Genomic DNA, 461,373 nt, shown 5'->3' with positions numbered 1-461,373 from the left:
TGCCAGTTCTTCGCCACCGGCGCGCCGGTGTCATCGGCCCAGGCCACCACGGTGGCGTAAGCGTGGCTGGCAATCCAGTGGCTGGAGACCACACTCTTATCGACATCCTTGGCATCGATCACCGAGTAATCCAGCGGCTCGGCCAGGCCTTCCTGCTGGGCCTGGGCGCATTCGGTGCTGCCCAGTTCCACCACATCCCACTTCGGTTTGCCCGACATAACCTGGGCACGCACGGCGGCCAGGCCGTCCATGTTGTCTTCCTTGATGGTCACGCCCAGGGCTTTGGCTGCCGGCTCCAGATAGGCTTTGCGCTCGGCGTCTTGCAAGGCGCCGCCCCAGCCGGAGAACGTCAGGCTGTCGGCCACGGCCGAGAAACTTGCGCCCACGGCCAAGGCCGCAACGATGGCCGTGTGCATCATGGTTTTGTGTATGCGTTTCATGCCAGCGCCCTTTTAGTTTTGGATAAACAGGTCGAAACGACGCTGCACTTCAGCCTGGTTGGCTTGCCACCAGACCGGATCGAAGAACACCACCTTGTCGAGGTTGGCCGGCGCGGTTGGCAAGGTCGCTGCCATGTCCGCCGGAATGATGCCGGTGTCGTACGCCTTGGTATTGATTGGCGGATTGGGGATCAACGTCACCAGCGTCGCCTGGCTGTGGGGCTTCATGATTTCGGCCACCAGCTTCATCGCCAGTTCTTTGTTCGGCGCGCCTTTGGGCACCACGACGCAGTCGTAATCCACCAGCGCGTGCTGGTAGGTGAAGTCGACGTCGTCGCCGGATTTTTTCAGGTCTTCAACCCGCGAGGCCCAGATCGACAGCGCATCCACTTCACGGCTGCGCAGCAGCTGCGCCGAATCGGTGCCGCTGCGCCACCAGTTGACCACCTGCGGTTTGATGCGCTCGAGCACTTTGAAAGCGCGATCAACATCCAGCGGATACAGCGCTTTGGGCGACACGCCATCGGCGATCAGCGCCAGTTCCAGCGTGGTGTACGGCTGGCGGTACATCGAGCGCGACGCTTTTACTTCGGGGTCGAAAAACGCTTTCCAGGTTTTCGGTGTATTCGGCCCGGCGTCATTGGCCCAGGCCAGCACCGTGGAATAGGCGTTACTGGCGATCCAATTCTTACCGTAGAAATTCTCGGCAACGCCGTCGGTGCTGATTACCGAATAATCCAGCGGCTCGGTCAGCCCTTGTTCCTGCGCCATGACACAGTCGTTGGAGGCCAGCTCGACAACGTCCCACTTCGGCTTGCCGGACATCACCTGCGCGCGCACAGCGGCCAGGCCGTCCATGTTGTCTTCTTTGATGGTGATGCCCAGCGCCTTCTCTGCCGGCTTCAAATAAGCCGTGCGCTCAGCGTCTTGCAGCGCGCCGCCCCAGCCTGCAAATGTGACGGTTCCAGCAGCCTGCACCTGGGCCATGGAACACAGGGAAATGGCCGCAGCCAAGCCCGCCATACGTGTATTGATTGATCGCATTTTCAACTCCTGAGCTTGTTGTAATTAGACAGTTGAATCGAACGCCCCGGGCGACAGTGCCCACATCACTCTTGTTGTAGTCGCGGGGTGGCAAGCACCCTTCGCGTGCTGCTGCGCTTATTGCGCGTCTTTGAATCGGTACCACGCGTACGCCAGCCGCTGCCCGACGCGCAGGAACGGCTGAAAGGGAAAACGCTTTGGAATCTGGTGCAGAAAATCGACCTGGGTCGGGTGCTGTTCGCCGCTGACCATTTGCGCCAGACGTTTGCCGGCCTGCACCGAGAACGACACGCCGCTGCCCGCGTAGCCACCGGCGGAAAACACAGTGTCGGTGCCTGGCACACGGCAAACAAAAGGCAGCGAGTTTTTGCTGACGGCCACCCAGCCGCCCCAGTTGTAATCCACCTCAATGCCGGCCAGCACCGGGAACTTGCGGCACAGCGCATCGTGCAGATTCTGCCGGTGCTGGGGGTTCTCGGCGTCTTTGCCGGTGATGGCGCTGCGTCCGCCGAACAGAATGCGGTCGTCCGGCAGGCGGCGGTAGTAAGAGAGCAGATTTCGCGTGTCGAACATGCATTCGCTGCCCGGCAGGCTGTGGCTTTTCTCGGCGGCGGTCAGCGGCCGGGTCACGATGATTTGCGAGTGCACCGGCAAAACGCGCCCGGCAGTTGCTGGGTTCAGGGTCGGCGAGGTGTAGCCATTGGTAGCCACCACCACCTTGCGCGCCGTCACTAGGCCGCCGGGTGTCTGCAAACGGTGCACGCCGTTGGCGCTGGTCCAGCCCACCACGGGCGAGCCCACATGCACCGTGGCGCCAGCTTGGCGCGCCATGCGGTGCAGCCCCCACGCCAGCTTCAGCGGCTGCATGGAAAAGCCGTCGGGCATATACAGCGCACCAAACGACTCGGCGCCGGTGTGCACGCGTTGAACGTCGGCCGCACTGACCAGTTTGGCGCCGTATTTCAGCACGTCGTTGTACAACCCCACTTCGCGCTTCAGCGCCTCGACATGCTGGGCATGGCTGGCCACCTTGAACACGCCATCGGGCTGCGCGTCGCAGCTGATCTGGCCGTCGCGAATCAGGCCGCGCACGGTGTTCAATCCCTCAGACATCTCATCGAAATAGGCTTTTGCCGTGGTCGCGCCGTAACGTTGAATCAGCTCCGACAGTGCCACTCGCCCACCCGAGATACGGGCGAAACTGCCGTTGCGGCCGCTGCAACCCCAGGCCACCTGATTGGCTTCGAGCACCAGTGCACGAACGCCATGCTGGCGTGCTAGGTGCAAGGCGCAGCTGAGGCCGGTATAGCCGGCGCCAATAATCGCCACGTCAACGTCTACAGCACCGCTCAGCGGGCCGTCGTCCTGCGGCGCGGCACCGGCCGTGTCCACCCAATAAGAGGGTGTATGCGGCGCGCCAACGCCAGGATGAGCATGGACAAGTGGATCGTACAATTTATGCTCCGTATCGCTGTGCGATTTATGAATATCACTTAAACGATATACTTGAGCAGATATTGACGTATGTCAATCGAGAATTGTGTTTCAGTGGCACGTGCGATCAAGCCGTGGCATAGCGGAAAAGCAGCCGACCCCAGATACACGGCAGGCGCAGGCGGCGCGTCACCTGCCGTCGCGTCCCGCGCGCTACAAAACTTGCCGCCCCGCTCCGCGCCATCTATACCCACTACAGCCGATCAGTCGAAGGAATCGATGATGCTGGGTATGGTATTCACCGAGTTCCTGGAAATGGTCGAGCAGCGCTATTCGCCCGCGCTGGCGGACCAGATGCTGAACGAAACTTCCCTGCCCAACGACGGTGCCTATACGGCTGTCGGCTATTACTCCCATGAAGAAATGCAGGCGCTGGTCGCCACACTGGCCAGGCTGACCGGCAGCAGTGTGTCGATGCTGGTCAAGGTCTACGGCGAATTCCTGTTCGAGCGCTTCGTTGAAACCTATCCGCAGATGCTCGCGCACTGCCATGACGCGTTCAGCCTGCTCGCCAGCGTGGATGGCCATGTGCATCAAGAGGTGCACAAGCTCTACCCGCATGCGCAATTACCGTCGTTCGAAACCGCCGAGCACACGCCGCAGCATCTGGTGCTTATCTACCGGTCCAGCCGCGGGCTGGCTGACTTGGCCGAAGGTCTGATTCGTGGCTGCATTTACCACTACGGCGAAGCCATCCGCGTGCGCCGCCAGGACTTGCCCAGCGCGGCCGGCAGCAGCGCCACTCGCTTCGACATGACTCGCCAGTGAACGAAGAACTCTGGCAGCGTCGCCTGGATCGCGAGCGTCAGGCGCGCAAGACCGCCGAGCAGTTGCTCACTGAAAAATCCCGCGAGTTGTACCTCAGCACGGTCGAGCTCAAGCGCGCGCTCAGTGCGTCGGAAGCTCAGCGCCGCCTGCAGTTGGCGCTGTGGGGAAGCGGCGAGCTGATCTGGGAATGGCAGGCGCAGGACAATCAGATGCGCCTGCATTATTTCTCCAACAATCCCGACGAAACCCTGAGTGAAACGCTGCCCTGGGCCGACTGGGTGCAGCGCCTGCACCCCGACGACCAAGGCCCCGCGCTGCTGGCTTGGAACGAGCACCTGTGCGGCACCTGCGATTACTACGATCTGGAATTCAGAGTGCGCAATACGCCGGCCGAAGCGTGGCTTTGGTTACGCACGCAGGGACGTGCCATCGAGCGCGGCAGCGATGGCCTGGCACAACGCATCACCGGCACCTGCAAAGACATCACCCGCCAGCGCGAAGCCGAAGAGCATCTGCGCCTGCTGGCCGCGGCGTTTGCCAATAACCGCGACGCCAATGCGGTGCTGACGGCAGACCGGCGCGTGCTGCAAGCCAACGCCGCGTTTCTTGAATTGATCGGCATCACTGCCGCGCAACTGCCCGACCTGCAGTTCGACACACTGCTGTTTGATGCCGACGACAACAGCCCATGGCCGGCGCTGAGTTGCGCCGATCACTGGCAAGGCGAACTCACGTGCCTGCGCCACAGTGGCCTGCGCACGCCCGTGGAGCTGACCAGCACACTCGTGCACAGCCGCGACCAGCACGCAGGGCATCTGGTGTTGTCGTTGCGCGACATCAGCGAGCGGCGCCGGGCAGCCGATCACTTGCAGCACCTGGCTCGCCTCGATGTGCTGACCCAGCTGCCCAACCGTTTGCAGTTTCAAGAGCATTTGCAGCGCGCCTTGCAGCATCCCCACAGCGACCGGCGCCTGGCGTTGCTGTTTGTCGATCTGGACGACTTCAAACAGGTGAACGATGCCTTCGGCCATGACATCGGCGACAGCCTGTTGCAACAGGTCGCCAAGCGTCTTCAGCAGGCCCTGCGCCAAGGTGACCTGGTGGCCCGTTGGGGCGGCGACGAGTTTGTGGTGCTGCTGGAACTGCGTAGCCACACGGAAGTGCTGGTGGTGGCCGATAAGTTGATTCGCGTGCTCAACGAGCCCATGGACCTGGCCGGCCATGTGCTTACCGCCACCCCGAGCATCGGCATCGCCCTGGCGCCGGAGCATGGCAACGAAGCCGGTGATCTGCTGCGCCACGCTGACGCCGCCATGTATGTGGCCAAGCGCCAGGGGCGTAACCAGTACGCCTTGTATCGCCCGGAGCTGAACGAGCAATTGGTGCACCGGATCAAACTGGCCAATCTGCTGCGTCGGGCGCAAGCGCAAAACGAACTGAGCCTGGCCTTGCAGCCGAAAATCCGCCTGAGCGATCAACGCATCGTTGGCGCCGAAGCCTTGCTGCGCTGGGACACCGCCGACTACGGGCGCGTGGCACCGGATACCTTTATTCCGCTGGCCGAAGAACTTGGGCTGATCGTGCCCATTGGCCACTGGATCGTGCGCCAGGCCAGCGAATTGCTCACCGACTGGAAGTCGCGCGGCTGGGCGTTGTCGCTGGCCATCAACCTGTCGGCGCGCCAATTGCGCGACGAACAATTACTGCCGGTATTGCTCGACAGCATGGCGCATTGTGCGGCCCCGCCAGACGCGCTGGAGTTGGAAGTCACTGAATCCATTCTGCTGGAAGATTCCGCGTTCGCCCGGCAACGCCTGCAAGCCTTGCGCGACGCCGGCTTTCGCATCGCCCTGGATGATTTCGGCACCGGCTATTCCTCCCTCAGTTACCTGAAAGAACTGCCGCTGGACCGGGTAAAAATAGACCGCAGCTTTATCTCCGACCTGGAGCAGTCACCGCGTGGCCGCGCGCTGTTGTCGTCCATTGCCGGGCTGTGCCGCGCCTTGTCACTGCAAACCACGGCCGAAGGTGTAGAAACGGCGGCGCAGCTGCAACTGGTGCAGGCCGAAGGAATCGACGAGGTTCAGGGTTATTTCTACTACCCACCGCTTAGCATCGAGGCCTTCAACCGGCTGCTGGACACCCTCAATGGCGCACCGGTACAGCCGGGGCTGCCGCGCTAACGCCTATTTCGGATTCCGGTAATACCCCACCGCCACCGCGTAATTGCCCGCCTTGCGCAGCAACGCGTGTTTGTCTTCCACCTTGCCGGTCACCGGGTTTTTCCAGCGGTAGTCGTAGCCGCCCTCCTCCTGCTTGGCCATTAGCGCCAGTATCGGTGCGCCGACGGGTTTGCCCTGTGGGTCGTGGATGGTGGCGAAGTCCACGCCCAGCAGGCGCAGGTTGTAGCCGTGGGCAACGTAGCGGCGGGTGGTGAGGTCGATGACGAAGACGTAGAGGTCGTCTTCGCGAAAGTCGGCGGAGAGTTCGTTGATGGCTTTGAAGCTCGCCGCCGGGTTCTGCTCGATGGCCTGGGCGCTTTTGCTTAGCAGTTGCGCGGCTTGTTCGGGTGTGGCCCGTGGCAGGTAGTGGCCGACGGCAATAATGCGTTCGCCCACGCGGCGGAAGAACACGCGTTTGCGCTCTACCCGGCCGTCTGCCCAGTTCTTCCACGGGTATTCGGCGTTTTGCACGCCCTCTTCTTCTTTGGTGTTCAGTGCCTCGGCAAACGCTGTGCGCAGTTCGGGCGGTAGCACCTTGTTGACGTTACGGCCGATCAGCACTGCCGACGGCCCGCCGCTGGCGAGCATGGTGCCGTGGGTGTCGACGACGAACACGTAGCGCTCACCGTCAATGAATTCGCCCTGGCGGCTAAAGGCGGCAAGCGCGGCGTCGCCCTGGGTGCGGTAGTAGTCCACGGCGCTGTCGAGCAGCTTGCGCGTCGCGGCGGACGGCTCCACGGCGGTTTCGGCACGGCAGGTTTGAGTAATCGAGAGCAAGGCCAGTACGGCGCAACCAATCGTTCGAATAATGCCCAAGGTTCAGCTCCTGGCGGCCGGTGCAGCCGCCTGTTCGGTATCAGGAAAGGCTATGGACGCGGCGGAAAAACCACGCCCACCTGCTTGGCGTATTCCATCCACGCGGCTTTGAGTCGCTGCACAGTTTCCGGCTGGGCGGCAGCCAGGTCGGTGGTCTCGCCACGGTCTTTGCTCAGGTCGAACAATTGCCATTGCGGCGGCTGCGGTGCTTCGCCAAAGCCGGTTTGCGGGCGCATGCCCAACAGCTTCAGGTTGCCTTCGCGGTAATAGGCGTTGCCGAACAGCTCGCCGGCTAGCGCCGGGTTTTCATGGGCACTGCCCTGCCCGGTTAACAGCGGCAGCATCGATTTGCCGGTGATCGGCTGTTTGTTGGCGTGGTTGGGGACGGGCAGTCCGGCAACGGCGAGAAACGTCGGTGCCAGGTCGTCGACCCGCGCGATGCCGCGCTCTATGCCTTGGCGATGAAGGCTTTTGGGCAGATTGATGATGGCCGGCACGCTGATGCCGCCTTCTGCGGTGGTGCCTTTGAACAGGTGAAACGGCGCGGCGCTGACTTCTGCCCAGCGCAGGCCATAGTCGATTTGTGAACCGCGCTGGCCGAGGTTGGCGTAGGCATTGTTGGTGTGCGCGCCGGCCGGGTAGAACTGGGTGTGGTTTTCGCCAGCGGCACCGTTGTCAGACATAAACACGATCAGCGTGTTGTCGTACTGCCCGCTCTCGCGCAGGTAGCTCACCAGCCGGCCAATGTTGTGGTCGAGGTTGTCGACCATGGCCGCGTAAATCTCCATTTTCCGCGCTTCGGTACGCTTTTGTTCAGGCGTGAGCTGGTCCCAGCCGGATAGCTTCGGGTTAACCGGAAGCGGCCTGGCCGCGACGGCCTCTGGTGACAAAATGCCGAGTGCCTTCATGCGCTCGATCCGGCTGGCGCGGACGCTGTCGTAGCCTTGATCGAAACGGCCTTTGTATTTGTCCAGATACTCCTTTGGCGCCTGCAAGGGCCAGTGCGGCGCCGTGTAAGCGGCGTAGGCGAAAAACGGTTTACCGTCTGCCTTGTTCGCTTTCAGGTAGCTGAGCAATTTGTCGGTGTAGAAATCGGTGGAATAGAAATTCTCCGGCAACTCGACTGGCTGGCCGTTCTCGCGGTAGTGCACCTGCTCGATTTTCGCCGGCTGCTCGCTGGCGGGCTTGAAGTGCGGTGCGCCCCCTTCCAGCAGGCTGAACGACTGCTGGAACCCGCGCTTGTCCGGGCCCTGATCGGCCTCCAGGCCCAGGTGCCATTTGCCCACCATGGCGGTGCGGTAACCCCCGGCTGCAAGCAGTTCGGCAATCGAGTAGGCGCGCCCGTTCAGGTAGCCCTCGTAGCCCGGTTTGCCGCGCTGAAACGGCTGCAACGCTTCGGCCATTGTGCCCAGCCCTACCAGGTGATTGTCGGTGCCGGACATCAGCATCGAACGGGTGATCGAGCAGGTCGGCGCGGCGTACATGCTGGTCATCTGCACACCGTTTTTCGCCAATTGATCCAGGCTTGGCGTATTGATTTCGCCGCCATAGCTGCCCAGGTCCGAGTAGCCCAGGTCATCGGCGACAATCAGCAAAATGTTGGGTGGCGTGGCGGCAAACGCCGAGCTGCACAGCAGCAGCGCGGCACTGAACAATCCGGCAGAAACGGCAGGCGAAAACGGCATACAGCTCTCTCTTGTTTTAGTCGTTGAAAATGGCCACAGCGCGAACGAACCCGGCCGACGCGTGTTTGATTTTGTAAGGGAAGCACGACACCACAAAGCCGTGGGCTGGCAGGCTTTCCAGGTTGGCGAGTTTTTCCATCTGGCCGTAACCGATGTCGCGCCCGGCCTTGTGCCCTTCCCAAATAATCGAGGCGTCGCCGCTCTCGGCAAAGCGCTCGCGGGTGTATTTGAACGGTGCGTCCCAGCTCCAGGCATCGGTGCCCACCACGCGCACTCCGCGTTCGAGCAGATACATCGTCGCTTCCCGGCCCATGCCAACGCCGGCTTCCAGGTAACCCGGCTGGCCAAACAAGGCACCGGCGCGGGTGTTTACCAACACGATGTCCAGCGGCTGCAAGGCATGGCCGATGCGCACCAGCTCGGCTTCCACTTCGTTGGCCGTTACCACATGACCATCGGGCAGATGGCGAAAATCCAGCTTCACGCCGGGTTGCAGGCACCAGTCCAGCGGCAGTTCATCGATGCCAAACGCCGGCTTGCCACCGTCGGTGGTCGAGGCGTAATGCCACGGCGCGTCCATGTGGGTGCCGCTGTGGGTGGTGATCTGCAAGCGCTCGGCCGCCCATGATTCATTGCCCGGCATTTGCTCAAGCTCAAGGCCCGGAAACATGGCGGCCATTTCCGGCCAGCCTTGCTGGTGGTCCATGTAGTCGATTTTCGGCAGCAGAGGTGGCGGGTCGGTGTAGGGGTTGTTGTCGAGGGTGACGGACAGGTCGACCAGACGTCGGCTGGGTTTAAACATGGGCAGGCGCTCCACGAAGTACGGGTGGATTAAGGGAATTGCGGATCAGCGCGGCCACGCTGCCGTCATGGCTGAAACCGGCCGCGCGGGCCAGCGGTGTTTTCAGCGGCGGCAGTTGGCCAAACAGGCTTTCGAGTGCCGGCACGGGCGCGTAGGTAATCAGGGCGCGGCGCGCTTCGCCGTAGACAGCAGCCAGGGCATCGACCACCTGGGCGATGGACAACTGCAGCACCGGCAGCTGCCATACCCGCTGGTCAACGACTTGCTGTGGCGGCAGTTCGGCGGCGTGAATCAGGTTGGTGACGCAATGGCGTGCAGACATCCACCAGCAAGTGGCCTGCGGCGATACCGGGCAGCAATAGGTGTCGCCCTCGGCGAACGCGCGCATCAGGTCGCTCATGAATGCCGAGCGCAAGCCGTTGGGTTCACGCTGCCTTGCGACGATGCCGGGCAGGCGCACGGCGCGGCCATCCACTTCGCCGCGCCGGGCCAGGTCGAGCACCATGGCTTCCAGCATGGCTTTGTGGGTGGCGTACGACAGCTCGGGTTTGAGCGGCGCCTGTTCATTCATGCGCGCCGGCAGATTGCCGCCGTACACCGCCACGCTGCTGGCGTACACCAGCACCGGCGGCCGCGCTCGGTTACGCAGTTGGTTGAGCAGTTCCAGGCTGGCGAGCAGGTTTACTTGGTAACCCAGCTCGTACTGCTCCTCGGCCAGCCCACCGGCAATGCTCACCAGGTGAAAGACCACGTCCACGCCGTCGGCCAGCACGCGGCGCAACAACGCGGGATCGGTAACGCTGCCGTCGTGGCGACGCACGCGCGGGTCGTCGGGTAAACCGTCGAGGTTTTTATCCAGCGCCAACAACGTGGTGATCGGCTTGCCGCACACCGTGCCGCGCGCCAGCAGGCAGCGCAGCAGTTCACGGCCGACGAAGCCATTGGCGCCGGTAATGAGTACACGCATCGGCGACTCCTTAGCCCTGGGCCTGAACGACGCGCTGATCGATACCGCCAAACAGCGACTGGCCGTCTGCGCCCAGCACCTCCATGTGCACCCGGTCGCCGAAGCGCATAAAGCCGGTTTGCGGCGCGCCGTGGGCAATCATTTCAATCGCCCGGCGTTCGGCAATGCAGGCTGAGCCAACGCTGCGATCGCTGTTGGAGACCGTGCCCGAACCGATCACCGTGCCGGCACGCAAGCGCCGGGTTAGCGCCGCATGGGCGATCAGCTGGCCGAAGTGGAAATTCATTTCGCTGCCATGGGGATGGCCGAACCACTCGCCGTTCCACTGCACCTGCAACGGCAAATTCACGCGCCCTGCCCGCCAGGCTTCGCCCAGTTCATCGGGCGTGATCGCCAACGGCGCAAAACTGGAAGACGGCTTGGCCTGAAGAAAGCCGAAGCCGGTGGTCATTTCCCGTGGGGCCAGGGCGCGCAGGCTGACGTCGTTGATTTGCACGATCAGTTTGATGTGCGCCAGAGCGTCTTCGGCGCTGCAGCCCATGGGCACGTCGTCGACCAGCACACCGAACTCGCCTTCGAAATCGATGCCCTGGCTTTCGCTGGGCAGCGGGACGTCGTCGCGGCCGCCGATAAAATCATCACCTGCGCCCTGGTACATCAGCGGCGTAAGGTCCGCGCCTTCAATGGGCGCCAGGTTGAAGGCTTTTTGCATCAGCGCGCCGTGGCTCATGAAGGCCGAGCCGTCGCACCATTGGTAGGCGCGCGGCAACGGCGCCATGGCGTGTTCGGCGTCGAAGGCAAAGGCGCCCACGGCTCGCCCGGCGTTCAGTTCATCGGCCAGCAGGCGCAAGCGCGGCTCGGCGCTGGCCCAGTTTTCCAGGGCCTGCTGCAAGGTTTTAGCGACGGAGTCGGCTTGCAGCGCCCAGGCGTTGTCGCGGGACACCACTACCAGTTGCCCATCCCGTGCACCGTTTTTCAGGGTGGCCAGTTTCATTGCGCGTTCTCCTTCAATGGCGGCGCAAAGCGCCCGTCCAGCAGCACGAACACCATGCGTGCCATGTGTTCGGTGCGGTTGCTCCAGGCGTGGTTGGTGCCGCGTTGCACCACCACATCACCTCGGGCCAAGCGCACTTCTTCGTCGTCCAGAACCAGCCACACCTCGCCTTCGGTGACGATGCCGTAGTCCAGGGTTTCGGTGCGGTGCATCAGCTTGTGTTTGGAGTCGGCCGTGCCGGTGCCGGCATGGGCCTGGCCGATTTCGGCGAACGCAGCGGCGGCGTCTTCTGAGCTGATCGGGTTCTGCACGCTGTCTGGCGGAATATCCACCACGCGAATCACGCTGCCCGACGCTTCGGGGCTCAGTTGCAAGGGCTTGGCGGTCGGGTCGTCGGCGTTATCCAGCACGGCCGGGCTGCCGGTGCTGTTCCAGATTTCGTAAAACACTGTGCCGGGCACGGCAGCCAACGGGAACACGTTCGGCGTGGCGCCGCTGCTGGCGACCACCGCGCGGCCCTGGGCGTTGTGGCCGGTGACCACACGTTTGAAGCTGGGAAGTGCTGACATGAAGAGTCCTCGTGCGCTTACAACGGGGTGCCGATCACGGCGGCCCGGTTGGCGTTTTTCGGCAAGCCCAAACAGGCCAGTGCGATCAACAATTGCAAGGCGGCGACGATGCCCAGCGCCGTGGGCAGCAGCGTGTTTTCACCGTGGGTGATCGCCAGCACCACCAGCGGGCTGACAAATTCGCCGGCAAAGATGGCTGCGGTAAAGCCACCCGCAGCGCGGCCGCGTTGGGGGAAATCGACCTGGCTCATGATCCAGGTGATCAGCGTGGGCAGCATCAGACCGATGCCCAGTCCGTTGACCAGCACGGCGATCACCACCAGTGCGTGGTTGCCGGCCACGGCCATCATCAGCCCGCCGACGCCGGCCAGAAAAAACGCCAGCAGCATCTGCTTGTGCGGTGCCAGGCCGCTGAGCATGCGGAAACCAATCGCGCCGGCCAGCACACCGAGCTGGTTGGCGCCCATGGTCATGCCGATCTGCTGCGGCGCATCCACGTGCAGCAAGCTCAGCAGGTAACCGGCCTGCACCGGCACCACAAACAGGCTGACGCCGGCCAGCACCGTAAGCACATACAGCGGCGCCAGGCGGCGCAGCGGAAACGGGCTGGTGTGTACGACCGGGCCGGCGTGTTCGGCGTCGCCCTTGGGTTCCCACAGCAAGGTGGCCATCAGCGGCAGAAACAGCAGGCCCACCGCATACAAGGCAAACGGCGTGCGCCAGCCGTTCTCGCCCAGCAGGCCGCCAACGGCCATGAACACCGCAGCGGAAAGCGAGGTCGCAACCATCTGCATGGCGAACAAACGCTCGCGGCGGGCGCCGTTGTAGTAGTCGCCCATTAGCGTGGTGCAGCCGGTCATGATCGCCGCTTCCGCCAGGCCGATACCGGCGCGGCTGGCAACAATGGCGTGCAACGAATCCAGCCATAACGGCAACAAACCGCACACGCTGTACAGCAACATGGCTACCAGCAGCAGCGGCTTGCGTCCGACTTTGTCGGCCAGCAAACCGGCGAATGGCGCCACCAGGGCAATGACCAGGGCCGGCAAGGTCAAGGCGATGGGCACCAGAACGGTGGCGCCGGGTGTGCTGGCGAAATGTTCCTGCATACGCGGCAGTACGGGTGCCAACAGCACCGCACCGAGTACGGGCAGGCAGCTGCCCAACAGCAGCAACAGCGATTGCGGCAAGCCGGCTTGACGGTTAGTGGACATAGCGGGCTCCTGCGATTGTCGGGGTGCGCAGGAATCGCAGCTGAAGCCGCTCCCACACTGACCGCTGATCACCTGTGGGAGAGGCTTTAGCCTCGATGTTTTCAAGCTCAGGACGCATGGCAATTCACTCTTCTTGTTGTTCTGAGGGCTGTTGAGTCAATGAATGGCGGCGCGCGCAGAACGGTTCGCCACCGGTTTCGGCGGCTCTTGCGCGGAACTTGCCACTGCGGCATCGGCACGGCTGGCGGGTTGTTTTTGCGGCAACAGGAAGTACGCCAAGGCCGGCAGCAGAATCAGCGCGCCAACCATGTTCCAGACAAACATGAAGGCCAGCAGCACGCCCATGTCGGCCTGGAATTTAATGGGCGAAATCATCCAGGTGCCGACGCCGATCGCCAGGGTCACGCCGGTGAGCATCACCACTTTGCCGGTGGACACCAGCGCCCGGTAATACGCCTCGGACAGGCTCGCGCCCTGGCGCAAATGGCCGAGCAGAATGCTCATCACATACAGCGCGTAGTCCACGCCAATGCCCACGCCCAGGGCGATTACCGGCAAGGTGGCAACCTTCACGCCAATGTTCAGCCCCACCATCAGCGCCTCGCACAGCACCGAGGTGAGCATCAGCGGAATGACCGCGCACACCGTGGCGCGCCAGGAGCGGAAGGTGATCAGGCACAACACGATGACCGCGCCATACACCCAAAACAGCATTTCGCGGTTGGCTTGGCGGACCACGATATTGGTCGCTGCCTCGATACCGGCGTTGCCGGCTGCCAGCAAAAATTGCGCGTCGGCGGTGTTATTGGCGGCGGCGAAGTGTTCGACGTGTTCCACCAGCCGCGTGAGGGTTTCGGCCTTGTGGTCGGTGAGGTAGGCATACAGCGTGAGCAAACTGCAGTCTTCGTTGTACAACCCGCGTGGGGCGCTGGCGGTGATCATGTTGAGCATCGCCTGGTTGTTTTGCAGCTCGTACCATTTCGGGCTGCCTTCGCTCAGACCCACCAGCATGCGGCGGTTGAGCAGCGCCAGGGAGTTGGTGGAATCCACGCCCGGCAAGGCGCGCAATTGCCAGTCCAGGGCATCGACCTTGGCCAGAATGTCGTAACGCGCGCAGGCGCCCGGCGGGGTTTTCACCATCACCGCAAACAGGTCGCTGCTGGCGCCGTAATGGCGGGTCAGGTAGGCGTCGTCCTGGTTGTAACGGGAGTCGGCGCGCAGCTCCGGCGCGCCGGCATCGAGGTCGCCAATCTGCAAGTGCAGGCTGACCATGAAACCCAGCGCCGCAAGCGCCAGGCTGATGGCGATGCACAGGCTGGCCCAGCGCTTTTGCGTGAACAAATCGAGAAACCGCCAGAAGCCATGACGGCGCTGGCCGGCGTTTTCGGCTTGTTCGCTTTTCAGGCTGAGCTGCGCCGCCCGTGGGCTGACGCCGACATAGGAAAGCAGCACCGGCAGCAAGATCAGGTTGGTGAAAATCAGCACCGCCACGCCAATGCTGGCGATTACGGCGAGGTCCTGAATCACCTGGATGTCGATGATCATCAGCACGGCAAAACCCACCGCGTCGCAGAGCAGCGCGGTGAGCCCGGCGAGGAACAGGCGGCGGAAGGTGAAACGCGCCGCCACCACGCGGTGCATGCCGCGGCCGATGTCTTGCATGATGCCGTTCATTTTCTGCGCGCCATGGCTCATGCCAATGGCAAACACCAGAAACGGCACCAGTACCGAATACGGATCCAGCTGATAGCCGAGCAATGGCAGCAGGCCCATTTGCCAGACCACCGCCACCAGCGAACAGGCCACTACCAACAGCGTGCTGCGCACACAGCGGGTGTACCAGAACAGCACCACCGTGGTGATGAAAATGGCCACGGCAAAGAACAGCAGAATCTGCTTGAGGCCGGCGATCAGATCGCCGACTTTTTTGGCGAAACCGGTAATGCGAATTTCGATACTGTCGCTCTGGAACTGTGTGCGCAGCGCCTCCAGTTGTTCGGAGAGCACGGCATAGTTCAGCGGCTTGCCATCGGCGCCGTTCGCCAGCAATGGCACGTAAATAATGCTCGAGGTTTGCTCGAAGCCGACCAACTGGCCGATCTCGTTCGACAGCTGCACGTTGCGCCGCAGCGCGTTCAGGCTGTCGGCGCTGCCATCGTAGTCATCGGGAATTACCGGGCCGCCGTCCAGGCCGTCTTCGGTCACCGCCACCCAGCGTGTGGCCGGCGTCCACAGCGATTTCATAAAGGCGCGGTCCACGCCCGGTAGCAGGTAGATCTTGTCGCTCAGCGCCTGCAGGGTTTTCAGGTACTCGGCGTTGTAGATATCGCCCTGCTTATTCACCACGGCAATGCGCAGCGAGTTACCCAGGCCGGTCAGTTCTTTCTGGTGGTCGAGGTAGTTGGCGATGTACGGATGGTGGGTGGGAATCATCTTTTCAAAGCTGGCGTTCAGCTCGACGCGGGTGGATTGCCAACCCAGAAACACCGTGGTCAGCAGACACACCAGCAACACCCACAGGCGATGGTTGAACAGCGCGCGTTCCAGCACCGAGCCCGAACGCGGATTGAAATCCGCCAGTTCGCCAGACACGCCTGGCAAGGAAGCGTTAGGAGACTTCATAACCTCACTCCGATACAGCGAGGGCCGGTTGCGGTACGCGCAACAAGCCAGTGAAACCAGCCACCACCACGCTGCCATCGGCCGCCTGGATGACGCTGGAAACGGGTTTGCCCAAGGGCTTGGTAAACGGCACCAAGGCCGCACCATTGCCAACGGTGCGAAACAGCCCGCCGGCCTGATTGGCCAGCAGTACCTGGCCGTCGGCCAGGGCGGTGGCGTCGCTAAAGGACACCGGCATGGGCACGGGCAATGCCTGGAAGCTGTCGCCCGAGTCGGTGCTGATAAAGGCGTTACCCTTCAGCCCGCCCACCAGCAGCGCCCCGTCGGCGCGGGTTTGCAGGGTGAAGAACGTGCCTGCATAAGGGCTTTGCAACTGCTGAAACGAAGCGCCGTCGTCGTTTGAGCGGGCCAGAAAACCCTGCTCGCCGGCGAGAAACCAGTGATTGCCCTGGCGGCCGATGGCGTACAGGTGCATACCGGTGGGGTTGTCGATGTGGCCCCCGCGTGAACGCCAGGTGGCGCCACCGTCGAGGGTTTCCAGTACCAGGCCGTACGCGCCGACAATCAGGCCGCGTTTGGCATCCACAAAGTGCAGGGCCAGAAACGGTTTGTCCGGGCCATCTGCAACCAGCCGCTCGGCGCTTTGCACGCGCGCTTCGGCATCGCCGGCATCCGCGGCCTGGGCCAGCTCGGCGTTGGCCGCGTCCAGCTCCAGTTGCGCTGCGCGCACGCCGTCCAGTTGCTTCGTCCAGTGTTCGCCACCGTCTGCCGTGGCGAGCACCACGCCGGCATGGCCAACGGCCCAACCGTGTTGGCCATCGACAAACTGCACCGCACTGAGGCTGACCGACACCGGCACCGAGGCCTGGCGCCACTGTTGACCGTTGTCGTCGGACAGCAGCACCAGACCGCGCTCGCCCACCGCCACCAGCCGGTCGCCGGCGCGCGCCAGGTCAATGACCACGGCTTTCTGTTCTGCCGCCACGTGCATGGCTGGCGTGGCCAAGGCGCTACCGACTGCTACGCCATCGGCGTGGCTGAACGCAGCGGCTAGCGGCAACAGCGCCGCCATGCACACGCGCCCCACCTGACAGATTCTGTTCATGCCCTGCCCCTTTAATTCGAAAAAAGCCGGTGGACCGCAGGCGATCCACCGCAAAACCACGCGTTGTTACCGCACGCCCGCGCCAGCCATGGCCGCTGGCGAGAACTCGGATGCTTTGTAGCGATCGACGATGCCGTATTGCTCGGACAGGCCGGTGTAGAGGTTCTGGACAAACCAGGCGCCGGAGGTCAGGTCGTAGAAGCCGGACGACAATTGCGCCTGGGCAGGCAGGTCAGGCAGCACGGCCGGTAGCGACCACAGGGTTTTCGCCAGTTGGCCATTGGCATCCCAGCGGTCGCCCAGCATGGCTTGCCAGGTGTCTTCGTCGAGGTAGTAACGGCCCTTCGGCAACTGGTGGCGTTTGCCCGGAGCCAGTTCGGCTTCGACGACCCATACGCGGTGCTTTTCCCAGCGCACGTAGTCGGGGTTCAGGTGATGGGCCAGGAACAGGTCTTCAGGCTTGGCGGCGGCCTGCACCTTGTTGGTGTTGTAGGGGATATACATCTCCTGCTTGCCCACCAGCTTCCAGTTGAAACGGTCCATGCGGCCCTGGAACACGCTGAGTTCGTCAAACGACATCACCCCGGCGGTGGCCGGCGTCGGCGTGTCGCAGCAGGCATTGGGCAGCTTGCGCACGCGGCGCTGACCGCTCAGGTAAACGTGGGCCTGGGATTTGTCGCCGTTGATATTGGTACGGCCCATGATCTGCTCGCCGGCACGAATGGGCGGGCCGACGTTGAGCAAGCGGAACAGCCAGTAGTCACCGGCGAAGGTTTCCGGCGAACCGTCCTGGTAGTAGTACGGCATTTCCTGAATGGCCGTGCCGTCGGTAGTCAGCACCTGGTTGCCGTCAGCGGTCATCAGGTAGTGACGAAAGTGCATGGCAATGGAGGTGCCGCGCCAGTTGAGGATGTGGTTCCACATGGCTTCGGCACCGTTTTGCGGAACCGGAAACGGAATGCCGCCAAACGCGCCTTCCGGCACCGGCCCGGCGCTGCTTTCCACCAGCTTGGCGCGGGTGGCGTTCTTCAGGGTGTTGTCGTACACCCACTGCGGCGCGGCAGCCGAGCGACGGGTCGGGTACACGTCGATGCGGTAGGTTTCAGGGAAACGCTTGAACATCTCCTTGGTGCCATCGGTGAGCTGACCGGCGTACTGCGCCAGGTTTTTCGAGGTGATGCTGAACAGCGGTTTGTCTGCTGCAAAGGGATCGGAACGCTTGCCGCCGGGCTTATAAGCCGGGTCCACTTTGGTGTAGCCGCCATCCCAAGCCGGAATGCTGCCGTCAGCGTTGCCGGCGCGTTCAGCCCCGAACGGCGTCAGGGTGGCGCCGAGCTTGGCAGCGTCTTCGGCGGAGGCGGCGAGCAGCGGCTGGCTGCTCAGGGCCAGGGTGCCGAGCACGGCAAAACACAGGGCTTTGAGCGTGAAGGCTGGTGTCTTTTTCAGCGATGTCATGGGCAGGTCCTGTTAGAACGTGGTCTTGACGGAGAAGGCCAGGTAATCCCGGTCTTTCAACGATTGCTTGAAGTTGAACTGGCTCTGGGCGTCGAGGTTGGTGTCGTCGGCGCCGTAGAAATGGGTGTAGGTGAGCCCGGCGGTCACGCGGTCCAGGTAGGTGGCGGTGATGCCAATGTTCATGTCGCCGCCACGGTTGGGGCCAAACGAGCTGACCACCGCCGACTTGCCCAGCGGGAAATAGCTCAAGCCGACGGGAATCGAGATATCCACGCCGGAGAACAACTGGCGGTAAGTCGGCGTGTACACCACCTTGAAACCCAGGCCGTCGTCGGTGGCATCCGGGTCGAGCGCGGCGCGGTTTTTAGTGACGCTGAGCAGGCGATTCCAGGCGATCTCACCGACAAAGCTCGACTCACGCGCAACGAAGTTCGGGCCGAACGAGGCCAGCACGTTGAGGTTGATATGGGCGGTGCGGCCAACGGCGTACTGGGCGTCGTCATCGTTGTCGGCTTCCACGCCCGGCAGAATCGTGACGCCGTTGGACACCAGCGGCATGTTCCAGCGCAGCGAGGCTTCGCCGGCAAAGCTGTACTCGTCCACGGTGGTCGAGAAGCTGGCGCCCAGCGCACGAATGTCTTCCGGGTACACCCAGTAGAACTCGCCAATCTTGCCGCTGGCGAAGTCCGGCGCACCGGTGCCGGGCTTGAGATAGAGCTTGGGCGTTTTGTCGTGGTACTGAATCGCGTACAGGCCGTAGTCGACGGTTTCGGCGCTGTATTTCAGCTGCAAGCCGCCCTGCCCCGAGTCTTTCGCGTCTTTGTCCTTGCCGTGATAAAACGCCGCCGGGCTGTCCGGGTTGCCGCCGAGAAATGCCGGGAATGGCGCGCCGACCACGAGGCGTTCGTTGCCTTCACCGAGGATGTCGCTGGTGGAGAAGTAACTGCCTGAAGCTGGCAGCCGGGTTTCTTCCCATTGCAGTTGGTAAAAGGCGCCTACCGACAGCTCATCGGTGAGCTGATAAGTGCCGGACAACTGATTGACCGGCCGGGTGATTTCTTTGAATTGGGTGTTAGGCACCGACTGCGCTTTCACCACATCGACCGGCGCCATGCCGCCGGCAATGCCATTGGCGCCGAAGAACAGGCTTTCGCCCCAGATCAGGCCGTGGCGCCCCGCCCGCAGCGACAGCGAGCGGTCGGCCAAGTCGCCGTTCCAGTACACAAAGGCATCCAGCAATTCGCCATCGCCGCCGTGCAGGTGGCGGGTGTCGTCGGTGAACTCGTCGTACGCCACCGAGCGCTGGTTGCTGCGTGCCGGGTTGTCGTTGTCGTTGCTGCCCTGGTACTCCGTGTCGTACCACGCCGCGCCGCTCAGGCGAGCGCCGACGTTTTGATACGACATATCCAGTTCGGAAAGGATGTCCAAGCGGTTGGAGATCAAGCCTTTTTCAAAATTGCGATCGCCATCGTCCTGGTTGCGGGCAACCGTGCTCTCACTGAGCTTGTGGCTCGGGTCTTGAGTTCGCCAGGCGGCACTGTACTTGGCGGTGTTGTCCCAGCGCAGACTGAAATCGCTGCTGCCGGTATCCACTTGAAAGGCATGGGCCGCACCGCTGCACAGCACCAGGGCGGCAGCGAGACTTCGGGTAAGCAAACTCGGTGTAAAGGGTGCAGACATGCAGACCGAGCGGCGCGCGAGCACCGCAGTCGAGGACCTAACCATCGCGTTAACCTCTTGTTTTTGTTTTGGTGTGGTAACTGCTGCTGTTGGTACATGCCGCGAACGCCCGACGGGCATTCGCGGGGTGAAATCAGATGGGCTCGGCCGTCAGCGCGAGCATTTGCTTGACCAGGCCGATGCGGTCGAACTCGCGGTCGTGCTGCATTTCTTTGTCGCCGGCCAGCACCGACTTCTCGCTGATGTATTTGCAGCGTTCGAAGCGGCGCTTCATGAAGCGCTGCAACTGCTCCTCCACGCTGCCGCCGGCGGTGAGTTCCTCACCAAGCACCACCGCATCTTCAATCGCCATGCCGGCGCCCTGCCCCAGGTGCGGCGTGGTGGCGTGGGCGGCGTCGCCAATAATCAGCACGCGGCCGCGGTACCAAGGCTCGTCGACAAACACCACTTCCATAGGCTTGTAAACCACCTGGCTGCTGTCGGTGATTTGCTCGCGCAGCTCACCCACCAACCCGGTAAAACCTTGCATGCGCTCGCGCATTTTTTCGGCAAGGGTGGCGGTGTCCATCCACGGGTTGTTCGGTTCGTGGGACGTCAGAAACAGGTACATCAGATCGCCCGCCAGCGGCACCAACCCGGCATTGCCGTCGGCGCTCTGGAAGTTGGCCAGGTGATCGATTTGCTCAGCGCGGGGGAAGTTGTAACGCCACACCGACTGGCCAGTGAAACGCGGCGTGTAGGTGTCGCCAAACAGCAGGCTGCGCACTTTCGAATAGAGGCCATCGGCGCCGACCATCAGGTCGTAGTCGCCGCTGCTGCCGTCGGTGAACAGCACGTTGACGCTGTCGGCGTGTTCGGTAAGGGTTTCAACGCTAAGACCCAAGCGCACGCTAGCGCCCAGTTCCATCGCGGTTTCGCTCAGTACCTTGTGCAACGCCAAGCGTGAAATACCGACGTTGGCCGGGTACTCCGGCCCAGCGAGCCGCTGGCCTGGAATGCGTGCCAGCAGTTGCCCGGCTGGGCCATAAATGGCGACGTCTTCGAAGGCGTAGGCGGCGTCGAGGTAGCCGTCGAGTACGCCCAGCTTGGCCATCTCACGCACTACGTTGCTTTGCTGAATGATGCCGACGCCGTACACGGTCCATTCGGCTTTCAGCTCGATCAGGTCAACCGCAATGCCCTTACGCCGTAGTGCGATGGCGGCGCACAACCCACCAATACCACCGCCCACCACCAAGACTTTTTTAACCGCGTTGACTGCATTCATGGCATGTCTCACTTCTTATTTTTGTTCGCCGAACGGCGCACGCGCCGCTTCGTTGTGGGCCACTTTCCCGGCAAAGCAGGAAGATGACTAATCGCTTATAGGGATGGGATGTATCGCGTGGGGAGATACGTCCCAAACAAACTCAACGGCTCTGCACCGCTCTCCCAAAACAAACTCAACGGCTCTGCACCCCTCTCCCAAAACAAACTCAACGGCTCTGCACCCCTCTCCCGCTCGCGGGAGAGGGGCCGGGGGTGAGGGCCACTGCGCGCACGATCGGCGCCCAATCCAACACCGCTCCCCTCACCCTAACCCTCTCCCCAAAGGGGCGAGGGGACTGGATTTGTGTGTCGCCTTCTAGCAGCGGAGAGGGGACTAGAAATGTGGCGCTTCGAGAACCAACCACCCTTCTTCTTCCCGCCACGCCACCGCCTGCAACCGCTCCCCCAAACACGGCCCGTACACACACTCCCCCGTCGCCGGAAGAAACTGCGCGCCGTGGGCGTAGCACATGATCAGTTGGCCATCGGCCGACATGAATCGGTCCTTGCGGTATTCCAGGCGTACGTCCAAGTGCGGGCAGCTGTTGCGGTACATACGAATTTCACCGTTGTGGCGCAGCACAAAGAGGCTGTCTTTGCCGCGCTGCTCGGGGTCGAAACCCCGGGCCTGGCCTTCGGCAATGTCCTCGCTGCGGCACAGGGCAATTTCACCTGCGGCCACCGCTTAGCCCTGCTTGGGTGGCGGACCACCCGGCGCCCATTTCTCTTTCGAGGTGAACAGGAACAGCTGCGAGTTATCGGCGGTCAGCGGCGCAACGCGGGCTTCCCAGGCGTCGTCGTGCTTGTCCATGTCGGCGTCGTATTCAATGTGGCAACCCAGCGGGCTGTTGAAGTACCAAAACCAGTTGGAGCCAAACAGGTGACGGCCCGGGCCCCAGAAACTGGTCCAGCCTTTCTGCTCAAAACGTCGGCCGGCCAACAGCACTTCGGTGCCGCTGCCCATGTGGAAGGTGAAGTGCTCGCAGCCTTTCATGTGCGGCGGGGTCTGGATCATGAACAGGCAGTGGTGATCGTCCGAGCCTGCCGGGCGCATAAACGGGCCGGCGCCGACAAAAGTGTCGGTGGTTTTAAAGCCCAGGCGGTTGGCATAGAACGCCTCGCCTTTGGCCGCGTCTGGCACGAAATAGACCACGTGCGACAAAGTGCGCGGCACGGCGGCCATGTCGAGGGTGATGCCCGGTTGGTTCAGCGGGCGCTGCGGCTCATGGCCGGGAGCGTTGCTGAGATCTGCCGGTGCGGTGAAGGCTTTGCGCACGGTGAGCTGGAAGCCGATGGCGAAACCGAGGTCGTCGACACTGTGCAGCACGCCCTGCTCGTCGCGGGTTACCAGGCGGTCGCGACCCAGTTCGTCTTCGATGGCATCGAGGTCGGCGGCGCTGGCGACGCCATAAATGGTTTCGCGAATGGACGGAGCCGGGCCGATGGCGGCTGGCAGGGTTGGGTCGTCGGCGCGGCGAATGACGACGGCGGTGCCGTCCAACGCCTCAAAGCGCCCGCCGTTGGCGTCAACGCCCACAGGGTGCAGGCCGTAGTCACGCAGGCAATCGGTACAGGCTTGGATGTCATCGACACCAAAGATCAGGGCGTCAAGGCCAATGATGTTCATGGCTACCACTCCATTGAAATTATGATCCGGCGCGAGGAGAACGACGCCGGTGGTGGTGTCGGTCACGGCCGACTGCGGCGAACTGTGCCGTCGGTGTGGGCAGCTGACTAATCGCGAGTTGGGATGTGACCTATCGGCAAACGCGATACCAGCGCGCACACCCATAGCGCCTGGCGGATAGCCGAAAACGGAGCAGGAGAATTCCGAGGCAGGGTTGACGAAGCGATGGTTTGACTCGAATGTATCGCCAAAATAAATACAAGAACGAGATTGACCGCCATGCGTTTCAACCACCTGGACCTCAACCTCCTGGTGGCGCTGGATGTGTTGCTTGAAGAGCAGAACATCACCCGCGCCGCTGAACGTCTGCACATGACTCAGTCCGCCACCAGCGGCGTGTTGGGTCGCCTGCGCACCTACTTCGAAGACGACTTGCTGGTGCAAGTCGGCCGCCGAATGCAGCCCACGCCCTACGCGCTGGAGCTGACCAAACCGGTGCGCGAAGTGCTGCTGACCATTCAATCGTCGATCACCGCCAAGCCGGTGTTCGACCCCAGTACCAGCAAGCGCCACTTCCGCCTGGTGACGTCCGACTACCTGATCAGCGTGCTGTTTGCCCAGGTGATCGAACGCATCCACCAAGAGGCGCCGCACATCACGTTCGAAATGATCGGCCCCAGCGACAACTCCGGCGAACTGCTGATACGCGGCGAAGTCGACCTGATGATCGTGCCCGACCGCTACACCCTCGAAGGTCACCCTTCGCAACTGCTGTTCGAGGAAGAACACGTGTGCGTGGTGTGGAACGGCAACACCCAAGTGGGCGAGCACCTGACCCTGGAAAAGTACATGGAGATGGGCCATGTCTCGGTGGGTTTCGGCCGCTCGCGACACATGAGCATCGAGGAATGGTTTATCACCCAATACGGCTTTAACCGGCGCCTGGAAGTGATCACCAACGACTTCAACACCCTGCCCCAGTTGGTGGTTGGCACGCAGCGCATCGCCACCATGCACCAGCGTTTGGCGCGCTTATACGCCGCGCATTTGCCGCTACGGATTTTGCCGCCGCCGGTCAAAATTCCGCTGATGCGTGAAGTGATGTTGTGGCACCGCAGCGTGGACGGCGACCCGATGCACCGGTGGTTGAGGGAACGCATCAGTGCGTTTATTCAGAGCGTGGATCAGGCTAAGGCGGCGTAATGAATACCTTTGCCGAGCTAACGTGTACGGCTTGAAATACTGGATCCCCGCGTGCGCGGGGATGACGGAGGTTTTGATGACGGGCGCGGTAAAAAGCTCGGCGCGTGCGGTGGTGACGGAGGTTTTGTTCAAGACACCCGTCATCCTCGCGCACGCGGCGGTCCGACGATTCGGGATCCAGAATCTTGGATGTGACGCAGGTTTTGATAACAGGCGCGGTATAGACAGATCACGCGCAAATCAAAATCTCGCGGCTAAAGCCGCTCCCACAGAACCACAGTAACTTTGTGGGATCGGCTGTGCCGCCATTCCACTTTAGCCACGATGCCTTCGACCCAAATCCAACCCCACCCAGGTATCGCCCCACCCGATACCTCACATCCCCACTCACGATTGGCCAACTACCTCGCCGCTCCTTACCGTGCCCACTAGCACGGGCCTGCCTGGCCCACTTCCGCCTGGCACGAATAAGGACAACAACAACCATGTTCCGCTACTTCCCTACCAACTACGTCTGGAACCTCTCCGTCGACCTGGCCATCGAAATGGGCGCCCGCCTCGGCGAGATCGAGGAAATGTGCGCGCCGTTGCAAGAGGCCGCCAAGCAACCCGACGCCGCTGGCACCAAGGCCTTCCGCGAAACCTGGCAGAAGATGGCCGACAAACTCTGCGGCCTTGCCGAAGAAGACGAACAGCACGGCCGCTTGCTGTCGGCCGGCGAAAAATACAACCGCGCCGCCACCTACTACCTCACCTGCGAACGCCTGCAAGCGCACGGCGCCGAAGGCCGCACAGCGCTGTATCAAACCTTTCTGCACACCTTCGCCCGAGGCATCGAGCTGTCGCAGGAGAACTGCGAGCGGGTCGAAATTCCATACGAAGGCGCTCACATTTCCGGCTTGCTGGTGCGTGCCGAAGGCGTGAGCGGCCCGCAGCCGATTCTGGTGCAGGTCAATGGCCTGGATTCCACAAAGGAAATGAAATACCGCGTCGGCCTGCCCGCCTGGCTGGCTAAACGCGGCGTCGCCTCGTTGATCATCGACCAGCCGGGCACTGGCGAAGCGCTGCGGTTGCACAATCTCACAGCGCGTTACGACAGTGAACACTGGGCCAGCCGCGTGGTGGATTGGCTGGAAAGCCGCAGCGAGTTCGATGCCAAGCGCATCGGGTTGGAAGGCGTCTCACTCGGCGGCTATTACTGCCCACGCGCGGTGGCGTTTGAACCTCGCTTCGCCTGTGGCGTGGTGTGGGGGGCCAACCACGATTGGCGTGATGTGCAGAAACGTCGCCTGGAAAAAGAAGGCAGCTTTCCGGTACCGCACTACTGGGCGCACGTGCGCTGGGTATGGGGCGCGAAGGATCAGGACGACTTCATGGCCATCGCCGAAAACGTGCACCTGGACGGCGTGCTCGACCGCATCAAGGTGCCGTTCCTGGTGACCCACGGCGAAAAGGATTCGCAGATTCCGCTGAAATGGGCGCACCGCACCTACGAGCAATTGGTGAACAGCCCGAAACGCGAGCTGAAAATCTTCACCGAGCGTGAAGGCGGTGTGCAGCATTCGAGTTTTGATAACAGCATTAACGCCGGCCATTACATTGCCGATTGGGTGGCGGAAACCTTGGGTGGACGTACCGCCTAATTTGTGCCGCTGAATACAAAAAACGCCGGTGTGTCCGGCGTTTTTTATGGGCAAACAGGCGGGGTATCAAGAATCCTGGCGCAACCGTTCGATGATTTTGCGCGCACGGTTGGCGCCCACGTCGACGTGAATGTCGATCATCGACGGCGTACCGAAGCGGCATATGTTTTGGTACTGGGCTTCGATCACTACCTTGTCTTCTTCAAACGTCAGCGCCGTCTGTTCGACCACCTTGGCTTTCACCGCTTCCTGGTCGGTTTGCGGGTTGGTGGCGATGGTCCAGAAATAGTGGCTGGTGGTCTCCGTTTCCGGCGTTACGCCGTGAAAACCACGCATGTGGAAGCCGCCGCGCTCAGGGTTGTGCAGCGATTCGGTACCGGCATCGACGGCGCCGGTCCAGATGCGCAGGTGGCTGACGTGAAATTCAATCTCCTGCCAGCGGTCGACCTTGTCTTTGAACGGATACGCGGCCACATAGGTGGGCGGTGGCACCGAGCCCGGCATATAGCGGGTGACCCGCACGCTGTGTTCGTCGCTCTCGACATTCATATGCGCGTTCATGTGAATGCTGGCGTTGCCGCCAATGGTGCGCAGGTGCACGTAGCCGAGGTGGCTGAGGTCCATAAGGTTGTCGTGGATAAGTTGGTACGGCGCGTCGTAGTGGTACACGTCGCCATCGAACAGGTAGAGGCCGCTGCTGTGCACCTCATACGCCGGTGGCTCGCAGGTGGGTTCGGGGTGCGCGGCGCTGCCAAACCAGATCCACACAATCTGGTCGCGCTCACGTACGTGGTACGCCGGCACCTTGGCTTTGCTGGGAATCTTTTCCTGCCCCGGCACTTCCACGCATTTGCCCGCCGCGTTGAACAGCAAGCCGTGGTAGCCACAGCGAATGCCCTGTTCGTCGAGCGTGCCGTGGGAGAGCGGCAAGGCCCGGTGGCAGCAGCGGTCTTCCAGCGCCGCCACCTGGCCGTCGGCGGTCCGAAACAGCACCACGGGCTTGTTCAATAACGTGCGGCCCACGGGTTTGTCCGTCAGTTGCCAGGCCAAGGCGGCCACGTACCACTGGTTCAGTGGGAAGGTGGAAATGGCGGGGGCGGCGGCATCGTAGCCAAGCGCTGTGGATTCAGGCACGGTCATAGAAAGCTCCGGTATTCAGGCGATGGGGTTACAAATCCAGCACCAGTCGCGGCGATTTGGCGCGCGAGCAGCACGGGGTGAATTGGTCGTTTTTGGCGTGTTCGGCTTCGCTCATAAACTGGTCGCGATGGTCGGGCGTGCCGCTGAGCACACGCGTGACGCAGGCGCCGCAGATGCCTTGTTCGCAGGAGGTTTCAATCTCGACCCCGGCCTCGTCCAGCACCTCGAACACACTGCGCTGCGATGGAATCTGAAACACTCGACCGGAGCGTACGAGCTCGACTTCGAACGGCTGATCGCCGTGGTGATCCGTCGGCGCTGCGCTAAAGAATTCGCGGTGCACGTGTGCGTCCGGCCAGCCTGCGGCGTGGGCGGCGCTGAGTACGGCATCGATAAAACCAAGCGGACCGCAGACGTACACATGGCGGTCGGCCGAGGGCGCATTCAAGACGGCGGCGAGATCCAATCGGTCGCCCTCGCTGTCGTCGTGCAGCGTTACGTGTTGAGCCAACGGCGCGTCGGCCAGCGTCGCCAGGAACGCCCCACGCGCGGGTGAGCGAAAGCAGTAGTGCAACGCGAAGTCGGCGCCCTTCGCGCTCAGTTCATGGGCCATGGCGATGATCGGTGTAATGCCAATGCCACCGGCGATCAGCAGGTGCGAACGGGCGTCAGCGGCCAGGGCAAATAAATTGCGTGGTTCGCTGATGCGCAGCGTGTGCCCCTCTTCTACCTGCTCATGCATGGCCTGCGATCCGCCGCGCGACTGCGCATCGCGCAGCACGCCAATCACATAGCGGTCGCGCTCGCCTGGCGGGTTGCACAACGAGTACTGGCGCACGACACCGGCCGGCGTGTGCACATCAATATGCGCACCGGCGCTAAAACCTGGCAGCGGCTCGCCGTTGGCGGCGCACAGTTCAAAACTACAAATGTCGTCGGCCTCGATGACCTTGCGACGGACTAAAACGCTGAGCATAAAAACACCCTCCACATTGAAGTGGCTGCAAAAAATACGGGGAAGGTTTAAGCGAAGGTTGAGCTTACGGCGCGCGCGCGCAGGCGCTTGATGGCGAGACGAGAATCGGGCGGTTCATGCTGAGCGGCCTGTTATTTATTTTTGTGGGTTCGGCTGTCGCATATGATGCGAGCAGCACGCGCACGACGCGGCTGCGGAGTAGATTCCAATCATTTAGTTGCGGTGTCAACTAATTTGCCAGTGCCGTTTATCTGACCCAAGGGCCATCCCAACATGACCGACTCGTCCCCCCTGGACCTCAACCGCTACGTTCCCGCTTTGCTTACGTTTTTGGCGAACAAACTGGCCACGGGCGCCTCGATCAGCTACCGCAAACATTTCGGGATTGGTGTGGTGGAGTGGCGTTTGATTGCGCTGCTTGCAGTGGAAGACAACATCACCGCCAACCAGATGTGCCAGGCCATCGGCTTGGACAAAAGTGCGGTAAGCCGCTCGCTGCAAGCACTGGAAGCAGCCGGCACCATTAGCGGCCAGACCGACAGCAGCGATGCCCGCCGCTACACCGTCAGCCTTACCGAACAGGGCCGCGTCTTGCATGATCGCGTGCTGAAAGTGGCGCTGGAACGTGAGCGCCGCTTGCTGAGTGATTTCACCCCGGAAGAAGTCGACACCCTGGTGAATCTGCTCGGCCGTATGCAAAGCAAGGTTGCCTACGTGAACGAGTACGACCCGCCCTCCCCTTAATCGCGCTACAGGCCAAACGGATAGGTGTCGGTTTCGTGGCTGGCCTCACCGGCAGGCGCGTCGAGCGGCGTGACTGGCGTGGTGGTTTCGAACCATAGGTAGGCGTCGTACTGCTCGCCCAGTACGCTTTCAAAATAGTGACTCTGACGCTCGCTTTGCGGCCGGTAAATCACACCGATGGCGCGTTGTAGCAAGGTTTCGCTGAGGGCGTCGCGCAGGCCCTGTTTGTCGGCACCGCGCCAGTCGGTAAGCGATTGCGGCACGCCGGCTTGCACAAACTGCTGCTCCCAACTGTCGGGCCGCGAAGGCTGCACGCGCTTGAAGCGCATGGGCGAACCCCAGTCGTCGGCGGCGGCCACTTCGCCACGGTCGGTGCCCATGCCGATCAACACCGCTTCCTCGCCCCAGGCCACACGACTGAGCTGCCCGAGATTGAATTCCCCCTGCCAGCCCATGGCCGTGGCGGCGGCATCGCCGATGTGTGAGTTATGCGCCCACACCACCGCTTTGGCCTTCGGGCCTCGGTGTTTGAGCAACTGCTTGAGCGTGTCGAACATGTGGTTGTCGCGCAGGTTCCACGACAGCGCGGAGCCTCGGTACATCAAGCGGTAATACTGCTCGGCGGCACGCACCACGCGGGCGTTCTGCGCGGCGTTGAACATCGCCTCGCTGCCTTCGAGGCTTTCCAGGCGCGCCCAGAGTAATTCGTGCAACTGGTCGAGCACGGCTTGCTCGCACGAGTCGCGACCGCCCCACTCTACCCGTTCGCCATAGGCCGCGGGGTTGTCTTGCCAGGGCGTCAGGCATTCGTAGCGCTTGCGCGCTTCGGCCGCGCGCGCGGGGTCGTTGGCGTCGAGGTAGCTGAGCACTGACTCGATAGACGAGCGCAAGCTGTACAAATCCAGCCCACGAAATTCGACGCGCTGCGCGGCGGCCAGCGGTTGGTTATGGCGATGCAGCCAGCGCACAAACTCCAACACCTCGCGGTTGCGCCACATCCACGTTGGGAAGCGTCCGAACAGCGGTTCGCTGTGTGCGGTTTGCGGAAGATGACGCACATGGGCATCGATGCGCGCGGCGTCGGGCCAGTCGCCTTCGATGGCCACAATGTTGAAACCGTGGTGCTCGATCAGGTGCCGGGTGATTGCCGCACGCGCCCGATAAAACTCGGCGGTGCCGTGGCTGGCTTCGCCGATCAGCACCACCTTGGCGTCTGCGTAACGGCTGAACAGCGCGCCGAACGCGGGGTCATCCACGGCCGGCAATGACTCGGCGTTGGCGCGCAGCAGCGCGGGCAAATCCCTCAGGTCGCGTTCGCGCTTTCTCACCCCCATCGCGCAGCGCCTTAGCCTTTACTGTGTTCGGCCGAGCTGGGCCCACCGCCCATGCCGCGCGGCCCGGCGATGGCCCAGTAAATCAGGCCCAGCACGGGGAAGATGGCGATGGCCAGGGCCCACAGCGATTTCGTCGAAACGCTCTTGCTGCTACGGAACACGCTGATGATGGCCCAGATATCCAGGACCACCAGAATGGCGCACAAGCCTATCCAGATGTAGGCGTTTAACTCGGGCATGACGGTTTCCTCCGGCATTGACTGTCTTAATTTCGGCCACGGCAAGCGCCGTCAGGTTCAGGCATTTTTTCCATGGCGCGCATTGGCTTACGACAGCAGTTGCTTGGCGCTTTGTTTGATCACGCTCCAGGCTTTAGGGTCGTTGCTCAGCAAGGAGCCGCCCAGTGCCTTGGCTTGTTCGAAACTGATGTGCGGCGGCAGCGGCGGCACGCTGGGGTCGGTGACCACTTCCAACAGCACCGGCCGCTTGGCCGCCAGGGCACGCTTCCAGGCGTCGGCGAGCTGCTCGGGCGAGTCCACCCGAATGCCTTCAAAGCCCAACAGCTCCGAATAGCGTGCATACGGAAAGTCGATCACGTGCTGCGCCGGAGTGAACTCCGGGTCGCCGGCTTTGGTGCGCTGCTCCCACGTCACCTGATTGAGGTCGTGGTTGTTGAGCACCAGCACGATAAAGGTCGGCGTCTGCCAGCGTTGCCAATACTGCTGCACCGTAAGCAGCTCGCTGTTGCCGTTCATTTGCATGGCGCCATCACCCACCATGGCGATGACAGGCCGCTGCGGGTGCGCCAGTTTCGCGGCGATGGCATAGGGCACGCCACTGCCCATGGAGGCCAACTTGCCCGACAACGAGGCGAGCATGCTGGGCTGCAGGTTGACGTCGCGCGCGTACCAGTTGGTGTGCGATCCGCTGTCGCCGCACAAGATGGCATCCGCCGGCAATTGCGCGCTCAGCTCGGTAAACACGCGCTGCGGATTGACCGGCTCGGCGCTTTTCATTGCGCGGCTGTGCAGTTCGTCGCGGCTACGCTGCACCTGCTTTTCAATGCCCTGGCGCCAGGCTTTGCTGCGTTTAGGTTTAAGCAAGGGAAGCAGGCGCTGCAGCGTTTCCTTGGCATCGCCGAGCAACGGTTGGTCGATGGGATAACGCATGCTGATGTTGCGGGCGAACAGGTCGATTTGCACCGCCTTGGCCTGGCCGGGTTTCGGTAAGAATTCGGCATAGGGAAACGTGGTGCCGATCATCAGCAGCGTGTCGCAACGGCGCATCAACTCATCGCTGGCGCGGGTGCCGAGCAAACCGATGGAGCCGGTGACATAAGGTAAGTCGTCGCTGAGCACCGCCTTGCCCAGCAGCGCCTTGGCTACGCCGGCGCCCAACGCGTTGGCCACCGCTTCCACTTCCAGGTGCGCACCGATGGCGCCCGCGCCCACCAGAATCGCCACGCGCCGGCCGGCGTTAAGCAGTTCAGCGGCGGCGGTTAAATCGTCGTCACGGGCGTAAGGGCGCGGTGGAATAAAGCCGAAGCCCGATTGCACCACGCCGTGTTTCTGCGGCGGTGTGGCCACGGCTTTCATCTGCTGAACGTCGTTGGGCACGATCACGGTGGTCACCTGCCGCTCGGCCACGGCGATGCGCAACGCGCGGTCCAGCACATGGCGAAGCTGCACGGGGCTGCCGACGGTTTCCACGTAGGCGCTGACGTCTTTGAACAAGGTGTGCAGATCGACTTCCTGCTGGTAGTCGCTGCCCAGGGCGGTTTGTGCCTGCTGGCCGACAATGGCGAGCACCGGTTGGTGGTCGAGTTTAGCGTCGTACAGGCCGTTCAAAAGGTGAATCGCGCCCGGCCCTGAGGTGGCCATGCACACGCCGATCTCGCCGGTAAATTTCGCATGGGCGCAGGCCATGAAGGCCGCCATTTCCTCGTGACGCACGCGGATGTAATCGAACTGTTCAGCGTGGCGCCCCATCGCGCCCATGATGCCGTTGATGCCATCGCCGGGGTAACCAAAGATGCGTTTCACACCCCACTGGCTGAGGCGTTCGAGAAGGAAATCAGCGACGGTATCGCTCATGGGCAGGGCTCCGTTGTTTACCAGGACTGGTAAGGACGACTGCCTGCTAAGGCGGGAGGTTCCGCCGATTCGATGGGTGCCCGTTGCGCCCTTAATGGCGTGGTGATTGCGTAACGATGGTTCCGGCATAGCCATAATACCGGTCCTTGGCATCACCGTAATATCGCTTATATATCAATAATTTATCGTTTAAAAAAATCCTGAACCAAGCGTGATTTGCACCGGCCCTATTTTCTGTGGCGGGCAATTTCGCCGGTCACCAAATTGTTTAGGAGACAGATCATGACTACTAGCAATAAGAACCCAGGCAACTTCGCTAACGACCGTCAAAAAGCTTCCGAAGCCGGCAAAAAAGGCGGCCAAGCCAGCGGCGGTAACTTCGCCAACGATCGTCAGAAAGCCTCTGAAGCCGGCCGCAAAGGTGGTCAGAACAGCCACGGCGGCGGCCGCGGGTAAGTGAAAACGAGCCCATGCAAACGAGGGTCTGCGCTGTCAGACCCTCACCCCTACTTAGCCTGAGGAGCAGCCCTTCCCTCGTCGGAACAGTGCAACTTTCCCGCCCCATTCTGGCTCAACGGCTAAGACGACCTGCAGCTAACGAGGCGAGCCGATGACCGAACATATCGTTCACTTTCACTGCCAAATCGATCAAGGCACCACCGAGCATTTTCGTGATTGCTGCCTGGAAGCCATGGAACAAGGTGCCACCTCCTTGCTGCTGAACTTGTCCACTACGGGTGGCAGTACCAACTTCGGTTTCAGCCTGTATACCTTTTTAAAATCGCTGCCGATTCCGGTCATGGCCATAAACGCCGGCAACATCGAGTCGATGGGCATCATCATGTACCTGGCCGCCCAGCACCGCATTACAGCGCCCCACTCACGCTTTCTGATTCACCCGATGAATTGGTATTTCAACCAGAGTTCGGTCGATCACCAGCGTCTGCGCGAATACCTTTCCAGCCTCGATAACGACCTGGCGCGGTACGTAAAGATTTTCGAAGTGGAAACCGCTACGGCCGCCACCAAGCTGGATATTTTCAAAAGTTTGTCGGCGGAAGAAAAAGTCATCGCGGCCCATGAATCGCTGGCCTATGGCTTGGCGCACGAGATGAAGCAAACCGTGTTTGGCGACGACGTTAAACACTGGAAAGTGCGCGGTGGCCAAGGATGAGTGACGCGCGCCTGCACTCCGTCGGCCAGGCTGAATTGTGTCGCGCTTGTTCGAGTCAGCCCCTTACACCCCAACGTTAAAACTGGAGGCTGACTTTATGCATACCCGTTCATTGAAACTCGCCACGGTCGTCATCACCGGTGCCTCCAGCGGCATCGGCCGCGCCGCCGCCCAGGCGTTCGCCCGTGAAGGCGCGCGCTTAGTGCTGGCCGCGCGCGACGCTGAGGCGCTGGAGCACGTGGTAGAAGAATGCAAAGCCTTGGGCGCGCAGGCCATCGCAGTGCCCACGGACGTCACCCAGAATGCCGACATGGAAAACCTCGCCAGCAGCGCGGCGGTGTTTGGCGAAGGCCGCATTGATGTATGGATTAACAATGCCGGCGTCGGCGCGGTCGGCAGCTTTGACGACACGCCCCTGGCCGCCCACGAACAAATCGTGCAGACCGACTTGCTTGGCTACCTGCGCGGTGCCTATGTGGTGTTGCCGTACTTCAAGAAGCAGCATGCGGGCGTGTTGATCAACACCTTGTCTGTCGGCAGTTGGGTCGCGCAGCCATACGCCGCCGCGTATTCGGCGAGCAAATACGGCTTGCGCGGCTTGACCGAAGCCTTGCGCGGCGAGCTCACCCAATGGGCGGACATTCACATTTGCGACGTCTACCCCGCCGTCATCGACACTCCCGGTTTCCGCGATGGCGGCAACTATTCCGGCAGCGCGTTAAAGCCGCCACCGCCCGTTTACGACCCGCGCGTGGTGGCCGAAGCGATGGTGAAACTGGCGCTTAATCCCAAGCCCAGCAAAACCGTTGGCGCCACCGCTGTCGCATTGCGTTTGGGGCATTTCCTGATGCCGGGATTTGCCCAGCTGTCCGGCTTGCTGACTGGCCTGGCATTAAAGCGCGGCCGACGCAGCGCTACTTCCTCCGGCAACCTGTTCGGCACACCCAGCGGCGAGCGCCGTATCGACGGCGGCTGGCGCGCGGCCGGCTATGGCAATGAAAAACTGATGTACTCGGCGGCGGCCGTGATTATTGGGTCCGGGCTGTTCTGGTGCCTGGCTAAACGTAGCAATCGATAACAACCCACACGAGGAAATGACCATGAGTGCAGGTAACGACAACACGCCTATTGCGGACGAAATTAACGACCCGGGGAACGAAGATCCGGGCTCGGTTTGGCCGGTTCAGCAGGAGCAAACGCCCAAGCCGCAGATTGATGAGGCTGAGGAGGTTTATGAGCAGGATGATGCGGAGTAGAGGGTTGCTGGGTTTGATACAGCGTGCGGTCGGCTTCTGATTTTTATTCGCTGACGGATTCTGCATCCCGAATCGTCGGACCGCCGCCTTCGCGGGGATGACGGTGGTTTTATCACGGGCTTGTAATTCATACCTCAAGAACCAAAACCACTACACCGTCATTCCCGCGAAAGCGGCGGTTCGACGACTCGAAATCCAGAATCTCATGGCAAGCGCAAATGAGGGGCCAACGCAGCCTTGATGACCGGAAACGTCGGCCTTCGCTGCGCTCAACCCAACCTACGATTGCCCTCACGCTTTGCACGTGCTGAACGATACTGGATCCCCGCTTTCGCGAGAATGACGGTGGTGGGGTTGGGGATTTGATGGTTATTACATGACCCGATAAAGACACCCGTCATTCCCGCGAAAGCGGGAATCCAGAGTTTCACGGCAAGCGCAAATGACGGGCCAACGCATCCTCGATGACCGGAAACGTCGGGCTTTCGCTGCGCTCAACCCAACCTACGATTGCCCTCACGCTCTGCACGTGCTGAACGACCCTGGATCCCCGCCTTCGCGGGGATGACGGTGGTTTTTTTCACGGGCTTGTAATTCATACCTTAAGAGCCAAAACCTCTACACCGTCATTCCCGCGAAAGCGGCGGTTCGACGACTCGAAATCCAGAATGGCAAGCGCAAATGAGGGGCCAACGCAGCCGTGATAACGGGAAACGTCGGGCTTCGCTGCGCTCAACCCAGCCTACGACTCCCCTTAAGGTGTTTATCTGCTGAACGACCCTAGATCCCGAATCGTCGGACCGCCGCCTTCGCGAGGATGACGGGGTGGGGTTGGGGATTTGATGGTCATTACCTGACCCAGTAAAAATAACCCGCCATCCATGCCCCTCCCCTCACGGCGAAATCGGATCACTCGCCGGAAACGTCTCTTCCAGCGCGTTATCCAAATCCCCTTCATTCACGTCGCGGTTGTCTTCCTTGCTGCTGCTTTCACAGTGGCAATCCGCCGACGGGCATTTCTCGCCGTGTTGGTGATGGGTTGCGCACGCTTCGCTGCAGTACAGCTCGCCGTCGTGGTTGTACACGGTGCCTTCGCTGACTTCGCATACGCAGCCTGGACAGCCGCATTGGTTGGGTTTCATAGCCACCTCCACATCAGTTATCGAACAGTCCAACGCCACGGTTTTACGCGTCGGGTGTGTCTTTTAACTGACCGTGGGGCGCCGCTGTTCAACCCATGTCGGCGACCAATGGTTTCACCCTTTCAGCGCGCCCAGTTCCAGGGCCGTGCGTTGCAAGGTTTCCAGTGACACTGGCTTGCTTACATGGGCGTTGAAGCCGGCTTGGTAGGCTTGTTCCACATCGGTGACAGCGCCGAATCCTGTCAGGGCAATGGCCGGTGTTTTCTCCCAACCGCTGAGTTGACGGACTCGCCGCATCAGCTCGTGACCGTCCATGCCAGGCATGCTGATGTCCGAGAGAATCAGGTCGTACTGATTGCCCTCCAGCAGCGCCAGCGCGCCATTGCCATCGCCCGCGGTGTCGACCAGCGCGCCTTCGAGTTCGAGCAGCGCTTGCATCACTTCGCGGATGTCGTCCGAATCGTCCACCAGCAACACCCGCACGCCGGTGAATTGGCCCTCGGCCGGCTGTTCGGAGAAGTCCAGGTCGGTAAGGCTCTGGTACAGCGGCAGCCACACGGTGAAGGTTGAGCCCTGCCCCAGCCCCGGTGATTGCGCTTCGATACGCCCGCCCTGGGCTTCGATCAGTTCGCGCACCAACGCCAGGCCGATGCCCAGGCCGGGCTTACGCGGCGCTCGGTGGGCTTCAGGGGCCTGACCGAACAGGTCGAAAATTTTCGGCAATGATTCAGCCGCTATGCCTTGGCCATCGTCGTGCACCGTCACTTTCAGGAAGTCATCTTCCTGGCTAAGACCCACACGAATAGCGCCGCCGTCCGGGGTGAATTTCACGGCGTTGTTGAGCAGGTTCCACAGAATCTGTTCCACGCGCACCGGGTCGGCTTCGGCCACCAAGGGATCGCAGCCAGGCGACGGCAGATCGACTTCGATGCTGATGTCTTTTTCCCAGGTTTCGGCGCTCAACACGCTGGTGATTTCTTCCAGAATGTTCTGCACGATCACCGGGCCCACGTTGAGCTTGAGCTTGCCGGTGTTGATGCGCGACAGGTCGAGCAAGTCGTCGATGATGCGTGCCTGGCTGGACACGGCATTGAGGATGGTTTCCACCGCACGGGCCGCCACCGCCTGGGATTTCACCACGGACAAACGCGCCACCAGCTCGGCGTTGAGTTGAATCAGGTTCAGCGGGTGTTTGAGCTCGTGGGACATCATGGCGAAGAACTCGTCGCGCATGCGGATGTTGCGCTGGTTCTGTTCCAGCCGGTTTTCCTGCTCGGCTTCCACGCGTTTTTTGCCGGTGATGTCGCGGCCGATCATGGCGTACCCGTTGGGGCCGCCGTTGGGCAAGGCGGTGACTACGCTGTTGCAGAAAAAACGGCTGCCGTCGCGGCGCGCGTGCCAGCAGTCGTCTTCCACTCGGCCGGTTTGGGCGGCGCCTTGCAGCTGCCGATTGATCATCTGCGTGCGTTGTTCTTCGTCGCCGTAAATCAGTTCGGCGTGCTTGCCCATCACGGTCTCTTCGCTGTAGCCATAGGCTTGCTCGGCGCCTTTGTTCCAGCCGGTGATGCAGCCCTGATGGTCGAGCGTGACGATGATGTAGTCCTGCGTACTCTCGGCCACCAGCCGCAGGCGCTCCTCGCTTTGCCGCGCTTTATCCTCGGCTTCGCGCCGTTGGGTGATGTCGATAAAGGTCAGCACCGCGCCGTCGATCAGGTTGTCGGTGGTGCGGTACGGCAGGATGCGCGCGATGTACCAGCGGCCATTAACGCCGGCCACTTCGCGCTCCATGGAGCGCAGCGATTCAAAGGTTTTGCTGGCATCAATGGCCATGTCCGGGTAGTCGAGACGGTGGGTGATATCCAGCAGCGAACGGCCATGGTCGCTGGCAATGATGTTGAAAATTTCGGTGGCGCGCGGGGTGAAGGATTTGATCCGCATCTGGTGGTCAACGAACACCGTGGCGATGTCCGTCGAGGCGATCAGGTTTTGCAGGTCGTCGTTGATCTTGCCGGTTTCTTCTACCTTGGTTTTCAGCTCCAGGTTAACGGTGATCAGCTCTTCGTTGATCGACTGCAACTCTTCCTTGCTGGTTTCCAGCTCTTCGGTGGTCGAGCGCAATTCTTCGTTAATGGCCTGCAACTCTTCGTTGGAGGCTTTGAGCTCTTCGGTCGAGGTTTCCGATTGTTCGATGGTGCCTTGCAACTGCTCTTTGGTGCGTTGCAGTTCGCTTTCCAGCTGGGCCAGCACGTTGTCTTTGGCGTCGGCATGGGCGGGCTTGGGGTCTTCGCTCATGGTTTCTTCGACTTCGTCGAAAATTACCAGGGCAAAGTCGGTGTCCAGGTCGCGGAACGGGCGCACCACCATGTTGATAAACGTGCTGACGCCGTCGCGCTCATGCCTGACCCGTCGCGCTTCCACGCTCTTGCGCGACTGAAAGGCTTGAAACAACGCGGTGCGCAGTTCCAGGCGCAACGAGGGATGAATCAACGACAACAGGCTGTGGGACGGTTCGCCGCCGGCGTGGCGCAGGTAGCGGCCGACCTGCTCGGACATGTGCACGATCTGCGAATCGTGATTGACGATGACACTCGGCGGCGCGTACTGCTCCAAAACCCGCCGATGCACTTCGGCAAACGAGACCCGCGCGCTCTGCGCGATTTTCTTGCTCGGCTCCACCACGACGCCGGGGTACACATTAACGGCCAATTGGGCGCTGGAACGGCTAACCGACGTCACCGCCTTGGTGCGGAAAATACGGTTCTTCTTGTCCACCGCCACGAAGAGATCGCCGCATGCGTCCGCCGACTCGGAGCTGCCCAGCATCAGGTAGCCACCGGGCATCAAGGCAAAGTGAAACATGCGCAAAATTTCAGCTTGTACTTCGCGGTCGAGGTAGATCAGAAGGTTGCGGCAGGAAATCAGGTGCACTTTGGAAAACGGCGGATCGCGCAGCAAGTTGTGCATGGCGAACAGCACCCGCTCACGAATTTCCTTTTTCACCCGGTAGCGCGACTGCTCTTTGCTGAAGTACTGCCGCAGGCGCTGCGGCGGGATGTCCGGAATGATCGCCTCGGGGTACAGCCCCCCTCGGCCGATGGCGATCGAGCGCTCGTCGATGTCAGTGGCGAACACCTGGAATTTGCGACTGCTTTCGCTTTGTTGCGCGTGGTCGGCCAGCAGCATGGCCATGGAATAGGCTTCTTCGCCGGAGGAGCAGCCGGCCGACCAGACCCGCACCTGGGTTTCTTCGTCGGTCGGCATTTCGAACAGGCGCGGAACCACATCGCGCTCAAGCGCTTCGAAGGCGTCGCGGTCACGGAAGAAGTTGGTCACGCCAATCAGCATGTCGCCCAACAACTGGCTGGTTTCAGCGGGTGTGCTTTGCAGGTAAGCGCGGTAGGCCGGCAGGTCGCGCAGCTGGTTGACCTGCATGCGCCGCTCGATGCGGCGAATCACGGTGGCGCGTTTGTAGTGTTTGAAATCGTGGCCCGTACGGGTGCGCAAAATGCCGAGAATTTCTCGAAACGCCGTTTCGGCGGCGCCGGCCTCTTCCTCGTCCATCTCCTGGCGCACCGATGCCTGCAACTGCACGTCCGAGGTCAGCTGAATGCTGCGCATGGTCTCCCACAATTCGAGGATTTTTTGCGGCAAGTCGGCGACCGGCAGCACGAAATCCACCTGGCCGGTGGCGATGGCGGCGCGCGGCATGCTGTCGTACTCGGCGTCGTCGGGGCTTTGACACAAGGTCACGCCGCCCTGCTCCTTTACGCGGCACATGCCCGCTGCGCCATCGCTGCCGCTGCCGCTGAGAATCAGCGAAATGGCGCGCTCGCTATGGGCGTCGGCGAGGGTGCGCAGGAACACGTCGATGGCGATATGGCGCGGCTGGTCGTTGGCCAGCGGTGTAACGCTCAGGTAACCATCGTTCATGGTCAATTGCTGGGCGGGGGAAATCAGGTAGATGCAGTTCTGCTCAATGGGCACCGGCTGGGTGATCTGGCGAACCTTCATCTTGGTGACTTTCTGCAGAATGCGGTCGGCGGTGCTCTCGTGTTTAGGCGAGAGGTGCATCACCACCACGAACGCTAGCCCGGTGTTATTGGGCAGGTTCTCGAACAGCTTCAACAGCGCTTGCAGCCCGCCCGCCGAAGCGCCGATGCCCACCACGGGAAAGCGCAGGTGACTGGGTTGAATAGTCGACGCCTCTTTGGCGCTCTTGCTAGAGCCGGTAGCCTTGCTCATACGTTCTCCGTGGGCCACCCGCTGGAGTGCAGTTCACTCATCGCGCAGCTAAAAAAAATACAAAACCTCGCTGACCAACCGACGGTTGCCGAACTGCGAACGCGTAACCGACATTTTGCCAAGCGCACAGAATATAAACGTGAAATGGACGGAAAAGGCTTAGCCAGCCGCCTTAAAAAAGTGGCCGGTATTGAAGCAGAATCCAGGGGGCGATTCAAAAGCCGTTGAAGGCGGCGCTGGCATTCAACCCGCTGAGCGGCGGGGGTCAGCACTTCGCGGGTACGTGCGCTCTTCTTCCAGGGTGCCATCTTCGCGATGAATCTTCACCGAGGCGGCCGTGGCCTTGTTGTCCAGCAGCTCGGCGGTCTTGTGCAAGATGCTGGCTTTGGTTTCGGCGGTGGTGATGGTGGTTTCGGTTTTTTCTTGCTTGAGCGCCCAGCCATTCAGAATGGGGACGATGTGATAGTTGTTCATCGCTGTATTCCTGTTGTGCCCCAGCGCTATCCGGCTGGGTGAAAGGGTTTGCCGTTTGCCCGGCTCGCGGGGCAAGGCCAAACGGCGCCTAAAGCGAATGTGAGGGTGGCTCTGTCGGGCCTGATTCGTAACTCGCTGTCGGCGGAACCTGCTGCTGCATTTGACCGATTGTTTTATTCGGAGCGCGGCATTTTCATATCAGTTCAGCATTTTTTTTGCTCGACCGAAGCGCGTAACCAAGCGAAACGCCTGGAATTTTCTCTCGGTGTCCCCTTCTGTTGCTGAAACAAAATTCCCGCTCCGGTTGCCCTAGCTTGTAACGGCCTGCACACACAACAACGGCCGAGCACGCGCAGGAGAAAACGCCTATGGAACTCGCCCAACAAGTCGTCGACTTTCTTCAATCCCACAACCGCACGCTGGCCACCGCCGAGTCGTGCACAGGCGGCCGCGTCGCCGCCTTGCTCACCGAAGCACCCGGCTGCGGCAGCTGTTTGAATTGTGGTTACGTGGTGTATTCGCCCGAGGCCAAGAAACGCCTGCTCGGTGTGCGCCAGATGACCATCGACACCTTTGGCCTGACCAGCGAGGAAATTACCGTGGAAATGGCTCGCGGCGCCCTGCAGGTGAGCAGCGCCGACACGGCGGTGGCCACCACCGGAGTCTCCGGGGAGCAAGCCATGGACGGCGTGTTGCCCGGCACCGTGTGGTTCGCCTGGGCGTACAAAGTCGGCAATGACGTTCATGTGGCGACCCACAAAGAGCGTTTCTTCGGTGACCGCCAAGAGGTCCAGCTCAACAGCGCGCGGTTTGCCCTGGAAGGCGTGATGCGCCATCTGCCGAAATAAACGTGGGCAGCCCTGGGCCGGCGCGCTCAGGGCTGTTTGTAGTGCGCTGGGGTTTCGCCTTTTTCGTGGGTTCGGGTGATTTTGCTCACCTCGATGTCGGTGATGTTCATCGGCGACTCGCCCTGATGCTTGGCCTCCAACTCCGTGCGTGCCTGGGCCACCGACAGGGTGTCAGCGCTTGAATGCAGCTCTTCGTGCATGGGTTGGTTATTCAGCACGTAGCTGACCAGAAAAAGATGCTTACTCATGACTGCCTCCCGTGCAGTGTCGGGGCGTTCTCAGCCCATGTTCCGATTCGCAACGGTATCGTTGCTTTGCGCCTCAGGAATCAGCGCGTCGCGCAATTCCAATACCAACCGGGATAACGCCCGGCTGCTGTTCAATTCCGCCAGCGGCACGCCCGTGATGGACACCGTGCGGTGTGGCGGATCGGCAGCGGTCAGGTGCAGATCCAGCGATGTGCCGTCGCGGCTGGTGCAACGGCAGCGATGCGGCAACAAGCCCTGCGCGATAATTTGGCTGACTTCTAAAACGGATAACGGTTGACCGGCCATGTGGACGCTCCCGTCTGCGATGCGACCGATAAAAAAAGGGCCTGGAAACCAGACCCCTTTTCCGCGTGGCAGCAGCTAATTAGCTGCGTCCACCGCCGTGGCTGTTCTGGCCACCTTTCTTGCCCGCTTCGGACGCCTTCTCACGGTCATTGGCAAAATTGCCGCCACTGTTATGGCCGCCTTTTTTGCCCGCTTCAGACGCCTTCTCTCGGTCGTTAGCGAAGTTGCCCGGATTGTTGTTACCTGAGTTGTTGGTAGTCATTTCTTCCTCCAAACATACGGTCAGTTGTTAGAGGCTGTATTGCCTCCACAGAGTATCTGTCCCGCTCACTGCGAAGATGGTTCAGAGGTTTTTTACTTTTTTAACCCATTGATAAATAAGCGATATTACGCCGATGGCGGGCAGATATCAGAGGCGAGGAAAAGTGATTGCAGAGGGACAGTTGATTGCCAGCGGCGGTATTTTTTTGCACCGCCACGGGCAAGGTTGAGGTGCATAAATGCAGCTTGGCGTTTACTCGAATACGGGGCGAAAGAAACTTCGTTCGTAACTGAGGATGCACTGAGTGTCCTGGGCGTATTGAAACGCCGCCAAACACTGCGGGTCGTTCATCGAGGCTTCGCGGTATTGCTCATACGTGGCCAGGCTTGGAAAGGTGAACAGTGCCAAGGCGATGTTGTTGGCGCCCTCGGACGGCAAGAAGTAGCCGTGGTGCTGGCCGCCGAAACGCTCGACTAGGGGAATCCACAATTTACCGTAGTGTTCGAATTCCTTGAGCTTGTTCGGATCGAGCACGTAGCGCAGGTAGCAGGTAACCATGTCGGTGGACTCCTTGATTATTTAACGGGGAAATCCTTGCCCCACAGGCGCACTGCTTTTGGACCTTCTACCGGGCCTTGGAAAATAAACGCCTGGCGCACGCCAATTTTGGCCGGAACGGTCACTTCTTCCGGGTTAGCCGAATCGGGGGCCAGGTTGCTGGCGTAGTCCTCACCGTCGATGGCGAGCAGCGCACCGTTATCCCACAGGTTTATCAGGCGTACGGGCTTGTCGGTGAGGTTCTTGAAACCGAACAACGCTTCGAGATTGCCGTCCACGGCGCTGACCTTCAGCAGCTTGACCTCCACCTTGCCGTCGAGCTGGTCGCTTTGCGAGATGATAAAAGCGCCATCCGCGCCTTGCGCTGATTCGCGCCCTTCGGTCACGCCTTCAGAGGCGCCGCCGAGCAAATTCTTGCCGGCAGAGATGGCAGACGACACCGCCGCTTTGGCCGATTCCTTGAGCGTGCTGCTGTCTTGCGCGGGCTCTTCGGCGCAGGCGATACCGGCGCTCAATAGCGCGGCCAGTGCCAGGCTGATTCCTGATGATTTGCCCATGGGTGTTGCTCCTTGTCTGATGCGGCTCGGGGCGGCTGTTTTAGCACAGCCGCCCGCGGAAAGCAGCCGACCCACCCTGGGCTTAGGCAATCACCTTGGCGGCGCGCAACGAGGCGATCTGGTCGGCGTCGTAGCCCAACTGCGTCAGCACCTCGGCCGTGTGAGCGCCCATCGCCGCACCGACATGACGCGGCGCCGGCAAGCCGCCGGAGAATTTGATCGGGCAGGCAATTTGCCGCTGCGCCGGCTTGCCCTCGCGGGCCACCTCCACCACCAGCTCGCGCGCTTGCAATTGCGGGTGATCTACCGCCTCGGCCAAGCTCAGCATCGGCTCGACGCAGGCGTCCAGGGCGGCGAAGCGCTCGCACCACTCGGCAAAATCGCGCTGTTCGAACTCATGCTGAATCTGCGTCTTCAACGCACGCTGCTGCACGGGCTTGGGTGACAGCCCATGTGCCGCCAATTCCGGCCGGCCGATGGCGGCGCACAGCTGCTGCATGAATTGCGGTTCCAGGCTGCCGACCGAAAACCAGCGGCCGTCGCGGGTGCGGTAGTAGTCGTAGAAGCTGCCGCCATTGAGCGCCTGGCTTTCCATGGTCGGCGCCTCGCCGCAGGCCAGATAACCGGCGCCGGCCATGGCGTGCAGGCTGAAGATGCAGTCGGTCATGCTGATGTCGACGTGCTGCCCTTCTCCGCTGTGCTGGCGCTGAATCACCGCTGCCAGCAAGCCCATAACCCCGTGCAACGAGCCGCCAGCAATATCCGCGGCCTGAATGCCGAGTGGCAGCGGGCCGCTTTGCAGGCGACCGGTTTGGTCGGCAATGCCAGAAAGCGCGAGGTAGTTGATGTCGTGACCGGCGCGGTCTTTGTACGGGCCGGTCTGGCCGTAGCCGGTGATCGACACGTAAATCAGCTTGGGATTGATCGCCTTCAGCGCCTCGTAGCCCACGCCCAGTTTGTCCATCACGCCGGGGCGAAATTGCTCGAGCACGATGTCGTACTCAAGCACCAGTTGCTTTACCACCTCCACCGCTGCCGCCTGTTTCAGGTCCAGCGCGATGCCGCGTTTGTTGCGGTTGAGGTAAGCGTGGCTGGCCGACACGCCGCCGTCGTGGGGCGGCAATACGCGCACCAGGTCCATGCGCGTCGGCGATTCCACACGCAGCACATCGGCGCCCATGTCGGCGAGCAACAACGAGGCAAATGGGCCTGGCAGCAAGGTGGAGAAATCCAGCACTTTCAATGACGACAGTGGGCCTTTCATCTGGGCTCCTGATTCTTGTTGTTGTGGGTCGGCGTGTTGTGGGGCTGCGGTGCGCTTACAACTTCATGCCACGGCTGATGATCTCTTTCATGATTTCCGAGGTGCCGGCGAATATCCGTTGAATGCGAGCGTTCGCGTACATCTTGCAGATCGGGTATTCCCACATGTAGCCCCAACCGCCGTGCAGCTGCACACCTTCGTCGACCACTTTGCCGAGCAATTCGGTGGTGAACAGTTTGGCTTCGGCGGCGACTTCCGGGGTAAGTTTTTTCTGGTTGTGGTCCATCACGCAGCGGTCGACGAACACCTGGGCCACGTCCACTTGGGTGCGCATTTCGGCAAGTTTGAAGCGGGTGTTTTGAAAGTGCGAAATCGGTCGGTCGAAGGCTTTGCGTTCTTTCACGTAGTCGATGGTCACTTGCAGCGCCGCTTCGGCACCGCCGACGGCGCCACAGGCGTTGGTCAGGCGTTCCTGGGCGAGCATGTTCATCAGATAGAAGAAGCCGCCTTTGGCGTCGCCCAGCAGGTTTTCTTTCGGCACTTTGACGTTGTTGAAGAACAGCTCGGCGGTGTCCTGGCTTTTCATGCCGAGTTTCTTCAGATTGCGGCCGCGCTCGAAACCTTCCATGCCGCGCTCGACCAGGAACAGGCCCATGGCGTGTTTGTTGGCCGGATCGGTTTTGGCCGCGACGATCACCACGTCCGCGAGCAGGCCGTTGGAGATAAACACTTTCGAGCCGTTGAGCTCAAAGTGGTCGCCCTTGTCCACGGCCGTGGTGCGCATACCGGCCAGGTCGGAGCCGGCGCTGGGTTCGGTCATGGCCACGGCGAGAATGCTTTCGCCGCGAATGATCGCCGGCAGGAAACGCGCTTTTTGTTCGGCGTTGCCGTAATCGGCGATGTACGGGCCACAGAGCGCCGAGTGCAGCGGCAGCATAAAACCGGCCTCGTTAATGTTGGCCAATTCCTCGCACATGATTTGCTCGTAGCGGAAATCTTTCAGACCGCTGCCGCCGTATTCCTCATCGGCCCAGGGCAGCAGAAAACCCATCTCACCCGCCTTTAGCCACACCTCGCGGCTGACCACGCCGGCCTCTTCCCAGGCGTCCTGGTGGGGCACCACTTCTTTTTGCAAGAACGCGCGGAAAGCCTCGCGGAACATATTGTGTTCGGTTTCGAAATGGATGCGTTGCATGACGGTTCCCTGTGCAATTGGTCGTCACGCAGGGTAGGCGCCGCGTGGCGACGGCCTCAATGACGCAAGTGCTCAGGGGCGGTTGACGGAATCGGTCAGCGTCCCAAAACCGTCAACGCCGGGTTATCAACCCTTGCCGCGCCACGCGCACTAACTCGCGCACACAGCTTTCAAGGTTCGCTGCACTCGGCGCCTGCACCACGGCCAGGTCAAAGCTGTCGCGGGCAAAGCGTTGCAACGACTCATCGTCGCCCACGAACTGAATCAGAAACGTGCGAGGCGCGCCCCAGCGTTTCGGCCAGCCTTCGAGGTAGCGCAGCAAGGTGGGCTGGTGGCTGCCGCCGAGCAAGATTTTCGGGTTGCGCAAGGCAAGGCCGCTGGTGATGGGCGCCAGACGTATCAGGGGACGAAGCGTAAGCGAGGCAGCAACGGGCGACGGCGCAGGGGCCAGGGAATCGGGGGAAGTCAGGACGGTGTGGGCGTTCATGTACGGGTCTCTCGCCTCAGAAGCTCCGCAGGCAGCGGTGAGAGGCAACACCGAACCAGCGCTTTAGCGGTATTTCGAAGCCGGCGTTGAGACCTGGTCTTCGGGGAGCGCCCCGCAAGTAGCTGTTTAAATCGGCGCTGGCGGCAATCCTAGGGAAGCGGCAGGCGGGCTGTCAACCCTGGAGTGGCGGGCGCTGCCAACCCATCCTTTGGTTAGGTGAGGCGCTTTAGTGCCCCGTCCGTTTGGCGCATTCGGACCGCTGGCGGGGGAACGCGTGGCGTTAAAAGTGGCCAAACACCGCGCCCGCCGTTTCAGGCAGTAACAGGGGAAACAGCGCAAATTGTCGGACAAAACGCGCAAATAAGCGGCAAAACGCTGAAATAGAGCGACTTCACCCGTTTCGCCTGTAGTGGCATGAATCCTGTACTACCGCTCCGGCTGCTGTACGCGCCTTGGATGGGCGTGGGGGCCTGCCCTGGATGGCGACACTTGCCTATTTCATCCCTTGCGAGAGCGCATATGAACAACAATAAAACTCTGCTCGCCCTCTGCCTTGCTTCTGGTTTGCTGATTTCGAACCAGGCCGACGCAGCGTCATCCGGTTACACCCAGACCAAGTACCCGGTGGTGCTGGCCCACGGCATGCTCGGTTTCGACAGCATTCTTGGCGTGGATTATTGGTACGGCATTCCTTCGGCGCTACGCAGCGACGGCGCCAAGGTGTACATCACTGAAGTGAGCCAGCTCGACACCTCGGAAAAACGCGGTGAACAACTGCTCGACCAGGTGGAAGAAATTGTCGCCATCAGCGGCAAGCCGAAAGTGAACCTGATCGGCCACAGCCACGGCGGCCCGACCATCCGCTACGTTGCTGCCGTTCGCCCGGATCTGGTGGCCTCGGCAACCAGCGTTGGCGCCCCGCACAAAGGTTCGGCCACGGCCGATTTCTTGCGTCAGATTCCGCCAGGCTCTGCTGGTGAAGCCGTGGTTGCCGGCATCGTCAACGGCCTCGGCGCACTGATCAACTTCCTCTCGGCCAGTTCCAGCACCACGCCGCAAAACGCGTTGGGCAGCCTGGAATCGTTGAACTCGGCCGGTGCGGCGCGTTTCAACGCCAAGTACCCGCAAGGCATTCCCACCAGCGCCTGTGGCGAAGGCGCCTACAGCGTCAACGGCGTGCGCTACTACTCGTGGGGCGGTACCAGCCCGCTGACCAACGTGCTCGACCCCAGCGACCTGTTGCTCGGCGCGTCGTCGGTAACCTTTGGCACCACCGCCAACGACGGCTTGGTCGGCCGTTGCAGCTCGCACCTGGGCCAGGTGATTCGCGACAACTACCGCATGAACCACCTCGACGAGGTTAACCAGACCTTCGGCCTCACCAGCCTGTTCGAGACCGACCCCGTGACCGTGTACCGCCAGCAAGCCAACCGCTTGAAAAACGTCGGCCTGTAACGGTGTAAACAGCCGGGCCCGCTGAGGGTCCGGCTTATGGCCTTGCGTGGAGCGAACAACGTGAAAAAACTGCTGCTGTTATTGCCCATCTCCTTCGCCATTTGTGTGGCGGTCATGCTGTACCTGCACCCGCTGGACACCCCGGCCGAAAGCCCGGTGGCGGCCGCCGCCAAAGCGCCCAGCACCACGCCCAAAATCCCTGGCAACGCGCCAGCTGAACAGCTGACCACCCAAGTCGCCACCCTGCCCGCCACGCTCGCTCCGCTGCCGCCCTCCTTCAAAGGCACGCAGGTGGATGGCAGCTTCCAGGTGGATGGCGTCGGCAACCTGCTGATTACTGCGGACATTCGCCGCATCTTCGATTACTTCCTCAGCGCCTATGGCGAGGAGTCGCTGCAAGACAGCGTCAAACGCCTGCGCGCCTTTATCGCCAGCCAACTGCCGCAACCCGCGCAGGAACAGGCGCAAGCGCTGCTCAGCCAATACATCGACTACAAACGCGAGCTGGTACTGCTCGAACGCGACCTGCCGCAAATGGCCAACCTCGACGCCTTGCGCAACCGTGAAAGCGCGGTGCAAGCCTTGCGCGCCCGGTTGTTCACCGCCGAAGCCCACCAAGCCTTTTTCGGCAACGAAGAGGCCTACAACCAGTTCACGTTGCAACGTTTGGCCATCCAACACGACGACAAACTGGACGCCGCCGCCAAAGGCGCGGCCATGGACCAACTGCGCGCCGGCCTGCCCGAAGCGCTGCAAGAAAGCGTGCTGCCGCAACTGCAAAGCGAACTGCACACGCAAACCGAACAACTGCGCGCGCAAGGCGCCAGTGCCGAGCAGGTGCGCGCGTTGCGTCAGCAGCTCGTTGGCGCCGAAGCCACCACGCGGCTGGAAGCGCTGGATCAGCAGCGGGCGGGATGGAAGCAACGCATCGCCGCGTTTGCCGCCAGCAAGGCGCAGATTGAAGGGCAGAATGGCTTGAGTGATGGCGACAAACAGACGGCGATTCAGCGGCTGGCTGATGAGCAATTTAATGAGAACGAGCGGTTGAGGTTGGATGCGGCGTTGGAGATGGCGGCTGGGAAGTCTTGATTGGTTAGGGTTGTTTTCCGTTACTTTCTTTGCAGAGGCTCTTGCTGTTCCCTTCGCGAGCCTGGATCCCGAATCGTCGGACCGCCGCGTGCGCGAGGATGACGGATGTTTGATAGCGATTAGTGCGTTATTGCGAGAGCAGCGTTAACTCAGGACGCTGAAAAACCACCGTCATCCTCGCGCACGCGGGGATCCAGAGTCTTCCGTCGAGCACGGTTTTCGCCGTTCTTGGTTCCGTACTAGCGGTGAGGTGTTCCGCCTGCCGCGTTAAATCCGAAACTCTGGATCCCCGCCTTCGCGAGGATGACGGATGTTTCGTAGCGATTAGTGCGTTAACGGAGAGTACAAAAACCCCACCGTCATCCCCGCGCAGGCGGGGATCCAGAATCTCGCGTCGAGCACGGTTTTTCGCCGTTCTTGGTTCCGTATTTGGCGGTGAGGTGTTCCGCCTGCCGCGTTAAATCCGAAATTCTGGATTCCCGCCTGCGCGGGAATGACGGGGGTTGGTTGAGGATTAGCTAGCTCTCCACTGCTCAGCGTCAATGAAGATGGGAAAACACCACCGTCATCCCCGCGAAGGCGGGGATCCAGAACCTTGCGTCGAGCACGGTTTTCGCCGTTCTTGGCTCGGTATCTGGCGATGAGGTTGTTCCGCCTGCTGTGTTAAGTCCGAAATTCTGGATCCCCGCTTTCGCGAGGATGACGGATGTTTGATAGCGACTAGTGCGTTATTACGAGAGCAGCGTTAACGGAGAGTACAAAAATGCCACCGTCATCCTCGCGCACGCGGGGATCCAGAATTTCCCGTCGAACACCACTTTTCGCCTCGAAACCGCCCTAACAATCTCAAACCATAGACACCATCCCAAACCAGAGACTCACCCTCCTCCCCCTAAGCCCCGCAGCAAACCCACCCTGTCCCGTCTCCCTTCCGAGACACCCTTCCCCGCGAACCCCCACCAAAAAATCATCTTTCCCTTACATATCAACCCCTTAAAAACCCTGGCACACATCTCGCTATAGCACCCCCGCGGCAATGACCGCGCCGAAAAACAACAACAAAAACGTCGCACGCTATGTGAGCAGTTTCCCCAGGACGCTTCGGCATCGTCCTTGTTCACGCAGGTGCACCCAGGAGATTTGCCATGAGCTATCCGCTCAGCCCCGCCTTCGTGCTCGCCACCCTCGGCACTGGTTTAGGTCTTGCAGGTCAGGCACACGCCGACTTCGTCAACGACAGCAAAGCCACCCTCGAACTGCGCAATTTCTATTTCAATCGTGATTTCCGCCAAGACAACGCTGCCCAGTCCAAGCAAGACGAGTGGGCGCAGGGGTTTCTGCTGCGCTATGAGTCGGGCTACACCGACGGCACCATTGGCGTTGGCGTCGATGCCATCGGCCTGTTGGGCCTCAAGCTCGATTCCAGCCCTGATCGCGCCGGTTCCGGTTTGCTGCCCAGAGGGCGCAGCGCGCCCCGTGAGGCGGCGGACGATTACAGCGAACTGGGCCTGACCGCGAAATTGAAAGTGTCCAAAAGCGTGCTGAAGGTCGGCACCTTGCTGCCCAAACTACCGACCACCTTGGCCAACGACTCGCGCCTGCTGCCGCAGACGTTCCAGGGCGCGCACCTCAACTCCACTGAATTCGCCGGTTTGACCGTCGATGCTGGGCGTTTCACTCAGGTCAGCCTGCGCGACTCCGCCAACAGCGAGGACATGACCGTCACCTCCGGCAGCGCGCGCGGCATTGTTGCCAGTACCACCAGTGATGAGTTCGACTTCGCCGGCCTCAGCTACAAGTGGAACGACCAACTCACTACCGGCTACAACTACGGCAAGCTCGACAACCTCTACGACCAGCACTTGGTCAACCTCACCCACGTACTGGCCATCAGCGCCAACCAGTCGTTTAAAACCGACCTGCGCTACGGCCGTTCGGACGATGACGGGCGCAGCAACGTCGACAACCGCGCCCTCGGCGCCCTGTTCACTTACAGCCTGGGCGGCCATGCGTTTGGCCTGGGTTATCAGAAAATGAGCGGCGACACCGGCTTCGCCTACATCGGCGGCACCGATGCGTTTTTGGTCAACTTCGTGCAAATCGGCGATTTCGCCAACGCCGACGAACGCTCCTGGCAGGCCCGCTACGATTACAACTTTGCCGCGCTCGGCGTGCCCGGCCTGACCTTTATGACCCGCTACCTGAGCGGCGACAACATCACCCTGGCCAGCGGTAACGAAGGCAAGGAATGGGAGCGCAACACCGATATCGGCTACGTGATCCAGGACGGCCCGCTGAAAAACCTCGGGGTGAAATGGCGTAACGCGACCCTGCGCTCGACTAACTTTGGCAACGATCTGGACGAAAACCGGCTGATCCTCAGCTACAGCTTGGCGCTGTGGTGATGGCTAATGACCGTAATAAGCGTGGCTGAAAATGCGGCGAATCAATCGCCGCTTCGCTACTCCATACAGCACGGCTTCAATCAATAACAACAATGACCCACGGGCGGCGACCCCGCCCGATTTCAGGAGATCGCTACATGAGTGTGATCATCGCCCTCGCCGCTTTAGCCTTGCTGATGCTCGCGGCTTATCGCGGCTACAGCGTCATTCTGTTTGCGCCCATCGCGGCCTTGGGCGCGGTGTTGCTCACCGACCCGTCTGCGGTGGCGCCCGCCTTTACCGGCGTGTTCATGGAAAAAATGGTCGGCTTCGTCAAACTGTACTTCCCGGTATTTCTGCTCGGCGCGGTGTTCGGCAAGCTGATCGAGCTGTCGGGCTTCTCGCGTTCCATTGTCGCCGCGGCCATTCGCTTGCTGGGTACGCGCCAGGCCATGTTGGTGATCGTTCTGGTGTGCGCCTTGCTCACTTACGGCGGTGTGTCGCTGTTTGTGGTGGTGTTTGCGGTGTATCCGTTTGCGGCGGAAATGTTCCGCCAAAGCGACATACCTAAACGCCTGATTCCGGCCACCATCGCCCTTGGCGCGTTCAGTTTCACCATGGACGCCCTGCCCGGCACGCCGCAAATCCAGAACATCATCCCCACCACGTTCTTCGGCACCACCTCGTGGGCGGCGCCGTGGCTGGGCCTGACCGGCACGGTGTTCGTGTTTATCGTCGGCATGCTGTACCTGCGCCGCCAGTTGCGCAAAGCCAAGGCCAACGGCGAAGGCTACGGTACGGAGCTGCGCAATGAGCCGGAAACCGCCGAAGACATCGCCTTGCCCAACCCTTGGCTGGCGCTCTCGCCGCTGATTCTGGTGGGCGTCGCCAACTTGCTGTTCACCCGCTGGATTCCCGAGCTCTACGGAAAGACCCATACCCTGCAATTGGCCGGCATGGCGCAGCCGGTGACCAGCGAAGTGGCCAAGCTCACCGGCATCTGGGCCGTTCAGGCTGCGTTGCTGTTGGGCATTTTGCTGGTGCTGATCTGTGGTTTCCGCGCCATTCGCAGCAAGCTCGCCGAGGGCACCAAAACGGCGGTGGGCGGCGCGTTGCTAGCGTCGATGAACACCGCGTCGGAATACGGCTTTGGCGCCGTTATCGCCTCGCTGCCGGGCTTTCTGGTACTGGCCGATGCGCTGAAAACCATCCCCAATCCGCTGGTGAACGAGGCCGTCACGGTGACCTTGCTGGCGGGTATTACCGGGTCGGCGTCGGGCGGCATGAGCATCGCCTTGGCGGCGATGTCGCAGAGCTTCATCGAAGCGGCCAATGCCGCGAACATTCCGTTGGAAGTGCTGCACCGCGTCGCCGCCATGGCCAGTGGCGGCATGGACACCCTGCCGCACAACGGCGCCGTAATCACCTTGCTGGCCGTAACCGGCCTGACGCACCGCGAGGCGTACAAAGACATTTTCGGCATCACCATTATCAAAACCCTCGCTGTGTTCGTGGTCATCGGCACCTTCTACGCCACGGGCATCGTTTAACCGTTTGAACCCACCTGGCGGGCCCCGCTCGCCAGACAAGGAGAGATGTATGAGTCTGCACGGCAAAACTGCGTTGGTTACCGGTTCCACCAGCGGCATCGGGCTGGGTATCGCCCTGGTGCTGGCCAAGGCCGGGGCCAACCTGGTGCTCAATGGTTTTGGCGACGCCAAGGCCGCCATTGATGAAGTGGCGGCCTTTGGTGGCAAGGTTGGGCATCACCCGGCTGATGTCTCGAAGGTGGCCGACATCGAAGACCTTGTTGCCTACGCCGAGCGCGAATTCGGCGGCATCGACATTCTGGTCAACAACGCCGGTATTCAGCACGTGGCGCCGGTTGAGGAATTCCCGGTCGAACGCTGGGACGCGATCATTGCCATCAACCTCACCTCGGCGTTTCACACCACTCGCCTGACCTTGCCGGGTATGCGCGCGCGCAATTGGGGGCGGATCATCAACATCGCCTCGGCCCACGGCCTGGCTGCTTCTGCGGGTAAAAGCGCCTACGTCGCCGCCAAACACGGCCTGGTCGGCCTGACCAAAAGCGTGGCGCTGGAAACGGCCACCACGGGCGTGACCTGCAACGCCATCTGCCCCGGCTGGGTGTTGACGCCCCTGGTGCAAAAGCAGATCGATGACCGCGCGCTGGCCACGGGCGATGCGCAACAGGCGCGCCACGATTTGCTCGCCGAAAAGCAGCCGTCGCTGGATTTCGTCACGCCAGAGCAATTGGGTGAGTTGGCCCTATTTCTGTGCAGCGACGCGGCGGTGCAAGTACGCGGTGCCGCATGGAATATGGATGGCGGTTGGCTGGCCCGCTAAGCGCAAACCGATGGAACCGCAGCGGCGTGGCGGCGTCCACGGTTCTGGTGGAAGACGCTTTGGCATCACGCGTTGGCAACTTCCATCGGCATAATGATTCACCGCTCAGCCAAGGACATCGCCATGACCCAGCCGCTATGGACGCCCTCGCCCGACCGCATCGCCGCGACACGAATGGATGCGTTCCGCCGCTTTATCAATCAGCGCCACGGGCTCTCGCTGACCGACTACCCGCAGCTGCACGCCTGGAGCGTGGAAGACCGGGAAGGCTTTTGGCAGGCCATCGTCGATTTCTTCGAGGTGCAGTTCAACACGGCGCCCACGGCGGTGCTGGAAGAAGGCCCGCACATGCCGGACGCGCGCTGGTTTCCCGGCGCGACCCTGAACTTTGCCGAGCACCTGCTGCGCCGCCGCGACGCGCACCCGGCGCTGGTGGCCGTGAGCGAAAATGGCACGCGCGAGGAACTGAGTTACCGCGAGCTGGCGGCCCAAGTGGCGGGCCTGCAACAAGCGCTGGCCAAGGCTGGCGTGGGCCAGGGTGATCGGGTGGCGGCGATGATGCCCAACACCTGGCAAACGGTGGTCGGCATGTTGGCTACCACCAGCCTGGGCGCGACGTGGTCGTGCTGCTCGCCAGACTTCGGCACACAGGGCGTAATCGATCGCTTCGGCCAAATTGAGCCCAAAGTGCTGATCGCCGCCGGCGGTTACCAGTACGCCGGCAAAGACAACGACCAGACCGCCAAGCTCAACGAAATTCTCGCCCAGATGCCCACCTTGCAGCAGTTGATCGTGGTGCCATACACGCAAACGCACGCGCGCCGTGAGGACTACGAGAGCAGCGCCAAGGTGGCGCTCTGGAACGAGTTCTTCACGCCGGGCGGCGAACCGCAGTTTACCCCCGTGGCGTTCGATCACCCGCTGTACATTCTCTATTCGAGCGGCACCACCGGCGTGCCCAAATGCATCGTCCATGGCACCGGCGGCGTGCTGCTGCAGCACCTCAAAGAACACGGCTTGCACACCGACCTCAGCCGCGACGACACGCTGTTCTACTACACCACCTGCGGCTGGATGATGTGGAACTGGCTGGTGTCCGGCTTGGCAATTGGCGCGACGGTGGTGCTGTACGACGGCTCGCCTTTCCAGCCGGGGCCGGAGCGCTTGATGGACCTGATCGACGCCGAGCGCATCAGCGTGTTCGGCACCAGTGCCAAGTACCTGGCGGCGCTGGAAAAGGCCGGCGTCGAGCCCAACAAAAGTCACCAACTAAGCGCGCTGAAGGGACTGCTTTCGACGGGCTCGCCGCTGTCCCATGAAAGCTTCGACTATGTGTATCGGGCCATTAAACCGGACGTGTGCTTGTCTTCGATTTCGGGTGGCACCGACATCGTCTCCTGCTTTGTACTGGGCAACCCTGTGTTGCCGGTGTACCGCGGCGAGCTGCAATGCAAAGGCCTCGGTATGGCCGTCGAGGTGTGGAGCGACGACGGCCAGTCGGTGATTGGCGAGAAAGGCGAGCTGGTGTGCAGCCGGCACTTCCCGAGCATGCCCGTGGGTTTCTGGAACGACCCGGACGGCGAGAAATTCAAAGCCGCCTACTTCGACACTTTCCCCGGCGTGTGGGCCCATGGCGACTACGCCGAAGAAACGCCCCACGGCAGCCTGATCATTCACGGCCGCTCCGACGCCGTACTTAATCCCGGCGGCGTGCGCATCGGTACGGCGGAAATCTACCGTCAGGTGGAAAAGATCGAAGAGGTTCTGGAATCCATCGCCATCGGCCAGCAATGGCAAGGCGACGTGCGCGTGGTGCTGTTCGTGCGGTTACGCGAGGGCGTAACGCTGGACGAGGATTTAAAACAGCGCATCTGCCAGGTGATTCGCGACAACACCACCAACCGCCACGTGCCGGCGAAGGTCATTGCCGTGGCGGATATTCCGCGCACCATCAGCGGCAAAATCGTCGAGCTGGCCGTGCGCAATGTGGTGCATGGCCAGCCGGTGAAAAACACCGATGCGCTGGCCAATCCCGAAGCGTTAGCGCTGTTTGAAGGGTTGGACGAATTGCAGAACTGATCACAGGTCGGGTTGGCCTACGTAGGTTGGGTTGAGCCAAAGGCGAAGCCCAACAATCCCAACCCCTCCAACAACCCGATCACCCCACCCGCCGCTCGCCCCGCCAGAAAATCCCCAACGCCAGCAACGGCAACACGCTACCCACGATGACAATCCACAGCCAGCCGCCATGGTCAAACAAGGCGCTGGCCAGGGACGAGCCCAGCGCGCCGCCGATGAAGATGGCCGTCATATACAGGGCATTCAAGCGGCCACGACTGGCAGCGTCCAAGGCGTAAACCGCGCGTTGGCCGAGCACCATGTTCATCTGCACGCAAAAATCCAGCACCACGCCGGTCACCGCCAGGGCGATCACCGTATTGTTGGGCGGCACAAAAGCCGGGAGAAAACACAGCATCGCCAACAGCAAGGCCAGCCGCGTGGTCACCCGCGTGTGGCCGGCATCGGCCAGGCGCCCGGCAATCGGCGCGGCGATGGCACCAATGGCCCCCACCAGCGCAAACAAGGCGATCTGGGTTTGCGACAGGCCATGGTTACGCGCCAGTTCCAGCGGCACGGCGGTCCAGAACAGGCTGAACGCGCCGAACATGCAGCCTTGCATCAAGGCGCGCTGGCGCAGCACCGGTTCGCGCTTGAACAGCGCGCCCAACGACAGCAGCAATTGACCGTAAGTGGCGCGATGTTCGGGCTGACGGGCCGGCATGGTGGTCGCCAGAATCACCACAATTACCGTCATGACCGCAGCAGCGACGAGAAACACCGCGCGCCAGCCAAAGTGGTCGGCGATCAAGCTGGAGATTGGCCGAGCCAGCAAAATGCCCAGCAGCAAACCACCCATGATGCCGCCCACCACACGGCCGCGAGATTCCTCTGCCGCCAAGTGCGCCGCCAACGGAATAAGGATTTGCACCGACACCGAGCTCAGGCCAATCAGCAGCGACACCAGCAAAAACGCATGGGGCTGGGTGGTAAATGCCGCCGCCAACAGACTGCCCACAGAAACCAACGCGGTGACGATCATCAGCCGGCGGTTTTCCAGCAAATCGCCCAGCGGCACCAGAAACAACATGCCCAGTGCGTAGCCGACCTGAGTCAGCGACACGATCAGGCTGGCGGCGGTCGTGGAAATACCAATGTCCGGCGCGATCAGTTCGATGATCGGCTGGGAGTAGTAGATGTTCGCCACGATCACGCCGCAGCAAAAGGCAAACAGCAGCACCATGCCACGGGTCATGGTCAGGTTGGTGGGGCTCATGGAAGGCTCAATTAGAACAGCGGAAAAGGTGCGTTAGCGTACGGGAAATTGCCCAAGCGGAAAATCTGCTTAGGAAGCTATTTATCGATGGGTTTGACAGCCCCGCTCGACTCACTGAAGCTGCATGCCACTGTGATACGCGCGCGTTAAAACAACGGAAGTTTGCATGCCGAAGTACCCGAACAAACGCCCTCCCCCTACCCTGCCTTCAGGCCCCGATGCCCCTGCCCGTCCGCTCGCGCTGATCATTTTTGCCGTCATTTTGCTGGTGACACTGCCCATCTGGCTGTATCGCCAACACGCCACCGCCCCCGTCGCGCCGGACACGGTATCGCCCGCCGCGCTGAGCAGCGAAAAGGCACTACCGCCCGCCTCCTTTGTCGATGAAGGGCAATGCCAAAGCTGCCACGGCGAACAAAGCAACGCCTGGAGCGGTTCCCATCATCAGATGGCCATGCTGCCGGCCAGCGCCGAACATGTTCGCGGCAATTTCAATAACGCCACCTTTAGCGGCGAAGCGGAAACCAGTCACTTCACCCAGCGCGACGGCGCATTCTGGATCAACACGCCAGGCCCCGATGGCAAGCCCGCCGACTTCAAAGTGGCCTACACCTTTGGCGTCGAGCCGTTGCAGCAATACCTGCTGGAAATGCCCGGCGGCCGCCTTCAGGCCTCCGGCGTGGCGTGGGATACGCAGAAGCACCGGTGGTTCGAGTTGTACCCCGGCGAGAAGATGAATTTTCGCGATGATCTGCACTGGAGCAAAGCGGCGCAGAACGCCAACTTCATGTGCGTGGACTGCCACACCACCGGCTTCAAACGCAACTTCAACGCCCATACGGACACCTTCGCCAGCACTTGGAACAACCTCGGCGTCGGCTGCCAGAGCTGCCACGGGCCGGCGTCGCGCCACCTGGAATGGAGCGCGGGGAAGAACCTCAACAAGCAGCAACCCGATAAAGGCTTTGGTGTAGCACTGGGTAGCCGCGACGCCTTTGCCCAGGTGGAAACCTGCGGCCGCTGTCATTCCCGTCGGGCGCCCTTGGGCGATGGCGACACCGCCAGCACACGACTCATGGATGACTACGTGCCGGCCAACCTGACGGCCGAGCTGTATCAGGTCGACGGCAAGATCAAAGACGAAGTGTTCGAGTACGGCTCTTTTGCCCAGAGCAAAATGTTCAGCAAAGGCGTGACCTGCACCGATTGCCACAACCCCCACAGCAACCAGCTCAAAGCGCCCGGCAACGGTGTGTGTCTGCAATGCCACAACACCGCCGGCAAGGCCTCGCGGGCCGGCATCGACGCGGCGGATTTGAAAGCGAAGAACTACGAAGCGCCGGAGCACACCAAACACAAAACCGGGCAGCCAGGCTCCAACTGCGTGGATTGCCATATGCCCGGCAAGCTCTACATGGTCAACGACTACCGCCACGACCACAGCCTGAGCATTCCCGACCCGGCGCAATCGGCCAGGCTCGGCAGCACCGATGCCTGTGCCGCCTGCCACACCGCCGCGAGCAGCAAGATCGCCGAGCAATTCAAGGTTTGGTATGGCAGCACGCCGGTCAAAGACGGCGGCTATGGCGACGCCATCTTCGCCGCGCGGCATGGCTCGCCGGGAGCGGCGCGCATGCTGATGCAGCAACTGGCACGTACCGACCTCCCTGCCATTCGCCGCGCCACCGTGCTGGCACAATTGCCCACGTATCCAAGTCAGCGCGCCCTGGACCAGGCAGTTATCGCCCTCAACCACGCGGACCCGCAAGTGCGCGCGGCGGCGGTTGAAACGGTGGCGCGAATGGGCTCGGTCGAACAGCAAGTGCGCCTGCTCGGCCCGCGGTTGACCGACCCGGTGCGCGCCGTGCGCTTTGCTGCCGCGTCGCAACTGGCCAACGTGCCGGCCGCACAACGTGCCGTTACCGATAGCGCCTGGCAGCCAGTCATCAAGGACTATGAAGCGGCTCAGCAGACGCTGCGCGACCGTGCCGAAGCTAATTTCAACCTGGCGCTGCTTTATCAGAACACGGGCCGTGGCGGGCAATCCGAAGCGGCCTTGCGCGAGGCCCTGCGACGTAACCCGGACTTCCTGCCCGCCGTGGTCAGTCTGGCGCAATTGCTCGATGCTCAAGGGCAGCATGCCGCCGCGTTGCAACTGCTGAACGAAGCCATAACCCGGCACCCCGAGGCCGGGTTGCTGCAACACAGCCTTGGCCTGGCACTGATTCGCGCAGGCGACCATGAGAACGCCATGGCGGCCTTGGCCAAAGCCGCCGAGCTGAACCCACAAGACCCGCAATTCAGCTACGTGTACGCCATCGCCCTGCACGACACCGGCAAACCGGAGCAGGCGCGTAACCAGCTCGAAGCCTTGCTAAAACGCCAGCCCGAGAACCGCAACGCCCGCCTGGCGTTGATCAGTTATTGGCACGAAGCCGGGCAGCCGCAGAAAGTACAAGTGCTGCAAGCGGAGCTTGAACAGCAGAATCCGGATGATCCGGAACTGCAGACGGCGCCCAATCGGTGAACGTGGGGAGTTCGTAAGGTCTCGGGTTGGGTCGTGGGTTTGCCTGCGGATTAACGCGGGTGTTTGCGCCGGTCCATCAACTGAAAGCGTGGCAGCGCCAAGCCCCAATAAATAGCGGCTACGCGCGTCACCAACACCACCAGCATCGCCACGCCCGTGGCCGCCCAATGTCCGGCGCCCAGGTTCAGCAGCGCGATAAACACCAGCGAACCGGCGATGCACGCGGTGGCGTACACCTCTTTTTGGAAGATCAGCGGAATCTGGTTGCACAGCACGTCGCGCAGCACGCCACCGGCCACGCCGGTCATCACGCCCATGATTACCGCCGAACTGGTCGGCACGCCGTGGCGCATGGCCACTTCGGTGCCAATCACGGTGAACACGGCCAAGCCGAAGGCATCGGCAATCAACAGGGCTTTTTCCGGCAGCGGCTTGATAAAACGCGCCCACAACACCGTGCCGAGGGCGCCCAGCGAGGCGACGAGCAAGTACAGCTCGTTGCCGATCCAGCTCACCGGGTGGTTGTCCAGAATCAGGTCGCGCAGCGTGCCGCCGCCTAACGACGTCACCAGCGCAATCACCAGCACGCCGAACAGGTCCATGGCATTGCGCCCGGCCATCAACGCGCCGGTGACGGCGAACACGGCGACCCCGAACAGGTCACTGAGGTAGAACAGCGTTTCGATACTCACGCCGGCGTACGCATGGTCACGAACTCTTCCGCGGCGGTCGGGTGCACGCCCATGGTGTCGTCGAAGTGGCGCTTGGTGACACCGGCTTTCAGCGCCACGGCCAAGCCCTGGATGATTTCGCCGGCGTCCGGGCCAACCATGTGGCAGCCCAATACTTTGTCGCTGTCGGCATCGACCACCAGCTTCATGAACGTGCGTTCCTGGTTGGAGGTCAGCACCAGTTTCATCGGGCGGAAGTCGCTTTGGAAAATCACCACTTTGTGGCCGGCATCGCGCGCCTGTTCCTCAGTCATGCCCACTGTTCCGATATTGGGCAGGCTGAACACCGCCGTGGCGATCTGCTGATAATCCACAGGGCGGTACTGCTCCGGCTTGAACAGCCGACGCGCCACGGCCATGCCTTCGGCCAACGCGACCGGTGTGAGCTGCACGCGGCCGATCACATCACCGAGGGCGAGAATCGACGGCTCGGCGGTTTCGTATTCGTCGTTAACGCTGATGAACCCGCGCTCATCGAGCTGCACGTTGGTGTTTTCCAGACCGAGGTTGTCGAGCATCGGTCTCCGGCCAGTGGCGTAAAACACGCAGTCGGTTTCCAGCACGCGACCATCTTTGAGCGTGGCGTGCAGGCTGCCGTCGGCTTGCTTGTCGATGCGATCGATGTCGGCGTTGAACTGCAAATTCACGCCGTGCTTGGTCATTTCCTCTTTCAGGTGCTTGCGCACCGCGCCGTCGAAGCCGCGCAGGAACAGGTCACCGCGATACAGCAACGAGGTGTCGGCGCCGAGGCCGTGGAAGATCGAGGCGAACTCGACCGCGATATACCCGCCGCCTACCACCAGCACGCGCTTTGGCAGCTCTTTGAGGAAAAACGCCTGGTTGGAGTTGATCGCATGTTCGTGGCCGGGAATCGGCGGAACCACCGGCCAGCCGCCGGTGGCGACCAGAATATGTTTGGCGCTGAAGGTTTTGCCGTCGACCTCGACGTGGTGCGGGTCGGTAATTTTCGCGTGGGCTTCCAGCACCGTAACGCCGCTGTTCACCAGCAGGTTGCGGTAGATGCCATTGAGGCGTTGGATTTCAGCGTTCTTGTTGCGGATCAGCGTGGGCCAATCGAAGGTCGGCGTGCCATTGAGCGTCCAGCCGTAACCATCAGCTTGTTCGAACTCATCGGAAAAATGCGCGCCGTAAACCAGCAGTTTCTTCGGCACGCAGCCGACGTTGACACAGGTGCCGCCCAGGTAACGGCTTTCGGCGACGGCTACCCGCGCGCCAAACCCTGCAGCGAACCGCGCCGCACGCACGCCACCGGAACCGGCGCCAATCACGAAGAGGTCGAAATCGTAAGTCATGCAAATCTCCTTAGCTGGCGGGCAGCATAGCGCAAAGCGCCCGCCGAGCGCCTGTAGGAGCGGCTTTAGCCGCGATGGTTTTGGGGTTCACAAGCATCGCGGCTAAAGCCGCTCCTACAAAAAACCGGGCTGGATTTTCGAGTACAAAAAAAAGCCACCTCACGGTGGCCTTTTTTACAACACAGCTTCGGCTTAGTAAGCCTTGCCGGTCTTGTAGAAGTTTTCGAAGCAGAAGTTGGTGGCGTCGATGTAACCCTCGGCGCCGCCGCAGTCGAAACGCTGGCCTTTGAATTTGTAAGCCAGAACGCAACCGTCCTGGGCTTGCTTCATCAGCGCGTCGGTAATCTGGATTTCGCCGCCTTTGCCTGGCTCGGTTTCTTCGATCAACTTGAAGATGTCCGGGGTCAGGATGTAGCGGCCGATGATGGCAAGGTTCGACGGAGCGTCTTCTGGTTTCGGTTTCTCGACCATGCTGTTAACACGGTAGATGTCGTCACGAATCATCTCGCCGGAAATAACGCCGTACTTGGACACTTCGTCCTGCGGCACTTCCTGAATCGCTACGATCGAGCAGCGGAACTGGTTGTACAGCTTGACCATCTGGGTCAGTACGCCGTCGCCATCGACGTTTACGCACAGGTCGTCTGCCAGTACCACGGCGAACGGTTCGTCACCGATCAGCGGGCGGCCAGACAGAATCGCGTGGCCCAGGCCTTTCATTTCAACCTGACGGGTGTAAGAGAAGCTGCAGTTGTCGATCAGGCGGCGGATGCCGACCAGGTATTTTTCTTTGTCGGTGCCTTTGATCTGGTGTTCCAGCTCGTAGCTGATGTCGAAGTGGTCTTCCAGGGCGCGCTTGCCACGGCCAGTAACGATGGAGATCTCCGAAAGCCCGGCTTCCAGCGCTTCTTCAACGCCGTACTGAATCAGCGGCTTGTTCACCACCGGCAGCATTTCCTTGGGCATGGCCTTTGTTGCTGGTAGGAAACGGGTACCGTAACCAGCAGCCGGGAACAAGCATTTCTTGATCATGTGAGTCCTTGAAAGAAGGGTCATACCGTTAGTGCCGCGCAGTCTAATCAGGCGGCACTCGCCTTACAATGGCCCGCCACAGGGCGGCCAATGCCACGATAGAGAAACCCTAGCGCAGATAGTTCCAACGAATCGTAAATATTGCGTCCATCGAACACGGCCGGCATGCGCATCAAACCGCGAATACGACGGAAATCGGGCTGGCGGAACTGCTTCCATTCCGTCACCAACACCAGCGCGTCCGCGCCTTCCACCGCCGAATAAGGGGACTCGCTGAGCTGCAACTGGCCATTGGCGAGCGCCTGCGGGTAACGCGCCGCCACCGCTTTGCAGGCCACCGGGTCGCAGGCTTGAACACGCGCCCCGGCGGCCAGCAAGGCATCGAGCAGCACCAGGCTCGGCGCCTCGCGTAAATCGTCAGTGCCCGGTTTGAATGCCAAGCCCCACAGCGCCACCACTCGGCCTTGCAAATAGCCGTTGAAGTGGTCGTACAACGCCTCGAACAACAAGGTTTTCTGCACCGCGTTGCGCGCCTCCACCGCGCGTAAAATTGCCGGTTCGAAACCGTTCTGCTCGGCCGTGTGGATCAGCGCTTTAACATCTTTAGGGAAACACGAACCGCCGTAGCCGCAGCCGGCGTAGATAAAGTGCGTGCCAATGCGCTTGTCACTGCCGATGCCACGGCGGACCTGTTCAATGTCCACGTCCAGCAGGCCGCACAGGCCCGCCATCTCGTTGATAAAGGAAATCTTGGTCGCCAGAAAGGCATTGGCGGCGTACTTGCTGAACTCCGCCGCGCGCACCGGCATGCTCAGCACGCGTTCGCTGTTGCGCACGAAGGGCGCGTACAGACGACGCAGCAACGCTTCGCTGGCAGCATCGCTGCAACCCAGCAGCACGCGGTCCGGGCGCATGAAATCGTCGATGGCCGAGCCTTCTTTCAAAAACTCCGGATTGCTCGCCACGCTGACGTGAAAGCCCAGCTGGCGATGCTGCAACCGCTGGTTAATGAGGTGCTGCACCCGCTCCGCCGTGCCGACCGGCACTGTCGATTTGTTCACCACCAGGCAGGCTTGTCGCAGCGTGGTTCCCAGCTGTTCGGCCACGGCCAGCACATGGCTGAGGTCTGCCGAACCGTCCTCGCCGCTGGGCGTGCCCACGGCAATAAACACCACCGCCGCCCGCGCTACGCCTTCAGCCAGGCGCCGAGTGAAACTCAGCTGGCCGCTGGCCAAATGCGCGGATAACAGCGCTGACAAACCGGGCTCATGAATCGGCACTTCGCCGGCTTGCAGCTGCGCCAGGCGCGTGGGATCGGTTTCCACACACACCACGTGATTGCCCATTTCCGCAAAACACGCCGCCGTCACCAACCCCACATACCCCGCGCCGATCACACATAGCTGCATCGCTGCTTCTCCGAATGAGTTACAGCGATTGCAACCAAAAGCAGTGGCAAGCGTGTGACGGTCACGCGACAAGCCGGTGACAGCGAAACCTCAGCGCCGCTCGCGCTGTACCGAGCCGTTACCGGGCTGGCGCTGGAACTCCCCTACTCCCGGATATTCGATGCTTTGCTGCACATTGCCGCGAATCTGCGTCGAACCAGAGCCTTGATAAGTGCTGTTGGAGTTGTAGCGATTATCCGGCACCTGATAACCGCCGTAACCGCTGGAGCCCTCTTGCCGGCTGGACTCGCTGATACTGCCGCTGGCGCCAGGGCTGACATAGGTGCGGGTGATGGTGCGCTGCTGACCGACGATTTCGGCAGCGAGCGTGACCTGCGCGCTCAAGCCAGCCACCAGCAACACACTGAGCACTAAACGGTGCATGTGGAAACCTCCACGCATGGGTTGGACGTCCATCCTACGGAAAAACATCGGTCAGGAGGGTTCGATGTTTGCGCCCACTACCTGATCCAGCATGTCGCTCAACCGGTCCATGGTGAACGGTTTGCGCAACACAGTGGCGCTACTGCCCACAGCCGCCTGCAACTGTGCGGTGTCGGAAAAGCCGCTGATGAAAATGATCGGCAAGTGTGGGTATTTCTCCAACAGCAGTTTCGCCACTTCCGCGCCGTTAAGGTGCGGCATGGCGAAGTCCAGCAGCACTAGATCCGGCATCTGCACGTCGATCAGCTTCAGGCCCGCCAAGCCGCTGCTGGCTTCGCGTACCTGATGGCCGAGGGCTTCGAGCATGTCGACCACAACGCGACGCACGTCGTCGTCATCGTCGATCAGCATCACCTGCTTGCCGCCCTGTTTCAGCGGCTCGTTGGCGGCAGCGGCCGGCACTTCGATCAACGCGCTGTCGCGGGTGTACGGCAAGGTGAGGAACACCTGAGTGCCACAACCCGGCGCCGACACCAGGCGCACCCAGCCGTTGGATTGCTCGACGATGCTCTGCACTTGCGCCAATCCCAGCCCAGTGCCGGCGCCGATGCCTTTGGTGGAAAAGAACGCGTTGAACGCTTTCAGGCGCACGTCTTCGCTCATGCCGACGCCAGTATCCGCCACGCAAATTTGCATCACGCCATACGGCGCGCCCTCAACCGGGTCGGGATGATGCTGGGTGGTGATATTCAGCGAGCCGCCCGTGGGCATGGCATCGCGGGCGTTGAGCGCGAGGTTGAGGATGGCCAGCTCCAACTGCGTGGGGTCGCTGAGGACGTAGTGCTCGCTCGGCTCCAGGTTCAGGCGGATGCGCACCGTGGTGCCGATGGTGCGCACCAGCAGGTCGGTCATGTCGCGAATCACCGAGTTGATGCGCAGCGGTTGCAGTTCGAGTTTTTGCGAGCGCGAGAACGCCAGCAACTGCGCGGTGAGCTTGGCGCCTCGGTCGGCGGCTTTGAGTCCCGCCTCGGTCCAGCGCACGACTTTTTCCGAGGTCGGCCGGCGCGCGATCAGGTCCAGGCTGCCTTTGATGCCTTGCAACAGGTTATTGAAGTCATGCGCCAGGCCGCCAGTCAGTTGCCCCACCGCTTCCATTTTTTGCGCTTGGCTCAGGCGTGCTTCCAGCAGACGACGCTCGGTGAGGTCGGTGACCACGCCGCAAATAATCGGCTCCTCGCTGCTGTCCAGCGCCAAGGCGCGGAATGACAGGTAAGCGGGCGTCACTTGATCGTCGGCGGCCAGCAAATTGAATTCGCTGCGCACCGCTTCTTCGGCACTGTTGGCAATAAAGCGGCGGAAGCGCTCGCGCTCGGCGGGCGCGACGAAATCAGCGAAATCGTGGGCCACTACTTTTTCCAGCGGCCGGCGCACCATCTCGCCGAGGCGCTCATTGCCGTACAGCACAAAGCCGTCGCGCGATAACGTCACCGCGCCTTCCTGCATTTGCTCGACCAGGGTGCGATACGGCCGGTCGGCACTTTCCAGGGTGTACACACTCACCGCTTCGCCGGTGTCGATAAACAGCGCGTCCACCGCGCCGGTGCGAATGGCTTCGAGGGTGTCCTCGGCTTCGCGCAGTTTGTCGCTCAGCTGCTTGATGTATTGCTCGTCGGTCAGCCCTATGGCGCGTTCGATCATCGGCAATCCCTCACTCAATACCGAGCGCACTACGCAAGGTAGCGGTGTCGGACAGGTCGCCGATAAGCAAGCGCACCGGCAGCGGTTTGAGCTTCATCAACGTGGGCACCGCGATAATTTGCGCTTCGCGCGCCGCGCTCGGGTTCTGGTAGATATCGACGACCTCCAATGAATAAGCGCCAGGCAAGTGGGTGTCGCACAGCGCTCTCAGATTGGTGATGGCTCGCGTGGAACGGGCGGTGCTGCCAGACACATACAAACGCAGCTCCAAGCACTCCCCCGCTTGCGTCGAGCCTTCGGGCAGTTGCGCAGTCGCCGAGGCAACCGGCGGTTGTTCAGGTGGCGGTGTAAAACTCAATTGACTGGCTCTGGGCGGATATCCAGGCCGACAAGCACTTTGTCGGTGTTGGACAGGTCACCAATAATTTTCACCAGCGGCGTAGGCAGATGCCGCACCAAAGTCGGCAGCGCCAGAATTTGATCGCCTGCTGCCAGTTGTGGGGTGACGCGCAAGTCGATCACTTCAATGGAATACACGCCCGACAGGTACTCCTCGCAAATGCGCTGCAAGTTGCGCAAGGCGGTCACCGACTTCGGCGTTTGCCCGGCGATGTACAGGCGCAGGGCGTAATGCCCCGGTTGCCCGACAGCGTTGGGGTCGATGGCCGGCGTGGTGGCGGTGCCCGATACGGTGTGCGAGTCGGGATCGTGCAAATCAGGGGTGGTCATTCGAGAACTCCTCGTGCTCGGGCCAACTGCCGACGAATCTCATCATCGCTTTGCAATTGGCTGATTTCATCGTCGTCTAGCAGCGAGTCCTCTTCCTCTCGAGCTTCCAGGGCGGCGCGCATCTCGGCAATTTTGCGTTCCAACTCATCGCGGCTTTTCTGCTTCCCGCGCAGGCGCTGCTCGTTCAGTTTCTGACGCAACTCCACGGCGCGGCGTTCACGGGCTTCGTGACTCATGCGCGCGGAACCGGTCAACACCCCTTTGGGGCTGATATACGGCGTCACCAACGTGATGCCGCGGTGGTTGATGTGGTATTCGCGCACTTGGTTCGAGTGACCCATACCACGGGCCTTGAGCACATACAGCAAGCGGTTGTACTCGCCGTCGGCCTCTACGCTGGACAGCGAAACCCAGGCGTCCATTAGCGAGGAAATGGCGCGATCCAAGCCCGCCCGGGTGGTTTTCGCATCGCTCAAGCTGGTGAACACCGTGGTGATGTTGCGCTGCTTGAGCAGATCGACCAGGCGCAACAGCGTCGCGTGCACTTCCGACTGCGGCCCGTGGAACGCGGAAATCGGATCGACTACTACGTTGTGCGGTTTGAACTCGACGATTTCCCGGTACATGCGCGCCAAATGGACTTCCAGGCCGAACAGGCTCGGACGTGTGGACTCCACGCGCAGCAGCCCGCTATCGATGTAGCTCTTCAGTTCCAGGTTCACCGAGCCCAGGTTACGCAGCAGTTGGCTTTCCCCTTCCTCAAAGGAGAACAGCAGGCAGCGCTCGCCGCGCAGGCAACTGGCGTGAATAAAACTCGCAGCAAAGGTGGTTTTACCCGTGCCGGCCAAGCCAGTCACCAGCACGCTGGAGCCACGGTAATAACCACCGCGCTCAAGCATCTGGTCCAGGCCTTCGATGCCAGTCGGCACGATGTCTTCCGGCGCGTCGTGATCCAGCCCGGCGGCGGTGATGGGCATCACCGTCAGACCCTGCGCGTCGATAAAGAATGGGTATTCGTTGGTGCCGTGGGACGAACCGCGGTATTTGACGACCCGCAGACGGCGCGTAGTGATCTGATCGGCCACGCGGTTATCGAGCAGAATTACGCAATCGGACACGTATTCCTCGATGCCATAACGGGTCAGCAGGCCATCACCGCGTTCGCCGGTCACCACCGCCGTCACGCCGCGCTCTTTGAGCCAATAAAATAACCGGCGCAGCTCGGCGCGCAGCACCGCGGTGTCTTTGAAACTGCTAAACAGCGCCTCGATGGTGTCGAGCACCACGCGTTTGGCGCCGATGCTGTCGATGGCATAGCCCAGGCGCACAAACAGGCCTTCGAGGTCGTACTCGCCGGTTTCCTCGATCTCGCTGCTGTCGACGTACACGTGATCAATGACGATCAGCTTTTGGTCCACCAACCCTTGCAGGTCGTAGTCCAGCGAGCCGACGTTTTCCATCAGGTCTTGCGTGCGTTCTTCAAAACTCATGAACACACCGGGCTCGCCGAACTGCAGCGCGCCGTTCACCAGAAAGCTCATGGCGAACAGCGTCTTGCCGCAGCCGGCAAAACCGCACACCAGGCTCGGCCGGCCCTGCGGCAGACCGCCCAGGGTAATTTCATCGAAACCGGCAATGCCGGTGGCGGATTTTTTCAGTGCGGCAATGTGCGAAGAGGCATGGGGCTTCTCGGCCAATTGAGGTCACCTTTTAAAGTCATGAGTGAGTGCTGGATGCCCGTCACGGCATCAAGCGGCTTAATAACTCAGACTACGGTGTGGCGAAAAAGATCGATATTTCATAGCAGTTTGATGGCAAACAGCGGAGCGTCAGCGGCCGGTTAAACGCCGTAAAAGCACTGCTGCTTGAGCGTTTCTGTCCATTCAGGCGAGTGTTTTTCGCCACTGTTGAATCTGCTCGAGCGTGGCCGTCGCCCCGCCACAAACGACCATCAATGGCCGCTGAAAATCAGCCAAAGCGTCGTGCCCTCCCACGTTGTACAACGTGGCCAAGGCAGCACCGCAAGCCGGTTCGACCAACACACGATGATCATGCAGAAACTGCTCGCAGGCGCTCAATGCTTGCGCGTCGGTCACCGTGGCGCAGCGGATGTCGTGGCGTCCGGTAATGGCGAACGCGTTTTCACACACCGCTTTGGCGCCCAGCGAGGTGGCGATGCTGGTGATGGCCGGCAATTCCACGCGCCGGCCAGCGGCGACCGACTGCGCCAGGGAATCCGCGCCGAGGGTTTCCACCGCCACCACCGGCACATGACTGCACCCGTTGCGCTGCAAACCCGCCACCACGCCAGAGAGCAAACCACCGCCGCCCACCGCGACGACCACGGCGTCAAAGTCGACGCCGGCTGCCACTACTTCGTCGATCAAACTGCCATGGCCTGCCCACATTTCAGCGTTGTCGAACGGGTGAATAAACGCGCTGTGCTCATCCAGCAGCGACTGCGCCAGGGCGTTGGCCTCCATCCACGAGGCGCCATGCACGATGACCTCCGCGCCCTCCTGCTCGATCAACGCCTTGGCGCGCGCGGTAGTGGTTTCGGGTACCACCACGGTGACGGGAATATTCAGCTGACGCCCGGCATAGGCCGCCGCGATGCCGGCGTTGCCGCCCGATGAGGACACAAAGCGACGCTTGCCCTGTTTTGCGTAGGTTTCACACACCGCACCAATGCCGCGAATTTTGAACGAGCCCACCGGCTGCACGGCCTCCAGCTTGAGCCACACGGTTTTATCGGTGAGCACGCTCAGTGGGCGCGATTGCAACAAAGGCGTTTGGATGTGCAGCGGCATAGCGGACCTCAAGCGGCGTCAAATCAGAGCGCGTCATGCTACTCGACTCGTCGGCCCTCAGTCTTCAGCCCGCAATTGGCACAAACGCCCTACACACAGAACGTGCGCACTAGTGGCGCCATGCCATATTATTGCCACCATCTCACACGGGCAGGTAAGGACAGCGAAGTGAAACGAATCAAGGAATGGCTCAGTCACGCCGTGCGCTTTACTGCTCGACCGCTTCCCGCGTACCGAGACGAAATAGAACGTCAGCACTTTGACCAGGACTGCATCAATACCCTGGGCTACAAGGGCGACGAACTGGTGATGCTCACCGAGCATGACCTGTTCAAAATCTGGCGAGCCGGCGCGCAACGCGCCCAGCTAGAAGCGCAGCAGGCACTCGCCGAGTCGCCAATGCCTGCCCCAATCCGCTGCGCCAGTTAACCCAGGCTTCCCCATCGCGGTGCCGAAGGCGCGATTTCGCCGATCTTTTCCAGGCGGGCGCCCACGATATTGCGGCTAATGTTCAGCAGCCGGCGATGCTGCCCCCTTCCCCCGTCATCCTCGCGAACGCGGGGATCCAGGCTGTGGCGACGAGCACCGTAACGTCCGAAACTCTGGATTCCGAATCGTCGGACCGCCGCCTGCGCGGGAATGACGGGGGTTTGGCGGAGATGTGTGTACATGACGTGAGATTTGCGAGACTGAGGGCCTAAGGGACGGCAAGAAACTCATTTTCAACTCACACCTCCGTCATCCTCGCGAACGCGGCGGTCCGACGATTCGGGATCCAGGCTGTGGCGGCGAGCACAGTAACGTCCGAAACTCTGGATTCCGAATCGTCGGACCGCCGCCTGCGCGGGAATGACGGATGTCTGGTCTAGCGATTCATACACCTGCCCAGACTTCTCGCCCCCCCCAAAACTGACAACCCGGTCATTTACCCGTCACCCTCCTGACCGCCTCGACCCGGTATAACGGCACGCTACCTTCCCCTTAATTCCAGCTTTGGCGTCATCCGCATGCGCACTCGCAGCAAAATCGTGATCTCCCTCGTGCTGGTGGCGGCTGCCGCCCTCGCCTTAAAAAGCGTTTTACCGAAAGCAAATACAACCAAAACTGCCGGCCCTGTAGGCATACCCGTGCACGTGGTGGCGGTTAAGCAGCAAGATGTACCGCGATATATCAGTGCCATCGGCACGGTGTTGTCGCTGCACAGCGTCGTGGTGCGCACGCAGATCGATGGCGTGCTCACGCAGCTGCTGGTGAAGGAAGGCCAATGGGTGAAGGCTGGTGAGTTGATGGCGCAAATTGATGACCGGGCCATTCGCGCCAGCCTCGATCAGGCCAAGGCGCAACTGGGCCAGGCACAGGCGCAGTTGCATGTCGCCGAGGTGGATTTGAAGCGCTACAAGCTGCTCAGCGTTGACGACGGTGTGTCCAAGCAAACCCTCGATCAGCAGCAGGCGCTGACCGACCAGTTGAAGGCCACGGTGCAAGGCAATCAGGCGGCGATTGCAGCGGCGCAAGTGCAGTTGTCGTTTACCCAGATTCGCTCGCCGGTCGCTGGCCGGGTGGGGATTCGCACGGTCGATCCGGGCAATTTCCTGCGCGTCAGCGATGCCCAGGGCTTGTTTAGCGTCACGCAAATCGACCCCATCGCCGTGGAGTTTTCCTTGCCGCAAAACCTGTTGCCCACCTTGCAGCAGCTGCTCAACGCGCCGACACCAGCGCTCGTCAACGCCTACCTCAGCGACCACGAACAAACCGGCACCCTGCTCGCTCAGGGCCAGTTGCGTTTGATCGACAACCAAGTCAGCGCCAGCACCGGCACGCTGCGGGCCAAGGCCGAGTTTGCCAATGCCAAGCAAACCCTGTGGCCGGGCCAATTGGTCACGGTGAAGGTGCAAATCGCGGTCGACCAAGGCGCGCTGGTGGTGCCGCCGCAGGTGGTGCAGCGCGGGCTGGAGAATTATTTCGTGTACCGCGTTAACGGCGACACGGTGGAAAGCGTGCCGGTGAAGGTGCTGTATCAAGACAGCGAGCTGAACATTATCCAAGGCGTGCAGCCGGCGGCGATTCAGGCCGGCACCGTGCTCATCCGCGATGGCCAGTCGCGCTTGAAGCCGGGGGCGAAAATCGAGGTGTTGAGCGATGAACCGGCCGCCACCACCGCGCAGGTGCAGCCGTGACCGGGCGTGGTGCGGTATCGGCCTGGTGCGTCGATCACCCGGTCGCCACCTTGCTACTCACCTTCGCCCTGGTGCTGCTGGGCTTGGTGGCCTTTCCGCAGCTGCCGTTGGCGCCCTTGCCGGAGGCTGAATTTCCGACCATTCAGGTGAACGCGCAGCTGCCCGGCGCCAGCCCGGACACCATGGCCTCGTCGGTGGCCACGCCGCTTGAAGTGCAGTTCAGTGCCATTCCCGGCATGACCCAGATGACGTCCACCAGCGCCCTGGGCTCGACCAACCTGATTCTGCAATTCACCCTCGACAAGAGCATCGACAGCGCCGCCCAGGAAGTGCAAGCGGCCATCAACACCGCCGCCGGCAAGCTGCCGCAAGACATGCCCAGCCTGCCGACCTGGCGCAAGGTCAACCCGGCGGACAGCCCGGTGCTGATCCTCGCCGTCAGCTCCACGCAAATGCCCGGCACCGAACTCAGTGACCAGGCCGAAACCATTCTGGCCCGCCAGCTGAGCCAGATTGATGGCGTTGGCCTGATCAACATCAGCGGCCAGCAACGTCCGGCTATCCGTGTGCAAGCCTCGCCGGACAAACTCGCTGCCCTCGGCCTGACCCTTGCCGACCTGCGCACGGCGCTGCAACAAACCAGCCTCAACCTGGCCAAAGGCGCGCTGTACGGTGAGTCGAGCATTTCCACGCTGGCCACCAACGACCAGTTGTTTCACCCCGAAGACTACGGCCAGTTGATCGTTTCCTACAAAGATGGCGCGCCGGTTAGGGTCAACGATGTGGCGCGGGTGATCGACGGCGCGGAAAACGCCTATGTGCAGGCGTGGTCGAACGACCAGCCGGGGCTCAACCTGGTGATCTTCCGCCAGCCGGGCGCGAATATCGTCGACACCGTCGACCGTATTCAGGCCGAGCTGCCGCGCTTGCAGGCCATGCTTTCGGCGTCGGTGCAGGTTTCCGTGCTCAACGACCGCACGCAAACCATTCGCGCCTCGTTGCACGAGGTGGAAATCACCCTGCTGATTGCCGTGTTGCTGGTGGTCGCGGTGATGGCGTTGTTCCTGCGCCAGTGGTCGGCCACCTTGATTGTCACCAGCGTGTTGGCGGTGTCGCTGATTGCCACCTTCGCGCTGATGTATGTGATGGGCTTTAGCCTCAATAACCTGACGCTGGTGGCCATCGTCGTGGCCGTCGGCTTTGTGGTGGACGATGCCATCGTTGTGGTGGAGAACATTCACCGGCACCTGGAGGCCGGCGAAGGCATGCGCGAAGCGGCGATCAAGGGCGCGGGGGAAATTGGCTTTACCGTGGTGTCCATCAGCTTTTCGCTGATTGCCGCGTTTATTCCGCTGCTGTTTATGGGCGGCGTGGTCGGGCGGTTGTTCAAGGAATTTGCCCTGACCGCAACCTCGACCATTCTGATTTCCGTGGTCGTGTCGCTAACCCTGGCGCCGGCCTTGGCCGCCTTGTTTATGCGCGCCCAGGCGCACCACAGCGGCGAGCGCAAAGGCTTCGGCGACTGGCTGCTGAGCCGCTATGACAACGGCCTGCGCCGCGCCCTGAACCACCAACGGTTGATGCTCGGCCTCTTCACCGCCAGCCTGGTGTTGGCGGTGGTGGGTTATGTGTTTATTCCCAAGGGATTCTTCCCGGTGCAAGACACCGGTTTTGTGCTCGGCACCACCGAGGCGGCGGCGGATATCTCTTATCCCGACATGGTCGCCAAGCACCGCGAGCTGGCAAAAATCGTCGCCGCCGACCCGGCTGTCAGCGTGTTTTCCCATATGGTCGGCGTCTCCGGAAACAACCAGACCATCGCCAACGGCCGCTTCTGGATCACCCTCAAACCACGCGGCGAACGCGACGTATCGGCCAGCGAGTTTATCGACCGCATCCGCCCCAAACTCATGACGCTTCCGGGCATCGTGCTGTACCTGCGCGCCGGGCAAGACATCAACCTCAGCGCCGGCCCCAGCCGCAGCCAGTATCAATACACGCTGAAAAGCAACGACGGCCCAAGCCTCAACCTGTGGACCCAGCGCCTCACCGACAAGCTGCGCAGCAACCCGGCATTTCGCGACCTGTCCAACGACCTGCAACTGGGCGGCAGCATCACCCACATCAGCATCGACCGCAGCGCGGCGGCGCGCTTCGGGCTAACCACCAGCGATGTCGACCAAGCGCTGTACGACGCCTTCGGGCAGCGGCAAATCAGTGAATTCCAGACCGAAACCAACCAGTACAAGGTGATTCTGGAACTCAACGAGCAGCAGCGTGGCAAAGCCGAGAGCCTCAACTTCTTCTACCTGCGCTCGCCGCTAACCGATGAGATGGTGCCGCTCTCGGCCCTGGCCAAGGTCGACGTGCCCACCAGCGGGCCGTTGTCGATTGCCCACGACGGCATGTTCCCGGCCGCCAACCTGTCGTTCAACCTGGCGCCCGGCGTGGCCCTGGGCGACGCAGTGCGCGAACTGAACCAGGCCAAGCTCGACATCGGTATGCCGGCGGAAATAAGCGGCAATTTCCAGGGTGCGGCACAGGCGTTCCAGAGTTCGCTGGCCAGTCAGCCGTGGCTGATTCTGGCGGCGCTGGTGGCGGTGTACATCATTCTGGGCGTGCTCTATGAAAGCTTCGTGCACCCGCTGACGATCATCTCCACCCTGCCCTCGGCCGGCCTTGGCGCCTTGGTGATGCTGTGGCTGTGCGGGCAGGATTTTTCCATCATGGCGCTGATCGGCCTGGTGCTGCTGATCGGCATCGTCAAGAAAAACGGCATTCTGATGATCGACTTCGCCCTGGAAGCCCAGCGCGAGCGCGGGTTGTCGCCACAGGATGCGATTTACCAAGCCTGCCTCACGCGCTTTCGGCCGATCATCATGACCACCCTCGCCGCCCTGCTCGGCGCCCTGCCGCTGATGCTCGGTTTTGGCACCGGCGCCGAGTTGCGCCAACCGCTGGGCATTGCCGTGGTCGGCGGTTTGCTGGTCAGCCAGGCGCTGACGCTGTTCACCACGCCGGTCATATACTTGGCGCTTGAGCGGTGGTTCCACCGACGCCAGGCGGCGCCGCTCGTTGCCACCGAACACTGAGCCCGACCATGCGCATTCTGATCATCGAAGACGAAGAAAAAACCGCCGACTACCTGCACCGTGGCCTCACCGAGCAGGGTTACACCGTGGACGTGGCCCGCGACGGTATCGACGGCCTGCACCTGGCGCTGGAAAACGACTACGCCGTGATCGTGCTCGACGTCATGCTGCCCGGCCTCGACGGCTTCGGCGTGCTGCGTGCGCTGCGTGCGCGCAAACAAACGCCGGTGATCATGCTCACCGCCCGCGAACGCGTGGAAGACCGCATTCGCGGCCTGCGTGAAGGCGCCGACGATTACCTGGGCAAACCGTTCTCCTTTCTCGAACTGGTCGCCCGCCTGCAAGCCCTCACCCGGCGCAGCGGCGCCAGCCATGAGCCGGTGCAAATCAGCATCGCTGATCTGGCCGTCGACCTCATCAGCCGCAAAGCCACGCGCGCCGGCCAGCGGCTGGACCTCACCGCCAAAGAGTTCTCGTTGCTCAGCGCACTGGCCCGCCACCAAGGCGAAATTCTGTCGAAAACCGCGCTAGCCGAAATGGTCTGGGACGTGAATTTCGACAGCGACGCCAACGTGGTGGAAGTGGCGATCAAACGCCTGCGCGCCAAACTCGACGGCCCGTTCGCCGGCAAATTACTGCACACCATTCGTGGCATGGGCTATGTGCTGGAGAGCCGCCATGGCGAGTGAGGCCACGCCGCTGAGTAAATCCATCGCCTTGCGCATGAGCGCGTTGTTCACGCTGGTGGCGTTGTTGGTGTTCCTGTTGATTGGCGGCGCGCTGTACCAGCAGGTCGACAAGGGCATGAGCATGCTCCCCGACGCTGAACTGGACGCGCGCTACAGCGTGCTCGAATCCGCCGTTGACCGTTTCGGCACGCCGGAACACTGGCTGAAAATCACCAACAAACTCACCCTGCTCAGCGAAGAAGACAAACGCATCCGCTTTTGGGTCGTGAGTGGCAACCCGGCCTATGAATTCGGCGCGCCGACCCCGGCCATTCGAGCATTTGCCGCTGGCCCGCTGGGCATTCGCGAGCTGGTCACCGACGACCGCGCTTACCCGCAGAAAGTGCTGGTCAGCCAATTCGAAGCCAAAGACGGCCGCCCGCCCCTGCGTTTTTTGATCGCCATCGACACCGAAACCTTCTGGCAAACCCAGCATCACTTACTGATTGCCCTGCTGAGCCTGGCGGTGGCCGGCGTGCTGCTCGCGTCCGCGCTGGGTTATTGGGTAGCGCGGGTCGGCCTGCGGCCCTTGATCAAACTCTCGGCGGAAGCGGAAAAACTGACGCCGCCGAGGCTATCGGGCCGCTTGCAACTGTCATCCCTGCCGCCCGAACTTCAGCAATTTGCCAGTGCCTTCAACACCACCTTGGGCCGTGTGGAACAGGCCTACACCCGCCTCGAATCCTTCAACGCCGACGTCGCCCATGAACTGCGCTCGCCGCTGACCAACCTGATCGGCCAGACCCAAGTCGCCCTCACCCGTGGCCGCTCGGCGGAGCATTATTTTGAAGTGCTGCAATCCAACCTCGAAGAACTCGAACGCCTGCGCTCAATCATCAACGACATGCTGTTCCTGGCCCGCGCTGACCAGGGCGACAAAGCCACGCAGCTGACCACCACCTCGTTGGCCGCTGAAGTGGCGACGGCGGTGGATTACCTGGACTTCATTCTCGAAGACGCCGGCGTCGAGGTGCAGGTGCATGGCGACGCCGAGGTGCTAATCGAACGCGCCCATTTCCTGCGCGCGCTGATCAACCTGCTCAACAACGCCGTGCAGCACACCGCTGCTGGGCAGACGATCAATGTGTTTATTGATCGGCAGGGGCAACGGGTGAGCATCGGTGTGGCCAATCCGGGCGAGGTGATTGTGGGCGAGCATTTGCCGAGGCTGTTTGAGCGGTTTTATCGGGTGGATGCGGCGCGTTCGAACAGTGGGGCGAATCATGGGTTGGGGTTGGCGATTGTTAAGGCGATTGCGTTGATGCATGGGGGGGAGGTGTTTGTGGACAGTCGGGATGGGGTGAATACGTTTGGGATGTATCTGCCGGCGTGAGGCTGGCGTTGTGCCGATTCGGTCCAGAATTTCCGGTCCTACACGCCCGTCGTAAAAGCCTCCGTCATCCCCGCGCAGGCGGTGGTCCGACAATTCGGGATCCAGAGTGTTCAGCCGTACACCGGTGTGAAGTGCGCAGGTATTCATTACCGCGTGTGCCGAACGCGGCGAAGCCCAACGCAATAGTCGCCCCAACCTCCGTCATCCTCGCGCACGCGGGGATCCAGTATTTCCCGCCGTACACCGGTATGAAGTGCGGAGGTATTCATTACCGCATGTACTGAACGTTTTGTTTCGCGCCTTACGCGCGAGTCACTTTTGTCATTGCCACAAAAGTAACCAAAAAGTCTAGCTCCGGTACGACTCACCCACATAGGTAACAAATCAGTTCAACCACATGGGTAACAGTTTTTAACCTAATGGGGTCTCCCTCAGGAGGGTGCCCTCATGCCGTGGCGAGAACTGAAACCTATGGACGAGAAAGTGTTGTTCATTGCTGATTACCTCAGGCAGGTCAGCAGCTTCACTGCGTTGTGCGAGCACTTCGGCATCAGTCGAAAGACCGGCTACAAGTGGGTGGAACGCTACAACTTAGCCGGCATGGAGGGGTTGGCTGAGCAAAGTCGGCGGCGTCGCGAACAGGTGTGCACGCCATTTGTTATCCGCGAGTACATCCTTGATCTAAGGCGCCGATCTGCGGTTGAACTGGGGCCGAAGAAGATCCAGGCACTCGTGGAGCAGCGATATCCTGGGCAAAGTCCTTCCCGGACCACGATCTACAGCATCCTCAAACAGGCGGGATTGGTCACGCCCCGCCGGCTTCGTAAGCGGGTACCTAGCTATCCAAAGCCGCTTAAATCGACCAACGAACCTAATGAACTCTGGAGCGCCGACTACAAAGGTCAGTTCCTGACTCAGGACGGGAAGTGGTGTTATCCGTTGACGGTGATGGATCACGCCAGTCGTTTTCTGCTGGCTTGCGAAGGCATGTCCGGCACACGGCTAAAGGAGACCAAGTCGGCTTTCGAAGATTTGTTTCGCTGCTACGGATTACCTTCGCGCCTGCGAACAGACAACGGCACCCCCTTCGCTAGCGCTGGCAAAACAGGTCTAAGCCAACTCTCCATTTGGTGGCTACGGCTGGGCATCATTCCTGAACGAATAGCACCTGGCCGCCCCGAACAGAATGGGCGCCACGAACGTATGCATCGGACGCTGAAACGGGCCGTCACTCACCCCTGTTCTGCGCATATGGCGGAGCAGCAAAGGCAGTTCGACCTGTTTCGTCATAATTACAATGAGCAGCGGCCGCACGAAGCGCTAAACCAGAGCACGCCCAAAACCCATTACCAGAATTCGCCACGGCCATACCCGGAACGCTTGCCGGAGCCGACATATCCTGGCTATGTCGAACCGCACCGGGCCGACTGCAGCGGGATCATCAATCGCCACGGTATGCGCATTTATGTGGGGTATCTTTTAAGGCACGAACTAATTGGGCTGGAGCAAATTGGCGATGATCTTTGGGCCGTTCATTTCGGCCCGGTTGTGATAGGTAGGCTGGACGAAAGGGAGCAGAAGGATGGGTATCTATCCTTGAAAGTGTCACCCATGTGATTGAACACTTTTGTTACCCATGTGGTTGTCTCGTACACTCCTACCTTGGCCCTCCGCTGCGCTGCGGGTTCCCTCGCTCCGTCGTTACTCCGGGGGCACGGCGAGACGGGCCATCCATGGCCCGACACGCCTTTCGCGGCTCCCGGCCGCTCAACCCCCTACGCAACGACTCCACTCGGCCTGCGATAAACCTAGCGAGGTAGATCACACGCAAGATCAAAAGCGGTGAAGCAAGATCAAAATCTCGCGGCTAAAGCCGCTCCCACAGATTGCGCAGATTTTGTAGGATCGGCTGGGCGGCATTCCGCTTTAGCCGCAATGCTCTTGATTCGCCTAGACCGCCCCGGACCCAATCGATACAGTCCGCCCCCATGCTTATCCCCTACCTCAGCCTATTCGCCAGCGCCTTCATCGCCGCCACCCTGCTCCCTCTGCAATCGGAAGCCGTGCTAGCCGGCCTGCTACTCACAGACCGCTACTCAACCGCAGCGCTACTACTCGTAGCCACCCTCGGCAACGTACTGGGCTCGCTGGTGAATTGGGCACTTGGCCGTGGAATCGAACGCTATCGCCAACAACGCTGGTTCCCCGCCAACGAACAGCAGCTGCAACGCGCCCAGGGGTGGTACCAGCGTTACGGCTGCTGGACGCTGCTGCTCAGCTGGCTGCCCATCGTCGGTGACCCGCTGACCCTGATTGCGGGCGTGATGCGCGAACCGCTGTGGCGATTCGTGCTGCTGGTCACTATCGCCAAAGCCGGCCGTTACCTCGCCCTGGCGGCCGTGGTGCTCTACGCCTAACGCTAATCATCCAGCGGCGCAGGTGCCGGTGCCGGTGCCGGTGCCGCAGCGTCCGCCGGCTTGCTCGCTTCTCTCTCACGCATCGGCATCTCATCCACCGCGCTAAATAGTTGCTTCGGATCGATGGCGCCGGAGTGTTCCAGCTTCTTCTCGCCATCTTTGCCAACCAGAATCACTTTCGCATCGGCGCTGGCGCCCAGCTTCAGCGCGCGAATCAGGGCCATGGTGCTTTGCGGGTCGAGGTCTTTGCCGTTGCGTTGGCCGATGGTGTTCACCACGGTGTAGAGCACCATGTTGCGTTCTTTAAACGCGGCTTCGTTAGCCGGCTCTTTCAGCGCGGCCAGCAGCTTGACCAGTGCGGGATCGGCGCTGCTGTTGGCGATCACGATCAGCGGCCGCGCCTGGCCACGGTCGGCGGCGAGCGGGCTGTCGGTATCGTCGGCAAACGCCAGGCCGCTGAGCGCGACCATCAACGCCAGACTGAATGAGCGCAAAAACATACACACCTCCGTTGAAAAAACCGTCCCGTCAAAGATTGCCGTAACGGGGCAAAGGTTCACTGGACGGTGGAGATGGGCGGGAATTTTTTCGGTTAATGGATGGGCGATTGTGCACGCAGCCCCCTCACCCTAACCCTCTCCCCGAGGGGCGAGGGGACTAAAAGCAGACCGCGTTTTGGCTCCCCTCTCCCGCTAGCGGGAGAGGGGCTGGGGGTGAGGGTCGGCCTTTACTCGCTGCCCTCACCCGCCCGCCGTCGAAACAACGGCCGTGGCTCAATGGCCGAACGCCCATACACCACGCTCATGCCCGCCAACCCTTTCAACGCATCCTCTACAGACTTGTCCGCACGCACGGCAAAGCTGTCGAAGCCGCACTGGCGCATGTGGCTAAGCTGATCGCGCAACACATCGCCCACGGCGCGCAATTCACCGCGCCAACCCAAGCGTTGGCGCAATAAGTACGCCTGGCTGTAACCGCGACCATCGCGAAAGCTGGGAAAGTCGATGGCGATCAACGCCACGTCAGCGAATGGCAGGTCGAGCGTTTCCACGTCATCGTCCGGCCCCAGCAGCAAGCCGTTGCCAGGCTGCCAGGCAGCCAGCGGCACAATTGGGGTGGCGTCGGCCCGGTCGATCACGGCCTGGCCATTGATCAAGCGAATCAGGTTGCTCATGCCACCACCTCCGCCCGGTAGACGCGTTCTTTAAACGGTTCCAAGCCGATGCGCTGCACGGTATCGACGAAGCGTTCCTGCACTTCCCGGTAGTCGGTGAAGGTATTCACGATGCGTTCGATCACCTGCGGCACCTGCTCGGCGGCGAACGAGGGGCCGATGACTTTGCCCAGCGCGGCCTGCTGCCCCTGCGCGCCGCCCAGGGTGATCTGGTACCACTCGCTGCCGTTTTTATCGACGCCCAGAATGCCGATGTTGCCGATATGGTGATGGCCGCAGGCGTTCATGCAGCCGGAGATGTTCAGGCTCAGATCGCCGATGTCGTGCAGGTAGTCGAGGTTGTCGAAGTGCGCCTGAATCGCTTGCGCCACGGGGATGGATTTGGCGTTGGCCAGCGAGCAGTAGTCGCCGCCCGGGCAGGCGATCACGTCGGTGAGCAGGCCGATATTTGCTGTGCCCAGCCCGTGCTCGCACGCGGCTTGCCACAGGGTGTAGAGGTCGCGTTTGCGCACGTCGGGCAGCACGATGTTTTGTTCGTGGGCGATGCGAATTTCGCCAAAGCCCAATGCCTCGGCCCAATTCGCCACGGCGTCCATCTGTTCGGCCGTGACGTCTCCGGGTGGCAGCGCGGCGCCAGGTTTGGTCGAGAGCACCACCGAGGCATAACCCGGCACTTTATGGGCGTGCACGTTGCGTTCGGTCCATTGCCCGAAGGCGTTGCTGTTGGTCAGCTGCGTGCCGAAGTCCAGGTCGACGGTTGGCAACTGCTCATAGGCGGGCGGCACAAACGCGGCGGCTACGCGCTGGTATTCGGCTTCGGTCAGTTCGGCCGGGCCGTCTTTGATGTGTTGCCACTCGCGCTCCACCTCGGCGGCAAAAGCTTCGATGCCCAGGGCTTTCACCAGGATTTTGATCCGCGCTTTGTATTTGTTGTCGCGCCGGCCGTGGCGGTTGTACACGCGCAAAATCGCTTCCACATACGACAGCACGTGCTGCCAGGCCAGGCCGTCGCGAATCGTCTGCGACAGAATCGGCGTGCGCCCCAAACCGCCGCCCACCATCACGCGCAGCAGCAGCTCACCGGCGTCGTCGCGGTACAGGTACAGGCCGATGTCATGCATTTGCACGGCGGCGCGGTCTTCGTGTGCCGCGCACAAGGCAATTTTGAATTTGCGCGGCAGGAACAGGAATTCCGGGTTCACCGTGGACCACTGCCGCAAAATTTCTGCCAGCGGGCGCGGGTCGAGCAATTCGTCTGCCGCCACGCCAGCAAACGCCTCGGTGGTGATGTTGCGCACGCAGTTGCCGGAGGTCTGAATCGCGTGCATCTGTACCTCGGCCAGGCGCGCAAGAATGTCTGGCACTTGCTCCAGTTCAATCCAGTTGAATTGAAGATTTTGCCGGGTGGTGAAGTGGCCATAGCCACGGTCGTAGTCGCGGGCGATGGCCGCCAGGCAGCGCAACTGCACGGCACTCAGCGTGCCGTAGGGAATAGCCACCCGCAGCATGTAGGCGTGCTTTTGCAGGTACAGACCGTTCTGCAACCGCAGTGGCAGAAACTCGTCTTCGCTCAGTTCACCGCTGAGCCGGCGCTGCACCTGGTCGCGAAACTGCTCGACGCGCTCGAACACCAGCGCCTGGTCGTAATCGTCGTATTGATACATGCATCTGCCCCCGAATAATGCCAGGGACTATGCCGTGCCTGCCGCCTTACAAAACAGCGGCAGATAACGCGATTAAATGCGGATCAGATGCCGACACTTCAGCCGGCAAAGTGCCGATTGGCCACGCGCTGCAAGCCCAGGTTCTCGCGCAACGTAGCGCCTTCGTACTGCTCGCGAAACAGCCCCTGGCGCTGCAATTGCGGCACCACCTGATCGACAAAATCATCCACGCCGCCCGGCAAATGGGTGAACAGGATATTGAAGCCGTCCGCCGCCCCTTCGTGGTACCACGCGGCCAATTCATCGACGATATGCGCCGCTGTGCCGACCACCAGGCGATGGCCGCCCGCCCCTAACGTGCGCAGCAACTGGCCGACCGTGGGCCGTTCGCGGCGGATCAGGTCGAGCACCAATTGCTGACGGCTTTTGTGCCGCTCGGTAGTGGGCGGCTGTTCCGGTATCGGTACAGGTGCGTCCAGCGGCAACGCGGCCAGATCAAAGCCCAGGTCGAGCAGAAAGCTCAGTTGTTTGAGCGCGCTGCGGGGGTCGACCAATTCCAGTAACTGCTGATGTTTTTCCTCGGCCTCGCTGGCGGTGCGGCCGACGATGGGCGACACGCCGGGGAAGATTTTCAGCGCATCCGGCGTTCGTCCAAAACCGGCCGCGCGCGCGTGCAAGTCCTGATAAAACGCCTGCGCCTCGCCCAGGGTTTGCTGCGCTGTAAACACCAACTCGGCGCTGCGGGCCGCCAGTTCCCGGCCCGCGTCCGACGAGCCGGCCTGGGCAATCACGGGCCAGCCCTGCACCGGACGCGGCGCGTTCAGCGGGCCTTGCACCTGGAAGTGCCGTCCACGGTGGTTGAGCCTGTGCATTCGCGTCACATCGAGCCAGGTGCCGCTGGCTTTATCCAGCACAAAGGCATCGTCGGCCCAGCTGTCCCACAGGCCGGTGACCACGTCGAGAAATTCCTCGGCGCGCTCGTAGCGTTCGGCGTGGGCCAGGGGTTGGTCGCCGTTGAAGTTCTCGGCGCCGACCAGCGCTGTGACCAGGTTCCAGCCGGCGCGGCCGTTGGACAGTTGGTCCAGCGAGGCGAAGCTGCGCGCCAGGTTGTACGGCTGGTTGTAGCTTGTGTTGGCGGTGGCGATCAGGCCGATATGGCGGGTCACCATGGCCAGCGCGGGCAGCAGAATCAGCGGGTCCCAACGCAAGCTATACGGCCCGCGCGCCAGCACCTCGGGGGCCAGCTCGCCGACGCTGACGTTGTCGTTAAGAAACAGCGCATCGAAGCGCCCGCGCTCCAGGGTTTGCGCGTAGTGCTGGTAGCGCTGAATGTTCAGCGAGGCATCGGCGTCGGCCTGCGGGTGGCGCCAGGCGCCGGTGTGGGCGCCGCTGCCAGACAAGAACGCGCCCAGGCGCAAACGTCCGTCTGCATTAGCCATGGGCGTGCTCCGGCGTTTCCACGGCTTGCGCCGACTGGCGACGCAGCAACAGCATCACGCCGGTAAACGCCACAGCCAGCACCACGGCCAGGAACACCATCACCGCCTGGTAACCGTGCAAAAACGCCTGTTGAACCCAGCCATTGAGCACCTCCGGCGCCTGGCTCAGGTGCTCTTTCAGCAAAGCCACGCCCTGCTCCGGCTGGGCCACGGCGGCGTTGACCCAATCGGCCTGACTGCTGCTGACAGCGCTCAGCTCGCGCGCGGCGAAAAAGCGGTACACGCCCACACCTATCGCCAGGCCAAGCCCGCCGCCAATGTTGTGCAAGGTCATCAGCGAGCCCATGGCCACCGAGCTGATGTTCGCCGGCACCGAGGTCATGCCCAGCACCGTCGAGGGTCCCAATACGCAGGCCCAGCCCACGCCCATGAGCGCGAAGGCGCCGAGCAGGTAAACCAGCGAGGTGTGGGTGTCGAAGCCCGTTTGCAGCAAGGCGGATACGACAAACAGCGCCAGGCCTGCCTGGATGAGTAACGCCGGCCCTTTGCGGTCGACCAAACGCCCCACCACCGGCGACAGCACCGCCACGCCCAGCGTCGTCGGCAGCAATAAAAGCCCGCTGGTTTGCACGCTGTCGCCCCGGATCAGCGCCAGGTACAACGGCATCACAAAGAACGCCAGGCAGTAGAAAACCGCGAGGGCAAAGCTGGCCACAACGGCCGCCACAAAACGGCGATTGGCAAACAGTGTCAGGTCGACAATGGGCGCCCTCACCCGCCGCTCCACTTGCATAAACGCCACCAGTGCCAGCACCGCCACGACCAGCAAGGCCAGGCTTACCGGCGACGTCCAACCCCAGGCGCCGCCCTGCACAATCAGCAGCACCAGGCTTGGCAGGCCGATCAACAGCAACAGCGCGCCCCAGCCGTCCAGGCCTTGGCCCTCGCCCCGCGACTCGTCCACCGCCCAGGCGCAAATCGCTAGGCTGAGCAGCACAAACGGCACGTTAAGCAGGAAAATCCATTGCCAGCCCAACGCACTGGCAATCACCCCGCCCAGCACCGGGCCGCTGGCCAAGCCCACGCCGTTAACGCTGAACAGCACGCCAAAAGCGCGTCCTTGTTCACTGGCCGGGAAGGCATTCGCCACAATCGCGCCAGAGGCCGTGTACAGCACCGCGCATGCCAAGCCCTGGGCGACGCGGGCGGCGATCAGCAGGTCGATGCCCGTGGCGACGCCGGCCGCGAACGACGCCGCGCCGAACACGGTCAGGCCGATAAACAGCACGCGCTTGCGCCCGTACAAATCGGCCAGCCGACCGACCAGCACCATAAAACTCGACAACGCCAGAATGAAGCCGTTGATCACCCACTGCAGCGCCTCGAACGAGGTGCCAAGGTCGGCCTGTAATGCCGGCAAGGCGGTGTTGACGATGGTGAAATCAACGCAGCCCAGAAAGCTGGCGATGCTCACGCCAAACAAGGCCCACCATTTGCGTTGCGGTTGCGCAAAAACGCCCATGGATTACTCCTCAAAAAGTCAATAACGCGGGCGGCACGACCACCCGCCAAAAAACGCCCAGGCCTATACGGCAATCGCCGCGTGCGACCACGCCGGGTGCACCACGCCGGGCAGGCTGAAGGGAATGGGAATGCCGCGCTTTTTGAACTTCAGCGGCAGCCAATACACGCGCTCCGGGTGCACCGGTTCGATCAACAGTTCGCGGGCCGTGGCCATGGCGTGGGTCATCTGCTGCGGGTAAATGATGAAGTCGTAACCCTGCTCAGCCCACAGCGGCAAAATGATCGGAATTTCTTCCAGAATGTATTCGCGGCACTGCGCGGCGGCCTGTTGGGTATCCGCTGCCGGGTCACGCAACAACAATCGCTCGATAAACACGCCAATGGTGGTGTCGATGGCCGCGCGCAAGCGGCTGTCGGGCTGGGCGTACACCTCGTTCACCTGCAAGCGCAGGTCGGCGTAGCGATCTGAGGCCAACTCTTCGTTCCAGCGGCTGATGGTCACTTTCGCCTCCAAGCCGTCGAGGTATTTACGATTGCGCTTAAGCCACGCCTCGCCATCACGAATCGACGCCGACAACGCCAGGCCCGGCGACTTGCCGTGTTTGTTGTGGCGTTGCAGGGTGTCGGCCACCACCACTTTCACTTCGCTGAAGCCGGACTTGTTAATCAGGTGCACGGTGGAGCTGAGCTTTTGTTCCTCGTGGTATTCCTGCCCCACGCTCACCGCTAGCACGCAGCGTTTGCCGGTGAAATCCAATTCTTCACCGCCCTTGTTGAAATACGCTTTGAGATTGATCGCTTCCACATCGCTCATGGTCGTTAGCTCCAGTAGGCCAAAGGTTGGTCGTCGCCGAAATAGCCGATAAACACGCCAAGGGTGACGCGCGTGCTGGTGGCCGACGGGCGCACCGCATGGATCAGGCGGGGGTTAAGCAGAATCAGGTCGCCGGGTTCTGGCTTGATCACGAAGTCCGGCGGCGGCAGCAAATCGCGCTCGATGCCATAGGCGCGGGTGCCGCGCAGGCGTTCGTATTGTTCCTCGTCGGGCTCGATGCCCCAGATTTCCAGCTCGCCGCCGTCCTCCGGAATTTCCAGGTAGATGTTGGTGGACAGCTGAGTGAGCAAACGCGGCTCGTGGTCGCTGGGCGCGTTGCGTTCGAGGTTGTCGGTGTGCGGCGTCAGGTCGACGCCGCTGCCCTGAAACCGGGCGATGCCGACAAAGCATTTCTCGCCGTTTACATCCAGCAGCCGCGCGCCCTTGGGCCACACCTCATCGAGCAGCAAACGCAGGTCATCGATGGGCGACGCCAGCGGGCGAAAGGTGTCGCGAATCTTGCGGATATTGGTCAGCGCCTGGGCGTGATACTCCTGGCGACTGTGCTCATCGCCGATTTCGATATAGGCCTTGCCCAGGCGATTGAATTCTTTCTGCTCCGTGAAGGTGCCGCGCAGCTCATGACGAGCCAGGCGCTCGCGGGCCAATTGCACCGTGTCCGCCGGGCAAAAACCCTTGAGGCGCACACCGTAAGAACGCTTGTGCAGCACGTCGGCGATATGCGACGGCTGTAGTTGATCGGCAGTAAGGGTGGTGAACATACAAACTCCTGAACGTCCCTGAGTGGAATGGATGGTCGACCAACAGCGGGTTGCGTCACGGGCAACTCAGGTCTTGCAACGGACTCGCTTTGCTCCCTGTAGGAGCGGCTTTAGCCGCGATTGGCCGGGCCTGGAAACGGTGGGCTCGGCCAAGAGCATCGCGGCTAAAGCCGCTCCTACAGGTTTTGCGTTGGGTCATGAGGCTCCGGCTAACTCACTTGCTTTCTGTGGGAGCGGCTTCAGCCGCGATTGGCCGGGCCTGAAAACGGCGGGCTCAGCCAAGAGCATCGCGGCTAAAGCCGCTCCCACAGGTTTTGCGTTGGGTCATGAGGCTCCGGCTAACTCGCTGTGCTTTCTGTGGGAGCGGCTTTAGCCGCGATTGGCCGGGCCTGGAAACGGTGGGCTCGGCCAAGAGCATCGCGGCTGAAGCCGCTCCTACAGGGGTTGTGGTGGGTCATGGGGGCGGTTCCTGGTTGAATCGGGGGGCGAATAAGCCGCTGGCTTCGAATGGCTGGCTGATGATCCCTTCGGCGCGGTACAGGTCGGCGGTGCGTTGCACGTCGGCGATGACCTCTGCGTCGATGGGCACGCGGTGCGGTTGCGAGTAGCGGTTGGAGCGGCTGTGAATCTCGACCGGCAAACCGCTGTGGCGCGCCTGGATGGCGGAGAAGGCTGGCTCGTTGGCGTTGGCCCACACGTACGCCCGGGCCAGGCGCTGGAGGAAATCGGCCAACAGCCCAGGCTTGTCGCGAATCGCCGTGTCGTTGGCCACCAGCAACATGTTGCCGGCAAACAAGCCTTCGCCACTGACGAGCACCCGCGTGCCGCCCTCGACCTGGCTCATGCTGGTGTAGGGGTCCCACGTGGCCCAGGCGTCGGCCTCGCCGTTGGCCAACAGGCCTCGGGATTCGGCCGGTTGCAGGAAAATGAACTGCGCATCCTTGCCCGTCAGCCCTGCCCCACGCAGCGCCGCCAGCGCCAGGTAATGGCCGATGGAGCCGCGTGTGGTGGTGATTTTCTTGCCCTTCAAACTCGCCGCATCACGCAGCGGCGAGTCCTGATTCACCACAATGGCCACCGCCGTTTGCGTGACCTGCACGCGCACCACGCCAACGGTTTTCAGCGGGGCGCCAGCGCCTGCGGCAAACACAAACGGCGCATCGCCCAGCGTGCCGATGTCCACCGCGCCAGCGGCCAGCGCTTCGGCGGTAGGCGCCGCCGCACCGAACGAGGCGAACTCGATGCGGTACGGCAGGTCTTTCAACTCGCCGGCCGCTTCCAGCAGAATTTTCAGCGAGGCCTTTTGGCTTGAAACCCGCAGCAGCTCCTCGCCCTGAACAACCGGGGCAAGGGTCAGCAACGCGGCCAATAGCACGGTGAAGGTTTTCATCAGAACGCCAGGCTCAAGCGGCCGTAGTAGTAACCGCCGCCCAGGCCATAGGGCGAGAACATGCCGTACTCGTAGGTGCCGGCCCAGGGCACGATGCCGATGCTGTCCGGGTATTCGTCGAACAGGTTGTTGGCGCCTACGGCGACGGTCACGTTCTGCGTGAGGTCGTACGCCACGTCGATGTCGGTAATCCATTTCGGACTGTAGGTGCGGTCGTTGGCCGGGTTGTTATTGCCCTCGGTGTATTCGCCGTAGCGGCTCACGGCCAGGTTCACGTTCCAGCTATCGAGCCGGTAGTTGGTGGAGAAAATCCACTTGTCCTTGGGCGTGGCCTTGGTCAGGTCGGTTTGCTGCTGGCGGTCGAACAACACGTAGCCGCTGCCCAGGCTGGACAACTCGCCCGGCGTTTCGGCCAGGTCACGAATAGTGGTTTTGTTGTGGTTGTACGCCACGCTCCACTTCGCCTGGCCGTACTCCTCGAAGTTCTGGCTGTAGTCGAGCACCAGGTCGATGCCCTTGGTGCGCGTGTCGGCGGCATTGGCGAAATATTGCCCCGCCAGGTTCGGCGCCAGACCGGCGTTGACCAGAATCTGCGACACCGCAGGGCCCGACAAAATGCCGGTTTGCAGAATGCGATCGTCGATGTCGATCAGGTAGAAGTCGGCCGTAAAGCGCAGGCGCTGGATGGGCTCAGCGGTGAACCCGAGGCTGTAATTGCGCGACTTCTCCGGCTTGAGGGTTTCGGCGCCCAAGGCGATGGCTTCCGCCGAACCGGGCCGCATCTGCTTGGTTCGCGCTGTGGTGGTGGCGCCGCCGCCGAGGAACTGGGTCACCGAGCTGGTGGACGAGAACACGTTCTGCGCCAACGACGGCGCGCGGAAGCCATTGCTCACCGCTGCCCGCACGGCGTAACCCGGCAGGAATTCATAGCGCGTGGTGAACTTGCCGCTGGTGGTTTCGCCGATGTCCTGGTTGTACTGCTCCTGACGTAAAGCGAAGGCGGCGTACCAGTTGGACGTCACGTTCAAACCGAAATCGACGTACGCCGCGCCGCTGTGGCGAATCTGGTCGCCGGCATCTTCCGGGTTGGTGCCGTTCACCGAGAACAGGCCCGGATCTGGACGTCGGCCGGCGTACTGCCCGGTCGGAATCACGTAGTTGCCGTAGTTATAGGAATTGGCCTCGCCCTCCCCCAGCTCGTATTTTTCCCAGCGGTACTCAATGCCGAACGAGGTTTCCAGCGGGCTGCTCCAGCCGATATCCAGCGCGCGGGTGAAGTCGAGGTTGTTGGTCCATTGATCAAAGATTTCGTCGGCCAGGTGAAAGCGCTGCTGACTAAAATCCGGGCCGTTGGAAATGTTCAGGTTGTTGTCGGTGTAGAGCTTGGCTTTGTCGCGGCCATAGGTGGTCGACAGGTCCCAATCCCAGTCGGCTAACAGGCCTTTGGCGCCGACGGCGAATTGGTAGTCGGTTTCCTTTACCTCGCGGGTGGCCTGGCCGCCCTTGGGATACGGCGCGCCGGCTACGCCATTGAGCGCCGTGATATCGGTTGGCGCGCGATGGCCGAGCACTTTCTTGCCGTCGCGATAGCTGAAGGTCGAGAACGAATACAGCGTCACGTCGTTTTGCAGCGGCAACTCAAGGTTGTACGCCGTGCTGACCGTGCGGTCGCGGCCCAGTCCGTATTCCTCGCCCCAGCCGTGGGTTTGGCTGGTGCGCGGGTCGGGTTGGCCATTGGCGAGCGTGCCGTAGTTGCCGACCACGGAACCCGAGCGGTCGTAGGGTTCCTGCGACTTGGCGTCAAACGACAGGTTAAAGAAGCCACCCTCGCCGAGGGGCAAACCAAGATTGGCCGCTTCGTGCCCAGTGGTGCCGTCACCGCTGTAGTACTGGCCCAGCGAGCTGTCGGAGGTGACGCCCGAGTTGTCTTTCTTGAGGATGATATTGATCACCCCGGCAATGGCATCCGACCCGTACTGCGCCGCCGCGCCGTCACGCAAAACCTCGATGCGCTCGATGGCAGCGGTGGGAATCAGGTCCAGATCCACTGGCACCGCCGCCGTGCCCACCCGCGCATTGTTGTTGATCATCGCCGTGTTATGCCGGCGCTTGCCGTTCACCAGAATCAGCACCTGATCGCCACCCAGCCCGCGCATGCTGATGCCACGCACCAGAAACGCCGTGCCGCCGCCGTTAATGGTTGGCGCGTTGAACGAAGGCAGCAGCCGCGTGAGGATGTCCTTGAGGCCGTTCTGGCCGGTTTTCTCTAACTGCTCCGCCGTGATCACATCAATCGGCGCCGGGCTGTCGGTCACGGTGCGCGGCTGGCTGCCGCGTACGCCGGTGACCACCACGGTATCGAGCGTCGGGTCATCGGCCAGGGCGGTAATCGGCACGCCAGCCGCCAGCAAGGCAGCACTGATAGACGACAATGCAAAGGTTTTACTGAACGCACTACGCATTGAAAAACTTCCTGTTTAAAGCGCCTGGGGCATTTAGTGTTTGGCGGCAGCTGTTGCGGTGGTGTCTGGCGCGGTGGCGGCGATGGCCTCGACCTCGATCAACGCACCGGGCAGCACCAAGCCTGCGACTTGCACCGTGGTGCGCGCGGCTTTGAGCGGTTGTTTGTCGGTGCCGAAGAACTGCCGGAAGCCGGCCTGCAAACCCTCGAAATCCAGGCGTCCGCCCTTGGCCGGGTCGGCAACCAGGTACACGTTCAGCTTCACCACATCGCCAAGCGTCAGGCCGCGTTGCGCGAGCACCGCTTCGATTTTGCGAAACACCGCCACGGTCTGTTGCTCGGTGCTGCCTGCGGCGTGCAGGTCGTCTTTGCCGGCCTTGGGGTCAACCGGATCCGGCAGAATTCCGGACACGTACGTGAGCTGGCTGCTCGGCGGCAGCGTGACCGCCTGCAGAATCGGCGAGTTCGGATACGTCGACGGCACGCGCTCGATACCGGCGGCCTGTGCGCCGCTGGAAACGGCACCGGCCGCGCATAGAATCCCCAACCCCAGCAGGGCTTTTGGTGTGAAAGGCATGGCACTACTCCAAGGTTTTTATCGCCAGCCTCGGAGGTCCGCTACCTGGCACATCATGGTTATCGGTCGTTTAAAAAGGCGCGGCGGATTCAGGCCGTTTGCCGGTAAGGCGTGTGTTGCACACGCTCAAAAAGGTTGCGCACCACCCGGCGTGCGGCGCCGGCGGCGGCCTCCTGCCAAATGCCCACGCCACTGTGGGCGAGGCCATCGCTGGTCAGGTGAATGCGGCCCTGGGCCTGGTTGAGCAGGCTGTACGCCGGCTCGGCCACCTCATGGTTAATCCACGGCCCTAAGTTGTACGGAATGCGGCTCCAGGCCACGGCGAGCGGATTGCGCAACTCGGCCGAATGGCCCGAATGCAGCAACTCCACCGCCTGTTTTGACGCGGCTATTTGCTCGGCAATGCTCTTCTCACCAAACACCCGCGCGGTTTCGCCGTTGTTGTACGCGGCGATCAGAATGCCCTGCTCCTGATTGAACCCGCCGCTTGGATACCAGAGGCCGGAAGCCTCCTGATTCACAAACGAGAGGCCGCCGTAAATCTGGTAATCGCGCTCCCAGAACCGCCGCGACTGCCACGCCACCTTGTTGGCATAGCCAAACTGCACAGCACCAATCGCCTGCTGCACCGGCGCGGTGAAATTGGTGTCCAGCTTGGCCAACAACGGCAGCGGCAAGGCCACCACGGCGTAGTCCGCAGTCAGCGTGTGCTCGCGCCCGGTGTTGCGCGCCACATAAGACACCTGCACGCCGTTGTCCTGGTTATGAATCGCGCGCACTTCACTGCCCAGGCGCAAGGCGCCGGCCAGGTGTTTCTCGAAGGCTTTGGGAATGCGGTCCATGCCGCCGACCGGCTGAAACATGGTCGGCGAGAATTCCGGGTACTCATCAATCATTAACGCATTGGCCAGCGCCGGATTGAGCAGCGTGCGCAGCGGCAACGGCTCATTCTTCTGCGCCACCTGCTCGCCGGCACCGGGCCAGACTTTGTAGCCCGAACGGGCCGAACCGATGTACTCAAGCTTCTCCGACAAATCGCCAAACGTGCGCAAAAACTGCAACAGCGCGCGTTGGTCCTCGGCATTCAACTCATCATTCAGCGCCTGGCGATTGACCGCCTTGGCCAGCAGCTCCGCCACATGGCCACGGCTGTCATTCACCGCCTGACGAATCTGCATCGGCGGCTCGGCCAGGTTCGGCCGCACCAGCGCGTTGCGGCTGGTATTGACCAGCACCTCCAACTCCACGCCCAACTCGCGGCAGTAGCCGAGCATCAACTGATGGTGGCTGGGCAAACGGGCCGGGCCGGCATTGAAATAAAACCCATCGGCGAAATTGGCGACCTGCACCGTGCCGTCGGTGTACTCAACGCGGTCGCCCTTGCGCAGCGTCCAATTGCGACCGCCAACGCGGTCACGGGCCTCGAGCACCGTGACGTTAAAGCCGGCCTTGCGCAGCTCGTAGGCACTGACCAAACCGCCGATGCCGGCGCCGATCACCACCACGCTGGCGCCCTTGCCAACCTGGGCCGAGGGCAAGCTCGCATAATTTTCCGGGCCGCTGGTTGGCTGAGCGAATGCCGGGCTCAACAACCCCAGCGCCCCCATCGCGCCATACGCCGCCCGGTAACCGCCGATGGCGGCAACCCGTGCAATTAGCGCTCTTCTGGTCAGTGGCATCCCTGTTTCCCCATCGTCTTGACAGGCCGATCCGGCCTGGCAACCTATATCGCGCATTGTTATAGACCGATGCGCTTAGGCTGCTAAATTCGTCTATGGGGGCCATGCTACTGACGGTTACAAAATGTGAGAAATACATTTTAGGCATATGCAAATATTAAAGTGTTTAATCTTATGCGGCGTGCAAGCTGCAAGAAATGCATAACCTGCGGCCGGCGTATTTCGCGGAAAGCATCGCGGCTAAAGCCGCTCCTACAGAGTGTGCGATCTGTAGGAGCGGCTTTAGCCGCGATGGGTTTGATAGCGCCACGAAAACAGCACCCGACGGAAAGCTCTGGATTCCGAATCGTCGGACCGCCGCGTTCGCGGGAATGACGGGGGACTTTTCAAACAACACCGTCATTCCCGCTTAGACGTCGATCTGACGTTCCCAATGCCCTCAATTGCCTCGCCCAAACCAAACCGCACGACAAGCCAATCCCCCATCCGCCGATAAACCCCATCAACCTCCCCCGTCACCGCCCCCATCCGCAAAAAATCATGGGTCAGTCCCTCACACTCAAGCACCTCACCCGCCACTCCCTCATCCCTCAATCGCTGCGCATACGCCCTGCCCTCATCCACTAACGGATCAAACCCGGCAATGGCCATACAGGCCGGCGCACTCCCCGTCAGGCGGCGCGCCAGCAGCGGTGAAAATCGAGGGTCGAACCGGTCTTCCGCGGTGCGTTGGTAGTGCTGGTAAAACCACTCGAGCGTCTGGCTTTCCAGCAAGTAGCCTTCGGCAAACAGGGTCATCGATTCGCTGATGCACGAGGCATCGGTCACGGGGTAGCAGAGCAATTGCCCGACAGGTTTAAGCGCCACCGCCGCCGGCTCATGCTCGGCTTGCGTGGCCAGCACCGTGGCCAAGGTGGCGCCTACGCTGTCGCCGCCGAACACCACCCGCTGTTTATCCAACCCATGGACAGCGGCTTGTTCGGCCAGCCAGGCGATTGCGTCGGCGGCGTCGTGCAAGGCGGTGGGGAATTTGTGTTCGGGGGCCAGGCGGTAGTCGACGGCCAGCACAGCGCAGCCCGCGCGCTGGGCGAATTCGCGGCAGATGCCGTCGTGGGAGTTCAGGTCGCCCAATACAAAACCGCCGCCGTGCAGGAACACCAAAACGGGTAGCGGCGAATCACTGTGCGCCGGCCGGTAAAGCCTCAGCCCAACCTCATAGCCGTCACGGGCGATGCAGCTCAGCGCTTCGGCCTGCACGCCAGCAGGCGCCGGCCAGCGCAGTTGTTCGGTGGTGGCGGCGAATACGGCGCGGGCTTCGGTGACTGGCAGTTGGTGTAGCGGCCGCGTGGTGGCGCGGTCGGCGAGGTCGAGAAAGGCGTCGATGTCGGCGTTCAAGGGCATGGCGTTACGCCTCCGGTTGCAGCAGGTGAATAAGGTGGGATTTGCAGGCGTCCATCAGCCGTTCGATGCGCTGGGCGCGGTAGCGGCGGTTGCTGTAGTTGCAGCGCAGGTGCAGTTGCCCTTCGCTGATCTGCGCCACCACTTCCAGTTCATTCGCCAACGGCGCATGCGGGCCGTGTTCGTCGCCAACCGGTTCGCTGGCGGCGGTAAACGCAGTGCTCGCGGGGCCGAAGTTGGCGTTGGCCTGGCCGAGGTAGCTGAAGCTGACGTGCGGTGTATTGGCGAACTCATGGCGTAAGAAACCGAAGCCCACGCCGTTATCGGGCACGCGGCTCAGCGCTTGCTGCACGGCTGCGAGATTCGCGCGCAGGCGCAGGGGAAATTGGCTGGTGAACCAGCCGAGGGTACGGCTAACGTCCGGCGCACGGTCGTCGTTCACGCGGCCATGGGTTTCCAGTTCGATGGCCACGCTGTCACGGCCGGTCCATTCGCACAGGGCGCTGGCAAGCGCGGTGAGCAGCAGTTCGTTTACCGCTGCTTTATGAGCTTGCAGGCCTTCGCTGTTGAGCGTTCGGCTAACCGTGGCTTGATGCTGCACGCTGTTGCTGCCGCGCGGGTTGTCGCAGGGCCAGTGGTCGCCCTCGCCCGCTAACTGTTCGCGCCAGAAGTCGCGCTGTTCTTCAGCTAGACGCGGCACCTGCGCCTGCCAATGTTCGATCCAGGCGCGGTAGCTGGCGGTTCTCTCCGGCGAATTGCCGGCGTACGCCTGGAGCAGGTCTTCGCTCAGCACACGCCAGGAGATCAGGTCCATGGCCAGGTGATGCACCACCAACAACAGCCGCTCGCTGCCGTCCGCCAAGGTGGCGTGAACGGCGCGTAACAGCGGGCCCGTTTGCAGGTTGAGGCTGCGCTGGGCACGGTTGAATAGCGCCAGCAAGGCCGCCTCGTCCGCCACGGTTTCTTCCCACAGCAGCGTGTCGTTATTGACCGGCCCGTATGCCTGACGCCACTGCCCGCGCTCTTCGCTAAAGCGCAGGCGCAGGCTGTCGTGATGGGCCACCACCGTCGCCAGTGCGCTGCGCAGCGCCTCGCGGTTCAGCGGCTGTGTGGCGCGCAGCAGAAGGCTTTGGTTGAAGTGCTGCGGCTGACTGGTATGCCGGGCAAAGAACGCGGCTTGCACGGGCAGCAAGGCGAACTGACGGTCGTCCACGGGCACGAAAACAGGCGCTTCACTCACTGCCGGCTGCGGCTGCCCCAGCAACCCGACAATGGTCGGTTGACGCATCAGGTCGCGCAGTTTCAGTTGCAGTTGCAGGGCTGGGTGATTACGCACGCGGGAGATCACTTGCAGGCTAAGAATCGAGTCGCCGCCCAGTTCAAAGAAGCTGTCGGTGATGCCCACCTGCTCCACCTGCAACACCTGGGCCCAGATCTCGGCCAGCAGGCGTTCCTGTTCAGTGCGCGGCGCCACATAAGCGCTGCTGGTGAAGCTCGGTTCCGGCAGCGCGTTGCGGTCGAGTTTGCCGTTGGGAGTGACGGGGAATGTGGCCAGCACCAGCACTTGCGCGGGCACCATATAGTCGGGCAGTTGCTCACGCAGTGCCGCTCGCAGCGCTTCGCCGTTTGCATTTTCGCTGCTGACTACATAGCCAATCAGCTGTTTGCCCGAAGCGGCATCGCGGGCGATCACCAGGGCGTCTTCCACGCCCGGCTGGCGGCGCAAGCTGGCTTCCACTTCGCCCAGTTCAATTCGGAAGCCGCGCACTTTCACTTGATGGTCGATGCGCCCCACGTAGTCGAGTACGCCGTCGGCACGCAGGCGCACCAGGTCGCCGGTGCGGTACAGGCGCGCGCCCGGTTCGCCGAACGGGTCGGGCACGAAGCGTTCGGCGGTGATGTCGGGCCGCCCGTGGTAACCGCGCGCCACGCCGTACCCGCCGATGTACAGCTCGCCGGCAAACCCGGTCGGCAACGGGTTGAGGTCGGCATCCAGCACATGCAACGAACGCTGCCCCACCGCTTTGCCGATGGGCGCATACGCCGCCTCGCAGCGCCCGCTCAGCGGCACGCGCCAGAGCATGGGCGTGACCACGGTTTCGGTCGGACCGTAGCCGTTGGTGAAGTACGCGGGCTGCAGCGCTGCTTTCACTTGCTCGAAGCTCTGCTCCGGTACCGCGTCGCCGCCAAAGCAGTAGGTGTGCACCGCCGGTGCCGGCACGCCGCTGGCTTCGATGTATTCGGCCAGTTGCTTGAGATAAGCCGGCGGGAAACAGGCGATGCTGATGCGCTGTTGATGCAACACGGCGCAGGTCTGTTCGGGGGTCCACAGGTTGCCATCGCGAATCACCAGCGCTCCGCCGCTGGCCAAGGTGCTTAGCCAGCGTTCGTGAGCACCGTCGAAGGCAAACGACATAAACAGCAGTTCGCGGGTGCTGGCATTCATTTCGTACAGCTGGGCAATCGCCTGGCAGTGCATGCTCAGCGGCCCATGGGTGACGGCCACGCCTTTGGGGCGGCCGGTGGAGCCGGAGGTGTAGATGAGGTAGGCAAGGTTATCGGCCAGCAGCGGCGAGGCCAGCGCGCGGCTGTCGCCGTCGGTGGACAACAGGTCCAGCGCGACCACGCCCACGTCCGGCGGAATCGGCAAGGTGCCCTGCACCTCGCTGCGGGTAATCAGCAGCGCCATGGCCGAGTCGTCGATCATGTAAGCCAGGCGTTCGGCCGGGTAGTCGAGGTCCAGCGGCACATAGGCGGCGCCGGTTTTCATCACCGCCAGCAGCGCCACGATCATCTCTACCGAGCGCGGCAACGCCACGCCCACCACCACTTCCCGCGCCGCGCCTTGGGCTTGAAGCACACGCGCCAGTCGGTTCGCGGCGCTATCCAGTTCGGCATAACTCAGCTGCGCATCGCCGCACGCAACCGCCAGGGCGTGCGGTTGTTGCCCGGCCTGCTCGGCGATCAGGTCCGGCAGTAGCTGCGCACGATGGCTCGGCGCAGGGGCAGCGCTCCAGTGTTGCAGCTCGGTCAGCGTCGCGGCGGGCAGCCGTTGCAGATTACCCAGGCGCTCCTGCGGCGCGTCCAGCATGGCCTCCAGCGTCGCTTCCATGAGCGCACGAATCTGCGCCACGCCCTGCTCGCTGAAGCTGGCGCGCAGGTACATGTACTCGATCATCAGGCTGTCGCCCAAGTGAACGGCCAGGTCCATGGCAAAGTTGGTCACGCCCAGATCCTTCGATGCACCAAAGCTCAGCCCAGCCGGCTCAGCCTCGCGCAGGCGTTGGTCGATGGGGTAGTTCTCGAACACGATAATGCTGTCAAACAACGCCTGCCCGCCCAGCCCGGACCAGCGCTGCACGTCGGCCAGGGGCGCGTGGGAATAGGCGCGGATATCGAGGTTGTAGGCCTGTAGCTGTTGCAACCACGTGTCCAGCGGCTGCTCGGCGTGCAGGCTCTGAATCACCGGCAAGGTATTGATAAACAACCCGAGCATGCTGGCGGCGCCGGGCAGGCTTTCCGGCCGGCCCGCCGCGGTGGCGCCAAAGCTCACGGTGCGTTGGCCGGTGTAGCGTTGCAGCACAAGCAACCAGGCGCCCTGAATAAAAGTGTTCGGCGTAATGCGCAGCCGCCGGCAATGCTGTTGCAGGCGCGCAGTCCACACTTCGTTCCAGTTGGAATACAACGCGGCGTGGCCGTTTTCCTCGCTGACGTGACGTGGGTACACGGCCTGGCTCAGGGACGTCGGCTCAACGTTCGCCAACTGCTCGCGCCAGAACCGTTCCAGCGCGCTTTTGTCCTGGCTGTGCAGCCAGGCAATAAAATCGCCGTAGCGCCCGGGCGTGTCGTGCAGCGGACGGCCGGCGTAATGCTGCAGCACCTCGGCGAACAAATTGGAGCTGCTCCAGCCGTCCATCAGCATGTGGTGGCTGGTCCAGATCATGTGGAATTGCTGCTCGCCCATCTGCACCAGCAGCATGCGTTGCAGCGGCGCCTGGTCCAACTCGAAACCGCGCTGCGCTTGCTGCTGCGCAAGGTCCGCGAGCGCCTCGTCACTCGCCGGACGGTCGCGCCAGTCGTGGATTTCCAGCGGCATGTGGGCGTATTTGTGCACTACTTGCAGCGGCTCGCTGAGGTCGGCTTGCCAGTGGAAACTGGTGCGCAACACGCCGTGGCGCGCCGTAACAAACGCCCACGCCGCTTCAAAGCGCGCCACGTCCAGGCCCGTCACCGGCAGGCTCACCTGGTTGATATACAGCGCCTCGCCGCTGTCTTCGAGGGTGTGAAAGAGCATGCCTTTTTGCATCGGCGACAGCGGGTACACGTCTTCGATATCGCGTTCAGCTACCGGCAGCGAAGCGCGTTGCATCGGGTCGATTTGAATGCGCTGCACGGCCGGTTGCGCCGCTGAACCTGTGCCGGCAATGCCCGCCAAGTTGGCGATGGTTTGCTGTTCGAACAGATCACGCGGGCCGAGGGCGATGCCCGCTTGGCGAGCGCGGCTGACGATTTGGATGGAAATAATCGAGTCGCCGCCCAGCTCGAAGAAGTTGTCTTCGATGCCGACCTGCTCGACTCGCAGCACGTCTTGCCAGATGGCCGCCAATTGCGATTCCACCGCACTGCGCGGCGCCACATAGGCGTGTGCCGCCACGTGTTGCTCCGGCACTGGCAGCGCCTTGCGGTCGAGCTTGCCATTGGGCGACAGCGGCAGCGCGTCCAGCAGCATCCATTGAGTGGGCACCATGTAGTCGGGCAGGTGCTTGAGCAGCGTGGTTTTCAAGTCGGCAACCTCGGCGCCCTGCTCGGCCACCACATAGGCGACCAAGTAGTTGCCGTGGCTGCCGCTGTGCGCCACCACCACGGCGTCGCGAACGTTGGGTTGTTCGTGCAGCCGCGCTTCGATTTCGCCCAGCTCAATGCGCAGACCACGGATTTTCACTTGATGGTCGATACGCCCGGCGTATTCGATCACGCCGTCTTCGCGTTGGCGGGCCAGGTCGCCGGTGCGGTACAGCCGCTGCCCGACGTGGAACGGATCGACCACAAAGCGTTCGGCAGTCAGCGCCGGACGACGGTGATAACCGCGCGCCAGGCCGATGCCGCCCAGGTACAGCTCGCCGGTTACGCCGGGGCTGACCGGGTTTAATTCGCCGTCCAGCACATAGGTGTGCAGGTTGGCGATGGGTTGGCCGATGGGCACGGCGTCGCGGCCTTCTTCGACGCACGTCCAGTGGGTCACGTCGATAGCGGCTTCGGTGGGGCCGTACAAGTTGTAGAGGCCGGCATTGGGCAGCATGGCCATGGTTTGCCGTTGCAACTCGACCGGCAAAGCTTCGCCGCTACAGATAATCCGTGTGAGGTTCTGGCACTGAACGGCCAACTCGTCACTGATAAAGGCCTGCAACATCGACGGCACAAAGTGCAGCGTGGTGATGCGCTCGCGGGTGATCAGCGCCACCAACTTGGCCGGGTCACGGTGATCGCCAACGCCGGCAACCACGAGACGCGAACCCACCATCAGGGGCCAGAAAAACTCCCACACCGACACGTCGAAACTGAACGGTGTTTTCTGCAACACGCTGTCGCTGGCACCCAGCGCGTAGGCCTCTTGCATCCACGCCAAGCGGTTGTACAGCGCGACATGACGGTTGCCAGCGCCTTTGGGTTTGCCCGTAGAGCCGGAGGTGTAAATCACATAGGCGAGGTTTTCCGGGTGCAGCTCAACCTGAAGGTTTTCGCCTGATTGATCCGCCCAGGCGTCCGGCGTATCCAGCGTTAAACACGTCAACCCAACAGGAATGGGCAACGCGTCGAGCAAGTGCGATTGCGTCAGCAGCAAGCCGATGCCGCTGTCTTCAAACATGTACGCCAAACGGTCCTGCGGGTACTCCGGATCCAGCGGCACATAAGCCCCGCCTGCCTTGAGGATGGCCAGCAACCCCACCACCATTTCCACACTGCGCTCGGCGGCAATGCCCACCAGCACATCCGCGCCAACGCCTAAGGTGTGCAGGTGCTGCGCCAGGCGATTGGCCTGGCTGTTCAGTTCGCCATAGCTCAATGTCTTGCCGCCAAAGACCAAGGCCGGCGCGTAGGGCTGCCGCGCGGCTTGCGCTTCAAATAGCTGATGCACAAACGGCACGTCCGGGTAGTGTTTCGCCGTGTCGTTCCAGTTGTTCACCACACGGGCGTGGTCGGCTTTCACCAGCAACCGCAAATCGCCGAGGGCGCGTTCGGGCTGGTGCATAAACTGCGCGAGCAGGTGCACCAGTTGGCCGGCGATGCGCTGGATGCTATGGGCGCTGAAGTGCTCGGTGAGGAAGTGGAAACACAGCTCAAGCTCGGCGCCCACCTGAGCGATCAGCGTCAGCGCATATCCGCTCTGTTCGCTGTACGCCAGGTTGGCGAACTGCAGGCCTTCCGGCGCGGCGGCCAAGGCGTCGGACACCGGGTAGTTTTCGAACACCAGCAAGGTGTCGAACAAGGCTTCGCCGTTATGCCCGGCCAGGCGTTGCAGCTCGGCCAGCGGCATGTGTTCGTGCTCACGCAGGGCCAGGTTTTGCGCCTGCACCGCACGGGTCCACTGCACGGCGTTGAGCGCCGGCGGCGGGCTGGTCACTACCGGCAAGGTGTTGATAAACAGCCCTAGCTGTTCCTCGATGCCGGCCAATTCCACCGGCCGGCCAGACACGGTGGCCCCAAACGCAACACAACCCTGCCCGCTGTAGCGTTGCAACAGAACCGCCCACGCCGCTTGCAGCAGGCTATTGAGCGTCACTTGCTGCTGACGGGCGAAGGCTTGCAGCGCATGCGTGAACGCCGCGCCGAGGTTTACCAGGTGCGCGTCTTGCCCTGGCTTGGCGTCCGGGTGGTGACCGCAGGCCAGCGCCAGGCGCGTCGGTTCTTCCAGCGGCGCCAGTTGCTCTTGCCAAAAGGCCAGGCTGGCGGCGCGGTCTTGGCGCTGTAGCCAGCCGAGGTAGTCGGCGTAATCGCTCGACGGCGCCGCCACCGCTTGCCCGGCGTAGGCTTGCAGCACTTCGCCGAGCAGGCGTGAATTGCTCCAGCCGTCCAGCAAAATATGGTGGCTGGTGTAGATAAGGTGATAGCGCTGAGCGCCCGTGGGAACCAGGGCCAAGCGCAGCAATGGCGGGCGCGCCAGGTCGAAGCCGCGTTGCAGTTCGGTGGCGGCGACGGCGTCGGCATCGCTGCCGTGCGGGCACACCGAAACCTCCAGCACAGCTTGACGGTGGATGATCTGCCGGGGCGTTTCCAGGCCGTTGTCCCACACGAAGCCGGCGCGCAACAGTTCATGGCGGTCCACGGCCTGCTGCCAGGCGGCGGTAAAACGCGGCACATCGAGGCCGTGAATATCCACGCGCATCTGGTTGATATAGGTCGGCCCATTGGGCTCGTACAGGCTGTGGAACAGCATGCCCTGTTGCATGGGCGACAGCGGGTAGACGGTCGCGATCTGCCGTGCCGGCACCGGCAAGGCGTCGAGTTGCGCCTGGGTCAGTTCGGCCATCGGCACATCGCCTGGCGTAAGGCCGGCGTTGTCGTCGACCAGGCAATGCTCGATCACCGCCACCAGCGCCTGCTGATAGGCGTCGGCCAGTTGCTGAATGCGCGCCTCGCTGAACATCTCGCTGCTGAAGGTCCAGTTCAGGCTCAGCTCGCCGCCATACACCTGCCCGTCCACGCTCAGCCAATTGCCCAGCGGCGCCGCCTCGTCCTGCCCGGCGCCACGGCCTTCGTCGGCCGGCGTCCATAGGCTGTCGGCGGCGAAGTCGGCGTCGAACTGGCCGAGGTAGTTGAAGGTGATGCGTGGCTGCGGCAAGGCGGCAAGCACCTGCTGAATCTCGGCGCTGGCGCAGTAGCGCAGCAGACCGAAACCCAGGCCTTTGTCGGGAATGTTCTGTAGCTTTTGTTTGCTGTGCTTGATCGACGCCGCCAGGTCCGCCGACGGTTGCAGGCACACCGGGAACAGGGTGGTAAACCAACCCACGGTGCGCGACAGATCGATGTCGGCGAACAGCTCTTCGCGGCCATGGCCTTCCAGTTGAATCAGCGCCGAGGGTTGCCCGCTCCATTCGCATACCGCTTGCGCCAGCGCCGTCAGCAGCAGGTCGTTGACCTGGGTGCGATAGGCAGCCGGTGCGTGTTGCAACAACTGCCGGGTGTGCTCGGCGCTCAGCCGTGTGGCCACGCTGCGGGCGTGACGTTGCTGCAGCGAACCGGCAGGATTGTCAGCCGGCAGGTCATGCGGCGCGTGCGCCAGTGCCTGCTGCCAGTAGGCGAGCTGGCCGCCCATGGCCGCGCTGACAGCGTGCTGCTGCAAGCGCCGGCCCCAGGTTTGGTAAGCGCTGGTTTTCGCCGGCAGACGACCCTGGCGGTAAGCGCTTTGCAGGTCTTCCAGCAGAATGCGCCACGATACGCCGTCCACCACCAAGTGATGAATCACCAGCAGCAGCCGTTGCGTGCCATCGGCCAGGTGCAGCAGCGCCGAGCGCAGCAGCGGGCCATCGCTGAGGTTGAGGCTGCGTTGTACTTCGTTGCAGTACGCCGGCAACTGTGCGACGTCGTCGAGGTGCGTTTGCCAGAGCAACCCATCGTTGCCATCAAGCGCCGCGTGTTCCTGCACCCAGCCCTCGTCCACTTGGCGATAACGCAGGCGCAAGGCGTCGTGATGGTTCACCACCGTGCTCAGCGCCAGTTCCAGCAAGGCGGCATCCAAGGCTTCGACCGGCGCCAGCAGCAGCGACTGGTTCCAGTGCTGACGCTGGGGAATGGCCGTGGCAAAAAACGCCTGCTGAATCGGCAGCAGCGGCGCCTCGCCGGTCACCGGTCCCTGCTCCACCTGCAACGCTTCACTGCGCTGCGCCACGCCAGCCAGGCGGCGCACGGTCTGGTGCTGGAACAAATCGCGCGGGGCGAAGCGGATGCCGGCCTGGCGGGCGCGGCTGACGATCTGAATGGAAATAATCGAGTCGCCACCCAGCTCGAAAAAGTTGTCATCGACGCCCACTTGTTCAACGCGCAGCACCTCTTGCCAGAGGGCGGCCAGTTGCTGTTCCAGGGCATTGCGCGGCGCTTGGTAGGTCGTTTGTGTGGGCGCCGCTTCGTGCTTGGGCAGCGCTTTGCGGTCGAGCTTGCCGTTCGGCGACAGCGGCATCCGTTCCAGCAGCTGCCACAGCGTGGGCACCATGTAGTCGGGCAATGTGCTGAGCAGACTGGCCTTGAGCGCGTGCAAGTAGCCGCCTTGTATCTCGGCCTCGGCACGGGCCAGGGTGTCCGGCTCCGGCACCACGTAGGCGAGCAATTGCTTGCCGTCTACCGCGACCACCACGGCTTCGCGCACGGCCGGCAGCTCGTGCAGCCGCGCTTCGATTTCGCCCAGCTCAATGCGCAGGCCACGGATTTTCACTTGATGGTCAATGCGCCCCGCGTATTGGATAACGCCGTCTTCGCGTTGGCGCGCCAGGTCGCCGGTGCGGTACAGGCGTTGGCCGGCACGAAATGGATCGACCACGAAACGTTCGGCGGTCAGTGCCGGACGACGGTGATAACCACGCGCCAGACCCACGCCGCCCAGATACAGCTCGCCGGTTACGCCGGTGCTGACGGGGTTCAGTTCGGCATCCAGTACATAGGTGTGCAGGTTGGCGATGGGTCGGCCAATGGGCACCGCATCCTGGCCTTCTTCGAGGCAGGTCCAGTGGGTTACGTCGATGGCGGCCTCGGTTGGCCCATACAGGTTGTAAAGGCCGGCGTTGGGCAGCAGCGCGAGGGTTTGCCGTTGCAGTTCCACGGGCAAGGCTTCGCCGCTACAGATAATCCGTTTCAGGTTCTGGGATTGCACCGCCAGTTCGTCGGCGACAAAGGCCTGCAGCATCGAGGGCACAAAGTGCAGCGTGGTGATGCCCTCGCGGGTAATAAGCTCCACCAGTTTTGCCGGGTCGCGGTGATCGCCCACACCGGCAACCACCAGCCGCGAGCCAACCATCAGCGGCCAGAAAAACTCCCACACCGAGACGTCGAAACTGAACGGTGTTTTTTGCAAAACGCTGTCGCTGGCGTTCAGCCCATAGGCTTCCTGCATCCAGGCCAGACGGTTGTACAACGCCACATGGCGGTTGCCGGCGCCTTTGGGTTTGCCGGTAGAGCCGGAGGTGTAAATCACGTACGCGAGGTTTTCCGGATGCAGGGTTACATCCAGGTTTTCGCGTGCCTGGCTTGCCCATGCGCCGGGCTCATCCAGCGTCAGACAGCTCAGCCCGGCGGGAACCGGCAACGCTTCCAGCAGGTGCGATTGCGTCAGCAACAAGGCGATGCCGCTGTCTTCGAACATGTAGGCCAGACGGTCCTGCGGATACTCCGGATCCAGCGGCACATAAGCCCCGCCCGCTTTAAGAATGGCCAGCAAGCCGACCACCATTTCCACGCTGCGCTCGGCGGCGATACCCACCAGTACATCGGCACCCACGCCAAGGGTTTGCAGATGCCGGGCCAGACGATTCGCCGCCTCGTTCAGTTGCCCATAGCTCAACGCTGTGGCGCCAAACACCAGCGCGGGCGCGTGCGGCTGGCGCATCACTTGCGCTTCGAACAGCCGGTGCACAAACGGTGCATCCGGATAGCGCCGCTGCGTCTGGTTCCAGCCGATCAGCGCCTGCTCACGCTCCTGCTCGCTGAGCATCGGCAGTTCGCCCAAGCGCGCATCCGGCGCGGCGACGATGGCGTGCAGCAGGTTCTGCCAGTGCTGCGCCATCCGTTGAATACGCGGCGCGGCAAACAGGTCGGTGGCGTAGATAAAATCGGCGCTAATGCCGCCAGGGTGCTCGGTGCAATCCAGACTCAGGTCAAATTGCGCGGTCGGCATCGCCCATTGCACCTGGCTTATTTGCAAGCCCGGCAGGTGCATGCCCTCGCCCGCTGCGGCGCTTACCTGGTGGTTGAACAGCACTTGGAACAGCGGGCTGTGGCTGAGGCTGCGTTCGGGTTGCAGGGCGTCGACCAGTTGTTCGAAGGGCAGGTCCTGATGGGCTTGGGCGTCTACGGCCGTTTGCCGCACGCGCTTGAGCAGGTCGCGGAAGGAGGCCTGGTTGCCGACGGTTGCGCTCAACACCTGGGTGTTAACGAAAAAGCCCAGCAGCCGCTCGGTTTCGCCCCGGTTGCGGTTGGCCGAGGGCACGCCAACGCGAATCTGCGTTCGCCCGCTGTAGCGCTGCAACAGCAACTGGAACGACGCCAGCAGCGCCATAAACGGCGTGCAGCCTTCGCGCTGCGCCAGTTGCTTGATGGCTGCGGCCAGGGCAAACGGCAGGTCCACGCTCAGGCGCGCGCCCTGCCCGGAGCGCTGCGCCGGGCGCGGCCAGTCGCCGGGCAATTCCAGCAGGGTTTCGCCACCGGCCAATTGTTCGCGCCAGTACGCCAGTTGCCGCGCGCCCTCGCCGGCTTCCATCCACTGGCGCTGCCAGGCGGCGTAGTCGGCGTATTGAATCGGCAGCGGTGGCAGCGCGTCTTCAATGCCCAGGCGACGGTTCTGGTACAGGCCGATCAGCTCTTGCACCATCAATTCCATGGACCAGGCATCGGACACGATGTGGTGCTGCACGATCAGCAACACCGCGTCGTCGTCGGCGATTTGTAACAGCTGCACGCGCAGCAGCGGCCCGTGCTCCAGATCAAACGGCCGCTGCGCCTCGCGGCTGATTGCTTCGGTGATGGCCGGCAGTGCCGCGCCGGGCATGGGGACGCGTTCAATCGCCACCGCCGCCGCTGGTTGGATGCGTTGCTGCGGCTGGCCGTCGCGCAGCTCGAACGTCGTGCGCAAGGTGTGGTGACGTGCCACCAGTGCATCGAAGGCATGTTGCAGGGCGGCGAGGTCCAGCGCGCCTTGCAGGCGAATGGCGGTGGGCATGTGGTACGCGCTGGTGTCCGGCTGCAGTTACCAGAGAAACCACTGGCGTTGCTGGGCGTAACTCAACGGCAAGGCATCGCGCTCGCAGGCCGGCACGATGGGCAAGCGGCCGACGTTAACGCCCTTCTCCGTCAGTTTCTGAAACAGTTCACGGCGCTTGGCAAAGCCCAGCCCTTTGATGCGGTCGACCAGTGCTTGCGTGTGTGCCGAGGGCTGCTTGAGCATTACGCCTCCTCCAGTTCGTCGAGGGTGGCGAAGATGGCGTCGTAGTCGTCTTCGACGCTGCCGTGCTCCCTGCTCTTTTCAATGGACGCGGCCAGTTCGGCCACGCTGCTGGCGCGGTAGAAATCCTGCATGGGCAGGTCGACGCCGAGGGTGTTTTTCAGCCGGGAAATCACCCGAACCAGCAACAGCGAATGGCCGCCGAGTTCGAAGAAGTTGTCGTGCCGGCCAACGCGCTCAACATCGAGTAATTCTTGCCAGACCGCCGCCAGCTGCATTTCCAGCTCGCCCTCGGGGGCGACGAAATCGCCATACACGGCCTGGCTTTCAATTGCCGCCAGCACCTTGCGGTCCAGCTTGCCGTTGGCGTTCAGCGGCATGGCCTCGAGCACCACCCATTGCTGCGGCACCATGTAGTCCGGCAGCTGGCGCTTGAGCGCCGCCTTCAGGCGATCACGCAACGCGCGTTGAAGCGCCTCGTCGGCGCAGGGCTCGTTGGTGGTGACGTGCGCCACTAGATGCCGGCCGCTGGCTTGATCCTGGGCGAGCACGACGCACTCGCGCACCGCGGGCTGCTCGCTCAGGCGCGCTTCGATTTCGCCGAGTTCAATGCGCAAGCCGCGAATTTTCACCTGGTGGTCGCGGCGGCCGACGTACTCCAATACGCCATCGACGCGGCGCCGCGCCAGGTCGCCGGTGCGGTACAAACGCTGGCCCGGCGTGCTGGCGTAAGGGTCCGGCACAAAGGCCAGGGCGGTACGAACCGGGTCGCCGACATACCCGCGCCCCACCCCCGTGCCGCTCACGCACAACTCGCCCACGGCACGCACGCCCACCAGCTGCAACTGGGCATCGAGCACGTGCAGTGTGTTGTTGTCGGTGGGCACACCAATGGGCAGGTAACTGCTCGCCGTGTGCGCCTCGGTAATAGGCGTGAGCGAGACATCGTCCGAGCACTCGGCCGGGCCGTAGGCGTTAATCAGCGGAATGTTTGGGTAGCGCTGCAACCAGCGCCGCGCCAGTTCCGGCGGCATCGCCTCGCCGGTGGTCAGCAGCCAGCGCAGGTTGGGCAATGCAATCGCCTCGCCGTCCAACATGCCTTGAATCAGCGACGGCACGCTTTCCAGCACGCTGATGCCGGTGGCATTCACGTGCGCCAGCAGCGCCTGCGGATCGTGGGCGATGGCATCCGGCACAATTTCCACCCGCGCGCCGCACAGCGCGGCGGTCAAGAACTGCCACACGGAAATATCGAAACTCTGCGAGGCGGTTTGCGCGATCACATCGTCGTGGCTCAGGCGTAAATACGGCAGCTTGCTCAGCTGGTTATTGAGCATGCCGGCCTGCTCGACCATCACGCCCTTGGGTTGACCCGTGGAGCCGGAGGTGTAGATGACGTAAGCCAGGTGACGCGGGCCAATGAGTACGTCTGGCGCGCTGGCGTCGCCGGTCTGTTGCAGCTGTTCCCAGATCAACAATTGCGGGCGCTGGCTGGCGTCGACAGCGGCGAGCAGCGCCTGCAACGCCGGCACGCATTCGGCGGTGCACACCAGCACGGGCGCGCGGCTCAGGCTGAGGATGTGGCGCAAGCGTTCGGCCGGCAGGTGCGGGTCCAGCGGCAGGTAGCCGGCCGCCGCTTTCAGGGTGCCGACGATCATGCCCAACAGCGGCAGCCCGCGCTCGGCCAGCAACGCCACCGGTTGGTCCGGCTGCACGCCCGCGCGCAGCAGCGACTGGGCCATGCGATTGGCGGCAGTATCCAGTTCGCGGTACTGCCATTGCTCACCGTCGCAGCGGGCAGCCACTCGGTTCGCATGTTGGTGCGCTTGCTGCTCGAACAGCGTCGCGTAGCCGTGCTGCAACGGGTAGTCGCGGGCGGTCTGGTTGAAATCGTCGAGCAACTGCTGGCGTTGTTCAGGGGCCAACAACGGCAACGCGTCGAAACGCTGTTGCGGCTGCTCCGCCAGTTGCAGCAGCAGGAAGGTGAAATCGGCCAACAGTTGCTCGACGGTGCTGCGCTCGAACCAGCGTTGGTCGTAGGACAAATGCAGGCCGAGTGCCGGACCGGGGTAGATCACCACGGTCATCGGGTAGTTGGTGTGGGTGCGGCCGGAGTCCGAGCTGACATTAAGGCTTTGCGCCTGCTCCATTACGCCGTCTTCAACGGGCGCGTTTTCAAATACAAACAGGCTGTCGAACAGCGGCTGGCCCTTGCCGATTTCGCTGCACGCTTGAATGTCCACCAAGGGCAAATGTTCGTGCTCGCGCAGGCGCAGGTTGAGGGCGAACAGCGCTTGCAGCCATTCGCCAACGCTTGTCGCACTGCCGGCCTCGGGCAAGTGCACACGCAGGGCGATGCTGTTGATAAAGAGGCCAACAGTGCGCTGCATGTCCGGCATATCGACCGGGCGACCGGCAACCGTCACACCAAACAGCACGTCGCGCTCGCCGCTGTAGCGGTGCAGCACCAAGGCCCACGCCGCCTGCACCAAGGTGTTGACGGTCAGTTGCAGACGCTGCGCGGTGGCTTGCAACTGCTGGGTCTGTTCGCGGCTCAGCTGGGTTTGCACGTCGCCAATCAACGAATGCCCGGCCTCACGCAGCGGCTGACGGTCGAATGGCAGGCCCGTGGGTTGCTCGAAGCCGGCAAGTTGTTCGCGCCAGAAGCGTTCCGAGGCCGGGCGATCTTGCTGCTGCAGCCAGGCGATAAAGTCGCCGTAGCGCGAAGCCGGCGGCAAGGCGGCGCTGCGGTTTTGCGCCAGCGCCGCGTACTCGGCGAAGAACTCGTCCATCAGCAGCGAACGGCACCAGGCGTCGATCAGAATGTGGTGATTGCTCAGCACAAAACCGAAACGCTGGTCGCTCAACTGGATCAGGCGCAGGCGAAAAGGCACGGCGTTTTGCAGGTCGAAGCCGGCACCACGTTCGTCCGCCAGCATGGCGAACAGCTTGCCTTCGTGCTCGTGGGCCGGCACCTGGCGCCAGTCGTGAATCTGCACATCCGGCGTGGCCACGCGCTGCACCACTTGCACCATGCGCTCGCCCACGTTCCAGGAAAACCGTGTGCGCAGCGCGTCGTGACGCTGGGCCACGGCTTGCCAGGCGCGGCGGAAACGCTCGGGGTCGATGGCGCTGTCGACGGTGTAGCAGTACTGCATCATGTAAATGCCGGAGCCGGGCTCCAGCAAGGTGTGCATCAGCAAGCCTTCCTGCATCGGCGACAGCGGGTAAATGGCCTCGACCTGGCGCAGGTCGAACGGCAGTTGCTGCAACTGCTGCTGCGTGAACCCGGCCAGGGGGAAATCGCTGGGCGTGGCGCCGCCTGCTCTATCGCTCAGGCAATGGCTGATTACCGCGCGCAGTTCTTGGCCATACCGCTCGGCGAGCGCGGCGATGTCGGCTTCGGCGAACATCGCGCGGCTGAAGGTGAAGCCCAGTTCCAGCTCACCGTTCAGCACCTGGCCGTTGATGCTCAGCCAGTTGCCGAGGCGGTTGTTCGGGCTCTGCAACGCACCGATGGCTTCGGCAGCCGGCGCAAACAGGCCGTCGGCGGCCAGGCTCTGGTCGAACTGACCGAGGTAATTGAACGTCACGCGCGGCTGCGGCAATGCCGCGAGTGCGGCTTGCTGGGCGGGCGTGCCGAGGTAGCGCAGCGCGCCAAAGCCGATGCCGTTGTCTGGCACGGCGCGCAGCTGTTCTTTGATGGTCTGAATCGACTCGGCCAGCTCGGCGGCCGGGCTCAGCGCCAGGGGAAACAAGCTGGTAAACCAGCCGACACTGCGCGACAGGTCGATGTCCTCGAACAGCGCTTCGCGGCCGTGGCCTTCGAGCTGAATCAAGGCGCTGGGCTGGCCGGTCCAGTGGCACAAGGTGCGCGCCAGTGCCGTCAGCAGCAAATCGTTTACCTGGGTGCGGTAGGCGGCGGGCGCTTGTTGCAGCAGTTGCCGCGTGTGCTCGGCACTCAGGCGGCAATACAGGCCGTGGCTGTGTTCCAGGTTCAGGCTGGCGCCGGCACGGGCGGCCGGCAACTCGGCGCTGATGCGCTGCAACGCGTGCTGCCAGTGAGTGACCGAAGCCGCGCCTTGTTGCTGGGTCCATTGCGCCAGGCGCTCGGCCCAGCGCTGTTGGCTCGGCGCCGGGTCAAGCGTTTGCCCGGCGCACAGTGCGTGTAAATCTTCCAACAGCACGCGCCAAGACACGCCGTCCACGGCCAGATGATGGATCACCAACAACAGGCGCTGAGTGCCGTCGGCCAGGGTGAACAACACCGCGCGCAGCAGCGGACCCTGACTCAGGTTGAGGCTGCGTTGTGCCTGCTCGGCAATGGCGGTGAGTTCGCTGGCAGTGGCGACATCGCGCTGCCACAACACGTCGCTGTCGACCACCGATCGTGTGCGCGCCAGCCAGCGATCCTCGTGCTGATAGAAGCTGAAACGCAGCGCCTCGTGCTGTTGCAGCAAGGCGTTCAAGGCGCGCCCGAGTGTGTCGGCGCCCAGTGGCTGACGCAGGGTCAGCAGCACCGCCTGGTTGTAATGCTGTGGTTGTTCCAGGGCCATTTCGAAAAAGCGCTGCTGCACGGGCAGCAGGCGAATGTCAGCGCTGCTGGCGGCGGCTGCGACCGCTTTAGCCACCACCGGTTTAGCGACCTGCGCCAGTTGCGCCACGGTCTGCTTTTCAAACAGTTGGCGCGGCGTGAGCTTGAGGCCCTGGCGCTTGGCGCGGGCGATGATTTGCAGACTCAGAATCGAGTCGCCGCCCAGTTCGAAGAAGTTGTCGTGCACGCCCACCTGCGCGACTTTGAGCACGTCCTGCCAGATCGCCGCCAAGGTGCTTTCCACCTCATTACGCGGTGCCGCATAGGTGAGTTGCTGCACCTGCGGGCTGGGCAAGGCGCGGCGATCGAGCTTGCCGTTGGCAGTGAGCGGCAGGCGGTCCAGGGTGAGGATGTGGGCGGGAATCAGGTAGTCCGGCAACAGGGTTTGCAGCTGGTCCTTGATGGCCGCTGCCGACACATCGCCCACGCAATAGGCGACCAGTTGCAGCTGCTCTTGCACCGGCTGAGCCAGCACGGCAGCGTCGCTGATGCCGGGCAGTTGGCGCAGCGCTTTCGCCACTTCACCGGGCTCGACGCGGTAGCCGCGAATTTTCACCTGATCGTCGCTGCGGCCGAGGAAATGCAGCACGCCATCGGCGCTGCGGCGCACCCGGTCGCCACTGCGGTAAGCGCGTGAACCGGGCGCGCCAAAGGGGTCCGGCACAAAGCGTTCGGCGGTTAGCGCCGGCTGGCCCAGGTAGCCGTCGGCAACGTTGGCGCCGCCGATATACAGCTCGCCGGCCACCCGTTCTGGCAGCGGGTTCAGAAAAGCATCCAGCACCTGCACCTGAACGCCAGGCAACACGGCGCCGAGCGGTACGTTGCCTTCCAGCGGTTCTCCGGTTTGCTCATGGGTGAGCACGCCGACGGTGGTTTCGCTCGGGCCGTAGTGGTTGATAAAGCGGCACGCCGGCTTGAGCTGGCGCACCCGCTGATACAGCGCCTGCGAGCACGCCTCGCCGCCCACCAGCAACGCGTGGCTGGGCAATACATCGCTGGGGTTCGCCGCTTGCAGCAAACCGTTGAGGTGGCTGGGAACAATCTTCAGCACGGCGATGTGCTCAGCGGCCATATAGGCGGCAAAGCGATCCGGATCAAACCCCAGCTCCGGCTCCAGGACATGCAACGGCCGCCCGGAACACAGCGCGCCAAACACCAAGGTGTGGCCGAGGTCGGCAGCGATGGTGGAAACCAGCGCCATGCTCGCGCCGGCCGGCAAGGCCAGGCGTTCAAGCACGCCGTCGACATAGCTGGCGAGCGCGCCATGGGCAACCAACACGCCCTTGGGCTGGCCGGTTGAACCGGAGGTATGAATCACATACGCCGGACTGTTTGGCTGCAGCACCACCGGATATGGCGTGGCGTTCGCGGGCCATTGCGCCGGGGCATAAGTCAGTACGGCGCCGCCCAGTTGCTCGCGGCGCTCATCGTCAGCGGCGAGCACCACCAGCGCGGCGTTTGCGCGTTGCAGCATGGCCACTACACGCTCGGACGGCGCTTTCACATCCAGCGGCATATACACGGCGCCGGCTTTCAGCGTCGCCAGCAACGTCACCAGCCAGGGCATCGAACGCTCCAACAGCACCGCCACCGGCATGCCAGCGCGCACGCCACGGTGTTGCAGGTGGGCGGCCAATGCGTTGGCCTGAGCCTCCAGCTCGGCGTGGCTCAGGCGAAGGTCGCCGCACACCGCCGCCAACGCCTGCGGCTGCTCGGCCACCTGCTTATTCCAGCGCTCCAGCACGGACGGCAGCGCAGCGCGGCTAACCGGTGCGGTCGGCACCGGCGTGTTGATCAGACTGCACAGCGGCGCGTCCGGCTGGGCCAGTACCTGTTCGAACAACGCGCGCAGGCTGGCAATAAACCCGTCGATGCTGGCGGGCTGGTACAGGTCGCTGGCATAGGTCATTTCACCCAACACGGTGGCGCCGGTGTCGGTGATATCCAGCGCCAGATCAAAGTGCGTGCCGACTTTGTGCAGCGGGTATTCGCTAATGCTCAGCCCCGGCAGCTGCAAGGCTTCGCGGGTTTGCAGGCCGACGTTCTGATTGAATTTGGCCTGAAACAACGGGTTGTGCCCGAGGCTACGCTGCGGCTGCAACGCCTCGACCAGTTGCTCGAACGGCAATTGCTCATAGGCCTGGGCGGTCAGACTGGTTTCGCGAATCTGTGCGAGCAAACTGGTGAAGCTTTGGCGCCAGTCGATCCGGCAGCGCAGCACCTGCGTGTTGATAAAAAAGCCGATCAGGCCTTCCACTTCTTCCCGGCCGCGGTTGGCATTCGGCACGCCGATACGGATGTCGTGCTGGCCGCTGTGGCGCGCGAGGAATAAGCCGTAGCCGGCCAGGGCCAGCATAAACAGCGTGCTGCCCTGGCTGCGCGCCAGCGCCTGCATGCGTTGCGACAGCGATGGGCCAAAGTCGAAACGCACGGTGGCCCCGGCATAGCTTTGTACTGGCGGCCGGGGGAAATCAGGGGCTACGTCCAGCAGCGGATGCTCATCACCCAACTGCGCTCGCCAATACGCCAACTGCCGCTCGCCCTCGCCCGCCTCCAGCCAGCGCCGCTGCCACAGCGCGTAATCGGCGTATTGCACCGGCAATGCCGCGAGGCTGCTGGCGCCGTGCTGATACAGCTGCACAAACTCGCGCACCATCACGTCCATCGACCAACCGTCGGAGACGATGTGGTGCATGCACACCAGCAGCACGTGTTCGTCGCTGGCGAGGGTGATCAGGCTGGCGCGCAGCAGCGGGCCATTGAGCAAGTCGAACGACTGCGCGACGCCGGCTTCTACCAGCGCTTGAACCTGCGCTTCGCGCTGCTCGGCGGGCACTTGGCTCAGGTCGCTGCGCTGCACGACGAGGGGCTGCGCCGGCAGCACTTTTTGCTCGGCCTGCTCGCCCTCGAGATGAAACACCGTGCGCAAGGTTTCGTGGCGTTGCAGCAAACCATCAAACGCCGCTTGCAGCCGTTGTTCGTCCAGCGAACCTTGCAAGCGCAAGGCGGCGGCCATGTTGTAGGCCGCGCTGTGGGGTTCCATTTGCCAGAGAAACAGCAGGCGCTGCTGCGCGTACGACAGCGGCAAGTGCGGCTGCTGATGTCGGCTGGCGACGATGGGCAGCAGGCTGAAATCCTTGCCGTCTTGCTGCAATTTGGCGAGGAACTGGCGACGTTGTTCGAGCGACAACCCGATGAACTTTTCGGCGATGCGGGCGGTGGTGTTCGGGGTCATGCTCAAACCTCTTCCAGGGAATTCATAAACGCTTCCATCTCGTCCCAGTCCTGGGTGTTGTGCGGTTGCTGCGCGGCTAACTCGTCGGCCAAGTCAGCCAACAGCGGCCGTTCGAACAGGCTGCGCAGCGGCAGGCTGACGCCCAGTTCGCGCTTGATGCGCGCAACCACTTGCGCGGCCAATAGTGAATGGCCGCCGAGGTCGAAAAAGCTGTCGTCCAGACCGATACGCGGCACCTGCAACACCTCGCTCCAGATCGCCGCGAGGCTGATTTGCAGCTCGCTTTGCGGCGCGCGGTAGTGCCGCTGTAATTGGCTGGGGTCGGGTTCTGGCAAGGCGTTGCGGTCGAGCTTGCCGCTGGCGGTGAGCGGCATTTTGTCCAGCAACAGCCAGTGGCTCGGCACCATGTAATCCGGCAGCGCGGCTTGCAGGCGGGTGCGCAGTTGCTGGCGGAAGGCTTGCTGCGCGGCGGCATCGTTGAGGTCGATGTGTTCCGCTACCACATAGGCCACCAGCGTGGCGCCACTGCCCAGGTCGGGCGCGACCACCAGCGCCTCGCGCACGCCTTGGCACTGCTGCAGGCGCGCTTCGACTTCCCCCAACTCAATGCGGAAACCGCGAATTTTCACTTGGTGATCGACGCGGCCGATGTACTCCAGCGCGCCATCGGCACGGCAGCGCACGCGGTCGCCGCTGCGGTACAAGCGCTGGCCGGGCGTGAACGGGTCGGCGACAAAACGCTGCGCCGTCAGGGCTGGCTGGCCGTGATAACCCTGGGCCAAACCGGGGCCGCCGATATACAGCTCGCCGATGGCGCCCTGCGGACACAGGTTGAGGTCGGCGTCGAGCACATGCAGGCGCGTGCCAGGCAACGGTCGACCAATCGGAATGCCGCGCCAGCTCACCTGCTCGGCAGCCAGCCAGGTGCAGTCGTGGATGCTCGACACCACCGTGGCTTCGGTCGGCCCATAGGTATTGAGCAGCCGCACCGCACCCAGCCCGGCTTGCTGCGACAAGCGCAAACCGTCCACCGCCATGGCTTCGCCGCCGACGTGAATCTGGCGCAGATTGCCGAATGAACGGGCTGGGCCTTGGGCGAAATCCTTGACCAGCATGTGCCAATACGCGGCGGGCAAATCCGCCACGGTGACGCCGTGTTGCTGCACGGCGTGCAACCAGGTTTCGCTGTCCCACGGGCGTGAATCACGCAGCACCACGGCGGCGCCACGCAGTAACGCGGGGTAAAACTGCTCAACGAAGCCATCGAAACTGACCGTGGCAAATTGCAACACACGGTCCGTGGCCTGGAGTTCGCTGTAATCCGCCGCCAGTTGACTAAACCCGGCGAGCGCACCGTGGCTGACGGCCACGCCCTTGGGTTGGCCGGTGGAGCCGGAGGTGTAAATGACGTACGCGAGTTGCTGAGGATGAATCGGCAGATTGAGGTTTTCATCGTTGCCGCGTTGCTGCACAGCCACGCGGGTGACGCCGGGCAGTTCAAGCGCCTGCGGCTCATCGCTGAGTAGCCACTGCGCGCCGCTGGCCGCACAGACTTGCGCCAAGCGCTCGGTGTGGGTGCTGGAATCCAGCGGCACATAGGCGGCGCCGGTCTTCAGTACCGCCAGCAGCGCAACCGGCAAGCTCAGGTGACGCCCCGGCATAACGGCCACTAAGCCGCCGGCACCGACGCCCAACGCGCGCAAGTGCCGAGCCAAGCGGTTGGCGCTCTGATTCAGTTCGCGGTAGCTCAAGGTGGCTTGGCTGTACGCCAATTGCACCGCCAACGCGTGCGGCGTGCGTTCGGCTTGCTGTTCGAACAGCTGATGCACCGGTGTGTCGGCCGCCGGCATTTGCAGGTAGGCATTGTTGGCGTGCTGGCGTTGCACATCGGCGTCAGTCAGCAGCGGCATAGTGCCGATGGCGGCCTCGGGCGTTTGCGTCACGGCGCGCAGCAACTGGCACCAGTGCGCCGCCAGTTGCTCAATGGTCTGGGCCTCGAACAGGTCAGTGGCGTAGGTAAACGCCGCCAGCAGGTGCTCGCCCTCCTCGCGGGTTTCCAGCATCAGGTCACTGGCGGCTGCATGCTGACGGGCATTCGCCGCGCCCTGCTGCGCCTGCAACAGCGCCACCTGAAGGCCGCCAGTCAACTGCATGGCAGTGACATCGCTGACCAACGGCTGATGATTGAACATCACCTGAAACAGCGGGTTGTGGCTCTGGCTGCGCGACGGCTGCAGCGCCTCCAGCACGGCATCGAACGGCAGCTCCTGATGGGCTTGTGCAGCGGTGCTCGCCTGCTTCACCTGCGCCAGCAATTCGCTGAAGCGCAACGCGCCGCTGAGCTGGCTGCGCAGCACCTGGGTGTTGACGAAAAAGCCGATCAACCCTTCGCTTTCCCGGCGCGTGCGGTTGGCAATCAGGCCGCCGACGCGGATGTCTGTTTGCCCGCTGTAGCGATGCAGCAGCACGTTGAAACTGGCCAGCAGCACCACAAACAAACTCACGCCACTGCGCACGGCCAGCGCCCTGAGCGCTTGTTGCAGATCGGCATCCACACGCAGCTCCAAGCGCGCACCGGCATGGCTGGGTATGGCTGGGCGCGGGTGATCGGTGGGCAATTCCAGCAACGGATGTTCCTCGCCCAGGTGTTCGCGCCAGTAGTCCAACTGCCGCTCGCGCTCCCCGGCCGCCAACCAGCTGCGCTGCCACAACGCGTAGTCGCGGTACTGCACCGCAAGCGCGGGCAACTGCAAAGGCTGCCCGGTGGCGAAGGCGTCGTAACCGGCCATGAACTCCTGAATCAGAATGTTCATCGACCAACCGTCGGCGATGATGTGGTGCATGGTCAGCAGCAACACATGCTCCTCATCCGTCAGGCGCAACAGCTGCACCCGCAGCAACGGGCCGGTGCTCAGATCAAACGGCTGCGCCGCCTGCTGCGCGGCCCAGTGCTGGGTTTGTTGCTGTTTGGCGGCGGCATCCAGCGCGCTTAGATCGGTGAACTGCACGGTTAGCTCGGCGTGTTCCGCCACCTGCTGAAACGCCACGTCGCCGTGCTGAACGAAGGTGCTGCGCAGGCTCTCATGGCGCTGCACCAACGCCTGAAAACTGCGCTGCAAGGCGTCCCTGTTCAACGCGCCCAGCAACCGCACCGCACTGGGCAAGTTGTAGGCCGCGCTGTGCGGCTCTAGCTGCCAAAGGAACCACATGCGTTGTTGCGCATACGACAGAAAATCCCGCTCGGCGTGGCCTGGCATCGAGACGATGGGATAGCTGCTGAATTCGATTCGCTCATCGCGCAGCGCCGCCAAAAACAAACGGCGCTTTTCGGCGGGCAACTCAAGGAAACGGCGGGCCAGGGAAGATTCAATCGTGCTCATCAGTCGTCCAATCGAAAAGGCGAGCGGGGATTCCGCAATACCCAATGGACGAAAAATGGTGAGGGGGATTTAGGGGGAAGTTGGGGATCGCCGTTTCCAGGGAATCGCGGCTAAAGCCGCTCCTACAGGGACCACCCAAACCTGTGGGAGCGGCTTCAGCCGCGATGCTTTTGATCTACCGCTTGTGATCTGGCTTGTGATCTACCCGCCCCATTCATCGCAGGCCGAATGGAATCGACGCGTAGGGGGTTGAGCGGCCGGGAGCCGCGAAAGGCGTGTCGGGCCATGGATGGCCCTTATCGCGGGGACGCCTAGTCCGGCCCCCGGAGCGGCGATGGAATGAGGGAAGTCGGAGCGCAGCGTAGACCCAAGGTAGGGGCGAGCTTTTTTGCTTACTTTTTCAGCGACTGGAAAAAGTGAGTCGCGCGTAAGGCGCGAAACTAAACGTTCAGCACACGCGGTAATGAATACCGACGCACTTCACATCGGTGTACGGCTTGAGATTCTGGATCCCCGCCTGCGCGGGGATGACGGAGGTTTAGTTGAAATGCACGTAAGGCGCGAAAGCAAACGTTCAGCGCGCGCGGTAATGAATACCTGCGCACTTCACATCGGTGTACGGCTTGAGATTCTGGATCCCCGCGTGCGCGAGGATGACGGAGGTTTGGGTTGAAATTCGCGTAAGGCGCGAAAGCAAACGTTCAGCGCACTCGGTAATGAATACCGACGCACTTCACATCGGTGTACGGCGGGAAATACTGGCTCCCGAATCGTCGGACCGCCGCCTGCGCGAGGATGACGGAGGTTTTGGTTGATATGCGCGTAAGGCGCTAAAGCAAACGTTCAGCGCACGCGGTAATGAATACCTGCGCGCTTCACATCGGTGTACGGCTTGAGATTCTGGATCCCCGCGTGCGCGAGGATGACGGAGGTTTGGGTTGAAATTCGCGTAAGGCGCTAAAGCAAACGTTCAGCGCACGCGGTAATGAATTCCTGCGCACTTCACATCGGTGTACGGCTGGAAATTCTGGATCCCCGCGTGCGCGAGGATGACGGAGGTTTGGGTTGATATTCGCGTAAGGCGCTAAAGCAAACGTTCAGCGCACGCGGTAATGAATTCCTGCGCACTTCACATCGGTGTACGGCTGGAAATTCTGGATCCCCGCGTGCGCGAGGATGACGGAGGTTTGGGTTGATATTCGCGTAAGGCGCGAAGGCCATGTTCAGCCTGACGGTGTTGACCGCCGCCTGCGCGAGGATGATCGAAACTCAGATCAGAATCGCGGCCCATAAAAAAACCCGGCCGAAGCCGGGTTTTTTTCATCAAGCCAGACTAATTACTTAGCCTGAGCCTCAACTTCCGCCTCAACGCGACGGTTTACAGCGCGACCTGCATCGGTAGCGTTATCCGCAACCGGCTTGGACTCGCCATAACCCACAGCATTCACGCGATCACCGCCTACGCCATACTGGTTAACCAGCACGTCACGAACGGCGTTGGCACGACGCTCAGACAGTTTTTGGTTGTAGGCATCAGTACCCACTGAGTCCGTGTGACCTTCGACAGTGGTCGAGGTGTCTGGGTATTGCTGCATGAAGTCAGCCAGGTTTTTGATGTCGCCGTAGCTTTCTTCTTTGACTTTCGATTTGTCGAAGTCGAATTTCACGTCCAGCTCAACACGCACCACTTCAGCCACTGCTGGGCAGCCGTCAGCGTCGACGGTCACGTTGGCAGCGGTGTCTGGGCACTTGTCGACGTTGTCGCACACGCCGTCGTTGTCGCTGTCGGTGCAGGTAGCAGGCGCTGCAGCAGCCGGAACCGGCTCAGCCGCTTTCTTGCCACCGCCGAAGTTCACACCGATACCGACGCTTGGCGCCCACTCGGTGTTGCCTTGGTCGATGTTGTACTGCGCTTCAACGCCGGCACGGGCGTAGAAGTTTTCAGTGAAATACAGCTTCGCCCCGCCGCCCAGGTTGGCGAAGGTGGAACGGTCGCGGCTGTTGCTTGCGTTCTGGTCGATGCTCTGGTCAGAGAAGCCAGCCGACAGGTACGGACGCACCATGTCGCCAGGGGCATTGAAGTGGTACAGGGCGTCCAGCGCAGCGTTAGCGCCTTTCACGTTGGTACCGCTGTCTGTACGGGCGTTATGAACTTCGTCGTAGCCCAGTCGCAGCTCTACGTCGTCGGTGAGGAAGTAGCCAATCGAGCCGCCGAACAGGTTGCCGTCATTATCAAAATCACGGGTGCTGTCGAAGTACTGTTTCTTGGCGAAGCCTTCAATCTCAACCGCACCTTGGCCTTGAGCCAACGCTTGGAAAGAGCTGGCGGCGATCAGCGAACCGATTACAACGCCTAAGGTGTTTTTCAATTTCATCCGTAAAGTCCCCATTCAGATTGTGCGCAGTTAAACCAATACAAATTCTCGACTAGGACAACGTAGTAGAAGAACACCACTGCCGCGAACCCTAGCCAAACAAATTTTTACAACTGGCCCTACGCCAGCCGTGGCCTCTAGCTTGCTCAACTGAGATATCGGCGAAATTCTTTCGGTTCAACAAATAAATTCAGGTTGGCCAAATTCGACCGTTTGGGCAGATTTCCGGCCGGCCGCGCAATCCAATCGCCGCACCTAAGCTAATAACCAAATAGTATTTATTTGTTATTTCTTAGAACCTTTATTCTCTGCGTCACCGGACCACCGGACCTCTCTTCCTTATTAGTCATTGTCCAGTGGTCCGCCCGCTCTTCTCAGCGCTGCGGAGCCCGTTGAGGAGTATAAAAATGAAAGCGCTCACCCCGCTCCGCCTGCTGGCGGTACTGTTGATCGCCGGCCTGAGCGTTTCTGCTCAGGCGCAAGACATCATCATCGGCTACCAAACCGGCATCGACCCCAGCAAAGTGCCGCAAGCCAATGGCGGTTATGAAAAAGCCATCGGCGAAAAACTCGATTGGCGTCGTTTTAACAGTGGCGCCGAAGTGGTCACCGCCATTGCCTCTGGCGATGTGCAGATCGGCAACCTCGGCTCCAGCCCGCTGGCCGCTGCAGCGACGCGGGGTCTGCCAATCGTGACCTTTGTGGTCGCCGCACAAATCAACTCGGCCGAAGCCTTGGTGGTGCGCAACGCCAGCGGTATTCAAAAGCCGGCGGACCTGGTGGGCAAAACCATCGCCACGCCGTTTGTCTCCACGTCGCACTACAGCCTGCTGGGCGCGCTGAAGCACTGGAACATCGACCCCACCAAGGTCAAGGTGGTCAACCTCAACCCGGCGCAAATCACCGCCGCGTGGAAGCGCGGCGACATCGACGGCGCGTTCGTTTGGTCGCCAGCGCTGGGCGAAATCAAGAAAGACGGCAAGGTGCTCACCGACGCCGCCGAAGTCGGCACCTGGGGCGCGCCCACCTTCGAGGTTTGGGTAGCGCGCAAGGATTTCGCCGAGAAACATCCTGAAGTGTTGGCCAAGTTCGCCAAGGTCAGCATCGACGCCTACACCGCCTACAACGCCAACAAGGCGGCGTGGACGGCCGATTCCGAGCAGGTGAAGGAAATCGCCCGCCTGACTGGCGCCAATGCTGCCGACGTGCCCGAGCTGCTGGCCGGTTCGACCTTCCCGGAAAGCGCCGAGCAGAAAACCCTGCTCAACGGCCAAACCGCCAAAGACATCGCCGCCACCGCCGTTTTCCTCAAAGAACAAGGCAAGGCCGATGGCGTGCTGGCCGATTACTCGCCGTATGTGAGCAGCCAGTTCGTGCAGTGAGTTCAGCGACTACCACGAACCTGTAGGAGAGGCTTCAGCCTCGATTCCTGAAAACGACAATCCAGGCACGCCTCCCCCACAGCGGCCCCATCACACAGAGAGACACCTCACATGGCCTTACTCCAACTGGAGCGCATCAGCGCACGGTATCCGGGCAATTCTGCCCCGGTGCTGGCCGACATTTCCCTGACCCTGGGCCCACAGCAATTGCTGGTGGCGCTCGGGCCGTCTGGCAGCGGCAAAACCTCGCTGCTTAATTTGATTGCCGGTTTCGTCGCGCCGAGCGGTGGCCGCATCACGCTTGATGCCGTGCCGGTGCATGGCCCGAGCGCCGAGCGCGGTGTGGTGTTTCAAGACGACGCCCTGCTGCCCTGGCAAAACGTGTTGGACAACGTCGCCTTCGGCCTGCAACTGGCGGGCGTGGCGCGACCGGCGCGGGAAGCCAAAGCGCGTGAAATGCTCGCACTGGTCGACCTTGCCGGGTTTGAGCAGCGCCAGGTTTGGCAGTTGTCGGGCGGACAGAAACAGCGCGTCGGCCTGGCTCGCGCCCTGGCCGCCGACCCACGGGTGTTGCTGATGGACGAGCCGTTCGGCGCGCTCGACGCCTTTACCCGCGAACAGATGCAAGAGCTGCTGCTGCAAGTGTGGCAACGCAGCGCCAAGCCGGTATTCCTGATTACCCACGACATCGAAGAAGCCGTGTTCCTGGCCACCGATCTGGTGCTGCTGGCGCCCAATCCGGGTCAGATCGTCGAGCGGCTGCAGCTGGATTTCGGCCAGCGCTATGCCGCCGGCGAACCGGCACGGGCGATCAAGTCGGACCCGCGTTTTATCGAAACCCGCGAGCACGTGCTGGCGCAGGTGTTTTCACAACGTTTGGCCGTTCAAGCGGAGGCCCGCGCATGAGCAGCTACGAAGCCAGCCTGAGCACCAGCAAAACCAGCCCCGCGCTGGATGTGTTGCCCCAGTCGAAACCGCAGCGCCCGGCGCTCACCACCCGCCTCATCAGCGTGCTGACCCTGGTCGCACTGCTGGCACTCTGGTGGGCTGTCACCGCCTTCGGCCTGATCGAACCGCTGTTCCTGCCGCCGCCTTCGGCCGTGCTGCAAAAGGGATGGCTGCTGGCGACCACCGGTTACATGGAATCGACGCTGTGGCAGCACTTGGGCGCAAGCCTCGGGCGTATTGGTTTGGGTCTGCTGATTGCGGTACTCACCGCCATTCCCGTGGGCATCGCCATCGGCCGCCACCGCATTGCCCAGGGCATTCTCGATCCGCTGATCGAGTTTTACCGCCCTATTCCACCGCTGGCTTATCTGCCGCTGATCGTTATCTGGTGCGGCATTGGCGAACTGTCGAAAGTGCTGCTGATTTACCTGGCGATTTTCGCCCCCATCGCCATTGCCACCGCCACCGGCGTGCGCACCGTCGACCCGGCCAAACTGCGCGCCGCGCAGTCGCTCGGCGCCACGCACGGGCAACTGATTCGCCACGTAATTTTGCCCAGCGCCCTGCCCGACATCCTTACCGGCGTGCGCATTGGCCTGGGTGTCGGTTGGTCGACGCTGGTGGCTGCCGAGCTGATCGCTGCCACCAGTGGCCTGGGTTTTATGGTGCAGTCGGCCGCGCAGTTTCTGGTTACCGACGTGGTGATCCTCGGCATTTTGGTAATCGCCATCATCGCCTTCGCCCTGGAAATGAGCCTGCGCGCCCTGCAACGCCGCCTCGTGCCCTGGCACGGCCAAAGCCACTGACGCGTCGGCTATGACCGACGCGCACCCGCCCTTGTGCGCACACCCTTTTTGCACCACCACTGCCATGTAAGAGAACGACCATGAGCCTGCACATCACCCCCTTGTGTTCCGCCCTGGGCGCCCAGGTTGAAGGCGTTACCCTCAGCGAGCCGCTGAGCGACGCCAACCGCCGCGCCATCGAGCAGGCGCTGCTCGACCATCAAGTGCTGTTCTTCCGTAACCAGCCCATCACACCGCAGCAGCAAGCCCGGTTTGCCGCGCAGTTTGGCGACCTGCACATTCACCCGATTTACCCCAATGTGCCGGAACAGCCTGAAGTGCTGATTCTCGACACCGCCGTGACCGACGTGCGCGACAACGCCATCTGGCACACCGACGTCACCTTCTTGCCGGAGCCTGCGATGGGCGCCGTGCTAAGCGCCAAGCTGCTGCCGGCCAAAGGCGGCGACACCTTGTGGGCCAGCGGCATTGCCGCGTATGACGCGCTGTCGGCGCCGCTGAAAAGTCTGCTTGATGGCCTGACCGCCACCCACGATTTCACCCGTTCGTTTCCGCTGGAGCGCTACGGCAGCACGCCGAAAGACTACGCACGCTGGGACGAAACCCGGCGCAAGCATCCACCGCAATCGCACCCCGTTGTGCGCACCCATCCGGCGAGCGGGCGCAAGGCGCTGTTTGTGAGTGAGGGCTTTACCAGCAAGATCAACGAACTCGAACCTGCCGAAAGCCAGGCCCTGCTCAACTTCCTGTTCGCCCACGCCACCAAGCCGGAATTTTTCGTGCGCTGGCGCTGGCAGGAAAACGACATCGCCTTTTGGGATAACCGCGTGACCCAGCACTACGCGGTCGATGATTACCGACCGCAACGGCGGGTGATGCAGCGCGCGACGATATTGGGCGACCGGCCGTTTTAGAGAGCGTCCAGGCTTGCCGCTTGCCGTTGATGCTCGTCCCAAGGCGCTGGGGTGGGAGAAAATGCCGTCCTGCCCAAACGCAAAAAAGCCCGCACTCGGCGGGCTTTTTCGTTGTGGCGATTAATCAGCCAGCAATTTTGCGATCCAGCGAGAACTTGCCGGCGCCTTCCACCAGCAGCGTGGCGCTGATAACGGCCAGAATCAGCGCGTATTCAAAGCCGTTGGTGGCCATAAAGAAGCCGTTGCCGATGTGCACCGCGAAAATGGCGACCAGCATGGCGATCACCAGCGACAGGGCCGCTGGGCGCACCAACAAACCGATTACCAGGGCCAAGCCACCAAAGAATTCGGCGCTGCCGGCCATCAGGGCCATCAGGTAGCCCGGGGTGATGCCGATGCTTTCCATCCACTGCCCGGTGCCGTCCAGGCCGTAGCCGCCGAAAAGGCCGAAGAGTTTTTGCGAACCGTGGGAAGCGAACGTCAGACCGGTGACGACGCGAAGAAGAGTGATGCCCAAACCTGCACGAGTGGCGAGTACGGTGTTGATCAGCTTGTTCATGGTGCGTTCCTTGTTGAGGCTAAGTAGGTGTTGGTGGCCGCATTCTAAACAATAAATTCGATACGAATAGCGGGATTTTTGCGTTAAACCTATCTATTTTGTAGATGTGTAAATTCTTGCAGCGAGAGTTTCAGGGTTCGCCAGCAAGCTGGCTCCTACGGGGGAACCGTGGGAACCCGTTATTTCTTGGTACTCGCCACTTTCGCTTTGGGGATTAGCTGCTCGCGCTCGCGGTCATACGCCAGGTAGTACTTGTTCACCGCGTTGACGTAGCTGACCACGCCCATGCCCACCTGCTCCATGGCGATCCGTTCCACTTGGAAGAACCACTGGTTGGGGTTCAGGCCACGTCGTTTGGCTTCAGCGCGAAAGCCCTGCACGCGCTGCGGGCCTAGGTTGTAGGCGGCGAGCACGAAGGCCATGCGCTCGCGCTCGTTGATTTGCGCGCTGCTGAAGAAGTTGCGGCGAATGCGCGCCAGGTACTTGGCGCTGGCCTGCACGTTGCCCTCCAGACCTTTTACATCGCTGATGCCAACGCTGCGCGCGGCCGCCGGGGTGATTTGCATCAAGCCGGTAGCACCGCCGCTGCCGCGAGCCGCTGGGTTGAGTGTTGATTCCTTGAACGCCAACGCGGCGAGGGCCAGCCAGTCGATGTCCTGCTCGTTGCCGTAGCGCTGCAGCACCGGGCGCACTTTCTCCAGGCGCTGCCGGTCGCTGCGCGCCAGCGGGTCATGGACTTTATAGATGCGGCGGTAAATGCGCTGGAAGGCGACGTCCTGGTCAGTGGGCGTGCTGTAACCGCTGAGAAACCGGTCGATGGCGGCCCGCAGCATGGGCGCGTCGGGCCGCACGAACCAATTGATATCGCCCTGCTCGCTGAGCACCAGTTGCCGATCGATGCGCAACTTGGGCATGACTTTAAGCCAGCGCTCGGCGATCGGCAGTTCGACGGCGGTGTACGGGAAAATTCCGGCCTCGACCATTTCCAGCACATCTTCGACGGCCAGGCTGGGGTCGACCCATTCAACGCTGATGGGCGCCAATTTGCGCAACGCCAATTGCTGGTTGACGGTTTCCAACGCCTCCGCCGCCGCGCTACCCGCCGGCAATGCCAAGCTGCGGCCCGCCAGTTGGTCAAGGCGCTGATAGCGTTTGCTGCCTTGGCGAGCAACGAGCACCAGCGGCACTTGGGCGCGAATCGCCACGCTCGGGCTGACGTCCTGGCCGCTGCGGGCGTTAAGCAATTCGCCGGGCACTACCAAATCGCCCTCGCCACGCTGCAAGGCGCCGAGCAGTTGGTCTTTGGCTTTGGGGATGATTTTCAGCGTCAGCGGACGGCCGTCGCGGGCATTGCGGTTGAGGTACTGCTCGAAGGCACGCAGACGGTGGTATTCAAGGCCGATGGCTTGGCCTTTTACTTCGCCGGAGCTATTACGGCTCTGGTTGACCAGCACGCGTAATACGCCGCTGCTGCGAATTTTGCTGAGGTCGCGCACCTGGCTCGGATGCTGCCAGCCTTCCTGCGGCCCGGCCAAACGCGCAGCCGCCGGCAGGGGCAGCAGCACCAGGCACAGTAGAAGCAGCAACGCTCGGGTCATTCAGTCTCCAGATGCCACGCCGGTCAGCGGACGTGGTCACCATCAATATCGGCCGCCTAACAGTGACGGCACCGGGGCGGGTTCCCCGGCAAGGGGCGCGGAGGGTCGCACAGCGCTCGGCAGGACGCCAGCCTAAGCGTGTATCAACTTTAACAAGCGCTCATAAGCAGCTGTATTTTATAGCTTTATAGATGTTCGTGGGGAGATGGTAAGCTGCACCGCTCCGCAGTGAGGTAGCACGATGCAACTCATCGACATTGGCGTCAATCTGACCCACGACAGCTTTGCCCAGAACTATGAAGCAGTGCTCGCCCGCGCCTATGAGGCCGGTGTATGCCAATTGCTGCTCACCGGCACCAGTCTGGAAGGCAGCGAAAAAGCCCTGGACCTGTGCCGCCGCGCCGACGAAACCGGCGCGCGGTTGTTCAGCACAGCGGGCGTCCACCCTCATGACGCCAGCAGTTGGACCGGCGCGACGGCCGCCCAACTGCGCTCGCTATTAAAGGAAGACCGCGTCCGCGCCGTTGGCGAATGCGGGTTGGATTTTAACCGCGACTTCTCGCCTCGTCCGTTGCAGGAAAAAGCGCTGGAAGAGCAGCTGGCGCTGGCCGTGGAATTGAAGATGCCGGTGTTCCTACATGAGCGCGACGCCAACCAGCGGCTGCTGGAGATACTGCGCGATTACCGCGACCAGTTGCCCGCAGCTGTGGTGCATTGCTTCACCGGCGAAAAGCGCGCGCTGTTCAGTTACCTAGATTTGGACCTGCACATCGGCATCACCGGCTGGATTTGCGACGAACGCCGCGGCACCCATCTGCATCCACTGGTGAAGGAAATTCCGGTCGGCCGCCTGATGCTGGAAAGCGACGCGCCTTACCTGTTGCCGCGCACATTGCGCCCCAAACCGAAGAACGGCCGCAACGAGCCGGCGTATTTGCCTGAGGTTTTGAAAGAAGTGGCAACGCATCGGCAGGAAACGCCGGCGTATCTGGCAGCGCATACCACTGACTGCGCGCGGGCGTTTTTTCGATTGCCCGTGGTTGAGGCGCGCGAGGAGTAGCCATCTAAACCGCGCCACGTGGGAAATCATCGCGGCTGAAGCCGCTCCCACAGGTTGGGCGCTCGGCGGGGGCGGCTTCGCGTTTTACCGTTCCCGCATCCTCAATTCCCCGCTACTGATCATCCAGTGCGTAAACGCCGCCAGCGACACCTGATAACTGCACACCACCAGCGCACTCGCCCCCGGCCGGTAATTTTCGAAGTAGCAGTTGAGCACCAGGGCGCGCCCATCCTCGGAAACGCTCAAGCCCTCCTCGCGGTAGTGCAATTCGCCGTCATGGCGTTCTATGTCTTGGCGCACCACGAGCACCGGTTGCGGGGCACTAGCCATGGCTTACTCCAGTTCGCAGCCGCGATAGCGCTCGGCCGCGTTCACAGCGCCTAATTTTCCTTCCGCTACCAACCGCGCCCGGGCAGCGGCGGTGTAGTCGCGCAAGGCGCTGTAGTAGTCGGGCCCGGTTTCCAGTTGATCGGTGAGCGGCAGCGCTTCGGCGCGGCCATCTACGGTGGAGCCAACTGTGTAGATGGTGCCGATGGTGGCCACGGTGTCGCTGTTATCGCCGAACGGGGAAAACAGGAAGTTGGCCACCCGCCCGACGCTGTCGCGACTGTTGGCCGAACCCAGCAGTGGCCATTCCAGCACCGGACCGTCACCAATGCCCCACACGCCAAAAGTCTGGCCGAAATCAGCCTTGTGATGCACCAACCCCATGCGCCCGGCTGTGTCGAACAGACCCGCCACGCCCAACAGCGTGTTTATGGTGAACCGCCCCACGGTGTTCATGGCCCGCTGGCCGTTGCCTTGCAGCACGTCGTTCACGAATACCTTGGGCTCGGCAAAGTTCGCGGCGAAGTTATGCACGCCGTCTTGCACCGGCTGCGGCAGTTTGGCGTAGCCACGGGCCACCGGCTGCAGCACGTATTCGTCGGCCACGCGGTTGAACCCGAACACGCTGCGGTTGACCGGCTCTAGCGGGTCGCGCAGTTCATAACCAATCGCCGCGCAATCAACCTCACGCTCCGAATGACTGCACCCCACCAGTGGCGCCAGCACCGCACATACGCCCAGAAGCTGAACCGCTTTTACTGCCGACATAACGCTCTCCTTTGACTGAATGCCGGCGAGCTTGGCGGGTGGTTTTTGCGCGAAGATGTCTGCTTGATGGCGGCGCGGCAGCAATGTTGCACGATTGAAATATATGACCGGTCGGGGCAAATGGTTTTAGATGGCGGCCTGCCCCACCACCGGAACCGACCACCTGTGAACCGACTGCTGATCGTGGACGACGACGTCGAAATCCTGGCCTTGCTGAAGAAGTTTTTCGTTCAGCACTCATACGAGGTGGCGGTCGCCACCGATGGCGACGCCATGTGGGCCGCCATCGCCCGGCAGCGTCCGGATGTGATTGTGCTCGACGTCATGCTGCCCGGTCAGAGCGGCCTGAGCCTGTGCCAGCGGCTGCACAGCGAGTGGCGGATTCCGGTGATCATGCTCACGGCGATGGCCGAACTGAGCGACCGCATCATCGGCCTGGAGTTGGGCGCCGATGACTACCTGAGCAAGCCCTTCGATGCCCGCGAGCTACTGGCCCGGGTACGTGCGGTGCAACGCCGCGCGGGCGAGGCGCCCAAACCCCTCACCGACAATGAACGACCAGTGGTGATATTTGCCGATTGGCAACTGGACGTTACCCGCCGCGAATTGCGCTCGCCCGACGGCGTGATGATTCCGCTGTCGGCCGGCGAATTCGAGTTGCTGCTGGTATTCGTCGAGCACCCCGGGCGCATTTTGAGCCGCGAACAGTTGCTCGACCTGTGCCACGGTCACGCCCATGACGCGTTCGACCGCAGCATTGATGTGCAAGTAAGCCGCCTGCGCCGCAAGATCGAGCCCGACAGCAAACGGCCGGACATCATTCGCACCGTGCGCAACGGCGGCTATCAATTCAGCCCTAACGTCAGCCGTCGATGAACTTGCCGCGCCGCCCCACCGACACCATCGCCCGCTGGATCGCCCTGACCATCGCCTTGGCAATGGCCGCTGCGCTCGTGCTGAATCTGGTGTTTACCCAATTGGCTGGCGTTTGGGCCAAGCCGGCGCTGCCCCAGAGCGGACTGTTGGAGAAGATCGCGCTCAGCGCACGCATCATCGAAGCCGCGCCTGCTGACATGCGGCTGGAATTGGCCCGCGCCAGCGGTGAGGCGAACTTTGTCGTCAACTGGTTTAGCGAGCGCAAACAAATCGACCTGCCGGCCACGGTGGACGACTACGAAGAAGGTGACGCGCTGTTGCACGAGCTGCTCGGCCCTGCAGCCATCAGCGTTGAAGGTTACAGTCCAGACGACTGGCCAGCGCCCAATCGAGACCGGCCTTACGTGCTGGTGATGCAATTGCGCGATCACAGCTGGCTGACCTTTACCGCGCCAGATCGCAGCTGGGGTCTGGACCCGGCCGTGCGCCTGGCGATTATTGTCAGCCTTGGCTTGATCGCCATCATCGCCGTCGCCTGGTTCGCCACCCGCCAACTGGCCTTGCCGCTGCAACAATTTGCCAACGCGGCGCGGCGCTTTGGCAGTGATTTTCGGGCTCCGCCTATCGAGCCAATCGGGCCGCAGGAAATTCGCCAGGCGATTCTCGCGTTTAACGCCATGCAGGCGCAGATCCAACACTTCGTGGCAGATCGCTCGCAGATGTTGGCGGCTATTTCCCACGACCTTCGCGCCCCGCTCACCCGCATGCGCCTGCGCGGCGAGTTCATTGAGGACAGCGAGCAGCAGCGCAAACTGTTCCGCGACGTGGACGAGATGCAAAGCATGATCAACGCCGCGCTCGACTTCTTCCGCGACGATGCGCGGCTGGAAGTGGCCACGCCGTTCGACCTGGCCGAATTGCTGCAAACCTTGCGCGACGACTACCGCGACCAGGCCATTGAACTGCCTTTTAGCGGTCCGTCGAAGCTGGTGTACACCGGGCGTCCGGTGGGGCTGAAGCGAGTGATGACCAACCTGGTGGACAACGCCCTCAAATACGCGCACTCGCCTGCGCTATCGCTGTGCACAACGGATGCCGGCATTGAAATTGAGGTTAACGACAGAGGTCCCGGCATTCCGGAACATGCGTTGCAGCAGGTATTTGAGCCCTTTTTCCGCCTGGACAGTTCAAGGAATCCCAACTCTGCTGGGGTCGGCCTAGGCCTTTCGGCGGCACGAGCCATCGTGCGCGAACACGGCGGCGAGTTACAGCTGGTCAACCGCGCCGACGGTGGGCTGTCGGCGCGGCTCTGGCTGCCGTGGAATGGATGAACTCAGTTGGCCGGCACCGTGTGCACTTCAATTTGCAAGCGCAAGGCGGTTCGCAGCGCATTGAAGATCGCGGCCAGGTTATCCATGTTGGGATTGCCGGTGGGCGACAACATGCGGTGCAGGCTTTTGCTCGGCTTTTGCGTTTCAACCGAGAGCTGTTCGAAGCCGATGGTGGCGTTCACTAGATCGCGCAGCACCAGGCGCGCAACGTCGGGTTCGCCATTAAGGAAAAGTGTGGCGGCTTCGTGAAGCAGAGATTGGGCGAACGCCGGTTCGCGCTCAACGCGGTCGACGATGGTTTGTTTGAAATCGCGGGTTAGCGCCATGGTGGCGTCTCCTCTATGCCGGCTCCGCTGGCAATCAGCTCGGCTTTACGTGCTTTGTATTCTGCGAACAGCGCTTGTGCCTTGTGGATGTCGGCGGGCTGAGTGGCTTTGGTGCCGCCGCCGAACAAGACGATCAACGTGTCGCGTTCCTTTGCCAGATAAATGCGATAACCCGGCCCCCAATCGATTCGGTACTCGCCAATACCGCTGAACCACTTGATGGCCGACGTATTGCCCAACTCCATTCGAACCAGCGCGATGGAAACCTTCGTAGCGGCCTGAATAGACAGCGAATCGAACCATCGTTTGTAAGGGCTGGACTCATCCTTGCGTAAATACTCAACGACTCTTGGCATGCGGATAGTAACCTATGTGTTACTTCATGGTAAAGCTGATAATCCATTTATCAGCCGAACCAGCATGCCAAGCGCTGCGCGGCTTGCCCGCAGGACTCATTGGAGTTGGGTTTGGGAAGGATCTTGCTAAAGAAGGAGTAATGGCGGCTCGCGCCTAGGCCCGCGCGAAGCATTTCGCGTTTTTCTGAAAGCGCCCGACCGATCGCGGTCGAGCACGGCTTTCTACGCAAGGATCACGTGCCCGCTTTCGCCGCGATGACGGCGCATTGTGGCAAACAGCGTGATTGAGCTTTTTCGCCCCCTACCACGCCCCACTAATCTGCTCCGTCAACGGCATCTGCTCGCCCAGCTTAAAGCTGCGCACACCGATGCTGGCTTTCTGCGGGCAGTAGACGGCGCGGCAATTGTCGCCGAGGTCTTCGGCAACCAAACGATCGGCTTGGGCGGAAATACGCAGCACGCATTGGCTGGTGCTTTCCTGATAGCTGTAAACCCCAGGGCTCTGTTTTTTGGCGACGCCGCGTATGCGGCAGGTGAGGTCGTCGCGCCCGGCGGCGGTCAGCGCGAATTTCAGCGTGCCGTCGAGCAGGTTGATTACTTCGATGGTGTCTTGGCCGTTGACCCGTCGACCGTCGGGTATTTCCAGCCAATCAGCGTTTGCGGGCAGTACAGCAATAAGCAGAAGCAGCGAAACCACACACTTGGAGTACATGGCAGAGATTCCTTAAGCCAGGGCGGGAGCCTGGCAATGTGCGCGTTTGTCGGCGGTATAACGCAGAACGCCGACGCCCCATAAGTGGTGGCGTCGGCGCAGTGGTTAGACAGCTCGGTATTATTTTGTTTTTTTCGCGCTGGCTGCGTGAAGTGCAGTCAGTTGGTCCGAAGCGGACTGCAACCTGGCCTTGATTGCCAGCAGTTCATCCTGACGTTCAACAATCACTCGCTTCGCCGGGCAACGGCCGGTAAGACCGCGCAGCAACATGATGCTGCCCAAGGCAGCGCGCACACTGCCTATCACGCCCCCGCGGCGCAGGCCGGTGCCAACCATGGCGGCACCGCTGGTAATGCACATTGCGCGTTCCCAGCCATGAACATTTTGCGGGTGGGCCTCAAGCTCGCGGGCCAACGCTTCAAAAGCGACCATAACCTTCTCCTTGTTTTCGTTCGGTGGCCGTAACGACAGTTCGTCACGCCCTACACAACCGACCGGTTCCGATGGCAAGCGTTCACTGTTTGCGGTTTTGTGACTGTCAGGCGTAGCGCGCGTCTTGCGGTTGCGGCAGCTCGGGGTTTTCGCCCGGTTCGCCACGGGGCAGTTCTGGCGGCACGTCATCGGGCACTTCTGGCGGGGTTTCGTCCGGCACCTGGGCGTACAACTCTGGCAGGCGCACCACAAACTCTTCGCCAGCCAGGCGGTCGCTAAAGAAACTTTCCAATACTTTTGTCGATGCGTTCATGGTCGCCTCCTGCTTTAAACGACGGGTTTAAGACGGGTTAGAAAGAAATACGACGGCGGTTGAACAGGGTCTGCATGGCGCGCAGGCTCAGTTCCTGACCGCTGTAGGTCGGCAGCTTGTGCGCGGTGCAGTGAGCGCTGGTGCCGCTCAACGCGTTATCGCGGATCAGCACTTCGCGTTTGATGCTCAGAATCTCGTCGTTGGCAGCGGCTTGGCTGTAAACGGTTTTTCCGGCGATCACTTTGATCAGCGCTTCGTTATTGGCGCTTTTCAGGGCCAGCACAAAGGTGCCGTCCGGGCGTGGTTGCAACGACACGTCATGGCTTGGGAAGGCAGATACATAAAGATCGGTAAGAAGTTGCATGACGTGCTCCTGAAGAAGGTCTATTCGCTCAGGACTAAAATTGCAAGATGAACGCCAACCTGCAGAAACTATTTTTCCCGTTATCTTTCAATCACTTGAAAAACTTACAAAGCGTGCTTCGCAGGCAATCTGCACGAAGTACCCGGTTGGCCATCATGCAAATTGCATCCTGAAACCACCTGAACCCCCTCGCCCTGCCCCGGTCACTAAAACACGCTTAGCCAACAGGGCCCTTTCCGATGCTTGAGGATTTTCAACGCCAGTTTCCTATCGCCGAATTGAAAACAGTGCTCGCCGCTGCCATCACCGTCTTGGTGCTAATGCTTGCAGCACGGCTGGTAACCCGGGTCCTTGCGCGCCTGGCCAAACCCTTTGCGTTTCCTCGTGAATTGGTGAGGCAGCTACGCGATCCGGTCTGCGTGCTGTTGCCCCTGCTCGGGCTGCAAACTGTGTGGACTGCAGCCGACGACAGCTTCCGCCTGATCGGCCCGCTGCGCCACGTCACCACCTTGGCCATCATCGGCGCCTTTACTTGGCTGGGGCTGCGAGCGGTGGCCGCGGTGCAGGAGATGATCCTGATTCACAACCCGGTGGACATCGCCGACAACTTGCGCGCCCGGCGCATCCAAACGCAAACCCGCGTGCTGGTGCGCACCCTAAGCTTTTTCGTTCTGCTGTTCGGCCTGGCCGCCATGCTGATGACGTTCCCTAGCGCCCGCCAATTCGGCGGCAGCCTGTTGGCGTCGGCGGGGGTCGCGGGCTTGGCGGTGGGCTTCGCGGCCAAGCCGGTTTTGGGCAATCTGATTGCGGGCCTACAAATCGCCATGACGCAGCCTATCCGCCTGGACGACGTGGTGATCGTCGAGAACGAATGGGGCCGAATCGAGGAAATCACCGGCACTTACGTGGTTGTGCGCATCTGGGACGACCGCCGCCTCATCGTGCCGCTGCAATGGTTTATAGAGAATCCGTTTCAGAACTGGACCCGCTCCTCGTCCTCGCTAACAGGCGCCGTCATCTTCTGGGTCGACTACGCCATTCCGCTTGAGCCGCTGCGCAAGGAACTCGAACGCCTGCTCAAGCAAGTGCCGCAATTGTGGGACGGCCGTGTCAGCGTGCTGCAGGTGGTCGACACGTCCGACCGCGCCATCCAACTGCGCGTTTTGGTGAGCTCGCGCGACTCGTCCAGCGGCTGGGATTTGCGCTGCTATATCCGCGAGAACCTGATCAATTTCATCAGCCACAAACACCCCGATTGCCTGCCGCAATTGCGCGCTGCGTTTCAAAGCAGTCCGACCCACCACGTGGTGGATCCCCACGTGCACGAGCCGATTGCCGAACCGGAACGCCAACCCCCCGTGTAATCGGCCAGCGCGCCTTGCCGCCGCTGCGCCCGACGAGCGGTTGACTGGGAAAAAAAGTAGAAACTTTTTCGCGGACCGGCCAGTCAGCACTTACGTAGGGGCAAGACCTGTTTCGACAGGGCCAAACCACTCCAACACACTTATTCGAATTCGTATTGGCGTAGCCGATACGGAGCGTTTTTTTACGCGACTGACAATCTTTTTTTGCGCGGTCGACTTAGCGAAATGAGCGCCGGCTCGTGAACGACCGGCGCCACGGGAGGAACACATGGGAACTGCACTAGCGATGGAACGGTTAGACGATTTCGCTTCGATTGTCGCCCCCAAGGCTCAACCTCCGGTTGAAAGCACCAAGCCAAAAACGCTGTATCCCAATAAGAAAAAAATCCTCTTCGTGACGTCCGAGCTGGCTGACTTGATCAAGGTGGGCGGCCTTGGCGATGTGTCCGCTGCCCTGCCCCGCGCCCTCTCCGGCCAACATGACATTCGGGTGCTGATTCCCGGCTACCCGCAAGTGCTGGAAAGCGGCCACCCGCTGCGCGTGATCGGCGAAGTTAAAGGCCATGCCGCGCTTCCTTCGTGCAAGATCGGCCGCATGGACTTGCCCGACGGCCTGATCGTGTACGTGCTGATCAGCCCCGAGCTGTACGAGCGCGAAGGCACGCCCTATGGCGACGTCAACAGCCGCGACTGGCCAGACAACCATATCCGCTTCGCCCGTCTGGGCATGGCCGCTGCCGACATCGCCGCCGGCACCGCCTGCATCAGCTGGTGCCCGGACCTGGTCCACGCCAACGACTGGCCGACGGCCCTCACGCCCGCCTATATGAAGTGGCAGGAGCAAGACACGCCCTGCGTGTTCACCATTCACAACCTGGCCTACCAGGGAATGATCGACATGCATTGCAGCCCCGAACTCGCCCTGCCGCCGGAAGCCTGCGGGCCGGAAGGCATGGAGTTCTACGGCAAGCTGTCGCTGCTCAAGGCCGGCATCACCTACGCCGACCACATCACCACCGTCAGCCATACCTATGCCCAGGAAATCACCACCGAGGCGTTCGGCTGCGGTATGCAAGGCATGCTGCAGGTGAAGACCAACGAGGGCAGCCTCAGCGGTATCACCAATGGCATCGACGAAAGCTGGGACCCACGCACCGACACCCACCTGGTTGCCAACTTCAGCATGCACAACCTGGGCGGGAAGAAACAAAACGCCGAATACGTCGAGCAGCTGTTTGGCCTGGATGCCGATAGCGGCCCCCTGTTCGCCGTGGTCTCGCGTCTGGTGCAGCAAAAAGGTATCGACCTGACCCTCGAAGTGGTCGACACCATCGTGCAAGGCGGCGGTCGCCTGGCGGTGATCGGTCGCGGTGAGCCGGAGCTGGAACAGGCCCTCACCGAAATGGCCAAGCGCTATCCCGGCCGCGTCGGTGTGAAAGTCGGCTTTAACGAAACCGACGCCCGCCGCATGTTTGCCGGCAGCGACTTCCTGCTCATGCCGTCGCGCTTCGAGCCGTGCGGCCTGAGCCAGATGTACGCCCAACGCTTTGGTTCGCTACCCATCGCGCGCAAGACCGGCGGCCTGGCCGACACCATCGAAGATGGCGTCACCGGCTTCCTGTTCCGCGACGCTACCGCCGAGAGCTACACAGACGCGGTGCAGCGCGCCCTCACGGTTTTCCAATACCCCGAGCTGCTGAACGCCATGCGCTGCCGCGCCATGGCCTCGCCGCTGTTCTGGAAGCAGTCGGTTGAACCCTACGACCGTCTGTACAAAGACCTGCTGCAACAAAAAGCCGCCCGTGCGCGAGGGCAATGGTGATGTCGGCGCCGACCACCCGGCCGGCACACGGCGCCCTCCCCGTAGCGGAGGGACTCACCCGCTTCGCGCTCTGGGCACCGCAAGCCAACACGGTTGACGTGGTGTTTGCCGATGGCAGCGCGCAGCCCTTGCAGAAAGAGACCGAGGGCTGGTTTCGCGCCGAGCTGCCTTGCCCGATTGGAGGCGCGTACGCCTACCGCATCGACGGCGGCCAGCAAGTACCCGACCCGGCCTCTCGCGCCCAGCAGGACACCGTGCACGGCTTCAGCCTGGTAACCGACCCCACCGCCTACGCTTGGCAACAAGCCGACTGGCGCGGCCGGCCATGGCACGAAACGGTGTTGTACGAAGTGCATGTGGGACTGCTGGGCGGCTTTGCCGGTGTTGAACAGCGGCTCGCCGATTTACGCGAACTGGGCGTGACCGCCATCGAGCTGATGCCCATTAACCAGTTTCCCGGCGAACGTAACTGGGGCTACGACGGCGTGTTGCCGTTCGCGCCGCAGCGCAACTACGGCAGCCCCGATGAACTGCGCCATCTAATCGACACCGCCCATGGCCTGGGCCTGATGGTGTTTGTCGACGTGGTCTACAACCACTTCGGGCCAGACGGCAATTACCTCGGCCTGTACGCCAAGGATTTCTTTCGCGAAGACATCACCACACCGTGGGGGCCGTCTATCGACTTCCGCCGCGCCCAGGTGCGTGACTTTTTTATCGAAAACGCGCTGATGTGGGTGCACGACTACCGAGTCGACGGCCTGCGCTTCGACGCCGTGCACGCCATCAGCGAAAAAGACTTTCTGATCGAAATGGCCCAGCGCCTGCGCGCCTCGGTGCCGCTGGATCGCCAGCTGCACCTGGTGCTGGAAAACGAGCACAACAGCGCTGAGTTGCTGCAAGCCGGCTTTGATGCGCAATGGAACGACGACGGCCATAACACCCTGCACGTGCTGCTCACCGACGAGCACGAGGGCTACTACCAGGATTATTGCCAGCAGCCGACCGAGAAACTCGCCCGCTGCCTCCAAGAAGGCTTCGTCTACCAGGGCCAGGAAAATCGTCACGGGCATACCCGTGGCGAGCCCAGCGGGCACCTGCCGCCCACCGCCTTCGTGCTGTTTCTGCAGAACCACGACCAAGTGGGCAACCGTGCCTTTGGCGAGCGGCTAAGCACCCTCTGCGACCCGGACGCCTTGAAGGCCGCCACTGTGCTGTTGCTGCTGTCGCCGATGATTCCACTGTTGTTCATGGGCGAGGAATGGGGCTCACGCCAGTCATTTCTATTCTTCACCGACCACCATGACGAACTGGCCGTTGCCGTGCGCGATGGCCGGCGCAACGAGTTCAAAGACTTCGCCGTGTTCCAGGATGCTGCCATCCGCGACAGCATTCCCGACCCGAACAAACTCGGCACCTTCAACGCCTCGCTGCCCGATTACGCCCCGGACATCGAGCCCAGCCATCAAGCCTGGCGCATTTACTACCGCAAGTTGTTGGAGCTGCGTCAGCAGCTGATCGTGCCGCTGCTTCCCGGCAGCCGCGCCGGCCATGTGCAGGTGCTCGGCGACAAAGCCGTGAGCGCCAACTGGACGCTGGGCGACGGCAGCAAGCTGCGCATTGACCTCAACCTCAGCAACCAGCCCGTCAGCGCCCCGCCGCTGGGGCCGGCGGCGCGCGTCATCTTCGGCAACCGCATCGACTTGCACGCTGCGCAACAAGGCTTGCGCGGCCCATTTAGCGCATTGGCATCATTAGAGGAAAGCGCATGAGCGACGAGCAACTGGCCAGCCTGTCTACCGCAGCAGGACTGAGCGTCGACTGGGTAGACGCCAACGGCCGGCCGCAACGCGTAGATCCCGACGCCCAACGAGCGTTGGTCGAAGCCCTGGGTTACGCGGCCCAAAGCCCGCAACAAATCGCGGCCAGCCTGGCGCACCTTGAACAGCAACAGCACCGCCGCGAACTCGACCCGCTGCTGACCCACGAGATGCACAAGCCGCTGTCACTGGCCAGCGAGTTTGGCGCCAACACGCCCTTCAGCCTGCATTTGGAAAACGGCCGTCGAGTGGACGGGCGTCTCGATGGCCACGGCTGCCTGCCGGCCATTGCCGACTACGGTTATCACCGCCTGCAAATTGGCGAGCGGCTGATCACCGTCGCCGTCGCCCCGCCCGCCTGCCTGAGCGTGGAAGAGTTGACCGACGGCCAGCGCCGGCACATTTGGGGCCTGACCGCACAGGTGTATTCGCTGCGCCGCAACAACGACGGCGGGCTCGGCGATATGCAGGCGCTTGCCGATCTGGCGCGCAGCGCTGCCCACCATGGCGCCGACGCGCTGGCCATCAGCCCCATGCACGCCATGTTCAGCGCCTGGCCGGGCCAGTACAGTCCGTACTCGCCCTCCAGCCGCTTACTGTTCAACGCCTTGCACGCCGCGCCAGACATGATTCTTGGCGACGCGGCCGTCAACGACGCGCTGCAAATCTGTGGCCTGCACGACAACCGCAAACAGCTCGAAAGCCTCGACCTGGTCGACTGGCCGGGCGTCACGGATAGCCGCCAGCGCCTGCTGCGCCAGCTCTATCAAACCTTCCGCGACCAGCACAACGCGCTGACGCCGGACTTCGATAAGTTCTTGCTGTGCGGCGGCGACGCACTGTTGCAGCACTGCCGCTTCGAAGCCTTGCAGGGCTTTATGGTGCGCAACGAAATGTCCGGCGACTGGCGCACCTGGCCGGAGCATTACCGCGACCCGCACCACGCCAATGTCGACCTGTTCGCCGCCGACCACGCCCAGGAAGTTGGCTACCACGCCTTCTGCCAATGGCTGATGGCGCGCAGCATGGGCCGCGCCCAGGCCGCTGCGTTGAACGCCGGGATGAAAATTGGCCTGATCGCCGACCTGGCCGTGGGTGCCGATGGCGCCGGCAGCCAGGCCTGGTCGCGCCAGGACGAACTGCTGCAAAGCCTCACCGTTGGCGCGCCACCCGACATCCTCAACCGTCAGGGCCAGAGCTGGGGCATCTCGGCGTTCTCACCAGACGGCTTGCGCCGCAACGGTTACCGCGCCTTTATCGAAATGCTGCAAGCCAACCTTGCCCACGTGGGCGGTGTGCGCATCGATCATGTGATGGGCTTGCAACGCCTGTGGGTGATTCCGCAGGGCGCGCCGCCGCAAGCCGGCGCGTACCTGAACTATCCGCTCCAAGACTTGCTGCGCCTGGTGGCGCTGGAGTCGTGGCGCAACCGCGCGCTTGTGATCGGCGAAGACCTCGGCACCGTGCCCGACGGCCTGCGTGAAGAGTTGGGCCGCAGCCGCCTGCTCGGCATGCGCGTGCTGCTGTTCGAGCAAAAGAACGGCGCCTTTATTCCCGCACCGCAGTGGCCGGACGACGCGTTGGCGACCACCACCACCCACGACCTGCCCACCCTGCACGGCTGGATGCAAGGCCGCGATATCGAATGGCGAGAGATGGCCGGGCAATCGACGCCCGAACAGAGCGTCGACGACCGCAGCCATCGCCACTGGGAAAAGCACAACCTGCACAAAGCCTTTCAAGACTGCGCATTGCTGCCAATTCGCGACAACAGCATCACTGAGCAACTGGACGCTAGCGTCTCGTTCCTCGGCAGCACGCCGGCGCCATTGGTGCTGCTGCCGTTGGAAGACGCCATGGGCGAATTCGAACAACCCAACCTGCCCGGACCCGGCGACACGCACCCCAACTGGCGCCGCCGCTGGAGCATGAACGCCGCCGATATGCTCGACCGCCCCGAACCGAGCCAACGGCTGGAACGCCTCGACCAAGCGCGCCGCGCCCGTGATCACTTAGCGCCATCGAGACACCGCAATGACTAAGCCATTACGTCCACTGACGGCCACTGTCCGTCTGCAATTTCATAAAGACTTCACCCTCGACGACGCGGTGCCGCTGGTTGGCTACTTTGCCGACCTAGGCATCAGCCACCTGTACGCCTCGCCGATTTTGACCGCGCGGCCCGGTTCCACCCACGGCTACGACGTCGTAGACCCCACCCGCATCAACCCCGAATTGGGCGGCGAAGACGCACTACTGCGCTTAGTGGCCGAGCTGCGTGCCCATGGCATGGGCTTGCTGCTGGACATCGTCTCCAACCACATGGCCGTGGGCGGCGACGCCAACCCGTGGTGGCTCGACGTACTCGAATGGGGCCCGACCAGCCCCTACGCGAATTTCTTCGACATTCAGTGGCGCTCCCACGACCCGCTGATGGTCGGCCAACTGCTGGTGCCCTTCCTGCGCACCGATTACGGCGAAGTGCTCGGCGCCGGGGAAATCGAACTGAAGTTCGAAGCCGAAACCGGCAGCTTGTATGCCCAGCACTACGAACACCGCTTCCCGCTCTGGCCTCCCACCTACGCCGACGTGCTGAAGACCAGCGAAGACGCGACGCTGCAAGCCTTCGCCGCGCGCTTCGAAAGCCTCGACGTCGACCCCATGGCCTGGCACAGCGCCCGACAAATTCGCGCGGATCTTGCCGAGGCGGTCCAGGTGCCGGACGTGGGCTTGGCGCTGGCCGAGGCGGTCAGCCACTTCGAAGTGGTGAGCGGCAAAATCGACGACAGCGGCAGCATTGACCAATACGCCTTCGACAACCTGCACCGCCTGCTCGAACGCCAGCACTATCGCCTGGCGAGCTGGCGCACCGCGGCTGACGACATCAACTGGCGGCGCTTCTTCGACATCAACGAACTGGGCGGCTTGCGGGTTGAGCGCAACCGCGTGTTCGAAGCCACCCACGCGAAAATTTTCGAGCTGATTCAGCGCGGCTTGGTGGACGGGCTGCGCATCGACCACGTCGATGGTCTGGCCAACCCCGGCAGCTACTGCCGCAAACTGCGCCGGCGAGTGAACGGCTTGCTGAACAAACGCCCAAGCGAGCTGCGCGACGCTCAGGGCAAGGCGCTGCCGTTCCCGATTTATGTGGAAAAAATCATCGGCGCCGGCGAGCAGTTGCCCACCAACTGGGCGGTGGATGGCACCACCGGCTACGAATTTATGAACGAGGTGTCGCTCCTGCAGCACGACCCCATTGGCCAACTGCAATTGGCCGACCTGTGGGAAACCCGCAGCGGCCGAACCGCCAACTTTATGGACGAGGTGCGCGAGGCGCGAAACCTGGTGCTCAACGGCACCCTGGCCGGCGACCTTGAAGCGCTGGCGCAGGGCTTGTTGTTGGTCGCCCGCGATGACGTTTATACCCGCGACCTGACGCTCGGCTCCATCCGCCGTGCGCTGCTGGAATTGATCGTGCACTTCCCGGTGTACCGCACCTATGCCGGCGGGCATGGCCGTTCCGAGCAGGATCAACTGTTCTTCGCTCAAGCCTTGGAAGCCGCGCGCAACAACCTCAGCGAAGCCGACTGGCCGATTCTCGACTACCTCGACCGCTGGCTGGGTGGCGAAGCACTGCGTCAGTTGCCCCCAGGCCCGGCGCGCCGGCAGCGGCAGAAAATGCTCACGCGCTTTCAACAACTCACCTCGCCCGCTGCCGCCAAAGCCGTGGAAGACACCGCGTGCTACCGCAGCGCCGTGCTGCTGTCGCGCAACGATGTGGGCTTCGACCCGCAGCACTTCAGCGCGCCGGTGGCCGAGATCGAAGCGAGCTGGCAACGCCGCGCCGAGCACCTGCCCAACAACCTGCTGACCACCGCCACCCACGACCACAAACGCGGCGAAGACACCCGTGCGCGCTTGGCGGCCATCAGTGAGCGCTCAACCTGGCTGGTGGAGCACATCGACCGCTGGTGGCCGATGGCGGCGCCGCTGCGCCAAGAACTCACCGACGGCATGGCGCCGAGTGCCGGCGACGAAATGATGCTGTACCAAACCCTGCTCGGCAGTTGGCCCCTAGGCCTGGCTGGTGACGACCAAACCGGCCTGGACGCCTACTTCCAGCGCTTGGTTGGCTGGCAGGAAAAAGCGCTGCGCGAAGCCAAACTGCGCAGCAGCTGGAGCGCCAACAACGAGGCTTACGAAGGCGCTTGCCGCAGCTTCTTGCAGCAACTGCTGCAAAGCCCCGAAGCCCTGGAATTGCGCAAAGACATCGCCAACGCGGCGGCCTCGCTAGCGCCCGCCGGCGCCCTCAATGGCCTGGTGCAGACGCTGCTGCGCATGACCACGCCCGGCGTACCCGACCTGTACCAGGGCGCCGAATTCTGGGACTTCAGCCTGGTCGACCCGGACAACCGCCGCCCGGTGGATTTCGCCGCGCGCCAGGGCGCCTTGAGCCAGCCCAAAGCCATTAGCGAGCAGCTTGCGCACTGGGCCGACGGCCCGTTGAAACAGGGCCTGATTCGCCACACCTTGCACCTGCGCGCCTGCCAGCCACAGGTGTTTTCGGCCGGCAGTTACCGGCCGCTGACCGTCGCTGGCAGTCAGGCCGACCGCGTGTTGGCGTTCGCCCGTTATGTCGACGATGAGCAGTTTGTGATCGTGCTGGTACCGCGCCTGGCCGCGAACCTGCTCGGTGACAGCGCCACGCCATTGATTCCTGCCAGCGCCTGGGGTGACACGCACCTCGTGCTGCCGCCCGAACTCAGCCGTCACACGCTGATCAGCGCTTTTACTGCCAGCAGCCACACCCCGGTGGACGGTCGCCTTGACGTCGCCCACCTCCTGCGGGATTTCCCGGTCACTTTGCTTCACCCCTTTCAGGAGCCTCGGCCATGAGCATCGACGAAAAACGCGTTAGTGAATTCGCATTCCAAATCTGGGAATCGGAAGGCAAACCCGAAGGCCAAGCCGAACGCCATTGGCAAATGGCGCTGAAGCTGGCCGCCTCCGAAGCCGGCGTGCCGGCCGCGAAGAAAACGGTCAAAGGTAAAACCTTGCCGGCGCCGAACCCGGCGATTCCAGCGGCGAAAAAACCGGCCGCCAAGGCTGAAAAACCCGCGTTGCTGGAAGCCAAGCCAGCAAAACCTGCGGCGAAAAAAACCGCCGAAAAATCACCTGAACCGAAAGCCGCTGCGCCAGCCAAATCTACTGACAGCAAGCCCGCTAAACCGGCTGCCAACAAACCAGCCGCGGCAAAAAAACCGGCCGCCAAACCGCCTAAGGCCTGAATCACAGGCTAGTCGGCGTGAAGTGATCGTTATCGGAATTCAATGTTGAATCGAAGGAATCGTCACCCATGACCAAGCCGCATAAATCGCCCACTGGGGCGCCGCAAGTCGTGCGGCAATCGCGCATTTCTGAAGGCCATCCGTTCCCCCTGGGCGCAACCTGGGATGGCCTCGGCGTCAACTTTGCGCTGTTCTCCGCCCATGCCACGAAAGTGGAGCTGTGCCTGTTCGACAGCACCGGTGAAACCGAACTCGAACGCATCGTGCTGCCTGAATACACCGACGAAATCTGGCACGGCTACCTGCCCGACGCGCACCCCGGGCAAATTTATGGCTACCGCGTATACGGCCCGTACGAGCCCTCGGCCGGGCACCGTTTCAACCCCAACAAACTGTTGATCGACCCCTACGCCAAACAGTTGGTTGGCAAGCTGAAATGGTCTGAAGCGCTGTTCGGCTACACCATCGGCCACAAAGACGCCGACCTCAGTTTCGATAAGCGCGACAGCGCCAAATTCGTGCCGAAAAGCAAAGTTATCGACCCAGCGTTCACCTGGGGCGAGCGCCCCCATGTGCGCGTGCCGTGGGACAGCACGATCATTTACGAAGCCCACGTGCGCGGCACCAGCATGCGTCACCCCGCCGTGGCTGAAAACCTGCGTGGCACCTACGCCGGACTGATGAACCCGGACCTGCTGCAGCACATCAAAAAGCTCGGCGTTTCCACCATCGAGCTGCTGCCCGTGCACGGGTTTGTCGACGACAAACACCTGCTCGAAAAAGGCATGAACAACTATTGGGGCTACAACACCATCGCCTTCTTCGCGCCCCACGCCGGCTACTCGGCGAGCGGGCATATCAACGAATTCAAAGAAATGGTCGCCCACCTGCACGACGCGGGTTTGGAAGTGCTGCTCGACGTGGTTTACAACCACACGGCCGAGGGCAACGAGATGGGCCCGACCCTGAGCATGCGCGGCATCGACAACGCCAGTTACTACCGCCTGCTGCCCAGCGATAAACGCCATTACATCAACGATTCCGGCACCGGCAATACGCTGGACCTGAGCCACCCGTGCGTGCTGCAAATGGTCACCGACTCGCTGCGCTATTGGGCCACGGAAATGCGCGTGGACGGTTTCCGCTTCGACCTGGCGACCATTCTCGGCCGCTACGCCGATGGCTTCGACGAGCGCCACAGCTTCTTGGTTGCCTGTCGCCAGGACCCGGTGCTGAGCAAAACCAAACTCATCGCCGAGCCGTGGGACTGCGGTCCCGGCGGCTATCAGGTCGGCGGCTTCCCGCCGGGCTGGGCCGAGTGGAACGACCGCTTCCGTGACAATGTGCGCGCGTTCTGGCGCGGCGACGAAGGCCAAGTCGCCGAACTGGCAAGCCGCCTGACAGCGTCCGGCGACCTGTTCAACCAACGCGGCCGCCGCCCGTTTGCCTCGGTGAACTTCATCACCGCCCACGACGGTTTCACCCTGCGCGACGTGGTGTCGTACGACCACAAACACAACGACGCCAACGGTGAAGACAACCGCGACGGCAGCGACAACAACATCTCGTGGAACCACGGCGCCGAAGGCCCGACCGACGACCCGGAAATTCGCACCCTGCGCCTGCGCCAGATGCGCAACATGCTGGCGACGTTGCTGCTGTCCCAAGGCACACCGATGCTGGTGGCCGGCGACGAATTCAGTCGCACCCAGGGCGGCAACAACAACGTGTATTGCCAAGACAACGAGATCGGCTGGGTGGATTGGGAGCTGGACGACGAAGGCCGCAGCCTGATGGAGTTCACGCGTCGGGTCATCAGCCTGCGCAAAGCCTTCCCGATCCTGCGTCGTGGCCGCTTCCTGGTTGGCCAGTACAACGAGGAACTCGGGGTCAAGGACGTCACCTGGCTGTCGCCGTGCGGCAACGAGATGACCGAAGAGCAGTGGCAAGACCCTCATGCCCGCTGCCTGGGCATGCTCATGGACGGTCGTGCGCAACCCACCGGCATCCGCCGCAAAGGCGCTGACGCGACCTTGCTGCTGGTGCTCAACTCGCACCATGACGTGGTCAACTTCACCCTGCCGGAAGTCGCCCAGGGCATGAACTGGAAGTGCTTGTTGGACAGCAATCGTCCCGAAGACCACAGCCACGAAGTGTTCGAGTTTGGCGACGAGTTCACCGTCACCAGCCGTTCACTGTTGTTGTTCGAGCTGCAGCGCGACGCCAACGCGTAACGCTGGCCCTCAACGGAGACCGCCGCATGGAACGTCACTACAGCGACGCCGACCTGCAGGCGTTTCTCGCCGCCCTCACCTGCCCGGTTCGACAACCGGGCCAGGTGCTCAAACAGTTGGTCAACGAAGGCCTCGACCGCCTTCCCTATCCCGCCGGCGGCGCCACGTTGCACCGCTGGCGCGGTTTGGCCAGCGTCGCGGCGACTGATCTGAGCCTGTGCAAACTCTACGAAGGACACACCGACGCCTTGGCCATTCTGGCCGAGGTCGATTGCGTGGACGAAGCCGCGCGCTACGCCATGCCTGCCGACAGCACCTGGGGCATGTGGGCCGCAGAACCGCCGCAGGCCAAAGTGCATATCAACTCGCGCACCTCCGCCCAGGATGTTCGCCTGGACGGGCGCAAAGCCTGGTGTTCCGGCGCCACGCAGATTAGCCACGCGCTGCTTACGTGCTGGGACGAAGAAGGCCAACAGCAGCTAGTCGCCGTTTCCCTGCAACAGCCAGGCGTCACGGTGCTGGACGAGGGTTGGCACGCCGTCGGCATGGCGGCCACCGGCAGCGTGTCGGTGAATTTCGAACAGGCGCGCGGGCATTGCATCGGGCCTCCAGGCGCCTATTTGCAACGTCCGGGTTTCTGGCAAGGCGGCGCCGGTATCGCCGCGTGCTGGTTTGGCGCGGCCCAGGCCGTGGGCGAAGCGTTGCGTCGCCATTGCCGCGCCCATGCCGAACCCCATGCGTTGGCGCACTTGGGCGCGCTGGACACCGCGCTTAGCGCCACTGCCGACGGTTTGCGAGCCGGCGCCCAGTGGGTCGACAACAACCCCTACGCCAACGCCGAACACCTGGCGCGGCGCTTGCGCAGCCTGTGCGAGTGGGCCGCCAACCAGGCGCTGGAGCATGTCGGCCGAGCGCTTGGCGCAGCGCCTTATTGTTTAGATGAAAAATTTGCCCAACTGCTGGCAGACCTGCCTGTCTATCTGAGACAGAGCCATGCAGAACGCGACCTCGCCGCTCAGGGTGAGCGGGTTGCAGATGAACCGGAAGGAAGCTGGATGATATGAAGCCCAACCTGATCAATAGCCAGCTTATCGGTACGCCTTTACACGCCTGGAACCAGTCCCGGCGCCTTGCGGATGTCGCCCCGATCAGCATCGACGAACTGATGCCGGTGGGGTCGCGCGCCGTCATCGTCGCGCCACACCCGGACGATGAAGTCCTGGGCTGCGGCGGCCTGCTGCAACAGTTGGCGGCGCGCCATATTCCGGTATTGCTGGTTTCCGTTACCGCTGGCACGGCGAGCAACCTGGGCTCGCATTACTGGACGCCGCAACGCCTGAGCATCGCCCGCCCGCTGGAAAGCGCGCAGGCGCTGCGCCGCCTTGGCCTAGACCAAAGCCAATACAAATGGCTGCATGCCGGGCTGCCCGATACCCAAGTTCACCTGTTCCAGCACGACCTGACGCAGTTTCTGCTCGGTTACCTGCTGCCCACCGACGTGCTGTTTACCACGTGGCGCGAAGACGGCCATAGCGACCACGAAGCCACCGCTGCCGCGTGTTTGCAGGCTGCTGAACGCCTCGACGTGCCGGTCAAGGAAATTCCGATCTGGGCCTGGCACTGGGCCCATCCTGAAGACGCACGAATTCCTTGGGAACGTGCCCGCAAGCTGCCTCTGGACACCTGGACGCAGGCGCGGAAACGCCACGCCATTCAAGCCTTTGCCAGTCAGATTCACGCCGACCCGCAGGCTGATTTGCCACCCGTATTGCCTGCCTGCGCCGTGGAGCGCTTGCAGCAGCCGTTCGAGTTGATCTTTGTTTGAGGGGCGCGTCATGAGCGTGGCGGATAGCTACTTTGAAGGCCTTTTCCGCGCCGATGCCGACCCTTGGGCCATGCGCACACGCTGGTACGAACGGCGCAAACGTAATCTCACCCTCTCGGCCCTGCCCCATCACCGCTACCGCAGCGTGTTGGAGCTGGGCTGCGCCAACGGCGAGCTGAGCGCGCGGCTGGCCAACCGCAGCGGGCAACTGCTGTGCTGCGACACCTCGACCACCGCTTTGGAGATCGCCCGGGCCCGGCTCGGGCAGCGCCATAACGTGCAGTTCTGGCAGGGCCGACTGCCCAAAGAATGGCCGCCCGGTAAATTCGACCTGATTGTGTTCAGCGAGCTCGGTTACTACCTCGACAGCACCGACCTTACCCAACTGATTTTCACCATGCGCTACGCCCTGGCACCGGGCGGCACGCTGGTCGCCTGCCATTGGCGCCACCCCATCGACGGGTGCCCGCACACCGGCGATGAAGTGCACAACGAATTGCACAAACTGCTGCGCATGCCGCGCCTGGTCTGGCACCAGGAAACGGATTTTTTGATGGAGGTGTGGAGCGAAAACCCCGCCTCTGTTGCTGAGCAAGAAGGCCTGATCAGGAGAGAAACATGATTGGAGTAATCATCCCGGTACACAACGAAGAGGCCCTGCTGGGCAAGTGCCTGCAAGCCGTGCAACGCGCCGCCGCGCACCCGGAACTGCACGGCGAAACCGTGCACGTTCTGGTGGTGCTCGACAGCTGCACCGACGCCTCGGCGCACATTGCCCTGCAATTCGACGTGGCGACCCTGGCGGTCGATGCCCGCAACGTCGGTGAAGCGCGCCTGCAAGGCATCCGCCTGATGCTGGACCAAGGCGCCCGCTGGCTGGCCTGCACCGACGCCGACAGCGAAGTGGCCGAAGACTGGCTGGTGGCGCAGCTGCGCCAGGGCACCGATGTGGTGTGCGGCACCGTGCAGATCGCCGACTGGGGCGATATCCCCGACGAGGCCCAAGCGCTGTACCGCGCTCGTTATCACAACGGCGATGGGCATCGGCATATCCACGGTGCAAACCTGGGCTTCAGTGCGCTGGCCTATACGCGCGCCGGTGGGTTTGAACCGTTGGTAGTCAATGAGGATGTGGCGTTGATCGGCCGCTTCCAAGCGACCGGCGCGAGCATTGCCTGGTCGGCACTGCCGCAAGTGACCACCAGCGCGCGATTGGATGTACGTATGGCGGGCGGTTTTGCCGATTATCTGCGCGGTTTGGCTTATGAGCCGCAAGCCGCTTAGCTAAAACGGACCGCCGCCTGCTCGCGCTCACAATGGGACGGTTTTCCCGATTGTGGGAGCGGCCAGGCGGCGATCCGCTTGAGTCGCCATTGCTGCAACCCTCGTTCTAGCCTCTAAACCCCACCCGCTTGGCCACCATCTCGCCAAACTCCGCCACCGGCCCCTGCAAATTGCCGAGAAAGCGCGGGTGCACCAGCCACAGGTCGATCACCGGCTTGAAATCGCTGACCGGCACAATTTCCAGGCGCTGGCGGTGGCTGCTGTTTTCCAGCAGCGGCATCGGCACCAGGCCGTAGCCCAAGCCATTGGCGATCAAGCCCAGTTGCAGCTCGGTGCCAAAGGTTTCCAGGTTCACTTTCAGTGACAGCCCCTCCGCACTCAGCGCCCGTTGCAGGCCGGCGCGAAAGCCGCAGCCGTCGGGGTTGAGCACCCAGCCGCGTTGGTAGCAGTCGGCGAGTTTGTAGCTGCGTTTGCGCACGTCGCCTTTGGCCGCGACTACCACCAGGTTCATGCGCGCCAGCGAGCGGCCGACCATCGCTTCCGGGAACACTTTGCCGGCGGGAAAAAGCGCGGCCACGGCGTCCAGTTCACCGTTCTCGATTTTGCCGAGAAGATGGCTACCCCAGCCCGTCGAGACTTGCGCCTGCAGGTCGGGATACAGCGTTTTCAGCTGGCTGAGGGCATCGAGCAGCACCACGTCGCCGATGGTTTGCGGCACGCCCAGGCGCAGGGTGCCGGTGGGTGCGGCGTCGCTTAATACCAACTCGCGCAAGGCGCCCATTTCGCGCTGCACGTTCAAGCACTGCTCATACACGCGCATGCCCAGCGACGTCGGCTTCAGCGGCTTGGTGTTGCGGTCGAGCAGATTGGCGCCCAGGTCGTCTTCGAAGTTCTGCACGCGCCGCGTTATTGCCGGCTGGGTGAGTTGCAGGGTTTCGGCGGCCTGGCTGATGGACTGACTTCGGATGACGGCCACGAAGGCGTCAATATCGTCTATCTTCATTCTTTTTTCACATAATAAAATAGTGGAAAAATACCAGTTAAGAATAATACCTTTCGCCTGCAGAGGGATAGCGTGATCCCTAACGGATTAATCCAGGCGGAGGGAACCATGGCACAAAACAGCAACGTTGCTCGCTTGCGGGGGTTTATCGGCGGCTTTGCCGACCTGCTCGACGCGCGCCCACAGGAAGATGTGCTGATCGAACGCGGCGCGCAGCTGCTGGGTGACTTGGTCAGTGTCGACGATTGGCTTGCGGCCGCTTTCGCCCAGCCCAGTGCCGAGCGTTATCAGCAATACCTGCTGCATGTCGATTCGGCGCAGCGTTTCAGCGTGGTCAGCTTTGTCTGGGGGCCAGGGCAGGAAACACCGGTGCATGACCACCGCGTCTGGGGCCTCATTGGCATGTTGCGCGGCGCTGAAGATGCCCAGGGGTTCAGCCGCGCCAGCAACGGTGCCTTGCAGCCCAGCGGCCCGGCGCAGCGATTGACGCCCGGCCAGGTGGAGGCTGTGTCGCCGCGCATCGGCGATATCCATCAGGTGCGCAACGCGTTCAGCGACCGTACCTCCATCAGCATTCACGTCTACGGCGGCAACATCGGCGCGGTGAAGCGCGCGGTATACCTCGCTGACGGCAGCGAAAAGCCGTTTATCTCCGGTTATGCCAACGACCACTTGCCCAACATCTGGGACCTGTCCAAAGAGAACCCTGCGCCATGAGTGACTTTGCCCATCGTCAGTACGCGGACCTTCGCACCGCCCTGCTCGCCCGCCAGGAATTGGCGCTGCTGGACGTGCGTGAAGAAGCGCCCTTCGCCGAAGCCCATCCGCTGTTTGCGGCCAATGTGCCGCTGTCCAAGTTGGAGGTGGAAATCTATGCACGCGTGCCGCACCGCCATACGCCGATTACGGTCTACGACGACGGCGAAGGCCTGGCCGAGCGGGCGGCTGAACGCATACTCGCCCTGGGTTACAGCGACGTGGCGTTGCTGCAAGGTGGTTTAAGCGGCTGGCGCGAAGCCGGTGGCGAGCTGTTTCGTGACGTCAACGTGCCGAGCAAAGCCTTTGGTGAACTGGTGGAAAGCCGTCGGCACACGCCCTCGTTAGCGGCCGAAGAGGTGCAGGCGCTGTTAAGCGAAAAGGCCAATGTGGTGGTACTCGATGCGCGGCGGTTCGACGAATACCAGACCATGAACATCCCCGGCTCCATCAGCGTGCCGGGCGCCGAATTGGTGCTGCGGGTGCGCGAGCTGGCGCCAGATCCCAGCACCCGCGTAATCGTCAATTGCGCCGGCCGCACGCGCAGCATCATTGGCACCCAGTCGCTGGTAAACGCCGGCATTCCCAACAAGGTGGCGGCGCTGCGCAACGGCACCATCGGCTGGACGCTGGCCGGCCAGACGCTGGAACACGGCCAGGCGCGGCGCTTCAACCACGACGCGCCAACGCATTTGCCCGCTGCCCGCGACAGCGCCCGTCGGGTCGCGGAACAAGCCGGCGTGCGCGAAGCCACGCTGGAGCAGTTGAGCGCTTGGCAGGCCGACGATGGCCGCACCACTTACCTCTTCGATGTACGCACGGCCGAGGAATACGAAGCTGGGCATTTGCCCGGCGCGCGGTGGGTTGAAGGTGGTCAACTGGTGCAGGAAACCGACCACGTCGCCAGCGTGCGTGGCGCCCGCCTGGTGCTGGTCGACAATGACGGCGTGCGCGCGCCCATGAGTGCGTCGTGGCTGGCGCAAATGGGTTGGGAAACGTGGGTACTGGCGCCACAGCCTGTGCTGTCATTCAGCGCCACCGGCCCGTGGCAAGCGCCTCTGCCCGCCTTACCAGAGTTGGCCAGCATCACAGCGCAAACCCTCAGCGAGTGGCAACAAACAGCCGGCACCGTGCTGCTCGATTTCACTAGCAGCGCCAACTACGTCAAACGCCACATCCCCGGCGCTTACTGGCTGCTAAGGGCCAATTTGACTGAAGCGCTTGAGCAACTGCCGGTGGCAGAACGCTATGTGCTGACCTGCGGTAGCAGCTTGTTGGCGCGCTTTGCAGCGGTGGATTTGCAAGCCCTAACGAGCGTGCCGGTGAGCGTATTGGAAGGCGGCACCGCCGCGTGGATTGCAGCCGGCTTGCCGCTGGAGACAGGCGAAACCCACTTGGTTTCGCCACGTATTGACCGCTATCGCCGCCCGTATGAAGGCATCGACAATGCGGTGGCGGCGATGCAAGGGTATCTGGATTGGGAATACGGTTTGGTGGCGCAACTGGAACGCGACGCCACTCATGGTTTTTTCGTGATCTGACGGCTTGCACCAGCCAGGGCACCAATGCGCCCTGGCACACCAATCAGGCAAATTTGAACTGCCGAACCAACTGGCTGAGATCCACCGCCAGGTACGAAAGCTCGCCACTGGCAATGGTGGTTTGCTGCGCGCCTTCGTTGGATTGCGACGCCAGGTCGCGGATGCTGATCAGGCTGCGATCCACTTCATAGGCCACATGGGTTTGCTGCTCAGCAGCGGTGGCGATCATCAGGCTGCGCTCGTTGATCTGCTCAATCGCCTGGTTGATCTGCACCAGGGCCGCGCCGGCTGCAGTCGACAACTCTTGCGTGCGCCCGGCCTGTTCGCTGGTCAGCGCCATGGCTTCAAGCGCGGCGCCGCTGCGGGTGTGGATGCCGGTGACCATGGTTTCGATGTCCTGGGTGGCAGACTGAGTGCGCCGTGCCAACGCCCGCACTTCATCGGCCACTACGGCAAAGCCGCGACCCGCCTCGCCGGCACGCGCCGCTTCAATGGCGGCATTGAGTGCGAGCAAGTTGGTTTGCTCAGCGACCGAGCGGATCACCGCCAGCACCTTGTTGATATCCGTGGCAACGCCGGCCAACTCCTCCACGCTGCTTGAGGTGTCTTGCACGCTGTCCACCATCTGCGCGATGGCGGCGAGGGTTTCGTCCACTCGCTCGCAGCCATGGTTGGCCGCCGCGCTGGTTTGGGTGGCCACTTCCAGCGCACCGGCGGCGTTGCGAGCAACTTCTTCGATGGCCGCACTCATTTGCGTAACCGCCGTAGCCGCCAGCTCCACTTCCGACGCCTGGCGCTCCATGCCCTGTGACGCGCCTTCGGTGATGCAGTGCATCTGTTCCGACGTGGCGGCCAGTTGCGCGGAGGAATCGCTGATTTTGCCCAGTGCCTGGCACAGGTTGTTTTGCATGGTTGCCAACGCTTTAAGCAGGCGCGCCATTTCGTCATTACCGTCGACGATCACGGCGCCGCTCAAATCGTTGTCAGCAATTCGCTCGGCGATGGCCAGCGCCTGGCGCACCGGCTTGAGCACGCTGCGGGTGTACAGCCAGGCCATGCCAATGCACACCAGAACGGCAAACACGTTGTAACCGATTACCCACACAAAGGTGTCGTCGTAGGCGCGCTTGGCCTGGGCACTGAAGTCAGCGGCCAGTTCGTTTTTCGCCGCGGCGAAGTCCTTGATCTGCTGTTGCAACGCGGCGCTGCTGCCACGCAATGTGGCTTCGTTGAAGGCGGCAGCGCCAGCCACGTCGCCCGCATCGATCAGGCGCAAATACTGTTCCTGATTGCGGTCGAACAGCACGACCGCTGCACGCAAGGTGTCCAGCGCAGTCTGCTCATCCGTACTCAAGGGCAGCGCGGCGATGCGGTCGAGGTTGGCGTCGATCTTGGCGCGCCAGCGCTGAATCTCGGCGGCGGCCGCCTCGCGTGAATCCTGGGTTTCCACGGCGTTGCGCAAAATGCTGTCGGCGGCGTTGATTTTGGAAAAGTTGCTGTCCAGATCACCCAGCTCCTTAACGGCCGGCACGATCTGCATCTGGAAGTAGGTGCTGACATCGTTCAGCGTGCTGGCTTGGCGCAGCGCGGCGAAACCGAGCCCAGCAATCACCACACAAAACAGGCCGAAGCACAGGGTTGAGCGAAAGCCGAGGTTAATCCGTCGAAGCATCATGAGAGTCGTCCAGTGGGGTGGGAAACCACATCGCACCGGAAAGCAAGCAGCGGCTTCAGATAGGTGCGAAGTACAGGACTGAATTAGGCTCGCGAAAGGGTCTGCGGATTAATGCGAAACGGATTACACCCGTGTAGGGCGATACCACAAAGCGGGCCACCCAGGACCAGTAACAAGTGCGCCAGCCCTATCACCTCACCGGCGCATACCGCGCCATCAGCTCCACCACCCACTCAATAAACACCCGCAGCTTCAAACTCACATGCCGGTTCGGTGGATACGCCAGGTACAGCGGCATCGGCTCCATCTGCCAGTCCTCAAACAGCGGCACCAACTGCCCCGCCGCCACCGGCGCTGTGGCCATATAAGCGGGCAGCCACAACATGCCCAAGCCGGCAATACCGGCGGCCAGGTACGCATTGCCATCGTCCACCGCCAGCGCGTAACGGCCACGCAAATGCACGGCGTCGTCTGCCTTGTGCAAGGTGTACGGCAAGGTTTTGCCAGTTCGCGCCCACAGGTAGCCGACCACGCGGTGCGCCGACTCTTCCAGGTCGCGCGGGTGAGCCGGGGTGCCGAAGCGCCGCAGATAGTCCGGCGCGGCGTACACGCCCAACTGCAAATCGCCGACCTTGCGCGCCATCAGCGATTGGTCAAGCAACTCGCCGCCGCGCACCACGCAATCCACCTTCTCGCCAATCAGGTCGATCATGCGGTCGCTCACGCCCATATCAATCTGAATATCCGGATAGCGCGCGTAAAACTCAGGCAACGCCGGTATCAGCAAGGTGGTCGCCAGCGGACTGGGCACATCAACCCGCAACCGGCCGCGCGGCGCCGTGGCGGCACTCGACAGACTGGTTTCGGCATCATCCAGCTCGCCCAGCAAGCGCACCACGCGCTCGTAATACACGGCGCCATCGGCGGTGAGGTTGAGCTTGCGCGTAGTGCGGTTCAGCAGCTTTACCCGCAACCTGGCTTCCAGTTGCTGAATCAGCTGCGTGACCGTGGTTTTGCTCATGTGCAGGGTGTCGGCGGCCTTGGTGAAACTGCCCGCTTCCACCACCCGGGCGAAGGCCAGCATTGCGTCGAAACGGTCCATCGGCAGGTTCCTTGGCGGCTTGATTGTTTGGAATGCGCAAACAGTGCTGGCCAAGGTTGCGCGTTTATTGGCCTGAGGCCAAGCCCTAGAGTTGCCGCACATCCACTGATACGAGGCTTTGCCATGAACAACCGCGACGTCGTTTTCCCCGAAGGCCGCCAGGCGCTATACGACATCAACCGCTACTCGCCGGCCGTTCGCTCCAATGGTTTTCTGTTCGTTTCCGGCCAGGTCGGCAGCCGCGAAGACGGCTCGCCGGAACCGGACCTGCTCACCCAGGTGCGTACCGCTTTCCGTAACCTCAACGCCGTGCTCGCCGCAGCCGAGTGCACCTTCGACGATGTGGTGGACGTAACGGTCTTTATCGTCGACCCGCAGGAAAAATTCGAAGCCATCTGGACCGTGGTGCCCGAGTTCTGGGGCGAAGCACCGTTCCCGAATATCACCTGCGTGGGCGTGACCTGGCTGTACGGTTTCGACTTTGAAATCAAAGTCATCGCCAAACTGCCGAACGGCGCCTGAGCATCATCAAGTCGTCATAAAGCCGGTTCACCCTACTTCCACGCAGCTTATTGCGTGTGTGCTCGATAATTTGCCGACCCTGGGTTGGCATTTTTTTTGACCGGCTGAAACCCAGCCGCAGGAGGCGAACATGGACATCGCAGTACAAAAACAGACGACCGCTAACCGTGAAACCTGGATGGTCACCACCGGCAACATGGCCATTTCCTTTTCCGACCAGGATTCGGCCATGCACTTCGCCGACAAACTCAAAGAACGCGTAGAAGCGCCGCATCCGCTTCTGGGCGAGGTGTTGTTGTCCAGTTACGCCGGGCTTGGCGAGGCCGCGCGGTAAGGCAAGCACAGCGGCGATTTATTCTTGCAACCAAAGCTCAGCGGCCTGGGTCAATGAGGCAACAGCTGGCGGATAACGGAACCAAACCGTCGTCAGCCAGCCATCAAATCGCAATATCGCCGCCCTACAGTGCAGCCTCGAATTCAGGAGTAAGGCTTGTGAATCGCACCATCCGTAACCTGTGCAAAACCCTCGACCACGTTGCCGCCAACAACCAAACCGCCGCCATCGCCATGATGCGGGCCGCCGAGGCGAGTAACGATCAATTGCTGAAACAGCAGCTGCTTAACGTGATTCACCGTCTGAACGTCGACGCTGAATTGCTCCAGGCTGCTCGCCACGAAATTGCCAGCGAAGGCCTGAAACGCGCCTGAGCATTGCCCCCCGAGCGCCTGCAATGGGCGCTTCGGGCTGATATCGAACTTGCAGTTTGCAATCGCCCCCCCGCCTCACCATGCAGTCTGCAAATACTACGGTGATATCAGCAGAAGCTAACTACCTGATTTTTAAAGACTTTCATCCCAGATAAAAATTGGCACGTCTGCTGCTCTCTTGTTTGCATCTCAAACAAAAATCGGAGAGCACAAACAATGCAACTGGCGATCAACTACCTCTTCCAATCCTTCCCAGACCAACAAGTGGCCGTAACCCCTCGCCCGGACGGTACGCTGCTGCTGAATTTGCAGTGCGGCGAGCAACAGATCACCAAGGTGATTGCCAGCGAAGCGGTATTCAACGAAGCCAAAATCAAAGACGTGGTGCGCGACATTCAGCGCGACATGAAGCTGGCCTCTGGCGAGCTGTGCTGGAAAGGCGCCGGTGCTCATTGGGTGTGGCAACGCCTGCCCACCTATGAAGGCCCGATCCACGTCACCAAGGCCAAGCGCCTGTCCCAGCGTCCACTGGCTCACATGCGTCCGCATCTCAATGCGGCCATGTCGGCCTAAGCGTCGCAGCACGATTTCCCTCAGCGATAGACTTGCCCGGCTCCGTAAGGCGCCGGGATTTTTTTGCCCAGCATCAGGAGACCATTCCCATGCGCGCACTGACCTATCACGGAAGCCATAACGTCAAGGTCGACAACGTACCCGACCCCATCATTCAAGAGCCAGACGACATCATTCTGCGGGTGACCGCCACCGCCATCTGCGGCTCGGACTTGCACCTGTATCGCGGCAAGATTCCTGCCGTTAAACACGGCGACATTTTCGGCCATGAATTCATGGGCATCGTCGAAGAAGTTGGCAGCGCGGTGACTGCCGTGGCCAAAGGCGACCGCGTCATCGTGCCGTTTGTGATTGCCTGCGGCAGCTGCTTCTTCTGCGACATGAACCTGCACGCGGCCTGCGAAACCACCAACCCGGACCGTGGCGCCATCCTTAATAAAAAGCAGATTCCCTCGGGCGCAGCGTTGTTCGGCTACAGCCATTTGTATGGCGGCATGCCGGGCGGTCAGGCCGAACTGGTGCGCGTGCCGAAGGCCAACGCCGGGCCGTTCAAAGTGCCGGATGAACTCGACGACGAACGCGTGCTGTTCCTGACCGATATTCTGCCCACCGGCTACCAGGCCGCCGTAAACGCGGGGATAAAACCAGGCAGCAGCGTCGCCATTTACGGCGCCGGGCCGGTCGGCTTGATGTCGGCGGCTTGCGCGCGACTGCTCGGCGCCGAGCAGATTTTCATTGTCGACCAGCACCCCTATCGCCTCGACTACGCCATGCGCACCTACGGCGCGATACCCATCAACTTCCGCGACGTCGACGACCCGGCGGCCGCCATCATCGAGCAAACGGCCGGCCACCGTGGCGTGGACGCAGTGATCGACGCCGTGGGCTTCGAAGCCAAGGGCAGCACCACCGAAACCGTGCTCTCCACCCTGAAAATAGAAGGCAGCAGCGGCAAGGCGTTACGTCAATGCATCGCCGCTGTTCGCCGTGGCGGTACGGTGAGTGTGCCGGGCGTATATGCCGGCTTTATTCACGGTTTCCTGTTTGGCGATGCCTTCGACAAAGGGCTCACCTTCAAAATGGGCCAGACCCATGTGCATGGCACCCTGCCGACCTTGCTCGAACACATTCAACGCGGCGAGCTGCACCCGGAAATCATCATCAGCCATCGCATGAACCTGTCCGATGCGGCCGAGGGCTACAAGATTTTCGACAAAGCCGACGACGAATGCCGCAAGGTGATTTTGCGGCCCTGATCCACCGGGTAAAAACGAGACCTTATGGCCAAGAAATCCGCCGCCGCCGACACGCTGCGCATCGCCACCTTCAACGTCAACGGCATCAACACACGCCTGTCGGCATTGCTGGCCTGGCTGCAGCGCGAGGCGCCCGACATCGTTTGCTTGCAAGAGCTGAAAGCCGCGCAGCAAAAGTTTCCCGCCAGCGCGATACGCGAAGCCGGTTACGGCGTGATCTGGAAAGGCCAGCCCGCGTGGAACGGCGTGGCGATTCTGGCCAAGGGCATGGAGCCATTGGAAATCCGCAACGAGCTGCCCGGCGACCCCGACGACACCCAGAGCCGCTACCTGGAAGCGGCGGCTCATGGCGTGGTGGTCGGCTGCCTGTACTTGCCCAACGGCAACCCGCAACCGGGGCCGAAGTTCGACTACAAACTGGCCTGGTTCGAGCGTTTGATCACCCATGCCGAAGGCTTGGTCGACAACGGTCACCCCGTGGTGCTGGCCGGCGACTTCAATGTGGTGCCCACCGACTTCGATATCTACAACCCCAAATCCTGGCGCAAGGACGCGTTGCTGCAGCCGGAAACTCGCGAGTGTTACCAACGCCTGCTCGCCCAGGGTTGGACCGACTCGCTGCGCGAGCGCCACCCCGATGAGCCGATCTACACCTTCTGGGATTACTTCCGTCAACACTGGCAACGCAACAGCGGTTTGCGTATCGACCACCTGCTGCTGAGCAAACCGCTGGCCAAGCGTTTGGTCGACGCCAACGTCGACCGCTGGGTGCGCGATCAGGAACACGCCAGCGACCACGCCCCCACCTGGATCACGCTCAAACGCTGACAGGCTGTGACGAAACTCAACGAACTCCAGCCGACCGGGGCGGGTCATCTGCTTAGCAAGCAATCCACTACCACCCGCAGCGGAGAACCCCATGGCAGGCACGTTGGTATCGCTGGGCAGCATTAACGCGGACTTCCAATTGCGCGTGAACGACGCCCTGAGCGACGTCGAAACGCAACTGGCCACCGGCTTTGCAAGGCGGCCGGGGGGCAAGGCCGCCAACACGGCGTACATCGGTGCCCTGTTCGGTCATCGCAGCGTATTACTGGGCCGCGTGGGCAACGATGACCTGGCCGAACAAGCCCTGGCGCCGTTGCGCGCGGCCGGAGTCGAGCTGAGCGGTGTCAGCCGTTCCCATACAGAACCGACCGCCGTGTCGATGATTGTGGTGCCGCCCGATGGCAAGAAGCAGATCGTGCTGGCCGCCAATGCCAATGATGAATGGGACCCGGCCGCCCTCGACGTGGCACTCGAGCCGCTCAATGGGCTGGCGGCACCTGCCTGTCTGGTGGTCGATTGCGAAGTGCCCACTTGGGTGGTCGAGCACGTCGTGCAGCAGGCACACCGACTGCACATTCCCGTGATCCTCGACCCGTCCTTTCCCGACCGTGTGCCGCCTGCCCTGCTCCACGGCCTGACCGCCATTACCCCCAATTGCGAAGAAGTGGCCGCGCTGTTGGGCCTGGAACCTGGCGAACTGAACGAGCTTGAAGCCCTCGCCTACGCCGCCCGTGAACTGTGCGCACGCGGAGTGAAATTGGCCTGCATCAAACTTGCCGATGGCGGTGCCGTCATGGCCCACGAGCAACGGGTTTTCTATGTGCCGGCCGCCGAAGTCAACGTGGTCGACAGCACCGGCGCCGGCGACGCCTTTACCGCCGTGCTGGCCATCACATGGCTCGAAGGCCTGGCGCCATTGGAAACCGTGGCGTGGGCCGTGGCCGCCGCGCAACAGGCGGTCACCGGTTACGGCTCGCAAGAGGCCTATGCCGACCGCGAACACTTGGAAGCGCTGGCGGGCCAGCGGTTTTTCCAGGCGCGGGAACTGCTCAATGATTGACCACTGTGGCGGCGCGATGCTCGCCTTCGCCGCGTTCGACCCCCACGATGAACGTCGCCGCGAAGCCCTGTTCACCCTTGGCAACGGCGTGCTGACCTGGCGTTCCAGCGCGCCGGAGGCAGCGTTCGGCGGCGCGCCGGGTATGCGCTACGCCGGCCTTTACCGCGCCGGCTGGTACGACGCCGCGCCGCGCTCGGTCAATGGTGTAACGCAGACTCTGGAAGCGCTCGTTAACCTGCCCGACCCCTTCGGCCTGAGCGTTTCGCTGGACGGCGAGCAGTGGTTCACCGGCGAGGCGCTGGACTATCAACAGCACCTCGACCTGCGTGCCGCGCAGCTCAATCGCACGTTAAGTTTTCGCTTGGGCGAGCGACACATTCAGCTGCATGAAGAACGCCTGGTGAGCATGGCCGAGCCGACGCTCGCCTTGCTGCGCTGGACGCTCAGCAGCGACCAGCCGCTGCCGCCGTTGCACGTTCGTTCGCTGTTGGACGGCGGCGTCAGCAACAGCCTGGTCAGCGGCAGTCATCCGTATGAAGGCACGCGCTTGCGACCGGGCACCTTTACCCACCGCGCCGATGGCCATGCGCAGGTGCGCGCGCCGTTACTTTCTGGCATCGGTGAGGTGCTAGTCGCTTACCAGCTGCGCAGTGACGAGCCGCTGAATTGGCATAGTCACATCGACGGCGAGCGGCTGGTGCAGCACAGCGTGATCGAGCAACCCGGCACCCGCGTCACCCTGGAGAAACGCGTTCGGGTGCTGGTGGATGACGAGATTCCGGCTGGCACGGCGGAACTGCCCACCGCGCCGTTCGCCAGCTTGCGCTCAGCGCATCAGCGCGCCTGGGAAACACTCTGGCGCGCCGCCGATGTGCAGCTGGACGACACCGTACTCGACACGCCGCTGCGCCTGGGCGCCTGGCATGTGCTGCAAGCCGCCTCGCCGCTGAGTGCCGAGCGCGACCAAAGCTTCCCCTCGCGCGGCTGGCATGAAGGCTATTTCGGGCAGATTTTCTGGGACGAATTGTTCGCCTACTCGTTTCTTTCGAGCCGCCTGCCCGCCATCACGCTGAGCATGTTGCGCTACCGCTATCGGCGCCTCGATGCCGCCCGCGAGAACGCGCGTCAGGCCGGCCTTGAAGGCGCCCTGTTCCCCTGGCGCAGCGCCCGCAGCGGCCGTGAACAAACGCCGCCGTTCAACTACAACCCGCTATCGGGACGCTGGATGGCCGACCACACTTACCTGCAACGGCACATCGGTGCCGCCGTGGTGTACGGCGTGTGGCAGCACTATCAAATCAGCGGCGAGAAGGAATTTCTGGCCGACTGGGGCGGCGAAATGGTGCTGGAAATCGCCCGCTGCTGGGCCAGCCTGGTCAGCTACGACGAAACCCTGGAGCGCTTTGTCATCAATGGCGTGATCGGTCCCGACGAATACCACACGGGCTACCCGCACACCGGCCAGCCGGGTTTGAACAACAACGCCTACACCAACCTCATGGCTGCCTGGGTGCTGCACCGGGCCGTGGATTTATTGCGCTGTCTGCCAGCCGAACTGGAAGCTGCGTTGCGCAGCCGGCTTCAGCTCAAAGACAGCGAAGTCGCACACTGGCGCCATATCGGTTCACGGATGTATCTACCCTTTCTACCCGACGGCGTGCTCAACCAGTTCGACGGCTACGAGCACCTGCAACCGGTGCCGAGGGAATGGATGACCACCGAGCACCCGCGTCTGGACTGGATGCTCGAAGCGCGCAACGACTGCTGCGAGTGCTACCAAGTCAGCAAGCAGGCCGACGTGCTCGCCTTGTTTCATCTATTCCCGCCAGCCGAGCTCAGCGACCTGTGTGAACACCTTGGCTATCACTTCGACGTGCCCGCCATGCGCCGCACCGCCGACTTCCATCTGGCGCGACTGAGCCACGAATCGAGCCTGTCGAAACTGGTGTGTGCCGGCGCGCTGGCTCACTTGAACCCGCAAGCCTCGTGGGACAGTTGGTGCGATTGCCTGCGCACCGACCTCGACGCGCCAGCCGACAGCGGCACCCTGGAAGGCGTGCACCTGGGCGCCATGGCCGGTTCGCTGGACGTATTGCAGCGTCATTACCTGGGCCTGCACCCCACCGCCGAATGCCTGCGCATATTCCCCGCCGCGCCGCCCGCGCTTGACGGCGTGCAGATGGGCTTCACCTTTCAAGGCCGCTACTTGCGCGTGCAATTGCGCGACAAGGTGCTGAGCCTGCACCTGGCGGAAAACGCCGAGCCATTGGACGTCTGTCACCCCGGCGGTAGCGAAACGCTGACCCCCGGCGCGGTGCTGCGTCTGGACTGCCACGCGCCAGCGGCGCACTGAAAAGAGGATTGGCTAATGAACACACTGAGCGGACAAATCGTTATCGTCACCGGCTCGGACTCGGGCATGGGCCGCGCCATGGCGATGGCCTTCGCCCGAGAAGGCGCCGACGTGGTGATCACCTACCACAGCGACCAAGAAGGCGCGCAATCAACCCTTGATGACGTTAAACGGCGCGGCAATCGCGCGCTGATGCGCCAGGTCGATGTCGGCGATGAAACCAGCGTGGTCGAGCTGTTCAACGCCGTCACCGCCGAGCTCGGCACGCCGACCGTTTTGGTCAACAACGCCGGCATTGGCATGAGCAAAGCCTTTATCGAGCTGACCGCCGAGGACTTCGATAAAACCATCCGCACCGACCTGCGCGGGCCGTTCCTGTGCAGCCGCGAATTTGTGCGTCTGCGGGACAAAGCCGGCGGTGGCGGGAAAATCCTCAACATCACTTCGGTGCACGACTCCATCCCCAGCCCGGGCAACGTGCCCTATGGCGCAGCCAAAGGCGGCCTGCTGACCATGACCCGCAGCCTGGCGTTGGAACTCGCGCCGATGGGCATCAACGTCAACGCCGTGGCGCCCGGCATGATCGACACGCCGATGACCCACAAGCGCCTGGAAGACCCGCAAACCCGCGCCAAAGAGCTGCCGAATATTCCCTTCAAACGGCCCGGCCGCCCGGAGGAAATCGCCGAGATGGCGCTGTTTCTGATCGGACCGGATTCGGCGTATATCACCGGGCAGAATTTTGTCGTGGATGGCGGGCTGGAAATGAATTGGGGACAAGGGGCTTAAGCAACGTGAGTGCTGGGCTTCGCTTGAAACGAAGCCCAACGAGCCAGCGTTACAAAATCGGCTTTCCGCCCGTTACCCCATAGCGCGTGCCGGAAATGTAGCTGCCTTCATCCGAAGCCAACAGCACATAAATCGGCGCCACTTCCACCGGCTGCCCAGGCCGACCCAACGGGGTTTGCGAGCCAAAGCTGGTGATGTCTTCTTCGGTCATGGTCGAGACAATCAACGGCGTCCAGATCGGCCCCGGCGCCACCGAATTCACGCGGATGCCCTTCTCGCCCAACAACTGCGCCAGGCCGGCAGTGAAGTTAGCGATGGCGCCTTTGGTGGTGGCATAGGCGAGCAAGGTCGGCTTCGGTGTGTCGGAATTGACCGAGCTGGTGTTGATGATCGAGCTGCCCGGCGCCATGTGCGGCACGGCGGCTTTGCAGATGCGAAACATGGCCGTGATGTTGATATCGAAGGTGCGTACCCACTCTTCATCGGGGATATCGGCCAAGTCACTGTGGGTCATTTGAAACGCGGCGTTGTTGACCAACACGTCGATCCGGCCAAACGTTTCCACCGTCTTGGCCACCAACTGTTCGCAGACGTTTTTGTCGGCGATGTCGCCCGGCAGCAACAGGCACTGACGCCCAGCCTGCTCGACCCAACGCGCGGTTTCCTTGGCGTCTTCATGCTCGTCCAGGTAAGCGATTGCCACGTCCGCGCCTTCACGGGCGAAGGCGATGGCGACGGCGCGGCCAATGCCGCTGTCGGCGCCGGTGATCAGCGCAATTTTATTGGCTAAGCGATGGTGGCCGGTGTAGCTCTGCTCGCCGCAATCGGGGTACGGCTCCATACGGGTCTGGCTGCCTGGCACGGCTTGTTTTTGCGAAGGGAATGGGGGCGTTGGGTACTCTTTCATCGGTTCGCTCCGGTCAGTTGATCGAGTAGGGTCGACTGATGCGGCGCGCTGGCCGTTCAACTTTTACGATGAGGGGCGTGGGGCTTTCGGTCGAGTCTGGGGATGGCAATTGCAGGTCAGACCAATCGCGGCTAAAGCCGCTCCCACAGTAGAGCTCCGGTGCTGGCCGGCATCGGCATCAAACCGCTTCCACCGACCCTGTGGGAGCGGCTTTAGCCGCGATGCTTTTTTGGTCATTGCTGGAAACGGCGATTGCAGGTCAGGCCAATCGCGGCTAAAGCCGCTCCCACAGGGGGGCCGGCGGAGGTGCTTTTCAAGACTCCACCGGAATGATCGAAATCTTGCCGTTCTTCTCCACTATCGCGAACTTGATCTGCTGCAAGCTCACCAGCCCCTGCTTTTCCCGCGCGGCTTCGAGAATGTCGTCTTCACGCAGGTGCATGGCGCGCAGGCGGCTCTGTAGCGGCACGCCGTTTTCCACGACGATGGTAGGCGAGCCCTCCATCCATAAATCAAACGACGGCCAGCGGTATTTCAGCCGCGACAACACCACGTCGATGGTCACCAGCGTGACGATCACCAAAGCAGCGTTAGTGAAGGAAAAGTCGTCGCCCAGCAGCGCCTGCTGCGTGGCTTCGCTGATGATCAGCAGCAAGATGAAATCGAAGATCGTCAGTTCCGACAACGAACGCCGCCCGGCGAATCGCAGGATTATCAGCAGCGCAAAGTAGATACCGGCGGCGCGTAATACAGCGTCCATAAAGGCCTCGAATCAGGGGTAGATAAACTGGTTGAGCGTCACGCTGCCGCCCGGCCCACGCACCACCGAGCGATAGGCGCCGACGCCGTCAGAGCGCACGGCCAAGTGCACCCGCACCTGACCGCCAGCGTCAGCGCGAAGCGCCAGCTGCATGCCGGTTTTGTCGAAGGTGGCGGCGTTTTTCGCCGGGGGCGTGATGCTCTCTACGGTCAGGCCATCGAGCAGTTCGCCCTCGATGCGCAGCGGTAGGTCGGCGTTTGGCGCGCCGCGCAGGTCCACAACAATCACGGAAGTGGCGCCGTTGCGCAGGAAGCGTTCGTAACTCACGGCCACCTGATCCTGGCCGGCGCTGGCCTGGCGGCTGCTTAACAGGCCTTTGGAAAACAGGCCCAACAATGTCAGCAGCACCAGCACGGTCATGGCCACCAGGCCGAGGCGTTCGAGCAGCCATAAGCGCCGCTGTACGGCCATGTTTTCGTGCACCGGCGTGAGGCGGCTGCGCGCATCGTGTTCAGTCAGTTTTACCCGGAACATGCCCATGGTTCGGCTCCTCCATAAAAAATGGACTGAGCCGGCGCGGCAATGGTTCGAGGTGTTTGCTAGGGTGAGGCGCTGCACTGAAACCAAGCGAACCTATCGGCCGGTGTGCCCCTCTTAACTGAACCGAAACCGCCAAGGTGCCTGCATGGAGCTGGTGATAGCTCGACCCGAAGGCTTGTATTGCCCACCCGGTGACTTTTATATCGACCCGTGGCGCCCCGTAGAGCGCTCGGTCATCACCCACGCCCACGGCGACCACGCGCGCACCGGCAACCAACGCTATCTGGCGGCGGCGCCGGGCGAAGGCATTTTGCGTTCGCGCCTGGGGCAAGACATCAACTTGCAAACGCTGCCCTACGGCGAGCGCCTCAATCATCACGGCGTGACCTTGAGTTTTCACCCGGCCGGCCATGTGCTGGGTTCAGCGCAGGTGCGGTTGGAATACCAGGGCGAAGTCTGGGTGGCCTCCGGCGACTACAAGGTCGAAGCCGACGGCACCTGCACGCCATTCGAGCCGGTGCCTTGCCACACGTTTATTACCGAGTCGACTTTTGGCCTGCCGATTTACCGCTGGCAGCCGCAGCGCGAGATTTTCGCCGGTATCGACAGCTGGTGGCGCGACAACGTCGCCGCCGGACGCGCCAGCGTGTTGTTCGCCTATTCCTTCGGCAAGGCGCAGCGGATTCTGCATGGCATCGACGACAGCATCGGGCCGATTCTCGTGCACGGCGCCGTCGAGCCGTTGAACGCGGTGTACCGCGAAGCCGGCGTGCGCATTCCCACCACGTTGTATGCCGGCGACATCGCCAAGAACGACCCGCTGTTGCGCCAGGCGCTGATTCTGGCGCCGCCCTCCGCTGCCGGCAGCACCTGGATGCGCCGCTTCGGCGAGTACAGCGACGCCTTTGCCAGCGGCTGGATGTTGCTGCGCGGCACACGTCGGCGCCGAGGCGTGGACCGAGGCTTTGTGCTCTCCGACCACGCCGACTGGCCGGGCCTGCTCTGGGCCATCGAGCAAACCGGCGCCGAACGGGTGATGGTCACCCACGGCCAGGTCAACGTGCTGGTCCGGCATTTGCGCGAACAGGGCCTCGACGCGCGCGGTTTCAAAACCGAATACGGCGATGAAGACGATGCGCAGGTGCCCGAATGAAAGCCTTCGCCGAGCTGTACGCGCGCCTCGACGCCACCACCTCCAGCAACGCCAAGTTACAAGCCATGCAGGATTACTTTGCCCAGGCCGAGCCAGGCGACGCAGCCTGGGCCACCTATTTCCTCGCCGGCGGCCGGCCACGCCAAGTGGTGCCCACCCGCGTGCTGCGTGAACTGGCCAGTCGCTTGGCGGGGCTGCCCGATTGGCTGTTCGAAGAAAGCTACCAAGCGGTTGGCGACCTGGCGGAAACCATCTCCCTGCTGCTGCCCGAAGCCGAGCACAGCAGCGAACACGGTTTGGCCTGGTGGCTGGAAGAACACCTGTTGCCGCTGCGCGGTTTGCCGCCGGAAACCCTGGCCGACCGCCTGCCGCCGCTGTGGGCGCAACTCGACCGGCAAAGCCTTATGGTCAGCCTGAAACTGCTCACCGGCTCGTTTCGCGTCGGCGTCTCCAAGCTGCTGGTCACCCGCGCTTTGGCGGCATTGGCCGGCATCGACGCCAAGCGCGTGGCGCAGCGGTTGGTGGGCTACACCGATTTGTCGCACCGTCCCACTGCCGCGCGTTACCAGGCGCTGATTGCCGCCGAGTCCGACGACGAACACGCCCAGCGCGGCGGCCAGCCGTATCCGTTTTTTCTCGCCCATCCGTTGCAACAGGAACTCGACAACTTCGACACGGTGCTCGGCCCGGTCGAGGATTGGCTGGTGGAATGGAAGTGGGATGGTATTCGCGCACAGCTGGTTAAACGTGAAGGTCGCCTGTGGATTTGGTCACGTGGCGAAGAGCTTGTGACCGAGCGCTTTCCCGAGCTGCACGAACTTGGCGAGGCGCTGCCCGACGGCACCGTGGTCGACGGCGAATTGGTGGTGTGGAAACACGACAGCGACAAAGCCTTCGGCATCCAGCCATTCGCCCTGCTGCAACAACGCATCGGGCGTAAAACCCTGAGCAAGAAACTGCTCGATGACGTGCCCGTGGTGCTGCTTGCCTACGACCTGCTGGAATGGCGCGGCGAAGACTGGCGCAGCCGCCCGCAGGATGAACGCCGGGCGCGCTTGGAACTGCTGGTGGCAGAGATGGGCGACGAACGTTTGCGCCTGTCGCCCGAGGTGCGTGGCAGCGACTGGGCCGACCTGGCCCGCCAGCGCGAAGCCTCTCGCGAGCTGGGCGTGGAAGGCATGATGCTCAAGCGCCGCGACTCGCTCTACGGCGTCGGCCGCACCAAGGACATGGGCCTGTGGTGGAAGTGGAAAATCGACCCGTTCAGCATCGACGCCGTGCTCATCTACGCACAACGCGGCCATGGCCGGCGCGCCAGTTTGTACAGCGACTACACCTTCGCCGTATGGGACGACGCCAGCCCCGGCGAGCGCGTACTGGTGCCGTTCGCCAAAGCCTATTCCGGGCTCACCGATGAAGAAATGCGCAAAGTGGACGCCATCATCCGCAAGACCACGGTAGAAAAATTCGGCCCGGTGCGCAGCGTCACGCCCAGCCTGGTCTTCGAGCTGGGCTTCGAGGGCATCGCCCTGTCCAAGCGCCACAAGAGTGGCATCGCTGTGCGCTTTCCGCGCATGTTGCGTTGGCGCACCGACAAAACCGTGGACCAAGCCGACACACTCGCCACCTTGCAGGGCCTGCTATGACCAGCCCCGCCAGCGCCTGGTTCGCGCTGCGTCAGTGGAAACCTTTCCCCTTTCAAAAAGAGGTGTGGGCTGCGGTAAAAGCCGGCGAGTCGGGCTTGCTGCACGCCACTACCGGTGCGGGGAAAACCTATGCCGTGTGGTTCGCCGCGCTCAACCGCTTCGCCAAGATTCCCGCTGCACCCGCGCCCACCGCGCGCCCGCGAAAACCGACAGTGGCCCCGCTGACCGTGCTGTGGATTACGCCCATGCGCGCCCTGGCCGCCGACACCGCGCGCGCCTTGCAGGCGCCGCTGGATGATTTGCACATTCACTGGAGCGTGGGCCTGCGCACCGGCGACACCGGCAGCGCCGAGCGCGCGCGGCAAAGTCGCAAATTGCCCAGCGCCCTAATCACCACACCGGAGAGCCTGACGCTGCTGCTCACCGGCGCGAAAGCGAGGGAAACCTTCGCCAGCGTGCGCATGGTGATCGTCGATGAGTGGCACGAACTGCTCGGCAACAAGCGCGGCGTGCAGCTGCAGTTGGCCCTGGCGCGCCTGCGGCAATGGACGCCGGAACTGATGGTCTGGGGCCTGTCTGCCACCCTCGGCAACCAACCCCACGCCATGGAAGTGCTGATGCCGACCGGGCGTTTGGTGCAAGGCAAAATGGCCAAAACCTTGCGCGTCGATACCCTGTTGCCGCCCGGCATCGAACGCTTTCCTTGGGCCGGCCATCTGGGTTTGCGCATGTTGCCGCAGGTGGTTGAAGAGCTGGAAAGCAGCAGCACCACACTGGTGTTCACCAACACCCGGTCGCAGGCGGAAATCTGGTACCAGGCGCTGCTCGAAGCGCGTCCTGACTGGGCGGGCTTGCTGGCCTTGCACCACGGCTCGTTGTCGCGCGAGGTGCGCGACTGGGTGGAACTGGCACTCAAGCAAGGCTCGCTGAAAGCGGTGGTGTGCACCTCCAGCCTCGATTTGGGCGTGGACTTTCTGCCGGTGGAGCGCGTGCTGCAAATCGGCTCACCGAAAGGCGTGGCGCGCCTGATGCAGCGTGCCGGCCGCAGCGGCCATGCGCCAGGGCGGCCTTCGCGCGTCACGCTGGTGCCGACCCATAGCCTGGAACTCTTGGAATCGGCAGCGGCGCAAACAACCGTGGCCGAGCGCCGAATCGAGGCGCGCCAGTCGCCGGAAAAACCCCTCGACGTGCTGGTTCAACACCTGGTCAGCATGGCCTTGGGCGGCGGTTTTATGGCCGAGGCCATGCTCGCCGAAGTGCGCAGCGCCTGGGCTTACCGCCAGCTCACCGACGAAGAATGGGACTGGGCCTTGGCGTTTATTCGCCATGGCGGCCACTCGCTCACCGCCTACCCCGACTACCGCCGCGCCGAGCCCGATGCCCACGGCCGCTGGCGCGTGCCCGATGCGCGCCTGGCACGGCGCCACCGCATGAGCATCGGCACCATCGTCAGCGATGCCAGCCTGAGCGTGAAGTACTGGACCAAAGGCGGCAGCGGCGGCTCATTGGGCAGCGTCGAAGAAGGCTTCATCGCCCGCCTGCGCCCCGGCGATGGCTTCTTGTTCGCCGGGCGCCTGCTGGAATTGGTGCGGGTGGAAAACATGACCGCCTACGTGCGCCGCGCCACCGGCAAAAAAGCCGCCGTGCCGCGCTGGAATGGTGGGCGCATGCCGCTGTCCAGCGAGCTGGCCGACGCCGTGGTCGACAAACTCGGTGCCGCCGCCGCGGGCGAATACGCCAGCGATGAGATGCGGCTGTTGCGCCCGTTGCTCGCGGTGCAGGAAAGCTGGTCCGCGCTGCCGACCGCCCACACCTTGCTCGCCGAAGTGGTGAAATCGCGCGAAGGCTGGCACCTGTTTCTGTACCCGTTCGCCGGGCGTTCCGTGCACCTGGGCCTGGCCAGCCTGCTCGCCTGGCGCCTGGCCGAAGGGCAACCGCTGAGCTTTTCCATCGCCGTTAACGACTACGGCCTGGAACTGCTGTGCGCCAGCCCCATCGACTACGCCCACGCCCTGACCCCGGCGCTGTTCAGCATCGAGCACCTGTTGCGCGACGTGCTCGCCAGCCTGAACGCCGGCGAGCTGGCGCGTCGCCGCTTTCGCGAAATCGCCCGCATCGCCGGGCTGGTGTTTTCCGGCTACCCCGGCGCGGCCAAAAGCGCCCGACAACTGCAAGCCTCCAGCGCCTTGTTCTTCGACGTCTTCCAGCAATACGACCCGAGCAACCTGTTGCTGACCCAGGCGCAACAGGAAGTGCTGCGCCAAGAGCTGGAAGTTCAGCGCCTGCAACAAACTCTTGAGCGCCTACAAACTCGGCGGCTGGACGTGCACGTGATCAAACGCGCCACGCCCCTGGCCTTTCCGCTGCTGGTGGAACGCTTCCGTGAAAGCCTGAGCTCGGAAAAGCTCGCCGACCGCATCAAACGCATGGTGCAAGACCTGGAAAAAGCCGCCGGCCCTGGCGGCTACGAAGCCGAAACCGACGCCCGTTTCGCCATCGACAACGAGCGCCCCGCCCCACGCAAAGGCCGCGCCCCGCGCCAAGGCAAAGACGGCCGACCCCGTCCCGTTAAGGAGCGTCCTTGAGCGAACATCTGCCCGTGCAACTGGCTGGAACTGAACTCTGGCTACTCGCCGACAAAGCCATCTGGTGGCCCGACTACCAAGCGCTGCTGATCGCCGACCTGCACCTGGGCAAGGCCGCCACCTACCGCCAGCTGGGCCAACCCGTTCCCCACGGCACCACCGCTGAAAACTTCCACCGCCTCGACCAACTGCTGCACCGCTACCCCAGCCGGCGGCTGATCGTACTTGGCGACTTTCTCCACGCCCGTCAAGCCAAAAACCCCGCCACCTTGGCCGCCCTACAGCAATGGCGCAGTGGCCATGTGGCCATGGACATCACCCTCATCCGCGGCAACCACGACCGCAACGCTGGCGACCCCCCGGCGCATTTGGGCATTGAAACCGTCGCCGAGCCGCTACTGGTGGGCCCGCTGGCCCTGCAACATGAACCGGATGCCCACGCCACCCACCATGTACTGGCCGGGCATGTGCATCCGGCGTATCGCCTGCGTGGCAAAGGTCGGCAGAGCCTGCGGCTGCCGTGCTTTTTGATTGGCGAACGGGTGAGCCTGATGCCCGCGTTTGGGAGTTTTACCGGCGCGATGGGCGTGTTGCCTGAGGATGGGGAGCGGGTTTTTGTGGTGGGGGATGGTGGGGTTTGGCGGGTGGTTTAGGGGGCAATCGCCTGTAGCAGGGATGTTAAAAAACACCTTCGCCGATCTACTGTATACGGCTTGAGATTCTGGATTCCCGCCTGCGCGGGAATGACGGAGGATTCTCAAACACCACCGTCATTCCCGCGCAGGCGGCGGTCCGACGATTCGGAATCCAGAATTTCGGAGCGGAGTGCTGTGGCGGGTTCGTCACCTGTCAATGGAACCCCAACGGAACAACCCCCACTCCCCACCGGTCTCTAGCCATACACCCAGCCCGCAAAAAACCCCGACCTGCATCGCCCTGTGACATCCCCCCTCCCACACGGCAAACTACCCCCACACCGGAGCCGGAGTGCTCCTGTCCACCGCTCCTCTTTATGGAAAACAGAATGCGCCACAGACAAGTCATCAACGCCTCCGTCAGCCCCAAAGGCAGCCTGGAAACATTGTCCCAACGCGAAGTGCAACAACTCAGCGAAGCCGGTTCCGGCAGCATCTACGATCTATTCCGCCAGTGCGCCCTGGCCATTCTCAATACCGGCGCCCATATCGATAACGCCAAGACCATCCTCGACGCTTATAAAGATTTCGAAGTGCGCATCCACCAGCAAGACCGTGGCGTGCGCCTGGAGTTGTTGAATGCGCCGGCCGACGCCTTTGTCGATGGCGAAATGATCGCCAGCACGCGCGAGATGTTGTTCAGCGCCCTGCGCGACATCGTTTACACCGAGAACGAACTCGACAGCCAACGCATCGACCTGGACACCTCCCAGGGCATTACCGATTACGTGTTCCACCTGCTGCGCAACGCCCGCACCCTGCGCCCCGGTGTCGAGCCGAAAATCGTGGTGTGCTGGGGTGGTCACTCGATCAGCACCGAGGAATACAAGTACACCAAGAAAGTCGGCCACGAGCTGGGCCTGCGTAGCCTGGATGTGTGCACCGGCTGCGGCCCAGGCGTGATGAAAGGCCCAATGAAGGGCGCGACCATCAGCCACGCCAAGCAACGCATCACCGGCAGCCGCTACCTGGGCCTGACCGAGCCGGGCATCATCGCCGCCGAGGCACCGAACCCGATCGTCAATGAGTTAGTGATTCTGCCGGACATCGAAAAACGCCTGGAAGCGTTCGTGCGGGTCGGTCACGGCATCATTATTTTCCCGGGCGGCGCCGGTACGGCCGAAGAATTCCTGTACCTGCTGGGCATTCTGATGCACCCGGACAACCAGGACCTGCCTTTCCCCGTCATCCTTACCGGACCGAGAAGCGCCAAGGCGTATTTCGAGCAGCTGCACGCGTTTATTGGGGCAACGCTGGGAGAATCGGCGCAGGCGCATTATCAGATCATTGTCGATGACCCAGCTGAAGTGGCGCGGCAGATGACGCTCGGGCTGAAGCAGGTGAAACAGTTCCGCCGCGAGCGCAACGACGCGTTCCACTTCAACTGGCTGCTGAAAATCGATGAAGGCTTCCAGCGCCCATTCGAGCCGACCCACGCCAACATGGCCGCGCTGAAACTCAACCGCAGCATTGCCCCACATGAGCTGGCGGCGAATTTGCGTCGGGCGTTTTCCGGCATTGTGGCGGGCAACGTGAAGGCGACCGGCATTCGTCTGATCGAAGAGTTCGGCCCTTATGAAATTCATGGCGACCCCGCCGTAATGGAGCCGCTGGACAAACTGCTGCAAGCCTTCGTTGAGCAACACCGCATGAAACTGCCCGGCGGCGCGGCCTATGTGCCGTGCTACCGCGTTATTAACGGCTAACCCCCCTTTCCTGTGGGAGCGGCTTTAGCCGCGATGTTTTTAGGAGCAGCGCGGTTAATCGCCCTCCCACAGAGAGCACTTGAGGTCCCCCATGCGCGAATTCCATTTCTACGAACCCAAACTCGGCCACGGCCTGAAGCACGACCCGCTCAATTCCATCGTCGCCCCACGGCCGATTGGCTGGATCTCGTCGCAAAGCCCCGACGGCGTGCTCAACCTGGCGCCGTACAGTTTCTTCAATGCCTTCAACTACACGCCGCCGATCATTGGCTTCTCCAGCATCGGCTGGAAAGACAGCGTGCGAAATATTGCGGCCAGCAAAGAGTTTGTCTGGAACCTGGCGAGCCGCCCGTTGGCTGAGCAAATGAATACCTCGTCGGCACTGGTAGCGCCCGAGGTCAACGAGTTCGAGCTGGCGGGCCTCGAAACCGCGCCTTCGCGCCTGGTGAAACCGCCACGGGTGCTGGCCAGTCCGGTGTCGTTCGAGTGCCGGTTGAGCGACATCGTGCAGCTACAGAAGGCCGACGGGGGGCTGATCGATACCTGGCTGGTGTTGGGCGAAGTGGTGGCCGTGCACATCGATACGGCGGTGCTGGAGGACGGCGTGTACAACACGGTGTTGGCACAACCGATCATGCGCGGCGGCGGCCCCACGGACTATTTCGCCATTGAAGAAAGCCAGCGTTTCCACATGCATCGCCCGGTGGTGGACAAATAACCGCAGCGCGGTGAATGCGGGTTTCGCGGTCCTGACGAAACCCGCGTCGGCCGCTTAAAAATATCGCTCGAACCTTCCAGCCGCTGCGCCCTTCTTACTTAACACCGCAGCTTCTTTACAGGATGTAACTCATCATGCTGGAACCCCTTCTACTCGCCGCTACGCGCGTGTCCACGTATGACCTGGACCGCCCACTCACCAACGCCAGTGGCTTTTTTTTCCAGCGCGAACAACGCCTGTTTCTAGTCACCAGCCGCCATGTGGTTGTCGACGCACCGACCGAGCATCACCCGAGCCGGCTGGAAATCGAGTTGCACACCAATAAGGACAACCTGGCGGAGTCCATCGGTTTTTCCATTCCGTTGTTTAAAGACGGTAAGAGCCTGTGGCGTCAGGGCACCGATTCGGGCGGTGAAATTGACATTGCCGTTGTGGAAATCGAACGCAGCGCACTGCCGCCAACCACCGCGTACCTGGCCTTCACGCCCGAGCACCTGGCCGATCTGACTAAGCCCATCGAAATTGGCAGCCCTTTGCTGGTGGTCGGCTTTCCGCTGGGTTTTCACGACACCTTGCACCACATGCCTGTGGCGCGTCAGGCCAGCATTGCCTCGGCGTTTGGCCTGCGTTTCAAGGGCGAAGGTTATTTCCTCACCGACGCGCGCACGCACCGTGGCTCTAGCGGCGCACCGATTGTGATGCGCATGGCCGCCGACGATAACCGCGAGCTTCCGTGGCTGCTGCTGGGCGTGCATTCATCGCGTCTGGACGTTAACCGCGATCAGGAACTCGACGAAGCGCTGGGCCTTAATTGCGCCTGGTATTCCGATGTGCTGATGACCCTGACCGAGTAAATCGCGGGTGGCGGTATCGGTTTTCGTTGTGTAAGGTTGCCGGCGGGTGTCACGGCTGCGGTTCTGCAGCCGGGCAGGTTTTTTGTGTTGGTCGGGCCGCCGCACAGTCTGAAAAAGTGAGCGACCATGAACCGACCCCTTCCCCCAAAGGCTCTTCCGGCTGCGCGCCGCGTAGCCGACAAAGCTTTTAGCGCCCTCGAACATTTCCTCCATATTGAAGCTGTCAGCGGCATCGTGTTGATGCTCGCCGCTGCCATCGCCCTGATCTGGGCAAACTCTTCGGCAGCCGACAGTTACCACCACCTCTGGCACATGTCGGTCAGCCTGGGTTTAGGCGATTGGCAGCTTTCACAGTCGCTGCACTTCTGGATTAACGACGGTTTGATGACCGTGTTCTTTCTGGTGGTCGGCCTGGAAATTCGCCGCGAAATTCACGAAGGCGCCCTCGCCACACTCAAGCTGGCGACGCTGCCAATGGCCGCCGCGCTCGGCGGCGTAGTGGTGCCAGCGCTGATCTACGTTGCCCTTAACGCTGACCCAAACCTGCGCTCCGGCTGGGCCGTGCCCACGGCCACCGATATCGCTTTTGCCATGGGCGTGCTGGCCTTGCTGGGCAAATCGATTCCGCCGTCCGTGCGGGTATTTTTGCTGGCGTTGGCCATCATCGATGACATTGCCGCCGTGCTGATCATTGCCGTGTTTTACTCCGGCGGCCTGGAGCCCATTGGTTTCCTCATCGCCGCTGCCGGCATCGCGTTGGTGTTGATCTTTCAGCAAATCGGCATCGGCTCCGCGTTTGCCTATGTGCTGCCCGGCGCCATTTTGTGGTTCGGCCTGTTGAAAACCGGCGCCCATCCCACCCTGGCCGGCGTGGTGTTGGGGCTGATGACGCCAGTGTTTTCCCGCCCCGATACCGAGGGGCCGCTGGACAAGGCCAGGGGCGCCCTGCACAACCTGACGCACCGTGACGAGGAAGACACCGGCGAGGTCTTGCATTCGGTCAAACAGCTGCGCACCGCACAGCGCGAACTGCTGCCGCCGGTGATTCGCGTGCAGGCGGCGCTGCATCCGTGGGTGGCCTATGGCGTGATGCCGTTGTTCGCCCTGGCTAACGCGGGCGTCAGCCTCGGCGGCGTCGACCTCAACAATTCAGCCTCGCTGACGGTGATGTTCGGCGTGCTGTGTGCGCTGGTGATTGGCAAGCCAATTGGCGTGATGTTCAGCACCTGGCTGCTGGTGCGCCTGGGCTGGTGCGTGCTGCCGCCGGGCATGACGTGGTCGTGGCTGGGCTTGATCGGCTGCCTGGCGGGCATCGGCTTCACCATGTCGATCTTTATCGCCTCACTGGCCTTTACCGACGATGGCCTGCTCAGTGCCGCCAAGCTCGGTGTGCTGCTCGCCTCGGCCATTGCCGCGACGCTCGGCCTGATAATTGGCGCCATCGTGGTTCGCCGCGCCAAGGCGAACCCTGCCTAGACCCGCCCAAACCACGCCGTCTGTGGGAGAGGCTTTAGCCTCGATGCTTTTTGAGCTTTAAAAGCAGGCCGTGGCGGCTAACGATAAGCCGCCACCCTCGCCAGCCACGCTTCGTCGTCATCCAGCGCCTCGATGGCCTTGTTCAGCGCCGGCACTAAGCGTGCGTAGGCAGTGGGCACCAGTAGGTGACGCTGATAGCGACTCAGCGGCCCGGCAACAAACAACTGGGCCTGCAGAACCGGTCGTTCAAACCAGAAAAACTCCAGCGTGCGCTTGCCGACAACGGTGGCATCGATCCAGCCGCGTTGCAGGCGTTCGACATTGACGCGCTCATCCACGCTGTCTTGTCGACTGACCGATCCACTCGTCAGCAGCGGCGTCAGCTCCGGGTAATAGTGCCCGGCCACCAAGCCCAAGCGATGCCCCTGCAGCGTGGCAAGCGTGAGCCGTGAGACCTCGCCGCTGTTGCGCGACACCAGCAAATTGACGTCATCGATAAACGGCTCGGTCAGCGTAAAAGCAGGCGAATTGGGAAACCACGCGGGGCCCACGCCGAGCACCAGCCCCGGCAGCCGGCCCTCGTTCAACTGACGATCCAGACGCCGGCGAGGAATCTCGCGCACGGCGAAGTGGTAATCCGGCATCAGCGCTTCCAGCCGCTGCGCCAGGTCGAAATACAGCCCTTTTTGCGCGGCGTAATCTACGACGTAAGGCGGTTTGTTCTGGTAGCAAAACAAGGTGACGTCTTCAGCAGCCGATGCCGCCGCACTGTGCACAAGCCAGACCACAGCCCAGAACATTGCTCTCACCGCACACCCCTGTTTTGCCGAATCGTTACCGATTGACTATAGATCAGCAGGCGTGTGCGACATGCCGCACTGCCTATCAGCGTTTTCACCTTCGACTTGGATGCCTGGGTGTAGGACGGTATAAGGAACGCCACGAAATAGACGTGTTTGATTGGCTACGGATGGGGACACATGGCGCAGTGGCTCAAAGGTGACGAGCAGATGGTGGAGCGGATTCGAGCCTACGACTGGGCCTCGTCGCCGCTGGGGCCGATCGAGGATTGGCCTGATGTGTTGAAAACCACTGTGGCCCTGAGCCTCGGTTCAAGCTTCCCGCAAGCCATTGTTTGGGGCGACAGCCTCACTACCCTGCACAACCAAGCCTTCAATCAAATTCTCGGCAATAAACCCTCTGCGTTGGGCCGCTCGTTCAGCGAGGTGTGGAGCGAAGCGTGGCCCGATATCAGCGCCTTCGCCGACGCCGCATTTGCAGGCCAGGCCACCTACCTGGAAGACTTCCCGCTGCTGATCGAGCGCGGTGGCGCGCCTGAACAGGCCTACTTCACCTTCTGCTACAGCCCCATACGCGACCACACCGGCAAGGTCGTTGGCATCCTCGACACCGTGGCTGAAACCACGGCCACGGTGGTCGCCAACCAGCGCCTGGCCTTTCTCGATGGGCTGGGGCGCGCGGTAGCCACGGCCACCAGCGCTGACGTGATTCTGGCCGCCACCACGCGCATGTTGGCCCAGCAGTTGGGGCTGTCGAACTGCGCCTACGCCGACATGCATGCCGACGAGGACGGCTTCACCATTCGCGGCGATTGGGCAGCGCCCGGCTCGCCGCATATTCTGGGTATCTACCGCCTGGCCGACTTCGGCGAACTGGCCGTGCGCAACCTGAACGCCGGCTTGCCGTTGATCATTCACGACAACCTCAGCGAGCTGCCCAGCCACGAATCGGCGGCGTTTCAGGCCCTGGGCATCACGGCGACCATTTGCATGCCGCTGATCAAAGATGGCCGCCTCACGGCATTGATGGCTATTCACGACAACGTGCCCCGGCAGTGGACCGACGCAGACCTGGGCCTGCTTCGCGAAGTGACCGAGCGTTCGTGGGCGCACATCGAGCGGGTGCGCGCCGACGCCGAACTACGTGAAGCGGTGAACGCGCTGGCCACGCTCAACAGCACCCTCGAACAACGGGTGCAGGAGCGCACGGCGCAGTTGGTTGAAACCGAAGCCGAGCTGCGCCAGGCGCAGAAATTGGAGGCCATCGGCCAACTCACGGGCGGCGTGGCCCATGACTTCAATAATCTGCTGACCATCATTCGTTCCTCGATCCACTTCTTGCGCCGCACCGATCTGCCGCTGGAACGCCGCAACCGTTACATCGACACCATTTCCAACACCATCGAGCGCGGCGCCAAGCTCACCGGCCAACTGCTGGCCTTTGCTCGCCGCCAACCGCTGCATCCGCAAGTGTTCGAAGTGGGCCAACGCCTGGAGGCCTTGCACGACATGCTCGACTCCGCCGCCGGTGCGCGCATTCAGGTGGTGCTGGAATTGCCAAGGCAGCCCTGTTTTGTCCGGGCCGATCTCGGTCAATTGGAAACCGCGCTGATCAACATGGCCATCAACGCCCGCGACGCCATGGGCGGCGAAGGGCAACTGACGGTGCGCCTGACGTGCAACCAGCGCATGCCATCGGCCTCCCAGTCAGCGGCCGAGGCCGGCTTGCTGGCCGCGATTGCCGTTACCGACACCGGTGCCGGAATCGCCCCAGCGGTGATGTCGCGAATATTCGAACCCTTCTTCACCACCAAGGAAATCGGCCAGGGCACCGGTCTTGGCCTGTCGCAGGTGTTTGGCTTCGCCAAGCAATCGGGCGGCGATGTCGACGTGCATTCCGTGCCGGGGCAAGGCACCACGTTCACCCTGTTTCTGCCGCAGGTCGAAGCGCAAGCCGGGCTTACTGAACCTGCCCCGCCACCGATGCAACAAACCCTGCGTGGTACGCAGCAGCGGGTACTGGTGGTGGAAGACAACCGAGAGATCGGCAGCTTTGCCGCCGACATGCTGCAAGACCTGGGCTACGACGTGACCTGGGCCAGCACTGCCGAAGAAGCCCTGCAACGCATGGGGCCTGAGGCGCTGGAATTCGACGCCGTGTTTTCTGACGTGATGATGCCCGGCATTGGCGGCCTGAACCTGGCCACCGAACTGCGCCGCCGCCGCCCCGGTCTGCCCATTATTCTCACCTCCGGTTACAGCCAGACGTTGTCCGCCGGAGGCTTCCAGGGTTTCGCGTTTCTGCGCAAACCGTACTCGGCTGAACAGGTGGCGCAGATGTTGAGTGCGGCGCTGAATCGCAAGGATTAGTGCACGTGCTGCGGCCGCGTCGTCAAAATCGGCGTTCACCATGCAAGCCTGGATCCCAGGCTTAAACAAAGCTATCTAAAAAACCACCGTCATTCCCGCGCAGGCGGCGGTCCGACGATTCGGAATCCAGGCTCGTTCATGTATCGGTACTCGTCTAAACCCCTCCAGCGTGCATGCGCTTAAAAACCAAAAAAAACCTACCCCAACTCACCCCACCGTACCGCTCGGCAAATAATCGAAACCTTCCGCCAACCCCACCCGTCCACTTATTAGCGACGACCCGTTCGCGTCACAGTGGAGAAAAATGGAATGAACACTACCCCGCTCAAACACTTCGGTCTGGCTTGCGTTCTCAGCTTCAGCGCCCTGGCAAGTGCCGTGGCCGCCGAGTCCAACTCCTTCGTTGAAAACGCCACCCAGGGCGGCATCCTGGAAATTGAAGCCGCCAAGCTGGCGCTGGAAAAAAGCCAAAGCAGCGACGTGCGGGAGTTCGCCACCACCATGCAGGCGGACCACACCAAGGTGAACCAAGAGCTCACCGCCCTGGCCAAGAAGCAGAACATCGAAGTGCCAGACGAAGCGTCGATGATCGACAAAGCCAAAAAGCTGCTGCTGGAAATGCGCGACGAGTCGTTCGATAAGGGCTACGCCGGCAACCAGGTAGCCGCCCACGAACAGACCATCGAGCTGTTCAAGAAACAAGCCGAGTCCAAAGAAAACCCAGAGCTGCAAGCCTTCGCCAAAGAGAAGCTGCCCGCCCTGGAACATCACCTGGAAATGGCCAAACAGTTGAAAGCCAAGCACGACCACTAAGCCCAGCGGAGGTTGTATGAACGCTCAACACACCGCGCCGCCGGATCGTGACGGCGCCACGCTCGACGCCGAGCAGTGGCCCGCTCAGGACACGCCGGCCGATACCCGGGGCCTTCCCGGGTATCCGCGTCAGCAAGCCGGCAAGCAGGTCGATTCCGAAGCGGACTTCGACCCGGATTCGCCAGACCTTGCCGATCCGCAAATCGACCCGAGGCATCCACCGCGCATTCCCGACGATGCGCCGGACCCACGGGCTGAGAAGCGCGCGCCAAGCGATGAGTACCCGCCGTACGAAAAACCCTGAGGTCGCTAACGCTTGCGTTAGCCCCTATCGTTCACGTTAAGGAAAGCTGTCCATGCCACTGCACTATGTCGCCTGCTTGGCAGACTTGCCCGACGGCCAGATTGGCCAGGGCAAGATCGGTGAGCAATCGTTGATTCTGTTGCGAACCGGCGACACGGTGCAGGCATTTCAGGGCAATTGTCCGCACGCCGGCGCGCCGTTGGCTGAGGGCGCACTGTGCAACGGTCGGCTGATTTGCCCGTGGCACAAAGGCACATTCCGCCTGAGTGATGGGCACGTGTGCGAACCGCCAGCGCTGGAAGATTTGCAGCGCTACGCCGTGACACTTCGCGACGGCCAGGTGTATGTAGACGATCAACCGCTGCCTGCCTCAATAGACAAATCCCAATCACCAGACGAGCGTTTATTCGCCATCGTCGGGGGTGGCGCAGCCGGTACAGCGGCAGCTTCGGCATTGCGTGAGCATGGTTTCGCCGGGCGCTTGCTATTGATCGACCGTGAAGAAGCGCCGGGCTTTGATCGCACGGTGTTAAGCAAATTCGTCATCGCTGGCGACATGGCGCCAGCGCAGATTCCCGACCTTAAAGACGACGACTACTACCGCGAGCAGCGCATCGAGCGCGTGCATGGCCATGTCAATCGCATGGATGCCCAGCGCCGCGAAATCGAGCTGAGCGATGGTCGTTTGTACCGTTACGACTCGGCGCTACTGGCCACTGGCGCCAAGCCGAAAACTTTGGACCTGCCCGGCGCGCAGTTGGACAACGTGCATGTGCTGCGCTCGCGTGCGCATGCCGCGGACATCCTACACGCCACGCTGCCGGGCGATCGCGCGGTCATCATCGGCGACAGCTTTATCGGCCTGGAAGCGGCCAGTTCGTTACGCAAACGTGGCCTCGGCGTCACCGTGATTGCGCGCCACGAAGTGCCTTTCGCCAAGCAATTCGGCATGGAAGTAGGCCGCGCTATCCGCCTGCTGCACGAGAGCAACGGCGTGGTGTTTCGCGTCGGTGAGGAAGCCGTGAGCTTCGAGGCCGACGAAGCCAATGAAGACCAACACGTGAAGGCGGTGCGCCTGGCCTGCGGCGAGCGCATCGCTGCCGACCTGGTGCTGGTCGGCGTGGGCGTCAGCCCGGCGACAGACCTATTGCAAGGCCTGCGCTTATGCGACGACGGCGCGCTGGCGGTGGACCAACACATGCGCGCCGCGCCGGGCCTGTGGGCCGCTGGTGATATCGCGCGCTTCCCCTTGGCCGACGAACACCTGCGCATCGAACATTGGCGCGTGGCCCAGCAACACGCGCGCATCGCTGCGCAAAATATGCTCGGCGGCGAAGTGGCCTACGACAGCGTGCCGTTCTTCTGGACCCAGCATTTCGGCAAGCGTTTCGACTACCTTGGCCACGCCAAAGACTGGCAGGAAACCATTATCGAAGGCGATCTGGTGAACCTGCACTTTATCGCCCTGCTCTGCAGCCAGGGTCAGGTGGAAGGCGTGGTGGCGTGCCAGCGCGAGGCGGCCACGGCGTTGCTGGCTGAACGCATGCGTGAACCGCTGTCGGTCGAGCAAGCGCTGAGCTTGATTCGCCAATGCGACGGTGAGTCGGTTTAAACGTTGTGAGGGCAGGCCCGCGCAAGCAAGCCTGCCAGGTTGATTAGTTCGCCCGGCTATTTAGGGAAAATGCCGGTAATGGTGATGCCGTAATCCTTCAGCAATTTCAGCGGCAGCTCGGTCGCTTCTTCCTGCGGATCGCCGAACTCGCCTTTTTCCAGGTTCTGCTCGGCCCATTTCCACACATACTCCACCGCCTGGTCGACGCTCGGCTTGTCGTCTTGCTCGACATCGAGAACCGACGTGTTTTGGTCCCTGTTATAGCTGATCACCCAATGGGTCATACGCTGATCTCCGCGTTAAATGTGCCAGTGTCTTAGCTGATGACTGGCGCAACGCGAGATCGGTTCAGGGAGGTTTGTAACCGCATCCATTCATGGTCGAATTTCGTCGTCTACGTCGTTATCTGCTTGAAAACTTGAACTTTCCGATCCATGGCTTCCTCTCAAGCCCATGCACGACATGGCGTTCGCCGCCATCTTAAAGGAATAGGAGTTTTCCAATGCCGGAACAGGCATGGCCTGAGCGCAAGCCGTCGACCGTCGCGATTCTGCTGGCCATTGCCGCCTGCCTGGCGCTCGCTGGCTGTAACGACAAACAGCAATCGCCACCCCATACCCGCGTGCTGGTGCAGAGCGTAAAACCCGGCGATTTCAGCGACCAAGTGGAGCTGACCGGCGACATTCAGGCGCGCGTCGAAGCGCAGCAGTCTTTCCGCGTCGGCGGCAAGATCATCGAGCGCATGGTCGAGGTCGGCGACCGGGTGAAGGCCGATCAAGTGCTGGCGCGCCTCGATCCACAAGAACAGCAAACCAACGTCGACAACGCCCGCGCGGCCCTGCAAGCGCAAGAGGCGCAGTTGCGTCTGGCTGAAGTCAGTTTTAAACGTCAGCAACAGCTGCTGCCCAAGGGCTACACCAGCAAAAGCGAATTTGACCAAGCGCAGGCGCAGTTGCGCTCCAGCCTTAGTTCGTACAGCGCCGCTCAGGCGCAGTTGGCCAACGCCCGCGACCTGCTCACCTACACCGAACTGCGCGCCTCCGCCGATGGCGTAATCACTCAGCGCCAGGCGGAGGCAGGGCAAGTGGTGCAAGCCACAGTGCCGATTTTCACCCTGGCCCGCGCGGGCGAGCGCGACGCGGTTTTCGACGTGTACGAATCGCTGTTCAACGCTGACCTGGCCGAGCAACCGGTAACCGTCAGCCTGCTGAATCGCCCTGCCGTGACCGCGCAAGGCAAGGTTCGCGAAATAACCCCGACCATCGACGCGCAAAGCGGCACGGTGAAGGTCAAGGTGGCGCTGGAAAATGCACCCGAGGAGATGAACCTGGGCGCCGTGGTCACCGCCACCGTGCACCCGAAAACCAGCAACCGCGTGGTATTGCCGTGGTCGGCGCTGTTTAAAAGCCAGAATCAGCCGGCCGTCTGGCTGGTGGATGAGCAGCAGAAAGTCACCCTGCAACCGGTCAGTGACGTGGCCTACGGCAGCGGCACCGTGATGATTGGCAAAGGACTGGCAGCAGGCCAACACGTCGTGGTCGCCGGTGGGCAGTTGCTCCATCCGGGGCAAGTGGTGGAAATCGCCACGCCGGACAAAGCCGCCGAACCGGAGAAAGCGAAAATCGCTGCGCCGCCACCGACCGACAAACAGCTGGAGGGCGCGCAATGAATCGTTGCCTGCCGCTCGCTGTGTCGCTATTGCTGGTCCTCGGCCTAACCGCCTGCTCTGACGAAGAACCGCCAAAACCGGCGCCGCGTCCGGTGCTCTACAGCGCGGTCAGTACCCAGCAGCAAGCCACGGTCGGGCGTTACGCCGGCACCATCGAAGCGCGTTACGAAACCACCGTCGGTTTTCGCACGAACGGCCGCATTGCCTCACGCACCGTGAACGTCGGCGACAAAGTCGACACAGGCACCCTGCTCGCCACCCTCGACCCCAGCGACCAGGAAAATCAGCTGCGCGCCCGCGAAGGTCAGATGGCCAGCGCTAACGCCCAGTGGATTGAGGCGCAAGCCAACGCGCGTCGCCAGCAGGAACTGTTCGATCGCGGCGTGGGCGCCAAAGCCAACCTGGACGACGCGCAAACACGCTTGAAAACGGCGCGCGCCAGCCTCGACCAAATGGCCGCCGATGTGCAAAACGCCAAAGACCAGGTGGAGTACACCCGCTTGCTTAGCGACTTCCCTGGTGTGGTCACCGCCTGGCGCGCAGAAACCGGCCAAGTGGTCGCGGCCGGCCAGGAAGTGCTGACCCTGGCCCGCCCCGACGTACGCGAAGCGGTGTTCGACCTGCCTGACGAACAAGTGGCGCAGTTGCCCGCTGACGCGCGCTTTACCGTGCGCTCGCAATTGCAGCCAGACGTTCAGGCCCAGGCACAGGTTCGCGAAATGGCACCGCAGGCCGACCCCACCACACGCTCGCGACGCGTGCGCCTGAGCTTGATCGACAGCCCGGAAGAACTGCGCCTGGGCACCACCGTCAACATCGAGCTGAGCAGCAAGACGTCGGCTCATAGCACATTGCCGGCCAGCGTATTGATTGCGGACCGGGTCGAAAACGGCCGCGCGCACGTGTGGGTCGTCGACCCTACGAGCCTCGCGGTCAATCAGCGGGCCGTGCAGATATTAAGTCGTGAAGGCGACTCGGTGGTAATTGGCGAAGGCCTACGCGACGGCGAGCACGTGGTGCGCGCCGGCGTGAACAGTTTGCAACCCGGACAAGTCGTCAAGCTGGACCCAGGAGCAGTGCAATGAGTCGGGAAACGGGCGGTTTCAACCTGTCGGACTGGGCTCTGCGCCATCAATCGTTAGTCTGGTATCTGATGGCGGTTTCCCTGGTCATGGGGATTTTTTCCTACTTCGAATTGGGTCGCGAGGAAGACCCCTCATTCACCATCAAAACCATGGTTATCCAGACCCGCTGGCCGGGCGCGACGGTGGACGACACCCTTTACCAAGTCACCGATCGCATCGAAAAGAAACTCGAAGAGCTGGACACCCTGGACTACGTGAAAAGCTACACGCGGCCCGGCGAATCGACCGTGTTCGTGTACCTGAAAGACACCACCAACGGCAAAGACATCCCCGACATCTGGTACCAGGTACGTAAGAAAATCACCGACATCCAGGGCGAATTTCCCCAAGGATTGCAGGGACCGTTCTTCAACGATGAATTCGGCGACGTGTTCGGCAGCATCTACGCCTTCACCGGCGACGGGCTGAGTTACCGGCAACTGCGCGATTATGTGGAACAGGTGCGCCTGGATATCCGCAGCGTCGACAACCTGGGCAAGGTGCAGTTGATCGGCGAACAAAACGAAGTGCTGTACCTGAACTTCTCCACCCGCAAGCTGGCGGCGCTGGGCTTAGACCAAAGCCAGGTGGTGCAAAGCCTGCAAGCGCAGAACAGCGTGACGCCCTCGGGCGTGATCGAAGCCGGCCCCGAGCGGATTTCGGTGCGCACGTCCGGCGAATTCCGCTCGCAGGAAGACCTGCAAGCGGTGAACTTGCGGGTGAACGACCAGTTCTATCGCCTGGCCGACCTGGCCACCATCGAGCACCGTTTTCAGGATCCGCCGGAATCGCTGTTCCGCTTCAACGGCCAACCGGCCATCGGCCTGGCTGTTGCCATGCGCGACGGTGGGAACATTCAGACCTTCGGTAAGCAGTTGCACCAGCGCATGGAGGAAATAACGGCGGAGTTGCCGGTCGGCGTCGGCGTGCATCAGGTGTCGAACCAAGCCGAAGTGGTCAACAAAGCCGTGGGCGGTTTCACCAGTGCGCTGTTTGAAGCGGTGGTGATTGTGCTCGTGGTGAGTTTCATCAGCCTGGGCGTGCGCGCCGGTTTGGTGGTGGCGTGCTCCATTCCGCTGGTACTGGCCATGGTGTTCGTGTTCATGGAATACAGCGGCATCACCATGCAGCGGATTTCCCTCGGCGCCTTGATCATCGCCCTCGGCCTGCTGGTGGATGACGCGATGATCACCGTGGAAATGATGGTCACGCGCCTGGAGGCCGGCGACACCCGCGCCCAGGCCGCTACTTACGCCTACACCTCCACGGCATTCCCGATGCTCACCGGCACCTTGGTGACCGTCGCCGGCTTTGTGCCGATTGGCCTGAACGCCAGCTCGGCGGGCGAATACACCTTCACCCTGTTCGCAGTGATTGCCGTGGCGCTGTTGGTGTCGTGGCTAGTCGCGGTGTTGTTCGCGCCGGTTATCGCCGTACACGTTTTGCCGGAATCGCTGAGCCACAAAAAAGACAAAGAACCCGGCCGGCTGACCCGAGGCATGGACCGTGGTTTGAAATGGGCGATGCGCCATCGCTGGTTAAGCATCGGCCTCACGGTGGCACTCTTCGTCACGTCCATAGTGCTGATGCAATTCGTCCAGCAGCAATTCTTCCCCTCCTCCGACCGCCCGGAATTGCTGGTGGACCTCAACCTGCCGCAAAACAGCAGCCTGGAGGAAACCCGCCAAGTCGTTGACCGTTTGGAAGCGACCATCAAGGACAGCCCCGACATTCAGCGCTGGAGCACGTATATCGGCGAGGGCGCTGCGCGCTTCTATCTGCCGCTCGACCAACAACTGCAAAACCCCTTCTATGCCCAGCTAGTGATCGTCAGCAAAGACCTGGAAGCGCGCCAACGCCTGGCCGCTGAACTGAAGGCCCGTTTGCGGGAAGACTTCGTTGGCATCAGCAGCCTCGTTCAACCGTTGGAAATGGGCCCGCCTGTAGGACGGCCGATTCAGTACCGCATCAGCGGGCCGAACATCGAGCAGGTGCGCGAATACGCCATGCAAGTGGCCGGACTGCTAGACGGTAACGCCGATATCGGCGACATGATTTACGACTGGAACGAGCCGGGGCGTGTGCTGAAAATCGACGTGGCGCAAGACAAAGCGCGGCAATTGGGGCTGTCGTCACAGGACGTCGCGCAGACCATGAACAGCGTGGTGACCGGTGCGAATGTCACGCAGGTTCGCGACAGCATCTATCTGATCAACGTGGTCGGGCGTTCCGAGGAAGGCGAACGACGTTCCCCTGAAACCTTGGAAAACCTGCAAATCACCACGCCGCGTGGCACTTCTATTCCGCTGCGCGCATTTGCCACGGTGAGCTATGAGCTTGAACAACCGCTGGTATGGCGCCGCGATCGCAAGCCCACCATCACACTCAAAGCCAGCGTGCACGGCGACAAACAACCCACCGACGTGATGGCCGAGCTGCAGCCGAAAATAGACGAGTTCGCCGCGAAATTGCCGGCGTCGTATCGGATCAAACCGGGCGGCACTGTCGAAGAAAGCGGCAAGGCGCAGGGACCGATTGGCAAAGTCATACCGCTGATGCTGTTTTTGATGGCGACCTTTCTGATGATTCAGCTGCAAAGCGTGAAGAAGCTGTTTCTGGTTGCCAGCGTCGCGCCACTGGGCTTGATCGGCGTGGTCGCGGCGCTGCTGCCCACCGGCACACCGCTGGGCTTTGTGGCGATTCTTGGCGTGCTCGCGCTTATCGGCATCATCATTCGCAACTCGGTGATTCTGGTGACGCAGATCGACGAATTCCGCGAGGCCGGCTCACACGCTTGGGACGCCGTCATTGAAGCGACTCACCACCGAACCCGCCCCATTCTGCTCACCGCTGCAGCGGCGAGCCTGGGCATGATTCCCATCGCACGCGAAGTGTTTTGGGGGCCGATGGCCTTTGCGATGATCGGCGGCATCATCAGCGCCACCCTCCTGACCCTGCTGTTCTTGCCGGCCTTGTACGTCGCTTCATACCGCATTCAAGAACCAGCGCAGGACAGCGCCCAACGTGGCGGCGAACCTTCCGAGGTGCGTTAGCCGGACAACAATGCGTCGTGCGGAAAAGGGAACCGAACGGCGCATTCTTCCTTCTCACGTTATGCCCGTCCGCGCAGCCCGCGGGACGATGCTCAACGACAGAGAGCCCGGATGAACACAAAACGCGCCGTCGCACTGCTGACCCTCGACACGCCACTGGCCGACCACGAGCGCGCGGTTCAGCAGGTACTGGCAGAGAAAATCGGCGACCTGCTCGGTCTGCCGGTACAGACGTCTTCCGAAAAAAACAGCGCCTGTTATTGGATCCCCAGCGAAACGGTGACGGGCGCCCAGCAGATGAAAGCGCTCGGGATCGCCAGCGCCGAGGATTTCTTCGGCGGCGCCGTGCGGTTTCCTTTTATGGCGACCAAAGCCATTAGCCACCCCTTGATCGAGCAGCCGACCGTGACGCCCGAAGGCTGGACCGCGCAGTTTCACCAACAGGCGGCCGATGCGGTACTGCGCGGCACCACGGTGTTTGACTTGAGCGATGCCGAGCGAGCCGGAGCGGCCCTGCTGGCGCATGGGCCGGTGCGGGTAAAAGCCGTGCGAGGCAAAGCCGGTCGAGGTCAGACGTTGGTGGAAAACGCCGCTGAACTCAGTGCGTGTTTGCGCCAGGCGGATGCCCAGGAAGTCTCGGAATGGGGTCTGGTACTGGAGGAACACCTGAAGGAAGTCGTGACGTTCAGCGTGGGACAAATCCAAGTCGCCGGGCTCGTCGCCAGCTATTACGGCTCGCAACGCTTAACCCAAGACGACAGCGGCGCGCAGGTGTACGGCGGCTCTGACTTGATGATCGTGCGCGGGGGCTATGAAGCGCTTGATGCGCTGCCGTTATCGGCGCACGCCCGTTTGGCGATTAAGCAGGCCGTTACGTATGAACAGGCCGCCTTCGATTGCCTGGGGCTGGTCGCCTCGCGTCGCAACTACGACATTGCCCAGGGCATTGACGCCCTGGGGGAAGAACGCTCCGGCGTGCTGGAACAGTCGTGGCGCATCGGTGGCGCCAGTCCTGCTGAAGTCTTCGCGCTGGAAGCTTTGCAACAACACCCCGAAATCCTGTGCCTGAAGGCAAGCACCTACGAAACATATGGCGATGACGCCCCAGCCGGTGCGACGCGCCTGTTCCAAGGCGAGGTTGCGCCCCACGGCACTATCAGCAAATTCGTAAAGGTTGACCTCAATGCCTGCCCATAGCCAGACCATAGACATTCAAGTTGATAACGAAACAATCGCCGGAACCCTGATGTCCCCGGAACAGAAAGTGCCAGGCATACTTTTCGTACATGGTTGGGGTGGCAGCCAACAGAGGGACTTGGCACGCGCCAAAGGCATCGCCGGATTCGGCTGCGTATGCCTGACCTTCGACCTGCGCGGCCACGAGCGCACGTCCGGCAGTAAACAGACGGTGACACGGGAACAGAACCTGGCGGACATCGTTGCAGCTTACGACCAATTGGCGAGCCATCCGGCAATCGATCCGGACAAAATCGCGGTGATCGGCAGTAGTTACGGGGGGTATCTGGCGACGTTTCTTACCGACATGCGTCCGGTACGGTGGCTCGCATTGCGCGTGCCCGCGTTGTACTGGGACGAAGAGTGGACGGTGCCCAAACAGCTTCTGGACCGCGAGCGCCTGGCGCGTTACCGGCGCACGCTGTGCTTGCCAGAACAGAATCGCGCCCTGGCCTGCTGCGCAAAATTCAAAGGGGACGTGCTGTTAGTGGAGTCGGAGCACGACGACTATGTGCCCCACACCACGCTGATGAGCTACCGAGCTGCTTTCGAAAAGGCTCACTCGCTTACCCATCGCATCGTGGACGGCGCCGATCATGCGCTCAGCCAGGACAGCGACCAAAAAGCTTACACCTCGATTCTCAACAGTTGGATTGGGGAAATGATCATGGGCGCGAGAACCGCAGACTATCCCCATCATTCCGCTATCTATTCGTAAGTGTGGCGAGTCAGTGCAAGGTGTACGCCGGCTCCAGGCCGTTATCTAGGCAGCTGGTCTCGCTGCAAAGCGGATCGGCAAGACGATCAAATTGAAAACCGCTGCGGTAGATCACCACATTACGAAAGCTGCTCAGTGTTTTGAGTGCGTCGGTGTATTCATGCCCTAGAAGACGACGGTTAATCAGCACTCGGTCAAACGGCTTGCCGCCAAAGTCGATCAACGAAAGCAGCTCATCCAGCGTGCCGACCGAAGCAATGCCGAAACAGCCGGCGTTATTCATGAGTTTTTCGACATTGGCGCGAACCAGCGGGTCGGCGTCGGCAATCAGGATGCGCATGTGCTTGGCTAACATGGTCAAAGCTCTTAAAGAATGAGCCGGCAAGTCTCCTTAGGGTGACCAATCCATTGAATTCGAGGTTTCCTCAAAGGCGGTAGGACATTACCTCTCGAGGCGTTCCAACCCGTCGGCAACCATGGCTAATTCCTTCACGAGCGCCTGCAAATGGCCTTCCAATTCCGCCTGCGATGTTTGCTCCTGACAGGCACGATTCAATGCTGCTGCCGCACGCTGCGCGCCAAAAGCTCCGATGTTTCCGGCAGTGCCCTGCAGCGTATGAGCTAGGCGCGTAGCCAACACGGTGTCATTCGCCTCGACGGCGGCATGGAACTCCGCCGAGAAGTCCTGCGCTTGTTGGCGAAACATCTTCAACAATTTGGTGTAAAGCGCCGCGTTGTTCATGCAAACGGACAGGCCCGCTTGAACATCTACACCGGGAAGTGTCCCAAATGTTTCGGAAACCGGTTCGGGCTCAGTCGAGGCTTGCGCATTGGATGAAATAGGAACTGGTTTAATCCACTTGGCGATTGTGGTGAACATGCTCAAGACATCGAGAGGCTTGGTGATGTAATCATCCATGCCCGCTGCCAGCGCCTTCTCACGGTCGCCTTTCATAGCGCTGGCCGTCATGGCAATAATCGGAATTTCCTGTGTATTCAGATCGGCGCGTATGTGCTGCGTGGCGGTATATCCGTCCATCACCGGCATCTGGCAGTCCATCAAAATGAGACTGTATGAGCGGTCTTTGGCGAGAAAGTCCAGCGCACGCTGGCCATTGCCAGCCACCACAACCTCGGCGCCAGCCTGGGCGAGCAATGCCACCGCCAGCTCCTGATTCATCTCGTTATCTTCAACGAGAAGGATGCGATGGCCGGCCAAGCGCGAACGAAGATCAATGGATACGTTGTCGTCTCGAACCTTACGGGCAGGCATCGGCTTGGAATGACTTAGGGCTTCGCTGAGCGAGCCCGCCAGTTTGGCGGCGGTCAACGGTTTCACCATCACGGCGTTGAACGCTTCAGCGTCTTGCACCTGAGCACTGCCCTCACCGCCAGCTGAGCCGATCAGAATAGCCCGCACGTCGCGATGGCTTGGCCGCTGCCGAATGAGCCGCAAGCAGTGCGCCCCGCCCATGATAGGCATGTGTTCGTCGAGTAAGATGAGATCGTACCGCCTACCGGAGCGCTCCATTTTATCGATGGCAATCAGTGCCTCGATTCCGTTGGCAACTTGATCAACTTGCATTCCCAACGACAGGCCCATCGTCGCAACAATTTCCCGAGCTGACGCATTGTCGTCAACCAACAGTGCGCGGATATCGCTCAGTGAATTCGCAGTCGACGATAATAAGGTGCCCGGCGCTTCGACGCAGTCGAGATCGACGTGAACATGGAAGATCGAGCCCTCGCCGTACTGGGACTCCACCCAAATTTGGCCGTCCATCAATTCCACCAATTGCTTGCAGATAACAAGCCCCAGGCCACTGCCACCGTACCGTCGAGTGGTAGATGAATCCGCCTGGGTGAAACTATTGAACAGCTTCGCCCTTTGCTCCTCGGTAAGCCCTATCCCGGTGTCTTTGACCCAAAAATGCAACGTGAGCCGTTTTTCTACAGCCTCTACCAATTCGACCCCGACGATGACTTCACCCCGGTCGGTGAATTTCACCGCATTGTTGCCCAGATTAATAAGCACCTGCGCCAAACGAAGTCGGTCCCCTACTAACAGAGCGGGAACATTGGCCGAGATATCAAAGAGCAACTCGATGTTCTTCTGATTGGCCCGAAGACTGATAGCGTTTGAAAGATCCTCAAAGGCATCTTCCAAGCGGAACTCTTCGTGCTCAATCTCCATCTTCGCTGACTCGAGCTTGCTGAAGTCCAAAATGTCATTTATCAAATCCAGCAACGAGTTAGCGGCCTGGTGAACTTTTTCAATGTAATTACGTTGCAGCGGATCCAAATCGCCCCGCAGCGCCAATAACGACATGCCCATAATGGCGTTCATGGGCGTGCGGATTTCATGGCTCATATTGGCCAGGAATTCACCCTTTATCTTATTGGCAGACTCGGCGGCGCTCATCGCCGTAGACATTTCCCGCTCGGCTACTTTCTGCGCCGTAATATCGATAAGCCATCCAAGCGTGCCGGTCTCACCCAAAAAATCGATGCGGAGAAAGTTAACTAAGACGTCGCGAATTTGATGGTTGTTGTCATAAACCTGCGTTTCATGCTGTTCCACCACTCCTTCACGGCGCAACATGTCGCGCAATTTTTCCCGTTCATCAGGGCGGACATATAGACGCGGCATGGGCACATCGACCCGGACATCGAACGTATTGGTGAACAGAGGATTGGCAAACCTGACAATGCCAGTAGTCCCGATCTGAAGATCGTCGGCAATAATGCACACCGCGACGGGGGCGTTATCTAAGATCAATTGAAGGCGTTGATGTTGCCGGGCTATTTCTAACGAATCGCTGCGGCGGATACGCATATCCGCCAGCCGCCGAAGGAAAAACCACATTAATAAACCGCAGGATCCGGCGGTTAAAAAAGAAATCCAGAATCCTTCCTTAAAGCTGTAAACCGGAGCAAGCGCGCTGATTGTGACGAGCTTCCATTTACCGCTGGGATCATTCCAATCGACCGGAGCTGACGAGACAGCGTAACGCTGACCTTCGATGGTTACGGTATCTTCAGACAGGTTGAAAGGTAGCGCTCTGACCTTGCTTTCATCGTCAAAATACGCGCCGAACTGCTTGGTTTCCGCGATTTCCTTTATTTGCGCAGAACTTTTTGGCTCTGTCGTGCGCAGGCTCCACTCCAAGCGCCCGGAAGTAAACACAATTCCTTGGGGAGAAATCACCAAACCGATGCGAGAACCGTCATCTTTGACGAAATCTCCTAATTCACTGGCTTCAAATCGCCCCACCACGGCGCCTGTCACCTCATCCGACGCAGCCTCCAAATACACGGGGGCCGCCACGTAATACACAAGTCGGCCGGACACGGGGCTCACACCGCCGCTTACGCTTGGCAGCCCCTTCATCGCCTGTTGGAAATAGGGACGATTGCGAACGTTTACCCCAATCGGCGATATGTTTTCACCGCTCCAATCACTTTTGACCACTCCTTCCCCGTCGACGACAAAGGCGAGACTTGCGCCCACGCGCTTAGCGATTACCTTCAGGGCCGGTTGGGCGATATTGAATTGTCGAGCGTGGCGGATGTCCGGCTCTAGTGAAGCGGTCCTAACCGAGGAGTTAATTAACCCCGCCAACAGCAGCGCTCCCATCCCTTTGCCGTTTAACGTAACGCCTTCAAGGCTGAACGCATTTTCTCGGATCAGCGCCCGCTCCGCGTCACGAAACCGCCCCTCCACCATTAGCCGATAAGCTTCGGTGGCCGCGAAACCAAGCACACACGACAACGACAAAGCCCCCACAAGAACCGGAACACGGTAAGCCCCAATCCACTCAGAAATTTTATTCACCTGGATACTCATAAAAGTTAAAGAAGCGACAAGCAAAGAATTGGTTAGCTTGGCTTAAAACTGTAGCACCACAATTCGCTAGACGTGGTGCAAAAACTTTAAATCGATTTGAGCGGCGCGCAGCAAAATAGCGGATATAGGGATTTTCCTACAGATCAGGAAGAGTCGTTGTACATCGCCAGAATTAAGCGGGTGCGATATTTCGGCTACTTAACTCGCGTAGGAACACACTCAATGTCCCAGCCGAAAATCCTTATCTCCGAAAGCCACCCCCTTGCGCAACAAGCGTTAGTAAGCGTTTTAAAATCGCTCGGGCACACAAAGCTTCATGTTGCACCTACCAATGACATCGCAGAAAAATTCATCTTGGAAGAAAAGTCATTCGACATACTATTTTTCTCATTAAGCTCAGCGAATTGCTCCGCCCTGAACTTTTTACTTCATGCAAACCGTACCGGAGCCATTCGAACCGTAATCTTCGTCACGGATGTGTCGGCAGATATTTATACCGCCCTATGCAAACTCGCAAAGTTTTCGGGGATTCACGTAGCTGGACGTCTATGCAAGAAATACACAAAACGTGAGTTACAAGCGGCATTAGAAAGCGCATCCGTACGAAAACCGCAATCACAATCTATTTCGCGAAGCAAGATGCCGCCTGCAAAAGCGGTGGCGGCAGGTGCACTAAATGATGAATTCATTCCATACTTCCAGCCAAAAATAGACCTCGACTCCATGAAAATAGTCGGAGCCGAGATACTAATGCGTTGGAAACATCCAAAATTAGGGATTATCGGCCCACAAATCTTTATTGATCTAGCGAAGCGCTTCGGCCACTTGGACGCAATGACGTTTTCAATTTTTCAGAGCGCGCTAGAATTTTTAAATCATAAAGATTTGGACAAAGAATTTAAACTCTCAATAAATATAGACGCCGCCCAACTTACTCGGCCCGATTTCAGCTCAAAAGTATTAAAGATCCTGAAGGCCAACCATGTTCGCCCGGATGCCGTGATTTTAGAAATCACCGAAACCGGGCTTCTTAAATCACCGGCTGAGTGCTACGCCAATTTAGTTCATTTACGGACGGTTGGCTGCGGTATATCCATCGACGACTTTGGAACAGGACTTTCTTCGCTGCAGCGAATCTGCGAGATACCCTGCACCGAAATTAAACTAGACATGAGTTTTGTGAAAGATATCGTCCTAAATAAGCGAACTCAACTAGCCGTAGCCAGTATGGCTCACCTCAGCCAACAGATGGGAGTATCACTGGTAGCTGAGGGTATCGAAACAGTCGAGCAACTAAGACTTCTTCAGGACCTAGATTGCCAGTTCGGACAGGGCTACCTATTCTCACCCGCTGTGTCAGGCGAAAAATTAATTGAATGGATGTCGAGTCGCAAAATGGAGGATCAGTTTCTTTTACTTTGATCATGCAATTCTGGACCAATCCGGCCACGAGCATGAACTGCATTTGTAAAGTTCAGGAAAATCAAAGGATACATCTGAGCGAGAGCGTCGATATCGACGAGCCGTCACTCCCAGAAATGGCAGAAAAAACGATGCACGCCCACCCGCGTACACAGCTAAGCCGGTAGAAATGAAATTTCCTACATGGTTTAAAGAAAACAATTTAATAAAGCTGAACTAAACTCGACCGAGGAGTTGCCGTTAATGGGGAACATAATGGACCGTAAAGACGCGATGAATGGAATTTCGGTATCAGGAAAATCTTTCAAACGGGAAGCAGATGGAAACGTTGAGCAATCAGCGAATTTTCCTACCCCGAGAACGGATCGCGCCCACTGCAAAAAGACTTCATTAAATGTTCTATTAGTGGACGACCACCCAGCCAACCTGCTGATACTAGAACAACAACTTATATTCCTGGGGCATACAGCCCAAAGTGCGGAAAATGGAGCTCAGGCATTAATGCTCACGTACCAAACGCAATTCGACCTGATCATCACCGATTGTAGAATGCCGGTAATGGATGGGTTCGAGTTAACCAAGCAACTCCGAGCGCAGGAAAAAAATCTAGCACAGTCGCTTTACTGGATCGTAGGTGTAACTGCAAGTACGGACGAGGATGAACGCAGCTACTGCATTAAGGCGGGAATGAATGATTGTCTTTTCAAGCCAGTTGGTGCATTGGAACTCGAAAACTGCATTAAAAGGCTTGAGGGACCGATCAACCCATCGACTTCAACTGAGCCAAAGCATATCTCGCAGCTGGTTGACGATAAGAGCATCCACGCACTAACAAACGGCGACGATGACCTAAAATCTCTTTTCCTGCAGCAGTTATACACCACTAACCAAGTTGACCTAAACAAGCTCTATGGATACTTGAAATTGTTAGACTGGGAGGAATTCTCGTTCATGACGCATCGTGTGAAAGGCGTGGCTAGGCTAATTAACGCCAAGTCACTAGTTGATTCGATCGAGAAATACGAAAAAGCGATGAACATCGACAATCAACCGTCTGATATTACAATCATCGCTACCGCAGTATGTTGTGCAATTGAAGACCTACAGCGATCGCTTGAGATAGAAATTGGCGCTTCGTAACCATAAACCATCAGAAGTTAATAACGGAAATACAATGGGAAAAGTACTCATCGTCGACGACCACCCCGTAGTGCGGATGGCTGTCAGGCTTTTATTAGAGCGCGAAGGCCATACATTACTAGGCGAGACGGATAATGGTGTAGACGCTTTGACCGTGATCCGCACTCAGCGGCCTGACTTGATTATTTTGGATATCGGCATCCCAAAAATCGACGGATTGGAAGTTCTAGCCCGAATCAGTACATTAAAACCAAGGCCGCGGGTGCTTATCTTAACCTCACAGCCGGCCGACTTATTGGCGTTTCGTTGTATGAAAGCCGGGGCGGCAGGTTTTGTAACGAAAGGCGACAATCTTGAGGAACTGCAGCGCGCCGTTTGGGCGGCCCTCTCCGGATATAGCTTTTTCCCTACTGACATTCTCAGCACCGTCAACCCCACTATTACTGATAGCAGCGAGCAATCAATGCTTAACAGTCTGTCAGACCGCGAAATAATGGTGTTGCAAATGCTCGCCCAAGGGAAATCGAACAAAGAGATTGGTGACTCTCTGCTCCTAAGCAACAAGACGATCAGCACTTACAAAACTCGCCTTCAACTTAAGCTCAACGCTTTCAACTTAGTTGCTCTCGTAGACTTCGCTAAACGCAATGGATTGGGTTAATTAGCGAAATTTAGACGCTTTCCAAATTACTTCGGCCTCTTGCGCTTCGGAACCCTCCTGCATCGGTTCGACTGGGCTAACCTTAATCTCACTAATTACTTAGATGGTTAAGGGAGCGCAGGAAGCGCATGCTCAGTATTTTATTAGCTAGCGACCGAATTACGGTACGGAAACATTTTCAAAAAATCTGCGAGGTTTCTGGGTTACATGTCTGCGGCGAAGCGCTGAGTTTGGAGGAGACAGCAGCGAAATGCGCGCTACATTCGCCGGACGTGGTGATCCTTGGGTTCCGTTGCTCGGTATCACGCCAGACAGAAACCATCCTGGAAATATCCCGCCTCTCCAACGAGATCAAGGTGCTCATATGCACCTCCCGCGACTCCTATCGGTCTACTCAAGCTTTTATCAGCGCGGGAGCGGCTGCGCTGGTACCCCGCCAGTGCACCAGCGCAGAATTTCTAAAAATACTTTCAGGAGCCACCGCAGGGTTCAGCATGGTGCCGATTAGGTCCTTACAGCACACGAAGGTAAAAATTGCGTACCGCACCGCCGAGTCACTCGCCAAAGTGAATTTAGTGGAACGCTAGCGTCTGCCGCCCCGGCCACCCTAGTTCGATGTTGGACGAACCCACTCAGACCGCTTATCCATTTTTCAGAACGTCTGAACGTAACACAGGCCCAAGTCCTGAAACCTTCATGAGGGGATTTACGATGAATAGGCTCGCCTACGCTTTGCTCTTGATGCCTGGATTGCTAATGATCGGTCCTAGCAGCCTAGCGGCTGATGCTATCGATAGTACTGGCCCGAGCTCCACTCCTGGCCCGACAAACCCTACACCTCCAACATTACCCACTCCGGGTACCGGCAAAAGTGACAGCAACGGACCTGCGACCGATGTCGAGGGCCGTGACAGCGCTCCACGGCCAGGCACAGACGGAACCGGGATAGAAGACGCCCCTCATAGCGTTTTAAAGAGTTCTCCAAACGAACCCGGCACCGAAACTGAGCGAAAGACTGACAATAAGTAACCGGTCGAGCAAAACGCTGGCCGCCCTCCGCTATCCCTCCTCCCGCCGAGTGGCTTGCCGCTCGGCGATCAGCGCGTCCTGGCTAGAACTTTTTTAGAACCTTATGTATCAGACCTATAACCTGATATTAGGCGAGAGTTCTTGGCTATCTCCGCCTAGCCCCGCTGAGCAGCGCAACACGGTCCCTCGCCGCTGGCGCTGCGAGAGGAATAAGAATGACAAGCCCCCTGCTTCAGCGTTATTTGATGGTTCGCCGGCACAGCGAATCGTTAGTCGCAACACTCACCGATGAGGACATGGTCGCGCAATCCATGCCCGATGCGAGCCCCGCCAAATGGCATCTAGCGCACACGACCTGGTTCTTCGAAACCTTCGTGTTAATGGTTCATCGACCCGGATACAAACCTTTCGACCCCGCTTACGCTTTCCTTTTCAACTCCTATTACGAGTCCCTCGGCCCACGGCAACCACGCCCCCAGCGTGGCGTGTTAACGCGACCGGCTATGACGGAAATTCGCCGCTACCGTGACTATGTAGATGAGCACATCCAAGCGCTAATGGGAGAACCTGCGCCGGCCGAGTTAACGGGCCTGTTTGAATTGGGCCTCGCACATGAACAGCAGCATCAAGAGTTGCTGTTGATGGATATCCTCCATCTGTTCAGCCTGTCGCCCTTGAAACCCGCTTATAGCGAAGAGTGGCGCACGCCACAAAATGACCGCCCCGGCCAATTTCAGCTAATGGCCGGCGGCATGGTCGAACTCGGCCACATTGGCGACGAGTTCTCTTTCGATAATGAAAACCCGCGCCACGCCACGTGGCTTCAACCCTTCGAAATCTCCGATCGACTGGTGACCAACCGCGAGTGGCTCGCCTTTATGGCTGATGACGGCTATGCCCGAGCCGAATTCTGGCTCGCCGATGGTTGGAGCAAGGTTCAGGCTGAAAGCTGGCAAGCCCCGCTGTACTGGCAGCGACTCGAAGGCGATTGGCAGCAGATGACCCTGGCGGGCGCGCAAAAGATTTGTCTCGACGCCCCGGTGATGCACATCAGTTATTTCGAAGCTTGCGCCTACGCCAGTTGGGCAAATGCTCGACTTCCAACCGAAACGGAGTGGGAGATTGCCGCTCGCTCAGGTCTACTGGAGCAAATCGATGACTGCGCCTGGCAATGGACCCAGAGCGCCTACACGCCCTACCCCGGTTTTAAACCTGCTGCGAGTGCTGTCGGCGAGTACAACGGAAAATTTATGGTGAGCCAATTAGTGCTTCGAGGCGGCGCCTGTGCAACGCCTCGCGGCCATTCGCGCCTCAGCTACCGAAACTTTTTCTACCCGGGCCAGCGTTGGATGTTTTCCGGTTTGCGCTTAGCCCGAGACTTGCCGTCGCACCAAAACGATACCGAGGCTGACGAGCATCAACACAGCAGTGACTTCGCCAAAGACGTGCGCGTAGGACTTTCTGCTCAATCAAAAAACCTGGCGCCTAAGTATTTTTATGATGCCATCGGCTCGGAATTATTCGAGGCGATATGCCAGACGCGGGAGTATTACCCCACTCGCGCAGAAACCGCCCTGTTAAAAGACATCGCTCACGAGCTATCCACCTTCATTCCCGATGGAGCCGCGTTGATTGAATTTGGCAGCGGTGCCAGCGTTAAAACACGGCTGCTGCTCGAGGCCTCGCCACAGCTCGACGTATACATTCCACTGGATATCAGCGCGTCGGCGTTGCACAAAGCAACGGAACAACTTCAGCATGCCTATCCAGCGCTGTGGGTCGCCCCTGAAATTGGCGATTTCTGCCATCTAAAAGATTTGCCCGCCGCCGCGCGAACACGTCCTCGAGTAGGATTTTTCCCAGGCTCCACGCTCGGCAACTTTTGCAAACGCGACTCCGTAGATTTCCTACGCAACGTGCGGCGTTTTTTGGGTGAAGGCGCACGGCTGATCCTCGGTCTGGATATGCTCAAAGACATCGCCACACTCGAAGCGGCGTACGACGACGCCGACGGCATCACCGCTCAATTCAACAAAAACCTGCTGGCCCGCATCAATCGCGAGCTGGACGGCAATTTTGAACTGGAACAATTCCTTCATCTGGCGCAATGGAACCCCCAGCAAAGCTGCATGGAGATGTTCCTAGTGAGCACGCAGGACCAAGACGTTTACGCTGCAGGCGAAACATTCCACTTTGCCGAAGGTGAGCGCTTACACACCGAGTGCTCGCACAAGTACACCCCAGACTCGGTAGCGCGCTTGGCTGAATCTGCAGGTTGGACCTTAGAACGGCAATGGTTAAGCCCTGCGCCGCAGGTGGGCATCTTCGTACTACAAAGCTGAGCGCATACGGAAAAGCCCTGCAACTTAATAGCTGCGGGGCTTTTTGATTTTCTATGGTGTTGAGCATTTGACGAAAGCGCGCTCACGCTGTCGCTTGGTTGATAACCTCAAACAGTGGGAACGCTGGCCCGTCATCCGCGACCACTATGCCGCCAAAGACATGAGCGAGCACGACCTCTACAAGCACATCAAAGCACTGCTTGAGGAACGTCATGTACGTTGGGGGCGCGCTGTTTAATGGCTATCGAGCAACAGCCAAACGGCAAATGGAAAGTCGACGTTGAACCCGTTAAAGGCAAACGGTTTCGTAAGACGGTCAAGACCAAAGCTGAAGCGCTGAGGTTTGAGGCTACCTGTCGAGCGAAGTGCATCGAGACGCCTAGCTGGTCTCCAAAACCCAGGGATCGGCGGCGGCTATCTGAGCTTGTTGACCGTTACCACGACCTGCATGGGCATACCCTTGCAGACGGTACGCGCATCAAACAGATACTCACCACGCTGGCCAAGGATCTTGGAGACCCCGTTGGCGTTACCTTCACGGGCAATGCGTATTGTGAAATTCGACGGCAACACATCGAGTCTGGGGTACATGGCAAGACGCTGAACAATCGCTTCGGCTACTTCAAATCGATGTTCAATCAGCTGATACAGCTCGACGACATTGACTACCCCAACCCGCTGGCTAAGGTCCGCCCTCTACGTTTGCAGGAGCGTCCCCTCTCCTTTTTGACGTTGCCGCAGTATCCGAGCTGCTCGATGTCTCGATGGTCGAGATACAACGCCGGGAATTGGTTTGGTTGCGAGGGTTTGTCTATCAACGGGGGCAAGATGGGGTGAGGCTCAGGCGTTGTCTCCCGCGAGAGTAGCGAACGGTGCAGTGACTTTCGCCAATACGAAATCCCGGCGTACCCGAACTATTCCGATTGATAAGAAGCTGGAAGCAGAACTACAGACCCACTTCAAGCGGCATGGCTTGTTCAGCAACTGCATGCTGACTTTCAGCCGGGTGATCGACACGACCTCTATCAAGCTACCGGCCGGACAAGCCACACACGTTCTACGGCACACCTTTGCCAGTCACTTCGTTATGCGTGGTGGAAACATTCTGACCTTACAGAAAATCCTCGGCCACTCCAGCTTGGCGATGACGATGAGATATGCCCACCTCTCGCCAGATCATCTTCAAGACGCGCTTACATTAAATCCGCTCACCCTCGCGTCTCAAAGCGAGTTGCCTGCATCAGCATCAGCATCAAGCGCGGCCTTGTAATGCCTAAGCCACATTTCAAAACAGATATATGCCGCAATCGGGACGGAAACCCAGAACAGTGTGTAGCCGAAAAACGAGCCCGAGAACCACCCTTGAACATCAATACCTTCCCACATACAGGGCTTAGGACTGCCCTTGCCGCCTTGGCATCCCAGATAGTGATAGAAGTAATTGCTAACTTTCCACCACGCAAGAAATAGTGCGGTCGGTGTCCATACGAATAGGCAACGAAGAGTCCTTTTCATGCGTCGCACATCCTTTTTTCGTTTGGGCCGGACACCCAGCCTTTGCCAAACCATTTCCGCGATTCGACAGTTATTCGACACCCTCGAAGCTCAGAAAGCAAAAAGCCCCGAAAACTTCTCAGTTTTCAGGGCCTTAGGCGTTTCAATATGGCGGTGAAGGAGAGATTCGAACTCTCGATACGATTTCTCGTATACACACTTTCCAGGCGTGCTCCTTAAGCCACTCGGACACTTCACCGTGTCTCGACGACGGTTAGGTCTGTCGAGGCGCGCTAATCTAGCCGAAGCGTTCGCTAAAGGCAAAGTTTTTTTAACGGATTCATGTGGTTAAGCGAAGGTGATGGCAGATGCACGCAACTCAAGCGCGTTGCTTCGAGCCAGGGCCGGCGCGACCGTACGGTCAGTCTTAGCGCTTTACCTGCCGTCTGCGCGTCGGTAACGTCTGCCCACCTTATATAGCTGCCCGAGCAAGGATTTTTGCCATGAGCGATCTGATCAGTTACCAACTCGATGACGCAATTGCCACCCTGACGCTGAGCAATGGCAAGGTGAATGCCATTTCTCCCGATGTGATCGCGGCGTTCAACGCGGCGTTGGATCGTGCTGAGCAAGACCGCGCGGTGGTGATCATCACGGGCCAGCCGGGCATTTTGTCGGGTGGGTACGATTTGAAGGTGATGACGTCCGGCCCGGAGAACGCCATTAATCTGGTCGCCGCTGGCTCCACCCTCGCCCGCCGTATGTTGTCGCATCCGTTTCCGATCATCGTGGCGTGCGGCGGTCATGCTGTGGCCAAGGGTGCGTTCATTTTGCTGTCGGCCGATTACCGCATCGGCGTCGAAGGGCCGTTCAGCATTGGTCTGAACGAAGTGCAAATCGGCATGACCATGCACCACGTGGGCATTGAGTTGGCGCGTGATCGTTTGCGCAAGTCGGCGTTCCACCGTTCGGTTATCAATGGCGAGATGTTCAATCCTCAAACGGCAGTGGATGCCGGCTTCCTTGATACCGTGGTCGCTGCGGAGCAGTTGATGGCAACCGCGGTTGCCGCTGCGCAGCAGTTGAAGAAAATCAATATGAAGGCGCACAAGAACACCAAGCTCAAGGTTCGCAAGGCGTTGCTGGAAACCCTGGATTGGGCGATTGAAGAAGACAAGAAGCACGCGGTTTAAGCAAAGTCGTGCAAACGAGCCCGGCCATCGCGCCGGGCTTTTTTATGGCGCAAAGCCCCGTAACGCCTGGCTTGCAGCTTGTAACAAAACGCCCAACGAACGGTCATTGCTGAAAATAGTGCACATCCGTACACTGCGCGACCTCTTCCGAAACGGGCGTCTCAATGCTTTTCTTTCTGCGCATGTTGCTCATGGGTCTGCACTTTGTTCTGGCTGGCGTGTTGGGCATTTTGATTGGCCTGTGCCGTCCGTTTAATCCTGATAACAGTCGCCTCTGCGCCCGCCTCTATTCACGCCCCGCATTGTGGATATTGCGGCTCAAGCTCAAAGCTGAAACCGAAGCGCTGCGCAACCCGTCGGCGTCGTGCGTGTACATTGCCAACCACCAGTCCAACTACGACCTGTTCGTGCTGGGCGCCGTGGTGCCCAAACGCACCGTAAGCATTGGTAAAAAGAGTCTGAAGTGGGTGCCGTTTTTCGGGCAGTTGTATTGGCTCGCCGGTAACGTGCTGATCGACCGTGGCAACGCGGCCAAAGCCAAGCACGCCATGCTGACGACCACCGAGACCCTTCAGCATAAAGACACGTCCATCTGGGTTTTCCCTGAAGGCACACGCAATTTGGGCAACGGCCTGCTGCCGTTCAAGAAAGGCGCGTTCCAGATGGCGATCGCCGCTGGCGTACCGATTGTTCCCGTGTGCGTGAGCACGTACAGCACGCACATGCAGCTCAATCGTTGGAACAGCGGCTGCGTGACCATCCGCTCGCTGCCAGGCATCACCACAAAGGGCATGACGGCAGACGACATTCCTGCCCTCATGCAGCAGTGCCACGAGCAGATGCAGGCGACCATCACCGAGCTGGACCGCGAGATCGCGGCGCCGGCGTTGGCGACCACCAAGCCCGCGCTGCCTTAACGCCGCCCGCCACTCGCCGTTTTCCGCTTGCTAACATCAGCCCCGCTCCATGCGGGGCTTTTTTATTTACGCCCGCTTTACGGCGCTGCAGGGCGCCAGTTTTTAAAATTCAGGTTTTGCACGGAGCCGTCTAGTCGCTGCGCGTGTCATAGCCTCAGCGCTACACCTCAGCAATACGGCGCCGGCGCCATGCATTACCCTTGGCGCCAGGCGCTCAACGCCACTCAAAACCGGAGCGTACGGATAACAACTATGACAAGCGTCGTTGCAGCAGCGGTTTATTCCCAAGGCAAAAAAGTTACCGACATCCAGCTCGACGAGGGCAAAGCCTGGGCGGCCAAGCCCGGTCATTTTGTTTGGATCGGGCTGCACGATCCGGGCAGCGCCGAGCTGCTGAACCTGCAGAAGCAATTCAACCTGCATGAACTGGCTATCGAAGACGCCCTGCTTCAGCACACCCGACCCAAGCTGGAAACCTTCGGCGATGCACTGTTTATGGTGCTGTACTCGCCGGTTATGGAAGACGACAAGCTGGTGTTCGTCGAAACCCAATTGTTCGCCGGCAAGGGTTATGTGATCAGTTGCCGGTACGGCAATTCGCCGTCCTATGCGCGCGTCAGACAACGCTGTGAAGCGCAGCCAATAATGCTCGAGCATGGCGAAGACTTCGTGCTGTATGCGCTGCTTAGCTTTGTGATCGAGAACTACCGGCCGCGTCTGGAAGAGTTCAACGCCAAGCTGGAAGACATGGAACAGCATGTGCTGCGCAACCCGCTGAGCCAGGAGGACGTCGAACGTATCCAACGCATGCGCCGGCACTTGCTGCGCATCCGCCGCTATATCGCGCCGATGGTGGAAATCTGCACCGAGCTGCAGCAGCTCGACTTCCCGTTCATTGATAAGCACATGCGCCCGTACTTTCGTGACGTGCAGATCCATGTGCAGCGCTTGATGGAAGACCTCACCGGTCTGCGGGAAATGGCCGATCACGCCATTGAGATCGGGCTGCTGTTGGAGTCATCCCGGCAGAGCATTACCCAGCGAAAATTCGCCGCCTGGGCTGCGATTCTGGCGTTTCCCACGGCGATTGCTGGCGTGTACGGCATGAATTTTCAATACATGCCTGAGCTGACCTGGCATTACGGTTATGCCGGAGTGATGACGGTCATTACCGTGGGCTGCGTCGGTCTGTTCGCCAACTTCAAACGCATGGATTGGCTCTGAAACAGCGAGGCTGAACCCCTTCTTACAGCCCATAGGGCGCTGCAAGACGGCGGTTCAGCCTCGGTATTCACTCACGCGTTGCCCGCAAGGCGTAGCGGATTAATTGCCCGATTTGATCTTGTTCCACAACCGCGTGCGAATGCGGTCGGTGGCCAGCGGCATGGCTTCCAAGGCAAACATCGTTTTCATCGTCGCTTCGCTCGGGTACACCTTGGTGTCGGCTTTAAGCTCCGGGCTCACCAACGCATCGGCCTTTTCGTTGCCGTTGGCGTAGCGCACGTAGTCGCTGATCGGGGCCATCACTTTCGGGTCGAGCAGGTAATTCATAAAGGCGTAGGCGGCTTTTTCGTCTGGCGCATCGGCTGGCATCGAGACCATGTCGAACCACATCGGCGCGCCTTCTTTCGGGATCACGTAGCCGATTTCCACGCCGTTTTTGGCTTCTTTCGCACGGTTAGCGGCTTGCATGATGTCGCCCGAGAAACCGACGGCTACGCAAATCTCGCCATTGGCCAGGTCGGTCACGTACTTAGAGGAGTGGAAATAGCGCACGTACGGACGAATCTGCATCAGCGTGGCTTCGGCCTTTTTGTAGTCGGCCGGGTCTTTGCTGTGATGGGGCAAGCCGAGGTAATGCAGGGTGATCGGCAGCACTTCAGGGCCGTTGTCGAGAATCGCCACGCCGCATTCGCTGAGCTTTTTCATGTTCTCGGGCTTGAGAATCAGGTCCCAGGTATTGAGCGGCACGTCGCCCAGCACCGCTTTCACTTTGGCCACGTTGTAGCCGATGCCGGTGCTGCCCCACAGGTAAGGGAAGCCGTATTGGTTGCCCGGGTCGTTGGTTTCCAATGCTTTGAGCAGCACCGGATTGAGGTTGCTCCAGTTCGGCAACTGGCTCTTGTCGAGCTTTTTCAGCGCGCCGCCCTGAATCTGACGGGCCATGAAGTGGTTGGAGGGAAACACCACGTCGTAACCGGATTTGCCGGTCATCAACTTGCCGTCCAGGGTTTCGTTGCTGTCGTACACGTCATACACCGAGGCGATGCCGGTGGCGGCCTGGAAGTTCTTCAAAGTGTCTGGCGCGATGTAGTCGGACCAGTTGTAGATCTTGACGGTGTCGGCAGCCTGACAGACCGAGGCCACGAGCATGAGCGGAGCGATGAACTTGAGCATGGTGTTATCCAGGTATTTTTGTTTTTAGGGAGCGTGTGCGGCTTATTTGAAAATAAGCACGTAGGTTTTTCGTACGGTCTCTTTGATGTCCCAGACGCCAACGGTGTTGGCCGGCATCATCAGCGCGTCGCCGGCGCTGATTTCCATGGGTTCACCGCCGTCCGGGGTAAAGGTGCAACGGCCGGCGATGATGTGGCAGAACTCCTGCTGCACGATCTGGCGGCGCCACACGCCAGGGGTGCATTCCCAGATGCCGGTTTCCACGCCGTCGTCGCGCTCCACGCAGGTGGTCGACGCCACAGCCACGACTTCGCTCAGGGGCACGGCCACCGGGAAGGATTCTTCGAGCACGGCAGCGGGGGTGTTTTTGAAATGGGTGATGGTCATGGGTTTACTCACATTTAAGTCAGAACACGGTTGCGTAGGAGCGAGCTTGCTCGCGAAGCTTTTAGTCATCGACTCGGAATCGAATCGCTTCGCCAGCAAGCTGGCTCCTACAGGGAATGGGCGTGGCGGGGAGCAGAGCCTTTATTTCATAAACCCTTCCATAAACCCCGCCAGCCCTTGGGCGAAGTGACGGCGCCAGGGTGCGCTGCCGGGGTCGGCGAGCACTTTGTCTTCGTGAACGAAGCTGCGGATGATGGCGTTGTAGCCGAGCCAGCGGCACGGTTCCGGCTCCCAGGTGCGCAGGCCGTGTTTGATGCTGCTGTCCACTTGCACCCACGGCTGGCGAGTCAGAACGCTGGTTTCGCCGAGAATCAATTGCGCCAGGGTGCGCCCGCCCAGGTTGCTCGCGCCCACGCCTTCGCCGCCGTAGCCACCGGCCAGCGCCACCTGGTTTTTGCGGTCGCAGATCATGTGCGGATGGAAGCGGCGCGACATGCCCAGGTTGCCGCCCCACGAATGGGTGATCGGCACTTTCTTCAGCATCGGGAACAGCTCGCCGAACAGGTAGCGGCGTAGCTCGACTTCACCTGGCGTAAGGCTAGAGTCCTGACGCAGCTTGCCGCCAAATTGGTAGCCGCCACGGGCGCCGAATACCAGGCGATCGTCCTTGGTGCGCTGCCCGTAAGTGACTTGCCGGCTGGCTTCGCTGAAGGCCTGGCCACGTTCAAGGCCGATTTCCGCCCAGGTCGCGGCCGGCAGTGGCGCGGTGGCGACGATCAGGCTTTGCACCGGCAATTGATAGTTGCCCAGCGGCGGCAACGTCACGGAATAACCTTCCACCGCCGGCACCACCCACTGCGCGCGCACTTCGCCTTGCGCGGTGCGCACCACGCCGGGCTGCCACTGGTTCACGCGGCTTTGCTCAAATATCTGTACGCCCATGCGCTCAACCGTGCGGGCCAGGCCGCGTACCAGTTTGGCCGGCTGAATGGTGGCGCAATGGGGGGTGAAGATGGCGCCGTATGGCTTGGCGACGCGCAGTTCCTGGTTCAGTTCGTTGACTGACAGCCAGCGGTAGTCGGCTTCGGTGGTGCCGTTAGCGTGCAGGGCGCGCAGTTGGCTCCGCAGCGACGTCTCTTGCTCAGGGTAACGGGCGGCGGTGTAAAGGATGCCGGCCTTGCGGTAGTCGCAGTCGATGCCTTCACGTTCGAGCACCTGGCCCACTTCATCGGGAATGTGGTGCAGCAGGTCGAGCGACTCATGCCGAGCGGCCGGCGACAATCCCGCCAGCAGACGGTCCTCGCCCAGGATGTTGCCCATCAGCCAGCCGCCATTGCGCCCGGACGCGCCGAAGCCGGAGATCTCGGCATCGACCATCACAATGCGCAGTTCAGGCGCTTGGCGTTTGAGGTAGTAGGCGGTCCACAGGCCCGTGTAACCGGCGCCGATAATCGCCACGTCCGCTTCGACAGTGCCGGCTAATGGCGCTCGCGGAATCAGCGGCTCGTCGAGCTGATCCATCCACAGACTTACGTTGCGCCACGCGCTCATGTACCGCTCCAGAAACTGTTCGCCATCGAGTGGCGCAGAGACTAGAGGCTAGATTCGCGGCGTGTCTTGCGCGCGGGCCCGCGAAGAAATTTGTTAGCCGGCACGCTGTTTGAGGTAGGCCTTGGGCGTGAGCCCGGTGTGCTGGCGGAAGCAGCTGTAGAACGCCGACAGCGAATTGAAACCCGCGGCAAACGCCAGGTCGTCGATGCGCACCGGCCCGGCAGCGTTGTCGATAGCAGCCAGCAAATGCTGCAAACGCGCGTGGTTTACATAGCGGTAGAAGCTCTGCCCCAGCACTTGGTTGAGCAAGTAGGAAATCTGGTTGCGGCTGTAGCCGGTGGCGCTGGCCACGTGTTGCAAATTTAAGTCGGGGTCCAAATACGGCTGGTGCTGCTGGAAGTAATGCTGCAAGTCATCGGCAAGAAACCCCAGCTGCCGCGCCGACAAACCCAGGCGGCTGATGGCCGGGCGATTGTCCACCGCCTCCTTATTACCGCTGCCGCTGGTTTCGTGCATCAGCGAGGCGTATTCGTTCACCTGCCAAATCAAGCCGTCGCGCACCGTTAATGCCTCGCTGGTGCGAAACGACACCAGCCCTTCGCCGCCGCGCAAGGTGATGCGGTACTGAATAAAGGCGGTGTCACCGTCTACGCGAATGCGGTCGCTGTGCTCCAGCGCTTCTTCCGGCGCGCGCGGCATGGTGGCGAGCACGTAGTCGCGCAGCTCAGCCAGTGCCAACACACGGTTTTGGAAGAAGTCGTGGTACTCGACGTCCGGGTGATACAGCGCCATCACCCCGTCGAGGTCGCGGTTTTTCCAGCAATAGTGATAGCGCAGCACCACGTCGCGGGTGATATCGGTCTGTTCCGGGCTGTCGAAACGCTCGGTCGGCGATACGGCGAAGTTGGGGCTGCGCGCCATGGCTTACGGCTGAGCCGCGGTCCAGTCGATCAGGCCGAACTGCCAGGTCGCCAGAATCAGCAAGCCGAAGGCAATGCGGTACCAGGCGAACAGCGCATAGCTGTGGTTGGCGATGAACTTCAACAAGCCGCGCACGGCGATCATGGCGAAGATAAACGCGGTGACGAAGCCGATGGCAAACACCGGCAAATCACTTTGCTGGAACAGATCGCGGTACTTGTAGCCCGAATACACCGCCGCGCCGACCATGGTCGGCATCGCCAGAAAGAAGGAAAACTCAGTAGCCGTTTTGCGCGAGAGGCCGAACAGCAGGCCGCCAATAATCGTGGCGCCGGACCGCGAGGTGCCGGGAATCATCGCAAGGCACTGGGCAAAGCCGACCTTCAAGGCATCTTTCCAGGTCATTTCATCGACCGTTTCGGCGTGCACCACATGCTGGCGGCGCTCGGCCCACAGCATGATCACACCGCCAATCACCAGCGCGGCCGCCACAGTGATGGGGTTGAAGAGATAGTGGTGAATCAGGTCGGCGAAGATCACGCCCAGGATCACCGCCGGGAAGAAGGCAATCAGCAAGTTGCCGGTAAATCGCTGCGCCTGACGGTCTTTAGGCAGCCCCAGCACCACGTCAAAGATCTTTTTACGGAATTCCCAGACCACCGCCAAAATGGCGCCGAGCTGAATAATGATGTTGAACGCCATGGCCCGTTCGCCGCCGAAATTCAGCAGGTCGGCGACGATAATCTGGTGCCCGGTACTGGAAATCGGCAGGAACTCGGTAAGCCCCTCAACAATCCCCAAAATCAACGCCTGCGCAGCGCTCCAAAGATCCATGCAACTTCCCCCATCGGCAGTGCCCCGCACCGCCCTCAAAATGTTGTCGACAAAAAAAGTGTCGGACGAAAAAACCACGCCCCAGCAAAAGGCGTCAGCGCCCGGGCAAACCCCCTGCCCTGTCGACTGAAAAATGCCCTGCAAGCGCTTGGGAATGCCACTTTGGCGCCGAAATGTAGCAGACAACTCCTACCGATGCTGCTGCCTTTACCTACATTTCCCCTGTACTGTTGCAAAGCCATCACCAGCGCCTACTTTCAAGGCAGCACAACAACAAAAACGGTTGGAGTTCCGCACCATGCAAACCTTGCGCAAACTACCGATTCATCGTCGGCTTTGGCTCATTCTCGCTGTCGCGTTGGTCATGCTGGTCAGCCTTGGCCTGTTGATGCTCAAGCAGATCAACCACGACCTGCACTCGGCCAAGGTTCAAAAGACCCAACATGTTGTGCAAAGTGCCACCGGCGTACTGACTTATTTTTACGGCCTGGAAACCGCCGGCACGCTGACGCGCGAGCAGGCGCAGAAACAGGCGATGGAAGCCGTGCGTGGCTTGCGCTACGCCAAAAATGATTATTTCTGGATCAATGATCTGGGTCCGAAAATGATCATGCATCCCACCAACCCGAAACTCGAAGGGCAAGACCTCAGCGCCCTGAAAGACCCCGACGGCAAATTCCTCTTCAACGAGATGGTCGCCATCGCCAAGGCCAAAGGCTCGGGCATGGTCGAATACCGTTGGCCGAAGCCCGGCGCCAGTGAGCCCGTGCCGAAAATCTCCTATGTGCAGCTGTTCCAGCCGTGGAACTGGATTGTCGGTTCCGGCGTGTACAGCGACGACATGCAGGCCGAATTCCGCGAACAGGCCATGAGCGCCTCGATGCTGGGCTTGGGCATCGCCATCATCATGGCGCTGGTGGTGCTGTACATCAGCCGCAGCATTACCCGACCGCTCAACGAAGTGGTCAGCGCCATGGCCAACATCGCCAGCGGCGAAGGCGACCTGACCCGCTCGCTGACCAGCGATGGCGACGACGAACTGGCTGACCTGGCCAAGCACTTCAATACCTTCACCAACAAACTGCGCACCGTGATCAGCCAAATGCTGCAAGCCGCGACGGCACTCAACCAGTCCGCCGACACCCTGGGCAGCGTCGCCACGCAATCGCAACAAGATGCGCAACAACAAGCCATGCAAATGGAACAAGTGGCCACCGCCATCAACGAGGTCACCTATGGCGTGCAGGATGTGGCCAAGAATGCCGAGCAAGCTTCCGGCGAAGTGCAAGGCGCCGAGGCCAATGCCCAGCAAGGCCAGGCCAACATCGAGCGCAGCCTGCAACAGGTGAACAAACTCTCCGGCACCATTAATGAAGCCGTGGAAGTGATCCAGTCCTTAGCCCAGGAAACAACCCAGATCGGCGGCGTTCTGGAAGTGATACGCTCCATCGCCGAACAAACCAACCTGCTCGCCCTTAACGCCGCCATCGAAGCCGCGCGGGCCGGTGAACAGGGTCGGGGGTTCGCGGTAGTTGCCGATGAAGTTCGCTTACTGGCCCAACGCACGCAGAAGTCGACGGCCGAAATCCAAGGGATGATCGAGCGCCTGCAAAGCAACTCGCAGGCGGCGGTAAACGTCATCAACGAAAGCAGCAAAGCCTCGCAACTGACCGTCGACCAAGCGCGCCAGGCCGGGGAAAGCCTTAACCAGATCAGCCAGTCGTTACGCAACCTGACCAGCCTGAACGCCTCGATCGCCAGTGCTACGTTGCAACAGGCGCATGTGGTTGAAGACATCAATCAGAACGTCACCGACGCCGCCAGCCTGGCCCACAACACGGCAATGGCCGCCGAGCAATCGAGCAGCGCCAGCCAACACCTGAATCAACTGGCCGATGAGTTGAACCGGCTACTGCGCCAATTCCGCGTATGAGGACTGCATGACCAGCATGGAACACCAGGAGATCAACCTCCAACAGCCGGAAAACCAGGACCTGATCTGGGATATGGAAAGCATGGCCCGGCGTGAGCTGGCCGAGCGTTTTATCCGGCTGTTCGAGAACCGCTTCTGCGTGTATTCCGAATCGGTGCGCCAGCTCTACACCAACTACACCCTGCACTTCCCCACCGACCTGGGGCGCAAAATGGTGGTGCTGCCCAATGCCTACGCCTTCCACGACACCCTGCACGGCATCGACGCCGCTGCCGTGCGCAAAACCGGGTTGTGTGTATTGCCAGGCGTATTGGTCGGCAAACCGGGGCTGCTGCTGAGCACGGAAATGAAAGACGACGGCAGCACGCCGAAAACCATGCCGTTCAAACCGGCGCTGGCGCAGATCATCAACAGCCAAAAGAAACTCGGCGATGTGTTCCTGCCGATCATGATGAAAGGCGACCTGCGCGAGTTCGACCAGCAAATGCCCTACATCCACCTGCACCGCTTGCAAGTGAACAAGCTCACCCACCTGTCCACCTTCGAGCGCGACGACATCCACCAAACCATCACCCGCAAGATGCTGATGCTGTATCGGCAGGCGGATAGTTTGGTGTGTTGAGGAGCACGATCAACAACCGCGCCCCCACGCGCCCGAGCCCGTCACCCCGGCCACCTGCGTAACCCCGACGCCCCCGTAACTCCCGACACCCGTCACCCCCGCGAAGGCGGGGGTCCAGAATTTCGACTCGGCCGACGATCTTCGTTCCAGTCGAGGGCCGAAGAATCGAACGAAAAGCGTCTTTCAGTCCTGACTCACCGCCCCAATCTTGTGAATCGACAAATCCGCCCCGTAATACTCGTCTTCCTGATTCAAGCGAATCCCACTGGTGGCCTTCAACACGCCGTACACCAGCAAACCACCCAGCAGCGCCACCACTACGCCGAGCCCGGTGCCGATTAGCTGGCTGATAAGGCTGACACCACCCAGCCCGCCAAGCATCTGCTGACCAAAAATGCCGCAAGCGATGCCGCCCCATACGCCGCATAAGCCGTGCAGCGGCCATACCCCGAGCACATCGTCGATGCGCCACTTCACTTGGGTGGCGGTAAACGCCCAAACGAATAAAGCCCCGGCCACCAAGCCGGTTACCAGCGCGCCCACCGGGTGCATCAGGTCCGAGCCCGCGCAGATCGCCACCAGCCCGGCAAGCGGGCCGTTGTGCAGGAAGCCTGGGTCATTGCGGCCGACAAACAGCGCCGCCACGGTGCCGCCGACCATGGCCATCAGCGAGTTCACCGCCACCAGGCCGCTGACGCCCTCCATGGTTTGCGCGCTCATGACGTTAAAGCCGAACCAGCCGACGATGAGAATCCACGAGCCCAACGCCAGAAACGGAATGTTGGACGGCGCGAACGCCACCAACTTGCCGTCGCGATAGCGCCCGTTACGGCTGCCCAGCAACAGCACCGCACCCAGGGCCAGCCAACCGCCCATGGCGTGAACCACCACGGAGCCTGCGAAGTCGTGGAAGCTGGCGCCAAAGCGCTCGGCCAGCCACGCCTGGAAGCCGAAATTGCCGTTCCAGATCAGCCCTTCGAAGAACGGGTAGATAAACGCCACAATCAGCAAGGTCGCGCACAGCTGCGGGCCGAACTTGGCGCGCTCGGCAATGCCGCCGGAAATAATCGCCGGAATGGCGGCGGCGAAGGTCAGCAGGAAAAAGAACTTTACCAAGGCGTAGCCGTGGTCGGCGGTCAGCTGGCCTGTCGGCACCATAAAGGTCACGCCGTACGCCACCCAGTAGCCAACGAAGAAGTACGCCAGCGCCGACATGGCAAAGTCGGAGATGATCTTCGACAAGGCGTTCACTTGGTTCTTTTGCCGGACTGTGCCAACTTCCAGAAACGCGAAGCCGGCATGCATGGCCAGCACCATGACGGCGCCAAGCAGAATGAACACCGTGTTGGAACCGTGAATCAGGGTTTGCACGGCGCTGTTGAGGTTTTCCATCGATGAGGCGACTCCGGCAGCGAAAAAGCACCAAAGCGGCTCACGCACCACCCGCACGCACCATGATGACGCCACAGCGCACCAGTTCTGCTCAACCGAGCGAACCGATTTAGAACCAGGGAAACGGGCAGATAACGTGAGCGATCAGTTCTTTTCTTTATTTTTCATTCGGTTGAGCAACACTGTTGCCACCTGGGTTAACGCAGAAAATGCGCGATTACGGCGCAATTGCTGGGCGTTGCGCACCAGCACAATGCAAGCGCTATACCAGCTACATGGGCCTGCCAGCGAGCGCGCGGGCGCCGTTATTAGATGGAACCATCCATCGGAGCGGCAACTCGAAACCCAAAGACCTACACTCACCGACCCCACCACGGAGAACCACTATGGTTAGCAAGGCCAATGAACGTGCTCAGGAAGAGCTTGTCGCCGAATTCCAAGCCCTGATCGCAGACACCGAGAAGCTGCTCGAACACACCGCCAGCCTGGCCGGCGCCGAGGCAGACGAATTGCGCTTGAGCATTCACGACAGCCTCAAGCGCGCCCGTGACACCCTGCAACTCACCGAGTACACCGTGCGTGAGCGTGCCGAAGAAGCGTTGGCTTCGACCGAAGCCTACGTTCAGCAAAACCCTTGGCAGGCCGTCGGCATCAGCGCTGGCATCGGCTTTTTGCTCGGCCTGCTGGCTACTCGTCGCTGATCATGAGTGACGGAATGGAATCCCTACCCCCACCTCCGCTGCAAGGCGTCGGCCCCTCGCCCAAGCGATTGGGCGCGGCGTTTCTCGGCTTGCTGCACAGCCACGTTGAGTTGTTCGGCATTGAGCTGCAAGAGCAGAAAAGTCGCAGCCTGAACATGCTGCTGTTCGCCGGCTTGGCCTTGGTTTTCGCCCTGCTGCTGTTGCTGGGGTTGTCGGCGCTTGTGCTGATTTTGGTGTGGGACAGCTACCGTCTCACGGGCATTATCGGTTTGTGTGCGTTCTACGCCTTGGCAGCGCTGTTTTGTGGTTTGCGCCTGCGCGCGGCAGTCACCGATGAATCGTCCCCTTTCAGCGCCACGCTCGAAGAGCTGGCCCGTGACCGTGAGCGCCTGATGCCATGAACCCTGCCAAACCTACCCGCCAGGAATTGCGCAAACAGCTGATTCGTTTGCGCATGGAAATGCACCGCCACGAACTGCGCCATGAAACCCAGCAACTGCTGCACCCGCTGCGCAAAATGCGCGGTACGGCGAGCAGTTGGCAAAGCAGCCTCAGCACCAGCCGTGCGCCGTTGTGGGGCATGGCCGGGGTTTCGTTGCTGGGCTTTTTCGGCGGCAAAAGCAAAAAACTCAGCCGTTGGCTGAAAATCGGCTTGGGCCTTTATCCGCTGGTTGCCGTTGCGCTGAAGAACCGCAAACAGGTCTAATCCGGCCCATGTAGGGCGCTGTCCTACAACTGGCCACTTTCTTGCAAACGCAACGTGATGAACAGCAACGGCGCTGTTCATCGCCTTGCCGTGTGCGGGCTGAACTGCCAACCGCTACTAAGGATGTGACTGTGATCGACGGGCAACCGCTTGCCTGCTTCCAGCCGTTTATAGATACCGCCACCGGGCGTATCGCCGGTATCGAAGCGCTGGGCCGCCTGCAGCAAGACGACGGCCGCCTGGCGTCGGTAGGGCCTTTATTCGCTGACCCCAAATTCCCCATGGCCGCCCTGCGCCGCCTCGACCGTGAAATTCGTGCCGACGCCCTGCAGCGCTTCCATGGCGCCCCGGCTGACTGGTTTCTCAGCATTAATATTTCGCCGCGCTGGATTGGCCGCCTGCGCCCGAACCAACCGTTGCCCAGCTTGAAGCAACTGGAAAAATACGGCGTCTCCCCCGAGCGCATCGTCTTTGAAATTACTGAGCTCGGCGGCGGCAGTTTGCGGTTGCCAGAAGTGGTGGCGCGCTACCGCGAAGCGGGCGCACGTATTGCCATCGACGACTTCGGCGCTGGCTACTCGCAGCTCGACCGCGTGCTCGCCTTGCAGCCCGACATTCTCAAGCTCGACATGCGCCTGTTCCAGGAAGCCGCACGCGGCGGACCGAGCAGTGAAGTGGTCAAAGCCCTAGCGCAAATGGCGGAAAAAACCGGCTGCTGGATCATCGCCGAAGGCGTGGAAACCGAAGCCGAACTGGACTTCGCCCTCGAATGCGGGTCGCGCTATGTGCAGGGTTACCTGTTCGCCAAACCCGAGCGTGAGTTCTTTCCCGCCGACGCCTTCGTCGAGCGCTTCGCCGAGCTGCGCAACCGTTATGTGCGCAATAAACTGTCGGAGCGCGCGCGCCTGGTTTCCCTGCGTCAGCAGCTCAGCGGCTTGATGAACAGCTTCAAGACCTGGGCCGAAGCCGACGCCCCCTTGAGCGCCCTGCCCGCACCCACCGACTACCCCTGGCTGCTGCGGGTTTACCAATGCGACCCCAACGGCACCCAGCTCACGCCGAACCTGGAATGGACCGGCACTGGCTGGCGCGAAGACGGACGCTACCTCGGACATAACTGGTCATGGCGCCCTTACTTCTATCAATTGCTGGCCGAAGGCTGGGATGAACGTCGGCTGATTCTTTCATCCACCTACCGCGACGCTACGAGCAACCAGTACTGCCTCACCGCCGGGCAATTTATCGACAACGGGCAACGGTTGTTGCTGTTGGATATTGATGTGGCGGGTTTGTAAAAAACTCGAGGCTAAAGCCTCTCCCACAGTAAAACGTCATGCCCCTGTAGGAGAGGCTTCAGCCTCGAGCTCTTCAACTCAAGACCTCAATCACCCTTGCAGCCAACCCCCGGAACCGGGAAGCTAGGCGCCATCAGCCACTGAACGGCGAGGACAGGCCTTGGACTGGCACACACTGCTCAACCGCGAACGACTCGGCAAACCCACTTACAGCGCCACCGAGTTGGGTCGCAGCCCCTTTCACAAAGACCACGACCGCATCATCTTCTCCGGCGCCTTTCGCCGGCTGGGCCGCAAAACCCAGGTGCACCCCGTGTCGAGCAACGACCACATACACACCCGCCTGACCCACTCGCTGGAAGTCAGCTGCGTGGGCCGTTCGCTGGGTATGCGCGTGGGTGAAATGCTGCGCGATGCCCTGCCGGATTGGTGCGAACCGAACGACCTGGGCATGATCGTGCAGTCGGCGTGCCTGGCCCACGACATCGGCAATCCGCCGTACGGCCACTCCGGTGAAGATGCCATTCGGCATTGGTTCCAGCAGGCCGCCGGGCGAGGCTGGCTTGATGGCATGAGCGAGGTTGAACGCCAGGACTTCCTGCATTTCGAAGGCAACGCCCAAGGTTTTCGTGTGCTAACCCAACTGGAATACCACCAGTTCGACGGCGGTACTCGGTTGACCTACGCCACCCTCGGCACCTACCTCAAATACCCTTGGACCTCGACGCACGCCGAAGCGCTGGGCTACAAAAAGCACAAGTTCGGTTGCTACCGCAGCGAGTTGCCGTTGCTGGAGCAAATCGCCGCCAAGCTCGGCTTGCCGCAGCTGGAACACGAGCGTTGGGCGCGCCATCCGCTGGTGTATCTGATGGAAGCGGCCGACGACATTTGTTACGGCCTGATCGACCTGGAAGATGGCCTGGAAATGGAGCTGCTTGATTACCCCGAAGTGGAATCGGTGTTGCTTGGCCTGGTCGGCGACGACCTGCCGGAAACCTATCGCCTGCTCGGTCCGCATGACTCGCAGCGGCGCAAGCTGGCGATTCTGCGCGGTAAGGCCATCGAACACCTGACCAACGCCGCCGCCCAGGCTTTCGTCGAACAGCAAGACGCCCTGCTCGCCGGCACGTTGCACGGCGACTTGGTGGAACACATGCACGGCGCCGCCAAGCGCTGCGTGCTCGGGGCGAAAAACATGGCGCGGGAGAAAATTTTCCAGGACAAGCGCAAAACCCTGCACGAGATCGGCGCGTACACCACGTTGGAAATTCTGCTGAACAATTTCTGCGGTGCGGCCCTCGAACTGCACAGCGGCGAGAGCCTGTCGTTTAAAAACCAACGCATTCTCGACCTGCTGGGTTACAACGCGCCCAAGGCGGACTGGACGCTGCATCGCTCGTTCCTGCGCATGATCGACTTCATCGCCGGCATGACCGACAGCTATGCCACCGAAATGGCAGCGGAAATGACCGGGCGCTCCAGCCCGGTGTAATGGGAATGTTGAACGCTCTGGAATAGAAACGCTTATGCCCACGCTCTTGCGGCAACTGTTCAGTTGGCAATCCGGCCCGCCCGCCTGGGGCCCCGCCATGGTGGCGATGCTCGGCTGCGCGTTGCCGCTGATTCTTGGCTTGTTCAGTGGCCACCCTGGTTTTCTGTGGGCCGCCGTCGGCGCCTTCCAGGCGGCCAAGGCCAACCCGCTGCACCGCTTTGGCATGTTGCGCATGTTGCTGCTGATCGGCCTCGGCGCGTGGAGTGCGGGCCTGGGGTTTTGGGGCGCGGATCACCCCTTTATCAGCCTCGGGTTGTTTGCCCTGTTCGGTTTCTTGCTGGCCTGGCTGCAACGCTTCGGCGCCGAGGCTGGCAAGCTCGGTATTGGGTTGGCCATCTGCCTGTGCCTGGGCCAAGGCCAGCACGGGGTCGGCAACCTGACCAATCCCTACGCCGTCGGCATGCTGTTTATTCTTGGCGGGCTTTGGGTGACCTTGCTGGCCTTCGCCCTGCGTGGCGTGCATGGCCTGCGCATGTGGCCGCGGATGCCGCGCCTGGTCGGCATTCTGAAAGTGCTGCGCCGCCACGCCAAACGTCAACCGCGCCGCCAATGGCTGCTGCACGCCTTCAGTTGCACCCTGGCGTTCGCTCTGGCCGGGCTGACCGTTGAACTGGCCGATCTGCCGCGCGGCTACTGGTTGACCATCACCGTTATCGCCACCTTGCAGCTCGAATTCCAGGGCAGCCTGGTGCGCGCGCTGCAGGCGAGCCTGGCCAGCTTTTGCGCCGCGTCGCTGCTAATTTACTTTGGCCACAGCCTGCAAAGCCCGCCGGTGATGGTGGCGGTGATGCTGCCCTTAATTGCCATGAGTCGCGCCTTCCAGGCCCATCACTATGGGCTGTTCGTGCTGCAAACCACGCTGTGTTTCCTGCTGCTCACTGAAAGCCTTTCCCATGACTGGCACCTGGGTCAGGTGCGGGTGCTCAACACCTTGACCGGCGTGGCAATCGCCCTGTCTGTGGCGTTGCTGATGCATTGGGTTCGGCATTACCTGAACCAATACCTCAACCGCCGTCAGAGCAACCAGCCGGAGCCCGCGCCCGTTACGGTCACACCCTCTTCGCAAGAGTGACGCACGCACGCTTTTGCCCCGGCAGAAAAGCCATCCGTTCACTATGCTTGCCTCTTGCTTCGGTACGGGGTTGAGCGCAGCGATGCCCGCGAACAATCGGAGCAAGAGATTTCCCACTGCGCTGTTCAAGGAGTGATGCGCAATGAGCAAGTCCCGCCGCGTGGAACGCCGCTACTCGCTGCACGTGCACATCAGTGTGCTGTTTACTTTTCTGCTGCTGATCACCGGCATCGTGCTGGGCCTTTTCAACTACCGGCAAACCACGCAAATCATCTACTCCAGCAGCGCCGAGTTGTTCAGTCGGATTCAGGAAGACGTCCAGCACGACCTGCTCAATACCTACCAGCCGATTCGCCACCTCCTCAGCCTGCTTGCCCTGCAAGAGCAAAACCACGGCACCGACCACTTTCAGCGCATGGCGCTGCTGCCCTCGTTTGCACAAGCGCTGCGCGACAACCCGAAACTGGCCTCGCTGTTTCTCGGCTACGACGACGGCGATTTCTTCATGGTGCGCCCGCTGCGCACGCAAGCCTTGAAAGACAAATTCGACGCGCCACAAAACGCCGCGTACCAGGTGTGGTCCATCGATCGCGTGGGCGAATCCGCGCAGACCGAGCGGGCGCAATCGGAGTCGGCGTATTACGACGCCGAGCTGAACCTGATCAGTCGCCGGCAAAACCTCAAAGAACGCTACGACCCGCGCAACCGCAGCTGGTTTGCCAGTGCGTTGAGCCGCAAAGAGCAGATCACCACGGCCCCTTACGTGTTCTTCTCCACTGGCAATGTCGGCACCACCCTGGCGCGTGCCACGGGCGAACATGCGGTGATTGCCGCAGATCTAACGCTGGATGATTTGTCCGCCACGCTGGCCAAACACAAAATCACGCCCTCCACCGAAGTGGTGCTGTACGACGGCAACGGCAATGCCATCGCTTACCCCGACAGCAGCCGCCTGATCGTGCAAAGCGAAAAAGCCCAGTTGGCCAAAGCCCGCGACCTGAATCCGGTGCTGGCCGCCCTGCTGGACCGCGACCCGAACGTCGCCCTGCGTGGCATCCGCTTGGACCAGCGCGACTGGGTGGTCTCGCGCAGCCATTTGATCGAAGGCGGGCCGCAAGGCTTGGAGCTGGCGTTGGTGGTGCCCAAAGACGAATTGCTCGCCGATGCCTACCGTATTCGCTGGCAAGGCGCGCTGGTGACGCTGGCCATTTTGCTGCTGTGCCTGCCGTTGGGCTGGCTCAGCTCGCGGCTGATCATTCGCCCATTGCGCGACCTGGTGCGCGAAGCCGAAGCCATCCGCCGCTTCGACTTCAGCCAACCCAGCAGCGGCCATTCGCCGATTCTGGAAATCGACCAACTCGCCACCTCCATGGCGCGCATGAAAGAAACCATCGCCAGCTTTCTGAGCATCACCTCCAGCCTCTCCGCCGAAACCCGTTTCGATACGCTGCTGGCACGTGTGTTGGAAGAAACCGTAGAAATCAGCGGCGCCCAGGGCGGGCTGATTTATTTGATCGACGCCGACAATGGCAGCCTAGAGGCCAAGGGTCTGATCCTGGACAAACAGACCCGCGAGCTGGAGCCATTTCATCTGGCCAGCTACCCGGCCGCCGCCGACGACCTACCCGATTGGCTCGATGGCCCGGCCAACGGCGGCGCCAGTAGCACGCGCAGCCTAGGCTTCGATCAAGCCGGCGCGTTGCGCGACATCTTCCTGAAACTGGACAGCCCACGGCTGCACTTGGCCGCCACGGGTTTGCACAACCGCCAAGGCCAGACGCTCGGCGTATTGGTGCTGTTGCAGCGCGACCCCGGCCACGCCGACGACCAAGCCATGCTGCGGCCCGAGCGCATTGCCTTTGTCGAAGCGGTGTCTGGCGTAGCGGCGCTGTGCATTGAAAGTCAGCGCCTGTTGGAAAGTCAGAAAAAACTGCTGAATGCGTTTATTCAGTTGATTGCCGGCGCCATCGACGCCAAGAGCCCGTACACCGGCGGCCACTGCCAACGCGTGCCGGAGCTGACACTGATGCTCGCCCGCGCTGCCGCCAACAGCGACGAGCCAGCCTTTGCCGCCTACCAACCCACCGACGAGCAGTGGGAAGAACTTCACATCGCCGCCTGGCTGCACGACTGCGGCAAAGTCACCACGCCGGAATACGTGGTGGATAAAGCCACCAAACTGGAAACCCTGTACGACCGCATCCACGAAATTCGCACCCGTTTCGAAGTGCTCAAGCGCGACGCCTGGATCAGCTATTGGCAAGGCGTGGCCGGTGGCGGCGATGAAGCGCAACTGGCGGCATTGCGCGATGACCTGCTCGCCGCGCTGGACGACGAATTCGCCTTTGTCGCGCGCTGCAACCTGGGCGGTGAAGCGATGGCCGAGGCGGACCTGGAGCGCCTGGCACAGATCGGTATGCGCACCTGGACGCGCACCCTGGACGACCGCCTGGGCGTGTCGTGGGAAGAAAATCAGCGCCAGAGCCGCACCCCGGCACCCGTCCTGCCAATCAGCGAACCCTTGCTGGCCGACAAACCCGAGCACCTGTTCGAGCGCGGGCCCAAAGACAGCGTGCCGGTGGACAACCCGTGGGGCTTCAAACTTAACGAGCCCACCTACAAATTCAATCGCGGCGAGCTGTACAACCTTGGCATCGCGCGCGGCACGCTGACGGCTGAAGAGCGCTACATCATCAACAACCACATGGTGCAGACCATCATGATGCTCAGCCATTTGCCGTTCCCGCCGCACCTGGCCAACGTCACCGAAATCGCCGGCGGACACCACGAAAAAATGGACGGCACCGGCTACCCAAAACGCCTGCGCCGCGACGACATGAGCCTGCCGGCGCGGATGATGGCAATTGCCGATATTTTCGAAGCGCTGACGGCCGTGGACCGCCCATACAAACGCGGCAAAACCTTGTCGCAGGCCCTGGGCATCATGGTCGGCATGGCCAACGGCGCGCACATCGACACCGACTTATTCGCCCTGTTCGTGCGCAGTGGTTTGCACCTGGAATACGCCCAGCGCTTTTTGCAGCCTGAGCAGATCGATGACGTGGATGTGGACGCGTTGCTGGCAAAGGTGGGGTAAACGCCACCGCCGACGAGCGACTGTAGGAGCGACTTTAGTCGCGATCCCTGGAAACCCCGATTCCAAACAACAGCCGCGATACAGGCGCTCTTGTAGGAGCGAGCTTGCTCGCGAAAGCGGTTAACACGGTTCAAGGCGGCATCGGCGTTTCCAGGAAATCGCGACTAAAGTCGCTCCCACAGTAAGGATGCGGTGGCTCGGGGACGCGAAACACGAAAACAACAAAGGGGCCCGAAGGCCCCTTTGTTTTACATCCGCTTAAACCGTAACGGCTTAGGCGTGCTCGGCGTTGATTTCGTTCTCTGGGTACCAGACGTCGATCAACGGGCTGGCGGTGTAGTCGGTGACTTCACTGCGGCCCTTGAGCCAGGCTTCAACGGCGGCGCGTTGTTCTTCGCTGACCGAACCGCGTTTGGCCAGGCAAACCAGACCGTAGTCTTCGCCGCCAACATAGCCCAGGCCGTTGTCTTTCATGGCCACACGCAGGAATTCGTCGAGGAAAGCGTCGATGTCCGCTTCGCTCAGGTCCGCTTTGAGGTTCAGGTTCAGCTCGAAGCCGAGCTCCTGGAATTCATCTACGCAGAGTTTTTTGCGCAGGCGGCGGGAACGGTTAGTAGCCATGGAACAATCCTCAAAAGTGATAACGCGCGGCACTTTACCAGCAAAGGCTGCGCCGTGCCCGACTCTCTGCCGGGCGCCCGTAATGCAGCGGACAAAATTGCACCACTACTCGGCAAACTGTAGAACGCTTCGGGCATAATGCCGGCACTTTCTCCGCGCATTTGGGAACCTGTGAGCCCAAGCGCTTTCTTCTTTACGCCATCTTTCTTTTTTGGCCCTTGCCTGAAGGGTTTCTGCCAATGATCAAATCGTTTCGCCACCTCATCATCGCCAGCCTTTTGTTACCCGCCGCGCTGCCGGCATTTTCCGCCCCGCTCAACACCACCCTGCCCGCCTCCGTCCAGAAAGCCATGAAAGCCGGCAAGATCGGCAACGACTCGCTCTCCGTTGTGACCTTGCCCATGACCGGCGCCGGCACCCCCACCATCATTAACGCCGATGTCTCGGTGAATCCGGCTTCCACCATGAAGCTGATCACCACTTACGCCGCCCTGGAATTGCTCGGCCCCACCCATCAATGGAAAACCGAGTTCTACGGCGACGGCCCGCTCAAAGACGGCGTGCTCAACGGCAACCTCTACCTTAAAGGTGGCGGTGACCCGAAGCTGAACATGGAAAAACTCTGGCTGCTGATGCGCGACCTGCGCGCCAACGGTGTGCTGCGGGTAACGGGCGATCTGGTGCTGGACCGGTCATTTTTTGTACAGCCGCAACTGCCGGTATTCGATGACGACGGCAAGGACGACAACAAGCCCTTCCTGGTGACGCCCGACTCGCTGCTGGTCAACCTCAAAGCCGTGCGCATGATCACCCGCGCCGAGGGCGGCAAGGTGAATGTGATGATGGAGCCGCCGCTGACCAACGTGCGCATCGACAACCGCGTTAAATACCTGGCCAAAGGCAAGTGCGCCGGCGACGTGCGCTACAACCCGGTCACCGAATTCGACGGCACCACCTTGGTGGTCACCGGCCAGCAAAACGAAGGCTGCAACACCCAGTCGTACCTCTCGCTGCTCGACCACGCGGGCTATGCCGCTGGCGCCGTAAGGGCGATCTGGCAGGAACTGGGCGGCACCATCATGGGCAAAGACCGCATCGACCTCGTGCCGAAAAGCGGCACCTTGCTCGCCCGCGCCTTTTCGCCGGACCTCACCGAGATCATCCGCGACATCAATAAATTCAGTAACAACACCATGGCGCGTCAGCTGTTCCTGAGCCTGGGCGCCGAGTTTCGCAACAGCGCCGATGGCGACGACGCCAAGGCCGCGCAGCGGGTGATTCGTCAGTGGCTGGCGAAAAAAGGCATCACCGCCACCCATCTGGTGATGGAAAACGGCTCGGGCCTGTCGCGCGCTGAGCGGGTCAGCGCTCGGGAAATGGCGGCGATCCTACAAACCGCCTGGAAGGGCCCGTACGCCGCCGAGTTCATCAGTTCGCTGCCCATCGTCGGCATGGACGGCACCATGCGCAAACGCCTGAAAAACACACCGCTGAATGGCGATGCGCACATCAAGACCGGCACCCTCAACACCGTGCGCGCCATCGCCGGCTTCAGCCGCGACGCCAAGGGCGAGACCTGGGCGGTGGTCGCCATCCTCAACGACCCACGACCCTGGGGCGCTTCGGCGATTCTCGATCAGGTGCTGCTCGACCTGTATCGCCGCGCGGATTGATAAATGCATCGCGGCTAAAGCCGCTCCTACAGACTCCCGGACCTTGTAGGAGCGGCTTCAGCCGCGATCCCTGGAAACTCCATTACCCGACAACATTAAGCATCCCCCTACGGCGCGACGGGAAATTGGCTACAGATGATTTCCCCCGGCAGCAGATTGCCAGTACTCGCCAAACAACCGGCAACCCGGCGGCAAAAATCAGCCGCAAACACCTCAAACACAATCACAACCCATTGTTTTATAACGCATTTATAAGACAAATCCGCACCTGGCACACTATTCGCTATAGGCACCTTGTCGCCGCATTTCGCGCATGAGGTTCCCCCGACATGGTCCCGCCAAGCAAAACAAATACAATCGACTTTGACGCCGCCAAACTGCAGCGCTTGGGCTTTGCCAGCAACCGTAGTCAGTCGCTGCGTCCAGTCTCGTTGGCGCAATTGCGGCAGAAGCTGAACCTGCAATTGCAGACCAGCCTGGAAGTCGAGCGGATCCTGGAAATCTTCTTTCGCGAGGTGCAACGCCTGGTGCCGCTGCACGCTGTGGCGTATCAACAGCCCTCCGCTGACTTGCGTCTGGAGCTTGGCGTGCGTGCTACCCACTCGGCCGGCTACCGCTTGAACCACGACGGCGAATACTTGGGCGAGCTGATCTTTCGCCGCAACCAGCGCTTCTCTGAAGAAGAATTGAGCCAACTGGAATCGCTGCTGGCGTGCATGCTGTTTCCATTGCGCAACGCCCTGCTCTACCGCAAAGCCGTGCAGTGCGCGCTGCGCGATCCATTGACCGACACCGGCAACCGCATCGCCATGGACCAGGCCTTGCAGCGCGAGATCGACTTGGCGCGCCGCAACCTGCAACCGTTGTCGGTGCTGATGCTCGACGTCGATCATTTCAAACACATCAACGACACTCACGGCCACAGCACCGGCGACGAAGTGCTGCGCGCCATGGCCGATACGCTGAAAGCACAGCTGCGCAATATCGATATGATTTTCCGCTTTGGCGGCGAAGAGTTTCTGGTGCTGCTCTCCAACACCAGCCGCGAAGGCGCAGCGATGGTCGGCGAGCGACTGCGCTTCGCCGTGCAAGAATTGCAATGCACCGCTCAGGGCCAGCACATCGACGTGTCCGTAAGCCTCGGTTGCGCCTGCCTGCTGCCGGGCGAATCCGTGGACAGCCTGATGCGCCGCGCGGACAACGCGCTGTACGTGGCCAAACGTGAAGGCCGTAATCGCTTGACCATGGCGGGTTGAACACACGTCGTCATTCGCGCGAAGGCGTCGGTCCGACGATTTGGGATCCGGAATGTAGCGTCGAATGCATTCCCCTACGCGATTCTGGATTCCCGCCTTCGCGGGAATGACGGAGGTTTTTGTTGCGACCCCCGCCCTCGCGGGAATGACGGTTGGTTTTTACGGCGGTGACCTCAATGCGAAAAAAAAAGGCCAGTCAATCGACTGGCCTTTTTCGTTACAGCGCAACCCGACTTATTGCTCTTCGGGCGCTTCTTCCGGCATTTCTTCCGGGGCTTCTTCGTCGAGCGCGCCAGCGTCTGGCTGCTCTTCGTCCGGTACGTAGCCTTCCGGCTGCTCTTCACCGGCACCGCCGCCCAGGCCACCGGCCTTGGACATCACCAACATGGCGAACTCTTCCACCGACATTTTCTGGTCGTTGAAGGTGACTTCGTTGTTGGCGTAATGCAGGTTCGATTCGAGCTTGTCGCCTTTGAGCACGATCATCTCGGTAGACAGCGCCATGCCGCTGCCCATCTCGGTGAACATGGCGGCTTGGTCGTCGATGGCCTTCTGGTCGGTTTCGCCGGCAATTGCCGCCTGAACGCGCACGCCATCACCGATCACGGCTTTGTCGATCGACAGTTTGGCATCGAGCTGCGTCAGCACTTGCTTGGCCATTTCTGGCGGCGGCAGGTCGAAGGACGTCGGCTTGTTGAAGTCCATCGCCAGGCTCACCAGCGCTTCGCCGTGGGCGGTTTTAACGCTGAATTTCTCCAGCGCTACGTGCGGTTTACCGGCCAGCAATTGGCCGACGTCGGCTTTGAGCTTTTCTTCTTCGGCTGGGGTGAACGCCATGTCTGGCGCTTCCTGGCCGAGTGCCTGGGCTTGCTGCACCGGCGCCAGTTTGTCTTTGTAGAGGTTGACCAACGACTGCACGGCAGCGGCGTCGAAGTCTTTCATGCGCCAGATCATGTGCAGACCGGCGATGTCTTTGCCGTCGAAGCTGACCTGTTCAATGTCGTAGGAGACATGACCGGCCAACTTTCCGTCGTTTTCTTCAAAGGTGCCGGCCTGAGCGATATTTTTGATCACTACCGGCGGCTTGCCGGCCACGGCGATCGAGGCAGTGGCCAGCTTGACGCTGCTGTCGCCGAGGTAGAACTCACCGCTGCCCAGCTTTTGATCGCTGTCTAGGGTCAGGTCTTTCAGCTCGATTTTGATGGCTTCGCCATTGGCGTCGGTGCCGCTCAGTACCAGGCTGTCCATGCCGCCGGTCAGGGCCACGTCTTTAGCGTGGGCGCTGGCGTCGACTTCCAATTTCAGGCCGGAGAATTTGACGTTCTGCCCTTCCTGCGGGGCGAAGTCCAGCGGGGTCAGTTCGATGGTGCCGGTGGTGGACTGGTCGTAGCCGAGGCTGACCTGGCCGGTCAGTGGCGACTCGCCCTTGGCGGCGTCAAACCATTTCTGCGTCAGTTCGTTGGGTTCCAGCGCGTAGTTGCTGGTGGCCAGAACCGGCCACAGGTTGAGCTTTTTCAAGCGCGCGGCAGGCAGCGGGCCGTGTTGGATGTTGTCGACCAGCAGCACTTCCATATGACGGGCCTCGCCTTCTGAGGCGGGCATGTCCAGGGTCAGCTTGTAGTGCGCGGTGCTGGTGAACAGGTGGCTGTCGAGCGACAGCAGTTCCAGCTTGCTGGTGATGCCGGTGCCCAGCAGCGCATCGGCGCCTTTCTGGTTAGCTTCGGCGATGGAGTTCTGCAATACGGTGGGCAATTGGGTGCCGGTGTACCAGGCGCCTGCGGTACTGATGACGCCTACCGCAACGATGATGCCTGCAGCGATTCCTGCTGATTTTTTCATGAGTCGACTCAACGAATGTCCATGTTTATGTATGCGCCTTCCTGGCCGGAGGAGACCCGTGCGCCACAGGCGCCGCACAGCGAAAGCGGCGGCGATGGTAGCACTGTGGCGCGGTTCGAGGCTGTGTCGCTTATCGCTCTTCGAGAATTTTCACCGTGGGCGTGGTCGGGTCGGTCTTGACCCAGTCCGTGAGCAGGCTATACGCCACCGCCAATAAGGTCGGCCCGAGGAACAAGCCCATAAAGCCGAACGCCAACAAGCCGCCAAACACCCCGAGAAGCACCACCACCAGCGGCAGGTTGCCGCCACGGCTGATCAGGTACGGCTTGAGCACGTTGTCTACGCCACTGACGATAAACGTGCCCCAGACACCGAGGAAAATCGCGAAGCCGTATTCACCTTTCCACGCCAGCCACACGGTGGCGGGAATCCACACCAGCGGCGGGCCCATGGGGATCAGGCTGAACACGAAGGTCAAAATGCCGAGCAGCAACGCGCCAGGCACGCCGGCGATCCAGAAACCAATCAAGGCCAACACGGCCTGGGCAGCAGCGGTGCCGATCACGCCATTGACCACGCGTTGCACGGTGCCGGCCACCAGGTGCTGGTAATAATCGGCGCGCTCACCGATCAAGCGGTGCAGACCTTTGCTTACCAGCGCCGCCATGGCCGGGCCGTCGCGGTAGAAGAAAAACACCAACACCAGACTCAGGGTCAGCTCCAACATGCCGCCGCCGATTTTGGCGCTGCGGGCCAGCAGCCAGTTGCCCACTTCGCCGAGGTACGGTTTCACGCTGGCGAAAATCGCCGCGCCTTGCTGGTCGATGCTCATCCACCAGCCCACCAGGCGCTCGCCCAGCAACGGCACGCGGCCCAGCCATTCGGGCGGCGCCGGCAGGCCTTGCACTTGCAGGTCTTTGACCAGGTTGACGGCATCGCGAACGTGGTCGGCCAGGTTGAAGCCCAACCACACCAGTGGCACCGCCACCAGCACCATCCAGCCCAGGGTCAGCATGCCGGCGGCCAACGACACGCGGCCACCCAGCCAACGGGTGAGCAGCGGCATCAACGGCCAACTGGCAAAGGCCAGCACGGCGGCCCAGAACAACGCAGAGAAAAACGGCGCCAACACCCAGAGCGCAGCGCCCAACAGGGCCAGCAAGAGAATCTGGACCAGCAATCGGTCGTTATTGAGCATGTAAAGCTCCGAAGGGATGGGTAGCGATCTGGATGTGGCGACAGGGATAAAACTAGCGCAGCAGCTTAAAGGATAGGCCGTCGTTTTGCGCTGCATCGATTTCCAGGCGCGCCGCCCGCACGCGCTGCGCCACCAACGCATCGCGCCAGGCCTGAGCGTGCTTGCCAGAGAGGCTCACGCGTAGGGTGCTGTCCTGATTAAGGGTGCGCCCCAACAGCTCGGCCCAGGCCGTCACCGGCTCACCGTCCAGGGCGGCGAAATCCAGTTCACCGGTATTGCGCAATTGCCGCAGCAAAGTCGCCGGCCCAGGCAGCAACTCGCCGAGCGCAGCGCCGTTATCCAACTGCTCCACATGCAGATACGCCCGACGATTGCCGCGCGTGATGCTGTACAGCGCCACCAAGGTGTTCTGCTTTGGCTCCGCCAGACGCAGCAGCAAATAGGCTTGCTGATCATCAGCGCCTAGCAGCTTGGCGTTACCAAACACTGAATTCGCCCACAGGCTGCTGGAGCCACACTCGCGGCTTTCGCACCAATACAGCACCTCGGCGCCCTGCTCTTGCAGCGCATCGCGGGCCGCATTGAACGCTTGTCCAGAGGTGTGCTCGGGCGGCAATTCATAGGTGACCGAGCGCATATGGCCGAGGCTGTCGACCTGGCGCTCATAGCGCAACGTGCCGCTGATGCGGCGGATGGAACCGAGGGGATAGATGCGTTCTTGCGCGGGCACATCGCGAAAGTCGACGATTTCGGCGCGGGGGAAGCGCGGCAGAATGTCCAGGTCCTGACTGCCGGGCAGATCCGCAGCAAGGGTGGCAGAACTAGCCAAGGCAGCCAGGGCGATGGCCAGCAGGCGGTACACGCGCATAAAAGGTCTCGTTGTTCGTGTCAGCAAACGGGGCAGCCCTAACGAGCGCTGCCCGGCGAAGTCGCCCAGACTCCGCAGTTGCCCGGAGCAAGTCAAGACGCGGAAAAAAACCTATTGAAACAGGCTGCTACCGCTTCGGCGCCGGCTTCGTCGTCCAGATGCAAATGATGGCCGCCGGCCAGGCGCTGCACCTCGAACGGCAACCCTTCCAACGACGACACCACCGTCGGCTGCGCATGCAACATGCCGCCCTCGGCCACCACCAGGCAGGCTGGACACGCCACGCTGCGCACAAACACATCGGTGTGCGCCTGGGTAAAGCGCAGCGGCGAAGGCAGCGTCAGGCGGCTGTCGGTGCGCCAGGTGTAACCGCCAGGCACCGGCATCAAGCCGCGCTGTGCCAGCAACTGCGCAGCCTCGAAACTGACGCCGCCGACGCCTTTCATGCGCGCCTTCACCGCTTGTTCGACCTTCTCGTACACCGGCTTGCGCTTGCCCGCCAATGCCAACTGCTCACGCAATGCCGAACCCAGCTTGGCCGGCGCCGACTCGGCTTCGCCGGTGAACGGCACCAAGCCGTCAATCAACGCTAAGCGCTCGATTCGCTCCGGCATGGAGGCCGCCAGCAACACCGAAACAATCGCGCCCATCGAGTGCCCCAACAACGAAAACTGCTGCCATCCGAACTGCTCCGCCACCAGCAACACGTCGTAGGCGTAGTCCCACAGCTGATAGTGGGCGCCCGCCGGGCGGTGATCGGAATGGCCGTGGCCGGCAAAGTCCAATGCAATGATGCGCAGCCCTTCAAGCTTGGGCGCCAGGCGGGCGAAGCTCATGGCGTTGTCCAGCCAGCCGTGCAAGGCGATAACCGGCTTGCCGTCTTCAGGGCCGAACACATGGGCCGACAGTTCAATGTGCGGCAGGCTCAGGCGCACTTCTTCAAAGGAATAATTCATGCGGACTCCAGGCGGGCTTGCCAGCGATCAAACAGGGATTTGAGCAACTCGGCGGTCGCTTGTGGGCGCTCCAGCGGAAACATGTGCCCGCCCGGCAGCGTCAGGTACTGGCAATGCGGCAAGCGCCGAATCGAGCGGGTGTGGTGAGGCAACACCACGCGGCTGTGGCGGCCACGCACCATCGCCAACGGCACCTGCAACTGCTGCGGACGCCCCGGATTGCTATGGGGCACGCTGCGATAAATGCTGATTTCGGTGGCCGGGTCGAACAACAGTCGCAGGCCTTCGCCGTTGGCTTGCAGGCCGTGCTGCACGTAAGCGTCGAGGCATTCCGGATCGAACCGGCGAAACAGCGACTTCGCTGAGAAATAGTCACGCGCCTCGGCGATATCGCTGAACTCCTCGCGGCGCCCGAGCGTGCGACCGGCTGGGGTAATGCGGTCGATAAATCCAAAACGCTTGGCGGCGCGAATGACAATGCGGTCGGCCAGCGTAAGCACTGGCGAATCGAGCATCACCACGCCGCGATACAACTCGGGGTGACGCAGCGCCGCGTGGTAATGCAGCACCCCGCCTAGGGAATGCCCCACGCCCCACACCGGCTCTGGCCGTTCGCGCAGGTGATGCACCAGCTCGTCGACAAGGTTTCCCCAGTTGTCATCCACCGGGAAACGCGGGTCATGGCCGTGTTGAGGCAAATGCGAGACCTCGTATTCCGGCGCCAGCGCGGCGAACAGCTTGCCGTACGTGGCTGACGGGAAACCGTTGGCATGGGCGAAAAAAACCGATTGCGGCATACAGGGAAGCTTCCAGGACAAACCTGTGGCGATTGTCCGTAAGCGGTGGCGGCGCGGCAATGACTGTAAGTGCCGGGAATGATGGCGATACGGCCAGGGAGTATGGGGGCGAGGATTCGTGCGTCTGGGGCATCAAAGAGCATCGCGGCTAAAGCGGAATGCCGCCCAGCCGCGAGTTTTTGATCTTGCGTCACCGGTCTTGATCTTGCTTGTGATCTGCCCCGCACCGTTTATCGCAGGCATACCCGCAATGACAAAAGTGACTCGCGCGTGAGGCGCGAAACCAAAGCGTTCAATGCATACGCTAATGAATACCTTCGCCGATCTACCGTGTACGGCTTGAAATACTGGATTCCCGCCTGCGCGGGAATGACGGTGGTCTTTGAAAAATCCTCCGTCATCCCCGCGCAGGCGGGGATCCAGAGTTTTACGTCTGGCTCAGCTTCGAGTCTTGATTCATTACCGCGTGCGCTGAACCTTTTGGTTCCGCGCCTTACGCGCGAGTTTCTATGCCGCGCCCGATATTAAAACCTACGTCATCCTCGCGAACGCGGGGATCCAGAATTTCAAGCCTTACACAGTAGATCGGCGAAGGTATTCTTGACCGCGTGTGCTGAACGTTTTATTTCGCGCCTTACGCGCGAGTCACTTTTAGCATTGCCCTGATTGCCGGCCCAGCCAAAAGTAACCAAAAGGTCTAGCTCCTACCTTGGCCCTCCGCTGCGCTGCGGGTTCCCTCCTTCCGTCGTTACTCCGGGGGCACGGCGAGACGGGCCATCCATGGCCCGACACGCCTTTCGCGGCTCCCGGCCGCTCAACCCCCTACGCAACGACTCCACTCGGCCTGCGATAAACCTCGCGAGGTAGATCAAAAGCGATAGATCAAAAGCGATAGATCAAAAGCGATAGATCAAAAGCGATAGATCAAAAGCGATAGATCAAAAGCGATAGATCAAAAGCGATAGATCAAAAGCGATAGATCAAAAGCAATAGATCAAAAGCGATGGATCAAAAGCGGTAAATCACAAGCCTGATCAATAGCAGTAGAAGCAGAGCAAAAACCCCGCGACTGAAGCCACTCCCACAGGTTTGCGTGGACTCTGTGGAGGCGGCTTTAGCCGCGATGCTGTTAACCGCTCACACCGGCGGCGGCATATCCCCCAACGGCACAATCGCCATGGTCAGCCGCGAAATACAGCTCGGCTTCCCCTGCTCATCCGTCAACCGAATATCCCAAACATGCGTCGTACGCCCCAAGTGAATGGGCCGCGCGACGGCCGTTACGCGCCCGCTGCGCACGCCGCGCAGGTGGTTGGCGTTCACTTCCAGGCCCACGCAGTAAAACTTGGAGCTGTCGATACACAGGTAACTGGCGGTGCTGCCAAGGGTTTCGGCGAGCACCACCGAAGCGCCGCCGTGCAGCAGACCGTAGGGTTGGTGGGTGCGTGAGTCGACCACGATGCTGGCGGTGATCGACTCGTCATCGAAGGCGTCGAAACGGATGTCCAGCACTTCGCTGATGGTGTTTTTGCGCAGGCTATTAAGGGCCTGCAGATCGGGAGTTGTGCGCCACAGGCTCATGCCGGTTCCTTCTTGTCAGTCGTGCCAAACCAGGGCTTCACGCCGGCCTGACCATTCGGCAAAGCGCGCGGCGTAAGCGTCTTCTACCACGCTGCGTTTGATTTTCAACGTGGGTGTGAGAAAGCCGTTGTCCACTGCCCACACTTCTTTGAGCAGCACCAGGCCGCTGAGTTGTTCGTGCTTGTCGAGCGCGGCGTTAACGTCGGCCAGCAGCGTTTTGAAGCTGCCTTCAAGCGCCGGTCGCGAGCCATTCAGGGCTTCTTCCCGGCCCACGTCGGACAGCACACACAAGGCCATCGGCTGTGGCATGCCATCGCCGACTACACAAACCTGCTCGATACGCGGATGCACGGCCAAGAGGTTTTCGATGGGTGCCGGGGCGACGTATTTGCCTTTGCTGGTTTTGAAGATCTCCTTGATGCGGCCGGTCAGGCGCAGGTAGTGCTCGCTGTCTTGCTCGCCTTTGTCGCCGGTGCGCAGAAAGCCGTCTTCGGTGATGGTTTCGGCGGTGCGTTCGGGGTCTTTGTAGTAGCCCTGCATGGTCGCCGGGCTGCGTACCTGCACTTCGCCCAGTTCGCTAATGCGCACTTCCACGCCGGGGCTGGACTGGCCGATCCAGCCGGGGCGGTTTTTGCCTTTGCGGCAGATGTGCGAGTAGCCGCAGTTTTCGGTCATGCCGTATACCTCGAGCACATCCAGACCCAAGCGCTGGTACCAATGCAGCAACGCTTCGGGCACCGGCGCGGCGCCAGAAAGCGCGTAACGCACGGCGTCCAGGCCCAGGCCGGCGAGCACTTTGTGGCCGACGCGTTTGCCGATAAATGGAATTTTCAACAGGAAATCCAGGCGCTCGGCGGGCATTTTGCTGTACACGCCCATCTGGAATTTGGTCCAGATGCGCGGCACGCCGAATATCAAAGTCGGGCGTGCGCGGCGTAGGTCGACGAGAAAAGTGTCGAGGCTTTCGGCAAAAAATATCGTTTCGCCGGCGTACAAGGAATTCAGCTCGACGAACATGCGCTCGGCCACGTGGCACAGCGGCAGATACGAGAGCAGGCGATCGTCTTCGGTGGCTTGGAACAGCTCGGTGCCGTGGCCGGCGGCAAAGGCGAAGTTGCCGAAGTTGTGCATCACGCCTTTGGGGGTGCCGGTGGTGCCGGAGGTGTAGACGATGGTGGCGAGTTGGTCGTGGGCGCCGATGGGGTTGTCGCGGATCGGCGTGCAGGCTTGCAGGTCGCTCCACTGCACGTCGAAGGTGCCTTCGGGGTGCAACGGCAAGGCGATGGTGCGAATGCCTTCAGGAATGCCCGGCGCCATGGTCGCCCAGTCGTCGAGCTTGCCGACGAATACCAACGCAGCTTCAGAATGGGTGAGCACCTGGCGCACGGAGTCGGCGGTGAGGTTGGGATAAAGCGGCACCGACACATGGCCGGCCATCCAGATCGCCAGGTCGGTGATGATCCAGTGCGCGCAGTTTTTCGACACCAGCGCAATGCGGCTGCCCATCGGCAGCTCCTGGGCGCGCAGCCAGTTCGCGGCGCGGCGGGCTTGGTCGCCGACATCCGACCAGCTCAGTTCCAGCACCTGGCCGCCTGGTAACGGCTGAACCATGTAGCGTTTATCGGGATGGCGAGCTTCGCGTTGGAAGAAAATCTCTAAGGGCAACACAGCAGCATTCGTCACAGGGCCTCCTCCTAATTATTTTTGTGGGGAAACAACATGCGGACTACAACGTGTGAAACGGGAAACCTTGAAACCAAAACCAGCGAGTCAAAGAAAAACCAAGCACTTGCTTGGTTGGACTATTCCACGGCAAATGCGAATCGCGCAAGGGGAGAAATGTTTAGAACTGTAGCCAAGCCAAACGCGGCCTTTTAGCGCCCTGCCCGCGCTTACCACCTGGCGCACCATGTAGGACTTTTCTGAGGCACAATAGGCGACGCTTTTTTTATCGCCCGGACCGTTCATGTTCAAATTTTTCCCGCTCCAGCGCGCCGTCCTGGCGCTCGTGCTGGCAGGTGTTGCCGGCTGTTCCTCCAACAACAAAGCCGTTTATGAGCACGAAAACTTCGCTGACTCCGGCACGTTTTCGCGCAACTACGCCAGCACCGACGCTGCCTCCTGCGAAGCCGCGCGCCGTGCCTTGTTGAGCCAGGGTTACATCATCACCAGCGCCGACCCGAAGCAAATCAGTGGGCATAAAAGCTTCCAGCAATCGGGCGACGACCACCTGGAAATCACCTTTAACGTGGTGTGCACGGACGGCGGCGCTTCGGACCATCACTCGACGATGTTCGCCAACGCGCTGCAAGACCGTTACGCCCTGAAGAAACTCAACAACTCCGCCAGCCTGGGCGTAGGTGTGCTGGGTTCGGTGTCGATGCCGATTGGCTCAACGGATGATTCGTTGGTGAAAGTGGCCAGCGAAACGGTGTCGTCGGCGAAATTTTACGAGCGCTTCTTTGCCCTAGTCGAAGTGTTCCTGCCGCCGCCGGTAAAAGCCGCAGAGCCAGCCCCGGAACCCGCTCCGGTGCCACCGCAGCTCGGCGTTCCGGAACCGCAGGCCGCCGCGCCTGCCGCAGCGCCGGCTATTCAGCCAGAAGTAACGCCGGTAACTGAGCCGGCGCCAGCGCCGAGCGTGGAAACGCTGGACGAGCCGCCGCTGGAGCCGATGATCATCCTGCAGCCCAGAAGTGAAGTGCCCGCCGCTACGCCCTGACGTCGATTCCGGCCCGTAGCAGCCAGCTTGCTGGCGAACCCTGGCAACCTCGGCTCAAGGCGGTGGCGCGGTTTGCGACAGAGCTCGCTCCTACAGAAAAGGCAACAGCCGCGCCGCTACTCCGGATGGTTCAGCGACACCAGTTCCATCAGCCCGGCCGCTGCGAAATCCCCTTCCAGTTCTACCAAGCTCGCGGTGCGCAAGGCCACTGGTTCCTGGCGGTGGCCGTGAATCAACAGCCCGGCCAGCTCGCCGAGAAACGGGTTGTGGCTGACCAGCAGAATCTCGCTTTCTTCGCGTTCATCCAGATACGCCAAGGCGTCGCGCACGCTACTTTCGGGCGTAGCCCATGGCGCCGTGCCGACAGCGCCGCGAAAGGCGATGGCGTTGCGAACCAGGTCGGCGGTTTGCTGCGCGCGCAAGTACGGGCTGGCGAGAATGGCGCTGATGGCCTGCCCTTTCAGGCGCTCGGCGCTGCGCAGCACTTCGTCGCGACCGTTAGGTGTCAGCGGCCGCTCGGCATCAGTCGGGGCTTGGGGAAAGGCTTCACCGTGGCGCAATAACCACAGGCGCATCAGAGCTTGGGCTCTTCGTCGCGTACCGGGTGCGGCGCGGGCGGAATGCTATGGGCCACTTCGCCGTCCGGCGCACGGGCGGTGGGCCAATCGGCGAACGGCCAGGGTTTTTCTTCGGTGTTGAAGGTGCCGAAACGGCCGATCTGCGCCAGGTACTGGCTAAGGCTGTCGCCAAAGGCCAACAACGTGGCGTTGGGTGCGCCGTAGAACAGGCGATAGCCCAATTGCAGCAGGACCACGAAGCCCAACAACGTCGCGGCAACTTGCCAACACAGGGTGAACACCAGCATCCAGAGGATGCGCAAGCCAATGGACTCACGCTCCAGGTGCTTGTTGAGGGGATCGCTCATGGCATGTTCCTTCAAGAAACGGTCAGAAACCGGTGGTGGAAATAAAGTCGACGTCGGTTTTCGGCTCGGCCAGCATCAGCCGCTCGATCACCTGCGCCAGGGTGCGTCCCTCGAAGAGAATGGCGTGCAAACCGGTCACCAGCGGCATGTAGGTTTGCAGTTCTTCAGACTTCACCTTTAGCACTTTCAGGGTGTTTACACCTTCGGCCACTTCGCCCAATCGGGTTACGGCGTCTTCAAGGCTCAAGCCTTCGCCCAAGGCATAGCCAACCTGGAAGTTGCGGCTTTTCGGCGACGAGCAGGTGACGATCAAGTCGCCGACGCCGGCCAAGCCCAGAAAGGTCATGGGGTTGGCGCCGAGCTTGACGGCGAAACGAGTCATTTCCGCCAAGGCGCGGGTAATCAACATGCTCTTGGTGTTCTCGCCCATTTCCAGCGCAGCGGCCATGCCGGCGATGATGGCGTAGACGTTTTTCAGCGCCCCGCCCAACTCCACGCCAAAACGGTCGGCGCTGGCGTATACGCGGAAGGTGCGGCCATGTAAGGCGGCTTGCACGCGCTGGCAGAGTTCGTCGTCTTCGCTGGCCACTACCGTTGCGGTCAGCTCATGGCCGGCGATTTCCTTGGCCAGGTTTGGCCCCGACAACACGCCAATGCGCGCCTGTGGCGCGATTTCTTCGATGATTTGGCTCATCAGCTTGAACGTCTGCGCCTCGATGCCTTTGGTCAGGCTGACCAGCATTTTGCCGGCCAGCACTTCGGCGAACGGCTGCAGCACGGTACGCAGGGCGCTGGACGGCAACGCTACAAATACCAACTGGCACGCGCTTAGCGTGGCGGCGAGGTCGGTTCCGGGGACCACGTTCGGGTGAATTTTCACGCCTTTGAGGTAACGCGGATTTTCGCGGTTGGTGCGAATGGCCTCGGCCTGCTCGGCGTCGCGCATCCATTGGTGCACCGGGTTGCCGTTCTCGGCCAACAAGTTGGCGATGGCGGTGCCAAAGCTGCCGCCGCCCAGAACGGCAATGGCGGGTACTGCGATGGAGTGCTGATCTGTCATAACCAATCCGTAGTGAGCCATCGTGCGTGGCGAGCTGCCGGCATTATTACGGAGCAACCGGGCCGCGGCCAGTGTTGCACGCTACCCTTGGACAGGCCGTGGGCAAAAACCGCTAGTGCTGCGCAAAAGGCGCTGCGCCGATGGCGGTTTGAACAGGTAGACTTGCCGGTTTTCACAGAACGCCCCCGCAGCACTAAGCATCGGTACGGTTCTTAGCTGCGACAGAGAACGTCGAACGTAGCGAGCGCAGCGTTTTGAAAGGAGAGTTTTGATCCCATGAACCTTCGCCGAGGCTGGGACATCCACACCCGCACACAGCTGATCAGCGTAGGCCCGGCCCTGTTGCTGACGCTGTTACTCACCGGTTTTTTTACCTTTGTGCGCTTGCAAGACCTGCGTCAGGAGCTGAACCACACCGGCCAACTGATCGCCAACCAGCTGGCGCCCGCGACCGAATACGGCGTGATTGCCGGCAATATCCAAGTGCTCAACACCCTGCTCAAGGCCACGCTCGATACGCCCCATGTGCGCTTTATTGAAGTGCGCGACCGGCAAGACAATATTCTCGCCTACGAAGAACAAGCCTCCCCGCAAGACAAAAGCGCCACGCAGGTGGAAATTTTCCACGCGCCCATTCATTTGCAGCGGCTGGCGTTGAGCAAAGACATGCCCTACTCCGCCGGCGCGGGCGGCAATCACCTCGACAACGACTACCTCGGCCGCGTGGTGGTGGGCATGTCTAACGATGCGTTTAACAGCCAGCAGCAGACCATTCTGCTCAAGGCCACGGTGCTCGCCCTCTTCGCCCTGCTGCTGACCTTTCTGGTGGCCCGGCGCCTGGCGCGGCGGTTGTCGCAACCGATCAGCACCATGGCCGATGCGGTGAAGGCGATTCAGGCCGGCAACTACCGCACCGCCCTGCCGGAGGTCGACGACAACGAGCTGGGTGGCCTGGCGCGGCACATCAACAACCTCGCCAGCGCCTTGGAACAAGCCAGCACCGAGCAGCAGCAAAGCATCGCTCAACTGGTGAAGGCGCGAGAAGAATCGGAGCAGGCCAACCGCGCCAAGTCCGACTTCCTGGCGATGATGAGCCACGAATTGCGCACGCCCATGAACGGCGTGCTGGGCATGTTGCAGTTGCTGGAAACCACGGAAATGACCGACGAGCAGGCCGAATACGCGGCGCTGGCGACGGAGTCCACGGAGCACTTGCTCAAGGTCATCAACGATATTCTCGACTTCTCGCGAATCGAGCGCGGCGCGCTGGAGTTGGAGCGCATCACCTTCAACCTGCTGGAGCTGATCCAGAGTTCGGCGCAGGTGTTTCAGCACAGCGCCAACCAGCGTGGCCTGACGTTGCAGCTGGATACCCAGGCCGGGCTGGAGCAATTGGTGGTCAAAGGCGACCCCACGCGCATTCGGCAGATTCTGGTCAACCTGCTCGGCAACGCGCTGAAGTTCACCGAAGAAGGCACCATCCGTATCGAAACCCGCTGGCAGGCGCTCGACAACGAGGTGCTGTGGTTCAGCTGCGCCGTGCGCGACAGCGGCATCGGCATTTCCCCGCAGCGCTTGGAGCACATGTTTGACGCCTTCCAGCAGGCCGACACGTCTATCTCGCGGCGCTACGGCGGTACCGGACTCGGGCTGCCCATCGCGCGCACCTTGGCCGAACGTATGGGCGGCACGCTGAACGCGCAGAGCCAGGAAGGCAGTGGTTCGGTGTTCACCTTGGAAATTCCACTGCCGTTCGCCCGTCAAAGCGAACGCCCCGCCGAGCAAAGCGTGGACGACGCCAGCTCCGGCAGCGGTCATAAAGTGCTGCTGGTCGAAGACAACCCGGTGAACCAGACGGTGATCGAAGCCATGCTGCGCAGTTTGGGTTACCAGGTCAGCCTGGTCGGTGATGGCGCTCAGGCGCTGAGCAGCGTGGAGCGCCACGAGTTCGCCGCCGTGCTGATGGATTGTCGGCTGCCGGTGATGGACGGTTATGAAGCGACGCGGCAGATCCGCCGCCTGGTTGATCGGGCCGATCTGCCGATCATCGCCCTGACTGCGAATGCATTGCAGGGCGACCGCGAGGCGTGCCTGCAAGCGGGCATGAATGACTATTTGGCCAAACCGTTTAAACGCGCCGACCTGCAACGCATCTTGCAAGCCTGGGTGGCACCCCGACCTTTGGCGAGTAGTCAGAGCAATGCGTGAAAACGGAACATGCCAGGCTGTCACATACTCGTAATAGCGTTACAACATTGTGCTCAACAGGGTGAAACCCAGCCGCCGCAGACAGTGGTAGAGTGCGTCGGGCACGGTGTGGGGCATGGCTCTTGAGGGCGCACGGAACATTCGGTGTACAACTGTGCTCAGAGCCTGTGACTTTCATTTCAACGCAACAGTCTATGACTACGCTGGTCGCGACAACGCCCTACAAAACGGGCAATGCAGTGAACGTTCGCACCGGCCTAGATGATTCGCTTAGCCCTGCCGCACGGGGATTATTGAGGAGCTCGCATGTCCAAACAGAACGCTTACACTCGGGAAGACTTGCTGCGCTGCAGTCGTGGCGAGCTATTCGGCCCAGGTAACGCGCAACTGCCCGCCCCCAACATGCTGATGGTCGATCGCATCACGCATATCAGCGACACCGGCGGCAAATACGGCAAAGGCGAGTTGGTTGCCGAACTCGATATCAACCCGGACCTGTGGTTCTTCGCTTGCCACTTCGAAGGCGACCCGGTGATGCCAGGCTGCCTGGGCCTGGATGCCATGTGGCAGTTGGTAGGTTTCTACCTCGGCTGGCAGGGCAACCCCGGCCGCGGCCGCGCCCTGGGTTCGGGCGAAGTGAAATTTTTTGGCCAGGTGCTGCCCACCGCCAAGAAAGTCACCTACAACATTCATATCAAACGCACCATTAACCGCTCCCTGGTGTTGGCGATCGCCGACGGCACCGTGAGTGTTGATGGTCGCGAGATCTACAGTGCCGAAGGTTTGCGCGTCGGCCTGTTCACTTCCACTGATAATTTTTAAGGGTTATCCGCATGCGTCGCGTCGTGATCACCGGTTTGGGCATCGTCTCCTGCCTGGGCAATGATAAAGACACCGTCTCCGCCAACCTGCGTGCTGGCCGTGCCGGTATCCGCCACAACCCGTCCTACGCTGAAATGGGGCTTCGCAGCCACGTTTCCGGCTCCGTTGACCTGAACCTTGAAGAGCTGATCGACCGCAAGGTGTTCCGCTTCATGGGCGACGCTGCCGCCTACGCTTACCTGTCGATGGAACAGGCGATTAAAGATTCGGGTCTGACCCCGGAACAGATCTCCAACCCGCGTACCGGCCTGATCGCCGGTTCCGGTGGCGCCTCCACCATCAACCAGATGGAAGCCATCGACACCCTGCGCGAAAAAGGCGTTAAACGTATTGGCCCGTACCGCGTAACCCGCACCATGGGCAGCACCGTGTCGGCCTGTTTGGCGACGCCGTTCCAAATCAAAGGCGTGAACTTCTCGATCTCCTCGGCCTGCGCCACGAGCGCGCACTGCATTGGCCAGGCGATGGAGCAAATTCAGTTGGGCAAACAAGACGTCGTGTTTGCCGGCGGTGGCGAAGAAGAACACTGGAGCCAAAGCTGCCTGTTCGACGCCATGGGCGCCCTCTCCACCCAATACAACGACACCCCGGAAAAAGCCTCTCGTGCTTACGACGCCAAGCGTGACGGCTTCGTGATTGCTGGCGGTGGCGGCATGGTGGTAGTCGAGGAACTGGAACACGCCCTGGCTCGCGGCGCCAAGATTTACGCCGAAATTGTCGGCTACGGCGCCACCTCCGACGGCTACGACATGGTTGCCCCAAGCGGCGAAGGCGCGATCCGCTGCATGCAGCTGGCGCTGTCCACCGTCGACGGCCCGATTGACTACCTCAACACCCACGGCACTTCGACGCCGGTGGGCGATGTGGCAGAAATCAAAGGCGTGCGCGCAGTGTTTGGCGACAAAGCGCCGCCAATCAGCTCGACCAAAAGCTTGTCTGGTCACTCCCTGGGCGCCGCCGGCGTGCATGAAGCGATCTACTGCATGCTGATGATGGAAGGCAACTTCATTGCCGGCTCGGCCAACGTTGACGAGCTGGACCCGGAAGTGGCTGACATGCCAATCGCCACCAAAACCCAGGAAAACGTCACGCTTAACCACGTGATGAGCAACAGCTTCGGCTTCGGCGGCACCAACGCCACGCTGGTGATGAAGCGCTGGGCGGGTAAGTGATCTGATTTAGCGATCACGCAAAATCGAGGCTGAAGCCTCTCCCAAAACAGCTGAATTTCACTGTGGGAGAGGCTTCAGCCTCGATGCTGTTGAAGGCATAAAAAAACGGGGCTCACCAATGTGAGCCCCGTTTTTTTTATGCGTGTAATTCAAAAAGCATCGCGGCTTAAGCCGCTCCTACAGACCGTGTTTAGTCTGTGGGAGCGGCTTCAGGCTTACTTTGGCTTGCGACCAAACCCTGGACGCTGACCCGACCCACTCGCCGGCCCGCTGCGCTTGGGCGCTGGCTTGCGTGCCGGGCGATCGGCCAATTCGATACCCACACGCACCGGCTTGGCCGGACGTTTCTTGTTGGTGTCGCTTGGACGCTCCGCTACCGGTGTGCCACGACCACGCGGTGCGGAATCGGGACGTGGGCCGCTGCGTTGCGGACGCTCGCCATTTTCCGAACGAGGCGTACGAACCGGACGCTCAGCACCTTCACCACGCGGTGTACGGGCCGGACGATCAGCACCCTCGCCACGAGGCGCACGAACCGGACGATCAGCACCCTCGCCACGCGGCGCACGAACCGGACGCTCAGCGCCTTCACCACGCGGTGCACGGGCCGGACGCTCAGGGCCGCCGTCCAGCGCTGGGCGCAAGGTGCGCTGCGGACGCTCGCCACGGCCAACCGGCTTGGCCGATTTACGCTGCAAGCGGTCGAGTTTTTCTTTGGTTTTGAGCTTCATGCCTTGCTGCTGCACGGACGCCAGGCCCACTTCAGCGGCAAGAATGTCCACTTCGCTCTGGCTCATTTCACGCCAGCGGCCCATGGTCAGGTCGGAGGTGAGAAACACCGGGCCAAAACGCACGCGCTTCAGACGGCTGACCACCAGACCCTGGGATTCCCACAAGCGGCGAACCTCACGGTTACGGCCTTCCATCACCACGCAGTGGTACCAATGGTTGAAGCCTTCACCGCCAGGCGCTTCCTGAATGTCGGTGAAACGCGCCGGACCGTCTTCGAGCATCACGCCGGTCTTCAGGCGTTCGATCATTTCCTCGTCCACTTCGCCACGCACACGCACCGCGTACTCGCGGTCCATCTGATAGGAGGGGTGCATCAAGCGGTTGGCCAGCTCACCGTCGGTGGTGAACATCAAAAGGCCGGTGGTGTTGATGTCGAGGCGACCAATGTTGATCCAGCGGCCATCTTTGGGCCGTGGCAAACGGTCGAAAACGGTGGGACGCCCTTCCGGGTCGTCGCGGGTGCAGATCTCGCCGTCGGGCTTGTTGTAGATCAGCACGCGGCGGGTTTCTTCGCTGACTTCTTCGCGTTTGAGCAAACGCCCATCGACGGCGATGGCGTCGTGCAGGTCAACGCGTTGACCCAAGGTGGCGACATTGCCGTTCACCTTGACCCGACCTTCGGCAATCCAGGCTTCAACGTCGCGACGTGAACCCATGCCAATACGGGCCAGGACTTTCTGCAGTTTTTCCCCTGCTGGGCTGTATTCTTCCGACTCACTCATTCTGGGCACCTCCCGGTGTAGGTAACAATTCGTCGCCGGCGAGGACTCGCCAGCGGGCGCGCATCATACGCTGCGCCGCCTTTCAAGCCTAGCGCAGGATGTCGCAGGTGTAAGGCCTTTCCTTTATTTCATCGCCGATTACGGCCATGCCTGCACGAAGTCATCAATCGACAGGTCTTGCGGTGTGCGCAATTCCCGCTCTGGTGTGCCCAGATACAGGAACGCGATGATCTGCTCGTTGTCAGCCAAGCCTAAGCCTTTGGCCACCCGCGCGTTGTACGCCATGTCACCGGTGCGCCACACGGCGCCAATGCCCTGGGCGTGAGCGGCGAGCAGAATGCCGTGGGTCGCGCAGCCTGCGGCCAGCACTTGTTCCTGAGCGGGTACTTTGGCGCTTTCCTGCACACGGGCGATCACAATCACCATCAGGGGCGCTCGCAGCGGCATGGCCAAGGCTTTGGCCAGGGCTTCGGGCGGCGCATCGGCACCGAGCGCCGAAGCAAACAACTCGCCCAAGCGATTACGCGCACTGCCTTCCACGGTCAGGAACCGCCACGGGCGCAATTGGCCATGGTCCGGCGCACGCAATGCGGCGCGAAACAGCACCTGGCGCTGCAATTGGTCTGGCGCTGGTTCGGTCAGTCGGGGGGCGGAAACACGGTTGAGCAGAGCGTCGAGCGCATCCATGGGGACCATCTCCTGAATAAGTACAGCGGGCATTCTAGTGGGGTAAACGGAAAATAACCGGGCAGATTTATCTACCGTTTGCCATTGAGACCGTGCTCGCGCAGAAACCGCGCGCCTTGCCGGGCGTGATATCGCTAGAATGTGCGACTGTCCTTTCCAGAGCCTGTCTGCATGGTCTCACCGACGCTGCGCACCATTGGTTTCATCATCGGCATTTTCCTTATCACCCTGGCCATCAGCATGGTCGTGCCCGTGGTGACATTGCTGATCTTCAACCGCGCGGCGGAGATCAACACCTTCCTGTGGTCCAGTCTGATCACCTTTCTCGCCGGCCTGGCCCTGGTGCTACCCGGCAAGCCCGAACATGTACACCTGCGCCCGCGCGACATGTACATGCTCACCGTCAGCAGCTGGATTGCCGTGTGCATTTTCGCCGCGCTGCCGTTCTTGCTGACCCAACACATCAGCTACACCGACTCCTTTTTTGAAAGCATGTCTGGCATCACCGCCACCGGCTCCACGGTGTTGAGTGGGCTGGACAGCATGTCACCGGGCATTCTGATCTGGCGCTCGCTGCTGCACTGGCTCGGCGGCATCGGTTTTATCGGTATGGCGGTGGCAATTCTGCCCTTGCTGCGCATCGGCGGCATGCGCCTGTTCCAGACGGAATCGTCCGACCGCTCAGAAAAAGTCATGCCGCGCTCGCACATGGTGGCCAAGTACATCGCCCTGGCGTACACCGGCATCACCGTGCTCGGCACCCTCGCCCTGTGGTGGGCGGGCATGAGCTTTTTTGATGCGCTGAACCATGCGATGTCGGCGATTTCGACCGGCGGATTTTCAACCTCCGACCAATCTCTGGCGCACTGGCCGCAACCGGCAGTGCACTGGGTTGCGGTGGTGCTGATGATTCTCGGCAGCCTGCCCTTCGCCCTGTACGTCGCCACCCTGCGCGGCAACCGTCGGGCGCTGCTGCGCGATGAACAAGTGCGGGGCTTTTTTGGCTTGTTGTTCACCACCTGGCTGGTGATGACGCTCTGGTACTGGCTGACCACTGATCTGCCCTGGTACGAAGCGCTGCGCCACGTGGCCGTGAACGTCACCTCGGTAGTGACCACCACGGGCTTCGCGCTGGGCGATTACAGCCTGTGGGGCAACTTCTCGCTGATGATTTTTTTCTACTTGGGCTTTATCGGCGGCTGCTCTGGCTCGACGGCCGGCGGCATCAAGATTTTCCGCTTTCAGGTGGCCTACATCCTGCTGCGCGCCAACCTGCACCAGCTGATCCACCCGCGCGCGGTAATCAAACAAAACTACAACGGCCACCGCCTCGACGAAGACGTGGTGCGCTCGATTCTGACCTTTTCGTTTTTCTTCGCCATCACCATCTGCGCCATGGCGCTGGGCCTGTCGCTAATGGGGCTGGATTGGATTACGGCTCTGACCGGCGCCGCCAGCACCGTGTCGGGCGTGGGTCCGGGTCTGGGCGAAGTGATTGGCCCGGCGGGCAACTTCGCCAGCCTGCCGGACGGCGCCAAGTGGCTGCTGTCGTTCGGCATGCTGTTGGGCCGGTTGGAAATCATCACCGTATTGGTGCTGTGCGTTCCGGCGTTCTGGCGGCACTGATGCCGCCCTGCGCCGAAACTCAAAGGCCCCGGCGCAGCATTACGAGACTCAGCGCAACTGCGAAGGCGACTTACGGACGATTTTGATCGAGTGCGTGAGGGTCGGTTTGCGCGTCACGCTGATGGCTTTGCGCGACACGGTGTCGATGGTGATGTTCCAGAAGCCGCTGCTGGGCACCACGATTTTGGCGGGGAATTTATCAAACGCGCCGCCGTGGTAAGTGTGCCGGCCGCCGTTTTTGAAACTGCGGAAATTGGCGTCGTTCATCAGGCGGATGTTGCAGGTTTGCGAGCAGTCGATCACGACAATGTCGTCTTCGTTGAGGTGTTCGCGCTGGTGTATGTACTTCATGAAGGCTCCGCACGGCGTTGCAAGAACGAGCGTAAGTAAAAGGGCAAAAAATCGAGGCCGCTAGTATGGCGGACGGCGGGCCTCATGGCGATCTTCGACTATGGTTGCAACAAGCGCTGCAACCGACGGAGCGAGCCATGAACAACCCCGACGACAACGATAAACCGCCAACCCTCTGGCAAGTGTTCCACAGCGTAATGGCCGCCGCGTTTGGCGTGCAAAGCGGCAAGAACCGCGCCCGCGACTTTCGCCACGGCAAGCCCAGCCACTTTATTTTTATCGGTCTGCTGTTCACCGGCCTGTTCGTGGTGGTGCTGTTCGCGCTGGTGAAACTGGTGCTGCACCTGGCGACGAGTTAGTCGCCGACTTACTGCAGCAGCGGCCGCAGCGAGAATGCGTAATCGCGCAGCGTCGGCTGGTTTTTCAGCGTGTAACGGCGAAAATCGACGCCGAAGTTATCGGTGCCGGCCACCCGCTTCGCCAGATTCGCGGCCTGGGTTTCGTTGAGGCTGACGTACATCGTTAGCGTGCGGTCCTTACCACCGTGCTTGGCGAAATCCACACCGTTGTCGTAGTCGTGCAGCATCACCAGCGCCCACCCGCCCATGGTGAACTGGCCGCTGACCAATATTTCCAAGCGCCCGTCGATTCGCGCCTGCAACGCTTCTAGGCTGGAGTTGATGGCGGCGAAGTGAATGTCTTTACCCGGCACCAAACCAGACTCTTCAGCGGCCTGCATCGCACCAAAGGCCATGTCATCGCTCGCCGCCCACACCATGTTGATGCCGCGATAACGCGGCAACAGCGTGCGCGCCTGGTCATACGCGCGTTGGCGCTGCCATTCGCCGTACGCCAGCACTCGCAGGCGGACGTCCGGGTTCTCGGCCAGGGCTTTTTTCAACCCGCGCTCACGCAACTGGCTGGACGGCGTTTGCTTGATGCCGCCGAACGCCAACATTTCCAAGGGGCCATCCGGATGCCGCTCGCGGGCGCGCTGGATCAGGCTGGTGGCCAACATATAGCCGGCCTCGGCGTCGTTGGGCACCAGGCTGCCGATCCAATCGGGGTAGGTTTCTCGGCTGCTGCCGATCACGCGTTGCTGGTCGGGAGTCAGGGTGTTGCTGACGGCAAACAGCTTCACCCCGGAATCCTTGGCTAAGCGCAGAATTTCCGGGGCGGCGTATTGTTCGTTGATGAATAACAGGTAGTCGGGCTTGTGGTCGCCCTGCAGCACATCGCGTGCTTGCTCCAACATCAGGTCACGGTCGCGCTGGGCGTCGAGCACGGTTAACTGCATGCCCAGATCGCTGGCAGCGGCCTGCATGAACTTGACGTAGCCATCCCAGAATTCCTCACCGGTCTTGCCCGGGTTAAGAAACACCACGCTAGCTGCGTTGACGCAATTCCATGCGAGTAATCCCACTACCGCTACGACGGCGCGCACCAACCGCTTCAACTTCATGCACTCATGCTTGACCCAGCCGCGCAGTATACGCAGTTGTGTAGTGGCTATCTGTCACCACTTGTCAGCAAATGCTTACAAGCCTTATCGGCTTATCCCTACTGGTGGCTCACCCAGAACACCGCAGTAGATACCGCCAGCGCAATAAGAATGAGGATGGCCCAGGCGTCTACCACGCTGTCGCGGGTGTTCTCGAAGGGTTCGTGATTGGCGTGTTCGTCGTGGACGTGAGAATGGTCGGTCATGGCTGGCCCTGTTGTTGTGGTTTTGGGATGGTCCGCTTTGCAGTTAAGACCACCTCTGGCGCGCCGACAAACTAGCTACGCATCGCGGCGTGAACCGCGATGCGCTACAGGCTTACAACACTTCTTTAAGCAGATGCGCCATGGTGTGAAACGCCCGCGCGGAGACGGTGGGGTTGTACTTCATCATCGGCAGGTTGTCGGCGCTGGGGTCGGTGAACGAATGCACCGCGCCGCCGTAGCTGACCAACTGCCAATCCACGCCAGCGGCGTCCATTTCAGCCTCGAACGCCGGAAGCTGCTCTTTGGGCACCAACGGATCGGCCGCGCCGTGTAGCACCAGCACCTTGCCTTGGATGTTTTTCGCATCATCCGGGTTGGGCGTGTCCAGCGTGCCGTGGAACGACACCGCAGCCTTCACCGGTGCCCCTTCGCGGGCAAGCTCTAGGGCGCAGCAGCCGCCGAAACAGAAGCCGAACACCGCCAGCTTGTCGGCTGCCACGGGCGCGTGGGTTTGGCTTTGCAGGGTTTTCAGGCTGGCTTGCATACGGGTGCGCAGCAGAGCGCGGTCGTTTTTCAGCGGCATCATCGCGGCGGCGGCCTGCTCGTGGCCGTTGGGGCGCACGTCGGTGCCGTAAATATCCGCGACCAGCACTACGTATTCCGTGCCAGCGACCTTCTTCGCTAGTTCGATCGCGCCGTCGGTCACGCCCATCCAGTTTGGCGCTAGGAGCAGGCCGGGGCGCGCGTTGGTAACGCTGGCATCGAACACCAGTTGGCCTTCATAAGCGTGGCCGTCGATGGTGTAAGGCACGGGGATAACGCTGAAGTTGCTCATGCTTGGCTCCTTGGTTTCGGATTCGGTGTGGGATTCTGTGGGATTTCTGTAGGAGCGACTTTAGTCGCGATCCCTGGAAACGGTGATCGGCGGCAGATCGCAATCGCGGCTAAAGCCGCTCCTACAGGGAACGCGTCGGCCTAGACGCCCGCGTGCCTTGCCTTGTGTGGGAGCGACTTTAGTCGCGATCCCTGGAAACGGTGATCGGCGGCAGATCGCAATCGCGGCTAAAGCCGCTCCTACAGGGGATGCGTTCGCGTTGAGGCATGCGCCCAGCCTAAAAAACAAAACCCGCCGAAGCGGGTTTTGTTTTAGCGCCAGTGGTTAAACCGACAGCTCGACAAGCAGCTTGTTCAGCCGGCGAACATATGCGGCCGGGTCTTTCAGGCTGTCGCCGGCGGCCAGCGCCGCCTGGTCGAAGAGGATGTGCGACAGGTCGCCAAACCGCTCTTCGCTTTGCTCGTTGTCGAGTTTCTCGATCAGCGGGTGCGCCGGGTTGAATTCGAAGATGGGCTTCGAGTCCGGCACCTTCTGCCCGCTGGCTTCCAGAATCTGGCGCATTTGCAGCCCCAGGTCCTGTTCACCGATTGCCAGAATGGCTGGCGAGTCGGTGAGGCGGTGGGAAACCCGCACTTCGCTCACCTGGCTGCCCAGCGCGGCTTTCAGGCGTTCAACCAAGCCTTCTTTGGCCTTGGCCGCTTCTTCCTGGGTTTTCTTGTCTTCTTCCGAATCCAGGCTGCCCAGGTCGAGGTCGCCACGGGCCACGTCGACGAATTGCTTGCCGTCGAAGTCGGTGAGGTAGCTCATCAGCCACTCATCGATACGGTCGGTGAGCAGCAGCACTTCGATGCCTTTCTTGCGGAACACTTCGAGGTGCGGACTGTTTTTTACCTGGGCGTAGCTTTCGCCGGTGAGGTAGTAAATCTTGTCCTGGCCTTCCTTGACGCGGGTCAGGTAGTCGGCCAGGCCAACGCTCTGCTCGCCGCTGTCGTCGCTGGTAGAGGCGAAACGCAGCAGGCCGGCAATCTTCTCTTTATTGGCGAAGTCTTCCGCCGGACCTTCTTTGATCACCTGACCAAAGTTCTTCCAGAAGCCCTTGTATTGCTCAGGCTCGTTTTTCGCCAACTTCTCCAGCATGTCCAGCACGCGCTTGGTCAGCGCCGACTTCATGGAGTCGATGATCGGATCTTTCTGCAAGATTTCGCGCGATACGTTGAGCGACAGGTCGTTGGAATCGACCACACCCTTCACAAAGCGCAGGTACAGCGGCAGAAACTCGTCGGCCTGGTCCATCACAAACACGCGCTGCACGTACAGCTTCAAGCCTTTCGGCGCTTCGCGGTGGTACAGATCAAAGGGCGCGCGGCCCGGCACGTACAGCAGCGAGGTGTATTCCAGCTTGCCTTCGACCTTGTTATGGCTCCAGCTCAGCGGGTTCTCGAAGTCGTGGGCGACGTGTTTGTAGAACTCTTGGTACTCCTCGTCCTTCACCTCGGTGCGCGGACGGGTCCACAGCGCGCTGGCGCGGTTGACGGTTTCCCATTCAGTTTCCGCAGGCGCGTCTTCACCCTCCTGCTCTTTGGGCAACTCAATCGGCAGGGCGATGTGGTCGGAGTATTTCTTGATGATATTGCGCAAGCGCCAGCCATCGGCGAACTCGTTTTCGGCGGCCTTCAAGTGCAGAACAATGCGGGTGCCGCGTTCGGCTTTCTCAACGGTGGCAACTTCAAACTCGCCCTCGCCTTTGGACGTCCAGTGCACGCCTTCGCTGGCCGGTGCGCCGGCGCGACGGCTGAATACTTCAACCTGGTCGGCGACAATAAACGCCGAATAGAAGCCCACACCGAACTGGCCGATCAGGTGCGAATCTTTCTTCGCATCACCGGACAACTGCTTCATAAAGTCGGCGGTGCCGGACTTGGCAATGGTGCCCAGGTGGGTGATGGCGTCTTCGCGGCTCATGCCGATACCGTTGTCCTCAAGGGTCACGGTGTTGGCGGCCTTGTCGAAGCTGACCCGAATACGCAGCGCATCGCCGCCTTCCAGCAGCGCCGGGTTGGCCAGCGCTTCGAAACGCAGCTTGTCGGCGGCGTCGGAGGCGTTAGAGATCAACTCGCGAAGGAAGATTTCCTTGTTGGAATACAGCGAATGGATCATGAGGTGCAGCAGTTGCTTCACCTCGGTCTGGAAGCCCAGGGTTTCTTTTTGAGTTTCCACACTCATGGTCGTTTAACTCCAAGCAGATGGCACAAGCCGTTAACCGGCGATGACCAACAGATGGGGGCAACGACTTGGATTTCAAGTGGTTAGGTTGGAAGGGGTGTTGGGGCTATCGCGGCTACAGCCGCTCCTACAGGTTTCCGAACTCGCCACGATTGACGGAATGTTGGAAAGCCGTGGCTGGAGGTGCGCCTTACCTGTAGGAGCGGCTTTAGCCGCGATGGTTTTGGGCTGGGTGCATGACTTTAGACTCTGGATCCCCGCGTTCGCGAGGATGACGAAGTTGCTGATAAGGCCTCCGACATTCCCGCGAACGCGGCGGTGTTAGGGAGAACGGCAACCCAACCCAATCGCCCCCCTACGGCTCCAACAACTCAATCGACGTAATCTGCGCCGGCACCACCGAAAAACTCGCGCCGCCCTGCCCCTTCAAGTTGCGCTGCACCACAATCTGCCCGTCAGTATCGATGCCATTAAACCGACCCTCCACCATGCTGCCGCGCTCGGTGACGATGCGCATCTGCAAGTTCTGGTAGCGGCTCGGGTTGCTCTGCAAGCGCTCCAGACTGAACCGCACGCGGCGGTCCAGTGAGCTGGCCGGCGCAGCCGGAGCGCCCGCCAGCGCCGGTTTCTCGGCCGGCTCAGCGGCAACCGCCTTGGCCTTTTCTTCCACCTGATACCGATCACCCACCACAACCCAGCCCAGCGTCGGGCTTTTACGCAGCGCCACCGGCAATTGCTGCGTCTGTCCATCAATCTGCGCCTCTACCGCCAGACTCATGGTCGACGCCGGAAAATTCACCACAGGCAAAATGCCCAGCTCAACACGCTGGGTGGCGTAGCGCCGTTTCAGGTAGTCGGTGATCACGTATTCCAGCGTTTCCCGCGAGTCGTAGCGGGTGTCGACCTTGTTGTCTGCATAGCGCAGGTGGTCGGTAAACAGCTCTACCGTACCGCTCAGGGTGGTTTTGAACTGCGGCGGCAACACCAGGTGGAAGTCGCCCGCCAGCTTGTTTGGGCCTTGCGGCTCGAGCTTCAAATGCAGGGTGTAGGAATGGTTCAGGCGGCGCGCTTCGGGCAATTCCTGTTCGGGCAGCAGCCAGCTCAGTTGCACTTCCGGCAAGTTGCCGGTGTCTTGCGGCAGCACATCCACGCGCACCGGGGCGTTGCCGGCTTTGGCCAGGTTGGGCATGCGGATGGTGACTTCGCGGCGGGCAAAAATGTCTTCGCCTTCGCGCAGGCTCAGCACGCCGTCAATTAACTCGCCTTGCTGGGGCGCGAACGGTTGGCCGTTAAGGCTACCGCGCAGGTGAATCGCCAACTCCGCCGGCGCCTGCGCCGGCGTGCGCGCCCAGTCCAGGCTGAGAATGGCCTGCAAACGCTGGGTATCCTGATTGGCCAGCAGCGTGAGCCCGACAATCAGCGGAATAAACCCCAGGCCACTGAGCATCACCGCCTTGCGCGCCACGCGCCAATGTCGCAGCACGAAGGCCAGGGTCAGCGGCGGCAACAGGCTGCCCAGGCCCCACAGCAAACTGACGTCAAACGCCAGAATCACCAACCACACCAGACCGACCAGAATCAGCAGCAACCCGCCGAGGATCAGCAACGCATCCATCTACACATCCTTATCCAGTTGGCCCGCCCGCAAACACCTTCAGCAACCGCGCGGTTATGGCTCATCTACCTTGAAGTGCGCGCGTGCCGTGGCAATCGGTTCACTGCGCGTGGTTTGCCAGGCAGTAATCGCCACGTTCGCCACGCGCCGGCCCTGGCGCCACACCTGGCACGAGGCGAAGGTGTCACGATAGTGACCGGCGCGTAGGTAATCTATCGAGAAGTCGATGATTTTCGGAAAGTGCGGCGTGCCCATGAACATCAGCAAATGCAGCATGGCGCTGTGCTCCATAAAGCCCGCAATCACGCCGCCATGAATGGCCGGCAGAATCGGGTTGCCAATGCTGTCTTTGTTCGCCGGAATGCGGAACACCATGTCATCGCCCAGGCGCAGGCACTCAATGCCCAGCAGCTTGGCGTACGGCGTCAGTTCCAGCAGCTCGTCGTAGTTATTGCTCTGGTGCGCGGCCTGCACCACTTGGCTCAGGTCTAGCGGCGGCAAGGTGTTCTCGCTCATGCCTGACCTCCATCAATCGCGCCCTTCAATTGCTCAGGCTTGAGCGCCGAGCTTTTCAACGCCGTGTCGCCCTGCGGGCCTTTGCCCATGCGCATAAAGGTGCCGACCACATTGGCGATGGGCTGCGAGGGGTCGTCCTGATAGGCGTAGCCGCGAGTAAAAATGATATTGGGCGTAACGCGATAGCACTCGGCCACGCCGAACACGTCTTTATTGGGCTCGGCGGGGCGCATGTAATCGATGCGCAGGTCCAGCGTCGGGCAGATTTCGAAGTCCGGCAGCACGCAGATGGTGGAAATGCCGCAGGTGGTGTCCATCAGCGTGGTGATGGCGCCGCCATGAATCACGCCGGTTTCCGGGTTGCCGATAATTTGGCGGCTATACGGCAAACGCAGCGTCAGGCGCTCGCTGTCGATGGCATGCACGGTCAGCCCCAACACCTGACAGTGGCGCAACGCCGAGAGAAAGCGCTGAGCGCGCTCTAGAATCAGGCTATTGCTCATGTTCAAGGCCTATCTCATTGATCCATAAGGGCCGCATCATACCTGTCCCGACTTAGGTTTGAAGCCAGGTAGCCATTTTGGTTGGAACTTCGCGCAGCAGGTCACGCTCCAAAAACGCAGCGATGAGAAAAATCGCCCCAATAAAGCGAAAAAGGACCCGAGCCCATGAAAAACCCAATTGCCTACGCCCTGCTGCTTGCCGCCACCATGACCCTGGCCGCCTGCGACAACACCCCAGAAGACAAAATGGAATCCGCCCGCGAATCGGCCCAAGACTCCGCCGAATCCGCACAAGACGCCGCCAACAAAACTGGCCAGGCCATCGAGCAAAAAGCTGAAGAAGCACACGACGAAGCCACCAAGTAATCGCTTCCCCGTGACAAAAACCGGAGCCACAAGCTCCGGTTTTTTTATGCCTGAAATTCAGCGCATCGCCGGGCCATACATAAATCGGCCCCCCCCCCCGCTCGCGGGAGAGGGCTGGGGTGAGGGCAACATTCTCCGCCCCATCGAAAACTCTGCATCCCCGCCTTCGCGGGGGTGACGGACGTTTTACTAGAGCACACTGCCATTGCTCCAATGCTGCTACCGTTCGCCCCGCCTGTTTTCAGAACTCAAACCCATGAAACGCCAACGCCCTCCGCGCCTGCTCTCCTCGCCCCCTGCGCCGGCCACCCCGCCCGTGCACCCGGACATCTGGCTTGCCGACGAAGGCCCGGACATCGGCGCCGCCAACGGTGCGGCGACGCTCGCGTTCATCTTTGTATTGGTGGTCACGTTGCCGGTATACGGCCTGGCCCTACTCTTGATCACCGCCGTCGAAGCGGCGAAAGGTATTCCGCTTTCCTATGCACAAAGCCACGGACCCGACGCTTTTGGTGCCGCTACTGGGCACAGCACTACTGGCGGCGGGGTTGCTGCGCTGGGGCGCTTCTTCGCAGAAAGTGCTGAGACTTGCGTTCGACGGCCCGCAACAGGTACTACGCGCCACCGTGCGGCGGCCGCTGCGCAAGCCGGTTGAATGGTGCGTACCGTTCGCGGATATCCACAGCGTCACGCCTTACGTGATGGCCAGTTACGACAGGCATGGGCATTTCCACCTGACCTTTAAAGCGCCGAACGGCAAATGGATAACGCACCAGTTTGGCTGGCACATGCCACTTGAGGAGGTGGACTTTCACGCGGCGTGGTTGCGCGGGTTTATTGGCGAGCGCATGCAGGACGTGTTGAATCTGGATTCGTGACGGGAAGAGCCGGAAGCCGCTTGCGAAAATCACCTCTGGCCCTGTAGGAGAGGCTTTAGCCTCGATGCTTTTTTGGATCAAAAGAATCGCGGCTAAAGCCGCTCCCACAGAAGTCTGTAGCGGCTTCAGCCGCGATCCCTGCAAACGGTACTTAGCGCTTTTTCTTCTTTTTGACCTTGCCGCCCATGGCCTTCAAGCGCACCTGCGCTTCAGCCAGCACGTCGCGTTTCTCAGGCTTGTCCATTTTCTTCCAGGCTTTGATTTCATCCTTGCTGCGCCCACAGCCAATACAAATCCGTTCTTCGAATTCGCACACACTGATGCAAGGATTCTTGGGATCGCCCATTCGGTAATCGCTCAGTCTCGGGAATATTCCTGCTCTTCTCGGATCGCGCGTGCCAGCGCTTCTTCTTCGCTTTCTTCTTCGGGCTCCGGCGTGAACGCCGCCGGCGGCGTTACCACCTGCGTGGCGACTTTATGGCGCAGCACTTCCAGGGCCTCTTCCGCCGACATCGGCTCTTCGACTTCGTCGTCTTCAGCCAGCGCCATATCGGCGCGCGCTTGCAGGCTTTCGGGTACCGGTGGGTCGTAGTCGTCGGGCAAATCGTCGAAGTCGGTTTTCAGACCTTGTTCCATCGAGTCCAGTTCGGCCAGCAGGCTGCCGAAGCTTTTCTCTTCGCTCGGCGCCGGTGCCGTGCCCTCTTCGCCTTCGCCGGCCATGTCGGCGCGGGCTTGCAGGCCCTCGGGTACGGGCAGGTCGTCGGTGTCGAAGCCGAGCATGGGGTCGGGTTCGAGTTCGCGCAGGGCGGCGAGCGGCGGCAGTTCGTCGAGATTTTTCAGGTTGAAGTGGTCGAGAAACTGCTTGGTGGTGGCGAACATGGCCGGTTTGCCGGGCACGTCGCGGTAGCCGACGACGCGGATCCATTCACGCTCGAGCAGGGTTTTGACGATCTGGCTGTTTACGGCCACGCCGCGGATGTCTTCGATTTCGCCACGGGTGATCGGTTGGCGGTAGGCAACCAACGCCAGGGTTTCAAGCATGGCGCGCGAATAGCGTTGTGGGCGTTCTTCCCACAAGCGGCCGACCCACGGCGCGTAGATTTCGCGCACTTGCAGGCGGTAGCCGGTGGCCACTTCCTTGAGTTCAAAGGCGCGGCCCGAGCAGGATTTTTCCAGAAGCGTGAGGGCTTTTTTGAACACGGTAGGTTCGGGCCGCTCGGCTTCTTCGAACAGTTCGTACAGGCGCTCCAGCGACTGCGGTTTGCCGCTGGCGAGCAGGAAGGCTTCGAGCAAGGAGGCCAGTTCTTTGGGTTCGTTGAGGTTCATGCTTGGTCCAGTCTCACTCTGCACGCGCACGCACGTGAATCGGCCCGAAAGATTCGTTTTGCACGAGCTCCACAAGCTGTTCTTTGATCAATTCCAGCACGGCCATAAAGGTCACGACCACGCCCAGCTTGCCTTCCTCGGCCAGGAATAGGCTCACGAAAGGCACGAAGCCGGCGCCTTTGAGGCGTTCCAGCACTTCGCTCATGCGCTCGCGGGTAGACAGCGCTTCGCGGGTGACTTGGTGGCTTTCGAACATGTCGGCGCGGCGCAGCACTTCGGCCATGGACAGCAGCAGTTCTTCCAGGCTGACGTCGGGCAGCAGTTTGCGGGCGCGCGCTTCGGGGGCGTCGAGGCGCGGCACGGTGAGGTCGCGGCCCACGCGGGTGAGCTGGTCGATGCCTTCGGCGGCGGCTTTGTAGCGTTCGTATTCTTGCAGGCGGCGAATCAGCTCGGCGCGCGGGTCGTCTTCTTCTTCCTCGGCTTCGCTGGAGCGCGGCAGCAGCATGCGCGATTTGATTTCGGCGAGCATGGCGGCCATTACCAGGTACTCGGCGGCCAGCTCCAGGCGCACGGACTGCATGAGTTCGACGTAGCCCATGTATTGCCGGGTGATTTCAGCGACCGGGATGTCGAGCACGTCGATGTTCTGTTTGCGGATCAGGTACAGCAGCAGGTCGAGCGGGCCTTCGAAGGCTTCGAGGAACACTTCCAGGGCGTCGGGCGGAATGTACAGGTCCACCGGCATTTCGGTGACGGCTTTGCCGTAGACCAGGGCGAAGGGCAGCTCTTGCTGGGCGCCGGCCTGGCTGTCGACTTCGCTGGGGGTGGTGTCCTGCATAGATTCCTTAAAGCGTGCTGGGGGCGGCGGGTTAACGGTAATTCAAACCCATGGCGGCGCGCACTTCTACCAGAGTTTCGCGGGCTTCGTCACGAGCACGCTCGGCACCTTCGGCGAGAATATTGCGCACCAGCTCGGGGCTGTCCTGGTAGTCCAGTGCGCGCAGTTGCAGCGGCTTCAGTTCGGCTTTTACCGCTTCGATTACCGGGCCTTTGCAGTCGAGGCAGCCAATGCCAGCGCTGCGGCAACCCTGTTGGGCCCAGTATTGGGTGGGCTCGTCGGAGTAGATTTCATGTAACTGCCACACCGGGCAGCGCGTGGGTTCGCCGGGGTCGTCGCGGTGCACGCGCGCCGGGTCGGTGGGCATGCGCCGCAGCTTGTCTTCGATCTCGGCTGCCGTGTCGCGCAGGTAAATGGCGTTGCTGTTGCCGCCCTTGAGTGGCGAGGTGGCCATTTTTCCGCCGTCCAGCCCGGTCATGCGCGGCGCCGCGCTGAGCAGGGCTTGGGGTTCGGGCAGCAGCACTTTGCCGCCGCCTTCGAGGTAGCCGTACAGGCGCTCTTTGTCGCCGAAGGTGATGCTTTGCACTTCTTTGAGCAGCGCGCGGGCGGTGTCCAGGGCTTCGCTGTCGCCCTGTTCCTGATAGGCCTTGCGCAGGCTGTTGTAGAGCTTGGCGGTCTTTTTGCCGAGTCGCAAAATAGCGGCTTCGGCTTTGGCTTCGAAGCCTGGCTCACGGCCGTATAAATGATTGAAACGCCGCGCCACTTCGCGGGCGAATTCCACGTGGGGCAACTGGTCGGCGCCCACCGGCACCAGGCCGGCGCGGTACAGCAGAATGTCGGCGGCTTGCAGCAGCGGGTAGCCGAGAAAGCCGTAGGTGCCGAGGTCTTTGTGGTGCAGTTGGTCTTGCTGCTCTTTATAGGACGGCACGCGTTCGAGCCAGCTCAGCGGACAAATCATCGAGAGCAGCACATGCAGTTCGGCGTGTTCGGGCACTTGCGATTGAATGAACATGTTCGCCGAGCTGGGGCTGACGCCAGCGGCCAGCCAGTCGACGGCCATGTCTTGAACGTGTTCGGCGATCTGGCCGACTTCGTCGTAGTGAGTGGTGAGCGCGTGCCAGTCGACGATGCAGAAAAAGCAGTCGTACTCGTGCTGCAGCTTCACCCAGTTTTTAAGAACGCCGTGGTAGTGGCCCAGGTGCAGGCGGCCGCTGGGACGCATGCCAGACAGTACGCGGCGTTGGGCATCGATCACGCTCAAGCGACAGTTTCCGTCGACATTCAGGCATCGGCCTCGAAGGGCGTGGGGTCTCCGCAGCCGACGCGTACCAGCACCACTTCGTCATCGACCAGGCTCACCACGGTGGAGGCTTCCATCCCGCCGAAGCCGCCGTCGATGATCAGGTCCACCTGATGTTCGAGGATCTGGCGCATTTCGTAGGGGTCGCTCATGGGCTCTTTTTCGCCGGGCAGTATGAGGCTGGTGCTCATCAGCGGCTCGCCAAGCTCTTCCAGCAGCGCTTGGGCGATGGGATGGCTCGGCACGCGCAGGCCGATGGTGCGGCGCTTGGGGTGCAGCAGCATGCGCGGCACTTCACGGGTGGCGTTAAGAATGAAGGTGTACGGCCCCGGCGTGTGGCCTTTGAGCAGGCGGAAGGCGCCAGTGTCGACCTTGGCGAACAGGCCCAGCTGCGACAGGTCGCGGCACACGAGGGTGAAGTTGTGCTTGTCGTCGAGCTGGCGCAGGCGGCGGATGCGCTCGACGGCCGTTTTGTCGCCGATATGGCAACCCACGGCGTAGGACGAGTCGGTGGGATACACGACCACGCCGCCGGCCTTGATGATTTCGACCGCTTGCTTGATCAGCCGCGCTTGCGGGTTTTCCGGATGCACCTGGAAGAATTGACTCACGGGAGCTCTCTTATCTAAGGCCAGCGGCTCAGCCGGCAGCAGCGTGTTGGACATGATCAAACCGCAACCACAAAGGCGCGAGGTCGTCGGGCAACGGGCGGTACATGCCCAGTTCCGACCAGTCTCCCGGCGCGTGGAAGTCACTGCCGACGCTGGCCAGCAGACCAAATTCACGAGCAAGAATTGCCAGGCCGCCGATCTGCTCGGCCGGCTGCATACCGTTCACCACTTCCAGCGCCTGACCGCCGGCGGCGACGAAGTCGATTACCAGTTTGCGGCGTTTGCTGCGGGTGAAGTCGTATTGCCAGGCGTGGGCCAGGCTGACCCATGCGCCGGCTTCGCGCAGGGTGCCGACGGCTTGTTCGAGCGTTGGCCAGTGCTGTTTGACGTCGCCGAGCTTGCCCGACCCCAGCCATTTGCGGAACGCTTCGCCGCGATCTTTAACGTAGCCGGCGCGCACCAGAAAGTCGGCGAAGTGCGGGCGCGCCGGGGCGTTGCCGCTGTCGCCGAGTTCTTGCTGAATGGCGCGGGCGCCGTCCAGTGAACCGGGCATGCCTTTGAGGGCCAGGCGCCGGTCGATTTCTTCGGCGCGTAACCAACGGCCGCTGTGCAGGTCGGAGATGGCTTGAACCAGTGCAGGAGCATCAGCAGCAAAACCGTAACCGAGCACATGAATCGTCGCGCCGCCCCAGGTGCACGACAGCTCGATGCCGTTGACCAGTTGCATATCCAGTTTGGTGGCGGCGGCGCGGGCTTCGTCGAGGCCTTCGAGGGTGTCGTGGTCGGTCAGGGCCAGAACCCGCACGCCGCGCTCATGGGCGCGGGCGACCACCACGGCGGGCGCGAGGGCGCCGTCGGAAGCGGTGCTATGGCAGTGCAGGTCTACAGTCATCAATCAGAATCTCGGTCATTGGCCACTGTTTGCTATAGATCGTTCAGGCGGCAAACAGTTAGTACGAAAAAAACCGCGCGGCGGCACAAAGTCTGCGCCCCTGCGCCTAGCTCTACGGTTCGGGTTTGTTATTATGCCGGCACATCCAGCTTCTGGCTTGCCACTGTGAAACAATTCCTCGACTTCATCCCGCTCATCCTGTTTTTCGTTGTTTTCAAGCTTGAACCCCGCGCCATCGACCTCTTCGGTCATACCTATATGCTAGGCGGTATTTTCAGCGCCACCGCCGTGTTGATCGCCAGTTCCGTGGTGGTTTACGGCATTTTCTTCATCGTTCAACGCCGCCTTGAGAAAAGCCAATGGCTGACGCTAATCGCCTGCCTGGTGTTCGGCAGCCTGACGCTGGCCTTCCACAGCGAAACCTTCCTTAAATGGAAAGCGCCGGTGGTGAGCTGGCTGTTCGCCCTGGCGTTCCTGGGCAGCCATTTCATCGGCGACAAGCCGCTGATACAACGCATGATGGGCCACGCCGTGAGCCTGCCGGAGCCGATTTGGGTACGCCTGAACATCGCCTGGATCGTGTTTTTTATCGTCAGCGGCTCGGCTAACCTGTTTGTCGCCTTTACCTTCCCGAGCATTTGGGTGGACTTCAAAGTATTCGGCAGCCTGGCCATGACCGTGCTGTTCCTGATCGGCCAGGGCATATTCCTGGCGCGCCATATCCACGATGGCGACACTGACGCCGCCACGCCCAAGACTAAGGACTGACATGCTCTACGCGATCATTTCCACCGACGTAGCCAACTCCCTGGAAAAACGCCTGGCCGCCCGCCCCGCTCACCTCGCGCGCCTGGAACAACTGAAAACTGAAGGCCGCCTGGTACTCGCCGGCCCGCACCCGGCGGTAGACAGCACCGACCCCGGCGCCGCCGGTTTCAGCGGTAGCCTGGTGGTGGCCGAGTTCGAGTCGCTGATCGCCGCGCAAAGCTGGGCCGACGCCGACCCGTACAGCGCCGCCGGCGTGTACGCCAACGTAATCGTCAAACCGTTCAAGCTGGTACTGCCGTAACCCCCCAGGCAACCGTTGCCCTCAACGTTACTAAGGAAAGTCGATGCGCCAAGGCCCTGTGTTCCTGTTGTTCGCTGCATCGTTGTTGATTGCCAACGCTTACGCCGAAGAAGCCGCACCCGCCCAGACGCCGGCGGTTAATGAACAGGTGCAGTTGCAGGGCCAGGTCGACAGCCTTGAGCAACGTCTGGCTGAAAGCGAACGGTTGCGCGGCGAGTTGACCACTGAAATGCAAGGCAGCGCCGAGTCGCGGGAAAGCGCGCTGGTAAGCCGCCTGCGTCAGGAAAACCACCGCCTGAAATTGCAGCTCAAACAAGCGCAGGCCAGTCAGCAAGCACCGCTATTCAGTGAAGAACAAACCTGGTTCGCCGTGGGCGCAGCGGTCACGCTGGTGGCCTTGTTATGCGGCGCCTTGTTGCGCGGCAGACGCAAAACCCGTCGCGAATGGACCAACTGAACCGCCTGATCCGAGTTAAACGCCGCCTATGTCAACTCTCCTACTGATCGACGATGACGTGGAACTGTGCGAGCTGCTGAGCAGCTGGCTGGGCCAGGAAGGCTTTCAAGTACGCGCTTGTCACGACGGTCGCAGCGCGCGCTCGGCATTAATGACCGAGTCGCCCGCCGCCGTGGTGCTCGACGTGATGCTGCCAGACGGCAGCGGTTTGGAATTGCTCAAGCAACTGCGCAGCGAACACCCGGATTTGCCCGTGGTGATGCTCTCGGCCCGAGGCGAACCGCTGGACCGCATTCTTGGCCTAGAACTGGGCGCTGACGATTACCTGGCCAAACCCTGCGACCCCCGCGAACTCACGGCCCGCCTGCGCGCCGTCATGCGCCGCAGCGTGCCGGTGGCCACGCCCAGCCAGCTGGAACTGGGCGACCTGGTCTTCAGCCCGGTGCGTGGCTCGGTGACGATTGCCGGGCATGACGTGGTGCTCACCGTGTCCGAAAGCCGCCTGCTCGAAGCCCTGCTGCGCCAGCCTGGCGAGCCGGTCGACAAACAGGAACTCGCGCAGTTGGCCCTGGGCCGCAAGCTCACCTTGTACGACCGCAGCCTGGACATGCACGTGAGCAACCTGCGCAAGAAAATCGGTCCGCACACCGACGGCCGCCCGCGCATTCTGGCGCTGCGCAGTCGCGGGTATTACTACAGCGCGTGAGCTGTTGCGCCCTTTGGTGGGGGTGGGTTCGGCCGCGATGCTGTCTGCACCCGAAAAGCATCGCGACTAAAGTCGCTCCTACAGAAGCCAGGTTGTATGTCAGTAACCTGCGCCATGGCCTTTACCTAAGCTTTACCCACCCCTGACCGCGCCTGACCTTGCGCTCCCTAGACTGGGCACATCCGGCAAATACGCCGGTTTGCAGACAAGGAGATACCTCATGCGCAAGACCCTCATCGCCGCTCTGTTCGCCGCTGCCCTGCCGACCATGGCCATGGCCATGCCGTCGCCGGGCGAAGAAGGCCCACGCCACATGATGGACGGGGGCCCACGCGGCGAACACCGCGGCCCGGGCATGTTCCGTGACCTGGACCTGACCAAGGAACAACGCAAAGCCATTGGCGAGATCATGGGCGAGCAAATGCACAGCCGTGACGAAGTGACCAAGCGTTACCTCGACAAGCTGTCCGATGCCGACAAGAAAGCCATGCACGACGAAATCAAAGCCAAGCGTGAGGCCACCAACGGCAAGATTCGCGCACTGCTTAATCCTGAACAGCAGAAGGCGTTTGATGAAAAGCAAAAGAAAATGGAAGCTCGCCGGGCGGAATGGCAGGAGTTTCAGGCTTGGAAGGCTAAGCAAGGGAAGGTGCAGTAAGGTTGGTGTGAGTTGGGGGCGGGTTGACGGTTAGTTGAGTCGTTTCCGGATTTGCGCATGGAATGTAGAGTCGCGCAGAAATCAGTACGGCTTGAGACTCTGGATCCCCGCCTGCGCGGGGATGACGGAGGTTTTTAAATAGTCCACCGTCATTCCCGCGCAGGCGGGAATCCAGAATTTCGGACTTGACGGAGTTCTGCACCCGAATCGAGAGCCTGGATCCCCGCCTGCGCGAGGATGACGGAGGTTTTTAAATAGGCCACCGTCATTCCCGCGCAGGCGGGGATCCGACGACTCGGAATCCAGAGGTTCGGACTTTACGGAGTTCTGCGCACGAATCGAAAAGCTGGATCTCGAATCGTCGGACCGCCGCGTTCGCGGGGATGACGGGAGGAGTAGCAAAAACCTCCGTCATCCTCGCGAACGCGGGGATCCAGAGTTTCGGATTTGACGCAGTTCTGCGCACGGCTCGAAAGCCTGGATCCCGAATCGTCGGACCGCCGCCTGCGCGAGGATGACGGATGGTGTAGCAGAACCCGCCGCCATATCTAAGCACGCAGCGGTCCAACGATTCGGTAACCGGAATTTTGAACGTGGTACAGCCTTCAAACCGTAGACCATCTGCCCCTAACATTAACCGGCCACACCCCCAACCCAACCGAGCCCTCCTCGGCTGGGTTTTATCCGTTAAACAGGAGTCCACGTGCGCTCACTCTTTTGGCGAATCTTCGCCAGCTTCTGGCTAGCCATCGTGCTGGTAGCCGGCCTGTCGATGCTGCTGGGTCGGGTGTTGAATCAGGACGCCTGGATTCTCAGCCAGCACCCCGCGCTCCAAGGCGTGCCGGAAGACTGGGTGAGGATCTATGAAAGTGAGGGCCAGCAGGCGGCGCAGGATTATCTGGAGCAGCGCAAGCGCGATTTCCATATCGATACCCAAGTGCTCGACGACAACGGCAACGTGCTGATTCAAGGCACTTTCCCCCGTCGAGCCGCCGCTTTTGAGAAGCGCCAACACGACGACCCACGCCGCCTGCCGTGGCGCCGAATAACCACCGACTACACCAGCCCCAGCGGCGAAACCTATCTATTCATCTACCGCATCCCGCACCCGGAACTGGACAACTGGCACCGAGGCAGCCTGCTCTGGCCGTTGAGTGCTTTGTTTATCGCCTTGGTGGTGCTGACCGCGTTGAGCCTGCTGTTGACGTTGTCGATCACCCGTCCGCTCGGCCAATTGCGGGGCGCGGTGCATGACCTCGGGCAAGCGGCGTATCAGCAGCACACGCTGGCGCGGCTGGCGAATCGGCGTGATGAGTTCGGCGTGCTGGCCGGCGACTTCAATCGCATGGGCGAGCGCCTGCAAGATTTGATCAGCAGCCAGCGTCAGTTGCTGCGCGACGTGTCCCATGAACTGCGCTCGCCCCTGGCGCGGTTGCGCATTGCCTTGGCGCTGGCCGAACGCGCCGGGCCGGAGGAACGGGCGAAGCTGTGGCCGCGCCTGGAGCGCGAGTGTGATCGGTTGGAAGCGTTGATCAGCGAAATTCTGGCGCTGGCGCGCATGGACGCAAACCTCGGTGCCGCGCAGCCGGTGGACGTCGCCGCGCTGCTGAACAATCGCCAGGAAGAAGCACAGCTCAACGAAGCCGAGCAAACGGTGACGGTTGACGTTGAACCGGGCCTGACCCTGGCCGGCTGGCCAGACATGCTCGAGCGCGCGCTGGACAATCTGCTGCGCAACGCCCTGCGCTTCAACCCCGCGGGGCAGCCCATCGAATTGCGTGCGGAGCGTGTGGGAGAGCAGGTGCGCTTGAGCGTGCGTGACCACGGACCGGGCGTGTTGCCTGAACATGTGGCGCGGCTGGGGGAACCGTTTTTCCGTGCGCCGGAGCAAAGTGCGCCGGGGCATGGTTTGGGCCTGGCAATTGCCCGTCGTGCGGCGGAACGGCATGGCGGCACGCTGGAACTGGCCAATCATGCCGAGGGTGGATTTGTGGCGAGTTTGGTGTTGCCGGTTGTGCATTCGGAGCAAAAGCATCGCGGCTAAAGCCGCTCCCACACGGGTCTTTGGGGTTTGTGTAGGAGCGGCTTTAGCCGCGATCAAACAGCGTGCCGCCCCGCCGTTCCCACAGAACTCCTAAGACCTGTGGAAGCGGCTGGGCGGCACTCCGCTTTAGCCGCGATGAAGCAAACGCGATTATTCAGCCGTCCAACAACGCCAACGCATCCTTACTCACCTGCGTCACCCGCGCCCAATCGCCCGCCTTGGTCCACGCGCTGTCGAGCATCCAGCTACCGCCCACGCACATCACGTTCGGCACGGCCAAATAAGCCAACAAGTTGTCGGGCTTCACGCCGCCGGTGGGGCAAAACCGCACTTGGTTAAACGGCCCTCCCAAGGCTTTTAACGCCGGAATACCGCCGCAGGCTTCGGCCGGAAACAGCTTGAAGCGCCGATAGCCCATGGCATAACCCAGCATCAAATCCGACGCCCCGCCAGCCCCCGGCAGGAACGGCACCGAGCTGTCGACGGCGAAGCGCAGCAGCTCGGCGGTGCAGCCGGGGCTGACGATAAATTGTGCGCCCGCCTCCTCCGCCGCCTTGAACATCTGCGTGTCGAGAATGGTGCCAGCGCCAATGCACAGGTCCGGGCGTTCCTTGCGCAGCAGGCGAATGGCGGTAAGGCCGTGTTCCGAGCGCAGGGTGATTTCCAGGGTGCGCAACCCGCCTTCGGCCAGCGCGTCGGCCATGGGCAGAATCTGCGCTTCGTTGTCGATGGTCACCACGGGAAGGATGCGCGCCTGACGGCAGATGGCATCAATTTGCGTGGTTTTTTCATCCATGCTCGGGGTCACGCTGTTGAGAAGTGTCATGTCAGGGGCACCAGTAAATGGACAGCGGCGAGCGCAGGAAGGCACGGATTGGCATGGCGTGAACGTCATCGCCCGCCAATGCGGTTTGCAAGGTGTCCAGCTTGGCTGGGCCTTGCAGGGCAAGAAATATCGAGCGCGCCGAACGCAGTATCGGCAGCGTCAGGGTGATGCGTTGGTGCGGCACGGTCGGCGCCAACATCGGCAGGCAGCGCTGCGGGCAGTCGGCGCTAAGGGCCGAGGCCAGCAGCGGGCTGTTTGGGAACAGCGAGGCCGTATGGCCGTCGTCGCCCATGCCCAATACCAGCACATCAATCGGTTGCGGCAGTTCGCTGAGCGCGAGTTCCGCGCCGGCCACCGAAGCCTCCAGCGATGCCGGGCTGCGGTACAAGCCGATGAAGTGCGCACGCGCGGCGTCGCCACGTAGCAAGTGGCGCTTCACCAGCGCTTCGTTGCTGTCGCTGTGTTCAGTCGGCACCCAGCGCTCGTCGGCGAGGCTGACGACCACGCGCGCCCAGTCCAGCTTTTGCGTGCTCAGCGCCTCGAGGAACGCAGCCGGGCTGCGGCCGCCGGACACCACCAAGCTTGCGAAATCACGTTCACGCAGCGCCGTGCTCAAGGCCTCGGCAACGGCTTCGGCCAGATCGTGGGCGTGCTGACTGGCCGATGCCTGGCTGACAGCCTGCACACCAGCGGGGAATTTCATTTCAGAGATCGCCATACCAGGACCTCCCATCACGGGTAATCAGCGCCATTGCCGCCATCGGTCCCCAGGAACCGGCCGCATATGGCTTGGGTGGGTCGCCGAGCTGTTTCCAGCCGGCGATTAACTGGTCGCACCACAGCCAAGCGTGTTCGACCTCGTCTTTGCGCACGAACAGGTACTGGTTGCCTTGCGTCACTTCCAGCAACAGCCGTTCGTAGGCATCGGGAATGCGTGCTGCCTTGTAGGTTTCGGAGAAATTGAGCTGCAACGGGCCGCTGCGCAGTTGCATGCCTTTATCCAGGCCCTGATCTTTGGTCATCACTTGCAGGGAAATGCCTTCGTCCGGTTGCAGGCGAATGATCAGACGGTTGCTCACCAGCGGCCGTTGTTCCGGCGCGAAGATGTAGTGCGACGACTCTTTGAAGTGGATAACGATCTGCGACAGTTTCTGCGGCATGCGCTTGCCGGTGCGCAGGTAAAACGGCACGCCGGACCAGCGCCAGTTGCGGATTTCCGCGCGCACCGCCACATACGTTTCGGTATCGCTCTGCAGGTTGGCGTTGTCTTCTTCGAGGTAGCCCGGCACCGGCTTGCCGGCGCTGCTGCCCGCCACGTACTGGCCGCGTACCACTTGGCGGCTGAGCTGTTCCGGGGTGATGGGCGCCAGCGCTTTAAGCACTTTCACTTTCTCATCACGGATGCTGTCCGCCGACAGGTCGCTGGGCGGGTCCATGGCGATCAGGCAGAGCAGTTGCAGCAGGTGGTTCTGGATCATGTCGCGCAGTTGCCCGGCCTGATCGAAGTAACCCCAGCGCCCTTCAATGCCCACCACTTCGGCCACGGTGATTTCCACGTGGGAAATGTGGTGCTGGTTCCACTGAGTTTCGAACAGGCTGTTGGCAAAACGCAGGGCAATCAGGTTCTGCACCGTCTCTTTGCCCAGGTAATGGTCGATGCGGTAGATCTGGCTTTCCGGGAAATGCGCAGCGACGGCATCGTTGATGGCGCGTGACGATTCCAGGTTGTGGCCGATGGGTTTTTCCAGCACCACGCGGGTTTTCTCGGCCAGACCGCAAGCGGCGAGGTTGGCGCAGATGGCGCCGTAGACGAACGCCGGCGTGGCGAAATAGGCAATCAGCGTGTCGGCAGTGCCCACTTCGTTCACCAGCGCGGCGTAATCCTCGGGCTGGGCGAATTCCATGCTGATGTAGCGCAGGCGCTGGCGGAAGCGTTCGAGCACTTCGCCGTCCAGGTCCATGACCGGGATGTAGCGGTGCATCCAATCATCGATAAACGCCAGGTGTGTAGCGGGTTCGCCCTTGTCACGGGCCAGGCAGATGATGCGCGTGTCGGCGTGCAGCAAGCCGGCGCGATCAAGCTGATACAGGGCGGGAAAGAGTTTGCGCAACGCCAGGTCGCCCAGAGCGCCGAACAGGATAAGGGTGCAGGGTTTTGCAGTGATCACGGGCATGATATTTGTTCTTTTATCAAGTATTGGAAGAAATACCGCGTTAACCGGCTGAAATCAAGCTTAAATGTTGTAAACAAAACAACATTTTGCCCATCTCACTGTCGACAGTGGCCGTTTGCAGGGCCTCACAGTTAGGATAGGCCGCCCTGCCCGCGCCTCAAGCGTAGCGGCTGCAATTGGCCCGTATCACCGAGGAAACCAGATGGAACGCGTGCGTAACCTGTTGGAGCAGATCCAAAGCCGACTGGCCGAGCTGAACAAAGCCGAACGTAAAGTGGCGGAAGCCATTCTGCGCAGTCCGCAACAGGCCACCCGTTTCAGCATCGCCACCCTCGCCCAAGAAGCCCAAGTGAGCGAGCCGACGGTGAATCGCTTTTGCCGCTCGTTTGGCGTCAGCGGTTACCCGGAACTGAAAATGCAGCTGGCGCAAAGCCTCGCCAGCGGCGCCGCTTACGTGAGCCGCGCGGTGGAAGCCGACGATGTGCCCGAGGCCTATACCCAGAAAATTTTCGGCAGTGCCATCGCCTCGCTCGACAGTGCTTGCCGCCAGCTCGACCCGCAGAAAATCAGCCGCGCCGTGGACCTTCTCATTCAGGCCCGGCAAATCAATTTCTTCGGCCTCGGCGCCTCCGCGTCCGTGGCGCTGGATGCGCAGCACAAATTCTTCCGCTTCAACCTCGCCGTCACCGCCCATGCCGACGTGCTGATGCAACGCATGCTCGCCTCGGTGGCCCATACCGGCGATTTGTTCGTGATCATTTCCTACACCGGCCGCACCCGTGAACTGGTGGAAGTGGCGCGCGTGGCCCGCGAAAACGGCGCCTCGGTGTTGAGCCTGACGGCAGCCAATTCGCCGCTGGCCAAGACCAGCACCTTGAGCGTGGATATTCCCCTGCCGGAGGACACCGACATTTACATGCCGATGACCTCGCGCATCATCCAGCTCACCGTGCTCGACGTGCTTGCCACCGGCGTAACCCTGCGCCGAGGCGTGGATTTCCAGCCGCATTTGCGCAAGATCAAAGAAAGTTTGAATGCCAGCCGGTATCCGAATGAGGATGATCCGGGGTAGTTCATTTCTATATCGGCGTTGCGCCAATCGCGGCTGAAGCCGCTCCTACACGTCGTGCAATTTGTGGGAGCGGCTTTAGCCGCGATGCTTTTAAAGGTCACACCGCCCGAACATGCAAGCGCAACTCCGCCTCTTCCCCCGGCCCAATCGTCACGCTGTCTTCCCGGCAACTCGCCGCCTGCACCGAGACAAACCCCAACGCCTCATGCCAACCGACATCGGCTAACGGCCGCGCGCCGGGGTGCCAGATCACGGTGTTGGCGCCGCCGCTGGTGTCGATCTGTAACCGGCGCCGCCACAGTTGGTCATCCAGGTCGATGCGCCCTGCCCGCCGGTACACGCGGTGGCAGCCGTTGTCCAAACGCAGCGGGCTGTTTTGCTGGAAGTCGTCGCGCAATAACAGGTCGTAGCCGTGCGCGCGCTCCAGGCCGCGCAGCGCCACCTGGGCCATGTCGCCCACGCGCCAATAGCCGTGTAAGGCATGGCTGAGCTGGCACGGTTCGCTGTCCTGATGCTGGGTGACCAGGCGCAATTTCAGCTCGGCGCCCAGTTCGGCAAACAGTTCTACTTGCCACTCGCACAAGTCCAACCGCCAATGCAGGCGCACGCCGGTGGCGTCGGCTTCATGGCTGATCAACTCCCAGTCGCTGAGCCGCGCCCAGCCATGGGACGGCCAGCCGCTTTCGGTCGGGTGTCGACTGAACCACGGCCAGCACACCGGCACACCGCCACGGATGGCGCCATGTTTAGGCCAGCGCGCGGCGCACCACAGCCAAGGCCGTTGGCCGCGCGGTTGGAAATGCAGCAACTGCCCGCCCTGCCGGCTAAACACCGCCTCGCAGGTGGGATGGCTGATTAGAAAAAGGTCGCGCTCCTGATGGCGCGTCCAACTGAAAAGGGGCTTGCCGGCGTCAACCAGCAGGGCGTGCAGAGGGTTGTCCTCTATACGCATCTGCTCGCTGGCCGCCACAAGTTCCGGGCGCGGCACGATAGGCCTGACTGTCTTTCGGCTCATCGACCGCGCTCAGGCATCACTTCCACCAGTATTCGACTTGCGCACCAAAGTTTGAGCCGTGCAGATCGGTGCCAAAGGCGCCGGTGTCAGACAGTGCCGAACCCGCTGCGACCATGCTGGCCGAGCGTTGGGCTGCTTCGTTCCAGCTTGCGTAGGTGTAATACAAGCGGAATTCAGGACGGGTGGTGAAGCCCGGACCCATCGGCGACCACGTCGGGGCGACGGTGAATTTGGTCAGCTTGCGCGTACCGCCAGGGGCTTCAACCTGGTCGCGGCCCAGTTCGGTGACGAACTTGAAGGTGTCGGTAATTGCATACACCGGACGCACGCCAACGGAGAGCCAGTTCTGGTCCTGGCCGTCTTCGCGCTTGTCTTTTTCGTAGACGATTTCGAACTGACCGCCGAAATGTTTGGTCACCTGCCAATCGAAGAATTCCACCACGCGCCAGTTGGTTGCACTGTCGTCCAGCGTCGGATCGCCGGTGTAGCCAAGACCAGTGCCGGGGCCGACGCCGTATTGGAAGGCCAGGGTGTTAACGCCGCCGAGGAATTCTTTCTGTTTGTGCTGCACGGTTACCGAGTAACCGCTGTGGGCGTCGGTGCTGTCGGGCTTGTCGATGTAGCTGACGCCTACTTGCACGGTGCCGTTGGGGTTGGTGTTGAAGCCGTCGACGTTGAAGTCGTGACGGTTGATGTACGGTTCCTGGTCGTAGTTGTCTTTACGCGAGAACACGTAGCTGTACTTCAGGTCACCGATCTGAACTTCGTCGAAGCCGAAACCGGTGGCGCTCTGGTTCCAATAGTAGAAGTCGGAGATATGGATGTCGTTTCGTTTGTAGAAACGCCGACCGGCCCAGAACGAACCGCCATTGAGCGCGGGCATGTTGCTCCACTCGGCGTACATCTGGTTCATGCGGGCGAAGCCGTAATCGCCAGTGTATTTCGGGGTTTTGTCGTACTGGTTGTAGAGCTGGGCCATGCCCTCAACGCTCAACACCGAACCGTCGTCGAGCTTGAACAGGTCCTGACGCAGGTCCAATTCTGTGTACTGCTCGCATTCGTTACCCAACCGGTATTTGGACTTCGCGCCTTGCAGCTGGAAGCACTGCTGGCCGGAACTGTTTACCGAGGTGCCGATGCCGTTACGGGTATAGCCGCTGAACTCCAGGGCCTGGGCCGACCACGGGAACATTGCCAGGGCGCACGGCAGTGCCCAGAGACTTTTTTTCATTGTGCTCATATCCACTCCACTCATTTTTATTGTTGTTGCGCTTCGGATAACGGTTGCGCGTCGGTACATATCAAGGGCCCCGCCTTGCGGTGGGGGTACTGCTTAAATCGGTGTTTGCCCTATCGCGGCTAAAGCCGCTCCTACACGGTTTTGTAGGAGCGGCTTTAGCCGCGATGCGCTTAGCCTTCGCGCGGAATCAACCGCGTCACACGCCCTGCTTTTTCAGCAGGTTGCGACTTTCCCAGCAGCCCCAGGCGCTCTCCACTCTTGGCGTCGAACAGCAGCACTTTGTCCGGGTCGAATTGCAGCTCCAGGGTGTCGCCCACACGCGGCGCCATGTCCGGTGCCAGGCGGCAGCAGACTTTGGTTTGGTTGAGGTTGACGAACACCAGGGTGTCGGGGCCGGTCGGCTCGATCACTTCCACTTCGGACAAGATGCTCGGCAGGCTGGAGCCGGCCGCAGCCAGGCAAATTTGCTCGGGGCGAATGCCCAAAATCACTTCGCGGTTTTCCAGGCCTTCGTCCTGCATGGCCAGCGGCAGCTCGCAACGCGCCTGGCCGGAATCCAGCAGCGCCAGCAGGCGACCGTCGCGACGTTGCAGGCGCAGGGGAATGAAGTTCATGGGCGGCGAACCAATAAAGCTCGCCACGAACAGGTTGGCCGGGTCGTTGTAAATCTGTTGCGGGGTGCCGAATTGCTGCACCACGCCATCTTTCATCACCGCCACTTTGTCGCCCAGGGTCATGGCTTCAATCTGGTCGTGGGTGACGTAAACGGTGGTGGTTTTCAGGCGCTGGTGCATCAGCTTGATTTCGGTGCGCATCTCAACGCGCAGCTTGGCGTCGAGGTTCGACAGCGGTTCGTCGAACAGGTAAATCTTCGGCCGCCGTGCCAGTGCCCGGCCCATGGCCACACGCTGTTGCTGGCCGCCGGAAAGCTGGCCCGGTTTGCGCGCCAGCAGGTGTTCGATTTGCAGCAGCTTGGCCACGCGGGACACTTCTTCTTCGATGGCCGCCGCGCTCATCTTGCGCATCTTCAACCCGAAGGCGATGTTCTCGCGCACGTTCATGGTCGGGTACAGAGCGTACGACTGAAACACCATGGCAATGTCACGGTCTTTCGGGCTCATGCCGCTGATATCAGCGCCGTCGACGAGAATCTCGCCACCGGTGATATTTTCCAGGCCGGCGATGCAGTTCATCAGTGTCGATTTACCGCAGCCAGACGGGCCCACCAGAATCAGAAACTCGCCGGACTCGATCTTCAGTTCGATGTCTTTGAGGGTGTCCGGCAAGCCGCTGCCGTAGGTTTTCTTGACGTTTTTAAGTTCGAGAGTTGCCATGTTTCACCCCTTGACCGCGCCGGCCGTGAGTCCACGCAGGAAGTACTTGCCCGCGACGATGTAGACCAGCAGCGTTGGCAGGCCGGCGATCATCGCCGCCGCCATGTCTACGTTGTATTCCTTGGCCCCGGTGCTGGTGTTCACCAGGTTATTGAGGGCCACCGTGATCGGTTGGGCGTCGCCACTGGCGAACACCACACCAAAGAGAAAGTCGTTCCAGATCTGGGTGAACTGCCAAATGAGGCAGACCATGATGATTGGCACCGACATGGGCAGCAGAATCCGCCCGAAGATGGTGAAGAAGCCGGCGCCGTCCAGGCGCGCGGCCTTGACCAGGGCATCGGGAATCGCCACGTAGAAGTTGCGGAAAAACAGCGTGGTAAAGGCCATGCCGTAGACCACGTGAATCAGCACCAGGCCGGTGGTGGTGTTGGCCAGGCCGAGTTTGCCGAGGGTGAACGAGGCTGGCAGCAGCACGGTCTGGAACGGCAGGAAGCAACCGAACAGCAACAGACCGAAGAACAATTGCGACCCGCGGAAGCGCCACATCGACAGCACGTAGCCGTTCATGGCGCCGATAAAGGTGGAGATCAGCACCGCTGGCACGGTGATTTTTACCGAGTTCCAGAAGTAGCCGCCGACGATGTCCCAGGCCTTGATCCAGCCGATGCCGTCGATCATTTGCGGCCAGCTCAGCAGGTTGCCGGTGCGAATGTCGTCGGGGCTTTTGAAACTGGTCAGCAGCATGACCACCAGCGGCACCAGGTACACGGCGGCGGCGCCGAACAAGGTCACGTAAATCGCCAGGCGGCTGAAGCTGAACGACGTTTTACCGTACGGGCGGGCCATTGGGCTTACAGCAATGGAATCAGTCATGGCGTTTGTTCCGCAGCTCGGAGTACAGGTACGGCACCAGAATGGTCAGGATCGCGCCCAGCATCAGCATGGCGCTGGCTGAACCGATGCCCATCTGGCCGCGGCTGAAGGTGAAGGAATACATGAACATCGCCGGCAGATCGGACGAGTAACCAGGACCGCCTGCGGTCATGGCCGCCACCAGGTCGAAGCTCTTGATCGAGATGTGCGCCAGAATCATGAAGGCGCTGAAAAACACCGGCCGCAGGCTCGGCAACACGATGCGCAGGTAGATGGTTGGCAGGCTGGCGCCGTCCACTTGTGCGGCGCGAATAATCGATTGATCAACACCGCGCAAACCGGCGAGGAACATCGCCATCACAAAGCCGGAGGCCTGCCACACGGCAGCGATCACCAGGCAGTACACCACGCGTTCCTGATCCACCAGCCAGTCGAGGCGGAAGCCTTCCCAGCCCCAGTCACGCAGCATTTTGTCCAGGCCGAGGCCCGGGTTCAGCAGCCATTTCCAGGCGGTACCGGTGACGATCATCGAGAGCGCCATCGGGTACAGGTAAATGGTGCGAATGAAGCCTTCTTTGCGAATGCGCTGGTCCAGCAGCACCGCGAGGAACACGCCGAGTATCAGGCTGATGGCGATAAACATGCCGCCAAACAGCACCAGGTTTTTACTCGCGACCCACCAGCGGTCGTTGTCGAGCAGGCGCACGTATTGCTGCACGCCGACCCACTTGTAGCTCGGCATGAAGCTGGAATTGGTAAAGGACAGAATGAACGTCCAGAGGATGTATCCGTAGAAGCCCACCAGAATCAGCAACATGCTCGGCGCGACGACCAGTTTCGGAAGCCAGCGTTGCAAGGTGTCGAACGGTGAGGCCTTGTTAAATACCGCCACGGTGCTCATCGGCATAACCCAGTTTTAGAGAAATTCAGTCCAAACGCTCCCCGCGACGCAGGCGTGGCCGTTGTCGAGGGGCTGCCGAGGCAGCAGAGCGTTGGAGGTAAAGCTGCCGGCGAACCGGCAGCGGTCAAGCACTTACATCGCGGCCTTGATAGCCGAAGCCATCTGCGCACCGGCCTTGGTTGGGTCGGCGTTCTTGTCGCTCATGAAGTTGGTCACCACATCGAAGATCGCCCCTTGTACCGCCAGGGAGGTCGCCATGTTGTGGGCCATGCTTGGCTTCAGGGTGCCGGCTTTGTCGGCGGCCTTGAAGTCGGCCATAGCGGCCTGGCCACAGCTGTCGAACTTGGTCATATCCAAGTCGTCACGCACCGGGATCGAGCCTTTGTTCTGGTTGAACACGTACTGGAATTCAGGCTCGAGAATGATCTTCGCCACTTCGTTCTGCGCAGCGATGTTGCCCGGCGTGTTGTTCTTTGCCGAGAGCTTGAACATGGCCAGCGAGTCGATGTTGTAGGTGAAGCTGCCTTGGGTGCCAGGGAACGGCACACACTCGAAGTCGGTGCCGGCTTTCTTGCCTGCCGCGCTCCACTCGCTCTTGGCCCAGTCACCCATGATTTGCATGCCGGCTTTGCCGTTGATGACCTTGGCCGCTTCCAGGTTCCAGTCCTGGCCGGTGCCGTCCGGGTCCATGTAGCCCTGGAGTTTTTTCAGGGCTTTGAACACTTCGGTCATTTTAGCGCTGGTGAGGGTGTCTTCGTCTTGCTCGATGAACGCTTTGGTGTAGCCGTCTGCGCCCATGATGCTCAGCACCAGGTCTTCAAAGACGGTGCTGTCTTGCCACGGTTGACCACCGTGAGCCAACGGAATGAAGCCGGCGGCCTTGAATTTTTCAGCAGCGGCGAAGAGCTCGTCGAGGGTAGTCGGCGCCTTGTCGATGCCAGCTTTTTTCATCGCGACGGGGTTGATCCACAGCCAGTTAACGCGGTGAATGTTCACCGGTACGGCCACGTAGTGATCGTCGTACTTCATGGTGTCGGCGACGGTTTTGGACAGCAATTTGTCCCAGTTATTGGCCTTGGACACATCGTCCAGCTCGGTCAGCAAACCGAGGGCGCCCCAGTCTTGCAGGTCAGGGCCTTTGATCTGGGCGGCGGAAGGTGGGTTGCCGGAAACGGCGCGGGTTTTCAGTACGGTCATGGCAGCAGCACCACCACCGCCGGCCACGGCACTGTCTTTCCAGGTGTAGCCGTCTTTTTCCACCAGTTTGCGCAGCACGTCGATGGCTTTGGCTTCACCGCCAGACGTCCACCAGTGCACCACTTCTACAGTGCCTTTGGACTCTGTAGGGGCATCGGCGGCAAGGGCGCTGAGGGGGAATAGAGAGGCGAGGGAAATAACAGCGGCGAGTCGGTTGATCGCGTTCATCTGAAGTACCTTCTTGTTGTTATACAGGCAAGTCGGAAGCTTGCGTTGCGATGGATTCTAATCAAGCGTTTTAGCTCCTGAGGTAACGAAGGGACGCGTAAATGTCACAGCTCCGTGACAAAACTTTTAGGTTCGTGGCACTAGGCTGGAAAGCTCGGCCAGCGCGGCTGTGAGGCTCGGCGCCAGGCCAATTTGCGGCAGGCAAACTGCCTGATACGCGTGATACAAATCCGGTTTTCCGGCCCAAATAGTGGCCGACGGCACGTTGTGAACATCCAGTTCGTGATGCCAGCTGCCCTGCTCCCGGTCGATGAAATAAGCGTCGATAAAATCCCAGAAGCGCCGGTACCACACTTCATAACGTTGCTCGCCCGTGCGCTTGAGCAGCGCCGCTGCCGTGGCGCTCGCCTCGGCATGCACCCAATGCAAACGGGGGCGCACCACGGACTTATTTTGCCAATCCAGCGTGTAGACCAACCCCGGTGCACCATCGACATTCCAGGCGTAGCGGCAGGCCGCATCGAACAACCCAACGGCGTCATGCAGCAGCCAATCGGGCGCTGCGTAGTTAGCGCGTTGCAGCGAAGCTTCCAGGTGCAGCACCAACCGGGCCCATTCAAATGCGTGGCCGGGCGTGGTGCCGTATGGGCGAAAACCATCGGCTGGATTGGCCAGGTTGTAATCCAGTTGCGGCTGCCATTGGCGGTCGAAATGTTCGATGACGCCGTAGCCGTTGTCGGCCGCGTGGCCATGAATCAGTCGCTCAACCATCCGCAGCGCGCGCTCTAGCCAGCGGGTTTCGCCGGTGGCGTCGGCCAGGGCGAGGAATGCTTCAGTGCCGTGCATGTTGCTGTTGGCACCGCGATAGGCTTCTTCGTCGGTCCAGTCGCGGGCGAAGGATTCGCGTAGCGCGCCCTCCTCCTCGCTCCAGAAATACTCATCAATAATCTGCACCGCCTGCGCCAACAACTGCCCGGCGCCCGCAGCGCCCGCTTGCAACGCTGAACTGGCGGCCAACGCCACGAACGCATGCAAATAAGCGGCTTTGCCAGTGTTGCCGTCGCGGTGTTCAGCCACCGCAAACCAGCCGCCATGCTCGGCATCGCGCAACGGCCCGAGCAACGCGGCGACGCCGTGCTCAACCAACTCCAGGCAACCGGGAATGCCCTGCACATGAGCCATGGCGAAACTGTGGGTCATGCGCGCCGTGTTCATGGTTTCGGCCACCGCATCGGCGGGCAAACGACCCTGCGCGTCGAGGTTGGCAAAGCCCTGCTCAACCCGAGCGGCCTTGGCAAAACTCAGCAAGCGCAGGCCCTCGGTTTGCAACCAAACGTGGTGCGCGGGGGCATGCAGCCAGCTGGAAAAATTCGCGTCGATGCGGTCGCCGGTCATGGGCGTTCCCTGTTTAAGTGGGTTGGCGGTGAGGTGCGCCAAATTCTACGCAGCGTATGAGCGAGAAATTCCGATTCAGTGCCAAGAAAAGTGTCACGGGTCTGTGACAAATGCCCGCGCTAGAGGCGCTGCGCGGATGTGAGGCGGGGAACCGTCAGCCGCGCGGGTCGGCTGACGGGTTTTGCAGAAGGCGTTACTGACCGGCCGGTTGGCTTTGCGCCGTGGCTTGGGTGACGTTGCTGCCGGCCGGCACGCTGCGCGTGAGCCAGACGTTGCCGCCGATGGTCGAGCCTTTGCCCAACGTGATGCGCCCCAGAATGGTGGCGCCGGCGTAAATCACCACGTCGTCTTCCACAATCGGGTGACGCGGCTGGCCTTTGTGCAGTTGGCCATTTTCGTCGGCGCTGAAGCGCTTGGCGCCCAGGGTCACGGCTTGGTAAATGCGCACGTGGTTGCCGATGATCGCGGTTTCGCCGATCACCACGCCAGTGCCGTGATCGATGAAAAAACTGTGGCCAATTTGCGCGCCAGGGTGAATGTCGATGCCGGTCGCCGAGTGCGCCAGCTCGGCACTGATACGCGCCAACAATGGCAAACCGGCGCGGTACAAATGGTGCGCCATGCGATGGTGAATCACCGCCAGAATGCCGGGGTAGCACAGCAGCACTTCGTCGACGCTGCGGGCGGCCGGGTCGCCCTGGTAGGCAGCGATCACATCAGTGTCGAGCAAGCGGCGAATGCCGGGCAAGGCGCTGGCGAAATCCCGAACGATGGCGACAGCCGCCGCTTCGCCATTTGGCTCTTCGCCGCGTTGACGCGCCGCGTAAGCGAGCTCCAGGCGCACCTGAATCAGCAGGCAGTTAAGGGCGTTGTCGAGGGTGTGGCCGACGTAGAAGTCTTCACTTTCCTGACGCAGATTGCTCGGCCCCAACCGCATGGGAAACAGCGCGCCAATCAGCCCATCGAGAATATTCGCCATGGCTTGACGCGACGGCAATTCGCGCCCCACCAACTCGCGCGAACGGCCCGTGCTACTGCGCCACTCGGCGCGCACCGCATGCAGTTCGCCGACGATTTTCTCCAGCTGCCAGTTCACCGGTTGACTGACGGCCTCGGTGGGCGTTGGCGTCAGCTTATCGAGGCCGGCGTTGAGCTGTTCAGACATGGCAAATCCCAAGGCACGAGGCCGAATTAGACGGGATGGCTACTCTAAGTCGCGGCTCGGAAGGCGCCTAAATAATTAATTCGTTTAGGGATAGAACGGAATCGTCTAGCCCGACGCCATTCTGTAGGAGCGGCTTCAGCCGCGATGCTCTTAAACGACGTGCTAGGCAGGTCTGGCCAATCGCGGCTAAAGCCGCTCCTACAGGATGGCGGGGGAACGCTCAACTTCCATGCCCCTGCGCCATCGCCACGATCACTTTGCGTTTGCCGGTGAAGGTAGAGCGGGCGTGGGCGGTGAGCATGTTGTCGAGCATCAGCACATCGCCGGCTTGCCAGGGAAAGCTGATGGCGCAATCGTCGAGCACGCTGCGTATTTCATCCAGCAGGCTGTCTTCGATGGGGCTGCCGTCGCCGTAGTAGACGTTTCGCGGCAAATCTTCTTCGTCGACGATATCCAGCAGGTTTTCGCGGACGTCGGCCGCCAGGTTGGAGATATGGAACAGGTGCGCCTGGTTAAACCACACGTCCTCCCCAGTCACTGGATGCCGCGCCACGGCTTGGCAAATCTGGCGGGTGCGCAGCTCGCCGTCGTCTTTCCATTCACAGGTGATGGCGTGGCGCGCGCAATAGGCTTCCACCACGGCCGGGTCGTCGCTGTTGAATACTTGCTCCCACGGCACGTCGAGGCCATTGCCGAAGTTGCGTACGTACATCAGGCCGTGACGGTTAAAGCGTTCATGAATGCGCTGAGGAATGCGGCGGAAAATCTCACGGCTGTCGGCAATCGGCGTTTCGCCGCCGGTTTCGGCGGCGATCATGCTGTAGAACCAAATCTTCATCGGCCATTCGCGGGTGTAAGCCTGCTCGTTGTGCAGCGGAATGCGTTGATGGGCCGGGTATTCGGTGGAGGTGTACACGCCCTGCGTCACGTTGCTGCGCGGCGTGGAGCCGAATTCGTAATTGAGCAGGTCGTGACCAAAGCCGGCGGCGAAGGCGCGGAAACGCTCGGGCTCGCCGACCTCGAAACCGCGAAACAAAATGCCGCCCGCCTTGAGCAAATGGCTGTCCACCAGCGGCCTGATTTGCCCAAGCATTTCCAGCAAATCCAAGCCCGGCGCGGGCGCTTGAATCAGCAGTGGCAGCGCACCGCCGCCGCTGAGCAGCGGCCTGATCGTCAGCGCCTGGGCAATGGCGTTCATACCAGCGCGTCCACTGCAGCGGCGAACGCGCGGGCGAAGCGCGCGGCCACTTCATCGATCTGTTCGGCGCTGATAATCAGCGGCGGCAGAAAGCGCACCACACTGCCATGGCGGCCGCCGAGTTCCAGAATCAGCCCGCGTTTGAGGCATTCCGCTTGTACCCGCGAAGCCAGCGCCGTGAAGGCGGGCGGATGGCCGAGGTTATCGACGGTGCCGCGCGGGTCAACCAGCTCAACGCCGAGCATCAGCCCGCGCCCCCGAATGTCGCCCATCTGCGGGAAGTCGCCTTGCAGCGTGCGCAAATGCTCGCTCAGGCGTTCGCCCATGGCCGTGGCGTGGCTGGCGATGTCGTGTTCACGCAGATAGCGCAGCACGGCGGAACCCGCCGCCATGGCCATCTGGTTGCCACGGAACGTGCCGGCATGGGCGCCGGGCGCCCAGGTGTCGAGCCACTCGCGGTACACCACAACCGCCAACGGCAGGCTGCCGCCGATGGCTTTGGACAGCACCACTACATCGGGAATGATGCCGGCGTGTTCGAAGGCAAACATTTTCCCGGTGCGGGCAAAGCCACTTTGAATTTCGTCAACGATCAGGGCGATTCCTGCGCGTTCGGTGATCCGTCGCAGGCCTTGTAGCCACGCAATGTCGGCAGGAATGACACCGCCCTCGCCTTGCACCACTTCCACGATCACCGCTGCTGGCAACAGCACGCCGCCTTCGGGATCGTTGAGCAGGTTTTCCAGGTAATTGAGATTGACCTGCACGCCCTGCTCGCCGCCGAGGCCAAACGGGCAACGGTAGTCGTAGGGATACGGCAAAAACTGCACGCCATTGCCGAGCACCGCACCCAAGGGCTTCTTCGGGCCGTGGTTGCCCATCAGATTCAGCGCGCCGAGGCTCATGCCGTGGTAGCCGCCCTGGAACGACAGAATGCCGCTACGGCCGGTAGCCGTGCGCACCAGCTTCAGCGCGGCTTCCACCGCGTCGGTGCCCGTGGGGCCACAGAACTGGATTTTTGCCTCGCGGGCCAGGCCTTCGGGCAGCACGGCGAAGAGGTCTTGCACAAACTGGTCTTTGACCGGCGTGGTCAGGTCGAGCGTGTGCAGCGGCAGTTCGTCGTTGAGCACTTGGCGAATGGCGTCGATCACCACCGGATGGTTGTGGCCCAACGCCAGGGTTCCAGCGCCCGCAAGGCAGTCGATAAAGGTGCGGCCTTCGACGTCTTCCACGTAGATGCCACGGGCGCGCTTGAGTGCCAGTGGGATGCGCCGCGGGTAGCTGCGGGCGTTGGATTCCTGGCGCTTTTGCCGCGCCAGCAGTGGGCTTTCTTCGAAGTGGTAAAGCGCTTCTTCCGGGGCGGTGACACGCGAGGCGGCGACTTGCATGGGGTGTGGAACTCCGTGGGTAGGCAGCGACGCAACCAAAGGCGCGCCCGCGCGTTCGGTGGCTGTTGGAAGAAGGGACGTGCGGGTGGGGGGGGAAATTTAGGCGGAAGGGGTTTTCCGCTGGGGAAAAGTGGGCAGGTATTCAGACCTGACCATCATTCGAAAAAAACCTCCGTCATTCCCGCGAAGGCGGCGGTCCGACGATTCGGAATCCAGAATCTTGAGCCGTACGGGTTATTCAGCCTCTCGAATTCATTACCGAGTGCGCCAGCCTGACTCATCACTCGAAAAAAACATCCGTCATCCTCGCGCACGCGGGGATCCAGAGTCTCAAGCCGTACACCGGTGTTAAGTGCGCAGGTATTCATTACCGCGTGTGCTGAACGTTTTTGTTTCGCGCCTTACGCGCGAGTCCCTTTTTTCAGTCGCCAAAAAAGGAACCAAAAACGCTGCCCGGTACGACTCACCCACATAGGTAACAAATCAGTTCAACCACATGGGTAACAGTTTTTAACCTAATGGGGTCTCCCTCAGGAGGGTGCCCTCATGCCGTGGCGAGAACTGAAACCTATGGACGAGAAAGTGTTGTTCATTGCTGATTACCTCAGGCAGGTCAGCAGCTTCACTGCGTTGTGCGAGCACTTCGGCATCAGTCGAAAGACCGGCTACAAGTGGGTGGAACGCTACAACTTAGCCGGCATGGAGGGGTTGGCTGAGCAAAGTCGGCGGCGTCGCGAACAGGTGTGCACGCCATTTGTTATCCGCGAGTACATCCTTGATCTAAGGCGCCGATCTGCGGTTGAACTGGGGCCGAAGAAGATCCAGGCACTCGTGGAGCAGCGATATCCTGGGCAAAGTCCTTCCCGGACCACGATCTACAGCATCCTCAAACAGGCGGGATTGGTCACGCCCCGCCGGCTTCGTAAGCGGGTACCTAGCTATCCAAAGCCGCTTAAATCGACCAACGAACCTAATGAACTCTGGAGCGCCGACTACAAAGGTCAGTTCCTGACTCAGGACGGGAAGTGGTGTTATCCGTTGACGGTGATGGATCACGCCAGTCGTTTTCTGCTGGCTTGCGAAGGCATGTCCGGCACACGGCTAAAGGAGACCAAGTCGGCTTTCGAAGATTTGTTTCGCTGCTACGGATTACCTTCGCGCCTGCGAACAGACAACGGCACCCCCTTCGCTAGCGCTGGCAAAACAGGTCTAAGCCAACTCTCCATTTGGTGGCTACGGCTGGGCATCATTCCTGAACGAATAGCACCTGGCCGCCCCGAACAGAATGGGCGCCACGAACGTATGCATCGGACGCTGAAACGGGCCGTCACTCACCCCTGTTCTGCGCATATGGCGGAGCAGCAAAGGCAGTTCGACCTGTTTCGTCATAATTACAATGAGCAGCGGCCGCACGAAGCGCTAAACCAGAGCACGCCCAAAACCCATTACCAGAATTCGCCACGGCCATACCCGGAACGCTTGCCGGAGCCGACATATCCTGGCTATGTCGAACCGCACCGGGCCGACTGCAGCGGGATCATCAATCGCCACGGTATGCGCATTTATGTGGGGTATCTTTTAAGGCACGAACTAATTGGGCTGGAGCAAATTGGCGATGATCTTTGGGCCGTTCATTTCGGCCCGGTTGTGATAGGTAGGCTGGACGAAAGGGAGCAGAAGGATGGGTATCTATCCTTGAAAGTGTCACCCATGTGATTGAACACTTTTGTTACCCATGTGGTTGTCTCGTACAGCCCCTACCTTGGCCCTACGCTGCACTACGGGTCCCCTCATTCCATCGCCGCTCCGGGGGCACGGACTAGGCGTCCCCGCGATAAGGGCCATCCATGGCCCGACACGCCTTTCGCGGCTCCCGGCCGCTCAACCCCCTCCACGTCGACTCCACTCGGCCTGCGATGAATGGGGCGGGTAAATCACAAGCCAGATCAAAAGCGGTAGATCAGAAGCGGTAGATCAACAACATCGCGGCTAAAGCCGCTCCCACAGATCGCATCAGACCTGTGGGAGCGGCTTTAGCCGCGATCCCTGGAAACGGTGTTCTCGGAGCCGGCGACTCCCTCCAGTTCACAAGCCGCGCCCCCTCAAAACACCAATCTCAGAACGGCCGACTCCCCGCCAAGCTGATCCGTTTGAGGTTGCGCCGCTCTTTAGCGTCAAAGGCGTTGCGGGCATGCAGGGTGGCTTGGTTGTCCCAGTAGACGATGTCGCCGACCTGCCATTTGTGGGTGTAGTAGAGCTTGGGATTTTGCAGGTGTTGGCGCAGGCGGGCGATCAGTTCTTGGCCTTTTTCGGGGTCGAAGCCTGGAATCTCGACTTCGGTGTGCACGCTGAGGAAGAGCAGTTTTTTGCCGCTGTCGGGGTGCACGCGCACCAGCGGATGCTCGGTGCCTTGGATGGGTTCGATGTCGGGCGTTCGGTAGGTGGCGAAAGTGCCGCCGTAGCCGCCGCTTTTCAGGCGTACGAAGGGGTTGTAGTTGATCAGGCGTAGGCCTTCGATTTCGGCTTTGGTGGCTTCAGGCAACGTTTCATAGGCCAGGGCCAGGTTGGTCCAGCTGGTCTCCCCGCCTTTGCTCGGCACTTCCAGGGCGTAGAGCAACGAGCCGGCAGACGGCGTGGGCGTCCATTGGTGGTCGCTGTGGGCGGGCAAGGCGAAGTTGCCCAGTTCGCCGCCTTCGGTGTTGGCGACGCGAACGATGGCCGGCGCTTTGCCGTCGGCGCCGGAGGACAGGACGGGAATGTCGGCTGGCGGCTGGAATACCGAGCCGAAGTAGCTGGTGAAGTGCAGGTACTGCGGGTCGTCCAGTTGCTGGTTTTTGAAGATCAGAATGTGGTGGTCGCGCAGCGCTTGTTTCAGCGCCAGCACCTGCTCTGCGGTCAAGGGTTGGCGGGCGTCGAGGCCCTGCACTTCAGCGCCCAGCGGGGCGCCGTGCAGCGGCACGATGGCGAAGGCGGGTTCGGTGTGGCGCAACGCGGTGGCGGCGTGGCTCATGGGGCAATTCTCCAGGTGAAAAGGCCCGCCGCGCTCGACGGGCCAGGAATGGGCTCAGGCTTTTTTGATGGTGTGGCTGCGCTGACCGTTAACGCCGTAGGGCACTTCGCCGTGCAGGGTCACGCGGCGCACGATGCGCGACTGGTTGCCGTAGTCGTCGACGGCGTAATGCTGGGTGGAGCGGTTGTCCCAGATGGCCACGTCGCCCACTTGCCAGGTCCAGCGCACGGTGTTTTCCAGGCGCGTGACGTGGCTTTGCAACAGGTTGAACAGGTGCGCCGAGTCTGGCGCGCTGTAGCCTTTGATGCGTTTGACGAAATGCCCGAGCAACAAGCTGCGCTCGCCGCTGACTGGGTGCACGCGCACCACTGGATGCTCGGTTTCGTACACGGTGGAGGTGAAGACTTTGCGGTAGTGCTCGGCCGCTTCGACCTGAGCGTGGGGCTTGATGGCGGCGTAGTCGTATTCGTTGCTGTGGATGGCCACCAGTTTGTCGGCCAGCTCTTTCAGCTCGCTCGGCAAGTGTTCGTAGGCGGTGGCGGTGTTGGCCCAGGTGGTGTCGCCGCCGTATTCGGGTACGACCACGGAACGCAGAATCGAGGCTTTCGGGTAGGCGTCGACGAAGGTGACGTCGGTGTGCCACGAGCTGGCGCGCGCGCCTTTGGCGGAGTCCAGTTCGAGCAGGTAATGGGTGCCGTCCACCACCGGCACGGTCGGGTGTGCCACGGGTTCGCCGAGCAGTTTGGCGAAGGCTTCCTGGCTGGCGTCGTCGAGATGAGTCTGGCCACGGAAGAAGATGACTTTGTGTTCGACCAGCGCTTGCTGGATGGCGGCAACCGTGTCGGCATCCAGGTCGGCGGACAATTTCACGCCGCGAATTTCGGCGCCGATTCGGCCGGCCACGCGGCGAATGTCCAGGTGCAGGGTGTTGCTCAGGGGAGTGGCCAGTGCTGCATTGCTCATGGGTGGTTCCTCACTTTCGGCTTGGTTTTTTAAGGGCAGGCTCGGGGTTAAAAGTCGTAACGCAGGGTCACGCCGGCTGTGCGCGGCTGACCCACCGACGCGGTGTAGGCGCCGTTCAGGTAGGCAAAGGCGCTCAGGTAATACTCTTTGTCGGTGGCGTTTTTCAGCCACAAGGAGGCGTCCAGCTGGCCGTCACCGAGGTCGGTGCGCACGCCGGTTGAGAGGTTGACCAGGCCATAGCCGTCGATCCGCGACAGGTCGGAGTTGTCCAGCGTGCCTTCGGCTTCGGAGCGGTACGAATAGCTGGCGTTGACGTACGGTTCGAAGCCGCCGTCGGTTTGCCATTTGTATTCGCCGTTGACGTTGCCGATCCACTTCGAGGCGCCGACGACGGGCTCGCCGGTGAGGTCGCAGGTGGCTGGCGCACCGGGTGCCGTGGACACTTCGCCAGGGCACGGGGCGTTCTCGAAAGACAGGTAGGTGACGTCGTTGTACGAGCCATTGACGTTCACCGTCAGGCCGCGCGTCAGCAGCGCCGTGGCTTCGAATTCCACGCCACGGCTGCGCACGCTGCCGGCGTTGGCGAGCACTTGTACGAGGTTGGTGCTGCCGGCCGGTTGATACAGCGTGGTGGCCTGATAGCCGTGGATGCCGGTCCAGAACAGGTTGGCGTTCAGCAACAGTCGCCGGTCCAGCAATGTGCTTTTGAAGCCCAACTCGGCATCGTTGGCGCGCTCAGGGCCGACCAGCAAAGAGTCGGCACCGGCCGTTGGCGCGCTGGCGACTGCCAGGTTCACGCCGCCGGATTTCTCGCCATGGGACAGGCTGGCGTAGCCCAACACTTCGTCGCTGAATTTGTAGCTCAGGCTCAACAGTCCCGATGGCGACGCGTTGTGCAGGCTCAGGTCGCCAGAGTCGTAGGCGCCCAATTGACGGTTGCGCACGGTCAGCCCGGCACCCGTAACAGGCGCCCCGCCCTCTGGAGCGAAACGTTCGACCTTGGCTTGTTTCTCTTCATAGGTGCCGCGTAACCCGGCGGTGAAGTCCAGGCGGTCGGTGAGGTGGAAGGTGCCTTGGCCGAACAGCGCGTAGCTGTCGGTAACCACTTTGCCGTTGGCTTTGGTCGACACGTTATTCAGCGCGCCCAAGCTGTTCTGCGGGCTTGGTAACAGGAAACGGTCGGCATCGGGGCCGTAGTCAGTGAAGGTTTTGTTGCCCAGGTTCGAATTGAAAACGTAGGCACCGACCACGTAATCGAAGAAGCCGCCGGTGGGCGATGCCAGGCGAAATTCTTGCGAGAACTGGCGGTCGTGCACTTCCACGCCGGTGTTGTTGATGGCCGACACGTCGAGGCTTTCGTCGTTGGCCGGGGTGAAGTGCCAGTAGCGGTAGGCACTGACCGAGGTCAGCGTGTAGCCGCCATTGAGGTTCCAGTTCGCCTCTACCGAACTGCCGCCCTGGTGCACGCTAACGTTTTGCCGACCATTGATATTCACCACCTGGCGATCACGGTCGTACACCGGCGAAGCGCCGACCAGCGCTGCCCGGCTGCGGTACAGCGCCGGTGCGCCGTAGACGACCATGGTGCCGGTGCTGGAATCCTCCTCGTTGTAGTCATTAATCCAGCGCAGGCTGAAGTCGTCATTGGGCTGAAACAGCAACTGCCCGCGCACGCCCTGGCGCTCGCCGCCGTTGAGGTCGTCGCCGTTGTAAATGTTGTGGGTGTAGCCGTCGTCGCGGGTGCGGTAAGCCGACAGGCGCCCGGCCAGGGTGTCGGTCAGGCCGCCGGATACCGTGCCCTTGCCTTGGAAATAGCCGTTCTCGCCGCCCGACACTTCCACCGTGCGCTCGGGGCTGAAGGTGGGTTTTTTCGTGCTGATGTTCAGTACACCGGCCGTGGTGTTCTTGCCAAACAAGGTGCCTTGCGGGCCGCGCAGCAGTTCGATTTGTTCGATGTCGAGCATGTCGAACACGGCCATACCGGGGCGGCCGAGGTAGACGTTGTCGAGGTAAATGCCGGCGCTGCCTTCCAGGCCGTCACTGGCCGGGTTATTGCCGATGCCGCGCACCGCCACGCTGGATTGACGGGCGTGAATAAAAGCGACGTTGACGCTGGGCAGCACTTGCTGCAAATCCTGCACGCGGTAGATGCGCTGGGTTTCCAGAGTCGCGCCGCTGAGGGTGGTGATCGGTGTGGGCACGTCTTGCGCGTCTTCTTCGCGGCGTCGGGCGGTGACGGTGACTTTCTGCAGGGCCGTATCGCTTTTTGCGGTTTTGCCGGCAGTCGCCGTGGCAGCGGCGCCCTCCTCGCTGGCGGCGGCATCGACGGTTTCGCTGGCCCAGGCACCGGCACTGCTCAGGGCCAACATCAGGGTCAAGGCATAGTCCGGCGTGGCCAAGCGGCTCAGGTTCAGGGGCCGCGCCGGGCGCTGGGTAAACAGGTGACTGGTCGAACGCATCGTGTACATCCTTATTTGCTCGTTTGCTCGAATAGCGGGCAAAACGATCCCCCACCGCGCAGTCGCGGTGCTCGAAAAGTTGGCTGGGTTAACGGGGCGAGTACGTGGGGCGCGAGGCCTACGTCTGCCGGTTTTTCAGGCCTGGCAACACATGCACAGGCGAGCGGCGCGGTCGGCGCGGGCTAGACGTGAACGGTGATAAAGCGAATTGCGGTGCTGTGTGGCCATGCGGCTCCCCTTGTGCGCGTCGCCATATTCATATTCGTTTATGTTCTAACCAATACAAACATGCTTTGTTGACGGAATAAGAGCCTGCATTTAAAACCAGCACCCATACAGCAGCAAATGCCTTCGACTTATTTTTTCGATGCCAGGAAAGCATATGGATCTCAGACAACTGCGCTATTTCATAGCCCTACTGGAGCACCGCAGTTTCGTGCGCGCAGCCGATGCCATCGGCATTACGCAGCCGGCGTTCAGCCGCAGCATTCAAGGCTTGGAACAGGAATTCGGCTGCGCCCTGGTGGACCGTGGCAACAAAGACCTGCGCCCCACCCCCGAGGGCCAGGTGGTGTTGCAGCACGCGCTGCGCCTGGTGCAAGGCGCCGCCAACCTAAGCAGTGAAATTGAGCAGATGACCAAGCTCGACGCCGGCGATTTGCGCTTCGGCTGCGGCCCGGCGCCGGCCGTGCAGCTGGTGCCGTCGGCGGTGGCGCGGTTTCTTCAGCAATACCCGCGCGTGAACCTGGGTTTCGAAGTGGATAACTGGGAGAAACTCGGGCGCAGCCTGGCCCGCGATGAAATTGAATTTTTCGTCGCCGACATCACCCAGTTCGAAGCCGACCCGAATTTTCAGACGCAAGCCATTACCCCGCGCCGGGGCATGTTCTTTTGCCGGCCGGGGCACCCATTGCTGGCCAAGGAAAGCCTGTCGACCAACGACATGTTCGACTACCCGCTGGCTTCGCCGAAAATTCCCGCCGGTGCGCGCAAGTTCATCGCCAACCTGAGCGGGCGCAGTGACTTCGCCCCCAGTGTCACCTGCGAGCATATTCCGGCGCTGGTGCAGATCGTGCGGCACACCGATGCCATCGGCATTGGCACCGAGGAAGCGTTTCATCAAGAGTTGCAACGGGGCGAACTGCTGCCCCTGTACTGGCGCAACCTGCCGACCGATATCGACAGCCTGCAAGCGCGCTGCGGCGTGGTCAGCCGCGCCGGTTATCGGCTTTCAGCAGCGGCGCGGGCAATGATCGCCATGCTGGTGGACGTTGACGCCGAACTGGGCCAGCCGCCGCGTTTTCAGGCAAACGCCTGTGCGTGAGGGCTGGCGGTAATGGCATCCACATTTGCCACGGCGCCGCTGAAGGTGTGCAGGTCGATTTCGCGAACCAGGTACTCACCGATCAAACCGCCCAGCACTTGCAGCGGCGGTTGGCACAGGTAGGCGTTCAAGGCATCGGTGGACTGCCAGGTGCCTTGCAGCAGCCACAGTTGCTGATCGGTGAGGGAACGTTGCAGCGAATACGCCAGGCAACCCGGCTGGCCGCGCGACTGGCTGACCAACTGTTGCAAGCGGCCTTCCAGCTCGGTGCGGGCGCGTGGGGTTTCACTGGCTTTGATAAATACCAACGTGCTGACTTGCTCAGACATGAGTCGTTCTCCTTGAAAGTCAGAAACAGAAGCGCGGGACGCTGGCCGGGCGGCCGTGCGTGATTTCCACGCTTGCCAGATTACGCAGTGGCGCGCCGGGGAGTTATCCGTTTCCTGCTTTCGTTTTGCCTAATCCTGCAAATGTCTGTCGAGCACTGAGCCGCGCTTGCGCAGGCTAAGGCCATGGGGATTACGGCGTTTATCCAATCCTGTCTTATGCTTGCCTAATCCTGCTCAAACACGCCGCGGACGCTAGGCAAACGGCCCTCGCGTGCGCAAGCTGCGCGGCAGCATGCAATGAAGCGATTCGTAGGAGCGAGCTTGCTCGCGAAGCTGTTGATCTAAATGCCTCGCGCCTACACCAACAACAGCGCGCTCGTCGTCAATCAAGAAGGAGGCCCGTATGGAAACCGAAGTCCAGCAACGCCAGCACGAATTGGCGACGTTGATTCAACGCTTCACGCCTGCGCAAGGCCCCTTTCAAACCGCCATCGCACCGCTGAGCCTGATTCGCATCGACGAGCCCACGCCCATGGCGCGCGGCGTGCACAAACCGGCGTTGTGCATCATTGCCCAGGGCCGCAAAGAGGTGACGCTGGCCGGCGAGAGTTTTGTGTATGACGCGCTGAATTTTCTGGTGGTGTCGGTCACCTTGCCGATCACCGGACGCGTCACCGAAGCCTGCCCGGACAAGCCTTACCTGTGTCTGCGCCTGGACCTCGACCCGGCGGAAATCACCCGCATGATCACCGACGCCGGCCCCGTGGGTTTGCCGGCACGCCCTGCCAGCCGGGGCATGTACGTCGACCGCATCGACGCCTCGTTGCTCGACACCGTGCTACGCCTGACCCGCTTGCTCGATACACCACGGGACATCGCCATGTTGGCGCCCCTGGCCCTGCGGGAAATTTACTACCGCTTGCTGCGCAGTCCGCAAGGTCAGCAACTGATCGAAATCGCCATGGCCGACAGCCAATCCCACCGCATTACCCGCGCCGTCGAATGGCTTAACTGCAACTTCGACCAGCCGCTGCGCATTGAAGACTTGGCGCGCGTGGCCAGCCTCAGCGTCTCGGCCCTGCACCATCGCTTTAAGGCCGTCACCGCCATGAGCCCGCTGCAATACCAGAAGCAACTGCGCCTGCAGGAAGCGCAGCGGCTGATGATGAGCGAAGGCCTGGAAGTGGCGGCGGCCGGTTACCGTGTCGGCTATGAAAGCCCGTCGCAGTTCAGCCGCGAATACCGTCGTCTGTTCGGCGCGCCGCCGTTGAAAGACTTGGCACGCCTGAAGAACATCGCGTAGCTACGGCGCCACCGGCGGCGTGTACTGCAAGGTGGTGCCCAGCGCCCAGAGCAAAAACAGCACCAGCGGCGTGTGCACCAGCAATTGCACAAACGAGAAGCCGATCAGGTCACGTGCGCGCAAGCCCAACACGCCCAGCAGCGGCAACATATAGAACGGGTTGATCAGATTCGGCAGCGCCTCGGCGGCGTTGTAAATCTGTACCGCCCAACCGCGGTGGTATTGCAGCTCATTGGCCACCTGCATCACGTACGGCGCCTCGATAATCCACTTGCCGCCGCCCGAGGGAATAAAGAAACCGAGCACCGCCGAGTACGCGCCCATCAGTAGCGCGTAGGTGTCGTGGGAAGCGATTTGCACAAAGAACGTGGAAATGTGGTGCGCCACCGTCTGGCCGTCGCTGCCGTTGACGGTGGTCATCAGCGCGGCGATGGAGCCGTACAGCGGGAACTGAATTAGCACGCCCGTGGTGGTCGGCACCGCGCGCGCCACGGCATCAAGAAAACTGCGCGGCCGCCAATGCAGCAACGCACCGACCATCAGGAACAGCAGGTTGTACGTGTTCAAGCCAGAGATGGCGACGATGGCCGGCTTGCTGGCGAACTCCTGGGCCAGCCAACCGGCGGCCAACAGCACCAGCAGAATAATCAGCAACGGGCTGTGCTCCAGCCACTCGCCGGGGCGGCTTGGCTTTTCCAGCTTGGCGACCGTGAAGCTGGGGTCGATGCCGCACGCTTTGGCATCACGCGCACTGGTGGCGCTGGGCGCCGTGACGTAAGCAATCACCAGTGACACCACCACCAACGCCAGCAGCAACACGCCGGACTGCCAGAGAAAAATGGTTTCGGTAAACGGAATGACGCCGGTGATCGCCAGAATGGAAGGCGGCAAGCTGGTGGGGTTGGCTTGCAACTGCGCCGCTGACGACGACAGCCCCAACGCCCACACCGCGCCCAAGCCCAAATACGCCGCCGCGCCGGCTGCGCGGTAGTCCATATGCAGCTCTTCGCGACGCGCCAGCGCACGCACCAGCAGGCCGCCGAACACCAAGCTCAAGCCCCAATTGAGCAACGAGGCGGCCATGGAAATCAGCGCCACCCAGGCCACCGCCGAGCGCCCGTTTTTCGGCACGCGGGCCAGCACGTCGATCAATCGCGATGCCGGCCCGGAACTGGCCACCACGTAGCCGCCGATAACCACAAAGGCCATCTGCATGGTGAAGGGAATCAAGCTCCAGAACCCATCGCCAAACGCTTTCGCCGCCTGTGCCGGCGGCGCGCCCATCGCCAACACCGCCACGGTAACCAACAGCACTGCCAAGGTGGCGAACACCCAGGAATCCGGAAACCAGCGCTCCGCCCAATTGGAACAGCGCATGGCGAAACGGGCGTAGCGGCTTTCTTCGACTTGAGTATTCACGGCGAACCTCATGTTTGTTGTGTTGTTGGCTCGGTCTGCGCGACCGCATCGCGGCTAAAGCCGCTCCCACAGTTCGCACCACCTGTAGGAGCGGCTTTAGCCGCGAAGCTTTTTCCAGCCAGATGCTCTAGACCGCACAGTGTGGTAGTTCCACGCCGCTGCGTTTAGTTCCACCTGTATGCGTGGGCGCGGGTTTTCTGGCACGCTGGCGCCCTCCTCTGCACCAAGGCCCGAGCCCATGAAAGACGCCGACAACCTCAAGGACTACAAGCAGGTACGCCAGTTGGCGATCCGTTCGTTGTTCGAGATTGTTGAGCAGTCGAGCGAGGGCACGGTGATTGTCGATAAAGAGGCGCGCATCGTCTGGATGAACGAGCGCTACGCCCACCGCTACGGCCAGCCAAATGCCAAAGCGGCGGTCGGCCAGGAAGTGGAAAAAGTCATTCCCGGCAGCCTGATGCGCCAGGTAGCGGAAACCGGCGAGCCCATTTTGCTGGACATGCTCGACACCCCAAACGGCCCGCTGGTGGTGATGCGTTTGCCGATTCACGATGCGGCGGGCAAGGTAATCGGCGCCATTGGTTTCGCCCTGTTCGACCAACTCACCCGCCTGGCGCCGCTGGTCACGCGTTTCACCCAGATTCAAAAAGAACTCGCCTCGACCCGCTCACTGCTGCAAGCGCGGCAGGCCAAATACAGCTTCTCGAACTTCATCGGCACCAGCGCCCGCAGCCTGGAAGTGAAGCGCCATGCGCGGCGGGCGGCCGGCAGTGAAAGCCCCGTGCTGCTACTGGGCGAAACCGGCACCGGCAAGGAACTGCTCGCCCACGCCATTCACAGCGCCAGCACGCGGGCTTACAAACCCTTCGTCAGCGTTAACTGCGCGGCCATTCCTGAGATGCTATTGGAAGCGGAATTCTTCGGCACAGCCCCCGGCGCCTTTACCGGCGCCGACCGCAAGGGCCGCTCCGGCAAACTGCAACTAGCAGAAGGCGGCACGCTGTTTCTCGACGAAATTGGCGACATGCCGTTGGCGCTGCAAAGCAAATTGCTGCGGGTGCTGCAAGAGAAAGAATACGAACCGGTAGGCTCCAACCAGATGCTGCGCAGCGACATCCGCCTGATCGCCGCCACCTCGTTGGACTTGGAAACCGCCGTGGCCGACGGCCGCTTCCGTGCCGACTTGTACTACCGCCTGAACGTGCTGCCGATTCAGGTGCCCGCCTTGCGCGAACGGCTGGATGATTTGCCGGCGCTGTGCGATGCGATTCTCGATGAGCTGCTATTGCGCGACGGGCGCGGGCATTACGAACTGGGCGGTGACGCGCTAGGGTTGCTGGCCAGCCATGCGTGGCCCGGCAACATTCGCGAACTGCGCAACGTGCTGGAGCGCGCGGCGTTGCTGAGTGATGAGCCGCTGCTGACGGCTGCGGCGTTGCGCACGGCGATTGGGCGGTTTAGTCCGCTGCCAGCTGCCCACTCAACGCCGCGGGCAGTGGGCGAGCAGGATTTCTACCGCGTCCGGGCGGCGTTTGAGCGCGAGTTGATAGAACAGAGCCTGGCCGCGCATAACGGCAACGTGATTGAAGCGGCCAAGCGATTGGGGCTGGGGCGGTCGACGTTGTACAAGAAGATGGTGGCATTGGGGATTGGCGGGAATTAACGCAGATCGGCTCCCCTCGCCCGCTTGCGGGAGAGGGGCTGGGGGTGAGGGCCGGGGGAAAACGCTGATCCAGTTCTTACATGGCATCTACGTTGAGCCTGCCCCTCACCCCAACCCTCTCCCCGCAGGGGCGAGGGAGCTGATCGTGGATGCTACAGGTACGCATATCGGCTCCCCTCGCCCGCCTGCGGGAGAGGGGCTGGGGGTGAGGGCCGGGGCAAACGCTGATTCAGTTCCTACACGGCATCTACGTTGAGCCTGCCCCTCACCCCAACCCTCTCCCCGGAGGGGCGAGGGAGCTGGTCGTGGATGCTACAGGTACGCAGAACGGCTCCCCTCTCCCGCTTGCGGGAGAGGGGCTGGGGGTGAGGGCCGGGGAAAACGCTGATCCAGTTCTTACACGGCATCTACGTTGAGCCTGCCCCTCACCCCAACCCTCTCCCCGCAGGGGCGAGGGAGCTGGTCGTGGATGCTACAGGTACGCAGAACGGCTCCCCTCTCCCGCCTGCGGGAGAGGGGCTGGGGGTGAGTGCCGAGGCAAACGCTGATTCAGTTCCTACACGGCATCTACGTTGAGCCTGCCCCTCACCCCAACCCTCTCCCCGGAGGGGCGAGGGAGCTGATCGTGGATGCTACAGGTACGCAGAACGGCTCCCCTCTCCCGCCTGCGGGAGAGGGGCTGGGGGTGAGGGCCGGGGAGAACGCTGATCCAGTTCTTACACGGCATCTACGTTGAGCCTGCCCCTCACCCCAACCCTCTCCCCGGAGGGGCGAGGGAGCTGGTCGTGGATGCTACAGGTACGCAGAACGGCTCCCCTCTCCCGCCTGCGGGAGAGGGGCTGGGGGTGAGGGCCGGGGAAAACGCTGATCCAGTTCTTACACGGCATCTACGTTGAGCCTGCCCCTCACCCCAACCCTCTCCCCGGAGGGGCGAGGGAGCTGATCGTGGATGCTACAGGTACGCATATCGGCTCCCCTCGCCCGCCTGCGGGAGAGGGGCTGGGGGTGAGGGCCGGGGCAAACGCTGATCCAGTTCTTACACGGCATCTACGTTGAGCCTGCCCCTCACCCCAACCCTCTCCCCGGAGGGGCGAGGGAGCTGGTCGTGGATGCTACAGGTACGCAGAACGGCTCCCCTCTCCCGCCTGCGGGAGAGGGGCTGGGGGTGAGGGCCGGGGAAAACGCTGATCCAGTTCTTACACGGCATCTACGTTGAGCCTGCCCCTCACCCCAACCCTCTCCCCGGAGGGGCGAGGGAGCTGATCGTGGATGCTACAGGTACGCATATCGGCTCCCCTCGCCCGCCTGCGGGAGAGGGGCTGGGGGTGAGGGCCGGGGCAAACGCTGATCCAGTTCTTACACGGCATCTACGTTGAGCCTGCCCCTCACCCCAACCCTCTCCCCGGAGGGGCGAGGGAGCTGATCGAGTCCGACCTGCCCCGTCAAACCTTCAACAACCGATCGCGCAATTTCTGGATTTCGTCGCGCATCTGCGCTGCCGCTTCGAATTCCAGATCCCGGGCCAGTTGGTACATCTTCTCTTCCAACTGACGAATGCGTTTGTTGATTTCACTCGGCGAGCGCAGTTCGGCTTCATACCGCGCGCTTTCTTCGGCCGCCTTGGCCATGCCTTTGCGTTTGTTGCTGCGCGAACCTGGCACCACGGCGCCTTCGAGGATGTCTTGCACGTCCTTCTTCACGCCCTTCGGGGTGATGCCATTGGCCAGGTTGAAGGCGATCTGCTTGTCCCGGCGTCGTTCGGTTTCGCCGATGGCGCGTTCCATGGAGCCGGTCATGCGGTCGGCGTAAAGAATGGCGCGGCCGTTGAGGTTACGCGCGGCGCGGCCGATGGTTTGGATCAGCGAGCGCTCGGAGCGCAGGAAGCCTTCTTTGTCGGCGTCCAGAATCGCCACCAGCGACACCTCGGGCATGTCCAACCCTTCACGCAGCAGGTTGATGCCCACCAGCACGTCAAACGCACCAATGCGCAGGTCGCGGATGATTTCCACGCGCTCCACAGTGTCGATGTCCGAGTGCAGGTAACGCACCCGCACGCCGTGGTCGGAGAGGTAGTCGGTGAGGTCTTCGGCCATGCGTTTGGTCAGGGTGGTGACCAGCACGCGCTCGTCGATGGCGCTGCGTTTTTTGATTTCCGAGAGCAGGTCGTCCACTTGGGTGGTGGCCGGGCGCACTTCGATTTGCGGGTCGACCAGGCCAGTCGGGCGCACTACCTGCTCGATCACGCGGCCGGCGTGCTCGGCTTCGTAAGGGCCGGGCGTAGCGGAAACGAAGATGGTCTGCGGGCTGATGGTTTCCCACTCGTCAAAGCGCATCGGTCGGTTGTCCAGCGCCGACGGCAGACGGAAACCGTATTCCACCAGGGTTTCCTTGCGCGAACGGTCGCCTTTGTACATGGCGCCTACTTGCGGCACGCTGACGTGGGACTCGTCGATCACCAGCAAGGCGTTGGCCGGCAGGTAGTCGAACAGGGTCGGCGGCGCCTCGCCTGAGCCACGACCGGAGAGGTAGCGCGAGTAGTTTTCGATGCCGTTGCAGTAGCCCAGCTCGATGATCATTTCGATATCGAAGCGGGTGCGCTGTTCCAGACGTTGCGCTTCCACCAGTTTGTTGTTGGCGCGCAGGTAGTCGAGCCGTTCTTTAAGCTCGACCTTGATGTTTTCCACGGCGCTCAGCAGGTTTTCCCGTGGCGTGACGTAGTGGCTTTTCGGGTAAAGGGTGTAGCGCGGCAGCTTGCGCAGCACCTCGCCGGTGAGCGGGTCGAACGAGGCGATGTTTTCGATTTCTTCGTCGAACAGCTCAACGCGAATGGCTTCCAGGTCCGATTCTGCCGGGAAGATGTCGATCACATCGCCGCGCACGCGAAAGGTGGCGCGGGCGAAGTCGATGTCGTTGCGGGTGTATTGCAGGTCGGCCAGGCGGCGCAGCAGCTCGCGCTGGTCCATGCGGTCGCCACGGTCCAGGTGCAGGACCATTTTCAGGTACGACTGCGGATCACCCAGGCCATAAATGCACGACACGGTGGTGACGATGATGGCGTCCGAACGCTCCAGCAGCGCTTTAGTGGCGGACAGACGCATCTGCTCGATGTGGTCGTTGATCGAGGCGTCTTTCTCGATAAAGGTGTCCGAAGACGGCACATACGCTTCGGGCTGGTAGTAGTCGTAGTACGAGACGAAGTATTCGACCGAGTTGTTCGGGAAGAAGCTTTTGAATTCGCCGTACAACTGCGCGGCCAGGGTTTTATTCGGCGCCAGCACCAGTGTCGGGCGCTGCACCTGGGAAATGACGTTGGCGATGCTGAAGGTCTTGCCGGAGCCCGTTACGCCCAGCAGCGTTTGATGGGAAAGCCCGGCTTCCAGGCCTTCCACCATTTGTCGAATCGCTTCTGGCTGATCGCCAGCCGGTTGAAAACGGGTCACTAATTGAAACTGCGACATTACCTACCTCGACAAAAGGCTGTGACGCAGCGAAAAACCCTACGTCATACCTGGCGAAATGCGTGTGACGTTATCGCCCCACGCAACCTTGGTCGCTATACTAGCGGCCCACTTGCGCAACCCCTAACACCGGGGTTGTTTTGGTTTACCACCCTCTTCTTCGAGCTCCCGCATCATGAGTTTGTTCTCTGCCGTCGAAATGGCTCCGCGTGACCCTATCCTTGGTCTCAATGAAGCATTCAACGCCGACACCCGCACCACCAAGGTAAACCTTGGCGTGGGTGTGTACTGCAACGAAGAGGGCCGCATTCCGTTGTTGCGCGCCGTGGCCCAGGCTGAACAGGCGCGTATTGCGGCACACGCACCGCGCGGCTACCTGCCGATCGAAGGCATCGCTGCCTACGACCAGGCGGTGCAAACCCTGATTTTTGGCGCCGATTCGGCGCTGCTTGCCGAAGGCCGTGTGGTCACCACTCAAGCCTTGGGCGGCACCGGTGCGCTGAAAATCGGCGCTGACTTCATCAAGCGTTTGCTGCCAAACGCCGTGGTCGCCATCAGCGACCCAAGCTGGGAAAACCACCGCGCGCTGTTCGAATCCGCTGGTTTCCCCGTGCAGAACTACCGCTACTACGACGCCAGCACCCATGGCGTGAACCGTGCCGGTCTGCTCGAAGACCTCAAAGCCCTGCCCGCCCGTTCCGTGGTGGTGCTGCACGCCTGCTGCCACAACCCGACCGGTGTTGACCTGGGCACTGACGATTGGCTGAGCATTCTCGATGTGTTGAAAGAGCGCGAGCACGTGCCCTTCCTCGACATCGCTTACCAGGGTTTCGGCGATGGCATTGAAGAAGACGCCGCCGCCGTTCGCCTGTTCGCTAAATCGGGGCTGACCTTCTTCGTTTCAAGCTCGTTCTCCAAATCGTTCTCGCTGTACGGCGAGCGCGTGGGTGCGTTGTCGATCGTTACCGAGTCGAAAGAACAAGCCGCCAAGGTGCTGTCGCAGGTTAAACGTGTGATCCGCACCAACTACTCCAACCCGCCAACCCACGGCGCCACCGTGGTCGCTTCCGTGCTCAACAGCCCGGAACTGCGCGCGTTTTGGGAAGAAGAACTGGGCGAAATGCGCAGCCGTATTCGCGACATGCGCGTGGCGATGGTCGAGCAACTGGCCGCCCTGGGCGCCAAGCGCGACTTCAGCTTCGTGGCGCAGCAACGCGGCATGTTCAGCTACTCCGGCCTCACCGCCGACCAGGTTGAACGCCTAAAAAGCGAATTCGGCATTTATGCCGTGAGCACCGGCCGCATTTGCGTGGCAGCGTTGAACAAAAGCAACCTGAACGCCGTGACCCAGGCCATCGCCGCCGTCCTCTGAAAAACCACCAAGGGAAGCTCGTGCAGGCTTGACTTCCCTTTTTGAATCAGTAGGATACGCACCGTTGCCGCAAGGCAGCTGTTCCGCGATAGCTCAGTTGGTAGAGCAAATGACTGTTAATCATTGGGTCCCTGGTTCGAGTCCAGGTCGTGGAGCCAAATTCAAAGCCTCGGTTTAACCGGGGCTTTTTTATGGGTGGTACAAAAGATCAAAAGCATCGCGGCTAAAGCCGCTCCCACAGTAAAAGCACGCTCCTGTGGGAGCGGCTTCAGCCGCGATGCTCTAAGCGACGCCGCAAGCGATACACCCGCTCATCCAGCCGGCTTAACCCACGCTGCAAAAACTTCCAGTTCTCTTCGGCCTGCAAGCCGTTTTCGATGTGCAGCAGCTGCGGTTGCCAATCGCCAAGCAAATTCAGCACCTCTTCATCCGGCACCGAAAACGGCGGGCCGTCCATTTGGCTTTGTTCGTAGTCGAGGCTAACGAGCAGTCCCTGGCAGCCACTCGGCACGATGCGGGTCAGGTGCTGCGCATAGGCTTCGCGCATAGCCGCTGGGAAGGCGATCAAGGCGGCGCGGTCGTACAGGGCGGTGCAGTCGCGCACGTCGTCGGCGGTCAGGGCGAAGATGTCCCCGCACCAGAGTTCGACGTAGCCGGCCTGATACATACGAAACGCGCCCTGCTCGCGCACTTGCGGTTGCAGCTGCTGCTCGCTGAAGAAGTCTTGCACCGCCTGCTCGACCAGTTCCACGCCGAGTACCCGCAAGCCCTGCCCCGCCAGCCACATCAGGTCCAGACTTTTGCCACACAGCGGCACCAACACCTGCGCGCCCGCCGCTACGTTCAGTTGCGGCCAGTACTGCTGCAAGTACGGGTTGGCGGTGGCGGCGTGGAAGCCGATCTGGTTGTTTTGCCAGCGTCGTAGCCAGAAGTCGGGCTGCATGGATTGCCTCGCTTTTTCGATCAAAGTGCTCGAAATTTTATACTGGTTTTCGATAGATCCAAGCTCGAAGATGCGCCCATGTTTATCGAGGACTCAACCATGTCGTTGCCCAGTCTGTTTATCTCCCACGGCTCGCCCATGCTCGCGCTGGAGCCCGGCGCCAGCGGGCCGGCGTTGGCACGGCTGGCGGCTGAGTTGCCACGCCCGAAGGCGATTCTGGTGGTGTCGGCGCACTGGGAAACCAATCAGTTGCTGGTTAATAGCAATCCACAACCGGACACCTGGCACGACTTCGGCGGCTTCCCGCCAGAGCTCTACGCCGTGCAATACCCGGCACCCGGCGCGCCCGATGTGGCCAAAGCCGCGCTGAATTTATTGCTGGCCGCCGACCTGCCGGCCCAGCTGGATGCCACCCGCGTTTTCGACCACGGCGTGTGGGTGCCGCTGTTGTTGATGTACCCCAACGCCGATATTCCGGTGGCGCAGGTTTCCATCCCTACCCGCCTCGGCCCAGCGTTTCAGCACAAGGTCGGCCGCGCGCTGGCGAGTTTGCGCGAGCAAGGCGTGTTGCTGATTGGCTCGGGGAGCATCACCCATAATCTGGGCGAGCTGAATTGGCGTGCGGGCCCGGAGGTGATCGAGCCGTGGGCCAAGGCGTTCCGTGACTGGATGGTGGAGCGCCTCGCTGCGGATGACGAAGCGGCGTTGCTGGATTACCGCAGCCAGGCGCCGTTTGCGGTGCGCAGTCATCCACGCGACGAGCACTTGCTGCCGCTGTATTTCGCCCGTGGCGCGGGCGGTGCGTTCGGCATTGCGCACCAGGGCTTTACCCTCGGCGCGCTGGGTATGGACATCTACCGCTTCGACTAATCGCCCAGCCATAAAAAAGGTGCGCTCGTGGCGCACCTGGGGGTGAAGCGAACAGCTCTATGGGAAACGCACCCTCGCTTGTGACGGGGGCGCGGTTGGCGGGCGAACCCGCGAACATCACAGCGGCGTCAGCAACTCGCCGCGCTCAGCAAAGGCCTGCAAGTTGGCCAGCACCAACTCTTCCATCTGCAAACGGGTTTCTTCGGTGGCGCTGCCAACATGGGGCAGCAACATGACGTTATCCATCTCCAGCAACGCCGCCGGCACCTTGGGCTCGGCTTCGAACACGTCCAGCCCTGCCCCGCCCAGCGTGCCGTTTTGCAACGCCGTCACCAGCGCCTGCTCGTCGATCACTGAACCGCGGGCGACGTTGATGACGATGCCTTTCGGCCCCAACGCCTCCAGCACCTGTGCGTTGACGATATGGTGCGTCGCCGCCCCGCCTACGCAGGTGAGCACCAGAAAGTCGGCCCAGCGCGCCAACTCCACCAAGCTGGCTTCGTAGGTGTAGGGGCTGTCTTTGAGTGGCGAGCGGTTGTGGTAGCGCACGTCCATGTCGAACCCGCTGGCGCGCTTGACCACCACTTGGCCAATGCGCCCCAAGCCGACAATGCCCAGGCGCTTGCCGCTCACCCGACGGGCCAAGGGGAAGTTGCCCTTCAGCCAACCGCCGGCGCGCACGAAGCGCTCGGACGCGGCGAGTTTGCGCGAGGTGTCGATCATCAGGCCCATGGCCAAATCGGCCACGCAATCGTTGAGCACATCCGGCGTGGTGCTGATGGCGATGCCACGGTCGCGGGCGGCGTCGACGGCAATCGAGTCGTAGCCAACGCCAAAGCTGCAGATGGCTTTCAGGTTGGGCAAGGCGGCAAGTTGCTCAGCGGAGCAGCCGAAGCGGGCCGAAGTGGCGAGCAGTTCGAAGTCGTCGCCGTGGCTTTGCAGAAACGCCTTGGGGTCGGGTTGTTGCCACAGCGCGGTGACGTCGAAGCGCTCGGCGAGGTTGTGCTGGAAACGCTCGGTCAGTGGGCCGACCTGGAGAACCTTTGGGGTGGTCATGCGTGGCTCCGGTGTTTGCAGGAATCGCGGCTAAAGCCGCTCCTACAAGAGACATGAACTCTGTGGGAGAGGCTTTAGCCTCGATGCTCTTAAGGCGCCGGCCTCAAGTAATCGGCGCCGGGTTGAACAGGGTAATGTCGTTGTGCAGTTTGTGCTGCTCGGCCCAGGTTTTTTTCTTGCCGCTGGCGACATCCAGGTAGTAGTGGAACAACTCCCAGCCCAGTTCTTCGATGCTGGCACGGCCCGTGGCGATGCGACCGGCGTCGATGTCGATGAGGTCGGGCCAGCGCTGGGCCAGCTCGGTGCGGGTCGACACTTTTACCACCGGCGCCATGGCCAAGCCGTACGGCGTGCCGCGGCCGGTGGTGAACACGTGAAGGTTCATGCCGGCGGCCAATTGCAGCGTGCCGCAGACGAAGTCACTGGCGGGCGTCGCGCAAAAGATCAGGCCTTTTTTCTCGACGCGCTCGCCTGGGCCAAGCACGCCGTTGATGGCGCTGTTGCCGGATTTGACGATGGAGCCCAAGGACTTCTCAACGATGTTCGACAGCCCGCCTTTCTTGTTGCCCGGCGTGGTGTTGGCGCTGCGGTCGGCCTCGCCTTTGGCCAGGTAGCGGTCGTACCAGTCCATTTCGCGCACCAGTTCTTGCGCCACTTCCTTGGTTTGCGCCCGCGAGGTGAGCAGGTAGATGGCGTCGCGCACTTCGGTGACTTCCGAGAACATTACCGTAGCGCCGGCACGCAGCAGCAGGTCGCTGGCGTAGCCCAACGCGGGGTTGGCGGTGATGCCGGAAAAGGCGTCGCTGCCGCCGCATTGCATGCCCAGAATCAGCTCGGAGGCCGGCACGGTTTCGCGGCGGCGCTGGTCGAGCTTTTTCAGGCGCACTTCGGCCAGGTCCATGATCTGTTCGATCATTTCGGTGAAGCCGTGGCTGGAGTCCTGCAGGCGGTAGAGCCACGGTTCGCTGAGGTCTACCGATGGGTCGTTTTCCTGCATCACCTGCCCGGCTTGCAGCTTTTCACAGCCCAGGCTGATCACCAGTGCTTCGCCGCCCAGGTTGGGGTTGCGCGCCAGGTTGCGCACGGTGCGAATCGGGATGTACGCGTCGGTGGCGGTAATGGCCACGCCGCAGCCGTAGCTGTGGGTCAGCGCCACCACGTCGTCGACGTTCGGGTACTTGGGCAGCAACTCGTCCTTGATGCGTTTCACCGCATGGTCGAGCACGCCGGTGACGCACTGCACAGTGGTGGTGATGCCCAGAATGTTGCGCGTGCCCACGGTGCCGTCGGCGTTGCGGTAGCCCTCGAAGGTGTAGCCCTCGAGCGGCGCCGCCTGCGCCGGCACTTCGGTGGACAGCGGCAAGCTGTCCAGTGGCGGCGCGGTCGGCATGCGCAGTTGGTCTTCCTGCACCCAACTGCCACGGGGAATCGGCTTCAAGGCGTAACCGATGGTTTGCCCGTAGCGAATGATGCGCCCGCCTTCGGGAATATCTTCAAGGGTGATTTTGTGGCTTTGCGGCACGCGCTCAAGGGTGGTCAGGCCATCGGCGAAGGTGGTGCCGGCTGGCACCCCTTGGTCGTTGACGACGATCACCACGTTATCCAGCTCGTGCAAACGGATGTAGCGCGGCGAGTCGGAATGTTCAATTAACTGCATGACACTCGCTCCTCAGGAGTGGGCTGGTGTGAAGTCTGCGCTGCGTTGAGCGCCGCCGCTGGTAGGCGGCTCTTTGAGTTCAACGCGCTGAATCTTGCCAACGATAACCAAGTAGCTGAACACCGCCAGCACGGCGTTGGCACCGACGAACACCAGGGCCCATTTGAACGAGCCGGTGGCCGCGATGATGTAGCCGATGACGATAGGCGTGGTGATCGAGGCGATATTGCCAAAGGTGTTGAACAGGCCACCCGACAAGCCGGCAATCTGTTTTGGCGAGGTGTCGGCCACCACGGCCCAACCCAATGCGCCGATGCCTTTGCCAAAGAACGCCAGGGTCATAAACCCTACCACCATCCAGTCAGCATCGACGTAGTTGCAGAACACCATGGTGGTCGACAAGGTCAGGCCGCAGACGATGGGCAGCTTACGGGCGAAGGTCAGCGAATGGCCTTTGCGCAACAGGTAGTCGGAGATCAAACCGCCGAGCACGCCACCGATAAAACCGCAGATGGCCGGCAGGCTGGCGATAAAGCCGGCTTTGAGAATGGTCATGCCGCGTTCCTGCACCAGGTACACCGGGAACCAGGTGAGGAAGAAGTAGGTAATGGCGTTGATGCAGTACTGGCTCAGGTATACGCCGAGCAACATGCGGTTGGTCAGCAGCTGGCGAATGTAGTCCCAGCGAGGGCCGTCGTTTTTGCGGGTTTGGTCCATGTCGACCAGGCCGCCGTTGCTTTCGATGTGATCGATTTCCGCCTGGTTGATGCGCGGGTGTTCCTTGGGGTTGTAGATGGTCTTCATCCAGATGCCGGAGAAGATGATGCCCAGCACGCCCATGACCACGAACACATGCTCCCAGCCCATGGCGTGCACGATCCAGCCCATGATCGGAGCGAACAGCGCGGTGGCGAAATACTGCGCCGAGTTGAAAATTGCCGAGGCCGTGCCGCGTTCTGCAGTGGGAAACCAGGCCGCCACAATGCGCGCGTTACCGGGGAACGACGGCGCTTCGGCAAAGCCGACCATAAAGCGCAGCACGAACAACGTGGTGATTGCCCAGGCCACCGGCAAACCGCCGACGAAGCCTTGCAGCAAGGTGAACAACGACCAGATGAAGATGCCGGCCGCGTAGACTTTTTTCGAGCCGAAACGGTCGAGCAACCAGCCACCCGGAATCTGCCCGAGCACATAGGCCCAGCCAAAAGCCGAGAAGATAAAACCGAGGGTGACGGCGTCAATGCCGAGGTCTTTCTGCAAGCTGGAGCCGGCGATGGAAATAGTCGCGCGGTCGGCATAGTTGATGGTGGTGACCAGAAACAGCATCAGCAGAATCAGGTAACGCACGCGAGTCGGTTTGGTGTCATGCATGGCAAGTTGCTCCCACGTTTTTTTGTTTTCGAGCGAGGCGCGCAATCAGCGCACCAGGCAAGGTCGCTTGTTATCGAAGGTCCAGTTGGGAATCAGGAACTGCATGGCCACGGCATCGTCGCGGGCGTTCAAGCCCATGCCCTGATACAGCTCGTTGGCTTTGGCCAGCGCGTCCCAATCCAGCTCGACACCCAGGCCCGGCGTCTTCGGCACCTGCACCAGACCGCCTTCGATTTTCAGCGGGTTGCGGGTCAGGTGCTGGCCGTCCTGCCAGATCCAGTGGGTGTCGATGGCAGTGACTTTGCCCGGCGCGGCGGCGGCCACGTGGGTAAACATCGCCAGGGAAATATCGAAGTGGTTGTTGGAGTGCGAACCCCAGGTCAGGCCCCAGTCGTTGCACATCTGGGCGACGCGCACGGAACCTTGCATGGTCCAGAAATGCGGGTCGGCCAGCGGGATGTCGACCGATTGCAATTGAATGCAGTGGCCCATCTGGCGCCAGTCAGTGGCGATCATATTGGTGGCGGTGAGCAGGCCGGTTTCGCGGCGGAACTCGGCCATTACTTCACGACCGGAGAAACCGTTTTCGGCGCCGCACGGGTCTTCGGCATAGGCCAGCACGCCGTGCAGGTCACGGCACAGGCTGACCGCTTCTTTCAGCGACCAGCCGCCGTTGGGGTCCAGGGTGATGCGAGCATCGGGAAAGCGCTCGGCCAGGGCACGGATCGCTTCCACTTCGGCCGCGCCGGTTTGCACGCCGCCTTTGAGTTTGAAGTCATTGAAGCCATAGCGCGCATGGGCGGCTTCGGCTTGGCGCACGATGCTTTCGGGGTCGAGCGCGGTCTGGTTGCGCACGCGAAACCAGGCGTCGTCGGCGTCGTCTTCGCTGCGGTAGCCGAGGTCGGTTTTGTTGCGGTCGGCGATGTAGAACAAATAGCCGAGCATTTCCACCGCGTCGCGCTGCTGGCCTTCGCCAAGCAGTGCGGCAACAGGCACGCCGAGGAACTGGCCGAGCAGGTCGAGCAGTGCCGACTCCAGTGCGGTAACGGCGTGAATGGTGATGCGCAGGTCGAAGGTCTGCAGGCCGCGGCCGCCGCTGTCGCGGTCCGCGAAGGTCTGGCGAACCTGATTGAGTAAACCGTTGAAGTTGCCGATGGACTGCCCCAGCAACAGGCTGCGGGCATCTTCCAGGGTCTGGCGAATGCGTTCGCCGCCCGGCACTTCGCCAACGCCAACATGGCCAGCGCTGTCTTTGAGAATGAGGATGTTGCGGGTAAAGAACGGACCGTGGGCGCCGCTCAGGTTGAGCAGCATGCTGTCGTGGCCGGCAACCGGAACCACTTGCAGCTCGGTAATTACGGGCGCGCTGGCGATTGCCTGCGCTGGGCTTGCTGTGCTCATAACCGTTTCCCTATTTATTTTTATGCGGGGACTGGCTGAATTTCGTGTGTATCGGGCGAACGCGTCGCCTGGTTCGCGAGCGAGCTCGCTCCTACAAAAGACGGAGCAGCAGGCGCTGCCCCGTCTTCGGGGTTAGCCGATGTAGGTGGTTTTAACGGTGGTGTAGAACTCGGCCGCGTAGCGACCTTGCTCGCGCGAACCGTAGGACGAGCCTTTACGGCCGCCGAACGGCACGTGGTAGTCCACGCCAGCGGTAGGCAGGTTGATCATCACCATGCCGGCCTGGGCGTGACGCTTGAAGTGGTTGGCATACTTCAGCGAGGTGGTGGCGATACCGGCCGACAAACCGAATTCGGTGTCGTTGGCCATCGCCAGTGCTGCTTCGTAATCCGCCACTTTCACCACGTTGGCCACCGGGCCAAAGATTTCCTCGCGGCTGATGCGCATCTCGGCCGAGCTGTCGGCAAACAGCGTTGGCGCCAGGAAGTAACCTTCGGTGTCGCAGGTCACCAAGCCGCCGCCAGTCACCAGACGGGCGCCCTCTTCCTGACCGATGCCGATGTACTTCATGTCCTGGTCGAGCTGGGCCTGGGAAACCACCGGGCCGATGTCGGTGCCGGCTTTCAAGGCGTGACCGACTTTGATCGACTTCATGCGCTCAGCCATGGCTTCGACAAATTTGTCGTGAATGCCGGCGGTAACGATCAAGCGGCTCGAAGCGGTGCAACGTTGGCCAGTGGAATAGAAGGCGCTTTGAACCGCCAGCTCCACCGCCACTTTGAGGTCGGCGTCGTCGAGGATGATTTGCGGGTTTTTGCCGCCCATCTCCAGCTGCACTTTGGCGCCACGGGCCACGCACTGAGCGGCAATGTTACGACCCACGCCCACGGAACCTGTGAAGCTGATGCCGTCCACTTTGCTGTTCTGCACGATGGTTTCACCGACCACACGGCCTGCGCCCATCACCAGGTTGAACACGCCAGCCGGGAAGCCGGCGCGGGAAATGATTTCGGCAATCGCCCAGGCGCAGCCCGGAACCAGATCAGCCGGTTTCACCACCACGCAGTTGCCATAGGCCAATGCCGGTGCCACTTTCCAGGCCGGAATGGCGATGGGGAAGTTCCACGGGGTGATCAGACCGACCACGCCCAGCGGCTCGCGGGTGACTTCTACCGATACGCCGGGGCGTACCGAGGCCAGCACTTCGCCGGCCTGACGCAGGCATTCGCCGGCGAAGAATTTGAAGATGTTGCCAGCACGGGTCACTTCGCCGATGGCTTCGGGCAGGGTTTTGCCCTCTTCACGGGCCAACAACGTGCCGAGCTCTTCACGACGGGCAAGAATTTCGCTGCCGACTTTATCCAGCGAATCGCTGCGCGCTTGGATGCCGGAGATCGACCAGGCCGGGAACGCGGCGCGGGCCGCTTCGATGGCTTCGTTTACCTGGGCGGCGTCGGCCTGGGCGTATTCGCCGATGACATCGGCAAGGTCAGACGGGTTGACGTTTTTCGAGTAGCTGGCACCGGCCACCCATTGGCCGCCGATGTAGTTGTCGAAACGCTGTTGTTGATTGGCCACGAGGAAAGCCTCCTTTAAAGAAACGGCAGCCGCTGAAGAGCGGCTGGCTGTTTTTGAACCCGACTTATTGCGGGCCTTGGGCGTGGATCAGAGCGGCGAGTTGTTCGTACTCGTCTTTGCTCAGGTCGGTCAGCGGAGCGCGAACCGGGCCGGCGTCGTAGCCGGAAATCTTGGCACCGGCTTTAACGATACTCACGGCATAACCGGCGCGCTTGTTGCGGATGTCGAGGTACGGCAGGAAGAAATCGTCGATGATTTTGCCGACGGTTTCGTGATCGTCACGGGCGATGGCATGGTAGAAATCCATGGCCGTTTTCGGGATGAAGTTGAACACCGCCGAGGAATAAACCGGTACGCCCAGTGCTTTATAAGCAGCGGCATACACTTCTGCGGTTGGCAGGCCACCGAGGTAGCTGAAACGGTCACCGAGGCGACGACGGATCGAGACCATCAGTTCGATGTCGCCCAGGCCGTCTTTGTAGCCGATCAGGTTCGGGCAACGCTCGGCCAGTTGTTCCAGCAGCGCTGGCGTCAGGCGGCAGACGTTACGGTTGTAAACCACCACGCCAATTTTTACCGACTTGCACACTTGCTCAACGTGCAGTGCCACGCCGTCTTGGCTGGCTTCGGTCAGGTAGTGCGGCAGCAACAGCAGACCTTTGGCGCCCAGGCGCTCAGCTTCTTGCGCCATCTCGATGGCTTGGCGAGTCGGACCACCGACGCCAGCCAGAATCGGCACGCTGCCGGCGCAGGTGTCTACGGCGGTTTTGATAACGGAGGAATATTCGCGGTTGGTCAGCGAGAAGAACTCGCCGGTACCACCTGCTGCGAACAAGGCCGACGCACCGTATGGCCCCAGCCATTCCAGGCGACGGATATAGGATTCGGGGTTGAAATCGCCAGCCGCGTCGAAGTCAGTCACTGGGAAAGACAGCAGGCCGGAAGAGAGGATGGACTTCAGTTCTTGTGGATTCATTATTCGAACACCCTGTAAAGCGCGTAGTGGATTAAGGCGTGGCAGACCGATTGCCCTGATGCAAAACGAAAACAACGGGATCAATCGCAAACGCAGAGTTACGTTATCGTACAACTGTTGAGACTGTCATCCTCTTTTCTTAGCCGCTCATCTACGACTATAGGCGTACTGGAGTAGGAAACGTTCGCTGCCTTAGCCTAGAAAGGCGAGCCCGACTCGGCTATAGCCATTGAGCTAGAAGGGTTACTAGCAAAGGCGCGTGACTCGTCGGTCGCTTTTCCCGATGAGCGTTTATGTAGTCTAACGAGCAACCGAGGTGAGGAATTTTCTACCTAAGTCGCGTTGACAAACTTTACGGGGGCTGTTGATAATCGAGCCCAAGTCATACGACAACCGATAACAGCGCACCTCCCCTGGGTCTGTTATCCGAACGAACAAACCCATAAAAACAAACACAAGAATTTCAGGGACCAGTCATGACCACTCCAACTCCCTTCAATCGCCTTCTACTCACCGGTGCCGCTGGCGGCCTGGGCAAAGTGCTGCGCGAAACCCTGCGTCCTTACACCAAGGTGCTGCGCCTCTCCGACATCGCCGACATGGCCCCGGCCGCTGGCGAGCATGAAGAAGTGCAGCGCTGCGACCTCGCCGACAAACAAGCGGTGCACGATCTGGTTGAAGGCGTCGATGCCATTCTGCATTTCGGCGGTGTGTCGGTTGAGCGCCCGTTCGAAGAAATTGTCGGCCCGAACATCTGCGGCGTGTTCCACATTTATGAAGCGGCTCGCCGCCATGGCGTAAAGCGCGTGATCTTCGCCAGTTCGAACCACGTGATCGGTTTCTACAAGCAAGACGAAAAACTCGACGCCCTCTCCCCTCGCCGCCCAGACAGCTACTACGGTTTGTCCAAATCTTACGGCGAAGACATGGCCAGCTTTTACTTCGACCGCTACGGCATCGAGACCGTGAGCATTCGCATCGGCTCCTCATTCCCGGAACCGCAAAACCGCCGAATGATGCACACCTGGCTGAGCTTCAACGACCTCACGCAACTGCTTGAGCGCGCGCTGTACACGCCTAACGTCGGCCACACCGTGGTCTACGGCGCCTCGGCCAACGCCACGCAATGGTGGGACAACCGCCTGGCCAGTCACTTGGGCTTTGAGCCCAAAGACAGCTCGGAAGTATTCCGCGCCAAAGTCGAGGCCCAGCCCATGCCGGCCGCCGATGACCCAGCGATGGTTTACCAAGGCGGTGCGTTCGTAGCGGCTGGCCCATTCGGCGACGACTGAGCCGCCCTGCTCTACCGCTGTAGCTGTTCTCATAAAAACAACACAAGAGAATGCGCTGTCATGGAAGCTGAACTGATTGTCGACGCCCGCAATGCCACCGGCGAAAGCCCGGTGTGGAGCGTGGCCGAACAAGCCCTGTACTGGGTGGATATTCCCGCCCAGCGCCTGCATCGCTGGACTGCCAGTGATGGCCAGAGCACCAGTTGGCAAACGCCGGAAATGCTCGCCTGTATTGCCCGTCATGTGGACGGCACCTGGATTGCCGGCATGCAAAGCGGCCTGTTTCGCCTGAGCGCCAAAGACAACGGCAGCCTCGCCAGCAGCCCGCTCGCGGCGGTCAAACACGCCCACGCCGATATGCGCTTCAACGACGGCCGCTGCGACCGTCAAGGCCGCTTCTGGGCCGGCACCATGTTGCTCGACATGGCCGCCGGTTCACCGGTCGGCGCCTTGTATCGCTACAGCGCCGAGCAAACCGAACCGCTGACCGCGCAACTCACCGATTTCATCGTGCCCAACGGCCTGGGCTTTAGCCCGGATGGCCGCACCATGTACCTCTCCGATTCGCACCCCAGCGCGCAGAAAATCTGGGCCTTCGATTACGACATCGACAGCGGCACGCCGCATAACCGTCGCCTGTTCGTCGACATGAACCATCACCTGGGCCGCCCCGATGGCGCTGCCGTAGACGCCGACGGCTGCTACTGGATTTGCGGCAATGATGCCGGCCTGGTGCACCGCTTCACCCCCGAGGGCAAGCTCGATCGTTCCCTCGCTGTACCGGTGAAAAAACCGGCCATGTGCGCCTTTGGCGGCGCCGGGCTGGACACCTTGTTCGTCACCTCCATCCGCCCCGGCGGCGACCTCAGCGACCAGCCGTTGGCTGGTGGCGTGTTCGCCCTGCAGCCCGGAGTAAAAGGCCTGGAGGAACCGTTGTTCGCCTGCTGAACAACACCCTGCGTCCCGATAACAAAGCGTCACCCAAGCCACCCGCAAACAAAAACAAAACCGGAGCTTTACGATGAACTTCAAACGTACCTTGCTGACCGCCGCCCTGCCCCTGGTGTTTTGCCTGTCCAGCAGCGCCCACGCCCTGAACATCAAATTCGCTGAGGTGCACCCCACCGGTTACCCGCCTGTCGTGGCTGAGCAAGCCATGGGCAAAAAGCTCGAAGAACAATCGGGTGGCGAAATCACCTTCAAAATGTTCGCAGGCGGTGTGCTGGGATCGGAAAAAGAAGTGGTTGAACAGGTGCAGCTCGGCGCCATTCAGATGACCCGTGTAAGCCTGGGCATCGTCGGCCCGGTCGTGCCGGATGTGAACGTATTCAACATGCCGTTTATCTTCCGCGACCAGGCGCACATGCGCGCCGTGATCGATGGCCCGGTTGGCCAGGAGATTCTCGACAAGATCACCAACTCCGACTTCAACCTGGTGGCCCTGGCGTGGATGGATGGCGGCACCCGCAACCTCTACACCAAGAAGCCAGTACGCAAGATGGCGGACCTCAAAGGCATGAAAATCCGCGTACAAGGCAACCCGCTGTTTATCGACACCATCAACGCCATGGGCGGTAATGGCATTGCCATGGCCACCGGTGAAATCTTCACCGCCCTGCAAACCGGCGTGATCGACGGCGCAGAAAACAACCCGCCAACCATGCTTGAACACAACCACTACCAGAACGCCAAGTTCTACACCCTCACTGGCCACTTGATTCTGCCGGAGCCGGTAGTGATCTCGAAAACCACCTGGGAAAAGCTCTCCCCCGAGCAGCAAGCCCTGGTGAAAAAACTGGCCCGCGAAGCGCAGTTTGAAGAACGCAAACTGTGGGATGAAAAATCCGCCAGCAGCGAAGCCAAACTTAAAGCGGCCGGCGTGGAATTCATCACCCTGACCGACGCCGAGAAGAAAGAGTTCGTCGACGCCACCGCGCCAGTCCGTGCGCAATACGGCGCGCCGTACGCCGAGCTCATCAAACGCATCGAAGCCGTTAAATAATCGCGTCCATCCGCAATCCCTGTAGGAGCGGCTTCAGCCGCGATGCTCTTGACCTCAACAGCATCGCGGCTGAAACCGCCCCCACGGTTACCGCAAACAGAAACACTCCCTCACCCTGACAACGCTGCTGGTGAAGTCCCATGAGAAACACGCTGTTGAGCATTAATGACCAGCTGTATCGACTCTGCATCGGCATTGCCGGGCTGTCGATTCTGGTCATGACTCTGATAATTCCCTGGGGCATCTTTGCCCGTTACGTGCTCGGCAGCGGTTCCAGCTGGCCTGAGCCCACGGCCATCTTGTTGATGGTGGTGTTTACCTTTTTCGGCGCCGCCGCCAGCTACCGCGCCGGTGCCCACATGGCTGTGAACATGGCCACCGACCGCATGCCTCCAGCTGCGCGTCAGGTGTTGTCGGTTGTGGTGCAGCTGCTGATGGCGCTGATCTGCGTCTTCATGATTACCAAAGGCGCCAAGCTGTGCGCCGGCACCTGGAACCAGTTTCTGGGTGAAATGCCCGCATTGCGCGTTGGCATCTCTTACCTGCCGATTCCAATTGGCGGCGTGATCACACTGATTTTTGTCTTGGAAAAACTCTTCCTGGGTGACCAGAGCAAGCGTCGCGTCATGAGCTATGACGTTGAAGAACCGATGGAGGCCAAATAATGGACGCGCTCATACTGCTCGGCAGTTTCGTTGTGCTGATCATGATCGGCATGCCGGTGGCGTACGCCCTGGGCCTGTCAGCGCTTATTGGCGCTTTCTGGATCGATATTCCGTTCGATGCCCTGATGATTCAGGTCGCAGGCGGCGTGAACAAATTCTCCCTGCTGGCCATTCCGTTCTTCGTACTGGCGGGCGCAATCATGGCCGAGGGCGGCATGTCCCGGCGCCTGGTGGCGTTGGCAGGCGTGTGCGTCGGCTTCGTGCGCGGCGGTCTGTCGTTGGTCAACATCATGGCCTCGACCTTCTTTGGCGCCATCTCTGGATCGTCGGTAGCGGACACCGCTTCGGTCGGTTCAGTGCTGATTCCAGAAATGGAAAAAGCCGGCTATCCGCGCGAATACTCCACTGCCGTAACCGTCAGCGGTTCGGTACAAGCGCTGCTCACTCCGCCCAGCCACAACTCGGTGCTCTACTCGCTGGCCGCCGGTGGTTCGGTATCCATTGCTTCGCTATTCATCGCCGGTATCGGTCCAGGCCTGCTGCTCAGCGCCGTGATGATGATTCTGTGCATGGTGTTCGCCCGTAAGCGCAACTACCCGAAAGGCGAAGTGATCCCGCTGCGCCAGGCCATTAAAATTGCCGTTGAAGCGCTGTGGGGCCTGATGGCCATGGTCATCATCCTCGGCGGCATTCTGTCGGGCGTGTTCACCGCGACCGAGTCCGCTGCCATTGCGGTGCTGTGGTCGTTCTTCGTGACCATGTTTATCTACCGCGACTACAAATGGCGTGACCTGCCGAAACTGATGCACCGCGCGGGCCGGACCATTTCCATTGTGATGATCCTGATCGGCTTCGCCGCCAGCTTCGGTTACATCCTCACGTTGATGGAAATCCCGACCAAGATCACCACCGCGTTCCTGACCCTGTCAGACAACCGCTACGTGATCCTTATGTGCATCAACGTGATGCTATTGATGCTCGGCACCGTCATGGACATGGCGCCGCTGATCCTGATCCTCACCCCAATTCTGCTGCCAGTGGTAACCGGTATCGGCGTCGACCCGGTGCACTTCGGCATGATCATGCTGGTGAACCTGGGGATCGGCTTGATTACGCCGCCGGTGGGCGCGGTGCTGTTTGTCGGGGCTGCGGTGGGCAAGGTCAGTATCGAATCCACCGTGAAGGCGCTGCTGCCTTTCTACGCTGCGCTGTTCGCTGTGTTGATCGCCGTGACTTACATTCCTGCTATCAGCCTCTGGCTGCCAAGCGTGGTGCTCTAACCCGAACGTACGTCCTGTAGGAGCGGCTTTAGCCGCGATGCTCTTGAACCTCAAAAGCTCGCGGCTAAAGCCGCTCCTACAGTGACCCTCGGTTCCAAATGGATCCTTTTGTTTTAAGCAGCATTGGCCGCCCCCGTTTTCTTAGGTGCGGCCTTTTTTATAAGGATGGTCATGCCTAGCTCCGCCCTCTTCCCCCGCCATATCGCCGTGCTGATTCTGGCCCTGCTGGCCAGCAGCTTCGCCGGCAACCACATCGCCGCGCGCATCGCGTTTGATCACGACACCGGTCTGTTGCTGGCGATTCTCTGTCGCTCGGGCGTGACCACGTTGGTGCTGGCCGGATTGGTGTGGTGGCGGCGTGATTCGTTGCAGCTGCCAGCCGGCACCTGGCCGTGGCAGTTGGCGTTGGGGCTGTTGATCGCCACTCAGAGCTTTTGTGTGTATTCGACCGTGGCGCGTATTCCGGTGGCGTTGGCGCTGTTGATCGTCAACATCGCGCCCATTCTGTTGGTGCTGCTCACTTGGGCGCTGGGCGGCGCACGGCCGACGCCACGGGCCATGTTGCTGATGGGCGTGATTCTGTTTGGCCTGGTATTCGCGCTGGATGTGCCTTCGCGGCTCAACGGCGTGGACGACGGTATCGAGTGGGTCGAAGGCGTGCTGTTCGGTATTGGCGCGGCCATGGTGTTTGCCGTGGCGCTGTGGATTACCGACCACAAACTTGCCGGCATGGTCGGCACCGTGCGCAGCATGTTGACCATGCTCATCGTGTTTTCCAGCGTGGCCATTGCCGGCGTCAGCGGCGTGATGCCGGGCGGCCTCGGCTTGCCCTCGGCGCCCACCGGCTGGGTCGCGCTGGCGTGTTTGGTAGTGCTCTATGGCGTCGCGTTTTCCACCTTGTTCATCTGCATGACGCGCTTGGACATGGCGCGCAACGCGCCCGTGATGAACGTCGAACCGGTGGCCAGCCTGGTGTTCGGCTGGCTGATTCTGGGGCAGTTGCTCAGCCCCGGACAGATCATCGGCGGGCTGATTGTGGTCAGTGGCATTGTGCTGCTGACCTACCGGCGCAGCGGTCCGCGCCGTGGCTGACGCCGCTTATTCCTGGCCGGCCTGGGCGGCTTCGTGGGCCTGACGCAGCCGTTCGCGGCTGTTGGTCAGGTGCAGGCGCACAGCAGCGCGGGCGGCATCGGAATCCTGGCGGGCAATGGCTTCGAAAATCTGCTCGTGCTCACGTTCAAGCCGGGCCATGTAATGGCGCTGATCATCATGGGCCAGGCGCGCCGAATTGATCCGGGTACGCGGAATGATGCTAGTACCCAGGTGGCTCATGATGTCGGTGAAATAGCGGTTGCCGGTGGCTTCGGCAATCAGCAGGTGAAACTGGAAATCCGAGGCCACCGCATCGCCCGAATGGGCCGCGCTTTCGCGCAAGGCATCGAGCACTTCACGCATGGCTTGCAGCTGCGCCGCGGTACGACGCTGCGCCGCCAGGCCAGCGGACTCCACTTCCAGGCTGATACGAAATTCAAGAATGGCCAACACGTCGCGCAGGGTGACGATGGTTGCCGGGTCGATACGAAAACCGCTGGGGCTTGGGGTGTCGAGCACGAAGGTGCCGATGCCGTGACGGGTTTCCACCAGGCCCGAGGCCTGCAAGCGCGACAGGGCTTCGCGCACCACGGTACGGCTGACGCCCTGCGCCTCCATGATTGCCGACTCGGTGGGCAGCTTCTCACCCCGCTTGATCAAGCCATCGCGAATCTGCTGCGACAACTCGGTCACCAACTCTTGAGCGAGGCTGCGATGCTTGCGGCGCACACGTGGCTGGGGGCTTGGGATTTCCATGTCGACGGTCTTTCTCGGCTAACGGGCAGGCGGCCATCATATCCCAGCGGTTGTACGATGACACCCCTGCAAACGCGGCAAATCTGCGGCATAACGACACCAATGCGTACAGCGACGTGCGCCCTTCCCTACAGGCTGATGACCCCATGAATGCTAGCGATCTGGTCAGTATCGAAGACACCTTCACCCGCCTCACCGTAGCCCCTTCCATTGGCGGCAGCCTGGTGGCCTGGAAGCGCCTGAGCGATCAGCTCGATTTGCTGCGCCCATGCCCGCCGGATATCGAAGGTCCACGGCAACTAGGCTGCTACCCATTGGCGCCTTGGTCCAACCGCATCAGCAACGGTGGCTTCGATTGCCCGCAAGGCTGGCTGGCACTGGAACCCAACGCCGCCAACGATCCCTTACCGATTCACGGCAGCGCCTGGCAGCAAGCGTGGCAGCTGGTGGAACACGGTCAGTCGAACCTGGTGCTGCGGCTGGACAGCAGCCTGCCGTTCGCCTACCGCGCCGAACAACATATTCGCCTGAACAACGGACGCCTTAGCATTCAGCTTCAGGTCACTCACCTGGCCGAACAACCGTGCTGGCATGGCCTGGGCTTGCATCCGTATCTACCGCGCACAACAAGCACGCGCTTACAGATTCATGCAGACAAGGTATGGCTGTGTGATGAAGGACGGTTGCCGACCGAACTGACTGAGCTGCCGCCAGCGTGGAATTTCCGCGACGGCGCCTCGCTACCGAACGAGCTGGTGGATAACGGCTTTACCGGCTGGGATGGTCGCGCGTTGATCAGCCAGGCGGATGCTGGCTATGAACTGGAAATGCAGGCGACGGGCAGCGAATTCTTTCTGCTGTTTTGCCCGCTCGATAAACCGTTCTTTTGCGTAGAGCCGGTGAGCCATCCGGTAAACGCGCACCACCTGCCAGGGCGGCCGGGGTTGCGGTTGTTGGCGCAGGGAGAATCGTGTGAGCTGGGGTTTGAAGTGCAGTATCGGGCGTTGGTTTAGGCCGGCCACCGCAGCCCTTGTAGGAGCGAGCTTGCTCGCGAAGCTCTTAACTCTCAAAAGCTTCGCGAGCAAGCTCGCTCCTACGGGATCGGCGAACATTCGCAGTCATTCGCGAGTGCGGTTGGCCGCGATGAATCAAACCCCAATCAAATAGCAGTCGACCCACCATCCACTGCCAACGAATGACCCGTGGTAAACGCGGCGTTGTCGCTGCACAGGTACATCACCGCGGCGGCAATTTCCTCAACCTTGCCGATACGGCCGACCGGGTGCATGGCGGCGACGAAGTTGGCTTTGGTTGGATCGGCCTCGTGGGCACGGCGGTACATGTCAGTGTCGATCACGGCCGGGCACACGGCGTTCACGCGAATTTTCTTCTTCGCATATTCAATCGCTGCCGATTTGGTCAGGCCGATCACGGCGTGTTTCGACGCTGCGTAAATGCTCATCTTCGGCGCAGCGCCAAGGCCGGCCACCGAGGCGGTGTTGACGATGGCCCCGCCACCCTGCGCCATGATCAACGGCAGCTCGTACTTCATGCACAGCCACACTCCTTTGACGTTGACGCCCATGATCGCGTCGAACTCGGCTTCGTTGCCTTCAGCCACGCGGCCTTTTTCGATTTCGATTCCGGCGTTGTTGAATGCGTAATCCAGACGGCCATATGCCTCGACCACACCGGCCATCAGCGCTTGTACTTCCGCGTCTTTGGTTACGTCGCAGCGGATAAACGTGGCGTCGCCGCCGGCATCGCGAATCAACTGCACCGTGCCTTCGCCGCCCGCCACGTCCACATCCGACACCACTACTTTCAGGCCTTCGGCCGCGTAAGCCTGCGCTGTTGCTCGGCCAATGCCGTTGGCACCGCCGGTGACCAGAGCAACCTGGCCGGAGAAAGTCATGCCCATTCCCTTATCCCTCTTTAGTGGTATCGAATTGTTATGGCTGGCAAGTCTAGCCAGCCCCACGCACCGCGCGTCAGCACTATTTAAGGCCGCGAGTAGCCGTAATCCAGCGCAGTGATAAAGCACGGCGGCCGACCATTTAGCAGATGGATAAGCCTGCATTCCGCTAACGATCAAACCTTGCCCTTGGGCCGACGGAGGTCTATCACCACTGTTTCCCTGCCACGAGTGAATGCCATGACCACACAACTCAATCGCCAATTCCTGCTCGCCCAACGTCCCGTGGGCCTGCCGAGCCGCGACACGTTCAGCTATGTGGAAAACGCAGTCGGCGAGCCCGGCCCTGGTCAGATTCTGGTGAAAAACGAATACCTGTCTCTGGACCCGGCCATGCGCGGCTGGATGAACGACGCCAAGTCGTACATTCCGCCGGTGGGCATTGGCGAAGTGATGCGCGCGCTGGGCGTGGGCAAAGTGATCGCCTCGCAAAACGACAAATTCCCGGTCGGCACTTACGTAAACGGCGCACTGGGTGTGCAGGACTATTTCCTCGGCGAGCCCAAAGGCTTCTATCCGGTAGACCCTAATCGCGCGCCCCTGCCGCTGTACCTCTCGGCATTGGGCATGACGGGCATGACCGCCTACTTCGCTTTCCTGGATGTGGGCCAGCCAAAAGAAGGCGACACCGTGGTCATTTCCGGCGCGGCCGGTGCAGTGGGCAGCGTGGTCGGCCAGATCGCCAAGATCAAAGGCTGCCGCGTGGTCGGCATCGCGGGCGGCGCCGAGAAGTGCAAGCTGCTCATAGACGAGCTCGGTTTTGACGGCGTCATCGACTACAAAAACGAAGACCTGCACGCGGGCCTGAAACGTGAATGCCCGAAAGGCGTCGATGTGTATTTCGATAACGTCGGCGGCGAAATTCTTGACGCCGTGCTGACCCGCATCGCGCCGAAAGCACGCATCGTCATCTGTGGTGCCATCAGCCAGTACAACAACAAAGAAAACGTAAAAGGTCCGGCCAATTACCTGTCGCTGCTGGTCAACCGCGCACGCATGGAAGGCTTCGTGGTCATGGACTACGCCAGCCAATTCGCCGACGCCGCCAAAGAAATGGGCGGTTGGATGGCAGCCGGCAAGTTGAAGAGCAAGGAAGACATTGTCGACGGGCTGGAAACCTTCCCAGAGACCCTGCTGAAACTGTTCAGCGGTGAAAACTTCGGCAAGTTGGTGTTGAAGGTCAGCTAATTTAAAGCACCAATGCCCAATAAAAAAGCCTGGTGGCGGGTGACCGCGACCAGGCTTATGTTCGGATAATTACCGATCAGTAGACGACTAAAGCGTGTGTGACGGTGCCGATACCATTTTTTTTGACACTTTCACGGTTTCAATTTTTTTGACTGCCAAGTTGTTGGATAGCTTACGGGACAGCGCGGCAACCACGCCTTTCTGTGAAGTAGCGCCTCCCACCGCTGATGAGTCTCTCAACACAGTGATTTTTGCGGTTCTAGTTGTATAGTCGTTAGGCGTGACAAACTGGCCAGCGACGTATTCCAGCCGACCACCGCCGAGATCCTTGAGCAGCAATGTATTCACTGGGTACTTTTGCAGCAGTTTATTGGCTTTAACCTGTGAACCGGAGTTGTTAGCCGAGTCGACGACTATTCGGTTCTGATATTTGGCTGGAACGTAACTCAGCTTTCCATCGTTCTGACGTTTCCAACCAATCAGTGATGAATTGGTTTTTTTAGCTTCCAGTGAGTTCATATAAATCCCAGGGTCGGCCACGTCGCCTTTACTTAACTCGCCCCAGCGCGGATGAAACTTCCCTGTCTCAAAATCTTGAAAGGCTGGGGTCAGGTTATAGACCCTTGAATTATCGATACCCGCTAATTCTTGGAGTGTCGGAATTAGGCGGCCGTTATGTTCGGAAATTGTTGTATGAAGCGCACCGAATGAACCGATCGTTCCCGGTCCGTTCAGACCTGGTAGTTTTTTTATGTTCCACGCCATGTATTTGTTGCGAAAATCCCTGTCGTAGTCGGGTCCAGTAAGCTCCTTTCGGCGAACATCAATAGTCTGAACCATTAAATCACCACGCTGACCACGCAGTTCGGTAATCAGGTTATCGACAATCGTCTTGCTGTTACTACTATCCAGCTTACCTGCGTTGTGAGCACTTTGTAACTGACCGGCAATTATCGCCAGACCGGTGCGACCGACACCTGCCGTACAATGCACGGCCACGCACTTATCATTTGCTTTGGCTTGATCAATAGCGCCGTTGAGTTCGGTCGCAACCGCGTTCAGCCAGTCAGTTCCTTTGGCCTCATGATCATTTACCGGCGTATTAAGATAATCCACGGTATTTTTCACAGACGTGCCGTCAGGGTGGGTCATCGTTACAACTAACTTACCGCTACTTGCCTCTTCTATCGCGTGGTGAGTCTGTTTATTCAATAATTGAAATTCCGCTGTCCGGCCATCCAAAACGAAAGGTTTGGTAGGAGCGTCGGTCGGGCGATAATCAACTAGCCCATGCCGCGAGGCATCTGACACATTGGTTAAATCAACAATCGTATGAATTTGGCTTGGCGATCTCGATCACGGGCACGCCATTGACGGCGCTGGATACCGTGGCGCCGGTGCTGCGATCCAGCAAAATTTCTGCGGTGGCCCAACTTGGAACAGCGGCCACCCACATAGAAAGTGCGAGATGCTTAATCGAAAAAGCCGGCGGTTTAGGTGCAACTGCACTAGCAGCAGGCCCCTGCCGCTGCCCAGGTTTGCGTTGGGCAGTAGCGATTTCGGCGACCGGAATTAAAAAACCTAAGGGTTTGCTGAAGATGAGGCGAAAACAATGTTTGTTCATAATGAGCTCAAGTTAAATAATCGTGATTTTGATTGCAGAAACCGGTTCTATATAAGCCGCCCTCCGCAACGCTAGTCGCCTTCTTCTTTTTGTTTAGGCGAAACTTTCGGGCTCGCCGACGAAGCCTCGCTCTTGCTTTGCTGCTTTATTTTTTGTTGGTTTTCCTTTAATTCCCGCGCGATTTTCTCCTCAAGTAATAACTTTTCGCGCCGGTCCGACTCCTGCTCGATAGGAGTTACACCTGAGGGATAATAAGATGTCGGTTTATCGGCACTAGCGGGGAGGAACACAAGAAGGGTAAAGCCCCCCACAGCAACGCCTGCGGCGTACTTTCGCAGCCACTCCTGACAACTCACGGTGAAAATATAAGACTTCCAGCTTTTTATATGCACGGCAGCAGTTCTATGCGGCGAAGAATAAAACTAAAGCTACGCCAAACAAGACAACACGTGTGCAAGGGGCGACCGTGCCAAATGTATGAAACCTCCCTTAAAACAAGGGAAACGAATAAAACTACCGGCTGTTATTTATTTCAGCAGAAAAATCGTACATAACGAAGTATTGTTTCTACAACAAGTAACGTACATTCATCGAGCGCAATGACCCTATCTTTCACGACTATAAATAAAAAAGGCCCGCAGCATGCGGGCCTTTTTATTTGTAGTCGTAAGTTATGCAGCGTTGGCTTCCATGGATTGCCGCATGGCCAGCGCATCTTTTGGCAAATGCCGCGCGGCCTGAATCAATGCCAACAGGGTCAGCAGCATCGCGATCGGTATAAGGTACATCGCGTCGTGCAAGCCAACCGCTTTAAACGCCTCGCTCATTTCGGCAGCACCTGCGGCATACATCGCTGAATGCGCGAAATGGTCGGACAGCCAACCAACCACGACTGGACCAAGCCCACCACCGAGCAGGTACAGACCGGCAAAAAAAAGTGCCATCGCGGTTGCACGCAGTCGCGGTTCGATTACGTCTTGAATCGAGGTGTAAACACAGGTGTAGAAGTTGTAGGAAAACAACCAACCGAGACTAAAAATTGCCACGAATAAGGCAATACTTCCGGCACCAAGCGATAAAGCCCAGCCTGTCGCGACCGTAGAAATGGCCAGCGACGCCGCAGCCATCCACAGACGACCACGCTCGGAACGTTGGTGCGCCTTGTCGGCAAACCAGCCGCCGACCGTCAAGCCAACAAGCCCGGTAATGCCGACAATAATGCCGGTAGCAACCGCGGCCTGCCCCAGCGGCATCAGGAAATAGCGCTGCAGCATCGGCACCATGAACGAGTTACAGGCATAGGTTGCGAAGTTGAAGCACAGCCCGGCGACCACCAACCACCAGAATGTACGGATGCTCAACACTTTGCGCACCGGGCGATCGACCTTGACCGCCGCCACTTGCACCACCTCGGCCGCGCCACGCTGTGGTTCGCGGATGAAGAACATGAAGACAGCCAGGATCATGCCCGGAACGGCGGCGATGAAAAACGGCGCTCGCCAACTGCCAAAGGCTTCCACCATCGCACCGATGGTAAAGAAGGCGAGCAACAATCCCAACGGCAGGCCCAACATGAAAATGCCCATGGCACGGGCGCGCTTGTTGGCGGGAAAGAGATCGCCGATCAGCGAGTTGGCGGCAGGCGCGTAACTGGCTTCACCGATGCCAACGCCCATGCGCACCAGAAGAAAGCTCCAAAACCCCGAAACGAATCCGTTAACCGCTGTAAGACCGCTCCATACCATCAGTCCCCAGCCCATGATTTTGCTGCGCGAACCTGTGTCGGCCATGCGCCCCAACGGCACGCCGGCGATCGCGTAGACGATGGTAAAAGCGGTGCCAATCAGGCCGAGCTGCAGGTCGCTCAGGCTCCATTCATGGCGCAAGGGCTCGATGATGATCGCCGGAATGCTGCGGTCGAAGAAATTGAACAGGTTCGCAAGGAACAGCAAAAACAAGACACGCCAAGCATTGGCCGCCTGAGTAGCACTGGACATAAAGGAGTTCTCTTTTGTTGTTCTTATCTACGCTGACATCGCCGCTACGCAAAACACTGTAGGACAAAGCCCGAGGGTCCAATCTAGAGCCTCTGGGAAGCGGTGTCTGTGAACATTCGTAAACCTTATGTAACGCGATTTTTTCTCGCTTTCTGCGCCGAGCCTTGGTGGCACGCGGCGGTTACCGCTGGTCGAAACGGCTTGCCAGACTTCTACGATATATCTTACGTTATATCTTAGAAACCCGAGACGAGAGTAAAACGATGAGAGACCACCATCACCATCCGTTCCATATGCGTGAAACCGATGAGTTTGAACGCCGCCCCGGTGGGCGTGGCGGACGCGGACCACGGGTGTTTGCACCAGGCGATTTGAAACTGTTGTTGTTGGCGCTGATCGCTGAACAACCCAGCCACGGCTACGACCTGATCCGTAGGATCGAAGACATGTTTGAAGGCGCATATGCCCCAAGTCCAGGGGTTATTTACCCGACGCTGACCTTCCTTGAGGAAAGCGACCTAATTGCCGGCGATGCGCAGCACGGCAAAAAGCTTTATAGCGCGACCGACGCTGGCCGTGCCTCGCTTGCCGAGCAGCAAGTGGCACTGGACGGCCTGAGGGTGCGCTTGGAAGTCAGTAAACGCTCAATGCGCGGCCATGACCGGCCGGCACAAATTCACGAGGCGGTGCATAACCTGCGGCACGCGTTGCAGCTGCACCATGGGCAATGGAGCGAGGCGGAAATCATCCGTGTGCGCGATTTGCTGAATGCCGCCGCCACCGCCATCGCTGCCGGTCCAAACTCGGCCCAAACCAACCCGGAGAGTGCGCAATGACACAACCCAATGCAGCGGGCATTCACCGCGTTATGCATGAAATCAAACGTCGTCGTCTGGATGTGATCCGCGTGACCGAGCTGACCCCACATATGCGCCGCATCACCCTTGGCGGCCCGGACCTAGCGGGTTTTATCAGTTTGGGAAGCGACGACCATATAAAACTGTTTTTCGCCCAGACACCGGAGCAACAAGCGGCGCTGGAAGCGCTCCACGCTGGAGTGGAAACCGAGGGGCCCAAGCCGGCGATGCGCGACTACACGCCGCGCCGTTACGACGCGGCGGCGGGCGAGTTGGATATCGATTTCGTGCTGCACGGCGACGGCCCCGCCTCGACGTGGGCAGAACAGGCGGCACCGGGCCAGCACCTGTATGCCGGGGGGCCACGCGGTTCGATGATCGTGCCCGATATGTTCGACAGCTACTTACTGATCGGCGACGAAACCGCTCTGCCCGCTATCGCACGGCGCCTAGAGGAACTACCGGCCGGGCGTCAGGTGCAGGCATTGATCGAAGTGGCCGACGCCGCCGAGCAGCAAACCTTGCGCAGCGCGGCGAACGTGACGGTGCAATGGTTGCACCGAGACCAGGGAGAAAATCTGCTCAGCGCGGTGAAAACCATCACGCTGCCGAGTGGCTCGCTGTACACCTGGATCGCCGCGGAGTCGGCAACATCGCGTCGCGTGCGTCGCGTACTGCTCAATGACTTCGGTGTTGACGAGAACTTTCTGAAGGCCGCTGGCTATTGGAAGCTCGACAGCACTACTGAGGACTAAGCATCCCGGCGCTGCGCCATTGCGAAAGCCAGGCCAGGGAAGCGTCGGTGCCCTCGCTGGGGCGGTATTCCGCACTCAGCCAGCCCGTGTATCCGGCCTGGCGCAACGCCTCCAAGGCCGAGGCGAAATCAATGCTGCCGGTGCCTGGCTGATTGCGGCCAGGACAGTCGGCGAACTGTACGTGGCCAATCACTCCTGCCAAATCGGCAATTGCCTGAGACAAATCCAGGCCCTGGCGCGCCATGTGGTAAAGGTCGAGCTGGGCGGCGAAATTCTCGTGATTCACGGCGTTGACTAGCGCGCGCAATTGCTCCGGCGTATTGATTAAGAAGCCTGGCATATCCAGGGGATTGATCGCCTCGCTGAGCACTTTAATTCCCAAAGGCCGGAAGGCTTCGGCTGTCATCCGCACGTTATCGACGAGCGTCGCAAGCGCTTGGTCGCGGCTCACGCCTTGAGCCAGGCGCCCTGGCAACACGTTGACACATTGCGGGCGCACCATGGCAGCGTAGGTAAGCGCCTCCTGCAAAGCCTGGGCAAACGCCTCGCGACGCTCGGGCACGGCGGCCAGGCCTGGGCCGCCAGAGGCAAGGTCGGGCGCAGCGATGTTGAGTAGTAGCAACGGCAGCCCGGCAGCTGCCAAGGCTTCCTTGAACTGAATAGCCGGGGCTTCATAGGGATATTGCACTTCGACGCCTGAAAAACCCGCCGCAGCGGCAGCGCCGATACGCTTGAGCAGCGGTAGCTCGGTGAACAGCAGGGAGATATTGGCCGCGACGTTCATCAATGCTTCTCCCGGTACAGTTCGATAAGCGTTGCCGGGTCGCGCTCAAGATTGCCGACGTTGCTGCCATGCAAGCGCATCAGTTGCGCAGCCAATGCGCTGATCGGGGTACTTGAGTCATGCTCACGAGCAAGTTTCACGGAGGTATCCAAGTCTTTCAGTAAGGTGCGCACATGCCACTTGATGGGCTCGAATTGGCTCGCGGCCATTTGCGGTGCGAGAATTTGCAGCGGCTTGGAATCAGCAAAACCACCGGCCAAAGCTGAAGCCAGCACACCCGCATCGACGCCGGATTTTTCCGCTAGCGCGACGACTTCGGCTATCACCAGCGCATTGCAGGAAACGATCATTTGATTGCATACCTTGGTGACTTGGCCCGCCCCTACGGAGCCCATGCGGGTGAGACGCTGTCCCAGGTTCATCAGAACAGGGCGAACGCGCTCAATGTCTGCCTCGCGCCCACCGGCCATGATGGTCAACGTGCCTGCCTCTGCACCGGCCACGCCTCCCGATACCGGTGCGTCCAGCCAATGCATGCCAGTACGGCTTTCCAATTCAGCGGCCATTTCCCGGGTGGCGGCAGGTTCCAGGCTGGAGAAATCGACAAGTAACTGCCCCGCTTTCGCGCCGTCGATTACGCCGTTTTCGCCGAACACGACCTTGCGCACCACGCGCGTATCGGCGAGGCACAACATCACCACATCGGCGTGAGCGCACAGCTCGGCAGGGGTGCTGACTTGGCGGGCACCGGCGGCTGCCAGCGGCGCGCATTTCTCCGGTGAACGGTTCCAGACGGTCAACGTGTAGCCGGCCGACAACAACCGCTGACACATGGGCAGCCCCATCAGGCCGATGCCGGCGAAAGCAATAGAAGGAAGGGACGCGTTCATCGCAAGACTCCAACGGCGGCAGAAAACGGGCATCTTAACGCTCGCCCTGTATCGCCGGCACCCCCAATAAAAAAGCCCCGCACAGGGCGGGGCTTTTTCTGTTGGCTTAAATCGAATGCTTAGAAACGCTCGATTTTGGCCTTGGCTTCCAATTCGGCGCGGAACGCAGCGAAATCTTGCTGGCCGCTGCGTGAAGCGAGGAAGCGGCGGTACATCGCCTTATCTTCTTCGCTCAAGCTTTCTTTCGGCTCGCTGACACCTTTGAGCTGCACGACGACATAGTCGCCGTTGGCCAGGGTGACGCCGGTGAAGGTGGGTTTGTCGGCCGATTCCGGTTTGCTCATGCGAAACAGCGCCTGCAACACGGAAGGTTCGATACCTTCCTGGCTACGGGTTGCAGCTTCCACGACCTTCCAGTCTTGCTGACCTTTGGCCTGAGCGACTGGGGTTTTGCCCTCGCGCAGATCAGCCACCATCGCCTTGCCTTTGGTTTCCACCGCCTCAGCGGCGCGCAATTGAATCAAGTGCTCGCGAATCGCAGCGGTGACTTTTTCAAGCGGCTGCTGCTCGGGCTTTTTGTGCTCTTTGACGCGCACAATCACCACGGTGTCGGGATCGAGTTCGATGGCTCCGCTGTTCGAGCCTTCTTCCAACACTTCCGGGCTGAACGCTGCCTGCAACACCTGACGGTTCGCGGTCAGACCCTCTCCCCCTTCGCGACCGAACGGCGCGCTGGTTTGCACCTGCAGGCCCTGTTCTTGCGCGGGTTGGCTGAGGTCCGACGCTTCGAATGCGGAGTCTTCGAGCGCCTTGCTGGCCTCAACGAATTTCTGCTCAACCTGCGCGGTTTTCAGCTCGCGGGTCAGTTTATCTTTCAAGCTGGCCAGGGTCGGTATTTCCGGTGCCTGCACGCCCAGCAACTTGATGATGTGCCAGCCGAAACTGCTGCGTACCGGGGCCGAAACAGCGCCTTTATCCAACGCATAGAGTGCTTCTTCGAAGGCGGGATCGTAGACACCTTTACCGGCATAGCCGAGGTCGCCACCGCTAGCCTTGGAACCAGGATCTTCGGACAGCTCTTTGGCCAACTTGGCGAAATCTTCGCCTTTGTCCAGACGCTGCTTGATCTCATCAATCTTCGCTTTGGCCTGCTCGTCGGTTTGCTTGTCGGTCACTTCGATAAGAATGTGCGCGGCCTCGCGTTGCTCAGCGAGGTTGGCAATTTCTTTCTCGTACGCGGCTTGGAGGTCTTCATTGCTGACCTCCACCTTGCTGAAGAACGCTTCTTTCTTCAGCTCGATATAATCAAGAACGACCTGTTCCGGACTCATGAACTGACTGGCGTTTTCGTCGTAGTAGGCTTTGATTTCATCGTCAGAAAGCTTCACCGCTTTGGGATCCGCCTTGAGCGTCAACGTCGCGAAGTCACGGGTCTGTTTTTCCAGACGGGCGAAGTTTTGCACTTCTTCGTCAGTCACAAAGCCGCTACCGGACACGCCTGCACGCAACTGGCCGATGAGCATTTCTTGCTCAAGCATTTGACGGAACTGGAGACGGGTGTGCCCCATCTGCCGAATAACCTGGTCGAAACGGTCGGAGTTGAATTTGCCGTCTACCTGGAACTCTGGGGTGTTCAGAATCAACTGATCCAGAGCGGGCTGGGAAAATGCGAAATGTGCGTCTTTGGTGCTCTGCAGCAGCAGTTTGCGCTCGATCAAACTTTTCAAAGCTGCTTCACGCAGCAGTTTATCGTCGAGCAGCGAAGCGTCGAAATCTTTACCGAGGCGTTGCATCAACTGGCGACGCTGGGCTTCCATCGCCTGGCTCAGTTCGTTTTGGCTTACTTCTTCACCATTGACCTTGGCAGCCTGTTGCGCGGTGCTTTGAGAAGTGAAAATAGCCTCAATGCCCGTGAATGCCATTAAGGCAACGATGACACCGATGATGGTCTTGGCAATCCAGCCTTGTGAATTGTCCCTGATGTTCTGCAGCATGCGTCCCCCAGAAACGACCGTACTGAAATAAGCGGCCGTGGAGCGTGGGTAGAATCCGGATAGAAGAAAGGCGCATCCGAGGATGCGCCTTCTCGTAGCTGGCGGGGCGATCAAGGCTCCTATCGAACCTCGTTGCGCGGAGCCGGTAATCTAACCAGCTCTGCTCTACCGCCTCGCGACTCGGCCAGCATTACGCTGGCCGAGGTGGGCAAAACCAGAAAGACGCTTAGTTAACGGCGTCTTTCAGAGCTTTACCAGCTTTGAAGCCTGGGATCTTAGCAGCAGCGATGCTGATCGGCTTACCAGTCTGTGGGTTACGGCCAGTACGAGCAGCGCGCTCTTTAACAGCGAAAGTACCGAAGCCTACCAGTACAACCGAATCACCAGCCTTGAGAGCGCCAGTTACGGATTCGATTACTGCGTCCAGCGCACGGCCAGCTACAGCTTTCGGGATATCAGCAGATGCAGCGATAGCATCAATCAGTTCCGACTTGTTCACTCTAAGTCCCCTTATTCCTGTTTGAGTTTATTTCTTAATTTTTGGGTGAAAGCAAAAACGGTGCTGGAAGGCCATTTGGCACAAGAAGAGCCGCTTTATAACAAGGGCTCTAAAAATGTGTCAAGGAAGCCCCCCGGCTAATGCGTGCTAATTCGCTCCTTGGAATCAGTCTCGCGCTTGTCATCCTTTGCAACCATCTCCGGAGCCGCATCGGGCAAGGGCTCCGGCGCGTATTGCAGCGCAATTTGCAGGACCTCGTCAATCCATTTAACCGGTTTAATCTGCAAGTCAGCCTTAATATTCTCTGGAATCTCTTTCAGATCACGAACGTTCTCTTCGGGAATAATCACAATCTTGATTCCACCGCGATGAGCCGCAAGAAGTTTTTCTTTCAAGCCGCCGATTGCGAGAACTTGACCGCGCAAAGTGATCTCGCCGGTCATGGCCACATCTGCTCGAACCGGTATTTGCGTAAGCGCTGAAACCAGGGCCGTACACATGCCTACGCCAGCGCTGGGACCATCTTTAGGGGTCGCCCCTTCGGGCATGTGAATGTGGATATCGCGCTTCTCATGGAAGTCGAGCGCTACACCCAGACTCTTGGCCCGACTGCGGACCACGGTGAGCGCTGCGGTAATGGATTCCACCATTACATCGCCCAAAGAACCGGTCTTGATCAACTGGCCTTTGCCCGGCACCACAGCCGCTTCAATCGTGAGCAGCTCGCCGCCAACTTGGGTCCACGCAAGCCCGGTGACCTGCCCAATCTGATCCTGCTGCTCGGCCAGTCCGTAGCGGTATTTACTGACGCCGAGGAAGTGCTCGAGCGAGTCAGCAGCCACGACGACTTTCATACGCTTCTCACGGAAATGCTCTTTAACAGCCTTCCGGCAAACCTTAGCGATCTGACGCTCGAGACTACGGACACCCGCTTCGCGTGTGTAGTAGCGGATCATGTCGCGGATCGCAGCCTCCTCGAATTCAAGCTCACCCTTCTTCAAGCCGTTGGCTTGAAGCTGTTTCGGTGCCAGGTACTTCACCGCGATATTGACCTTTTCGTCTTCCGTATAGCCTGGTAGACGGATCACTTCCATACGGTCCAGCAGAGGCGCTGGAATGTTCATAGAGTTTGCGGTGCAGAGGAACATTACGTCTGAAAGGTCGTAATCAACCTCCAGATAATGGTCGTTAAAGTTGTGGTTTTGCTCAGGATCAAGCACCTCGAGCAGCGCCGAGGCCGGGTCACCACGCATGTCCTGGCCCATCTTGTCGATTTCGTCGAGCAAGAAGAGCGGGTTGCGCACGCCAACCTTCGTCATCTTCTGAATTAGGCGACCTGGCATCGAGCCGATGTATGTACGACGGTGACCACGAATTTCAGCTTCGTCCCGCACGCCGCCGAGCGCCATGCGCACGAACTTGCGGTTGGTGGCATGGGCAATCGACTCAGCCAGCGAGGTTTTACCGACGCCAGGTGGGCCAACAAGACAGAGCACCGGACCTTTCACTTTTTTCACGCGCTTCTGCACGGCGAGATATTCGAGGATGCGCTCTTTTACTTCTTCGAGGCCATAGTGGTCAGCGTCCAGGATGTCCTCTGCCTTGGCGAGATCAAGCCGAACTTTGCTCTCCGCTTTCCATGGAACGTTGACCAGCCAATCGATGTACGAGCGAACCACGGTCGCTTCTGCGGACATAGGCGACATCTGCTTCAGCTTATTCAGCTCAGCCTGTGCCTTGGTGTGTGCTTCTTTCGTAAGGCCGGCATTTTCGACGCGCTTTTTAAGTTCATCGAGTTCGTTATGACCTTCGTCGCCATCGCCCAACTCTTTCTGAATAGCCTTCATCTGCTCATTCAGGTAGTACTCGCGCTGGCTGCGCTCCATCTGCTTTTTAACGCGGCCGCGGATGCGCTTCTCGACCTGCAGCAAATCGATTTCAGCATCCAGCAGAGCCAACACGTGCTCAACCCGCTGGGCGAGCTCAGTTATCTCGAGGATTTCTTGCTTCTGTTCGATTTTCAGCGCCATGTGCGCCGCCATGGTGTCAACCAGGCGGCTGGGCTCATCGATACTATTGAGGGAAGACAAGACCTCGGCCGGCACCTTCTTGCCGAGCTGAACATATTGCTCGAACTGGCTCAGAAGGCTGCGGGTGAAGACTTCCGATTCGCGCTCGGCGGCATCGACCTCTTCAATCAACGCGACCTGCGCACGGCAATGGCCGTCGATCTCGATGAAGCGCTCGATAGCGCCGCGCTGCTCGCCTTCGACCAATACCTTTACTGTGCCGTCGGGCAGTTTCAGCAATTGCAGCACGGTGGCTACGGTACCGACGCGGTAAAGCGCGTCTTCAGCAGGATCGTCATCTGCAGGGTTCTTTTGCGCGACTAGCAAGATCTGCTTGTCACCGCTCATCGCAGCCTCAAGGGCTTCAATAGATTTTTCGCGCCCCACAAACAGCGGGATCACCATGTGTGGGTATACCACGACATCACGCAGTGGCAAGAGAGGCAATTCGACTGTTGTCTTCATGAGTTTCAGCTCTACGGCGGCCATTCGGCCGTAAACAGGTGGGAAATACCCTTGGACCTAAGATGGGGGCAGCCCAAACAAAAAACAAGCGCTCGTTCAGGAAAAGCAAAGGGGCCCGCAGGCCCCTTTGGTTTAACCATGTGACAACCGAGCTTTATGCGTCTGGCGCAGCTTTTGCCGGCGGCTCACTGTTTTCGTAGATCAACAGCGGTTTGGATGTGCCCGCGATTACGCTCTCGTCGATCACCACTTTGCTCACGTCCGTTTGAGACGGGATTTCATACATGGTGTCGAGCAATACGCCTTCAAGAATGGATCGCAGCCCACGGGCGCCGGTTTTGCGCTCCAAAGCCCGGTGAGCAACAGACTTCAGGGCATCCGGGCGGAATTCCAGGTCCACGCCTTCCATCTCGAACAGCTTGGCGTATTGTTTGGTGAGCGCATTTTTCGGCTCGGTGAGAATCTGCATTAACGCAGCCTCATCCAATTCGTCCAACGTCGCGATAACAGGCAAACGACCTACAAACTCAGGAATCAAGCCAAACTTGACCAAGTCATCAGGCTCAACCTGACGCAAGGATTCTCCGACTTTTTTGCCCAAATCGATGCTGCGCACCTCAGCGTTGAAGCCGATGCCGCCTTTGGCCGAACGGCCTTGAATAACTTTCTCAAGACCCGAAAACGCGCCGCCACAAATGAACAAAATGTTGCGCGTATCCACCTGCAGAAACTCCTGCTGCGGATGCTTGCGACCACCTTGTGGCGGAACCGAGGCGACCGTGCCCTCTATCAGTTTCAGCAAGGCTTGCTGCACGCCCTCACCAGAGACGTCACGAGTAATCGACGGGTTATCGGATTTGCGGGAAATTTTGTCGATTTCGTCGATATAGACGATGCCCATCTGGGCCTTTTCTACATCGTAATCACACTTTTGCAGCAGCTTCTGAATGATGTTTTCCACGTCCTCACCGACGTAGCCGGCTTCGGTCAAAGTGGTGGCATCAGCGATGGTGAACGGCACGTTCAGCAAGCGAGCCAGCGTCTCGGCGAGCAGGGTTTTACCCGAGCCGGTCGGACCAATCAGCAGAATATTACTTTTGCCCAGCTCGACATCATCTTTCTTGTCGCGCTGGTTAAGGCGTTTGTAGTGGTTATAAACCGCCACCGCCAACACCTTTTTCGCTCGTTCCTGCCCGATCACATACTGATCAAGGATGGTGCTGATTTCCTTGGGCGCGGGAAGTTTGTGAGCGCTGCTCTCGGCCTGAGCTTCTTGCACCTCCTCGCGGATGATGTCATTGCACAGGTCAACGCACTCGTCGCAGATAAAGACCGAAGGGCCGGCAATCAATTTGCGTACTTCGTGCTGGCTTTTGCCGCAGAAGGAGCAATAAAGCAGTTTGCCGTTGTCCTCGCCGTTGCGGGTGTCAGTCATTCGTTCAATCCAATCCGATAGGCTTGAAACACAAGATGAGGGCAAATGCGGGCATTTTCAAGCCCGCATGGCGGCCATGTATTACTGACCGCTGCCAAAAGGCTTACTGAGCAGCCATTTCCCGCTTGCTCAGAACCTTGTCGATCAGACCGTAATTCACGGCGACTTCGCCGCTCATGAAGTTGTCACGGTCGGTGTCGCGGGCAATCACCTCGATCGGCTGACCGGTGTGGTACGCAAGGATTTGGTTCAGGCGATCACGGATCGTGAGAATTTCACGGGTGTGAATTTCAATGTCCGAAGCCTGGCCCTGGAAGCCACCCAACGGCTGGTGAATCATCATGCGCGAATGCGGCAGGCAGTAACGCTTACCAGCGGCACCGCCAGCCAACAGAAGCGCGCCCATGCTGCAAGCTTGGCCGATGCAGATGGTGGACACGTCCGGCTTGATGAACTGCATGGTGTCGTAGATCGACATACCTGCAGTTACCGAACCGCCTGGCGAATTGATGTAGAGGTGAATGTCTTTGTCCGGATTTTCCGCTTCCAGGAATAGCAGCTGCGCTGCAACCAGGTTGGCCATGTAGTCTTCTACCGGGCCGATGAGGAAAATCACGCGCTCTTTTAGCAAGCGCGAGTAGATGTCATAAGCGCGTTCGCCGCGGGCGGACTGCTCAATGACCATTGGCACCAAACCACCAGCGGCCTGGATGTCATGCGTTTGCGGCATAAAAGGATTACTGGACATGTATCCGACGCTCCCTAGCTTTTGTCATGTCTCAAATACACATAAGCCAGCACGAAGGCTGGCTTATGGTTGCTCGTACGACGTTAGGGTCAGGCTGCTTGTGGAGCTTCTGCCGGCTTGACCGCTTCTTCGTAAGAGACCTGCTTATCGGTCACATTGGCCTTCTGCAGAACAGTATCTACAACTTGTTCTTCCAGTACAACCGAACGCACTTCGTTCAGTTGCTGGTCGTTTTTGTAGTACCAGGACACCACTTGCTCAGGCTCTTGATAGGCCGAAGCCATTTCTTGAATCATCTCGCGAACGCGGGCTTCGTCAGGCTTGAGCTCGAACTGCTTAACCACTTCGGCCACGATCAGACCCAGCACAACGCGACGCTTGGCTTGTTCTTCGAACAGCTCGGCGGGCAATTGGTCAGGTTTAATGTTGCCGCCAAACTGCTGCACCGCTTGTACGCGCAAACGGTCAACTTCGTTGCTCAACAGTGCTTTTGGCACTTCGATAGGATTGGCCGACAGCAGCCCTTCCATCACTTGGTTTTTAACTTTCGATTTGATGGCCTGACGCAGCTCGCGCTCCATGTTCTTGCGAACTTCGGCGCGGAAGCCTTCGAGGCCGCCTTCTTTGATACCGAACAGGGCGAAGAAATCGTCGTTCAGTTCTGGCAGTTTTGGCTCGGCAATGCTGTTCACGGTGACGGTGAATTCGGCTTCTTTACCGGCCAGTTCCAGGTTTTGGTAGTCGGCAGGGAAAGTCAGCTTCAGCACGCGCTCTTCGCCAGCTTTAGCGCCGACCAGACCGTCTTCGAAACCAGGGATCATGCGGCCAGAGCCGATAACCAGTTGAGTGCCTTTGGCCGAGCCGCCAGCGAACGCTTCACCATCTACTTTGCCAACGAAATCGATATTGACCTGGTCGTCTTTCTGAGCGGCACGGTCAGCGGTTTCGAAACGGGTGTTTTGCTTACGCAGGATTTCCAGCATGTTGTCGAGGTCGGCATCAGCGACTTCGGCTTGCAGGCGTTCGATGGCGATACCGTCGAAGCCCGCGACCTGGAACTCAGGGAACACTTCGAAGGTGGCGACGTATTCGAGGTCTTTGCCCTTTTCGAAGGTTTTTGGCTGAACTGCTGGCGCGCCAGCCGGGTTCAATTTCTGCTCGACCACAGCTTCGTAGAAGGTGGCCTGGATCAGGTCGCTCAGGGCTTCCTGACGAGCAGCGTCTTCGTAACGCTGACGGATAACGCTCATCGGCACTTTGCCTGGGCGGAAACCCGGCACTTTGGCACGGCGTGCAGTCTGCTGCAGGCGCTTGTTTACTTCGGTCTCGATGCGCTCAGCAGGAACGCCAATGGTCATACGACGCTCAAGAGCGGAAGTATTTTCAACAGAAACTTGCATGAATATTCCTCGTTGCACAGACGTTAGCCGGCCGTTTCCGGCCCCAGAAATCAAGGGCATGCATTCTAGTGGCGAAAACTCAAGAAGTCACCACACAGTGCGTCAGTCGTGGATTCATAAGGGAATTCCTACATAAGCCGAGCCATGCATGTCGCCCGTGCTTATTAAAGGAAGGAAAATTACACACTGGAAAAACGGGAAACCGGAAAACCGGAAAACAAAAAAGGCAGCCCTTAACGGAGCTGCCTTTTTTGTTCGCCGAGATCAGCGCTAGTTGGTGCGGACGGAGAGACTCGAACTCACCTCCTTAAACTGATCACGCCTGCAGCCCGCATTCCACCGCATCGCGGTAGTGCCTGTGCGCCTATTTCTGTTCCCAGAGTGTTCCCAGGTCTCAGAGCGAGCAGCATGAGAAAACGCCCAATTCGGTGCTTTTGGCCGTTTTATGTTGACCCACGAAATACAGGTAATCTGGGTAATCAATTCAGAAACTACAATAAACTCCTTTATATTCATATAGTTACATAAAACCTAAAAGGTAATTTTTTGGTAATCAGAAGGTAAGCCGCTTACCCAGAAACTGGGGAATAAGTTGCGAAATACAAAGCCTTTAAAATCAGATAGTTACGAAAAAATTACCTCTTACCTAACCCGAAATTACCTGCCTGAGTAAGCTGCTCCCCCCAATAACCACGGGGCTTTCAGAGATCTTTTCCCGCACGGCAAGAAAAATTACCCGTTTTGGACGGCCCACCCCAATTCTCACTCGCGACCTCCAAGCCGTTGCCGAAATCGTTCCATAGCGCGTCAAAAACACCCCTACCCTTGCAGGGTTCCGCAGGTATATCTCACACAAAACAACGCCACACAGCGCCCTTATTGGGCCGTCTGAATGGTGTTGCAGGGGTGCAGGTACATCGACACATTTAGCCCGCAGGCGTGGCGGGGGGACGAGCGCGCGCGCATGGGTCAAAGGGAAACTGGCGTCACCGCGCAACGCGGTCCGCAGGACAGCATTCGTCAGCCATTTTGCGGATGTAGAGCTGGTAACTCGTTAGGGTGTTCGCAACGTTTCGAATGAACCCGTTCCAAACCCGTAGGTCACACAACGAGCGAGTCCCGCGAGGAAGCGCATCGTACAGGCTGAGCGACGGTGTGAGGTTTGAACCGATGGATTACACGGAAAGGCTTATTGAGCTGGTCAAGGCCCGCGAGACTGCGAGCAATGACATGGATGGTTTTATGCTTAAAAATCATCCGTTCAGTTACCGTGACTCCATTGAGTACTTGCGGCTCACGAAGCGATATCTCGCGGCAGTAAGCGAAGAAATGGCGGCGCGAACTTGCTTGGTACCAACGGTCAGTTTTCTAGATTGGCACCCTACGCAGGGACTTCATACGGCCGGAAGCGATCACCTCCTCCCCCAGGCAATCATTGATCTGTAGAAGCCGCGCCTGCCCGGGCTCCAGCTCGTTGACAGCCCAAACCTCAGCCGCATCGCGGATTGATCCCAACCCGCCAGCGTTCTGCGGCACCACGCCCATGAGCTGCGGCGGGATGCGCAACATTGCCAACTAGTCGTCGCCGATGATTTCTTGATCGTGCCGAAGTCGTCTTTCCCGGCCACTTCGTAAAACGCATCGCAAAAAAAGCCGCCTCGTTGGGCGGCTTTCTTCATTGAGTTCCGATCTACCAGTTGAAGTAGATCAGCTCGTTGGCTTCCTTACCGTTGCCCCCGCCTACCGTGTGGCGGAACGGCACCACCTTCAGCCTCAGCGCGCTGAATGCCTCCCGGATCTGCGGGTGGTCATTGATGGAAATAACCATCCGACCCTTAATGCTGGCTGCCAGCTCCGCCATGGCTTGGTATTGCTCAAAGCCGAAACCACCAGGTGCATAACCTGCGGTCTGCCAATACGGTGGGTCGAGGTAGAACAACGTGTGCTCACGGTCGTAGCGACGGATGCACTCTTTCCAATCCAGATTCTCTACCGTTGTCCTGGCCAGGCGGAGGTGTGCCTCGCTCAACTTCTCTTCGACGCGCAACAGGTTGAGCTTCGGCGGAGTCGTCGTAGCTGTGCCGAACGTCCGGCCGGTTGGTTTGGCGCCGAAGCACAATTGCTGCAGGTAAAAGAAGCGCGCTGCGCGCTGAATATCCGTGAGGGTCTGCGGCACCTGCATGTTCGCCCACTCGAACATTTTGCGGCTGACCAGCGACCATTTGAAAGAACGGACCAGCTCCTCCAGGTGGTTGGCCACCACGCGATAAAGGTTCACTACCTCACCGTCAAAGTCGTTAATCACCTCAACCCGGCTTGGCTCTTTCATAAAGAACAGCGCCGCGCCGCCACAGAACGGCTCGACGTAGCATTCGTGATCGGGGAACTCCGGCAGGATGTGTTTTGCGAGGCGGCGCTTGCCACCCATCCACGGGAAAATTGGTTGCGACATAAGTGATCCTTGTCTGATTTTTTGGATTCGCTTAGGCTTCGCACCCCCTGCGCAGTGGGGCGAGGCCTTGGTTGGATCACTCGGCTAGCTCGAGTGGTACAGCGTCGAGCTGGTGTTGACGCACCGGCTCGTCGCCTCGTTTTTTCGCTGCGCGGGGGACTACTCCCCCTTTGGGGCGAGTTCCAGCGGTTTGAACCGCACGACCTCCTCACCTACCCAATCGTTGAGCAACGCCAAGCGGGCCTGAATTGGCTCCATCTCCAGCGCGGCATAAACCTCAAAAGCCTCACGCGGCGAACCAAATCCGCCGGCGTTTTTCGGCACGATTCCCATCAGCTGTGGGTAAACACGCAAGGCGGCGAGCACGTCACCCTGGGTTTGGTCTTTGATCGAATTGAATTCATCCTTCGCGGCCACCTCGCTGACCGGAATTAGCTGAATGCCTTCCTTCTTGCCGTTGGGGGCGTATACAAACAGGTTGCGAAAATTGCCCGGCCCTTTGGAGTTTTTGAGGGCGGTGCGCAGGTTGTCGATATCGTCTTCACTTTGCGCGGCATCGGTCATGTAGAGGATGAAACCGGCGTGGCTACCGTTCTCGTAATACTTGCGTCGGAACAGAGTGGCGGACTGGTTTAGCAATGCTGATTGGAGAGCGCTGACCCACTCGGGTAGGCCATAAATCTCCTGGTGCAGATCAACCTCGCGCAGGTGGAAAACGCTACCGGGTTCAAATTCGTGCTCATCCCTCCACCCCTGCACCTGGAAGAAGCGACCGTCTTTGCCCACGCGCATGTATTTCGCCAGGGTTGGTTTTAGCGACACCGTGGTGTTGATCTGTGAGCGGCGCCGCTCGATGTAGCCGTTGCCAAGGCATAGGTAATCCTGCGCGTACTGTTCAAATGCCTGCCGCGATAGCAGCTTGTGAGGAATGAAGCTCCGGCTCAGTTGGTTGCGTTTAAAGCGCAACCCGGAGTCCAGATGCACGCTTGCCTTTACCGACCGGGCTAACCCGTCCATGGAAAGCGGCGGCTCGTACCAGCGGCCGTTATGCCAGCACTCCAGGTAATCAAAAATCTCGCGGGAGGAAAGCACTGACTCAGGCTCGCCGAACGTAAAAGCCATCGCCCCCTTCTGCCCAACAGCGGTGCTGACCGCCAGCTCGTTACCTGTAGTCATCCAAAAATCTCCATGCGGCCGGTGTTGGCGGCGGTCTGCCCCTCAAGGGGTTCGTTATGCAATGCGTGAAAGAGCGCCCAGGCCAAGTCGGCGTGACCGGTCTCTTCGTTGCGCCCGGATGTGTATGTGAATTGCCTGCCGCTCTGGGTGACTGTTTTGCGGATTGCCATTAGCGACTGCGCCATGTCGGTCCAGCCGGCATCGAACTCAAGCCGCCCTTTGTGGATGACGTCGTAGGCCTTGAGGACCAGTCGCGTTTTCACCTCTGGCGAATAGCTGAAGGTGGTCAGGCTTGGGAAAAACTGTTTAACCAGCTGGGCGACACCCGATCCCATGCCTGTCATGTCGATGCCGATGTAGGTTACCCAGTAGCGCAAGGTGACCTGGCGAATCGCCTCGGCCTGGGCAGAAAAGTCCATCCCGCGAAATTGGTGGCGCTCAAGTACGCGGAATTTGCCGCCCGGCACCATTGGCGGAGCTACCACCACCAGCCCCGCGCTATCGCCAGTCTCAGCAGGGTCGTAACCCACCCAAACCTGGCGATCGCCAAATGGGCGCCGCAAGAATGGTGAATAGTCCTCCGACCATTCCACCCAACTATCAACCATGCATGGCTGAAGAATGGTCAGTGGGAAGATGCTCGCCCCGTCGTCGACGAACTGACACATCAGCAGGTTTTGGAACGCCTCGGCGTCGTACTCAAGACGTAGCTCTTCCAGGTCGAAAAGATCGCAACCCCGGCTTTCAGCATCCAGAATCGTCACGATCTGGCGCCACACACGGTCCTCACATAATCGGCCCTGCTGCAAGGCGTCGTGGGATACATCCAGCCTGATACGTTGCGCCGCTGGCTTGCCCTTATTGAATCGCTCTCCTGTCCAGAACGTATAAGCCTCATGGGCCATGCTGGACGGCGTCGAGAAATACGTTCGCCGATATTGCTTCTGCATCGCCATGCCACTGGCGACCTTGTTCAGCTCTTTGAATTTGAACGTCCAGAAGAACTCGTCGAAGTAAAAATTGCCGTGATACCCCTGTGCGGTGCGAGCGTTGGTACCGAGAAAGTGCAGCTCGGCCCCGTTGGAAAGAATGATTGGATCGCCGGTGAGCTCAACACCCACTACCTCACGGGCAAACGACTGGATATACGCCTTAAAAATGTGAGCCTGGTTTTTCGAGGCGGAAAGAAAAATCTGGTTTCGCCCGGTGGTCAGAGCATCAATCAGCGCCTCACGGGCGAAGTAAAACGTCGCGCCAATCTGGCGGGATTTGAGAATGGCCCTGGTGCGCTGATTGCCGGCTTTGTACCAGTCCAACTGATACCCAAAACATCCGTCGACGAACGCTTCGGTCAGCAGCTCGATATGTTCTTCCGCGAACTCGTTACGCTTCGGTGCTTTCTTCGGCCCATCGTTGCGCTTGGCCAGCTCGGGATTTAAATCCGTTTCTGTACCGCCGCCCTGGTACCGCTGAATACGAGACTGACGCTCAAGCTGGCGATGCAGAAGGTCGATCTCTTTGAAGTCGCCGCCCGACTTCCCGTCCTTGAGGATTAGCTGAACAAGGCGTGCCTCCAGCGCCCCGCCGATTCGCTCGACGTTGTCCGCCCTATCCCACTCGTCTCGCGACTTCCAGGCGTGGACCGTTTTTTCTTTCTCGGATAAGTACTCCGCAATTTCGCAGACGCGCCAGCCGGTCCAGTACAAAAACTTGGCCTGGCGGCGGTTATCACGGATGGGGTTTTCTAGGGCAGCATTCATGGCGCCGATGCTGCCGCCCTCGCGCGAGCGTCAGTAGCGCCCGGCCCTGTAAGCGCGCCCGCTACAAGCTTGGGCGATTGCTCGTATCCCCTCAGAAATCGACCATGCCCTCAACGCAACGGCAGCAAGCCGCCAACGCATCGAGGACAACCCGAATGGCCGGTACCAACAACAATCCCAGCTCGAAATTTCGCTCCAACTGGTTCCGCGTGGCTGTCGAAGGCGCCACCACCGACAAACGTAAAATCGAGCGTAACTGGCTTGAGCAAGCAGCCAAAAATTTCAGCCAGAACACCTACGGCGCCCGTGTATGGCTTGAGCATTACCGCAGCCTGCTGCCAGACAGCCCGTTCAAAGCGTACGGCGATATCACGGCGGTCAAAACTGAAGAGGTAGAGATCGCCGGTCAGAAAAAACTGGCCCTGTTCGCGCAGATCGAACCGACTCCTGAGCTGGTCGCCATGAACAAGGCCAAGCAGAAGATTTACACCTCGATCGAGATCGACGAGAGCTTTGCCGACAGCGGCGAGGCTTACATCGTCGGGCTTGCAGTGACTGATTCGCCGGCCAGCCTGGGCACCGATGTCCTGGCATTTTCCGCCCAGAAGCCAGACGCCAGCCCCTTTAAGGATCGCCACTACTCGGCGACCTCAATGTTCACCGAAGCCCTAGAAGCTGAAATCAAATTCGAGGAGTTGGTCGACAGCGAGAGCAAGGTCGCAGGCCTGTTCAAACGCGTCACCGAGCTGCTCGGCAAGAGCAAGGACAAAGCGGTCAAGGATGACGCCCAGTTCTCCGAGTTGAACGAAGCGGTCGAAGCGCTCGCCGGCCACGCGGCCGACCAGAGCAAGTCATTTGCCGATGAGCAGGAAGCCCGCAAGGCCCTGGAAACCAAACACGAGAAGCTGAGCAGCGACTTTGCCGACCTGCTCAAACGCCTCGACACCACCCAAGATCACAGCCAGCAAAAACGCCCGGTCGTTACCGGCGGCGCTGATGACGTAGTCACCGACTGCTGATCCCCCCACGGACAAGCCCAGCCAAGGATTACCGGAGAACACCATGCGTAACGAAACCCGTGCCCTTTTCAACGCCTACCTGTCCCAGCTCGCAAAGCTGCATGGCGTGCCCGATGTCACCACCAAATTCACTGCTGACCCGAGCGTTGCGCAAACGCTGGAAACCCGCATTCAGGAGTCCAGCCAGTTTCTCAGCGCCATCAACATCTACGGCGTGTCCGAGCAGATGGGCGAAAAAATCGGCCTGGGTATTTCCGGTCCGGTGGCCAGCACCACAAACACGGCGACAACTGATCGCGCCACCACCGACCTGACCACTCTGGACGACCGTGGCTACGCCTGTACCCAAACCAACTTCGACACCCACCTGACCTACGCGAAGCTCGACGCCTGGGCCAAGTTCAAGGACTTCCAGGCGCGCATTCGTGACGCGATCCTGCAGCGCATGGCGCTCGACCGCATCATGATCGGTTGGAACGGTCTCAGCCGCGCCGCCACCTCCAACCCAGCCACTAATCCGCTGCGCCAGGACGTAAACATCGGCTGGCTACAGAAGATGCGCACCGAGAACGCTGCCCGCGTGCTCAAGGAAGTAGTGGCCGCTAGCAACAAGATCACCATCGGCGCCGGCGACGACTTCGAGAACCTCGATGCCCTGGTGTTCAGCATGGTCAACGAGTTCATCGAGCCCTGGTACCAGGAAGACCCGCAGCTCGTTGTTGTCTGCGGTCGCCAACTGTTGGCAGACAAGTACTTCCCGATCATCAACAAGCCAAACGTTCCGACTGAGATGCTGGCAGCGGACATCGTTACCAGCCAGAAACGCATCGGCAACCTGCCTGCTGTTCGCGTGCCGTATTTCCCTGCTAACGGGCTGCTGGTAACTCGCCTCGACAACCTGTCCCTGTACTGGCAGGAGGGCACTCGTCGCCGCACCGTGTCGGACAATGCCAAGCGTGACCGCGTCGAGAACTACGAATCGGTCAACGAGGCGTACGTCATCGAGGATCTGGGCTGCGCCGCCTTGGCCGAAAACATCGTCCTGAGCTGAGGCAAGCCACCATGACCAATCCTTGCCGCCAGCACTTCCAGCGCGTCACCGCAGCCCAAGCTGCGGAGGCGGCATCTGGACCAGATCAAACGATGGCGGGCGCGACCGCCTACGAGCTGCAGCTCGCCCAGCTCCTGCAGGACCGCCTGCGACTCAAGCAGGTGCAATCCAACGCAGGCAAAGCCGAGCTGAAGCTTCAGTTGCTGCCGGCATATGGAGCCTATGTTCGGGGCGTACTGGAAGCTGGCAATGGCGCCCAGGACGAAGTGCTCACCACCATCATGATCTGGTCGTTTGATGCCGGCGCCTTTGAGGCTGGCCTGCTGATCGCCGACTACGTGCTGAAGCACAAGATGGTCATGCCAGATCGCTTCGAGCGCACCACCGGAACCTTGGTGGCGGAAGAGGTCGCAGAGGCCGCGTTGAAGGCGCAGAAAGCAGGCGACCGTTTCCCGATCAGCATCTTGGAAACCACCGAGAGCGTTACCGCAAAACAAGACATGCCGGATCAGGTCCGCGCGAAGTTGCAGCTCGCACTCGGCAAAGCGTTCGCAGGCCAGGTCAACGAAGAAACCCCAGCCGCAGAAGCGTTACCGTCGCTTGAGCGGGCCAAGCAATACCTGAGCCGCGCCATCGAGCTGCATAGCAACTGCGGTGGCAAAAAGGATCTGGAGCGCGTTGAACGTCTCCTGAAGAAACACGCTGTGCCGGTTCCACCGGCCAGCTAACCGAGCGTACCCCGCAACCCGGGCGGCTCGGGGCGGATCAGCATGGGCATTCCTCCGTGCTGATCCGCCCCGACCACCGCCCTCTAATTCGAGCGCAGCACATGAATGGTTTCGTGGCTGGTGGTGTTTCCACCGGGTTTAACCTAGTCAACGACGGGTTCTGGCCAGACATCGATGCCGACAAGCTGCGCGATGCACAACGTATCGAGAGCGCTATCACTAACGCTCGCCTGGAGGTGGCCACGGTCGCCGCGATGGTCAGCGTCAACAAAGACCTCCGCACCTGCAAACTGAAATGGCAGGCCAGCGGCCACGCATCGCTTGCCGAAGTGCCAGCGGATCAAATCGGCGGAAAGAGCGTCCTGGTACACAGCTATCTGCGTGCTGTGTATTGCGCCACCAGCGCCGAAGTCGCAGAGCGATACCGCAGCTACGACTCCACCAATAGCGGCGAAGCCAAAGCTGCAGAAGAAACCAGCAGCATCGACGAATACCGCCGCGACCAGCGCTGGGCCGTGCGTGACCTGCTTGGCGTTGGGCGGACCACGGTGGAGTTGATTTGATGGCCAACACAACGCGCGCCCTCCAGGGCGACACCGTGGACTCCATCTGCTGGCGTACTTACGGCCGCACCGCAGGCATCACCGAAGCCGTACTAGAAGCCAACCCAGGCCTGGCTGACCTTGGCGCAGAAATCCCCCAGGGCACCACCATCACCCTCCCCGATGAAGCCCCTCAACCTCAACGACAAACGGTGAACCTATGGGACTGATCTACCTAGCGCTTTACAAAGGAAAAGGCACGCTGTTCAACGCCCTGATCCGCCTGTGGACGCGCTCCAAATACAGCCACTGCGAAATCATCATGCCGGATGGCCGCTGGCTGTCGGCCTCGGCCATGGATGGCGGCGTCCGCGCCAAAGCGATCACCCTGGACGGCAAGTGGGACGTTATCGCCGTGCCATGGGCTAACGCTGCCCTGATCGAAAAGCTCTACCGAGACAACGAAGGCAAGGGTTACGACTGGCTTGGCTTGCTCGGCAGCCAGCTCGTACCCATCACCGTCGATAACCCACGCCGCATGTTCTGCAGCGAGTTCTGTGCCGCCGCCCTGGGTTTCCCCCTGGCACAGCGCTACAGCCCCGCGCTGCTTGGTGAAGTCGTGCGCCGCGTCCAAGAAATCACCAACACTGGGCCACGGAATGAAGCACATGCCTGATCGTCCTGAAACGTGGGCCTGGCTGATGGCGTGGCTCGAAAACAACTGGCCTGCGCTGTACGCCGGCCTCTTAGCGACCCTGATTGCCGGCCTGCGCGTGATGTACAGCGGCGGCAATTTGCGCCGGGTGATGCTGGAAGCACCGCTCTGCGGCCTGCTGGCACTGGCGGCAAGCCACGGCCTGGCCTTGTTGGGTATCCCTGTCAGTACCGGTCCATTTTTTGGCGGAATAATCGGCCTACTGGGTGTCGAGTGGACGCGTTCGCAGGCTCGCAAAGTCCTCAACCGTAAGGCAGAGCAGCTATGACCACACTCCGACACGGCGACCGCTCGCAGGCGGTACAACAGTTGCAAAAAGCGCTAAACGCCAGGGGCGCCAGATTGGTTGCTGACGGTGATTTCGGTGACGTTACCGAGGAAGCTGTTCGTGCCTTCCAGCGCCAGATTGGCTTGGTCGACGACGGCATTGCTGGCGAGAAAACCCAGCTCGCTCTGACGGGCGGAGATTGTTCGCGGTTGCTGAAAGCCGCGGATCTGATTGCCGCCGCCAAGCGCCTCGGCGTTGAAGTGGCTGTTGTCTATGCCGTAAACGAGGTGGAGAGTGCTGGTAAAGGCTTCCTCGCCAACGGCAAGCCAGCGATCCTGTTTGAGCGACACATCATGTACCGCCAGCTCAGCGCCGCCCGCCATGCCAGCGACGACCTGCACGAGTTGAAGGCGCACGCCGACGCCCTCGCTGCTCAGTACCCTGCCCTGGTGAACCCAAAGGCAGGCGGATATTCCGGTGATATCGCCGAGCACCAACGTCTAGCACGCGCTCGCTTGATCGACGACCTTTGCGCCCTGGAATCGACCAGTTGGGGCGCCTTCCAGATCATGGGCTACCACGCCGTTTCGCTGGGCTATCCAAGCGTGACCGACTTCGTCGAGCGCATGCAGAAAGACGAGAGCGAACACCTCGAAGCCTTTGTGCGTTTCATTGAGGCGGACCCGGTGCTGTTGAAGGCACTCAAGGCCCGCAAGTGGGCAGATTTCGCTAAACGCTACAACGGCCCAGGCTATGCCCGAAACCTCTACGACGTGAAGCTGGAGCGAGCCTACAAGCGGCACGCTGACGGCTACTGTGGGAGCGTTGCGGCATGACCATGCTGCGGCAGGCTGCTTACGGTGTTGCCTTGTTGGTTGCCCTCGGCGTGTTGCTCTGGACACAGCTTCTTCGCACACAAGCCGAGGACGCACGCGCCGAACTCGCCAGCGAACAACAGCAGCAGGCCAACGAACGCATTGAGCGCCAGGTAAACATCATCTCCACGCTAGACCAGGCACTTCAGAAGGAACGCGATGCCCAGCAAGGGCTGCGTACCACCATCAATCAACTGCGCGCTGGAGCCAACAAGCGCGAACACCAGATCCAGGAGCTCGAACGTGAAAATATTGATCTGCGGGCTTGGGCCGCTGAGCCTCTCCCTGATACTGCTCGCCGGCTGCGGCAGCGCCCCTCTCTCACCGGAGCCGATGCTTACCGAGACTGGGTGTCCGGTAGTGGTGCCGTGCGTTCTTCCGGCGACGGCGCCTACTAATAACGGCAACCTCCTCACCGACGTAGACCGTGCAGAGCTGGCCTGGGCCGAATGCGCGGCCCAGGTCGACATGATCTACCGGCATCAACAGTCGAAGGCCGCCCCGTGATCAAGCCCAACAGCCTGCGCGCCCACCTGTTGGCCTGCGTGCCGGATCTAAAACAAAATCCGGATCGCCTGCTGATCTTTATCGACGACGGCAACATTCGCTGCACAGCGGCGGCCTCGTTGTCGTGGGAATACGTGTACAACATGCAGCTAATCATTACTGACTACGCTGGCGACCCCGACGCGGTGATGTTGCCCCTGCTGGGCTGGATAAGCGTTCACCAGTTGGAGCTGCTGGCGAACCTGGAAAAGGTGGCCCAGGGCATCGGATTTGAAGTGGACGTGCTGGCTAACGACAAGGTCGACATGGCTATCACCCTGCCCTTAACGGAGCGGGTAGTCGTGGCAACGGACGCCCACGGCGCCACCACCGTTACGCACCCGCAGGAACCGCAGCCGTCTGCGGCCTTCGCCAGTGCGGGATGGCCAGCCGAAGGCCAACTGCCAACAGACGCCTGGTACGTTCCCCGTGGCTGACATGGTCGACGAGCTCCACAACTGGCTGACACCGCTAATGATGCGCGTCGGGCCGGCCGAGCGGAGCAAATTGGCCCGCACCGTCGCCCAAGAAGTAAGACGCAGCCAGCAGCAACGCATACTGGCCCAGCGCAACCCCGACGGCAGCGCCTATGCCCCCAGGAAAAAGCGAGATCTACGCGGCAAGGCCGGACGCATCAAGCGTAAGGCCAAGATGTTCACGAAGCTGCGCACCGCTCGGTTCCTAAAAGCACAAGGCAACGCAACCGCCGCGACCATCAGTTTCGCCGGCCGTATAAGCCGCATCGCTCGCGTCCATCAGGAAGGACTAAGGGATCGGCCAGGCAGAGGCGCGCCTGACGTGAAATATGCGAAACGTGAGCTGCTCGGCCTAACCGAAGCGGAGCGAGAACTGGTTTTGGGCAACCTACTACGGCACCTGACGCGCTAAGCTCACCATCAATTGCGCGCGCAAGGCCGTAATGGGCATCTAAACACCCGACTCCACGGAGAAAGAGTGGATTGATAAGGAGAGAGCTTTGAAGTTGAGAACAGCTTGCATAAAGTGCTTTACGGTTGACGGCCTTACACAGCCAGTGTTCTCGCTCGTGGAAATTGGCGATAACAACATTCACGAAACCGTCTGTTCTCGCGGACATAAGACGTCTATAGTTTTTAACCATCATAAGCACGAAATTCTTTTTGAAATGGGTGCTATGGCTTTAATAGATGGCTACCCGAGAGAAGCAATTTCAACGATTGCTGCGGCACTTGAGCGTTTTTACGAGCTCTGCATACGAGTGGTAAGCTCCAGCTTCCAAATCCCAGAAGACGAACTAAAAAAGGCATGGCAAGCTATCGATTCAGCGTCAGAGCGACAGCTTGGAGCGTTTGTCTTAACCATGCTCTTATGGTCTAAGGAGTGCCCAGACCTGATCGATAACAAGAAACCAACTCTGCCCAACACATCCTTACGAAACACAAAAACCTGGAAAGAGTTTAGGAATGCTGTAATTCACAAAGGCCTCATTCCATCCGAGGCAGTGGCGATCGAATATTGCGAGCTTGTGTACTCGCACATCAACAAACTAACCAAGATAATAACCTCGAAACACGAAGATGCTTGGCTAGCCGAAATTAGTAAGCAACACGCAGCTGCACAGCAATTTAATCCTGGCGAGGAAATAACTTCTTTTGGATTGCCAACTACGCTTTTTCTGGCCCGAGGCACACATGCGCCAACAAATTTCACGGAAGCGTTAAAACAATTGAATGGCTATAAAGAGATTTATGGCCGTTGATTAACTCATCGTGGCGCGGCGCACCCCGACGGCACGGCCTAGGCCCCACGCAAATAACACGAATTGCGCCGCTAGGCTGGCCGTATCAAACATAAGGTCAAAATCGTCACCAATCTGAGGACGGTGCGGCATCTAAAAACCCAAGGCGATGCCAATCAGGCAACCGTCACATTTACAGACCGCATCGACCGCATCGACCGCATTGCCCGAGGCGCGCCGGAGGTTCATCCTCCAAGCGCGAGCTGTTGGGCTTCACAAACGACGAAACAAATCGAGTGTTTGACCACCAGTTGAAACACTTAACCCAATAACTTTGAAAAAAGCGAAAGGCTCTGGGATCATGCATTTTCTATGCATGAGAGCGGCAAAATGACCACCGGACAAACGATTAGGCGCATTAAGAATATCCCAGAGAGAATTAAAAACCTTAAGCCTCAAGAAGCCTTCTATGAATGCGCGCTCGCGTTATTATTCGTCTGGTTTGTACTATTATTTTTTTCGAAAGGCCTACCGTTACAAGTCACCGCTGCAACTGCGTTAACACTTACGGCACTAGGTCTAATTATTGACATCTTCGACTGGTCTAAAATCGCCAGCAAATTTGTAAACGACAACCTCATAGGTAAAGCGCTAGCGGCCAGTGTTGTCGGCGCTTCCGGCGCTTTCTCGTTAAGCTATTCCTCATACATCATAAACTCATTTACTTTAACTGCAGTCAACCCCTTACCTTATACGACGACATTTATCGCTATTCCTGCGACTTTCCTGCTAATCATAGCTTTCCTGCTGCTAACATTGGTTGTACTCACCCTAATCCTGTTACTACTAGTTCCTGTTATCACAACGGTAGACTTTATCGAATTCAACAAAAAAGCCCTATCCCCTAAAACACCGTCAAACGAAAACAAAACATTCAAGCGTGTCGCACTAATGAGCATTCTGAGAATTCTCGGATGTGCATCATTAGTAACCGTACTAGCTGGCTCACACCTTAATTATGAAAACGGTTTAAAATCGCTTGCTCGGAATTTCGCTTTTAATCTAGAACTACGCTCACATGACACATGCGCCCAACCAGGTGAGCGAATAGTTAGAATTAATAGCTCAAAAATATTGGCAGCTACTTCTGCAGACGCATTTAGCATTCGTAACTGTGCGGAATAAAGGAGAGCCGCACTTCCAGATCTAAAACAGAGCTTGTAGAACCTGTTCATACAAGCTCTGCGAGCTGCGCCGCTCGCGCGAGGCCGCCAACATCGGCGGCATGAACGATCTCGCCACCCTCGCCCGCCTAATCGAAAGCCTCATCCGCATCGGCACCATAGCCCAGGTGCAGATGCAACCGCCGCGCGTGCGCGTGCAAACTGGCAGGCTGCTTACTGGCTGGCTTCCGTGGATCACCCTGCGCGCTGGCGCCGATCGCGTCTGGAATCCGCCCACCGTTGACGAACAGGTGCTGCTGTTCAGCCCGTCCGGCCAAACCGCCAACGGCGTAGCCCTCTGTGGAATTTTTAGCGATCACCTGGCCGCCAATGGCAATCGTGATGGCTTGCACCGAACCACCTACCGTGACGGCGCAGTAATCGAGTACGACAGCATCGCCCACCACCTACGCGCGATCCTGCCCGCCGGCGGCAGCACCGAGCTTGAAAGCACCGGAGGCATCAGCATCAAGGGGGATATCTCCCACGTCGGCAATTACACGCAAACCGGTAACCAGGACATCACCGGCCAAGTGCAGGTCAGCATCGACGTCGTCGCTGATGGCATCAGCCTGGTCAACCACCTGACGCCTGGTATTCAGCGGGGCAACGGCCTCTCGGACAAGCCGCAATGAATCGGCAAACGGGAGGCACCATCACCGACCTGGAGCACATCAGCCAGAGCGTGGCGGACATCCTCACGACTCGAATCGGCACACGCGTTATGCGCCGCGCCTACGGCAGCCAGTTGGTGGATCTGATCGACCAGCCTGGCAACGGCACCACCCGCCTACTCGCCTACGCAGCAATCGCCATGGCCCTGATCCGCTGGGAGCCACGCATCCGAGTTAGCCGTGTGGAGCTCAACGCTGGAACAATGGCTGGGCAGTTTGAGTTGGTGCTAGAGGCAACAGTGCTCAACAGCAACGAACTGCAAAGCCTCCGGATTCCACTGAACATGGGGGCGTCCGTATGAGCGTCTGGACGCCAATTGACTTAGCCGCTTTGCCTGACCCAGATATCGTCGAGCAGCTCGATTACGAAGTGATCCTAGCCGAGCGCAAGGCTTATCTCATCAGCCTTTATCCCGTAGCCGAACAGCCGGCCATCACAACGCGCTTAGCGTTGGAGTCGGAACCGCTGACCAAGCTATGCGAGGAAAATGCTTACCGCGAACTGCTGTGGCGCCGCCGCGTAAACGAAGCGGCTTTGGCTACGATGTTGGCCAAAGCGCGGGGTGCCGACCTTGAGCAGATTGCAGGCAACTACAACGTCAACCGCCTGGTAATCACACCCGCCACCGATGACACGGATGCGGTGATGGAGAGCGACGATGCTCTTCGTGAACGTACTCAGATGGCGTTCGAGGGGCTTAGCACTGCCGGCCCGCGCAACTCTTACATCTTCCACGCCAGAAGCGCGAACGGGCGTGTCGCCGATGCGACGGCCGAAAGCCCAAGCCCTGCGGTAGTCGTGGTGACAGTGCAGGCGTTAATAGGCGATGGCAGCGCTGACCAAGAACTGCTGGACGTGGTCAGCGCCTACCTATCCGATGAAGACCGCCGCCCCGTCGCCGATCGCCTCATGGTGCAAAGCGCCGACGTAATTGAATACACGCTCAACGCGCAGTTACTGCTCGCTACGACCGGCCCAGAAAGCGAGCCCATCCGCCTGGCGGCCGTGGCTCGGGCTGAAGCGCTTACCCGTGCCCGCCGGCGTCTCGGTGTAGAGGTCTCGGCGTCTGCAGTTTATGCCGCGCTGCATGTCGAGGGCGTGCGCAAGGTAGTGCTAACGGGTTGGGTCGATATAGTTCCCACGCCCGCACAGGCTGGCTACTGCACAGCTATCAACGTGACAGTGGGGGCGCTGTAATGACGCGCCCGATGCTGCCCTCCAACGCAACTCAACTGGAGCGCCTTGCCGCTCAGGCGTTGGCGCAAATTGAGCGAGTGCCTGTGCCCATAAGGTCGCTGATCGACCCCGCCCGCTGCCCCGTGGCACTGCTGCCCTACCTGGCCTGGGCGTTCTCCGTAGATCGCTGGGAAGAGTCCTGGTCGGAATCAATCAAGCGGCAGGTGATTCGCTCCGCTTGGTTCGTGCATGCCCACAAAGGAACGATTGGCGCACTGCGTCGAGTCGTTGAACCACTGGGCTACTTAATACGGGTACTGGAGTGGTGGCAAGAAACTCCACCTGGTGTGCCGGGCACATTCAAGCTGGATATCGGCGTGCTCGACTCGGGCATCACCGACGAGATGTACGACTCCCTGGTACTGCTGATCGACGACGCCAAACCGGTTAGCCGCCACTTGATCGGGCTTGCTATCAGCCTTGAAACGCGGGGCACCGCTTACGTCGCGGCGGCCTCGATCGATGGCGAGATCCTAACCGTCTACCCCTATGAGCCTGGTCCGATCGAGGTCAGTAGCAATGCGCTGCTGGGCGGCGGCACCACACACCAAATCGACACACTGAGCGTTTACCCATGAGCCAAACCTATTACGCGATTCTTACGGCCGCCGGCGAGGCAAAGCTCGCTAACGCAGCCGCCCTCAACGTACCGCTACAAATCAGCAAAATGGCCGTGGGTGACGGGAATGGTGCTTTGCCAAATCCGATTCGGACACAGACAACTCTTGTGCACGAAAACTATCGGGCCGATCTGAACACGCTGTCGATCGATGCAGCGAACAGTAGCCAAATCATCGCGGAGCTGGTCATCCCAGAAGCCACGGGCGGTTGGTGGATTCGAGAAATGGGGCTTTATGACGCCGCAGGTGTGCTGATCGCAGTGAGCAACTGCCCGCCCAGCTACAAACCTCAACTGGCAGAGGGCTCCGGCCGCACCCAGGTGCTGCGCATGGTATTGGTCGTGAGCAGCACTGCCGCTATCGAATTGAAGATTGACCCAAGCATCGTGCTCGCTACCCGCACCTATGTTGATAACAAGGTGCTCGAGGAGTTGAACAAACAAGACTTCAAGTTTTCCGCCGTGGTCGCCTCTACCGCGCCCGTCACAATGAATGGCCCCCAGACTGTTGACGACGTGCTGCTAGCGGCGGGCGACAGGGTGCTCGTCAAAAACCAGGCTCAAGCAAAAGACAACGGACTTTACATCGTCGCCGCTGGGGTATGGCCACGAGCTCTGGATGCAGACGCCAGTAGCGAAGTTACCCCCGGCATGTTTGTGCACATCGAAAAAGGAACCACCAACGGCGACAGCGTTTGGCAGCTCGTAACGGACGCGCCGATTACGTTGAACAACACCGGTCTGGTATTTGAGATGGCCGTGGGACGCACCGGTGTAAGTGCAGGCACCTACACCAGCGTGACCGTGGATAAATACGGGCGAGTTATTGCCGCAACGAATGCCCCAGCTGTCGCGGCTCTATCGCGCGTCACAAGCCTAAATGCGTCAGCAGCTCTAACGGCTTCGCAAATGGGCCTGCTGCTGCTCGATGCCTCGGCTGGTGACCGCACCTTCACGCTACCCGCAGCCGACTCTAGCCTCGGCGTCGTCGACGCGATTGTCCGGCGAATCGACAACAGCAACACGCGTCTTACCATCCAGGCGGCTGGCACCAACAAGATCAAAATGCATACCCACCTGAACCCGGCTGGCTATGGCTTTTTGTACCTGATGGGCGCGGGCGACTGGTGGCACCTGCGCAGCGATGGCGCTGGAAACTGGTGGCCGATTGGGCGCCTCGACACCACTCCATTGGGCCGTCCCACTTTTGAAACGACGACAGCTTTCAACCCTGGCGGCAATGGACCTTTAGGAGCGGTCGTGTACACCCGAGCGGAGTGGCCGTGGCTGTGGGATCACGCGCAAGCGTCCGGCATGCTGACCACCGAAGCAGCGCGCATTGGTATGGAAGGCGGCTGGACGAGCGGGGATGGAGCCACAACATTCCGTGGCCCAGAAGGCCGAGGCGTGTTCATGCGAGTGCTCGACGACAATCGGGGAGTCGATACATCGGTCATTACCGGCTCGCTCACAAGCGGTAGCGCCGCAGTCGCGTCGGTAAGTTTTGCAGGCAATACGGTCGGCGTTGGCATGGCCGTCAGCGGCACAGGTGTGCCTGCCAACGCGACGATCATCGCTGTGACGGCTAACAGCGTAACGCTCTCCGCCAACGCCACAGCCACGGGAGTAACGAAGCTTACTGTCACGGGGCGAGTCGCCGGCAGCAGCCAACAAGACAACCTGCAGAACATCACCGGTTCTATGAATGGGGTGATGCAACTGGTGCAAAGCGGCGGGACAGGAGCCTTTGACTACACCCTGTACACCTATCACACCGGCACGCAGGGCGGCGGCTCCACCGTAAACAACTTTAACTTCGACGCTTCTCGCGTCGTCCGAGCTGGGTCGCAAACACGCCCTATGAACATCGCATACCCCGGCCGCATCAAGCTGATCTGAGGACCAACCAATGCCCTATTACGCTCTCGACAACCTTAACGTCATGTATGGCCCAGTGGAGCTGCCGTCAATCCCAGGCATTGGATTGCAGATCCCCGCCGGCATCGTGTCAGCTCCGAAGCAATTACCGCCTCCCGCAGCGGGTAACTCTTGGGTTTGGAATGACTCCAAGGCTGTCCAGGTTGAGGACAATCGCGGCGGCGCCTATCGCACCACTGACGGCTCTATAACGGTTTACTACGAGGCCCTTGGGCCACTTCCGAAAGACCTCACTCGCACTCCACGCCCGGACGCCGACCACATCTGGACAGGCAGCGCGTGGGCGTTTAGCAGTGATTTGCGGAACGCTAACCGTCGAGCCTTGTGCCTTACGCTATGCGACCAAGTAGACAGCGCCGCAGACATGGCCCGCAGCGAAGTAGCGGGGGATCCTTTAAGAGCCGTCGAGTATGACCGCGCCCGAATCGAGGCGCAGACCTTCGCGGCGGCCGGATACGTGGGCGAAGCGCCGCCAATGGTCGCGGCTTGGGCCATCGGCGGACGCACCGCCAAGCAAGCGGCTGATGACATTCTGCGCGAGGCTGCGCTGTACACCGCAGCCCTGGTACAGCTGCGAGCAACCAGGCTCCAGGCGAAAGAACTGATCAGAACCGCGATTAATGCCGACAACATCGAGCTCGCTCAAGACATCGCTGAAGAGACCATCGCAGCCATTGAGGCGTCTGTCGTCGGCATCGGTAATAACACCGGCGCTTAACCATTTTCCTGGGGAGGGTTGCCTCGCTTCGGCGGGGCTTTTCTATGCGTGTCTTGTAGAGGCTGTAGATACAAGCCGCACACCTCGCCGCATCGCCGCGCGCGCGGCAGCCTGTGCACTGTCATCCCATCACGCGCAGGCACAAACCAATGGCCGATTACCTACACGGCGTGCGAGTCCTCGAAATAAACGAGGGCATCCGCCCGATTCGCACTATTCCCACCGCTGTCATCGGCATGGTCTGCACCGGCCCAGACGCGGATGCAACCTTATTTCCGCTGGACACCCCCGTACTGCTCACCAACGTGCAAGCCGCCGTTGGCAAAGCCGGCACCACCGGCACCCTCGCCAAAAGTCTGCAAGCGATCGCAGACCAGGCCAAACCGATCGCTATCGTTGTGCGCGTAGCCGAAGGCGCTGGCGTGGACGCCGCTGCAAAAGAAGCCGCCACCACTTCCAACCTAATTGGCACAGTCACCGCCGCTGGCAAGTACACCGGCATGAAGGCGCTGCTCGCGGCCAAGGGCAAGCTCGGCATTGTTCCGCGCATCCTGGGCATTCCTGGGCTGGATAATTTGCCGGTGGCCACTGCCCTGGTCAGCATCGCCCAAGACCTGCGCGCCTTCGCTTACGTCAGCGCGTGGGGCTGCCAAACCAAGGAAGAGGCTGTCGCTTACCGCGAAGGCTTCGGCGCAAGGGAAGTAATGGTGATCTGGCCCAGTTTTGAGCGCTGGGACACCACCGCAAACGCCACCGTCGTGGCCCCCGCGATTGCAGTAGCTCTGGGTCTGCGGGCAAAGATCGACCAGGAAGTGGGCTGGCACAAAACGCTGTCCAACGTCGCCGTAAACGGCGTCACCGGTATCAGCGCGGATGTGTGGTGGGATCTGCAAAACCCAGCTACCGACGCCAACTACCTCAACAGCAACGAAGTCACCACCCTCATTAACGAGAGCGGCTACCGCTTCTGGGGTTCTCGCACTGCTGGCGACGATCCGCTGTTTGCCTTCGAGAACTACACCCGCACCGCCCAGGTGTTGGCCGACACCATGGCTGGGTCGCACTTCTGGGCCGTCGATAAGCCCATGACGCCTGGCCTGGTGAAAGACATCGTCAACGGCATCAATGCGAAGTTCCGCGAGCTGAAGAGCGCCGGCTACATCGTCGACGGCCAGGCCTGGTACGACCCGGATGCCAACGACCCGACCACCCTCAAGGCCGGGAAGTTGTTCATCGACTACGACTACACGCCCGTACCGCCGCTGGAAGACCTGACGTTCCGCCAGCGCATCACCGACCGCTACCTGGTCGAGTACGCCACCCAGATCAACGCCTGACCCACTTTCACCGCGTGGCCTAGGCCGCGCCGTAGGAGATAGCCACGATGGCTCTACCCCGCAAACTCAAAAACATGATGCTGTTCAACGATGGCACCTCCTACGCAGGCGTGTGCAAGTCCGTGACGCTCCCGGTACTAGGCCGAAAAATGGAAGGCTTCCGAGGCGCGGGTATGAACGGCCCTGTCAAAGCCGACCTTGGCTTCAGCGACGACGGCCTGCAGATGGAGTGGACCCTTGGTGGCCTCGACGTCCAGGTGCTCAAGCAGCACGGCGCAGTCAGTGCCAGCGGCATCGCCATGCGCTGGGCGGGCGCTTACCAACAGGACGACACCGGCGCCGTATCGATGGTGGAGGTGTCTGTGCGCGGCCGGCACGAAACCATCGACATGGGCGAGGCCACACCAGGTGAAGACACCGAACACAAAATCACCTCCACCCTCAGCTACTACAAGCTGACCATCGACAACGAAGAGGTGGTGGAAATCGACCTCCTCAACTTTATCGAGAAGGTAAACGGCGTCGACATGCTGGAGGCGCAGCGCCAAGCCCTAGGCATCTGATTCACCCCTTGCGCCCCGCCTGGGGCGCCTACCCCACCCCATAAAGGAAAGCCCTCATGTCTAAGCCAGATACTGCCACCGCACTTGCGGTCGACAGCGCAGCAGTCGAGAACCCAAACCAAGCCGTCGTCGCCCTGGACGAACCAATCGCCCGCACAGGCGAAACCATTGGCAGCGTCACGTTACGTAAACCCATGTCAGGCGAACTACGCGGCTGCTCCCTAGTTGACCTGATGAACCTTGAGGTCAACGCCCTGCGCAAGGTGCTGCCCCGCATCACGACCCCAACGCTCACCGACGTCGAAGTCGGCCGTATGGACCCAGCTGACCTGGTTCAGTGCGGTATGGCTGTAGCCAGTTTTTTGTTGCAGAAGTCGGCCCGGAAGGAAGTATCCCTGTCTGCGTAGAAGAACCCATGGCGGACATCGCCGTGATCTTCCACTGGGCCCCGGTCGACCTCGATCGGCTGGGCCTTTTTGAACTGATGGAGTGGCGCGAGCGCGCCCGTAAGCGGAGTGGAGCGGATGGCCGCTGACAAGCTACAACTACAGGTCATCCTGTCCGCTTTGGACAAGGTTACTGCCCCGCTCAAGCGTATGCAGGCCGGTAGCATCGGCGCCGGCCGAGCGCTGAAAGAAGCACGCGATCGCCTGAAAGAGCTCAACACCCAACAAAAAGATATCAGCGCTTGGCGCACTCAGCGCGAGGCCGCTAAACAGACCGAGGCGGCACTTACCGCCGCACGGGACAAGGTCAAACAACTTGGCCGAGAGATGGCCGCCACAGGCGCACCTACGCGCCAGATGACGCGCGACCTAAAGTCTGCCATTCGCACTGCCACAGACCTAAAGCGCCAACACGGCGAAAACCAAATCGCCCTGCAGGGTGTGCGCAATAAACTCAGCGCTGCCGGCATCAGCACGAAGAACCTCGGCGAAGCAGAGCGCAGCCTGCGCAGCAAAATTGCCGAAACAAACCAAGCCATCAGTACCCAGGGCAAACGCCTGGAGCGGTTGACCACTCAACAACGCCGCCTAGCCAAAGCCCGTGGCGAATTTGATCGAGCGCAAAAGGTAGGCGGTGGCATGGCCGCAAGTGGCGCTGCCGCGCTGGGGGCTGGCTATGCAGCAGGCCGGCCAGTAGTCGCGGCCATCCAGGCATTCGCGCCGGCGGAAAACGCCATGACACAATTGAAAGTGTCGATGATGGGCAGCGATGGTTCTGTGCCTGCTGATTTCCAGAAAGTTAGTGACTTGGCCAAGCAGTTGGGTGACCGCTTACCCGGCACTACCGCCGACTTCAACGAAATGATGACCATGCTGCGCCGCCAAGGTCTCAGCGCGGCCAACGTGCTGGGCGGTACCGGCGAGGCAGCTGCGTACCTGGGCGTACAGCTGGAAATGCCAGTCACGGCCGCAGCTGAATTTGCGGCCAAGATGCAGGACGCTACCCGCACCACTGAAAAAGACATGATGTCCTTGATGGATACCATCCAGCGCGGGTTCTACCTGGGCGTGGACAGCGACAACATGCTGCAGGGCTTCAGCAAAATTTCGCCTGTGATGGACATCATCAAAAAGCAGGGGCTGGAAGCCACCAAGGTGCTGTCCCCGCTGCTCGTGATGATGGACCAGGCCGGCATGGAAGGTGGCGCCGCCGGTAACGCCTACCGGAAGATTTTCCAGGGCGCGATGAACAACGACAAAATCCAGCAAGCCCTGGGCGATTTGGAAGTGCTGAAGGGCGTCAAAATCAAACTCGACTTCACCGATGGCAAAGGTGAGTTCGGCGGCATCGAAAAGATGTACGCACAGCTAGAGAAGCTGCAAACGCTGAGCACTGAAAACCGGTTGGCACTGCTCAAGCAGATGTTTGGTGATGACAGCGAAACCATCACTACCCTCAACACTATGATGGCCAAGGGCATTAACGGCTATCGCGAGGTAGAGGGAAAGATGGCAGCCCAGGCCGACCTCCGTACCCGCGTCAATGAGCAGCTCAATACCCTCACCAACGTGATGGAAGCCGCCGAGGGCAGTTGGACTAACGCTATGTCCGAAATCGGCGCAGTGATTGCCCCCGAATTAAAAGAGCTGATCAAGAGCCTGGGCGAGATCGCCAACGGCGTCGGCGCCTGGGTACGTGCTAACCCGGAGCTGGCAAAACAGATCATCAAAACGGTGGCGGGTCTGGCGCTGCTGATGGTGGGCATGGGCGCGCTGAGCATTGGCTTAGCCAGCCTGATCGGCCCATTCGCCGTGGTGCGCTACGGCATGATGCTGTTCGGTATCAAAAGCCTGGGCCTGATGACCGCTCTCAAAAGCTTGGGTGGCGCGTTGACGTGGGTAGGCCGCGCCGTGTTGTGGATTGGCCGTGCGCTAATGCTCAATCCTATCGGCCTCGCGGTTACCGCCATCGCCTTGGCTGCGTACCTGATCTATAAAAACTGGGAGCCGATCAAAGCGTTCTTTATGGGGCTGTGGGCCGAGGTGAAAGCGGGCTTTGATGGCGGCTTCGCCGGAATCCGAGACCTGATAATCAACTTCAGCCCGCTGGGGCTTTTCTACCGTGCATTCGCCGGCGTAATGGGCTACTTCGGCATCGAGCTCCCCAGCAAATTCACCGAGTTCGGTTCCATGCTGATGCAAGGCCTAGTAACTGGCATCACCAATGGCTTGGCAGGTGTTAAAGACAGCATCACAGGCGCTGCCGATAGCACCATAGGCTGGTTCAAAGAGAAGCTCGGCATCCACAGCCCATCGCGCGTTTTCGCCTCCCTGGGCGGCTTCACCATGGCCGGCCTGGGCCAAGGGCTGGCCGGGGGTGAACAGGACGTATTGAAGCAAGTTGCCAATACGGCTCAGAGAATGACCGAGATCGGCGCAGGAACAGTTGGCATGAGCAGCCTAAGCGTGGATCGGCGCGCCCCCATCTCAACCGGCGCCGGCGGCATGCTCGTCCAGGGCGACACCATCGAAATCACCATTCAGGCCACGCCCGGTACGGACACCGCAGGCCTGCGCCAGATGCTTAACCAGTTGCTCGACGAGCGTGAACGCAGCAAAGCAGCACGCCTGCGCTCGCGCCTAAGCGACCAGGAGTAACCGCCATGATGATGGCCCTCGGGATGTTCGTATTTAGCCTACCCACCCTCGCCTACCAAGAGCTACAGCGGCAGACCGACTGGCGCCACCCAACCACCAGTCGCGTCGGCACGAACCCGGCACGTCAGTTCGTTGGCCGTGGTGAAGACGCTATCACCCTTCCCGGCGTGTTGCTGCCAGAGCTGGCCGGAAGCCCACTCAGCCTGGACGGCCTCCGCCTAATGGCTGATACAGGGAAGGCCTGGCCGTTGGTGGAAGGCACGGGCCGCATCCTCGGGCTTTGGGTAATCGAAAGCCTCAGCGTCACCCAGACGGTGTTCTTTCAGGACGGAACGGCCCGCCGCTATGAATTCACCCTATCGCTAAAACGCGTCGACGATGGACAAGTGGATCTGCTCGGCGCGGAGCTGAGCACTGCGGGCAATATTCTGCGCAGGATTCTTCTGTGATCGACGCCGCCATCGCCACCGTAACCGGCGTGCTCCGCGACGCCGCCAAATCCCTGCTAGGCGACAACGACTACCCCGCCCCCCTCTACCGCCTTACCGTAGATGGCGCCGATATCGCCCACCTGATAAGCCCGCGCCTAATAAGCCTCAACCTCACCGATAACCGGGGCATTGAGGCAGACCAACTCGATATCAGCCTGAGCGACCACGACGGACTGCTGAATATTCCGCCGCTGGGCGCGGTGGTCCGCTTGTGGCTTGGCTGGACCGACACCGGCCTGGTCGACAAGGGCACGTTCACCGTTGACGAAGCCGAACACAGCGGCGCACCCGACACGCTCAACATCCGCGCCCGCAGCGCAGATCTGCGCAAGGGTCTCAAAGTTAAACGTGAGGACAGTTGGAGCGCCTCCAACCTGGGTGAAGTGGTCAAGCGCATTGCCCAGCGCAATGGCCTGGTGCCGACCATCACCGGCGACCTTGCAGCTATCCCAGTGCTCCAGCTGGACCAGGTAAACGAATCCGACGCCAACATCCTCACTCGGCTGGGGGAAGACTTCGACGCGGTGGCCACCGTCAAAGCCGGTCGGCTGGTGTTTATGCGCGGCAACGGCGGCAAGACCGCCACAGGTTTGGCTCTACCGCATATCACGCTCACCAGAGCCGATGGTGATGGCCATCGCTACCTCCAGGCCGAGCGAGACAGTTACGACGGCGTGCGGGCTTACTTCTACGATGTGAACAGCGCCAAAAAGCAGGAAGCGATCGCCGGCGGCGTCGAGAGCCTCAAGGATATACGCCACACCTACAGCGATAGAGAAAGCGCATTGCGAGCTGCCCGTAGCGAGTGGAATCGGCTGCAGCGCGGTACCGCAACACTTAGCTATACCTTGGCCAAGGGCCGACCTGATCTGATACCCGAGCTGACCTACACCCTGGAGGGTGTTAAGGGAGAGATCGACGCCGTCATTTGGCACGGAGGGAATGTGCAGCACAGCCTTACAGCTGATGGTGGATTCACCACTAGCCTGGAGCTGGAGAGCAAGTTGCCTGAGGACCAGGTTGACGGGTTGTATGAGGAGGGACCGGGGGAATACACCGGGATCATTGCTTACTATCGCGACGATAAAGCAGGTACCGAACAATCGCTCACGAGTGGTGATCAAACTAGGCCACGACGGCTACGGTGGTTGTATTCGAGCAAGCCCAGTGCTAAGCGAGCTTTGGACCGAGAATGGCGAAGAATGCATAAAAATGGTAGTTAAAGCCGGACCGTATTAACATCAAGAGCCAACCAACATAAGGAAATTTTATGAGTGACACAAAATGGACGAGTACGGGTCTTTCACTTCCGACGATTCGGGACATTGCCATTATAATTTTATTGGCCTCAGCCATAATAAAAATATTATTTTCCGAGATAAATTTTGACTTTTCAGCATTTTCATTCACGGACCTGCTAGCACTCATAATGTCAATATTTTCAATTTGGCTTTCCGCTATATTTTACTTTAAAGCCAACGAGGCAAGCGCCCAATTCTATAATAATACTTATTTATTTACCAAAGACACAGCTGAAATGCTCGGAAGAATTGAGAGCGGATTTGGCGAAAAACTTAGCAGCCTTAATGAAAACTACACCGGACTCAGATCAAATCTAGATAGCTTCCGTTACAACAATCGCAGCGAAGACATTGCCACTAGCGAAGAAGACATTAAAGAGAAACAGAAAGCATACGAGGCCAAAATCGAGGAACTGCTTCAAAAATCTCAACTTGACGCTCAAGAGAAGCAGCAATTTAAAATATCCCTGCTACAAAAAACCCAGGAGCTTGACGCAGCAAAACTTGATCTTGAAATCACAAAGCGGGAAGTCGAAAAATTCGCAAAACAAAAAACAAGCAGCTTCAACTTAAACATTGAAGGATTAATTGCCCATGTTGCTTATAAAATAATCAATAGAATCCCTTCCTCTGCCACAGTAGTGCCCAGCCAGGTTATCCACTTCTATCCTTTGATTGCCACAGAATTACATCCAGATGCAGTTTCAGATTTAGAAGAGCTGGGACTCACGCGAGACGGACAAGCTACTAAAGTCCTAGCAGACAAGGTGGCACGCCGCATTCGTAAAATAGCACAGGGCTAGGAGTTGAATTAACAATCCCAAATTAGAGAAAAATCATGGATGAAGTGTCGAAGTGTAGACGAAACTTACTAGTAATATCTAGCTTACTGATCTTATATGAAATTGCGGGTGGGAAGCTTGCCGCAGTGAACGCACCTGTTATTTCGGTCACGCTAGAACGCCCCCAACTAGTTCTCTATTTCATGTGGCTGGTTCTACTATATGAGCTAATTCGATTCAAAACACTATACATTGAAGAGCACGCCAAATTTAAGACAGACCGAAGCTTTATCAGCCTCTCCCCGAAAACACTTTCCAAACTTTCAAAGTTATTACCCGAGTCAAGCAACTCTAATGGCTTCACGCTAAAAAGAAGAGTCTTTACAAGAGCTATAACTTATCATGTTTATAAAGACGGTGTTTCAAAACCCAAAACGGTAGCCGTGAATTACTTTCGCTTATTTATTGATGAGTGCCGGGAAGACTTCATTTATGCACTACACTCAAAACATTTCTTAGAATACAACCTACCAATTATTTGGTGTGTATTCGCAATATTAATACCTGGTTGCGCACTATATCTTCGATATTTAGACCTTCTCTAATCAACAAAAAACCCCAGCTGTGCTGGGGCTTATTATCCTTACTTCGCTGACTGCGCGAACACCTCCATGATCCTCAGCACATCGGCGCGTTGCTGTTCACTCAGCTCCCGCAGAAGGGCGAGAAAGAGGTATTCCAACTGGGTAAGGTTTTCCATCGTACGTACTCCATTTCCTTGTGACGGACTACTGGTGCCGACTGCACCAACCAAATCGCCCGGAGTACCCAATCCTCAGCACGTTTTTGCATGCCACCAGCTCCCCAGTCAAACAAGTGGTGGTGCTGGCGAATAGGCTTTCCGGGCGGTCACATCCCAAGGTACGCACATTTATGAAACTGCAAGCCTGAATCGGTACCGAAAAAGGGTCGGACTATGCCGAGGGGGTCATCATCCGCCAGAAGCCATAAAACAAAAGGGCCAGCAGGCCCAGGTAGAACAAGCCGCCGATCCGCACGCCGGTGTATGCGGCTGAGTTGTGCGCACCACACTTTGGACAATCTTTGGCATCGGTAGAAATTTCCGTCTTACAGTCTTTGCAGGCAATCAATGCCATGGCTTGCTCCTAGTTCAATCCATTGAGCTACTGCAAGAGTAGTTAGCCCTTTCTGATCGCCGCATCTGCTAACGCGGCCATGGTGCGCTGCATAACGTCTCTGTCGCCGGCCGGCATTGCGCGGAAGTTCTCCAGCACCTGAATTTCGTTAGGCGATAGGTCGGCTGCACCTGGTGAAACGCGGCCGCCTGTCAGTACGTAGTAAACGTCTACACCCATCCCCTGGAGCGTTTGCAGATAGCGCGTATCTGGAGCGCTCGACTCCAGTTCATAGGCCTTTTGCGTGCCTCGACTGACTCCCGCAGCCACGCCGAAATCGGCCTGATTCAGAGCAAGCCGCTCCCTTTCTTCACGTAGGCGCATGCCTACCCCTGACTCGATGAGCATTTTTTTGATCAATATAAGTTGACTTGAACAGAAATCTGCCCAAGAATCCTTTTCGTCAAACACGATTAAACACGGTTTAACACTATGCATGCCCCACTTACCCCCGAGCAAGCCCGCGCGGTTCTTGACCGCAACGGGAAAAGCATTGCGGATTTCAGCCGCGAACATGACCTGAACAGAAATCTGGTCAGCGACCTGCTTAACGGTCGCAAGAAAGGACGTCGTGGCGAGGCTCACCGCGCAGCAGTTCTTCTCGGAATCAAAGACGGCGTGGTGCAACAGTAATGGCTGCCCACCCGACGAAAAACGAGAACGCCAGGCGCGCAATTCTCGACAGCCGCCGCAAGGTCATGAGCGCACTCATCAACGCCTATCCAGGTGGTCGTGAATGCGCTGCTGCACTGCTCGGTTTAGAGCTCAAGAAGTTCGACAACCAAGCCTACGAAAGCACCGGCCACCGGCCGCTGGCAGATGACCAGCTCTATCTGCTCGAACAAGTCGCCGGCACCACCTTCCTACCCGATTACATCTGCCGCATGTACGGCGGTGTTTTCGTGCCCATGCCGAATGGCGAAACCATCGACAACATCGACCTTTACACCCTGGCCCTTCGCTCGGACGTGAAGGAAGGCCAGCTCGACCAGTTGATTACCAAGGCCCTAGAAGACGGTCAGATCAACGAAGCCGAGCTGGCGGAAATCATCGCTGCACACCGCGAACACGTTGCGGCCTGCCACACCGAAGTCAGCGCCGTAATCACCCTGCATCGCAAAATGCAGCCGGGTAACTAAAACAGCACTAAGGCGCCCAAGGCGTCGTATTTGATTGGCGAAAGCCATGGCCGCGACTGGTGGCCGGGGAGAACTGATGAGCACTTACAAGCTGGTATGCCCAGCCTGTGGTGGGGCAATCCGCGTGCGGACCACCGAAGGGCAAACACCCTGCTTCCGATCCGCGTACTACGAGTGCGTAAGCCTGATCTGCGGCGCCAAATTCAGTGGGTCGGTGACCATCGACTACCAGCTCAGCCCGTCGGGCCTGGAAAAACCTCTGATTCAGTTGCCCATCGCCCCCGCCCTGGAGCGAATGAAGGCCAAGCGCGTCACTCAAGTCACGACCAACCAACCCGACATGCTGGATCAACTCCTCGAGGAGTCTGCCTGATGGACGCTCACGCCCCGGAAACGGAATACCGCAGCAGCATGCAGGCCGCAGCCCTGGCCTTTCTGCGACTGCACAGAGCGGAGCACCTTGGCGACGACGAGCAGCTAGCCGACCGCGCCGTTAACTACCTGGTACGCGCTCTGGAAGTGCCGCTGTTTTTGGCACCGCGCCTGGTGGAGCTGGCCATGAGTGAGCTGCTGCGGCCTGACTGGGTCGGCATTGACCCAGGCTCCAACGATCAGGCGGATATTTGCCTGATTGATATCCGCTCCGGCCAACGCCAGTTGGTACACCGACGGATTTTGCCGACCGCCTTCCTCGCTCGCTTTATCACCCCTTGACCTAACCAAGCCCATCCCACGCCGTGGGTTTGGGGAAGTTCCGCCCGGAGAACGCCATGTCCACCGCCATAGCACTGCAAATGGCTATGCCCAAACAGGAAGCGGAAGCGCTGCTCAGCAGCTTGCAGGCCGAGCTCCGCCGGGGCTTCAACGAGTACTGGTACAGCGATCGCTACCGCGACGTCCCAGTGGGTTTGCGCAGCAGACGAATCCTCGACGACTACCCGGCCATGGCCGGTAACAAACGCACCATCGGCGCGCTGAAAGCCGCCCTCAGCGCATCCAATTAAGGCCCCTGCAATGAAATCCATGCCCAACAATATCCGCCAAGAGGTGCTCCACCGCCTGGAGGGCAACTACGGCCTAACGCACATGACGGGTACCCACTACCTGCGCAAGGGCACCTGCCCCGCCTGCGGTAAAAGGGAGCTGTATTCGCGCCACGACGAACCGTGGTTCATCAAGTGCGGACGCGAGAGCAAGTGCGGTGAGCAATGGCACGTAAAGGAGCTGTTCGACGATCTGTTCGACGACTACAGCAAGCAGCATCCCTCCACCGAGCAGGCCCCTCACGCGTCGGCCGATGCGTATCTGCAATTTGCTCGCGGCTTCGACCTGGCGTTAGTAAAAGGTTGGTACAGCCAGGAAAACTTCTGGCACCCGGAACTGCGAATCGGCAGTGCGACCGTGCGTTTCCCACTGGAGCACGGCGTGTACTGGGAACGGCTGATCGACCGCCCTCATCGCTTCGGAAAGCTAAAAGCCCGCTTTGCCAAAGGTCACTCGCCGAAGGGCTATTGGTGGTGCCCCCCTTCTGTTGATCTGCAGGAAGTAGACGAGCTCTGGATTGTTGAGGGCATCTTCGACGCGATCGCCCTGGTGCATCACGGCATATCTGCTGTGTCGGCAATGAGCTCGGGCGCATTCCCTTTTGAGTCGCTCAAAGCGCTGGCCAAAGCACGAGCCAACGAAGGCAAAAAGCTGCCCACACTGGTCTGGGCCTTGGATAATGAGCCAGGCGCACATCGCTTCACCCGCAAGCACGCCACCATGGCGCGCGAGATGGGCTTTAAATGTGAGGCTGCGCAGTATCCGCAAGGTGACCGCAAAACCGACTGGAACGATCTTCACCAGCGCTGGCAATTCATTGACGACGCCGGCAAGCGCGCCGATGCCGTCGACCGCGACCTAAGACTGGCTCGTTACCACGGCTCCCTGCTACTGGCCGAGAACGCCAGTGAGAAAGCTCTGCTCATGTACGACTGGCGCGAACAAGGCGAATTCCACTTTGCCTTCGACCACCGCCTGTACTGGTTCAAGCTCGATCTGGACAAATTCAATCGCGCTATGCAGGGCCTGGAAGGCAGCGACGATCACAACGAGCAGCAGCTCAACAGCAAGCAAATGCGCGAAAAGGCGCTGCGCCAGGCCGGTTGCGTGGTGGAAATCGCTAACTGCTACCCGCAGGCCCTGTACTTCCAACGCAACGAAGTGACAGACGAGAGTTGGTACTACTTCCGCGTCGACTTTCCGCACGACGAACCGACTGTGCGTAACACCTTCACTGGCGGCCAGGTGGCCGCAGCCAGCGAGTTTAAAAAGCGCCTGCTAGGCATGGCTGCCGGCGCTGTTTTCACCGGCAGCGGCGCCCACCTTGACAAGATCATGAAGGAGCAGCTCTTCGGCTTGAAAACGGTGAAGACCATCGACTTCATCGGCTACAGCAAAGAGCACGCATGCTATGTGTTTGGCGACCTAGCAGTACGCGGCGGCGTGGTGGAAGCCGCCAATGCGGAGGACTATTTCGAGTTCAAGGGGTTGCGCCTCAAGACCCTGCAAAAATCCATCCGCATGGAGATTTCCCGCACCGAAGAGGGGTATCGCAAAGAGTGGCTTGATTGGCTGTGGACGTGCTTTGGCAGCCAAGGGCTTATCGCCCTCGCCTACTGGTTCGGCTCGCTGTTCGCCGAGCAGATCCGCGCTGAATTTCAGAGCTTCCCCTTCTTGGAAGTGACCGGCGAGGCCGGCGCCGGCAAGACCACCCTGTTGACGTTTTTGTGGAAGCTGCTGGGGCGTCCAGACGAGGAAGGCAAAGACCCCTCGAAAATGTCCAAAGCGGGCTTGCGCCGTTGGCTCAGTCAGATATCCGGCATGCCAGTTGTAATGCTGGAAGCCGACCGCAGCGACGACAAGGGCAACGCCTCAAAGGCCTTCGATTGGGACGAATTCAAGCCGCTTTTCAACGGCGGCAGCCTGGGCGTCACTGGCGTTAAGACGTCAGGCAACGAGACGCACGAACCACCATTCCGCGCCGCCCTGGTTATCAGCCAAAACGCCACCGTAGTGGCCTCAGAGGCGATCCTCACACGCATCATTCGCCTGCACTTCATTCGCCCGGAAGTCACCGAAAACAGTCGCGCGGCGGCGGACAACCTCAACCATTTGCAGGTTGAGAACCTGAGCCACTTTTTGCTCATGGCTACCCGGTCTGAACACAAGGTGCTGGAGGTTTTCCGCGAGCGTGTGCGGGTGTACGAGCAAGAGCTGCGCGCCCTCAAAGAAATCCGCATCGAGCGGATTATCAAAAACCACGCCCAGCTAATGGCGCTGGTCGACGCCCTGCGCTTGGTGGCCCCAATTTCTGACCGCCAGTACGACGCGGTGATGCATGAGCTGCGCGCCATGGCAGTAGCCCGCCAGCACTCCGTGAATTCTGACCCGCAGGAAGTGGCCGAATTTTGGGAGGTATTCGACTACCTGGAATCGCTCTACGACGAGCCCCTGGTCAACCACAGCAAAAACCCCGACCTCATCGCCATCAGCATCAACGACTTCTGCGAGCGGGCGGCGGAGCACAAACAGAAACTCGCCGACGCCACCACCCTGCGCACCTTGCTCGGCAATAGCCGGTCGCGTCCCTTCATCGGCAAGAACGTCGGCGTCGATAGCGCCGTTCGGGCTGCCTACAACGCTCGCAACAACGCGAACAACCAGCGCTGCACAACCGTGAAGTGCTGGACCTTCAAGGCCAACTAACCCGCCAAGGCACGGCAATGCCCAGGCACGACCCCAAGGAGAAGCACCATGCACGACGAAGAACTACTCAAAAACCACCGGCAGTTACACAGTTTGGCCATGGCAATCGGTTTCGCAGCGCTGCTGTTTGTATCGGCCTGCGCGATCGAGAAGAGCATCGACATTTTCGTTTACCTCAGCCTGATGGATTGCAGCTTCGGCTGATCCAGACGTCTCGGAGCAACCCCCATGCAGAACCAAGAGCCGGAAAACTCAAAGGCGGAAACAGTGATGACCCTGCTGGCCAGCGCCGTGGCGCTCGCGCTGCTGCTGGTTGGCTGCAACTCCACCCCCGACCTTCTACTCACCCTGATTCGCTAAACACCACCAGGGCGCGGCAACGCCCTGGTACACCCCAAAGGAGAAGCACCGTGCAAAACCTCCATAAACGTCATCAAGACGACCTGAATCGCCTCGCCGTAGAAGAGGCAGAGCGCCCTTACATACGAGCGCTGGGTACCGAGGCATTACGCCGGCTGGTCCCAGTAGCTCAGCGAGACAGCGGTCAGAGCCGCATCGTCGGGCGATTTCTGCTGAGCCTTTACAACGGAAGCGCTTTCCCCTTTGCGCTCACCGATCTGCGCGGCCTGGACAGCTGCCTCTGGGACGACTGCCTGGCCGTGTTGCGCCTCGATCGTCGGCCTGAGCTGGAGGTACATGAATACGTCGAGAACGGCGACGCCATCTGGTCGAAACTCAAACGCGACTGGGCCTGAGCCCAAGAAACGATACAGCCCGGAGGGCGGCAACCCTCCGAGGCCTTACCTACCCCACGGAGAAGCACCATGCATCACCTGCAACAGCACCAGCGCTGGCCTTTGCTGGTAATGGTCGCCGCGCTGGCAGGCGTGACAGCCACTTCAGTTGCATTGGCCATCGCCGCCCTGATCGACAACACCCTACTCGCCACCCTTTTTGCCTCGGCAGCTGTGGTCTTGGACTTGTTTAAGTACATCGCCTGGCCTATGGCCCTGGGCCTTCTGGCTATTCGCCGAACCATGTGTGCGCTGCTGATGATGGGCTGCGCGTTGGCCCTGGGTGGTGTTTCCGGCTGGGCGACTTACGACCGACTTATGACCTCAATCATCACTAGCCGCGTTGAGCATCAGGCTCGCCAGGAACAACGCCAGGTCGACCTGGTGGAACAACGTGACGCGGATGCTGCCCGCATCAAACAGCTCGACAGCGATGCCCTCGCCGCCCATCAGCAGGCCAACGCATTGCGCGACCGAGGCATGGTGAGTCGCGCCTTGGAGCTGGAAGCAGCGGCCCTAACGCGCCTCGACACCGAGCGCGAACACGCCCAAGCACGCAGAGACCAGGCCTCCAAAGAACTGACAGCTCTACTTGCCTACTCGGCCAAGGGCGCAGGTCTTTCTCTGGAACTTGCCACCCTTCTTTGCCTTGGTTTCGCCGCCGCGCTGGAGGTTGTACCCGCGTTGATACTGGCAGCCCTACGGCCCGTTACCGCAGCGGAACGCCACCCAGTATCCGTACCCGAGAAACAGAAACGAACCGAGGAACAACCGCAAGAACAAGCGGAAACCGGAGCGGAAACGGACGCAGACCAAGGCCTACCGCCGCTGCTACGGCAATTAATCGCCAGAACAGAAAGCGGCACCAAAGTGGCTGTTAGGCAGGTGGCGAAGGAACTACGGATAGGCAGCAGCAAGGCCACCAAGATGCTGCAGCAGGCCGCCGAAATGGGCGTGCTGCACAAAAGCGCCGGCGGATACGTCGCCGCATAAAAGATGGCCCCGGAGGGCGGCAACCCTCCGAGGCCGGACCAACCCCAAGGAGAAGCACCATGCAAGCACAAACCCCCGAAGTCAGCGGGGAACAGGCTACCACTGCGCGCACCCGGCCGACCATGGCCAGCCACCGCCTGGATCTGCCCAGCCTTTGCGATATCTGTGGCAAAGCCCGCTCAACTCGAAAGCACACGCGTTGCAGCCGCATCCGCCAGCAGACCAAGGAAGCGGAGTGGACCGCACTGCAGACTGAAATGGCGGCGGCCAAACTACAAAAAGGACGCCGCTATGCTCGTTAGGACCAGCCCGCGTGTATCGGGCCAATCTACAAGAAACTGACGAGGCAAGTTCTTGGCCCTATCTGGGGCCTCTACGTCACGGCGCCCCTACACTGGCGCGGTTTTCTTATGCGTGGGGACGCAAATGGCAGATGGAGTTGAAGTACGCGGTAACCGCGTGCGTGTGTACTTTCGGTTTGAGAGCGAACTCTGCCGGGAAGCTTTCCCCGGCGATGCTAGCGCAGGGAACATTGCCCAGGCCGAGCGTCTGGTGGGGATGATCAACTACGAAATCAAAGCGGGGACGTTCAGCTATGCGCGCTATTTCCCTGATTCTTCCAGGGTGAAAACCAACACCCTCGGTCACTACGTCGACCTTTGGCTCGATATCAAGCGCAATGAATTGGCGCCCTCAGGCTTTCGCACCTACAAAAGCAAAGCAGAGAACCACATCCGGCCAATGTGGGGCGACCACCAAGCAGATCAGATCGATCATTTGGACCTGCAAGCCTGGGTGCAAAAAACGCTGATGCCCAAGCTGCACAACAAAACTGTGCGCGAGATCGTCAGTTACCTGCGCCAAATTTTTACGCTCTACCGAACCCGCAATAAAACTGCTCACGATCCAACCGAGGGCATTACGGTGCGTTTGCCCGATGCCGAGGAACCAGATCCGTTTGACCGCAAAGAGATTGACCTGCTCTTAAGTGCTGACCCTGATCACCGGCAGGAAATAAATCTAGCGAGCTTTATGGTTTGGGCTGGCCCGCGTGTTTCGGAAGCGATCGCTCTGGCCTGGGAGGACGTTGACCTCGACGCCGGGACGGTGAAATTCCGCCGGTCGCAGGTCCGCAGCCATTACAAGGTGACCAAGACACGGCGATCGACGCGCGAGGTGCGCTTGCTCAAGCCGGCCTTGAACGCACTCAAGGCGCAAGCGAAATTCACAAAGGGGCTGGCGCCTGTTGAGGTCGAGGTCACTGACCGTGACAACAAGACAGTCAAATTGCAGCGGGTGCGGTTCGTATTCCACAAGACCACCACCGACGCTGCCTGGACTAGTTCAGACGTCTTACTCAAAAACTGGTGGCGCAAGCACCTGGTCGACCGTGGCGTGCGATACCGTGGGCCCAACAACTGTCGGCACACTTATGCCAGCCAAATGCTGAGCACGGGAGTAGTCCCGCTCGACTGGATTGCAGACCAGATGGGGCACACGTCGACGGCCATGATCTGGAAGCACTATGGGAAATGGATCAATGAGGATGGGCCGGACATGGTTGGCCTGTTAGAACAGGCTCTCAGGTTATGAGTTGATCTGAGAGAGAACTTAAAAAGAGTCCTCCCACCCGCTAACGCGAATACCCACGCGGATAGATGGGTGCGAAACGGAGTAATAAATCGTACCGCACCCATCAAGCATAAGCGTCAGCTCACCAAGTTCACCGCTGCCTACGGACGAGACGCCTAATCCACGGGGCTCAGTAGATACCCTAATCTTTAATGGAATGTTCAACCGGTCAGCAAAGAGCTCAAAATGCAGCTTGATGACGACCGCTGTAGGGGGCACAAAGTTGGAGAGAATGATTTCTCCGGAGTGGACCCATTCGTCGGGCGCACGGGTAATCAGATTTCTTAGATCAACTATAGCAACCCACACGCTCCTCCCAGATTTATTGGCGCCTATGGCGGACAGAAGAAAAGCAAACACGTTTGTAAAAACGAAGGCTACTACGCCGGTCCAGAACCCATTTCCGACCATAGTTATCACGCTAAACCCTGTTCCAAGCACAGCCATCATCACACCCGCTAATACCATGCGGTCGCCTAACGCTCCATCCTTGCTCTGGTGCATTTCCCTCTCCTTTAAATGACGGCATCGCTGTAAGCATCTGTCGAGTAAAGCCAAATACAGAAATTGGAAACGAAAAAAGGCAGCCTCAGAGGCTGCCTTTTTCATTCCGCCGTTCCCAGTTTGTTCCCAAAACGCTCCCCTTAGGAGGTCGTCGAAGGTAAAACCCTTGTAAAACAGCAGCTTAATTGGTGCGGACGGAGAGACTCGAACTCTCACGCCTTGCGGCGCTGGAACCTAAATCCAGTGTGTCTACCAATTCCACCACGTCCGCGAAGCTTTGAAGCAAAGACGCCAGACTGTTTAAGGTCTGGCGTCTTTTCGAATATGGGGTGGACGATGGGGATCGAACCCACGACAACAGGAGTCACAATCCTGTGCTCTACCAACTGAGCTACGCCCACCATATTGCGTTGTTGCTGTGTTGCTTTGCTTGTATTGCCAAACAGCCTTGTGGCGTGCCCGGCAGGACTCGAACCTGCGACCATCCGCTTAGAAGGCGGATGCTCTATCCAGCTGAGCTACGGGCACTTGGCTGTGCTCGACAAGCGGGGCGAATGTTATAGACGAGCTCATCAGCCGTCAACACTAAAACGTAAAAAATTCAGTGAGATAAAGGAGTTACGGGAAAATGCTGACCGCCCGCCTTTGCCCGCTCGGCCGGTCATGCGAGAATGCGCGTCCTTTTTCAATCATTTCCGATGGTTAACCAAGCGTCATGACCGCACAACTTATCGACGGCAAGGCGATCGCCGCTAGCCTGCGCAAGCAGATCGCCCAACGTGTCGCCGAACGCAGCGAGCAAGGGCTTCGTACCCCGGGCCTGGCTGTAATTCTGGTCGGCAGCGATCCCGCTTCTCAGGTGTACGTTTCCCATAAGCGTAAAGACTGCGAAGAAGTCGGCTTTCTCTCCCATGCCTATGACCTACCGGCCAGCACCACTCAGGATGAATTGCGCGAGCTGATCGACCGGCTCAACGATGACGCCACCATCGATGGCATCCTCCTGCAACTGCCTCTCCCCGAGCACCTCGATGCCTCGCAACTGCTTGAGCGCATCCGCCCCGACAAAGATGTCGACGGTTTCCACCCGTTCAATATCGGCCGCCTGGCCCAGCGTATTCCGCTGCTTCGTCCGTGCACGCCCAAAGGCATCATGACGTTGCTGGCCAGCACCGGCGTCGACCTTTACGGCATGGACGCGGTGATCGTCGGCGCGTCCAATATCGTCGGCCGTCCGATGGCGATGGAGCTGTTGCTGGCCGGCTGCACCGTGACCGTCACCCACCGTTTCACCAAAGACCTGGCCGGCCACGTCGGCCGCGCTGATCTGGTGGTGGTTGCGGCCGGCAAGCCGGGCCTGGTGAAAGGTGAGTGGATCAAGCCTGGCGCCGTGGTGATCGATGTCGGCATCAACCGTCAGGAAGACGGCAAGCTGGTGGGCGACGTGGTGTACGACACCGCCCTGCCCCGCGCCGGCTGGATTACGCCAGTGCCTGGCGGTGTCGGCCCGATGACGCGTGCATGCTTGCTTGAGAACACCCTGTACGCCGCTGAGCATCTGCACGACTGATATCCCTGTGGGAGCGGCTTCAGCCGCGATTCCTGCAAACGAGCATCGCGGCTAAAACCGCTCCCACAGGTTTTGGGATCGCAATAAAAAAACGGCACCCTCAAGGTGCCGTTTTTTTATGCCTTACGAAAAACGCCGCTTACTTACGCGCCGCTTCCCACTGCTTCAACAGATCGTTGTAGTTAACGGTCTCGCCTTTGGGCTTCTCGTTAGCCAGTTTCGGCTTCGGTGCGCCCGGCTGGTCGAACCAGTATTGCGCATCCTTTTCCGGGTTCATTTTCGGACCACAGATTGGCTGCACTTTCGAGCGTTCAAGACGCGTCATGATCGCGTCCTGGTCTTTAGCCAAACCGTCGAGCGCTTCCTGCGGGGTTTTCTCGCCGCTGGCCGCTTCCGAAATATGACTCCACCACAACTGCGCCAGGCGCGGATAGTCCGGCACGTTGGTGCCTGTCGGCGTCCATTGCACGCGGGCCGGGCTGCGATAGAACTCAACCAAACCGCCCAGTTTGGGCGCCATGTCGGTCATGGCTTGCGAGTTGATGTCCGACTCACGAATCGGCGTCAGACCCAGAATGGTCTTTTTCAGCGAAACGGTTTTCGAGGTCACGAACTGCGCGTACAGCCATGCGGCGAGACGCTGCTTTTCCGGGGTCGATTTCAGGAACGTCCACGAACCTACGTCCTGATAGCCGAGCTTCATGCCCTCTTCCCAGTACGGGCCACGTGGCGACGGCGCCATCCGCCATTTCGGCGTGCCATCGGCGTTTACCACTGGAAGGCCCGGTTTGGTCATGTCGGCGGTGAAGGCGGTGTACCAGAAAATTTGCTGAGCAATGTTGCCCTGCGCAGGCACCGGACCAGACTCGGAGAACGTCATGCCCTGGGCTTCTGGCGGCGCGTAGGCGCGCATCCAATCCACGTATTTCTGCGTGGCGAATACAGCGGCCGGGCCGTTGGTGTCGCCACCGCGGGTCACGCTGGAGCCCACCGGATGGCAGTCCTCTACGCGAATGCCCCACTCGTCCACCGGCAAGCCGTTAGGCAAGCCTTTGTCGCCGCCGCCGGCCATGGAGAACCAGGCATCGGTGAAGCGCCAGCCCAGGGACGGGTCTTTTTTGCCGTAGTCCATGTGGCCGTACACGCGTTTGCCGTCGATTTCCTTGACGTCTTCGCTGAAGAATTTGGCGATGTCTTCATAGGCGGACCAGTTCACCGGCACGCCCAACTCATAGCCGTACTTCTCTTTGAACTTGGCTTTCAAATCAGCGCGTTCAAACCAGTCGGCACGGAACCAATAAAGGTTGGCGAACTGTTGGTCGGGCAGCTGATAAATCTTGCCGTCCGGCGCGGTGGTGAACGAGATACCGATGAAATCTTTCAGGTCCAAGGTTGGCGAGGTGAAGTCTTTGCCTTCGTTGGCCATCAGGTCGGTGATCGACTCAGTTTTGCCGTAGCGGAAATGGGTGCCGATCAGGTCAGAGTCGTTCACCCAGCCGTCGTAGATGTTCTTGTCCGACTGCATTTGCGTTTGCAGTTTTTCCACCACGTCGCCTTCTTGCAGCAGGTCGTGGGTCAGGGTGATGCCGGTGATTTCGCTGAACGCTTTAGCCAGCACCTTGGATTCATATTCGTGGGTGGTCAGGGTTTCCGACACCACGTTGATCTTCATGCCACGAAACGGCTCGGCCGCCTTGATAAACCATTTGAGCTCTTCGAGCTGCTGCTCGGGTGTGAGCGTGGACGGTTTGAACTCGCTGCCAATCCATTTCTTTGCCGCGTCTTCGTAAGCGTCCGCCCAGGCTGTTGCACTCAAGCCACTCAGGGCGAAAATCGCCGCCAACGTCACGCTATGTCGCAGTTTGTTGTTTTTGTTCAACATAGACACCTCCTGGTAATTATTAGGTAGAGCTCCAACCTCGCGGGGCAGACAACAACGACAGCTGCGGCCCGCCTGCCGGCTAACCCCAACGCATCACAACCAACAGCCACACCAGGGACAGCGCGGACGCCACCCAGATGCTCCATTCAGTCGCGCCGATCACCAGCAAATGCAGGTAGGCGCTTCCGAGAAGACCAATAAACAGCCGATCACCACGGGTGGTAGCAATCGGTAAAAACCCGCGCCGCTCAACGCAAGGCGAGCGCAGTTCCCACACCGTCATGCCCACCAGCAACAACGCGATTGCCGCGAAGAACGCTGCGGTGGGGGTCGTCCAAGCCATCCATTCCATCGTCAGTTCCTCACACCCGGCCCAGGGCAAAGCCCTTGGCTACATGGTTTCGCACGAACCAGATCACCAGCATGCCCGGCAAAATAGTCAGTACCCCGGCGGCCGCGAGCACGCCCCAGTCGATGCCCGATGCCGACACCGTGCGGGTCATTACCGCAGCAATCGGCTTGGCATTTACCGAGGTCAATGTGCGCGCCAGCAGCAGCTCGACCCACGAGAACATGAAGCAGAAAAACGCGGTTACGCCGATGCCCGAGCCAATCAGCGGGATGAAAATCTTGGCGAAGAATTTCGGGAAGCTGTAGCCGTCGATATACGCGGTTTCGTCGATTTCTTTCGGTACGCCCGACATAAACCCTTCAAGAATCCACACCGCCAACGGCACGTTGAATAAGCAATGCGCCAACGCTACGGCAATGTGGGTATCGAACAGGCCAATCGAGGAATACAGCTGAAAGAACGGCAGCAGAAACACCGCCGGTGGCGCCATGCGGTTGGTCAGCAGCCAGAAGAACAGGTGCTTGTCGCCAAGGAACCGATAGCGAGAAAACGCATAGGCCGCCGGCAGCGCAACAGTCAGCGAAATCAGCGTGTTCAAGCTCACGTAGTACAGCGAGTTGAGGTAGCCGGTGTACCAACTCGGGTCGGTAAAAATCACCTTGTAGTTGGCCAGGGTGAAATGGCTGGGCCACAGGCTGAGGCCGCCGAGAATCTCGTTATTGGTTTTGAACGACATGTTCAGCAACCAGTAAATCGGCACCAGCAGAAACAGGACATAGAGCACCAGCACCACTTTTTTTCGTGTTGTCATGGTCGGGCCTCAGCGGGATTTATCGTTGTGGGTCATGGCGGTGTAGAACACCCACGACACCAACAGAATGATCAGGAAGTACACCAGCGAAAACGCCGCCGCCGGGCCCAGGTCGAATTGGCCAATCGCCATTTGCGTCAGGGTTTGGCTGAGGAACGTGGTGGCGTTACCCGGCCCGCCGCCGGTGAGCACGAAGGGCTCGGTGTAAATCATGAAGCTGTCCATAAAGCGCAGCATCACGGCGATCAGCAGCACGCTTTTCAGCTTGGGCAGTTGAATGTGACGGAACACCGCCCAGCCCGACGCCCGATCAATGCGCGCGGCCTGGTAATACACATCGGGAATGGCCCGCAAACCGGAGTAACACAGCAGCGCCACCAACGACGTCCAGTGCCACACATCCATGATCAACACCGTGGCCCAGGCATCGCCCGTATTGGCCGCGTAGTTGTACGAAATGCCCAGCTTATTAAGCGTGTAGCCCATCAAGCCGATGTCGGCGCGGCCGAAAATCTGCCAGATAGTGCCGACCACGTTCCAGGGAATCAGCAGCGGAATGGCCAGCACGATCAACACCAGCGAAGCCATTTTGCCCTTGGTGGGCATGCACAATGCGATGCCGATACCGAGGGGAATTTCAATCAGCAGCACGCAGGCCGAGAAGATGAACTGGCGCAGCAACGAGTCATGCAAACGGTCGTCGGCCAATACCTGGCGGTACCAATCGGCGCCGACAAAGTAGCGGCTGGATTGGTCGAAAATATCCTGCAGCGAGTAGTTGACCACCGTCATCATCGGCACGATGGCGCTGAACGCCACCAGCAGAAACACCGGCAATACCAACCACCACGCCTTGTTGTTCTGCACCTTCATGGCGTCACCTCCGCAGGCGCGTCTACCGCTGCTTCAACCAGATAGTCGTCGGCATACACCATCAGCCACTGTGCTGGAAAACTCAGGTACACCTTCTGCTGCGGCACCGGCTGGTCTTCCTGCAAGCGCACTTTCAGTTTTTGCCCGTCGAGCGTCAGAGTCAGAATTTTGTAGGTGCCCAAATCTTCAACATGGGCGACCTCGCCACACAGCGCGTCGTCGTAGGGGCCATCCCAGATGTGCACGAACTCGGGGCGAATACCGACTTTCAGCGTCGCATCCGGCAGCGCGGCGAGGCGTTGATTCAGCGCGGCGCTCAGCGGCAGCACGGTGTTGGCAAAGCGCACGCCACCGTCGCAGCGAGTCACGTCGATCAGGTTCATACCCGGGCTGCCGATGAAGTAGCCGACAAAAGTGTGGCTCGGGCGCTCGAACAACTCGCGCGGCGTGCCGAATTGCACGATCTGGCCGCCGTACATCACGGCAATCTTGTCGGCGAAGGTCGAGGCTTCGAGCTGGTCGTGGGTGACGTACACCATGGTGATGTTGAACTGCTCGTGAATCTGCTTGAGCTTGCGCCGCAGCTTCCATTTCAGGTGCGGGTCGATCACGGTCAGCGGCTCGTCGAACAAAATCGCCGACACATCGTCACGCACCAAACCCCGGCCCATGGAGACTTTTTGCTTCTCGTCGGCGGTGAGGTTTTTGGCCTTTTTGTGCAGCAACGGGTGCAGGTCGAGCACCTCGGCAATCTCATTGACCTTGCTCAGCACTTTGGCTTCGTTCAACCCCTGATTGCGCAGCGGGAAGGCCAGGTTGTCGAACACCGTCATGGTGTCGTACACCACCGGAAACTGGAAAACCTGGGCAATGTTGCGCTCTTCAGGCGGCAGCAGATTCACCACCTTGCCATCGAACTGAACCTCGCCTTCGGACGGACTCAACAGCCCGGAAATAATATTCAGCAAGGTCGACTTGCCACACCCGGACGGCCCGAGCAGCGCGTAGGCGCCGCCCTGCTCCCAGATATGGTTCATCTCCCGAATGGCGTAATCGTCCGGCCCGCTCGGGGTTTTGCTGTAGCTGTGAGCCAAATGGTGCAAACGAATCTCGGCCATCAGGCAACCCTCCCGACACGTCGACTGGGGGCCTGAATCAGGCGGCCATCGGCGGCGAATACGAACAGCTTGTGGGTGGGGATATAGATGAGGATCGAGGTGTCGACGTCGTACTCATGCACGCCTGGCAAATGCAGCACCAACACAAACTGCTCGTTGCGCACATGCAGGAAGGTTTCCGAGCCACTGATTTCCGCGAGCTCGACGGTTACGGCCAATTCCAGGTCATCGTCGTTGGACGGCACCAAGCCGATATGGCTGGGTCGCACGCCGAAGCGGTACTCACCTTCGCCGATGCTTTGCAGATCCGGATTCAGCGGAAAGTGCACCGCCTCGGCGAAACTCACCTCGGTGCCACTGATCCGTCCGGGCATCAGGTTGATGGGCGGCTCGGAGAACAACTCGGCGGCCAGCACCTGTTGCGGGCGGTGATAAACGTCGGCAGTTTTGCCGCTCTGCACCACGCGCCCTTCATGCAGGATGGTGGTGGTGCCGCCCAACGCCAGCGCTTCGTTCGGCTCGGTGGTGGCATAAATCGCGATGGTGTGGCGGGCCTGGAACAGCTCGCGCATTTCCTGGCGCAGCTCTTCACGCAGCTTGTAGTCGAGATTCACCAGCGGCTCGTCGAACAGAATCAACGATGCGTCTTTAACCAGCGCGCGAGCCATGGCGGTGCGTTGCTGCTGGCCGCCAGACAATTCCAACGGGTGGCGTTTAAGCAGCGCATCAATGCGCAGCATCTTCGCCGTGGCGTGAACCTTCTCGGCAATTTCCGCGTCTTTGAGGCCGGCCTGACGCAGCGGCGAGGCGATGTTCTCGAACACCGTCAACGTCGGGTAATTGATGAACTGCTGATACACCATCGAGACGTTGCGCTTGCGCACCGGCACGTTAGTCATGTCGGCGCCGTTCATCAAAATGCGGCCGCTGTTGGGTTTGTCGAGTCCAGCCATCAAGCGCATCAAGCTGGTTTTACCGGACAGGGTCCGACCCAGCAGCACGTTGAACGAACCCGGTTCGAAACTTAAACAGGCGTCGTCGATGTGCAACTCGCCATCGACCACACGGGTGACGTGTTCGAGCACTAAAGACATAAGTGTCCTTTTCTTGTTGTTCTACGTTGGTTCGACCGAGGGTGCGCCGGCCAGACCGCATTGAACGCTCGCTTCAGGTGTTCACGTACTTGAGTACGCTGCGCCTTTGAGCTTCCGTTCGCCTTGCCTGGTTCTGGCACCCTCACTCTCAATTCGCCAAACTAGAGCCAGTTCTGTGCCAACCCGCGATTAACGCTCGCAACTTACTGTTATTAAAGTGATTATCTAAATATTCAAAGGAACAAGAACGGTCAGTTTGAACACCTGTGAACACTCATCTGTGAACAACTGAACAGTGGCCACTGTTGACTTTGAACAGTCATCAACGACACTGAACCGACCCGGCAAAGACCGGTCGATTGCTGGCTGAAAATAAAAACAACACCACGCGAGACCCCGTCATGGCCGAAGCCGCCCTGCCCCACGACACGATCATTCAAGACTCCTGGACGCGCTGCCGCAGTTTCGGCCTCACGCACCAGAGCGCGCCGACGTTCAGCCAACCGAGCGCGGGCGAGGTGTCGGCGCTGCTGGAGAGTCAGCACGCGCTGGTGCAAACCACCCATAAGGAAGTGCTGCCGTACTACGGCAACATTCTCGCCAACTCCAACTGCCTGATCATGCTGGCCGACAACCAGGGCCAGGTGCTGCAGAGCTGGGGCGATCAGCGTTTCATTGAGCCCAACCATGCCGCCGGGTTTGTCGCCGGGGCCAGTTGGCTGGAGCGGTACACCGGCACCAACGCCATCGGCACGGCACTGAGCTGCGCGCAGCCGGTTCACATTCAGCACGACGAACATTTTCTTAAAGCCAACCGGTTTATGACCGGCTCGGCCTCGCCGATCTTCAATGAACAGCGGCAGATGATCGCCGTGCTTGATGTGTCCAGCGACAGCTACCTGCCGCCCTCGCACACCTTGGGCATGGTGAAAATGATGAGCCAGTCGGTGGAGAACCGGCTGATCCTCAACCTGTTCCAGCAGCGCTATTTCCAGCTGACCTTCAACACCAGCCTGAACAACCTCGACAGCCCGTGGGCCGGCCTGGTGGTGTTCGACGAAAGCGGCCAAGTGGTGTCTGCCAACCGGCGTGCCGACAGCCTGCTCGGGATCAGCCTGGCAGCGGTGAACATCGAGCGGCTGTTCGATATTCCGCTGCAACAGCTGTTGAACCAGCCGCAGGACTTGCCCTTTAACCTGCGCGCCGGCGGGCGTTTTCGCTTCCATGCCCAGCTCAAACGCCCGCAGCAACCGGTGCCGATTCAGGCGCGAGACTTCCGCACCGCCCCGCTCAGCCCGCCGCCAACCCCGGCACCGGCAGCGCAAAGCCCCTTCACCCTGGCCGCCATCAACCTTGGCGACCCGCGCGTCGACAAAGCCGTGCGCCAGGCAGAGCGCTTGCTGGAAAAGGACATTCCAATATTGGTCTACGGCGAAACCGGCGTTGGCAAAGAGGTGTTCGTCAAAGCCCTGCACCAGGCCAGCTCACGGGCGCAGCAAAGCCTGATCGCCGTGAACTGCGCAGCCATTCCTGCCGAGCTGGTGGAGTCGGAATTGTTCGGCTACGAAAAAGGCGCCTTCACCGGCGCCAACCAGAAAGGCAGCATTGGCCTGATCCGCAAGGCGCACAAAGGCACGCTGTTTCTCGACGAAGTCGGCGACATGCCATTGCGCGTACAAGCGCGGCTGCTGCGTGTGCTCCAGGAACGCTGCGTACAGCCCTTGGGCAGCAGCGAGTTGTACCCGGTCGACATCCGCCTGATCTCCGCCACCAACCGCGCCTTGCGCCAAGACGTCGACAGCGGCCTGTTCCGCCAAGACCTCTACTACCGCATCAGCGGCCTCAACCTCGAACTGCCGCCCCTGCGCGAGCGCACCGACAAACAGGCGATGATCCAACGCCTCTGGGAGCACCACCGCGAGCCCTACCAATGGGCCGGGTTAAGCACTGAAGTGATGGAAATGCTGCTGCGCCACCCCTGGCCCGGCAACCTGCGCCAACTGAGCAGCGTGCTGCAGATCGCCCTGGCCATGGCCGACGATCAACCTATACGCCCCGAGCATTTACCCGACGATTTTTTCGCCGACCTGCCAGGCAGCGAGGCGCCGCCAGTCGTGGAATACCGCGCCACCAGCGATGCCGATCTGAAAAGCCAATACGAACAATGCGGCGGCAACATCTCCCACCTCGCGCGCAGCCTCGGGCTTAGCCGCAATACCCTGTACAAGCGGCTGAGAGAGCAAGGCGTGAAAGTGTGAATGGCCTGGGGTAGCGACGTTTCCAGGAATCGCGGCTGAAGCCGCTCCTACAGAAAACCACGGCCCCTGTGGGAGCCGCTTTAGCCGCGATGCTTTTCGGGCGCCGAGGCTGAAGCCGCCACCGTCACGCCGCCGAAACGGTGCGCTCAACCACAGGCGGCGCCATGCCTAGGGCGGGAGCGCGGCGAAATGTCAGGGTGCCGTCCTCCACGGGCGAGTAGCGCAGGTTGAACAGGTCGAGAATGTAGTTCTGCTTCAGCTGCCACGGTGCGCCGGGGCCTTGCTTGGGCAATACGTCCGCCGCCCGCAGTACATAGCCGGCGGAAATATCCAGCAGCGGGCGTTTCTCCAGCGAGCTACCCACCTGCTGCGCCACGCACATTTTGTAGGCGTTCTCGTCCATGTAATTCAGCACACGGCACACGTAGCTAGAGGCCAGGTCAGCACGTAGCGTCCAGGAGGCGTTGGTGTAGCCCACGCACAGGGCGAAGTTGGGCACGTTGCCGAGCATCACGCCTTTGTAGGCGAGCGTGTCGCCGATATCCACGGACTTGCCGTCCACGACCAGGGCCATGCCGCCGCAAGCCTGCAACTTCAGGCCCGTGGCGGTAACGATGATGTCGGCCGCCAGTTCCTGACCCGACTTCAGACGAATACCGGTCTCGGTGAAACGTTCGATGTGGTCAGTGACCATCTGCGCCTTGCCGCTGCGCAGGGCTTTGAACAAGTCACCGTTGGGCGCCATGCACAAGCGCTGGTCCCACGGTTGGTAGGTCGGGTTGAAATGGGTGTCGACGGCGTAGTCAGCCGGCAACTCGCGCTTCACGCCGTGGCGCAGCATTTTGCGCGCGAGGTTGGGCGCGCGGCGGCAAAACTGGAAGAAGCCCAAGGTCAACAACACGTTCTTCCAGCGCGCCAGGCGATGGGCGCGCTGTTCGGGCAAAAACTTGCGCAGCACATCAGCGATGGCGTCTTTGGCTGGCAGCGAGGCGACATAGCTCGGCGAACGCTGCAGCAAGGTGACCTGGCGTGCCTGCGCCGCCATGGCCGGCACCAGCGTCACGGCGGTGGCGCCGCTGCCGATGATGACGACATTTTTGTCGGTGTAGTCGAGGTTTTCCGGCCACTTCTGCGGGTGAATAACCTGACCCTTGAACTGCTCCCGGCCGGGAAATTCCGGTGTGTAGCCGCCGGCATAGTCGTAATAGCCGCTGCACACGTAGAGGAATTTGCAGCGGTAAACGCTGGAGCCGCCGCTTTGCGGGTTGTGCACCTGCACGGTCCACAGCGCCTCATGGGACGACCAACTGGCGGAGGCCACGCGCTGGTTAAAGCGGATGTGCTGGTCGATGCCAAATTCGCTGGCAGTGTCTTTGATGTAGCGAAGAATCGAGGCGCCGTCGGCGATGGCTTTGGCGTCTTGCCAGGGGCGAAAGGGGTAACCGAGGGTGAACATGTCGGAGTCTGAACGCAGCCCCGGGTAGCGGAACAGGTCCCACGTGCCGCCGATGTCGCTGCGCCCTTCAAGGATGGCGTAGCGCTTGGCTGGGCAGGTGGTCTGCAATCGGTACGCCGCCCCGATACCCGAGAGCCCTGCACCAATGATCAATACATCAAATTGTTCGCACGCCATAGGTCACTCCGTTTGCTCACGCGCTTCGAGAGAAACGGCGGGCATTTTTTATTGTTTTAGCCACGGCCAACAGCGCAGGTGGGCCAGGGACGATGGTCACTTTTTTACTTCCACTCGCTTGAGCATAGCCACCGAAAGCACAGCGTTCGGCAGTAAAGTACGAAAAAAGGCGTAAATGCCATCAAACCGCTGTTAAAAATTGGCAGCACGTAGCTGCTGACGACGGGCGAAACCCGTGCGCATACCGTCCGGCCCTGAGGGCGCGAGTTTTCAGGACGCGCATTCAACGCGAAAATTCTCGTGTCGGCCACTGTCCGAATGGCTGATTTGCCACTGACGCTAACGATCACACTCTCTGCAATTTCGACTTGTGCAGGCCCTGGCCGCCCGCGTCTAATTCGCTGCCCTGGGCTTTATCCACCCGCTATCACGGACGACCCACCATGCGTTTTTCCATGCGCCTGTGCGCCCTGCTCGCCTTTGCTGGCGCACCGCTGCTTCCCTCTGCTGCGCTGGCCGCTGACTGCCACGCCTTTGAAACCGAAACCGTCACCCTGACCGGCACGCTGTACCCGGACACCTTTCCCGGCGCGCCAAACTACGAGGACGTTACTCAAGGTGATGAAGCGGAGGTCGGCTTTTACCTCGCGGTCCCCGAGCCACTGTGCATGGTCGCCAACGACGAGTTTGAAACCAGCCCCGACCAGCGCCTGGATTATTTGCAGCTGATCCTCGACCAGAAAGGCTACGACCAGTTGCGGCCGTACCTGATGAGTGAAGGCAAGCTCACCCTCAAGGGCACCATCACCGGGGCACTGACCGGCCACCACCACACGCCGCTGTTGCTACAGGAAGTGGAGTTCGTCAGCGGTACGCCGGCCGAGCCGGTGGACTGCGAAGTGCTCGCTGAAAATGCTTCGCTGGACCAACAGTTGCCCGCACCACTGCCCGGCAAAATCACCGGTGAAGGCCGCCTGTACTTCCACAATGCACCGAATGACAGCTGCACCGACCGCAAGGCGTACATCGTGCCCGGCGACAGCGTAGCCGTGAGCAACATCCACAGCTTTGGCTGGGCCGAGGTCAGCTACACCACCAAGAACGGTGCGGTTTACAGCGGGTGGGTCAAGCAAGGTCAGGTGCTGATTAACGGCGAGTAATGCCCTTGGGCGTGGGCACATTCACGCCAGGGATATCGCTTCGTTTTATGTTGTCTGCCATTCACCGCTCACTTGCACAGGCCTTCTATGCGCCCCGTTCAATACATCATCCGCCATCCCTCCGCCGGCTTGCTCTTCGTGCAGTTGCTCGGGGTGCTGCTGTACCCGTGGATGGAAGACACGCCACTGGGCCGTGCGCTATTCGGCGCGTTTGGCTTGGTGGTGTTGGGCCTGGCGCTGCACGTGGTTAAACGCAGCTCCTCGCATACGTGGGTGGCGGTGGTGTTGGCCGTGGTGCTGGTTGGCTTAACAGTGTTTAACAAGGTGACGCCGGCGGTGAGCCTTGAATCGCTGATCGCCCTGCTCGAAGCGCTGTTCTACTTCTACGCGGCAGGCAGCCTGATCGCCTATATGAACGCCGACTACCGCGCCACCACCGATGAGCTGTACGCCGTCGGCGCCACATTCACCCTGCTCGCCTGGGCCTTCGCGCACCTCTACACCTTTTGCCAATTGCTGTTGCCGGGCAGCTTTGGCGCGCTGATTAACCCCGAAGCGGCGCGCAGTTGGATGGAGTTGTTGTTCCTCAGCTTCACCACGCTGTCGGGCGTCGGCCTGGGCGACATCATTCCGCTCACTCCCATGGCCCGGTCGCTGGTAATGGTCGAAGAATTCGCCGGTGTCATGTACTTGGCGTTGGTGGTGTCGCGCCTGATTGCCTTGACTGCGATCAAGCGTTAGCCGCGCCGACAGACTGAACGCGATCGCCGCTCGGCCGGTCTACACCGCGTACTTCTCTGATCTGGAACGCTGATGTCTGCTGTTGAATCTGCCCTCGCCTTGCCCTCCCACGCGCGCCAGAAAAGCTCGACGCGCTGGGCCTTTTTTATCGCCGGTTTCGCCATGGCCGCGTGGGCGCCATTGGTGCCCTTCGCCAAGGCGCGCGCGGGTTTGTCCGAAGGCTCTCTCGGTTTGCTGTTGCTATGCCTGGGCGCCGGCTCGCTAATCACCATGCCGCTGGCCGGCGCGCTGGCGGCACGCATTGGCTGCCGACGGGTGATCGTTGGCGCGGCGGCGCTGGTGTGCCTGATGCTGCCGCTGCTGACGGTGTTTTCGTCCTGGCCATTGCTGGCCGTCAGCCTCGCCCTATTTGGCGCCGGGCTCGGCTGCATGGATTGCACCATCAACTTGCAGGCCGTGCTCGTGGAAAAAAACAGCGAAACGCCCTTGATGTCGGGCTTTCATGGTCTGTTCAGCGTGGGCTGTATTGTCGGCGCGGCCGGCGTGAGCCTGCTCTTGGCGCTGAACCTCAGCCCACTGCTGGCAGCACTGGCGGTGGTTGCGGCAGTCATCGCCGTGCTGCTGCACGCTGCCCGTGACTTGCTGCCCTTCGGCAGTACCAGCAACGGCCCGGCATTCGCCATTCCCCACGGCGTGGTGCTGCTGATTGGCGCGGTGTGCTTCATCTTGTTTTTGGCAGAAGGCGCGATGCTCGACTGGAGCGCCGTGTTTCTCACCGAAAGCAAACACCTAGCCTCGGCCCATTCCGGCATCGGCTATGTGGCGTTCGCCTGCGCCATGACGGTGGGTCGCCTGACAGGCGACAAGGTGGTGCACCGGGTTGGCCGTCAGCGCGTGGTGCTGCTCGGCTCGCTGATGGCGGCGGCCGGCTTGGTGGTGGCGACGTTGAGTCCATCGTGGCCGCTATCGCTGGTGGGCTTTTTGCTGGTGGGAGCTGGCTGCTCGAATGTGGTGCCGGTGATGTTCAGCCTCATCGGCAAACAAAAGGTGATGGCCGAAAACGTGGCTATTCCAGCAGTCTCCACCTTGGGGTATGGCGGCATTTTGTTGGGCCCAGCCTTCATCGGCTTTATCGCTCATGGCAGCAGCCTGACCACCGCCTTGCTGGTATTGGCGGGTTTGTTGGTGGGCGCGGCCGCCCTGAGTTTGACGCTGAAATTGAACGATTAAAAAGCCAGGCACAAAAAAGCCCGCTTCGCAGCGGGCTTTTTGTTTAGCGGACCAGAAGGCGAACCTTCTTAGTCTTCGCGATAACGACGCAGCTTCAACTGCTTACCGGCTACGCGAGTGTCCTTCAGCTTGGTCAGCAGACGCTCCAGACCTTCTTCCGGCAGTTCAACCAGGCTGAAGCTGTCGCGCACTTGGATGCGGCCGATGGCTTCGCGGGCCAGGCCGCCTTCGTTGAGGATGGCACCCAGCAGGTTTTTCGCGGCGATACCGTCACGTGCGCCCAGGGCGGTACGGCAACGGGCACGGCCTTCGGCCAACGGCATTGGCGCGCGACGTTCACGCGGCTCGCTACGCTCACCAGCAGGACGCTCGGAACGCTCACGCGGTGCGCTGTTCGGCACCAGTGGTTGTTCACGTTCAACGTCGGCGAGGGTCAGCGCTTGGCCGTTGGTGGCTTTGCGCAGCAGCGCAGCGGCCAGGGCACGCGGGCTGCAACCGATGTCGGCGGTCAGACGGTCGAGCAGATCACCATGGCTGGCTTCAGCATCAGCCACCAGCGGCGCGAGGGCGTTGGTGAGTTTCTTGATGCGTGCATCCAGCACTTGCTGGCCGTTCGGCAGGCGAACTTCGGCAACCTTCTGGCCAGTTACACGCTCGATCACTTGCAGCATGCGACGCTCACGCGGCGTTACCAGCAACAGGGCGCGACCGGTACGGCCAGCACGGCCGGTACGACCGATACGGTGAACGTAGGATTCCGGGTCGTACGGCATGTCCACGTTCATTACGTGGGTGATGCGCGGCACGTCGAGACCACGGGCGGCAACGTCGGTGGCAACCACGATGTCCAGACGGCCATCTTTGAGCGAGTCGATCACGCGCTCACGTTGGTTCTGGGCAATGTCGCCGTTCAGGGCGGCAGCCTTGTAACCCTTGGCTTCCAGCGCGGCGGCCAGGTCCAGGGTGGCTTGTTTGGTACGCACGAAGGCGATCAGCGCGTCGAAATCTTCCACTTCCAGCAGACGCAATACAGCGGCGTGCTTCTGGTCAGCGTGAACCAGCAAGTGAGCCTGCTCGATGGCAGTCACGGTCTGGGTTTTGGTTTCGATCTTGATGTGCTTCGGGTCACGCAGGTGCTTTTCAGCAATGGCGCGAATCGAGTGCGGCAGGGTGGCCGAGAACAGCACGGTCTGACGGGTAGCGGGCATGGCCTTGAAGATAACTTCCAGGTCGTCCATGAAGCCCAGCTTGAGCATTTCGTCCGCTTCGTCGAGTACCAGGTGCTGAATAGTGGACAGCACTTTCTCGTCGCGACGCAGGTGGTCAACCAGACGACCCGGGGTAGCCACAACAATCTGAGCGCCATTACGGATGGCTTTCAGTTGTGGGCCCATCGGAGCGCCGCCGTAAACGGCAACCACGTTCACGCCTGGCATTTGCTTGGCGTAGGTTTCAAAAGCGGTAGCCACCTGCAGAGCCAGCTCGCGAGTTGGCGCCAGAATCAGCGCTTGTGGCTCACGTTTGGCCGGGTCGATGCGGGTGAGAATTGGCAGTGCGAACGCGGCGGTTTTGCCGGTACCGGTTTGCGCCTGGCCGATCATGTCGTGGCCGGCGAGAATCACTGGAATAGCTTGCAGTTGAATAGCCGATGGCTCTTCGTAACCGGTAGCGATTACTGCAGCGAGAATATTGGGGTTAAGTCCGAGCGCGGCGAAGCCGCCGGATACCTGGGTCATGGGTCTGCCTCAAAGTGCATCCGCAAAGACCCATGTTCCAAAGCTGCGCATGCCGTGTAAGACCCGAAGGTAACCCTGGCAGCCCTGTAGGCGGGGATTTGCGAAAACGTATTAATGAAAAAAGAAGATATCCAGGACGTTCACTTGGTGAACTGCACCCAGAGCTCGCTCTGGGAAAAACCTGCAAAACCTGAACACGGCCGTTTGAAGCCGGCGCGCACTATACCGGAAAAACTTGACCTCGGTGTAAGTTTCGCGAAGAAAATCCTTACACGCCGCCAGCCGGTCGCCGAGATAGACACCTTCAGCGCCAGTCACGCGGCGGTTTGACCGGCTGCACCAGGCCAGCTATACCGCACCAGCCACTTCCGCCAGCCATAAGGATAATTCGCCATGAACAGCACCAACGCCGGACGCGTCAGCCGTGAAAAACGCGGGGCGATCATGCTCATTGGTCTCGACCGCCCCAGCAAACGCAACGCGTTCGACCTGGCGCTGCTCAACGACCTGACGCTCGCCTATGGCGAGTTCGAGCGTGACAGCGAAATGCGCGTTGCCGTGGTATTTGCCCATGGCGAACATTTCACCGCCGGGCTGGACTTGGCCAATGTCGCCGCCACCTTCGCCAGTGGCTGGCAGATTCCCGAAGGCGGTTGCGACCCATGGGGCGTGTTCGGCGGCCCGCGCGTGAGCAAACCAGTGATCGTCGCGGCTCAGGGTTACTGCTTCACCATTGGCATCGAACTGATGCTCGCCTCCGACATCAACCTGTGCGCCAGCAACACGCGCTTTGCGCAAATGGAAGTGCAACGCGGCATCTTCCCTTTCGGCGGCGCCACCTTGCGCATGCACCAGGCAGCTGGCTGGGGCAACGCCATGCGCTGGCTGCTGACTGGCGACGAATTCGATGCCCACGAGGCCTGCCGATTGGGCTTGGTGCAAGAAGTGTTGGCCAGCGAAGACTTGCTTCCGCGCGCCATGCACCTGGCCGAACGGGTCGCGGCGCAAGCGCCATTGGGCGTGCAGGCGACCTTGGCCTCGGCGCGCCAAGCAGTGGCCGAAGGCGAAGTGGCCGCCGCTGCCGCCTTGCCCGCCACCATGCGGCGCCTGATGGCCAGCGAAGACGCCCAGGAAGGCGTGCGCGCCATGCAAGAACGCCGCCCCGGCGCATTCAAAGGCCGCTGAGTCAGGTGGCTGGGCGCACCAGGTCGATCAAGGGCTGCAGCGAATAACCCAGCTGCGCCTGCAACGCCTCGGCGCGTTTGGCGAGCGCAGCAGTATCCAGTTGCTGATCCAAGTCGGCGGGCACGATCAGAATCACGTTGCCCTCCTTCACCGGCAGTTCCCAGTAGTGCCGGTGGTACAACCCGCGCAGCAACGCCGCGCCCAGCGGCTTGCCGTCGTCGCTGGCCCACTGGTTGATCACCAGCCAGCCGCCAGGATTCAAGCGCTGCTGGCAGCCTTCGAGAAAACGCCAGGCCAGATGGCCAACGGCCGGGCCGGTGTCGGTATAGAGGTCGACGAAAATCAGGTCGGACGATTCGGCGCTTTCCAGCAGTTCGATGGCATCGCCAATGCGCACATACAGACGCGGATCGTCGTCCAGCCCCAGAAACTCCATGGCCAGACGCGGCACATCGGGGCGCAGCTCGATGGCTTCAACGTCATCCAGCGGCAGAAAACGCAGGCACGCCTGGGTCAAGGTGCCGGCACCGAGGCCAAGAAACAGCGCGCTCTCTGGCTGCTCGTGGCACAGCGCGCCGATAAACATGGCCCGCGTGTAGTCGTACTCCAGCCAGGTCGGGTCGGGCAGGAACACGCAGCTTTGCTCAATGGCGTCGCCGAATTCGAGGAAGCGGTAGTCGCCGACCTGCATGACCTTGATCACGCCGTATTCGTCGTGCACTTCGGCCAATAGCAGTTCTTCGGTCAGCTCGTCCCGTGGCGGCTGTTCAGGCATTGCGGTCTCCAGCATTTATGACATCCCCGACCAGCGCGCGGCAGGGAAAGGCGCCGATTGTCATTGAAGAGCCTGGCGCCGGTCACGCAATAATTCGCCCACAGTTAAGCCCCCCCAACCAGAACAATAATCAGCAGGTCGCCGGCCGCGACGTGCAAGGGAGAACGCTATGTACGCCATTATCGGCGCGGGCCCCATGGGCCTGTGCACGGCCCGCCAGTTGCAAAAACATGGCATCGCCTTTGTCGGCTTCGAGCTGCACAACGACGTCGGCGGTTTGTGGGATATCGACAACCCGCACAGCACCATGTACGAATCAGCCCATCTGATCTCGTCCAAAAGCACCACGCAGTTCAGCGAATTCCCCATGGGCGACAGCGTGGCGCCCTACCCGCACCACAGCGAAATGCGCCGCTACTTTCGCGACTACGCCAGCCATTTCGGCCTGTACGAACATTTCCAATTCGGCACCCGCGTAGTGCGCCTGGAGCACCGGGAAACAGGCTGGGCGCTATTCACCGAAAAAGCCGGCGTTACCCGCGAATGGCAATTCGAGGGTGTGCTGATCGCCAACGGCACCTTGCACACACCCAATCTGGCGCAACTGCCGGGCACCTTCAGCGGCGAGCTGATGCACTCCAGCGACTACCGCTCGGCCGAGGTTTTTGCCAGCAAGCGCGTGCTGATTGTCGGCTGCGGCAACTCGGCCTGCGACATCACCGTAGACGCCGTGCACCGCGCCGCCTCGGTGGATTTATCGGTACGACGAGGCTATTACTTCCTACCGAAATTTCTGCTCGGGCGCCCCATCGACACCTTTGGCGGTGCAGTGAAATTGCCCCGCGCGCTGAAGCAACGCATCGACGGCTTGCTGATTCGCGCCCTGATCGGCAAGCCCTCGCAATACGGCCTGCCCGACCCCGACTACAAACTGTACGAATCGCATCCGGTGGTGAATTCACTGGTGCTGCATCACCTCGGCCACGGCGACATCAAAGCGCGCAGCGATATCGCGCGCATCGACGGTAAATCGGTGACCTTCACCGACGGTGAGCACGCCGAGTACGATCTGATTCTGCAAGGCACCGGCTACAAGCTGGACTATCCCTTTATTGCGCGCGACCACCTGAATTGGCCCGAAGGCGCTGGCGCACCGAAGCTGTACTTGAACGTGTTCCACCCCGAGTACAACGACCTGTTCATGATGGGCATGGTCGAAGCCTCTGGCCTGGGCTGGCAGGGTCGCGCCGAGCAGGCGGAGTTGGTGGCGCTGTTTATTCGTCAGATGCAGGCAGGCGGCGCGGCCGCCGAGGCGTTTAAAACCGTGAAGCGCGAGCGCGCCAGTATTCGGTTAGACGGCGGTTACCGTTATCTCGAGCTGGAGCGCATGGCGTACTACGTGCACAAAGACACCTACCGCCAGAGCATCGCCGAACACAGCGCCGCGTTGCGCCTGTCGGCTGAACAAACAAACGCGTTAAGCGCCACTGCGAATGCCTCATGAGCAGGCGTATGCAGCGGCTCTATCGCGCCTATCGACAGGCGCTGCGCTTGTGAGCGCAAGCCGATCGGTTACCATGCCCGTCCGCCTAATTCGCTTGAGCCGAGAACGTCGATGTCGCAACCATGGAGCCCCAGCAGCTGGAGAGCTAAACCCATCCAGCAGCAGCCGCAGTACCCAGATGCCGCCCACCTGAGCCAGGTTGAGCAAACCCTCGCCGGTTATCCGCCGCTGGTATTTGCTGGCGAAGCGCGCGAGTTGCGCCGCCAATTTGCCGAGGTCACTCAGGGCCGTGCGTTTCTGCTGCAAGGGGGCGACTGCGCTGAGAGTTTTGCCGAATTCAGCGCCGCGAAAATTCGCGACACCTTCAAGGTGCTGCTGCAAATGGCCATTGTCATGACCTTCGCCGCCGGCAGCCCGGTGGTAAAGGTTGGGCGCATGGCCGGCCAGTTCGCCAAGCCGCGCTCGGCCAATGACGAAACCATCGACGGCGTCACCCTGCCCGCCTATCGCGGCGACATCGTCAACGGCATCGGCTTCGACGCCACCAGCCGCGTGCCCGATCCTGAGCGTTTATTGCAGGCGTACCACCAGTCCACCGCCAGCCTCAACCTGCTGCGGGCCTTTGCCCAGGGCGGGTTCGCCGATCTGCATCAAGTGCACAAGTGGAACCTGGAGTTCATCGAGAATTCGGCGCTTGGCGAGAAGTACAACCAACTGGCCGACCGCATCGACGAAACCCTGGCCTTCATGCGTGCGTGCGGCATGGACACCTCGCCGCAACTGCGCGAAACCAGTTTCTTCACCGCTCACGAAGCGCTGCTGCTCAATTACGAGCAAGCCTTCGTGCGCCGCGACAGCCTCACCGGCGGCGACTATGCCTGCTCGGCGCACATGCTGTGGATTGGCGACCGCACCCGTCAGGTGGACGGTGCCCATGTGGAATTCCTGCGCGGCGTAGGCAACCCGATCGGCGTGAAATGCGGGCCGAGCATGAGCAGCGAAGACCTGATTCGCCTGATCGACATCCTCAACCCCGACAATGATCCGGGTCGCCTCAACCTCATCGTGCGCATGGGCGCCGACAAAGTCGAAGCCGGCTTGCCGCGTTTGCTGCGCACCGTTAAAGAGGAAGGCCGCCACGTGCTGTGGAGTTCCGACCCCATGCACGGCAACACCATCAAGGCATCGAGCGGCTACAAAACCCGCGACTTCGCGCAGATTCTTGCGGAGGTGAAACAGTTCTTCCAGGTTCACGAAGCGGAAGGCACGTACGCCGGAGGCATTCACATTGAAATGACCGGGCAGAACGTCACCGAATGCATCGGCGGCTCGCGGCCGATTACTGAAGATGGCTTGTCCGACCGCTATCACACGCACTGCGACCCGCGGATGAATGCCGATCAGTCGTTGGAGTTGGCGTTTTTGATTGCTGAGACGCTGAAGCAGGTTCGGCGGTAGGGCTCGCGCTCATCAATCCAACACCGTCATTCCCGCGAAGGCGGGAATCCAGAATGTTGTGGCGGACTCCCAACCGCAACACAACGCAAATTCTGGATCACGAATGCTCGGACCGCCGCCTTCGCGGCGATGACGGTGTTGGTCATTGAGCGCTCGTCAGCCGCGCAACCCCGGACTCAACCGCAACATATCCAGCGCCACATCCACCAGCCGCTCCGCCTCTTTGCCCATGGCAAAGCTCTTCGGCGCCAACAACCATTTCGCCAGCACGCCATCAATAAACGAATGCAAGCACGTGGCTGCCCACTGGGTGTTCAGGTCGGCCGGCAATTGGCCTTTGTTGATCGCGTTACGCAGGGTCAGTTCGATGCGCTGGTCGCAGTCGATGCTGTTGTCTTGCATTTGTTGGCGCAGGTCGTTGAGTTCCGCCGTGTATTCACATTTGTGGAACAGAATCTCGTTGATGCGCCGAACCTGGGCGTCATTGGCAGTTTGTCTGAACAGCTGAACCAATAATTCGCGCAGGCGACCCAAGGGGTCAGGCTCAGTGGCACTTTCGCTGGCCTTGGCCAGTTCTTCGAACGGCAGGTGCGCGCGCTCAAGAATTGCCTGAAACACGTCGCTCTTGTTGCTGAAATGCCAATAGATAGCGCCGCGCGTCACGCCGGCCACATCGGCAATTTTGGCCAGCGTTGTCCGCCCGACACCGTGCTCGTAGAACGCCTGCTCGGCGGCATCGAGAATCTGGCTACGGGTTTCCTGTGCTTCTTCTTTGGTGCGTCTGACCATGCCAATACAGCCCTGGGTTATCGACACGTAAGCCCAATGTCAGCGTCGTGTCAGTTAAAAGCAAAGCTTGAAAAAAGCTTATGTAACAGTGGGTTTTAGGCGTTTACAAACAACCGTGAATGTAAGTATATTTCTTAGCATCCTACCTATCCACAAGAAAATCCTTATTTTTTGATCACGCTTTGATCAGCCGCCTACCCAAAACGCTTAAAAACTAACCAATCGTACCGGCGCCCTCCCAAGCGCTGATCGACATGAGGCCTTTCATGCAATTCAAGCCAGCCCACCCCGCTCTGGTTTCCGCCCTCGCCCTGGCAACCTTGTTGCTCACCGGTTGCGAAAAAGCAGCAGAAGCGCCGCCACAACAGACCCCGCAAGTGGGTGTGGTGACCTTGAAACCGCAAGCCTATTCCCTCGTCAGCCAATTGCCCGGCCGCACCAACGCTTACCGCGTTGCTGAGGTTCGCCCGCAAGTGAACGGCATCATTCTCAAGCGTCTGTTTACCGAAGGCCGCGAGGTCAAGGCCGGCGAGCAGCTGTATCAAATCGACCCTTCCGTGTACGAAGCCACGCTGAAAAGCTCGCAGGCCACCCTGCAATCGGCCAAGTCCCTGGCGGATCGCTACAAGCAGCTGGTCAATGAGCAGGCCGTGAGCCGTCAGGAATACGACAACGCCGTTTCCCAGCGCCTGCAAGCCGAAGCGGCTCTGCAGAGCGCCGAAATCAATCTGCGCTACACCAAAGTGCTCGCGCCGATTGCCGGCCGTATCGGTCGTTCGGCGGTGACCGAAGGCGCGCTGGTCAGCAATGGCCAAACCAATGCCATGGCGACCATCCAGCAGCTCGACCCCATCTACGTCGACGTCACCCAGTCCTCCGCGCAACTGCTCAAGCTGCGTCGTGAACTGGAAAGCGGCAACCTGCAAAAAGCCGGCGACAACGCGGCCAAGGTCAAGCTGGTACTCGAAGACGGCAGCCTCTACGAGCAGGAAGGCAAGCTGGAATTCTCCGAAGTGTCGGTGGACGAAGGCACCGGCTCGGTCACCATCCGTGCTGTGTTCCCCAACTCGAAACACCAGTTGCTGCCCGGCATGTTCGTGCACGCCCAGCTGCAAGCCGGCGTGAACGAGAACGCCATTCTTGCCCCGCAACAAGGCGTCACCCGCGACCTCAAAGGCCTGCCGACCGCGCTGGTAGTAAACGCTGAGAACAAAGTGGAACTGCGTGAGCTGAAAGCCGAGCGCACCTTGGGTTCCGATTGGCTGATCAATGACGGCCTCAAAGCCGGCGATCGCCTGATCACCGAAGGCCTGCAATACGTGAAGCCGGGCGTGGAAGTGAAAGTGGCCGAAGCCACCAACGTCACCCCAGCAAACGGCGGCGAAGCCAAGCCGGCGGCCCCGGCCGCCGAACAAGCCCAAGGCGAAGGGAAGTAATTCATGTCGAAATTTTTTATCGACCGCCCCATTTTCGCCTGGGTAATTGCCCTGGTGATCATGCTGGTGGGCACCTTGTCCATCCTGAAATTGCCGATTAACCAGTACCCGGCGATTGCGCCACCGGCCATCGCCATCCAGGTGACTTACCCAGGCGCGTCCGCACAAACCGTGCAGGACACCGTGGTGCAGATCATCGAGCAGCAGCTCAACGGCATCGACAACCTGCGTTATGTGACCTCGGAAAGTAACTCCGACGGCAGCATGACCATCACTGCCACCTTCAACCAAGGCACCAGCCCTGACACCGCGCAGGTGCAGGTGCAGAACAAGCTCAACCTGGCCACCCCGCTGCTGCCGCAAGAAGTGCAGCAACAGGGTATTCGCGTGACCAAGGCGGTGAAGAACTTCCTGATGGTGATCGGCCTGGTGTCGGAAAACGGCAGCATGACCAAGGACGACTTGGCCAACTACATCGTTTCCAACATGCAAGACCCCATCTCGCGTACCGCCGGTGTGGGTGACTTCCAGGTGTTCGGCGCCCAGTACGCCATGCGTATCTGGCTCGACCCGGCCAAGCTGAACAAATTTCAGCTGACACCCGTGGATGTGAAAACCGCCGTGGCCGCGCAGAACGTGCAGGTCTCGTCTGGCCAGTTGGGTGGTTTGCCGGCCGTGAAGGGCCAGCAGCTGAACGCCACCATCATCGGCAAAACCCGTTTCCAGAGCGCCGAGCAATTCAAAAACATTCTGCTCAAGGTCAACACTGACGGCTCGCAGGTACGCCTGGGCGACGTCGCCACGGTTGAACTGGGCGGCGAAAACTACAGCATCAGCGCGCAGTTCAATGGCAAGCCGGCTTCCGGTCTGGCGATCAAATTGGCCACTGGCGCCAACGCACTCGACACCGCCAAAGCCATCCGCGCCACCATCGCCGACCTGGAACCGTTCTTCCCGCAAGGCATGAAAGCGGTGTACCCGTACGACACTACGCCGGTGGTCACCGCCTCGATCGAAGGCGTGGTGCACACCCTGATCGAAGCCGTGGTCCTGGTGTTCCTGGTGATGTACCTGTTCCTGCAAAACCTGCGGGCCACCATCATCACCACCCTCACCGTTCCGGTGGTCTTGCTCGGCACCTTCGGCATTCTCGCCGCCGCCGGTTTCACTATTAACACCCTGACCATGTTCGGCATGGTGTTGGCCATTGGCTTGCTGGTGGACGATGCGATTGTGGTGGTGGAAAACGTCGAGCGGGTGATGGCCGAGGAGCATTTGTCGCCCAAAGAAGCGACGAAGAAATCCATGGGCCAGATTCAGGGCGCGTTGGTCGGTATCGCCATGGTGCTGTCGGCAGTATTGCTGCCAATGGCGTTCTTCGGCGGTTCTACCGGTGTGATTTACCGGCAGTTCTCCATCACCATCGTGTCGGCCATGGGCCTCTCGGTGCTGGTGGCGTTGATCTTCACCCCGGCCCTGTGCGCCACCATGCTCAAGCCACATAAAGAAGGCACTCAAGGCGTTCCCAAACGTGGCTTCTTTGGCTGGTTCAACCGCAACTTCGACCGCAGCGTGCGCGGCTACGAGCGCGGTGTAAGCAGCATGCTGCGCAATAAAGTTCCGTACCTGCTGGCCTACGCCGTGCTGATCGTCGGCATGATCTGGCTGTTCACCCGCATTCCTACCGCGTTCCTGCCCGAAGAAGACCAAGGCGTTCTGTTTGCCCAGGTGCAAACCCCGGCGGGCTCCAGTGCCGGTCGCACCCAGGTGGTAGTCGATGAAATGCGCGCGTATTTGCTCAAGGATGAAGCCGACACGGTGAACTCGGTGTTTACGGTTACCGGCTTTAACTTTGCCGGTCGCGGTCAGAGCTCGGGTATGGCCTTCATCATGCTCAAGCCCTGGGGTGAGCGTTCCGCGGAGAACACCGTATTCGCCCTCGCCCAACGCGCCCAGCAGCACTTCTTCAGCTTCCGCGACGCCATGGTGTTCGCCTTCGCCCCGCCTGCGGTACTGGAGCTGGGTAACGCCACCGGTTTTGACGTGTTCCTGCAAGACCGTGGCGGCGTTGGCCACGAGAAGCTCATGGAAGCGCGTAACCAGTTCCTCGGCATGGCCGCACAAAGCAAGAAACTGATGCAAGTGCGCCCCAACGGCCTGAACGATGAACCGCAGTTCCAGCTGACCATCGACGACGAGCGCGCCAGTGCCCTGGGCATCACCCTCTCGGACATCAACAACACCTTGTCGATTGCCTTGGGCGGTAGCTACGTCAACGACTTCATCGACCGTGGTCGGGTCAAGAAGGTCTACATCCAGGGCGAAGCAAAATCGCGCATGACCCCTGAAGACCTGCAGAAATGGTACGTGCGCAACAACCTCGGGCAGATGGTGCCCTTCTCCGCCTTCGCCTCCGGTTCGTGGATTTACGGCTCGCCGAAACTGGCCCGTTACAACGGCGTAGAAGCCATGGAAATCATGGGTTCGCCGGCGCCGGGGTATTCCACTGGTGAGGCCATGGCCGAAGTCGAAGCGCTGGCGAAAAAGCTGCCAGCCGGTGTCGGTTATTCCTGGACTGGCCTGTCGTACGAAGAACGTTTGTCCGGCTCGCAAGCGCCAGCGCTGTATGCGATCTCGCTGTTGCTGGTGTTCCTGTGTCTGGCCGCGTTGTACGAAAGCTGGTCGATTCCGGTAGCGGTCATTCTGGTGGTGCCGTTGGGGATCATCGGTGCGTTGATGGCCACCAGCTTGCGCGGCTTGTCGAACGACGTGTTCTTCCAGGTGGGCCTGTTGACCACCGTTGGTTTGGCGGCGAAAAACGCCATTCTGATCGTCGAGTTCGCCAAAGAGCTGCACGAACAGGGCAAGTCGCTGGTCGACGCCGCCCTGGAAGCCTGCCGCATGCGCTTGCGCCCGATCATCATGACGTCGATGGCGTTCATCCTCGGCGTGGTGCCGTTGGCCATCTCGACCGGCGCCGGTTCGGGCAGCCAACACGCCATCGGTACCGGCGTGATCGGCGGCATGATCACCGCCACCGTGCTGGCAATTTTCTGGGTGCCGTTGTTCTTCGTCACGATCTCCTCGCTGTTCAAAGGCAAACAGACCGAAACCCCACGCAATGAGGCTGGCCACTGATGCGCAAGTCCCTACTGTCCCTCGCGATTGCCAGCCTGATTCTGGGCGGCTGCTCGCTGATTCCTGACTATGAGCAGCCGGCCTCGCCGGTTGCCGCCACCTACCCGCAAGGCCCGGCGTACGGGCCAGCGGAGTCGGCGCGCGTGGCGCAGGCCGAACAAGGCTGGCGCCAGTTCTTCCACGACCCGGCGCTGCAGCAGCTGATTCAGACCTCGCTGGAAAACAACCGCGACCTACGCGTGGCCGCGCTGAACCTCGACGCCTACGCCGCGCAGTACCGCATTCAACGTGCGGAACTGCTGCCCAACGTAAGCGCCGACGGCACCGGCGTACGCCAACGCACGCCGGGCGATTTGTCGCAAACCGGCCAAGCCACCACCAGCGGCCAGTACTCAGCCACTGTCGGCATCAGCGCTTACGAGCTGGACCTGTTCGGCCGCCTGCGCAGCCTGAATGAAGAGTCGTTGCAGACTTACTTCTCCAGCGAGCAGGCGCGTCGTAGCACCCAGTTGAGCCTGGTGGCCAACGTCGCCAATGCCTACCTGACGCTGACCGCCGACCAGGAGCTGCTTCGCCTGACCGAAGAAACCCTGAAGACCTACGAAGACAGCTTCCGCCTGACCCAACGCAGCAATGAAGTGGGCGTGGCCTCGGCCCTGGACCTCAGCCAGTCGCGCACCTCGGTGGAAAGCGCCCGCGTGGCCCTGGCGCAATACCAGCGCCTGGTCGCGCAAGACCGCAACAACCTGGCGCTGTTGCTCGGCACCTCGGTGCCTGACAACCTCAACGCCAGCAGCCCATTGGCCGACGACTTGCTCGAAGAGTTGCCAGCCGGCTTGCCGTCCGATTTGCTCCAGCGTCGCCCAGACATCCTTGAAGCCGAGTACCTGCTCAAAGCCGCCAACGCCAACATCGGCGCCGCGCGGGCTGCGTTCTTCCCGCGCATCAGCCTGACGGCCAATGCCGGCTCCAGCAGTGCCGACTTGTCGAACCTGTTCAAAGGCGGCTCGGGCAGTTGGTACTTCTCGCCGTCGATCAGCATTCCGATCTTTAACGCCGGCAGCCTGAAGGCCAGCCTGGACTACTCGAAAATCCAGAAAGACATTCGCGTGGCTCAGTACGAGAAGTCGATTCAGACCGCCTTCCGGGAAGTGTCCGACGGCCTTGCCTCACGCCAAACCTACAACCAACAATTGCAGGCCCAACGTGACTTCGTTGCCGCCAACCAGGATTACTACCGCCTGGCTGAACGCCGTTACCGCACCGGCATCGACAGCAACCTGACCTTCCTCGACGCCCAACGCTCGTTGTTCAGCGCGCAACAAGCGCTGATCACCGACCGTTTGGCGCAGCTGACCAGCGAAGTTAATTTGTACAAAGCGCTGGGCGGTGGTTGGGTGGAAAACACCGGCTCGGCACCAGCAGAACCGGCTAAGCCGTAAGGTTTTGCCATCAACAAAAAGCCCGCCAATTGGCGGGCTTTTTGTTGTTTCCGAAGACTCGGTTCTGTGGGAGCGGCTTTAGCCGCGATGCTCTTGCTCTGAAAAGAATCGCGGCTAAAGCCGCTCCCACAGGTCAGACATGGCTAAACCAGTTCAGCCAAGATCAAGTCCAGACACTTACGCATCCCACCGAGATTAAGGACTGCAACGACCTCCGCCCCCTCCATCCGCCCTCGCGGGAATGACGGTGTATCAGCGGTCTGGTTCCTGAACCGGTAAGCCGTAAGGTTTTGCCCACAACAAAAAGCCCGCCAATTGGCGGGCTTTTTGTTGGCCGGGTGTCACGACCGTTGAATCCTCCATCCGTCATTCCCGCGCAGGCGGGAATCCAGGTTCGGTGATGGTTCAAACGACACCGTAACCTCCAAAACTCTGGATTCCCGCCTGCGCGGGAATGACGGTGTTTTTACGGTCTGCTTCTGTAAATCAGAGAACGCCAAATGCAGACACTTGCGTGCCCCAGCAAGGTCAATTGGTACTAGGCGCTGGGCGGTGGCCGGTTGCGGAATGTCACGACCTCTGCTCTCTCCACCCATCATTCCCGCGCAGGCGGGAATCCAGGTTCGGTGATGGTTCAAACGACACCGTAACCTCCAAAACTCTGGATTCCCTCCTGCGCGGGAATGACGGTGTTTTTACGGTCTGCTTCTGTAAATCAGAGAACGCCAAATGCAGACACTTGCGTGCCCCAGCAAGGTCAATTGGTACTGGGCGGTGGCCGGTTGCGGAATGTCACGACCTCTGCTCTCTCCACCCGTCATTCCCGCGCAGGCGGGAATCCAGGTTCGGTGATGGTTCAAACGACACCGTAACCTCCAAAACTCTGGATTCCGAATCGTCGGACCGCCGCCTGCGCGGGAATGACGGTGTTTGTCGGTCTAGTTTTGTAAATCAGCCAAGGTCAAATCCAGACACTTACGCGCCTTCTCCACCAGCTCATCAATCTCGGCTTTGCTGATCACCAGCGGCGGCGCAATGATCATGGTGTCGCCCACGGCGCGCATGATCAGGCCGTTGTTGAAGCAATGCCCACGGCAGATCATGCCCACGCCCTTGCCTTCGTACCGAGCGCGGGTGGCTTTGTCTTTCACCAGCTCGATAGCGCCCAACATGCCCAATCCACGCACTTCCCCTACCAACGGATGGTCGGCCAGTTCGCGCAGACGCTGTTGCAGGTAAGGCGCCGTTTCAGCCCGTACGGTTTCCAGAATCTTTTCTTCGCGAATGATCCGCAGGTTTTCCAGCGCCACGGCGGCTGCCACCGGGTGACCGGAATAGGTGAAGCCGTGGTTGAAATCACCGCCTTCGTTGATCACCTGCGCGACCTTGTCGCTGACGATCAGGCCGCCCATGGGGATGTAACCGGAGGTCAGGCCCTTGGCGATGGTCATCAGGTCGGGCGTGTTGCCGTAATAGTCGCTGCCGAACCATTCGCCGGTGCGGCCGAAGCCACAAATCACTTCGTCAGCGGCGAACAGAATGTCGTACTTGGCGAGAATCTCGCGCACCTTCGGCCAGTAGGTGTCGGGCGGAATAATCACGCCGCCGGCACCTTGAATCGGCTCGGCAATAAACGCCGCGACCCTGTCTTCGCCGACTTCGAGAATTTTCTTTTCCAGTTGCTCGGCGGCCCAGATGCCGAACTCGGCCGGGCTCATGTCACCGCCCTCGCCAAACCAGTACGGCTGCGGAATGTGCACGATGTCCGGCAGCGTGCCGCCCTGCTCGTGCATGCCCTGCATACCGCCCAACGCGGCGCCGGCCACGGTGGAACCGTGATAGCCGTTGACGCGACCGATGATGACTTTCTTCTGCGGCTTGCCCTTCACCTGCCAGTAGTGACGGACCATACGCAGCATGGTGTCGTTACCTTCGGAACCCGAGCCGGTAAAGAACACGTGATTCATGTGCGGCGGCGCCAGCTCGGCGATGGTTTTCGCCAGTTCCAGCACTGGCGGGTGCGCGGTCATAAAGAAGGTGTTGTAGAACGGCAGCTGCTTCATTTGCTTGGCAGCTGCATCGGCCAATTCGTCGCGGCCGTAGCCGATGGCCACGCACCAGAGGCCGGCCATGGCGTCGAGAATCTTGTTGCCTTCGCTGTCCCACAGGTACACGCCGTCGGCGTTGGTGATGATGCGCGGACCGACCTGTTTCAACTGTTTGTAATCGCTAAACGGCGCCAGGTGGTGGCTGTCGCTCAACGCTTGCCATTCCAGTGTTTTCGGGTTGTTGGCTGACTTGCTCATACGCACTCCTTACGGCCCGGCGCGATGCGCCCGGCGGAAAAAATTAGAGGAACCAGCGGTATTCGCGGGCGCTGATTTCCTGCAGAAAGGCCAGGTGGTCTTGGCGCTTGTTCTCGCAGTACACGTCGACAAACTCGGCGCCCAAGCCGGCGCGCAGCTCGGGTTGCTGCTGCATGTCCCGCACGGCTTGGAGAATATCCAGGGGGAAATCCAGGCCGCTGTTGCGGTCTTCGTTGAGCGGCGCAATCGGCTCGCGGCCGTTGGCCAAGCCCTGTTCGAGGCCGACCAAAATAGCCGCCAGCACCAGGTACGGGTTGGCGTCGGCGCCGGAAATACGGTGCTCGATGCGCAGATTTTTCGCGTCCGATTCAGGAATGCGCACGCAAGCATCGCGGTCTTCGTAACCCCAACTGGCACGCGTAGCGGCGTTCACCGTGCCGCCAAGGCGACGGTAGGCGTTCTGGTTCGGCGCGAAAATCGGCATGCAGTGCGGCAGCAATTCCAGGCAGCCGGCCACGGCATGGCGCAGCGCTTGTTGCTCATTGGCGGCCAGCACATTGTTGCCCTCGGCGTCATACAGGCTGACGTGCACATGCATGCCGCTGCCAGGATGCTCGAGGTACGGCTTGGCCATAAAGCTGGCGCGATAGCCGTGCTTGAGTGCAACGCCACGGGTGCTGCGGCAGAACAAGGCAGCCCAGTCGGCGGCCTTGAGCCCATCGTCGAGGTGGCCGAAGTTGATTTCAAACTGACCCGGGCCTAGCTCAGCGGTAATCACGGTGGTGTCGATGCCTTGTAACCGGGCGGTCTCCACCATCTCGTCGAGCACCGGCGCAAAACGCGAGAGGCGTTCGATGTGCATATTCGGCATGTCGTCGCCGTCGTCGCTCAGCGCGTCGCGGGGGAATTGCGGCAGGCCGTCGCGCAGCTTTTTGTCGAACAGGTAAAACTCCAACTCAAACGCCACCACCGGGTGAATGCCCTTGCTGCGCAGGCGTTGCAGCACCTGTGCGAGCACTTCACGGGGCTCGAATTCAATCGACGCGGCGGTGCCGTCGGAGGTGATCAACATTTGCCCGACTGGCTGCGCTTCCCAGGTGACCAATTTGAGTGTGCCCGGCACCAGGCGGCGCTCGGCATCGGGGTCGCCGTCGTGGAAGCAGTAATCGCCAATCTTGAACAAACCGCCCTGCACGCCCAGCAGCACGCAGTTCTGCGGCAGCTTGAGAGCGCTGCCGGCGGCGACTTTTTCGAGCATGTCGATCGGGTAGCGTTTGCCGTAGAAGTGCCCCGGAATATCCAGGCAGATCAGGTCGACATAACGCACCTCGGGGTGGCGCTGGCGAAATGCGCGCACTTCGGCCAACAGGTCGGCGTGCTCGGCGCTCACGGGAACGGCGGTCATAACGGGGCTTCCTTCAGCGTTGATCATGTGTACACCCACAGCACGCGGGTGGGGTGTTCAGAGCGGTTGCCGTAACGGCAATGGGCGTGGCGGTCGAGCTGGAAGGCATCGCCGGCGCGCAAGGTGACGGGCTCGTCGGAGTCGGCGAGCCATAACGTCAGTTCGCCTTCCAACACATAACCGCCCTGCTCGGAAATGTCGCTCAACGTTCGTTCACCGGAGCTGGAGCCCGGCTCCAGCAAGCTCTCGAGCATGGAGAAACTGGCCGACATGTTGGGCGATACCAGAATGTCGGTAATGCCGTTGGCGAAGTACAAGGTGCGGCGTTCATCTGGCCGGGTTACCCACGGCACCTGCTTGGGTTTGGCCAGGTTGTAGAAATAGGTGGTGGTCACGCCCAGCGCCTGACTGATGGCGGTGAGATCGGCCACAGTTGGGCGCGACAAACCACGCTCAACTTGCGAAACAAACCCCACCGAGCGGCCGATTTTGTCGGCCAGCTCTTTGAGGGTGTAGTTCTTATGCTTGCGCAGGTCGTGAATCAAAATCGCCAGCGCGGCAATTTCTTCCTCTTTGGTCATCGGGGTGCGCTCCATCACAGGCTGTCCCGCAGGCGATACCAGGCCTTGCCTACCGCTTCCAACGGCGCCGCCAGGTAGCGGCCGCCAGGGAAACCGGGGTTGTTCAGGCCTTGGTAAAGGCTGAGCAAATCGTCGTCGCCCAAGATCGCCTCGCTGACGGCCCGCGCGCCTGCGAGCGTGGGCAGCACGCCATGCCCGGAATAGCCTTGCAGCCAGTAGCGGTTGCCGTCGCGACCGATGTCTGGCGTGCGCTTGAGGGTGATGTCGATATGGCCGCCCCAAGCGAATTCGATGGGCACGCCGGCCAGTTGCGGGAAAACCCGCTCGAGAAACGGTCGGGTAGCGCCGGCAATGTCGCTGGGCATGCCGCCGAGGTAGGTGCAGCCGCCCCCGAACAGCAGGCGGTGATCGGGCGTTAAGCGGAAATAATCGAGCACGAATTGGTTGTCGGTGACGCACGCATCCGTCGGCAGCAGCGCCTTGGCCTGCGCTTCGTCCAGTGCGGCGGTGGCCACCTGATAGGTGCCGACTGGCAGTACGCGCTTGGCCAGTTGCGGATCCAGTTCATCGATGTAGGCATTGCAGGCCAGCACCAGCACGTCGGCGCGCACGCTGCCCTGCTCCGTCTTCACCACGTAACCGGCGCCTTCCTGCCGGTAACTGAGCGCCTTGCTGTGCTCGTAAATCTGCCCGCCCGCCGCTTCAATGGCGGCGGCAAGGCCCAGGGCCAGTTTCAGCGGATTGAGATGGCCGCCTTCGGGATCGTACAAGCCCGCTTGGTAACGCTCGCTGGCGACCCACTTGGGCAGTTGGTCGCGAGGAATAAATTGCAGGGCATCGTGGCCCCACTTGTGACTGGCCTCGTGCTGCCATTCGTGAAGGATGGCGGTGCGTCTTGCTAATACGGAGGTCCACAGGTGGCCGGCACGGTAGTCGCAGTCGAAGCCGTGGCGGCCGGGCAACCCGCGCAGCTCTTGCGCCGCCCAGCGCATGCTGTCCCATAGGCGCCGCGCACGCTCCAGCCCTAATGCGGCTTCCAGTGGCGGCATGTCGCACGACCAGCCGAGAATCGCCTGACCGCCGTTGCGTCCACTGGCTGCCCAGGCCACACGACTGGCTTCAATCAGCGTCACACGCTTGCCGGCCAGCGCCAGGCGCAATGCGGTGTGCAGACCACTGAAACCGGCACCAATTACTGCCACCTCGGTGCTGTGCTCACCCTGCAGCGAGGCGCGAGGCTTTAGCAGGTGGGCGCAGCTGTAGGCGTAGTAGCTGTCAACGTGCTGGGCGGAACGCTGAAACATAGGACATCCAAATTCACAGGCGTGAAATTAATCTCTCATAATTTCACGCACGCTAGCGGAAAAACCTTACAACGGCAACCGGCGAGTCTTGACCTTGCCACCGTGACAAGCTGGAGGCTGCCGCCCGCAGGGCTTTGCGCCCTGGGCAGTCACCACGTTGAGATCGGGACATCCACCTATGACGAGCAGACGCACCTTTGTAAAAAGCCTGGCCGCCGGCACCGTACTCGGCGGTTTGGGCCTATGGCGGCGACCCGCATGGGCACAGGGCGCCGCCACGCAATCGGCCACGCTCAGCGGCACAGAATTCGATTTACTCATCGGGCAAACGCCGGTCAATGTCACTGGCGCACCGCGTAGCGCCATCACCATTAACGGCACCCTGCCCGGCCCTTTGCTGCGCTGGCGTGAAGGCGACACCGTGACGCTGCGGGTAAAAAACCGCCTGAGCGACGTGACCTCGCTGCATTGGCACGGCATTTTGCTGCCGGCCAACATGGACGGCGTGCCCGGCATGAGCTTCGACGGCATCGAGCCGAATGGTCAGTACACCTACCGTTTCACCGTGCAGCAGCACGGCACCTACTGGTATCACAGCCATTCCGGGGTGCAGGAACAGGCCGGGCTGTATGCGCCGCTGGTGATTGATCCGCGCGAACCGGAGCCGTTTTCCTACGACCGCGAGCATGTGCTGCTGCTTAGCGACTGGACCGACGAAAACCCCAATCGGCTGCTGCCCACGCTGAAAAAGCAGGCCGACTATTACAACGGCCATAAACGCACCCTCGGCGACTTTATTGACGATGTCGGCCGCGATGGCTGGCGTACCACGCTCAGCGAGCGCCTGAGCTGGGCGCAGATGCGCATGACGCCCACCGATATCGCCGACATTACCGGTCAAACGTATACCTATCTGGTCAATGGCCATGCTCCCGATAGCAATTGGACCGGCCTGTTCCAACCGGGCGAACGCCTGCGCTTGCGCCTGATCAACGCCAGCGCCATGACCTATTTCGACCTGCGCATTCCCGGTTTGCAGTTGACGGTGGTGGCCGCCGATGGCCAGTACGTCGAGCCGGTTGTTGTCGACGAATTGCGTCTGGCGCCAGCGGAAACCTACGACGTCATCGTGCAACCGCAACACGCCGAGGCCTATACCGTGTTCGCCCAGGCCATGGACCGCAGCGGCTATGCCTGCGCCACATTGGCCATTCGCCAGGGCCTGCGCGCGCCACTGCCGCCGCTGGACCCACGCCCGCAACTGACCATGGCCGATATGGGCATGGATCACGGCGCCATGGCGACCATGGACCACAGCCAAATGGCCCGCAAGGACCACTCGGCAATGGCCGGCATGCAAAGCCATCCGGCTAGCGAAACCGACAACCCGCTGGTGGACATGCAAACGATGCAGCCCAGCGCCAAGCTCGACGACCCCGGCCTGGGCTTGCGTGACAACGGCCGCCGGGTGCTGCGCTACGGCGACCTGCGCAGCCGTTTTGCCGACCCCGACGGTCGCGAGCCCAGCCGCACGTTAGAAATTCACCTGACCGGCCATATGGAGAAATTCGCCTGGTCGTTCGACGGCGTGCCGTTTTCGGCGGCCGAGCCGATTCGCCTCGCTTACGGTGAGCGGGTGCGCATTGTGTTGGTGAACGACACGATGATGAGCCACCCCATCCACCTGCACGGATTATGGAGCGACCTGGAGGACGAGCACGGCAACTTTCAGGTGCGCAAACACACCATCGACATGCCGCCCGGCACTAAACGCAGTTATCGCGTCACCGCCGATGCCCTCGGCCGCTGGGCCTATCACTGTCACCTGCTCATGCACATGAGCGCCGGCATGATGCGCGAAGTGCGCGTGGAAGAAGGACAGCCGACATGAAGCCGTTTATTTCACTGACGCTGGCCGCCGCCCTGGCCACCAGCGCCCACGCCGCCGAGACGATGGACCACTCGATGCACGGGAGCATGCAGGGCATGGATATGTCAGGCATGGACCACGGCGCCATGGACCACGACATGAGCGCGGGCAGCACGCCGTTACCGACCGCCAGCCAGAGCCGAACACCGATTCGCCCTGTCACCGAGGCGGATCGTCTGGCCGCCTTCCCACCGCTGCACAGCGGTCACGACAGCCACGACCAAGGGCTGAATCACTACCTATTGGTCGACCGCCTGGAATGGCAACACCTCGACGCCGGCAGTGCCCTGGCGTGGGATGTGGATGGCTGGATTGGCGGCGACGTTGATCGGTTGTGGCTGCGCAGCGAAGGTGAACGCCTTGATGGCCGCACCGACAAAGCCGAACTGCAAGCCCTGTGGGGCCATGCGCTCAGCCCTTGGTGGGACGTAGTGCTCGGTGTCAGGCAAGACTTCAAACCCGGCCCGGCACAAACCTGGGCCGCGCTCGGCGTTCAAGGCACGCCACTCTACGGCCTGGAAACCGAGGCCACGGCCTACCTCGGCGAAAGCAGCCAAAGCGCCCTGCGTTTGAAAGCCGAATACGACCTTCTGCTGACCAACCGCTGGATCCTTCAGCCGCTGGCCGAGGCGAATATCTACGGCAAAAACGATGAAGCGCGTGAGGTGGGTTCAGGGCTAAGTAACACGGAACTTGGGCTGCGTTTGCGCTATCAAGTGCGACCCGAATTCGCGCCGTATGTGGGCCTTACCTGGAACAAGAGCCATGGCAATACGCCTGCCGAGGACGACGACGCCGAGGCGCGACTGGTGCTTGGGGTTCGCGCCTGGTTTTGACGGTGCCCCTGCTCCTACGCCGCTGCCGCGCTTTTCCAGCGGCGCGGCGCCCAGCCACGTTGCATGCCGGCGACAGCGAGCAGAATCATGCTGACGCCCAGCCATTGCAGCGCGCTCAAGCGATGGTCGAAGGCCACCCAGTCGACCAGGATTGCGGCAATGGGGTACACAAACGACAGCGCACCGGTCAGCGCCGTCGGCAGTCGCTGAATGGCGCTGTAGAGCAGCACATACATCACGCCGGTGTGCACCACGCCCAGCGTCAGCAAACTGCCCCACGCCACGGCGGCGGTCGGCAGCGCCTCGGTGTTGAGCCACGGCGCCAACATCAGCACGCCGGTGCACACCTGAATCAGAGCAATCAGGTGCGGTGGCGTGCCGGTGAGACGTTTGATGATCAGCGCGGCAATGGCGTACAGAAACGCCGCGCCGCACGCTAGAGCGATCCCCAGCAGATAATTGGGGCCGCTTTCAGCGTCCGCGCCGTGGGCGCTGACGATGGCCAACATGCCGAGAAACGCCACGCTCAACCAAGTGATTTTCACGCGGGTAATCCGCTCGCCTAGAAACAGCGCTGCCAGGCCCACCAACATAAACGGCTGCAGGTTGTAGACCGCCGTGGCGATGGCAATCGAGGCACCCGAGTAAGCGGCGAAAAGCAGCAACCAGTTGCCGACAATGGCCACGCCGCTGAGCACAGCCAAGGCAAAGGTCGCACGGGTTAATACGCCGGCGCGCAAAAAACCCATGGCGGCGCAGATCACCAGCAGCGTGACGGCGCCGATCAGGCAGCGCCAGAACACCACCTCCAGCACCGGCCGCCCCGAGATCAGAACAAACCAACCGATGGTTCCGGAAATGAGCATGGCGGCGACCATTTCCACCATCCCGCGTCGTTGTGTGTCGTGCATAGCGGCCTCCTCGAATCAGTGGCAACAGTATCGCCGGCCGCCACGCCGGTTCTCCAGACGAAACGAAAGGCGTATATAGGCGTATGCCTTTTTAATCGTGGGTGGTTTACCCATTCCGCCTTTCTTACAAGCAGAACGCCATGACCGACAAGATTGATCAGCAACTGATTGAAGCGTTGATGGAAGACTCGCGGCGCTCACTGAAAGCGCTCGCGCAGATCACCGGGCTGACCTCGCCCAGCGTCGCCGAGCGCCTGCGTCGGCTGGAGGAGCGCGGCGTGTTGCGCGGCTATACCGTGGATGTCGACGCGAAGGCCTTCGGCTATCAACTTCAGGCCATCGTGCGAATACGCCCGTTGCCCGGGCGTTTGCAGGAAGTGGAGCGGCAGATTCAAGCGATTGGCGAATTCACCGAGTGCGACAAGGTGACGGGCGAGGATTGCTTCTATGCACGCATGCACGTGCGCTCGATGGAGCAGTTAGACACCCTGCTCGATCGCCTCAATCACTACGCCGAAACCAACACCGCCATCGTCAAAAAAACTCCGGTGAAACGGCGGTTGCCGCCCATGGAGTTGCCGGGTTAGCCGAAGACGGTAACGGTCTGGCGACTTAACGCGACGAGTTCACCGGCAGGCGTCCACAGCTGCGCGGCAATGTGGCCATAGCCGTCGCGGGCATGTTCGATTTGGGCGCGGTAGAGACACCAGTCTTCGGTGGTCAGCTTGGGCACCGGCTGCACGAACTCGATGGTCCAGGTCAGCGAGCTGCCAGGCGCTGGCGTGCGCAGATGCGGCAATACCGCAGGCGGCCAGGCGTCGACCAGGGCGAGCAGGTGCGATTCATCAACGGCGCTGACCGTTTCCTCACCACGCAAGCGCACATAGCCGCCCATTTCGCGCGACGGATTGTTGCTGAACGGCATGCCGCCAATGGCCCAACGCATGGCCAGGTAGCGTGTGAACTCTGGCGTTACGCCTTTCACATAGGGCAACTCAGGACAGTCGTCGACCGGCCTCATGCTCGGCGCTGGCTCGGCCTGAACACTGATAGCCGATTCGCGCGAGGCGCCGAAACTGCCTTGCACGATAGTCACCACCTGACCGTTCTGGACCGCGCGGCCCAGCACCTGGCTGACGGCTTTACCTTCGCGTAGCACTTCGGCTTCCAGGCTGACCGGTGTATCCACCGCCAATGGCCCCACAAAAGTGATGGCCAGGGAGCGCACCGGGCGGCCTTCCGGCACGGCCGCGCGCATGGCTTCGTACACCAGCATCGCCGCCAACCCACCAAAACCCGCGCGGCCTTGGCCCCACTCAGCGGGCACCACCACGGCTTGAGGATTGGTGCGAACGGCCTGAATCAACTCGGAAAAAGTCATAGAAATCTCGGACAGAAAAATGCGTAACCGATGGTAGGGGATGTAGGCCGCAGGACGGAAGCCGCTGAATGTGCCGGTTTAGCCAATTGGCGTGGGGATTTGACCTTTGTTCGCCTGAACCGGCGACGCGCTGGCTAACGAAGAAATTCGGCCACCTTGGCGGCGGTGCTTTGCAAGTGCTCGTCATGGGTGAAGCCGGACGCTTTTAGCGGCTTGAGGTCGTGGTCGGCCGCAGCCAGCCAGCACAGCTCAATGTGCGCGGACAGGCTGTACTGCTCAACCGTTGCCCGGTTGCCAAGGGCGTCACGCTCGCCCTGCACGATCAGCGTTGCCGTACGCAAATCGGCCAAATGCGCGACGCGGGGTTTTTCCGGTTTACCCGCGGCATAAAACGGGTAACCCAGGCACACCAGTGCATCCACCTGCAGCTCGTCCGCCAGCAAACTGGCCATTCGCCCGCCCATGGACTTGCCGCCGATTGCTAACGGTCCTGCGACCTGTTGGCGCACGCCGGCATAAATCGCACGCCACGTTTCGAGCAAACGCGCCTGCGGATTGGGTGGCCGCCTGCCTCCGTCGATGCGTCGCTGGGCCATATAAGGAAACTCGAAACGCACCACCATTACGCCTTGCCCTGCAAGGCGTTCGGCGATGGACGTCATAAACGGGCTGTCCATCGGCGCACCCGCGCCGTGCGCAAGGATCAACGTCGCGAAAGACGCGCCCTCGGGTTTGTTCCACATCAACGGGGCGGGTATTCCATCGGCGGAAACCACTTGATACAGATCAATATCGCCGCTTATCCCTTTCGCCATGCTTGCGCCGCCTTCAACAACTAGAGAAATCCGCGGATGGGCCTGACATGAGCACAACAACCACGACCGCTTACGATTATAAAGTGGTTCGCCAGTTCGCCATCATGACGGTGGTGTGGGGCATCGTCGGCATGGGCCTGGGCGTATTCATCGCCTCCCAACTGGTATGGCCACAGCTGAACTTCGACCTGCCCTGGCTAAGCTTCGGGCGCCTGCGCCCCCTGCACACCAACGCCGTGATTTTCGCCTTCGGCGGCTGCGCGTTGTTCGCCACCTCCTACTACACCGTTCAACGCACCTGCCAAACCGCTCTATTCGCGCCACGCCTCGCCGCGTTGACGTTCTGGGGTTGGCAATTGGTGATCGTGCTCGCCGCCGTCAGCCTGCCGCTGGGCTACACCAGCTCAAAAGAATACGCGGAACTGGAATGGCCCATCGACCTGCTGATTACTGCGGTGTGGGTTGGCTATGCAGTGGTGTTCTTCGGCACGCTGCTCAAACGTAAAACCAAGCACATCTATGTCGGCAACTGGTTTTACGGTGCATTTATTCTCACCGTCGCGGTGCTGCACATCGTCAACAACTTGGAGGTGCCGGTCACGCTGACCAAGTCGTACTCGCTCTATTCCGGCGCCACCGACGCAATGATTCAGTGGTGGTATGGGCACAACGCCGTGGGCTTTTTCCTCACCGCAGGCTTTCTTGGAATGATGTATTACTTCGTGCCCAAGCAAGCCAACCGCCCGGTGTACTCGTACCGCCTCTCCATCGTGCACTTCTGGGCATTGATCACCCTGTATATCTGGGCCGGGCCTCATCACTTGCACTACACGGCTTTGCCGGATTGGGCTCAGTCGCTGGGCATGGTGATGTCGCTGGTACTGCTGGCACCGAGCTGGGGCGGCATGATCAACGGCATGATGACCCTCTCGGGCGCCTGGCATAAGTTGCGCGACGACCCGATCTTGCGCTTCCTCGTGGTTTCGCTGGCCTTCTACGGCATGTCGACCTTTGAAGGCCCGATGATGGCGATCAAAACCGTCAACGCCCTCTCCCACTACACCGACTGGACCATCGGCCATGTACATGCCGGCGCACTCGGCTGGGTGGCAATGATCAGCTTTGGCGCGCTGTATCACATGATCCCAAAACTCTGGGGCCGCCCACAGATGCACAGCATGGGCCTGGTCAACGCCCACTTCTGGCTCGCCACTATCGGCACCGTTCTGTACATCGCCTCGATGTGGGTCAGCGGAATCACCCAGGGTTTGATGTGGCGTGCCATCAACACCGACGGCACGCTCACCTACTCCTTTGTGGAAGCGCTGGAAGCCAGCCACCCGGGCTTCGTCGTACGGATGGTCGGTGGTGCGATTTTCCTCATCGGCGTTCTGCTGATGGCCTACAACACCTGGCGCACCGTGCGCAGCGCGCAGCCGGCGGAAATCGCCAGCGCCGCGCAGATGGCTTGAGGAGAAACGGCCATGAGCAAACATGAAGTACTCGAAAAGAACGTATTCCTGCTGGTCCTGTGCATGGTGCTGGCGGTCAGCATCGGCGGCCTGACGCAAATCGTGCCGCTGTTCTTCCAGGACGTGACCAATAAACCGGTCGATGGCATGAAGCCGTACACCGCACTGCAGCTTGAAGGGCGCGACATTTACATCCGCGAAGGCTGCGTAGGCTGCCACTCCCAGATGATCCGCCCCTTCCGTGCTGAAACCGAACGCTACGGCCATTACTCCGTAGCCGGTGAAAGCGTCTGGGATCACCCGTTTCTGTGGGGTTCAAAACGCACCGGGCCGGACCTCGCCCGCGTCGGCGGTCGCTACTCGGATGACTGGCACCGCGCGCACTTGTACAACCCGCGCAACGTCGTGCCCGAATCGAAAATGCCGGCATACCCGTGGCTGGTGCAACACCAGCTCGACGGCAAAGACACGGCCGCGAAACTCAAGGTCATGCGCCTGATGGGCGTGCCTTATAGCGACGCAGATATTGAAGGCGCCAGCGCCTCGGTACAGGGCAAAACCGAGATGGACGCGCTGGTCGCGTACCTGCAGATGCTTGGTACTGCCATCAAGAACAAGCGCTGAGCGAGGAGAATTCGGACATGACAGTTTTCTGGAGTTGGTACGTTTGTGTGCTCACGCTAGGCAGCCTACTGGCGCTGCTCTGGCTGGTGTTCTCCACCCGCAGCGGCGAAACGCCAAACGGCGGCGACAAAACCATGGGCCACGCATTTGACGGCATTGAGGAATACGACAACCCACTGCCCCGCTGGTGGTTTCTGTTGTTCGTCGGCACCATCCTGTTTGCTTTCCTTTATTTGCTCCTTTATCCGGGCCTCGGAAATTGGAAGGGCGTATTGCCGGGCTACAGCGACGGCTGGACCCAGGTAAATCAGTGGCAACGGGAAATCGACAAGGCCGACGCGCAATACGGTCCGCTATTCGCCCGCCTCGCTGCCACGCCGTTGGATGCACTGAGCAAAGATCCCGAAGCGCTGAAAATCGGTGGTCGTCTGTTCGCTACCAACTGCTCGGTATGCCACGGCTCAGACGCGAAAGGCACCGTCGGTTTCCCTAACCTGACCGATACGTTGTGGCGCTGGGGTGGGGATGCCGAGACAGTCAAAGCCACCATTCTTCATGGCCGCATGGCCGCCATGCCTGCCTGGGGCCCCGTTATTGGCGACGCGGGGGTTAAAAATGTCGCGGCTTACGTGCGCACTGAGCTGGCAGGTCTCCCCGCCCCGGCCGACAGCGATGCCGATCTCGCCGCAGGCGCTACTGTTTACGCCAGCACCTGCCAGGCCTGCCACGGCGCGCAAGGTAAAGGCACGCCGGCGATGGGCGCTCCTGATCTCACCCACCCAGCTGGATGGATTTACGGCAGCAGCCTGGCGCAGCTGCAGCAAACCATCCGCCATGGCCGCAACGGCCAAATGCCAGCGCAAGAGCAATACTTGGGCAACGACAAAGTCCATGTGCTGGCCGCTTACGTGTTGAGCTTGTCTCACCCGCAATAACAGCGGCCAACGGAAGAACATGGCGCGACGGACTGCGGGTCCTGTTCTTCCAATGACGCGCAATAAACGCCGTAAATGTTCGGGTCGAGCGAGTTGACCGAACGGACAACCTCGCCTGCGCAACGGCTGCGACTCAGTGTCGCACCCCCAGGATTGATAACCGTCAAGGTCAGTTTTGTTCAACTATGCTGGCGCATTAGCCGTCAGTGTTTGCTATGAGGCACACAACACATAATTGGACGGTTAGGGATAAGGGCGAACACCTGAGAACCAACCTCATTTAGAGGGCGAAATACTTGGTTTCATGTGCTTGAAAGCCTTATCGCAGCGGCCTGTGACGTTGCAATGACTACGTCGTTTCTACATACTTGCCGCCGATTTTTACCCCCCTAAAAAACACCCTAAACCGTGGAACCTTAGAATGAGCACAGCAATCAGTCCGACTGCTTATAACTATAAGGTGGTCCGCCAGTTCGCCATCATGACGGTGGTCTGGGGGATCCTTGGCATGGGCATGGGCGTATTCATCGCCTCGCAACTGGTTTGGCCGGATTTGAACTTCGGTCTGCCATGGACGAGCTTTGGTCGCCTGCGCCCCCTGCATACGAACCTGGTGATCTTCGCCTTCGGTGGCTGTGCTCTTTTCGCAACTTCCTACTACGTTGTTCAACGTACCTGTCAGACGCGTCTGATCTCGGACAGCATGGCTTCCTTCCACTTTTGGGGCTGGCAAGCCGTTATCGTCGGCGCGGGTATCACCCTGCCGCTCGGTTACACCACCTCGAAGGAATACGCTGAGCTGGAATGGCCGCTGGCCATTTTGCTGGCGGTGGTTTGGGTGACCTACGCTGCGGTGTTTTTCGGCACCATCATCAAGCGCAAAACCAAGCACATCTATGTCGGTAACTGGTTCTACGGTGCCTTCATTCTGGTAACGGCGATGCTTCACATCGTTAACCACATGTCGCTGCCGGTGTCGCTGTTCAAGTCGTACTCGCTGTACTCCGGTGCGACCGACGCCATGATCCAATGGTGGTACGGCCACAACGCAGTAGGTTTCTTCTTGACCACCGGCTTCCTGGGGATGATGTACTACTTCGTTCCGAAACAAGCCGAGCGTCCGATCTACTCGTATCGCTTGTCCATCGTGCACTTCTGGGCGCTGATCACCCTGTACATCTGGGCCGGTCCGCACCACCTGCACTACACCGCTCTGCCAGACTGGGCTCAGTCGCTGGGTATGGCCATGTCGATCATTCTGCTGGCACCAAGCTGGGGCGGCATGATCAACGGCATGATGACCCTCTCGGGCGCCTGGCATAAATTGCGCACCGACCCAATCCTGCGCTTCCTGGTCGTTTCGTTGGCGTTTTACGGCATGTCGACCTTTGAAGGTCCGATGATGGCCATCAAAACCGTTAACTCCCTGTCGCACTACACCGACTGGACCATTGGCCACGTACACGCCGGTGCTTTGGGTTGGGTGGCGATGATCTCAATCGGTGCCCTGTACCACATGATCCCGAAACTCTGGGGCCGCCCACAAATGCACAGCGTTGGTTTGATCAACGCGCATTTCTGGCTCGCCACCATCGGTACCGTGCTGTACATCGCTTCGATGTGGGTAAACGGCATCACTCAAGGCCTGATGTGGCGCGCAATCAACGAAGACGGCACCCTGACCTATTCGTTTGTTGAAGCCCTGCAAGCCAGCCATCCGGGTTACATCGTGCGGGCAATGGGCGGTGCGTTCTTCGCCTCCGGCATGTTGCTGATGGCTTACAACACCTTCCGTACCGTGCGCGCCTCCCAGCCAGCTGAAGCCGAAGCCGCCGCTCAGATCGCTGTAGTTGGAGCTCATTGATGAGAAATCATGACGTAGTCGAGAAGAACATCGGCCTACTGGCCTTCTTCATGGTTATCGCCGTCAGCATTGGCGGCCTTACCCAGATCGTTCCTCTGTTTTTCCAGGACGTTACCAACAAGCCGGTGGAAAACATGAAGCCGCGCACCGCCCTGGAGTTGGAAGGTCGCGACGTGTATATCGCCAACGGCTGTGTGGGCTGCCACTCGCAAATGATCCGTCCGTTCCGTGCCGAAACCGAGCGTTACGGTCACTACTCGGTAGCCGGCGAAAGCGTATGGGACCACCCGTTCCTGTGGGGTTCCAAACGTACTGGTCCGGACCTGGCCCGTGTTGGCGGTCGTTACTCCGATGACTGGCACCGCGCGCACCTCTACAACCCGCGCAACGTGGTACCGGAGTCGGTCATGCCGGCCTACCCGTTCCTGGTTGAACACAAGCTCGACGGCAAAGACACCGCCAAGAAAATGGAAGTACTGCGTTCCATGGGCGTGCCTTACACCGACGAAGACATTGCTGGCGCTCAAGCAGCGGTCAAAGGCAAAACTGAAATGGATGCTGTGGTCGCCTACCTGCAAGGGCTTGGCACCATCATCAAAAGCAAACGGTGACGGGTATGGACATCGGGATGATTCGCGGTCTTGGCACCGTAGTAGTGATGGTGGCGTTCGTAGGCTTGGCTCTCTGGGTATTCAGCGGCCGACGCAAGAAGGACTTCGACGAAGCCACACTATTGCCGTTCGCGGATGATCCCGAAGCCATTAAGCACGTCGAGCAAGAGCAAGCTTCTAGGAGTAACAAAGAATGACCGTCTTCTGGAGTCTGTACGTCACTGTACTTACCCTGGGCACCATCGCCACGCTGACTTGGATCTTGCTATCCACGCGCAAAGGCCAACGTGCTGAAACCACCGACGAAACCGTCGGCCACTCCTTCGATGGCATCGAGGAATACGACAATCCGCTGCCGAAATGGTGGTTCTGGCTGTTCGTGCTGACCATCATTTTCGCCCTCGGTTACCTGGTCCTCTACCCTGGCCTGGGCAACTGGAAAGGCGTGCTGCCGGGCTATTCCTACCTCAACAACGAGACTAAACAAGAGTTCTCGAACGGTCAGCCAGGCTGGACCGGTGTGCACGAGTGGGAAAAGGACATGGCAAAGGCTGACGCCAAGTTCGGCCCAATCTTCGCCAAGTTCGCAGCAATGCCAATTGAAGAAGTGGCCAAAGACCCGCAAGCCCTGAAAATGGGCGGTCGCCTGTTCGCTTCCAACTGTTCGGTCTGCCACGGTTCTGACGCCAAAGGTAACTACGGTTTCCCTAACCTGACCGACGCTGATTGGCGCTGGGGCGGCGAAGCGGCCACCATCGAAACCACGATCTTGGGCGGTCGTCACGCAGTGATGCCGGCTTGGGGCACCGTGATTGGTGACCAAGGCGTTCGCGATGTCGCCGCGTTCGTATTGACTCAACTGGACGGCCGCAAGCTGCCAGAAGATGCCAAAGCGGATCCGGCCAATGGCCAGAAAATCTTTGCAGCTAACTGTGTGGCTTGCCACGGTCCGGAAGGTAAAGGCACCCCAGCAATGGGCGCACCTAACCTGACTCACCCGGCGGCATTCATCTACGGTTCGAGCTTTGCTCAACTGCAGCAGACCATTCGTTACGGCCGTCAGGGCGTGATGCCTGCTCAAGAGCAACTGCAAGGCAAAGACAAGGTCCACCTGTTGGCGGCCTACGTTTACAGCTTGTCGCATGGCAACAAATCGGACGCTGAAAAAGAGCAAGCCGAGTAATTCGATGCGCTGCTTAGGAGTCTGCCTACACGGCAGACTCCTGATGCAACCCCCTCGCTGCACCCTCCCCTGCATCATTCCAGACTCACGCGACGCCACGTCGCAGCAATAACCCTGCATTCAGCGCGTATAATTTAGAGCGCATTAGTCGCTTTGACCTCCGTCGGCAAGCATCGACGAGGCTTTCTCCACTGCCGTGGTACGTATCGATGAGTAAGCAGATTCCGGTTCAAGACATCACTCCGTCTTCCAAACCTGCGGATAAATCCGTAGAGCTCTATGCCTCCCGGGAAAAAATCTACACCCGCGCTTTTACGGGCTTCTTCCGCAACCTGCGCATGCTCGGTGGTGCCGGCCTTTTCCTCCTCTACTTCGGCACCGTATGGCTTAACTGGGCTGGCCATCAGGCCGTCTGGTGGAATCTGCCGGAACGCAAGTTCTACATATTCGGCGCAACCTTCTGGCCTCAAGATTTCATCCTGCTCTCCGGCATTCTCATCGTCAGCGCGTTCGGTTTGTTCTTCATCACGGTATTTGCCGGGCGCGTCTGGTGCGGCTACACCTGCCCGCAGAGCGTCTGGACCTGGATTTTCATGTGGTGCGAAAAAGTTACCGAAGGCGACCGCAACCAACGCATGAAACTCGACAAAGCGCCGATGAGCGCCAACAAATTTCTGCGCAAATTCAGCAAACACAGCTTGTGGTTGTTAATCGGCTTTGTGACTGGCCTTACCTTCGTTGGCTACTTCTCTCCAATACGCGATCTGACCATTGAATTTTTTACCGGCGAAGCGGACGGCTGGGCCTATTTCTGGGTCGGGTTTTTCACCCTGGCCACCTACGGAAACGCCGGTTGGCTGCGCGAACAGGTGTGCATTTACATGTGCCCTTACGCACGATTCCAGAGCGTGATGTTCGACAAAGACACGCTGATCGTTTCCTACGACCCACGTCGCGGCGAACGTCGTGGACCACGTAAAAAGAATGCGGATTACAAAGCCGAAGGCCTTGGCGACTGCATCGATTGCACCATGTGCGTTCAGGTATGCCCCACCGGCATCGACATCCGCGACGGCCTGCAAATCGAGTGCATCGGTTGCGCCGCCTGTATCGACGCCTGCGACACCGTCATGGACAAGATGGAGTACCCGCGCGGCCTGATCAGCTACACCACCGAACACAACCTCTCGGGGCAGAAAACCCACTTGGTACGGCCGCGTCTGATCGGCTATGCAATTGCGTTAATGGCCATGATGGGCCTGCTCGCCACAGCCTTCGTGCTGCGTCCATTGGCCGGTTTCGATGTCAGTAAAGACCGTGTCCTTTTCCGCGAAAACGCCGAGGGGCGCATTGAAAACGTCTACAACCTGAAAATAATGAACAAGGACCAGCACGCGCACACCTACGTTCTGAGCGCTAAAGGCCTGGATGACCTGCAGTTGGCCGGCAAGCGCGAGTTCACCGTTGATGCGGGCGAAATCGTGTCCCAACCAATTGAACTGTCGGTGGCGCCTGAAAAACTGCCATCAAGCACAAATGAAGTCATTTTCGTGCTGGAAAGCGCAGACGACCCGGACACCCACATCGAAACGAAGAGCCGCTTCATTGGCCCGCATATGCGCTGAGCCGATTGCTGCTTACACTAGCGCCCCGCTCGGACACCCGGTCGAGCTGGGCCAACGATTACAGAGAGTCCTAGATCAATGCCCGCAACAGCAAGCAGTCCCTGGTACAAACACATGTGGCCCTGGATCATCATTGGCATGTTGGCCACCTCCGTGGGCCTGACGATGCACATGGTTTTTATCGCCGCAGAGGGTCAGGACACGCTGGTCACTGACAACTACTACGAGGCTGGCAAAGGCATCAGCCGCTCGCTCGACCGCGAGCGCCTGGCCAAAGACTTGCACCTCGAAGCGCGTGCCCAGTTGGATGAGGTGACCGGCGAAGTCAGCTTGATCCTCACCGGCGACAGCCGTCCCGACACCATTGAAATGAACCTGATTTCTCCGACCCAAGCCGAGAAAGATCGCCATCTGACGCTCAAGCGCAGCAGCAGCGAACCCAATCGCTACATCGGGCAACTGCCGGAAGCCGTCGAAGGACGCCGGTTCGTTGAGTTGCTCGGACAGCAAGGCGAGCAAACCTGGCGCCTGTTCGAGGAAGAAAAAGTCGGCGCTGGCGTTGAGCTGAAACTGGGCGACGAACCGATTCCTGGCGCCGAAGCAGAACAGCGCTAAGCCATAGTCGACCCGCTGAATGAGCGCTCTCCTTCCCTGCTACCACTGCAGCCTGCCGGTTCCCGCCGGCAGTCGTTTTTGTGCGACCGTGCTTAACGAGCGCCGCGAATTTTGCTGCCCTGGATGCCAGGCGGTAGCCGAGGCAATTGTTGCGGGCGGTCTGGAAAGCTACTACAGCCATCGCAGCGAAGCGTCGGTTAACCCGCAAGCGTTGCCGCAGCAGTTGCAGGACGAGCTAGAGCTATACGACCGCGCCGATGTGCAACAAGCGTTCGTCCACCATCAGGCCGACCTCGCCGAAACCACCTTATTGCTTGAAGGCATCAGCTGCGCAGCGTGCGGCTGGCTTATAGAGCATCGCCTCAGGCAATTGCCCGCCGTCGCCGAAGCCCGTCTCAACTTGTCAAACCACCGGTTGCAAGTACGTTGGGCAGACAGCCAATTACCGCTCAGCGCCTTGCTCAGCGAGTTACGCCACATAGGCTACGCGGCCCACCCGTACCAGGCCGATCGGGCAGCCGAGCAGTTGGCCGCCGAGAATCGCCTGACCTTGCGGCAACTGGGCGTAGCCGGCCTGCTGTGGTTCCAGGCCATGATGGCGACCATGGCCACCTGGCCCGAATTCAATATCGACTTGAGCCCTGAACTGCACCAAATCATGCGCTGGGTGGCGATGTTCCTGACCACGCCCATTGTTTTCTACAGCTGCGCGCCGTTTTTCAAAGGCGCTTTCCGCGATTTGCGCACCCGACATCTGACCATGGATGTTTCCGTTTCGCTGGCCATTGGCAGCGCTTATGTGGCGGGTATCTGGACCGCAATCACCGGCGTTGGCGAACTGTACTTCGACGCAGTCGGCATGTTCGCCCTATTCCTGTTGGCCGGCCGCTATCTTGAACGCCGCGCCCGTCAGCGCACGGCGGCGGCGACTGCGCAACTGGTCAACCTGCTGCCGGCCTCGTGTTTGCGCTTGGACGCCGACGGCCAAAGTGAGCGCATTCTGCTGCGTGAACTGCAACTGGGCGACCACGTGTTGATTCAGCCAGGTTCCGTAGTGCCGGCAGACGGCCGCATTACCCAGGGCCAATCGAGCGTCGACGAATCCCTGCTGACCGGCGAATACCTACCGCGGCCCCGTGACGTCGACGACCACGTCACCGCAGGCACGCTAAACGTAGAAGGCCCGCTGCAAGTGGAGGTGCTGGCCTTAGGGCCTGACACTCGCCTTTCAGCCATTGTTCGTTTGCTTGACCGCGCCCAGGCCGACAAGCCGCGACTGGCAGAAATGGCCGACCGCGCCGCGCAGTGGTTTCTGCTGGCAACGCTCTTGGCTGTAATCGTGATTGGCGCGGTGTGGTGGCACCTCGATTCAAGCCGCGCGTTTTGGGTGGTACTGGCCATGCTGGTTGCCACCTGCCCCTGCGCGCTGTCCCTGGCGACCCCTACCGCCTTGACCGCCGCCACCGGCACGCTGCACAAGTTGGGCCTACTGCTGACACGCGGCCACGTATTGGAAGGCCTCAACCAGATCGACACGGTGATTTTCGATAAGACCGGGACGCTCACCGAAGGCCGCCTGACTCTGCGTGCGATCCGTGCGTTAAACGGTGAAAGCGACGATGCCTGTCTGGCCTTGGCTGCGGCCTTGGAAAACCACTCCGAACATCCGATTGCCCGTGCCTTCGGCCGCGCCCCGGCGGCGGCAGAAAACGTGGTCAGCATGCCAGGCCTTGGTTTAGAGGGTGCAGTAGACGGTCGACGCCTGCGCATTGGCCGCGCTGACTTCGTCGCACAGTTGAGTGGACAACCCGCTCCGGTCATGCCCGACGAAGCCGGACAATGGCTACTTCTGGGTGATAGCGCAGGGCCAATCGCCTGGTTTGTACTCGACGACCGGTTGCGGGCTGATGCCCCTGCTCTGCTGGCCGCCTGTAGGGCGCGGGGCTGGAAAACGTTGCTGCTCTCTGGCGACACCTCACCGATGGTCGGCAGTGTCGCGGCGGAACTGGGCATCGATGAAAGCCATGGCGGCCTGCGCCCGGACGACAAACTGGCGATGCTGCAAACACTGCATGGCCAAGGTCGAAAAGTGTTGATGCTGGGCGACGGCGTCAATGACGTGCCGGTGCTGGCCGCTGCGGATATCAGTGTGGCTATGGGCTCAGCCACCGACCTTGCGAAAACCAGCGCCGACGCGGTGCTGTTATCCAATCGCCTGGACGCACTGGTACAGGCTTTCACCCTCGCCCGCCGTACACGTCATGTGATCATCGAGAACCTGCTGTGGGCCTGCCTGTACAATGGCCTCATGTTGCCCTTTGCCGCCCTGGGCTGGGTAACGCCGGTCTGGGCCGCAGTGGGCATGTCGATCAGCTCGCTTACGGTGGTGCTTAACGCCCTGCGCCTGACCCGTCATCGCGCCACGCCGCAACCTGCAGTCGTCGCCTGACCGCCCCTTCGCACTCGGAGCTTTTATGCCCGCTTTGTACGTGTTGATTCCAATCGCGCTGATGATCGTCGCGGTGTGCATTTATATTTTTTTCTGGGCAGTCGACAGCGGCCAATACGACGACCTCGACGGCCCGGCACACAGCATTCTGTTTGACGACCAGGACCCCAATCACCTGGCCGGCGTCGACCAGGCCAGCGGCCACAGCGAGTCCGACCAAGACGAGCAGGAACCGCCCCGTGCTTGAGCTAGCCCCCTTATTGGTGTCGGCCGTCATTCTCGGTCTGCTTGGCGGCGGGCATTGCCTGGGCATGTGCGGCGGCTTGATGGGCGCGCTCACGCTTGCCATTCCTCCCGAACAACGCAGCCGGCGCTTTCGCTTGCTGCTGGCCTATAACCTCGGCCGCATCCTGAGTTATGCCTGCGCCGGCTTGCTGATCGGCATGGCGGGTTGGGCCGTGGCCAACAGCCCGGCGGTGATGGTGTTGCGGATTGTCGCGGCGTTGTTGCTGATCGCCATGGGCTTGTATCTGGCCGGATGGTGGAGCGGTCTTACGCGAATTGAAGCGTTGGGACGCGGCTTATGGCGTCATATCCAACCATTCGCCAGCCGCTTGATGCCGGTTTCGAGTGTGCCGCGCGCCTTGCTGCTCGGCGCGCTGTGGGGTTGGTTGCCTTGCGGGTTGGTCTACAGCACCTTGCTGTGGGCGGCGAGCCAGGGCAATGCACTAAACAGTGGCTTGCTGATGCTCGCGTTTGGCTTGGGCACGTGGCCGGTGCTGCTGGCCACCGGCATGGCGGCAGAACGCCTCACCGCTGTGCTGCGCAAGCGCAACGTGCGGGTCGCCGGTGGTGTGTTGGTGATTGTGTTTGGGCTGTGGACCTTGCCGGGCCCGCATCAAGCGTGGCTAATGGGCCACGCGATGCATCATTGATTGGCGAATCACGCCATCATCAAACCGGACATTTCCTGTAGTTGATCCGGCGACAAGGCCGCGTCATGAATGGCCTGAAGCAGCGCGCCGTTGGCAGTGGAAATGGCCCCGTTGAGCGAGGCAATTTCACTCTGCAGGCCTTGGGCTCTCTGCATTCTTTCCTCGTCCGTAAGCTCCTGATCGGCCATCAGCGCTTGAAGCTCGGCCTGCTTCTCGGCCAGTTGCTGACGCATTTCTCGGATCATTTTCAGCGCTTGCTTAACGTTGTCCGGCAGGCTGCTTTCATCGATGTCTTTGTTCTTTTCACCGGCCTCTTTGATTTGCTTAGCCCGCTCCGACAGAGTCACTTTTATGCTTTCCAAAGCGGTTTGCATGTCTGCCGGTGCATCCGGATCTCGCGCCACCTTGGCTGCCACTTGTTGAGCCAGATGCCCGATGACCGCGCTGCTGTTGATCGGCAACATTTCCCTTCTCCCTCGTAGCGACACAAGGATGTCGGCGAGAGCCCGGCGAACTTTAGGCGCATGGCCCGTCTATGTCCTAAGCTGATACCCTTACGCTTTGTGCGTGCTTGGCCAGTTAAGGATCCCTCGCAATGAGTGAAATGATTAAAGCCCGCGGCCTACCGGCCGTGCATTGCAAAGATTGCAGCCTCAGCGGTTTGTGCCTGCCGTTGTCGATGGATATGGAAGACATGGATGCGTTGGACGACATCGTCAAACGCGGTCGCCCCCTGAAGAAAGGCGAATTTCTGTTTCGCCAGGGCGACCCCTTCACGTCGGTGTTCGCCGTCCGCTCCGGCGCCTTGCGCAGTTTCAGCGTCTCGGATGCTGGCGATGAGCAGATCACCGGCTTCCACCTGCCGAGCGAGCTGATGGGCATGTCGGGCATGGACGAGGAGTCTTATCCCAACTCCGCGCAAGCGCTGGAAACCACTACGGTGTGTGAAATCCCCTTCGAAAAACTGGACGACCTGTCGCTGCAACTGCCGCAACTGCGTCGCCAATTGATGCGCATCATGAGCCGGGAAATTCGCGACGATCAGCAAATGATGCTGTTGCTCTCGAAGAAAACCGCTGACGAGCGAATCGCCTCGTTTCTGGTCAACCTGTCCGCCCGCTTCCGCGCGCGCGGTTACTCGGCCAACCAGTTCCGCCTGGCCATGTCGCGCAACGAAATCGGCAATTACCTGGGTCTGGCGGTGGAAACGGTGTCGCGGGTCTTCACTCGCTTTCAGCAGAGCAATCTGATCGCCGCCGACGGCAAGGAAGTGCAGATTCTCGATGCCGCTCAGCTGTGCGCCCTCGCAGGCGGCAATCTCGACGAGTAAACAGCGCGCGCGGCTTGTTAGAATCGCGCCTTTGCCACGCTAGCAGGCCCCCGCGATGATCTCCGACGACTTCAGCATCAAATCCCTGATTCGCCCCGTGCCGGACTTTCCCAAGCCCGGCGTGATTTTTCGCGATATCACCCCGCTGTTTCAGTCACCCAAAGCCATGCGCATGGTCGCTGACAGCTTCGTTCAGCGTTATGTCGAAGCAGACTTCAGCCACATCGGCGCCATGGATGCGCGCGGTTTTCTTATCGGTTCGATCATCGCCTACGCCTTGAACAAGCCGCTCGTGCTATTCCGTAAGCAAGGCAAGTTACCGGCTGACGTGTTGGCGGAGGGCTACCAGACCGAATACGGCGAAGCGTTTCTTGAAGTGCACGCCGACAGTCTGTGTGAAGGCGACTCGGTGCTGATTTTCGATGACCTGATCGCCACGGGCGGCACGCTGCTGGCGGCCACCAAACTGGTTCGACGCATGCGCGCCACGGTGTTCGAAGCGGCGGCCATTATCGATTTGCCAGAACTCGGCGGTTCGCAAAAGTTGCAAGACGCCGGCATCTCCACCTTCTGCCTCACCAGCTTCGCTCTCTCCGACCGCTAAACGTCGGGCTCCACCTGTTACCTGCGCGCGCCCCGGTCAACCCTGTTGCCCGGGGCGCTGCACTTAGGTTGGGTGTTCGTGTTGTCAGCTTGGGCCAATCATTGAAAGCAATCGGCTGTGATAGCAACCAGTGATTCCGCCCAAGCCGTACAACAACAAGAGATCGCCGCCGGCGATCCCCGGAGCCTTTATGAACGCGATTCCAACGCCTTCCAAAATGACCAAACCCAACGCCAGCTTTCCCGTGCGGCGCATGGACTTCAGCTTCTCGCAAACTGAAAAATACTGGTGGAGCGGCGACCCGTTCATGACCCACTTCATGAACAACCTGTCGTCACTGTTCCCCTATGGCGAGATGTTTTTCGTCGACAGCGTGCGTGCCGTGCGCGACACCATCACCGAGCCGCAGCTGAAGAAAGACATCAGCGCCTTCATCGGCCAGGAAGCCATGCACTCCAAAGAGCATGCGACCTACAACGAATACGCCGCCAAGCACGATATCAACCTGGAAAAACTCGAGCTGCGCATCAAAGTGCTGCTGGAGTGGGTAACCAAAATCACCACCAAGAAACAGCGCCTCGCCGCCACCTGCGCCCTGGAACACTTCACCGCGACCATGGCCCAGCAGTTGCTGCTGCGCGAAGACCTGACCACGCAGATCGACGATCCGAAGATGTACCAGCTGTGGATGTGGCACGCGATTGAAGAGAATGAGCACAAAGCCGTGTGCTACGACGCTTACCAAGCGGTAGGCGGTGGTTACTTCACGCGCGTGGCGATGATGGCGATCTCGACGGTAATTTTCTTCGGCGTCATCGGATGGTTTCAAGTGCACCTGCTGCGCAAAGACCGTCAGCTGTTCAACCTGCGAAGCTGGGGCCGTGGTTTGCGAACCCTGTTCAGCCTGCGCAACGGCTTTTTGACCAAGCTGATTCTGCCGTACCTCGACTACTACCGCCCCGGCTTCCACCCGTTCGACCACGACACCAAGGTGCTGGAGCAACGCTGGAAGGACCGGTTGGGGTTTAGTGGTTAACGCTTCCGTCCACCTATCGCCAATCGGCCCCCTCTGCCCGCTTGCGGGAGAGGGTTGGGGAGAGGGTTTTGTTGCGAAGATCTAAACCCTCTCCCTAGCCCTCTCCCGCAAGCGGGCAGAGGGAACGTTTTTCGTCAGGGCTTCAATCACCGCTCAACCGCAACTCCCCCACCGCCTGCAACACCGTCGCGCCAGCAAACATCATCAGAATCTGCGCCTGTGCTTCAGCACAGATTGCAGGCCGGCGGTCGACCTGTTCGATGTAATCCAACGACTGCTGAAACAACTGCCGACTGATCATCGACGACACCTGGCGCACCGCCGAAGGTTGCAGATTCGGCAGCAATTGCAGCTTCTCCAGGTCTTCGGCCATGTCCAAGGCAAAGGCTTCCATCATCTGTTCGAGCGCATCGCGCAGCGGCTTCGAGCTGCCATGCAACTCACGCACACCGACGATAAAGGCTTGCGGGTTTTGCGCGGCGTAGTCGAAGAACAACTCCACGGTTTCCCGGCAAACCCGCTGCCCACGGCGCAGGTCGACACCGAACACCAGTTTGACCTCTGCGTCCTGGCCCGCCCGCTGAGCCGCCTCGAAACGCAAGTCGCGCAGCGGCTGGCGGATGCGCGCCCCCATCTCGGTAATCATCTCGAGCCCAAGGTCGTCCACGGTTTTGAAGTGCCGGTAGAAGGTGTTCGGGTTCAAACCGGCTTCGCGCGCCAGTTCGCGCAGGCCCAATCCGCTCAAGCTTCGACTGACCGCCGCCAGACGTAACGCGGCGTCCAGCAGCAGGCGCTTGCCCTGAGCGGTAACGGTTTTTGTGGCGGTGTGTTCGGCCGGTGTGGTCATCGCAGCGCGTCGCCCTACGGAAGGTTGGGTTGAGTTTTCGGTATACGGGTGTATACATAACGCCAATGTATACGACTGTATACGTCGGTATTCACAGTAACAGTATTGCTCAAGTAGACAACTGTAGACAGCGACAACAATCATAACAGGAGCTTGTTCATGGGCGCACAACCTGCCGTTTCACCCGCAAACGCCACCCCTGCCGACGCCACGCCCGGCGCCGTGCGGCATACCAAAATCGCCATCATCGGTACCGGCTTTTCCGGGCTGGGTATGGCCATCCGTTTGAAGCAGCAAGGGGACAACGACTTTCTGATGTTCGAGAAGGAAGCCGGCGTCGGCGGCACCTGGCGCGTCAACAACTACCCCGGTTGTGGCTGCGACGTGCAATCGCACCTGTACTCGTTTTCCTTCGAGCCCAACCCGCAATGGACGCGTATGTTCGCCCGCCAGCCAGAGATCAAAAGCTATCTGGAAGGCTGCTGGGACAAGTACCGGTTGCAGCACAACACCTTGTTGCAAACCGAAGTTGCCGGCATGCGCTGGGACGACCAAGCCGAGCTGTGGCGCATTCACGACACCGCAGGCAACCACTACACCGCGCAGTTCGTGGTGTCCGGCATGGGCGCACTTTCCACGCCGTCGATTCCGCACCTGAACGGCCTCGAACGATTCACCGGCAAGGTTTTCCATTCCCAGCAGTGGGACCACGAGTACGACCTGACCGGCAAGCGCATCGCAGTGATCGGCACCGGCGCCTCGGCCATCCAATTCGTACCGCGTATTCAGAAACAGGTCGGCCAGCTTGATCTCTACCAGCGCACGGCTCCGTGGATCATGCCCAAACCCGACCGCGCCATCAGCGACAAAGAGCGCGACCGTTTCAAGCGTTTCCCGCTCGCTCAAAAAATCTGGCGCGGCGTGATTTACGCCATGTTGGAGAGCCGCGTGATTGGTTTCGCCCTGTTGCCGCGCATCATGAAAGCGGCGCAATGGGTGGGCAAAGCGTTCATCAACAAGCAGATCAAAGATCCGGTGCTGCGCGCCAAAGTCACGCCCAACTACACCATGGGCTGCAAGCGCGTGCTGATCTCCAACGACTACTTCCCGGCGCTGACCCAGCCCAACGTCGATGTCATCACCGACGGTATTCAAGAGATTCGCGCCAACAGCATCGTCACCGCCGACGGCAAAGAGCGGCCCATTGACGCGATCATCTTCGGCACCGGTTTCACCCCCAGCGACCCCATGCCCCGTGGCGTGATTTTCGGTCGCGAAGGCGTCGACCTGCTCGACACCTGGCCCGAAGGTCCGCAAGCCTACAAAGGCACGCTGACGGCCGGTTTCCCTAACCTGTTTTTCCTCATGGGCCCGAACACCGGCCTTGGCCATAACTCGATGGTGTACATGATCGAGTCGCAGATTAACTACGTGCTGGGCGCCCTGAAGGTGCTGGACAAAGGCAACCTGCAAAGCCTGGAAGTGAAGCGCGACGTCCAAGACCGCTTCAACGCGAAAATTCAGGGCCAACTGGGAAAAACCGTGTGGAACGCCGGTGGCTGCATGAGCTGGTACTTACACCCGGTCAGCGGCCGGAACTGCACGGTGTGGCCGGGCTTCACCTGGCGCTTCCGCCTGCTGACGCGCAACTTCGACCCGGCGGCCTATCATTTCAATCGCGCCCAGCCGGCGCATCCCGCCCAAGGCTATTTGCCCTCCGTGGCGCTAACCAGCGAGGTGGCAGCATGAAGTCCTTCGAAAACAAAGTGGCCGCCATCACTGGCGCAGGTTCTGGTATCGGCCGCGCGCTGGCCTACGCCCTCGCCCGTCAGGGCTGCCATCTGGCCCTGGCCGATGTGAACAGCGAAGCCCTGGCTGAAACCGCCGCCACGGCACGCACCCTGGGCGTGACCGTTACCGACAATCAGGTCAACGTCGCCGACCGCGACGCCGTGCACGCCTGGGCCAACCAGGTGGTGCTCGACCATGGCCGCGTCAACCTGGTGTTCAACAACGCCGGCGTCGCCCAGGGCGGCACCGTGGAAGGCAACGACTACGCCGACTACGAATGGATCATGAACATCAACTTCTGGGGCGTGGTGTACGGCAGCAAAGCCTTCCTGCCGCACCTGAAGGCCTCGGGCGACGGGCATATCATCAACGTGTCGAGCGTATTCGGCTTGTTTTCCCAGCCCGGCATGAGCGCCTACAACGCCACCAAGTTTGCCGTGCGCGGCTTTACCGAATCGTTGCGTCAGGAATTGGATATGGCCGGCGGCGCGGTGTCGGCCAGCTGCGTGCACCCGGGCGGGATCAAAACCAATATCGCCAAGACCGCACGCATGAACGACAGCCTCAGCAACGTCACCGGCCAGGCCGCCGACCAGGCGCGGCAGCAATTCAACGACCAGCTGCTGCGCACTACCCCGGACAAAGCGGCGCAGGTGATTCTGCGCGGCGTGCTGCGCAATAACCGACGCATCTTGATTGGTGCCGATGCATGGGCGTTGGATGCTATGCAACGGCTGCTGCCATCGCTGTATCAGCGTTTGGTAGTGGGCTCGATGCGCCTGGCCGCGAAGTTTGCGCCCAAGCCCGAGCGGGAGGTAAGTGAGGCGAAGGCGGCGAAGTAATTGCGCTTTGCGCTGCGCTCAGTGACGGAGGTCGCCACCCCACCTCCGTCATCCCCGCGCAGGCGGGGATCCAGAGTTTCGGACTGAACGGCCATTAACGTCACAGATAAAAACCTACCCTCACCCCTGCCCTCTCCCGCTCGCGGGAGAGGGAGCCAAACCGGGGCGTTTGGCACAGAGGGATCAACCCATATCCGATCTCGGCAACCACACCCGAATCAACGAAAACAACCGCTCCAGATCCAACGGCTTGGCCAGGTAATCACTGGCCCCGGCCTTCAGGCACTGCTCCTGGTCGTCCTTCATGGCCTTGGCGGTCACGGCAATAATGGGCAGCTTGGCAAAGCGCGAATCCTGGCGAATGCGGCGCGTCGCCTCGTAGCCGTCCATTACCGGCATCATCACGTCCATCAGCACCAAGTCGATGTGCGGATTCTCGTCGAGCTTGTCCAGCGCCTCCTGCCCATTGCCAGCACTGATGACGGTCACGCCCTTCTCGTCCAATGCACTGATCAATGCATAAACGTTGCGCATGTCGTCATCCACCACCATCACCTGGCGGTTCTGGAACACCTCATCGCGGTTCACGGCACCCTTGTTGGGCGAGCGGCGTGAATGGCCGTTGGGGCTTTCGACTTTGTGCAGGAACAACGTCACTTCGTCCAGCAAACGCTCCGGTGAGCGTGCGCCTTTGATGATGATCGAGCGCGAATGCTTGCGCAGGCTCTCTTCTTCGCCGCGTGTGAGCGGGCGAGACACATACACGATCACCGGCGGGTAGGCGTCAATGTGCTCGTTGGCCATGCGCGTCAGCAGTTCGTTGCCGTGCATGTCCGGCAGTTCCAGGTCGATGACCATGCAATCGAATGGGGTTTGGTGCAGCAGCGCCAGGGCCTGCTCACCATGGGAAACAGCGGTCACTTCGATGTCGAGATCATCAACCAGTTGGGCGATGCTGTCGCGCTGCCGGGCGTCGCCCTCGACGATCAGCAGCCTCTGCACCTTCTGGGTCAGGCGCGCCTCAAGCAATGAGAACACCTCAACCAGCGACTCGCGGGTGGTCGGCTTTTGCGCATAGCCGACGGCGCCCAGATGCAGCGCCAGTTCGGTGCGATCGTCGGCGGAAATCACGTGCACGGGAATATGCCGCGTGCGCGGATCTTCTTTCAGGCGTTGCAGCAGCGACAAGCCAGGTTCGTCGGGCAAGCGCATGTCCAGCAAAATGGCGTCCGGTTGGTTAACGGCCAGCAGTTCGTAGGCCTCCGTTGAGCTGTGGGCCACCAGGCAGCGGTAATGTAGCTCGTGCGCAAGGTCGAACAGAATTTGCGCGAACTTCACTTCGTCCTCAATCACCAGCACGCAGCGGCCGGGCATGTCGGGCTTGTGGCGGTCGTCCGGGAAGTGCGCTTGCGGGCGGGCCGGTGGCTCGTTTCGAGTGGCTTCGGCAACGTTGCCGTCGCTGGCTGCGGTCCGCCTCGCAGGCTCGCTGTTAATAAACAGACGCCCCACATCGAGCGCGCGCCCCGCCACCGGCTCGGCATAGTTGAGCGGCAGCCAGAGTGTGAACTGGCTGCCTTTGCCCGCCTCGCTTTGCACCGAAATATGTCCGCCTAAGACCTCGGCAAGATTGCGCGAGATGGACAGTCCCAACCCGGTGCCACCGAAGTGCCGATTGATGCTGCCATCGGCTTGGCGGAAGGCCTCGAAAATGACGCCTTGCTGTTCAGGGCTGATGCCGATGCCCGTGTCGCTGACCACAAAGGCCACGCCGGCGTCAGCCGGCTCGATGCGCAAACTGACGCTGCCAGACTTGGTGAATTTGAAGGCGTTGGAGAGCAGGTTCTTCACCACCTGCTCAACGCGCTGCGCATCGCTGACAAAATGCACGGGCGCATCGCTCGCCACACGCACGTCGAAGTGCAGGCCTTTCTCTGCTGCTTGCGGCTGGAACAACCGCTCCAGGCCATCGGCCAAGCGCTTCAGCGAGGTTTCTTCAGGGCGAATTTCCAGGTGGCCGGCCTCGACTTTAGACAGGTCGAGAATGTCGTTGATCAGGGCCAACAAGTCTTTGCCCGAGGAGTAAATCAGCTCGGCGTGCTTGGTTTGTTGTTCGTCGAGATTGCCCTTGGCGTTGTCTGCCAACAGCCGCGACAGAATCAGTGAACTGTTCAGCGGCGTGCGCAGTTCATGGGACATGTTGGCCAGGAATTCAGATTTATAGGTGCTGGCGCGTTCCAGTTCAGCGGCGCGCTGTTCCAGTTCTGCGCGGGCTTGGGCCAAGGCGTGGTTGCGCTCGTCTAGCTCATCGCGCTGGCGGGTGAGGAACTGAGTTTGCTGGTTGAGCTGATCATTGGTCTGCTCCAACTCGGCTTGCTGCTGTTCCAGATTGACCTGCGACTCCTGAATCAGGCGCGACTGGTCTTCCAGCTCTTCGTTGGCGCTTTTCAGCTCCTCCTGCTGAACCTGCAATTCTTCGTTGAGCTGCTGGGTTTCGTGCAACGACTCATGCAGGCGCTGGCGATAACGGGCCACGTCGATGGACGTGCCGAGGCCATCGGTAATCGACTGCACAAAGGTTTGCTCGCGTTCACTCAGCTCGCGCATAAAGCCCAGCTCGAGCACGCCGTTGACGTCACCGTTGTTCTGGATCGGCGCGAGCATCACGGCCATGGGCGCGTCCTGGCCCAGCCCGGAACTGACCTTCAAGTAACCGGCATTAAGCCCCGGAATCACTCGGGCGCGCCGCTCCACCGCAACCTGGCCGACCAGGCCCGTGCCGTCGCTGAATGCTTGCGGCGTGGCTTGATGCTCGGCATCAAAGCCGTAATCCGCCACGCGTTCCAATTTGCCGTGGTCCTGGCGCACGTAAAACGCGCCGACAACCATATCCAGGTAATGCCCCAGAAACGTCAGCGCGGTCATGCCGATAGAGGCGGTGTTGGGCTGACCGATGATGCGTTCAGCCAGTTGCGATTGGCCTTCGCGCTGCCAGGCCTGCTGCTGCAACTGCTCGTTTACAACTTCCCGCTGCTTCAACAGGCTGCTGTAAAACCGCGACAGCCGGACCAATTCACGCCGGCCGAAAAACGCCAGAATGCCGCTGAATGACAGGTTGAATATCGCGTACAGGCTAATGGTTAGACTCGCCATGAAGCTGGCCCGCTCGTTGCGGTCGTGGCGCAGCTGCTGCTCGGTGCCGATGAGGTCGGCGAATTGTTTGCGGATAGAGGTCATCAACGATCCGCCGGCGACTTTCACCGAGGCCGGCGGCGCATTGGTGGCTTGGCGCTGCTTGATCAGGTCGGCGGCCATTACGGCCCAGCGCTCCTGCAAGTCCTGAATATCGCGCACCCGTTCCAGCTGCGCGGGGTTGTCGGCGACCAATTGCTTGAGGCCATCCATATGACTGCCGATTCGGCTACGCGCCTCTTCATACGGCGCCAATACCTCGGTTTCACCAGCAATGAGGTAGCCACGCAGCCCGGCTTGCTGATCGATCGTCAGCCGATACCCTTCATTAGCTTGGGCAATCACTTGATCCGTGTGCTCGACCCAACTGAGGACATACAGCAGGTAGGCGACCAGGGCGATAAACAGCCCCGTACCCAGGACGCCCGAACCTATGGGCAAAGCCAGGTTACGGGTCAGCATTCGGCGAAAGGCGTGCTCATCAACTGCGGCACTGTTCATCTCGAGTCCTCCGATTGAACCAGTCATAAAGCTAGAGCATGGATGCCGGTTCCCTGACATCCGTTCAAACAACCTGAGGAATATTCCAGAGTCGTTTTGAGATTAGCTGCATTGCAGACGGCTTGCGTCATCCTGCGATCTTGTAGGAGCGCCCTAGCCGGCCAATACCCGCGCCAAGGTGGCGCGCACCTTGTCCATGCCGTTGTCCAGCGCACGCTCGATCTCAGCCATAGTGATGATCGCGTGGCTTTTGCCGGCGGCCGGATTCACCACCAGGGCCAAACACGCGTAGGGAAGCTCCAACTCGCGGGCCAGGGCCGCTTCGGGCATACCGGTCATGCCGATGATGTCGGCCCCATCGCGCTCCAGACGCGCCACTTCCGCCACGGTTTCCAGACGCGGCCCCTGGGTGCAGGCATACACGCCGTGACTGCTGTAGGCCACGCCTTCAGCGGCCAGGGCTTCGATCAGTTGGTCGCGCAGGATGTCGTTGTAGGGGTAGCTGAAATCGATGTGGGTGACGTGCTCAAGCTCGCCGGCAAAGAAGGTGTGCTCGCGGCCATGGGTGTAGTCGATGATTTGATGCGGCACGCAGAAATGGCCGGTGCCCATGGCAGCGTGAATGCCGCCGACTGCGTTCACCGCGACGATGACTTCAGCGCCGGCATGTTTAAGCGCCCAGATGTTGGCGCGGTAGTTCACCTGATGCGGCGGAATGCGGTGCGGGTGACCGTGGCGGGCGAGAAACAGCACTTCGCGATCAGCATAATTGCCCCGCAAGATCGGCGCAGACGGCGCGCCGTATGGGGTTTCGATGTTGAGCACGGCGCTGATGGTCAGGCCTTCCAGTTTTGTCAGGCCGGTACCACCAATAATTGCGAAAACGGTCATGTCGATTTCCTGGGAAAAGAAGGTCTGGCCTAGATGAGCTGTGCCGCTTGCAGTTCACCCACAGCCTGCAACCAGCGCGGGTTCTGTTTGTAATCAGTGCTGGAAACGGCTTGGCCACGCATACGTGCTAAGCCAGTGGGCGGCGTTACGCGCAGGCGCTGTAACGCACTCAATGCCAGCTCAGCGGCGGCGCGGTCGTTGCACACCAAGCCCATGTCGCAACCGGCAGTTAATGCGGCCTCAATTCGGTCGGCAGCATCGCCAACCACATGGGCACCGACCATGGACAGGTCGTCGCTGAAAATCACACCGTCAAACTGCAGTTCGCCGCGCAGAATTTCCTGCAGCCAGCGACGCGAGAAACCGGCTGGCTGGTCGTCTACCTGCGGGTAAATGACATGGGCGGGCATCACGGCAGCCAGTTGCTTGCTCAGTCGGGCGAAGGGCTGCAGGTCGTTGGCGCGAATATCGTCCAGGCTGCGCTCGTCCACGGGGATGGCCACGTGGGAGTCAGCTTCGGCCCAACCGTGACCGGGAAAGTGTTTACCGGTGGCGGCCATACCGGCCGCGTTCATGCCGCGAATAAAGGCGCCCGCCAGCAGCGCAGCGCGCGCCGGATCGCCATCGAACGAACGGCTGCCCACCACGGCGCTGCGCTGGTAATCCAAATCCAGCACCGGGGCGAAACTGAGGTCGAGCCCCACCGCCAGCACTTCAGTGGCCATCAGCCAACCGCACTCCTCTGCCAGGCGCTCGGCGTTGGCGTTGTCGGCAACCGCGCGCATGGCCGGCAGGCGCACAAAGCCTTGGCGCAGACGCTGGACGCGTCCGCCTTCCTGGTCGACCGCCAACAGCAAGTCGGGACGTACAGCGCGAATAGCGGCAGACAGTTCGCGCACCTGGCGTGGGTCTTCAATGTTGCGCGCGAACAAGATCAGACCGCCCACTTCGGGCTGACGCAGAATCTGGCGGTCTTCAGCAGTCAGCCAGGTGCCGCCGATATCCAGCATCAATGAGCCTTGCAGGCCAACAGTCATAACAAATCCTTAGCTGAGAGCGGCCGTCGCCCACTGCGGGCAGGCGGCTTCGTCAATTTTTACAGGGCAATGGAGAGGCACGCGGGGGAACAGTTCCAGCACGTCGGTGTTGCGCAGGCGGATGCAACCATGGGACAGCGGCACGCCCATGGGCTCGCTGTCGGGCGTGCCGTGTAGATAGATGTAGCGGCGGAAAGTATCGACCGTGCCGAGGCGATTAACGCCCGGCTCGCAGCCGCTGAGCCAGAGAATACGGGTGAGGATCCAGTCGCGGCCTGGGAATTGCTCGCCAAGTTCGGCCGACCAGATTTCCTGGGTCCAGCGCCGCCCCCGCAGCACCGCGCCCAAGGGCAAACCGTCACCGATTTTCGCGCGAACCTGGTGCAGGCCACGCGGCGTGCAGTTCGAACCGTTCTGCTCCCCTGCCCCATTCAGTGCGGTGGAAACAGGCAGACGCAGCACCAGGCGCCCTGCGGCAAAACCGTAGAGCAGCTGGTCAGCGATGGAAATGTGCAGCGAATCGAGGATCGTCATGGGCGGCAAGCTTAGCCGATCACGCCCGTTGCTGGCAGCAGGCGATTTGCCGGTTTTACACCTTGCTAGGCTGGGACGCCGACGCGGAAGTTTTGGTTCGCGGGCGCAGCTGGGCGCTGGCCAGGGCGTCGTCGGTAACACCGGTTTCCGAGCGCATGCCAGCGGCAAGGAAAGGCACCATCAAGCGCATGACCTGCTCGATGGAGGTGCTCACGCCGAAATCGGTCTCGGCAATCGCCCGCAGCGCCTTGATGCCCGACATGCTGAACGCCGCCGCGCCGAGCATAAAGTGCACGCGCCAGAACAGCTCAATTGGGGGAATGCGGGGCGCAGCTTCGTGGACCAGCTGCATATAGCGGCGGAACACTTTACCGTACATGTATTCCAGATAACGACGCAAATGGCCCTGGCTCTGACTGAACGCCAGGCCCAACAGCCGCATGAAAATCGACAGGTCATTGCCACTGCGCGGCTTCACCGCCAGGGCCTGTTCCACCAGCATTTCCAGCAACTCTTCGAGGCTGGCCTTGCTTTCGGGTTTGGCTTGGCGGCGATCCAGCTCGCGCTCGAGGCTGGCGCAGAATGGACCCAGGAAACGGGAGAACACCGCTTGAATCAGCGCTTTCTTGGAACCGAAGTGGTAATTCACAGCGGCCAGGTTGACCCCAGCTTTACTGGTGATCAAACGAAGGGATGTCTCGGCAAAGCCTTTTTCCGCAAAGAGCTGCTCTGCGGCATCCAGGATGCGTTCGACTGTTTCTGACTGAGCCATGGGAATCACCTGACAAACACTTGTTTGAAACATACGTTTCAAGCGGTGAGATTGTCAAGTCGCAGTAACCGTAATTTGGCTGAGCAGTCACGTTGCGCTGTAACTATCACTTTCGCCTACGAATTTCTCCTATGAAAGGAGAAACTTTGCACTCGCTACGCACAGAAGCATTGCCAAGTGCCGATCACTGTATATAATCCCAGTCACTGTATAAAAAGACAGAGACCGGACATGCTCAAACTCACGCCACGCCAAGCCGAGATTCTCGCCTTCATCAAGCAATGCCTTGAAGACAACGGTTACCCGCCCACCCGCGCTGAAATCGCGCAACAGCTTGGGTTCAAATCGCCCAATGCTGCGGAAGAACACCTGAAGGCCCTGGCGCGTAAAGGCGCTATCGAGATGACGCCCGGCGCTTCCCGTGGCATTCGCATTCCCGGTTTTGAACCGAGCAGCGACGAAGAAACAGGCCTGCCCATCATCGGACGCGTCGCAGCCGGTGCGCCCATTCTGGCGCAGCAGCATGTCGAGGAATCTTGCCGTATCAACCCCGAGTTTTTCCACCCTCGCGCCGACTATCTGTTGCGTGTACGCGGCATGAGTATGAAAGACGTCGGCATCCTCGACGGCGACCTGCTCGCCGTGCACACCACCCAACAGGCCCGCAACGGCCAGATTGTGGTGGCACGCATCGACGATGAGGTGACGGTGAAACGCTTCAAGCGTGAAGGCGATAAGGTCTGGTTGATCGCCGAAAACCCCGAGTTTGCCCCCATCGAGATCGACCTGACCGAACAGGATCTGGTGATCGAAGGATTGAGTGTCGGCGTTATTCGCCGCTGAGGAGGCTGTATGCAGTTCCCACAAGCGCTGGACCGTTCCCAACTGCCATTGTTCGACGCCTTCCTGACGCAATCGTCGGCGCCGTTGTTGACCGATATCGTTGAAACCGGTTGGTTCGAAGAGCCAGAACCAGAGACATTCAGCGAACTGTCGCTGCGTGGCGCTGCCGGGAACTGCCTGCATCTGCTGGCGCCGATCCTGCGCGAACTTAGCCAAGAGCAAGACGCTCGCTGGCTGACCTTGATCGCCCCGCCCGCCAGCCTTACTCAAGCCTGGCTGCGCGATGCTGGCCTGAACCGCGAACGCATTTTGTTGCTGCAACCGCGCTCGGGGCAAAGTCCGCTGGAGCTGGCCTGTGAAGCGCTGCGACTGGGCCGCAGCCACACGGTGGTGAGCTGGTTGCATCCGCTGCATCGCCCTGCCCGCGACCAGCTCGCCATGGCAGCGCGCACCGGTAAAGCGCAGAGCTTGAACATCAGCTTGGGCTAGTTGCGTCGGCTGGATTAGTGGCGTCGGCTGGATTGGGTTGGATTGCGCCGCATTGGGTAAGCCAACCGTGGTTTTGAACCTGTGATGTTTTTGTGGGCGCGGCTGGGCGGCATTTCGATTAGCCGAGATGCGTGATCCACAGCATGCTCGGTCAACCCAACCGGCAAGCCATGCGCTCGTTCCCGGCCCCATAAAAAAAGGCACCTGCTCAGGTGCCTTTTTTTATGGGGCCGGGTTCGGCTCAGCAATTAATGCAGAACGCGCGGGCCTTCGTCTTTTTCAAAGTCGCCTTCTGCCAAGCGGCCGGCCATTTGAACGCCGACGTTGAGCATGGCTTTAGCCACTTCAACGTGGTGGCCTTGAAGGAATGCTTTGGCATCCGCCGAGAAATCCAATACCACCAACGCCTCTTCATCCTCGGCGCGACGCAGGGCAATTCGCCCGTCGGGCAACTCGACAATTTCTAGAAAGGATGTAGGCATAAACTTAAATCTCCACGTGAGGCCGGCAGTGTATCAGCCCGTCGGCCCTCTTCCCTAGCCCAGCCATCCATTCACTTGACGCAACGGCCAGAAAAACTCAGCACTCGCTCAAGGTTTCACGAAAGCGCAAAGCCAGGGCTTTCAGGTGCTGACGCCAGCTTTCCAGTTCTGCTCGAGGCAGCAGCGGCTGCTCTTCATCCAGGCTGTACGCTTCGATCAACGGTAGCGTCGGGTCCACTTTGGCCTTCGCGGGCGCTTTGGGCGGCAGGAACAATGCCTGGTAGGCGCTGATCATTTGTGCCAGCCAGGTTTCCGACTGCTGAGCCAATTCCACCAGCTCCGCTAATTCCGGGCTCGGGGTAGCGCTCAACACGGCCGGCGTCAGAATCGCTTCCACACGAGGCACGTTAACCTCGTCGAAGCGGTAGTAGCCGGCTACTTCATGGCATAAACCAAGCAGCGCGCCATAGAGATGAAACAGGCACGCCTCGCGCTCGGCCAGAATCAGTGCCGGTGCGTTGACCGCCTGGCCTTCCTCGGCACGACGCCAGGCTTCCAGCGACAAACCGGCGAAGAATAATTTTTGGTTGGTGCGGGTATAGAGTTCATGGGCCATTGCGGCACCCTCCACGGCAGACAGACTCACCATACGCGCGCCAGCCGAAACTGGCGCGCGTGCTAGGGATTAACGCTTGTCTTCGACTTTCCAGGCATTGCCGTCGTAGAACGCACGCCATCCCGTCGGCTTGCCTTCCACTTCGGTCTGCACGTACTGCTCTTTGGTCTTGCGACTGTAGCGTATGACCGCAGGACGGCCATCCGGGTCTTTCTTCGGCGCCGACATCAGGAAGTGGTACTTCGGATCGATCTCGTCTTTATGCGGGATCAACTCCAGCACCAACGGCGCGCGGGTTTCGCGGTTTTTCGGGAACTGGCTAGCGGCGAGGAATAAGCCGCTGGCGCCGTCGCGCAGCACGTAGGTGTCGTTCACCTTCTCGCACTTGAGCTCCGGCATTTTCACCGCGTCCATTTTGGGTGGCGCCGGCTCGCCGCTACGCAGCAATTTGCGTGTGTTCTTGCACTCGGGGTTGGTGCAACCGAAGAACTTGCCGAAACGGCCGGTCTTCAGTTGCATCTGACTGCCGCACTTGTCGCACTCCAGGCTCGGCCCTTCGTAGCCTTTGATGCGGTAGCTGCCCTGCTCGATCTCGTAGCCGGCGCAATCCGGGTTGTTGCCACAGATGTGCAGCTTGCGGGTTTCGTCCAGCAGATAAGCATCCATCGCCGTGCTGCAGATCGGGCAGCGGTGTTTGCCCAGCAGTACCAGCGATTCCGACTCGCCTTCATCATCGGCAGCGATTTCGTCGCCGGGAATCAGGTTGATGGTCGATTTGCAGCGCTCTTTTGGCGGCAGGCTGTAGCCCGAACAACCGAGGAACACGCCGGTCGAGGCAGTGCGAATCATCATCGGCCGGCCGCACTCACGGCAGGCGATATCGGTAGGCGTCGGCTGGTTGGCACGCATGCCGTTGTCGCTTTCCGAGGCCACTTCGAGTTTTTTCTTGAAGTCGCCGTAGAACTCGTCGAGCACGTTTTTCCACTCGCGCTCGCCCTGGGCGACGTCGTCGAGGTTCTCTTCCATGCCGGCGGTGAAGCCGTAGTCCATCAGGTTGGAGAAACTTTCGCTCAGGCGCTCAGTAACGATATCGCCCATCTTTTCCGAGTAGAAACGACGGTTGTGCAACGCCACATAGCCGCGTTCCTGGATGGTGGAGATGATCGCTGCGTAGGTCGAAGGACGACCAATGCCACGTTTTTCCATCTCTTTAACCAGGCTGGCTTCGGAGTAGCGTGCCGGCGGCTTGGTGAAGTGTTGGCTCGGGTCGAGCTGGATCAGCTTCAGCGCTTCGCCTTCACTCATGTCGGGCAGCACATCGTCATCGCCGGGCTTGCTGATTTGCGGCATGGCGCGGGTGTAACCGTCGAACTTGAGAATGCGGCCTTTGGCGCGCAGTTCGAATTCGCTGGCTTTGACGCTGACGGTGGTCGACAGGTATTCGGCTGGCGGCATCTGGCAGGCCACGAATTGGCGCCAGATCAGTTCGTACAAACGCTCGGCGTCGCGCTCCATGCCCGACAGCTGCGTCGGCTTGAGGTTGACGTCAGAAGGACGAATCGCTTCGTGCGCTTCCTGGGCGCCTTCCTTGCTGCTGTACACGTTCGGCTTGGCCGGCAGGTATTTCTTGCCGAACTCGCCTTCGATGAAATCGCGAACCATCGTCACGGCATCGGCCGATAGGTTGGTCGAGTCGGTACGCATATAAGTGATGTAGCCAGCCTCGTACAGACGCTGGGCCATCATCATGGTTTTCTTCACGCCGAAGCCCAGGCGGTTGCTCGCGGCCTGCTGCAAGGTGGACGTGATGAACGGCGCCGACGGCTTGCTGCTGGTCGGTTTGTCTTCGCGTTTGACGATGCTGTAGCTGGAGCTTTTCAGCTTGGCCAGCGCGGCATCGGCTTGCTGCTTGTTCAGCGGCTTGAAGGCTTCGCCGTTTTCACGGGCCACTTCAAAGCGCACGTTGGCGCCTTTGGCGGTGCCCAAGTCGGCGTGAATTTCCCAATATTCTTCGGGGTTGAACGCACGAATTTCGCGCTCGCGCTCCACCACCAGTTTCACGGCTACCGATTGCACGCGGCCGGCCGACAGGCCACGGGCGATTTTCGCCCACAGCAGCGGCGAGACCATGTAGCCCACAACGCGGTCGAGGAAGCGGCGTGCTTGCTGGGCGTTGACGCGGTTGATGTCCAACTCGCCCGGCTTGGAGAACGCTTCCTGAATGGCCTTCTTGGTGATCTCGTTGAACACCACGCGCTTGTAGCGGCTGTCGTCGCCACCAATGGCTTCGCGCAGGTGCCAGGCAATGGCTTCCCCCTCGCGGTCCAAGTCGGTTGCGAGATAGATGGTGTCAGCATCTTTGGCGAGACGGCGCAGCTCTTCGACGACCTTTTCCTTGCCAGGAAGAATTTCGTACTTGGCTTTCCAGCCGTGCTCCGGATCGACGCCCATGCGCGCCACCAGTTGGCGCTTGGCTTTGTCCTTGGCGCTCAGCACCGGCGCTTCGGCTGCAGCAGCCTTGCCCCGTTTGACTGGCTCTTTGGCTGCACTGGCCGAACCGCTGGTAGGCAGGTCACGGATATGGCCGATGCTCGACTTCACCACGTACTGGTTGCCCAAATACTTGTTGATGGTCTTGGCCTTGGCCGGGGATTCCACGATGACCAGCGATTTGCCCATGGATCGGAAATTTCCTGAATGTGAGAACTGAATGGCGGGGGCCGCCTTTCGCGGCACCGCTATATATAGTGGCGACTAAGCCGAGGTCAAGGGCGGATCACGTCTGATGCCAGCTCAAGGCCGCACAAAGCGATCCGGTTCGGCCTCGATCAGAGCAAAGCGCAGCATAGTCGCGCCGTCCACTTCGACGGTGGAGGTAAACATGCTCAGCGGTCGCACCCAAAGGCCGTACTCGCCGTATAACGCCTGGTACACGACCACCTCCTCTTCGGTCTCGGAGTGCCGCGCGACACCGAACACGCGGTACTCGGGACCTTTGTAGTGACGATAGAGGCCGGGTTGTACGTGCATCAAAGCTTCCTCATGTCGGTAAAAAATAAAAGCGTGGTCTGACAAAAATAAAAACCGGGGCACAGGGCCCCGGTTGTTCACCGCCTCGCATGTGGAGTCCGCTCGTTGCCGAGCGTTCCCTTAGATGCGTTCGAAGACGGTGGTGATGCCTTGGCCGAGGCCGACACACATGGTCGACACGCCAAAGGTACCGCCGTGCTGCTTCATCACGTTCAGCAAGGTGCCGGAAATGCGCGCACCAGAGCAGCCGAACGGGTGACCGAGGGCGATGGCGCCGCCGTGCAGGTTAACCTTCTCGTCCATCTTGTCGAGCACTTTCAAGTCTTTCAGCACTGGCAGGGCCTGTGCGGCGAAAGCTTCGTTGAGCTCGAAGAAGTCGATGTCGTTGATGGTCAGACCGGCGCGTTTCAGCGCTTTCTGGGTCGACGGTACTGGACCGTAACCCATGATTGCCGGGTCAACGCCCGCCACTGCCATCGAGCGGATCACGGCCATCGGCTGAATGCCGAGGTCTTGAGCGCGCTGAGCCGACATCACGATCATGCACGAAGCACCATCGGTGATTTGCGACGAAGTACCGGCAGTTACGGTGCCGCCTTTCGGGTTGAACGCAGGCTTCAGAGCAGCCAGGCTTTCCACGGTGGTTTCCGGACGAATGGTTTCGTCGTAGTCGAACACCTTCAGGAAGCCGTTCTCGTCGTAGCCTTGCATCGGGATGATTTCATCCTTGAACTTGCCTTCGACGGTGGCCTTGTGGGCCAGACGGTGGGAACGCTCACCGAATGCGTCCTGCGCTTCACGGCTGATGCCGTGCATTTTGCCGAGCATTTCAGCGGTCAAACCCATCATGCCCGAGGCCTTGGCGGCGTACAGGGACAGGTGCGGGTTTGGATCCACGCCGTGCATCATGCCCACGTGGCCCATGTGCTCCACGCCGCCGATGACGAACACGTCACCGTTGCCGGTCATGATTGCTTGAGCGGCGGTGTGCAGTGCGCTCATCGACGAGCCGCACAGGCGGCTGACGGTTTGGGCAGCACTGGTGTGCGGGATCGGGGTCATCAGCGACGCCATGCGCGCGATGTTCCAACCTTGCTCCAGGGTCTGGTTTACGCAGCCCCAGATCACGTCTTCCACTTCAGCTGGATCCAGCTTCGGGTTGCGTGCCAGCACGCCGGTAATCAGTTGCGCAGACATGGTCTCTGCGCGGGTGTTGCGGTGCATGCCGCCTTTGGAACGACCCATCGGGGTGCGACCGAAGTCGACAATCACCACGTCTCTTGGATTCAGGCTCATAAATTCACTCTCGCTCTATGCGTTACGCGCTTAACCGAAGAAGCTCTGGCCGTTGGCGGCCATCTCACGCAGCTTCGCGGTGGGGTGGTACAGCGCGCCCAGGTCGGCGTATTTGTCAGCCAGGGCGACGAACTCGGCTACACCGATCGAATCGATGTAACGCAGTGCACCACCACGGAAGGGAGGGAAGCCGATGCCGTAGATCAAGCCCATGTCGGCTTCAGCTGCGGTTTCGACAATGCCGTCTTCCAGGCAACGAACGGTTTCCAGGCACAGCGGAATCATCATGAAGTTGATGATGTCTTCGTCAGTCACTTCACGCTGTTCGGTGATGACGGGCTTGAGCACTTCGTAGGCAACCGGGTCGGTCACTTTCTTCGGCTTGCCGCGCTTGTCCATCTCGTAGGCGTAGAAACCTTTGCCATTTTTCTGGCCCAGGCGGTTGGCTTCGTACATCACGTCTACCGCGGTACGGCCTTCAACAGCCATGCGGTCCGGGAAACCTTCAGCCATTACGTCACGGCCGTGGTGGCCGGTGTCGATGCCGACTACGTCGGAGAGGTAAGCCGGGCCCATGGGCCAGCCGAATTTCTCCATGACTTTGTCGATACGCACGAAGTCGACGCCAGCGCTGATCAGCTTGGAGAAGCCGCCGAAGTACGGGAACAGCACGCGGTTGACCAGGAAGCCTGGGCAGTCATTGACCACGATCGGGCTCTTGCCCATTTTCTTGGCGTAGGCAACGGTGGTGGCCACAGCCACTTCGCTGGACTTCTCGCCACGAATCACTTCAACCAGCGGCATCATGTGCACCGGGTTGAAGAAGTGCATGCCAACGAAGTTCTCAGGACGCTTGAGCGCCTTGGCCAGCAGGCTGATGGAGATCGTCGAGGTGTTGGAAGCCAGAATGGCGTCTTCCTTAACCACGGCTTCCACTTCGGCCAGCACGGCTTGCTTAACCTTCGGGTTTTCGACCACAGCTTCAACCACGATGTCGACGTGACCGAAGTCGCCGTAGGACATGGTTGGGCGAATGGCAGTCAGTGCCTCAGCCATTTTGGCTGCGGTCAGACGACCTTTTGCGACGCGGCTGCCCAGCAGTTTGGACGCCTCGGCCAAACCCATCTGGATACCCTCTTCGCGGATATCTTTCATCAGGATCGGCGTGCCTTTGACGGCCGACTGGTAAGCGATACCGCCACCCATGATGCCGGCGCCGAGTACGGCGGCCAGTTTCACGTCTTTGGCGACAGCGTCGTACGCTTTGGCTTTCTTCTTCAGTTCCTGATCGTTCAGGAACAGGCCCACCAGGCTCTGCGAAGCAGAAGTTTTGGCCAGTTTCACGAAACCGGCGGCTTCTGCTTCCAGGGCTTTGTCACGACCGAAGTTGGCCGCTTTCTGGATGGTTTTGATCGCTTCAACCGGCGCCGGGTAGTTCGGGCCAGCTTGACCGGCTACGAAACCTTTGGCGGTTTCGAAGGCCATCATTTGCTCGATAGCGTTGAGCTTGATTTTTTCCAGCTTCGGCTGACGCTTGGCCTTGTAGTCCAGCTCGCCAGAAATGGCGCGCTTGATCAGGTCCAGAGCGGCTGCTTGCAGTTTTTCAGGAGCGACTACGGCATCGACAGCGCCTGCTTTCAGGGCGTCTTCTGCGCGGTTTTCTTTACCGCCAGCAATCCACTCAATGGCGTTATCGGTACCGATAACACGCGGCAGACGAACGGTGCCGCCGAAACCCGGGTAGATGCCCAGTTTGACTTCTGGCAGGCCGACTTTGGCGCTGCTAGCGATGACGCGGTAATCCGCAGCCAAGCACATTTCAAAACCGCCGCCCAATGCGATGCCATTGATGGCCGCAACGGTCGGAACGCCAAGATCTTCGAAATCACTGAAGATTTTGTTGGCTTCAAGGTTGCCGGCTACCAGCTCTTCGTCGGACATTTTGAAGTTGTCGACGAACTCGGTGATGTCGGCGCCGACGATGAACACGTCTTTGCCGCTGCTGACAATTACGCCTTTAACAGACGCGTCGGCCTTGATGGCGTCCACGGCCTGGCGCAGTTCGGCCAGTGTGAGACGGTTGAATTTGTTGACGGACTCACCCTTGAGGTCGAATTGCAATTCGACGATGCCACTCTCAAGAGCCTTAACCGTGATGGCTTTACCTTCGTAAATCATCAACTGATCTCCACGGTATGGAAGCTGAACGTACACGTCGGACGCCAAGCAGCGGACTGGTCCGCAGCAGGACCGTCGAGAATAGTCTCGAACAGCCTGACACACCCGCCGACGCGATATTCGGGCGGCCTATGAACCGTGCTGCGCAAAGCAAACACTTGATTCATACGCCCGTTTGATTCGGGTGCGAACACCTTCGTAGAAAAGATTGCGCTTGTCAATTGGAGCGATATTTCGTCTTACCTCGTAAGGAAATATCGACCGTGCTGTCAGGGAAAACATTCCAACTGCTCTAGCACGCGCTTACTGCGCTGTAGGGGAATGCCATCATTGTGATGCCGGTGAGCGCTAGTAAAAGCCAAACGGCGCAGGTACAGTCGTCTCAACACGCTGCCAACGCGTGACAAAAAATAAAAACAATGAAGCCCCACGGAGTAACCATGACGAGCCGTCCGCTTGCCATACTGCTGAGCCTCGTACTGACCGCCCTTCTCCCTTTAGGCGCCCACGCCGCCACCCCCGCCGCCGGAACCGACGCGCTGCTGAAGTTGCATCAGCTACGCCTGGCTGCGCAGAAAAGTCTGGGTGACTTCTACATGTACAACAGCATGGACGGCGATCAGCGCTACGCGCGCTTGATTGAAGAATCGGTACAAAACGCCAACGCGCGTCTGGCCGAGCTAACCGACCTTCCTGGCGACGCTTCCAAGGCCATGCGCGCGCAACTCGCGCAACAGCTCGGCGCGTATGAAAGCGAGTTGAAAAGCCTCACCACCGCGATGAAAACCCAAGGTTTCACCGACCTGCAGCCCGTGGCCGATCTGGCCACTCGCAATCAGCAGCTGATGGCGCTGAGCAACGAGCTGTATGGGAAAATTCAACAAGAAAGCGGCCAGATTGTGCCGCCTATGACTCAGCAGAGCCGCGAGCAAAGTTTGCTCATGCAAGCCATCGCCGTGGACTATGCTTCGCGCAGTGCCTCGGTGGGCGGCACCTTTATTGGCAGCGCCGCCGGGGATGAGCAAACCATTGACGACCTGGTCACCCAGTTCGCCGGCAAGCTGACTACGCTTGAGCAGTCGCCGCAAAACACCGCGCAAATCCGCGAATCGCTCAACGGCATCAACACCAAATGGCGCTACATCGAAAAATCGCTGAAAAATTACAACGAGAACTCTGTACCTTTCGTGGTCAGTAAGTACTCAGACAGCATTATCGATGGTTTGGAAGGAGTTTCGGCGCAGTACCTGGCCGCCAAGCTTTGACCACAGCACCCGAATTTCCGGCCTGCCTGGCCAACCCAGCCCGAATATGTTTTCGGGCTTTTTTTATCGTGCGCTCGAACCGGCGGCCCCCGCTTGCTGGAGAATCTTGGGAACACCGTTCAGGACGGGTGGCCGCAGGGTTCGCCAGCAAGCTGGCTCCTACCAGGGCGAGTGCGTCAGGCCAGCGCCTTCAACACTGCCGCTACGGGCTCGACGCCTTGCACGTCACCCGCTTCGCCCCAGCACAGGGAAATCATTTGCGTCGTTGCTTCGACTTTATAAACGTCGGCCGGCAGCGTGTGCAGATGCGGCAGCAGCGCGGCGTCGGTGCAGGGCTCACGCCATTGGTTTACCCAATTTCCCGCGCTCATTTGCCAATAACACCAGCTATCGCTCGCCCCTCGGCGGCGGGCGCGGTGGTATTGCGGGCACGGGCTGGGCGGCTCTTCGGGCAGCCAGTGCGGCCACTCCTGACGCGACAACTGCATCCCCAGCCCCTGACTGCGCGCGGCCATGCGAATGGCCATACGCCCTTGCTGACGCCGCGAGGGGCGCAGCCAGGCCAACGGGCTCAGCACAACGGCAATAAGCAGCACCACGATCCACACGGTCATACGTTAAATCTCACCATTAAAAGTGCTGCATTTAGCTAACAATCACAGCCATACTTTGATCATTCGCCTCAGGAGGAGTCACCGTCATGCCCTATCAGCACATTCTGGTTGCCTTGGATCTTTCCGAAGAATGCGACCCGGTGATGAAGCGCGCTTATGCGCTCGCCACCGCCAGCCAGGCCAAGCTGTCGCTGGTGCATATTGTCGAACCGATGGCCATGGCCTTTGGTGGCGACGTACCGATGGACCTGTCCACCTTGCAACAACAGCAATTCGAACAGGCCCGTGAGCGGCTGGACAGTTACTCCGCCAAATATCCCGAGTTGGGCACTGAAAGCCGCCACCTGGTCTACGGACAACCGCGCCAGGAAATCCACCGCCTGGCCGCCGAGCAAGGCGCTGATTTGATCGTCGTGGGCAGTCACGGCCGTCACGGCCTGGCGTTGCTACTAGGTTCCACCGCCAATGACGTACTGCACGGCGCGCCGTGTGACGTGCTGGCCGTGCGATTGAAGAAACCGGAATAAATTACTCACCGTCATTCCCGCGAAGGCGGGAATCCAGAATATCGAGGCGTACGCTCATTGCGTGTAACACCGACTATTCTGGGTCCCCGCCTACGCGGGGACGACGGTGCTGGATGTTTAGTTACTCCGGCAAATCCCCCGCACTCATCACCATCGGCCGAATCTTCTGCAACTGGGTTTCCAGCGAGTGGGTGATGCTGGTCGACATCGAAAAAAACGTCAGAAACGCCTTAAGGTTCGAGTCGCCTTCGCACACGTCGTGAATGCGCTGCCAGAACGCCTGATTGACCAGCTGTAATTGTTGGAACAGCCGCACCAAGCCCTTCAATTCCCAATCCGCATGCCGCCCTTCACGGAAGTTGAAGTACTGGCGCGACAAGTACAGCGACACCGCACGCAGAATAAATTCCTGATTATTGGCAAACGGCAAATGGTTGAACGCCATCGGCTTGAGCTTGCTCAGCACCGGGCAGGCGCTGGTCGGCATGATCAGCCCGAGCAAGGCGCGCAAGCCCTCCTCCAGGCCGACTTGCTTGCTGTATTCGCGCTCCGGTGTGCGCACCCAGAAATGCGCTTTCTGGAACGCCGGCAAGCCTTGGAAATCCTCGATGACCCGATGCAAATCCACCGCCGCCGGGCAGTGGCTGTACTGCTCACGCTTGAGCGGGCAGTTGCTGCACTGGTGATACTCAAGCCGCGTCCAGGCCGGCGCCTGAAGCGCGCGCTCTTGGTCGTACTCGCGGTTGAGTTCGATGCGATAGCCAAACTCGTGACTATCGTCGAGGGAAATCCGGTACTCGATGGCCATTCAGGTCTCCGACAAACAGATCAGGCGTCCAGCTCTGCCCAGCGCTCAACAAGCGCGTCCAGTTCTTGCTGCAGGGTTTCCAGGCTGGCCAGCACTGCTGCGGTTTCGGCAGCAGGGCGTTGGTAAAAGGTCGGCCCGGCAATTTCTTCATTAACCTGCGCGATCTTGGCTTCCTGCGCGTCAATCAGACCCGGCAGGCTTTCCAGCTCGCGTTGCAGCTTGTAGCTCAATTTCTTTTTCGCAGGCTCTTGTGCCGGTGCGGCAGCCGGCGCAGCAGCGCTAGGCGCGGGCGCCGTGGTTTCCGGTTTGCCCGACTTGCTCTCGCCCACGCCGAGCAAGCGTGGCGATCCGCCTTGGCGCAGCCAGTCCTGATAACCGCCCACGTATTCGCGCACCTTGCCTTCGCCTTCGAACACCAGCGTGCTGGTGACCACGTTGTCGAGGAATGCCCGGTCGTGGCTAACCATCAACACGGTGCCGGCGAAGTTGGACAGCACTTCCTCCAGCAGTTCGAGGGTTTCTACGTCGAGGTCGTTGGTCGGTTCGTCCAGCACCAGCAGGTTCGCCGGTTTGCTAAACAGCTTAGCCAGCAACAGACGCGCACGCTCACCGCCGGACAACGCTTTCACCGGCGTTCGGGCGCGCTGCGGGCTGAACAGGAAATCGCCGAGGTAGCTGAGCACATGGCGGTTCTGGCCGTCGATTTCGATAAAGTCGCGGCCTTCAGCCACGTTATCAATCACGGTTTTTTCCAAGTCCAACTGATGGCGCAACTGGTCGAAGTACGCCACCTCCAAACGAGTGCCCACTTCCACTTTGCCCTGGGTCGGTTGCAGGTCATCCAGCATCAGCTTGAGCAAGGTGGTCTTGCCGGTGCCGTTGGCCCCGAGCAGGCCGATACGGTCTTGACGCTGAAGCACCATGGAAAAGTCCTTGATCAACATCGGACCGCCGGCGTGGGCGAAGCTGACGTTGTCCAGCACCATCACTTGCTTGCCGGACTTCTCCGACGTATCCAGCTGGATATTCGCTTTGCCGGTGCGCTCGCGGCGTTCGCTGCGTTCTACGCGCAACGCTTTCAGCGCACGTACGCGGCCTTCGTTACGGGTGCGGCGGGCTTTGATGCCCTGGCGAATCCACACTTCTTCCTGGGCCAGACGCTTATCGAACAAGGCGTTGGCGGTTTCTTCGGCCGCCAGTTGCTGTTCTTTGTGCTCCAGGAAGCTGGCGTAGTCGCCGTTCCAGTCGATCAGGCCGCCACGGTCGAGCTCGAGAATGCGCGTCGCCAGGTTTTGCAGGAAGGAACGGTCGTGGGTGATAAACAGCACAGCGCCCTGGAAGTCTTTGAGGGCGTCTTCCAACCAGGCGATGGCGCCGATGTCCAGGTGGTTAGTCGGTTCATCGAGCAGCAGCAAGTCCGGCTCGGACACCAGCGCCTGCGCCAGCAGCACGCGGCGACGCCAGCCGCCGGACAGTTCGGCCAAGGTTTTGTCAGCCGGCAATTGCAGGCGGCTCAAGGTGCTGTCGACCAATTGCTGCAAGCGCCAGCCATCTTTGGCTTCGAGTTCTTGCTGCACGTGCATGAGCTTGTTGAGGTCTTCGTCGGTGACGATGTTCATGCTCAGGTGATGGTATTCGGCGAGCAGCGCGCCAACGCCATCTAGGCCCTCGGCCACCACGTCGAACACGGTACGGCCATCGGCTACCGGCAGTTCCTGCGGCAGCTCGCCGATTTTCAGACCGGGGGCGCGCCATACGCTGCCGTCGTCTGGCACACGGTCGCCTTTGACGATACGCAACAGGCTGGATTTACCGGTGCCGTTGCGACCAATGATGCACACCCGCTCGCCTCGGGCGATCTGCCAGGAAATCTTGTCCAGCAGCGGCATTGCGCCATAGGCCAGGGAAACATCAGTGAACTTGAGCAGCATGGTCGCCTCGAGGGAATAGCTGCGGCCGTGGCGCGATGCACGACAGCCGCTGGAAATCTCTTCGCCACACGCTTTTCGCGTTGGCAAAACTGGGCGCGCATTCTACCGAGTTGCGCCCCTGGCCGGGTGGCATTTTTTTGCGCAAGCGGTCTCTGTGGGAGCGGCTTCAGCCGCGATTGCTGCAAACGCCTTGGGAAAAGCATCGCGACTGAAGTCGCTCCCACAAAACCTCCCGACAGGCTCATGGTGCTTTCGCTTTCTCGACCGCCCGGCAAAAGGCTAAGCTACCCAACTTGAGCGCCCAGTCATCGGCGCGCCTTTCAGAATTTTCAGCTCGGAAGTGTCATGCGCGGTCGTCTGCTCTGCCTGTTTTCCTGCCTGCTTCTCTCCTCGGTCACCCTCACCGCCTCTGCGGCCACCAGCCTGGCGCAGCAGCGCTTGTTTTATGACGAGGCCAAACGCGCGCTCGCCAAAGGCGACAGCGGCCCGTATCGGATGTACGCCAACGCCCTGTCCGACTATCCGCTTGAGCCATACCTGGCCTACGACGAATTGACCGCCCGGCTGAAAAGCGCCAGCAATGCCGAGATCGAGAAATTTCTGGCCGAGCATGGCGACCTGCCGCAAGCCAACTGGATGAAACTGCGCTGGTTGCGCTGGCTGGCGGAGCGTGGCGACTGGAAGCCGTTCGTTAAGTACTACGACCCGAAAATGAACTTCACCGAACTGGACTGCCTCAACGGCCAGTACCAGCTCATCCATGGCCTGACCGCCGAAGGCTACGCCAGCGCGGAGAAACTCTGGCTGGTGGGCAAGTCGCAGCCCGACGCCTGCGAGCCGCTGTTCAACATGTGGGCCAACGCCGGCCAGCTCACCGAAACCATGCGTTGGAAACGCCTCAAGCTCGCCGTGCAAGCCCGTAATTACAGCCTGGCCACCCACCTGACCCAGACGCTGACCACGCTTGCACCCCAGGGCAAACTGATGATCGACGTGGCGCAAAAGCCGACCATGCTGACCCAGACTGGCCGCTTCGCCCCGCCCAGCCAGACCATGGCCGATGTGGTCAGCATTGGCCTGCGCCGTTTGGCCAAGCAAGAGCCGGAAAAAGCCATCAGCCTGCTTAACGATTACGCCCAGCGCTTGCCGTTTTCGATGGAAGAAAAAGTGGCCATCGCCCGCGAAATCGGCCTGAGCCTAGCGAAAAACTTCGACGATCGCGCCCTGCCGATCATGACCCAATACGACCCGGAGCTGCGCGACAACACCGTCACTGAATGGCGCGCGCGGCTGCTGCTGCGCCTGGGCCGTTGGGGCGAAGCGAACCAGCTGATTCGTCGTATGCCGGCCGACTTGGCAAACACCAACCGCTGGCGCTACTGGCAGGCGCGTAGCCAGCAACTGGCCGAGCCAAACAATCCCGGCGCGCTGGTGCTTTACCAACCGGTGTCGAAAGAACGCGACTTCTACGGCTTTATGGCCGCCGATCAGTTGAAAACGCCGTACCAGTTGACCAACAAGCCGCTGCTGCTTGATCCGAAGCTCGTGCAAAAAGTGCGCAACACACCGGGCATTCGCCGTGCGCTGGAATTTCATGATCGCGGCCAGATCGTCGACGGGCGCCGCGAGTGGTACCACGTCAGCCGCTTGTTCAGCCGCGACGAGTTGGTGGCGCAAGCGCGTTTGGCCTATCAGAAACAGTGGTACTTCCCGGCCATTCGCACCATCAGCCAGGCGCAGTACTGGGACGACCTGGACGTGCGATTCCCCATGGCGCACCGCAATACGTTGGTGCGCGAGGCCAAAGTGCGCGGCCTGCACTCGAGTTGGGTATTTGCGATTACGCGCCAGGAAAGCGCGTTTATGGACGACGCCCGTTCCGGCGTGGGCGCCAGCGGGCTGATGCAACTGATGCCGGCCACGGCCAAAGAAACCGCGCGCAAATTCAGCATCCCGTTTGCCCCGCAGCAATTGCTGGATCCGGACAAAAACGTGCAACTGGGCGCGGCGTACCTGAGTCAGGTACATGGCCAATTCAACGGCAACCGCGTCCTCGCCTCTGCCGCTTACAACGCCGGTCCCGGGCGCGTGCGCCAATGGCTGAAAGGCTCGAACCACTTGGCGTATGACGTGTGGGTGGAAACCATCCCGTTCGACGAGACACGCCAGTACGTGCAAAACGTGCTGTCGTACGCCGTGATCTACGGCTTCAAACTCAACGCGCCACAGCCGCTAGTGGACTGGCATGAGCGGTTCTTCGACGATCAATAAATCGGCGCGCCTGTAGGAGCGGCTTCAGCCGCGATGCTCTTTCAATCAAAAGCATCGCGGCTAAAGCCGCTCCTACACTCCAACACCACGCCGTCATCCCCGCGCAGGCGGGGATCCAGAATCTCGAAGGCAACCAACCAACCCGAGCGAAGCGCCGCGGGCTACTCCAACACCTCTACATCCATCCCCACCGCAATCTCCCCTGCCCCTTCATTAATCAGGTTTTGCCCGAAATACACTTCGCCTTCGCGCTCGCGGTAGGTTTTCAGGGTGGTGAGTGGCTCGCGGTCCGGGCTGCGTTGGCCGGTTTGCGGGTCGATGGTGGTCATGATGCAGCGGGTGCAGCCTTTAACCACGCGGAACTCTGTGGTGCCGATGCGGATGCGTTTCCAAGTGTCTTCGGCATAGGGCTCGCTGCCTTCCACCACCAGATTGGTGCGAAAGCGCAGCATCTCCAGCGGACGGCCGACACGGGCAGACAAATCGTCCAACGAAGCCTGACCAATCAGCAGCAATGGAAAGCCATCGGGAAAACCCACTTTCTCCGTTGGCCCGAGACTGCCCGGAATATCCCGCGCGCGTTCCACTGGCACATGCACCAGGCGGCAGGCTTTGCCGAGAAAGCGACTGAGCCAATCCGCCGCTTCGTCGCCGGCATCCGGCACCACCATGTTGTCGCTCCAGATAAACGCGCCGCGCACATCAGCATCCGGGTCGGGCACCGGCACATCCAGCGCGGGGAAACCTTCGGCGTTCAGCGTCAGGCCGCCTTCGGCGTTCCATAACGCTGAGAGCTGCGACATATGCGCCATCGCCCGCTGCGTGAAAAACCGCCCATTGCTGGCATCCACCAACATCCAACGGCGGTCGCCGACCATGCCGATGCTATCGATCTGCGCGCGCGGCAAGCTTTCGCCAATGGCGGATTTCAACGGAAAGCGGTAGAGCGCGGAGAGACGCATGACGAGGTCCTGAAAGAAGGCACAGGCGACCGTTATACGGAATGGGTGGGGTGGCGCTCAAGGGGCAAAAAGCATCGCGGCTGAAGCCGCTCCTACAAACAGCTCGGTCACTGTGGGAGCGGCTTCAGCCGCGATTGGCCACGCCTGGAAGCAAATCGTTACTCGTCGAGCATCAAGCGCTCGCGAATGACGTCCACCAACTTGTCCGGCTGAAACTTGGACAGGAAGTTATCGCAGCCCACTTTCTTCACCATCGCTTCGTTAAAGCTGCCCGACAGCGAGGTATGCAGCACCACGTACAGATCTTTCAGGCGCGGGTCGCTGCGGATTTCGGTGGTGAGGCGGTAGCCGTCCATTTCCGGCATTTCGGCGTCGGTGAAGATCATCAGCAGCTTGTCGGTCATCACGTGACCTTCGTCGGCCCACTTTTTCAGCTGATTAAGACCTTTCAGCCCGTCGGTGGCCACATGCAGTTTGAGGCCGAGCTGGGACAAGGTATCGCGCAGTTGCGCCAGGGCGACGCTGGAGTCATCGACCAGCAGCACTTCGCGGCCACGGGCTTTTTCCAGCACCGGGTCGGTGAGGCGGTCGCCGGTAATGGTGGCGTTGTACGGCACGATTTCGGCCAGCACTTTTTCCACGTCGATGATTTCCACCAACTGCTCTTCCACTTTCGTGATGGCCGTCAGGTAGTGCTGGCGGCCGGCGCCACCGGGCGGCGGCAGGATGGAATCCCAATTGAGGTTGAGAATGCGGTCAACGCCGCCGACCAGGAACGCCTGAACCGAGCGGTTGTATTCGGTAACGATGATGGTGCTGCGCTCATCCGGCACGATGGGGCGCATGCCGATGGCTTGGGACAGGTCGATGACTGGAAGCGTCTGGCCACGCAGGCTGACGACGCCGCACACGAACGGATGGCGGTGCGGCATCAGGGTCAGTTTTGGCATTTGCAAAACTTCCTGCACCTTGAACACGTTGATGGCGAAAAGCTGCCGGCCTGCCAGGCGGAACATCAGAATTTCCAGGCGGTTCTCACCCACTAGCTGGGTGCGTTGGTCCACTGAGTCGAGAATGCCGGCCATGCTGTGCTCCTGTTGTGTCTGTCGAGTCTAGCTGTTGCTTGCAACCTTATCGGCTGCATGTGACACAACTGAAATGTGTCCGCGCCAAAGGGTGCCATCATGCCGTGCCATCACTGCAAGCACCAGCACAGCGCCGAGTCTGCGCTGCCTTGGCGGGCGCGTCCACGACCTCTAATCAGGGTAGCAGTGCCTGGCCCAATAGCGGCGAACCAGGCGGCAGGTGCACGCGCAACGCCGCCGGCCGGGCATTGAAGCGCAGCGCGCGGCTTTCCAGCGGTTCGCCATCCAGATTGAGGTCGAGCCCTTCCGGCGCCTCGATTTCAACCCAGGGCAGGCGCGCATTGATCGACACACTCTCCAGCCCAAGAATGCCGCCCGACAACAGCGTGCCCAACGTACCGACAACATCCTGTGGCGCCGGCACGATGCAGATATCCAGCAGCCCATCGTTCACGCATGCCTGCGGGCAGAGCATATGGCCGCCGCCGGCCTGGCGACCGTTGCCGATGCCCAGGGCCAGAAAGTCGCCTTCCCAGGAAAAGTCCGGGCCTTTGAAGCGCCCGAACGCGGCGTGCACATCCGAGAACCGCGTCAGCCCGGTGAGCAAATACGCCGCCCCGCCCAATACGCGCTTGAGTTCTTCCGGCGTATTCGCGGTGATTTTCGAACCGAAGCCGCCCGTGGCCATGTTCAGGAATAGCTGCCCGTCGACCTCGCCCATATCAATGGGCAGCGCCTCCTCATCCAGCAGTGCCAGCGCTTCGAGCGGCAAAAGCGGCACGCCAGCGGCGCGGGCGAAATCATTGGCGGTGCCCAGCGGCATCAGCGCCAGGCTGGCATCGCTGTCGGCCAGGGCCATGGCTTCGGCCACGTCGCGCAGGGTGCCGTCGCCGCCGCCCGCGATGATCGTTGGATAACCGGCGGCCAGCGCCTCGCCGACCAGACGCTGGGCGTCACCGCCCTCCCACGTCACGCGTACGGCCAAGTCCCAGCCGGCATCGCGCTGGGCTTGTACGGCGGCGCGCACGTCTTCGTTGAGGGCTTGTTTGCCATGCAGAATCAGTAAGGCTTTGCGCTCGTTCATCAATTAATCCTTTAGTGGCCCGCCAGGCCACCCAGACGTGACGACGTCGCTGTGACACGCCTAGGACGGGTAGCCGGTGATGCTGCGAATGCTTTGGTACAACGGTTTGAGTTGCTTATACATCCGTTGGTACACCTCGCGGTACAAGCGTTCATAGATTCGTTGCGCCGACGGGTTGGGCTCGAACACGCGACCCACGCGGGTCATGGCAGCGATGGCGGTGGGAAAGTCCGAATGCAGGCCCAACCCCACGGCGCAATCGATGGCCGCGCCCAGCCCCGAGGTTTCGTAAACGTGCGGGCGCTCGGCGGGCAGGCCGAAAATATCTGCCGTCAGCTGCATGGCCGCATCGCTTTGCGAACCGCCGCCCGATACGCGCAGACGGGTGATTTTGCTGCCCGAGCGTTTCTCGATCTGTTCCTTTCCCTGGCGCAGCGCATACGCCAGCCCTTCGAGAATGGCGCGGTAAATATGCGCGCGGGTGTGCACGTCGCCGAAACCGATGATCGAGCCCTTGGCCTCCAGCCCCGGCTCGCGGATGCCGGGCGTCCAGTACGGCTGCAACATCAGGCCCATGGAGCCGGCCGGCACGCTGTTCACCAGTTCGTCGAACAACGCCTCGGGCTCGACGCCCAGCTCTTTGGCGCGCTGCATCTCGCGCAGGCCGAACTCTTGCTTGAACCAGCTGACCATCCAGAAGCCGCGATAAATCATCACCTCGGTATTGAAGTGATCGGGAATCGCTGCCGGAAACGGCGGAATCAACGGCACCGTTTCCAGGTAAGTGCGCCGCGTGGTGTTGATGGTCGCCGTGGTGCCATACGACAAACACGCCGTACTCGGCTCCACCCCGCCCGCCCCCAGCACCTCACAGGCTTTATCGGCGCCAGCGGCAATCAGCGGCAGGCCTTCGGGAATGCCGGTATGGCGGCTGGCCTCGGCACTGATCACGCCCAGGCGCTCGCCCGGTTTCACCAATTCCGGCAATTGCTGCTCGCGCACCGGCATCGCCTGCCATTTCCAATCACGGCGCCCGGCCCACTTCAGGCGCTTGTAATCGAACGGCAGGTAACCCACGCAGCACGCCACCGAATCAACGAACTTCCCGCACAAACGGTGGGTAAGGAAACCGGAGAGCAGCAGCACTTTGTCGGTTTTGGCCCACAGGGCCGGCTCCTGTTGCGCCAACCAGTTCACCTCGGCCTGGGCGCGGAAGTAATCAACGGTGGCCTCTTCGCGAATCAGCTTGAACAGCCAGCCCCACGGCCCCTTGATTGCGCCGCGAACCTCGGCGCGGCGCTGGTCGAGCCAGAGAATAGCCGGACGCAACGGCGTGCCTGCGGCGTCGACGGTAATGATGGTGCCGCGCTGGGTGGTCAGCGACACGCCTTTGATCTGGCTTTTATCGATGTCCACTTGCTGCCACAACAGCCGACACGCTTCGCCCAGGCTGTGCCAGTAATACTCGGGATCTTGCTCGGCCCAGCCGGGTTGCGTGGAGTAATACGCCTGCAAATCTACCTTGCCCTTGCCGAGCAGATTGCCCTGCAAATCAAACAGCAAGGCGCGCACGCTCTGGGTGCCGTTATCGATGGCCAGCAGGTAACTTTTTTCGCTCATGGCTCGGGCCTTTATTGTTCTTTTGCCGGCAGGCTGTAGCAGCGCTGCCATAGGCTCAGGTACTGCTGTTGTTCCTGCTGCCAGCGCTCATCGCTCCAGCCGAGGCGCCCCTGGCAGACCTGCTGAATGCGCGGTAAAAACGCGGCGCCGCCGTTGGCCAGCAGCAAACCCAGCCGCGTGCGGCGCAGGAGCAAGTCATCCAGGTGCAGCACCAACTCGTGTTCCGCCGCGAAAGCCAATTCGGCCCACAACGTGTCGGTGGCGCCGACGCTTTCAACCCCGAGCTGTTCCAGCAGCGCCTGCAACAACGGCAACTGGCAACCGTAGCGACCCGCCAGGCGCCGCTGTTGCATAGCGCCCAACCCGGCCAGCATCACGCTCGGCATCGGCCGAAACACGGCGCTGCCGTTATCGCTGACGGTTTTGCCCAGCATCGGCGCGCAAGCGTTGAGCACTTCCAAAGCCAGTAAGCGAAAGGTGGTGAGCTTGCCGCCGGCCAGCGTCACGGCGCCGGGTTCGGTCCACAGCACATGCTCGCGTTTTTCATCCGACGGTTTCAGGCTGCCCGCGCCGCTGGTAACCACCGGCCGCACGCCGGCCCACGTCGACAGCACGTCAGCTGCGCCAATGTTGGCCTGGAGAAACTGCTGCTCGCAGGCGCTGAGCAGGTAGTCCACTTCGACTTGGCTAATGCGGGCTTCCTGGTCGATGTCGTCGGCGTGGTCGAGGTCGGTGGTGCCAATGACCGTGGCGCCTTCCCACGGAAAGACAAACACCGGCCGCCGATCACTGGCATGCATAAAGCTGAACGCGTGAGCCACCGGCAAGCGCCAGGCCGGCACCAGCAAGTGACTGCCGCGCAGCGGGCGGATGTGCTCGTCGGTGTGCGTGCTGCGCAAACGGTCGGCCCAGGCGCCCGTGGCCTGCGCCACCATCCCGGCCTTGAAGTGATAGCGCTGACCGCTTTCGCTGTCTTCAGCCGTAAGGCCCACCACACGGCCGTCAGCGCGGTTCAGCTCCACCACCTTCAGGCCATTGAGCGCTTCGGCGCCGTCGGCCCGCGCTTCGCCAAGCACGCGCATCACCAGGCGGGCGTCGTCGGTGACGGCATCGTAAAACCGTGTGCCGCCTTGCAGTGCGTCGTCCTTCAAACCCGGCGCCAGGTAGCTCAGCTCGGCTTTGCTAAAAAACTGATGGTTACGTTTGCCCGCCAGCGCGTCGTACACCCGCAGCAAGCCACCGAACACCTTCGGGCCGGGAAATTGGCCGTGGTAATGGGGCATCACAAAGCTAAGCGGCTCGACCAACCCTGGCGCCTCGCCCAGCAACCGTTGGCGCTCGTGCACGGAGTCGCGGGTCAGCTTGAACTGGCCTTTGGCGATATACCGCAGTCCGCCGTGGACCATCTTCGACGAACGACTGGACGTGCCCCAGGCAAAGTCGCGCTGCTCAATCAGCAGGCAACGCCAACCGCGCCGCGCCGCCTCGCGCAAAATGCCAGCGCCACTGATGCCGCCGCCGACCACAATCACATCCCACTCGCGCGCAGCCAGCTCCGCCAGCGCCGAGGCACGCCAGGCGGCGTTCCACTGGGGGGCGGTCATTTCAGCAACACACCTGGATTAAGGCGTTGGTCCGGATCGAAATGATCAGCCATGGCCTGCAGCGCGGCGATGCCCAGCTCGCCCTTCTCCACCGGCAAGTACGGCGCATGGTCGCGGCCAACGCCGTGTTGATGGCTGATGGTGCCGCGGTTATTCACCACGGTGCTACTGGCCAGATGCTTGAGCTTCTGCCAGCGCGCGTGGGTGGTGGCGTAGTCGGTACCGGGGCGAAACACGTACGTGGTGTAGATGCTCGAGCCTTCGCCGTACACGTGGGACAAGTGAGTGAACACATGCACCTGCTCGCCTTCGTCCGTCAGACCGCCGCGCAGGCTGGCTTCGATTCTGTTCAGCAGGCTGTCCACATTGGCCCAGTCGGTGGCCGTTTCCAGCGTGTCTACCGCATACCCGGCCTGCCACAACCCCTCACGCAGGTACGGGAAACGAAAGCGCCCCTCTGCCCATTTCTTCCCAAGCAAGGTGCCGGTGAACACGCCACCGAAACCCTTCAGCAGTTTTTTCGCCTGCTTCAACGACAGCGCGTTCTGCGCGCGATTGCCGGTGACACCAAAGGTCAGCATGCACTTGCCGTCGCGCGCGCCGCGCAGGGCCAGGTATTTCTCCAGCCAGGCGATCTGCTCGGGGTGGCCGGCCAGGGCCAGTTGGGTTTTGGTTTCGATGGCATTGGACAAACGCAGCATCGACAGCGGCACCCGCGCCTGCCCCAAGGTGCGAATCGCCTCCAGCGCCTGCGGCCACGAAGGTAAAAATACGGAATAGAATTTCTCGTCGACCGCCAGCTTGGTGACCCGCACCTGCACCGAGGAAATCACGCCAAATCGTCCTTCGGACCCGAGCACCAATTCGCGCAGATCCGGGCCGGCGGCCGAGGCTGGAAATGTAGGAATCTGCAAGGTGCCAGCAAAGGTCTCCATCGTTCCGCCGGCGAACAGCTGCTCTATGCGCCCATAGCGCAACGACTGCTGGCCACTGGAACGGCTGGCCACCCAACCGCCGAGGGTCGAGAGCTCCCACGACTGCGGAAAATGGCCGAGCGTGTAGCCGCGAGCGCGCAACTGGCTTTCCACCTGCGGGCCATTGGCGCCGGGGCCGAAAGTGGCGATCAGGCTCTGCTCGTCGAGCTCCAGCAGGCGACTCATGCGCTCCAGCGACAGGGTGAGCACCGGCTTGTCGCCGGCTTGCGGATTGATATGCCCCGCCACCGAGGTGCCGCCGCCGTAGGGGATAACCAGCACGTCTTGGGCCGCAGCCCAGGCGAGCAGCTCGCGAATTTGCGCGGGGGTTTCCGGGAAGGCGACGCCATCGGGAAACACCTCGAAGCGCCCTTCGCGCATCGCCAGCCAGTCCGGCAGGCTTTGGCCACGGGCGTGACGCACGCGGGTTTCAGCATCGGTGCTCACCAACGGGTGAATGGCCAGGCGCGAGACCGGCACCTGGGCCAGCACGTGGGCCAGAGTGGCATCCGGCAATGGCTGACCGGGGCCGATCAACTCAGCCAGAAACGCGCCGCCATGTGCCGGCAACTCCACCACCGTGGCCTCGTCACCCCAACCGTTCCAACGCCGCATTGCTGTCTCCTTGTGCCAGTTTCGGACGTGCTCTATGGGTACGTATACTAGCGAGCCGCTTGGGAAGGTCACTGTCGAAACAAGACAGCCAAAGTGGCCAATCAAGACAGTCCACCCAGAACAAGAAAAACGCCATGCAAGCACTTGGCTACACCTCCGTTCCCGCCCTGCTCAAATACCTGCGCCACGCCGAGCACCTGGGCGTAGACACGGCCGCTGCGCTCGCCGCTGCCGGCCTCACCGCCAGCGACCTCGACGACAACAGCCGGCGTCTGCCCAGCGAAGCCCACGAAAAACTCCTAGCGCATTTGCTGCGCGAATCCGGCGACCCGCTGTTCGGGCTGCATGCCGGGCACTTTACTCAGCCGGGGTCGTGGAGCGTGCTGGGCTACATCACCATGAACTGCGCGACGCTGGGCGAGGCCATGAGCCGCATCGTGCCGTACGAAAAATTGGTGGGCGACATGGGCGTCAGCCGCCTGGAACCGGCGGGCGACCACTTGCGACTGATTTGGAGTTGTCGGCACCAGCCGGCCGATATTCGCCGGCATATGGTCGAAAACGTGCTGACGTCCTGGCTGCTTTACGCGCGCTGGATCGCCGACATGGACCGCTCGCCCCAGGCGGTATGGTTCGAGCATCCGCAGCCGCCAGGTACCGAGCTTGCCGAGTACGAACGCGTGTTCGGTTGCCCGGTGCACTTCGAACAGCCGGTTAATGCGCTGCTGGTGCCGATGGAGTACCTCCACGTGCCGCTGCGCCAGGCCGATGCCAACTTGCTGCGCACCTTGGAAGAACACGCCCTGACCCTGATGGCCGGGCTGGACGAAGGCGAGCCGCTACCGCTACGGGTGAAAAACGCCCTGCGTTTGCTGCTCAAGGATGGGCTACCGCGTAAAGAACGGGTGGCGGAAAAATTCGACATGACCGTGCGCACCCTGCAACGGCATTTGCAATTGGCGGGCACCAGCTATCAAGAGATTCTCGACCAGTTGCGACAGGAACTGGCTGAGCACTACCTGACGCGCAGTACGTTGCCGGTGCAGGACATTGCGTATTACCTGGGGTTTACCGAATCGCGGTCGTTTCACCGCAGCTTTAAAGGCTGGACGGGGATTACGCCGGGGGAGTATCGGGAGCGGCATCGTAAGGGGGGGTAGGTGTTGGGTTGGACGAGGTGTGCGTCTGCTCGATGGGGTTTCGGATTGGCTCAGTTGCTTCGCCTGGCTTGAGATTCTGGATTCCGAATTGTCGGACCACCGCCTGCGCGGGAATGACGGAGGATTTTCCAGACACCACCGTCATTCCCGCGAAAGCGGGAATCCAGAGTTTCTGAGCGGAGTTCGGTTCCGGGTTCGCCACATTTCCCGCGTCGGAATAGATCACCAAGCGCCTCGATTGCTTTACCCGGCGAGAGATTCTGGATTCCCGCCTGCGCGGGAATGACAGTGATGGATGAAAAACCTCCGTCATCCCCGCGTAGGCGGTGGTCCGACAATTCGGGATCCAGAGTTTCGGAGCGGAGTGCAGTGCTGGATTCGCCACCTTTCCCGCATCGGATTGGATGGCCGATCGCTTCGGTTGGTTTGTTCGGCGAGAGATTCTGGATTCCCGCCTGCGCGGGAATGACAGTGATGGATGAAAAACCTCCGTCATCCCCGCGTAGGCGGTGGTCCGACAATTCGGGATCCAGAGTTTCGGAGCGGAGTGCAGTGCTGGATTCGCCACCT

General features: G+C 60.7%; 397 protein-coding genes, 5 tRNA genes and 4 pseudogenes (2 of these 406 cut by a window edge). 202 read left to right on the top strand and 204 right to left on the bottom strand.

Annotation, left to right across the window (positions count from 1 at the left end; all coding sequences use genetic code 11):
* The 3 genes from ACZZZU_RS02775 to ACZZZU_RS02765 all read right to left on the bottom strand — a co-directional run.
* Window positions 1-440 carry the beginning of an ABC transporter substrate-binding protein gene (locus tag ACZZZU_RS02775; RefSeq protein ID WP_463549661.1) on the bottom strand. 595 nt of this gene lie to the left of the window's left edge, so the window shows 440 of its 1,035 coding nt (coding positions 1-440); the start codon lies at window positions 438-440; its stop codon lies off the left edge, out of view.
* A gap of 12 nt (window positions 441-452) precedes the next feature.
* On the bottom strand, window positions 453-1,484 hold the full coding sequence (locus ACZZZU_RS02770) for an ABC transporter substrate-binding protein (RefSeq protein ID WP_122496270.1): 1,032 nt from the start codon (window positions 1,482-1,484) through the stop codon (window positions 453-455).
* A gap of 117 nt (window positions 1,485-1,601) precedes the next feature.
* Window positions 1,602-2,939 (bottom strand): NAD(P)/FAD-dependent oxidoreductase, encoded by a 1,338-nt coding sequence (locus tag ACZZZU_RS02765; protein WP_463549660.1) that lies wholly within the window; start codon window positions 2,937-2,939, stop codon window positions 1,602-1,604.
* 261 nt (window positions 2,940-3,200) lie between these two features.
* Here ACZZZU_RS02765 and ACZZZU_RS02760 point away from each other — a divergent pair, with 261 nt between their 5' ends.
* Together ACZZZU_RS02760 and ACZZZU_RS02755 are read left to right on the top strand one after the other, a co-directional pair.
* A complete protein-coding gene (locus ACZZZU_RS02760) occupies window positions 3,201-3,746 on the top strand; it encodes a heme NO-binding domain-containing protein (RefSeq protein WP_206000707.1) in 546 nt (181 codons plus the stop codon).
* Window positions 3,743-5,929: a putative bifunctional diguanylate cyclase/phosphodiesterase gene (locus ACZZZU_RS02755; protein WP_463549659.1), complete on the top strand. Its 2,187-nt coding sequence runs from the start codon at window positions 3,743-3,745 to the stop codon at window positions 5,927-5,929. Before ACZZZU_RS02760 ends, ACZZZU_RS02755 begins: the two co-directional genes overlap by 4 nt.
* A gap of 3 nt (window positions 5,930-5,932) precedes the next feature.
* Here ACZZZU_RS02755 and ACZZZU_RS02750 read toward each other — a convergent pair whose 3' ends face one another.
* The 14 genes from ACZZZU_RS02750 to ACZZZU_RS02685 all read right to left on the bottom strand — a co-directional run bounded on the left by ACZZZU_RS02750 (window position 5,933) and on the right by ACZZZU_RS02685 (window position 22,812).
* A complete protein-coding gene (locus tag ACZZZU_RS02750; RefSeq protein WP_463552091.1) occupies window positions 5,933-6,778 on the bottom strand; it encodes a cache domain-containing protein in 846 nt (281 codons plus the stop codon).
* Window positions 6,779-6,834: 56 nt separating this feature from the next.
* A complete protein-coding gene (locus ACZZZU_RS02745) occupies window positions 6,835-8,469 on the bottom strand; it encodes an arylsulfatase (protein ID WP_463549658.1) in 1,635 nt (544 codons plus the stop codon).
* Between the two features lie 16 nt (window positions 8,470-8,485).
* A complete protein-coding gene (locus ACZZZU_RS02740) occupies window positions 8,486-9,271 on the bottom strand; it encodes a cyclase family protein (protein ID WP_463549657.1) in 786 nt (261 codons plus the stop codon).
* Window positions 9,264-10,238 carry an NAD-dependent epimerase/dehydratase family protein gene (locus tag ACZZZU_RS02735; RefSeq protein WP_463549656.1) on the bottom strand — a complete coding sequence of 325 codons (975 nt, stop codon included), beginning with the start codon at window positions 10,236-10,238 and terminating at the stop codon, window positions 9,264-9,266. Before ACZZZU_RS02735 ends, ACZZZU_RS02740 begins: the two co-directional genes overlap by 8 nt.
* Window positions 10,239-10,248: 10 nt before the next feature.
* On the bottom strand, window positions 10,249-11,232 hold the full coding sequence (locus ACZZZU_RS02730; RefSeq protein WP_463549655.1) for a fumarylacetoacetate hydrolase family protein: 984 nt from the start codon (window positions 11,230-11,232) through the stop codon (window positions 10,249-10,251).
* Complete coding sequence (locus ACZZZU_RS02725) at window positions 11,229-11,801, bottom strand: cupin domain-containing protein (RefSeq protein ID WP_463549654.1); 573 nt, start codon at window positions 11,799-11,801, stop codon at window positions 11,229-11,231. Before ACZZZU_RS02725 ends, ACZZZU_RS02730 begins: the two co-directional genes overlap by 4 nt.
* Window positions 11,802-11,818: 17 nt before the next feature.
* Entirely contained in the window at window positions 11,819-13,015 is a 1,197-nt protein-coding gene (locus ACZZZU_RS02720; RefSeq protein ID WP_463549653.1) for an MFS transporter, read from the bottom strand.
* A gap of 156 nt (window positions 13,016-13,171) precedes the next feature.
* On the bottom strand, window positions 13,172-15,637 hold the full coding sequence (locus tag ACZZZU_RS02715; RefSeq protein ID WP_463549652.1) for an efflux RND transporter permease subunit: 2,466 nt from the start codon (window positions 15,635-15,637) through the stop codon (window positions 13,172-13,174).
* A gap of 4 nt (window positions 15,638-15,641) precedes the next feature.
* Window positions 15,642-16,742, bottom strand: a complete 1,101-nt coding sequence (locus ACZZZU_RS02710; protein ID WP_463549651.1) for a WD40/YVTN/BNR-like repeat-containing protein — start codon at window positions 16,740-16,742, stop codon at window positions 15,642-15,644.
* A 66-nt stretch (window positions 16,743-16,808) separates the two neighbouring features.
* On the bottom strand, window positions 16,809-18,197 hold the full coding sequence (locus tag ACZZZU_RS02705; RefSeq protein ID WP_463549650.1) for a DUF1329 domain-containing protein: 1,389 nt from the start codon (window positions 18,195-18,197) through the stop codon (window positions 16,809-16,811).
* A gap of 12 nt (window positions 18,198-18,209) precedes the next feature.
* Window positions 18,210-19,877, bottom strand: a complete 1,668-nt coding sequence (locus ACZZZU_RS02700) for a DUF1302 domain-containing protein (RefSeq protein WP_463549649.1) — start codon at window positions 19,875-19,877, stop codon at window positions 18,210-18,212.
* A 133-nt stretch (window positions 19,878-20,010) separates the two neighbouring features.
* Complete coding sequence (locus ACZZZU_RS02695) at window positions 20,011-21,144, bottom strand: FAD-dependent oxidoreductase (RefSeq protein WP_463549648.1); 1,134 nt, start codon at window positions 21,142-21,144, stop codon at window positions 20,011-20,013.
* 375 nt (window positions 21,145-21,519) lie between these two features.
* Window positions 21,520-21,867 carry a Rieske 2Fe-2S domain-containing protein gene (locus ACZZZU_RS02690; protein ID WP_122496295.1) on the bottom strand — a complete coding sequence of 116 codons (348 nt, stop codon included), beginning with the start codon at window positions 21,865-21,867 and terminating at the stop codon, window positions 21,520-21,522.
* Window positions 21,868-21,870: 3 nt separating this feature from the next.
* Entirely contained in the window at window positions 21,871-22,812 is a 942-nt protein-coding gene (locus ACZZZU_RS02685) for a VOC family protein (protein ID WP_122496296.1), read from the bottom strand.
* A gap of 279 nt (window positions 22,813-23,091) precedes the next feature.
* Between ACZZZU_RS02685 and ACZZZU_RS02680 the strand changes: the two genes are divergently transcribed.
* Together ACZZZU_RS02680 and ACZZZU_RS02675 are read left to right on the top strand one after the other, a co-directional pair.
* Window positions 23,092-24,015, top strand: a complete 924-nt coding sequence (locus ACZZZU_RS02680; protein WP_463382708.1) for a LysR family transcriptional regulator — start codon at window positions 23,092-23,094, stop codon at window positions 24,013-24,015.
* A gap of 485 nt (window positions 24,016-24,500) precedes the next feature.
* Window positions 24,501-25,658 carry an alpha/beta hydrolase family protein gene (locus ACZZZU_RS02675; protein WP_463549647.1) on the top strand — a complete coding sequence of 386 codons (1,158 nt, stop codon included), beginning with the start codon at window positions 24,501-24,503 and terminating at the stop codon, window positions 25,656-25,658.
* Between the two features lie 66 nt (window positions 25,659-25,724).
* Here the strand turns inward: ACZZZU_RS02675 and ACZZZU_RS02670 are convergent, their stop codons facing one another.
* Together ACZZZU_RS02670 and ACZZZU_RS02665 are read right to left on the bottom strand one after the other, a co-directional pair.
* Window positions 25,725-26,798 (bottom strand): Rieske 2Fe-2S domain-containing protein, encoded by a 1,074-nt coding sequence (locus ACZZZU_RS02670; protein WP_463549646.1) that lies wholly within the window; start codon window positions 26,796-26,798, stop codon window positions 25,725-25,727.
* A 28-nt stretch (window positions 26,799-26,826) separates the two neighbouring features.
* Window positions 26,827-27,774 carry a PDR/VanB family oxidoreductase gene (locus tag ACZZZU_RS02665; protein WP_463549645.1) on the bottom strand — a complete coding sequence of 316 codons (948 nt, stop codon included), beginning with the start codon at window positions 27,772-27,774 and terminating at the stop codon, window positions 26,827-26,829.
* A 273-nt stretch (window positions 27,775-28,047) separates the two neighbouring features.
* On the opposite strand from ACZZZU_RS02665, the gene ACZZZU_RS02660 reads away from it, so the two are divergent.
* On the top strand, window positions 28,048-28,518 hold the full coding sequence (locus ACZZZU_RS02660; protein ID WP_463549644.1) for a MarR family winged helix-turn-helix transcriptional regulator: 471 nt from the start codon (window positions 28,048-28,050) through the stop codon (window positions 28,516-28,518).
* A gap of 5 nt (window positions 28,519-28,523) precedes the next feature.
* Here the strand turns inward: ACZZZU_RS02660 and ACZZZU_RS02655 are convergent, their stop codons facing one another.
* From ACZZZU_RS02655 to ACZZZU_RS02645, 3 genes are all read right to left on the bottom strand, one after another.
* Window positions 28,524-29,852 carry an erythromycin esterase family protein gene (locus ACZZZU_RS02655; protein ID WP_463549643.1) on the bottom strand — a complete coding sequence of 443 codons (1,329 nt, stop codon included), beginning with the start codon at window positions 29,850-29,852 and terminating at the stop codon, window positions 28,524-28,526.
* Between the two features lie 11 nt (window positions 29,853-29,863).
* Entirely contained in the window at window positions 29,864-30,091 is a 228-nt protein-coding gene (locus ACZZZU_RS02650; RefSeq protein ID WP_122496309.1) for a PLD nuclease N-terminal domain-containing protein, read from the bottom strand.
* An 87-nt stretch (window positions 30,092-30,178) separates the two neighbouring features.
* Window positions 30,179-31,945, bottom strand: a complete 1,767-nt coding sequence (locus ACZZZU_RS02645) for a thiamine pyrophosphate-requiring protein (protein WP_463549642.1) — start codon at window positions 31,943-31,945, stop codon at window positions 30,179-30,181.
* 282 nt (window positions 31,946-32,227) lie between these two features.
* Between ACZZZU_RS02645 and ACZZZU_RS02640 the strand changes: the two genes are divergently transcribed.
* The 4 genes from ACZZZU_RS02640 to ACZZZU_RS02625 all read left to right on the top strand — a co-directional run bounded on the left by ACZZZU_RS02640 (window position 32,228) and on the right by ACZZZU_RS02625 (window position 34,375).
* Window positions 32,228-32,401, top strand: coding sequence for a con-10 family general stress protein (locus ACZZZU_RS02640; RefSeq protein WP_122496313.1), 174 nt, complete (start codon window positions 32,228-32,230; stop codon window positions 32,399-32,401).
* 154 nt (window positions 32,402-32,555) lie between these two features.
* Window positions 32,556-33,119 carry an ATP-dependent Clp protease proteolytic subunit gene (locus ACZZZU_RS02635; protein ID WP_122496315.1) on the top strand — a complete coding sequence of 188 codons (564 nt, stop codon included), beginning with the start codon at window positions 32,556-32,558 and terminating at the stop codon, window positions 33,117-33,119.
* A 97-nt stretch (window positions 33,120-33,216) separates the two neighbouring features.
* Window positions 33,217-34,197, top strand: a complete 981-nt coding sequence (locus ACZZZU_RS02630) for an SDR family oxidoreductase (RefSeq protein ID WP_463549641.1) — start codon at window positions 33,217-33,219, stop codon at window positions 34,195-34,197.
* A gap of 22 nt (window positions 34,198-34,219) precedes the next feature.
* A complete protein-coding gene (locus ACZZZU_RS02625; RefSeq protein WP_463382702.1) occupies window positions 34,220-34,375 on the top strand; it encodes a hypothetical protein in 156 nt (51 codons plus the stop codon).
* Between the two features lie 893 nt (window positions 34,376-35,268).
* Here ACZZZU_RS02625 and ACZZZU_RS02620 read toward each other — a convergent pair.
* The 3 genes from ACZZZU_RS02620 to ACZZZU_RS02610 form a co-directional block, all read right to left on the bottom strand.
* Window positions 35,269-35,517, bottom strand: coding sequence for a metallothionein (locus tag ACZZZU_RS02620; protein WP_463549640.1), 249 nt, complete (start codon window positions 35,515-35,517; stop codon window positions 35,269-35,271).
* A 114-nt stretch (window positions 35,518-35,631) separates the two neighbouring features.
* Window positions 35,632-39,759: a CheR family methyltransferase gene (locus tag ACZZZU_RS02615; protein WP_463549639.1), complete on the bottom strand. Its 4,128-nt coding sequence runs from the start codon at window positions 39,757-39,759 to the stop codon at window positions 35,632-35,634.
* Window positions 39,760-40,002: 243 nt separating this feature from the next.
* Entirely contained in the window at window positions 40,003-40,233 is a 231-nt protein-coding gene (locus tag ACZZZU_RS02610; protein ID WP_122496323.1) for a DUF2188 domain-containing protein, read from the bottom strand.
* 368 nt (window positions 40,234-40,601) lie between these two features.
* Between ACZZZU_RS02610 and ACZZZU_RS02605 the strand changes: the two genes are divergently transcribed.
* Complete coding sequence (locus tag ACZZZU_RS02605) at window positions 40,602-41,081, top strand: CinA family protein (protein WP_122496325.1); 480 nt, start codon at window positions 40,602-40,604, stop codon at window positions 41,079-41,081.
* Window positions 41,082-41,107: 26 nt separating this feature from the next.
* Here ACZZZU_RS02605 and ACZZZU_RS02600 read toward each other — a convergent pair whose 3' ends face one another.
* From ACZZZU_RS02600 to ACZZZU_RS02565, 8 genes are all read right to left on the bottom strand, one after another.
* Window positions 41,108-41,329, bottom strand: a complete 222-nt coding sequence (locus ACZZZU_RS02600; protein WP_122496327.1) for a hypothetical protein — start codon at window positions 41,327-41,329, stop codon at window positions 41,108-41,110.
* A 30-nt stretch (window positions 41,330-41,359) separates the two neighbouring features.
* Window positions 41,360-41,635, bottom strand: a complete 276-nt coding sequence (locus ACZZZU_RS02595; RefSeq protein WP_463549638.1) for a DUF1652 domain-containing protein — start codon at window positions 41,633-41,635, stop codon at window positions 41,360-41,362.
* Window positions 41,636-41,714: 79 nt separating this feature from the next.
* Window positions 41,715-41,897: a con-10 family general stress protein gene (locus tag ACZZZU_RS02590; RefSeq protein WP_122496331.1), complete on the bottom strand. Its 183-nt coding sequence runs from the start codon at window positions 41,895-41,897 to the stop codon at window positions 41,715-41,717.
* 252 nt (window positions 41,898-42,149) lie between these two features.
* On the bottom strand, window positions 42,150-42,455 hold the full coding sequence (locus tag ACZZZU_RS02585; RefSeq protein ID WP_463549637.1) for an NIPSNAP family protein: 306 nt from the start codon (window positions 42,453-42,455) through the stop codon (window positions 42,150-42,152).
* A gap of 17 nt (window positions 42,456-42,472) precedes the next feature.
* Window positions 42,473-43,012, bottom strand: a complete 540-nt coding sequence (locus ACZZZU_RS02580; protein ID WP_463549636.1) for a hypothetical protein — start codon at window positions 43,010-43,012, stop codon at window positions 42,473-42,475.
* 82 nt (window positions 43,013-43,094) lie between these two features.
* A complete protein-coding gene (locus tag ACZZZU_RS02575) occupies window positions 43,095-44,276 on the bottom strand; it encodes a CaiB/BaiF CoA transferase family protein (RefSeq protein WP_463549635.1) in 1,182 nt (393 codons plus the stop codon).
* Window positions 44,277-44,331: 55 nt separating this feature from the next.
* Window positions 44,332-45,471 (bottom strand): acyl-CoA dehydrogenase family protein, encoded by a 1,140-nt coding sequence (locus tag ACZZZU_RS02570; RefSeq protein WP_463382695.1) that lies wholly within the window; start codon window positions 45,469-45,471, stop codon window positions 44,332-44,334.
* A gap of 112 nt (window positions 45,472-45,583) precedes the next feature.
* Complete coding sequence (locus ACZZZU_RS02565; RefSeq protein ID WP_463382694.1) at window positions 45,584-45,958, bottom strand: class I SAM-dependent methyltransferase; 375 nt, start codon at window positions 45,956-45,958, stop codon at window positions 45,584-45,586.
* Window positions 45,959-46,477: 519 nt separating this feature from the next.
* On the opposite strand from ACZZZU_RS02565, the gene lipA reads away from it, so the two are divergent.
* The 6 genes from lipA (at window position 46,478) to ACZZZU_RS02535 (ending at window position 55,335) form a co-directional block, all read left to right on the top strand.
* Complete coding sequence (gene lipA / locus ACZZZU_RS02560) at window positions 46,478-47,413, top strand: triacylglycerol lipase (RefSeq protein WP_122496341.1); 936 nt, start codon at window positions 46,478-46,480, stop codon at window positions 47,411-47,413.
* A 60-nt stretch (window positions 47,414-47,473) separates the two neighbouring features.
* Window positions 47,474-48,502: a lipase secretion chaperone gene (locus tag ACZZZU_RS02555; RefSeq protein ID WP_463549634.1), complete on the top strand. Its 1,029-nt coding sequence runs from the start codon at window positions 47,474-47,476 to the stop codon at window positions 48,500-48,502.
* Between the two features lie 1,145 nt (window positions 48,503-49,647).
* On the top strand, window positions 49,648-50,907 hold the full coding sequence (locus ACZZZU_RS02550) for an OprD family porin (RefSeq protein ID WP_463549633.1): 1,260 nt from the start codon (window positions 49,648-49,650) through the stop codon (window positions 50,905-50,907).
* A 137-nt stretch (window positions 50,908-51,044) separates the two neighbouring features.
* The gene (locus ACZZZU_RS02545) at window positions 51,045-52,436 is read left to right on the top strand and encodes a GntP family permease (protein WP_122496347.1); all 1,392 of its coding nucleotides are present in this window, start codon (window positions 51,045-51,047) and stop codon (window positions 52,434-52,436) included.
* Between the two features lie 49 nt (window positions 52,437-52,485).
* The gene (locus tag ACZZZU_RS02540) at window positions 52,486-53,256 is read left to right on the top strand and encodes a 3-hydroxybutyrate dehydrogenase (protein WP_463382691.1); all 771 of its coding nucleotides are present in this window, start codon (window positions 52,486-52,488) and stop codon (window positions 53,254-53,256) included.
* A 123-nt stretch (window positions 53,257-53,379) separates the two neighbouring features.
* Window positions 53,380-55,335 (top strand): acetoacetate--CoA ligase, encoded by a 1,956-nt coding sequence (locus ACZZZU_RS02535; protein WP_463549632.1) that lies wholly within the window; start codon window positions 53,380-53,382, stop codon window positions 55,333-55,335.
* A gap of 79 nt (window positions 55,336-55,414) precedes the next feature.
* Here the strand turns inward: ACZZZU_RS02535 and ACZZZU_RS02530 are convergent, their stop codons facing one another.
* Window positions 55,415-56,590: an MFS transporter gene (locus tag ACZZZU_RS02530; protein WP_463549631.1), complete on the bottom strand. Its 1,176-nt coding sequence runs from the start codon at window positions 56,588-56,590 to the stop codon at window positions 55,415-55,417.
* Window positions 56,591-56,756: 166 nt separating this feature from the next.
* Here ACZZZU_RS02530 and ACZZZU_RS02525 point away from each other — a divergent pair, with 166 nt between their 5' ends.
* Window positions 56,757-59,117 (top strand): tetratricopeptide repeat protein, encoded by a 2,361-nt coding sequence (locus tag ACZZZU_RS02525; RefSeq protein ID WP_463549630.1) that lies wholly within the window; start codon window positions 56,757-56,759, stop codon window positions 59,115-59,117.
* Window positions 59,118-59,167: 50 nt separating this feature from the next.
* On the opposite strand, the gene ACZZZU_RS02520 is transcribed toward ACZZZU_RS02525, so the two are convergent.
* From ACZZZU_RS02520 to ACZZZU_RS02475, 10 genes are all read right to left on the bottom strand, one after another.
* Window positions 59,168-59,803 carry a trimeric intracellular cation channel family protein gene (locus ACZZZU_RS02520; protein WP_122496574.1) on the bottom strand — a complete coding sequence of 212 codons (636 nt, stop codon included), beginning with the start codon at window positions 59,801-59,803 and terminating at the stop codon, window positions 59,168-59,170.
* A 2-nt stretch (window positions 59,804-59,805) separates the two neighbouring features.
* Window positions 59,806-61,161: a glutathione-disulfide reductase gene (gorA, locus tag ACZZZU_RS02515; protein WP_122496357.1), complete on the bottom strand. Its 1,356-nt coding sequence runs from the start codon at window positions 61,159-61,161 to the stop codon at window positions 59,806-59,808.
* A gap of 192 nt (window positions 61,162-61,353) precedes the next feature.
* The gene (gene galU, locus ACZZZU_RS02510) at window positions 61,354-62,193 is read right to left on the bottom strand and encodes a UTP--glucose-1-phosphate uridylyltransferase GalU (protein ID WP_122496359.1); all 840 of its coding nucleotides are present in this window, start codon (window positions 62,191-62,193) and stop codon (window positions 61,354-61,356) included.
* Window positions 62,194-62,240: 47 nt separating this feature from the next.
* Complete coding sequence (locus ACZZZU_RS02505) at window positions 62,241-63,602, bottom strand: UDP-glucose dehydrogenase family protein (RefSeq protein WP_463549629.1); 1,362 nt, start codon at window positions 63,600-63,602, stop codon at window positions 62,241-62,243.
* Window positions 63,603-63,692: 90 nt separating this feature from the next.
* Window positions 63,693-64,025, bottom strand: coding sequence for a hypothetical protein (locus ACZZZU_RS02500; RefSeq protein ID WP_463549628.1), 333 nt, complete (start codon window positions 64,023-64,025; stop codon window positions 63,693-63,695).
* Between the two features lie 51 nt (window positions 64,026-64,076).
* A complete protein-coding gene (locus tag ACZZZU_RS02495) occupies window positions 64,077-65,723 on the bottom strand; it encodes a response regulator (RefSeq protein ID WP_463549627.1) in 1,647 nt (548 codons plus the stop codon).
* A 10-nt stretch (window positions 65,724-65,733) separates the two neighbouring features.
* Window positions 65,734-66,081, bottom strand: a complete 348-nt coding sequence (locus ACZZZU_RS02490) for a circadian clock KaiB family protein (protein WP_463549626.1) — start codon at window positions 66,079-66,081, stop codon at window positions 65,734-65,736.
* A complete protein-coding gene (locus ACZZZU_RS02485) occupies window positions 66,078-66,452 on the bottom strand; it encodes a circadian clock KaiB family protein (protein WP_463382684.1) in 375 nt (124 codons plus the stop codon). The genes ACZZZU_RS02490 and ACZZZU_RS02485 overlap by 4 nt, the downstream gene beginning before the upstream one ends.
* Window positions 66,449-68,149: a circadian clock protein KaiC gene (kaiC, locus tag ACZZZU_RS02480; protein WP_463549625.1), complete on the bottom strand. Its 1,701-nt coding sequence runs from the start codon at window positions 68,147-68,149 to the stop codon at window positions 66,449-66,451. The genes ACZZZU_RS02485 and kaiC overlap by 4 nt, the downstream gene beginning before the upstream one ends.
* Window positions 68,150-68,335: 186 nt before the next feature.
* The gene (locus tag ACZZZU_RS02475; protein ID WP_463549624.1) at window positions 68,336-69,262 is read right to left on the bottom strand and encodes a pyridoxal-phosphate dependent enzyme; all 927 of its coding nucleotides are present in this window, start codon (window positions 69,260-69,262) and stop codon (window positions 68,336-68,338) included.
* Window positions 69,263-69,430: 168 nt separating this feature from the next.
* Here ACZZZU_RS02475 and ACZZZU_RS02470 point away from each other — a divergent pair, with 168 nt between their 5' ends.
* From ACZZZU_RS02470 to ACZZZU_RS02440, 7 genes are all read left to right on the top strand, one after another.
* A complete protein-coding gene (locus tag ACZZZU_RS02470) occupies window positions 69,431-69,691 on the top strand; it encodes a hypothetical protein (protein WP_463549623.1) in 261 nt (86 codons plus the stop codon).
* Between the two features lie 578 nt (window positions 69,692-70,269).
* Window positions 70,270-71,439 (top strand): efflux RND transporter periplasmic adaptor subunit, encoded by a 1,170-nt coding sequence (locus ACZZZU_RS02465; protein ID WP_463549622.1) that lies wholly within the window; start codon window positions 70,270-70,272, stop codon window positions 71,437-71,439.
* Window positions 71,436-74,531 (top strand): multidrug efflux RND transporter permease subunit, encoded by a 3,096-nt coding sequence (locus ACZZZU_RS02460; RefSeq protein WP_463549621.1) that lies wholly within the window; start codon window positions 71,436-71,438, stop codon window positions 74,529-74,531. The genes ACZZZU_RS02465 and ACZZZU_RS02460 overlap by 4 nt, the downstream gene beginning before the upstream one ends.
* Window positions 74,532-74,539: 8 nt before the next feature.
* Window positions 74,540-75,220 (top strand): heavy metal response regulator transcription factor, encoded by a 681-nt coding sequence (locus tag ACZZZU_RS02455; protein WP_463549620.1) that lies wholly within the window; start codon window positions 74,540-74,542, stop codon window positions 75,218-75,220.
* On the top strand, window positions 75,210-76,592 hold the full coding sequence (locus ACZZZU_RS02450) for a heavy metal sensor histidine kinase (protein WP_463549619.1): 1,383 nt from the start codon (window positions 75,210-75,212) through the stop codon (window positions 76,590-76,592). Before ACZZZU_RS02455 ends, ACZZZU_RS02450 begins: the two co-directional genes overlap by 11 nt.
* A gap of 447 nt (window positions 76,593-77,039) precedes the next feature.
* A complete protein-coding gene (locus ACZZZU_RS02445) occupies window positions 77,040-78,209 on the top strand; it encodes an integrase core domain-containing protein (RefSeq protein ID WP_463549367.1) in 1,170 nt (389 codons plus the stop codon).
* A 371-nt stretch (window positions 78,210-78,580) separates the two neighbouring features.
* Window positions 78,581-79,009 carry a YqaA family protein gene (locus ACZZZU_RS02440; RefSeq protein WP_463549618.1) on the top strand — a complete coding sequence of 143 codons (429 nt, stop codon included), beginning with the start codon at window positions 78,581-78,583 and terminating at the stop codon, window positions 79,007-79,009.
* A gap of 2 nt (window positions 79,010-79,011) precedes the next feature.
* Here ACZZZU_RS02440 and ACZZZU_RS02435 read toward each other — a convergent pair whose 3' ends face one another.
* The 17 genes from ACZZZU_RS02435 to ACZZZU_RS02355 all read right to left on the bottom strand — a co-directional run bounded on the left by ACZZZU_RS02435 (window position 79,012) and on the right by ACZZZU_RS02355 (window position 119,640).
* The gene (locus ACZZZU_RS02435; RefSeq protein WP_463549617.1) at window positions 79,012-79,509 is read right to left on the bottom strand and encodes a DUF4174 domain-containing protein; all 498 of its coding nucleotides are present in this window, start codon (window positions 79,507-79,509) and stop codon (window positions 79,012-79,014) included.
* Between the two features lie 227 nt (window positions 79,510-79,736).
* Window positions 79,737-80,183 (bottom strand): DUF934 domain-containing protein, encoded by a 447-nt coding sequence (locus tag ACZZZU_RS02430; protein ID WP_463549616.1) that lies wholly within the window; start codon window positions 80,181-80,183, stop codon window positions 79,737-79,739.
* Window positions 80,180-81,847 (bottom strand): nitrite/sulfite reductase, encoded by a 1,668-nt coding sequence (locus ACZZZU_RS02425; protein ID WP_463549615.1) that lies wholly within the window; start codon window positions 81,845-81,847, stop codon window positions 80,180-80,182. Before ACZZZU_RS02425 ends, ACZZZU_RS02430 begins: the two co-directional genes overlap by 4 nt.
* 98 nt (window positions 81,848-81,945) lie before the next feature.
* A complete protein-coding gene (locus ACZZZU_RS02420; protein ID WP_463549614.1) occupies window positions 81,946-83,286 on the bottom strand; it encodes an LLM class flavin-dependent oxidoreductase in 1,341 nt (446 codons plus the stop codon).
* Entirely contained in the window at window positions 83,279-84,808 is a 1,530-nt protein-coding gene (locus tag ACZZZU_RS02415) for an MFS transporter (RefSeq protein ID WP_463549613.1), read from the bottom strand. The genes ACZZZU_RS02420 and ACZZZU_RS02415 overlap by 8 nt, the downstream gene beginning before the upstream one ends.
* Before the next feature lie 63 nt (window positions 84,809-84,871).
* The gene (locus tag ACZZZU_RS02410) at window positions 84,872-85,624 is read right to left on the bottom strand and encodes a tRNA-dependent cyclodipeptide synthase (protein ID WP_463549612.1); all 753 of its coding nucleotides are present in this window, start codon (window positions 85,622-85,624) and stop codon (window positions 84,872-84,874) included.
* Window positions 85,625-85,629: 5 nt separating this feature from the next.
* On the bottom strand, window positions 85,630-86,406 hold the full coding sequence (locus ACZZZU_RS02405) for a 2OG-Fe(II) oxygenase (protein WP_122495888.1): 777 nt from the start codon (window positions 86,404-86,406) through the stop codon (window positions 85,630-85,632).
* A 454-nt stretch (window positions 86,407-86,860) separates the two neighbouring features.
* The gene (locus tag ACZZZU_RS02400; protein ID WP_463549611.1) at window positions 86,861-87,796 is read right to left on the bottom strand and encodes an ABC transporter substrate-binding protein; all 936 of its coding nucleotides are present in this window, start codon (window positions 87,794-87,796) and stop codon (window positions 86,861-86,863) included.
* Window positions 87,796-90,258 (bottom strand): TonB-dependent receptor plug domain-containing protein, encoded by a 2,463-nt coding sequence (locus ACZZZU_RS02395; RefSeq protein WP_463549610.1) that lies wholly within the window; start codon window positions 90,256-90,258, stop codon window positions 87,796-87,798. The genes ACZZZU_RS02400 and ACZZZU_RS02395 overlap by 1 nt, the downstream gene beginning before the upstream one ends.
* 33 nt (window positions 90,259-90,291) lie before the next feature.
* The gene (locus ACZZZU_RS02390; protein WP_463549609.1) at window positions 90,292-90,834 is read right to left on the bottom strand and encodes a RidA family protein; all 543 of its coding nucleotides are present in this window, start codon (window positions 90,832-90,834) and stop codon (window positions 90,292-90,294) included.
* 89 nt (window positions 90,835-90,923) lie between these two features.
* Window positions 90,924-92,513 carry a flavin monoamine oxidase family protein gene (locus ACZZZU_RS02385; protein ID WP_463549608.1) on the bottom strand — a complete coding sequence of 530 codons (1,590 nt, stop codon included), beginning with the start codon at window positions 92,511-92,513 and terminating at the stop codon, window positions 90,924-90,926.
* Between the two features lie 399 nt (window positions 92,514-92,912).
* Window positions 92,913-93,914 (bottom strand): alpha/beta hydrolase, encoded by a 1,002-nt coding sequence (locus ACZZZU_RS02380; RefSeq protein ID WP_463549607.1) that lies wholly within the window; start codon window positions 93,912-93,914, stop codon window positions 92,913-92,915.
* Between the two features lie 4 nt (window positions 93,915-93,918).
* On the bottom strand, window positions 93,919-105,834 hold the full coding sequence (locus tag ACZZZU_RS02375) for a non-ribosomal peptide synthase/polyketide synthase (protein WP_463549606.1): 11,916 nt from the start codon (window positions 105,832-105,834) through the stop codon (window positions 93,919-93,921).
* Between the two features lie 27 nt (window positions 105,835-105,861).
* Entirely contained in the window at window positions 105,862-106,059 is a 198-nt protein-coding gene (locus tag ACZZZU_RS02370; protein WP_463549605.1) for a hypothetical protein, read from the bottom strand.
* Complete coding sequence (locus ACZZZU_RS02365; RefSeq protein WP_463549604.1) at window positions 106,059-113,885, bottom strand: amino acid adenylation domain-containing protein; 7,827 nt, start codon at window positions 113,883-113,885, stop codon at window positions 106,059-106,061. Before ACZZZU_RS02365 ends, ACZZZU_RS02370 begins: the two co-directional genes overlap by 1 nt.
* Window positions 113,886-113,887: 2 nt before the next feature.
* The gene (locus ACZZZU_RS02360; RefSeq protein ID WP_463549603.1) at window positions 113,888-117,265 is read right to left on the bottom strand and encodes an amino acid adenylation domain-containing protein; all 3,378 of its coding nucleotides are present in this window, start codon (window positions 117,263-117,265) and stop codon (window positions 113,888-113,890) included.
* 1,337 nt (window positions 117,266-118,602) lie between these two features.
* Complete coding sequence (locus tag ACZZZU_RS02355) at window positions 118,603-119,640, bottom strand: OmpA family protein (protein WP_122495867.1); 1,038 nt, start codon at window positions 119,638-119,640, stop codon at window positions 118,603-118,605.
* A gap of 407 nt (window positions 119,641-120,047) precedes the next feature.
* Between ACZZZU_RS02355 and tauA the strand changes: the two genes are divergently transcribed.
* The 4 genes from tauA to tauD all read left to right on the top strand — a co-directional run bounded on the left by tauA (window position 120,048) and on the right by tauD (window position 123,690).
* Complete coding sequence (gene tauA, locus ACZZZU_RS02350; RefSeq protein WP_463549602.1) at window positions 120,048-121,022, top strand: taurine ABC transporter substrate-binding protein; 975 nt, start codon at window positions 120,048-120,050, stop codon at window positions 121,020-121,022.
* 111 nt (window positions 121,023-121,133) lie between these two features.
* Window positions 121,134-121,928: a taurine ABC transporter ATP-binding subunit gene (gene tauB, locus ACZZZU_RS02345; protein ID WP_463549601.1), complete on the top strand. Its 795-nt coding sequence runs from the start codon at window positions 121,134-121,136 to the stop codon at window positions 121,926-121,928.
* A complete protein-coding gene (gene tauC / locus ACZZZU_RS02340) occupies window positions 121,925-122,776 on the top strand; it encodes a taurine ABC transporter permease TauC (RefSeq protein ID WP_463549600.1) in 852 nt (283 codons plus the stop codon). Before tauB ends, tauC begins: the two co-directional genes overlap by 4 nt.
* Window positions 122,777-122,856: 80 nt before the next feature.
* On the top strand, window positions 122,857-123,690 hold the full coding sequence (tauD, locus tag ACZZZU_RS02335) for a taurine dioxygenase (RefSeq protein ID WP_463549599.1): 834 nt from the start codon (window positions 122,857-122,859) through the stop codon (window positions 123,688-123,690).
* 124 nt (window positions 123,691-123,814) lie between these two features.
* On the opposite strand, the gene ACZZZU_RS02330 is transcribed toward tauD, so the two are convergent.
* Entirely contained in the window at window positions 123,815-124,249 is a 435-nt protein-coding gene (locus ACZZZU_RS02330; protein WP_463382815.1) for a DoxX family protein, read from the bottom strand.
* A gap of 179 nt (window positions 124,250-124,428) precedes the next feature.
* Window positions 124,429-125,847, bottom strand: a complete 1,419-nt coding sequence (locus ACZZZU_RS02325; protein ID WP_463549598.1) for an MltF family protein — start codon at window positions 125,845-125,847, stop codon at window positions 124,429-124,431.
* Between the two features lie 241 nt (window positions 125,848-126,088).
* Here ACZZZU_RS02325 and ACZZZU_RS02320 point away from each other — a divergent pair, with 241 nt between their 5' ends.
* Window positions 126,089-126,907 carry a TatD family hydrolase gene (locus tag ACZZZU_RS02320; RefSeq protein ID WP_463549597.1) on the top strand — a complete coding sequence of 273 codons (819 nt, stop codon included), beginning with the start codon at window positions 126,089-126,091 and terminating at the stop codon, window positions 126,905-126,907.
* Between the two features lie 84 nt (window positions 126,908-126,991).
* Here ACZZZU_RS02320 and ACZZZU_RS02315 read toward each other — a convergent pair whose 3' ends face one another.
* Window positions 126,992-127,237, bottom strand: a complete 246-nt coding sequence (locus ACZZZU_RS02315; RefSeq protein ID WP_463549596.1) for a hypothetical protein — start codon at window positions 127,235-127,237, stop codon at window positions 126,992-126,994.
* Window positions 127,238-127,240: 3 nt separating this feature from the next.
* Complete coding sequence (locus ACZZZU_RS02310; RefSeq protein WP_463549595.1) at window positions 127,241-128,002, bottom strand: MlaA family lipoprotein; 762 nt, start codon at window positions 128,000-128,002, stop codon at window positions 127,241-127,243.
* 165 nt (window positions 128,003-128,167) lie between these two features.
* Here ACZZZU_RS02310 and ACZZZU_RS02305 point away from each other — a divergent pair, with 165 nt between their 5' ends.
* Together ACZZZU_RS02305 and ACZZZU_RS02300 are read left to right on the top strand one after the other, a co-directional pair.
* A complete protein-coding gene (locus ACZZZU_RS02305; RefSeq protein ID WP_122495849.1) occupies window positions 128,168-128,878 on the top strand; it encodes a response regulator in 711 nt (236 codons plus the stop codon).
* A complete protein-coding gene (locus tag ACZZZU_RS02300; protein WP_463549594.1) occupies window positions 128,875-130,209 on the top strand; it encodes an ATP-binding protein in 1,335 nt (444 codons plus the stop codon). The genes ACZZZU_RS02305 and ACZZZU_RS02300 overlap by 4 nt, the downstream gene beginning before the upstream one ends.
* Window positions 130,210-130,211: 2 nt before the next feature.
* On the opposite strand, the gene ACZZZU_RS02295 is transcribed toward ACZZZU_RS02300, so the two are convergent.
* The 6 genes from ACZZZU_RS02295 to ACZZZU_RS02270 all read right to left on the bottom strand — a co-directional run bounded on the left by ACZZZU_RS02295 (window position 130,212) and on the right by ACZZZU_RS02270 (window position 132,712).
* The gene (locus tag ACZZZU_RS02295) at window positions 130,212-130,535 is read right to left on the bottom strand and encodes a helix-turn-helix domain-containing transcriptional regulator (protein WP_463549593.1); all 324 of its coding nucleotides are present in this window, start codon (window positions 130,533-130,535) and stop codon (window positions 130,212-130,214) included.
* Window positions 130,526-130,891, bottom strand: coding sequence for a type II toxin-antitoxin system RelE/ParE family toxin (locus tag ACZZZU_RS02290; protein WP_122495843.1), 366 nt, complete (start codon window positions 130,889-130,891; stop codon window positions 130,526-130,528). Before ACZZZU_RS02290 ends, ACZZZU_RS02295 begins: the two co-directional genes overlap by 10 nt.
* 301 nt (window positions 130,892-131,192) lie before the next feature.
* Complete coding sequence (locus tag ACZZZU_RS02285) at window positions 131,193-131,603, bottom strand: hypothetical protein (protein ID WP_122495841.1); 411 nt, start codon at window positions 131,601-131,603, stop codon at window positions 131,193-131,195.
* Window positions 131,604-131,723: 120 nt separating this feature from the next.
* Window positions 131,724-132,035, bottom strand: coding sequence for a YgaP family membrane protein (locus ACZZZU_RS02280; RefSeq protein ID WP_163016667.1), 312 nt, complete (start codon window positions 132,033-132,035; stop codon window positions 131,724-131,726).
* Window positions 132,036-132,141: 106 nt separating this feature from the next.
* Window positions 132,142-132,348, bottom strand: coding sequence for a hypothetical protein (locus tag ACZZZU_RS02275; protein WP_122495838.1), 207 nt, complete (start codon window positions 132,346-132,348; stop codon window positions 132,142-132,144).
* Window positions 132,349-132,385: 37 nt separating this feature from the next.
* Entirely contained in the window at window positions 132,386-132,712 is a 327-nt protein-coding gene (locus ACZZZU_RS02270; RefSeq protein WP_122495836.1) for a hypothetical protein, read from the bottom strand.
* Between the two features lie 239 nt (window positions 132,713-132,951).
* Between ACZZZU_RS02270 and ACZZZU_RS02265 the strand changes: the two genes are divergently transcribed.
* From ACZZZU_RS02265 to ACZZZU_RS02215, 11 genes are all read left to right on the top strand, one after another.
* Window positions 132,952-134,076, top strand: a complete 1,125-nt coding sequence (locus tag ACZZZU_RS02265) for a mechanosensitive ion channel family protein (RefSeq protein ID WP_463536539.1) — start codon at window positions 132,952-132,954, stop codon at window positions 134,074-134,076.
* 286 nt (window positions 134,077-134,362) lie between these two features.
* Window positions 134,363-135,898, top strand: coding sequence for a glycogen synthase GlgA (glgA, locus tag ACZZZU_RS02260; protein WP_463552090.1), 1,536 nt, complete (start codon window positions 134,363-134,365; stop codon window positions 135,896-135,898).
* Window positions 135,898-137,670 carry a malto-oligosyltrehalose trehalohydrolase gene (treZ, locus tag ACZZZU_RS02255; RefSeq protein ID WP_463549592.1) on the top strand — a complete coding sequence of 591 codons (1,773 nt, stop codon included), beginning with the start codon at window positions 135,898-135,900 and terminating at the stop codon, window positions 137,668-137,670. Before glgA ends, treZ begins: the two co-directional genes overlap by 1 nt.
* Window positions 137,667-139,760 (top strand): 4-alpha-glucanotransferase, encoded by a 2,094-nt coding sequence (malQ, locus tag ACZZZU_RS02250; RefSeq protein WP_463549591.1) that lies wholly within the window; start codon window positions 137,667-137,669, stop codon window positions 139,758-139,760. The genes treZ and malQ overlap by 4 nt, the downstream gene beginning before the upstream one ends.
* Window positions 139,753-142,614 (top strand): malto-oligosyltrehalose synthase, encoded by a 2,862-nt coding sequence (locus ACZZZU_RS02245; RefSeq protein WP_463549590.1) that lies wholly within the window; start codon window positions 139,753-139,755, stop codon window positions 142,612-142,614. The genes malQ and ACZZZU_RS02245 overlap by 8 nt, the downstream gene beginning before the upstream one ends.
* Window positions 142,611-143,006 (top strand): DUF2934 domain-containing protein, encoded by a 396-nt coding sequence (locus ACZZZU_RS02240; protein WP_463536540.1) that lies wholly within the window; start codon window positions 142,611-142,613, stop codon window positions 143,004-143,006. Before ACZZZU_RS02245 ends, ACZZZU_RS02240 begins: the two co-directional genes overlap by 4 nt.
* A gap of 68 nt (window positions 143,007-143,074) precedes the next feature.
* On the top strand, window positions 143,075-145,240 hold the full coding sequence (gene glgX, locus ACZZZU_RS02235) for a glycogen debranching protein GlgX (RefSeq protein ID WP_122495821.1): 2,166 nt from the start codon (window positions 143,075-143,077) through the stop codon (window positions 145,238-145,240).
* A gap of 2 nt (window positions 145,241-145,242) precedes the next feature.
* Window positions 145,243-146,304, top strand: coding sequence for an acyl-CoA dehydrogenase (locus ACZZZU_RS02230; protein WP_463552089.1), 1,062 nt, complete (start codon window positions 145,243-145,245; stop codon window positions 146,302-146,304).
* A complete protein-coding gene (locus ACZZZU_RS02225; RefSeq protein ID WP_122495818.1) occupies window positions 146,301-147,065 on the top strand; it encodes a PIG-L family deacetylase in 765 nt (254 codons plus the stop codon). Before ACZZZU_RS02230 ends, ACZZZU_RS02225 begins: the two co-directional genes overlap by 4 nt.
* A 10-nt stretch (window positions 147,066-147,075) precedes the next feature.
* Window positions 147,076-147,687, top strand: a complete 612-nt coding sequence (locus ACZZZU_RS02220; RefSeq protein WP_122495816.1) for a class I SAM-dependent methyltransferase — start codon at window positions 147,076-147,078, stop codon at window positions 147,685-147,687.
* Complete coding sequence (locus ACZZZU_RS02215; RefSeq protein WP_463549589.1) at window positions 147,684-148,349, top strand: glycosyltransferase family 2 protein; 666 nt, start codon at window positions 147,684-147,686, stop codon at window positions 148,347-148,349. Before ACZZZU_RS02220 ends, ACZZZU_RS02215 begins: the two co-directional genes overlap by 4 nt.
* 106 nt (window positions 148,350-148,455) lie before the next feature.
* Here ACZZZU_RS02215 and ACZZZU_RS02210 read toward each other — a convergent pair whose 3' ends face one another.
* Window positions 148,456-149,352, bottom strand: a complete 897-nt coding sequence (locus tag ACZZZU_RS02210) for a LysR family transcriptional regulator (RefSeq protein WP_463382830.1) — start codon at window positions 149,350-149,352, stop codon at window positions 148,456-148,458.
* Between the two features lie 108 nt (window positions 149,353-149,460).
* Between ACZZZU_RS02210 and ACZZZU_RS02205 the strand changes: the two genes are divergently transcribed.
* Window positions 149,461-150,069: a cysteine dioxygenase family protein gene (locus ACZZZU_RS02205; RefSeq protein ID WP_463382831.1), complete on the top strand. Its 609-nt coding sequence runs from the start codon at window positions 149,461-149,463 to the stop codon at window positions 150,067-150,069.
* Window positions 150,066-151,649, top strand: a complete 1,584-nt coding sequence (locus ACZZZU_RS02200; RefSeq protein ID WP_463549588.1) for a rhodanese-related sulfurtransferase — start codon at window positions 150,066-150,068, stop codon at window positions 151,647-151,649. Before ACZZZU_RS02205 ends, ACZZZU_RS02200 begins: the two co-directional genes overlap by 4 nt.
* Before the next feature lie 43 nt (window positions 151,650-151,692).
* On the opposite strand, the gene ACZZZU_RS02195 is transcribed toward ACZZZU_RS02200, so the two are convergent.
* Both ACZZZU_RS02195 and ACZZZU_RS02190 read right to left on the bottom strand, forming a co-directional pair.
* A complete protein-coding gene (locus tag ACZZZU_RS02195) occupies window positions 151,693-153,324 on the bottom strand; it encodes a methyl-accepting chemotaxis protein (RefSeq protein ID WP_463549587.1) in 1,632 nt (543 codons plus the stop codon).
* A gap of 190 nt (window positions 153,325-153,514) precedes the next feature.
* A complete protein-coding gene (locus tag ACZZZU_RS02190) occupies window positions 153,515-154,426 on the bottom strand; it encodes a LysR family transcriptional regulator (RefSeq protein WP_463549586.1) in 912 nt (303 codons plus the stop codon).
* A 123-nt stretch (window positions 154,427-154,549) separates the two neighbouring features.
* On the opposite strand from ACZZZU_RS02190, the gene ACZZZU_RS02185 reads away from it, so the two are divergent.
* The 9 genes from ACZZZU_RS02185 (at window position 154,550) to ACZZZU_RS02145 (ending at window position 162,515) form a co-directional block, all read left to right on the top strand.
* Window positions 154,550-154,948: a RidA family protein gene (locus tag ACZZZU_RS02185; protein WP_463549585.1), complete on the top strand. Its 399-nt coding sequence runs from the start codon at window positions 154,550-154,552 to the stop codon at window positions 154,946-154,948.
* 130 nt (window positions 154,949-155,078) lie between these two features.
* Window positions 155,079-155,282 carry a hypothetical protein gene (locus tag ACZZZU_RS02180; RefSeq protein ID WP_463549584.1) on the top strand — a complete coding sequence of 68 codons (204 nt, stop codon included), beginning with the start codon at window positions 155,079-155,081 and terminating at the stop codon, window positions 155,280-155,282.
* A 158-nt stretch (window positions 155,283-155,440) separates the two neighbouring features.
* Complete coding sequence (locus ACZZZU_RS02175; RefSeq protein WP_122495799.1) at window positions 155,441-155,656, top strand: hypothetical protein; 216 nt, start codon at window positions 155,441-155,443, stop codon at window positions 155,654-155,656.
* Between the two features lie 216 nt (window positions 155,657-155,872).
* On the top strand, window positions 155,873-156,229 hold the full coding sequence (locus ACZZZU_RS02170; protein WP_122450971.1) for a DUF3509 domain-containing protein: 357 nt from the start codon (window positions 155,873-155,875) through the stop codon (window positions 156,227-156,229).
* An 89-nt stretch (window positions 156,230-156,318) separates the two neighbouring features.
* Window positions 156,319-157,485 (top strand): zinc-dependent alcohol dehydrogenase, encoded by a 1,167-nt coding sequence (locus ACZZZU_RS02165; RefSeq protein WP_122495798.1) that lies wholly within the window; start codon window positions 156,319-156,321, stop codon window positions 157,483-157,485.
* Between the two features lie 24 nt (window positions 157,486-157,509).
* Window positions 157,510-158,313: an exodeoxyribonuclease III gene (locus tag ACZZZU_RS02160; RefSeq protein WP_463549583.1), complete on the top strand. Its 804-nt coding sequence runs from the start codon at window positions 157,510-157,512 to the stop codon at window positions 158,311-158,313.
* Between the two features lie 91 nt (window positions 158,314-158,404).
* Window positions 158,405-159,373: a PfkB family carbohydrate kinase gene (locus ACZZZU_RS02155; protein ID WP_463549582.1), complete on the top strand. Its 969-nt coding sequence runs from the start codon at window positions 158,405-158,407 to the stop codon at window positions 159,371-159,373.
* Window positions 159,366-161,726, top strand: a complete 2,361-nt coding sequence (locus ACZZZU_RS02150) for a glycosyl hydrolase family 65 domain-containing protein (RefSeq protein WP_463549581.1) — start codon at window positions 159,366-159,368, stop codon at window positions 161,724-161,726. Before ACZZZU_RS02155 ends, ACZZZU_RS02150 begins: the two co-directional genes overlap by 8 nt.
* A gap of 15 nt (window positions 161,727-161,741) precedes the next feature.
* Window positions 161,742-162,515 carry an SDR family oxidoreductase gene (locus ACZZZU_RS02145; protein WP_463549580.1) on the top strand — a complete coding sequence of 258 codons (774 nt, stop codon included), beginning with the start codon at window positions 161,742-161,744 and terminating at the stop codon, window positions 162,513-162,515.
* Window positions 162,516-162,564: 49 nt separating this feature from the next.
* On the opposite strand, the gene ACZZZU_RS02140 is transcribed toward ACZZZU_RS02145, so the two are convergent.
* The 3 genes from ACZZZU_RS02140 to ACZZZU_RS02130 form a co-directional block, all read right to left on the bottom strand.
* Entirely contained in the window at window positions 162,565-163,422 is an 858-nt protein-coding gene (locus ACZZZU_RS02140; protein WP_463382841.1) for an SDR family oxidoreductase, read from the bottom strand.
* Window positions 163,423-163,735: 313 nt separating this feature from the next.
* Window positions 163,736-164,182, bottom strand: coding sequence for a DUF421 domain-containing protein (locus ACZZZU_RS02135; protein ID WP_463549579.1), 447 nt, complete (start codon window positions 164,180-164,182; stop codon window positions 163,736-163,738).
* A 12-nt stretch (window positions 164,183-164,194) separates the two neighbouring features.
* Window positions 164,195-164,722, bottom strand: coding sequence for a hypothetical protein (locus ACZZZU_RS02130; protein WP_122495785.1), 528 nt, complete (start codon window positions 164,720-164,722; stop codon window positions 164,195-164,197).
* A gap of 145 nt (window positions 164,723-164,867) precedes the next feature.
* Between ACZZZU_RS02130 and ACZZZU_RS02125 the strand changes: the two genes are divergently transcribed.
* From ACZZZU_RS02125 to nhaA, 8 genes are all read left to right on the top strand, one after another.
* Window positions 164,868-165,875 carry a ligase-associated DNA damage response exonuclease gene (locus ACZZZU_RS02125; RefSeq protein WP_463549578.1) on the top strand — a complete coding sequence of 336 codons (1,008 nt, stop codon included), beginning with the start codon at window positions 164,868-164,870 and terminating at the stop codon, window positions 165,873-165,875.
* Complete coding sequence (locus ACZZZU_RS02120) at window positions 165,872-167,521, top strand: ATP-dependent DNA ligase (RefSeq protein ID WP_463549577.1); 1,650 nt, start codon at window positions 165,872-165,874, stop codon at window positions 167,519-167,521. Before ACZZZU_RS02125 ends, ACZZZU_RS02120 begins: the two co-directional genes overlap by 4 nt.
* Window positions 167,518-170,106: a ligase-associated DNA damage response DEXH box helicase gene (locus ACZZZU_RS02115; protein ID WP_463549576.1), complete on the top strand. Its 2,589-nt coding sequence runs from the start codon at window positions 167,518-167,520 to the stop codon at window positions 170,104-170,106. The genes ACZZZU_RS02120 and ACZZZU_RS02115 overlap by 4 nt, the downstream gene beginning before the upstream one ends.
* The gene (gene pdeM, locus ACZZZU_RS02110) at window positions 170,103-170,759 is read left to right on the top strand and encodes a ligase-associated DNA damage response endonuclease PdeM (protein WP_463549575.1); all 657 of its coding nucleotides are present in this window, start codon (window positions 170,103-170,105) and stop codon (window positions 170,757-170,759) included. Before ACZZZU_RS02115 ends, pdeM begins: the two co-directional genes overlap by 4 nt.
* 371 nt (window positions 170,760-171,130) lie before the next feature.
* Window positions 171,131-172,507: a nucleotide 5'-monophosphate nucleosidase PpnN gene (gene ppnN / locus ACZZZU_RS02105; protein WP_122495775.1), complete on the top strand. Its 1,377-nt coding sequence runs from the start codon at window positions 171,131-171,133 to the stop codon at window positions 172,505-172,507.
* A 91-nt stretch (window positions 172,508-172,598) separates the two neighbouring features.
* Complete coding sequence (locus tag ACZZZU_RS02100) at window positions 172,599-173,225, top strand: flavin reductase family protein (RefSeq protein WP_463539015.1); 627 nt, start codon at window positions 172,599-172,601, stop codon at window positions 173,223-173,225.
* A gap of 134 nt (window positions 173,226-173,359) precedes the next feature.
* Window positions 173,360-174,079, top strand: a complete 720-nt coding sequence (locus ACZZZU_RS02095) for a S1 family peptidase (protein WP_122495771.1) — start codon at window positions 173,360-173,362, stop codon at window positions 174,077-174,079.
* A gap of 126 nt (window positions 174,080-174,205) precedes the next feature.
* Window positions 174,206-175,555 carry a Na+/H+ antiporter NhaA gene (gene nhaA, locus ACZZZU_RS02090; protein ID WP_463549574.1) on the top strand — a complete coding sequence of 450 codons (1,350 nt, stop codon included), beginning with the start codon at window positions 174,206-174,208 and terminating at the stop codon, window positions 175,553-175,555.
* Window positions 175,556-175,632: 77 nt separating this feature from the next.
* Here the strand turns inward: nhaA and ACZZZU_RS02085 are convergent, their stop codons facing one another.
* Window positions 175,633-176,355, bottom strand: coding sequence for a substrate-binding periplasmic protein (locus ACZZZU_RS02085; RefSeq protein ID WP_463549573.1), 723 nt, complete (start codon window positions 176,353-176,355; stop codon window positions 175,633-175,635).
* A gap of 180 nt (window positions 176,356-176,535) precedes the next feature.
* Here ACZZZU_RS02085 and ACZZZU_RS02080 point away from each other — a divergent pair, with 180 nt between their 5' ends.
* The 4 genes from ACZZZU_RS02080 (at window position 176,536) to ACZZZU_RS02065 (ending at window position 181,454) form a co-directional block, all read left to right on the top strand.
* Entirely contained in the window at window positions 176,536-178,725 is a 2,190-nt protein-coding gene (locus tag ACZZZU_RS02080; protein ID WP_463549572.1) for an ATP-binding protein, read from the top strand.
* A 309-nt stretch (window positions 178,726-179,034) separates the two neighbouring features.
* Window positions 179,035-179,538 (top strand): DUF4142 domain-containing protein, encoded by a 504-nt coding sequence (locus tag ACZZZU_RS02075; RefSeq protein WP_463549571.1) that lies wholly within the window; start codon window positions 179,035-179,037, stop codon window positions 179,536-179,538.
* A 16-nt stretch (window positions 179,539-179,554) separates the two neighbouring features.
* Window positions 179,555-179,842, top strand: coding sequence for a DUF6021 family protein (locus tag ACZZZU_RS02070; protein ID WP_122495761.1), 288 nt, complete (start codon window positions 179,555-179,557; stop codon window positions 179,840-179,842).
* Between the two features lie 52 nt (window positions 179,843-179,894).
* A complete protein-coding gene (locus tag ACZZZU_RS02065; protein ID WP_463549570.1) occupies window positions 179,895-181,454 on the top strand; it encodes an FAD-dependent oxidoreductase in 1,560 nt (519 codons plus the stop codon).
* A 56-nt stretch (window positions 181,455-181,510) separates the two neighbouring features.
* On the opposite strand, the gene ACZZZU_RS02060 is transcribed toward ACZZZU_RS02065, so the two are convergent.
* Window positions 181,511-181,738, bottom strand: a complete 228-nt coding sequence (locus ACZZZU_RS02060) for a hypothetical protein (RefSeq protein ID WP_463549569.1) — start codon at window positions 181,736-181,738, stop codon at window positions 181,511-181,513.
* 218 nt (window positions 181,739-181,956) lie between these two features.
* Here ACZZZU_RS02060 and ACZZZU_RS02055 point away from each other — a divergent pair, with 218 nt between their 5' ends.
* From ACZZZU_RS02055 to ACZZZU_RS02035, 5 genes are all read left to right on the top strand, one after another.
* On the top strand, window positions 181,957-183,123 hold the full coding sequence (locus ACZZZU_RS02055) for an efflux RND transporter periplasmic adaptor subunit (protein ID WP_463549568.1): 1,167 nt from the start codon (window positions 181,957-181,959) through the stop codon (window positions 183,121-183,123).
* Window positions 183,120-184,208: an efflux RND transporter periplasmic adaptor subunit gene (locus ACZZZU_RS02050; protein ID WP_463549567.1), complete on the top strand. Its 1,089-nt coding sequence runs from the start codon at window positions 183,120-183,122 to the stop codon at window positions 184,206-184,208. Before ACZZZU_RS02055 ends, ACZZZU_RS02050 begins: the two co-directional genes overlap by 4 nt.
* Window positions 184,205-187,300, top strand: a complete 3,096-nt coding sequence (locus ACZZZU_RS02045; protein ID WP_463549566.1) for an efflux RND transporter permease subunit — start codon at window positions 184,205-184,207, stop codon at window positions 187,298-187,300. Before ACZZZU_RS02050 ends, ACZZZU_RS02045 begins: the two co-directional genes overlap by 4 nt.
* Window positions 187,301-187,411: 111 nt before the next feature.
* Window positions 187,412-188,497, top strand: a complete 1,086-nt coding sequence (locus ACZZZU_RS02040) for a DUF3182 family protein (RefSeq protein WP_463549565.1) — start codon at window positions 187,412-187,414, stop codon at window positions 188,495-188,497.
* The gene (locus ACZZZU_RS02035; protein WP_122495747.1) at window positions 188,484-189,254 is read left to right on the top strand and encodes an alpha/beta fold hydrolase; all 771 of its coding nucleotides are present in this window, start codon (window positions 188,484-188,486) and stop codon (window positions 189,252-189,254) included. The genes ACZZZU_RS02040 and ACZZZU_RS02035 overlap by 14 nt, the downstream gene beginning before the upstream one ends.
* Window positions 189,255-189,264: 10 nt before the next feature.
* Here ACZZZU_RS02035 and ACZZZU_RS02030 read toward each other — a convergent pair whose 3' ends face one another.
* Both ACZZZU_RS02030 and ACZZZU_RS02025 read right to left on the bottom strand, forming a co-directional pair.
* Window positions 189,265-189,609: a hypothetical protein gene (locus ACZZZU_RS02030; protein ID WP_122495745.1), complete on the bottom strand. Its 345-nt coding sequence runs from the start codon at window positions 189,607-189,609 to the stop codon at window positions 189,265-189,267.
* 87 nt (window positions 189,610-189,696) lie between these two features.
* Window positions 189,697-193,089: a response regulator gene (locus ACZZZU_RS02025; RefSeq protein WP_163016665.1), complete on the bottom strand. Its 3,393-nt coding sequence runs from the start codon at window positions 193,087-193,089 to the stop codon at window positions 189,697-189,699.
* 234 nt (window positions 193,090-193,323) lie between these two features.
* Here ACZZZU_RS02025 and ACZZZU_RS02020 point away from each other — a divergent pair, with 234 nt between their 5' ends.
* The 7 genes and pseudogenes from ACZZZU_RS02020 to ACZZZU_RS01990 all read left to right on the top strand — a co-directional run bounded on the left by ACZZZU_RS02020 (window position 193,324) and on the right by ACZZZU_RS01990 (window position 200,965).
* On the top strand, window positions 193,324-194,523 hold the full coding sequence (locus ACZZZU_RS02020; protein WP_463549564.1) for an EAL domain-containing response regulator: 1,200 nt from the start codon (window positions 193,324-193,326) through the stop codon (window positions 194,521-194,523).
* A gap of 255 nt (window positions 194,524-194,778) precedes the next feature.
* Window positions 194,779-195,663 (top strand): response regulator, encoded by an 885-nt coding sequence (locus ACZZZU_RS02015; RefSeq protein ID WP_463549563.1) that lies wholly within the window; start codon window positions 194,779-194,781, stop codon window positions 195,661-195,663.
* Window positions 195,664-195,697: 34 nt separating this feature from the next.
* A complete protein-coding gene (locus ACZZZU_RS02010) occupies window positions 195,698-196,324 on the top strand; it encodes a response regulator transcription factor (RefSeq protein ID WP_122495738.1) in 627 nt (208 codons plus the stop codon).
* 128 nt (window positions 196,325-196,452) lie between these two features.
* A complete protein-coding gene (locus ACZZZU_RS02005) occupies window positions 196,453-196,911 on the top strand; it encodes a response regulator (RefSeq protein WP_122495736.1) in 459 nt (152 codons plus the stop codon).
* A 657-nt stretch (window positions 196,912-197,568) separates the two neighbouring features.
* A complete protein-coding gene (egtB, locus tag ACZZZU_RS02000) occupies window positions 197,569-199,695 on the top strand; it encodes an ergothioneine biosynthesis protein EgtB (protein WP_463549562.1) in 2,127 nt (708 codons plus the stop codon).
* Window positions 199,696-199,789: 94 nt separating this feature from the next.
* Window positions 199,790-199,933 (top strand): hypothetical protein, encoded by a 144-nt coding sequence (locus tag ACZZZU_RS01995; protein WP_463552183.1) that lies wholly within the window; start codon window positions 199,790-199,792, stop codon window positions 199,931-199,933.
* Window positions 199,933-200,965, top strand: a pseudogene (locus ACZZZU_RS01990) (phage integrase). Before ACZZZU_RS01995 ends, ACZZZU_RS01990 begins: the two are co-directional and overlap by 1 nt.
* 393 nt (window positions 200,966-201,358) lie before the next feature.
* On the opposite strand, the gene ACZZZU_RS01985 reads toward ACZZZU_RS01990, so the two are convergent.
* Window positions 201,359-201,448, bottom strand: a tRNA-Ser gene (locus ACZZZU_RS01985).
* 244 nt (window positions 201,449-201,692) lie between these two features.
* On the opposite strand from ACZZZU_RS01985, the gene ACZZZU_RS01980 reads away from it, so the two are divergent.
* The 3 genes from ACZZZU_RS01980 to ACZZZU_RS01970 all read left to right on the top strand — a co-directional run bounded on the left by ACZZZU_RS01980 (window position 201,693) and on the right by ACZZZU_RS01970 (window position 204,523).
* On the top strand, window positions 201,693-202,382 hold the full coding sequence (locus tag ACZZZU_RS01980) for a crotonase/enoyl-CoA hydratase family protein (protein WP_463549561.1): 690 nt from the start codon (window positions 201,693-201,695) through the stop codon (window positions 202,380-202,382).
* Between the two features lie 164 nt (window positions 202,383-202,546).
* Entirely contained in the window at window positions 202,547-203,299 is a 753-nt protein-coding gene (locus ACZZZU_RS01975; RefSeq protein ID WP_463549560.1) for a 1-acylglycerol-3-phosphate O-acyltransferase, read from the top strand.
* Window positions 203,300-203,551: 252 nt separating this feature from the next.
* Window positions 203,552-204,523, top strand: a complete 972-nt coding sequence (locus ACZZZU_RS01970; protein WP_463549559.1) for a magnesium and cobalt transport protein CorA — start codon at window positions 203,552-203,554, stop codon at window positions 204,521-204,523.
* 99 nt (window positions 204,524-204,622) lie between these two features.
* On the opposite strand, the gene ACZZZU_RS01965 is transcribed toward ACZZZU_RS01970, so the two are convergent.
* The 5 genes from ACZZZU_RS01965 to ACZZZU_RS01945 all read right to left on the bottom strand — a co-directional run bounded on the left by ACZZZU_RS01965 (window position 204,623) and on the right by ACZZZU_RS01945 (window position 209,389).
* Window positions 204,623-205,696 carry a polyamine ABC transporter substrate-binding protein gene (locus ACZZZU_RS01965; RefSeq protein WP_463549558.1) on the bottom strand — a complete coding sequence of 358 codons (1,074 nt, stop codon included), beginning with the start codon at window positions 205,694-205,696 and terminating at the stop codon, window positions 204,623-204,625.
* 42 nt (window positions 205,697-205,738) lie between these two features.
* Window positions 205,739-206,083 (bottom strand): cupin domain-containing protein, encoded by a 345-nt coding sequence (locus ACZZZU_RS01960; protein WP_463382864.1) that lies wholly within the window; start codon window positions 206,081-206,083, stop codon window positions 205,739-205,741.
* A 141-nt stretch (window positions 206,084-206,224) separates the two neighbouring features.
* Window positions 206,225-207,634 carry an FAD-dependent oxidoreductase gene (locus ACZZZU_RS01955; protein ID WP_122495698.1) on the bottom strand — a complete coding sequence of 470 codons (1,410 nt, stop codon included), beginning with the start codon at window positions 207,632-207,634 and terminating at the stop codon, window positions 206,225-206,227.
* Between the two features lie 93 nt (window positions 207,635-207,727).
* Complete coding sequence (locus tag ACZZZU_RS01950) at window positions 207,728-208,555, bottom strand: nuclear transport factor 2 family protein (protein ID WP_122495696.1); 828 nt, start codon at window positions 208,553-208,555, stop codon at window positions 207,728-207,730.
* Between the two features lie 3 nt (window positions 208,556-208,558).
* A complete protein-coding gene (locus ACZZZU_RS01945) occupies window positions 208,559-209,389 on the bottom strand; it encodes an undecaprenyl-diphosphate phosphatase (protein ID WP_122495694.1) in 831 nt (276 codons plus the stop codon).
* A 133-nt stretch (window positions 209,390-209,522) separates the two neighbouring features.
* On the opposite strand from ACZZZU_RS01945, the pseudogene ACZZZU_RS01940 reads away from it, so the two are divergent.
* The 3 genes and pseudogenes from ACZZZU_RS01940 to ACZZZU_RS01930 form a co-directional block, all read left to right on the top strand.
* Window positions 209,523-210,464 (top strand): annotated as a pseudogene (locus tag ACZZZU_RS01940) (cache domain-containing protein); the annotation flags it as partial.
* A 27-nt stretch (window positions 210,465-210,491) separates the two neighbouring features.
* Window positions 210,492-211,322 (top strand): methyl-accepting chemotaxis protein, encoded by an 831-nt coding sequence (locus ACZZZU_RS01935; RefSeq protein ID WP_463552088.1) that lies wholly within the window; start codon window positions 210,492-210,494, stop codon window positions 211,320-211,322.
* A gap of 7 nt (window positions 211,323-211,329) precedes the next feature.
* Window positions 211,330-211,944: a hypothetical protein gene (locus ACZZZU_RS01930; protein ID WP_108097644.1), complete on the top strand. Its 615-nt coding sequence runs from the start codon at window positions 211,330-211,332 to the stop codon at window positions 211,942-211,944.
* A gap of 183 nt (window positions 211,945-212,127) precedes the next feature.
* Here the strand turns inward: ACZZZU_RS01930 and ACZZZU_RS01925 are convergent, their stop codons facing one another.
* Window positions 212,128-213,336: an ammonium transporter gene (locus tag ACZZZU_RS01925; RefSeq protein ID WP_463549557.1), complete on the bottom strand. Its 1,209-nt coding sequence runs from the start codon at window positions 213,334-213,336 to the stop codon at window positions 212,128-212,130.
* A gap of 386 nt (window positions 213,337-213,722) precedes the next feature.
* Here ACZZZU_RS01925 and ACZZZU_RS01920 point away from each other — a divergent pair, with 386 nt between their 5' ends.
* The 7 genes from ACZZZU_RS01920 (at window position 213,723) to ACZZZU_RS01890 (ending at window position 221,759) form a co-directional block, all read left to right on the top strand.
* Entirely contained in the window at window positions 213,723-214,037 is a 315-nt protein-coding gene (locus ACZZZU_RS01920) for a DUF883 family protein (protein ID WP_122495688.1), read from the top strand.
* 2 nt (window positions 214,038-214,039) lie between these two features.
* The gene (locus tag ACZZZU_RS01915) at window positions 214,040-214,438 is read left to right on the top strand and encodes a phage holin family protein (protein WP_463382867.1); all 399 of its coding nucleotides are present in this window, start codon (window positions 214,040-214,042) and stop codon (window positions 214,436-214,438) included.
* Window positions 214,435-214,743 carry a hypothetical protein gene (locus ACZZZU_RS01910; protein WP_463549556.1) on the top strand — a complete coding sequence of 103 codons (309 nt, stop codon included), beginning with the start codon at window positions 214,435-214,437 and terminating at the stop codon, window positions 214,741-214,743. Before ACZZZU_RS01915 ends, ACZZZU_RS01910 begins: the two co-directional genes overlap by 4 nt.
* A 131-nt stretch (window positions 214,744-214,874) precedes the next feature.
* The gene (locus tag ACZZZU_RS01905; RefSeq protein WP_122495683.1) at window positions 214,875-216,038 is read left to right on the top strand and encodes an EAL domain-containing protein; all 1,164 of its coding nucleotides are present in this window, start codon (window positions 214,875-214,877) and stop codon (window positions 216,036-216,038) included.
* Window positions 216,039-216,198: 160 nt separating this feature from the next.
* A complete protein-coding gene (locus ACZZZU_RS01900) occupies window positions 216,199-217,530 on the top strand; it encodes a deoxyguanosinetriphosphate triphosphohydrolase (protein WP_122495681.1) in 1,332 nt (443 codons plus the stop codon).
* A 34-nt stretch (window positions 217,531-217,564) separates the two neighbouring features.
* Window positions 217,565-218,662 (top strand): FUSC family protein, encoded by a 1,098-nt coding sequence (locus ACZZZU_RS01895; protein ID WP_122495679.1) that lies wholly within the window; start codon window positions 217,565-217,567, stop codon window positions 218,660-218,662.
* 142 nt (window positions 218,663-218,804) lie between these two features.
* Window positions 218,805-221,759 carry an HD domain-containing phosphohydrolase gene (locus tag ACZZZU_RS01890; RefSeq protein ID WP_463549555.1) on the top strand — a complete coding sequence of 985 codons (2,955 nt, stop codon included), beginning with the start codon at window positions 218,805-218,807 and terminating at the stop codon, window positions 221,757-221,759.
* 273 nt (window positions 221,760-222,032) lie between these two features.
* Here ACZZZU_RS01890 and ACZZZU_RS01885 read toward each other — a convergent pair whose 3' ends face one another.
* Window positions 222,033-222,380, bottom strand: coding sequence for a YggL family protein (locus ACZZZU_RS01885; protein WP_122453126.1), 348 nt, complete (start codon window positions 222,378-222,380; stop codon window positions 222,033-222,035).
* Window positions 222,381-222,619: 239 nt separating this feature from the next.
* Here ACZZZU_RS01885 and dacB point away from each other — a divergent pair, with 239 nt between their 5' ends.
* Both dacB and ACZZZU_RS01875 read left to right on the top strand, forming a co-directional pair.
* Complete coding sequence (dacB, locus tag ACZZZU_RS01880; RefSeq protein WP_122495673.1) at window positions 222,620-224,053, top strand: D-alanyl-D-alanine carboxypeptidase/D-alanyl-D-alanine endopeptidase; 1,434 nt, start codon at window positions 222,620-222,622, stop codon at window positions 224,051-224,053.
* Window positions 224,054-224,382: 329 nt separating this feature from the next.
* Window positions 224,383-225,309 (top strand): GGDEF domain-containing protein, encoded by a 927-nt coding sequence (locus tag ACZZZU_RS01875; RefSeq protein ID WP_463382872.1) that lies wholly within the window; start codon window positions 224,383-224,385, stop codon window positions 225,307-225,309.
* Window positions 225,310-225,543: 234 nt separating this feature from the next.
* Here ACZZZU_RS01875 and ACZZZU_RS01870 read toward each other — a convergent pair whose 3' ends face one another.
* The 7 genes from ACZZZU_RS01870 to ACZZZU_RS01840 all read right to left on the bottom strand — a co-directional run bounded on the left by ACZZZU_RS01870 (window position 225,544) and on the right by ACZZZU_RS01840 (window position 234,231).
* On the bottom strand, window positions 225,544-227,148 hold the full coding sequence (locus ACZZZU_RS01870; protein WP_463382873.1) for a YdgA family protein: 1,605 nt from the start codon (window positions 227,146-227,148) through the stop codon (window positions 225,544-225,546).
* Between the two features lie 130 nt (window positions 227,149-227,278).
* Window positions 227,279-228,346 (bottom strand): AI-2E family transporter, encoded by a 1,068-nt coding sequence (locus tag ACZZZU_RS01865; protein WP_463549554.1) that lies wholly within the window; start codon window positions 228,344-228,346, stop codon window positions 227,279-227,281.
* A gap of 52 nt (window positions 228,347-228,398) precedes the next feature.
* Window positions 228,399-229,214 carry a DUF4892 domain-containing protein gene (locus ACZZZU_RS01860; RefSeq protein ID WP_463549553.1) on the bottom strand — a complete coding sequence of 272 codons (816 nt, stop codon included), beginning with the start codon at window positions 229,212-229,214 and terminating at the stop codon, window positions 228,399-228,401.
* Window positions 229,215-229,306: 92 nt separating this feature from the next.
* Window positions 229,307-230,170: an alpha/beta hydrolase gene (locus ACZZZU_RS01855; protein ID WP_463549552.1), complete on the bottom strand. Its 864-nt coding sequence runs from the start codon at window positions 230,168-230,170 to the stop codon at window positions 229,307-229,309.
* Window positions 230,167-230,967, bottom strand: coding sequence for an alpha/beta fold hydrolase (locus ACZZZU_RS01850; RefSeq protein WP_463549551.1), 801 nt, complete (start codon window positions 230,965-230,967; stop codon window positions 230,167-230,169). Before ACZZZU_RS01850 ends, ACZZZU_RS01855 begins: the two co-directional genes overlap by 4 nt.
* 1,137 nt (window positions 230,968-232,104) lie before the next feature.
* A complete protein-coding gene (locus tag ACZZZU_RS01845) occupies window positions 232,105-232,548 on the bottom strand; it encodes a hotdog fold thioesterase (protein WP_463549550.1) in 444 nt (147 codons plus the stop codon).
* A gap of 15 nt (window positions 232,549-232,563) precedes the next feature.
* Window positions 232,564-234,231: an AMP-binding protein gene (locus tag ACZZZU_RS01840; RefSeq protein ID WP_463549549.1), complete on the bottom strand. Its 1,668-nt coding sequence runs from the start codon at window positions 234,229-234,231 to the stop codon at window positions 232,564-232,566.
* Between the two features lie 283 nt (window positions 234,232-234,514).
* Between ACZZZU_RS01840 and ACZZZU_RS01835 the strand changes: the two genes are divergently transcribed.
* Complete coding sequence (locus ACZZZU_RS01835) at window positions 234,515-235,267, top strand: DUF2242 domain-containing protein (protein WP_463549548.1); 753 nt, start codon at window positions 234,515-234,517, stop codon at window positions 235,265-235,267.
* A 116-nt stretch (window positions 235,268-235,383) separates the two neighbouring features.
* Here the strand turns inward: ACZZZU_RS01835 and sixA are convergent, their stop codons facing one another.
* The 3 genes from sixA to ACZZZU_RS01820 are packed head-to-tail and all read right to left on the bottom strand — an operon-like array spanning window position 235,384 to window position 237,252.
* Window positions 235,384-235,842, bottom strand: a complete 459-nt coding sequence (sixA, locus tag ACZZZU_RS01830) for a phosphohistidine phosphatase SixA (protein WP_463549547.1) — start codon at window positions 235,840-235,842, stop codon at window positions 235,384-235,386.
* Complete coding sequence (locus tag ACZZZU_RS01825; RefSeq protein WP_463549546.1) at window positions 235,842-236,192, bottom strand: DUF4389 domain-containing protein; 351 nt, start codon at window positions 236,190-236,192, stop codon at window positions 235,842-235,844. Before ACZZZU_RS01825 ends, sixA begins: the two co-directional genes overlap by 1 nt.
* Window positions 236,193-236,214: 22 nt before the next feature.
* The gene (locus tag ACZZZU_RS01820) at window positions 236,215-237,252 is read right to left on the bottom strand and encodes an NAD(P)H-dependent glycerol-3-phosphate dehydrogenase (protein WP_463382881.1); all 1,038 of its coding nucleotides are present in this window, start codon (window positions 237,250-237,252) and stop codon (window positions 236,215-236,217) included.
* Window positions 237,253-237,528: 276 nt separating this feature from the next.
* Between ACZZZU_RS01820 and ACZZZU_RS01815 the strand changes: the two genes are divergently transcribed.
* The 3 genes from ACZZZU_RS01815 (at window position 237,529) to fabB (ending at window position 241,514) form a co-directional block, all read left to right on the top strand.
* Complete coding sequence (locus tag ACZZZU_RS01815) at window positions 237,529-239,460, top strand: ATP-binding protein (protein ID WP_463549545.1); 1,932 nt, start codon at window positions 237,529-237,531, stop codon at window positions 239,458-239,460.
* Window positions 239,461-239,766: 306 nt separating this feature from the next.
* Window positions 239,767-240,282, top strand: coding sequence for a 3-hydroxyacyl-[acyl-carrier-protein] dehydratase FabA (gene fabA, locus ACZZZU_RS01810; protein ID WP_122453141.1), 516 nt, complete (start codon window positions 239,767-239,769; stop codon window positions 240,280-240,282).
* An 11-nt stretch (window positions 240,283-240,293) separates the two neighbouring features.
* Complete coding sequence (gene fabB, locus ACZZZU_RS01805) at window positions 240,294-241,514, top strand: beta-ketoacyl-ACP synthase I (RefSeq protein ID WP_463382883.1); 1,221 nt, start codon at window positions 240,294-240,296, stop codon at window positions 241,512-241,514.
* 215 nt (window positions 241,515-241,729) lie between these two features.
* On the opposite strand, the gene rluB is transcribed toward fabB, so the two are convergent.
* On the bottom strand, window positions 241,730-243,028 hold the full coding sequence (gene rluB, locus ACZZZU_RS01800; protein ID WP_122495646.1) for a 23S rRNA pseudouridine(2605) synthase RluB: 1,299 nt from the start codon (window positions 243,026-243,028) through the stop codon (window positions 241,730-241,732).
* Between the two features lie 138 nt (window positions 243,029-243,166).
* Complete coding sequence (locus tag ACZZZU_RS01795) at window positions 243,167-243,715, bottom strand: nitroreductase family protein (protein WP_122495644.1); 549 nt, start codon at window positions 243,713-243,715, stop codon at window positions 243,167-243,169.
* A gap of 171 nt (window positions 243,716-243,886) precedes the next feature.
* Here ACZZZU_RS01795 and ACZZZU_RS01790 point away from each other — a divergent pair, with 171 nt between their 5' ends.
* Window positions 243,887-245,341: a TrkH family potassium uptake protein gene (locus ACZZZU_RS01790; RefSeq protein WP_122495642.1), complete on the top strand. Its 1,455-nt coding sequence runs from the start codon at window positions 243,887-243,889 to the stop codon at window positions 245,339-245,341.
* Between the two features lie 48 nt (window positions 245,342-245,389).
* On the opposite strand, the gene ACZZZU_RS01785 is transcribed toward ACZZZU_RS01790, so the two are convergent.
* The gene (locus ACZZZU_RS01785) at window positions 245,390-245,692 is read right to left on the bottom strand and encodes a DUF1883 domain-containing protein (protein ID WP_122453656.1); all 303 of its coding nucleotides are present in this window, start codon (window positions 245,690-245,692) and stop codon (window positions 245,390-245,392) included.
* A 137-nt stretch (window positions 245,693-245,829) separates the two neighbouring features.
* On the opposite strand from ACZZZU_RS01785, the gene ACZZZU_RS01780 reads away from it, so the two are divergent.
* Window positions 245,830-246,051 carry a DUF2970 domain-containing protein gene (locus tag ACZZZU_RS01780; RefSeq protein WP_463549544.1) on the top strand — a complete coding sequence of 74 codons (222 nt, stop codon included), beginning with the start codon at window positions 245,830-245,832 and terminating at the stop codon, window positions 246,049-246,051.
* An 8-nt stretch (window positions 246,052-246,059) separates the two neighbouring features.
* On the opposite strand, the gene ACZZZU_RS01775 is transcribed toward ACZZZU_RS01780, so the two are convergent.
* The 7 genes from ACZZZU_RS01775 to ACZZZU_RS01745 form a co-directional block, all read right to left on the bottom strand.
* On the bottom strand, window positions 246,060-247,148 hold the full coding sequence (locus ACZZZU_RS01775; protein WP_463552087.1) for an ABC transporter substrate-binding protein: 1,089 nt from the start codon (window positions 247,146-247,148) through the stop codon (window positions 246,060-246,062).
* Window positions 247,149-247,252: 104 nt separating this feature from the next.
* Window positions 247,253-247,399, bottom strand: a complete 147-nt coding sequence (locus ACZZZU_RS01770) for a hypothetical protein (protein WP_163016638.1) — start codon at window positions 247,397-247,399, stop codon at window positions 247,253-247,255.
* A 112-nt stretch (window positions 247,400-247,511) separates the two neighbouring features.
* The gene (locus ACZZZU_RS01765; RefSeq protein ID WP_463549543.1) at window positions 247,512-248,234 is read right to left on the bottom strand and encodes a dienelactone hydrolase family protein; all 723 of its coding nucleotides are present in this window, start codon (window positions 248,232-248,234) and stop codon (window positions 247,512-247,514) included.
* 324 nt (window positions 248,235-248,558) lie between these two features.
* Entirely contained in the window at window positions 248,559-250,457 is a 1,899-nt protein-coding gene (htpG, locus tag ACZZZU_RS01760) for a molecular chaperone HtpG (RefSeq protein WP_122495634.1), read from the bottom strand.
* Between the two features lie 355 nt (window positions 250,458-250,812).
* Entirely contained in the window at window positions 250,813-252,072 is a 1,260-nt protein-coding gene (locus tag ACZZZU_RS01755; protein WP_463549542.1) for an MFS transporter, read from the bottom strand.
* A gap of 54 nt (window positions 252,073-252,126) precedes the next feature.
* Window positions 252,127-252,588, bottom strand: coding sequence for a PaaI family thioesterase (locus ACZZZU_RS01750; RefSeq protein WP_122495630.1), 462 nt, complete (start codon window positions 252,586-252,588; stop codon window positions 252,127-252,129).
* Window positions 252,585-253,091, bottom strand: coding sequence for a PaaI family thioesterase (locus ACZZZU_RS01745; protein WP_122453830.1), 507 nt, complete (start codon window positions 253,089-253,091; stop codon window positions 252,585-252,587). Before ACZZZU_RS01745 ends, ACZZZU_RS01750 begins: the two co-directional genes overlap by 4 nt.
* A gap of 165 nt (window positions 253,092-253,256) precedes the next feature.
* Here ACZZZU_RS01745 and ACZZZU_RS01740 point away from each other — a divergent pair, with 165 nt between their 5' ends.
* Window positions 253,257-253,457 (top strand): hypothetical protein, encoded by a 201-nt coding sequence (locus ACZZZU_RS01740; protein WP_122495628.1) that lies wholly within the window; start codon window positions 253,257-253,259, stop codon window positions 253,455-253,457.
* Between the two features lie 482 nt (window positions 253,458-253,939).
* Window positions 253,940-254,335, top strand: coding sequence for a hypothetical protein (locus ACZZZU_RS01735; protein ID WP_463549541.1), 396 nt, complete (start codon window positions 253,940-253,942; stop codon window positions 254,333-254,335).
* A gap of 151 nt (window positions 254,336-254,486) precedes the next feature.
* On the opposite strand, the gene ACZZZU_RS01730 is transcribed toward ACZZZU_RS01735, so the two are convergent.
* From ACZZZU_RS01730 to ACZZZU_RS01705, 6 genes are all read right to left on the bottom strand, one after another.
* On the bottom strand, window positions 254,487-254,681 hold the full coding sequence (locus ACZZZU_RS01730; RefSeq protein WP_463549540.1) for a DUF1289 domain-containing protein: 195 nt from the start codon (window positions 254,679-254,681) through the stop codon (window positions 254,487-254,489).
* 11 nt (window positions 254,682-254,692) lie between these two features.
* Window positions 254,693-255,661, bottom strand: coding sequence for an SMC-Scp complex subunit ScpB (gene scpB / locus ACZZZU_RS01725; RefSeq protein ID WP_463549539.1), 969 nt, complete (start codon window positions 255,659-255,661; stop codon window positions 254,693-254,695).
* 13 nt (window positions 255,662-255,674) lie between these two features.
* Window positions 255,675-256,373: a segregation and condensation protein A gene (locus ACZZZU_RS01720; protein WP_463384705.1), complete on the bottom strand. Its 699-nt coding sequence runs from the start codon at window positions 256,371-256,373 to the stop codon at window positions 255,675-255,677.
* A 157-nt stretch (window positions 256,374-256,530) separates the two neighbouring features.
* The gene (locus tag ACZZZU_RS01715) at window positions 256,531-257,760 is read right to left on the bottom strand and encodes a tryptophan--tRNA ligase (protein ID WP_463549538.1); all 1,230 of its coding nucleotides are present in this window, start codon (window positions 257,758-257,760) and stop codon (window positions 256,531-256,533) included.
* 20 nt (window positions 257,761-257,780) lie between these two features.
* Entirely contained in the window at window positions 257,781-258,410 is a 630-nt protein-coding gene (locus ACZZZU_RS01710) for an L-threonylcarbamoyladenylate synthase (protein ID WP_122496530.1), read from the bottom strand.
* Window positions 258,411-258,438: 28 nt separating this feature from the next.
* Window positions 258,439-259,302, bottom strand: coding sequence for a PHP domain-containing protein (locus tag ACZZZU_RS01705; protein ID WP_463549537.1), 864 nt, complete (start codon window positions 259,300-259,302; stop codon window positions 258,439-258,441).
* Between the two features lie 165 nt (window positions 259,303-259,467).
* Between ACZZZU_RS01705 and ACZZZU_RS01700 the strand changes: the two genes are divergently transcribed.
* The 6 genes from ACZZZU_RS01700 (at window position 259,468) to ACZZZU_RS01675 (ending at window position 264,236) form a co-directional block, all read left to right on the top strand.
* The gene (locus ACZZZU_RS01700) at window positions 259,468-260,070 is read left to right on the top strand and encodes a septation protein A (protein WP_463549536.1); all 603 of its coding nucleotides are present in this window, start codon (window positions 259,468-259,470) and stop codon (window positions 260,068-260,070) included.
* Window position 260,071: 1 nt separating this feature from the next.
* Window positions 260,072-260,371 carry a YciI family protein gene (locus ACZZZU_RS01695; RefSeq protein ID WP_122453642.1) on the top strand — a complete coding sequence of 100 codons (300 nt, stop codon included), beginning with the start codon at window positions 260,072-260,074 and terminating at the stop codon, window positions 260,369-260,371.
* A 43-nt stretch (window positions 260,372-260,414) separates the two neighbouring features.
* Window positions 260,415-260,828, top strand: coding sequence for a hypothetical protein (locus tag ACZZZU_RS01690; protein ID WP_463549535.1), 414 nt, complete (start codon window positions 260,415-260,417; stop codon window positions 260,826-260,828).
* A 28-nt stretch (window positions 260,829-260,856) separates the two neighbouring features.
* Window positions 260,857-261,534 (top strand): response regulator transcription factor, encoded by a 678-nt coding sequence (locus tag ACZZZU_RS01685; RefSeq protein ID WP_122453640.1) that lies wholly within the window; start codon window positions 260,857-260,859, stop codon window positions 261,532-261,534.
* Between the two features lie 220 nt (window positions 261,535-261,754).
* The gene (locus ACZZZU_RS01680; protein WP_463549534.1) at window positions 261,755-262,192 is read left to right on the top strand and encodes a Spy/CpxP family protein refolding chaperone; all 438 of its coding nucleotides are present in this window, start codon (window positions 261,755-261,757) and stop codon (window positions 262,190-262,192) included.
* 703 nt (window positions 262,193-262,895) lie between these two features.
* Window positions 262,896-264,236, top strand: a complete 1,341-nt coding sequence (locus tag ACZZZU_RS01675) for a sensor histidine kinase (protein ID WP_463549533.1) — start codon at window positions 262,896-262,898, stop codon at window positions 264,234-264,236.
* A 154-nt stretch (window positions 264,237-264,390) separates the two neighbouring features.
* Here ACZZZU_RS01675 and ACZZZU_RS01670 read toward each other — a convergent pair whose 3' ends face one another.
* Genes ACZZZU_RS01670 through zwf form a run of 3 tightly spaced genes read right to left on the bottom strand, consistent with a single transcriptional unit; the run spans window position 264,391 to window position 267,236 of the window.
* On the bottom strand, window positions 264,391-265,062 hold the full coding sequence (locus ACZZZU_RS01670; RefSeq protein ID WP_463549532.1) for a bifunctional 4-hydroxy-2-oxoglutarate aldolase/2-dehydro-3-deoxy-phosphogluconate aldolase: 672 nt from the start codon (window positions 265,060-265,062) through the stop codon (window positions 264,391-264,393).
* A gap of 1 nt (window position 265,063) precedes the next feature.
* Window positions 265,064-265,780, bottom strand: a complete 717-nt coding sequence (pgl, locus tag ACZZZU_RS01665) for a 6-phosphogluconolactonase (protein ID WP_463549531.1) — start codon at window positions 265,778-265,780, stop codon at window positions 265,064-265,066.
* Window positions 265,767-267,236, bottom strand: a complete 1,470-nt coding sequence (gene zwf, locus ACZZZU_RS01660; protein WP_122495606.1) for a glucose-6-phosphate dehydrogenase — start codon at window positions 267,234-267,236, stop codon at window positions 265,767-265,769. Before zwf ends, pgl begins: the two co-directional genes overlap by 14 nt.
* A gap of 211 nt (window positions 267,237-267,447) precedes the next feature.
* Here zwf and ACZZZU_RS01655 point away from each other — a divergent pair, with 211 nt between their 5' ends.
* Complete coding sequence (locus ACZZZU_RS01655) at window positions 267,448-268,308, top strand: MurR/RpiR family transcriptional regulator (RefSeq protein ID WP_205898642.1); 861 nt, start codon at window positions 267,448-267,450, stop codon at window positions 268,306-268,308.
* 97 nt (window positions 268,309-268,405) lie between these two features.
* Here the strand turns inward: ACZZZU_RS01655 and ACZZZU_RS01650 are convergent, their stop codons facing one another.
* The 10 genes from ACZZZU_RS01650 to ACZZZU_RS01605 form a co-directional block, all read right to left on the bottom strand.
* Complete coding sequence (locus ACZZZU_RS01650) at window positions 268,406-269,254, bottom strand: D-hexose-6-phosphate mutarotase (RefSeq protein WP_463384706.1); 849 nt, start codon at window positions 269,252-269,254, stop codon at window positions 268,406-268,408.
* Window positions 269,255-269,339: 85 nt separating this feature from the next.
* Window positions 269,340-270,554: a carbohydrate porin gene (locus ACZZZU_RS01645; RefSeq protein ID WP_122496524.1), complete on the bottom strand. Its 1,215-nt coding sequence runs from the start codon at window positions 270,552-270,554 to the stop codon at window positions 269,340-269,342.
* A 179-nt stretch (window positions 270,555-270,733) separates the two neighbouring features.
* Window positions 270,734-271,897, bottom strand: coding sequence for an ABC transporter ATP-binding protein (locus tag ACZZZU_RS01640; protein WP_463382901.1), 1,164 nt, complete (start codon window positions 271,895-271,897; stop codon window positions 270,734-270,736).
* Window positions 271,898-271,900: 3 nt separating this feature from the next.
* On the bottom strand, window positions 271,901-272,746 hold the full coding sequence (locus ACZZZU_RS01635; protein WP_122496522.1) for a carbohydrate ABC transporter permease: 846 nt from the start codon (window positions 272,744-272,746) through the stop codon (window positions 271,901-271,903).
* Window positions 272,747-272,765: 19 nt separating this feature from the next.
* Window positions 272,766-273,674, bottom strand: coding sequence for a carbohydrate ABC transporter permease (locus ACZZZU_RS01630; protein ID WP_122495602.1), 909 nt, complete (start codon window positions 273,672-273,674; stop codon window positions 272,766-272,768).
* A 132-nt stretch (window positions 273,675-273,806) separates the two neighbouring features.
* The gene (locus ACZZZU_RS01625; RefSeq protein ID WP_122495600.1) at window positions 273,807-275,099 is read right to left on the bottom strand and encodes an ABC transporter substrate-binding protein; all 1,293 of its coding nucleotides are present in this window, start codon (window positions 275,097-275,099) and stop codon (window positions 273,807-273,809) included.
* A 126-nt stretch (window positions 275,100-275,225) separates the two neighbouring features.
* Window positions 275,226-276,494, bottom strand: coding sequence for a D-mannose isomerase (locus tag ACZZZU_RS01620; RefSeq protein WP_463549530.1), 1,269 nt, complete (start codon window positions 276,492-276,494; stop codon window positions 275,226-275,228).
* Between the two features lie 193 nt (window positions 276,495-276,687).
* A complete protein-coding gene (gene epsC / locus ACZZZU_RS01615) occupies window positions 276,688-277,659 on the bottom strand; it encodes a serine O-acetyltransferase EpsC (protein ID WP_463549529.1) in 972 nt (323 codons plus the stop codon).
* A gap of 220 nt (window positions 277,660-277,879) precedes the next feature.
* The gene (locus ACZZZU_RS01610; RefSeq protein ID WP_463549528.1) at window positions 277,880-278,857 is read right to left on the bottom strand and encodes a TauD/TfdA family dioxygenase; all 978 of its coding nucleotides are present in this window, start codon (window positions 278,855-278,857) and stop codon (window positions 277,880-277,882) included.
* Complete coding sequence (locus ACZZZU_RS01605) at window positions 278,854-280,245, bottom strand: diaminobutyrate--2-oxoglutarate transaminase (RefSeq protein WP_463549527.1); 1,392 nt, start codon at window positions 280,243-280,245, stop codon at window positions 278,854-278,856. Before ACZZZU_RS01605 ends, ACZZZU_RS01610 begins: the two co-directional genes overlap by 4 nt.
* A 546-nt stretch (window positions 280,246-280,791) precedes the next feature.
* Here ACZZZU_RS01605 and ACZZZU_RS01600 point away from each other — a divergent pair.
* Window positions 280,792-281,961 (top strand): integrase core domain-containing protein, encoded by a 1,170-nt coding sequence (locus tag ACZZZU_RS01600; protein WP_463549367.1) that lies wholly within the window; start codon window positions 280,792-280,794, stop codon window positions 281,959-281,961.
* Window positions 281,962-282,361: 400 nt separating this feature from the next.
* Here ACZZZU_RS01600 and ACZZZU_RS01595 read toward each other — a convergent pair whose 3' ends face one another.
* Genes ACZZZU_RS01595 through ACZZZU_RS01585 form a run of 3 tightly spaced genes read right to left on the bottom strand, consistent with a single transcriptional unit; the run spans window position 282,362 to window position 286,587 of the window.
* Window positions 282,362-283,255: a TauD/TfdA dioxygenase family protein gene (locus ACZZZU_RS01595; RefSeq protein WP_463549526.1), complete on the bottom strand. Its 894-nt coding sequence runs from the start codon at window positions 283,253-283,255 to the stop codon at window positions 282,362-282,364.
* A 54-nt stretch (window positions 283,256-283,309) separates the two neighbouring features.
* Window positions 283,310-284,218, bottom strand: coding sequence for a TauD/TfdA dioxygenase family protein (locus ACZZZU_RS01590; protein ID WP_463549525.1), 909 nt, complete (start codon window positions 284,216-284,218; stop codon window positions 283,310-283,312).
* A gap of 47 nt (window positions 284,219-284,265) precedes the next feature.
* Window positions 284,266-286,587 (bottom strand): TonB-dependent receptor, encoded by a 2,322-nt coding sequence (locus tag ACZZZU_RS01585; RefSeq protein WP_463552086.1) that lies wholly within the window; start codon window positions 286,585-286,587, stop codon window positions 284,266-284,268.
* A 472-nt stretch (window positions 286,588-287,059) separates the two neighbouring features.
* On the opposite strand from ACZZZU_RS01585, the gene ACZZZU_RS01580 reads away from it, so the two are divergent.
* The gene (locus ACZZZU_RS01580) at window positions 287,060-288,001 is read left to right on the top strand and encodes a LysR family transcriptional regulator (protein WP_463549524.1); all 942 of its coding nucleotides are present in this window, start codon (window positions 287,060-287,062) and stop codon (window positions 287,999-288,001) included.
* Here the strand turns inward: ACZZZU_RS01580 and ACZZZU_RS01575 are convergent.
* Window positions 287,980-288,330 carry an antibiotic biosynthesis monooxygenase family protein gene (locus ACZZZU_RS01575; protein WP_122495584.1) on the bottom strand — a complete coding sequence of 117 codons (351 nt, stop codon included), beginning with the start codon at window positions 288,328-288,330 and terminating at the stop codon, window positions 287,980-287,982. The genes ACZZZU_RS01580 and ACZZZU_RS01575 overlap by 22 nt on opposite strands.
* A 403-nt stretch (window positions 288,331-288,733) precedes the next feature.
* Between ACZZZU_RS01575 and ACZZZU_RS01570 the strand changes: the two genes are divergently transcribed.
* The gene (locus tag ACZZZU_RS01570) at window positions 288,734-289,633 is read left to right on the top strand and encodes an AraC family transcriptional regulator (RefSeq protein ID WP_463549523.1); all 900 of its coding nucleotides are present in this window, start codon (window positions 288,734-288,736) and stop codon (window positions 289,631-289,633) included.
* On the opposite strand, the gene ACZZZU_RS01565 is transcribed toward ACZZZU_RS01570, so the two are convergent.
* The gene (locus ACZZZU_RS01565) at window positions 289,634-291,064 is read right to left on the bottom strand and encodes a short-chain fatty acid transporter (RefSeq protein WP_463549522.1); all 1,431 of its coding nucleotides are present in this window, start codon (window positions 291,062-291,064) and stop codon (window positions 289,634-289,636) included.
* A 226-nt stretch (window positions 291,065-291,290) separates the two neighbouring features.
* On the opposite strand from ACZZZU_RS01565, the gene ACZZZU_RS01560 reads away from it, so the two are divergent.
* Entirely contained in the window at window positions 291,291-292,715 is a 1,425-nt protein-coding gene (locus ACZZZU_RS01560) for a sigma-54 interaction domain-containing protein (protein WP_463549521.1), read from the top strand.
* Between the two features lie 1,442 nt (window positions 292,716-294,157).
* Here ACZZZU_RS01560 and uvrB read toward each other — a convergent pair.
* Entirely contained in the window at window positions 294,158-296,173 is a 2,016-nt protein-coding gene (gene uvrB, locus ACZZZU_RS01555; protein WP_463549520.1) for an excinuclease ABC subunit UvrB, read from the bottom strand.
* Window positions 296,174-296,348: 175 nt separating this feature from the next.
* Between uvrB and ACZZZU_RS01550 the strand changes: the two genes are divergently transcribed.
* Window positions 296,349-297,545 carry an amino acid aminotransferase gene (locus ACZZZU_RS01550; RefSeq protein ID WP_463549519.1) on the top strand — a complete coding sequence of 399 codons (1,197 nt, stop codon included), beginning with the start codon at window positions 296,349-296,351 and terminating at the stop codon, window positions 297,543-297,545.
* An 82-nt stretch (window positions 297,546-297,627) separates the two neighbouring features.
* Window positions 297,628-297,703: transfer RNA gene (locus tag ACZZZU_RS01545), tRNA-Asn, on the top strand.
* A gap of 110 nt (window positions 297,704-297,813) precedes the next feature.
* Here the strand turns inward: ACZZZU_RS01545 and ACZZZU_RS01540 are convergent.
* Window positions 297,814-298,488, bottom strand: a complete 675-nt coding sequence (locus ACZZZU_RS01540; protein ID WP_463549518.1) for a thiopurine S-methyltransferase — start codon at window positions 298,486-298,488, stop codon at window positions 297,814-297,816.
* Between the two features lie 99 nt (window positions 298,489-298,587).
* Between ACZZZU_RS01540 and ACZZZU_RS01535 the strand changes: the two genes are divergently transcribed.
* Window positions 298,588-299,358 carry a DODA-type extradiol aromatic ring-opening family dioxygenase gene (locus ACZZZU_RS01535; RefSeq protein ID WP_463549517.1) on the top strand — a complete coding sequence of 257 codons (771 nt, stop codon included), beginning with the start codon at window positions 298,588-298,590 and terminating at the stop codon, window positions 299,356-299,358.
* A 117-nt stretch (window positions 299,359-299,475) separates the two neighbouring features.
* On the opposite strand, the gene ACZZZU_RS01530 is transcribed toward ACZZZU_RS01535, so the two are convergent.
* The 6 genes from ACZZZU_RS01530 to kdgD all read right to left on the bottom strand — a co-directional run bounded on the left by ACZZZU_RS01530 (window position 299,476) and on the right by kdgD (window position 307,397).
* Window positions 299,476-300,414: a 2-hydroxyacid dehydrogenase gene (locus tag ACZZZU_RS01530; protein WP_463549516.1), complete on the bottom strand. Its 939-nt coding sequence runs from the start codon at window positions 300,412-300,414 to the stop codon at window positions 299,476-299,478.
* 103 nt (window positions 300,415-300,517) lie between these two features.
* A complete protein-coding gene (gene garD / locus ACZZZU_RS01525) occupies window positions 300,518-302,071 on the bottom strand; it encodes a galactarate dehydratase (protein ID WP_463549515.1) in 1,554 nt (517 codons plus the stop codon).
* Window positions 302,072-302,083: 12 nt separating this feature from the next.
* Window positions 302,084-303,487 (bottom strand): MFS transporter, encoded by a 1,404-nt coding sequence (locus ACZZZU_RS01520; RefSeq protein WP_463549514.1) that lies wholly within the window; start codon window positions 303,485-303,487, stop codon window positions 302,084-302,086.
* The gene (gudD, locus tag ACZZZU_RS01515; RefSeq protein WP_463549513.1) at window positions 303,488-304,843 is read right to left on the bottom strand and encodes a glucarate dehydratase; all 1,356 of its coding nucleotides are present in this window, start codon (window positions 304,841-304,843) and stop codon (window positions 303,488-303,490) included.
* Between the two features lie 132 nt (window positions 304,844-304,975).
* A complete protein-coding gene (locus ACZZZU_RS01510; protein WP_463549512.1) occupies window positions 304,976-306,421 on the bottom strand; it encodes an aldehyde dehydrogenase family protein in 1,446 nt (481 codons plus the stop codon).
* Between the two features lie 64 nt (window positions 306,422-306,485).
* Window positions 306,486-307,397 (bottom strand): 5-dehydro-4-deoxyglucarate dehydratase, encoded by a 912-nt coding sequence (gene kdgD, locus ACZZZU_RS01505; RefSeq protein WP_122495564.1) that lies wholly within the window; start codon window positions 307,395-307,397, stop codon window positions 306,486-306,488.
* 476 nt (window positions 307,398-307,873) lie between these two features.
* Between kdgD and ACZZZU_RS01500 the strand changes: the two genes are divergently transcribed.
* The 6 genes from ACZZZU_RS01500 (at window position 307,874) to ACZZZU_RS01475 (ending at window position 313,728) form a co-directional block, all read left to right on the top strand.
* Window positions 307,874-308,689, top strand: coding sequence for an NAD-dependent epimerase/dehydratase family protein (locus ACZZZU_RS01500; protein WP_122495561.1), 816 nt, complete (start codon window positions 307,874-307,876; stop codon window positions 308,687-308,689).
* Window positions 308,690-308,749: 60 nt separating this feature from the next.
* On the top strand, window positions 308,750-309,637 hold the full coding sequence (locus ACZZZU_RS01495) for a glucurono-1,5-lactonase (RefSeq protein ID WP_463549511.1): 888 nt from the start codon (window positions 308,750-308,752) through the stop codon (window positions 309,635-309,637).
* 73 nt (window positions 309,638-309,710) lie between these two features.
* Window positions 309,711-310,691 carry a TRAP transporter substrate-binding protein gene (locus ACZZZU_RS01490; protein WP_463382917.1) on the top strand — a complete coding sequence of 327 codons (981 nt, stop codon included), beginning with the start codon at window positions 309,711-309,713 and terminating at the stop codon, window positions 310,689-310,691.
* A 140-nt stretch (window positions 310,692-310,831) separates the two neighbouring features.
* A complete protein-coding gene (locus tag ACZZZU_RS01485; RefSeq protein ID WP_463539120.1) occupies window positions 310,832-311,356 on the top strand; it encodes a TRAP transporter small permease in 525 nt (174 codons plus the stop codon).
* On the top strand, window positions 311,356-312,636 hold the full coding sequence (locus ACZZZU_RS01480) for a TRAP transporter large permease (RefSeq protein WP_463549510.1): 1,281 nt from the start codon (window positions 311,356-311,358) through the stop codon (window positions 312,634-312,636). Before ACZZZU_RS01485 ends, ACZZZU_RS01480 begins: the two co-directional genes overlap by 1 nt.
* 171 nt (window positions 312,637-312,807) lie before the next feature.
* Complete coding sequence (locus ACZZZU_RS01475; RefSeq protein WP_463549509.1) at window positions 312,808-313,728, top strand: EamA family transporter; 921 nt, start codon at window positions 312,808-312,810, stop codon at window positions 313,726-313,728.
* 6 nt (window positions 313,729-313,734) lie between these two features.
* Here the strand turns inward: ACZZZU_RS01475 and ACZZZU_RS01470 are convergent, their stop codons facing one another.
* A complete protein-coding gene (locus ACZZZU_RS01470; RefSeq protein ID WP_463382921.1) occupies window positions 313,735-314,484 on the bottom strand; it encodes a FadR/GntR family transcriptional regulator in 750 nt (249 codons plus the stop codon).
* Window positions 314,485-314,630: 146 nt separating this feature from the next.
* Between ACZZZU_RS01470 and ACZZZU_RS01465 the strand changes: the two genes are divergently transcribed.
* A complete protein-coding gene (locus ACZZZU_RS01465; RefSeq protein WP_463549508.1) occupies window positions 314,631-315,497 on the top strand; it encodes an aldose 1-epimerase in 867 nt (288 codons plus the stop codon).
* Between the two features lie 146 nt (window positions 315,498-315,643).
* On the opposite strand, the gene ACZZZU_RS01460 is transcribed toward ACZZZU_RS01465, so the two are convergent.
* Window positions 315,644-316,405 carry an SDR family oxidoreductase gene (locus tag ACZZZU_RS01460; protein WP_122495547.1) on the bottom strand — a complete coding sequence of 254 codons (762 nt, stop codon included), beginning with the start codon at window positions 316,403-316,405 and terminating at the stop codon, window positions 315,644-315,646.
* Between the two features lie 234 nt (window positions 316,406-316,639).
* Here ACZZZU_RS01460 and ACZZZU_RS01455 point away from each other — a divergent pair, with 234 nt between their 5' ends.
* Window positions 316,640-317,647, top strand: a complete 1,008-nt coding sequence (locus tag ACZZZU_RS01455) for an NADP-dependent oxidoreductase (protein WP_463549507.1) — start codon at window positions 316,640-316,642, stop codon at window positions 317,645-317,647.
* A gap of 87 nt (window positions 317,648-317,734) precedes the next feature.
* Here the strand turns inward: ACZZZU_RS01455 and ACZZZU_RS01450 are convergent, their stop codons facing one another.
* The 4 genes from ACZZZU_RS01450 to ACZZZU_RS01435 all read right to left on the bottom strand — a co-directional run bounded on the left by ACZZZU_RS01450 (window position 317,735) and on the right by ACZZZU_RS01435 (window position 321,268).
* Complete coding sequence (locus ACZZZU_RS01450; RefSeq protein ID WP_463549506.1) at window positions 317,735-318,958, bottom strand: phosphatase domain-containing putative toxin; 1,224 nt, start codon at window positions 318,956-318,958, stop codon at window positions 317,735-317,737.
* Window positions 318,959-318,968: 10 nt separating this feature from the next.
* A complete protein-coding gene (locus ACZZZU_RS01445; protein WP_463549505.1) occupies window positions 318,969-319,271 on the bottom strand; it encodes an ESPR-type extended signal peptide-containing protein in 303 nt (100 codons plus the stop codon).
* 71 nt (window positions 319,272-319,342) lie between these two features.
* Window positions 319,343-319,663 (bottom strand): hypothetical protein, encoded by a 321-nt coding sequence (locus tag ACZZZU_RS01440; protein ID WP_463549504.1) that lies wholly within the window; start codon window positions 319,661-319,663, stop codon window positions 319,343-319,345.
* A 279-nt stretch (window positions 319,664-319,942) separates the two neighbouring features.
* Window positions 319,943-321,268, bottom strand: a complete 1,326-nt coding sequence (locus tag ACZZZU_RS01435) for a spinster family MFS transporter (protein ID WP_122495539.1) — start codon at window positions 321,266-321,268, stop codon at window positions 319,943-319,945.
* A gap of 263 nt (window positions 321,269-321,531) precedes the next feature.
* On the opposite strand from ACZZZU_RS01435, the gene ACZZZU_RS01430 reads away from it, so the two are divergent.
* Complete coding sequence (locus tag ACZZZU_RS01430) at window positions 321,532-322,104, top strand: PadR family transcriptional regulator (protein WP_463549503.1); 573 nt, start codon at window positions 321,532-321,534, stop codon at window positions 322,102-322,104.
* On the top strand, window positions 322,101-322,880 hold the full coding sequence (locus tag ACZZZU_RS01425) for a siderophore-interacting protein (protein WP_463549502.1): 780 nt from the start codon (window positions 322,101-322,103) through the stop codon (window positions 322,878-322,880). The genes ACZZZU_RS01430 and ACZZZU_RS01425 overlap by 4 nt, the downstream gene beginning before the upstream one ends.
* Here the strand turns inward: ACZZZU_RS01425 and ACZZZU_RS01420 are convergent.
* The 11 genes from ACZZZU_RS01420 to ACZZZU_RS01370 form a co-directional block, all read right to left on the bottom strand.
* Complete coding sequence (locus tag ACZZZU_RS01420; protein ID WP_463549501.1) at window positions 322,867-323,664, bottom strand: hydroxypyruvate isomerase family protein; 798 nt, start codon at window positions 323,662-323,664, stop codon at window positions 322,867-322,869. The two genes, ACZZZU_RS01425 and ACZZZU_RS01420, sit on opposite strands and share 14 nt — an antisense overlap.
* Complete coding sequence (locus ACZZZU_RS01415; protein ID WP_463552085.1) at window positions 323,664-324,554, bottom strand: NAD(P)-dependent oxidoreductase; 891 nt, start codon at window positions 324,552-324,554, stop codon at window positions 323,664-323,666. The genes ACZZZU_RS01420 and ACZZZU_RS01415 overlap by 1 nt, the downstream gene beginning before the upstream one ends.
* Window positions 324,555-324,673: 119 nt before the next feature.
* The gene (locus ACZZZU_RS01410; RefSeq protein ID WP_463549500.1) at window positions 324,674-326,548 is read right to left on the bottom strand and encodes a SurA N-terminal domain-containing protein; all 1,875 of its coding nucleotides are present in this window, start codon (window positions 326,546-326,548) and stop codon (window positions 324,674-324,676) included.
* Window positions 326,549-326,774: 226 nt separating this feature from the next.
* Window positions 326,775-327,047, bottom strand: coding sequence for a nucleoid-associated protein HU-beta (gene hupB / locus ACZZZU_RS01405; protein WP_003239952.1), 273 nt, complete (start codon window positions 327,045-327,047; stop codon window positions 326,775-326,777).
* Between the two features lie 137 nt (window positions 327,048-327,184).
* Window positions 327,185-329,581, bottom strand: a complete 2,397-nt coding sequence (gene lon, locus ACZZZU_RS01400; protein WP_122496511.1) for an endopeptidase La — start codon at window positions 329,579-329,581, stop codon at window positions 327,185-327,187.
* Window positions 329,582-329,735: 154 nt separating this feature from the next.
* Window positions 329,736-331,016 carry an ATP-dependent Clp protease ATP-binding subunit ClpX gene (clpX, locus tag ACZZZU_RS01395; protein ID WP_122495527.1) on the bottom strand — a complete coding sequence of 427 codons (1,281 nt, stop codon included), beginning with the start codon at window positions 331,014-331,016 and terminating at the stop codon, window positions 329,736-329,738.
* Window positions 331,017-331,119: 103 nt separating this feature from the next.
* Window positions 331,120-331,764 (bottom strand): ATP-dependent Clp endopeptidase proteolytic subunit ClpP, encoded by a 645-nt coding sequence (gene clpP, locus ACZZZU_RS01390; RefSeq protein ID WP_463549499.1) that lies wholly within the window; start codon window positions 331,762-331,764, stop codon window positions 331,120-331,122.
* Between the two features lie 89 nt (window positions 331,765-331,853).
* Window positions 331,854-333,164: a trigger factor gene (gene tig / locus ACZZZU_RS01385; protein WP_463382938.1), complete on the bottom strand. Its 1,311-nt coding sequence runs from the start codon at window positions 333,162-333,164 to the stop codon at window positions 331,854-331,856.
* Window positions 333,165-334,854: 1,690 nt separating this feature from the next.
* Window positions 334,855-335,616 carry a DNA adenine methylase gene (locus ACZZZU_RS01380; protein WP_463549498.1) on the bottom strand — a complete coding sequence of 254 codons (762 nt, stop codon included), beginning with the start codon at window positions 335,614-335,616 and terminating at the stop codon, window positions 334,855-334,857.
* Window positions 335,617-335,775: 159 nt separating this feature from the next.
* Window positions 335,776-336,792: a phage portal protein gene (locus ACZZZU_RS01375; RefSeq protein ID WP_463549497.1), complete on the bottom strand. Its 1,017-nt coding sequence runs from the start codon at window positions 336,790-336,792 to the stop codon at window positions 335,776-335,778.
* Complete coding sequence (locus ACZZZU_RS01370) at window positions 336,789-338,552, bottom strand: terminase ATPase subunit family protein (RefSeq protein WP_463549496.1); 1,764 nt, start codon at window positions 338,550-338,552, stop codon at window positions 336,789-336,791. Before ACZZZU_RS01370 ends, ACZZZU_RS01375 begins: the two co-directional genes overlap by 4 nt.
* A 155-nt stretch (window positions 338,553-338,707) precedes the next feature.
* Here ACZZZU_RS01370 and ACZZZU_RS01365 point away from each other — a divergent pair, with 155 nt between their 5' ends.
* From ACZZZU_RS01365 to ACZZZU_RS01230, 28 genes and pseudogenes are all read left to right on the top strand, one after another.
* Window positions 338,708-339,571, top strand: coding sequence for a GPO family capsid scaffolding protein (locus ACZZZU_RS01365; protein ID WP_463549495.1), 864 nt, complete (start codon window positions 338,708-338,710; stop codon window positions 339,569-339,571).
* 43 nt (window positions 339,572-339,614) lie between these two features.
* Complete coding sequence (locus tag ACZZZU_RS01360) at window positions 339,615-340,622, top strand: phage major capsid protein, P2 family (RefSeq protein WP_463549494.1); 1,008 nt, start codon at window positions 339,615-339,617, stop codon at window positions 340,620-340,622.
* An 11-nt stretch (window positions 340,623-340,633) separates the two neighbouring features.
* Window positions 340,634-341,350: a phage terminase small subunit gene (gpM, locus tag ACZZZU_RS01355; RefSeq protein WP_463549493.1), complete on the top strand. Its 717-nt coding sequence runs from the start codon at window positions 340,634-340,636 to the stop codon at window positions 341,348-341,350.
* Window positions 341,351-341,451: 101 nt separating this feature from the next.
* A complete protein-coding gene (locus ACZZZU_RS01350; protein WP_463549492.1) occupies window positions 341,452-341,913 on the top strand; it encodes a head completion/stabilization protein in 462 nt (153 codons plus the stop codon).
* Window positions 341,913-342,122, top strand: coding sequence for a tail protein X (locus tag ACZZZU_RS01345; protein ID WP_463549491.1), 210 nt, complete (start codon window positions 341,913-341,915; stop codon window positions 342,120-342,122). The genes ACZZZU_RS01350 and ACZZZU_RS01345 overlap by 1 nt, the downstream gene beginning before the upstream one ends.
* Window positions 342,113-342,568, top strand: coding sequence for a hypothetical protein (locus ACZZZU_RS01340; RefSeq protein ID WP_463549490.1), 456 nt, complete (start codon window positions 342,113-342,115; stop codon window positions 342,566-342,568). Before ACZZZU_RS01345 ends, ACZZZU_RS01340 begins: the two co-directional genes overlap by 10 nt.
* The gene (locus ACZZZU_RS01335; protein WP_463549489.1) at window positions 342,552-342,875 is read left to right on the top strand and encodes a phage holin, lambda family; all 324 of its coding nucleotides are present in this window, start codon (window positions 342,552-342,554) and stop codon (window positions 342,873-342,875) included. The genes ACZZZU_RS01340 and ACZZZU_RS01335 overlap by 17 nt, the downstream gene beginning before the upstream one ends.
* Window positions 342,872-343,711 carry an N-acetylmuramidase domain-containing protein gene (locus ACZZZU_RS01330; RefSeq protein WP_463549488.1) on the top strand — a complete coding sequence of 280 codons (840 nt, stop codon included), beginning with the start codon at window positions 342,872-342,874 and terminating at the stop codon, window positions 343,709-343,711. Before ACZZZU_RS01335 ends, ACZZZU_RS01330 begins: the two co-directional genes overlap by 4 nt.
* Window positions 343,708-344,070: pseudogene (locus ACZZZU_RS01325) on the top strand (Rz-like lysis system protein LysB); the annotation flags it as partial. The gene ACZZZU_RS01330 and the pseudogene ACZZZU_RS01325, both read left to right, overlap by 4 nt.
* On the top strand, window positions 343,994-344,257 hold the full coding sequence (gene lysC / locus ACZZZU_RS01320) for an Rz1-like lysis system protein LysC (RefSeq protein WP_463549487.1): 264 nt from the start codon (window positions 343,994-343,996) through the stop codon (window positions 344,255-344,257). The pseudogene ACZZZU_RS01325 and the gene lysC, both read left to right, overlap by 77 nt.
* Entirely contained in the window at window positions 344,254-344,733 is a 480-nt protein-coding gene (locus tag ACZZZU_RS01315) for a phage tail protein (protein WP_463549486.1), read from the top strand. Before lysC ends, ACZZZU_RS01315 begins: the two co-directional genes overlap by 4 nt.
* Window positions 344,726-345,184, top strand: a complete 459-nt coding sequence (locus ACZZZU_RS01310; RefSeq protein WP_463549485.1) for a phage virion morphogenesis protein — start codon at window positions 344,726-344,728, stop codon at window positions 345,182-345,184. Before ACZZZU_RS01315 ends, ACZZZU_RS01310 begins: the two co-directional genes overlap by 8 nt.
* An 88-nt stretch (window positions 345,185-345,272) precedes the next feature.
* Window positions 345,273-346,034 carry a hypothetical protein gene (locus ACZZZU_RS01305; RefSeq protein ID WP_463549484.1) on the top strand — a complete coding sequence of 254 codons (762 nt, stop codon included), beginning with the start codon at window positions 345,273-345,275 and terminating at the stop codon, window positions 346,032-346,034.
* Between the two features lie 369 nt (window positions 346,035-346,403).
* On the top strand, window positions 346,404-347,198 hold the full coding sequence (locus ACZZZU_RS01300; RefSeq protein WP_463549483.1) for a hypothetical protein: 795 nt from the start codon (window positions 346,404-346,406) through the stop codon (window positions 347,196-347,198).
* 100 nt (window positions 347,199-347,298) lie between these two features.
* Window positions 347,299-347,871, top strand: a complete 573-nt coding sequence (locus ACZZZU_RS01295; protein ID WP_463549482.1) for a phage baseplate assembly protein V — start codon at window positions 347,299-347,301, stop codon at window positions 347,869-347,871.
* On the top strand, window positions 347,868-348,212 hold the full coding sequence (locus ACZZZU_RS01290) for a GPW/gp25 family protein (protein WP_463549481.1): 345 nt from the start codon (window positions 347,868-347,870) through the stop codon (window positions 348,210-348,212). Before ACZZZU_RS01295 ends, ACZZZU_RS01290 begins: the two co-directional genes overlap by 4 nt.
* Window positions 348,209-349,108 (top strand): baseplate J/gp47 family protein, encoded by a 900-nt coding sequence (locus tag ACZZZU_RS01285; protein ID WP_463549480.1) that lies wholly within the window; start codon window positions 348,209-348,211, stop codon window positions 349,106-349,108. Before ACZZZU_RS01290 ends, ACZZZU_RS01285 begins: the two co-directional genes overlap by 4 nt.
* A gap of 11 nt (window positions 349,109-349,119) precedes the next feature.
* The gene (locus ACZZZU_RS01280; protein ID WP_463549479.1) at window positions 349,120-349,725 is read left to right on the top strand and encodes a phage tail protein I; all 606 of its coding nucleotides are present in this window, start codon (window positions 349,120-349,122) and stop codon (window positions 349,723-349,725) included.
* On the top strand, window positions 349,722-351,665 hold the full coding sequence (locus ACZZZU_RS01275) for a phage tail protein (RefSeq protein ID WP_463549478.1): 1,944 nt from the start codon (window positions 349,722-349,724) through the stop codon (window positions 351,663-351,665). The genes ACZZZU_RS01280 and ACZZZU_RS01275 overlap by 4 nt, the downstream gene beginning before the upstream one ends.
* A gap of 10 nt (window positions 351,666-351,675) precedes the next feature.
* Complete coding sequence (locus ACZZZU_RS01270; protein WP_463549477.1) at window positions 351,676-352,422, top strand: hypothetical protein; 747 nt, start codon at window positions 351,676-351,678, stop codon at window positions 352,420-352,422.
* A gap of 149 nt (window positions 352,423-352,571) precedes the next feature.
* Window positions 352,572-353,759: a phage tail sheath protein gene (locus ACZZZU_RS01265; RefSeq protein WP_463549476.1), complete on the top strand. Its 1,188-nt coding sequence runs from the start codon at window positions 352,572-352,574 to the stop codon at window positions 353,757-353,759.
* A gap of 47 nt (window positions 353,760-353,806) precedes the next feature.
* A complete protein-coding gene (locus ACZZZU_RS01260) occupies window positions 353,807-354,322 on the top strand; it encodes a phage major tail tube protein (RefSeq protein WP_463549475.1) in 516 nt (171 codons plus the stop codon).
* 56 nt (window positions 354,323-354,378) lie between these two features.
* A complete protein-coding gene (locus ACZZZU_RS01255) occupies window positions 354,379-354,729 on the top strand; it encodes a phage tail assembly protein (protein ID WP_463549474.1) in 351 nt (116 codons plus the stop codon).
* A gap of 8 nt (window positions 354,730-354,737) precedes the next feature.
* Window positions 354,738-354,857, top strand: a complete 120-nt coding sequence (locus tag ACZZZU_RS01250; RefSeq protein WP_463549473.1) for a GpE family phage tail protein — start codon at window positions 354,738-354,740, stop codon at window positions 354,855-354,857.
* On the top strand, window positions 354,847-357,426 hold the full coding sequence (locus ACZZZU_RS01245; RefSeq protein WP_463549472.1) for a phage tail tape measure protein: 2,580 nt from the start codon (window positions 354,847-354,849) through the stop codon (window positions 357,424-357,426). The genes ACZZZU_RS01250 and ACZZZU_RS01245 overlap by 11 nt, the downstream gene beginning before the upstream one ends.
* A 5-nt stretch (window positions 357,427-357,431) precedes the next feature.
* Window positions 357,432-357,875 carry a phage tail protein gene (locus ACZZZU_RS01240; RefSeq protein WP_463549471.1) on the top strand — a complete coding sequence of 148 codons (444 nt, stop codon included), beginning with the start codon at window positions 357,432-357,434 and terminating at the stop codon, window positions 357,873-357,875.
* Window positions 357,872-359,140 carry a phage late control D family protein gene (locus ACZZZU_RS01235; protein WP_463549470.1) on the top strand — a complete coding sequence of 423 codons (1,269 nt, stop codon included), beginning with the start codon at window positions 357,872-357,874 and terminating at the stop codon, window positions 359,138-359,140. The genes ACZZZU_RS01240 and ACZZZU_RS01235 overlap by 4 nt, the downstream gene beginning before the upstream one ends.
* A gap of 47 nt (window positions 359,141-359,187) precedes the next feature.
* Window positions 359,188-360,021, top strand: coding sequence for a hypothetical protein (locus ACZZZU_RS01230; RefSeq protein WP_463549469.1), 834 nt, complete (start codon window positions 359,188-359,190; stop codon window positions 360,019-360,021).
* Window positions 360,022-360,974: 953 nt separating this feature from the next.
* On the opposite strand, the gene ACZZZU_RS01225 is transcribed toward ACZZZU_RS01230, so the two are convergent.
* Together ACZZZU_RS01225 and ACZZZU_RS01220 are read right to left on the bottom strand one after the other, a co-directional pair.
* On the bottom strand, window positions 360,975-361,157 hold the full coding sequence (locus tag ACZZZU_RS01225) for a hypothetical protein (RefSeq protein WP_463549468.1): 183 nt from the start codon (window positions 361,155-361,157) through the stop codon (window positions 360,975-360,977).
* A gap of 42 nt (window positions 361,158-361,199) precedes the next feature.
* On the bottom strand, window positions 361,200-361,607 hold the full coding sequence (locus ACZZZU_RS01220) for a helix-turn-helix domain-containing protein (RefSeq protein ID WP_463549467.1): 408 nt from the start codon (window positions 361,605-361,607) through the stop codon (window positions 361,200-361,202).
* Between the two features lie 21 nt (window positions 361,608-361,628).
* Between ACZZZU_RS01220 and ACZZZU_RS01215 the strand changes: the two genes are divergently transcribed.
* From ACZZZU_RS01215 to ACZZZU_RS01160, 12 genes are all read left to right on the top strand, one after another.
* The gene (locus tag ACZZZU_RS01215) at window positions 361,629-361,829 is read left to right on the top strand and encodes a DNA-binding protein (RefSeq protein WP_463549466.1); all 201 of its coding nucleotides are present in this window, start codon (window positions 361,629-361,631) and stop codon (window positions 361,827-361,829) included.
* The gene (locus ACZZZU_RS01210) at window positions 361,829-362,335 is read left to right on the top strand and encodes a YmfL family putative regulatory protein (protein ID WP_463549465.1); all 507 of its coding nucleotides are present in this window, start codon (window positions 361,829-361,831) and stop codon (window positions 362,333-362,335) included. Before ACZZZU_RS01215 ends, ACZZZU_RS01210 begins: the two co-directional genes overlap by 1 nt.
* Window positions 362,336-362,411: 76 nt before the next feature.
* Entirely contained in the window at window positions 362,412-362,708 is a 297-nt protein-coding gene (locus ACZZZU_RS01205) for an ogr/Delta-like zinc finger family protein (RefSeq protein ID WP_463549464.1), read from the top strand.
* Window positions 362,708-363,049 (top strand): hypothetical protein, encoded by a 342-nt coding sequence (locus ACZZZU_RS01200; protein WP_463549463.1) that lies wholly within the window; start codon window positions 362,708-362,710, stop codon window positions 363,047-363,049. Before ACZZZU_RS01205 ends, ACZZZU_RS01200 begins: the two co-directional genes overlap by 1 nt.
* A gap of 56 nt (window positions 363,050-363,105) precedes the next feature.
* A complete protein-coding gene (locus ACZZZU_RS01195) occupies window positions 363,106-363,339 on the top strand; it encodes a hypothetical protein (protein WP_463549462.1) in 234 nt (77 codons plus the stop codon).
* A gap of 10 nt (window positions 363,340-363,349) precedes the next feature.
* Window positions 363,350-366,085, top strand: coding sequence for a toprim domain-containing protein (locus ACZZZU_RS01190; protein ID WP_463549461.1), 2,736 nt, complete (start codon window positions 363,350-363,352; stop codon window positions 366,083-366,085).
* Between the two features lie 48 nt (window positions 366,086-366,133).
* Window positions 366,134-366,289: a hypothetical protein gene (locus ACZZZU_RS01185; protein ID WP_463549460.1), complete on the top strand. Its 156-nt coding sequence runs from the start codon at window positions 366,134-366,136 to the stop codon at window positions 366,287-366,289.
* 24 nt (window positions 366,290-366,313) lie between these two features.
* On the top strand, window positions 366,314-366,445 hold the full coding sequence (locus ACZZZU_RS01180) for a hypothetical protein (protein ID WP_463549459.1): 132 nt from the start codon (window positions 366,314-366,316) through the stop codon (window positions 366,443-366,445).
* 50 nt (window positions 366,446-366,495) lie between these two features.
* Entirely contained in the window at window positions 366,496-366,840 is a 345-nt protein-coding gene (locus ACZZZU_RS01175) for a DUF7673 family protein (protein WP_463549458.1), read from the top strand.
* Window positions 366,841-366,909: 69 nt separating this feature from the next.
* Window positions 366,910-367,872, top strand: coding sequence for a hypothetical protein (locus ACZZZU_RS01170; protein WP_463549457.1), 963 nt, complete (start codon window positions 366,910-366,912; stop codon window positions 367,870-367,872).
* Between the two features lie 59 nt (window positions 367,873-367,931).
* Window positions 367,932-368,174 carry a hypothetical protein gene (locus ACZZZU_RS01165; protein ID WP_463549456.1) on the top strand — a complete coding sequence of 81 codons (243 nt, stop codon included), beginning with the start codon at window positions 367,932-367,934 and terminating at the stop codon, window positions 368,172-368,174.
* Window positions 368,175-368,298: 124 nt separating this feature from the next.
* Complete coding sequence (locus tag ACZZZU_RS01160) at window positions 368,299-369,465, top strand: Arm DNA-binding domain-containing protein (protein ID WP_463549455.1); 1,167 nt, start codon at window positions 368,299-368,301, stop codon at window positions 369,463-369,465.
* A gap of 18 nt (window positions 369,466-369,483) precedes the next feature.
* Here ACZZZU_RS01160 and ACZZZU_RS01155 read toward each other — a convergent pair whose 3' ends face one another.
* The 4 genes from ACZZZU_RS01155 to ACZZZU_RS01140 form a co-directional block, all read right to left on the bottom strand.
* Entirely contained in the window at window positions 369,484-370,008 is a 525-nt protein-coding gene (locus tag ACZZZU_RS01155; protein ID WP_463549454.1) for a hypothetical protein, read from the bottom strand.
* A gap of 186 nt (window positions 370,009-370,194) precedes the next feature.
* Window positions 370,195-370,279: transfer RNA gene (locus ACZZZU_RS01150), tRNA-Leu, on the bottom strand.
* A gap of 54 nt (window positions 370,280-370,333) precedes the next feature.
* Window positions 370,334-370,409, bottom strand: a tRNA-His gene (locus ACZZZU_RS01145).
* A gap of 50 nt (window positions 370,410-370,459) precedes the next feature.
* A tRNA-Arg gene (locus ACZZZU_RS01140) sits at window positions 370,460-370,536 on the bottom strand.
* 187 nt (window positions 370,537-370,723) lie between these two features.
* Between ACZZZU_RS01140 and folD the strand changes: the two genes are divergently transcribed.
* A complete protein-coding gene (folD, locus tag ACZZZU_RS01135) occupies window positions 370,724-371,578 on the top strand; it encodes a bifunctional methylenetetrahydrofolate dehydrogenase/methenyltetrahydrofolate cyclohydrolase FolD (RefSeq protein WP_122450797.1) in 855 nt (284 codons plus the stop codon).
* A 139-nt stretch (window positions 371,579-371,717) separates the two neighbouring features.
* On the opposite strand, the gene ACZZZU_RS01130 is transcribed toward folD, so the two are convergent.
* From ACZZZU_RS01130 to ACZZZU_RS01105, 6 genes are all read right to left on the bottom strand, one after another.
* Window positions 371,718-373,460, bottom strand: coding sequence for an ABC transporter substrate-binding protein (locus ACZZZU_RS01130; protein WP_122495519.1), 1,743 nt, complete (start codon window positions 373,458-373,460; stop codon window positions 371,718-371,720).
* Between the two features lie 79 nt (window positions 373,461-373,539).
* A complete protein-coding gene (locus ACZZZU_RS01125; RefSeq protein WP_122495517.1) occupies window positions 373,540-373,812 on the bottom strand; it encodes a DUF2160 domain-containing protein in 273 nt (90 codons plus the stop codon).
* Window positions 373,813-373,822: 10 nt separating this feature from the next.
* Window positions 373,823-374,623: a carbohydrate ABC transporter permease gene (locus tag ACZZZU_RS01120; protein WP_122495515.1), complete on the bottom strand. Its 801-nt coding sequence runs from the start codon at window positions 374,621-374,623 to the stop codon at window positions 373,823-373,825.
* A 9-nt stretch (window positions 374,624-374,632) separates the two neighbouring features.
* Window positions 374,633-375,496 (bottom strand): carbohydrate ABC transporter permease, encoded by an 864-nt coding sequence (locus ACZZZU_RS01115; RefSeq protein ID WP_122495514.1) that lies wholly within the window; start codon window positions 375,494-375,496, stop codon window positions 374,633-374,635.
* Complete coding sequence (locus tag ACZZZU_RS01110; protein ID WP_463549453.1) at window positions 375,493-376,614, bottom strand: ABC transporter ATP-binding protein; 1,122 nt, start codon at window positions 376,612-376,614, stop codon at window positions 375,493-375,495. Before ACZZZU_RS01110 ends, ACZZZU_RS01115 begins: the two co-directional genes overlap by 4 nt.
* Window positions 376,614-377,708 carry an ABC transporter ATP-binding protein gene (locus tag ACZZZU_RS01105; RefSeq protein ID WP_122495510.1) on the bottom strand — a complete coding sequence of 365 codons (1,095 nt, stop codon included), beginning with the start codon at window positions 377,706-377,708 and terminating at the stop codon, window positions 376,614-376,616. Before ACZZZU_RS01105 ends, ACZZZU_RS01110 begins: the two co-directional genes overlap by 1 nt.
* A 401-nt stretch (window positions 377,709-378,109) precedes the next feature.
* Here ACZZZU_RS01105 and ACZZZU_RS01100 point away from each other — a divergent pair, with 401 nt between their 5' ends.
* Window positions 378,110-379,966: a sigma-54-dependent Fis family transcriptional regulator gene (locus ACZZZU_RS01100; protein ID WP_463549452.1), complete on the top strand. Its 1,857-nt coding sequence runs from the start codon at window positions 378,110-378,112 to the stop codon at window positions 379,964-379,966.
* 124 nt (window positions 379,967-380,090) lie between these two features.
* Here ACZZZU_RS01100 and ACZZZU_RS01095 read toward each other — a convergent pair whose 3' ends face one another.
* Window positions 380,091-381,599 carry a flavin-containing monooxygenase gene (locus ACZZZU_RS01095; RefSeq protein WP_463549451.1) on the bottom strand — a complete coding sequence of 503 codons (1,509 nt, stop codon included), beginning with the start codon at window positions 381,597-381,599 and terminating at the stop codon, window positions 380,091-380,093.
* Window positions 381,600-382,042: 443 nt separating this feature from the next.
* Here ACZZZU_RS01095 and ACZZZU_RS01090 point away from each other — a divergent pair, with 443 nt between their 5' ends.
* From ACZZZU_RS01090 to ACZZZU_RS01080, 3 genes are all read left to right on the top strand, one after another.
* Entirely contained in the window at window positions 382,043-382,759 is a 717-nt protein-coding gene (locus tag ACZZZU_RS01090) for a DUF4431 domain-containing protein (RefSeq protein ID WP_463549450.1), read from the top strand.
* Between the two features lie 87 nt (window positions 382,760-382,846).
* Window positions 382,847-383,500, top strand: coding sequence for a potassium channel family protein (locus ACZZZU_RS01085; RefSeq protein ID WP_122495502.1), 654 nt, complete (start codon window positions 382,847-382,849; stop codon window positions 383,498-383,500).
* A 72-nt stretch (window positions 383,501-383,572) separates the two neighbouring features.
* Window positions 383,573-384,730, top strand: coding sequence for an MFS transporter (locus ACZZZU_RS01080; RefSeq protein WP_122495500.1), 1,158 nt, complete (start codon window positions 383,573-383,575; stop codon window positions 384,728-384,730).
* 68 nt (window positions 384,731-384,798) lie between these two features.
* Here the strand turns inward: ACZZZU_RS01080 and ACZZZU_RS01075 are convergent.
* Window positions 384,799-386,500, bottom strand: a pseudogene (locus ACZZZU_RS01075) (DEAD/DEAH box helicase).
* Window positions 386,501-386,580: 80 nt separating this feature from the next.
* Here ACZZZU_RS01075 and ACZZZU_RS01070 point away from each other — a divergent pair.
* Both ACZZZU_RS01070 and ACZZZU_RS01065 read left to right on the top strand, forming a co-directional pair.
* Window positions 386,581-386,796, top strand: a complete 216-nt coding sequence (locus tag ACZZZU_RS01070) for a hypothetical protein (protein WP_463549449.1) — start codon at window positions 386,581-386,583, stop codon at window positions 386,794-386,796.
* 63 nt (window positions 386,797-386,859) lie between these two features.
* On the top strand, window positions 386,860-387,651 hold the full coding sequence (locus ACZZZU_RS01065) for a crotonase/enoyl-CoA hydratase family protein (RefSeq protein ID WP_463549448.1): 792 nt from the start codon (window positions 386,860-386,862) through the stop codon (window positions 387,649-387,651).
* 1 nt (window position 387,652) lies between these two features.
* On the opposite strand, the gene ACZZZU_RS01060 is transcribed toward ACZZZU_RS01065, so the two are convergent.
* Window positions 387,653-388,426, bottom strand: coding sequence for a spermine/spermidine synthase domain-containing protein (locus tag ACZZZU_RS01060; protein WP_122495492.1), 774 nt, complete (start codon window positions 388,424-388,426; stop codon window positions 387,653-387,655).
* Window positions 388,427-388,595: 169 nt separating this feature from the next.
* Here ACZZZU_RS01060 and ACZZZU_RS01055 point away from each other — a divergent pair, with 169 nt between their 5' ends.
* Window positions 388,596-389,930 carry a flavin-containing monooxygenase gene (locus ACZZZU_RS01055; RefSeq protein ID WP_463549447.1) on the top strand — a complete coding sequence of 445 codons (1,335 nt, stop codon included), beginning with the start codon at window positions 388,596-388,598 and terminating at the stop codon, window positions 389,928-389,930.
* Between the two features lie 111 nt (window positions 389,931-390,041).
* A complete protein-coding gene (locus ACZZZU_RS01050; protein WP_122495488.1) occupies window positions 390,042-391,388 on the top strand; it encodes a class II 3-deoxy-7-phosphoheptulonate synthase in 1,347 nt (448 codons plus the stop codon).
* Window positions 391,389-391,544: 156 nt separating this feature from the next.
* On the opposite strand, the gene ACZZZU_RS01045 is transcribed toward ACZZZU_RS01050, so the two are convergent.
* On the bottom strand, window positions 391,545-392,177 hold the full coding sequence (locus ACZZZU_RS01045; protein ID WP_122495486.1) for a TetR family transcriptional regulator: 633 nt from the start codon (window positions 392,175-392,177) through the stop codon (window positions 391,545-391,547).
* Window positions 392,178-392,443: 266 nt separating this feature from the next.
* Between ACZZZU_RS01045 and ACZZZU_RS01040 the strand changes: the two genes are divergently transcribed.
* Genes ACZZZU_RS01040 through adeC form a run of 3 tightly spaced genes read left to right on the top strand, consistent with a single transcriptional unit; the run spans window position 392,444 to window position 398,193 of the window.
* Entirely contained in the window at window positions 392,444-393,613 is a 1,170-nt protein-coding gene (locus ACZZZU_RS01040) for an efflux RND transporter periplasmic adaptor subunit (protein WP_463549446.1), read from the top strand.
* 3 nt (window positions 393,614-393,616) lie between these two features.
* A complete protein-coding gene (locus tag ACZZZU_RS01035; RefSeq protein WP_122495482.1) occupies window positions 393,617-396,751 on the top strand; it encodes an efflux RND transporter permease subunit in 3,135 nt (1,044 codons plus the stop codon).
* Window positions 396,751-398,193, top strand: coding sequence for an AdeC/AdeK/OprM family multidrug efflux complex outer membrane factor (gene adeC / locus ACZZZU_RS01030; RefSeq protein ID WP_122495480.1), 1,443 nt, complete (start codon window positions 396,751-396,753; stop codon window positions 398,191-398,193). Before ACZZZU_RS01035 ends, adeC begins: the two co-directional genes overlap by 1 nt.
* Before the next feature lie 938 nt (window positions 398,194-399,131).
* Here adeC and ACZZZU_RS01025 read toward each other — a convergent pair.
* Genes ACZZZU_RS01025 through ACZZZU_RS01010 form a run of 4 tightly spaced genes read right to left on the bottom strand, consistent with a single transcriptional unit; the run spans window position 399,132 to window position 403,789 of the window.
* Window positions 399,132-400,499 carry an aspartate aminotransferase family protein gene (locus ACZZZU_RS01025; protein WP_463549445.1) on the bottom strand — a complete coding sequence of 456 codons (1,368 nt, stop codon included), beginning with the start codon at window positions 400,497-400,499 and terminating at the stop codon, window positions 399,132-399,134.
* Between the two features lie 43 nt (window positions 400,500-400,542).
* Window positions 400,543-401,904, bottom strand: a complete 1,362-nt coding sequence (locus ACZZZU_RS01020) for a glutamine synthetase family protein (protein WP_463549444.1) — start codon at window positions 401,902-401,904, stop codon at window positions 400,543-400,545.
* Between the two features lie 23 nt (window positions 401,905-401,927).
* Window positions 401,928-402,485, bottom strand: coding sequence for a helix-turn-helix domain-containing protein (locus ACZZZU_RS01015; RefSeq protein WP_122495476.1), 558 nt, complete (start codon window positions 402,483-402,485; stop codon window positions 401,928-401,930).
* Window positions 402,486-402,499: 14 nt separating this feature from the next.
* Entirely contained in the window at window positions 402,500-403,789 is a 1,290-nt protein-coding gene (locus ACZZZU_RS01010) for an NAD(P)/FAD-dependent oxidoreductase (RefSeq protein ID WP_463549443.1), read from the bottom strand.
* Window positions 403,790-403,967: 178 nt separating this feature from the next.
* On the opposite strand from ACZZZU_RS01010, the gene ACZZZU_RS01005 reads away from it, so the two are divergent.
* Window positions 403,968-405,680 (top strand): copper resistance system multicopper oxidase, encoded by a 1,713-nt coding sequence (locus ACZZZU_RS01005; RefSeq protein ID WP_463549442.1) that lies wholly within the window; start codon window positions 403,968-403,970, stop codon window positions 405,678-405,680.
* Window positions 405,677-406,555 (top strand): copper resistance protein B, encoded by an 879-nt coding sequence (locus ACZZZU_RS01000; protein ID WP_463549441.1) that lies wholly within the window; start codon window positions 405,677-405,679, stop codon window positions 406,553-406,555. Before ACZZZU_RS01005 ends, ACZZZU_RS01000 begins: the two co-directional genes overlap by 4 nt.
* Window positions 406,556-406,569: 14 nt before the next feature.
* On the opposite strand, the gene ACZZZU_RS00995 is transcribed toward ACZZZU_RS01000, so the two are convergent.
* The gene (locus ACZZZU_RS00995; RefSeq protein WP_463549440.1) at window positions 406,570-407,466 is read right to left on the bottom strand and encodes a DMT family transporter; all 897 of its coding nucleotides are present in this window, start codon (window positions 407,464-407,466) and stop codon (window positions 406,570-406,572) included.
* Window positions 407,467-407,606: 140 nt separating this feature from the next.
* Here ACZZZU_RS00995 and ACZZZU_RS00990 point away from each other — a divergent pair, with 140 nt between their 5' ends.
* The gene (locus tag ACZZZU_RS00990; protein WP_463549439.1) at window positions 407,607-408,053 is read left to right on the top strand and encodes an Lrp/AsnC family transcriptional regulator; all 447 of its coding nucleotides are present in this window, start codon (window positions 407,607-407,609) and stop codon (window positions 408,051-408,053) included.
* Here ACZZZU_RS00990 and ACZZZU_RS00985 read toward each other — a convergent pair.
* Window positions 408,050-408,847 carry an acyl-CoA thioesterase gene (locus ACZZZU_RS00985; RefSeq protein ID WP_463549438.1) on the bottom strand — a complete coding sequence of 266 codons (798 nt, stop codon included), beginning with the start codon at window positions 408,845-408,847 and terminating at the stop codon, window positions 408,050-408,052. The two genes, ACZZZU_RS00990 and ACZZZU_RS00985, sit on opposite strands and share 4 nt — an antisense overlap.
* Before the next feature lie 134 nt (window positions 408,848-408,981).
* Window positions 408,982-409,662 (bottom strand): alpha/beta family hydrolase, encoded by a 681-nt coding sequence (locus ACZZZU_RS00980; RefSeq protein ID WP_463549437.1) that lies wholly within the window; start codon window positions 409,660-409,662, stop codon window positions 408,982-408,984.
* Window positions 409,663-409,709: 47 nt separating this feature from the next.
* Here ACZZZU_RS00980 and ccoN (ACZZZU_RS00975) point away from each other — a divergent pair, with 47 nt between their 5' ends.
* The 12 genes from ccoN (ACZZZU_RS00975) to ACZZZU_RS00920 all read left to right on the top strand — a co-directional run bounded on the left by ccoN (ACZZZU_RS00975) (window position 409,710) and on the right by ACZZZU_RS00920 (window position 421,975).
* Entirely contained in the window at window positions 409,710-411,134 is a 1,425-nt protein-coding gene (gene ccoN, locus ACZZZU_RS00975) for a cytochrome-c oxidase, cbb3-type subunit I (RefSeq protein ID WP_463382955.1), read from the top strand.
* Window positions 411,135-411,146: 12 nt separating this feature from the next.
* The gene (gene ccoO / locus ACZZZU_RS00970; protein ID WP_122495461.1) at window positions 411,147-411,758 is read left to right on the top strand and encodes a cytochrome-c oxidase, cbb3-type subunit II; all 612 of its coding nucleotides are present in this window, start codon (window positions 411,147-411,149) and stop codon (window positions 411,756-411,758) included.
* Between the two features lie 17 nt (window positions 411,759-411,775).
* Window positions 411,776-412,693, top strand: a complete 918-nt coding sequence (ccoP, locus tag ACZZZU_RS00965; RefSeq protein ID WP_122495459.1) for a cytochrome-c oxidase, cbb3-type subunit III — start codon at window positions 411,776-411,778, stop codon at window positions 412,691-412,693.
* Between the two features lie 421 nt (window positions 412,694-413,114).
* Window positions 413,115-414,557, top strand: a complete 1,443-nt coding sequence (ccoN, locus tag ACZZZU_RS00960; protein WP_122495457.1) for a cytochrome-c oxidase, cbb3-type subunit I — start codon at window positions 413,115-413,117, stop codon at window positions 414,555-414,557.
* Complete coding sequence (gene ccoO, locus ACZZZU_RS00955) at window positions 414,557-415,168, top strand: cytochrome-c oxidase, cbb3-type subunit II (protein WP_122495455.1); 612 nt, start codon at window positions 414,557-414,559, stop codon at window positions 415,166-415,168. The genes ccoN (ACZZZU_RS00960) and ccoO (ACZZZU_RS00955) overlap by 1 nt, the downstream gene beginning before the upstream one ends.
* A gap of 5 nt (window positions 415,169-415,173) precedes the next feature.
* The gene (locus ACZZZU_RS00950; protein WP_110614741.1) at window positions 415,174-415,365 is read left to right on the top strand and encodes a cbb3-type cytochrome c oxidase subunit 3; all 192 of its coding nucleotides are present in this window, start codon (window positions 415,174-415,176) and stop codon (window positions 415,363-415,365) included.
* Window positions 415,362-416,351, top strand: a complete 990-nt coding sequence (gene ccoP, locus ACZZZU_RS00945; RefSeq protein WP_122495453.1) for a cytochrome-c oxidase, cbb3-type subunit III — start codon at window positions 415,362-415,364, stop codon at window positions 416,349-416,351. The genes ACZZZU_RS00950 and ccoP (ACZZZU_RS00945) overlap by 4 nt, the downstream gene beginning before the upstream one ends.
* Before the next feature lie 209 nt (window positions 416,352-416,560).
* On the top strand, window positions 416,561-417,976 hold the full coding sequence (gene ccoG / locus ACZZZU_RS00940; RefSeq protein WP_463549436.1) for a cytochrome c oxidase accessory protein CcoG: 1,416 nt from the start codon (window positions 416,561-416,563) through the stop codon (window positions 417,974-417,976).
* 78 nt (window positions 417,977-418,054) lie between these two features.
* The gene (locus ACZZZU_RS00935; RefSeq protein ID WP_463382960.1) at window positions 418,055-418,591 is read left to right on the top strand and encodes a FixH family protein; all 537 of its coding nucleotides are present in this window, start codon (window positions 418,055-418,057) and stop codon (window positions 418,589-418,591) included.
* Window positions 418,592-418,610: 19 nt separating this feature from the next.
* Window positions 418,611-421,040 (top strand): heavy metal translocating P-type ATPase, encoded by a 2,430-nt coding sequence (locus ACZZZU_RS00930; RefSeq protein ID WP_463549435.1) that lies wholly within the window; start codon window positions 418,611-418,613, stop codon window positions 421,038-421,040.
* 25 nt (window positions 421,041-421,065) lie between these two features.
* A complete protein-coding gene (ccoS, locus tag ACZZZU_RS00925) occupies window positions 421,066-421,287 on the top strand; it encodes a cbb3-type cytochrome oxidase assembly protein CcoS (protein WP_463549434.1) in 222 nt (73 codons plus the stop codon).
* Window positions 421,280-421,975: a sulfite exporter TauE/SafE family protein gene (locus tag ACZZZU_RS00920; RefSeq protein WP_122495443.1), complete on the top strand. Its 696-nt coding sequence runs from the start codon at window positions 421,280-421,282 to the stop codon at window positions 421,973-421,975. Before ccoS ends, ACZZZU_RS00920 begins: the two co-directional genes overlap by 8 nt.
* Before the next feature lie 8 nt (window positions 421,976-421,983).
* Here ACZZZU_RS00920 and ACZZZU_RS00915 read toward each other — a convergent pair whose 3' ends face one another.
* Window positions 421,984-422,439 (bottom strand): hypothetical protein, encoded by a 456-nt coding sequence (locus ACZZZU_RS00915; RefSeq protein WP_463549433.1) that lies wholly within the window; start codon window positions 422,437-422,439, stop codon window positions 421,984-421,986.
* A gap of 131 nt (window positions 422,440-422,570) precedes the next feature.
* Here ACZZZU_RS00915 and fnr point away from each other — a divergent pair, with 131 nt between their 5' ends.
* From fnr to ACZZZU_RS00900, 3 genes are all read left to right on the top strand, one after another.
* A complete protein-coding gene (fnr, locus tag ACZZZU_RS00910) occupies window positions 422,571-423,305 on the top strand; it encodes a fumarate/nitrate reduction transcriptional regulator Fnr (protein WP_122450594.1) in 735 nt (244 codons plus the stop codon).
* A gap of 55 nt (window positions 423,306-423,360) precedes the next feature.
* Entirely contained in the window at window positions 423,361-423,909 is a 549-nt protein-coding gene (locus ACZZZU_RS00905) for an adenine phosphoribosyltransferase (RefSeq protein WP_122495439.1), read from the top strand.
* Window positions 423,910-424,126: 217 nt separating this feature from the next.
* Window positions 424,127-424,945, top strand: coding sequence for a metal-dependent hydrolase (locus ACZZZU_RS00900; RefSeq protein ID WP_241000626.1), 819 nt, complete (start codon window positions 424,127-424,129; stop codon window positions 424,943-424,945).
* Between the two features lie 142 nt (window positions 424,946-425,087).
* Here the strand turns inward: ACZZZU_RS00900 and ACZZZU_RS00895 are convergent, their stop codons facing one another.
* A complete protein-coding gene (locus ACZZZU_RS00895) occupies window positions 425,088-425,792 on the bottom strand; it encodes a TetR family transcriptional regulator (RefSeq protein ID WP_463549432.1) in 705 nt (234 codons plus the stop codon).
* A gap of 159 nt (window positions 425,793-425,951) precedes the next feature.
* On the opposite strand from ACZZZU_RS00895, the gene ACZZZU_RS00890 reads away from it, so the two are divergent.
* Together ACZZZU_RS00890 and ACZZZU_RS00885 are read left to right on the top strand one after the other, a co-directional pair.
* The gene (locus ACZZZU_RS00890) at window positions 425,952-427,541 is read left to right on the top strand and encodes a flavin-containing monooxygenase (RefSeq protein ID WP_463549431.1); all 1,590 of its coding nucleotides are present in this window, start codon (window positions 425,952-425,954) and stop codon (window positions 427,539-427,541) included.
* The gene (locus tag ACZZZU_RS00885) at window positions 427,538-428,425 is read left to right on the top strand and encodes an SDR family NAD(P)-dependent oxidoreductase (protein ID WP_463549430.1); all 888 of its coding nucleotides are present in this window, start codon (window positions 427,538-427,540) and stop codon (window positions 428,423-428,425) included. Before ACZZZU_RS00890 ends, ACZZZU_RS00885 begins: the two co-directional genes overlap by 4 nt.
* Before the next feature lie 183 nt (window positions 428,426-428,608).
* On the opposite strand, the gene ACZZZU_RS00880 is transcribed toward ACZZZU_RS00885, so the two are convergent.
* The 5 genes from ACZZZU_RS00880 to ACZZZU_RS00860 form a co-directional block, all read right to left on the bottom strand.
* On the bottom strand, window positions 428,609-432,115 hold the full coding sequence (locus ACZZZU_RS00880) for a response regulator (RefSeq protein WP_463549429.1): 3,507 nt from the start codon (window positions 432,113-432,115) through the stop codon (window positions 428,609-428,611).
* Window positions 432,116-432,268: 153 nt separating this feature from the next.
* Window positions 432,269-433,006 carry an S-methyl-5'-thioinosine phosphorylase gene (locus ACZZZU_RS00875; RefSeq protein WP_122495427.1) on the bottom strand — a complete coding sequence of 246 codons (738 nt, stop codon included), beginning with the start codon at window positions 433,004-433,006 and terminating at the stop codon, window positions 432,269-432,271.
* A gap of 29 nt (window positions 433,007-433,035) precedes the next feature.
* Complete coding sequence (gene nagZ, locus ACZZZU_RS00870; protein ID WP_463552084.1) at window positions 433,036-434,031, bottom strand: beta-N-acetylhexosaminidase; 996 nt, start codon at window positions 434,029-434,031, stop codon at window positions 433,036-433,038.
* Window positions 434,032-434,052: 21 nt separating this feature from the next.
* The gene (locus ACZZZU_RS00865; protein ID WP_463549428.1) at window positions 434,053-434,577 is read right to left on the bottom strand and encodes a L,D-transpeptidase family protein; all 525 of its coding nucleotides are present in this window, start codon (window positions 434,575-434,577) and stop codon (window positions 434,053-434,055) included.
* 55 nt (window positions 434,578-434,632) lie between these two features.
* A complete protein-coding gene (locus ACZZZU_RS00860; protein ID WP_463549427.1) occupies window positions 434,633-435,349 on the bottom strand; it encodes a TetR/AcrR family transcriptional regulator in 717 nt (238 codons plus the stop codon).
* Between the two features lie 231 nt (window positions 435,350-435,580).
* Between ACZZZU_RS00860 and lexA the strand changes: the two genes are divergently transcribed.
* Both lexA and sulA read left to right on the top strand, forming a co-directional pair.
* Complete coding sequence (lexA, locus tag ACZZZU_RS00855) at window positions 435,581-436,192, top strand: transcriptional repressor LexA (protein WP_463382968.1); 612 nt, start codon at window positions 435,581-435,583, stop codon at window positions 436,190-436,192.
* A gap of 9 nt (window positions 436,193-436,201) precedes the next feature.
* Window positions 436,202-436,681: an SOS-induced cell division inhibitor SulA gene (gene sulA, locus ACZZZU_RS00850; RefSeq protein WP_463382969.1), complete on the top strand. Its 480-nt coding sequence runs from the start codon at window positions 436,202-436,204 to the stop codon at window positions 436,679-436,681.
* A gap of 248 nt (window positions 436,682-436,929) precedes the next feature.
* Here sulA and ACZZZU_RS00845 read toward each other — a convergent pair whose 3' ends face one another.
* From ACZZZU_RS00845 to fadB, 6 genes are all read right to left on the bottom strand, one after another.
* Entirely contained in the window at window positions 436,930-437,163 is a 234-nt protein-coding gene (locus ACZZZU_RS00845) for a hypothetical protein (protein WP_110614760.1), read from the bottom strand.
* A gap of 97 nt (window positions 437,164-437,260) precedes the next feature.
* Window positions 437,261-437,779 (bottom strand): DUF6586 family protein, encoded by a 519-nt coding sequence (locus ACZZZU_RS00840; RefSeq protein WP_463549426.1) that lies wholly within the window; start codon window positions 437,777-437,779, stop codon window positions 437,261-437,263.
* 69 nt (window positions 437,780-437,848) lie between these two features.
* Window positions 437,849-440,458 carry a type I DNA topoisomerase gene (topA, locus tag ACZZZU_RS00835; protein ID WP_463549425.1) on the bottom strand — a complete coding sequence of 870 codons (2,610 nt, stop codon included), beginning with the start codon at window positions 440,456-440,458 and terminating at the stop codon, window positions 437,849-437,851.
* A gap of 114 nt (window positions 440,459-440,572) precedes the next feature.
* A complete protein-coding gene (locus ACZZZU_RS00830) occupies window positions 440,573-440,809 on the bottom strand; it encodes a DUF1653 domain-containing protein (RefSeq protein WP_122495409.1) in 237 nt (78 codons plus the stop codon).
* Window positions 440,810-440,929: 120 nt separating this feature from the next.
* Window positions 440,930-442,105, bottom strand: coding sequence for an acetyl-CoA C-acyltransferase FadA (fadA, locus tag ACZZZU_RS00825; protein WP_463549424.1), 1,176 nt, complete (start codon window positions 442,103-442,105; stop codon window positions 440,930-440,932).
* A gap of 30 nt (window positions 442,106-442,135) precedes the next feature.
* Window positions 442,136-444,283 (bottom strand): fatty acid oxidation complex subunit alpha FadB, encoded by a 2,148-nt coding sequence (gene fadB / locus ACZZZU_RS00820; protein WP_463549423.1) that lies wholly within the window; start codon window positions 444,281-444,283, stop codon window positions 442,136-442,138.
* 440 nt (window positions 444,284-444,723) lie between these two features.
* Here fadB and ACZZZU_RS00815 point away from each other — a divergent pair, with 440 nt between their 5' ends.
* Window positions 444,724-445,548, top strand: a complete 825-nt coding sequence (locus tag ACZZZU_RS00815; protein WP_122495403.1) for a hypothetical protein — start codon at window positions 444,724-444,726, stop codon at window positions 445,546-445,548.
* 176 nt (window positions 445,549-445,724) lie between these two features.
* Here ACZZZU_RS00815 and ACZZZU_RS00810 read toward each other — a convergent pair whose 3' ends face one another.
* Window positions 445,725-446,162, bottom strand: a complete 438-nt coding sequence (locus tag ACZZZU_RS00810; protein WP_463549422.1) for a hypothetical protein — start codon at window positions 446,160-446,162, stop codon at window positions 445,725-445,727.
* A gap of 86 nt (window positions 446,163-446,248) precedes the next feature.
* On the opposite strand from ACZZZU_RS00810, the gene ACZZZU_RS00805 reads away from it, so the two are divergent.
* Window positions 446,249-446,689 carry a universal stress protein gene (locus ACZZZU_RS00805; RefSeq protein WP_463549421.1) on the top strand — a complete coding sequence of 147 codons (441 nt, stop codon included), beginning with the start codon at window positions 446,249-446,251 and terminating at the stop codon, window positions 446,687-446,689.
* A 121-nt stretch (window positions 446,690-446,810) separates the two neighbouring features.
* On the opposite strand, the gene ACZZZU_RS00800 is transcribed toward ACZZZU_RS00805, so the two are convergent.
* Window positions 446,811-447,497 (bottom strand): DUF6901 family protein, encoded by a 687-nt coding sequence (locus ACZZZU_RS00800; protein WP_122450574.1) that lies wholly within the window; start codon window positions 447,495-447,497, stop codon window positions 446,811-446,813.
* Between the two features lie 20 nt (window positions 447,498-447,517).
* Entirely contained in the window at window positions 447,518-449,428 is a 1,911-nt protein-coding gene (locus tag ACZZZU_RS00795) for an ATP-binding cassette domain-containing protein (protein ID WP_463549420.1), read from the bottom strand.
* Window positions 449,429-449,773: 345 nt separating this feature from the next.
* Between ACZZZU_RS00795 and ACZZZU_RS00790 the strand changes: the two genes are divergently transcribed.
* Window positions 449,774-451,699, top strand: a complete 1,926-nt coding sequence (locus tag ACZZZU_RS00790; RefSeq protein WP_463549419.1) for a transglycosylase SLT domain-containing protein — start codon at window positions 449,774-449,776, stop codon at window positions 451,697-451,699.
* 161 nt (window positions 451,700-451,860) lie between these two features.
* On the opposite strand, the gene ACZZZU_RS00785 is transcribed toward ACZZZU_RS00790, so the two are convergent.
* The 6 genes from ACZZZU_RS00785 to ACZZZU_RS00760 all read right to left on the bottom strand — a co-directional run bounded on the left by ACZZZU_RS00785 (window position 451,861) and on the right by ACZZZU_RS00760 (window position 459,643).
* Window positions 451,861-452,661 (bottom strand): MOSC domain-containing protein, encoded by an 801-nt coding sequence (locus ACZZZU_RS00785; protein ID WP_463549418.1) that lies wholly within the window; start codon window positions 452,659-452,661, stop codon window positions 451,861-451,863.
* Window positions 452,662-452,819: 158 nt separating this feature from the next.
* The gene (locus ACZZZU_RS00780; protein WP_463382976.1) at window positions 452,820-453,746 is read right to left on the bottom strand and encodes a chemotaxis protein CheV; all 927 of its coding nucleotides are present in this window, start codon (window positions 453,744-453,746) and stop codon (window positions 452,820-452,822) included.
* Between the two features lie 175 nt (window positions 453,747-453,921).
* Window positions 453,922-454,830, bottom strand: a complete 909-nt coding sequence (gene yegS / locus ACZZZU_RS00775; RefSeq protein WP_463382977.1) for a lipid kinase YegS — start codon at window positions 454,828-454,830, stop codon at window positions 453,922-453,924.
* A 60-nt stretch (window positions 454,831-454,890) separates the two neighbouring features.
* Complete coding sequence (locus tag ACZZZU_RS00770; RefSeq protein ID WP_463549417.1) at window positions 454,891-456,450, bottom strand: FGGY-family carbohydrate kinase; 1,560 nt, start codon at window positions 456,448-456,450, stop codon at window positions 454,891-454,893.
* 11 nt (window positions 456,451-456,461) lie between these two features.
* Window positions 456,462-458,054 carry a glycerol-3-phosphate dehydrogenase/oxidase gene (locus ACZZZU_RS00765; RefSeq protein ID WP_463549416.1) on the bottom strand — a complete coding sequence of 531 codons (1,593 nt, stop codon included), beginning with the start codon at window positions 458,052-458,054 and terminating at the stop codon, window positions 456,462-456,464.
* Entirely contained in the window at window positions 458,051-459,643 is a 1,593-nt protein-coding gene (locus tag ACZZZU_RS00760; protein WP_463549415.1) for an FAD-binding oxidoreductase, read from the bottom strand. Before ACZZZU_RS00760 ends, ACZZZU_RS00765 begins: the two co-directional genes overlap by 4 nt.
* Before the next feature lie 134 nt (window positions 459,644-459,777).
* On the opposite strand from ACZZZU_RS00760, the gene gliR reads away from it, so the two are divergent.
* Window positions 459,778-460,803, top strand: coding sequence for an AraC family transcriptional regulator GliR (gliR, locus tag ACZZZU_RS00755; protein ID WP_463549414.1), 1,026 nt, complete (start codon window positions 459,778-459,780; stop codon window positions 460,801-460,803).
* 50 nt (window positions 460,804-460,853) lie between these two features.
* Here the strand turns inward: gliR and ACZZZU_RS00750 are convergent, their stop codons facing one another.
* On the bottom strand, window positions 460,854-461,373 hold the 3' portion of the coding sequence (locus ACZZZU_RS00750) for a hypothetical protein (protein WP_463549413.1). It continues 125 nt past the right edge of the window; 520 of the gene's 645 nt are visible here — the last part of the coding sequence; its start codon lies beyond the right edge, outside the window; the stop codon is at window positions 460,854-460,856.

It is taken from the genome of Pseudomonas sp. AC136 (genome assembly GCF_979258585.1).
This window is presented reverse-complemented; position numbering and strand designations above follow the sequence as displayed.

Bases quoted from the DNA above. Each gene is read 5' to 3' on its own strand.
- ACZZZU_RS02770 (WP_122496270.1), bottom strand. From the start codon at position 1,484: ATGCGATCAATCAATACACGTATGGCGGGCTTGGCTGCGGCCATTTCC.
- ACZZZU_RS02760 (WP_206000707.1), top strand. From the start codon at position 3,201: ATGCTGGGTATGGTATTCACCGAGTTCCTGGAAATGGTCGAGCAGCGC.
- ACZZZU_RS02745 (WP_463549658.1), bottom strand. From the start codon at position 8,469: ATGCCGTTTTCGCCTGCCGTTTCTGCCGGATTGTTCAGTGCCGCGCTG.
- ACZZZU_RS02740 (WP_463549657.1), bottom strand. From the start codon at position 9,271: ATGTTTAAACCCAGCCGACGTCTGGTCGACCTGTCCGTCACCCTCGAC.
- ACZZZU_RS02735 (WP_463549656.1), bottom strand. From the start codon at position 10,238: ATGCGTGTACTCATTACCGGCGCCAATGGCTTCGTCGGCCGTGAACTG.
- ACZZZU_RS02730 (WP_463549655.1), bottom strand. From the start codon at position 11,232: ATGAAACTGGCCACCCTGAAAAACGGTGCACGGGATGGGCAACTGGTA.
- ACZZZU_RS02725 (WP_463549654.1), bottom strand. From the start codon at position 11,801: ATGTCAGCACTTCCCAGCTTCAAACGTGTGGTCACCGGCCACAACGCC.
- ACZZZU_RS02720 (WP_463549653.1), bottom strand. From the start codon at position 13,015: ATGTCCACTAACCGTCAAGCCGGCTTGCCGCAATCGCTGTTGCTGCTG.
- ACZZZU_RS02715 (WP_463549652.1), bottom strand. From the start codon at position 15,637: ATGAAGTCTCCTAACGCTTCCTTGCCAGGCGTGTCTGGCGAACTGGCG.
- ACZZZU_RS02710 (WP_463549651.1), bottom strand. From the start codon at position 16,742: ATGAACAGAATCTGTCAGGTGGGGCGCGTGTGCATGGCGGCGCTGTTG.
- ACZZZU_RS02705 (WP_463549650.1), bottom strand. From the start codon at position 18,197: ATGACATCGCTGAAAAAGACACCAGCCTTCACGCTCAAAGCCCTGTGT.
- ACZZZU_RS02700 (WP_463549649.1), bottom strand. From the start codon at position 19,877: ATGTCTGCACCCTTTACACCGAGTTTGCTTACCCGAAGTCTCGCTGCC.
- ACZZZU_RS02695 (WP_463549648.1), bottom strand. From the start codon at position 21,144: ATGAATGCAGTCAACGCGGTTAAAAAAGTCTTGGTGGTGGGCGGTGGT.
- ACZZZU_RS02685 (WP_122496296.1), bottom strand. From the start codon at position 22,812: ATGAACATCATTGGCCTTGACGCCCTGATCTTTGGTGTCGATGACATC.
- ACZZZU_RS02680 (WP_463382708.1), top strand. From the start codon at position 23,092: ATGCGTTTCAACCACCTGGACCTCAACCTCCTGGTGGCGCTGGATGTG.
- ACZZZU_RS02675 (WP_463549647.1), top strand. From the start codon at position 24,501: ATGTTCCGCTACTTCCCTACCAACTACGTCTGGAACCTCTCCGTCGAC.
- ACZZZU_RS02670 (WP_463549646.1), bottom strand. From the start codon at position 26,798: ATGACCGTGCCTGAATCCACAGCGCTTGGCTACGATGCCGCCGCCCCC.
- ACZZZU_RS02665 (WP_463549645.1), bottom strand. From the start codon at position 27,774: ATGCTCAGCGTTTTAGTCCGTCGCAAGGTCATCGAGGCCGACGACATT.
- ACZZZU_RS02660 (WP_463549644.1), top strand. From the start codon at position 28,048: ATGACCGACTCGTCCCCCCTGGACCTCAACCGCTACGTTCCCGCTTTG.
- ACZZZU_RS02655 (WP_463549643.1), bottom strand. From the start codon at position 29,852: ATGGGGGTGAGAAAGCGCGAACGCGACCTGAGGGATTTGCCCGCGCTG.
- ACZZZU_RS02650 (WP_122496309.1), bottom strand. From the start codon at position 30,091: ATGCCCGAGTTAAACGCCTACATCTGGATAGGCTTGTGCGCCATTCTG.
- ACZZZU_RS02645 (WP_463549642.1), bottom strand. From the start codon at position 31,945: ATGAGCGATACCGTCGCTGATTTCCTTCTCGAACGCCTCAGCCAGTGG.
- ACZZZU_RS02640 (WP_122496313.1), top strand. From the start codon at position 32,228: ATGACTACTAGCAATAAGAACCCAGGCAACTTCGCTAACGACCGTCAA.
- ACZZZU_RS02635 (WP_122496315.1), top strand. From the start codon at position 32,556: ATGACCGAACATATCGTTCACTTTCACTGCCAAATCGATCAAGGCACC.
- ACZZZU_RS02630 (WP_463549641.1), top strand. From the start codon at position 33,217: ATGCATACCCGTTCATTGAAACTCGCCACGGTCGTCATCACCGGTGCC.
- ACZZZU_RS02625 (WP_463382702.1), top strand. From the start codon at position 34,220: ATGAGTGCAGGTAACGACAACACGCCTATTGCGGACGAAATTAACGAC.
- ACZZZU_RS02620 (WP_463549640.1), bottom strand. From the start codon at position 35,517: ATGAAACCCAACCAATGCGGCTGTCCAGGCTGCGTATGCGAAGTCAGC.
- ACZZZU_RS02615 (WP_463549639.1), bottom strand. From the start codon at position 39,759: ATGAGCAAGGCTACCGGCTCTAGCAAGAGCGCCAAAGAGGCGTCGACT.
- ACZZZU_RS02610 (WP_122496323.1), bottom strand. From the start codon at position 40,233: ATGAACAACTATCACATCGTCCCCATTCTGAATGGCTGGGCGCTCAAG.
- ACZZZU_RS02605 (WP_122496325.1), top strand. From the start codon at position 40,602: ATGGAACTCGCCCAACAAGTCGTCGACTTTCTTCAATCCCACAACCGC.
- ACZZZU_RS02600 (WP_122496327.1), bottom strand. From the start codon at position 41,329: ATGAGTAAGCATCTTTTTCTGGTCAGCTACGTGCTGAATAACCAACCC.
- ACZZZU_RS02595 (WP_463549638.1), bottom strand. From the start codon at position 41,635: ATGGCCGGTCAACCGTTATCCGTTTTAGAAGTCAGCCAAATTATCGCG.
- ACZZZU_RS02590 (WP_122496331.1), bottom strand. From the start codon at position 41,897: ATGACTACCAACAACTCAGGTAACAACAATCCGGGCAACTTCGCTAAC.
- ACZZZU_RS02585 (WP_463549637.1), bottom strand. From the start codon at position 42,455: ATGGTTACCTGCTACCTGCGCTACGTGCTCGATCCGAACAAGCTCAAG.
- ACZZZU_RS02580 (WP_463549636.1), bottom strand. From the start codon at position 43,012: ATGGGCAAATCATCAGGAATCAGCCTGGCACTGGCCGCGCTATTGAGC.
- ACZZZU_RS02575 (WP_463549635.1), bottom strand. From the start codon at position 44,276: ATGAAAGGCCCACTGTCGTCATTGAAAGTGCTGGATTTCTCCACCTTG.
- ACZZZU_RS02570 (WP_463382695.1), bottom strand. From the start codon at position 45,471: ATGCAACGCATCCATTTCGAAACCGAACACAATATGTTCCGCGAGGCT.
- ACZZZU_RS02565 (WP_463382694.1), bottom strand. From the start codon at position 45,958: ATGAACGCCCACACCGTCCTGACTTCCCCCGATTCCCTGGCCCCTGCG.
- lipA (WP_122496341.1), top strand. From the start codon at position 46,478: ATGAACAACAATAAAACTCTGCTCGCCCTCTGCCTTGCTTCTGGTTTG.
- ACZZZU_RS02550 (WP_463549633.1), top strand. From the start codon at position 49,648: ATGAGCTATCCGCTCAGCCCCGCCTTCGTGCTCGCCACCCTCGGCACT.
- ACZZZU_RS02545 (WP_122496347.1), top strand. From the start codon at position 51,045: ATGAGTGTGATCATCGCCCTCGCCGCTTTAGCCTTGCTGATGCTCGCG.
- ACZZZU_RS02540 (WP_463382691.1), top strand. From the start codon at position 52,486: ATGAGTCTGCACGGCAAAACTGCGTTGGTTACCGGTTCCACCAGCGGC.
- ACZZZU_RS02535 (WP_463549632.1), top strand. From the start codon at position 53,380: ATGACCCAGCCGCTATGGACGCCCTCGCCCGACCGCATCGCCGCGACA.
- ACZZZU_RS02530 (WP_463549631.1), bottom strand. From the start codon at position 56,590: ATGAGCCCCACCAACCTGACCATGACCCGTGGCATGGTGCTGCTGTTT.
- ACZZZU_RS02525 (WP_463549630.1), top strand. From the start codon at position 56,757: ATGCCGAAGTACCCGAACAAACGCCCTCCCCCTACCCTGCCTTCAGGC.
- gorA (WP_122496357.1), bottom strand. From the start codon at position 61,161: ATGACTTACGATTTCGACCTCTTCGTGATTGGCGCCGGTTCCGGTGGC.
- galU (WP_122496359.1), bottom strand. From the start codon at position 62,193: ATGATCAAGAAATGCTTGTTCCCGGCTGCTGGTTACGGTACCCGTTTC.
- ACZZZU_RS02505 (WP_463549629.1), bottom strand. From the start codon at position 63,602: ATGCAGCTATGTGTGATCGGCGCGGGGTATGTGGGGTTGGTGACGGCG.
- ACZZZU_RS02500 (WP_463549628.1), bottom strand. From the start codon at position 64,025: ATGCACCGTTTAGTGCTCAGTGTGTTGCTGGTGGCTGGCTTGAGCGCG.
- ACZZZU_RS02495 (WP_463549627.1), bottom strand. From the start codon at position 65,723: ATGATCGAACGCGCCATAGGGCTGACCGACGAGCAATACATCAAGCAG.
- ACZZZU_RS02485 (WP_463382684.1), bottom strand. From the start codon at position 66,452: ATGACCACCCCTGATTTGCACGATCCCGACTCGCACACCGTATCGGGC.
- ACZZZU_RS02475 (WP_463549624.1), bottom strand. From the start codon at position 69,262: ATGCCGCTGCACATCCAAACGCCTTTGTTGCAATCGCGCCCACTGAGC.
- ACZZZU_RS02465 (WP_463549622.1), top strand. From the start codon at position 70,270: ATGCGCACTCGCAGCAAAATCGTGATCTCCCTCGTGCTGGTGGCGGCT.
- ACZZZU_RS02455 (WP_463549620.1), top strand. From the start codon at position 74,540: ATGCGCATTCTGATCATCGAAGACGAAGAAAAAACCGCCGACTACCTG.
- ACZZZU_RS02450 (WP_463549619.1), top strand. From the start codon at position 75,210: ATGGCGAGTGAGGCCACGCCGCTGAGTAAATCCATCGCCTTGCGCATG.
- ACZZZU_RS02445 (WP_463549367.1), top strand. From the start codon at position 77,040: ATGCCGTGGCGAGAACTGAAACCTATGGACGAGAAAGTGTTGTTCATT.
- ACZZZU_RS02440 (WP_463549618.1), top strand. From the start codon at position 78,581: ATGCTTATCCCCTACCTCAGCCTATTCGCCAGCGCCTTCATCGCCGCC.
- ACZZZU_RS02435 (WP_463549617.1), bottom strand. From the start codon at position 79,509: ATGTTTTTGCGCTCATTCAGTCTGGCGTTGATGGTCGCGCTCAGCGGC.
- ACZZZU_RS02430 (WP_463549616.1), bottom strand. From the start codon at position 80,183: ATGAGCAACCTGATTCGCTTGATCAATGGCCAGGCCGTGATCGACCGG.
- ACZZZU_RS02425 (WP_463549615.1), bottom strand. From the start codon at position 81,847: ATGTATCAATACGACGATTACGACCAGGCGCTGGTGTTCGAGCGCGTC.
- ACZZZU_RS02420 (WP_463549614.1), bottom strand. From the start codon at position 83,286: ATGGCTAATGCAGACGGACGTTTGCGCCTGGGCGCGTTCTTGTCTGGC.
- ACZZZU_RS02415 (WP_463549613.1), bottom strand. From the start codon at position 84,808: ATGGGCGTTTTTGCGCAACCGCAACGCAAATGGTGGGCCTTGTTTGGC.
- ACZZZU_RS02410 (WP_463549612.1), bottom strand. From the start codon at position 85,624: ATGAGCGATGTGGAAGCGATCAATCTCAAAGCGTATTTCAACAAGGGC.
- ACZZZU_RS02405 (WP_122495888.1), bottom strand. From the start codon at position 86,406: ATGTTCACCACCCTTACTGCCGATCAACTACAGCCGTCGCATATCGCC.
- ACZZZU_RS02400 (WP_463549611.1), bottom strand. From the start codon at position 87,796: ATGAAAACCTTCACCGTGCTATTGGCCGCGTTGCTGACCCTTGCCCCG.
- ACZZZU_RS02395 (WP_463549610.1), bottom strand. From the start codon at position 90,258: ATGCGTAGTGCGTTCAGTAAAACCTTTGCATTGTCGTCTATCAGTGCT.
- ACZZZU_RS02390 (WP_463549609.1), bottom strand. From the start codon at position 90,834: ATGCCTTTCACACCAAAAGCCCTGCTGGGGTTGGGGATTCTATGCGCG.
- ACZZZU_RS02385 (WP_463549608.1), bottom strand. From the start codon at position 92,513: ATGCCACTGACCAGAAGAGCGCTAATTGCACGGGTTGCCGCCATCGGC.
- ACZZZU_RS02380 (WP_463549607.1), bottom strand. From the start codon at position 93,914: ATGCCCTTGAACGCCGACATCGACGCCTTTCTCGACCTCGCCGACCGC.
- ACZZZU_RS02375 (WP_463549606.1), bottom strand. From the start codon at position 105,834: ATGCCCACCGCCATTCGCCTGCAAGGCGCGCTGGACCTCGCCGCCCTG.
- ACZZZU_RS02370 (WP_463549605.1), bottom strand. From the start codon at position 106,059: ATGCTCAAGCAGCCCTCGGCACACACGCAAGCACTGGTCGACCGCATC.
- ACZZZU_RS02365 (WP_463549604.1), bottom strand. From the start codon at position 113,885: ATGACCCCGAACACCACCGCCCGCATCGCCGAAAAGTTCATCGGGTTG.
- ACZZZU_RS02360 (WP_463549603.1), bottom strand. From the start codon at position 117,265: ATGAGCACGATTGAATCTTCCCTGGCCCGCCGTTTCCTTGAGTTGCCC.
- ACZZZU_RS02355 (WP_122495867.1), bottom strand. From the start codon at position 119,640: ATGAAATTGAAAAACACCTTAGGCGTTGTAATCGGTTCGCTGATCGCC.
- tauA (WP_463549602.1), top strand. From the start codon at position 120,048: ATGAAAGCGCTCACCCCGCTCCGCCTGCTGGCGGTACTGTTGATCGCC.
- tauB (WP_463549601.1), top strand. From the start codon at position 121,134: ATGGCCTTACTCCAACTGGAGCGCATCAGCGCACGGTATCCGGGCAAT.
- tauC (WP_463549600.1), top strand. From the start codon at position 121,925: ATGAGCAGCTACGAAGCCAGCCTGAGCACCAGCAAAACCAGCCCCGCG.
- tauD (WP_463549599.1), top strand. From the start codon at position 122,857: ATGAGCCTGCACATCACCCCCTTGTGTTCCGCCCTGGGCGCCCAGGTT.
- ACZZZU_RS02330 (WP_463382815.1), bottom strand. From the start codon at position 124,249: ATGAACAAGCTGATCAACACCGTACTCGCCACTCGTGCAGGTTTGGGC.
- ACZZZU_RS02325 (WP_463549598.1), bottom strand. From the start codon at position 125,847: ATGACCCGAGCGTTGCTGCTTCTACTGTGCCTGGTGCTGCTGCCCCTG.
- ACZZZU_RS02320 (WP_463549597.1), top strand. From the start codon at position 126,089: ATGCAACTCATCGACATTGGCGTCAATCTGACCCACGACAGCTTTGCC.
- ACZZZU_RS02315 (WP_463549596.1), bottom strand. From the start codon at position 127,237: ATGGCTAGTGCCCCGCAACCGGTGCTCGTGGTGCGCCAAGACATAGAA.
- ACZZZU_RS02310 (WP_463549595.1), bottom strand. From the start codon at position 128,002: ATGTCGGCAGTAAAAGCGGTTCAGCTTCTGGGCGTATGTGCGGTGCTG.
- ACZZZU_RS02300 (WP_463549594.1), top strand. From the start codon at position 128,875: ATGAACTTGCCGCGCCGCCCCACCGACACCATCGCCCGCTGGATCGCC.
- ACZZZU_RS02295 (WP_463549593.1), bottom strand. From the start codon at position 130,535: ATGGCGCTAACCCGCGATTTCAAACAAACCATCGTCGACCGCGTTGAG.
- ACZZZU_RS02290 (WP_122495843.1), bottom strand. From the start codon at position 130,891: ATGCCAAGAGTCGTTGAGTATTTACGCAAGGATGAGTCCAGCCCTTAC.
- ACZZZU_RS02285 (WP_122495841.1), bottom strand. From the start codon at position 131,603: ATGTACTCCAAGTGTGTGGTTTCGCTGCTTCTGCTTATTGCTGTACTG.
- ACZZZU_RS02280 (WP_163016667.1), bottom strand. From the start codon at position 132,035: ATGGTCGCTTTTGAAGCGTTGGCCCGCGAGCTTGAGGCCCACCCGCAA.
- ACZZZU_RS02275 (WP_122495838.1), bottom strand. From the start codon at position 132,348: ATGAACGCATCGACAAAAGTATTGGAAAGTTTCTTTAGCGACCGCCTG.
- ACZZZU_RS02270 (WP_122495836.1), bottom strand. From the start codon at position 132,712: ATGCAACTTCTTACCGATCTTTATGTATCTGCCTTCCCAAGCCATGAC.
- ACZZZU_RS02265 (WP_463536539.1), top strand. From the start codon at position 132,952: ATGCTTGAGGATTTTCAACGCCAGTTTCCTATCGCCGAATTGAAAACA.
- glgA (WP_463552090.1), top strand. From the start codon at position 134,363: ATGGAACGGTTAGACGATTTCGCTTCGATTGTCGCCCCCAAGGCTCAA.
- treZ (WP_463549592.1), top strand. From the start codon at position 135,898: ATGTCGGCGCCGACCACCCGGCCGGCACACGGCGCCCTCCCCGTAGCG.
- malQ (WP_463549591.1), top strand. From the start codon at position 137,667: ATGAGCGACGAGCAACTGGCCAGCCTGTCTACCGCAGCAGGACTGAGC.
- ACZZZU_RS02245 (WP_463549590.1), top strand. From the start codon at position 139,753: ATGACTAAGCCATTACGTCCACTGACGGCCACTGTCCGTCTGCAATTT.
- ACZZZU_RS02240 (WP_463536540.1), top strand. From the start codon at position 142,611: ATGAGCATCGACGAAAAACGCGTTAGTGAATTCGCATTCCAAATCTGG.
- glgX (WP_122495821.1), top strand. From the start codon at position 143,075: ATGACCAAGCCGCATAAATCGCCCACTGGGGCGCCGCAAGTCGTGCGG.
- ACZZZU_RS02225 (WP_122495818.1), top strand. From the start codon at position 146,301: ATGAAGCCCAACCTGATCAATAGCCAGCTTATCGGTACGCCTTTACAC.
- ACZZZU_RS02220 (WP_122495816.1), top strand. From the start codon at position 147,076: ATGAGCGTGGCGGATAGCTACTTTGAAGGCCTTTTCCGCGCCGATGCC.
- ACZZZU_RS02215 (WP_463549589.1), top strand. From the start codon at position 147,684: ATGATTGGAGTAATCATCCCGGTACACAACGAAGAGGCCCTGCTGGGC.
- ACZZZU_RS02210 (WP_463382830.1), bottom strand. From the start codon at position 149,352: ATGAAGATAGACGATATTGACGCCTTCGTGGCCGTCATCCGAAGTCAG.
- ACZZZU_RS02205 (WP_463382831.1), top strand. From the start codon at position 149,461: ATGGCACAAAACAGCAACGTTGCTCGCTTGCGGGGGTTTATCGGCGGC.
- ACZZZU_RS02200 (WP_463549588.1), top strand. From the start codon at position 150,066: ATGAGTGACTTTGCCCATCGTCAGTACGCGGACCTTCGCACCGCCCTG.
- ACZZZU_RS02195 (WP_463549587.1), bottom strand. From the start codon at position 153,324: ATGATGCTTCGACGGATTAACCTCGGCTTTCGCTCAACCCTGTGCTTC.
- ACZZZU_RS02190 (WP_463549586.1), bottom strand. From the start codon at position 154,426: ATGGACCGTTTCGACGCAATGCTGGCCTTCGCCCGGGTGGTGGAAGCG.
- ACZZZU_RS02185 (WP_463549585.1), top strand. From the start codon at position 154,550: ATGAACAACCGCGACGTCGTTTTCCCCGAAGGCCGCCAGGCGCTATAC.
- ACZZZU_RS02180 (WP_463549584.1), top strand. From the start codon at position 155,079: ATGGACATCGCAGTACAAAAACAGACGACCGCTAACCGTGAAACCTGG.
- ACZZZU_RS02170 (WP_122450971.1), top strand. From the start codon at position 155,873: ATGCAACTGGCGATCAACTACCTCTTCCAATCCTTCCCAGACCAACAA.
- ACZZZU_RS02165 (WP_122495798.1), top strand. From the start codon at position 156,319: ATGCGCGCACTGACCTATCACGGAAGCCATAACGTCAAGGTCGACAAC.
- ACZZZU_RS02160 (WP_463549583.1), top strand. From the start codon at position 157,510: ATGGCCAAGAAATCCGCCGCCGCCGACACGCTGCGCATCGCCACCTTC.
- ACZZZU_RS02155 (WP_463549582.1), top strand. From the start codon at position 158,405: ATGGCAGGCACGTTGGTATCGCTGGGCAGCATTAACGCGGACTTCCAA.
- ACZZZU_RS02150 (WP_463549581.1), top strand. From the start codon at position 159,366: ATGATTGACCACTGTGGCGGCGCGATGCTCGCCTTCGCCGCGTTCGAC.
- ACZZZU_RS02145 (WP_463549580.1), top strand. From the start codon at position 161,742: ATGAACACACTGAGCGGACAAATCGTTATCGTCACCGGCTCGGACTCG.
- ACZZZU_RS02140 (WP_463382841.1), bottom strand. From the start codon at position 163,422: ATGAAAGAGTACCCAACGCCCCCATTCCCTTCGCAAAAACAAGCCGTG.
- ACZZZU_RS02135 (WP_463549579.1), bottom strand. From the start codon at position 164,182: ATGGACGCTGTATTACGCGCCGCCGGTATCTACTTTGCGCTGCTGATA.
- ACZZZU_RS02130 (WP_122495785.1), bottom strand. From the start codon at position 164,722: ATGGGCATGTTCCGGGTAAAACTGACTGAACACGATGCGCGCAGCCGC.
- ACZZZU_RS02125 (WP_463549578.1), top strand. From the start codon at position 164,868: ATGGAGCTGGTGATAGCTCGACCCGAAGGCTTGTATTGCCCACCCGGT.
- ACZZZU_RS02120 (WP_463549577.1), top strand. From the start codon at position 165,872: ATGAAAGCCTTCGCCGAGCTGTACGCGCGCCTCGACGCCACCACCTCC.
- ACZZZU_RS02115 (WP_463549576.1), top strand. From the start codon at position 167,518: ATGACCAGCCCCGCCAGCGCCTGGTTCGCGCTGCGTCAGTGGAAACCT.
- ppnN (WP_122495775.1), top strand. From the start codon at position 171,131: ATGCGCCACAGACAAGTCATCAACGCCTCCGTCAGCCCCAAAGGCAGC.
- ACZZZU_RS02100 (WP_463539015.1), top strand. From the start codon at position 172,599: ATGCGCGAATTCCATTTCTACGAACCCAAACTCGGCCACGGCCTGAAG.
- ACZZZU_RS02095 (WP_122495771.1), top strand. From the start codon at position 173,360: ATGCTGGAACCCCTTCTACTCGCCGCTACGCGCGTGTCCACGTATGAC.
- nhaA (WP_463549574.1), top strand. From the start codon at position 174,206: ATGAACCGACCCCTTCCCCCAAAGGCTCTTCCGGCTGCGCGCCGCGTA.
- ACZZZU_RS02085 (WP_463549573.1), bottom strand. From the start codon at position 176,355: ATGTTCTGGGCTGTGGTCTGGCTTGTGCACAGTGCGGCGGCATCGGCT.
- ACZZZU_RS02080 (WP_463549572.1), top strand. From the start codon at position 176,536: ATGGCGCAGTGGCTCAAAGGTGACGAGCAGATGGTGGAGCGGATTCGA.
- ACZZZU_RS02075 (WP_463549571.1), top strand. From the start codon at position 179,035: ATGAACACTACCCCGCTCAAACACTTCGGTCTGGCTTGCGTTCTCAGC.
- ACZZZU_RS02070 (WP_122495761.1), top strand. From the start codon at position 179,555: ATGAACGCTCAACACACCGCGCCGCCGGATCGTGACGGCGCCACGCTC.
- ACZZZU_RS02065 (WP_463549570.1), top strand. From the start codon at position 179,895: ATGCCACTGCACTATGTCGCCTGCTTGGCAGACTTGCCCGACGGCCAG.
- ACZZZU_RS02060 (WP_463549569.1), bottom strand. From the start codon at position 181,738: ATGACCCATTGGGTGATCAGCTATAACAGGGACCAAAACACGTCGGTT.
- ACZZZU_RS02055 (WP_463549568.1), top strand. From the start codon at position 181,957: ATGCCGGAACAGGCATGGCCTGAGCGCAAGCCGTCGACCGTCGCGATT.
- ACZZZU_RS02050 (WP_463549567.1), top strand. From the start codon at position 183,120: ATGAATCGTTGCCTGCCGCTCGCTGTGTCGCTATTGCTGGTCCTCGGC.
- ACZZZU_RS02045 (WP_463549566.1), top strand. From the start codon at position 184,205: ATGAGTCGGGAAACGGGCGGTTTCAACCTGTCGGACTGGGCTCTGCGC.
- ACZZZU_RS02040 (WP_463549565.1), top strand. From the start codon at position 187,412: ATGAACACAAAACGCGCCGTCGCACTGCTGACCCTCGACACGCCACTG.
- ACZZZU_RS02035 (WP_122495747.1), top strand. From the start codon at position 188,484: ATGCCTGCCCATAGCCAGACCATAGACATTCAAGTTGATAACGAAACA.
- ACZZZU_RS02030 (WP_122495745.1), bottom strand. From the start codon at position 189,609: ATGTTAGCCAAGCACATGCGCATCCTGATTGCCGACGCCGACCCGCTG.
- ACZZZU_RS02020 (WP_463549564.1), top strand. From the start codon at position 193,324: ATGTCCCAGCCGAAAATCCTTATCTCCGAAAGCCACCCCCTTGCGCAA.
- ACZZZU_RS02015 (WP_463549563.1), top strand. From the start codon at position 194,779: ATGGACCGTAAAGACGCGATGAATGGAATTTCGGTATCAGGAAAATCT.
- ACZZZU_RS02010 (WP_122495738.1), top strand. From the start codon at position 195,698: ATGGGAAAAGTACTCATCGTCGACGACCACCCCGTAGTGCGGATGGCT.
- ACZZZU_RS02005 (WP_122495736.1), top strand. From the start codon at position 196,453: ATGCTCAGTATTTTATTAGCTAGCGACCGAATTACGGTACGGAAACAT.
- egtB (WP_463549562.1), top strand. From the start codon at position 197,569: ATGACAAGCCCCCTGCTTCAGCGTTATTTGATGGTTCGCCGGCACAGC.
- ACZZZU_RS01980 (WP_463549561.1), top strand. From the start codon at position 201,693: ATGAGCGATCTGATCAGTTACCAACTCGATGACGCAATTGCCACCCTG.
- ACZZZU_RS01975 (WP_463549560.1), top strand. From the start codon at position 202,547: ATGCTTTTCTTTCTGCGCATGTTGCTCATGGGTCTGCACTTTGTTCTG.
- ACZZZU_RS01970 (WP_463549559.1), top strand. From the start codon at position 203,552: ATGACAAGCGTCGTTGCAGCAGCGGTTTATTCCCAAGGCAAAAAAGTT.
- ACZZZU_RS01965 (WP_463549558.1), bottom strand. From the start codon at position 205,696: ATGCTCAAGTTCATCGCTCCGCTCATGCTCGTGGCCTCGGTCTGTCAG.
- ACZZZU_RS01960 (WP_463382864.1), bottom strand. From the start codon at position 206,083: ATGACCATCACCCATTTCAAAAACACCCCCGCTGCCGTGCTCGAAGAA.
- ACZZZU_RS01955 (WP_122495698.1), bottom strand. From the start codon at position 207,634: ATGAGCGCGTGGCGCAACGTAAGTCTGTGGATGGATCAGCTCGACGAG.
- ACZZZU_RS01950 (WP_122495696.1), bottom strand. From the start codon at position 208,555: ATGGCGCGCAGCCCCAACTTCGCCGTATCGCCGACCGAGCGTTTCGAC.
- ACZZZU_RS01945 (WP_122495694.1), bottom strand. From the start codon at position 209,389: ATGGATCTTTGGAGCGCTGCGCAGGCGTTGATTTTGGGGATTGTTGAG.
- ACZZZU_RS01935 (WP_463552088.1), top strand. From the start codon at position 210,492: ATGCTGCAAGCCGCGACGGCACTCAACCAGTCCGCCGACACCCTGGGC.
- ACZZZU_RS01930 (WP_108097644.1), top strand. From the start codon at position 211,330: ATGACCAGCATGGAACACCAGGAGATCAACCTCCAACAGCCGGAAAAC.
- ACZZZU_RS01925 (WP_463549557.1), bottom strand. From the start codon at position 213,336: ATGGAAAACCTCAACAGCGCCGTGCAAACCCTGATTCACGGTTCCAAC.
- ACZZZU_RS01920 (WP_122495688.1), top strand. From the start codon at position 213,723: ATGGTTAGCAAGGCCAATGAACGTGCTCAGGAAGAGCTTGTCGCCGAA.
- ACZZZU_RS01915 (WP_463382867.1), top strand. From the start codon at position 214,040: ATGAGTGACGGAATGGAATCCCTACCCCCACCTCCGCTGCAAGGCGTC.
- ACZZZU_RS01910 (WP_463549556.1), top strand. From the start codon at position 214,435: ATGAACCCTGCCAAACCTACCCGCCAGGAATTGCGCAAACAGCTGATT.
- ACZZZU_RS01895 (WP_122495679.1), top strand. From the start codon at position 217,565: ATGCCCACGCTCTTGCGGCAACTGTTCAGTTGGCAATCCGGCCCGCCC.
- ACZZZU_RS01890 (WP_463549555.1), top strand. From the start codon at position 218,805: ATGAGCAAGTCCCGCCGCGTGGAACGCCGCTACTCGCTGCACGTGCAC.
- ACZZZU_RS01885 (WP_122453126.1), bottom strand. From the start codon at position 222,380: ATGGCTACTAACCGTTCCCGCCGCCTGCGCAAAAAACTCTGCGTAGAT.
- dacB (WP_122495673.1), top strand. From the start codon at position 222,620: ATGATCAAATCGTTTCGCCACCTCATCATCGCCAGCCTTTTGTTACCC.
- ACZZZU_RS01875 (WP_463382872.1), top strand. From the start codon at position 224,383: ATGGTCCCGCCAAGCAAAACAAATACAATCGACTTTGACGCCGCCAAA.
- ACZZZU_RS01870 (WP_463382873.1), bottom strand. From the start codon at position 227,148: ATGAAAAAATCAGCAGGAATCGCTGCAGGCATCATCGTTGCGGTAGGC.
- ACZZZU_RS01865 (WP_463549554.1), bottom strand. From the start codon at position 228,346: ATGCTCAATAACGACCGATTGCTGGTCCAGATTCTCTTGCTGGCCCTG.
- ACZZZU_RS01860 (WP_463549553.1), bottom strand. From the start codon at position 229,214: ATGCGCGTGTACCGCCTGCTGGCCATCGCCCTGGCTGCCTTGGCTAGT.
- ACZZZU_RS01855 (WP_463549552.1), bottom strand. From the start codon at position 230,170: ATGAATTATTCCTTTGAAGAAGTGCGCCTGAGCCTGCCGCACATTGAA.
- ACZZZU_RS01850 (WP_463549551.1), bottom strand. From the start codon at position 230,967: ATGCCGCAATCGGTTTTTTTCGCCCATGCCAACGGTTTCCCGTCAGCC.
- ACZZZU_RS01845 (WP_463549550.1), bottom strand. From the start codon at position 232,548: ATGAGCCTGTGGCGCACAACTCCCGATCTGCAGGCCCTTAATAGCCTG.
- ACZZZU_RS01835 (WP_463549548.1), top strand. From the start codon at position 234,515: ATGTTCAAATTTTTCCCGCTCCAGCGCGCCGTCCTGGCGCTCGTGCTG.
- sixA (WP_463549547.1), bottom strand. From the start codon at position 235,842: ATGCGCCTGTGGTTATTGCGCCACGGTGAAGCCTTTCCCCAAGCCCCG.
- ACZZZU_RS01825 (WP_463549546.1), bottom strand. From the start codon at position 236,192: ATGAGCGATCCCCTCAACAAGCACCTGGAGCGTGAGTCCATTGGCTTG.
- ACZZZU_RS01820 (WP_463382881.1), bottom strand. From the start codon at position 237,252: ATGACAGATCAGCACTCCATCGCAGTACCCGCCATTGCCGTTCTGGGC.
- ACZZZU_RS01815 (WP_463549545.1), top strand. From the start codon at position 237,529: ATGAACCTTCGCCGAGGCTGGGACATCCACACCCGCACACAGCTGATC.
- fabA (WP_122453141.1), top strand. From the start codon at position 239,767: ATGTCCAAACAGAACGCTTACACTCGGGAAGACTTGCTGCGCTGCAGT.
- fabB (WP_463382883.1), top strand. From the start codon at position 240,294: ATGCGTCGCGTCGTGATCACCGGTTTGGGCATCGTCTCCTGCCTGGGC.
- rluB (WP_122495646.1), bottom strand. From the start codon at position 243,028: ATGAGTGAGTCGGAAGAATACAGCCCAGCAGGGGAAAAACTGCAGAAA.
- ACZZZU_RS01795 (WP_122495644.1), bottom strand. From the start codon at position 243,715: ATGGATGCGCTCGACGCTCTGCTCAACCGTGTTTCCGCCCCCCGACTG.
- ACZZZU_RS01790 (WP_122495642.1), top strand. From the start codon at position 243,887: ATGGTCTCACCGACGCTGCGCACCATTGGTTTCATCATCGGCATTTTC.
- ACZZZU_RS01785 (WP_122453656.1), bottom strand. From the start codon at position 245,692: ATGAAGTACATACACCAGCGCGAACACCTCAACGAAGACGACATTGTC.
- ACZZZU_RS01780 (WP_463549544.1), top strand. From the start codon at position 245,830: ATGAACAACCCCGACGACAACGATAAACCGCCAACCCTCTGGCAAGTG.
- ACZZZU_RS01770 (WP_163016638.1), bottom strand. From the start codon at position 247,399: ATGACCGACCATTCTCACGTCCACGACGAACACGCCAATCACGAACCC.
- ACZZZU_RS01765 (WP_463549543.1), bottom strand. From the start codon at position 248,234: ATGAGCAACTTCAGCGTTATCCCCGTGCCTTACACCATCGACGGCCAC.
- htpG (WP_122495634.1), bottom strand. From the start codon at position 250,457: ATGAGTGTGGAAACTCAAAAAGAAACCCTGGGCTTCCAGACCGAGGTG.
- ACZZZU_RS01755 (WP_463549542.1), bottom strand. From the start codon at position 252,072: ATGGATGCGTTGCTGATCCTCGGCGGGTTGCTGCTGATTCTGGTCGGT.
- ACZZZU_RS01750 (WP_122495630.1), bottom strand. From the start codon at position 252,588: ATGAGCGAGAACACCTTGCCGCCGCTAGACCTGAGCCAAGTGGTGCAG.
- ACZZZU_RS01745 (WP_122453830.1), bottom strand. From the start codon at position 253,091: ATGAGCAATAGCCTGATTCTAGAGCGCGCTCAGCGCTTTCTCTCGGCG.
- ACZZZU_RS01740 (WP_122495628.1), top strand. From the start codon at position 253,257: ATGAAAAACCCAATTGCCTACGCCCTGCTGCTTGCCGCCACCATGACC.
- ACZZZU_RS01735 (WP_463549541.1), top strand. From the start codon at position 253,940: ATGCACAAAGCCACGGACCCGACGCTTTTGGTGCCGCTACTGGGCACA.
- ACZZZU_RS01730 (WP_463549540.1), bottom strand. From the start codon at position 254,681: ATGGGCGATCCCAAGAATCCTTGCATCAGTGTGTGCGAATTCGAAGAA.
- scpB (WP_463549539.1), bottom strand. From the start codon at position 255,661: ATGAACCTCAACGAACCCAAAGAACTGGCCTCCTTGCTCGAAGCCTTC.
- ACZZZU_RS01705 (WP_463549537.1), bottom strand. From the start codon at position 259,302: ATGACTGTAGACCTGCACTGCCATAGCACCGCTTCCGACGGCGCCCTC.
- ACZZZU_RS01695 (WP_122453642.1), top strand. From the start codon at position 260,072: ATGCTCTACGCGATCATTTCCACCGACGTAGCCAACTCCCTGGAAAAA.
- ACZZZU_RS01690 (WP_463549535.1), top strand. From the start codon at position 260,415: ATGCGCCAAGGCCCTGTGTTCCTGTTGTTCGCTGCATCGTTGTTGATT.
- ACZZZU_RS01685 (WP_122453640.1), top strand. From the start codon at position 260,857: ATGTCAACTCTCCTACTGATCGACGATGACGTGGAACTGTGCGAGCTG.
- ACZZZU_RS01680 (WP_463549534.1), top strand. From the start codon at position 261,755: ATGCGCAAGACCCTCATCGCCGCTCTGTTCGCCGCTGCCCTGCCGACC.
- ACZZZU_RS01670 (WP_463549532.1), bottom strand. From the start codon at position 265,062: ATGACACTTCTCAACAGCGTGACCCCGAGCATGGATGAAAAAACCACG.
- pgl (WP_463549531.1), bottom strand. From the start codon at position 265,780: ATGGCGATCTCTGAAATGAAATTCCCCGCTGGTGTGCAGGCTGTCAGC.
- zwf (WP_122495606.1), bottom strand. From the start codon at position 267,236: ATGCCCGTGATCACTGCAAAACCCTGCACCCTTATCCTGTTCGGCGCT.
- ACZZZU_RS01645 (WP_122496524.1), bottom strand. From the start codon at position 270,554: ATGAAAAAAAGTCTCTGGGCACTGCCGTGCGCCCTGGCAATGTTCCCG.
- ACZZZU_RS01640 (WP_463382901.1), bottom strand. From the start codon at position 271,897: ATGGCAACTCTCGAACTTAAAAACGTCAAGAAAACCTACGGCAGCGGC.
- ACZZZU_RS01635 (WP_122496522.1), bottom strand. From the start codon at position 272,746: ATGGCCCGCCCGTACGGTAAAACGTCGTTCAGCTTCAGCCGCCTGGCG.
- ACZZZU_RS01630 (WP_122495602.1), bottom strand. From the start codon at position 273,674: ATGAGCACCGTGGCGGTATTTAACAAGGCCTCACCGTTCGACACCTTG.
- ACZZZU_RS01625 (WP_122495600.1), bottom strand. From the start codon at position 275,099: ATGAACGCGATCAACCGACTCGCCGCTGTTATTTCCCTCGCCTCTCTA.
- ACZZZU_RS01620 (WP_463549530.1), bottom strand. From the start codon at position 276,494: ATGACCGGCGACCGCATCGACGCGAATTTTTCCAGCTGGCTGCATGCC.
- epsC (WP_463549529.1), bottom strand. From the start codon at position 277,659: ATGTCTGAACAGCTCAACGCCGGCCTCGATAAGCTGACGCCAACGCCC.
- ACZZZU_RS01610 (WP_463549528.1), bottom strand. From the start codon at position 278,857: ATGAACGCCATTGCCCAGGCGCTGACGATCAGGCCGCTGCTCAGCGGC.
- ACZZZU_RS01605 (WP_463549527.1), bottom strand. From the start codon at position 280,245: ATGCAAGTCGCCGCCTCGCGTGTCACCGCCCCGGAAGAAGCGCTTTAC.
- ACZZZU_RS01600 (WP_463549367.1), top strand. From the start codon at position 280,792: ATGCCGTGGCGAGAACTGAAACCTATGGACGAGAAAGTGTTGTTCATT.
- ACZZZU_RS01595 (WP_463549526.1), bottom strand. From the start codon at position 283,255: ATGAGCCACGCCGCCACCGCGTTGCGCCACACCGAACCCGCCTTCGCC.
- ACZZZU_RS01590 (WP_463549525.1), bottom strand. From the start codon at position 284,218: ATGAGCAATGCAGCACTGGCCACTCCCCTGAGCAACACCCTGCACCTG.
- ACZZZU_RS01585 (WP_463552086.1), bottom strand. From the start codon at position 286,587: ATGTTGGCCCTGAGCAGTGCCGGTGCCTGGGCCAGCGAAACCGTCGAT.
- ACZZZU_RS01580 (WP_463549524.1), top strand. From the start codon at position 287,060: ATGGATCTCAGACAACTGCGCTATTTCATAGCCCTACTGGAGCACCGC.
- ACZZZU_RS01575 (WP_122495584.1), bottom strand. From the start codon at position 288,330: ATGTCTGAGCAAGTCAGCACGTTGGTATTTATCAAAGCCAGTGAAACC.
- ACZZZU_RS01570 (WP_463549523.1), top strand. From the start codon at position 288,734: ATGGAAACCGAAGTCCAGCAACGCCAGCACGAATTGGCGACGTTGATT.
- ACZZZU_RS01565 (WP_463549522.1), bottom strand. From the start codon at position 291,064: ATGAGGTTCGCCGTGAATACTCAAGTCGAAGAAAGCCGCTACGCCCGT.
- ACZZZU_RS01560 (WP_463549521.1), top strand. From the start codon at position 291,291: ATGAAAGACGCCGACAACCTCAAGGACTACAAGCAGGTACGCCAGTTG.
- uvrB (WP_463549520.1), bottom strand. From the start codon at position 296,173: ATGTCGCAGTTTCAATTAGTGACCCGTTTTCAACCGGCTGGCGATCAG.
- ACZZZU_RS01550 (WP_463549519.1), top strand. From the start codon at position 296,349: ATGAGTTTGTTCTCTGCCGTCGAAATGGCTCCGCGTGACCCTATCCTT.
- ACZZZU_RS01540 (WP_463549518.1), bottom strand. From the start codon at position 298,488: ATGCAGCCCGACTTCTGGCTACGACGCTGGCAAAACAACCAGATCGGC.
- ACZZZU_RS01535 (WP_463549517.1), top strand. From the start codon at position 298,588: ATGTCGTTGCCCAGTCTGTTTATCTCCCACGGCTCGCCCATGCTCGCG.
- ACZZZU_RS01530 (WP_463549516.1), bottom strand. From the start codon at position 300,414: ATGACCACCCCAAAGGTTCTCCAGGTCGGCCCACTGACCGAGCGTTTC.
- garD (WP_463549515.1), bottom strand. From the start codon at position 302,071: ATGCAGTTAATTGAACATTCCGACTCGCCGCGCTACATCCGTTTGCAC.
- gudD (WP_463549513.1), bottom strand. From the start codon at position 304,843: ATGAGCACAGCAAGCCCAGCGCAGGCAATCGCCAGCGCGCCCGTAATT.
- kdgD (WP_122495564.1), bottom strand. From the start codon at position 307,397: ATGAATCCACAAGAACTGAAGTCCATCCTCTCTTCCGGCCTGCTGTCT.
- ACZZZU_RS01500 (WP_122495561.1), top strand. From the start codon at position 307,874: ATGACCACTCCAACTCCCTTCAATCGCCTTCTACTCACCGGTGCCGCT.
- ACZZZU_RS01495 (WP_463549511.1), top strand. From the start codon at position 308,750: ATGGAAGCTGAACTGATTGTCGACGCCCGCAATGCCACCGGCGAAAGC.
- ACZZZU_RS01490 (WP_463382917.1), top strand. From the start codon at position 309,711: ATGAACTTCAAACGTACCTTGCTGACCGCCGCCCTGCCCCTGGTGTTT.
- ACZZZU_RS01485 (WP_463539120.1), top strand. From the start codon at position 310,832: ATGAGAAACACGCTGTTGAGCATTAATGACCAGCTGTATCGACTCTGC.
- ACZZZU_RS01480 (WP_463549510.1), top strand. From the start codon at position 311,356: ATGGACGCGCTCATACTGCTCGGCAGTTTCGTTGTGCTGATCATGATC.
- ACZZZU_RS01475 (WP_463549509.1), top strand. From the start codon at position 312,808: ATGCCTAGCTCCGCCCTCTTCCCCCGCCATATCGCCGTGCTGATTCTG.
- ACZZZU_RS01470 (WP_463382921.1), bottom strand. From the start codon at position 314,484: ATGGAAATCCCAAGCCCCCAGCCACGTGTGCGCCGCAAGCATCGCAGC.
- ACZZZU_RS01465 (WP_463549508.1), top strand. From the start codon at position 314,631: ATGAATGCTAGCGATCTGGTCAGTATCGAAGACACCTTCACCCGCCTC.
- ACZZZU_RS01460 (WP_122495547.1), bottom strand. From the start codon at position 316,405: ATGGGCATGACTTTCTCCGGCCAGGTTGCTCTGGTCACCGGCGGTGCC.
- ACZZZU_RS01455 (WP_463549507.1), top strand. From the start codon at position 316,640: ATGACCACACAACTCAATCGCCAATTCCTGCTCGCCCAACGTCCCGTG.
- ACZZZU_RS01445 (WP_463549505.1), bottom strand. From the start codon at position 319,271: ATGAACAAACATTGTTTTCGCCTCATCTTCAGCAAACCCTTAGGTTTT.
- ACZZZU_RS01435 (WP_122495539.1), bottom strand. From the start codon at position 321,268: ATGTCCAGTGCTACTCAGGCGGCCAATGCTTGGCGTGTCTTGTTTTTG.
- ACZZZU_RS01430 (WP_463549503.1), top strand. From the start codon at position 321,532: ATGAGAGACCACCATCACCATCCGTTCCATATGCGTGAAACCGATGAG.
- ACZZZU_RS01425 (WP_463549502.1), top strand. From the start codon at position 322,101: ATGACACAACCCAATGCAGCGGGCATTCACCGCGTTATGCATGAAATC.
- ACZZZU_RS01420 (WP_463549501.1), bottom strand. From the start codon at position 323,664: ATGAACGTCGCGGCCAATATCTCCCTGCTGTTCACCGAGCTACCGCTG.
- ACZZZU_RS01415 (WP_463552085.1), bottom strand. From the start codon at position 324,554: ATGAACGCGTCCCTTCCTTCTATTGCTTTCGCCGGCATCGGCCTGATG.
- ACZZZU_RS01410 (WP_463549500.1), bottom strand. From the start codon at position 326,548: ATGCTGCAGAACATCAGGGACAATTCACAAGGCTGGATTGCCAAGACC.
- lon (WP_122496511.1), bottom strand. From the start codon at position 329,581: ATGAAGACAACAGTCGAATTGCCTCTCTTGCCACTGCGTGATGTCGTG.
- clpX (WP_122495527.1), bottom strand. From the start codon at position 331,016: ATGACTGACACCCGCAACGGCGAGGACAACGGCAAACTGCTTTATTGC.
- clpP (WP_463549499.1), bottom strand. From the start codon at position 331,764: ATGTCCAGTAATCCTTTTATGCCGCAAACGCATGACATCCAGGCCGCT.
- tig (WP_463382938.1), bottom strand. From the start codon at position 333,164: ATGCAAGTTTCTGTTGAAAATACTTCCGCTCTTGAGCGTCGTATGACC.
- ACZZZU_RS01380 (WP_463549498.1), bottom strand. From the start codon at position 335,616: ATGTCGCAACCAATTTTCCCGTGGATGGGTGGCAAGCGCCGCCTCGCA.
- ACZZZU_RS01375 (WP_463549497.1), bottom strand. From the start codon at position 336,792: ATGACTACAGGTAACGAGCTGGCGGTCAGCACCGCTGTTGGGCAGAAG.
- ACZZZU_RS01370 (WP_463549496.1), bottom strand. From the start codon at position 338,552: ATGAATGCTGCCCTAGAAAACCCCATCCGTGATAACCGCCGCCAGGCC.
- ACZZZU_RS01365 (WP_463549495.1), top strand. From the start codon at position 338,708: ATGGCCGGTACCAACAACAATCCCAGCTCGAAATTTCGCTCCAACTGG.
- ACZZZU_RS01360 (WP_463549494.1), top strand. From the start codon at position 339,615: ATGCGTAACGAAACCCGTGCCCTTTTCAACGCCTACCTGTCCCAGCTC.
- gpM (WP_463549493.1), top strand. From the start codon at position 340,634: ATGACCAATCCTTGCCGCCAGCACTTCCAGCGCGTCACCGCAGCCCAA.
- ACZZZU_RS01350 (WP_463549492.1), top strand. From the start codon at position 341,452: ATGAATGGTTTCGTGGCTGGTGGTGTTTCCACCGGGTTTAACCTAGTC.
- ACZZZU_RS01345 (WP_463549491.1), top strand. From the start codon at position 341,913: ATGGCCAACACAACGCGCGCCCTCCAGGGCGACACCGTGGACTCCATC.
- ACZZZU_RS01340 (WP_463549490.1), top strand. From the start codon at position 342,113: ATGGGACTGATCTACCTAGCGCTTTACAAAGGAAAAGGCACGCTGTTC.
- ACZZZU_RS01335 (WP_463549489.1), top strand. From the start codon at position 342,552: ATGAAGCACATGCCTGATCGTCCTGAAACGTGGGCCTGGCTGATGGCG.
- ACZZZU_RS01330 (WP_463549488.1), top strand. From the start codon at position 342,872: ATGACCACACTCCGACACGGCGACCGCTCGCAGGCGGTACAACAGTTG.
- ACZZZU_RS01300 (WP_463549483.1), top strand. From the start codon at position 346,404: ATGACCACCGGACAAACGATTAGGCGCATTAAGAATATCCCAGAGAGA.
- ACZZZU_RS01295 (WP_463549482.1), top strand. From the start codon at position 347,299: ATGAACGATCTCGCCACCCTCGCCCGCCTAATCGAAAGCCTCATCCGC.
- ACZZZU_RS01290 (WP_463549481.1), top strand. From the start codon at position 347,868: ATGAATCGGCAAACGGGAGGCACCATCACCGACCTGGAGCACATCAGC.
- ACZZZU_RS01285 (WP_463549480.1), top strand. From the start codon at position 348,209: ATGAGCGTCTGGACGCCAATTGACTTAGCCGCTTTGCCTGACCCAGAT.
- ACZZZU_RS01280 (WP_463549479.1), top strand. From the start codon at position 349,120: ATGCTGCCCTCCAACGCAACTCAACTGGAGCGCCTTGCCGCTCAGGCG.
- ACZZZU_RS01275 (WP_463549478.1), top strand. From the start codon at position 349,722: ATGAGCCAAACCTATTACGCGATTCTTACGGCCGCCGGCGAGGCAAAG.
- ACZZZU_RS01270 (WP_463549477.1), top strand. From the start codon at position 351,676: ATGCCCTATTACGCTCTCGACAACCTTAACGTCATGTATGGCCCAGTG.
- ACZZZU_RS01265 (WP_463549476.1), top strand. From the start codon at position 352,572: ATGGCCGATTACCTACACGGCGTGCGAGTCCTCGAAATAAACGAGGGC.
- ACZZZU_RS01260 (WP_463549475.1), top strand. From the start codon at position 353,807: ATGGCTCTACCCCGCAAACTCAAAAACATGATGCTGTTCAACGATGGC.
- ACZZZU_RS01255 (WP_463549474.1), top strand. From the start codon at position 354,379: ATGTCTAAGCCAGATACTGCCACCGCACTTGCGGTCGACAGCGCAGCA.
- ACZZZU_RS01250 (WP_463549473.1), top strand. From the start codon at position 354,738: ATGGCGGACATCGCCGTGATCTTCCACTGGGCCCCGGTCGACCTCGAT.
- ACZZZU_RS01245 (WP_463549472.1), top strand. From the start codon at position 354,847: ATGGCCGCTGACAAGCTACAACTACAGGTCATCCTGTCCGCTTTGGAC.
- ACZZZU_RS01240 (WP_463549471.1), top strand. From the start codon at position 357,432: ATGATGATGGCCCTCGGGATGTTCGTATTTAGCCTACCCACCCTCGCC.
- ACZZZU_RS01230 (WP_463549469.1), top strand. From the start codon at position 359,188: ATGAGTGACACAAAATGGACGAGTACGGGTCTTTCACTTCCGACGATT.
- ACZZZU_RS01225 (WP_463549468.1), bottom strand. From the start codon at position 361,157: ATGGCATTGATTGCCTGCAAAGACTGTAAGACGGAAATTTCTACCGAT.
- ACZZZU_RS01215 (WP_463549466.1), top strand. From the start codon at position 361,629: ATGCATGCCCCACTTACCCCCGAGCAAGCCCGCGCGGTTCTTGACCGC.
- ACZZZU_RS01210 (WP_463549465.1), top strand. From the start codon at position 361,829: ATGGCTGCCCACCCGACGAAAAACGAGAACGCCAGGCGCGCAATTCTC.
- ACZZZU_RS01205 (WP_463549464.1), top strand. From the start codon at position 362,412: ATGAGCACTTACAAGCTGGTATGCCCAGCCTGTGGTGGGGCAATCCGC.
- ACZZZU_RS01200 (WP_463549463.1), top strand. From the start codon at position 362,708: ATGGACGCTCACGCCCCGGAAACGGAATACCGCAGCAGCATGCAGGCC.
- ACZZZU_RS01195 (WP_463549462.1), top strand. From the start codon at position 363,106: ATGTCCACCGCCATAGCACTGCAAATGGCTATGCCCAAACAGGAAGCG.
- ACZZZU_RS01190 (WP_463549461.1), top strand. From the start codon at position 363,350: ATGAAATCCATGCCCAACAATATCCGCCAAGAGGTGCTCCACCGCCTG.
- ACZZZU_RS01185 (WP_463549460.1), top strand. From the start codon at position 366,134: ATGCACGACGAAGAACTACTCAAAAACCACCGGCAGTTACACAGTTTG.
- ACZZZU_RS01180 (WP_463549459.1), top strand. From the start codon at position 366,314: ATGCAGAACCAAGAGCCGGAAAACTCAAAGGCGGAAACAGTGATGACC.
- ACZZZU_RS01170 (WP_463549457.1), top strand. From the start codon at position 366,910: ATGCATCACCTGCAACAGCACCAGCGCTGGCCTTTGCTGGTAATGGTC.
- ACZZZU_RS01165 (WP_463549456.1), top strand. From the start codon at position 367,932: ATGCAAGCACAAACCCCCGAAGTCAGCGGGGAACAGGCTACCACTGCG.
- ACZZZU_RS01160 (WP_463549455.1), top strand. From the start codon at position 368,299: ATGGCAGATGGAGTTGAAGTACGCGGTAACCGCGTGCGTGTGTACTTT.
- ACZZZU_RS01155 (WP_463549454.1), bottom strand. From the start codon at position 370,008: ATGCACCAGAGCAAGGATGGAGCGTTAGGCGACCGCATGGTATTAGCG.
- folD (WP_122450797.1), top strand. From the start codon at position 370,724: ATGACCGCACAACTTATCGACGGCAAGGCGATCGCCGCTAGCCTGCGC.
- ACZZZU_RS01130 (WP_122495519.1), bottom strand. From the start codon at position 373,460: ATGTTGAACAAAAACAACAAACTGCGACATAGCGTGACGTTGGCGGCG.
- ACZZZU_RS01125 (WP_122495517.1), bottom strand. From the start codon at position 373,812: ATGGAATGGATGGCTTGGACGACCCCCACCGCAGCGTTCTTCGCGGCA.
- ACZZZU_RS01120 (WP_122495515.1), bottom strand. From the start codon at position 374,623: ATGACAACACGAAAAAAAGTGGTGCTGGTGCTCTATGTCCTGTTTCTG.
- ACZZZU_RS01115 (WP_122495514.1), bottom strand. From the start codon at position 375,496: ATGAAGGTGCAGAACAACAAGGCGTGGTGGTTGGTATTGCCGGTGTTT.
- ACZZZU_RS01110 (WP_463549453.1), bottom strand. From the start codon at position 376,614: ATGGCCGAGATTCGTTTGCACCATTTGGCTCACAGCTACAGCAAAACC.
- ACZZZU_RS01105 (WP_122495510.1), bottom strand. From the start codon at position 377,708: ATGTCTTTAGTGCTCGAACACGTCACCCGTGTGGTCGATGGCGAGTTG.
- ACZZZU_RS01100 (WP_463549452.1), top strand. From the start codon at position 378,110: ATGGCCGAAGCCGCCCTGCCCCACGACACGATCATTCAAGACTCCTGG.
- ACZZZU_RS01095 (WP_463549451.1), bottom strand. From the start codon at position 381,599: ATGGCGTGCGAACAATTTGATGTATTGATCATTGGTGCAGGGCTCTCG.
- ACZZZU_RS01090 (WP_463549450.1), top strand. From the start codon at position 382,043: ATGCGTTTTTCCATGCGCCTGTGCGCCCTGCTCGCCTTTGCTGGCGCA.
- ACZZZU_RS01085 (WP_122495502.1), top strand. From the start codon at position 382,847: ATGCGCCCCGTTCAATACATCATCCGCCATCCCTCCGCCGGCTTGCTC.
- ACZZZU_RS01080 (WP_122495500.1), top strand. From the start codon at position 383,573: ATGTCTGCTGTTGAATCTGCCCTCGCCTTGCCCTCCCACGCGCGCCAG.
- ACZZZU_RS01070 (WP_463549449.1), top strand. From the start codon at position 386,581: ATGAAAAAAGAAGATATCCAGGACGTTCACTTGGTGAACTGCACCCAG.
- ACZZZU_RS01065 (WP_463549448.1), top strand. From the start codon at position 386,860: ATGAACAGCACCAACGCCGGACGCGTCAGCCGTGAAAAACGCGGGGCG.
- ACZZZU_RS01060 (WP_122495492.1), bottom strand. From the start codon at position 388,426: ATGCCTGAACAGCCGCCACGGGACGAGCTGACCGAAGAACTGCTATTG.
- ACZZZU_RS01055 (WP_463549447.1), top strand. From the start codon at position 388,596: ATGTACGCCATTATCGGCGCGGGCCCCATGGGCCTGTGCACGGCCCGC.
- ACZZZU_RS01050 (WP_122495488.1), top strand. From the start codon at position 390,042: ATGTCGCAACCATGGAGCCCCAGCAGCTGGAGAGCTAAACCCATCCAG.
- ACZZZU_RS01045 (WP_122495486.1), bottom strand. From the start codon at position 392,177: ATGGTCAGACGCACCAAAGAAGAAGCACAGGAAACCCGTAGCCAGATT.
- ACZZZU_RS01040 (WP_463549446.1), top strand. From the start codon at position 392,444: ATGCAATTCAAGCCAGCCCACCCCGCTCTGGTTTCCGCCCTCGCCCTG.
- ACZZZU_RS01035 (WP_122495482.1), top strand. From the start codon at position 393,617: ATGTCGAAATTTTTTATCGACCGCCCCATTTTCGCCTGGGTAATTGCC.
- adeC (WP_122495480.1), top strand. From the start codon at position 396,751: ATGCGCAAGTCCCTACTGTCCCTCGCGATTGCCAGCCTGATTCTGGGC.
- ACZZZU_RS01025 (WP_463549445.1), bottom strand. From the start codon at position 400,499: ATGAGCAAGTCAGCCAACAACCCGAAAACACTGGAATGGCAAGCGTTG.
- ACZZZU_RS01020 (WP_463549444.1), bottom strand. From the start codon at position 401,904: ATGACCGCCGTTCCCGTGAGCGCCGAGCACGCCGACCTGTTGGCCGAA.
- ACZZZU_RS01015 (WP_122495476.1), bottom strand. From the start codon at position 402,485: ATGACCAAAGAGGAAGAAATTGCCGCGCTGGCGATTTTGATTCACGAC.
- ACZZZU_RS01010 (WP_463549443.1), bottom strand. From the start codon at position 403,789: ATGTTTCAGCGTTCCGCCCAGCACGTTGACAGCTACTACGCCTACAGC.
- ACZZZU_RS01005 (WP_463549442.1), top strand. From the start codon at position 403,968: ATGACGAGCAGACGCACCTTTGTAAAAAGCCTGGCCGCCGGCACCGTA.
- ACZZZU_RS01000 (WP_463549441.1), top strand. From the start codon at position 405,677: ATGAAGCCGTTTATTTCACTGACGCTGGCCGCCGCCCTGGCCACCAGC.
- ACZZZU_RS00995 (WP_463549440.1), bottom strand. From the start codon at position 407,466: ATGCACGACACACAACGACGCGGGATGGTGGAAATGGTCGCCGCCATG.
- ACZZZU_RS00990 (WP_463549439.1), top strand. From the start codon at position 407,607: ATGACCGACAAGATTGATCAGCAACTGATTGAAGCGTTGATGGAAGAC.
- ACZZZU_RS00985 (WP_463549438.1), bottom strand. From the start codon at position 408,847: ATGACTTTTTCCGAGTTGATTCAGGCCGTTCGCACCAATCCTCAAGCC.
- ACZZZU_RS00980 (WP_463549437.1), bottom strand. From the start codon at position 409,662: ATGGCGAAAGGGATAAGCGGCGATATTGATCTGTATCAAGTGGTTTCC.
- ccoN (WP_463382955.1), top strand. From the start codon at position 409,710: ATGAGCACAACAACCACGACCGCTTACGATTATAAAGTGGTTCGCCAG.
- ccoO (WP_122495461.1), top strand. From the start codon at position 411,147: ATGAGCAAACATGAAGTACTCGAAAAGAACGTATTCCTGCTGGTCCTG.
- ccoP (WP_122495459.1), top strand. From the start codon at position 411,776: ATGACAGTTTTCTGGAGTTGGTACGTTTGTGTGCTCACGCTAGGCAGC.
- ccoN (WP_122495457.1), top strand. From the start codon at position 413,115: ATGAGCACAGCAATCAGTCCGACTGCTTATAACTATAAGGTGGTCCGC.
- ccoO (WP_122495455.1), top strand. From the start codon at position 414,557: ATGAGAAATCATGACGTAGTCGAGAAGAACATCGGCCTACTGGCCTTC.
- ACZZZU_RS00950 (WP_110614741.1), top strand. From the start codon at position 415,174: ATGGACATCGGGATGATTCGCGGTCTTGGCACCGTAGTAGTGATGGTG.
- ccoP (WP_122495453.1), top strand. From the start codon at position 415,362: ATGACCGTCTTCTGGAGTCTGTACGTCACTGTACTTACCCTGGGCACC.
- ccoG (WP_463549436.1), top strand. From the start codon at position 416,561: ATGAGTAAGCAGATTCCGGTTCAAGACATCACTCCGTCTTCCAAACCT.
- ACZZZU_RS00935 (WP_463382960.1), top strand. From the start codon at position 418,055: ATGCCCGCAACAGCAAGCAGTCCCTGGTACAAACACATGTGGCCCTGG.
- ACZZZU_RS00930 (WP_463549435.1), top strand. From the start codon at position 418,611: ATGAGCGCTCTCCTTCCCTGCTACCACTGCAGCCTGCCGGTTCCCGCC.
- ccoS (WP_463549434.1), top strand. From the start codon at position 421,066: ATGCCCGCTTTGTACGTGTTGATTCCAATCGCGCTGATGATCGTCGCG.
- ACZZZU_RS00915 (WP_463549433.1), bottom strand. From the start codon at position 422,439: ATGTTGCCGATCAACAGCAGCGCGGTCATCGGGCATCTGGCTCAACAA.
- fnr (WP_122450594.1), top strand. From the start codon at position 422,571: ATGAGTGAAATGATTAAAGCCCGCGGCCTACCGGCCGTGCATTGCAAA.
- ACZZZU_RS00905 (WP_122495439.1), top strand. From the start codon at position 423,361: ATGATCTCCGACGACTTCAGCATCAAATCCCTGATTCGCCCCGTGCCG.
- ACZZZU_RS00900 (WP_241000626.1), top strand. From the start codon at position 424,127: ATGACCAAACCCAACGCCAGCTTTCCCGTGCGGCGCATGGACTTCAGC.
- ACZZZU_RS00895 (WP_463549432.1), bottom strand. From the start codon at position 425,792: ATGACCACACCGGCCGAACACACCGCCACAAAAACCGTTACCGCTCAG.
- ACZZZU_RS00890 (WP_463549431.1), top strand. From the start codon at position 425,952: ATGGGCGCACAACCTGCCGTTTCACCCGCAAACGCCACCCCTGCCGAC.
- ACZZZU_RS00885 (WP_463549430.1), top strand. From the start codon at position 427,538: ATGAAGTCCTTCGAAAACAAAGTGGCCGCCATCACTGGCGCAGGTTCT.
- ACZZZU_RS00880 (WP_463549429.1), bottom strand. From the start codon at position 432,115: ATGAACAGTGCCGCAGTTGATGAGCACGCCTTTCGCCGAATGCTGACC.
- ACZZZU_RS00875 (WP_122495427.1), bottom strand. From the start codon at position 433,006: ATGACCGTTTTCGCAATTATTGGTGGTACCGGCCTGACAAAACTGGAA.
- ACZZZU_RS00865 (WP_463549428.1), bottom strand. From the start codon at position 434,577: ATGACGATCCTCGATTCGCTGCACATTTCCATCGCTGACCAGCTGCTC.
- ACZZZU_RS00860 (WP_463549427.1), bottom strand. From the start codon at position 435,349: ATGGCTCAGTCAGAAACAGTCGAACGCATCCTGGATGCCGCAGAGCAG.
- lexA (WP_463382968.1), top strand. From the start codon at position 435,581: ATGCTCAAACTCACGCCACGCCAAGCCGAGATTCTCGCCTTCATCAAG.
- sulA (WP_463382969.1), top strand. From the start codon at position 436,202: ATGCAGTTCCCACAAGCGCTGGACCGTTCCCAACTGCCATTGTTCGAC.
- ACZZZU_RS00845 (WP_110614760.1), bottom strand. From the start codon at position 437,163: ATGCCTACATCCTTTCTAGAAATTGTCGAGTTGCCCGACGGGCGAATT.
- ACZZZU_RS00840 (WP_463549426.1), bottom strand. From the start codon at position 437,779: ATGGCCCATGAACTCTATACCCGCACCAACCAAAAATTATTCTTCGCC.
- topA (WP_463549425.1), bottom strand. From the start codon at position 440,458: ATGGGCAAATCGCTGGTCATCGTGGAATCCCCGGCCAAGGCCAAGACC.
- ACZZZU_RS00830 (WP_122495409.1), bottom strand. From the start codon at position 440,809: ATGCACGTACAACCCGGCCTCTATCGTCACTACAAAGGTCCCGAGTAC.
- fadA (WP_463549424.1), bottom strand. From the start codon at position 442,105: ATGAGCCTGAATCCAAGAGACGTGGTGATTGTCGACTTCGGTCGCACC.
- fadB (WP_463549423.1), bottom strand. From the start codon at position 444,283: ATGATTTACGAAGGTAAAGCCATCACGGTTAAGGCTCTTGAGAGTGGC.
- ACZZZU_RS00815 (WP_122495403.1), top strand. From the start codon at position 444,724: ATGACGAGCCGTCCGCTTGCCATACTGCTGAGCCTCGTACTGACCGCC.
- ACZZZU_RS00810 (WP_463549422.1), bottom strand. From the start codon at position 446,162: ATGACCGTGTGGATCGTGGTGCTGCTTATTGCCGTTGTGCTGAGCCCG.
- ACZZZU_RS00805 (WP_463549421.1), top strand. From the start codon at position 446,249: ATGCCCTATCAGCACATTCTGGTTGCCTTGGATCTTTCCGAAGAATGC.
- ACZZZU_RS00800 (WP_122450574.1), bottom strand. From the start codon at position 447,497: ATGGCCATCGAGTACCGGATTTCCCTCGACGATAGTCACGAGTTTGGC.
- ACZZZU_RS00795 (WP_463549420.1), bottom strand. From the start codon at position 449,428: ATGCTGCTCAAGTTCACTGATGTTTCCCTGGCCTATGGCGCAATGCCG.
- ACZZZU_RS00790 (WP_463549419.1), top strand. From the start codon at position 449,774: ATGCGCGGTCGTCTGCTCTGCCTGTTTTCCTGCCTGCTTCTCTCCTCG.
- ACZZZU_RS00785 (WP_463549418.1), bottom strand. From the start codon at position 452,661: ATGCGTCTCTCCGCGCTCTACCGCTTTCCGTTGAAATCCGCCATTGGC.
- ACZZZU_RS00780 (WP_463382976.1), bottom strand. From the start codon at position 453,746: ATGGCCGGCATTCTCGACTCAGTGGACCAACGCACCCAGCTAGTGGGT.
- yegS (WP_463382977.1), bottom strand. From the start codon at position 454,830: ATGAACGAGCGCAAAGCCTTACTGATTCTGCATGGCAAACAAGCCCTC.
- ACZZZU_RS00770 (WP_463549417.1), bottom strand. From the start codon at position 456,450: ATGAGCGAAAAAAGTTACCTGCTGGCCATCGATAACGGCACCCAGAGC.
- ACZZZU_RS00765 (WP_463549416.1), bottom strand. From the start codon at position 458,054: ATGACCGCCCCCCAGTGGAACGCCGCCTGGCGTGCCTCGGCGCTGGCG.
- ACZZZU_RS00760 (WP_463549415.1), bottom strand. From the start codon at position 459,643: ATGCGGCGTTGGAACGGTTGGGGTGACGAGGCCACGGTGGTGGAGTTG.
- gliR (WP_463549414.1), top strand. From the start codon at position 459,778: ATGCAAGCACTTGGCTACACCTCCGTTCCCGCCCTGCTCAAATACCTG.